Source organism: Actinoplanes sp. L3-i22 (assembly GCF_019704555.1).
In the GTDB taxonomy this organism is placed as follows: domain Bacteria; phylum Actinomycetota; class Actinomycetes; order Mycobacteriales; family Micromonosporaceae; genus Actinoplanes.
Map to the genome: position 1 here is coordinate 2,922,501 of NZ_AP024745.1, position 457,431 is coordinate 3,379,931.

At 71.6% G+C, this 457,431-nt stretch carries 389 protein-coding genes, 2 rRNA genes, 4 pseudogenes and 1 riboswitch (2 of these 396 running past the window's edge); of the genes and pseudogenes, 210 read left to right on the forward strand and 185 right to left on the reverse strand.

The annotated features are described in order from the left end of the window. Positions 1–901 (forward strand): 23S ribosomal RNA (locus L3i22_RS12980); it begins 2,178 nt to the left of the window's first position. A 116-nt stretch (positions 902–1,017) separates the two neighbouring features. Next, positions 1,018–1,134 (forward strand): 5S ribosomal RNA (gene rrf, locus L3i22_RS12985). A gap of 218 nt (positions 1,135–1,352) precedes the next feature. Here rrf and L3i22_RS12990 read toward each other — a convergent pair. The 7 genes from L3i22_RS12990 to L3i22_RS13020 form a co-directional block, all read right to left on the reverse strand. After that, positions 1,353–1,790, reverse strand: coding sequence for a CBS domain-containing protein (locus L3i22_RS12990; RefSeq protein ID WP_221327206.1), 438 nt, complete (start codon positions 1,788–1,790; stop codon positions 1,353–1,355). A 358-nt stretch (positions 1,791–2,148) separates the two neighbouring features. Then, positions 2,149–3,054 carry an STM4011 family radical SAM protein gene (locus tag L3i22_RS12995; RefSeq protein ID WP_221327207.1) on the reverse strand — a complete coding sequence of 302 codons (906 nt, stop codon included), beginning with the start codon at positions 3,052–3,054 and terminating at the stop codon, positions 2,149–2,151. After that, positions 3,051–4,349 (reverse strand): STM4012 family radical SAM protein, encoded by a 1,299-nt coding sequence (locus L3i22_RS13000; protein ID WP_221327208.1) that lies wholly within the window; start codon positions 4,347–4,349, stop codon positions 3,051–3,053. Before L3i22_RS13000 ends, L3i22_RS12995 begins: the two co-directional genes overlap by 4 nt. Then, positions 4,346–5,140: an STM4013/SEN3800 family hydrolase gene (locus L3i22_RS13005; RefSeq protein WP_221327209.1), complete on the reverse strand. Its 795-nt coding sequence runs from the start codon at positions 5,138–5,140 to the stop codon at positions 4,346–4,348. The genes L3i22_RS13000 and L3i22_RS13005 overlap by 4 nt, the downstream gene beginning before the upstream one ends. Position 5,141: 1 nt before the next feature. Next, complete coding sequence (locus L3i22_RS13010; RefSeq protein ID WP_221327210.1) at positions 5,142–6,065, reverse strand: STM4015 family protein; 924 nt, start codon at positions 6,063–6,065, stop codon at positions 5,142–5,144. Beyond that, positions 6,062–6,625, reverse strand: a complete 564-nt coding sequence (locus L3i22_RS13015) for a hypothetical protein (RefSeq protein ID WP_221327211.1) — start codon at positions 6,623–6,625, stop codon at positions 6,062–6,064. Before L3i22_RS13015 ends, L3i22_RS13010 begins: the two co-directional genes overlap by 4 nt. A 47-nt stretch (positions 6,626–6,672) precedes the next feature. Further along, a complete protein-coding gene (locus L3i22_RS13020; protein ID WP_221327212.1) occupies positions 6,673–7,695 on the reverse strand; it encodes a M4 family metallopeptidase in 1,023 nt (340 codons plus the stop codon). A gap of 393 nt (positions 7,696–8,088) precedes the next feature. Here L3i22_RS13020 and L3i22_RS13025 point away from each other — a divergent pair, with 393 nt between their 5' ends. After that, entirely contained in the window at positions 8,089–9,492 is a 1,404-nt protein-coding gene (locus tag L3i22_RS13025; RefSeq protein ID WP_221327213.1) for a hypothetical protein, read from the forward strand. On the opposite strand, the gene L3i22_RS13030 is transcribed toward L3i22_RS13025, so the two are convergent. Further along, the gene (locus tag L3i22_RS13030; protein ID WP_255658185.1) at positions 9,479–10,135 is read right to left on the reverse strand and encodes a uridine kinase; all 657 of its coding nucleotides are present in this window, start codon (positions 10,133–10,135) and stop codon (positions 9,479–9,481) included. The genes L3i22_RS13025 and L3i22_RS13030 overlap by 14 nt on opposite strands. Before the next feature lie 186 nt (positions 10,136–10,321). Further along, entirely contained in the window at positions 10,322–11,242 is a 921-nt protein-coding gene (locus tag L3i22_RS13035; RefSeq protein WP_221327214.1) for a siderophore-interacting protein, read from the reverse strand. 140 nt (positions 11,243–11,382) lie between these two features. Here L3i22_RS13035 and L3i22_RS13040 point away from each other — a divergent pair, with 140 nt between their 5' ends. Further along, complete coding sequence (locus L3i22_RS13040) at positions 11,383–11,838, forward strand: PleD family two-component system response regulator (protein ID WP_221327215.1); 456 nt, start codon at positions 11,383–11,385, stop codon at positions 11,836–11,838. A 4-nt stretch (positions 11,839–11,842) separates the two neighbouring features. Here L3i22_RS13040 and L3i22_RS13045 read toward each other — a convergent pair whose 3' ends face one another. After that, the gene (locus L3i22_RS13045; RefSeq protein WP_221327216.1) at positions 11,843–13,495 is read right to left on the reverse strand and encodes a methyl-accepting chemotaxis protein; all 1,653 of its coding nucleotides are present in this window, start codon (positions 13,493–13,495) and stop codon (positions 11,843–11,845) included. Positions 13,496–13,606: 111 nt separating this feature from the next. Here L3i22_RS13045 and L3i22_RS13050 point away from each other — a divergent pair, with 111 nt between their 5' ends. Next, entirely contained in the window at positions 13,607–15,082 is a 1,476-nt protein-coding gene (locus L3i22_RS13050; protein WP_221327217.1) for a PP2C family protein-serine/threonine phosphatase, read from the forward strand. A 576-nt stretch (positions 15,083–15,658) separates the two neighbouring features. On the opposite strand, the gene L3i22_RS13055 is transcribed toward L3i22_RS13050, so the two are convergent. From L3i22_RS13055 to glnII, 3 genes are all read right to left on the reverse strand, one after another. Then, positions 15,659–16,153 carry an ATP-binding protein gene (locus L3i22_RS13055; RefSeq protein ID WP_255658186.1) on the reverse strand — a complete coding sequence of 165 codons (495 nt, stop codon included), beginning with the start codon at positions 16,151–16,153 and terminating at the stop codon, positions 15,659–15,661. Next, on the reverse strand, positions 16,146–16,475 hold the full coding sequence (locus tag L3i22_RS13060) for an STAS domain-containing protein (RefSeq protein WP_221327218.1): 330 nt from the start codon (positions 16,473–16,475) through the stop codon (positions 16,146–16,148). The genes L3i22_RS13055 and L3i22_RS13060 overlap by 8 nt, the downstream gene beginning before the upstream one ends. Before the next feature lie 165 nt (positions 16,476–16,640). After that, complete coding sequence (gene glnII, locus L3i22_RS13065; protein ID WP_221327219.1) at positions 16,641–17,648, reverse strand: glutamine synthetase; 1,008 nt, start codon at positions 17,646–17,648, stop codon at positions 16,641–16,643. A 261-nt stretch (positions 17,649–17,909) separates the two neighbouring features. Between glnII and L3i22_RS13070 the strand changes: the two genes are divergently transcribed. After that, positions 17,910–18,785 (forward strand): universal stress protein, encoded by an 876-nt coding sequence (locus L3i22_RS13070; RefSeq protein ID WP_221327220.1) that lies wholly within the window; start codon positions 17,910–17,912, stop codon positions 18,783–18,785. Positions 18,786–18,840: 55 nt separating this feature from the next. On the opposite strand, the gene L3i22_RS13075 is transcribed toward L3i22_RS13070, so the two are convergent. The 3 genes from L3i22_RS13075 to rho all read right to left on the reverse strand — a co-directional run bounded on the left by L3i22_RS13075 (position 18,841) and on the right by rho (position 21,810). Beyond that, positions 18,841–19,722: a helix-turn-helix transcriptional regulator gene (locus L3i22_RS13075; RefSeq protein ID WP_221327221.1), complete on the reverse strand. Its 882-nt coding sequence runs from the start codon at positions 19,720–19,722 to the stop codon at positions 18,841–18,843. Between the two features lie 47 nt (positions 19,723–19,769). After that, positions 19,770–20,561 carry an SAM-dependent methyltransferase gene (locus L3i22_RS13080; RefSeq protein ID WP_221327222.1) on the reverse strand — a complete coding sequence of 264 codons (792 nt, stop codon included), beginning with the start codon at positions 20,559–20,561 and terminating at the stop codon, positions 19,770–19,772. 88 nt (positions 20,562–20,649) lie between these two features. Then, positions 20,650–21,810 (reverse strand): transcription termination factor Rho, encoded by a 1,161-nt coding sequence (gene rho, locus L3i22_RS13085; protein ID WP_221327223.1) that lies wholly within the window; start codon positions 21,808–21,810, stop codon positions 20,650–20,652. Between the two features lie 257 nt (positions 21,811–22,067). Here rho and L3i22_RS54320 point away from each other — a divergent pair, with 257 nt between their 5' ends. After that, entirely contained in the window at positions 22,068–22,484 is a 417-nt protein-coding gene (locus L3i22_RS54320; RefSeq protein WP_304523462.1) for a helix-turn-helix domain-containing protein, read from the forward strand. Here the strand turns inward: L3i22_RS54320 and L3i22_RS13095 are convergent. From L3i22_RS13095 to L3i22_RS13105, 3 genes are all read right to left on the reverse strand, one after another. Continuing rightward, on the reverse strand, positions 22,481–24,169 hold the full coding sequence (locus tag L3i22_RS13095; protein WP_221327224.1) for a CocE/NonD family hydrolase: 1,689 nt from the start codon (positions 24,167–24,169) through the stop codon (positions 22,481–22,483). The genes L3i22_RS54320 and L3i22_RS13095 overlap by 4 nt on opposite strands. Positions 24,170–24,235: 66 nt before the next feature. Next, complete coding sequence (locus tag L3i22_RS13100; RefSeq protein ID WP_221327225.1) at positions 24,236–24,997, reverse strand: hypothetical protein; 762 nt, start codon at positions 24,995–24,997, stop codon at positions 24,236–24,238. Between the two features lie 37 nt (positions 24,998–25,034). Continuing rightward, a complete protein-coding gene (locus L3i22_RS13105) occupies positions 25,035–25,898 on the reverse strand; it encodes a L,D-transpeptidase (protein WP_221327226.1) in 864 nt (287 codons plus the stop codon). A 72-nt stretch (positions 25,899–25,970) separates the two neighbouring features. On the opposite strand from L3i22_RS13105, the gene L3i22_RS13110 reads away from it, so the two are divergent. Genes L3i22_RS13110 through L3i22_RS13125 form a run of 4 tightly spaced genes read left to right on the forward strand, consistent with a single transcriptional unit; the run spans position 25,971 to position 29,187 of the window. Beyond that, positions 25,971–26,972 (forward strand): LLM class flavin-dependent oxidoreductase, encoded by a 1,002-nt coding sequence (locus L3i22_RS13110; protein ID WP_221327227.1) that lies wholly within the window; start codon positions 25,971–25,973, stop codon positions 26,970–26,972. Positions 26,973–26,980: 8 nt separating this feature from the next. Then, on the forward strand, positions 26,981–27,703 hold the full coding sequence (locus tag L3i22_RS13115) for a hypothetical protein (protein WP_221327228.1): 723 nt from the start codon (positions 26,981–26,983) through the stop codon (positions 27,701–27,703). Between the two features lie 23 nt (positions 27,704–27,726). Continuing rightward, positions 27,727–28,296, forward strand: a complete 570-nt coding sequence (locus L3i22_RS13120; protein WP_221327229.1) for a hypothetical protein — start codon at positions 27,727–27,729, stop codon at positions 28,294–28,296. 9 nt (positions 28,297–28,305) lie between these two features. Beyond that, positions 28,306–29,187: a helix-turn-helix transcriptional regulator gene (locus L3i22_RS13125; protein WP_221327230.1), complete on the forward strand. Its 882-nt coding sequence runs from the start codon at positions 28,306–28,308 to the stop codon at positions 29,185–29,187. Here L3i22_RS13125 and L3i22_RS13130 read toward each other — a convergent pair. The 3 genes from L3i22_RS13130 to L3i22_RS13140 are packed head-to-tail and all read right to left on the reverse strand — an operon-like array spanning position 29,160 to position 33,172. Continuing rightward, positions 29,160–31,706: an NACHT domain-containing NTPase gene (locus L3i22_RS13130; protein ID WP_221327231.1), complete on the reverse strand. Its 2,547-nt coding sequence runs from the start codon at positions 31,704–31,706 to the stop codon at positions 29,160–29,162. The genes L3i22_RS13125 and L3i22_RS13130 overlap by 28 nt on opposite strands. 9 nt (positions 31,707–31,715) lie before the next feature. Next, the gene (locus L3i22_RS13135; protein WP_221327232.1) at positions 31,716–32,558 is read right to left on the reverse strand and encodes a PfkB family carbohydrate kinase; all 843 of its coding nucleotides are present in this window, start codon (positions 32,556–32,558) and stop codon (positions 31,716–31,718) included. Next, positions 32,555–33,172, reverse strand: a complete 618-nt coding sequence (locus L3i22_RS13140; RefSeq protein ID WP_221327233.1) for a TetR/AcrR family transcriptional regulator — start codon at positions 33,170–33,172, stop codon at positions 32,555–32,557. The genes L3i22_RS13135 and L3i22_RS13140 overlap by 4 nt, the downstream gene beginning before the upstream one ends. A gap of 88 nt (positions 33,173–33,260) precedes the next feature. Here L3i22_RS13140 and L3i22_RS13145 point away from each other — a divergent pair, with 88 nt between their 5' ends. Genes L3i22_RS13145 through L3i22_RS13155 form a run of 3 tightly spaced genes read left to right on the forward strand, consistent with a single transcriptional unit; the run spans position 33,261 to position 36,345 of the window. Continuing rightward, positions 33,261–34,409, forward strand: coding sequence for an acyl-CoA dehydrogenase family protein (locus L3i22_RS13145; RefSeq protein WP_221327234.1), 1,149 nt, complete (start codon positions 33,261–33,263; stop codon positions 34,407–34,409). 17 nt (positions 34,410–34,426) lie between these two features. Continuing rightward, a complete protein-coding gene (gene fabG, locus L3i22_RS13150; RefSeq protein ID WP_221327235.1) occupies positions 34,427–35,176 on the forward strand; it encodes a 3-oxoacyl-ACP reductase FabG in 750 nt (249 codons plus the stop codon). An 11-nt stretch (positions 35,177–35,187) separates the two neighbouring features. Further along, positions 35,188–36,345, forward strand: a complete 1,158-nt coding sequence (locus tag L3i22_RS13155; protein WP_221327236.1) for an acyl-CoA dehydrogenase family protein — start codon at positions 35,188–35,190, stop codon at positions 36,343–36,345. 92 nt (positions 36,346–36,437) lie between these two features. Here the strand turns inward: L3i22_RS13155 and L3i22_RS13160 are convergent, their stop codons facing one another. After that, positions 36,438–37,328 carry a polysaccharide deacetylase family protein gene (locus L3i22_RS13160; RefSeq protein ID WP_221327237.1) on the reverse strand — a complete coding sequence of 297 codons (891 nt, stop codon included), beginning with the start codon at positions 37,326–37,328 and terminating at the stop codon, positions 36,438–36,440. A gap of 119 nt (positions 37,329–37,447) precedes the next feature. On the opposite strand from L3i22_RS13160, the gene L3i22_RS13165 reads away from it, so the two are divergent. The 4 genes and pseudogenes from L3i22_RS13165 to L3i22_RS54600 form a co-directional block, all read left to right on the forward strand. Then, on the forward strand, positions 37,448–38,014 hold the full coding sequence (locus tag L3i22_RS13165; protein WP_221327238.1) for a hypothetical protein: 567 nt from the start codon (positions 37,448–37,450) through the stop codon (positions 38,012–38,014). A gap of 63 nt (positions 38,015–38,077) precedes the next feature. Then, on the forward strand, positions 38,078–39,202 hold the full coding sequence (locus L3i22_RS13170) for an ATP-binding protein (protein ID WP_221327239.1): 1,125 nt from the start codon (positions 38,078–38,080) through the stop codon (positions 39,200–39,202). Between the two features lie 58 nt (positions 39,203–39,260). Continuing rightward, a pseudogene (locus L3i22_RS13175) lies at positions 39,261–40,670 on the forward strand (hypothetical protein); the annotation flags it as partial. An 84-nt stretch (positions 40,671–40,754) separates the two neighbouring features. Further along, positions 40,755–41,150, forward strand: a pseudogene (locus tag L3i22_RS54600) (VWA-like domain-containing protein); the annotation flags it as partial. A gap of 660 nt (positions 41,151–41,810) precedes the next feature. Here L3i22_RS54600 and L3i22_RS13180 read toward each other — a convergent pair. Then, on the reverse strand, positions 41,811–42,728 hold the full coding sequence (locus tag L3i22_RS13180; protein ID WP_221327241.1) for a hypothetical protein: 918 nt from the start codon (positions 42,726–42,728) through the stop codon (positions 41,811–41,813). Between the two features lie 9 nt (positions 42,729–42,737). Beyond that, positions 42,738–43,697: a hypothetical protein gene (locus L3i22_RS13185; protein WP_221327242.1), complete on the reverse strand. Its 960-nt coding sequence runs from the start codon at positions 43,695–43,697 to the stop codon at positions 42,738–42,740. A 195-nt stretch (positions 43,698–43,892) separates the two neighbouring features. Here L3i22_RS13185 and L3i22_RS13190 point away from each other — a divergent pair, with 195 nt between their 5' ends. Next, positions 43,893–47,183: a S8 family serine peptidase gene (locus L3i22_RS13190; RefSeq protein WP_255658188.1), complete on the forward strand. Its 3,291-nt coding sequence runs from the start codon at positions 43,893–43,895 to the stop codon at positions 47,181–47,183. Positions 47,184–47,232: 49 nt separating this feature from the next. Here the strand turns inward: L3i22_RS13190 and L3i22_RS13195 are convergent, their stop codons facing one another. Further along, the gene (locus tag L3i22_RS13195) at positions 47,233–48,597 is read right to left on the reverse strand and encodes an FAD-dependent oxidoreductase (protein WP_221327244.1); all 1,365 of its coding nucleotides are present in this window, start codon (positions 48,595–48,597) and stop codon (positions 47,233–47,235) included. 204 nt (positions 48,598–48,801) lie between these two features. Between L3i22_RS13195 and L3i22_RS13200 the strand changes: the two genes are divergently transcribed. The 6 genes from L3i22_RS13200 (at position 48,802) to yicI (ending at position 58,527) form a co-directional block, all read left to right on the forward strand. Beyond that, positions 48,802–51,699 (forward strand): glycoside hydrolase family 3 protein, encoded by a 2,898-nt coding sequence (locus tag L3i22_RS13200; RefSeq protein WP_221327245.1) that lies wholly within the window; start codon positions 48,802–48,804, stop codon positions 51,697–51,699. A 123-nt stretch (positions 51,700–51,822) separates the two neighbouring features. After that, positions 51,823–52,839 (forward strand): LacI family DNA-binding transcriptional regulator, encoded by a 1,017-nt coding sequence (locus L3i22_RS13205; RefSeq protein WP_221327246.1) that lies wholly within the window; start codon positions 51,823–51,825, stop codon positions 52,837–52,839. A 145-nt stretch (positions 52,840–52,984) separates the two neighbouring features. Then, positions 52,985–54,304 (forward strand): ABC transporter substrate-binding protein, encoded by a 1,320-nt coding sequence (locus L3i22_RS13210; RefSeq protein WP_221327247.1) that lies wholly within the window; start codon positions 52,985–52,987, stop codon positions 54,302–54,304. A 57-nt stretch (positions 54,305–54,361) separates the two neighbouring features. Beyond that, on the forward strand, positions 54,362–55,261 hold the full coding sequence (locus L3i22_RS13215; RefSeq protein ID WP_221327248.1) for a carbohydrate ABC transporter permease: 900 nt from the start codon (positions 54,362–54,364) through the stop codon (positions 55,259–55,261). Between the two features lie 88 nt (positions 55,262–55,349). Next, positions 55,350–56,231, forward strand: a complete 882-nt coding sequence (locus L3i22_RS13220; protein WP_221327249.1) for a carbohydrate ABC transporter permease — start codon at positions 55,350–55,352, stop codon at positions 56,229–56,231. Between the two features lie 46 nt (positions 56,232–56,277). Further along, positions 56,278–58,527, forward strand: coding sequence for an alpha-xylosidase (gene yicI, locus L3i22_RS13225; RefSeq protein ID WP_221327250.1), 2,250 nt, complete (start codon positions 56,278–56,280; stop codon positions 58,525–58,527). Between the two features lie 94 nt (positions 58,528–58,621). On the opposite strand, the gene L3i22_RS13230 is transcribed toward yicI, so the two are convergent. After that, positions 58,622–61,897, reverse strand: a complete 3,276-nt coding sequence (locus tag L3i22_RS13230; protein ID WP_221327251.1) for an NACHT domain-containing NTPase — start codon at positions 61,895–61,897, stop codon at positions 58,622–58,624. 121 nt (positions 61,898–62,018) lie between these two features. Between L3i22_RS13230 and L3i22_RS13235 the strand changes: the two genes are divergently transcribed. After that, on the forward strand, positions 62,019–62,684 hold the full coding sequence (locus tag L3i22_RS13235) for an enoyl-CoA hydratase-related protein (protein WP_221327252.1): 666 nt from the start codon (positions 62,019–62,021) through the stop codon (positions 62,682–62,684). A gap of 127 nt (positions 62,685–62,811) precedes the next feature. Next, a pseudogene (locus tag L3i22_RS54605) lies at positions 62,812–63,441 on the forward strand (hypothetical protein); the annotation flags it as partial. Positions 63,442–64,038: 597 nt separating this feature from the next. Here L3i22_RS54605 and L3i22_RS13245 read toward each other — a convergent pair. Next, the gene (locus tag L3i22_RS13245; RefSeq protein WP_221327254.1) at positions 64,039–65,997 is read right to left on the reverse strand and encodes an RICIN domain-containing protein; all 1,959 of its coding nucleotides are present in this window, start codon (positions 65,995–65,997) and stop codon (positions 64,039–64,041) included. 498 nt (positions 65,998–66,495) lie between these two features. On the opposite strand from L3i22_RS13245, the gene L3i22_RS13250 reads away from it, so the two are divergent. The 5 genes from L3i22_RS13250 (at position 66,496) to L3i22_RS13270 (ending at position 72,855) form a co-directional block, all read left to right on the forward strand. Beyond that, positions 66,496–68,043: a hypothetical protein gene (locus tag L3i22_RS13250; RefSeq protein ID WP_221327255.1), complete on the forward strand. Its 1,548-nt coding sequence runs from the start codon at positions 66,496–66,498 to the stop codon at positions 68,041–68,043. Positions 68,044–68,075: 32 nt separating this feature from the next. Continuing rightward, the gene (locus L3i22_RS13255) at positions 68,076–70,484 is read left to right on the forward strand and encodes a phosphoketolase (RefSeq protein WP_221327256.1); all 2,409 of its coding nucleotides are present in this window, start codon (positions 68,076–68,078) and stop codon (positions 70,482–70,484) included. Between the two features lie 188 nt (positions 70,485–70,672). Next, positions 70,673–71,047 (forward strand): peptidoglycan-binding protein, encoded by a 375-nt coding sequence (locus L3i22_RS13260; RefSeq protein WP_255658189.1) that lies wholly within the window; start codon positions 70,673–70,675, stop codon positions 71,045–71,047. Between the two features lie 186 nt (positions 71,048–71,233). After that, positions 71,234–71,761: an RNA polymerase sigma factor gene (locus tag L3i22_RS13265; RefSeq protein WP_221327258.1), complete on the forward strand. Its 528-nt coding sequence runs from the start codon at positions 71,234–71,236 to the stop codon at positions 71,759–71,761. Beyond that, positions 71,758–72,855: a CU044_5270 family protein gene (locus tag L3i22_RS13270; protein WP_221327259.1), complete on the forward strand. Its 1,098-nt coding sequence runs from the start codon at positions 71,758–71,760 to the stop codon at positions 72,853–72,855. Before L3i22_RS13265 ends, L3i22_RS13270 begins: the two co-directional genes overlap by 4 nt. Before the next feature lie 4 nt (positions 72,856–72,859). Here the strand turns inward: L3i22_RS13270 and L3i22_RS13275 are convergent, their stop codons facing one another. The 6 genes from L3i22_RS13275 to L3i22_RS13300 all read right to left on the reverse strand — a co-directional run bounded on the left by L3i22_RS13275 (position 72,860) and on the right by L3i22_RS13300 (position 78,390). Then, complete coding sequence (locus L3i22_RS13275; RefSeq protein WP_221327260.1) at positions 72,860–73,627, reverse strand: energy-coupling factor ABC transporter ATP-binding protein; 768 nt, start codon at positions 73,625–73,627, stop codon at positions 72,860–72,862. Continuing rightward, positions 73,624–74,376 carry a cobalt ECF transporter T component CbiQ gene (cbiQ, locus tag L3i22_RS13280; RefSeq protein ID WP_221327261.1) on the reverse strand — a complete coding sequence of 251 codons (753 nt, stop codon included), beginning with the start codon at positions 74,374–74,376 and terminating at the stop codon, positions 73,624–73,626. The genes L3i22_RS13275 and cbiQ overlap by 4 nt, the downstream gene beginning before the upstream one ends. A gap of 1 nt (position 74,377) precedes the next feature. Then, on the reverse strand, positions 74,378–74,725 hold the full coding sequence (locus tag L3i22_RS13285) for a PDGLE domain-containing protein (RefSeq protein WP_221327262.1): 348 nt from the start codon (positions 74,723–74,725) through the stop codon (positions 74,378–74,380). Then, positions 74,722–75,426, reverse strand: coding sequence for an energy-coupling factor ABC transporter permease (locus tag L3i22_RS13290; RefSeq protein WP_221327263.1), 705 nt, complete (start codon positions 75,424–75,426; stop codon positions 74,722–74,724). The genes L3i22_RS13285 and L3i22_RS13290 overlap by 4 nt, the downstream gene beginning before the upstream one ends. A gap of 335 nt (positions 75,427–75,761) precedes the next feature. Next, entirely contained in the window at positions 75,762–76,724 is a 963-nt protein-coding gene (locus L3i22_RS13295) for a nitroreductase (RefSeq protein ID WP_221327264.1), read from the reverse strand. Between the two features lie 52 nt (positions 76,725–76,776). Further along, positions 76,777–78,390 (reverse strand): GAF domain-containing sensor histidine kinase, encoded by a 1,614-nt coding sequence (locus tag L3i22_RS13300; protein WP_255658669.1) that lies wholly within the window; start codon positions 78,388–78,390, stop codon positions 76,777–76,779. Between the two features lie 161 nt (positions 78,391–78,551). Here L3i22_RS13300 and L3i22_RS13305 point away from each other — a divergent pair, with 161 nt between their 5' ends. Continuing rightward, positions 78,552–79,187, forward strand: coding sequence for a response regulator transcription factor (locus L3i22_RS13305; protein ID WP_221327266.1), 636 nt, complete (start codon positions 78,552–78,554; stop codon positions 79,185–79,187). Here the strand turns inward: L3i22_RS13305 and L3i22_RS54325 are convergent. After that, complete coding sequence (locus tag L3i22_RS54325; protein WP_221327267.1) at positions 79,162–80,928, reverse strand: hypothetical protein; 1,767 nt, start codon at positions 80,926–80,928, stop codon at positions 79,162–79,164. The genes L3i22_RS13305 and L3i22_RS54325 overlap by 26 nt on opposite strands. Before the next feature lie 34 nt (positions 80,929–80,962). Beyond that, complete coding sequence (locus L3i22_RS13315; protein ID WP_221327268.1) at positions 80,963–82,912, reverse strand: ATP-binding protein; 1,950 nt, start codon at positions 82,910–82,912, stop codon at positions 80,963–80,965. A 128-nt stretch (positions 82,913–83,040) separates the two neighbouring features. On the opposite strand from L3i22_RS13315, the gene L3i22_RS13320 reads away from it, so the two are divergent. Together L3i22_RS13320 and L3i22_RS13325 are read left to right on the forward strand one after the other, a co-directional pair. Next, positions 83,041–83,454 (forward strand): ATP-binding protein, encoded by a 414-nt coding sequence (locus L3i22_RS13320; protein ID WP_221327269.1) that lies wholly within the window; start codon positions 83,041–83,043, stop codon positions 83,452–83,454. Beyond that, positions 83,451–83,747, forward strand: a complete 297-nt coding sequence (locus L3i22_RS13325) for an STAS domain-containing protein (RefSeq protein ID WP_221327270.1) — start codon at positions 83,451–83,453, stop codon at positions 83,745–83,747. The genes L3i22_RS13320 and L3i22_RS13325 overlap by 4 nt, the downstream gene beginning before the upstream one ends. A 53-nt stretch (positions 83,748–83,800) precedes the next feature. Here the strand turns inward: L3i22_RS13325 and L3i22_RS13330 are convergent, their stop codons facing one another. Beyond that, a complete protein-coding gene (locus L3i22_RS13330; RefSeq protein WP_221327271.1) occupies positions 83,801–85,405 on the reverse strand; it encodes a methyl-accepting chemotaxis protein in 1,605 nt (534 codons plus the stop codon). A gap of 4 nt (positions 85,406–85,409) precedes the next feature. After that, positions 85,410–86,600, reverse strand: a complete 1,191-nt coding sequence (locus tag L3i22_RS13335; RefSeq protein ID WP_221327272.1) for an ATP-binding protein — start codon at positions 86,598–86,600, stop codon at positions 85,410–85,412. Between the two features lie 156 nt (positions 86,601–86,756). On the opposite strand from L3i22_RS13335, the gene L3i22_RS13340 reads away from it, so the two are divergent. Further along, complete coding sequence (locus L3i22_RS13340; protein ID WP_221327273.1) at positions 86,757–87,959, forward strand: response regulator; 1,203 nt, start codon at positions 86,757–86,759, stop codon at positions 87,957–87,959. Here L3i22_RS13340 and L3i22_RS13345 read toward each other — a convergent pair. The 7 genes from L3i22_RS13345 to L3i22_RS13375 form a co-directional block, all read right to left on the reverse strand. Then, entirely contained in the window at positions 87,941–88,330 is a 390-nt protein-coding gene (locus L3i22_RS13345; protein WP_221327274.1) for an Hpt domain-containing protein, read from the reverse strand. The genes L3i22_RS13340 and L3i22_RS13345 overlap by 19 nt on opposite strands. Before the next feature lie 91 nt (positions 88,331–88,421). Further along, entirely contained in the window at positions 88,422–89,183 is a 762-nt protein-coding gene (locus L3i22_RS13350) for a hypothetical protein (protein WP_221327275.1), read from the reverse strand. 116 nt (positions 89,184–89,299) lie between these two features. Further along, positions 89,300–90,451, reverse strand: coding sequence for an L-rhamnose isomerase (rhaI, locus tag L3i22_RS13355; RefSeq protein WP_221327276.1), 1,152 nt, complete (start codon positions 90,449–90,451; stop codon positions 89,300–89,302). Continuing rightward, positions 90,448–91,476: an ABC transporter permease gene (locus L3i22_RS13360; protein WP_221327277.1), complete on the reverse strand. Its 1,029-nt coding sequence runs from the start codon at positions 91,474–91,476 to the stop codon at positions 90,448–90,450. Before L3i22_RS13360 ends, rhaI begins: the two co-directional genes overlap by 4 nt. Continuing rightward, on the reverse strand, positions 91,473–92,417 hold the full coding sequence (locus L3i22_RS13365; protein ID WP_255658190.1) for an ABC transporter permease: 945 nt from the start codon (positions 92,415–92,417) through the stop codon (positions 91,473–91,475). The genes L3i22_RS13360 and L3i22_RS13365 overlap by 4 nt, the downstream gene beginning before the upstream one ends. A gap of 29 nt (positions 92,418–92,446) precedes the next feature. Then, positions 92,447–93,949 (reverse strand): sugar ABC transporter ATP-binding protein, encoded by a 1,503-nt coding sequence (locus L3i22_RS13370; protein ID WP_221327278.1) that lies wholly within the window; start codon positions 93,947–93,949, stop codon positions 92,447–92,449. Continuing rightward, positions 93,949–94,980, reverse strand: coding sequence for an autoinducer 2 ABC transporter substrate-binding protein (locus L3i22_RS13375; protein ID WP_221327279.1), 1,032 nt, complete (start codon positions 94,978–94,980; stop codon positions 93,949–93,951). The genes L3i22_RS13370 and L3i22_RS13375 overlap by 1 nt, the downstream gene beginning before the upstream one ends. Positions 94,981–95,492: 512 nt before the next feature. Between L3i22_RS13375 and L3i22_RS13380 the strand changes: the two genes are divergently transcribed. Both L3i22_RS13380 and L3i22_RS13385 read left to right on the forward strand, forming a co-directional pair. After that, the gene (locus L3i22_RS13380; RefSeq protein WP_221327280.1) at positions 95,493–95,912 is read left to right on the forward strand and encodes a phage holin family protein; all 420 of its coding nucleotides are present in this window, start codon (positions 95,493–95,495) and stop codon (positions 95,910–95,912) included. 638 nt (positions 95,913–96,550) lie between these two features. Beyond that, positions 96,551–97,210: a hypothetical protein gene (locus tag L3i22_RS13385; protein WP_221327281.1), complete on the forward strand. Its 660-nt coding sequence runs from the start codon at positions 96,551–96,553 to the stop codon at positions 97,208–97,210. A gap of 13 nt (positions 97,211–97,223) precedes the next feature. Here L3i22_RS13385 and L3i22_RS13390 read toward each other — a convergent pair whose 3' ends face one another. After that, entirely contained in the window at positions 97,224–98,018 is a 795-nt protein-coding gene (locus L3i22_RS13390; RefSeq protein WP_221327282.1) for an inositol monophosphatase family protein, read from the reverse strand. A 148-nt stretch (positions 98,019–98,166) separates the two neighbouring features. On the opposite strand from L3i22_RS13390, the gene L3i22_RS13395 reads away from it, so the two are divergent. Continuing rightward, the gene (locus tag L3i22_RS13395; protein WP_221327283.1) at positions 98,167–99,735 is read left to right on the forward strand and encodes a serine/threonine-protein kinase; all 1,569 of its coding nucleotides are present in this window, start codon (positions 98,167–98,169) and stop codon (positions 99,733–99,735) included. Here the strand turns inward: L3i22_RS13395 and L3i22_RS13400 are convergent, their stop codons facing one another. Beyond that, complete coding sequence (locus L3i22_RS13400; protein ID WP_255658191.1) at positions 99,736–100,302, reverse strand: Uma2 family endonuclease; 567 nt, start codon at positions 100,300–100,302, stop codon at positions 99,736–99,738. A gap of 81 nt (positions 100,303–100,383) precedes the next feature. Then, positions 100,384–101,712, reverse strand: a complete 1,329-nt coding sequence (locus L3i22_RS13405; RefSeq protein ID WP_221327285.1) for an aminotransferase class I/II-fold pyridoxal phosphate-dependent enzyme — start codon at positions 101,710–101,712, stop codon at positions 100,384–100,386. 60 nt (positions 101,713–101,772) lie between these two features. Here L3i22_RS13405 and L3i22_RS13410 point away from each other — a divergent pair, with 60 nt between their 5' ends. From L3i22_RS13410 to L3i22_RS13450, 9 genes are all read left to right on the forward strand, one after another. Then, a complete protein-coding gene (locus L3i22_RS13410) occupies positions 101,773–103,263 on the forward strand; it encodes a CoA-acylating methylmalonate-semialdehyde dehydrogenase (protein WP_221327286.1) in 1,491 nt (496 codons plus the stop codon). Positions 103,264–103,274: 11 nt separating this feature from the next. Then, entirely contained in the window at positions 103,275–104,612 is a 1,338-nt protein-coding gene (locus L3i22_RS13415; RefSeq protein ID WP_221327287.1) for an aspartate aminotransferase family protein, read from the forward strand. Between the two features lie 153 nt (positions 104,613–104,765). Continuing rightward, positions 104,766–106,202, forward strand: coding sequence for an aminobutyraldehyde dehydrogenase (locus L3i22_RS13420; protein ID WP_255658192.1), 1,437 nt, complete (start codon positions 104,766–104,768; stop codon positions 106,200–106,202). Between the two features lie 48 nt (positions 106,203–106,250). Then, a complete protein-coding gene (locus L3i22_RS13425; protein WP_221327289.1) occupies positions 106,251–107,405 on the forward strand; it encodes an ABC transporter ATP-binding protein in 1,155 nt (384 codons plus the stop codon). 41 nt (positions 107,406–107,446) lie between these two features. After that, a complete protein-coding gene (locus L3i22_RS13430) occupies positions 107,447–108,655 on the forward strand; it encodes a spermidine/putrescine ABC transporter substrate-binding protein (protein WP_255658193.1) in 1,209 nt (402 codons plus the stop codon). A gap of 4 nt (positions 108,656–108,659) precedes the next feature. Then, positions 108,660–109,523, forward strand: coding sequence for an ABC transporter permease (locus L3i22_RS13435; RefSeq protein ID WP_221327291.1), 864 nt, complete (start codon positions 108,660–108,662; stop codon positions 109,521–109,523). Beyond that, a complete protein-coding gene (locus L3i22_RS13440) occupies positions 109,520–110,371 on the forward strand; it encodes an ABC transporter permease (protein WP_221327292.1) in 852 nt (283 codons plus the stop codon). Before L3i22_RS13435 ends, L3i22_RS13440 begins: the two co-directional genes overlap by 4 nt. 6 nt (positions 110,372–110,377) lie before the next feature. Beyond that, positions 110,378–111,778 carry an FAD-binding oxidoreductase gene (locus tag L3i22_RS13445; RefSeq protein ID WP_221327293.1) on the forward strand — a complete coding sequence of 467 codons (1,401 nt, stop codon included), beginning with the start codon at positions 110,378–110,380 and terminating at the stop codon, positions 111,776–111,778. 167 nt (positions 111,779–111,945) lie between these two features. After that, positions 111,946–113,328, forward strand: coding sequence for an aspartate aminotransferase family protein (locus tag L3i22_RS13450; protein WP_221327294.1), 1,383 nt, complete (start codon positions 111,946–111,948; stop codon positions 113,326–113,328). Between the two features lie 316 nt (positions 113,329–113,644). On the opposite strand, the gene L3i22_RS13455 is transcribed toward L3i22_RS13450, so the two are convergent. Next, positions 113,645–114,082: a MerR family transcriptional regulator gene (locus L3i22_RS13455; protein ID WP_221327295.1), complete on the reverse strand. Its 438-nt coding sequence runs from the start codon at positions 114,080–114,082 to the stop codon at positions 113,645–113,647. 208 nt (positions 114,083–114,290) lie between these two features. Then, complete coding sequence (locus L3i22_RS13460; protein ID WP_255658194.1) at positions 114,291–115,019, reverse strand: alpha/beta fold hydrolase; 729 nt, start codon at positions 115,017–115,019, stop codon at positions 114,291–114,293. A 186-nt stretch (positions 115,020–115,205) separates the two neighbouring features. Between L3i22_RS13460 and L3i22_RS13465 the strand changes: the two genes are divergently transcribed. Together L3i22_RS13465 and L3i22_RS13470 are read left to right on the forward strand one after the other, a co-directional pair. Beyond that, positions 115,206–115,601 carry a response regulator gene (locus tag L3i22_RS13465; RefSeq protein ID WP_221327296.1) on the forward strand — a complete coding sequence of 132 codons (396 nt, stop codon included), beginning with the start codon at positions 115,206–115,208 and terminating at the stop codon, positions 115,599–115,601. Positions 115,602–115,668: 67 nt separating this feature from the next. Continuing rightward, positions 115,669–117,291, forward strand: coding sequence for a GAF domain-containing sensor histidine kinase (locus L3i22_RS13470; RefSeq protein ID WP_221327297.1), 1,623 nt, complete (start codon positions 115,669–115,671; stop codon positions 117,289–117,291). A gap of 684 nt (positions 117,292–117,975) precedes the next feature. Here the strand turns inward: L3i22_RS13470 and L3i22_RS13475 are convergent. From L3i22_RS13475 to L3i22_RS13500, 6 genes are all read right to left on the reverse strand, one after another. Then, positions 117,976–119,208: an FAD-binding oxidoreductase gene (locus tag L3i22_RS13475; RefSeq protein WP_221327298.1), complete on the reverse strand. Its 1,233-nt coding sequence runs from the start codon at positions 119,206–119,208 to the stop codon at positions 117,976–117,978. A 3-nt stretch (positions 119,209–119,211) separates the two neighbouring features. Beyond that, complete coding sequence (locus L3i22_RS13480) at positions 119,212–119,667, reverse strand: Lrp/AsnC family transcriptional regulator (protein ID WP_304523463.1); 456 nt, start codon at positions 119,665–119,667, stop codon at positions 119,212–119,214. Between the two features lie 33 nt (positions 119,668–119,700). Then, positions 119,701–120,969 (reverse strand): 4-aminobutyrate--2-oxoglutarate transaminase, encoded by a 1,269-nt coding sequence (gene gabT, locus L3i22_RS13485; RefSeq protein WP_221327300.1) that lies wholly within the window; start codon positions 120,967–120,969, stop codon positions 119,701–119,703. 2 nt (positions 120,970–120,971) lie between these two features. Then, the gene (locus L3i22_RS13490; RefSeq protein ID WP_221327301.1) at positions 120,972–122,408 is read right to left on the reverse strand and encodes a gamma-aminobutyraldehyde dehydrogenase; all 1,437 of its coding nucleotides are present in this window, start codon (positions 122,406–122,408) and stop codon (positions 120,972–120,974) included. A 100-nt stretch (positions 122,409–122,508) separates the two neighbouring features. Then, a complete protein-coding gene (locus tag L3i22_RS13495; protein ID WP_255658195.1) occupies positions 122,509–123,270 on the reverse strand; it encodes a PP2C family protein-serine/threonine phosphatase in 762 nt (253 codons plus the stop codon). Positions 123,271–123,316: 46 nt separating this feature from the next. Further along, positions 123,317–125,686 carry a glycoside hydrolase family 3 N-terminal domain-containing protein gene (locus L3i22_RS13500; protein ID WP_370644460.1) on the reverse strand — a complete coding sequence of 790 codons (2,370 nt, stop codon included), beginning with the start codon at positions 125,684–125,686 and terminating at the stop codon, positions 123,317–123,319. Positions 125,687–125,971: 285 nt separating this feature from the next. Between L3i22_RS13500 and L3i22_RS13505 the strand changes: the two genes are divergently transcribed. The 3 genes from L3i22_RS13505 to L3i22_RS13515 all read left to right on the forward strand — a co-directional run bounded on the left by L3i22_RS13505 (position 125,972) and on the right by L3i22_RS13515 (position 129,124). Continuing rightward, positions 125,972–127,300, forward strand: a complete 1,329-nt coding sequence (locus tag L3i22_RS13505; RefSeq protein ID WP_255658197.1) for an extracellular solute-binding protein — start codon at positions 125,972–125,974, stop codon at positions 127,298–127,300. 74 nt (positions 127,301–127,374) lie between these two features. Beyond that, on the forward strand, positions 127,375–128,223 hold the full coding sequence (locus L3i22_RS13510; RefSeq protein ID WP_255658198.1) for a carbohydrate ABC transporter permease: 849 nt from the start codon (positions 127,375–127,377) through the stop codon (positions 128,221–128,223). Between the two features lies 1 nt (position 128,224). Beyond that, entirely contained in the window at positions 128,225–129,124 is a 900-nt protein-coding gene (locus L3i22_RS13515; protein WP_221327303.1) for a carbohydrate ABC transporter permease, read from the forward strand. 410 nt (positions 129,125–129,534) lie between these two features. Here the strand turns inward: L3i22_RS13515 and L3i22_RS13520 are convergent, their stop codons facing one another. Beyond that, positions 129,535–130,572, reverse strand: a complete 1,038-nt coding sequence (locus tag L3i22_RS13520) for a LacI family DNA-binding transcriptional regulator (RefSeq protein ID WP_221327304.1) — start codon at positions 130,570–130,572, stop codon at positions 129,535–129,537. A gap of 803 nt (positions 130,573–131,375) precedes the next feature. Here L3i22_RS13520 and L3i22_RS13525 point away from each other — a divergent pair. Further along, positions 131,376–132,257: an LLM class F420-dependent oxidoreductase gene (locus L3i22_RS13525; protein WP_221327305.1), complete on the forward strand. Its 882-nt coding sequence runs from the start codon at positions 131,376–131,378 to the stop codon at positions 132,255–132,257. Positions 132,258–132,349: 92 nt separating this feature from the next. Here the strand turns inward: L3i22_RS13525 and L3i22_RS13530 are convergent, their stop codons facing one another. Beyond that, complete coding sequence (locus L3i22_RS13530) at positions 132,350–133,684, reverse strand: hypothetical protein (protein ID WP_221327306.1); 1,335 nt, start codon at positions 133,682–133,684, stop codon at positions 132,350–132,352. Between the two features lie 15 nt (positions 133,685–133,699). After that, positions 133,700–134,737: a hypothetical protein gene (locus L3i22_RS13535; RefSeq protein ID WP_221327307.1), complete on the reverse strand. Its 1,038-nt coding sequence runs from the start codon at positions 134,735–134,737 to the stop codon at positions 133,700–133,702. Positions 134,738–134,904: 167 nt separating this feature from the next. Here L3i22_RS13535 and L3i22_RS13540 point away from each other — a divergent pair, with 167 nt between their 5' ends. The 10 genes from L3i22_RS13540 (at position 134,905) to L3i22_RS13585 (ending at position 149,487) form a co-directional block, all read left to right on the forward strand. Further along, a complete protein-coding gene (locus tag L3i22_RS13540) occupies positions 134,905–136,074 on the forward strand; it encodes an ROK family transcriptional regulator (RefSeq protein WP_221327308.1) in 1,170 nt (389 codons plus the stop codon). Further along, positions 136,071–136,877, forward strand: coding sequence for an ABC transporter permease (locus L3i22_RS13545; RefSeq protein WP_221327309.1), 807 nt, complete (start codon positions 136,071–136,073; stop codon positions 136,875–136,877). The genes L3i22_RS13540 and L3i22_RS13545 overlap by 4 nt, the downstream gene beginning before the upstream one ends. Next, positions 136,874–137,635 (forward strand): ABC transporter ATP-binding protein, encoded by a 762-nt coding sequence (locus L3i22_RS13550; RefSeq protein WP_221327310.1) that lies wholly within the window; start codon positions 136,874–136,876, stop codon positions 137,633–137,635. Before L3i22_RS13545 ends, L3i22_RS13550 begins: the two co-directional genes overlap by 4 nt. Continuing rightward, a complete protein-coding gene (locus L3i22_RS13555; RefSeq protein ID WP_221327311.1) occupies positions 137,632–138,588 on the forward strand; it encodes an aliphatic sulfonate ABC transporter substrate-binding protein in 957 nt (318 codons plus the stop codon). Before L3i22_RS13550 ends, L3i22_RS13555 begins: the two co-directional genes overlap by 4 nt. Beyond that, positions 138,585–140,054, forward strand: a complete 1,470-nt coding sequence (locus L3i22_RS13560; protein ID WP_221327312.1) for a sulfatase-like hydrolase/transferase — start codon at positions 138,585–138,587, stop codon at positions 140,052–140,054. Before L3i22_RS13555 ends, L3i22_RS13560 begins: the two co-directional genes overlap by 4 nt. Continuing rightward, on the forward strand, positions 140,051–140,980 hold the full coding sequence (locus tag L3i22_RS13565; protein WP_221327313.1) for a formylglycine-generating enzyme family protein: 930 nt from the start codon (positions 140,051–140,053) through the stop codon (positions 140,978–140,980). Before L3i22_RS13560 ends, L3i22_RS13565 begins: the two co-directional genes overlap by 4 nt. Positions 140,981–141,052: 72 nt before the next feature. Next, a complete protein-coding gene (locus L3i22_RS13570) occupies positions 141,053–144,043 on the forward strand; it encodes an FtsX-like permease family protein (RefSeq protein WP_221327314.1) in 2,991 nt (996 codons plus the stop codon). After that, complete coding sequence (locus L3i22_RS13575; protein WP_221327315.1) at positions 144,031–147,054, forward strand: FtsX-like permease family protein; 3,024 nt, start codon at positions 144,031–144,033, stop codon at positions 147,052–147,054. Before L3i22_RS13570 ends, L3i22_RS13575 begins: the two co-directional genes overlap by 13 nt. 255 nt (positions 147,055–147,309) lie before the next feature. After that, positions 147,310–148,302 carry a P1 family peptidase gene (locus L3i22_RS13580; protein WP_221327316.1) on the forward strand — a complete coding sequence of 331 codons (993 nt, stop codon included), beginning with the start codon at positions 147,310–147,312 and terminating at the stop codon, positions 148,300–148,302. A 165-nt stretch (positions 148,303–148,467) separates the two neighbouring features. Continuing rightward, entirely contained in the window at positions 148,468–149,487 is a 1,020-nt protein-coding gene (locus L3i22_RS13585; RefSeq protein WP_221327317.1) for a TIGR03617 family F420-dependent LLM class oxidoreductase, read from the forward strand. On the opposite strand, the gene L3i22_RS13590 is transcribed toward L3i22_RS13585, so the two are convergent. Then, entirely contained in the window at positions 149,484–149,858 is a 375-nt protein-coding gene (locus L3i22_RS13590) for a DUF427 domain-containing protein (protein WP_221327318.1), read from the reverse strand. The genes L3i22_RS13585 and L3i22_RS13590 overlap by 4 nt on opposite strands. Before the next feature lie 38 nt (positions 149,859–149,896). Between L3i22_RS13590 and L3i22_RS13595 the strand changes: the two genes are divergently transcribed. After that, positions 149,897–150,358, forward strand: coding sequence for an aminoacyl-tRNA deacylase (locus L3i22_RS13595; RefSeq protein ID WP_221327319.1), 462 nt, complete (start codon positions 149,897–149,899; stop codon positions 150,356–150,358). Positions 150,359–150,494: 136 nt separating this feature from the next. Here L3i22_RS13595 and L3i22_RS13600 read toward each other — a convergent pair whose 3' ends face one another. After that, complete coding sequence (locus L3i22_RS13600; RefSeq protein ID WP_221327320.1) at positions 150,495–151,358, reverse strand: SDR family oxidoreductase; 864 nt, start codon at positions 151,356–151,358, stop codon at positions 150,495–150,497. 136 nt (positions 151,359–151,494) lie between these two features. Between L3i22_RS13600 and L3i22_RS13605 the strand changes: the two genes are divergently transcribed. From L3i22_RS13605 to L3i22_RS13620, 4 genes are all read left to right on the forward strand, one after another. After that, complete coding sequence (locus L3i22_RS13605; protein ID WP_221327321.1) at positions 151,495–151,875, forward strand: helix-turn-helix domain-containing protein; 381 nt, start codon at positions 151,495–151,497, stop codon at positions 151,873–151,875. 10 nt (positions 151,876–151,885) lie between these two features. Next, entirely contained in the window at positions 151,886–152,230 is a 345-nt protein-coding gene (locus L3i22_RS13610; RefSeq protein WP_221327322.1) for a UBP-type zinc finger domain-containing protein, read from the forward strand. Between the two features lie 147 nt (positions 152,231–152,377). Next, positions 152,378–153,937, forward strand: a complete 1,560-nt coding sequence (locus L3i22_RS13615; protein ID WP_221327323.1) for a methyl-accepting chemotaxis protein — start codon at positions 152,378–152,380, stop codon at positions 153,935–153,937. Positions 153,938–154,042: 105 nt separating this feature from the next. Then, positions 154,043–155,095: a GGDEF domain-containing protein gene (locus tag L3i22_RS13620; protein WP_221327324.1), complete on the forward strand. Its 1,053-nt coding sequence runs from the start codon at positions 154,043–154,045 to the stop codon at positions 155,093–155,095. A gap of 131 nt (positions 155,096–155,226) precedes the next feature. Here the strand turns inward: L3i22_RS13620 and L3i22_RS13625 are convergent, their stop codons facing one another. From L3i22_RS13625 to L3i22_RS13640, 4 genes are read right to left on the reverse strand one after another with little or no spacing between them, the layout of a single operon-like run. Further along, positions 155,227–156,309, reverse strand: a complete 1,083-nt coding sequence (locus tag L3i22_RS13625; protein WP_221327325.1) for a CaiB/BaiF CoA-transferase family protein — start codon at positions 156,307–156,309, stop codon at positions 155,227–155,229. Continuing rightward, positions 156,306–158,336, reverse strand: coding sequence for a 3-hydroxyacyl-CoA dehydrogenase NAD-binding domain-containing protein (locus L3i22_RS13630; RefSeq protein ID WP_221327326.1), 2,031 nt, complete (start codon positions 158,334–158,336; stop codon positions 156,306–156,308). Before L3i22_RS13630 ends, L3i22_RS13625 begins: the two co-directional genes overlap by 4 nt. After that, a complete protein-coding gene (locus tag L3i22_RS13635) occupies positions 158,333–159,559 on the reverse strand; it encodes an acetyl-CoA C-acetyltransferase (RefSeq protein ID WP_221327327.1) in 1,227 nt (408 codons plus the stop codon). The genes L3i22_RS13630 and L3i22_RS13635 overlap by 4 nt, the downstream gene beginning before the upstream one ends. Beyond that, positions 159,549–160,721: an acyl-CoA dehydrogenase family protein gene (locus L3i22_RS13640; RefSeq protein ID WP_221327328.1), complete on the reverse strand. Its 1,173-nt coding sequence runs from the start codon at positions 160,719–160,721 to the stop codon at positions 159,549–159,551. Before L3i22_RS13640 ends, L3i22_RS13635 begins: the two co-directional genes overlap by 11 nt. A 140-nt stretch (positions 160,722–160,861) precedes the next feature. On the opposite strand from L3i22_RS13640, the gene L3i22_RS13645 reads away from it, so the two are divergent. After that, complete coding sequence (locus L3i22_RS13645; protein ID WP_255658199.1) at positions 160,862–161,509, forward strand: TetR/AcrR family transcriptional regulator; 648 nt, start codon at positions 160,862–160,864, stop codon at positions 161,507–161,509. Between the two features lie 71 nt (positions 161,510–161,580). Here L3i22_RS13645 and L3i22_RS13650 read toward each other — a convergent pair whose 3' ends face one another. The 3 genes from L3i22_RS13650 to L3i22_RS13660 all read right to left on the reverse strand — a co-directional run bounded on the left by L3i22_RS13650 (position 161,581) and on the right by L3i22_RS13660 (position 164,972). Next, complete coding sequence (locus L3i22_RS13650) at positions 161,581–163,161, reverse strand: hypothetical protein (protein ID WP_221327329.1); 1,581 nt, start codon at positions 163,159–163,161, stop codon at positions 161,581–161,583. A 66-nt stretch (positions 163,162–163,227) separates the two neighbouring features. Further along, complete coding sequence (locus L3i22_RS13655) at positions 163,228–163,890, reverse strand: response regulator transcription factor (RefSeq protein ID WP_221327330.1); 663 nt, start codon at positions 163,888–163,890, stop codon at positions 163,228–163,230. After that, complete coding sequence (locus L3i22_RS13660; RefSeq protein ID WP_221327331.1) at positions 163,887–164,972, reverse strand: sensor histidine kinase; 1,086 nt, start codon at positions 164,970–164,972, stop codon at positions 163,887–163,889. The genes L3i22_RS13655 and L3i22_RS13660 overlap by 4 nt, the downstream gene beginning before the upstream one ends. An 89-nt stretch (positions 164,973–165,061) precedes the next feature. Here L3i22_RS13660 and L3i22_RS13665 point away from each other — a divergent pair, with 89 nt between their 5' ends. Further along, positions 165,062–166,957 (forward strand): propionyl-CoA synthetase, encoded by a 1,896-nt coding sequence (locus L3i22_RS13665; protein ID WP_221327332.1) that lies wholly within the window; start codon positions 165,062–165,064, stop codon positions 166,955–166,957. 183 nt (positions 166,958–167,140) lie between these two features. Here L3i22_RS13665 and L3i22_RS13670 read toward each other — a convergent pair whose 3' ends face one another. Continuing rightward, complete coding sequence (locus tag L3i22_RS13670) at positions 167,141–168,922, reverse strand: sulfatase-like hydrolase/transferase (protein WP_255658202.1); 1,782 nt, start codon at positions 168,920–168,922, stop codon at positions 167,141–167,143. 94 nt (positions 168,923–169,016) lie between these two features. Here L3i22_RS13670 and L3i22_RS13675 point away from each other — a divergent pair, with 94 nt between their 5' ends. Genes L3i22_RS13675 through L3i22_RS13710 form a run of 8 tightly spaced genes read left to right on the forward strand, consistent with a single transcriptional unit; the run spans position 169,017 to position 178,321 of the window. Beyond that, positions 169,017–169,973 carry a hypothetical protein gene (locus L3i22_RS13675; protein ID WP_221327333.1) on the forward strand — a complete coding sequence of 319 codons (957 nt, stop codon included), beginning with the start codon at positions 169,017–169,019 and terminating at the stop codon, positions 169,971–169,973. Positions 169,974–170,026: 53 nt separating this feature from the next. After that, entirely contained in the window at positions 170,027–171,652 is a 1,626-nt protein-coding gene (locus L3i22_RS13680) for an ABC transporter substrate-binding protein (protein ID WP_221327334.1), read from the forward strand. After that, positions 171,649–172,548, forward strand: a complete 900-nt coding sequence (locus tag L3i22_RS13685; protein WP_221327335.1) for an ABC transporter permease — start codon at positions 171,649–171,651, stop codon at positions 172,546–172,548. Before L3i22_RS13680 ends, L3i22_RS13685 begins: the two co-directional genes overlap by 4 nt. Before the next feature lie 3 nt (positions 172,549–172,551). Next, positions 172,552–173,406, forward strand: coding sequence for an ABC transporter permease (locus L3i22_RS13690; RefSeq protein ID WP_221327336.1), 855 nt, complete (start codon positions 172,552–172,554; stop codon positions 173,404–173,406). Then, complete coding sequence (gene nikE / locus L3i22_RS13695) at positions 173,403–174,929, forward strand: ABC transporter ATP-binding protein (RefSeq protein WP_221327337.1); 1,527 nt, start codon at positions 173,403–173,405, stop codon at positions 174,927–174,929. The genes L3i22_RS13690 and nikE overlap by 4 nt, the downstream gene beginning before the upstream one ends. Then, entirely contained in the window at positions 174,926–175,924 is a 999-nt protein-coding gene (locus L3i22_RS13700) for an LLM class flavin-dependent oxidoreductase (protein ID WP_221327338.1), read from the forward strand. Before nikE ends, L3i22_RS13700 begins: the two co-directional genes overlap by 4 nt. Then, positions 175,917–177,200, forward strand: coding sequence for an LLM class flavin-dependent oxidoreductase (locus tag L3i22_RS13705; protein ID WP_221327339.1), 1,284 nt, complete (start codon positions 175,917–175,919; stop codon positions 177,198–177,200). Before L3i22_RS13700 ends, L3i22_RS13705 begins: the two co-directional genes overlap by 8 nt. Before the next feature lie 5 nt (positions 177,201–177,205). Continuing rightward, the gene (locus L3i22_RS13710) at positions 177,206–178,321 is read left to right on the forward strand and encodes an LLM class flavin-dependent oxidoreductase (protein WP_221327340.1); all 1,116 of its coding nucleotides are present in this window, start codon (positions 177,206–177,208) and stop codon (positions 178,319–178,321) included. Here the strand turns inward: L3i22_RS13710 and L3i22_RS13715 are convergent. From L3i22_RS13715 to L3i22_RS13730, 4 genes are all read right to left on the reverse strand, one after another. Beyond that, on the reverse strand, positions 178,318–178,584 hold the full coding sequence (locus tag L3i22_RS13715; protein WP_221327341.1) for a hypothetical protein: 267 nt from the start codon (positions 178,582–178,584) through the stop codon (positions 178,318–178,320). The two genes, L3i22_RS13710 and L3i22_RS13715, sit on opposite strands and share 4 nt — an antisense overlap. Positions 178,585–178,778: 194 nt before the next feature. Next, positions 178,779–179,537 carry an ABC transporter ATP-binding protein gene (locus L3i22_RS13720; protein ID WP_221327342.1) on the reverse strand — a complete coding sequence of 253 codons (759 nt, stop codon included), beginning with the start codon at positions 179,535–179,537 and terminating at the stop codon, positions 178,779–178,781. Further along, entirely contained in the window at positions 179,524–180,543 is a 1,020-nt protein-coding gene (locus tag L3i22_RS13725; protein WP_221327343.1) for a glycine betaine ABC transporter substrate-binding protein, read from the reverse strand. The genes L3i22_RS13720 and L3i22_RS13725 overlap by 14 nt, the downstream gene beginning before the upstream one ends. A gap of 12 nt (positions 180,544–180,555) precedes the next feature. Continuing rightward, positions 180,556–181,410: an ABC transporter permease gene (locus L3i22_RS13730; RefSeq protein WP_221327344.1), complete on the reverse strand. Its 855-nt coding sequence runs from the start codon at positions 181,408–181,410 to the stop codon at positions 180,556–180,558. A gap of 155 nt (positions 181,411–181,565) precedes the next feature. On the opposite strand from L3i22_RS13730, the gene L3i22_RS13735 reads away from it, so the two are divergent. The 4 genes from L3i22_RS13735 to L3i22_RS13750 are packed head-to-tail and all read left to right on the forward strand — an operon-like array spanning position 181,566 to position 184,915. Beyond that, positions 181,566–182,480: an amino acid ABC transporter permease gene (locus L3i22_RS13735; protein ID WP_221327345.1), complete on the forward strand. Its 915-nt coding sequence runs from the start codon at positions 181,566–181,568 to the stop codon at positions 182,478–182,480. Continuing rightward, positions 182,477–183,232, forward strand: coding sequence for an amino acid ABC transporter ATP-binding protein (locus L3i22_RS13740; protein WP_221327346.1), 756 nt, complete (start codon positions 182,477–182,479; stop codon positions 183,230–183,232). The genes L3i22_RS13735 and L3i22_RS13740 overlap by 4 nt, the downstream gene beginning before the upstream one ends. Before the next feature lie 16 nt (positions 183,233–183,248). Next, positions 183,249–184,226, forward strand: a complete 978-nt coding sequence (locus L3i22_RS13745) for an ABC transporter substrate-binding protein (protein ID WP_221327347.1) — start codon at positions 183,249–183,251, stop codon at positions 184,224–184,226. Next, positions 184,223–184,915, forward strand: coding sequence for a GNAT family N-acetyltransferase (locus L3i22_RS13750; RefSeq protein WP_221327348.1), 693 nt, complete (start codon positions 184,223–184,225; stop codon positions 184,913–184,915). Before L3i22_RS13745 ends, L3i22_RS13750 begins: the two co-directional genes overlap by 4 nt. A 1-nt stretch (position 184,916) precedes the next feature. Here the strand turns inward: L3i22_RS13750 and L3i22_RS13755 are convergent, their stop codons facing one another. Continuing rightward, positions 184,917–185,798 (reverse strand): tetratricopeptide repeat protein, encoded by an 882-nt coding sequence (locus tag L3i22_RS13755; RefSeq protein ID WP_221327349.1) that lies wholly within the window; start codon positions 185,796–185,798, stop codon positions 184,917–184,919. A 222-nt stretch (positions 185,799–186,020) separates the two neighbouring features. On the opposite strand from L3i22_RS13755, the gene L3i22_RS13760 reads away from it, so the two are divergent. Further along, a complete protein-coding gene (locus L3i22_RS13760; protein ID WP_221327350.1) occupies positions 186,021–186,221 on the forward strand; it encodes a hypothetical protein in 201 nt (66 codons plus the stop codon). Between the two features lie 110 nt (positions 186,222–186,331). On the opposite strand, the gene L3i22_RS13765 is transcribed toward L3i22_RS13760, so the two are convergent. After that, positions 186,332–186,532, reverse strand: coding sequence for a DUF397 domain-containing protein (locus L3i22_RS13765; protein WP_221327351.1), 201 nt, complete (start codon positions 186,530–186,532; stop codon positions 186,332–186,334). Between the two features lie 269 nt (positions 186,533–186,801). Here L3i22_RS13765 and L3i22_RS13770 point away from each other — a divergent pair, with 269 nt between their 5' ends. Further along, the gene (locus L3i22_RS13770) at positions 186,802–187,140 is read left to right on the forward strand and encodes a hypothetical protein (RefSeq protein ID WP_221327352.1); all 339 of its coding nucleotides are present in this window, start codon (positions 186,802–186,804) and stop codon (positions 187,138–187,140) included. On the opposite strand, the gene L3i22_RS13775 is transcribed toward L3i22_RS13770, so the two are convergent. The 3 genes from L3i22_RS13775 to L3i22_RS13785 all read right to left on the reverse strand — a co-directional run bounded on the left by L3i22_RS13775 (position 187,115) and on the right by L3i22_RS13785 (position 189,740). Beyond that, a complete protein-coding gene (locus L3i22_RS13775) occupies positions 187,115–187,429 on the reverse strand; it encodes a hypothetical protein (protein WP_221327353.1) in 315 nt (104 codons plus the stop codon). The two genes, L3i22_RS13770 and L3i22_RS13775, sit on opposite strands and share 26 nt — an antisense overlap. Positions 187,430–187,540: 111 nt before the next feature. Next, positions 187,541–188,446, reverse strand: coding sequence for a helix-turn-helix transcriptional regulator (locus L3i22_RS13780; RefSeq protein WP_221327354.1), 906 nt, complete (start codon positions 188,444–188,446; stop codon positions 187,541–187,543). A 361-nt stretch (positions 188,447–188,807) separates the two neighbouring features. Continuing rightward, positions 188,808–189,740 (reverse strand): LysR family transcriptional regulator, encoded by a 933-nt coding sequence (locus L3i22_RS13785; protein WP_255658204.1) that lies wholly within the window; start codon positions 189,738–189,740, stop codon positions 188,808–188,810. A gap of 78 nt (positions 189,741–189,818) precedes the next feature. Here L3i22_RS13785 and L3i22_RS13790 point away from each other — a divergent pair, with 78 nt between their 5' ends. Further along, positions 189,819–190,778 (forward strand): aldo/keto reductase, encoded by a 960-nt coding sequence (locus L3i22_RS13790; protein WP_255658205.1) that lies wholly within the window; start codon positions 189,819–189,821, stop codon positions 190,776–190,778. A gap of 40 nt (positions 190,779–190,818) precedes the next feature. Here L3i22_RS13790 and L3i22_RS13795 read toward each other — a convergent pair whose 3' ends face one another. The 7 genes from L3i22_RS13795 to L3i22_RS13825 form a co-directional block, all read right to left on the reverse strand. Continuing rightward, positions 190,819–192,129 carry an epoxide hydrolase family protein gene (locus L3i22_RS13795; RefSeq protein WP_221327356.1) on the reverse strand — a complete coding sequence of 437 codons (1,311 nt, stop codon included), beginning with the start codon at positions 192,127–192,129 and terminating at the stop codon, positions 190,819–190,821. An 80-nt stretch (positions 192,130–192,209) separates the two neighbouring features. Beyond that, positions 192,210–192,767 carry a TetR/AcrR family transcriptional regulator gene (locus tag L3i22_RS13800; RefSeq protein WP_221327357.1) on the reverse strand — a complete coding sequence of 186 codons (558 nt, stop codon included), beginning with the start codon at positions 192,765–192,767 and terminating at the stop codon, positions 192,210–192,212. Continuing rightward, the gene (locus L3i22_RS13805; protein ID WP_221327358.1) at positions 192,767–193,630 is read right to left on the reverse strand and encodes an SAM-dependent methyltransferase; all 864 of its coding nucleotides are present in this window, start codon (positions 193,628–193,630) and stop codon (positions 192,767–192,769) included. Before L3i22_RS13805 ends, L3i22_RS13800 begins: the two co-directional genes overlap by 1 nt. 43 nt (positions 193,631–193,673) lie before the next feature. After that, positions 193,674–195,962 carry a bifunctional diguanylate cyclase/phosphodiesterase gene (locus tag L3i22_RS13810; protein WP_221327359.1) on the reverse strand — a complete coding sequence of 763 codons (2,289 nt, stop codon included), beginning with the start codon at positions 195,960–195,962 and terminating at the stop codon, positions 193,674–193,676. Between the two features lie 171 nt (positions 195,963–196,133). Further along, entirely contained in the window at positions 196,134–197,822 is a 1,689-nt protein-coding gene (locus tag L3i22_RS13815) for a glycoside hydrolase family 13 protein (protein ID WP_221327360.1), read from the reverse strand. Between the two features lie 83 nt (positions 197,823–197,905). Further along, on the reverse strand, positions 197,906–199,039 hold the full coding sequence (locus L3i22_RS13820; protein ID WP_221327361.1) for a LacI family DNA-binding transcriptional regulator: 1,134 nt from the start codon (positions 199,037–199,039) through the stop codon (positions 197,906–197,908). Between the two features lie 31 nt (positions 199,040–199,070). Continuing rightward, positions 199,071–201,035 (reverse strand): AAA family ATPase, encoded by a 1,965-nt coding sequence (locus L3i22_RS13825; protein WP_221327362.1) that lies wholly within the window; start codon positions 201,033–201,035, stop codon positions 199,071–199,073. A 143-nt stretch (positions 201,036–201,178) separates the two neighbouring features. Here L3i22_RS13825 and L3i22_RS13830 point away from each other — a divergent pair, with 143 nt between their 5' ends. Next, the gene (locus L3i22_RS13830) at positions 201,179–201,352 is read left to right on the forward strand and encodes a CsbD family protein (RefSeq protein ID WP_221327363.1); all 174 of its coding nucleotides are present in this window, start codon (positions 201,179–201,181) and stop codon (positions 201,350–201,352) included. Positions 201,353–201,400: 48 nt separating this feature from the next. Here L3i22_RS13830 and L3i22_RS13835 read toward each other — a convergent pair whose 3' ends face one another. Further along, entirely contained in the window at positions 201,401–202,615 is a 1,215-nt protein-coding gene (locus L3i22_RS13835) for a sulfite oxidase (RefSeq protein ID WP_221327364.1), read from the reverse strand. 47 nt (positions 202,616–202,662) lie between these two features. Here L3i22_RS13835 and L3i22_RS13840 point away from each other — a divergent pair, with 47 nt between their 5' ends. After that, the gene (locus tag L3i22_RS13840) at positions 202,663–203,799 is read left to right on the forward strand and encodes an LLM class flavin-dependent oxidoreductase (RefSeq protein WP_221327365.1); all 1,137 of its coding nucleotides are present in this window, start codon (positions 202,663–202,665) and stop codon (positions 203,797–203,799) included. Positions 203,800–203,835: 36 nt separating this feature from the next. Here L3i22_RS13840 and L3i22_RS13845 read toward each other — a convergent pair whose 3' ends face one another. Further along, a complete protein-coding gene (locus L3i22_RS13845) occupies positions 203,836–205,872 on the reverse strand; it encodes an MMPL family transporter (RefSeq protein ID WP_221327366.1) in 2,037 nt (678 codons plus the stop codon). Between the two features lie 107 nt (positions 205,873–205,979). Here L3i22_RS13845 and L3i22_RS13850 point away from each other — a divergent pair, with 107 nt between their 5' ends. Together L3i22_RS13850 and L3i22_RS13855 are read left to right on the forward strand one after the other, a co-directional pair. Then, the gene (locus L3i22_RS13850; RefSeq protein ID WP_221327367.1) at positions 205,980–206,444 is read left to right on the forward strand and encodes a MarR family winged helix-turn-helix transcriptional regulator; all 465 of its coding nucleotides are present in this window, start codon (positions 205,980–205,982) and stop codon (positions 206,442–206,444) included. 63 nt (positions 206,445–206,507) lie between these two features. Beyond that, the gene (locus L3i22_RS13855) at positions 206,508–207,362 is read left to right on the forward strand and encodes a tetratricopeptide repeat protein (protein WP_221327368.1); all 855 of its coding nucleotides are present in this window, start codon (positions 206,508–206,510) and stop codon (positions 207,360–207,362) included. Between the two features lie 37 nt (positions 207,363–207,399). On the opposite strand, the gene L3i22_RS13860 is transcribed toward L3i22_RS13855, so the two are convergent. Then, on the reverse strand, positions 207,400–207,810 hold the full coding sequence (locus tag L3i22_RS13860; protein WP_255658206.1) for a MarR family winged helix-turn-helix transcriptional regulator: 411 nt from the start codon (positions 207,808–207,810) through the stop codon (positions 207,400–207,402). Between the two features lie 122 nt (positions 207,811–207,932). Between L3i22_RS13860 and L3i22_RS13865 the strand changes: the two genes are divergently transcribed. After that, positions 207,933–209,708, forward strand: a complete 1,776-nt coding sequence (locus tag L3i22_RS13865) for an ABC transporter ATP-binding protein (RefSeq protein ID WP_221327369.1) — start codon at positions 207,933–207,935, stop codon at positions 209,706–209,708. A gap of 110 nt (positions 209,709–209,818) precedes the next feature. Here L3i22_RS13865 and L3i22_RS13870 read toward each other — a convergent pair whose 3' ends face one another. After that, on the reverse strand, positions 209,819–210,571 hold the full coding sequence (locus L3i22_RS13870) for a class I SAM-dependent methyltransferase (protein WP_221327370.1): 753 nt from the start codon (positions 210,569–210,571) through the stop codon (positions 209,819–209,821). Beyond that, on the reverse strand, positions 210,568–211,677 hold the full coding sequence (locus tag L3i22_RS13875; RefSeq protein ID WP_221327371.1) for a citrate synthase 2: 1,110 nt from the start codon (positions 211,675–211,677) through the stop codon (positions 210,568–210,570). The genes L3i22_RS13870 and L3i22_RS13875 overlap by 4 nt, the downstream gene beginning before the upstream one ends. 67 nt (positions 211,678–211,744) lie before the next feature. Here L3i22_RS13875 and L3i22_RS13880 point away from each other — a divergent pair, with 67 nt between their 5' ends. After that, entirely contained in the window at positions 211,745–213,115 is a 1,371-nt protein-coding gene (locus L3i22_RS13880) for a citrate synthase (RefSeq protein WP_221327372.1), read from the forward strand. Positions 213,116–213,173: 58 nt separating this feature from the next. Here L3i22_RS13880 and L3i22_RS13885 read toward each other — a convergent pair whose 3' ends face one another. The 7 genes from L3i22_RS13885 to L3i22_RS13915 all read right to left on the reverse strand — a co-directional run bounded on the left by L3i22_RS13885 (position 213,174) and on the right by L3i22_RS13915 (position 218,668). Continuing rightward, the gene (locus L3i22_RS13885) at positions 213,174–213,812 is read right to left on the reverse strand and encodes a nitroreductase family protein (RefSeq protein ID WP_221327373.1); all 639 of its coding nucleotides are present in this window, start codon (positions 213,810–213,812) and stop codon (positions 213,174–213,176) included. Between the two features lie 9 nt (positions 213,813–213,821). Next, complete coding sequence (locus tag L3i22_RS13890) at positions 213,822–214,283, reverse strand: hypothetical protein (protein ID WP_221327374.1); 462 nt, start codon at positions 214,281–214,283, stop codon at positions 213,822–213,824. A gap of 247 nt (positions 214,284–214,530) precedes the next feature. Beyond that, entirely contained in the window at positions 214,531–215,370 is an 840-nt protein-coding gene (locus L3i22_RS13895) for an alpha/beta fold hydrolase (RefSeq protein ID WP_221327375.1), read from the reverse strand. After that, positions 215,367–216,233 carry an SDR family oxidoreductase gene (locus L3i22_RS13900; protein WP_221327376.1) on the reverse strand — a complete coding sequence of 289 codons (867 nt, stop codon included), beginning with the start codon at positions 216,231–216,233 and terminating at the stop codon, positions 215,367–215,369. Before L3i22_RS13900 ends, L3i22_RS13895 begins: the two co-directional genes overlap by 4 nt. Beyond that, positions 216,233–217,690 (reverse strand): NAD(P)/FAD-dependent oxidoreductase, encoded by a 1,458-nt coding sequence (locus L3i22_RS13905; protein WP_221327377.1) that lies wholly within the window; start codon positions 217,688–217,690, stop codon positions 216,233–216,235. Before L3i22_RS13905 ends, L3i22_RS13900 begins: the two co-directional genes overlap by 1 nt. Then, positions 217,683–217,988, reverse strand: a complete 306-nt coding sequence (locus L3i22_RS13910) for a DUF4873 domain-containing protein (RefSeq protein ID WP_221327378.1) — start codon at positions 217,986–217,988, stop codon at positions 217,683–217,685. The genes L3i22_RS13905 and L3i22_RS13910 overlap by 8 nt, the downstream gene beginning before the upstream one ends. Next, a complete protein-coding gene (locus L3i22_RS13915) occupies positions 217,985–218,668 on the reverse strand; it encodes a TetR/AcrR family transcriptional regulator (RefSeq protein WP_221327379.1) in 684 nt (227 codons plus the stop codon). Before L3i22_RS13915 ends, L3i22_RS13910 begins: the two co-directional genes overlap by 4 nt. A gap of 68 nt (positions 218,669–218,736) precedes the next feature. Between L3i22_RS13915 and L3i22_RS13920 the strand changes: the two genes are divergently transcribed. Then, positions 218,737–219,630 (forward strand): diiron oxygenase, encoded by an 894-nt coding sequence (locus L3i22_RS13920; RefSeq protein WP_221327380.1) that lies wholly within the window; start codon positions 218,737–218,739, stop codon positions 219,628–219,630. 37 nt (positions 219,631–219,667) lie between these two features. On the opposite strand, the gene L3i22_RS13925 is transcribed toward L3i22_RS13920, so the two are convergent. Next, on the reverse strand, positions 219,668–219,895 hold the full coding sequence (locus L3i22_RS13925; protein ID WP_221327381.1) for a hypothetical protein: 228 nt from the start codon (positions 219,893–219,895) through the stop codon (positions 219,668–219,670). Between the two features lie 542 nt (positions 219,896–220,437). Here L3i22_RS13925 and L3i22_RS13930 point away from each other — a divergent pair. From L3i22_RS13930 to L3i22_RS13960, 7 genes are all read left to right on the forward strand, one after another. Continuing rightward, a complete protein-coding gene (locus tag L3i22_RS13930; RefSeq protein ID WP_221327382.1) occupies positions 220,438–220,653 on the forward strand; it encodes a hypothetical protein in 216 nt (71 codons plus the stop codon). 717 nt (positions 220,654–221,370) lie between these two features. Further along, entirely contained in the window at positions 221,371–222,471 is a 1,101-nt protein-coding gene (locus L3i22_RS13935; protein WP_221327383.1) for a uroporphyrinogen-III synthase, read from the forward strand. Between the two features lie 485 nt (positions 222,472–222,956). After that, positions 222,957–223,655 (forward strand): sirohydrochlorin chelatase, encoded by a 699-nt coding sequence (locus tag L3i22_RS13940; RefSeq protein WP_221327384.1) that lies wholly within the window; start codon positions 222,957–222,959, stop codon positions 223,653–223,655. Between the two features lie 119 nt (positions 223,656–223,774). Then, positions 223,775–226,228 (forward strand): nitrite reductase large subunit NirB, encoded by a 2,454-nt coding sequence (nirB, locus tag L3i22_RS13945; protein WP_221327385.1) that lies wholly within the window; start codon positions 223,775–223,777, stop codon positions 226,226–226,228. Then, positions 226,225–226,536, forward strand: a complete 312-nt coding sequence (locus L3i22_RS13950; protein WP_221327386.1) for a Rieske 2Fe-2S domain-containing protein — start codon at positions 226,225–226,227, stop codon at positions 226,534–226,536. Before nirB ends, L3i22_RS13950 begins: the two co-directional genes overlap by 4 nt. A 2-nt stretch (positions 226,537–226,538) precedes the next feature. Further along, positions 226,539–227,876, forward strand: coding sequence for a NarK/NasA family nitrate transporter (locus L3i22_RS13955; RefSeq protein ID WP_221327387.1), 1,338 nt, complete (start codon positions 226,539–226,541; stop codon positions 227,874–227,876). Positions 227,877–228,144: 268 nt separating this feature from the next. Beyond that, positions 228,145–228,540, forward strand: a complete 396-nt coding sequence (locus L3i22_RS13960) for a hypothetical protein (RefSeq protein WP_221327388.1) — start codon at positions 228,145–228,147, stop codon at positions 228,538–228,540. Between the two features lie 207 nt (positions 228,541–228,747). Here the strand turns inward: L3i22_RS13960 and L3i22_RS13965 are convergent, their stop codons facing one another. Further along, complete coding sequence (locus L3i22_RS13965; protein WP_221327389.1) at positions 228,748–230,535, reverse strand: hypothetical protein; 1,788 nt, start codon at positions 230,533–230,535, stop codon at positions 228,748–228,750. Then, on the reverse strand, positions 230,532–231,287 hold the full coding sequence (locus tag L3i22_RS13970) for an ABC transporter ATP-binding protein (protein WP_221327390.1): 756 nt from the start codon (positions 231,285–231,287) through the stop codon (positions 230,532–230,534). Before L3i22_RS13970 ends, L3i22_RS13965 begins: the two co-directional genes overlap by 4 nt. Positions 231,288–231,343: 56 nt before the next feature. Between L3i22_RS13970 and L3i22_RS13975 the strand changes: the two genes are divergently transcribed. The 5 genes from L3i22_RS13975 to L3i22_RS13995 all read left to right on the forward strand — a co-directional run bounded on the left by L3i22_RS13975 (position 231,344) and on the right by L3i22_RS13995 (position 240,599). Further along, positions 231,344–233,233: a hypothetical protein gene (locus L3i22_RS13975; RefSeq protein ID WP_221327391.1), complete on the forward strand. Its 1,890-nt coding sequence runs from the start codon at positions 231,344–231,346 to the stop codon at positions 233,231–233,233. Positions 233,234–233,474: 241 nt separating this feature from the next. Then, positions 233,475–236,357, forward strand: a complete 2,883-nt coding sequence (locus L3i22_RS13980) for an FtsX-like permease family protein (protein WP_221327392.1) — start codon at positions 233,475–233,477, stop codon at positions 236,355–236,357. After that, complete coding sequence (locus tag L3i22_RS13985; RefSeq protein WP_221327393.1) at positions 236,354–238,993, forward strand: FtsX-like permease family protein; 2,640 nt, start codon at positions 236,354–236,356, stop codon at positions 238,991–238,993. The genes L3i22_RS13980 and L3i22_RS13985 overlap by 4 nt, the downstream gene beginning before the upstream one ends. Further along, entirely contained in the window at positions 238,990–239,925 is a 936-nt protein-coding gene (locus L3i22_RS13990) for an ABC transporter ATP-binding protein (RefSeq protein ID WP_221327394.1), read from the forward strand. The genes L3i22_RS13985 and L3i22_RS13990 overlap by 4 nt, the downstream gene beginning before the upstream one ends. After that, positions 239,922–240,599 (forward strand): ABC transporter ATP-binding protein, encoded by a 678-nt coding sequence (locus L3i22_RS13995; RefSeq protein ID WP_221327395.1) that lies wholly within the window; start codon positions 239,922–239,924, stop codon positions 240,597–240,599. The genes L3i22_RS13990 and L3i22_RS13995 overlap by 4 nt, the downstream gene beginning before the upstream one ends. A gap of 182 nt (positions 240,600–240,781) precedes the next feature. On the opposite strand, the gene L3i22_RS14000 is transcribed toward L3i22_RS13995, so the two are convergent. The 4 genes from L3i22_RS14000 to L3i22_RS14015 form a co-directional block, all read right to left on the reverse strand. Continuing rightward, complete coding sequence (locus L3i22_RS14000; RefSeq protein ID WP_370644461.1) at positions 240,782–241,696, reverse strand: carbohydrate ABC transporter permease; 915 nt, start codon at positions 241,694–241,696, stop codon at positions 240,782–240,784. Further along, positions 241,693–242,640, reverse strand: a complete 948-nt coding sequence (locus tag L3i22_RS14005; protein ID WP_221329953.1) for a carbohydrate ABC transporter permease — start codon at positions 242,638–242,640, stop codon at positions 241,693–241,695. Before L3i22_RS14005 ends, L3i22_RS14000 begins: the two co-directional genes overlap by 4 nt. Before the next feature lie 137 nt (positions 242,641–242,777). Continuing rightward, the gene (locus L3i22_RS14010) at positions 242,778–244,151 is read right to left on the reverse strand and encodes an ABC transporter substrate-binding protein (protein WP_221327397.1); all 1,374 of its coding nucleotides are present in this window, start codon (positions 244,149–244,151) and stop codon (positions 242,778–242,780) included. Between the two features lie 388 nt (positions 244,152–244,539). Further along, entirely contained in the window at positions 244,540–245,904 is a 1,365-nt protein-coding gene (locus L3i22_RS14015; protein WP_221327398.1) for a UDP-glucose/GDP-mannose dehydrogenase family protein, read from the reverse strand. Between the two features lie 355 nt (positions 245,905–246,259). Here L3i22_RS14015 and L3i22_RS14020 point away from each other — a divergent pair, with 355 nt between their 5' ends. The 4 genes from L3i22_RS14020 (at position 246,260) to L3i22_RS14035 (ending at position 254,349) form a co-directional block, all read left to right on the forward strand. After that, positions 246,260–248,917 carry a cellulose binding domain-containing protein gene (locus tag L3i22_RS14020; protein ID WP_221327399.1) on the forward strand — a complete coding sequence of 886 codons (2,658 nt, stop codon included), beginning with the start codon at positions 246,260–246,262 and terminating at the stop codon, positions 248,915–248,917. Positions 248,918–248,947: 30 nt separating this feature from the next. Beyond that, positions 248,948–251,863: a glycoside hydrolase family 48 protein gene (locus L3i22_RS14025; protein ID WP_221327400.1), complete on the forward strand. Its 2,916-nt coding sequence runs from the start codon at positions 248,948–248,950 to the stop codon at positions 251,861–251,863. 4 nt (positions 251,864–251,867) lie between these two features. After that, positions 251,868–252,947 (forward strand): lytic polysaccharide monooxygenase, encoded by a 1,080-nt coding sequence (locus L3i22_RS14030; RefSeq protein WP_221327401.1) that lies wholly within the window; start codon positions 251,868–251,870, stop codon positions 252,945–252,947. Between the two features lie 97 nt (positions 252,948–253,044). After that, positions 253,045–254,349 (forward strand): SGNH/GDSL hydrolase family protein, encoded by a 1,305-nt coding sequence (locus L3i22_RS14035; protein WP_221327402.1) that lies wholly within the window; start codon positions 253,045–253,047, stop codon positions 254,347–254,349. Positions 254,350–254,372: 23 nt separating this feature from the next. On the opposite strand, the gene L3i22_RS14040 is transcribed toward L3i22_RS14035, so the two are convergent. Beyond that, the gene (locus tag L3i22_RS14040) at positions 254,373–254,993 is read right to left on the reverse strand and encodes an L-threonylcarbamoyladenylate synthase (RefSeq protein WP_221327403.1); all 621 of its coding nucleotides are present in this window, start codon (positions 254,991–254,993) and stop codon (positions 254,373–254,375) included. A gap of 172 nt (positions 254,994–255,165) precedes the next feature. Next, positions 255,166–256,311, reverse strand: coding sequence for an NAD(P)-dependent oxidoreductase (locus tag L3i22_RS14045; protein WP_255658211.1), 1,146 nt, complete (start codon positions 256,309–256,311; stop codon positions 255,166–255,168). Between L3i22_RS14045 and L3i22_RS14050 the strand changes: the two genes are divergently transcribed. Beyond that, positions 256,292–257,719 (forward strand): NAD-dependent succinate-semialdehyde dehydrogenase, encoded by a 1,428-nt coding sequence (locus L3i22_RS14050; protein WP_221327405.1) that lies wholly within the window; start codon positions 256,292–256,294, stop codon positions 257,717–257,719. The genes L3i22_RS14045 and L3i22_RS14050 overlap by 20 nt on opposite strands. A 1-nt stretch (position 257,720) precedes the next feature. Here L3i22_RS14050 and L3i22_RS53455 read toward each other — a convergent pair whose 3' ends face one another. Beyond that, on the reverse strand, positions 257,721–257,858 hold the full coding sequence (locus tag L3i22_RS53455) for a hypothetical protein (protein WP_255658212.1): 138 nt from the start codon (positions 257,856–257,858) through the stop codon (positions 257,721–257,723). 53 nt (positions 257,859–257,911) lie between these two features. Continuing rightward, complete coding sequence (locus tag L3i22_RS53460) at positions 257,912–258,157, reverse strand: Uma2 family endonuclease (protein ID WP_255658213.1); 246 nt, start codon at positions 258,155–258,157, stop codon at positions 257,912–257,914. Between the two features lie 124 nt (positions 258,158–258,281). Between L3i22_RS53460 and L3i22_RS14060 the strand changes: the two genes are divergently transcribed. The 4 genes from L3i22_RS14060 (at position 258,282) to L3i22_RS14075 (ending at position 261,938) form a co-directional block, all read left to right on the forward strand. Further along, positions 258,282–258,665 (forward strand): GntR family transcriptional regulator, encoded by a 384-nt coding sequence (locus tag L3i22_RS14060; RefSeq protein WP_221327406.1) that lies wholly within the window; start codon positions 258,282–258,284, stop codon positions 258,663–258,665. Continuing rightward, positions 258,662–259,534: an ABC transporter ATP-binding protein gene (locus L3i22_RS14065; RefSeq protein WP_221327407.1), complete on the forward strand. Its 873-nt coding sequence runs from the start codon at positions 258,662–258,664 to the stop codon at positions 259,532–259,534. The genes L3i22_RS14060 and L3i22_RS14065 overlap by 4 nt, the downstream gene beginning before the upstream one ends. Beyond that, entirely contained in the window at positions 259,531–260,544 is a 1,014-nt protein-coding gene (locus L3i22_RS14070; RefSeq protein WP_221327408.1) for an ABC transporter permease subunit, read from the forward strand. Before L3i22_RS14065 ends, L3i22_RS14070 begins: the two co-directional genes overlap by 4 nt. A gap of 257 nt (positions 260,545–260,801) precedes the next feature. After that, positions 260,802–261,938, forward strand: a complete 1,137-nt coding sequence (locus tag L3i22_RS14075) for a sugar ABC transporter substrate-binding protein (protein WP_221327409.1) — start codon at positions 260,802–260,804, stop codon at positions 261,936–261,938. A gap of 48 nt (positions 261,939–261,986) precedes the next feature. On the opposite strand, the gene L3i22_RS14080 is transcribed toward L3i22_RS14075, so the two are convergent. From L3i22_RS14080 to L3i22_RS14090, 3 genes are read right to left on the reverse strand one after another with little or no spacing between them, the layout of a single operon-like run. After that, entirely contained in the window at positions 261,987–262,994 is a 1,008-nt protein-coding gene (locus tag L3i22_RS14080) for an LLM class flavin-dependent oxidoreductase (protein WP_221327410.1), read from the reverse strand. A gap of 10 nt (positions 262,995–263,004) precedes the next feature. Further along, positions 263,005–263,484: an SsrA-binding protein SmpB gene (smpB, locus tag L3i22_RS14085; protein WP_221327411.1), complete on the reverse strand. Its 480-nt coding sequence runs from the start codon at positions 263,482–263,484 to the stop codon at positions 263,005–263,007. Between the two features lie 9 nt (positions 263,485–263,493). Further along, entirely contained in the window at positions 263,494–263,772 is a 279-nt protein-coding gene (locus tag L3i22_RS14090; protein ID WP_221327412.1) for a hypothetical protein, read from the reverse strand. A 175-nt stretch (positions 263,773–263,947) separates the two neighbouring features. Between L3i22_RS14090 and L3i22_RS14095 the strand changes: the two genes are divergently transcribed. From L3i22_RS14095 to L3i22_RS14110, 4 genes are read left to right on the forward strand one after another with little or no spacing between them, the layout of a single operon-like run. Beyond that, positions 263,948–266,062, forward strand: coding sequence for an MMPL family transporter (locus L3i22_RS14095; protein WP_221327413.1), 2,115 nt, complete (start codon positions 263,948–263,950; stop codon positions 266,060–266,062). A gap of 49 nt (positions 266,063–266,111) precedes the next feature. Next, on the forward strand, positions 266,112–267,110 hold the full coding sequence (locus L3i22_RS14100) for an NAD(P)-dependent alcohol dehydrogenase (protein WP_221327414.1): 999 nt from the start codon (positions 266,112–266,114) through the stop codon (positions 267,108–267,110). Positions 267,111–267,120: 10 nt separating this feature from the next. Further along, positions 267,121–268,170: an amidohydrolase family protein gene (locus tag L3i22_RS14105; RefSeq protein ID WP_221327415.1), complete on the forward strand. Its 1,050-nt coding sequence runs from the start codon at positions 267,121–267,123 to the stop codon at positions 268,168–268,170. Next, positions 268,167–268,943, forward strand: coding sequence for an iron-sulfur cluster assembly protein (locus L3i22_RS14110; protein ID WP_221327416.1), 777 nt, complete (start codon positions 268,167–268,169; stop codon positions 268,941–268,943). Before L3i22_RS14105 ends, L3i22_RS14110 begins: the two co-directional genes overlap by 4 nt. Positions 268,944–269,044: 101 nt before the next feature. On the opposite strand, the gene L3i22_RS14115 is transcribed toward L3i22_RS14110, so the two are convergent. Next, complete coding sequence (locus L3i22_RS14115; RefSeq protein WP_221327417.1) at positions 269,045–269,839, reverse strand: IclR family transcriptional regulator; 795 nt, start codon at positions 269,837–269,839, stop codon at positions 269,045–269,047. Positions 269,840–269,910: 71 nt separating this feature from the next. Between L3i22_RS14115 and L3i22_RS14120 the strand changes: the two genes are divergently transcribed. Further along, complete coding sequence (locus tag L3i22_RS14120) at positions 269,911–270,237, forward strand: putative quinol monooxygenase (RefSeq protein ID WP_221327418.1); 327 nt, start codon at positions 269,911–269,913, stop codon at positions 270,235–270,237. Positions 270,238–270,330: 93 nt separating this feature from the next. On the opposite strand, the gene L3i22_RS14125 is transcribed toward L3i22_RS14120, so the two are convergent. Beyond that, the gene (locus tag L3i22_RS14125; RefSeq protein ID WP_221327419.1) at positions 270,331–271,398 is read right to left on the reverse strand and encodes a cellulose binding domain-containing protein; all 1,068 of its coding nucleotides are present in this window, start codon (positions 271,396–271,398) and stop codon (positions 270,331–270,333) included. A 97-nt stretch (positions 271,399–271,495) separates the two neighbouring features. Here L3i22_RS14125 and L3i22_RS14130 point away from each other — a divergent pair, with 97 nt between their 5' ends. Then, positions 271,496–272,356 carry an NAD(P)-dependent oxidoreductase gene (locus tag L3i22_RS14130; RefSeq protein ID WP_221327420.1) on the forward strand — a complete coding sequence of 287 codons (861 nt, stop codon included), beginning with the start codon at positions 271,496–271,498 and terminating at the stop codon, positions 272,354–272,356. Positions 272,357–272,382: 26 nt separating this feature from the next. Here L3i22_RS14130 and L3i22_RS14135 read toward each other — a convergent pair whose 3' ends face one another. The 3 genes from L3i22_RS14135 to L3i22_RS14145 are packed head-to-tail and all read right to left on the reverse strand — an operon-like array spanning position 272,383 to position 276,400. After that, positions 272,383–273,756: a (Fe-S)-binding protein gene (locus L3i22_RS14135; RefSeq protein WP_221327421.1), complete on the reverse strand. Its 1,374-nt coding sequence runs from the start codon at positions 273,754–273,756 to the stop codon at positions 272,383–272,385. Next, positions 273,756–274,940, reverse strand: a complete 1,185-nt coding sequence (locus L3i22_RS14140) for an FAD-binding oxidoreductase (protein ID WP_221327422.1) — start codon at positions 274,938–274,940, stop codon at positions 273,756–273,758. The genes L3i22_RS14135 and L3i22_RS14140 overlap by 1 nt, the downstream gene beginning before the upstream one ends. Then, entirely contained in the window at positions 274,940–276,400 is a 1,461-nt protein-coding gene (locus L3i22_RS14145; RefSeq protein ID WP_221327423.1) for an FAD-linked oxidase C-terminal domain-containing protein, read from the reverse strand. The genes L3i22_RS14140 and L3i22_RS14145 overlap by 1 nt, the downstream gene beginning before the upstream one ends. A 218-nt stretch (positions 276,401–276,618) precedes the next feature. Between L3i22_RS14145 and L3i22_RS14150 the strand changes: the two genes are divergently transcribed. The 3 genes from L3i22_RS14150 (at position 276,619) to L3i22_RS14160 (ending at position 281,175) form a co-directional block, all read left to right on the forward strand. After that, positions 276,619–277,302: a hypothetical protein gene (locus L3i22_RS14150; protein WP_221327424.1), complete on the forward strand. Its 684-nt coding sequence runs from the start codon at positions 276,619–276,621 to the stop codon at positions 277,300–277,302. 275 nt (positions 277,303–277,577) lie between these two features. Continuing rightward, positions 277,578–280,256 (forward strand): pyruvate, phosphate dikinase, encoded by a 2,679-nt coding sequence (gene ppdK / locus L3i22_RS14155; RefSeq protein ID WP_221327425.1) that lies wholly within the window; start codon positions 277,578–277,580, stop codon positions 280,254–280,256. 511 nt (positions 280,257–280,767) lie between these two features. Continuing rightward, positions 280,768–281,175, forward strand: coding sequence for a VOC family protein (locus tag L3i22_RS14160; protein ID WP_221327426.1), 408 nt, complete (start codon positions 280,768–280,770; stop codon positions 281,173–281,175). A 334-nt stretch (positions 281,176–281,509) separates the two neighbouring features. Here the strand turns inward: L3i22_RS14160 and recQ are convergent, their stop codons facing one another. The 3 genes from recQ to ribA are packed head-to-tail and all read right to left on the reverse strand — an operon-like array spanning position 281,510 to position 286,097. Continuing rightward, the gene (gene recQ, locus L3i22_RS14165) at positions 281,510–283,447 is read right to left on the reverse strand and encodes a DNA helicase RecQ (protein ID WP_221327427.1); all 1,938 of its coding nucleotides are present in this window, start codon (positions 283,445–283,447) and stop codon (positions 281,510–281,512) included. A gap of 52 nt (positions 283,448–283,499) precedes the next feature. After that, positions 283,500–285,413: a SpoIIE family protein phosphatase gene (locus tag L3i22_RS14170; RefSeq protein ID WP_370644464.1), complete on the reverse strand. Its 1,914-nt coding sequence runs from the start codon at positions 285,411–285,413 to the stop codon at positions 283,500–283,502. Positions 285,414–285,455: 42 nt separating this feature from the next. Beyond that, complete coding sequence (gene ribA, locus L3i22_RS14175) at positions 285,456–286,097, reverse strand: GTP cyclohydrolase II (protein WP_221327429.1); 642 nt, start codon at positions 286,095–286,097, stop codon at positions 285,456–285,458. 83 nt (positions 286,098–286,180) lie between these two features. On the opposite strand from ribA, the gene L3i22_RS14180 reads away from it, so the two are divergent. Next, entirely contained in the window at positions 286,181–286,867 is a 687-nt protein-coding gene (locus L3i22_RS14180; RefSeq protein ID WP_221327430.1) for a dihydrofolate reductase family protein, read from the forward strand. A gap of 8 nt (positions 286,868–286,875) precedes the next feature. Here the strand turns inward: L3i22_RS14180 and L3i22_RS14185 are convergent, their stop codons facing one another. The 5 genes from L3i22_RS14185 to L3i22_RS14205 are packed head-to-tail and all read right to left on the reverse strand — an operon-like array spanning position 286,876 to position 291,285. Further along, a complete protein-coding gene (locus L3i22_RS14185; RefSeq protein WP_221327431.1) occupies positions 286,876–287,991 on the reverse strand; it encodes a lysylphosphatidylglycerol synthase transmembrane domain-containing protein in 1,116 nt (371 codons plus the stop codon). A 60-nt stretch (positions 287,992–288,051) separates the two neighbouring features. Beyond that, positions 288,052–288,804 (reverse strand): class I SAM-dependent methyltransferase, encoded by a 753-nt coding sequence (locus L3i22_RS14190; protein WP_221327432.1) that lies wholly within the window; start codon positions 288,802–288,804, stop codon positions 288,052–288,054. After that, a complete protein-coding gene (locus L3i22_RS14195; RefSeq protein ID WP_221327433.1) occupies positions 288,801–289,853 on the reverse strand; it encodes a glycosyltransferase family 4 protein in 1,053 nt (350 codons plus the stop codon). The genes L3i22_RS14190 and L3i22_RS14195 overlap by 4 nt, the downstream gene beginning before the upstream one ends. Then, complete coding sequence (locus L3i22_RS14200; RefSeq protein WP_221327434.1) at positions 289,850–290,251, reverse strand: 6-carboxytetrahydropterin synthase; 402 nt, start codon at positions 290,249–290,251, stop codon at positions 289,850–289,852. Before L3i22_RS14200 ends, L3i22_RS14195 begins: the two co-directional genes overlap by 4 nt. Positions 290,252–290,310: 59 nt before the next feature. After that, entirely contained in the window at positions 290,311–291,285 is a 975-nt protein-coding gene (locus tag L3i22_RS14205) for a zinc-binding alcohol dehydrogenase (protein ID WP_221327435.1), read from the reverse strand. Between the two features lie 83 nt (positions 291,286–291,368). On the opposite strand from L3i22_RS14205, the gene L3i22_RS14210 reads away from it, so the two are divergent. Further along, the gene (locus tag L3i22_RS14210) at positions 291,369–292,142 is read left to right on the forward strand and encodes a CDP-alcohol phosphatidyltransferase family protein (protein WP_221327436.1); all 774 of its coding nucleotides are present in this window, start codon (positions 291,369–291,371) and stop codon (positions 292,140–292,142) included. Between the two features lie 9 nt (positions 292,143–292,151). Here L3i22_RS14210 and L3i22_RS14215 read toward each other — a convergent pair whose 3' ends face one another. Further along, entirely contained in the window at positions 292,152–293,036 is an 885-nt protein-coding gene (locus L3i22_RS14215; protein ID WP_221327437.1) for an ABC transporter substrate-binding protein, read from the reverse strand. A 353-nt stretch (positions 293,037–293,389) separates the two neighbouring features. On the opposite strand from L3i22_RS14215, the gene L3i22_RS14220 reads away from it, so the two are divergent. Continuing rightward, positions 293,390–293,821, forward strand: coding sequence for a hypothetical protein (locus tag L3i22_RS14220; protein ID WP_255658217.1), 432 nt, complete (start codon positions 293,390–293,392; stop codon positions 293,819–293,821). 66 nt (positions 293,822–293,887) lie between these two features. Here the strand turns inward: L3i22_RS14220 and L3i22_RS14225 are convergent, their stop codons facing one another. Next, positions 293,888–294,784: an alpha/beta hydrolase gene (locus tag L3i22_RS14225; protein WP_255658218.1), complete on the reverse strand. Its 897-nt coding sequence runs from the start codon at positions 294,782–294,784 to the stop codon at positions 293,888–293,890. 180 nt (positions 294,785–294,964) lie between these two features. On the opposite strand from L3i22_RS14225, the gene L3i22_RS14230 reads away from it, so the two are divergent. Beyond that, a complete protein-coding gene (locus L3i22_RS14230) occupies positions 294,965–295,297 on the forward strand; it encodes a hypothetical protein (protein ID WP_221327438.1) in 333 nt (110 codons plus the stop codon). 32 nt (positions 295,298–295,329) lie between these two features. Here the strand turns inward: L3i22_RS14230 and L3i22_RS14235 are convergent, their stop codons facing one another. Then, positions 295,330–295,698, reverse strand: coding sequence for a hypothetical protein (locus tag L3i22_RS14235; RefSeq protein WP_221327439.1), 369 nt, complete (start codon positions 295,696–295,698; stop codon positions 295,330–295,332). Between the two features lie 176 nt (positions 295,699–295,874). Between L3i22_RS14235 and L3i22_RS14240 the strand changes: the two genes are divergently transcribed. The 3 genes from L3i22_RS14240 (at position 295,875) to htpG (ending at position 300,032) form a co-directional block, all read left to right on the forward strand. Continuing rightward, a complete protein-coding gene (locus L3i22_RS14240) occupies positions 295,875–296,144 on the forward strand; it encodes a hypothetical protein (RefSeq protein WP_221327440.1) in 270 nt (89 codons plus the stop codon). Positions 296,145–296,251: 107 nt separating this feature from the next. Next, positions 296,252–297,709 carry a nucleobase:cation symporter-2 family protein gene (locus tag L3i22_RS14245; protein WP_221327441.1) on the forward strand — a complete coding sequence of 486 codons (1,458 nt, stop codon included), beginning with the start codon at positions 296,252–296,254 and terminating at the stop codon, positions 297,707–297,709. Between the two features lie 478 nt (positions 297,710–298,187). After that, positions 298,188–300,032 (forward strand): molecular chaperone HtpG, encoded by a 1,845-nt coding sequence (htpG, locus tag L3i22_RS14250; protein WP_221327442.1) that lies wholly within the window; start codon positions 298,188–298,190, stop codon positions 300,030–300,032. Positions 300,033–300,134: 102 nt separating this feature from the next. On the opposite strand, the gene L3i22_RS14255 is transcribed toward htpG, so the two are convergent. From L3i22_RS14255 to L3i22_RS14265, 3 genes are all read right to left on the reverse strand, one after another. Then, positions 300,135–300,686, reverse strand: coding sequence for an SMI1/KNR4 family protein (locus tag L3i22_RS14255; protein ID WP_221327443.1), 552 nt, complete (start codon positions 300,684–300,686; stop codon positions 300,135–300,137). A 31-nt stretch (positions 300,687–300,717) separates the two neighbouring features. Then, positions 300,718–300,966 carry a hypothetical protein gene (locus tag L3i22_RS14260; RefSeq protein WP_221327444.1) on the reverse strand — a complete coding sequence of 83 codons (249 nt, stop codon included), beginning with the start codon at positions 300,964–300,966 and terminating at the stop codon, positions 300,718–300,720. A gap of 139 nt (positions 300,967–301,105) precedes the next feature. Beyond that, positions 301,106–301,264, reverse strand: coding sequence for a hypothetical protein (locus L3i22_RS14265; RefSeq protein WP_221327445.1), 159 nt, complete (start codon positions 301,262–301,264; stop codon positions 301,106–301,108). 124 nt (positions 301,265–301,388) lie between these two features. On the opposite strand from L3i22_RS14265, the gene L3i22_RS14270 reads away from it, so the two are divergent. Both L3i22_RS14270 and L3i22_RS14275 read left to right on the forward strand, forming a co-directional pair. Further along, the gene (locus L3i22_RS14270; RefSeq protein WP_221327446.1) at positions 301,389–302,900 is read left to right on the forward strand and encodes an MFS transporter; all 1,512 of its coding nucleotides are present in this window, start codon (positions 301,389–301,391) and stop codon (positions 302,898–302,900) included. After that, positions 302,897–303,502 carry a TetR family transcriptional regulator gene (locus L3i22_RS14275; RefSeq protein WP_221327447.1) on the forward strand — a complete coding sequence of 202 codons (606 nt, stop codon included), beginning with the start codon at positions 302,897–302,899 and terminating at the stop codon, positions 303,500–303,502. Before L3i22_RS14270 ends, L3i22_RS14275 begins: the two co-directional genes overlap by 4 nt. On the opposite strand, the gene L3i22_RS14280 is transcribed toward L3i22_RS14275, so the two are convergent. Further along, positions 303,488–304,012: a TetR/AcrR family transcriptional regulator gene (locus L3i22_RS14280; RefSeq protein WP_221327448.1), complete on the reverse strand. Its 525-nt coding sequence runs from the start codon at positions 304,010–304,012 to the stop codon at positions 303,488–303,490. The two genes, L3i22_RS14275 and L3i22_RS14280, sit on opposite strands and share 15 nt — an antisense overlap. A gap of 72 nt (positions 304,013–304,084) precedes the next feature. Here L3i22_RS14280 and L3i22_RS14285 point away from each other — a divergent pair, with 72 nt between their 5' ends. Continuing rightward, a complete protein-coding gene (locus tag L3i22_RS14285; protein WP_221327449.1) occupies positions 304,085–304,756 on the forward strand; it encodes an SDR family oxidoreductase in 672 nt (223 codons plus the stop codon). Between the two features lie 164 nt (positions 304,757–304,920). On the opposite strand, the gene L3i22_RS14290 is transcribed toward L3i22_RS14285, so the two are convergent. Beyond that, on the reverse strand, positions 304,921–305,580 hold the full coding sequence (locus L3i22_RS14290; RefSeq protein ID WP_221327450.1) for a GAP family protein: 660 nt from the start codon (positions 305,578–305,580) through the stop codon (positions 304,921–304,923). A 116-nt stretch (positions 305,581–305,696) separates the two neighbouring features. Here L3i22_RS14290 and L3i22_RS14295 point away from each other — a divergent pair, with 116 nt between their 5' ends. After that, on the forward strand, positions 305,697–306,866 hold the full coding sequence (locus tag L3i22_RS14295) for a sensor histidine kinase (RefSeq protein WP_221327451.1): 1,170 nt from the start codon (positions 305,697–305,699) through the stop codon (positions 306,864–306,866). Positions 306,867–307,018: 152 nt separating this feature from the next. Continuing rightward, the gene (locus L3i22_RS14300; protein ID WP_370644539.1) at positions 307,019–307,687 is read left to right on the forward strand and encodes a response regulator; all 669 of its coding nucleotides are present in this window, start codon (positions 307,019–307,021) and stop codon (positions 307,685–307,687) included. Between the two features lie 216 nt (positions 307,688–307,903). Here L3i22_RS14300 and L3i22_RS14305 read toward each other — a convergent pair whose 3' ends face one another. Beyond that, a complete protein-coding gene (locus tag L3i22_RS14305; protein WP_221327453.1) occupies positions 307,904–308,530 on the reverse strand; it encodes an FMN-dependent NADH-azoreductase in 627 nt (208 codons plus the stop codon). Positions 308,531–308,619: 89 nt separating this feature from the next. Here L3i22_RS14305 and L3i22_RS14310 point away from each other — a divergent pair, with 89 nt between their 5' ends. Beyond that, positions 308,620–309,144, forward strand: coding sequence for a MarR family winged helix-turn-helix transcriptional regulator (locus L3i22_RS14310; protein ID WP_221327454.1), 525 nt, complete (start codon positions 308,620–308,622; stop codon positions 309,142–309,144). A 250-nt stretch (positions 309,145–309,394) separates the two neighbouring features. Next, positions 309,395–310,852, forward strand: coding sequence for a GntP family permease (locus L3i22_RS14315; RefSeq protein ID WP_221327455.1), 1,458 nt, complete (start codon positions 309,395–309,397; stop codon positions 310,850–310,852). A 295-nt stretch (positions 310,853–311,147) separates the two neighbouring features. Here L3i22_RS14315 and L3i22_RS14320 read toward each other — a convergent pair whose 3' ends face one another. Genes L3i22_RS14320 through L3i22_RS14330 form a run of 3 tightly spaced genes read right to left on the reverse strand, consistent with a single transcriptional unit; the run spans position 311,148 to position 314,012 of the window. Continuing rightward, positions 311,148–312,758, reverse strand: a complete 1,611-nt coding sequence (locus L3i22_RS14320; RefSeq protein WP_221327456.1) for a phosphatidylserine/phosphatidylglycerophosphate/cardiolipin synthase family protein — start codon at positions 312,756–312,758, stop codon at positions 311,148–311,150. 42 nt (positions 312,759–312,800) lie between these two features. After that, positions 312,801–313,571: an LLM class F420-dependent oxidoreductase gene (locus L3i22_RS14325; RefSeq protein ID WP_221327457.1), complete on the reverse strand. Its 771-nt coding sequence runs from the start codon at positions 313,569–313,571 to the stop codon at positions 312,801–312,803. 9 nt (positions 313,572–313,580) lie between these two features. Continuing rightward, a complete protein-coding gene (locus tag L3i22_RS14330) occupies positions 313,581–314,012 on the reverse strand; it encodes a hypothetical protein (RefSeq protein WP_221329956.1) in 432 nt (143 codons plus the stop codon). Between the two features lie 124 nt (positions 314,013–314,136). Here L3i22_RS14330 and L3i22_RS14335 point away from each other — a divergent pair, with 124 nt between their 5' ends. Continuing rightward, a complete protein-coding gene (locus L3i22_RS14335) occupies positions 314,137–315,891 on the forward strand; it encodes a LamG domain-containing protein (protein ID WP_255658220.1) in 1,755 nt (584 codons plus the stop codon). A 34-nt stretch (positions 315,892–315,925) separates the two neighbouring features. Then, on the forward strand, positions 315,926–316,555 hold the full coding sequence (locus L3i22_RS14340; RefSeq protein WP_221327459.1) for a DUF4241 domain-containing protein: 630 nt from the start codon (positions 315,926–315,928) through the stop codon (positions 316,553–316,555). A gap of 753 nt (positions 316,556–317,308) precedes the next feature. On the opposite strand, the gene L3i22_RS14345 is transcribed toward L3i22_RS14340, so the two are convergent. Then, on the reverse strand, positions 317,309–317,869 hold the full coding sequence (locus L3i22_RS14345) for a TetR/AcrR family transcriptional regulator (protein WP_221327460.1): 561 nt from the start codon (positions 317,867–317,869) through the stop codon (positions 317,309–317,311). Between the two features lie 79 nt (positions 317,870–317,948). Here L3i22_RS14345 and L3i22_RS14350 point away from each other — a divergent pair, with 79 nt between their 5' ends. Continuing rightward, on the forward strand, positions 317,949–319,343 hold the full coding sequence (locus L3i22_RS14350) for an MFS transporter (RefSeq protein WP_221327461.1): 1,395 nt from the start codon (positions 317,949–317,951) through the stop codon (positions 319,341–319,343). Between the two features lie 604 nt (positions 319,344–319,947). Here the strand turns inward: L3i22_RS14350 and folP are convergent. Beyond that, positions 319,948–320,745, reverse strand: coding sequence for a dihydropteroate synthase (gene folP / locus L3i22_RS14355; RefSeq protein ID WP_370644540.1), 798 nt, complete (start codon positions 320,743–320,745; stop codon positions 319,948–319,950). A gap of 107 nt (positions 320,746–320,852) precedes the next feature. Between folP and L3i22_RS14360 the strand changes: the two genes are divergently transcribed. Genes L3i22_RS14360 through L3i22_RS14370 form a run of 3 tightly spaced genes read left to right on the forward strand, consistent with a single transcriptional unit; the run spans position 320,853 to position 323,546 of the window. Then, positions 320,853–321,374: a hypothetical protein gene (locus L3i22_RS14360; RefSeq protein ID WP_221327463.1), complete on the forward strand. Its 522-nt coding sequence runs from the start codon at positions 320,853–320,855 to the stop codon at positions 321,372–321,374. A gap of 12 nt (positions 321,375–321,386) precedes the next feature. After that, positions 321,387–322,970 carry a methyl-accepting chemotaxis protein gene (locus L3i22_RS14365; protein WP_255658221.1) on the forward strand — a complete coding sequence of 528 codons (1,584 nt, stop codon included), beginning with the start codon at positions 321,387–321,389 and terminating at the stop codon, positions 322,968–322,970. Positions 322,971–322,982: 12 nt separating this feature from the next. Beyond that, a complete protein-coding gene (locus L3i22_RS14370; protein ID WP_221327464.1) occupies positions 322,983–323,546 on the forward strand; it encodes a GNAT family N-acetyltransferase in 564 nt (187 codons plus the stop codon). Positions 323,547–323,593: 47 nt separating this feature from the next. Here L3i22_RS14370 and L3i22_RS14375 read toward each other — a convergent pair whose 3' ends face one another. The 4 genes from L3i22_RS14375 to L3i22_RS14395 are packed head-to-tail and all read right to left on the reverse strand — an operon-like array spanning position 323,594 to position 330,673. After that, complete coding sequence (locus tag L3i22_RS14375) at positions 323,594–324,160, reverse strand: TetR/AcrR family transcriptional regulator (protein ID WP_255658222.1); 567 nt, start codon at positions 324,158–324,160, stop codon at positions 323,594–323,596. Positions 324,161–324,170: 10 nt separating this feature from the next. Beyond that, positions 324,171–328,268: an ATP-binding cassette domain-containing protein gene (locus L3i22_RS14385; RefSeq protein ID WP_255658223.1), complete on the reverse strand. Its 4,098-nt coding sequence runs from the start codon at positions 328,266–328,268 to the stop codon at positions 324,171–324,173. After that, the gene (gene cydB, locus L3i22_RS14390) at positions 328,265–329,245 is read right to left on the reverse strand and encodes a cytochrome d ubiquinol oxidase subunit II (RefSeq protein ID WP_221327466.1); all 981 of its coding nucleotides are present in this window, start codon (positions 329,243–329,245) and stop codon (positions 328,265–328,267) included. Before cydB (L3i22_RS14390) ends, L3i22_RS14385 begins: the two co-directional genes overlap by 4 nt. Before the next feature lie 12 nt (positions 329,246–329,257). Then, on the reverse strand, positions 329,258–330,673 hold the full coding sequence (locus L3i22_RS14395; protein WP_221327467.1) for a cytochrome ubiquinol oxidase subunit I: 1,416 nt from the start codon (positions 330,671–330,673) through the stop codon (positions 329,258–329,260). Positions 330,674–330,749: 76 nt separating this feature from the next. Here L3i22_RS14395 and L3i22_RS14400 point away from each other — a divergent pair, with 76 nt between their 5' ends. The 3 genes from L3i22_RS14400 to L3i22_RS14410 all read left to right on the forward strand — a co-directional run bounded on the left by L3i22_RS14400 (position 330,750) and on the right by L3i22_RS14410 (position 333,260). Beyond that, complete coding sequence (locus L3i22_RS14400; protein ID WP_221327468.1) at positions 330,750–331,100, forward strand: BlaI/MecI/CopY family transcriptional regulator; 351 nt, start codon at positions 330,750–330,752, stop codon at positions 331,098–331,100. Next, entirely contained in the window at positions 331,097–332,014 is a 918-nt protein-coding gene (locus L3i22_RS14405; RefSeq protein ID WP_221327469.1) for a M56 family metallopeptidase, read from the forward strand. Before L3i22_RS14400 ends, L3i22_RS14405 begins: the two co-directional genes overlap by 4 nt. 113 nt (positions 332,015–332,127) lie before the next feature. Beyond that, positions 332,128–332,263: riboswitch (cyclic di-AMP (ydaO/yuaA leader) on the forward strand. A 16-nt stretch (positions 332,264–332,279) separates the two neighbouring features. Next, positions 332,280–333,260: a C40 family peptidase gene (locus L3i22_RS14410; protein ID WP_255658224.1), complete on the forward strand. Its 981-nt coding sequence runs from the start codon at positions 332,280–332,282 to the stop codon at positions 333,258–333,260. Between the two features lie 230 nt (positions 333,261–333,490). On the opposite strand, the gene L3i22_RS14415 is transcribed toward L3i22_RS14410, so the two are convergent. After that, positions 333,491–333,952, reverse strand: a complete 462-nt coding sequence (locus L3i22_RS14415; RefSeq protein WP_221327470.1) for a MarR family winged helix-turn-helix transcriptional regulator — start codon at positions 333,950–333,952, stop codon at positions 333,491–333,493. Between the two features lie 53 nt (positions 333,953–334,005). On the opposite strand from L3i22_RS14415, the gene L3i22_RS14420 reads away from it, so the two are divergent. The 4 genes from L3i22_RS14420 (at position 334,006) to L3i22_RS14435 (ending at position 338,442) form a co-directional block, all read left to right on the forward strand. After that, positions 334,006–335,079: an epoxide hydrolase family protein gene (locus tag L3i22_RS14420; RefSeq protein WP_221327471.1), complete on the forward strand. Its 1,074-nt coding sequence runs from the start codon at positions 334,006–334,008 to the stop codon at positions 335,077–335,079. Positions 335,080–335,126: 47 nt separating this feature from the next. Continuing rightward, a complete protein-coding gene (locus L3i22_RS14425) occupies positions 335,127–336,395 on the forward strand; it encodes an AAA family ATPase (protein ID WP_221327472.1) in 1,269 nt (422 codons plus the stop codon). Continuing rightward, positions 336,392–337,408, forward strand: coding sequence for a M48 family metallopeptidase (locus tag L3i22_RS14430; RefSeq protein ID WP_221327473.1), 1,017 nt, complete (start codon positions 336,392–336,394; stop codon positions 337,406–337,408). Before L3i22_RS14425 ends, L3i22_RS14430 begins: the two co-directional genes overlap by 4 nt. Positions 337,409–337,638: 230 nt before the next feature. After that, positions 337,639–338,442 (forward strand): phosphatase PAP2 family protein, encoded by an 804-nt coding sequence (locus L3i22_RS14435; protein WP_221327474.1) that lies wholly within the window; start codon positions 337,639–337,641, stop codon positions 338,440–338,442. A 55-nt stretch (positions 338,443–338,497) separates the two neighbouring features. Here the strand turns inward: L3i22_RS14435 and L3i22_RS14440 are convergent, their stop codons facing one another. Together L3i22_RS14440 and L3i22_RS14445 are read right to left on the reverse strand one after the other, a co-directional pair. Then, positions 338,498–338,968: a DUF4265 domain-containing protein gene (locus L3i22_RS14440; protein ID WP_221327475.1), complete on the reverse strand. Its 471-nt coding sequence runs from the start codon at positions 338,966–338,968 to the stop codon at positions 338,498–338,500. A 210-nt stretch (positions 338,969–339,178) separates the two neighbouring features. Continuing rightward, a complete protein-coding gene (locus L3i22_RS14445) occupies positions 339,179–340,282 on the reverse strand; it encodes an FAD-dependent monooxygenase (RefSeq protein ID WP_221327476.1) in 1,104 nt (367 codons plus the stop codon). A gap of 74 nt (positions 340,283–340,356) precedes the next feature. On the opposite strand from L3i22_RS14445, the gene L3i22_RS14450 reads away from it, so the two are divergent. After that, the gene (locus L3i22_RS14450) at positions 340,357–340,968 is read left to right on the forward strand and encodes a TetR/AcrR family transcriptional regulator (RefSeq protein WP_255658225.1); all 612 of its coding nucleotides are present in this window, start codon (positions 340,357–340,359) and stop codon (positions 340,966–340,968) included. A 375-nt stretch (positions 340,969–341,343) separates the two neighbouring features. On the opposite strand, the gene L3i22_RS14455 is transcribed toward L3i22_RS14450, so the two are convergent. The 4 genes from L3i22_RS14455 to L3i22_RS14470 form a co-directional block, all read right to left on the reverse strand. Continuing rightward, positions 341,344–342,072 (reverse strand): GntR family transcriptional regulator, encoded by a 729-nt coding sequence (locus L3i22_RS14455; RefSeq protein ID WP_221327478.1) that lies wholly within the window; start codon positions 342,070–342,072, stop codon positions 341,344–341,346. Continuing rightward, positions 342,035–343,024 (reverse strand): tryptophan synthase subunit alpha, encoded by a 990-nt coding sequence (gene trpA, locus L3i22_RS14460; protein WP_221327479.1) that lies wholly within the window; start codon positions 343,022–343,024, stop codon positions 342,035–342,037. Before trpA ends, L3i22_RS14455 begins: the two co-directional genes overlap by 38 nt. Next, on the reverse strand, positions 343,021–344,166 hold the full coding sequence (gene trpB, locus L3i22_RS14465; RefSeq protein ID WP_221327480.1) for a tryptophan synthase subunit beta: 1,146 nt from the start codon (positions 344,164–344,166) through the stop codon (positions 343,021–343,023). Before trpB ends, trpA begins: the two co-directional genes overlap by 4 nt. Before the next feature lie 125 nt (positions 344,167–344,291). Then, complete coding sequence (locus L3i22_RS14470; RefSeq protein WP_221329960.1) at positions 344,292–345,464, reverse strand: sigma-E factor regulatory protein RseB domain-containing protein; 1,173 nt, start codon at positions 345,462–345,464, stop codon at positions 344,292–344,294. A gap of 427 nt (positions 345,465–345,891) precedes the next feature. On the opposite strand from L3i22_RS14470, the gene L3i22_RS14475 reads away from it, so the two are divergent. The 14 genes and pseudogenes from L3i22_RS14475 (at position 345,892) to L3i22_RS14540 (ending at position 360,647) form a co-directional block, all read left to right on the forward strand. Then, complete coding sequence (locus tag L3i22_RS14475) at positions 345,892–346,599, forward strand: response regulator transcription factor (protein ID WP_221327481.1); 708 nt, start codon at positions 345,892–345,894, stop codon at positions 346,597–346,599. Between the two features lie 248 nt (positions 346,600–346,847). Beyond that, positions 346,848–348,152, forward strand: a pseudogene (locus L3i22_RS14480) (sensor histidine kinase); the annotation flags it as partial. Positions 348,153–348,784: 632 nt separating this feature from the next. After that, positions 348,785–349,525 carry a YcnI family protein gene (locus tag L3i22_RS14485; RefSeq protein WP_221327482.1) on the forward strand — a complete coding sequence of 247 codons (741 nt, stop codon included), beginning with the start codon at positions 348,785–348,787 and terminating at the stop codon, positions 349,523–349,525. 428 nt (positions 349,526–349,953) lie between these two features. Continuing rightward, a complete protein-coding gene (locus tag L3i22_RS14490; RefSeq protein WP_221327483.1) occupies positions 349,954–350,667 on the forward strand; it encodes a Pr6Pr family membrane protein in 714 nt (237 codons plus the stop codon). Positions 350,668–351,061: 394 nt separating this feature from the next. Beyond that, a complete protein-coding gene (locus L3i22_RS14495) occupies positions 351,062–352,045 on the forward strand; it encodes a heme-binding protein (RefSeq protein WP_221327484.1) in 984 nt (327 codons plus the stop codon). A gap of 29 nt (positions 352,046–352,074) precedes the next feature. Further along, positions 352,075–353,010 (forward strand): ketopantoate reductase family protein, encoded by a 936-nt coding sequence (locus L3i22_RS14500; RefSeq protein WP_221327485.1) that lies wholly within the window; start codon positions 352,075–352,077, stop codon positions 353,008–353,010. Between the two features lie 124 nt (positions 353,011–353,134). Next, a complete protein-coding gene (locus tag L3i22_RS14505; RefSeq protein WP_221327486.1) occupies positions 353,135–354,115 on the forward strand; it encodes a sugar ABC transporter substrate-binding protein in 981 nt (326 codons plus the stop codon). 3 nt (positions 354,116–354,118) lie between these two features. After that, positions 354,119–355,165 carry an ABC transporter permease gene (locus L3i22_RS14510; RefSeq protein WP_221327487.1) on the forward strand — a complete coding sequence of 349 codons (1,047 nt, stop codon included), beginning with the start codon at positions 354,119–354,121 and terminating at the stop codon, positions 355,163–355,165. A gap of 2 nt (positions 355,166–355,167) precedes the next feature. Beyond that, on the forward strand, positions 355,168–355,953 hold the full coding sequence (locus L3i22_RS14515) for an ATP-binding cassette domain-containing protein (protein WP_255658227.1): 786 nt from the start codon (positions 355,168–355,170) through the stop codon (positions 355,951–355,953). Continuing rightward, positions 355,950–357,158, forward strand: a complete 1,209-nt coding sequence (locus tag L3i22_RS14520) for a glycoside hydrolase family 1 protein (protein ID WP_221327488.1) — start codon at positions 355,950–355,952, stop codon at positions 357,156–357,158. Before L3i22_RS14515 ends, L3i22_RS14520 begins: the two co-directional genes overlap by 4 nt. 112 nt (positions 357,159–357,270) lie before the next feature. Continuing rightward, positions 357,271–358,038 carry an SDR family NAD(P)-dependent oxidoreductase gene (locus L3i22_RS14525; protein WP_221327489.1) on the forward strand — a complete coding sequence of 256 codons (768 nt, stop codon included), beginning with the start codon at positions 357,271–357,273 and terminating at the stop codon, positions 358,036–358,038. Further along, positions 358,035–359,366, forward strand: a complete 1,332-nt coding sequence (locus L3i22_RS14530) for an FAD-binding oxidoreductase (RefSeq protein WP_221327490.1) — start codon at positions 358,035–358,037, stop codon at positions 359,364–359,366. Before L3i22_RS14525 ends, L3i22_RS14530 begins: the two co-directional genes overlap by 4 nt. After that, on the forward strand, positions 359,359–359,781 hold the full coding sequence (locus L3i22_RS14535) for a VOC family protein (RefSeq protein ID WP_221327491.1): 423 nt from the start codon (positions 359,359–359,361) through the stop codon (positions 359,779–359,781). Before L3i22_RS14530 ends, L3i22_RS14535 begins: the two co-directional genes overlap by 8 nt. Next, positions 359,778–360,647, forward strand: a complete 870-nt coding sequence (locus L3i22_RS14540) for a flavodoxin family protein (protein WP_221327492.1) — start codon at positions 359,778–359,780, stop codon at positions 360,645–360,647. Before L3i22_RS14535 ends, L3i22_RS14540 begins: the two co-directional genes overlap by 4 nt. On the opposite strand, the gene L3i22_RS14545 is transcribed toward L3i22_RS14540, so the two are convergent. Next, complete coding sequence (locus L3i22_RS14545; RefSeq protein WP_221327493.1) at positions 360,635–360,904, reverse strand: DUF2277 domain-containing protein; 270 nt, start codon at positions 360,902–360,904, stop codon at positions 360,635–360,637. The genes L3i22_RS14540 and L3i22_RS14545 overlap by 13 nt on opposite strands. 86 nt (positions 360,905–360,990) lie before the next feature. Between L3i22_RS14545 and L3i22_RS14550 the strand changes: the two genes are divergently transcribed. Next, positions 360,991–362,466 (forward strand): GGDEF domain-containing protein, encoded by a 1,476-nt coding sequence (locus L3i22_RS14550; protein WP_221327494.1) that lies wholly within the window; start codon positions 360,991–360,993, stop codon positions 362,464–362,466. 796 nt (positions 362,467–363,262) lie between these two features. Beyond that, complete coding sequence (locus tag L3i22_RS14555) at positions 363,263–363,652, forward strand: DUF1992 domain-containing protein (RefSeq protein ID WP_221327495.1); 390 nt, start codon at positions 363,263–363,265, stop codon at positions 363,650–363,652. Positions 363,653–363,765: 113 nt separating this feature from the next. Here the strand turns inward: L3i22_RS14555 and L3i22_RS14560 are convergent, their stop codons facing one another. Both L3i22_RS14560 and L3i22_RS14565 read right to left on the reverse strand, forming a co-directional pair. Beyond that, positions 363,766–365,412, reverse strand: coding sequence for a DUF6114 domain-containing protein (locus tag L3i22_RS14560; RefSeq protein WP_221327496.1), 1,647 nt, complete (start codon positions 365,410–365,412; stop codon positions 363,766–363,768). 109 nt (positions 365,413–365,521) lie between these two features. After that, positions 365,522–366,160 (reverse strand): DUF6230 family protein, encoded by a 639-nt coding sequence (locus L3i22_RS14565; protein WP_221327497.1) that lies wholly within the window; start codon positions 366,158–366,160, stop codon positions 365,522–365,524. A 483-nt stretch (positions 366,161–366,643) separates the two neighbouring features. On the opposite strand from L3i22_RS14565, the gene L3i22_RS14570 reads away from it, so the two are divergent. After that, entirely contained in the window at positions 366,644–368,572 is a 1,929-nt protein-coding gene (locus L3i22_RS14570) for an ATP-binding protein (protein WP_221327498.1), read from the forward strand. Here L3i22_RS14570 and cydC read toward each other — a convergent pair. The 4 genes from cydC to L3i22_RS14590 are packed head-to-tail and all read right to left on the reverse strand — an operon-like array spanning position 368,548 to position 374,201. Then, a complete protein-coding gene (gene cydC, locus L3i22_RS14575; RefSeq protein ID WP_221327499.1) occupies positions 368,548–370,218 on the reverse strand; it encodes a thiol reductant ABC exporter subunit CydC in 1,671 nt (556 codons plus the stop codon). The two genes, L3i22_RS14570 and cydC, sit on opposite strands and share 25 nt — an antisense overlap. After that, the gene (gene cydD, locus L3i22_RS14580; RefSeq protein WP_221327500.1) at positions 370,215–371,813 is read right to left on the reverse strand and encodes a thiol reductant ABC exporter subunit CydD; all 1,599 of its coding nucleotides are present in this window, start codon (positions 371,811–371,813) and stop codon (positions 370,215–370,217) included. Before cydD ends, cydC begins: the two co-directional genes overlap by 4 nt. Next, positions 371,810–372,805, reverse strand: coding sequence for a cytochrome d ubiquinol oxidase subunit II (cydB, locus tag L3i22_RS14585; protein WP_221327501.1), 996 nt, complete (start codon positions 372,803–372,805; stop codon positions 371,810–371,812). The genes cydD and cydB (L3i22_RS14585) overlap by 4 nt, the downstream gene beginning before the upstream one ends. 13 nt (positions 372,806–372,818) lie before the next feature. Beyond that, a complete protein-coding gene (locus tag L3i22_RS14590) occupies positions 372,819–374,201 on the reverse strand; it encodes a cytochrome ubiquinol oxidase subunit I (RefSeq protein ID WP_221327502.1) in 1,383 nt (460 codons plus the stop codon). A 154-nt stretch (positions 374,202–374,355) separates the two neighbouring features. Here L3i22_RS14590 and L3i22_RS14595 point away from each other — a divergent pair, with 154 nt between their 5' ends. The 5 genes from L3i22_RS14595 to L3i22_RS14615 all read left to right on the forward strand — a co-directional run bounded on the left by L3i22_RS14595 (position 374,356) and on the right by L3i22_RS14615 (position 382,364). Further along, positions 374,356–375,138, forward strand: coding sequence for an FAD binding domain-containing protein (locus tag L3i22_RS14595; protein ID WP_221327503.1), 783 nt, complete (start codon positions 374,356–374,358; stop codon positions 375,136–375,138). Further along, entirely contained in the window at positions 375,135–377,681 is a 2,547-nt protein-coding gene (locus tag L3i22_RS14600; protein WP_221327504.1) for a molybdopterin-dependent oxidoreductase, read from the forward strand. Before L3i22_RS14595 ends, L3i22_RS14600 begins: the two co-directional genes overlap by 4 nt. Before the next feature lie 189 nt (positions 377,682–377,870). After that, positions 377,871–379,709: an L-lactate permease gene (locus L3i22_RS14605; RefSeq protein WP_221327505.1), complete on the forward strand. Its 1,839-nt coding sequence runs from the start codon at positions 377,871–377,873 to the stop codon at positions 379,707–379,709. 273 nt (positions 379,710–379,982) lie between these two features. Further along, complete coding sequence (locus L3i22_RS14610) at positions 379,983–381,563, forward strand: amidohydrolase (protein WP_221327506.1); 1,581 nt, start codon at positions 379,983–379,985, stop codon at positions 381,561–381,563. 171 nt (positions 381,564–381,734) lie between these two features. After that, a complete protein-coding gene (locus L3i22_RS14615) occupies positions 381,735–382,364 on the forward strand; it encodes a TetR/AcrR family transcriptional regulator (RefSeq protein ID WP_221327507.1) in 630 nt (209 codons plus the stop codon). Positions 382,365–382,702: 338 nt separating this feature from the next. Here L3i22_RS14615 and L3i22_RS14620 read toward each other — a convergent pair whose 3' ends face one another. After that, a complete protein-coding gene (locus tag L3i22_RS14620; protein ID WP_255658228.1) occupies positions 382,703–383,500 on the reverse strand; it encodes an AraC family transcriptional regulator in 798 nt (265 codons plus the stop codon). 50 nt (positions 383,501–383,550) lie between these two features. On the opposite strand from L3i22_RS14620, the gene L3i22_RS14625 reads away from it, so the two are divergent. Next, complete coding sequence (locus L3i22_RS14625; RefSeq protein ID WP_221327509.1) at positions 383,551–383,964, forward strand: DUF2000 domain-containing protein; 414 nt, start codon at positions 383,551–383,553, stop codon at positions 383,962–383,964. 195 nt (positions 383,965–384,159) lie between these two features. On the opposite strand, the gene L3i22_RS14630 is transcribed toward L3i22_RS14625, so the two are convergent. From L3i22_RS14630 to L3i22_RS14655, 6 genes are all read right to left on the reverse strand, one after another. Continuing rightward, positions 384,160–385,092, reverse strand: coding sequence for an RICIN domain-containing protein (locus L3i22_RS14630; RefSeq protein WP_221327510.1), 933 nt, complete (start codon positions 385,090–385,092; stop codon positions 384,160–384,162). A 379-nt stretch (positions 385,093–385,471) separates the two neighbouring features. Next, complete coding sequence (locus L3i22_RS14635) at positions 385,472–388,039, reverse strand: VIT domain-containing protein (RefSeq protein ID WP_221327511.1); 2,568 nt, start codon at positions 388,037–388,039, stop codon at positions 385,472–385,474. Positions 388,040–388,048: 9 nt separating this feature from the next. Then, positions 388,049–388,771 (reverse strand): MerR family transcriptional regulator, encoded by a 723-nt coding sequence (locus L3i22_RS14640; protein WP_221327512.1) that lies wholly within the window; start codon positions 388,769–388,771, stop codon positions 388,049–388,051. A 189-nt stretch (positions 388,772–388,960) separates the two neighbouring features. Beyond that, a complete protein-coding gene (locus L3i22_RS14645; protein ID WP_255658229.1) occupies positions 388,961–391,003 on the reverse strand; it encodes an immune inhibitor A domain-containing protein in 2,043 nt (680 codons plus the stop codon). A gap of 306 nt (positions 391,004–391,309) precedes the next feature. Next, positions 391,310–392,089 carry an ABC transporter permease gene (locus tag L3i22_RS14650; protein WP_221327514.1) on the reverse strand — a complete coding sequence of 260 codons (780 nt, stop codon included), beginning with the start codon at positions 392,087–392,089 and terminating at the stop codon, positions 391,310–391,312. Next, positions 392,086–392,973, reverse strand: coding sequence for an ABC transporter ATP-binding protein (locus L3i22_RS14655; protein WP_221327515.1), 888 nt, complete (start codon positions 392,971–392,973; stop codon positions 392,086–392,088). The genes L3i22_RS14650 and L3i22_RS14655 overlap by 4 nt, the downstream gene beginning before the upstream one ends. Positions 392,974–393,103: 130 nt before the next feature. On the opposite strand from L3i22_RS14655, the gene L3i22_RS14660 reads away from it, so the two are divergent. Together L3i22_RS14660 and L3i22_RS14665 are read left to right on the forward strand one after the other, a co-directional pair. Beyond that, positions 393,104–394,339 (forward strand): sensor histidine kinase, encoded by a 1,236-nt coding sequence (locus tag L3i22_RS14660; RefSeq protein ID WP_221327516.1) that lies wholly within the window; start codon positions 393,104–393,106, stop codon positions 394,337–394,339. A gap of 91 nt (positions 394,340–394,430) precedes the next feature. Next, positions 394,431–395,105 carry a response regulator transcription factor gene (locus L3i22_RS14665; RefSeq protein WP_255658230.1) on the forward strand — a complete coding sequence of 225 codons (675 nt, stop codon included), beginning with the start codon at positions 394,431–394,433 and terminating at the stop codon, positions 395,103–395,105. Positions 395,106–395,502: 397 nt separating this feature from the next. Here the strand turns inward: L3i22_RS14665 and L3i22_RS14670 are convergent, their stop codons facing one another. Continuing rightward, positions 395,503–395,772, reverse strand: coding sequence for a hypothetical protein (locus L3i22_RS14670; protein WP_221327517.1), 270 nt, complete (start codon positions 395,770–395,772; stop codon positions 395,503–395,505). Positions 395,773–395,951: 179 nt separating this feature from the next. Between L3i22_RS14670 and L3i22_RS14675 the strand changes: the two genes are divergently transcribed. Next, a complete protein-coding gene (locus L3i22_RS14675) occupies positions 395,952–397,595 on the forward strand; it encodes an APC family permease (RefSeq protein ID WP_255658231.1) in 1,644 nt (547 codons plus the stop codon). A gap of 549 nt (positions 397,596–398,144) precedes the next feature. Here L3i22_RS14675 and L3i22_RS14680 read toward each other — a convergent pair. Continuing rightward, positions 398,145–399,353 carry a dipeptidase gene (locus L3i22_RS14680; RefSeq protein WP_221327518.1) on the reverse strand — a complete coding sequence of 403 codons (1,209 nt, stop codon included), beginning with the start codon at positions 399,351–399,353 and terminating at the stop codon, positions 398,145–398,147. A gap of 214 nt (positions 399,354–399,567) precedes the next feature. On the opposite strand from L3i22_RS14680, the gene L3i22_RS14685 reads away from it, so the two are divergent. Beyond that, positions 399,568–400,614, forward strand: a complete 1,047-nt coding sequence (locus L3i22_RS14685) for a glycoside hydrolase family 26 protein (RefSeq protein ID WP_221327519.1) — start codon at positions 399,568–399,570, stop codon at positions 400,612–400,614. Positions 400,615–400,770: 156 nt separating this feature from the next. On the opposite strand, the gene L3i22_RS14690 is transcribed toward L3i22_RS14685, so the two are convergent. Next, on the reverse strand, positions 400,771–401,340 hold the full coding sequence (locus L3i22_RS14690; protein ID WP_221327520.1) for a TetR/AcrR family transcriptional regulator: 570 nt from the start codon (positions 401,338–401,340) through the stop codon (positions 400,771–400,773). 183 nt (positions 401,341–401,523) lie between these two features. Here L3i22_RS14690 and L3i22_RS14695 point away from each other — a divergent pair, with 183 nt between their 5' ends. Then, positions 401,524–402,468: an SDR family NAD(P)-dependent oxidoreductase gene (locus tag L3i22_RS14695; protein ID WP_221327521.1), complete on the forward strand. Its 945-nt coding sequence runs from the start codon at positions 401,524–401,526 to the stop codon at positions 402,466–402,468. A 434-nt stretch (positions 402,469–402,902) separates the two neighbouring features. Here the strand turns inward: L3i22_RS14695 and L3i22_RS14700 are convergent, their stop codons facing one another. The 5 genes from L3i22_RS14700 to L3i22_RS14720 all read right to left on the reverse strand — a co-directional run bounded on the left by L3i22_RS14700 (position 402,903) and on the right by L3i22_RS14720 (position 411,150). After that, entirely contained in the window at positions 402,903–405,794 is a 2,892-nt protein-coding gene (locus tag L3i22_RS14700) for a DUF6493 family protein (protein WP_221327522.1), read from the reverse strand. Further along, the gene (locus L3i22_RS14705) at positions 405,791–407,131 is read right to left on the reverse strand and encodes an SWIM zinc finger family protein (RefSeq protein ID WP_221327523.1); all 1,341 of its coding nucleotides are present in this window, start codon (positions 407,129–407,131) and stop codon (positions 405,791–405,793) included. Before L3i22_RS14705 ends, L3i22_RS14700 begins: the two co-directional genes overlap by 4 nt. A 32-nt stretch (positions 407,132–407,163) precedes the next feature. Then, positions 407,164–408,102 carry a hypothetical protein gene (locus tag L3i22_RS14710; RefSeq protein WP_221327524.1) on the reverse strand — a complete coding sequence of 313 codons (939 nt, stop codon included), beginning with the start codon at positions 408,100–408,102 and terminating at the stop codon, positions 407,164–407,166. Positions 408,103–408,121: 19 nt separating this feature from the next. Further along, complete coding sequence (locus L3i22_RS14715; RefSeq protein ID WP_221327525.1) at positions 408,122–409,105, reverse strand: hypothetical protein; 984 nt, start codon at positions 409,103–409,105, stop codon at positions 408,122–408,124. 68 nt (positions 409,106–409,173) lie between these two features. Next, positions 409,174–411,150, reverse strand: coding sequence for a glycosyltransferase family 39 protein (locus tag L3i22_RS14720; protein WP_221327526.1), 1,977 nt, complete (start codon positions 411,148–411,150; stop codon positions 409,174–409,176). 141 nt (positions 411,151–411,291) lie between these two features. On the opposite strand from L3i22_RS14720, the gene pgi reads away from it, so the two are divergent. From pgi to L3i22_RS14745, 5 genes are all read left to right on the forward strand, one after another. Then, positions 411,292–412,920: a glucose-6-phosphate isomerase gene (gene pgi / locus L3i22_RS14725; protein ID WP_221327527.1), complete on the forward strand. Its 1,629-nt coding sequence runs from the start codon at positions 411,292–411,294 to the stop codon at positions 412,918–412,920. A gap of 62 nt (positions 412,921–412,982) precedes the next feature. Continuing rightward, positions 412,983–414,029: a winged helix DNA-binding domain-containing protein gene (locus L3i22_RS14730; protein ID WP_221329963.1), complete on the forward strand. Its 1,047-nt coding sequence runs from the start codon at positions 412,983–412,985 to the stop codon at positions 414,027–414,029. Between the two features lie 86 nt (positions 414,030–414,115). Next, on the forward strand, positions 414,116–415,438 hold the full coding sequence (locus L3i22_RS14735) for a glycosyl hydrolase family 18 protein (RefSeq protein WP_221327528.1): 1,323 nt from the start codon (positions 414,116–414,118) through the stop codon (positions 415,436–415,438). A gap of 172 nt (positions 415,439–415,610) precedes the next feature. Continuing rightward, positions 415,611–416,609, forward strand: a complete 999-nt coding sequence (locus L3i22_RS14740; RefSeq protein WP_221327529.1) for a hypothetical protein — start codon at positions 415,611–415,613, stop codon at positions 416,607–416,609. A 107-nt stretch (positions 416,610–416,716) separates the two neighbouring features. Beyond that, positions 416,717–417,967: a dienelactone hydrolase family protein gene (locus L3i22_RS14745; protein WP_221327530.1), complete on the forward strand. Its 1,251-nt coding sequence runs from the start codon at positions 416,717–416,719 to the stop codon at positions 417,965–417,967. Positions 417,968–418,426: 459 nt separating this feature from the next. On the opposite strand, the gene L3i22_RS14750 is transcribed toward L3i22_RS14745, so the two are convergent. Beyond that, positions 418,427–418,990 carry a dihydrofolate reductase family protein gene (locus L3i22_RS14750; RefSeq protein ID WP_221327531.1) on the reverse strand — a complete coding sequence of 188 codons (564 nt, stop codon included), beginning with the start codon at positions 418,988–418,990 and terminating at the stop codon, positions 418,427–418,429. Then, complete coding sequence (locus tag L3i22_RS14755) at positions 418,978–420,174, reverse strand: acyltransferase (RefSeq protein WP_221327532.1); 1,197 nt, start codon at positions 420,172–420,174, stop codon at positions 418,978–418,980. Before L3i22_RS14755 ends, L3i22_RS14750 begins: the two co-directional genes overlap by 13 nt. A gap of 266 nt (positions 420,175–420,440) precedes the next feature. Between L3i22_RS14755 and L3i22_RS14760 the strand changes: the two genes are divergently transcribed. Next, positions 420,441–422,591 carry a serine/threonine-protein kinase gene (locus L3i22_RS14760; protein WP_221327533.1) on the forward strand — a complete coding sequence of 717 codons (2,151 nt, stop codon included), beginning with the start codon at positions 420,441–420,443 and terminating at the stop codon, positions 422,589–422,591. 55 nt (positions 422,592–422,646) lie between these two features. Then, positions 422,647–423,120 carry a DUF6529 family protein gene (locus L3i22_RS14765; protein WP_255658233.1) on the forward strand — a complete coding sequence of 158 codons (474 nt, stop codon included), beginning with the start codon at positions 422,647–422,649 and terminating at the stop codon, positions 423,118–423,120. 293 nt (positions 423,121–423,413) lie between these two features. Here L3i22_RS14765 and L3i22_RS14770 read toward each other — a convergent pair whose 3' ends face one another. Continuing rightward, positions 423,414–424,427: a hypothetical protein gene (locus L3i22_RS14770; RefSeq protein ID WP_221327535.1), complete on the reverse strand. Its 1,014-nt coding sequence runs from the start codon at positions 424,425–424,427 to the stop codon at positions 423,414–423,416. A gap of 289 nt (positions 424,428–424,716) precedes the next feature. Here L3i22_RS14770 and L3i22_RS14775 point away from each other — a divergent pair, with 289 nt between their 5' ends. The 4 genes from L3i22_RS14775 (at position 424,717) to L3i22_RS14790 (ending at position 428,180) form a co-directional block, all read left to right on the forward strand. Beyond that, positions 424,717–425,841 carry an LLM class flavin-dependent oxidoreductase gene (locus L3i22_RS14775; protein ID WP_221327536.1) on the forward strand — a complete coding sequence of 375 codons (1,125 nt, stop codon included), beginning with the start codon at positions 424,717–424,719 and terminating at the stop codon, positions 425,839–425,841. Further along, complete coding sequence (locus L3i22_RS14780) at positions 425,838–426,452, forward strand: FMN reductase (protein ID WP_221327537.1); 615 nt, start codon at positions 425,838–425,840, stop codon at positions 426,450–426,452. Before L3i22_RS14775 ends, L3i22_RS14780 begins: the two co-directional genes overlap by 4 nt. 205 nt (positions 426,453–426,657) lie before the next feature. Further along, positions 426,658–427,272 carry a hypothetical protein gene (locus tag L3i22_RS14785; protein ID WP_221327538.1) on the forward strand — a complete coding sequence of 205 codons (615 nt, stop codon included), beginning with the start codon at positions 426,658–426,660 and terminating at the stop codon, positions 427,270–427,272. Positions 427,273–427,550: 278 nt separating this feature from the next. Continuing rightward, on the forward strand, positions 427,551–428,180 hold the full coding sequence (locus L3i22_RS14790; protein WP_221327539.1) for a putative glycolipid-binding domain-containing protein: 630 nt from the start codon (positions 427,551–427,553) through the stop codon (positions 428,178–428,180). Between the two features lie 178 nt (positions 428,181–428,358). Here L3i22_RS14790 and L3i22_RS14795 read toward each other — a convergent pair whose 3' ends face one another. Next, entirely contained in the window at positions 428,359–428,790 is a 432-nt protein-coding gene (locus L3i22_RS14795; RefSeq protein ID WP_221327540.1) for a cupin domain-containing protein, read from the reverse strand. Between the two features lie 53 nt (positions 428,791–428,843). On the opposite strand from L3i22_RS14795, the gene L3i22_RS14800 reads away from it, so the two are divergent. Next, positions 428,844–429,437, forward strand: a complete 594-nt coding sequence (locus L3i22_RS14800; RefSeq protein ID WP_221327541.1) for a TetR/AcrR family transcriptional regulator — start codon at positions 428,844–428,846, stop codon at positions 429,435–429,437. Positions 429,438–429,490: 53 nt separating this feature from the next. Here L3i22_RS14800 and L3i22_RS14805 read toward each other — a convergent pair whose 3' ends face one another. Then, entirely contained in the window at positions 429,491–429,985 is a 495-nt protein-coding gene (locus tag L3i22_RS14805; protein WP_221327542.1) for a TetR/AcrR family transcriptional regulator, read from the reverse strand. A gap of 101 nt (positions 429,986–430,086) precedes the next feature. Next, entirely contained in the window at positions 430,087–430,416 is a 330-nt protein-coding gene (locus L3i22_RS14810) for a multidrug efflux SMR transporter (RefSeq protein WP_221327543.1), read from the reverse strand. A gap of 92 nt (positions 430,417–430,508) precedes the next feature. Here L3i22_RS14810 and L3i22_RS14815 point away from each other — a divergent pair, with 92 nt between their 5' ends. Together L3i22_RS14815 and L3i22_RS14820 are read left to right on the forward strand one after the other, a co-directional pair. Next, complete coding sequence (locus L3i22_RS14815) at positions 430,509–431,603, forward strand: low specificity L-threonine aldolase (RefSeq protein ID WP_221327544.1); 1,095 nt, start codon at positions 430,509–430,511, stop codon at positions 431,601–431,603. Positions 431,604–431,655: 52 nt separating this feature from the next. Continuing rightward, positions 431,656–432,090: an HPF/RaiA family ribosome-associated protein gene (locus L3i22_RS14820; RefSeq protein WP_221327545.1), complete on the forward strand. Its 435-nt coding sequence runs from the start codon at positions 431,656–431,658 to the stop codon at positions 432,088–432,090. A gap of 75 nt (positions 432,091–432,165) precedes the next feature. Here the strand turns inward: L3i22_RS14820 and L3i22_RS14825 are convergent, their stop codons facing one another. Further along, positions 432,166–432,759, reverse strand: a complete 594-nt coding sequence (locus L3i22_RS14825; protein WP_221327546.1) for a GNAT family N-acetyltransferase — start codon at positions 432,757–432,759, stop codon at positions 432,166–432,168. Between the two features lie 10 nt (positions 432,760–432,769). Then, positions 432,770–433,750 carry a LacI family DNA-binding transcriptional regulator gene (locus L3i22_RS14830; protein ID WP_221327547.1) on the reverse strand — a complete coding sequence of 327 codons (981 nt, stop codon included), beginning with the start codon at positions 433,748–433,750 and terminating at the stop codon, positions 432,770–432,772. A gap of 198 nt (positions 433,751–433,948) precedes the next feature. Here L3i22_RS14830 and L3i22_RS14835 point away from each other — a divergent pair, with 198 nt between their 5' ends. After that, positions 433,949–434,506 (forward strand): cysteine hydrolase family protein, encoded by a 558-nt coding sequence (locus L3i22_RS14835; RefSeq protein WP_221327548.1) that lies wholly within the window; start codon positions 433,949–433,951, stop codon positions 434,504–434,506. A gap of 47 nt (positions 434,507–434,553) precedes the next feature. Next, positions 434,554–435,147: a bifunctional 2-polyprenyl-6-hydroxyphenol methylase/3-demethylubiquinol 3-O-methyltransferase UbiG gene (locus tag L3i22_RS14840; RefSeq protein WP_255658235.1), complete on the forward strand. Its 594-nt coding sequence runs from the start codon at positions 434,554–434,556 to the stop codon at positions 435,145–435,147. A gap of 303 nt (positions 435,148–435,450) precedes the next feature. On the opposite strand, the gene L3i22_RS14845 is transcribed toward L3i22_RS14840, so the two are convergent. Further along, positions 435,451–436,248 carry a hypothetical protein gene (locus tag L3i22_RS14845; protein ID WP_221327550.1) on the reverse strand — a complete coding sequence of 266 codons (798 nt, stop codon included), beginning with the start codon at positions 436,246–436,248 and terminating at the stop codon, positions 435,451–435,453. Between the two features lie 713 nt (positions 436,249–436,961). After that, complete coding sequence (locus L3i22_RS14850; RefSeq protein ID WP_221327551.1) at positions 436,962–437,570, reverse strand: SGNH/GDSL hydrolase family protein; 609 nt, start codon at positions 437,568–437,570, stop codon at positions 436,962–436,964. A 214-nt stretch (positions 437,571–437,784) separates the two neighbouring features. Between L3i22_RS14850 and L3i22_RS14855 the strand changes: the two genes are divergently transcribed. The 8 genes from L3i22_RS14855 to L3i22_RS14890 all read left to right on the forward strand — a co-directional run bounded on the left by L3i22_RS14855 (position 437,785) and on the right by L3i22_RS14890 (position 445,395). Then, positions 437,785–439,458 (forward strand): ABC transporter substrate-binding protein, encoded by a 1,674-nt coding sequence (locus L3i22_RS14855; RefSeq protein ID WP_255658236.1) that lies wholly within the window; start codon positions 437,785–437,787, stop codon positions 439,456–439,458. A 6-nt stretch (positions 439,459–439,464) separates the two neighbouring features. Next, positions 439,465–440,454: an ABC transporter permease gene (locus L3i22_RS14860; protein ID WP_221327553.1), complete on the forward strand. Its 990-nt coding sequence runs from the start codon at positions 439,465–439,467 to the stop codon at positions 440,452–440,454. 14 nt (positions 440,455–440,468) lie between these two features. Further along, positions 440,469–441,425, forward strand: coding sequence for an ABC transporter permease (locus L3i22_RS14865; RefSeq protein WP_221327554.1), 957 nt, complete (start codon positions 440,469–440,471; stop codon positions 441,423–441,425). Beyond that, positions 441,422–442,309, forward strand: coding sequence for an ABC transporter ATP-binding protein (locus L3i22_RS14870; RefSeq protein ID WP_221327555.1), 888 nt, complete (start codon positions 441,422–441,424; stop codon positions 442,307–442,309). Before L3i22_RS14865 ends, L3i22_RS14870 begins: the two co-directional genes overlap by 4 nt. Then, positions 442,306–443,112, forward strand: coding sequence for an ABC transporter ATP-binding protein (locus L3i22_RS14875; RefSeq protein ID WP_221327556.1), 807 nt, complete (start codon positions 442,306–442,308; stop codon positions 443,110–443,112). The genes L3i22_RS14870 and L3i22_RS14875 overlap by 4 nt, the downstream gene beginning before the upstream one ends. A gap of 88 nt (positions 443,113–443,200) precedes the next feature. Further along, the gene (locus L3i22_RS14880) at positions 443,201–443,467 is read left to right on the forward strand and encodes a hypothetical protein (protein WP_221327557.1); all 267 of its coding nucleotides are present in this window, start codon (positions 443,201–443,203) and stop codon (positions 443,465–443,467) included. Continuing rightward, entirely contained in the window at positions 443,468–444,727 is a 1,260-nt protein-coding gene (locus L3i22_RS14885; RefSeq protein WP_221327558.1) for an alpha/beta fold hydrolase, read from the forward strand. It begins immediately after the preceding gene. Between the two features lie 44 nt (positions 444,728–444,771). Further along, entirely contained in the window at positions 444,772–445,395 is a 624-nt protein-coding gene (locus L3i22_RS14890) for a sulfotransferase family protein (RefSeq protein WP_221327559.1), read from the forward strand. A gap of 102 nt (positions 445,396–445,497) precedes the next feature. On the opposite strand, the gene L3i22_RS14895 is transcribed toward L3i22_RS14890, so the two are convergent. Both L3i22_RS14895 and L3i22_RS14900 read right to left on the reverse strand, forming a co-directional pair. After that, positions 445,498–446,376 carry an alpha/beta hydrolase gene (locus L3i22_RS14895; RefSeq protein ID WP_255658237.1) on the reverse strand — a complete coding sequence of 293 codons (879 nt, stop codon included), beginning with the start codon at positions 446,374–446,376 and terminating at the stop codon, positions 445,498–445,500. Between the two features lie 98 nt (positions 446,377–446,474). Then, entirely contained in the window at positions 446,475–447,005 is a 531-nt protein-coding gene (locus L3i22_RS14900; RefSeq protein ID WP_221327560.1) for a hypothetical protein, read from the reverse strand. 253 nt (positions 447,006–447,258) lie between these two features. On the opposite strand from L3i22_RS14900, the gene L3i22_RS14905 reads away from it, so the two are divergent. Then, positions 447,259–448,125 (forward strand): xanthine dehydrogenase family protein subunit M, encoded by an 867-nt coding sequence (locus L3i22_RS14905; protein WP_255658239.1) that lies wholly within the window; start codon positions 447,259–447,261, stop codon positions 448,123–448,125. Between the two features lie 39 nt (positions 448,126–448,164). Here L3i22_RS14905 and L3i22_RS14910 read toward each other — a convergent pair whose 3' ends face one another. Both L3i22_RS14910 and L3i22_RS14915 read right to left on the reverse strand, forming a co-directional pair. Further along, positions 448,165–449,391: an ROK family transcriptional regulator gene (locus tag L3i22_RS14910; RefSeq protein ID WP_221327561.1), complete on the reverse strand. Its 1,227-nt coding sequence runs from the start codon at positions 449,389–449,391 to the stop codon at positions 448,165–448,167. After that, positions 449,388–451,616 carry an alpha-galactosidase gene (locus L3i22_RS14915; RefSeq protein WP_221327562.1) on the reverse strand — a complete coding sequence of 743 codons (2,229 nt, stop codon included), beginning with the start codon at positions 451,614–451,616 and terminating at the stop codon, positions 449,388–449,390. The genes L3i22_RS14910 and L3i22_RS14915 overlap by 4 nt, the downstream gene beginning before the upstream one ends. A 95-nt stretch (positions 451,617–451,711) precedes the next feature. Between L3i22_RS14915 and L3i22_RS14920 the strand changes: the two genes are divergently transcribed. From L3i22_RS14920 to L3i22_RS14945, 6 genes are all read left to right on the forward strand, one after another. Next, positions 451,712–454,165: a glycoside hydrolase family 2 protein gene (locus L3i22_RS14920; protein WP_221327563.1), complete on the forward strand. Its 2,454-nt coding sequence runs from the start codon at positions 451,712–451,714 to the stop codon at positions 454,163–454,165. A 5-nt stretch (positions 454,166–454,170) separates the two neighbouring features. Next, positions 454,171–455,004 (forward strand): LacI family DNA-binding transcriptional regulator, encoded by an 834-nt coding sequence (locus L3i22_RS14925; RefSeq protein WP_221327564.1) that lies wholly within the window; start codon positions 454,171–454,173, stop codon positions 455,002–455,004. Positions 455,005–455,215: 211 nt separating this feature from the next. Beyond that, positions 455,216–455,485: a hypothetical protein gene (locus L3i22_RS14930; RefSeq protein ID WP_221327565.1), complete on the forward strand. Its 270-nt coding sequence runs from the start codon at positions 455,216–455,218 to the stop codon at positions 455,483–455,485. Between the two features lie 13 nt (positions 455,486–455,498). Continuing rightward, positions 455,499–456,083, forward strand: coding sequence for a hypothetical protein (locus tag L3i22_RS14935; RefSeq protein WP_221327566.1), 585 nt, complete (start codon positions 455,499–455,501; stop codon positions 456,081–456,083). 202 nt (positions 456,084–456,285) lie between these two features. Continuing rightward, complete coding sequence (locus tag L3i22_RS14940) at positions 456,286–456,633, forward strand: hypothetical protein (protein ID WP_221327567.1); 348 nt, start codon at positions 456,286–456,288, stop codon at positions 456,631–456,633. 323 nt (positions 456,634–456,956) lie between these two features. Beyond that, on the forward strand, positions 456,957–457,431 hold the 5' portion of the coding sequence (locus L3i22_RS14945; RefSeq protein WP_221327568.1) for a histidine phosphatase family protein. It continues 92 nt past the right edge of the window; 475 of the gene's 567 nt are visible here — the first part of the coding sequence; it begins with the start codon at positions 456,957–456,959; its stop codon lies off the right edge, out of view.

The following is a 457,431-nucleotide window of genomic DNA, read 5'->3' on the forward strand; positions in this document are numbered from 1 at the left end:
CACAGGCCCGGCGAAATTGCAGTACGAGTAAAGATGCTCGTTACGCGCGGCAGGACGGAAAGACCCCGGGACCTTTACTATAGCTTGACATTGGTATCTGAATTCGATTGTGTAGGATAGGTGGGAGACTGTGAAGCTCGGACGCCAGTTCGGGTGGAGTCATTGTTGAAATACCACTCTGTTGGGTTTGGGTATCTAACTTGCGGCCCTGATCGGGTCGAGGGACAGTGTCTGGTGGGTAGTTTAACTGGGGCGGTTGCCTCCTAAAGGGTAACGGAGGCGCCCAAAGGTTCCCTCAGCCTGGTTGGCAATCAGGTGTTGAGTGTAAGTGCACAAGGGAGCTTGACTGTGAGACTGACGGGTCGAGCAGGGACGAAAGTCGGGACTAGTGATCCGGCACTTGCGTGTGGAAGCGGTGTCGCTCAACGGATAAAAGGTACCCCGGGGATAACAGGCTGATCTTCCCCAAGAGTCCATATCGACGGGATGGTTTGGCACCTCGATGTCGGCTCGTCGCATCCTGGGGCTGTAGCAGGTCCCAAGGGTTGGGCTGTTCGCCCATTAAAGCGGTACGCGAGCTGGGTTTAGAACGTCGTGAGACAGTTCGGTCCCTATCCGCCGTGCGCGTTGGATACTTGAGAAGGGCTGTCCCTAGTACGAGAGGACCGGGACGGACGAACCTCTGGTGTGCCAGTTGTTCCGCCAGGAGCATGGCTGGTTGGCTACGTTCGGAAGGGATAACCGCTGAAAGCATCTAAGCGGGAAGCCTGCTTCGAGATGAGGTATCCCACCACCTTGAGTGGGTAAGGCTCCCAGCTAGACTACTGGGTTGATAGGCCGGAGATGTAAGCACGGTAACGTGTTGAGTTGACCGGTACTAATAGGCCGAGGGCTTAACCACCCTAAACATTTTACTTGCGTCCACTGTGTGATTCACAGCAAACGAACAACCACCCCAACACCATCAGCGACATGCTGATGTGAGGGTTGCTGGTTTGTTCTACCGCTGACCGTTGTTACGGTGGTCATAGCGGAGGGGAAACGCCCGGTCACATTCCGAACCCGGTAGCTAAGCCCTCCAGCGCCGATGGTACTGCACTCGGGAGGGTGTGGGAGAGTAGGACGCCGCCGGACTTAACTTCAGAAAAGGCCCACCCCATCCGGGGTGGGCCTTTTCTTTTTGCCCGAAAACTCTTTGGCGGCCGAGATCAGCGGCCGAGATCAGCCGCTGAAATCGGCGGCTGAAATCGGCGGCCGAGACCGGCGGCCGAGACCGGCGGCCGAGGTCGGTGGCTGGAATCGGCGGCCGGGGCTTGGTGTCCGGAATTGGCGGCCGGCAACAGCTGGCTTTGTCAGGTGCGTTCGCCGGTGATGTAGTCGGCGAGGGTGCTGCGTTCGGTTTCCAGCTCGTCGATGCGGTTCTTGACCACGTCGCCGATGCTGACGACGCCGGCCAGGTGGCCGTCGACGACGACCGGCACGTGGCGGAAGCGCTGCTCGGTCATCAGCCGTTCCACGTCCTCCAGCTGGGCCTCGGGTGAGACCGTTCGCACCTGGGTGGTCTGGATGGTGCTGACCGGCTCGGCGAGCACGGCCGGACCGCGCTCGGCCAGGGCGCGCACCACGTCCCGCTCGCTGACGATCCCGTCGACCGCGGTGCCGTCGCGGGACACCACCGCGGCGCCGATCCGGTGCCGGGCCAGTTCGCTGATCAGGCCCTCCACCGGCATGTCCGGCGGCACCGTCACCACGTTCTCGCCCTTGACCCGCAGAATGTCACTGATCCGCATCGCCCCTCCTGTAACCGCTCGGCCCCCGTGCTCCCCTCGATCCCTCCCGCCCTACATGCCGAAATTCCACCCCAAAAGTCAAGCCCTTTCGATGTACGCCGAATCAACGCCACCCTTGGGAAACGCCGAACTCGGGTCCGCTGTCCACGATGGTGGTACTCGCCGAGGCTCGGCGGAACGACCGCGCGATGCCACAGCCCGGGAGCGGGCGGTGGTGATGGGTCCGCGCCTCAGCGCAGGCGATGACCTGGGCCGGCCGGTGTGGTGCGGATCCGATTGAGTGCGCTGGTGGTCATCGCTCACCTCTCGGACAGCTTGGCTCGTGGCCCATGCTGGCACCAGCAGTGGTCAGCGGTGACTATCCGGTTGTCTCTGAACCGACATAACCGGCGCGGCTGGATCCGGGCGAAGGGGGCAGGGGCCAGACGGCCGGGATGCGTTCGAGGACGCCGCCGGCGAAGACGTCGTACAGGCCGAGCGGTTTCAGGTGGACGTATCCGATGTGACAGTCACAGATGGCGTTCACGCAGGGGCGCGGGCGCAGCGCGGCCCGCCAGCTCCCGTCGTACAAATTCGCAATTGTCTTTTGAATGAAATGGCAACGGCGGACGGAACCGTCGCCGAGGACCGAGATCGCGGTCTCGCCGGCGTGGCACGGCTGGTCGAGCGAGACGTGCGGGCGGACGCTGTGGCCGAAGAGCGGGTCCAGCTCCGTCCAGCTCGCTTCCTCCTCAGGGGTGTAACGCTTGCCCTCGGCGGCGTTGACCCAGAGGTAGACCTGCTCCGGGAGGGCGGCGCGCAGGGCGTGGGCCTCCGCCAGGTGCTCGGGGAAGCCGACGACGCCGACCGAGAAGCGCACGCCCATCGCCAGCAGCGCGGCGCAGCGGGCCAGGAAGCGCTCCCGGGTGACCTGCCCGGGGTGGTAGGTGGCCCACAGCGCGGCTTTCGCCGGATCGGCCGCGGCCAGCCAGTCGGGGCGGATCGCCAGGTTCGTCTGGATCGCCACCCGGTCGACGTGCGGGAGGTGCGACAGGGTGACCATCGCGTCCCGGTACCAGCTGCGGGTCAGGCCCTCGCCCCACGGGGTGAACAGGACGGACAGGCGCACGTCGGTGGTCTCGGCGGCCCAGCCGGTGAAGCGTTCGAGGGCGGCGCGGTCCTCCCGCAGCAGCGCGGGCGGGTCGTGCCGCTTGGCGAACGGGCAGTACGGACAGTCGTAGTTGCAACTGGCCAGCGGCCCGCGGTAGAGCACGGAAAGGTTCATCGCGGGCGGTATCCGGCCATCGCCGAGCGCACCGGGTCGGAGGTGAACCACGGGCCGATCGCGTCCGAGCGCTCCAGCCCGGCCGGGGTGAGCCGCAGGCCGCCGGGTTCCGCCAGGCCGGCCTCGGTCAACTGCGCGAGCTGCGGGAAGTCGGCCGCCGGATCGGTTCCGAAGCGCTTGCGGTACCCGTACGGATCAATGCCCTCGGTCCGCAGCAGGGACTTGATCAGCCATCGTCGTCGCTGCTCCACCTCGTCCAGGCGGAAACCGACCTCGGCGTACCCGAAATCGGCCGCCGGCCGGGACAGGTAGTCGTCGAGCACCGCGCGGACCTCGCTGATGCCGACCGCGTAGTCGAACGAGTAGTGCAGGTCCCGCGTGTACGACCGGGCGCCGCACCCCAGGCTGATCATGCCGTCGTCCTGACAGGAGTAGTCCGGCCCGTCGTCGGCGGTGACCGCCGGGAGCCGGAACTGGCGCATCGACTCCTGCCGGTAGCCGGCCGCGAGCAGTGTGTCCCGTCCCTGCCGGTAGAGCGCGAGCCGGGACGCGTCCCAGTCGTCGCGACTGGCCGCGCGCCGGCCGAGCCCGGTGAGCGGGCGCACGTAGAGCGGGTAGAGGAAGATCTCCTCGGGCCGCCAGCCGAGCGCCGCGTCCAGACTGAGCTGCCAGGACTCCGGGGTCTGGCCGTCGATGCCGTAGATCAGGTCGAGGTTCAGCACCGGCACCCGGGCGTCCCGGATCGCGCCCAGCGCCCGCTCGACGTCGGCCCGGCGCTGCGGGCGGCCGGCGGCGTGCGCCTCGGCGTCCAGGAAGCTCTGCACGCCGATGCTGACCCGGGTCGCCCCGAACGCGGTCAGCACCTCCAGCCGGTCCGGCGTGGCGGTGGCCGGCGACGTCTCGACGGAGAGCGGGATGCCGGGCATCCGCGCGCCCAGGACGCCGGTGCAGATGTCGAACAGGTCGGCCAGCTCGGTGGCGTCCAGATAGGTGGGGGTGCCGCCGCCGAACGCGGCCCGGACGAAGGCCGCCTCGTCGAGCGCGACCCGCGACGCCTGGACCCGGAGTTGCCGCAGGTACGCGGTGACCTGCTCGGCGGGCGCGTTGGCCCGGGTGAACAGGTTGCAGAAGCCGCAGCGCATCTCGCAGAACGGGATGTGCACGTACAGGAAGAGCGCGTCCGTCGGCTCGTCGCGCCACACGTCGGCGAGCGCCGGGCGCGGGTCGAGCGGACGGTACGACGTCTTGTGCGGATAGGCGTACAGATAGCCCTGGTACGGCGAGTTACTGATCATGACGCGGCCAGGGTGAACTGCGCGAACGGCACCGTCCACACCACCTCGTGACCGAGACGGTGGCCGGTGTGGCCGTCCTCCCCGTAGGCCGTGCCGTGGTCCGAGCACAGGATCGCGAAGACCGGCCGCCCCCGCCCGCTGACCAGGCCGAACAGCCGGGGCATCAGGCCGTCGACGTATTCCAGGGCGGCGGCGTGGCTGGCCCGGTCATCGGTTGCCCGCCCCGCGTAGTGCCGGTTCGGCTGGTGCATCGCGGCCACGTTGAGGAACGTGAACGCCGGCTGCCCGGCCGGGACCGCGGCGAGCGAGCGCTCCAGCTGATCGAGCTGGGCGCCGAGACAGTCCGGCGCGGTCACCCCGAACGACGGCTCCCAGTGCGCCTCGGTGAACAGCCCGGGCAGCACCGCGCCGAGCGCGGTCCGCCGGTTGAAGAAGCCGACACCGCCCAGGCAGAGCGTGTGATAGCCGGCCTCGGCGAGCGCGGTGGGCAGGTCGGGCGCGTCGAAGACCCAGGTGTCCGGGCCGGACGTCGCGCTGCCGGGGAACGCCGCGGCGTAGAGCCGGTCGTGGTCGCCGGGGGAGCCGGGGGTGGGCAGGAAGCCGGCGAAGAACGCGTGGTGCGCGGCGTAGGTGAAGCTGGCCGGCGAGTGCCGCCGTTCCCAGGCGCCACCGGGCAGGACCCGGGCCAGGTGCGGCGTGCGCCCGGCGGCGGCCAGCTCGGCGGCCACGTCGTAGCGCAGCGTGTCGAGGGTGACCAGGAGGATGTCGTGGGTGCCGATCAGTGAGCGCATGTCACTCCGAGACGGCGACGTACCGGTCGTCATCGTCCGCGCCCTGCGGCTCGCTGACGTCGACGGCGGTCTCCGGCAGCGCGGCGACCACGGCGGCCGCGGTCTCCTCCGACATGTAGTGGTGCTTCAGGTTCAGCTCGCGCAGGTGGGTCAGGGGCTGACCGGCCAGCAGCGCGGTCGCGCCCCGGTCGCTGAGCACGCCCATCGACAGGTCGAGCGACTCGAGCCGGGCCACCACCGGCGCCTGGGCGACCGCGGCGGCGAGCTCGTCGGCGATCTCCGCGTTGCGCAGGCCGAGGCGGCGCAGCTGCGGGAAGAGCGTGCCGTCGAGCACCCCGCGCAGGTCGGCGAGCCGGGTGTCGCCGTTGTAGTCGGGGGTGCCGAGCCACAGCTCCAGATCGGTCAGGTTCGGAAACTTCGAGGCGAGCACCGCGGTGCTGAACGCGGCCGGCAGGCCACCGCTCTGCACGACCAGGCGGCGCAGGCTCCCGCTGGCCACCGGGCTGAACCGGAAGTCCTCCCCGCCGCGCACCTGCAGCGTCTCCAGTCGCGGGAACGCGGTGATCAGCGGGCTCACGTCGCCCACCTTCATCCAGGAGACCTCGCACTCGTCGAACGTGATGTCGCCGAGGAACAGCGCGCGCAGCCGGGGCAGGCGGGCGGCCGACTCCTGCAGCTGCTGCAGCGGGGCCGGGGCGAACGCCGCGTAGCCCCACGAGCCGATGACCAGCGCCTCCGCGGTCGCGCCGTGCTCGGCGACGAACGTCTCGAAGACGGCCCGGAAGCCCTCGGAGAGGACCTCCTGATCGTTGACGTCCTCATCCTGGAAATCGACCCGCCAGGCGACCGGGCCGGTGACGCCCTCGGCCGGGAACTGGGTCACCGGTAGGCCGGCGAAGGTCTCGTCGTTGTGGTGAAAGGTCATCGGTGGCTCCTGTCTCCCGCTCGAACCAGCGGCGCGACGGTAGCAGGAGCCGCCGACAGTTTTCGGGCCAGCACCCGGCCGGCGAGCGTCAGCAGCAGGATCGCGGCGACGTCGCGGACCAGGGTGAAGATCACCGCGAACGCCGAGATGCCCGGCATCAGCACCGCCTGCAGCACCAGGTAGGCGGCGACGCTCAGCGCGGCGGCTCCGGCGATCCGGACGAGGCGGGACTGCGGTGACCGGAAGCGATCACCGTGGCCCTGCCACCAGCCCGGCGCCCAGCGGTCGACCAGGACCGCGAACATCAGCGCGGGCAGGGTGACCATCGCGGCCAGCCCGAGCGAGGACAGCAGGTGGGTGCCGCCCAGGATGCCGGCCACCGTGGTGGCCGTGACGAGAGTGATCACGTCGAAACGCCGCAGTCCCCACCGGCCCTGGACGAGCATCCACAGCGCGGCCACCGGCAGCGGCGACAGGAAGAGGAACGCCCCCGCCCAGAAGGCGAGCAGATACGTGACCGCGAACGCGGCGGTCCGGGCGGCGTAGCGGGCGACCGTCATGGCCCGACCATCGGTCCAGGCCCGGGTGAGCTTAGGAGCTCCCGGACCTAGTTGATGCCGACCGCGCGGAAGGCGGCGCGCACGGTCTGCGGGGCATTGCGGCCGATCCGGCCGTCCCGGGCGAGAATCCGGGCCTGTTCGGCACAGAGGTAGGCGCCATCCGTGAATTGCGCCCGCGGCCACAATCCCCGCAAGGCCGCGTAGAAGACCCGGGCGGCCGGGAACGAGCCGAGCTCGATCGCGGTCAGATAGAACGCGCGATTCACGATGCCGCTGTTGACGTGCGGGTCGCCGTTCGGCACGTACTGCGACATGTGCGCGGCCTGCGGATCCTTGCCGAGCACCGGGTTGTCGTAGGCGGTTCCCGGGTGGGCCATCGAGCGGATCGCCTCGCCGTACATCCGCTCCGCCATGAGCTCCTCGCCGATCAGCCAGTTGTGCTCGCCGGCGTCCAGCTTGTGCACGTATTGATCGACGCACGCGCCGAAGATGTCGGAGAACGCCTCGTTCATCGCCCCGGACTGCTCGGTGTAGGCCAGCCCGGCGGTGTATTGCGTGACGCCGTGCGACAGTTCGTGCGCGCAGACGCCGACATCCCGGGTGAAATCCTGGAAGACCTGACCGTCGCCGTTCCCGAAGACCATCCGGGTGCCGTCCCAGAAAGCGTTGCCGTAGCTGTCGCCGAAATTCACGTCGCCGATCAACGTCGATCCGGCATTGTCGATGGAATCGCGGCCCAGCACCTCCCGATAGAAATCCCGGGTGGCACCCAGGGCGTCATGGGCGGCATTCACGTTGACCGCGTTCACCGGTTTGTCGCCCTCGCCGCGGACCGGCCGGACCCCGGTCTCGAACGTGCCCCGATCGTCGAAGATCTGCCGGTCGCCGCGGCCCGGAATCGGCGCGGTCACCGCGACCAGGCTGGTCGCGGCCATGGTGCGGCGCTGCTGCCGGACCGCGGCGGAGGCCACCGCGGTGCGCTGCGCGGCGTCGGCGTCCAGGCCCTGCGCGCGGGCCGCGCGCGCGAGGTGATCGGTGATGTGCGACGGAATGAAGAAACAGATCGGCACGAGCCCCCCTCGGAATCGCCGGCCCTCCGCAGACATTGACACCGGCGGCGACGGGCTGTCTGTCAGTTCTTGAGCAGAGGCCGGCCGGTTCCTGCGGAAAGGCTACGTCCGGTTCTTCCGGGGCGGAATCACACGATCGCGGGCAAAATCACATTCATCATTTCCTACGCTGCGGCCAATAACTGATCGTCGCTCCCGCGGGGACCCTTCCGGGCCTCGCAAGGGCGCCGGGGCGCCCAGAACACGAGACCCTCCAGGGCGACGTCCGAGGGTGGTTGCGGTCAGACCCGCCGTCCAGTTTCCTACATCTCCTATAGGGATGTTGACCTACGTGAGCGGCTGTGGCTAGGCTTCGGATCGACGTTTGTAAACGCCTGTTTACCGGGAGAGACAGTGTCCACGCATCGAGGCCGTTCGGCCGCCGTCATCGTCGCCGGGCTGCTGGCCGGCGCCGCGCTCGGCGGCACCCCCGCGCACGCCGCCACCGGCACGTTCGGGCCGGCCGCGCCGCAGAATCCGTACACCGCGCCGGCCGGCGGCGCCACCACGCACGGCGACAGCGCGTCGGCGAAGACGTTCACCGGGGCCGGATTCGCCGGCAGCGCGGTCACGGTGACCCGCTCGACGCTGCTCGCGGCCTGCCCCACCCTGCTGCACGGGCGGGACGGGGCGCTGCTCGCGCTCTGCACCGAGTACATCGGACAGGCGCCCAGCCTCAAGCTGCTCGACAAGAGCACCGGCGCCGCGGTCGCGTCGCTGTCGATCACGAAGGGGTCGCTGCTCGGCGGGGTCTACGCGTACCTCGACGACCAGGATCGGGTCGTCATCGTCGACGGCGACCGCGACCTGCTGCGGATCGCCCACACGGCGACCACGCTGACCGTCACCGGGCGGACGTCGCTGGCCGCGGCGATCGCCACCGGTGACGCGGTGGTCGGGGTGATCCCGGCCTACGACGGCCGGGTCTGGTTCGTCACCGCGGCCGGCACGGTCGGCGCGGTCACCCCGGCCACCGGGGTGACCGCCACCTACCAGCTGCCGGCCGGGGAGAAGGTCGCGAACAGCGTCTCGACGGTTCCCGGTCGCTTCGCGGTGACCAGCGATCACGCGCTCTACGTCTTCGACACCACCACGGCGGCGCCGACGCTGCGGTGGCGCTACGCCTATGACCGCGGCCCGGCCCGCAAGCCCGGGCAGCTCTCCTGGGGCAGCGGCGCGACCCCGGTCTTCTTCGGCCCGGCCACCGGCTACGAGTACGTCGCGATCACCGACAACGCCGACCCGCACATGAACCTGATCGTCCTGCGCACCGACGGCGCGGGCAGTCCGCTGTGCGTGCAGCCGCTGTTCACCTCGGTCGCCGCGAGTGGCACCGAGAACGCCCCGGTCGCCGGCGGGCGGTCGGTCTTCGTCACCAACACGTACGGCTACGACTATCCGGCCCTGCCCGACGACGCGGGCGAGAGCGTTCCGGCTGACGCCGACTTCGACGGTGGCGTGGCCCGGATCGACGTCGACGCCGCCGGCACCGGCTGCGCGACCACCTGGTCCACCACGACCCGCAGCGCGGCGCTGCCCCGGCTCTCGGTCACCGACGGCAAGCTCTACACGGCGGTCCAGGACGGGCTGCTCAACGGCTTCTACGCGGCCGCGGTCGACGCCGGGACCGGGGTGGTCAGCGACCGGGCGCTGCTCGGCTACGGCCTGGTCAACCCGTTGCAGACCGCGGGCACCGCGATCGACCGCACCTACTACCAGGGCACCGTCACCGGCCTGGAGGTGATCAAGCCCGGCTGAGCACCGGGGCGGCCGGGTCGGTGTTGTCGATCACCCAGGTGGCCCGGCGCCACGGGGCGCAGGCCGCGAAGTAGAGGCGCTGCCCGTCCACGTAGCGGCGCATGCCGGGGTCGGCCGGGTCGGGTGGCGTGCCGTCGCGGGCGGCCATCCGGCGGGCCGTCTCGGTGAACGGCACCTCCAGGAACAGCGAGAAGTCCCAGCTCCCGGCGAGTTCGTCGCGATGCAGGAAGATGCCGTCGACGATCAGGACGGTGCCGGGCGGGGCCGGCCGCGGGTCGGGCTCGAGCCGGGCGTCGGTGGCCAGATCGTGCGCCACCGGCCGGTAGCGGCCGGTCCCGTCCGGGCCGAACGGGTCCAGCACGTCGGCGCGGAACCGGGGGTAGTCGTAGGAGTCCGACCAGAAGCCCTCGGGGGAGTCCCGGCCCCGGCGGTGCCGGAGCGCGCGGACCTGGTGGAAGTCGTCGATCGAGACGCGGACCACGGGGCGGCCCCGATCGCGGAGCGTGGTGGCCAGCTCGTCGGCGAGGGTCGTCTTGCCCGAGCCGTCCGGGCCGTCCACCCCGACCCGGACGAAGCCCCGGCCGTGGTCGGGGATCGCGTCGGCGACCTGGGCAAGGATCCGGGACCGGGCGGGCGAGAGCACCGGGCCAGCATGCCAGCGCCGCGGCCGGGCCGTGGTGCGGGTCCTTTGAAACCGCAACCACCCTCGGACGTCGCCCTGGAGGGTCTCGCGTTCTGGGCGCCCCGCGCCCTTGCGAGGCCCGGAAGGGTCCCCGCGGGAGCGACGATCAGTTATTGGCCGCAGCGTAGGCAATGATGAATTTGATCTTCAGCATTCGGCTTTGCCGAGGCGCCAGTAGCCCATGAAGGCGACCGCGCGCCGGTCCACCCCGCAGGTGCCGACCAGGTGGCGGCGGAGGGTCTTGATGACGGCGGCCTCGCCGGCGAGCCAGGCGTAGAAGCCGTCGGTGGCCTCGGTGCCGTCCGGGACCTCCCAGAGCAGGTCCTCGTCGACGTCGACGTCCTCGAGGTCGGCGGTGGTCACGCCGGCGGCGTCGCCGAGCAGGTGGGCGGCGGCGGCCTGGACGGCCGGGACCAGCTTGACGCCGTGGTCGGCGCCGTCGCGGGGGAGCCAGGTGACGCGGACGCCGGCCGGGGCGTCGAGGAGCAGCTGGTCGCCGCTCTCCGGGACCTCCAGCAGGGCCTCGCCCCGGGTGCCGGCGGGCAGGCGGGACAGGATCGAGGCGATCGCCGGGACGGCGGTCTCGTCGCCGACCAGCAGGACGCGGTTGGTGCCGGGCGCCGGGTGGAAGTCGATGCCGCCGGAGTTACCGGCGAACGCCGCGTTCGGCCCGAGCAGGCAGGCGACCGTGCCGGGGCCGGCGGCGACCGCCCAGCGGGAGGCCGGGCCGGAGACGCCGTGCAGCACCATGTCCACGTCGACCTCGCGGGCCGCCGCGCGGACCTTGCGCACCGTGTACGTCCGGATCGGGTTCTGCCGGTCGGCCGGCAGCGAACGCCACCGGGTATACCAGTCCTCGCCGGTGGGCAGGTCGTCGAGACCCGCGCCGGGCAGCGGCAGGATCAGCTTGATCCGCTGGTCGAAGCCGTTGTCGGCGAACCTGTCCAGATCGTCGCCGGTGAACGTGACGCGCACGAAGCTCGGGCTGAGCCGGACGATCCGGGCCACCTCGACCGGGAAGAACCGGAACGGGACCGCGTCGGTCGACGGAACAACGGTCTGGGTCACGAGCGCCTCCCAGCGGATCGGGTTTAGGTAACCCTAACCTAAGCCGAGGGCTCGTCCGCAACCCGATCGCACCGGAGAGATCCCTGCGGACCGGGTTCGGTCGGACGATCTCACGGGTCCCACCGCAGAAGGAGCCGGAGATGCCTCAGTCCTCGACCACGGCCTTGACGTTCAGCGACGCCGAAGCCGGTCTGACCTGGCCGATGGACGACTGGTCGGCCGCTCTGGAGCCGCCCACGGTGCTGATCGCCGACGACGACGAGAGCATCCGTGACCTGGTCGGGACGAAGTTACGGGCGGCCGGCTACCGGACCCTGATGGCCTCGGACGGGCGGACCGCGATGGCCCTCGCGGTGGGGGAGCGGCCGGCGCTGGTGCTGCTCGACGTGTGCATGCCGGGGTTGGACGGGCTGGGCTTCTGCTACGAATTGCACTCGTCGCCGCAGACCGCCCACATCCCGGTGATCTTCATCAGCGGGCGGGGTGAGCCGGCCGATATGGAGCTGGCGCAGGTGGTCGGGGCCGAGGACTACCTGGTCAAGCCGCTCGACCCGGCCGAGCTGCTGCGCCGGGTGCAGCGGCTGCTCGGCCACTGAAAAGCTAGACACGGAAGCGCGCGACCACGTCCCGCAGTTCGCCCGCGACCCGGGTGAGCTCGGCCATCGACGCGTCCGCCTCGCCGAGCGCGGACGTCGTGGCGTGCGCGGCGCTGGCCACCGCGTTGATGTTGCCGGCGATCGTGGAGCTGCCGTTGGCCGCCTCGCCGATGCTGCGGCTCATCTCGTTGGTGGTGGCGGTCTGCTCCTCCACCGCCGAGGCGATGGTCACCTGGTAGTCGTTGATCTCCGAGATGATCCGGGAGATCTGCTGGATCGCGGTCACCGCGTTCTCGGTGTCGGCCTGGATCGCCTGCACCCGCTGCGAGATGTCCTCGGTGGCCTTCGCGGTCTCCTGCGCCAGGTCCTTGACCTCGGTGGCGACCACCGCGAAGCCCTTGCCGGCCTCACCCGCGCGGGCCGCCTCGATCGTCGCGTTCAGGGCGAGCAGGTTGGTCTGCTCGGCGATCGAGGTGATCGTCTTGACCACGTCGCCGATCTCCGCGGACGACGTGCCGAGCTTGGCCACCGTGTCGTTGGTGGCCTGTGCGACCCCGACCGCGGACGCCGCCACCTGCGCGGCGCTGCTCGCGTTCTCCGAGATCTCCCGGATCGAGGCGCCCATCTCATCGCTGCCCGCCGCCACCGACTGCACGCTGGCGGAGACGTCGCCGGCCGTGCCGGCCACCAGCCCAGCCTGCTCGGCGGCCTCCCGGGCCTCGGCCTCCAGCCGGGTGGTGATCTCGGTCAGCTGCTCGGTGACCGTGCCGAGCGCGCCGGCGTCGTGGGTGAGCTGCCGGACCGTGGTCTGCAGACCCTCCCGGGCCCGGTTCACCGCCTGCGCCATCTGGCCCAGCTCGTCGCGGGAGCGCACCTCGGCGGCGACGGTCAGGTCCCCGTCGGCGACCGCGCGCAGCGCCGACGAGACGGTCGCGAGCTGGCGGCGGATCAGCCGGGCCACGCCGAAGCCGACGAACGCGGCCACCACGAACCCGATCACCAGGCCGGCCAGGGTGATCCAGCGGGACCGCTGGTACGCCCGGTCCCCGGTCGCGGTCATCGTGTCCGCGTCCGACTCCTCGGCCTGCTGCAGCTCGGCCATCGCGGTGTTGATGCCGTTCTCCGCGGTGGTGAACGCGGGCAGGATCTGATCGGCGGCCGGCATCTGGAACCCGGACGGCGGCGCCTTGCCGAAAATGATCACGTCGCGCAGCGCCCGGTACCCGGTCATCGCGGTGGCGAACGAGTCGAGCCGGGTCAGCCGGTCGGTGGCCCCGGAATCGGTGGCGATCGCGCGGTAGGCGGTCACCGAGGTGTCGATCTCCGTGTCGGCGTCCGCCGCGCCCTTCAGCCCGAGCTGGTAGAGCTGGTCGTTCTTCGAGCTCTGGCCGGACGAGACGAGCAGCATGCCGCGGAACATGTTGGTCATGCCCTCACGCATGTTCGCGATCTGCTCCATGCTGTCCACGTGGTGGGTCTTCATCGTGTGCAGGTCGTCGCGCAGCTGAGCCATCCGGCTCAGCGACACCACGGTCACCGCCACCGCGACCAGCGCGACGCAGGCCGCCGTGATCGTGCTCTTGACGAGCAGGCTGCGGTCGCCGAGGACCCGCTCCAGCAGGCCACGCGGCGCCGCGACGATGCTGTCCGGCTGCATCGGTTCCCTCCCTCGTGGCAGGACCCACTCTAGAAGCCGTCTCATGTCTTTTCGCCGGTATTGCCCAAGTCGGTCTGACCGTCGCCGGTCGAACGCCGGTAGGCTGCGAAGATGGCCGACGAGCAGGTGGTCCGGGAACTGCTGGCCGCCGTGCCCGCCGGGTGCACCTGGCTGCTTCCGATCACCGGCGACGACGGCCGGGTGGCGGACTTCCGGGTCGCCGCGACCAGCGATCAGGTGCGGGACATGTACGGCCGCGGCACCCAGCGGGTCGACGCCCGGCTGCGCGAGCTCTATCCGTCCCTCGTGGACGGCCCGCTGTGGCGGCTCTACCTCGAGGTGCTGGCCACCGGCGAGCCGGGCGGCATGGACGAGTTCGACTACGACGGGTCCCGCTTCGAGATCAGCGTGCACCGCGTGCTCGGCGGCCTGCTCATCTGGTGGACCCGGGTCGACGAGCACCGCCGCCGGCTGGAGAGCACCGAACTGCTCGGCAGCCTCGGCTGGGCGGAGTACGAACTGGCCACCGGCCGCTCCGAATGGTCCCCGGGGATGTACCGGATTTTCCGCCGCGAGCCCGCCGACGGCCCGATGTCCCAGGTCGAGCAGGCCGCCGGCATCCTGCCCGAGGACCGCGGGATCGCCGAGACCGCCTGGCAGACACTGGACGTCGGCGCCACCTCCGACGTGACCGTCCGGTTCCGCATCGACGACCGGATCAAGCACCTGCGGATCCTCTCCGACCTGGCCCGGGACGCGACCGGCCGGCCGATGAAGATCTCCGCGGTGGTGCAGGACGTCACCGCCCGGGTCGCCTCCCGCACCGAGATCGAACGGCTCAGCGACCAGGTCCGGGTCGGCGAACTGACCGCGCTCGCCGAGCACCGGCTGGCCCGCCAGTTGCAGCAGATGATCCAGCCGGTGCCGGCCGGCTCGTTCGAGCTGGACGGGCTCGAGGCGATGGTCAGCTACCTGCCGGCGGAGAGCGCGCTGCAGGTCGGCGGCGACTGGTACCACGCGCAGACGCTGCCGGACGGGCAGGTCGCCCTCGCCGTCGGGGACGTCGCCGGGCACGGCCTGGAGGCCGCCAGCGGGATGGCCCACCTGCGGTTCGCGCTGGTCGCCTGGCTGGCCGTCGGCATCCGCGACCCCGGGATGCTGCTGCGGCACCTCAACCAGCTCTGCGCCCAGCTCGGCATCACCGGGACGGCGGTGATCGGCGTCTACGATCCGGGGACCAGGCTGCTGCCCTGGGCCCGCGCCGGGCACATGGCGCCGATGCTGGGCCGCGACGGGCACAGCGTCGACCTCGACCGGCCGCCCGGGCTGCTGCTCGGCGCCGCGGCCGAGGCCGAGTTCCCGGTGGCCAGCGCGCACCTGCGGCCGGGGGATCTGATCCTCTTCTACACCGACGGCCTGATCGAGCGGCGCGGGGACGTGGCGCGGCGGTCCGCCGAGGTGCGGGGGCATCTGAGCACGGTGTCCGCGGCGCCGGGGGCGGACGCGCTGCCGACCATCCATCGGCTGCTGCACGCGCCGAGCCCGGACGACGACACGTGCACGCTCGCCGTCCGAGTCCGAACCTAGGATCACGCTCGCGGTCCGGGTCCGAAACCTAGGATCACGCTCGCGGTCCGGGCTCGAACCTAGGATCAAATTCTTTCTTGCCTCGGCTGCGGCCAATAACTGATCGTCGCTCCCGCGGGGACCCTTCCGGGCCTCGCAAGGGCGCCGGGGCGCCCAGAACGCGAGGCCCTCCAGGGCGATGTCCGTGGGTGGTTGCGGTTTCAAAGGACCCACGCGAGCCGGCCGGTGGTGCCGGCCCGGCCGCGCCTCCCGGCCCGGCTGGCGTTGAGGGCTGTTCGCGCACCGAAAGTGAGCCATGAGCGCCAGCCGAAGCCGGGATCGCGGCTGGGCTCGGGGTCGTGGCGCGGCTCGCGGGGGCGGCTCGCGGGGGCGGCTGGCACGGCGCGGCCGGGGCCGGTGGCGGGCTTGCGCGGCTGGCACGGCGCGGCCGGGGCGGTGGCGGGCTTGCGCGGCGCGGCCGGGGGTGGTGGCGGGCTTGCACGGCGCGGCCGGGGGCGGTGGCGGGCTTGCGGGGTTTCGCGGGCGGGTGGCGCGGAAGGGCCGGGGGCGGCGGCGGGTTTGCGGGGTTTGCGGGGGTCAGGAGAGGTTGAGGCAGATGCGGACGAGGGTGCCGCCGGGGACCGACGACGTGTAGACGGCGTCGCAGATGCGCTCCACGATGGCCAGGCCGCGGCCGCGGATCGCCTCCGCGGAGGGCATCGCGCGACCGAACGGGCGGGGGCCGCCGCCGTCGACGACGTCGCAGACCAGGCGGCCCTCGTCGGCCCAGACCCGGATGTGCCCGCCGCCGCCGGTGTGCTGCAGCGTGTTCGTGGTCAACTCGCTGACCGCGAGCGTGAGCAGGTCGATCCGGGCGTCGGCGAGACCGAGCGCCCGGGCCCGCTCGGTGACGAACGTCCGGACGGTGCGCAGGTCGTCGGGCTCGGTGTAGGACATGCCGTCGGTGCCGGCGGGCTGGGTCCGCGACGTGTCGTCGGTGCCGGCGGGCTGGGTCCGCGACGTGCCGTCGGTAGCGGTGGGTTCGGTGTGCGACGTGTCGTCGGGCTCGGTGCCGGTGGGCCGCTCAGGCATGGCGGCGCTCTTCGGCCGGCGCTTTCAGCAGCGCGTCCAGCCCGGTCAGCTCGAGGACCGCGGCGACCGGGCCGTCGGCGTTGACCACGTAGAGGTGCCCGGCCCGGCCCCGCGCCGCGTGGTGCGCGGTGACCAGGGCGTGCACGCCGGTGGAGTCGAGGAAGCCGACCGCGGCCATGTCGACGAAGACAGCGCCGGCGCGATTCACCGCGTCCAGCAGCGCGGCGGTGAGCCGGTCGCGGACCGTGAGATCGCAGTCACCGGCCAGGAAGACGGTGACACGGCCGGGCTCAGCGGCTGTCCTCGCCTCGAAGCTCGCCATCGACCGTTGTACCTTTCCCTGCCACGGGGAACCCTGCCCGGCCCATCATGACACCCGACGGCGCGAAACGCGCCTACCGGAGTATTCCAGGACCGGAAAGGAACACGCGCGGGCGCCCGGAGGTGCGGCGCCCGCGCGTGTCCGTCGAACGGAGCTGGACGGGGATCAGGCCTGGGCCAGCGCCTCGCAGCAGGTGTCGATCAGCAGGCGGGTGACCACGTACGGGTCCACGTTCGCGTTCGGGCGGCGGTCCTCGATGTAACCCTTGCCGTCCTTCTCGACCTGCCACGGGATGCGCACCGACGCGCCGCGGTCCGACACGCCGTAGCTGTACTCGGTCCACGGGGCGGTCTCGTGCAGGCCGGTCAGGCGCTGGTCGATGCCGGCGCCGTAGCCGTCCACGTGCTCCTGGCGGCGCTTGCCCAGCGACTCCGCGGCGGTGATGATCGCGTCGTAGTTCTCGCGCATCGCCTCGGTGGAGAAGTTGGTGTGCGCGCCGGCGCCGTTCCAGTCGCCCTTGACCGGCTTCGGGTCCAGGGTGGCGGACACGCCGTGGTCCTCGGCGATGCGGTAGAGCAGCCAGCGGGCCACCCACAGCTCGTCGGCCACCTGCGGGGCGCCGACCGGGCCGATCTGGAACTCCCACTGGCCGGGCATGACCTCGGCGTTGATGCCGGACAGGTGCAGGCCGGCGGCCAGGCACGCGTCCATGTGCTCCTCGACGATCTCGCGGCCGAAGACCTCGTCCGCGCCGACGCCGCAGTAGTAACCGCCCTGCGGGGCCGGGTAGCCACCGCCGACCGGGAAGCCGAGCGGGCGGCCGTCCTTGAAGAACGTGTACTCCTGCTCGATGCCGAAGATCGCCTTCTGGTCGGCGTACTTCTCGGCGGACGCGCGGCAGGCGGCGCGGGTGTTGGTCGGGTGCGGGGTGCCGTCGATCAGCTCGACCTCGCACAGGACCAGGATGTTCTTGCCACCACGGATCGGGTCCGGGCAGACGAACACCGGGCGGAGCACACAGTCCGACTTGTCACCGGGCGCCTGGTTGGTGCTGGAACCGTCGAAACCCCAGATCGGCGGCTGCTCGCCGTCGGCCAGGATCTTGGTCTTCGACCGGAGCTTCGCGGTCGGCTGGGTTCCGTCGGTCCACAGGTACTCGGCCTTCACAGCCATTCAAATTCTCCTCAAGCGAAAACGGCGCCGGATGGCATTGCCGGACGACCCTGGCGCGGCGCGAGGAGGCTAACGGCCCAACATCAAATCCATGTTTCCGATCCCGAACAACGGAACGGTGATCCCGGTAACCATGAGTAGTGGCGGAGGTGCTGTCCACATGGAAGCGATTGACACATAATGTGACGGGCCCCACACTCTTGCCCGCGGCGGGTCCAGCAACGACTATCAGGGGTCAGTAGCGCGGGAGGAGGCGGCGCCGTGCAGATCCAGAGGATCGTGGTGGGCTACGACGGCTCGGTGGAGGCGCGTAAGGCGGCTCGCTGGGCCTTCGACGAGGCCGAGCGCACCGGCATGCCGGTGGAGCTGGTCTACGCGTACGAATGGCCCAGCTATGTGCCGGCCGCCGCGATGATGCCCGCCGCGGCCGTCTACCCGGACCTGGACACCGATCTCGCGGTCACCGACATGCTCGGCCGGGCCGTGGACACCGCGATGAGCACCCATCCCGGGGTACGGGTGTGGGCCCGCGTCGAGCACTCCACCGCCGCGGTCGCCCTGATCCAGCGGGCCGCCGACGCCGCCCTGGTGGTGCTCGGCGGACGCCGTCCCAGCGGGGTGCGCGCCTGGCTCGGCACCACCAGCGGCTCGGTGAGCGCGCACGCCCGCTGCCCGGTGGTGGTGGTCCGCGGTGAGCCCCGGGTCACCGACCCGGTGGTGGCCGGGGTGGACGGGCCGGAGGCCGCCGGTACGGTGCTGGGCTTCGCGTTCGAGCAGGCCGCGGTCCGGGGCGTGCCGGTCCGGGCGGTGCACGGCTGGTCGCCGCCGGACGGGCGGGACCTGCTCTGCGAGACGAACCTGCGCGCGGTCGCCGAGGAGCGCGGCCGGCTGGAGGCGATGGTCGGCTGCTGGCGGCGGCGCTTCCCGGGCGTGCCGGTCAGCGCCGAGGTGGTGGTCGGGTCGCCGGGGGAGGTGCTGGCCCAGGCGGCCACCGGCGCTCAACTCGTGGTGGCCGGGGCCCGGTCGCGCCGCGCGCTGCTCGCCGGGCTGCGCCCGTCGGTCGGCCGGCATCTGCTGCACCGGGCGCGCTGCACGGTCGCGCTCGTCACCCGTACCCGGGCAGCAATTCGATTTTGATCTGAACCGGCGCCGGAGCCGGCCTCGAAGGCGGCCGGAGCCGCCGGAGCCGGCCTCAGAGGCGGCCGGCGTCCAGTTCGTCGAGGACGCGTTTCAGGAACTTGGGCGTCTCGGCCGGCGGCTGCGCCTCGATGAACAGCCGCCCGATCGCCGCCGCGTAGTTGTCCACCTCGTCCCGCTTGTCCAGGTAGAGCGCGCTTGTCAGGTGCTCGATGTAGACCACGTCGGGCAGTTCCTCGTGCGGGAAGCGCAGGATGCTGAACGCGCCACCGGCCGCCGCGTGCCCGCCGGAGTCGAACGGCACGATCTGCAGCCGCACGTTCGGCGACTCGCACGTCCCGATCAGCGCGACGATCTGCTCGCGCAGCACCGCCCGCCCGCCGATCGGCCGCCGCAGCGCCGCCTCGTCGAGCACCGCCCAGAGCCGCGGCGCGTCGGCCCGCTGCAGCACCTTCTGCCGTTCCATCCGCAGGTTGGCGCGCCGGTCGATCTGGCCCGCGTCGGCGTTGCCGTGGCCGAGCTTGATCACCGCGCGGGCGTACGCGTCGGTCTGCAGCAGCCCCGGCACGAACTGCACCTCGTACGTCCGGATCAGCTCGGCCGCCTGCTCCAGGTCCAGATAGTTCTGGAACCAGGTGTCCAGCACGTCGCCGTACTGATGCCACCAGCTCGGCGCGTTCGCCTCCCGGGTCAGCGTGAGCATCCGGTCGTGCTCGATCCGGTCCTCGACGCCGTAGAGCTTGAGCAGGTCGACGATGTCGCGTTCCTTGAAGCCGACCCGGCCCAGCTCCATGCGGCTGATCTTGGATTCGGACGCGCGGATGACGTAGCCCGCCTGCTCGCGCGACAACCCCTTGGCCCGGCGCAGCGCGCGCAGATGTGCGCCGACCTGGAGCCGGCGCACGGTCGAGCCGCCTATGTCATGTTCCTCCGCCAAGGAAACCTCCTCAGAGGCAGCCTAGACACTCGACTAAGACAGCGCGATCAGGGCTTGCGACCGACGGCACAGTACTGGCTGATCTCGGGCGTGTCGTCCGATTCCGGGCGCCAGCGGGTCACCGAGACCACGCCCGGCTCGACCAGCTCCAGGCCCTCGAAGAGCGACGCGATCCGCTCCGGGGTGCGCAGGTGGTACTTCGGGTTCGCCGAGATGTTCCAGATCCGGGTGGCCTCGCGGACGTCCGGGTCGGTGTCGCTGCCGTCGTACATCGCGAAGTAGCTGCCGGAGGGGAAGCGGTCCAGCAGCGCGGCGATGATCTCCCGGGCCTCGTCGTCGGACTCCACGTGACCGAGGATGCCCATCAGCATCAGCGCGACCGGCTGGTCGAAGTCGAGCGTCTCGGCGGCCTTGTCCAGGATCGCCCGCGGATCGTGCAGGTCGGCGTCGACATAGGCGGTCTTACCCTCGGCGGTGCTGGTCAGCAGCGCGCGGGCGTGGGCGAGCACGAGCGGGTCGTTGTCGACGTAGACGATCTTCGCGGCCGGGTTGGTGGCCTGCGCGACCTCGTGGGTGTTGTCCGCGGTGGGCAGCCCGGTGCCGATGTCCAGGAACTGGGTCACCTTGGCCTCGCCGGCCAGGAAGCGCACGGCGCGGACCAGGTACTGCCGGGAGAGGCGGGCGTGCGTGGCGAAGTGCGGCAGCGACGCGACGATCTGGTCACCGACGGCGCGGTCGACCTCGAAGTTGTCCTTGCCGCCGAGCAGGTAGTTCCAGATCCGGGCGGTCTGCGGAACGCTGGTGTCGAGCTTGGGGGCGTCGGTGGGGTCCTGAGTCACGCGCGCACGTCCTCGGGGCTGGGCGGACCCGATGTCCTTTGTGGATCCGCAGGCGTTCGGTCGCCGCCAGCATACCCATCCCGGACGGTCACGCCAGCGAGTGCGCCACCCGGCGAAGAAATTCCAGGTTGCTCGTTGTGGCGCGCAGCTGGGCCAGCAGTTGCTGCATGCCCTCGCGCCGATCCTGGCCACCGAGCGCGCGCCGGACCTGACCGACCACGGCCAGCTCGGCCGGCGACAGCAGCAGCTCGTCGTGCCGAGTGCCGGTGCTGGCCAGGTCGATCGCCGGGAAGACCCGGGCCTCGGCCAGCGAACGGTCCAGTTTGACCTCGGCGTTGCCGGTGCTCTTGAACTCCTCGAAGATCACCGTGTCGAGGGCCGAGCCGTTCTCCACCAGGGCGGTCGCGATGATCGTCACCGAGCCGCCGCCCTCCAGGTTGCGGGCCGCGCCGAGCAGCCGCTTCGGCGGTTGCAGGGCACTGCTGTCCAGGCCGCCGGTGAGGGTGCGGCCCCGGCCGGCCGGCGCGATCAGGTTGTAGGCCCGGCCCAGCCGGGTGATCGAGTCGAGCAGGACGATCACGTCCGCCCCCTGCTCGGCGAGGCGTTTGGCCCGCTCGACGGCGAGCTCGGCGACCGCGGTGTGCTCCTGCGGCGGGCGGTCGAAGGTGGCCGCGCAGATCTCCGCCTTGGTGGTGCGCTGCCAGTCGGTGACCTCCTCGGGCCGCTCGTCGACCAGCACCGCCATCAGGTGACAGTCCGGATGGTTGCGGGTGATCGCGTCGGCGACCTGGTGCAGGACGGTCGTCTTGCCGGCCTTCGGCGGGGCGACGATCAGGGCGCGCTGGCCCTTGCCGATCGGCATCATCAGGTCGAGCACGCGGGTGGTGAGCACGTCGCGCCCGGTCTCCAGGCGCAGCCGCTCCTGCGGGTAGAGGGCGGTCATCCGGTAGAACTCCGGCCGGCTGCCGGGCTCGCCGCCGTTGACCGCGGTGACCTGCAGGTGCACCGGCTTGCCGGGGCGGCCGACGCGGGCGAAACCGGTCACCCGGTCGCCGCGGCGCAGGCCCAGTCGCCGGGTGTCGGCGACGGCCACCGGCAGGTCGTCGGGGCCGGGAAGGTAGCCGTCGGCGCGCAGCCAGGCGCGGTCGTCGACGATGTCGAGAAGGGCGTCGACGGCGACGGTCTCCTCGGCTTGCGTGGGCAGCTCACGCTGCGGGTCAGGGCTTTTGCGGGTACGGACATCGGTCATGAAGGTGGCTCCTGGAAGTCGGGCACGGAGCGGCCCGGGAGTGGGTGCCGGGCGGAAAACGGCCCGGGGGGGAGATCCCTGGGCACGAACGGCCCGAAGGAAAGGTGTGATGACGGCGCTGAGAAGCGCGTCGAAAAACTGAGCTGAACCCGGGCGGGGAACCCCACCGGCATCCGAGTTGACCCCACCCTAGCACCGTTCGCGGATTCGGCCCAGTAGGGCAGGATGGGTGTCACAGTTCGCGGGGAGGGGACGCCATGCCACTGTTGCGCCGGGTCATCGGATCGGTGCTGCGCCGGGTGCGCCAGCGCCAGGGCCGCACGCTGAAAGAGGTCGCCACCGAGGCCGGCGTGTCGCTGCCGTACCTGTCGGAGGTGGAGCGCGGCACCAAGGAGGCGTCGTCGGAGATCCTCGCGGCGATCTGCCGGGCGCTCGGGCTGCCGATGACCGACCTGCTCGACCTGGTCCGCCAGGAGCTGATCGTCAGTCAGCCGGTCCGTCCGGCCGGCCGGTTCGAGGTCGCCCAGGCGCACACCCCGGCTTCGCCCCGCGCCCAGGCCCGGCGCGGGCCGACCTGCTCGGTCAGCGGCCGCCGGCCGGCCCGGGTCGCGGCGGGCGGGCGTCCGCGCACCGGCCTGGCCCGGATGTCCGCCAGGCTGTTCGTGACCTGCTAGTCCGGCGGAGTGACCTGGTCCGGCGGAGTGACCTGGTCCGGCGGAGTGACCTGGTCCGGCGGCGGGATCGGGAGGACGAGGCGCGAGGTGGACAGGTCGATCGTCCGGTGTGACGGCCGGGTCCGGGCCGAGGTGGCCGGGTCGTCGCCGGTGCCCAGGTTGCGCTCCCAGTGCGGATGCGAGCCGCCCGCGACGACCAGCCGGATCCGGTGCCCGCGGGCGAACCGGTGGGCGACGCTGTCGAGCTCGATCCGCACCATGTCCCCGGGCGCCGACGGGTCGAGTCGGCGGAACCCGTCGGCGACGTTACGGGAGCGGCCCTCGGCGTCGACGTCCGAGAGCCGGACGAACAGGTCGGCGTACGGGTTGTCGGACCGGTGCCCGAGCTCCGCCACCGGGCTGCCGAGGACCGCCAGCTCCGCGGGCAGCGGCTCGGAGGTGAAGGCGAGCACGTCGGAGCGCGCCGCCAGGGCACTGTCGTCGGTGTAGCCGGCGGTGATGCCCGGGGAGACCTGGGTGACGAACGCTCCGCCGTACGTCGGCGTCGGTTTTTCGGGGTTGTAGCGGAACTCGCCGATCTCGCCCGTCTCGGCCGGGAGCTCGGCCAGCAGCCCGCCGGAGCGCGGGTGGAGGACCCGCTCCACCGTCGCCGGCGGCCAGGCCGGCAGATCGCGCCAGCCCGCGCCCGGACCGCTGACGAACACCCGGACCGGCGCGGTGCGAGCGCCGCCCAGCTTCGCGGCGAACCAGGCGAGCGCGTCGGGAAGCAGGACGCGGGCACCCGCGGCGCCGCCCTCGGCGTGCGTCCACGGGCCGATCGTGAGCCCGGCGCCGCGCTCGGCCAGCCGGGTGTACGCGGCCAGCGTCTGCCGGAGGAAACCGTCCTGCCAGCCGCCCTGCAGCAGCACCGGGATCCGGGTCCGGGCCAGGGCCTCGGTCAGGTCGGCGCGGTGCCACCACGGGTCGGCGGGGTCCCGCCGGCTGATCCACTCGCGGTACCAGGGCGCCTGCCCGTCCATCAGCTCGTCCGCGGCCTCGGTCAGCGGGAGCGCGGACAGGGCCCGCTGGATCTTGCCGCGGGCGGCGAGGACCGAGAACATCCGCGGCACGATCGGCCGCTCCTGCCGGGTCGTCACGAACGACCACTCGAACAGGGTGCTGAGCACGAACGCCCCGCCGGGGTAGGCGAAGCGGCGGAAGTCGTACGGCGCGCACGCGATCACCGCGGTGACCAGCTCGGGCGGCGGATCCATCAGCAGCGCCCACTGGGTGAAGCCGGAGTAGGAGTAGCCGTGGGTGACGAACCGTCCGTCGAACCACGGCTGCCCGCGCAGCCACGCGACGACGTCGGCGGCGTCGTCGACCTCGCGCATGAACGGCTCGTACGTGCCACCCGACCCGAAGGTGCCCCGGCACCGGACCAGCACCACCCGGTAGCCCCGGTTCGCGAACAGGCCGCCGGTCATCGAGGAGCCGAGCACGTTCACCCCGTACGGCGAGCTGACCAGCACCGTTCCCAGTGCCGGGCCGGTCGGCAGCAGCACGTCGGCGAGCAGCTCGACCCCGTCGCGCATCGGGATCCGCACGTCCCGCGCCACGCGGTAGTCGCCGGTCGGCGCCGGCAGCCGGGCGTATCTCGTCCACACCCGGTCGGCGAGCCGCTCCCCGAACGTCCGATCCCGCATACCCCCGATCCTGACGCGCGCGCCCCGGCTACGGAAGGACGCGGGCGCCCCGGCGACGGAAGACCGTCAGCTGTAGCGGGCCCACAGGTCGCGCAGAACCGTCCAGTCGCCGTTGATCGCGGTGCAGTCGGTCTCCAGGCGCAGGTCCGACAAGGCGCCGGCCCGTCCCCAGAAGACCCCGCAGGTCTTGTCGACGACATATTCGAAATAGGTCCCGGCGACACCACTCACCGGCCCGGTCCGCGGCCCGGGCGCCATCGCCCCGGCACTCGTGCGGCTGATCTGCTCGCGGTAGCGCCGGGTGTCGTCGAACGCCTGCTGGGTCCCGAACGTCTCGAAGTAGACGTGCACGTCGCCGGCCTGGCAGGTGACCGCCTCGACGCGGCCGTTGTCCAGCATCGGGCCGCCCGGGTCGCGCGCGGTCAGGCAGGCGCCCAGGTCGGGCAGCCAGGACTCGGCGAGCGTGGCTACCGCCGTACCGGCGAATTTGTCTTTCTGGGGTGGGTCTTCCGGGGTTGATCCCGAGGTGCCCAGCAGGTAACCGCCGACGCCGGTGAGGAGCGGGAGCACGATCGCCGCCCAGAGCAGCCGGCGGGACGGCTTCGGTGGCGCGGGCGCGGCCGCCGGCTCGGGCGGGGGCGTGACCGGGTTCTCCGGCCAGTGGCCGTCGTCGGAATCGGACTGCAGCGAGTCCCACGACGGCAGGCCCGACGTGGACGGCATGCCGGCGACGGTGGGCGCGCTGAAGATCGGCGGGTGACCGGGCGACGTCGGCCCGTTCGCGGACCACTCACCCGGGGGCGGGGGGAGGGCGGGATCAACGCTCACGGCCCGGCAGGCTACCAGCGCCGTGTCACGAAACCGGTCAGGCGAGCACGGTCAATGTCGTACCCGGGGAAATCTCTTTCACCAGCTTCTCCTGGGCGTCCTTCGGCATGCGCAGGCAGCCGTTCGACACGCTGTGACCGAACGCGCTCTCCTTGTACCAGGCGTGGATGCCGGTGTGCGCCAGCTGGAACACCTCGGCCATCTTCTCCGGCTCCTCCGGGACCGAGCCGAGGACCAGCGCGTCCATGTTCAGGTAGATGTCGCCGCGCATCCGGGTGTTGCCCATCACGAACGTCCGCCCGACCGGGGTCGGCGTCGACTTCGACCCGGTCGCCACCGTCCAGCGCTGCTGCTCCTGGCCGTCGCGCAGCCAGATCAGGGTGTGCTCGGACAGGTGCGCGACCAGCTGGTCCCGCAGCGTGTCGGTGGTCCAGCCGCCCGGCGGCACCCAGCCGATCCGCCGGTTCGCCGACGGGGTCAGCACCGCGACCCAGCCGTCCTTCTCCCCGACGATCGGCACGACCGTGCGCAGCCCGCTGATCGACGGCGGCAGGAACGCCCGCGGCTTGCCGCCCGGCGCGTCGTAGAGCGCGACGTTGCGCGCCGGGTGCAGGCCCCGGGTCGGCGCGACCGTGGACGCCTGGTCCGGGTCGGCGGGCAGGCCCTTCGGCCCGGCCGTGTACTTGATCACCGGCAGGTCGGCGGGCGGCTTCGCGGCCGGCGGGGTGGTCGCCGGGAGGCTCGGTGCCGGCGCGGGCGCCGCCGAGACCGACGGGGTCACCCACTGGCCGGCGGTCGCGTCCGCGTCCCGGCTGTGGGCGAGAGCGACCGCGGCGCCGGTGGACAGCACCACCGCGGCGGTCGCGGCAGTCAGATACACGCGCGTGCGGGGGCTGACCATCGGCCCAGACTAACCACCGGCCGGAAAAGATGAAGGATCTTGTAGTTCACATCTCCGCGATAAAGTGCGGGCATGCTGCGCAAGCTCGGGTTTCTCACCATCGGCCTGTTCGACGAGGCGGATCCGCGCCGCGGCCACGAGTCCACGCTCGAGATCATCGAGCTGGGCGAGCGCCTCGGCTTCGACAGCGCCTGGCTGCGCCACCGGCACCTGCAGTTCGGCATCTCCTCGCCGGTCGCCGTGCTCGCCGCCGCGTCCCAGCGCACCAGCCGCATCGAGCTCGGCACCGCGGTCATCCCGCTCGGCTGGGAGAACCCGCTGCGCCTCGCCGAGGACCTGGCCACCGTCGACCTGCTCACCGGCGGCCGGCTCAACCCCGGCCTCAGCGTCGGCCCGCCGATGAACTACGACCGCGTCAAAGACGCGCTTTATCCCGACACCGGCGATGCGGAAGACTTCAGCTACGCCCGGGTCGAGAGATTCCTTGCTTGTGTACGGGGTGAGCCCGTCACCGACTTCGAGGGCACCGTCGGCTTCGAGCAGTTCTCCCCACGGGTCCAGCCGCACGCGCCCGGTCTCGCCGAGCGGCTCTGGTACGGCGGCGGCTCCCTGCGATCCGCCCGGTGGGCCGGCGAGCACGGGATGAACTTCCTGACCAGCAGCGTCGTGAAAGCCGAGGAGTCGGAGGACTTCGCGGAGATCCAGCTGTCCCACATCCGCGCGTTCCGGGCCGCCCACCCGGACGGCGACCGGGCCCGGGTCTCGCAGGGCCTGGTGGTGATCCCGACCGACTCGGCCACGCCGGAGCAGCGGGCGAAGTACGCGGCCTACGCCGAGGCGCGCACCCCGCGGACGGCGACCCCGCAGGGCCCGGCCCGGATGATGTTCGCGCCGGACATCGTCGGCACCTCCGCGGAGATCACCGCCGTCCTCGAGGCCAACCCGGCCTACCGGGAGATCGACGAGGTGGCGTTCGCGCTGCCGTTCACCTTCGAGCACGAGGACTACGTGCAGATCCTCACCGACATGGCCGAGCACCTCGGCCCCGCGCTCGGCTGGAAACCCGCGTCATAATTGGTGCCATGACCACGACGCCCGGGCTGGCCGCCGACCCCGGCGCGTTCCTGGTGTCCTGGGCGGAGGACGAGCTGCGGGCGGCGATCGCGCCCCGGCTCGGCGCGCGGCCGATCGAGATCTTCGCCCAGGGGTCCCGGGTCAACGGCACCCAGCTGGCCCAGGGGAGCGACATCGACCTCGTCCTGATGCTGCACGCGCCGCCCGGCGAGTGGGAGGGGTTCCGCGACGACGTGCTCGCCGCGCTCGGCGAGACCTGGGCCGTGCGGATGGGGCGCCGCTGCCTCAACGTGGACGAGCCGGACTCCCTGTTCGGCGAGATGGTCGACATCCTGGTCGCGACGGAGTTCCACGGCGGCGTCTTCTTCCGGGACTCCTTCGGGCAGCCGATCGTCAACTTCCCCCGACAGCATCGGGTCAACGGGGACGCGAAGGACCTGCGCACCGGCGGGCGGTTCAAAGAGGTCGTGCGGACCGCCAAGCGCCTGCGCAAAGGTGTCGTCGACGTGCCGTCCTACCTGCTCGAATGCCTGCTCTGGAACGTGCCCGACGAGGTGTTCCGGTCGCCGGCGCCGTACCGGGACGCCCTCGGCTGGCTGCGGCGGTGCGACCCCGCGGTGTTCGCCGGGCTGTACTGCCAGAACGGCATCAACCGGATCTTCGGGCCGGGGCCGGATCAGTGGGATCCGATGGGGACTGGAAGAATCATCGACGTCCTCCACTCGATCTAGTCCCGCCGGGCGGTAACCGCAGCATGACCTGGACGGCCGCGCAGACGACGGCGGTGCTCGCGCCGGTCATCGCGATCCTCGGCGCCGCGCTCGTCGCCCTCCTCACCTACGGGCTGAACCGCCGGGTCGCGCGGCGGGAGCGGCGGGCACGGGCCTTCGGGGAGGCGCTCAGCGTGGTGGAGGACTACGCCGAGATGCCGTACCGGATCCGCCGCCGCACCGGCACGATCGAGGGCCGGCACCAGCTCACCGAGGAGGTGAGCCGGATCTACTCGCGGCTCGCCTTCCACCAGGCCCTCCTGGACATCGAGGCGCCGGCGGTGGCGGCGGCCTATCGGTTCCTGGCCAACGAGGCGAAGGCCGAGGTCGGGGAGCAGATGAAGGACGCCTGGCAGCGGCCGGTCCGGACCACGGACGCGGAGATGAACCTGGAACACCACTACGACCGGTCCCGGGTGGACCGGGCCCGCGACCACTGCGTGGCCGTCATGCGCGCGACCCTCGGCCAGGCCATCCTCCCGGCCACCCCGAAACAGCCGAGGCTGACGTCCAGGGTGGACGATGCGGCCGGTCCGGAGGCTACCGCGGGTTAGGCTTCCGGGATGGCGGGCGAGCTGGGGCCGATCAGCGCCGGCCGCAAGCTGCGCTCGATCCTGCGCCAGGCCCGGGAGATCGCCGGCCTGACCCAGGCGGAGGTCGCCGAGCGGATGGAATGGTCGCTGTCCAAGGTCGCGCGGATCGAGAGCGGCGACGTCGGCATCGGCACCGCCGATCTGGTCGGGCTCTGCCGGGTTCTGCACCTGGGCTCGGCGGTCACCGGTGAATTGGTCAGCTATGCCGAGGCGATGCGGGTCAGGGGCTGGTGGCACGAGTTCCGGGCGGATCTGCCGCCCGCCTACCAGCGGCTGATCGGACTCGAGATCGAGGCCGACCGGATCGCCGACTACGCGGCGTTCTTCGTTCCGGGGCTGCTGCAGACCACCGACTACACCGAGGCGCTGATGCGCTCGATCCTGGCGGACCCGCCGGACGACGTGATCCGGACCCGGGTGGCCATGCGCGTGCGTCGCCAGCAGGAGGTTCATGATCAGCCGAACCCGCCGGACATGGTCGTGCTGCTCGACGAATCGGTCCTGTATCGGCGGGTGGGTGATCAGGTGGTGATGGCGGATCAGATCCGGCGGCTCATGGAGGCGGCGCGGCGTCCGCACATCACCATGCGGGTCCTCCCCTTCGAGTGCCCGGGCGCCCAGATGGAGAGCTTCTCGCTGGTCAGTAACCAGACGGCCGGATCCGCTGTGTACAGCGAGGTGAGCTACGGCGACGTGCTCTTCGAGGACGAGCGGCGGATCAGCAGCTTTCAGGAGCGCTTCGAGGCGAGTTGGAAGGTGGCGCTCGACCCGGATCGGACCGGTCAGCTGCTGCGCCGGGTGGCCGACGGCTACGAGCGGGGTGATCAGCCGCGGCCCTGGCTCTGGGACTGATCCGGCAGCAGGTCGCGGATGCTGTTGAGGCCCTCGCTGTCCAGCGTGCCCTGCCAGAGGAGAACCTGCTTGTCCCACCACGCTTCCGGGTCGGCGCCGGGCGGCGCGAACTCGCTGATCTTGGGTTCGCCGCCGGCGACCAGGACGCCCAGGATGATCAGGTTGAGGGTGTAGGTGACGATCGCCGTGATCACGTCCGGCGGGGTGGGCTCGTAGCGCTGATAGCCGCCGAAGGCCCGGGTCCGTGCGGTGCTCAGCAGGGCCCGGATCGCGTCCAGCCCGGCCGCGCGCCGGTCCGGCGGTAGCTGCCCGGCCAGGCCGGTGACGAACTCCGGGATCGGGCGGCGCAGGGACAGCGGCTGGTAGGAGAGCATCGCGCGCAGCAGACTGTCGTCCGGCGGCTCGTGGAACGACGGATCGGCCCGGTGGTCGGCCAGCCGCCGGGCGAACCCGTCGAGCAGGATCAGCGCCCGCTCGGCGATCAGGAACTCGCCGAACGTGGCGTGCAGGAACTCGTACGTCCGCCGGGCATTTTCGGTGTGTTCGTCGACCCGCGCCACGTGCACGAAGAAGAACCCGGCCACGGTCTGGTGGGCGCGGCTCGCGGGGGACTCGAAGTCACGGACGTGCTCGGCGCGGCGGCCGAGGAACACTTCGAGGTCGCGTTCCAGGTCGGCCTCGGCGACGTACTGTCGCTTGCGGTTGAACATCCCGTAGGCCGCGATGCTCAGCCGCCAGCGCTGCTCACCGAGAAGCCGGGGCAGCTGCTCCGGGGCCGGCGGCCGGTCCGGCTTGTCGGCGACCTGCCGGTGGATGAAGTTGTCCAGCAGCATCCGGTAGAGCGTGGCCGGGGAGAGCGTGGCCCCGGCGAGCCGCTCGGCCGACGGGTCGGCGTGGTAGATCGCGAGCAGCGTGAGCAGCAGCGGCTGCCGGGCCACGTCGCCGTGCCGCAGCACCTCGCGGACGGTGAGCTTGCGGAACCCGCCGGTCCGCGCGTTGGCCCGGTTCCACGCGACGACCCACTCGCGGACCTGGTCGTCGGCGAAGTCCTCCAGCTTGAGCACGAGGGAGCCGTCCGGCACCCGGGCCCGGTCGACCGCGACCGTCCGGGAGGTGACCACCACCGCGACCGGACGGCCCAGGGCCAGCTCCTCCTCCTGGAATCGGAGCGCCTCGGTCAGATAACCGGACTGGGTGGTGCCGGTCGCCTGGATCAGCTCGTCCAGCCCGTCCAGGATCACCACCCGGATCAGGTCCGCGCTCTCGTCGGCGACCCGGCCCCACGCCACCGGCTCCTTCAGGACGGTCTGCAGCGCGGTCTCGATCTGGGCGGGCAGCCGGTCGTCGGCGTTGACCCGGCGCAGCTGGACCGGCACGACGGTGTACTTCTCACTCGGCAGCCGGGTCGCCAGGATCTCGGTGAGCAGCGACTTCCCGGCACCCGGATGACCGAGCACGACGAGTGGCCGCCGGGCCGCGTCCGGGTGGGCCAGGTAGGCGGCGAGGAACCGGTCCAGTCCGGCGTTGATCGGCCGGCGGCTCCACCACTCCTCCTGGGACAGCGCGGCGCCCGCCGAGGCGATCGCACTGCGGAACCTCGGGGTGACGAATCCGTCCGCGACGGTCGGGAAGCTCAGCCCGGCCGGCCGGGCCGACGAGCGCAGCAGCGGCTGGTCCAGGACCGCCGCCGCGGCCCGGGCGAGCTTGCCGCGGACGGTGGCGCGGGCCGGCCGCTCCGGGGAGCCGCCGGCGGCCAGCAGGTCGTGCAGCTGGCCCATCGCCTCCGAGGTCCGCTCGAGCACCTCGGCCAGGCGCGCGTTGACCACCCGCAGCTCCGCCCGGGTGGCGGCGTGCTCGCCGAGCGACGCCCACACGAAGAACTCCGGCACGTCGGCGCCGAGCCGCAGGTAGGCATCCCGGTAGCGGGTCCGCCACCGGACCGTGGTCCGGGCGACCAGATCGGCGGAGTCCACGCCGAGCCGGCTCCAGGCCCGCAAGCCCTCGAAGAACGCGACCGCGGAGACGGCCAGCTCGGCGATCCGGGGGGTCAGCCGGGCCGACAGGTTCTCCTCGAAGCCCAGCGCCGGGGACGGCAGCGGAATGTCCACTCCGGCCAGCCGGTCGACCCAGGCGGCCTGCGTCACGATCTCGCCGGGGGCGCTCGCGAGCTGGACCTTCTCCCGGTCGCTGACCTGCAGCGAGTCGTACGCCGGGCCGATCACCTCACGCAACGCGTCGAACAGGCCGGCCAGCGCGATCGTGGTGTGCGCGGCGGTGATCAGGTCGTGCCGGCTCTGGCCGGAGGTGCCGCGCAGCCGCTCCAGTGCCGGCCCGACCAGGTCGCGGAGCAGTCGCCCGGCCTCCTGTTTGGCGTCGATCCAGCCGAGTGCGGGCGGGTAGACGATCGCGCCGAGCAGGAGACCGGCGCCGGCGACCCGGTCCAGCGTGTCGAGGGCGGGTGAGTGGGCGCCGAGCAGCATGAGCGCGCCGTCATAACTGAGCGGTGATGCCTTGGCCACGTTCCGAAACTACGACATCCACGCCCGGGTGCCGAAGGACGTGCAGGAGCGGGTTGCCGGCGCGGCGGCCTCGTCGAGGGCTTCGGCGAACGTGGTGTCGGTCAGGGGCCAGCGGTGGGCGACCGCGACCGTCAGGGCGCCGTGCAGCACGTCGCCCGCGCCGAGCGTGTCGACGACGGTTGCTTGCGGGACCGGCTGGGCGACCAGGTCCGTTCCGGTCCAGCGCAGGATCGGCTCCGGGCCCCGGCTGATCGCGATCCAGCGGACGCCGTGCGCGGCCAGGAACGCCGGCACGTCGGTGACGCCCGGCGGGTGGAAGTCGGCCGAGCAGACGACCACGTCGAGCAGCGGCAACAGGTCCGGGGTGACGGCTTTCCAGCTGCCGGCGTCCAGCAGCGTGGGGATCCCCAGCCGGCGGGCCTCGGTGAGGACCGCGCGGGCCAGCGCCGGGTAGTGGCCGTCCACCTGCACGGCCCGCGCGCCCCGCAGGAAGCCGAGATCCGGAACGGCCGGCGCCCGGGCGGCGCCATTGGTGGAGACGACCGCGCGGTGGCCGGCGCTGACCACGATGCTGGAGACCGGCGGCGCGCCCTCGTCGGTCGCGGCCAGGTCGATCAGGTCGACGCCGCGGGCGGCCAGGTCGGCGCGGATGCCGGCGGCCAGCGGGTGCCGGCCGACCGCGGTCAGCAGGGTCGCCGGCTCGCCGAGGTACGCGGCGGTGACCGCGGCGTTGGTGGCCGGCCCGCCCGCCGCGACGGTCTGGGCGAGCGCGGTCACCTTCTCGTCGGCGGCCGGGTACGCCGTGACCAGCTGGACGATGTCCAGTGTGCACAGACCCGCGAAGACGATCATGCGGCGAGCCGGGCGGCCAGCCCGTCGACGAACGTGACCAGGGCGAACTCGAAGCTGTCCCGGTCCACCTGGTCGGCGTGCTCGCGGAGCCGGTGGGCGTCGCCGAGCGCCGGGTAGCGGTCCAGGTAGACCTGCACGTCGTCGACGAAGCCGCGCGAGAACGAGCCCATCGCCGCGCCGACGACCAGGTATTTCGTCGAGGCGCCGATCATCGTGGCGTCGCGCGGGGACCAGCCGGCCGCGACCAGGCCGCCGTGCACCGCGTCGGCGCGGCGCAGCGAGGCGTCGCGCTGGCCGGGGCCGCGGGCCAGGAACGGGACGATGTTCGGGTGCCCGGCGAGCGCCGCCCGGTACGACCGGGCCCAGCCGAGCAGCCCGGCCCGCCAGCCCTGGGCGAACGCGCCGACCTCCACCTGCTCCATGATCTCGCTGGCCACGTCGTCGAGCAGGTGTTCCTTGGTCGGGTAGTGGAAGTAGAGCGCGGGGGCGCTGACCGACAGCGCGGTCGCGAGTTTCCGCATGCTCAGCCCGTCCAGCCCGTCCCGGTCGATGATCTCCAGCGCGGCGGCCCGGATGCCGGCCTGGCTGAGCAGTGGAGTCGTCGGCCGCGGCATGTGGTCAGCTCCCGAATATTGTGATGGCTAACGCTGTTAAGTTAACATGGCCGGGGAAACCTGACAGCGTTCAATTTAGGAGCCGGCCGTGGACCTCACCCTCTCGGAGGAACAGGAACAGCTGCGTGACCTGGCCCGCGACTGGGTGGAACGCGAGGTCGTGCCGCACGCCACCGAGTGGGACCGCGTCGAGCAGGTCGACACGAAGATCGTCGGGAAACTCGCCGAGCTGGGCTTTCTCGGTCTCGGAATCGCCGAGGAGTTCGGCGGCTCGGGTGGCGACTTCCTGGACTACGCGCTGGTCATGGAGGAGTTGGGCCGCGGGGACACGTCGGTGCGCGGCATCGTCTCGGTCACCCTGGGGCTGGTCGCCAAGACCATCCAGGCGTACGGGACGGCCGAGCAGAAGACCCGATGGCTGCCGCCCCTGTGTGCCGGGGAGACGCTGGGCTGCTTCGCGCTGACCGAGCCGGGCACCGGTTCGGACGCCGGCAACCTCACCACCCGCGCCGAGCGGGACGGGGACGACTGGCTGATCAGCGGGGAGAAGATCTTCATCACGAACGGGACGTGGGCCGGCGTCGCGCTGGTCTTCGCCCGTACCGGAAAGCCTGGTCCTAAAGGTGTTTCCGCTTTTCTCGTGCCCACCGACAGCGCGGGTTTCGCCCGGCGGGAGATCAAGGGCAAGCTCGGTCTGCGCGGCCAGGCGACCGCGGAGCTGACCCTGGACGCGGTCCGGGTGAGTCGGCAAAGCCTGCTCGGCCCCGAGGGCGACGGCTTCAAGATCGCGATGAAGGCGCTGGACAAGGGGCGGATCGCGGTCGCGTCCGGGTGCGTCGGGCTGGCCCGGGCGTGCCTGGAGGCATCGGTGGCCTACGCGGGGGAGCGCACCCAGTTCGCCAAGCCGATCGCGTCCTACCAGCTCGTGCAGGAGATGCTGGCCGAGATGGCGGTCGAGGCCGACGCCGCGCGCCTGCTCGTCTGGCGCGCCGCCGACCTGGTCGACCGCGGGCAGCCGTTCGGCACCGCCGCCTCGATGGCCAAGCTGTTCGCCAGCGAGGCCGCGGTGAAGGCGGCCAACCAGGCGATCCAGGTCTTCGGTGGGTACGGCTACGTCGACGAGTTCCCGGTCGGCAAGTTCATGCGCGACGCCCGCGTCCAGACGCTGTACGAGGGCACCAGCCAGATCCAGAAACTGCTCATCGGCCGTGCGCTGACCGGGATCAGCGCGTTCTGAACAAGGGAGTTCTCTGCATGAGCCGGGTAGCGATCATCACGGGTGCGGCACGTGGCATCGGTGCGGCCACCGCACTCCAGTTCGCGTCCGAGGGCGCGGCCGTCGCCGTGCTCGACCTGAACGAGTCCGACTGCGCCGACGTGGTCGGCCGGATCCAGGCCGCCGGCGGCACCGCCGTCGCGTTCGGCTGCGACGTCGCCGACGAGAGCCAGGTCGACGCCGTGATCGACAAGGTCGCGTCCGAGCTGGGCGGGGTTGACGTGCTGGTCAACAATGCCGGCGTGACCCGGGACAACCTGCTGCACAAGATGCCCGCGTCGGACTGGGACCTGGTCATGAACGTGCACCTGCGCGGCGCGTTCCTGTGCAGCCGGGCGGCCCAGCGGCACATGGTCCCCAAGCGCTCTGGCAAGATCGTCAATACGTCGAGCGTCTCCGCGCTCGGCAACCGGGGCCAGGCCAACTACGCCGCGGCCAAGGCCGGGATCCAGGGCCTGACCCGTACGCTCGCGATGGAGCTCGGCCCGTTCGGGATCAACGTCAATGCGGTCGCGCCCGGGTTCATCGTCACCGAGATGACCGACGCGACGGCTGCTCGGATCGGTGTCTCCGCTGCCGATATGCAGGCCAAGGCAGCCGAGATCACCCCGTTGCGGCGGGTCGGTCACCCCGAGGACATCGCCAAGGTCGTCGCGTTCCTGGCCAGCGACGCCGCCTCCTTCGTCACCGGCCAGACCCTGTACGTCGACGGCGGACGCCGTCTTTAAGAAAGGTCGTCATGCGTCGCACTGTTTTCAATGAGGACCACGAGGCGTTCCGTCAGACGCTGCGAGAGTTCCTCGCCGCCGAGGTCGTGCCGCACTACGACGAGTGGCTGCACGACGGTGAGGTGCCGCGCGACTTCTACAAGAAGCTGGCGGAGCTGGGTCTGTTCGGCATCGAGGTGCCGGAGGAGTTCGGCGGCGCCGGCATCGACTCGTTCAAGTTCGCCGCGATCCAGTACGAGGAGACCACCCGCGCCGGCGTCTCGTTCGGCGGCTCCGGGGTGCACGTCGCGCTCTGCCTGCCGTACCTGCTGAAGCTCGCCACGCAGGAGCAGAAGGAGCGCTGGCTGCCGTCGTTCGTCAGCGGCGACATGATGTTCGCGATCGCGATGACCGAGCCCGGCACCGGCTCCGACCTGGCCGGCATGACCACGAACGCCAAGCTGACCGAGGACGGCAAGCACTACGTCCTGAACGGCGCGAAGACGTTCATCACCGGCGGCGTCCTGGCCGACCGCGTGATCGTCTGCGCGCGCACCTCCCCGGCCAAGCCGGACGACCGGCGCTTCGGCATCTCGCTGCTGGTCGTCGACACCAAGCTGCCCGGCTACTCGGTCGGCCGCAAGCTCGACAAGCTCGGCCTGAAGACCTCCGACACCGCCGAACTGGCCTTCTCCGACGTGCTCGTCCCGGTCGAGGACCTGCTCGGCGAGGAGAACCAGGGCTTCTCGTACCTGGGTCAGAACCTGCCCCAGGAGCGCCTCGGCATCGCCTACGGCGCGTACGCGCAGGCGGCGGCCGCGGTCGAGTTCGCCAAGCGGTACACGCTGGAGCGCAAGGTCTTCGGCCAGTCCGTCGCCTCGTTCCAGAACACCAAGTTCGAGCTGGCCGCCTGCCAGGCCGAGGTGGACGCGGCCCAGGCCGTCGCCGACCGCGCGCTGGAGGCCCTCGACGCCGGCGAGCTGACCGCGGCCGAGGCCGCGTCGGCGAAGCTGTTCTGCACCGAGGTCGCGCACCGGGTGATCGACCGCTGCCTGCAGCTGCACGGCGGCTACGGCTTCATCAACGAGTACCCGATCGCCCGTCTCTACGCGGACAACCGCGTCAACCGCATCTACGGCGGCACGTCGGAGGTCATGAAGATGATCATCGCGAAGGACATGGGTCTCTAGGACCGCGATCATTCCCGCAAGCCGCGGCGGTTGCCGCGGCTTGCGCTTCCTTCAAGAGCATTTGCGGTACGGCCGGAGCCCCCGCCCCGACCTCAGGGGATGTAGTCCTCGAGCAGGGCCGGGGTCAGGTTGGACTTCTGGATGATGGTCAGCACGGCCAGGAAGTCCTCGATGAAGGCCGGCCGGAAGTGCATCAGGATGATGTCCCCGGGCGCCACCCGCTTGTGCCCGTCCTGGAACCGGATCTTGCCCTTGTCGGTGGTCTCCTTCCAGGTGAACGAGGCCTTCATCCCGCAGTCCTTGACGGCCCGCAGCGTGTTGCCGTTGAACGCGCCGAACGGCGGGCGGAACAGCACCGGCCGGCGGCCGTAGAGCTTGCCGAGCTGGTCCGCGGAGCCGCAGATCTGATGCTTCTGCGCCTCGTACGACATGCCCGGCAGGTTCGGGTGGGTCAGCGTGTGCGCCTCGATTACCGCGCCGGTCTGTTGCAGCTCGGTGAAGTAGGCCGGCTTCACCTTGACCGCGTCGACCTCCAGGAACAGCGTGATCGGCACGTTCGCGGCCTGGAACAGCTTCACGGCCAGCGGGTTCTTCTCCCAGCCGTCGTCGATGGTGATGAACGCGATCCGGTCCTTGGTCGGGATCCGCTGGAAGTTCGGGGCCTTCTCACCCGGGGGCAGCTTCACCTTGAACGCGGCCGGGGGCGCCGGGAACTGCGGGACCCGGGCGCGGATGTTCGCCGGCAGGGCGGCCAGCGCGGCCGAGACCGCCTCCGGCGTCTGCGCCCCGTTGACCGGAACCCCGGAGACCGGATTACTGGACGGCGCGGCCTCGGTCGGCCCAGTCGTCACCGATGTCGACTCGGGCGTCACCGAAGCCGGCGCGGACACGAACGCGGGCGGGCTGCTCCCGTCGTTGCACCCTGCGACGATCGCCAGCAGCACGCCCGCGGCTACTACGCGTAACAGTTTGCTTCGTTTCACGCCATTGTCCTCACCGTCGGTAATCCTCAGCCCTTGTGACGCTGGGGACCCGTGGAATGCTGACACGTGCGGTCAACTGTGCTGTTCGTCACGATGCGGCACAGTTCTAGGGTGACCCCATGGCGCTGTTGCACAAGACCGAGATCCGACCGGGCAAGCTCGAGCTGCTGAGCGGCTGGCTGCCCGCGCAGAGTTGGTATTCCGGGCCGTCCGAGCCCGAGGTCAGCCGGGTCGGTGCGGCCCGGTTCGACGATCCGGCCGGCGAGGTCGGCCTGGAGATCATCCTGGTCCGGGTCGGCGACGGGCCGGTGCTGAACGTGCCGCTGACGTACCGGGGCGCGCCGCTCGACGGGGCCGCCGAGTTCCTGGTCGGGACGATGGAGCACGGCGTCCTCGGGCCGCGCTGGGTCTACGACGCGGCCGGCGACCCGATCTTCGCCCAGGTGCTGGCCGACGCGATCCGCAACGGCGAGCGGCAGGCCGTGGAGGAGGTGCACGGCGGCGGCACGGTGTTCGTCCGCGAGCCCGACCTGCAGCTGCGCGGCAGCGGCTCCGGCGCGACCGACGCGAGCGTGGTCGAGCTGTCCCGGACGCCGCAGGCCGTCCCCGCCCCGGGCGAGGCGGTCCTGACCGGTCAGTGGGCCGGTCTCGACGCCCCGATCGTGCTCGCCCGGCTCATCCCCTAGGGCGACGGGTTTTGCGGCCGTGACTACCGTGGGCCCGCGAGGAACCCGGAGGGGGCCCACGGTATGAACCAGCGTTACGCGGACACCATCACGGCACTTGGCACCGCGCTGATCGCGCAGGTCCCGGTTCTCCTCTGGGGACCACCCGGGCAGGGCAAGACCAGCGTGATCGAGTCGCTCGGCGACGACCTCGACTTCCACGTGGAGACGGTGATCGCGTCGCTGCACGAGCCGGCCGACTTCGCCGGGCTGCCGATGCTCGACCCGGTCCGGGGCACCACCCGGATGCTGCCGCCCGGCTGGGCGCGCCGGGTCGTCGAGGTCGGCGAGACCGGCCGGCCGAGCGTGGTCTTCTACGACGAGATCAGCACCACGCCGCCGGCCACCCAGGCCGCGCTGCTCCGGCCGATCCTCACCGGCTGGGTCGGTGACCTGCGGCTGCCGCCGGGCACGTGCAGCGTCGCCGCCGCCAACCCGCCGGAGATCGCCGCCGACGGGTGGGACCTGGCGCCGCCGCTGGCGAACCGGTTCGTCCACCTGGACTGGATCCTGCCGGCCGACGTGGTCCGCGACGGCTTCACCATCGGATGGCCGCGGGTGCCGGTGCCGGCCGTCGCGCCGGACCTGGTCGACCGGGCGACGGTCTCGGCGAAGCTGCTGGTCGGCACGTTCCTGCGGGCCCGGCCGGAGCTGGTGACCCGGATGCCGGCGTCCTCCGAGCAGTCCGGCCGGGCGTTCCCGACCCCGCGTACCTGGGAGATGGGCGCCCGGCTCTACGGCGCCGCGCAGGCCGCCGGGTTCGGCGAGACGGTGATCCTGCTGCTGCTCAACGGCTCGGTCGGCACGGCCGCCGCCGCCGAGTTCCTGGAGTTCGTCCGGCACCTGGATCTGCCCGACCCGGAGACCCTGCTGAAGGACCCGTCCGGGTACGAGGTGCCGATCCGTCGCGCCGACCAGGTCTTCGCCACCGCGGCCGCGGTCTTCACGGCGATGACGAACGACCCGACCCCGGAACGATGGCTGGCCTGCGGCACCATCCTCGCGAAGATCGCCGACGCGGGCATGGCCGACATCGCGGTCCTCTACGCGCGGCGCTGGGCCGACCCGGCGACGCGGCCGCCGGGCACGCTGCCGACCGCTGATCAGTTCCAGTCGTTGCGGCCGATCCTGGCCGAGCTCCATGGATGAGCACAGCCGGGAGGCCGCACTCCGGCTCTCGGCCGGGCGGGTGGTGGCCGCCGGGCGGATGCCGTACCTGAGCACCGCCCTGTTCGCGATGGTCCCGGTGCTGACCCGGGAACTGCCGACGTTCGGGGTGGACGCCCGCTGGCGGATGTACGCGAACCCGGACTTCGTCCTCACCCTCGACCCCGAGGAGGTCGCCGGCGCGTGGCTGCACGAGGCCGGACATCTCCTGCACGGGCACCGCGAGCGCTGGACCGCGCTGGCCGAGCCGCAGCGCCACCACCCGATGTTCAACGCGGCGGCGGACGCGGCGATCAACGAGGAGCTGCGCGACGCGGGCGTGACGTTGCCGGCGGTCCGCGCCTACTACTGGGAGCGGATCCCGCGCGCCCGTCGCGGGATGATCGCCGAGGAGATGTACCGGCTGCTCCGCGACGTGCCGGCCGGCACCCCCGCCGCGGCTGCGCCGGGCGGATCAGAAACGGCCAAGCCGTCGATCACCCTGAGCCCGGACCATCTGCCCGCGGCGGCGACGAAAATTACGGTACGGGGGAGCGGCACCCGATTCGGCCCGCGAACCGTGGTGACCCTCCGCAACGATCGCGGGCACCCGGTGCCGCACACGGTCGCCGCCGTCCGGGTGATCACCGGCCAGCTGCTCACCGCCACGATCGGGCCGGTCCCGCCCGGGCTCTACCGCGTCGAGGTGGACGGGCACCCGGCGGTGCTGCCGATCGGGCTGCCGTTCGCCGAGGTGAGCCCGTCCGCGCTGCCGGCCGGCTACGGCACGCCCCACCCGATGGCGGCGGCCTGCGACGACTTCGACCTCGGGCCGGACAGCACGCTGGTGGTGGCCCGGTTCGACGACGACGGGCTGACCCTGGTCCCGGACGCCGCCGCCGACCCGGCGACGGTCACCACCCGGGTCCTGAACTTCGACCTGCTCGAGTCGTTGCCGGCCGGGGCGTACGCGGTGATCATCGGCACGGAGGGGAGGTCGGCGGTCGCGGTCCTGGTGGTGGACGGCTCCCCGGCGCCGGCCGCGGGTTCTTCCGACTTCGACCCTTGGAGCAGCGGCGCCGCGGCCGGGTCCACGTCGGACAGTCCTGCGCCGGGCTCCTCTGCGCCGGGCTCCTCTGCGTCGGGTGGTTCCGCGTCGGGTGGTTCCGTGCCGCCGGGGGACTGCGGCTCCGGGGCCGGGGGTGAGCGCCGGGACTGGGAGGAGTCCGAGACCGACGGCGGCGAGCCGGACGGCAGCGTCAGCGACGGCCGCGCCGAGATGCTGCGCCACCAGGTCGCCCGGGAGATCCAGGACCGCCAGCGGACCGCCGGGGACGTGCCGGCCGGCCTGCGCCGGTTCGCCGACGAGACGCTGACCAGCAAGGTCGACTGGCGGCGCGAGCTGCGCAGCGTGGTGAGCCGGTCCCGGGCCTCGGTGGCCGGGCTGCGGGACTACACCTACGCCCGGCCGTCCCGCCGCGCCTCGTCGGTCCCCGGGCTGGCGCTGCCGGCGATGCGCGCCCCGCGCCCACCCCGGCTGGACGTCGTGATCGACACGTCCGGCTCGATGTCCGCGGCAATGCTCGGCCAGGTCACCGCCGAACTGCGCGGCATCATCCGGGCCCAGCGCGGCGACACCGTCCGGGTGCTGTGCTGCGACGCCCGCAGCGGCGAGGTGCAGCGGGTCGCCCGGATCGAGGACGTGACGTTCACCGGAGGCGGCGGCACCGACATGCGGACCGGTCTGAACGCGGCGGCGGCGCTGCGCCCACGCGCGGACGTGATCGTGCTGGCCACCGACGGCGACACCCCATGGCCGACCGCGCCACCGGCGGACAACCCGAGGGCCCGCTACGTGGTGGTCCTGGTCGACGGCGACCGCCCCCACGTCCCACCCTGGATGCGCAAGATCATCGCCACTGATGATCTTCGAGCCACCCCCACCACATAACCCACCCAACCCAAGGGGGCGCGCCCAACTGCCATTGTCCCGCAAATCCCCAAGATCATGACAATCCCCTGTGGACAACGGGCCAGTGTGGATAACGCAAATGATCACCAGCAGTCCACCAAAATGGTCACTGGCAGCCCGGTACGCAGGCCTTCGACCGAGGCGCCCGCATCCACCCCACGCGAGCTGGTGGTGAGGGTCGTTTCGGGACGTGGGTGCAGCCGTGGCCGCCAGCCGGGCTGCGTGAGCTGGTGGTGAGGGTCGTTTCGGGACGTGGGTGCAGCCGTGGCCGCCAGCCGGGCTGCGTGAGCTGGTGGTGAGGGTCGTTTCGGGGCGTGCGAACAGCCCCTGGGCGCCGGCCTGACCTTGCGCGCGAGGACGTGGGCCCACGACGTACCTCGCGAATGGCCGCAATCGCCGGCGACCGCAAGCGGCGGCCGGAGCGGTGACCGGCGGCGGGGCTGGCTGGTGGGCGGGGTGAGTGGTGGCGGTAGTGGGCGGCGGCCGGAGCGGTGACCGGCGGCGGGGCTGGCTGGTAAGCGGGGTGAGTGGTGACGGCAGTGGGCGGCGGCCGGAGCGGGGCCGGCGGCGGGGCTGGCTGGTAAGCGGGGTGAGCGGGGTGAGTAGCGACGGGGGTCGACGGGGTGGGCGGTGTAGTGATCAGCTGCTGAGCAGGGCGAGTGTTCGCAGGCCGCTGACCTCCAGGGTGCCGGCTCGGTGCATTGCGAGCGCCTCCTCCGGCGGCAGTTTCGCGGCGGCGCACCAGGGGGCGGCCTCCGCCGGTACGCCGACCCGGCGCCAGGCCAGGGCGGGTGTGCACAGGCGCCAGATCTCGGCGAGCGGGAGCGGCCCGGGTCCGGCGTCGGCGAGCATTCCCTGCCAGCCGTTGATCTCCTCGCGGGTGAGGCAGGCGACCCGGGCGAATTCCGGCAGCGCGACCGAGAGGGGCTTCCCGCGCTCGCTCGGCAGGGCCGCGAGGACTGCCTCGTCGGCGGGCCAGGCGGCCAGGCGGAAGCGGGAGAAGGCGGCGAATACCGGGGCGGGCATGGTGCGCATCGGGTCGAGGAGGTCCACCTCGTCGAGGCCGAGGCCGAAGTCGTCCCGTGCGACCCGGCGTGCCTCGGACGGGAACGGCAGGTCCGGCGGCGCGGACCGGGGGTTGTACGTCAGATGGGCCGCTCGCGCCGGAACGCCCAGGCTCGCCGCCGCCCGGGCGGCCGACGTCCCGTCCCGGAACACGTCCCGCCAGAGGTGCATCATCGTGCAGCCGCGCAGCCGGTGGATGTCCCCCTGGAGCGGCCCCCGGATCCAGCTCTCGATCTCCGCCGGCGGCACGTCCACGTGTTCGACCAGGGTGTCGATGATCCGATCGGACCATTCCGGGGCGAGCTGGGTGAGGATCCGGTCCAGCCGGTCGGGTGTCCAGTGGTCCAGCAGCGGCAGGACCGCCCGGATCAGCCGCGGGTCCCGGTCGATGTAGCGGCCCATGTGCCCGGGCCGCGGCCCGGCCGCCCACCGGCTCTGCCAGTACGGTGCCGCCGAGTCCAGCAGTCCGTCGAGATACTTCTGGATCAGCATGTGCCGTCCTCACCATCGGAGCAGAGCGAGTGCCTTGAGCCCGTCCAGTGTCAGTGTCCCGGACGCGTGCATGGCGACCGCCTCCTCCGGCGGCAGCCGGGCGACCGCGGACCAGCAGGCGAGCTCGGCCGGCAGGCCGGTGTGCCGCCAGACCCGGACCAGGCCGCGCAGCCGCCACGAGGCGGCCAGGCCGGGGCGCCCGGGGCCGGCTTCGGCGAGCACGTCCTGCCACCGGTCGAGTTCGGCGCGGGTGAGGCAGGCGACGCGGGCGAGTTCGGCGAGCGAGACGGTGATCGGCTTGCGGGTGTCGAGCCGGCCGAGCACCTCGTCGACGGTCCAGCCGGCCAGCCGGAGCCGGGACAGCAGGCCGAGCGCCTGGTCGGGTACGTCGTGCCAGGGCCCCAGGTCCGGGTAGTGCCGGGCGAGCCACCGGTCGTGCCCGGCCGGTCGGCGGAACTCCAGCGGGAACGGCAGGTCGGCGGGCAGGCCCGGGGTGATCGCGTAGGTCAGCCGGTCGGCGGGGCGCGGGATCCGGAGCCGGGCGGCCGCCTGCCGGGCCGCGCGGCCGTCCGGGACCACCTCGCGCCAGAGGTGCATCATCGTGCTGCCGTGCAGGCGGTGGATGTTGCCCTGGAACGGCCAGCGCACCCAGTCCTCGATCTCGGCGGCCGGCATGTCGAGGTGTTCGAGCAGTGTGCCGACGACCTTGCGGGCGTGTTCGAGCGGGCCGTACGGGAAGGCGCCGAGTGAGGTGCCGGGCGGGATCAGGAAGGTGTCCAGCCGGTCCGGCTCCCAGTGGTCGAGGAGCAGGGCGATCCGCCGGGTGAGTTCGCCGGTCGGCCGGTGGGCCCCGGTGAGCAGCAGTTCGGTGGTGAGGGCCGGGCCGGGGCGCGCGGTGAACAGGCGCTGCCAGTACGGCGTCGCGATGGTCAGCAGCTCGTCGATGAAGGCCTCGATGGAACCCGCCACACCTCCTATAGTGGCCCGGCCGCGCCAAGAAGGATGACCAGTTCACACGTAATTGCGGCATGATCGCAGTCCACAATGGTCACGGGAAGGTCACGAACCTTATCGACCGTAGTGACTTCCACTGCGATCGATCAGAGACTCCGGGAGAAGCGTCCGGACACCCCTCCGGGCGCCATGCCTCCGGAGGACCCGCACGTGAGACAACCATCCCGCTGGGGCCGACGAACCTTCACCTCCGTCCTGGCGCTCGGCCTCGCGGCCGGCGTGACGACGGTGAGCGGTTCGTTGCCGGCCACGGCCGCCCCGGCGCCGGTCAAACAGGACGGCGCGCCCGCCACCGAGACCGTCGACCCCAAGGACTCGCCGGCGGACACGCTCGGCGCCCACGACGCCGGTCTGCTCGCCGAGGCCCAGGCCGAGCACAAGCCGACGGTCACCCTCATCATCGCGACCGACCAGGGTAAGTCGGCGGACGTCGCGGCCCGGGTGAAGTCGCTCGGCGGTACGGTCGCCCGGAAGTTCGACCAGGTCGGCTACGTGCTCGCCTCGGTCCCCACCGGAAAGGTGATCAGCGCCGCCAAGCTGCCCGGCGTCGCCGCGGTCGACCTCGACGAGACCGTCCAGGTGCCGGAGCCGGATCTGACCGCCGACGCCAAGGCGACCAAGCAGGCGCCCGCCCCGGCCGGGCCGGGCGCGACCACGCCGGCCGACAACCCGTACCTGCCGGTCGGCGAGACCGGCTCGGTGGACTTCAAGAAGAAGCATCCGACGTACGACGGTCGCGGCGTGACCATCGGCGTCATGGACACCGGTGTCGACCTGGCCCACCCGGCGCTGCAGAAGACGACGACCGGCGAGCGCAAGATCGTCGACTGGGTGACCGCGACCGACCCGCTGGTGGAGAACGACGGCACCTGGCGCGCGATGCGCACCCCGGTGGCCGGCCCGACCTTCACCTACGCCGGCGCGACCTGGACCGCCCCGGCCGGCAACTGGCTGATCAACCGGTTCTCCGAGGCGATCACCGCGGCCTCCGAGCCGGCCGGTGACGTGAACCGGGACGGCGACACCACCGACGTGTGGGGCATCCTCTACGACCCGGTCAGCCACGACATCCGGGTCGACGTGAACCAGAACAACGACTTCACCGACGACGCCGTGATGCGGCCGTACAAGGAGAAGTACGACGTCGGCTACTTCGGGACGGACAACCCGGCCACCGCGGTCGCCGAGCGCATGCCGTTCGTCGTCGAGTACCGCGAGGACGTCGACCTGACCCCGGCCGGCCTGCCCGGCCAGGTCGCCGACTTCGTCAACATCGGCATCCCGGAGGGCCTGCACGCCACCCACGTGGCCGGCATCTCGGCCGGTAACGACCTGTTCGGCAACAAGAACTTCGACGGCCAGGCGCCGGGCGCGAAGATCGTCTCCGCGCGGGCCTGCTCGTGGGGCGGCGGCTGCACCGCGGCCGCGCTGACCACCGGCATGGTCGACCTGGTGGTCAACCGGGGCGTCGACGTGGTCAACCTGTCGATCGGCGGCCTGCCCGCGCTGAACGACGGCAGCAGCGCCCAGTCGCAGCTCTACCAGTCCCTGATCACGAAGTACGGCGTCCAGCTGTTCATCTCGGCCGGCAACTCCGGCTCGGGTGTGAACACGATCGGCGACCCGTCCGTGGCCACCGACGCGGTAAGCGTCGCGGCGAGCGTCTCCAAGGAGACCTGGCTGGCCAACTACGGCTCGGTGACCCGCAAGCGCGAGCAGCTGTTCCCGTTCTCGTCGCGCGGCCCGCGTGAGGACGGCGGCTTCAAGCCGAACATCTCCGCCCCGGGCTCGGCCATCTCGGCCACTCCGACCTGGGAGGTGGTGACCGGACTGGACACCGTCGGCTACACCCTGCCGGTCGGCTATGCGATGGAGAACGGCACCTCGATGGCCGCTCCGCAGGCCACCGGTGGCGCCGCGCTGCTGCTCTCGGCCGCCAAGCAGACCAAGCGCACGGTGACCCCGGCGCAGCTGCGGCGGGCGATCTACTCGACCGCGAACCCGATCGCCGGCGAGCAGGTCTACGAGCAGGGCTACGGCAACTTCGACGTGCCGGCCTCGTGGAGCCTGCTGACCCGGATCGCCGAGACGCGCACCTACACCGCGTCCGCGCCGGTCTGCACCCCGCTGGCGCAGTACCTGACCACCCCGGGCGTCGGCACCGGCATCTACAACCGGTGCGCGGCTGCCGAGGGCGGCTTCAAGGCCGGCCAGACCAAGACCGTGAATGTGTCGCTGACCCGGACCAGCGGGCCGAACCGGACCCTGCTGCACACCCTGACGTTCGAGGGGGACCGGGGCGCGTTCTCCGCGGTGCCGCTGGTCGGGCTGCCGCTGAACAAGACCGTCACCGTCCCGGTGCGGGTCAAGGCCGGTCAGGGCGTCTCCAGCGCGCTGCTCAAGGTGGACGACCCGTTCACCCCGGGCATCGACTTCGAGGTGCTGAACACCGTGGTCACCGGGGTCGAGGCGAAGTCGCCCTCGTACGCGAACACGTTCACCGGCGCCGTGGACCGCAACTCCACCACGTCGTTCTTCGTGACCGTGCCGGCCAACGCCACCTCGCTGCAGGTGGACCTGGGCGGGATCGCGGCCGGCTCGCAGACCCGGTGGATCGCGATCAACCCGTACGGTGTGCCGGTCGAGGCGAACTCCAGCCCGTTCTGCTACACCAACTACTCCGACCCGGCGACGTGCAAGCCGGAGGAGCGGTCGTACGACAACCCGCTCCCGGGCGTCTGGGAGCTCGAGGTCGAGTCCCGGCGGACCTCGCCGGTGCTCAGCAACCCGTTCGCGCTGACCGCCAAGGTGCAGGGCGTGACGGTGGAGCCGGCCACGGTGACGCTGCCCAGCGTGCAGGTCGGCCAGGCCACCCCGGCCTCGTGGACGGTCACCAACCGGTTCGGCCCGATCACCCTCACCCCGCAGGGCGGCCCGCTCGGCAGCTCGTTCAGCCAGCGGCCGACCATCGAGCAGGGCGGCGTGCAGGACTACACCGTCGACGTGCCGGCCGGGGCTTCCCGCCTGACCGTGACGATCGGCAACCCGGCCGACCCGGCCGCCGACCTGGACCTGTTCGTCTACGACGCGAACGGCGTCGAGAAGGGCCGGTCCGCGGACGGCGACTCGGAGGAGTCGGTCACGCTCCTCGCGCCGGCCGGTGGGACGTACACGGTCGAGGTCCAGGGCTACTCGGTGCCCGCGGGCACCACCGCCTACGACTACCTGGACGCGTACTACAGCCCGGCGCTGGGCAACCTGGCCGCGCCGACCACCCCGGTCGCGCTGGGGGTCGGGGCGAGCGCCACGATCACCGGCTCGGTCACCGCGGCCGCGGTCCCGCCCGCCGGGCGGCACCTCTCCGGTGAGATCCAGTTCGTGACGGACGAGGGCGCGGTCGTCGGCCGCGGCTCGGTCCAGATCGGGGCCGTCACCGAGTAACAAGCCGGCACCGAGTAACAACGGAAGAGAACCAACCGGGGAGGCTCTCCTAGAGGGCCTCCTCGGCCTTTCTGGCGGCGATCAGAATCGGATCCCAGACCGGAGCGTACGGCGGTGCGTAGCCCAGATCCAACGAGGTCATCTCACTGACGGTCATCCGGTTCCACACCGCGACCGCCACCGCGTCGATCCGTTTGGCCGCCTCGGTCCGCCCGACGATCTGCGCGCCGAGCAGCACCCCGGTCTCCCGCTCGGCGATCATCTTCACCGTCATCGACACCGCGCCGGGGAAGTAGCCGGCCCGGTTCGTGGACTCCACCGTCGCGGTGACGAAGGAGTACCCGGCCTGCTCGGCCTCCCGGGAGCCGAGCCCGGTGCGGGCCACCTCGAGGTCGCAGAGCTTGGTCACCGCGGTGCCGATCACCCCGGGGAACGTGGCGTGGCCGCCGCCGATGTCGATCCCGGCGACCCGGCCCTGCTTGTTGGCGTGCGTGCCGAGCGGCACGTGCACCTGGCGCTTGCTGACCCGGTGGTGCACCTCGGTGCAGTCGCCGGCCGCCCAGACCCCCTCGACCACGCCGTCCGGGCCGATCACCCGTTGCCGCAGGTCGGTGCGGAGTCCGCCGGTCTCGCCGAGCGGCAGGCCGCCGCTCTCGGCGAGCGCGACGTTGGGGCGTACCCCCAAGCCGATGACGACGACGCCGGCCGGAACCGTGCCGCCGTCGGTGACCACCGCCTTGATCTTGCCGTTCGCGGTCTCCAGGCCCTCGACCGTGACGCCGGTGCGCAGGTCGATGCCGAGCTCCCGGATCGACGTGGCGACCAGCGCGCCCATGTCCTCGTCGACGGTCCCCATCGGCTGCGCCGACCGCTCCACCAGGGTCACCCGCAGACCGCGGTTGATCAGGGCCTCGGCCATCTCGACGCCGATGTAGCCGGCGCCGATCACCACCGCGGAGGCCGGCTTCTCGGTGTCCAGCCAGGCGCGCAGCGCGGACCCGTCCTCCAGGGTCTGCACGCCGAAGACGCCCCGCTCCGGAATCCGCGCCCAGGGCGGCCGGACCGGGCTCGCACCGGCCGCGTAGACCAGGTGGTCGAACCCCTCCCGGAGGTCCCGGCCGGCCTCCAGATCACGGACGGTGACGGTGCGCGCGGCGAGATCAATTCCGGTCACCTCGTGCCGGGTGCGCACCTCGATCCCGGCCTTGTGGAACTCCGCGGGGGTGCGGGCGATCAACGCGTCCGGACCGTCCACCACCCCGCCGATCCAGTACGGGATCCCGCACGCCGAGTAGGACACGAAACGTCCCAGCTCGAAGGCCACGATCTCGAGGTCGTCCGGCCCGCGGCGTTTCCGGGCCTGGGACGCAGCCGACATGCCCGCTGCGTCACCGCCGATCACGATCAGTCGCACTCGCCCATTGTGCCCGGTTCCGTGCCCGCGTTTCCGGCGGATTTCCGCAAGGTTATTGCCTCCCGCATCGGCCGGAATCTATGGTGACCGCATTCGTCGAAGCGCTTCGACTCGGTCTCCGTCCGATCAGTCGAAGCGCTTCGACAAGCCTGCGCGACCCAAGCTCACGACGCTGATGAACCCCTGTCACCGAGGGAGATCAACATGCGCACACCCCGCGGCCTGGCCCTGCTGGCCGCCGCCCTGCTCACCATTCCGCTGACGTCCGTCCCGGCGCACGCCGCCGAGTCCTTTCCGTTCCGCGACCCGAGCCTGCCGCTGCAGGCCCGGGTCGACGACCTGGTCGGCCGGCTGACGCTCGCCGAGAAGCTCGCGATGCTGCACCAGTACCAGCCGGCCGTCCCGCGCCTGGGCCTGCACGTCTTCAAGGCCGGCACCGAGGCGCTGCACGGCGTGGCCTGGTCCAACGACTACGACGGCGGTGGCGCCAAGATCGACGCGACCGCGACCGTCTTCCCGCAGGCCGTCGGCCTGGCCAGCACCTGGGACCCGGAGCTGCTGGGCCGGGTCGGCACCGCGGTCGGCGAGGAGGCCCGGGGGCTGCACGCCCAGGACCCGACGGTGTGGGGGCTGAACCTGTGGGCGCCGGTGGTCAACCTGCTGCGCGACCCACGGTGGGGGCGCAACGAGGAGGGCTACTCCGAGGATCCGCTGCTCAGCGGGGCGGTGGCCACGGCGTACGGGAAAGGGCTGGAAGGTCCTGATCTTGATCATTTGCGGACCGCGCCGACCCTGAAGCACTACGCGGCCTACAACAACGAGACCAAACGGGACCAGACCTCGTCGAACGTCCCGCAGCGGGTGCTCAACGAGTACGACCGCAAGCCGTTCGAGATCCCGTTGCGGGCCGACGCGGCGACCGGCGTGATGGCCTCCTACAACCTGATCAACGGGCGGCCGGCGACCGTCGACCCGGACCTCGCCGGACTCGTCCGGAGCTGGAGTGACCAGCGGCTCTTCAACGTCACGGACGCCTGGGCGCCGACCAACCTGACCGGGTCGCAGGCCTATTTCGGGACGCAGGCCGAGGCGGACGCGGCCGTGGTGCGGGCCGGGCTGGACAGCTTCACGGTCAACGACACCAACGGCGAACCGACCACGACCGCCCTGCGACAGGCGCTGGACCAGGGGCTGCTCACCGAGAAGCAGGTGGACACCGCGGTCGGCGACGCGCTGAGCATCCGGTTCCGGCTCGGCGAGTTCGATCCGGACGGCGGCCCGTACGCGAAGATCCCCGCCTCCGTGGTGGACAGCCCGGCCCACCGGCAGCTCGCCCGGGAGGCGGCGGCCGACGCGATGGTGCTGCTCAAGAACCAGTCCGGCGCGCTGCCGCTCCGGGCCGGCGGTTCGGTCGCGGTGGTCGGCCCGCTCGCCGACAACCTTTACACCGATTGGTACGGCGGTCAGTTGCCCTACAAGGTGACCGCGCTGGACGGGATCGCCGCCCGGGGCCCCGCGGTCACCGCCGAGGGCGCCGACCGGATCGCGCTGCAGGACGTCGCCACCGGCCGCTACGTGACCGCCGCCGACCCGCAGGCGGTCGCCGCGACGGCCACCTCCGCGGACAGCGCCGCGCAGTTCGACGCGGTGGACTGGGGCGACGGCGTTTCCACGCTGCGCAACGCGGCCAACGGCAGGTACCTCGGCTACAACTGGGGCCCGTTCGTCACCGTCGAGTCCGCGCCGACCGGCTGGTTCGTCCAGCAGCAGTTCAAGGTGGAGGATCAGGGCGACGGCACGGTCGTGCTGCACTACGCCGGCTACGAGACGCAGGAGTCCTGGTTCGGCACGAACACGTACGTGACCGTGGGCGCCGACGGCAAGCTCGGTCTCGGCTCGTCCACCGCGGCCGGCGCCGCGCGGTTCCGCCGCGAGGTGCTCACCGACGGGGTCGCCGCGGCGGCCGCGGCCGCCAAGGGCAAGCAGACCGCGGTCGTGGTGGTCGGGACGAACCCGTTCGTGGCCGGGCGGGAGGCGCACGACCGGACCGGGCTGAGCCTCGGCGCGCGGCAGGAGGCGCTGATCGAGGCGGTCCGGGCGGCCAACCCGCACACCGTGGTGGTGCTGCAGAGCAGCTATCCGCAGGACATCACGTGGGCGCAGGCGCACGTGCCGGGCATCGTGTGGACCACGCACGCCGGCGCGGAGACCGGGAACGCGCTGGCCGACGTGCTCTTCGGCGACGTCGACCCGGGCGGCAAACTGACCCAGACGTGGCCTCGGTCGGTCGCGGATCTGCCGGCTGACCTGAACCAGTACGACATCATCAAAACCGGACAGACCTATCAGTACGACGTGACGTCGCCGCTCTACCCGTTCGGCCACGGGCTGTCGTACACCTCGTTCAGATACGGAAATGTCCGAATCGACAGGGGTCGCGTCGCGGTGACCGTCACCAACACCGGCAAGCGGGCCGGCAGCCAGGTGGTCCAGCTCTACACCCACCAGCGGACCTCCCGCGACGTGACGGCGGTCAAGCAGCTGCGCGGCTTCCAGAAGATCGCGCTGAAGCCCGGGCAGTCCCGGACGGTCACGTTCGGTCTCACGCCCCGGGACCTCGCGCACTGGGACGTCACCCGGCAGAAGTGGGTGACCGAGACCTCGGTCTACGACGTCCTGCTCGGCTCGTCGTCGGCCGACATCCGGCAGCGGGCGTCACTGTCGGTGCGCGGAGAAACGATTCCGGCGCGTGACCTCTCGGTGGCCACCCGGGCCGAGACGTTCGACGACTACGCCGGCGCGACGCTGCTGGACGAGACGAAAGCGAGCGGCACGGTCGTCTCCGGCGGCTGGGTCGCCTACAAAGACGCTGCTCTGCGGGGTGGCAGGACCTTGACGGTACGGGCGTCCGGCGCCGGAACCGTGCAGGTCCGGCTCGGCTCGCCGACCGGACGGCTGCTCGGCACGGCCACGGTGAGTGACACCGGCTCGGCCTATGCGTACACCACGGTGACCGCGCCGCTGACCGCCGCGACCGGGCGCCAGGACGTCTACCTGGTGCTCGGGAACGGCCTGCGGCTGGCGACGTTCGCCATCCGATGAGACTCGCGGCGGGGGGCACCTGGGAGCGGCCCCCCGCCGCGACCCCGGGCGTGACCAGGCCTGTGATTAGGATCGACGAGGGGAGAGGCCTTGGGCAGAGACCGAGGCACATGGGGAGGCGCAGTGCCGACGATCAACGACGTCGCCCGGGCGGCCGGAGTGTCGCCCAGTACGGTGTCGTACGTGTTGAGCGGCCGGCGCCCGATCTCCGCCGAGACCCGGGCCCGGGTGCAGGCCGCGATCGCCGAGCTGGGCTTCCATCCGCACGCCGGGGCACGGGCCCTGGCCAGCAGCAAGACGAACGTGCTGGCCCTGGTGGCGCCGCTGCGCGTGGACGTGAACGTGCCGGTCATTATGCAGTTCGCGACCGCGGTCGTGACGGCGGCGCGGACGTTCAACCACGACGTGCTGCTGCTGACCAAGGACGAGGGCACCGCCGGGCTGGAACGAGTGGCGCACAGCACCATGGTCGACGCGCTGATCCTGATGGACATCGAGCGGGACGATGTGCGGCTGCCGGCGATCCGTACGCTCAAGCAGCCTTCGGTCTTGATCGGTCTTCCGGCCGACCACGCCGGGATCGCCTGCGTCGACCTGGACTTCGAGGCCGCCGCCGCACTCGCGCTCAAGCACCTGGCGGATCATGGGCACCGGCGGATCGGGCTGGTCGGCCCGTCGCCCGCGGTCTACCGGCGGCAGACGACGTACGCGGACCGGTTCCTGGCGGGTTTCCTGCACGCCTCGACCGACCTGGACCTGCGGACCGTGACCCACCCCTGCGAGCCGGGGGCGGACGGGGCCCGGGCCGCGATGGCCGATCTCGACACCGAACTGCCCGGGCTGACCGCCCTGGTGGTGCACAATGAGGAAGCGTTGCGGCCGCTGCTGGACCTGCTGCACGCCGCGGGCCGGCGCGTCCCGGAAGACGTCTCCGTCGTCGCCGTCTGCCCGCGGGACGTGGCGATCGCGATGCCGGTCAACCTGACGTCGATCGACATCCCGGCGCACGACGTCGGGACGATCGCGGTGGAGACCGCGATGCGGTTGCTGGACAACCGTCCGGTCGACTTCACCCGGCTGTTGGAGCCGAGTCTGGTCGAACGGGCCAGCTGCCGCGAAATCTCGCCGTCACACCGTTGACATCTCCAGCCCGCACTCCTTAGCGTCTGCGGCAAGGCAGTTGTCGAAGCGCTTCGACAAAACGCTTCGATTCGTCGAAGCGCTTCGACGATTTCCCCTTGATGCGATTTCACTCCTGGAACAGTCCCCCTGGGAGGACCCCGAGATGACCCTTTCACGACGTGGCCTGATCACCGGCGCGCTCGGCCTGACCGCCGCGGCCGCCCTCGCCGCCTGCGGCAACGACGACGACTCGTCCTCGACCTCGACCGAGGGCGCCGACGCCAAGACCCTCACCCTCTGGCACTACGAGGGCCCGACCAGCGCGATGGGCATCGCCTGGGCCAAGGCGATCGAGATCTTCAAGACGAAGCACCCGGGCGTCGAGGTGAAGTTCGAGGAGAAGAGCTTCGAACAGATCCAGCAGAACGCCCAGATGATCCTGAACTCGGACAGCGCGCCGGACATCCTCGAGTACAACAAGGGCAACGCGACCGCCGGTCTGCTCTCCAAGCAGGGCCTGCTCACCGACCTGTCGAGCGAGGCGACCAAGCGGGGCTGGGACAAGAAGCTCAGCTCCAGCCTGCAGACCACCGCGAAGTACGACGACGACGGCATCATGGGCAGCGGCAAGTTCTTCGGCGTGCCCAACTACGGCGAATACGTCATGGTTTATTACAACAAGGCGATGTTCGACAAGTACAAGCTCGCCGTGCCGACCACGCTCGACGAGTTCACCGCGGTGATGGACACGTTCGTCCAGAACAAGGTCACCCCGCTGGCCGTCGGCGGCGCCGAGTACCCGGCCCAGCAGATCTTCTACGAGCTGGCGCTCTCCAAGGCCGACCGGGCCTTCGTCGACGACTACCAGCTGTACAAGAACAAGGTCGACTTCAACGGCCCGGTGATCAGCTACGGCTCGACGACGTTCGCCCAGTGGGTGCAGAAGGGCTACATCGCCAAGAACTCGGCCGGCATCAAGGCCGAGGACATGGGCGTCTCCTGGGAGCAGGGCAAGTTCCCGATCCTGATCTCCGGCTCCTGGTGGTACGGCCGGTTCGCCAAGGAGGTCAAGAACTTCGAGTGGGGCACGTTCCTGTTCCCCGGCAACACCCTGCACCCGGGCTCCAGCGGCAACCTCTGGGTGGTCCCGGAGAAGAGCAAGGCCAAGGCGCTGGCGTACGACTTCATCGACATCACCATGTCGGCGGAGGTGCAGAACCTGCTCGGCAACAACGGCGGCGTCCCGGTGGCGGCCGACGCCAGCGCGATCACCGACCCGAAGAACAAGGAACTGATCGAGAACTTCAACAAGCTGGTCTCCGGTGACGGCCTGGCCTTCTACCCGGACTGGCCGGCCCCGGGCTACTACGACGTGATGGTCGCCGCCACGCAGGGCCTGATCAACGGCTCCAAGACGCCGCAGGCCTTCCAGGACGAGATCGCCAAGCCGTACAACGAGAACCTCGCCGACCTGGGTAAGTGATCGTCGTCGCGGGCGGCGGCAGACCCGCCGCCCGCGACGGTGGAAAGGACCGGGCTCATGGCCGGCAGCACCAAGAACCGCGGCTACGCGGTCTATCTCATCCCCGGGCTCGTCGCCTCCACCGCGGTCATCGTCGTCCCGCTGGTGATGACGATCTACATCAGCTTCACCAAGTGGACCGGGATCGGCAGCCCCCGATGGGTCGGCTTCGACAACTACACCCGGCTCTTCCACGACGCCAACTTCTGGGCGTCGTTCGGGCACATCATCCTGCTGATCATCGCGATGGCGGTGGTGCCCACCTTCCTCGGCCTGGTTCTGGCGGCGGTGCTGTTCGACTACGTCGCGAAGAAGTTCGGCGACCGCTGGGCGTCCGTGCTCCGCTCCGGCTACTACCTGCCGCAGGTGCTCCCGGTCGCGGTCACCGGCATCATCTGGGGCTGGATCCTGCACCCCAGCTACGGCGCGCTCAACAAGATCCTGGAGTCGGTCGGGCTCGGCTCGCTGACCCGCAACTGGCTCGGTGACCCGAAGTACGCGCTGTACAGCGTGATGTTCGTGATGATCTGGTTCCAGCTCGGCTACCCGATCGTCATGTTCATGTCCGGCCTGCAGCGGATCGACCCGGAGCTCTACGAGGCGGCCGACCTGGACGGCGCCACCTGGTGGCAGCGGTTCCGGAAGATCACCGTCGCGATGATCCGGCCCGAGCTGTACGTGGTGCTGGTGACCACCACCATCGCGTCGCTCAAGATCTTCGGGCAGATCTTCGTGCTGACCCGCGGCGGCCCGAGCAACGCGACCCTGGTGCCGTCGTACTTCGCCTACAAGAACTACTTCGAGAAGGCCCAGGTCGGGTACGGGTCGGCGATCTCCACGGTGCTCACCGTGCTGATCGTCATCCTCGCGATCGTGTTCCTGCGCCTGCAGAACCGTGCCGAACGGACCTCGTCATGACCGACTGCACCGAACGGCACTTCGCCGCGCCGATGAGCGGCCTCGCAGGTGAGGGCCAGGAGGGCATGACAATGGAGGTACAGCGCCGATGACTCTTACCGAGACACGGGCGCCGGGACGTCGTACCGAAGAAAGGCCTTCGCTCCGCGAACGCCACCCGGTGCGCTTCCTGATCCTGGCCATCCTGCTCGTCCTGCTCCTGCTCGTGGTCGCGCCGCTGCTGGTGGTCGCGGTCAACGCGGTCAAGAGCCCGGCGGAGTACGCCGCGAACGGCCCGCTGTCGCTGCCCCACCACCTGTACTGGCAGGGCATCGTCGACTTCTGGAACCGGGCGAACTTCGGGCTCAAGCTCTGGAACAGCTTCTTCACCAGCATCGTGGTCGCGGTGCTCGGCGTGATCCTGTCGGTGTTCAACGCGTACGCGCTGGGCATCGGGCGGGTCAAGGGCCGGCTCTGGTTCCTGGTCTTCTTCCTGATCGCGAACCTGCTGCCGCAGGAGGTGCTGGTCTACCCGCTGTACTACCTGTCGAAGCAGCTCGGGCTCTACGACAGCCTGTGGTCGATCATCATCATCTTCACCGTCATCCAGAGCGCGTTCGGCACCTACCTGCTGACCTCGGTCTACACCGAGTTCCCCAAGGAGCTGCTGGAGGCCGCGTCGATCGACGGCGCCGGCAAGTGGCTGTCGCTGTGGCGGGTGGTGGTCCCGGTCAGCCGGCCGACCCTCGCCGTGCTGTTCACGTTCTTCTTCATCTGGACGTGGAACGAGTTCTTCCTGCCGCTGATCTTCCTGATCTCCAACGACAACCAGACCGTGCCGGTGGCTCTGGGCGTCCTGCAGGGCGACCGGATGATGGATGCCACGACCACCAGCGCGTCCGCGCTGATCGGCATCATCCCGGCGATGATCTTCTTCCTGATCTTCCAGCGGACCCTCACGCGCGGCATCGCAGCCGGCGCCATCAAGTGATCCCCGCTTTCTCCGGCGGCACCGTTGCTTCAGAAAAAGGACACGCATGAAGTTCACCGACGGCTATTGGCGTAAGCGGGACGGCCTGCACGTCGTGCACCCCGCGCAGTATCAGGACAGCGTGCCCGGGACCGACTCGCTGACCGTCTATGCCGCGACCCGGCGGATCCTCGACCGCGGGGACACCCTGGACTCGCCGCTGGTCACCGTGACGTTGAACGCGCCGGCTCCGGATGTCATCCGGGTGACCATCGAGCACTTCCAGGGTGGGGTGCCGAAAGGGCCGAACTTCTCGCTCGCCTCGGAGCCGTCGGACATCTCGGTGACGCCGACGTCCTTCACCTCCGGGGCGCTCACGGCGCAGGTGCGCAACGGGGACGACTGGGGGCTGGACTTCCTCGCCGACGGTAAGCGGATCACCGGTAGTGGCTGGAAGGGGATGGGCGTCGTCTCCGGGAGTGCCGGAAACTTCGTACACGAGCAGTTGGATCTTGGGGTTGGGGAGGTTGTCTACGGTCTCGGTGAGCGGTTCGGGCCGCTGATCAAGAACGGCCAGAGCATCGACATCTGGAACGAGGACGGCGGCACCAGCTCGGAGCAGTCCTACAAGAACGTGCCGTTCTACTTCACCAGCGCCGGCTACGGCGTGCTCGTGGACAACCCCGGCAAGGTCTCCTTCGAGGTGGCCTCCGAGATGGTCACCCGCACCCAGTTCAGCGTCGCCGGTCAGTCGCTGTCCTACCTGGTCATCCACGGGCCGACGCCGGCCGACGTGATCCGCAAGTACACCGCGCTGACCGGGCGGCCGGCGCTGCCCCCGGCCTGGTCCTTCGGGCTGTGGCTGACCACGTCGTTCACCACCTCCTACGACGAGGAGACGGTCAACAAGTTCGTCGACGGGATGGCCGACCGGGACCTGCCGCTGAGCGTGTTCCACTTCGACACGTTCTGGATGCGCGAGTTCAACTGGTGCGACTTCGAGTGGGACACCCGGATCTTCCCGGACCCGGCCGGCATGCTGAAGCGGCTGGCCGGCAAGGGCCTCAAGGTCTGCCTGTGGATCAACCCGTACATCGCGCAGCGCTCGCCGCTCTTCGCCGAGGGCAACGCGTTGGGGTACCTGGTCAAGACCGTTTCCGGTGACGTCTGGCAGTGGGATCGCTGGCAGGCCGGGATGGCCCTGGTCGACTTCACCAACCCGGACGCGCGCGAGTGGTACGCGTCGAAGCTGCGTGCGCTGGTCGACATGGGGGTGGACGCGTTCAAGTCGGACTTCGGCGAACGGATCCCGGTCGACGGCATCGTCTGGCACGACGGGTCCGACCCGGAGCGGATGCACAACTACTACACGCAGATCTACAACCAGGTCGTGTTCGACGTTCTGAAAGAGGCGCGCGGCGAGGGTGAGGCCGTCCTGTTCGCCCGGTCGGCGACCGTCGGCGGGCAGCAGTTCCCGGTGCACTGGGGCGGCGACAACACCGGCACGTTCGAGTCGATGGCGGAGAGCCTGCGCGGGGGCCTCTCGCTGATGTCGTCCGGGTTCGGGTTCTGGAGCCACGACATCGGCGGCTTCGAGGGGCTGCCCGACCCGGCCGTGTTCAAGCGGTGGGTGGCGTTCGGGCTGCTCTCGTCGCACAGCCGGTTGCACGGGTCGAAGAGCTACCGGGTGCCGTGGAACTTCGACGAGGAGGCGGTGGATGTACTTCGCTCGTTCACGCACCTCAAGTACCGGTTGATGCCGTACCTGTTCGCCGCGGCCCGGGAAGCGCACCTCACCGGTCTGCCGGTGATGCGCCCGATGGTCGTCGCGTTCCCGGGCGATCCGGCGGTGAGCTACCTCGACCGGCAGTACATGCTCGGCGGGGACCTCCTGGTCGCGCCGGTGTTCAGCGCCGGCGGCGAGGTGTCCTACTACGTCCCGGCCGGACGGTGGACGCACTACCTGACCGGCGAGGTCGTCACCGGCCCTGGCTGGGTCACGGAGACCCACGACTTCTTCAGCGCGCCGCTGCTCGTCCGCCCGGGCGCGGCCATCCCGGTCGGCGCCCGCCAGGACCGCCCGGACTACGACTACCGCGACGGCGTCACGCTGCGCCTCTTCGAGCCCGCCGACGGCCGTACCGCGGTGATCGTCCCGGGCCCGTCCGGCGCCGACACGGTCTTCACGGTCCTCCGCGACGGCAACGAGATCCGCATCGGCCGCAGCGGCGAGCCCCTGCCCTGGCGCGTCCAGCTGGGCGCCGAGATCACCGAACTCTCCGCGGACCAGGACAGCTGCTCCCTCACCCTGGGCTAGCAGCTCCCGTCGGCCGGCGGGGCCCACCAAGCCCCGCCGGCCATTCAGCCGGGATCCGCCGCCGGCCATTCAGCCGGGATCCGCCGCCGGCCACTCAGCCGGGATCCGCCACCGGCCACTCCGCCTGGATCCGGCGGAGGTGCGCGACGAGGTCCGGCCTGGCTTTCGCATCCCGGATCAACTCTTCGAGATTGGTTGTCAGGAGCGCCGAGGGAGAAACTCGAACCATGGCACCCATCGTGTACAGCCGGACGAGAGCCTCGGCTCGGGTCAGCGGTTTGACGGTGACAAGGCCGAACACAGCGCTTACAAGCAGGCTGAGCAGCCGCCTGTCGGTGAGGTCGTCCTGTCCCAGAAATGCGAGCGCGCACCGGACAGCGGCGGTGAGCAAGTCTGAGTTCAGTAGCGTCGTGTCGTTCCGGGTGACCATGTCCAGCACGTCGGCCACGGTTTTCGGCGTCATCTTCTGATCAGCGGAGAGCCGATCCAGCAACAGGATGGCAAACGCGTTGCCGTAGGGGCGGAAATCGGACGCGGCGATCTGGGCGCAGCGAAGGTAGGCGTCCCTTGAGGGGCGGATCAGAGCTGCGAGCAGCGAATGTGCGGTCGAGGCGGCGTCGGTGGCGGGATGGTCCCAGGCGATCAGCGTGCCCACACTGGTCGGCAGCCCGGTGAAGAGCGGTTCCAGAGCGTGCATCGCGATGTCGTCGTGATCGCTGCACTGGAAATAGGCCTCCCGCCGGAGCACGGCGTCCCTGGTGTTGGCCGGCCCGGCGCGATACAGACGGCTCGACAGTGACGTCCTGGCGCTCCAGTTCAGATCGATCGGAGGCGTCTCGGCCGGCTCGATCGTGCGACTCAGCAGCACGTCGGGGCTGCCATCGACCCGGATCCGGTCCAGCGCCACCACGTCGATCAGACTCTCCCAACCGTCGACGGAGAGCTGTGACCGCCACAGCAGCGCTTGCCGCCGCCACGCGTCCACCGCCCCGACCGGGCTGTCGAACAGCTCGCTTGCCGAGATCGACTCCGCCGCGACGGTGAGAAGGAGCAGCAGGTTGGCGCTGTAGGTGGCATACCGGGCGGGCTCGCCCTGTATCTGCGGCCGGTACTCGGCGAAGCGTGCCCCCGGCGGCGTGTGATTGACCCGGCGGAACAGACGGACCAGCAGATCCCGCGTCGCGGGGCGGGCGGCCGGCTCCAGCATCTCGGCGAGGAACTCCAGGATCGGGCCGCGCAGGCTCAGCGGCTCGAACGAGAGCAGCGCGCGCAGCAGGTCGTCGTCGACCGCCTCGCCGCCGAACGACATGGTCGACGCCGCCTCGCGCGCCGTCATGTCGCCGAGCACCTGCCGGGTCAGCCGGGCCACCAGGAACTCGCCGAACGTGGCGTGCAGGAACTCGAACGTCTCCAGCCGCGCCTCCTGCTGCGCGGCCTGCGCCCGGTGGATGAAGAAGAACCGGCCGAGGGCGAGCTCGGCGGCTCGCAGCGGCACCCGCAGGCCGCCCCCGGACGGCGCCGGCCGGGCGGTGCCGAACAGGACGCCGAGGTCGGCCTCCAGATCCGCCTCGGTGATCCAGAGCGCGGCCCGGTTGAACATCGCGAACGCGACCACCGAGAGCCGCCGCAACTCCAGCTGGATCGCCTGCTCCAGGTCGGACCCGGGCAGGCCGGGCCGCTGCTTGGTGATCTCCCGGGCGGCGAACCGGCGGAGCAGCCGCTCATACAGCTCGTGGGTGCGCAAGTCGCCGCCGTCGCGCTGCAGCGCGTTCCCGTCCGCGTCGTAGAGCGCGAGCATCAGCAGCAACAATGGCTGCTCGGCGAGGTCGCCGTGGGCGAGCACCGCGTCGGCGCCGAGCGGCTCGAGCCCGCGCGCCGCGAAGTTGGCGGCGTTCGTGGCGTTCCAGATGGCCAGCCACCGGGTCACCCGGCTCTCGTCGAACGGCTCGAGCCGCAGCGCGACGGTCCCCTCCGGGGTGCGGGCCCGGTCGGCGACCGCTGTCCGGCTGGTCACCACGACCGCGACCGGGCGGCCCTGCTCGGCCTCCCGCCGCTGGAAGCGGGCCACCCGCTCCAGATAGTCGGTCTGGCTCACGCCGACCGCCTGGAGCAGCTCGTCGAACCCGTCCAGCAGGATCACCGGCATCGCGTCGCCGGCCGATCGGGCCAGCACCGTCCAGCCGACCTGCTCGCCGGTGGCCTGGCGGACGGCGAGCTCGATCTGGTCCTGCACGTCGTCGGCGGCCGGGACGTCGCGCAGGATGACCCGGATCGGCAGGAAGTCCTCGGCCGGCAGGCGGGCGGCGAACACCCGGGTGAGCACCGACTTGCCGGAACCCGGCTGGCCGAGCACGAGCAGCGGCGCGGTCATCCCCTGCGACGAGGTCAGATGGCCGATCAGGAACTTCTCCAGGTCGTCGCGGACCGGCACGGCGGACCACCAGGACTCCTCGCTCACGCGCGCCGCGGAGGGCACGTCGGCGGTCCGGAACCGGGGCGGCAGGTAGGCCTCGCCCAGCGTCGGCACGCGCAGACCGTCCGGCACGTCGCCGGACTGGACCACGGGCCGCCGCAGCTCGGCCCGGTACGCGGTGGCCAGGCCGGCGCGGCGGTCGTCCGGCAGCTGCCCGGTGGAGATCGCCCGCAACGTCTCCTCGAGGTCGGCGAGCGCGGCCCGGGTGGCCCGGTGCTCCCGTTGGCTCGCCCAGCAGGCGACCTCGGGGAACTCGGCCACGAGCTGCCGGAAGGACTCGTCGTACCGCTCGCACGCCTGCTTCGGGACGGCCGGGATCCCCTCCTCCAGGCGACGGGTCTCCGCCTCGCTGAGCCGGTAGAACGCGATGTGCCCGCGCAGGAAGCCGTGCACGGACTCGCCCAGCCAGCCGTAGTAATCCAGGAGCCGGGCGCGGAAGGTCTCGGGCGCCTCCTGCGGCGCGGGCCGGACCGGCGTGATCCTCAGCAGCTGAGCGGGCAGGGGATGGGAATCGGCGGCCGAGGTCCCGCCGGCCAGCGCGATCTGCTCGTCCCGGTCGGGTGCGGCCTTGCGCAGGTCGGGCGGCAGCACCGCCGCCAGCGCCGTGAAGAACGCGGCCAGCGCGATCACCGCGTGGGCCGCCTCCAGCCGCTCGGTCCGGCTGAACCGGGAGAGGCCGCTGCGCTTCTCGGCGAGACCGCGGACCAGCTCGTGGCTGAGCCGTACGAACTCGCCCTTGGCGTCGAACCACCCGAGCAGCGGGGCCGCGATCGGGGTGCCGGAGGCGGTGCCGGCCAGCATCAGGCCGCCGGTGACCTTCTCCAGCGCGCTGACGACCTTACTGTCCTGACCGCCGAGCAGCCGGACCGCGTCCGCATAACCGAGACCCTCGTTCATGCGGTCCATCATGGCCGGTCCCGGTCCGGCTGTCGGTAACCCCAGCACTACCTTGACCGGTCACGCGGGGGTGAGTGAAGATGTCGAAGTTACCAACGGGTAACTTCGACAGGAGGCCACCATGCCCACTCTTGACCGGCAGGAAGACGTCTTCGTCCTGGATCTCGGGGACACCGAGAACCGGTTCCACCCCGACTGGCTCGACGCCGTCAACGCCGCCCTCGACGAGGTGGAGAAGGCCGACGGGCACAAGGCCCTGGTCACCACGGCCACCGGTAAGTTCTTCTCGAACGGGCTCGACCTCGACTGGCTCGGCGCGAACGGGGACAAGTACCGGGAGTACGCTGCCGCCGTACAAAATCTGCTCGCAAGGTTTTTGGCTCTTCCGGTTCCGACCGTGGCGGCACTTCAGGGGCACACCTTCGCGGCCGGGGCGATGCTCGCGCTCGCGCACGACTTCCGGGTGATGCGGGCGGACCGCGGCTACTGGTGCCTGCCGGAGGTCAACATCGGCATTCCGTTCACGCCCGGCATGTCGGCCCTGATCCAGAGTCGCCTGACGCCGCAGGTCGCGCACGAGGCGATGACAACCGGGCGACGGTACGGCGGGGACGAGGCGCTGGCCGCCCGGATCGTCGACCACGCGGTCGCCGAGGACGCCGTCCGGCCGACCGCCGTCAAGATCGCTTTCACGCTCGCGCCGAACGCGGGGGAGACCCTGGGCACGATCAAGAACCGGATGTACGGCGGCGTGCTGGCGGCCCTGCGGGAGACCGCCGGGGCGTGACAATCGCCACGTCGGGGCGGTGGTCCACGGCGGACCGGCCGGGCCAACGAATCCGCGATCATCTAAGTATTGTGCTTTTCGGCGAGTCGGATGCGGCTCGCTGAAAGACACTTTCGACGGGGGTTCCATGTTCTCCATTCGACCTCGCGACGCCGCGATCGCCGGGCTGTCCGCGCTGGCCGTGGCGTTGCCGGCGGCGGCCGTTCCGGCGTTCGCGGCGCCGCTGCCGCAGTCGGTCACGGCGGCCGCGGCCACCACGCCGGCGACCGATCGGTACCGGGTCCTGGTCCGCCGGCTCGCCGACCTGGACCCGCGGTGGGAGGTGCGGGCCGCGGCGTGGAACGCGCTGCTCAGCGACCTGCCGACCGCGGTCACCGCGTTCCTCAGCACCGGTGGCGGCTATGAGCAGGCCCGGAGCCGGGCGACGGCGGACGCGGCGCGCAACGATCTGGTCATCTCCCGGGCGATCCTCACCTCGACGCCGACCACCTCGCCGATCGTGTACCTGACGGCGAACCGCGCGTCGCACGGCACGCTCGACGAGAAGGACCGGTACGTGCGGACCGGCCTGAAGGAGGCGCAGGCGCTGGACGCCGCGCACTCGCCGATCGAGGCCGCGAAGCAGCAGGCCAAGCTGGATCGGGACTACGTGACCGACCTCGCGGCGCACGCGCCCGGGGCGTGGGTGCGGGCGGCCGCGCAGCGGGCGATCCAGAAGGGCACCGACGCCGACATCGCGGAGTTCTTCAAGTACTCGTGGGCCAGCGCCTCCGACTGCGACCTGCAGTCGTTCCGGATGGACGCGATCGAGCAGGAGCAGCGGTACCGGCACCAGCTGGAGCAGCTGGTCACGCTGGCCCAGCAGGCGCAGGTGGCGTACGAGCAGGCCGCCGACGCGGCCAAGGCGAAGGCCGCCGAGGAGGCCAAGGCGGCCTGGAACACCGCCGCCGACCTGGCCGCCTCGACCCAGGCGACCTGGCAGGCGAACCAGGACCTGGCCACCACCCAGGCGCGGATGTGGGCCGCGGTGCACGACTTCGCCCTGCTGGCCACCACCCAGCAGGACTGGTCGGCGATCGCGAACCAGGCGACCGGCGCGAACACCTCGTGGTCCGACGAGCTGGCGTGGGCCCAGGACCAGGCCCAGCAGTGGACCGCGCTGGCCGAGTCGACCCGGGCGAGCGCCGAGGCGATCCCGGCGGACGGCTCGCCGTCACCGTCGCCGTCGGTGACCCCGAGCGAGATCCCGAGCGAGTCCCCGACCGCGACGCCGTCCGAGTCGCCGGCCGCCTGACACAGAGAATCCCCCGGGCCGAAACGATGGCCCGGGGGATTCTTGCTGTCGCGGTGCGGGTCAGTTCTTCGTGCCGACCCAGCGCTGCTCGAGGTGCGTCGCGCCACCGCACGGCCACTGCAGCAGGTGCGCGCCGTCCTCCTTGGAGCCCGCCCCGATCGCCAGGCACTGCCCGCTGTTGGCGTTGCGGACCTCCAGCAGGCCGGAGCCGGCGTCGATCACGTCCCAGGACTGCTCCAGGTGACTGGCGCCGCCACAGGTCCACTGCAGGGCGTGCGCGCCGTTCTCCTTGGAGCCCGATCCGATCGCCAGGCACAGGTTGGTCCGGTCGTTGCGGATCTCGCTGTACCCGTTGCCGAGCGCGTTGACGTGCCACTCGGCGTCGTTGGAGTCGGAGCAGGCGGTCTGCAGGATGTGCGCGCCGTTGGTCTGGTCGCCACCGTTGCTCAGGCACAGGCCGCTGTTCTTGTTGGCGATCCGCTGACCCGAGGTGCGGGCCTTGACGTTCACCGACTGCTCGGCGTGCCCGGCCGCGCACGGCCACTGGATGGCCTGGTCACCCTTGGTGGTGGAGGCGGAGCCGAAGGCCAGGCACTGACCGCTGTTGACGTTGCGCAGCTGGGTGTACCCGTTGCTGGCCTTGGTCAGCTGCCAGGCCTGCGCCGCGTTGGTCGCGCCGCAGCCCCACTGGACCAGGTCGGCCGCGTTGGACTTCGAGCCGCCGTAGACGGTCAGGCACATCTTGCTGTGGTCGTTGCGGACCTCGTAGCCGGTGCCGCGGGGCTGGATCCGCCAGTCCTGCTCGGGGCCGCCGTTGCAGCTCCACTGGATGACCGCGGCGCCCGCGGTGGTGGAGCCGGCCGAGACCGCCAGGCACTGGCTGTCGTGCTGCATGACCAGCGCGTTCACCGTCGTCACGCCGCGGGCCTTGTCCAGCGCCCGGGCGGTGTCCTGGCCCTTGTTCAGGAAGGTCTGCAGGGCCAGCGCGGTGTTCGTGGTCAGCGCCAGATCGGCGGCGGCGACCAGGTTCGGCTGCTGGCCGTCGACCTTCGCGGCGTCCCGGATCGCGGTGGTCCGGGTGCGGTAGAGAGCCAGCTCGGCGGCCGCGGCGGTGGCCTCGTCGCGGGCGTTGGCCGCGGCGCCGCCGGTGAAGATGAAGTCCTTCAGCGCCTGCTCGACGTCGGCGTCCGGCGCGTTGAGCGCGGCCTGCGAGGCGAGCTGCACCTCGATGCCCTTGGCCTGGGCGTGGATCTGCAGGACGTACTGCCGGTTCGGCGCGGCGATCAGCTCCTCGGTGACCGGGAGGAGCAGCAGCTGCAGCAGGGCCCGCTTGGCCGAGGCCAGCTGCGCGGCGAGCAGCTTGGCGGCCTGCTCGGCGTCGGACTGGGCGACCGCGTCGGCCAGGTCCTGGTCGGCGGCGGTCTTGGCGCCACCGGTGAGGAACGCGGTCCACTCGGTCTGCGTGGAACCCTCGGCGAAGGCCGCCTGCGCCGCGGCCTTCACGTGCGAGCCGTCCGCGGCGCGCTCCCAGACGGCGATGATGAAGTCGCGGTCGCTCTTCTCGATCAGCGCGGTCTCCGACGGGTCGAGCCCGACGATGACGGCGACCGACCGGCGCAGCGCCTTGGCCTGCTCGGCCGCGATCTCGACCCGCGCGTCGTCCTGCGCGGCGGTGAAGATGCCGGTGACGATGAAGTCGTAGGCGGCGGTGGTGTCGGTGGTGTCCCAGGCCCGCAGCGCGGCGCTCTGCACGAAGGTGCCCGGCGCGGCCGCGCGCCACAGCGCGAGCACGAAGTTCTGGTCGTCGAGGACCAGCATGTCGATGTCCGGCAGGATGCCGAGGACGGCGGCCGCCTTGACCTTGTCCTCGGCGGACGCCAGGTTGGTCGGCTCGGCCACCGCCGACGCCGCGGCGGCGGCCGACGTGCCCTCCGCCCACGCCGGCACGCTCAGACCCGCTGACACCACGGTCACCGCGAGACCGGCGGCCAAGACGCCGGCGCTCACCGAACGGCCCACTCCGGCCCATGATCTGACTGACAACACCAGGAAGCTCCCAAAGAAGTCCGCGGCGGATCACGCCACTTCGGGAGCACACCGAACGAGATCAACCTCGCGGCGCCAACCCCCGTAGGCACCATCACGCCGATCGAAGAACCATCGCGACCAATGTAGATCACGGCCGATGTCTTGGTGTGCCCGGTCCGGGCGTTACGCGGCGTTCACTCAAACAGCCCGGTATGGCAGCTCGCTGCCCGGTGCTCTGCTGCCGCCCAGTTTGTCGGTATTTGTAAGCTAGTCTCGAACGCATGTACTATTTGCCGGGTGAAGGCGAAGCGGCGGAGGAAGGCGTTGCGGCCGATCGCTGCGCCGTTCGTCGTCGCCGCGCCTGCGGGCACCCGCATCCGGACGAGACTGCGGCCCAGCACCGGCGAGGCTGCTGTCCTGACACAGGTCGCAACCTTCCTCGGTGGGCTGTACCGGGCTGATCTGGCCGTCCGGGTCCGGCTCGGCAACGTGTCCGGCAAGGACACCCAGCGCACGCGACGCAAGCGGGAGTTGACCGCGGTCACGACCTCCCGGTGGGCCGGCTCGATCACCCGGACCGCCGAAGACCAATACCAACTCGGCATGCGTGTTCTCGCGGCTGACGTGTCGAGCCTGGGTCAGGCCCTGATTACCTTGGACGCGCGGATCGGCGCCCCGGTCGGAGGCCGGGTCGGCCGGACATCCGGCTATGCCAGCCGCAGTGAGCGGGCCGCCAAGCAACAGCGCCGCCAAGCCTTGGCCGCCCGCGCCGCCGCCGCCCGAGACCGGCTGGCCGCCGGTCGTCCGGCGATCGTTGCGGGCGGACGCCGGCTGGCCAAGACCCGCCACCGGCTCGGCAGCGCCGGGCTCACCCAGGCGCAGTGGCGGGCCCGGTGGGACGCGGCCCGCATGTTCCTGACCGCCGACGGCGAGACCGGCGCCCCGCACGGCAACTACACCATCACCGTCACGCCCGGCGGCATCGTGTCAATCGCCCTGCCCGCCCCGCTCACGCATCTGGCGAACGCACCGCGCGGCCGATACCGGCTCACCGAACCGGTCGCGTTCACCCACCGAGCCGGGCAGTGGACCGACCGGGTCACCGCCGACCAATCGGTGCGCTACGACATCCGCTTCGATGCGGTGCGGGGCCGCTGGTACCTGGACGCCTCCTGGACAGCCCCGACCTACACGCCCGGCCTGGACGCACTCGCCGACGGCAGGCTACTGGGCATCGACCTGAACGCCGACCACCTCGCCGCGCACGTCATCGACGCGCACGGCAACCCGGTCGGCACCCCGATCACCATCCCCCTCGACCTGACCGGCCCGGCCTCGCAACGCGACGGACGACTGCGTGCCGCGATCAGCCACGCCCTGCACCTCGCGCACCTCCACGGCTGCCCGGCGATCGCGATCGAGAACCTGGGCTTCGCCGACGCCCGCGCCACCGGCCGGGAGACCCTCGGCCGCGGCTCCCGGGGTAAACGGTTCCGGCGCACCGTCGCCGGGATCCCCACCGCACAGTTCCGCGACCGCCTCGCCGGCATGGCCTCCACCGCAGGGATCGCAGTGATCGCCGTCGACCCGGCATACACCTCTAAATGGGGCGGGCAGCATTGGAAACCCGCCCTCACCAGTAAGACTCCCACCGCGACCCGGCATCATGCCGCGGCGGTGGTGATCGCACGACGCGCCCACGGCTTCACGGCGCGGCGACGGTCAGGTGTCACCCGGACACGACCAGCGGATCGCGCTCGGGAAACTACCGGCCAGGCCGCACCCCGCGCCATGGGCGTGAGGGAACAACAGTTCGGGCTGGTCGAGACGGCACGCACCACACCCGTGGACAAGACGCGCCCGGCCTCGACCAGAGACTCCGGCGTTCCCCGGCCTCGAAGACCGCTCGCGAGGCCCCCGGCCCCCGGTCGGGACCAGCGTATTGACCAACTATGGCCGACACGCCAAGGAACGGTAACGTCCCGCTCGGAAGGGCCGAAGGACCCTGCCCGGCGGGGTCCCGGTGGAGGAACGTGAAGATCGACGAAGCCTTCAGGGAAGGAAAGATCGTGACCGTTGTACTCGACCACGAGGACCTGGTGCGTAGGCTCGCACACCCCGACGACGCCGAGGTCGCGAGCCTCGACGCATGGTGGCGGGCGAACAACTATCTCACCGTCGGCCAGATCTACCTGCAGGCCAACCCGCTGCTGCGCGAGCCGCTGCGGCCCGAGCACATCAAGCCACGGCTGCTCGGCCACTGGGGGACCAGCCCCGGCCTGTCGTTCGTCTACGCGCACGTGTCCCGGCTGATCCGGGCCACCGGCCAGGAGGCGATCTACCTGGCCGGCCCGGGGCACGGCGGCCCGGCCCTGGTCGCCGCCGGCTACCTGGAGGGGACGTACTCGGAGGTCTACCCGAAGGTCGGCCAGGACGAGGAGGGCATGCTCAAGCTGTTCCGGCAGTTCTCCAGCCCGGGCGGCATCCCCAGCCACGTGAGCGTGACCACGCCCGGCTCGATCCACGAGGGCGGCGAGCTCGGCTACGTGCTGGTGCACGCGTTCGGTTCGGTGATGGACAACCCGGACCTGCTGACCATCGCGGTGGTCGGCGACGGCGAGGCGGAGACCGGCCCGCTGGAGGGGTCGTGGAAGGGCGTCTCGTTCATCAACCCGGAGCACGACGGCGCGGTCCTGCCGATCCTGCACCTGAACGGCGCCAAGATCGCCGGCCCGACGGTGCTGGCCCGCAAGGACCCGGCCGAGGTGCGCAAGCTGCTCGAGGGCCACGGCTACGACGTCATCGAGATCGGCGGGGACGACCTGCCCGGCATGCACCACCGGTTCGCCGAGGGCCTGGCCACGGCGTGGGGCCGGATCCGCGCGATCCAGGCGGCGGCGCGCGGTGGGGACTGGGACGGGTCCCGGCCGCACTGGCCACTGATCATCCTCCGTACGCCCAAGGGTTGGACCGGTCCGGAAATTGTCGACGGCATCACCGTCGGTGGCACCTGGCGCGCTCACCAGGTCCCGTTGTCGGGCGTCAAGGACAACCCGGATCACCTGCGGATGCTCGAGGAGTGGATGCGGTCCTACCGGCCGGAGGAGCTGTTCGACGCCACCGGTGCGCCGGCCGGCCCGGTCCGCGCCCTGGCGCCCGACGGTGACCTGCGGATGAGCGCCAGCCCGCACGCCAACGGCGGCCGCCTCACCCGGGATCTGGACCTGCCGGACTTCCGGGACTACGCGGTCGAGGTGAAGGCGCCGGCGTCCGGGCGTGCCGAGTCCACCCGCAAGCTGGGCGAGATGATGCGCGACATCTACACCCGCAACGACGACCGGTTCCGGCTGTTCTGCCCGGACGAGACGAACTCGAACCGGCTCGGCGCGGTCTTCGAGGTCTCCGACCGCGGCTTCATGGAGACGGTCACGCCGGCGGACGTCAAGATCAGTCGCAGCGGCCGGGTGATGGAGGTGCTCTCCGAGCACAACTGCCACGGCTGGCTGGAGGGCTACACGCTCACCGGGCGGCACGGCATGTTCGCCACCTACGAGGCGTTCGCCATGGTCAGCGCGTCGCAGACGATCCAGCACGGCAAGTGGCTGGAGGAGGCCCGGCACCTGGGCTGGCGGGAGAAGGTCCCGAGCCTGAACATCCTGCTCACCTCGACGGCCTGGCGCAACGACCACAACGGGTTCTCGCACCAGGGGCCCGGCCTGATCCAGAACGTGCTGACCCAGCGCGGCGACGTGGCCCGGGTCTACCTGCCGCCGGACGCGAACACGCTGCTCTCGGTCGCCGACCACTGCTTCCGGTCCCGGTCGTACATCAATCTGATCGTCATCGACAAGCAGCCGCAGCTGCAGTTCCTCACCATGGACCAGGCGATCGAGCACTGCGCGCAGGGGGCCGGCGTCTGGGAGTGGGCCGGCACCGACGACGGCACCAGCGACCCGGACATCGTGCTGGCCTGCGCCGGCGACGTGGTCACCATGGAGACGGTGGCCGCCGCGCGGATCCTGATGGAGAAGCTGCCGAAGTTGCGGACCCGGGTCGTCAACGTGGTCGACCTGATGACCCTGCCGCGGCCGAAGGACCACCCGCACGGCATGAGCGAGACGCTGTTCCGCGAGCTGTTCACCGAGCGGGTGGACGTGGTGTTCGCCTTCCACGGCTACCCGGGCGCGATCCACCAGCTGGTGCACGGCCGGCCGGACGCCGACCGGTTCCGGGTCCGCGGCTTCATCGAGGAGGGCACGACCACCACGCCGTTCGACATGACGGTGCGGAACAAGGCCTCGCGATACCACCTGGTGATCGACGCGATCAACAACGCCCGGCGGCTGCCGGCCGGCGCGTCCGAGGTGAAGGCGTGGTGCGAGGCGCAGCTCGAGAAGCACGCGGCCTACGTCGTCGAGCACCTGGAGGACATGCCTGAGGTGCGGGATTGGTCACTCGGGGACTGGGCGCAGAGTTGATCTAGGAGGGTTTGAGCATCTCTCCGCCTAAGAAAGTGTGGGCGGAGAGATACTTCACCCTTTCTTTCGACGCCGGATAACGCGAAGGTGAATGACACACGCCTACTCGACGTTGAGGAAGGGGACCCCGGATGGCCGCTACCCACAGCCCTTGGCCGACGACCCGACAGGGTTCGACAGAACATCCCGTGCCCACGCTGCAATACCTGCTGCGAGCTCACGGCCACACGGTCACGGTGGACGGCGTCTTCGGCGCCCAGACCGGTGACGCGGTACGTGCCTACCAGCACACCCGTGGCCTTCCCGACAACGGCATCGTCTGCGCCGACACCTGGCAGGCATTGATCATGGACGTCGGCCCGGGTGCCTCGGGCAGCGCGGTCCGCGGCGTCCAGGACCGGTTCGGCACCGACCCGGACGGCGTCTTCGGCCCCCGCACCGAGTCGGCGGTCCGCGCCTTCCAGTCGTCGGCGGGCCTGCCCGCGGACGGCGTGGTCGGCCGGCAGACCTGGCAGGCGCTGGTCACCGCGGCCGAGGCGGGGTCGCTGCGCCAGGCCGCCTGACGCGACAATCGAAGGCGCCGGGTCCGCTGTGGACCCGGCGCCTTCGCCTGCGCGAGGTCCGCTGATGCTTGCGGTCACCCCGTTTGCGGTACGACGTAAAACCCGCCCCCGAGATCGTCGGTAATAAATCGGCTCCCCGGCGCACTTCCAGATGACAGGAACGCCCTCACGAAGGACGGCCCATCTGTGGCAGACCCGGAGACCGCGCGGAAGTTCACCGCGCTGTACGCAGAGCACCATCGACGCGTGTACGCCTACGCCGTCGCCCGAGCCGGGCAGCCGCTCGCGGACGAGGTGGTGGCCGAGACCTTCCTGGTCGCCTGGCGCCGCTTCGCGCAGATGCCGGGCGCGGCGGCCCTGCCGTGGCTGCTCGGCGTCGCCCGCAACGTGATCCGCGAGCGCTACCGCGACGAGGAACGGCAGCGCGCGCTCGCCGCCGAGATGCTGGCCTGGGTGGCCGACACCCCCGACGTCGCCGAGGGGGTGGTCGAACGGTCGACGGTGCTGACCGCGCTCGCGACGCTCTCCGAGAACGACCGGGAAGTGCTCACCCTGATCGCCTGGGACGGGCTCTCGCCCCGAGCGGCGGCTCGGGTGGTGAACTGCTCCACCCCGACGTTCCTGGTCCGCCTGCACCGGGCCCGCGGCCGCCTCGAGCAGGCCGTCGCGGAGTCACCCGCCCGCCGTCGCGTCACGAAGGAGCCGAGCCGATGACGAACCGTACCGATCTGATGAAGACGCTCACCGGCGCGCGCCCGGCCCGGCTGGACCCGCCGCGGACGCCGCCGCTGCCGGACCCGCTGCCGTTCGCGGCCGCGCCCCGGGATCATGGCCGCCGCCGCGGATTCGCCGCGCTGATCTCGGCCGGCGCTCTGGTGGCCGCCGCCGCGGTCGCCGTGGTCGTGGTCGACCGGAAGCCGTCCGTCGAGCCGGCCCGTCCGCTGACCGCGTCCCAGCTGCTGCTGACCGCGGCCGAGCGCAGCAGCGCGGAGAAGCCCGTCACCGGTAAGTATCTGGTCGTCCGGATCGAGTACGGGACGGTGATGACCGTCGGCGCCGGCACCTCGACGTTCCAGATGACGGAGAAGGGGGTGGACCAGACCTGGCTGTCCCGCACCCGGAGCGAACCCACCCGGGTGACGTCGCAGAGCCTCGGGATGACGCCGACGACACCGGCCGACGAGGCGGCCTGGCGCGCCGCCGGCTCGCCGAAGAAGGTGCTGCTCGGCAAGCCGCTGCCGGACGGCAGCGTGGCCGAGGGCGAGCCGGTCAGCATCGCCGGGGGCAAGCCGCACACCGGCTCCGCGGGGTATGTGGACGTCTACGCGGTCGGCGGCAAGACCGCTTCCGTGCCGTACCTGGAAGCCCTGCCGACCGAGCCGGAAGCGCTGCGGGCCGCGCTGCTCAAGAACTTCGCCGTCGACGGCCCCGGGGACCTGCCCGACGACCCGGAGCAGTGGCTGCTGGTGGTGGCGTCCGGCCTGATCACCGACATCCCGGTCAGCGGCCCGGTGCGGGCGGCGGCCTTCCGCCTGATCGCGACCCTGCCCGGGGTGCGTTCGCTGGGGGAGGTGGCCGACCGGCACGGCCGCCGGGGCCAGGGATTCGCCTACGCCAGGACGACGAGGTCGGGCGGCGAGATCGAGTACCGCTTCGTGATCGACGAGGCGACCGGGCGGGCACTGGGCCATGAGGCGGTCGTGCTGCAGCCGGGCGGCATCAACGCGCGGCAGGCGCCCGGGAGCCTGCTCGGTTACTCCGTGGTCCTGGACCAGCGGACCACCGACGAGAAGCCACCGTCGAAGTAGCGCCTCAGGCGGTGCGGCGGGAGGCGGCGGCCGCGGCCGGGTCGAAGCCGAAAGGCAGCTCCAGCCGGTGCCCGCGCATCAGCTCGCGGTCGCCGAGCAGGTCCTCCGTCTTCCCGTCCGCGGCGATCCGCCCGTCGTCCAGGATGACCGACCGCGGGCACAGCTCCAGCGCGTACGGCAGGTCGTGCGTCACCATCAGCAGCGTCACCGGCAGCGTCTCGAGGATCTCGGCCAGCTCGCGCCGGCTCGCCGGGTCCAGGTTGGACGACGGCTCGTCGAGGACCAGGATCTCCGGCCGCATCGCCAGCACGGTGGCCACCGCGACCCGGCGGCGCTGCCCGAACGACAGGTGGTGCGGCACGTGGTCGCGGTGCTCGCTCATGCCGACCGCGGCCAGCGCCTCGTCGACCCGGGCGGCCAGCTCGGCGCCGCGCAGGCCCAGGTTGGCCGGCCCGAAGCCGACGTCCTCGGCGACCGTGGGCATGAAGAGCTGGTCGTCCGGGTCCTGGAAGACGATGCCGACCCGGCGGCGGATCTCGGCGATCGCCGGCCGGTCGCCCGGCACGACCGGCAGGCCGGAGACGGTGACCGTGCCACCGCCGCCGTGCAGGATGCCGTTGAGGTGCAGGACCAGGGTGGTCTTGCCGGCGCCGTTCGGGCCGAGCAGGGCCACCCGCTCGCCGGGGGCGAGGGCCAGGTCGACGCCGCGCAGCGCCGCCCGCCCGTCCGGGTAGGCGTAGTGCAGCCCGGTGACCTTGAGCGCTTCGTTCATGCCAGGACCACGATTCCGAGGGTGAGCAGGGGCAGGGCGGCGGCGACCGCCCACTCCCGGGCCGGTGGCCGGCGGGACGCGACGTGCGGCAGCCGGCCGGTGTAGCCGCGGGACACCATCGCGAGGTAGACCCGCTCGCCCCGCTCGTACGACCGCAGGAACAGCGACCCGACGCCCACCGCGAACGCCTTGACCTGCCACAGGAACCGCGGGTCGTAGCCGCGGGACAGCCGCGCGATCCGCATCCGCCGCGCGTCGTCGGCGAGCACGTCGATGTACCGCAGCATGAACGTCGCGATCTGGGTGAAGACCGACGGCACCCGCAGCCGGTCCAGCCCGAGGATCAGGTCCCGCATCGTGGTGGTCGCGGCGAGCAGCAGCGACGCGAGCACGCCGAGCGTCCCCTTGGCGAAGATGTTCCAGGCGCCGTGCAGCCCGTCGACCGACAACGACAGGCCGAGCCAGTCCACCCGCGGCCCGTGCCCGGCGAACGGCAGCACCACCGCGAGCAGCACGAACGGCAGCTCGATGGTGGCCCGCTTGAGCAGCCACACGGCCGGGACGCGCGCGACCACCGAGACAACCGCCAACAACCCGAAATAGCCGGCGAAGGCGTAGAAGCGAGTCGGCGGGGTCAGCACCACCACGATCGTGAACAGCAGCACCGCCACGATCTTCACCTCGGGGGCCAGCCGGTGCACCCGGCCGGCCCGGTCCAGGTAGAGCGGATGGGCGTGCCCCGCCCCCACCTCAGGCGGCCTTCTGCTCGCGCCGGCGGACCAGCCAGAACCCGCCCGCACCGAGCCCGAAAGTGATCAGCACGCCGGCCACCCCGGCCAGGCCGTTCGACAGCGCCGCGTTGTGGATGCCCCGGATGCCGTAGTTGGCGAGCGGGCTGTCCCGCATCTGGTGCCCCTGCTCCCGCTGGGCCATGCAGCTGCCGCCGGTGATCGCCCCGGCCGCGTCGAACGTGCAGCCCTGCCGGGCCGTCGCGTCCAGGCCGTCCGGGCTGCCGGAGGCGAAGTTGCTGACCACGCCGGCCAGCAGCAGCGCCACGAGCAGGCCGCCGGCCAGGAACCATCCGAGTCGCTTGGTCATGCCACGACCTCCGTCGGCGCCGGGGTGACGACCGGCTTGCGGAACTTGCGGAGCGCGTAGACCAGGTCCGGCCGGACCCGGGCCACGGTCGCCACGGTGGTCGCCGCGATCAGGCCCTCGCCGATGCCGATCAGGACGTGGGTGCCGGCCATCGTGCCGGCGATCCAGGGGAGGGACAGGTCGGTGGTGCCGCCCAGCGCGTACTCCAGCACGAAGCCCTGCGAGGCGATCACGACCGAGACGACCGACGCGATGAACGCGGTGGCGCCCAGGCCGCCCGGCGTCTTCGGCAGCAGCCGCAGCAGGCCGGCGACCAGCAGATATCCGGCGGCGGTGCCGAGGATCGCCATGTTGGTGATGTTCAGCCCGATGGCGGTCAGGCCACCGTCGGCGAAGAGCAGGCACTGCACGATCAGCACGGTCGAGACGCACAGCGCGCCGACCCACGGCCCGACCAGGATCACCGCGAGCGTGCCGCCCAGCAGATGCCCGGAGACCCCCGGCAGCACCTGGAAGTTCAACATCTGCACGGCGAAGATGAACGCCGCGACCAGCCCGGCCATCGGCGCCAGCCGATCGTCGAGATCGGCCCGCGCCTTCACCACGCAGACCGCCAGCACGGCCACGGCGAAGACCACGAAGATCGCGGACACCGGGCCGTCGACGATCCCGTTCGCGATGTGCATCGCATGCGCATCCATGGCGCCACCCCCTCGCGGGGCCGGATTCCCCGCGAGCTCAGCCTATAAGGCAGGGGTGGCTGTTGCACATCCTTGGCAACTGGAATGAGGAATGAACGTGATCATCATCAAAGTTCACGATCAAGACCTTTCTTTCCAGGGTCCGCCGTGGTCCAGACCGCCGCTCCCGCCGGGGACCCTTCCGGGCCGAGCAGGGCGCTGGCGCGCCCAGAACGCTCGACCCGCAAGGGCGACGTCCGAGGGCGGTTGCGGTCAGACCAAAAACCGTGAGTCGCGTCGCCGCCCGGGCCACGGCGTAGCTCGCGCAGGCCTTTTCAACCCGAGGGTGGGCGCGGTCAAACCGGCAGATCAAGAACGTCGTCGACCACCCGCCGGGGGGACCGCTGACCGGGGTGACCGAAACCGATCCGCAGGGCGATCTGCGGGAACCCGGTCCGGCTCAGCGAGCGCCGCAACTGGTCACGGGCGGCCGGCACCTCGATCGGCTGGGAGATCATCGAGCTGGCCAGGCCGGCGTCGGTCACGGTCAGCAGCACCCGCTGCAGCGCCTGCCCGGCCTGCACCTGGTCGATCCGCCGGTCGCCGGCCGTGCCGAGGATCCCGACCAGCGGTTCCGGCTCGTAGTCCCGGCCCGGCGGGCGGCGCCGGCCGGTGAACGCCCGCTGCGGGATCAGGTCCTGGTGCTCGCCGACCGGGGCGCCGGCGTAGGCGGGCATCCCGTCCGCCGCGTCCTCGGTGTCCGTCCAGGTCACCAGCTCGGCCTGGTACCGCTCGTCGCGGCGCAGCACCCGGTCGGCGCTGTGCGCGAGCTCCGAGAACCCGGTCAGCGCGGTCATCCCGACCAGCAGGTCCAGCCAGGCGTGCTCGGCGCGGGCCGCCTCGATCAACCGGACCCGGACGTCCGCGGGCACCGGGTCGGGCCAGAACGGCTGCCGGTTGCTGTGCCGGCGGGGGATCGCGGCGTGCAGGTCGGTCTCGCCGTACGTCGGCGGCCTGGTCCTTCCCGGCGTCAGCCGGGCGATGATCTCGGGTTCGGCGGCATCCGGCAGCAGCACCACCTCGGCCGGGGTCCCGGCCCAGGCCAGGGCGATCCGGGCGTTGAAGGTGGCCGCGCCGAGCGCGAGACGCAGCGCCCAGCCACCCCGGTCGGCGACGGTGAGCCGGCGGGCCGGATCGGCCAGCACCTCGATGCCGCCGTCCCGCAGCCGGAAGATCCAGGGCTGGGTGTTGTGCATCGAGGGCGCCTGGATGCCGGCCGCCGCCGCGCGCCGCAGGTCTGACTCGTCGTAGCCGTTCACACCGTCCACGATGCCCCGCGGATCCGGCCGCGGGCAGGGCCGAAAGTCCCGGTCAGGACGTCAACGGGACGCGCCAGACGAGCACGGTGCCGCCTTCTGGGGCCGGCCCGACCTCGAACGCGCCGCCGAGGTCGCCCGCGCGCTCGCCCATGTTGACCACCCCACCGCGGGCCAGCGCCGGGTCGATGCCGATGCCGTCGTCCCGTACCTGCAAATGAAGTTGACCTTCAGCGACCCGGACCGAGACCCGGGCGCTCGTCGCCCGCGCGTGCCGGGCCACGTTGGCCAGCGCCTCCCGGAGCACGGCCATCAGCTCCGGCACGACGTCGTCCGGCACCGCACTGTCCACCGGCCCGGACGTCTCCAGCTCCGGCCGGAAGCCGAGCGCCGCCCCGGCCGCCGCGACCGCCTCCCGCAGCTCGGCGCGCAGCGACGGCCCGACCGGCGCGCGCAGCTCGAAGATCGACCGCCGGATGTCCCGGATCGTCGCGTCCAGGTCGTCGACCGCGTTGTTGATCCGTTTCGCCGACTCCGGCCGCATCCCCGGGCCGACCGCGCCCTGCAGGTGCATGCCGGTCGCGAACAGCCGCTGGATCACCACGTCGTGCAGGTCCCGGGCGATCCGCTCGCGGTCCTCCAGCACCGCGAGCAGCTCGCGCTCCTCCTGCGCGCGGGCCCGTTCCAGGGCCAGCGCGGCCTGCCCGGCGAACGTGGAGAGCAGCACCGCGTCGTCGGCGCCGAGCGCGGCCTGGGCGGGAGACTGGGAGACGATCAGCACGCCCTTCTCCACCCCGGTCAGCGGCGCGGCCAGGGCCGGGCCGGCCGGCACCGGGCCGGGCCACTCGGCGGCGGCCCGCAGGTCGTCGAGCAGCCGGTGCCGCTCGGCGCCGAAGTCCAGCACCACCGGACTGTCCGCCGGCAGGACCTGCCCGGCCAGCCCGGGCTGCTCCGGATCGGCCACCTCGATCCGGTAGCGCGCGTGCTCCGCCTCGAAGAGCAGCACCAGGACCAGCTCGGCGCCGGCCACCTCGCGGGCCCGCCGGGCGATCAGCCGCAGCGCCTCGGTCCGGTGCACGGTGCCGAGCAGCACCCCGGTGATCTCCGCGGCGGCGGCCAGCCAGCGCTCCCGGCGCTGGGCCAGCTCGTACAGCCGGGCGTTGTCGATCGCCACGCCGGCCGCGGCGGCCAGCGCGACCACGATCTCCTCGTCGTCGTCACCGAACTCGGCGGCGCCCTGCTTCTCGGCCAGGTACAGGTTGCCGAAGACGTGGTCGCGGGTCCGGACCGGGACGCCCAGGAAGCTGTGCATCGGCGGGTGGTTCGGCGGGAAGCCGTACGAATGCGGGTGTTTGCGAATGTCCGGCAGTCGCACCGGATGCGGGTCGGTGATCAGCAGGCCGAGCACCCCGCGCCCGTGCGGCAGGTCGCCGATCCGAGCGTGCGCGGCCGGGTCGATCCCGTGCGTGATGAAGTCGGAGAGGCTGGAGTGGTCCGGCCCGAGGACGCCCAGCGCGCCGTACCGCGCGCCGCCCAGGGCGCACGCCGCCTCGACGATCCGCTGCAGGGTGCTGCGCAGGTCCAGGTCGGTGCCGATGCCGACGACCGCGTCCAGCAGGGCGCGCAGGCGCTCCCGGCTGTTCACCACGTCGCCGACCCGGTCGAGCATCTCCTGCAGCAGCTCGTCGAGCCGGACCCGGGAGAGCGGGCTCAGCCCCAGCGACGGCGTTGATCCTTCGGCCACGGCCCGAGGCTATCCGGTCGCAGGGCTGCCTGGCCCGGGACCTATGGCCCTGTGTCACCGGGCCGGGCGGGGGCTAAAAAGGAGACATGATCCGAGTCTTTCTCCTCGACGACCACGAGGTCGTCCGCCGTGGCCTGATCGACCTGCTCCAGGCGGGCGGCGACATCGAGGTGGTCGGCGAGTCCGGCTCCGCGCGCGAGGCGGCGGCCCGCATCCCGGCGCTGCGGCCGGACGTCGCGGTCCTCGACGCCCGGCTCCCCGACGGCAACGGCATCGACGTGTGCCGGGACGTGCGGGCGGTCGACTCGACGATCAAGGGGCTGATCCTGACGTCGTACGAGGACGACGAGGCCCTGTTCGCCGCGATCATGGCCGGCGCCTCGGGCTACGTCCTGAAGCAGATCCGCGGCACCGACCTGGTCGACGCGGTCCGCCGGGTCGCGGGCGGCCAGTCCCTGCTCGACCCGGCGGTCACCCAGCGGGTCCTGGAACGCATCCGCAACGGCGTGGAGCAGCCCCGCGAGCTGGCCGGCCTGACCGACCAGGAGCGCCGCATCCTGGAGTTCGTCGCCGAGGGCCTGACCAACCGCGAGATCGCCGGCAAGATGTTCCTGGCCGAGAAGACGGTCAAGAACTACGTCTCGTCCCTGCTGGCCAAGCTCGGCCTGGAACGCCGTACCCAGGCCGCGGTCCTGGCTACCAAGCTGCTGGGCCACAACTGATCCGCTCGCGGGCGGCGACCGTGGCCGCAAGCATCATCTCGTCCGCCCGCATCTCGGCGTCGGCGTCGCCGATGTTGAAGCCGCCCCGCCGCCGTCGGTCGATGAACTCGTCGAGCAGGCCGAGCACCGGCCGCGCGTGCGCGCCCATCCCGGCGAGAGTCCGCAGCACCTCGGGGCCGTACATGTCGTCGAACAGGTAGGCCGGCAGCACCGCCAACAGCTCGCCGGCCACCTCGGGCCCCTCGACGAGCCAGATCGCCCGGGCCGCGTTCACCTGCGGGAATCCGCTTCCCGCGAACAGGCTGCGCAGCTGCCCGTGCTGCCGGGCGGTCAGCCCGCCGTGCTCCGCGAGCCAGGTCAGCACCTCGGCATCGGCGACGCGGCCGCGGCGGAAGACCTCCGGTCGCGCGGCCAGGTGCTGGTCGGCGAGCGCCCGATCCCGGGTGACCCAGAACCGGGCGAGCGGGTAGTGCTCCAGGTCGGGGACCGCCGCCGCGGCGGCCGGGCCGATCCGGCCGAGCGCGTGCAGCGCCAGGTCCGGGGTGTCGTTCTCGGCGTTCCGGACCCGCGCGGCGAGCTCCGGCACCGCGGCCCCGGCGGCCGGCCCGAAGGCGGCCAGCACCCGCAGTGCCGTCACCGGCTCGGACGAGTTCGGGCGGGTGGCCAGGATCCGCCGCGCGGCGGCCACCGGCAGGGCCGGGTCGGCGCCGGCCCGGGCGAGCGCCCGGAACGCCTGGACCACGCGGGGCTGGCAACCGCCGTCGAGCATCAGCCGGGTCAGGCCCGGCGTCGCCCGGTGATCACCGGCACTGCCCAGCCCGAGGGCGGCCGCCGGGCCGAGCTCCGGATCGTCCAGGAGCGCCGCGAGGTCGTCGGCGGCGATGCGGGACGCGGCGGGCGACGAGGCCAGGGCCCGCACGGCGGCCTCCCGGGCTCCGGTCGGCAGGAGCGCGGCCAGGACCGGCGCCAGCCGGGCGGGTCCGGCCCGCCATCGGCGCATCGCGGCGCGCGCCATCCGGACGCCCTCCAGCTGGACCGTCGTGCTCTCGGCCGGCCCGGCCAGGCGCTGGGCCCAGGCGTAGCAGTCCTCCTCGCGGTCGAGGACGGTCAGCATCCGGGCCCAGCGGGTGCCCGGGGTCGACGGGAGCCAGTGTCCCGGCGCGTCCAGGGTCCCGGCGCTGGCTTCGAGGTCGGCCCGGATCCGGGCGTCCAGGACCGGCCAGGCCGCCGGATCGGCCCGGTCGAACAGCGCGATGTTCGCCAGCAGGCGGACGGCGGGCGTGGGATCCGCACGGAGATGGTCCAGAAGTTCCCGGGGGCCGGGGACCGGATTCCAGGTCAGGGTGGCCGTCAGGGCGATCCGCAGGACCGGGTCGGCCGAGGCGTGCAGCGCGGCCAGCGCCCGTCCCGGTTCGGCGGCGCGTGCCAGCAAAGCGGCAGCGGTCCGGCGGACCGCGGCGTCCGGGTCGGTCAATGCGCGCTCGGCGGCGTCCGCGACTTCCGGCCGGTCGGCGAGGTCGGCGGACAGGTCGCCCAGCAGTTCCAGGACGGTCCGGCGGATCGGGGCGCGGTCGTCGGTGGTGAAGGTGAGCAGGCGGTCGAGTGTCGGCCACCACCCGGCCCGGATCATGTCGAAGACGCGGGAGCGCGCCTCGCCGGGCACGAGGACATCACCCGAGGTGATGCCGGTCGTCAGCCAGGTCCAGTCGGCCGGGGTGGGCGACGGGACGTAGCCGGTCACGAGGTGCGGCGCGGGGCGCCCTTCCGGTAGGTCGTCATGCCTCGATCATGCCACTGGTCAGCGGGAGGCGGACGGTGGCGGTGGTGCCGCCGGTGTCGCCGGCGGTCAGGGTGATGGTGCCGCGGTGGAGTTCGACGATGGCGCGGCTCAGGGCCAGGCCCAGGCCGGCGCCCGGGATGCCGCTGTGCCGGGCGTTGGTGGCGCGGTAGAGGCGGGCGAACAGGCGGTTGCGTTCGCCGTCCGGGATGCCCATGCCGTCGTCGGTGACGGTGAGGACGGCGGCTTCCTCGTCGACCGTGAGGGTGACCATGACCGGGGAGCCGGCCGGGCTGTACTTCACCGCGTTGCCGATCAGGTTCTCGGCGACCTGGCGCAGCCGGACCCGGTCGCCGGAGATCGCCAGGCGCTCGGGCAGATCGAGACGGACCCGCTCGGCCGATTCGCCGGACTCCGCGATCACGGTGCTGACCGCGCGCCGCACCACCGCGGACAGGTCGACGGTCCCGTGGGTCAGGCCGGCGTGCCCGGACTCCAGGGCGGACAGGTCGAGCAGCCGTTCGACCAGGGTCCGCAGCCGGGCGTTGTTCCGCTCGATCACCGCGAGCAGGTCGCGGACCTCGCCGATGGTGGTCTCGTCGCCGGACTCGGCGATCAGGTCGGTGTACGTCGCGATCGACGTCAGCGGGGTGCGCAGCTCGTGCCCGACCAGCGCGATGTACTCGCCGATGCTGGCCGCCAGCTGGTTCGCCAGCTCGTCCGAGCGGCGTCGTTCCAGGTACGCCCCGAGCAGCCCGGCGATCCCGGTGAGCAGCACCGCGAGGGCCGGCTCCGGGTCCTGGCGCTCCGGGGTGAAGAACGTCAGCACGCCGACCACCTGCTCGGCGCTGAGCACCGGCACCGCCCCGGCGGCCCGGTACCCGGTCGAGCGGACCAGCGGCAGCACCGGCGACGACAGCGCCCGGATGTCCGGCACCCAGAGCAGCTCGCCGGTCGACCAGCACCGGCCGGCGAGTCCCTGGCCCTGGTTCAGGCTGGGCGGGAACGGGATGTCCTCGGCGCCCGGCGTGGTGTACGTGACCGCGGGCCGCAGCCGGTCGGTCACCTCGTCGACCAGCCAGAGCCGCAGGTACGGCCAGTCCAGGCAGGTCGACAGGCTGCGCAGCACGGCTTTCCCGGCCTGCTGGACGTCGACCGCGTGGACGAGCGCCTGCAGCACCTCGGCCTTGCACTTCTCGTACTGGATCTGGTGGTGATCGGAGGTCACGTCGTGCACCGCGGCCACCGCGCCGAGCACCGCCCCGGCCGCGTCCCGGACCGGCCGGGCGTTGATCGCGAACCAGCGCAGCCGGTGCTCCCGGTCGCAGGCCCGCAGGTCGGCGTGGTCCACCTGATCGCCGCGCAGGGCCCGGTCCAGCGGCATCTCGTCCGGGGTCAGCTGGGTCCCGTCGGGGTGGCGCAGATGGAAGCGCGCCGGCCAGTCCCGGATCGGCACGGTCGCGCACTCGTCGCCGAAGAAGTCGCGGATCGCGTTGTTCGCGAAGATCAGCCGGCCGTCCCGGTCGCAGGCGACCGCGCCGGTGTCCAGGCTCTGCATCAGCTCGGCCAGGAAGGGGCCCTCGGCCGGCAGGGTGAGGCACTTCCGCAGGGTCTCGGTGAGGTCGCGGACGCTGAACGGCTTCGGGACGACCGCCGCCGCCCCGGCCTCGGCCAGCAGCGTGTCCCCGGGCGGCAGGTAGCCGGTGATCAGCACGACCGGGACGTCCGCGGTGGCCGGCTCGGCGCGCAGTGCCCGGCACATCCGGACGCCGTCCAGGTGCGGCATGTCGACGTCCGCGACGATCAGGTCGAACCGGTCGGCGAGGGCGGCGGCGAGCCCGGCCCGGCCGTCGTCGGCGACCGTCGCCACGTGGCCGAGCCGGCGGACGATCTCGGCGAGTACCGCCTGATGTTCCGGGTTGTCCTCGACGACCAGCACCGCTGCCATGGCCGTACTCTAGAGCGACATAACTCGTAAAATGGCATTAAAAGCGACAATCCAGTCGCTCATGTTTCGCCATTGCCCCGGGGTGGGTACTGCCCGGCCGCATATCGGCGATCTCCCGGGGTTTGTGCATGAGTGTTCTGACTGCCCAACTGGACGTACCACTGCATCACGGCGCGCCCGGTGCGGCCCGGCGCGCGGTGGTCGCCGTGCTGGGCGGCTGGGGCTTCCGCGACCAGGGCTGGCTGGACGCGACCGCCGTGGTGGTCAGTGAGCTGGTCACCAACGCGGTCCGGTACGGCGGCGGCTGCGTCGCCCTGCAGGTCGAGGCGCACGGCGACGAGGTCGTGGTCTCGGTGGCCGACAGCTCCCCGGTGGAACCCCGCCGCCGCGACCCGGACGACGTCGGCGGCCGCGGCATCGCGCTGATCGAGGCGCTCGCCGCGGGCTGGACGGTCCGCAACCACGAGGGCGGCAAGCAGGTCCGGGTCACGTTGCACCCGTGCCCCGGCGTGGGGATGGCGATGTCCGGGGGTGCCGCGTGAGGATCGACCGCTCCGACGAGCCGGGCGTGGTCCGGCTGGCCCTGCACGGCGAGCTCGACCTGGCCACCGCCGACCTGCTCGACCGGGCCGTCACCGCGGTCCTGGCCGAGCCGCCACCGCAGCTGGTCCTGGACCTGGCCGACCTGACGTTCTGCGACTCGGCCGGGCTGGACGCGCTGCTCACCGCCCGGGCCGGCGCGTTCGCGCGGGACGTGCGCCTGCGGGCCGTCGGCGCCCGCGGGATCGTCCACCGCACGATGACCGTGACCGGGCTCCTCGAGCTGCTGAGCTGAGCCCGGCGCCACGGGCGCGGGGCCATGGCCGTACCCAAGCGTGGTTTGGTTTTTCAAATGCGGAAGCGCTGGACCGCGGACCGCATCTGTTCGGCGAGGGTCTCCACGTCCTGGGCGGTCCGGGCGGCCTGGCTCGCCGCGGCCCGGCTGGCCGCCGTGCTGTGCGCGACGCTGGCGATGTTCCCGGCGATGTCGGAGGCGCCGGCCGCGGCCTCGGTCACCCCGCGGTTCATCTCGGCGGTCGTCGCGCTCTGCTCCTCGACCGCCGACGCGATCGTGGTCTGGTAGTCGCTGATCTGCTCGATGATCCGGCTGATCTCGTCGATCGCGGTGACCGCCTGGCCGGTGTCGCTCTGGATCGCGGCGATCTGCTGGGAGATCTGCTCGGTGGCCCGCGCGGTCTCCTGCGCGAGATCCTTGACCTCGCTGGCCACGACCGCGAAGCCCTTGCCGGACTCGCCGGCCCGGGCCGCCTCGATGGTCGCGTTCAGGGCGAGCAGGTTGGTCTGCGCGGCGATCGTGGTGATCATGGCGATCACGTCGCCGATCTGCGCGGACGAGTCGCCGAGCCGGTTGATGGTGGCGCTGGTGGCCCGGGCCGCGGCGACCGCGTCCGTGGCGACCTGGGCGGCGTCCCCGGCGTTCTTGGAGATCTCGCTGATCGCCGAGCCCATCTCCTCGGTGCCGGCGGCGACCACGTGCACGCTGCCGGAGACCCCGGAGGCGCTCTGCGCGGCCAGCCCGGCCTGCTGGTCGGCGTCGGCGACGGCGTCGTCGATCTCGTGGCTGACCCGGCGCATCGTCTCGGACGCCTCCTGCAGCCGGACGCCGCCCTCGGCGATCTCGACGACGGTGCCGCGGATCCCGGTGATCGCCTCGTCGACCGCCCGGCCCATCACCGCGATCTCGTCGCCGCCGCTGGTGTCGGCGCTGACCGTGAGGTCGCCGCCGGCCATCGACTGCAGGGTCCGGATCAGCCGCCCGACCGGCCCGGTCACGCTGCGGGTGACCACGATGGTGAGCAGGATCGCGGCGACCACGGCCAGGCCGAACGCGATGATCAGCCAGTTGCGGGCGGTGGCCGCCTGCTGCTGCGCGGTGCGGCCGGCCTGCTCGGCGCGCGCGGTGACCGAGGCGACCAGCTTGTCGGTGCCCTCGACGATCACGAAGTACAGCTCGTAGCCCGGACCCAGCAGGATCTTGTTGCCGCCCGGGATGTCCTTCTTCGCGTAGGCGGCGGCGATCTGCAGGTCGGCCTCGAAGTACTTGTCCCAGGTGGTCACCAGGGTGCCGAAGAGCGTGCGCTCGTCGGTGGTCATCGACCCGGTGTCGGTCGCCGTCAGCAGCGCGAGCAGCTTCTCCTTGTCGGTGAGGAAGCCGGCCCGGTTGTCGCTCTTCGGGTTGACCGCGGTCACCGGGTCCAGGCGGTAGGTGTCCCAGGCGTACGCGATCTGCCAGCCGGAGATGTCCCCGTCGTAGTACTTCTGCTCGTCCACCTGGTGCAACAGGCGCTGCAGGGACTGCACCTCGGCCGCCGCACTGGACTGCCGGTTCAGCCCGACCACGCCGATCGCCACCGCGACCCCGAGCATGGCGAGCACGACGGCGAACGCCACCGAGAGGCGGCCACCGAGTCGCAGACGCCGCAGTAAAGCCATGGGGTCAGCAGATCACGGTCATCCGCGCGGTGGTGCCCTTTCCGGATCCGTCGGACATAACGGTCAGCTCACCGTCGTGCGCTTTCATGATCCGCTGGGCGATGCTCAGCCCCAGGCCGACGCCGGGCACCGCCTGCTCCCGCGCGAACGCGCCCCGGTAGAACCGCTCGATCACGTGCGGCAGCTCGTCGGCCGGGATGCCGGCGCCGTGGTCGACCACGTCCAGGCCGCCGGGGTCGACCCGGACCCGGACCGCGGATCCGCCCGGGCTGAACAGCACCGCGTTGCGGACCAGGTGCTCGGCGGCCTGGCTGAGCCGGGTGAAGTCGCCCGGCACCGGGAGCGGTCCCTCGCCGCCGGCGATCTCCAGCCGCAGCGACACCTCGCGCTGCACGGCCTGCGCCCGGCACGCGGCCATCGCCGCCTCGGCCACCGACACCAGGTCGGTCTGGGCGCGCAGCAGCGGCAGGGGAGTGCCGGCCGGCCGGGTCCCGGCGAGCAGGTGGTCGACCATCCGGACCAGGCGTTCGCCGTTGCGCTGGATCGGCTCGATCATCTTCCGGTACGGCGTCAGCTCCTCGTTGTCCACCAGCAGCTCCAGGTAGCCCTGGATGGTGGTGACCGGGGTGCGCAGCTCGTGCGACACGGTCGCGACGAAGTCCTCCTCGCGGCTGATCGCCCGGGACAGCTCGTCGCCGACCTCGGCCAGCAGCAGCCGGTTCCGGATCGCCGAGAGGTGCCCGGCGGCCTGCCCGGCCATCGTGTGCAGCAGCTCCATCCGCCGCCCGCCGGTCTCCCGCGGCTGATCGTCGAGCACGCACATGGTCCCGAGCAGGTAGCCGTCCTCGTCGACCAGCGGCACCCCGGCGTAGAACCGGATGTGCGGCGCGCCGACCACGTTCGCCCAGCTCCGGTAGACCGGATGGGTGAGCGCGTCCTGGACGATGAGCGGCACCCGGCGGTCGACGACCACGCCGCAGAACGACGTGTCCAGCGGGCCGCCGTAGGACGGCATGCCGGTGCTGCCGGCGAACCACTGGCGATCGCCGGCGACCAGCGTCACGGTGGACATCGGCGTCTCGAAGACCGAACTGGCGAGGCGGGTCAGCTCGTCCAGGACGACCGGACGGGGCGCGTCGAGCAGGTGGTAGCTCTGTACCGCGGTGAGGCGGGACTCGTCACCGACTGCGCTCATCTGCATCCCTTCTTCCAAGCGGGTGGGCACGTGAGTAGAAGTTCGACCGGCGGGCGGCCGGGATGAGGACTCCCGGCGAGCTAATTACCCAGTTACCGAACGCTCATTGCTGGTTACCCAGAGTCGATATGTGCCGGCACAAGCGAAGGGGGACCCATGCGGACCGAGCTGTACAAGTCGGCCAACGCCGACGACAAGAAGCCTGTCGTGATCGTCGTCGACGACGAGGAGACCGTGCTCGAGACGCTGTCGATCCAGCTCGGCCGGGAGTACCGGGTGCTCACCGCGATCGACGGGGAGAAGGCCCTCCAGTTGCTGGCCGGCGAGGGCACCGCCGCCGCGGTGATCAGCGACATGCGGATGCCCGGGATGAACGGCATCGAGCTGCTGCGCCGGGTCCAGATGGAGTACCCGGACATCACCCGGGTCCTGCACACCGGCTACGGCGACATGGCCACCGCGGTCGCCGCGATCAACTCCGGCGGGGTCTACCGCTACCTGCCCAAACCGGCCGACACCGAGGCGCTGCGCAACGCGATCAAGGACTCGGTGGCCAAGCACGACGAGGCGATGGCCGACCGGGAACTGCTCGACCGCACGCTGCGGACCAGCGTGAAGGCGCTCTTCGGGGTGCTCGAGCTGTCCAACCCGCCGGCCTACCAGCGGGCCGGCCGGATCAGCACGCTGGTCGGCGAGCTCTGCCACGTCCTGCAGCTCGACGGCCTGTGGGAGATCGAGGTCGCCGCGATGGCCTCCCAGCTCGGCGCGGTCACCGTGGCGCCGACCACCTGGCAGAAGCTCGAGCGCGGCATGCCGCTGAGCGCCGACGAGCAGGACACCGTCGACGCCATGCCGCGGATCGCGGTCCGGCTGCTCGGCGACATCCCGATGATGGAGGACGTGCTCGCCATCGTCACCGGCCTGACCGGCCGGCCCGGCCCGGCCGAGGGCCGGTCCGCGCTGGTCGAGGACGCGATCGCGGTGCTGCGCACGGCCAGTGCCTACGAGGCGCTGGAGGGTCGCGGCGTGAACGCGGTCAACGCGATCACCGCGATCGAGGAGCGCGAGGACCACTACCCGCACGTGATCGCGGCGCTGCGCCGGCTCAAGGGCGTGCGCTCGCTCAAGGACACCGTCAAGAGCGTCCGGGTGACCGAGCTCGAGGTCGGGATGCGCCTGATCGAGGACGTGGTCGCGACCAACGGGCTGGTCCTGATCGGCAAGGAGACGGTGATCACCGAGCTGATGCTGGACCGGCTGACCAACTTCGCCCGCGCGGTGGAACTGGTCGAGGAGGTCCTGGCCGCGGTCCCGTACAAGGCCAGCTACAAGCCGACCGCCTACGCCGGGCTCCGCTGAGCGTATTCCTCGGCCACCGCCGCCACCGCCTCCAGCGCCGCCGCGGCCTCGGTCCGGATCTGATCAGCGACATCGGGGATCCGCCCGGCGCGGGCCTCGTCCTCCAGCGTCGCGCACAGGGCCGCGAGCCCGGTCGCGCCGATGTTGGCGGCCGACCCCTTCAGCCCGTGCGCCTGGTCGCGGGCGAGCGCCGGGTCCTTGTCCGGGAAGCCGTCGAGCAGCCGCTCGACGGCTTCCGGCGTCTTCGCCACGAACGACCGCAACAGCCGTCCGACCAGCGCCAACTCGGCCGGCGCCGGATCCGGATCGATGATCGACTCGATCCGCGCCCGGACGCCGGCCAGTCGCTCGTCGTCGTCCACCAGGTCCATGCGACCATCCTGCGCCGGTCGCGCCCGGCACGCTCCGGCTTCCGGCAAGACCCGGACCCGTGCGGCCGGGACCGCGCGGGTGGGCGCGTCGTCAGTCGCCGTACCCGCTGACGACGACCGGGCGGAAGCCCTTGGGCACCAGGTCGTCGAAGACCTGCTGGTACTGCGAGCCGGTCAGGTTGTGGCGGGCCTCCAGCGGCCCGCCGGAGACCTGCTCGAAGACGGCGGCGAACCGGATCTGGCCGCCGGAGGTGTAGCCGCTGAGAATCGTGGGCCGGAAGCCCTGCGGCACGACAGTGTCGAAGAACTGCTGGTACTGGTCGGAGGTCAGGTTGTGGTGAGCCTGGAACGCGGGGCCCTGGCGTTGCTCGAAGACGGCGGCGAAGCGTTCCTGGCCGCCGACCGAGTAGCCGCTGAGGATCGTGGGCCGGAAGCCCTGCGGCACGACGGTGTCGAAGAACTGCTGGTACTGGGCTGAGGTGAGATTGTGCCGGGCCTGGAAGGTGGGCCCCTGGCGCTGTTCGAAGACGGCGGCGAAGCGCTCCTGGCCGCCGGAGGTGTAGCCGCTGACGATGGTGGGCCGGAAGCCCTGTGGCACGACGGTGTCGAAGAACTGCTGGTACTGGGCCGAGGTGAGATTGTGGCGCGCCTGAAACCCTGGGCCCTGGCTTTGCTCGAAGACGGCGGCGAAGCGTTCCTGACCGCCGACCGCGTACCCGCTCAGCACCCGGGGACGCAGGCCGAGCGGCACGACGTCGTCGAAGAACTGCTGGTACTGGCTCGCGGTGAGGTTGTGACGGGCCTGGAACGACGGCCCGCCCTGCTCGACGAAAACAGCTGCGAAGTGTTCCATCGCGGTCCCCCTACCTGAGGTTGCGTGTCCGCGCATCGTCCCGCCGCCCCTCGCACCCGCGATGTCAGGCCGGTGACAGGTCGCGGGAAGTGGGCAATCACCCACCTCGGGTGTTCTCAGGCACCCCATCCGGCCTGGTGGCCGCCGATGCGTTCGGCCGAGACCGTCGACGCGTACCCCGAAGCCTTGAAGGTCTTGACCGGGTCCCTCGGCAGCCCCCGCGCCTCGCGCCGGTCCGCGAGCGCGCCCCGCACATCGGTCTCGAAGGCCGCCGTCAGGATGTCGTTCGCCCCGAGCACGTCCCCGTCCCGCTGCGCCACCGCCAGCGCCGCCTGGTCGATCAGCAGCGCCTTCGCGAGCGCCTGCTCGACGTTGAGGACCGACCGGATCTGCCCGGGGATCTTCTCCTCGATGTTGTGGCACTGGTCGAGCATGAAGTTCACCTTCGACGCCGGCCGGTGCGCGCCGACCGCCACGATCTCCGACATGATCCGGAACAGCTGGAACGGGTCGGCCGCCCCGACGATCAGGTCGTCGTCGGCGTAGAAGCGCGAGTTGAAGTCGAACGCCCCGAGCCGCCCCTGCCGCAGCAGCTGCATCACGATGAACTCGATGTTGGTGCCGGGCGCGTGGTGCCCGGTGTCCAGCACGACCGTGGCCTTCTCGCCCAGCGCCAGGCAGTGCAGCAGCGACGTGCCCCAGTCCGGGATGTCCATGCTGTAGAAGTACGGCTCGAAGAACTTGTACTCGAGCAGGATCCGGTGCCCGTCGCCGAGCCCGTCGTAGACCCGCCGGAGCGACTCGGCGAGCCGGTCCTGCCGCCCGCGCAGCGAGTCCTGTCCGGGATAGTTCAGCCCGTCCGGCAGCCAGATCTTCAGGTCGGTCGAGCCGGTCTCGTGCATGATCTCGATGCAGCGCAGGTGGTGCCGGACCGCCTTGTCCCGGACGGCCGGGTCCGGGTGGCAGAGCGACCCGAGCTTGTAGTCGTCGTCCTGGAACAGGTTCGAGTTGATCGCGCCGAGCCGTACGCCCAGCTTCTCGGCGTGGTCGCGCAGGCCGGACCAGTCGTCGACGACGTCCCACGGGATGTGCAGCGAGATCCGCGGGGCGAGCCCGGTCAGCCGGTGGACCTGCGCGGCGTCGGCGATCTTCTCGTACGGATCGCGCGGCACCCCGGGCTGGGTGAACACCTTGAACCTGGTGCCCGAGTTCCCGTACGCCCAGCTCGGGACCTCGACGGTGAAGTCGTCCAGCCCGTCCAGGTTCATGATGTTCCTCCGTAGCGTCGGTTGGTGAGCCCGTTGAGCAGCGCCGCGAAGATCAGGACCGCGCCCAGTGCGAGCAGTTGGTATTGCGAGCCCTCGTTGCCGACGAAGGCGAGCAGGATGCCGGCGTTGAGCCAGACGATCAGCAAGGTGGCCAGCACGACGCCGGCGACCCGCCCGATGCCGCCGGTGATCGCGACGCCGCCGAGCACCGCGATGGTGATCGCCGGCAACGCCATCCCGTTCCCGGAGACGCCGGCGTCCGGCCGGGCCGACGCGAACTGACCCACCGTGACGACGGCGACAAGACCCGAGATCAAACCCGCGTAGACGTACGCCTTCATCCGGGTGTCCCGCACCGGCAGCCCGGCCCAGCGCCCGGCCACGTCGTTGGTGCCGATCGCGTAGAGCCGCCGCCCGTAGGTCGTGCGGTTCAGCAGCAGCCACACCGCGACCACCGTGGGCAGCAGGAACGTGAAGATCCCGCGCGGCACGTCGGGGACGTACTGCCCGAACAGCGGCAGCTCGACGGACTTGGTGATCGAGTACAGCTCCTGGACCGGCTTGGTGCTGATCGGCGACTGATTGTTGATCACGATGGCGATCGACTTGTACGCGTAGAACGTGGCAAGTGTCGCGATCAGCGCGGGAAACCCGACGTAGGAGACGAGGAACCCGTTCACCGCGCCGAGCAGCGCACCGAACACCGCGGTCAGGATGATCGCCGCCCACAGGGGCCAGCCCCACTCGCCGTACGCGAAGCCGAAGATCATCCCGGCCAGGGACACGATCGCGCCGACGGAGAGATCGATGCCGCCCCGACCGGAAAGGATCACCAGCAACTCGGCCAGCCCGAGCATGGCCAGCGGCACGGCGTTGATCAGCGCCGCCGACATGTAGTCGAAGTCGTAGGAGGCGGTCAGATAACCGCCCGCGTCCTGGATGAAGAACGTGACCACGACGGCGACGATCAGCACCGCGAGCAGCGCGATCCGCTGGGTGAGCAGGATCCGGACCAGCCGGCTCATCGGTTCCTCCTCGCCCGGGCGCGCAGCAGGTCGGCGCCGACCGCCACGATGATGAAGATCCCGACGAACAGGTCGGAGAGCTGCGACCGCCAGCCCAACTGCGTCACGCCGGACGCGACCGACTGCACCAGCAGCGCGCCGAGCAGCGTCCCGAGCACCGAGCCGCGCCCGCCCATGATCGACGTCCCGCCGATCACTACCGCCGCGATCACGGCCAGCTCCTTGCCGGACCCGACCGACTGATCCAGCGTCGAGGTGCCCTGCGCGATCACGAAACAAGAAGCAAGACCGACCAGCAAACCCGTCATTACGTACGCGATGAGCACGCGCCGCTGCACCCGGACGCCCGCCAGCCGGGCCGCCACCGCGTCCCCGCCGATCGCGAAGAAATGCCGCCCGCCCGCCGTGTGCCGCAGGTACCACCAGGCCAGCGCGGTGATCAGCAGCGTGATCAGGAACGCGTGCGGGACGCCGAGCGTGCGCCCGCCCGGCCCGCGCCCGAAGAACGCCAGCGTGCCCGGGATCCCGTTGACCGTCCCGGACCCGAAGATCCGCAGGCCGGCGAACATGAACAGGTTCGCGGTCCCGAACGTGATGATGATGGCGTGCACCCGGCCGTAGGCGATCAGCACCCCGTTGACCAGCCCGAGCAGGCCGCCCACGGCCACCGCCAGCAGCACCGCCACGCCCAGCCCCACCTCCGCGCCGACCAGGGCCTTCGCGGTCAGCACCGAACACACCATGATCGCGCCGCCGACCGACACGTCGATGCCGCCCGTGATGATCACGACGGTCATGCCGACCCCGACCAGCGCGATCGGCGCGGTCGCGACCAGCAGCGGCTGGATCGACCCGGCGGTCAGGAACGCCGGCGTGCCGATCGCGAGCGCCACCCAGAGCACCGCGATCACCCCGACCAGCACCACCTCCTGGCTGGTCACGGGGGAGGGCAGCACCCGGGCCCGGCCGTTCACTCGTCCCCGCCCGCGGCCGCCGCCAGCAGGTCCACCTGACTGGCGTCCGGGCCGAACGACGCGGTCGTCGTCCCGCCCCGGACCACCTGGATCCGGTCCGCGATCCGCAGCGCCTCCGGCAGGTCCGAGGTGACCACCAGCACCGCGGTCCCGCTCTCGGCCAGCTCGGTGATGATCCGGTGGATCTCCTCCTTGGCGCCGACGTCCACGCCCTGGGTCGGCTCGGCCAGGATCAGCACCTCGGGCCGCTCGACCAGCTGCCGGGCGAGCACCACCTTCTGCGCGTTGCCGCCGGACATCGCGCTGATCGGCTGACGCTCACTGGGCGTCTTCACCGACAGCCGCCGGATCAGCTCGGTGGCGACGGTCCGCTCCCGGCCACGGTCCAGGAACACGCCGAACCGGGACAGCAGCCTCAGGTGCGCGGCGGAGATGTTGAACGCGATCGACTGGACCGCGAACATGCCCTCGACCTTGCGGTTCGCCGGGAGCAGCGCGATGCCGAGCCGCTGGGCCTCGCGGGGCGAGCGCGGATCGGCCGCCTTCCCGTGCAGCCGCAGGTCCCCGGTGGTGGCCCGGTCGATGCCGTAGACACAGGCCGCGATCTCCGAGACGCCCGAGCCGACCAGGCCGTAGAGGGCGACGATCTCGCCCTTCCGGACCGCGACGTCGACGTCGTGGAACCGGCCGGCCCGGCCGAGACCGCGGAGCTCCAGGACCGGCGGGCCGTCCGGGACCGTGCGGTGCGGGCGCTCGTCCGAGAGGATGCCGCCGACCATCAGCTCGGCGATCCCGCGCACGGTCAGATCATTGATTCCGTACGTCCCGATGGTCCTTCCGTCCCGCATCACCGTGACCTCGTCGGCGATCCGGAACAGCTCGTCGAGTCGATGCGAGATGTAGATGACCGCGACGCCCTCGGCGGTCAGGCGCCGGACCACGCCGAAGAGCACCTCGATCTCGGCGTCGGTGAGGATCGCCGACGGCTCGTCCAGGATCAGCACCCGGGCCTCGGTGGCCAGCGCCTTGGCGATCGAGACCTGCTGCTGCTCGGCGACCGAGAGCGTGCCGACCGTCGCGGTGGCGTAGCGGGCCGGGAGGCCGAGCCGCTCCAGCAGCTCGACCACCCGCTCGTTCTGCGCCGCCCAGTTGACCCTTTTCAGAAGAGGCTGCCGCAGCTCCCGGCCGAGGAAGATGTTCTCCGCGACCGTGAGCTCGGCGAAGAGCTGCGGCTCCTGGTAGACCGTGGCGATCCCGAGCGCGATCGCGTCCGTGGTGTTCGCGATCCGCACCGGCTCGCCGTCGAACTCGATCGTCCCCGTGTCGGCGGTCTCCGCCCCCGACACGATCTTGATCATCGTCGACTTGCCGGCGCCGTTCTCGCCGACCAGCGCGTGCACCTTCCCACCGCTGATGGTCAGGTCCGCCTGGTGAATCGCGCGCACCGCGCCGAACCGCTTCGCGATCCCGGTCAGCCGGAGCCGGGGGTTCTCGGCCATCAGTAGTTGAACTGGTCGACGTTCTGGTCGGTGATCGCCAGCGCCGGGCCGAGCAGCAGCATCTTGCTCGACGCGTCGTACGCGACGGCCGGCAGCTTGTCGCTGACGTTGTTGCTCGCCTGCAGCGGCTTGCCCTCGGCGATCTGCGCACCGGCCCACGCGGTCAGGTAGCCCAGGTTCTGCACGTCCCAGAGGATCGCGGCGGTCGACGACTTGTCGGTCAGGTACGGCTTCATCGCCTGCGGCGTGCCCAGCCCGACGGTGAAGACCTTGCCGATCTTGCCGGCGTCCTTCACGGCCTGCGCGACACCGGGCGCGGACGAGGTGCACTCGCCGACCAGACCGGTCAGGTCCGGGTGGGCGTTCATCAGGTCGGTCGCCATCTGGGTGGCCTTCGCCTGGTCCTCACCGGCGTAGACGACGTCCACGATGCTGGCGTCCGGGTACTTGGTCTTGGTGTACTCCTGCTGCACCTTGATCCACGAGTTCAGGTTCTCGGCGGTCTGGCCGCAGGAGACGATCGCGTACTTCCCCTTGCCGCCCATCGCCTTGAGCAGCGAGTCGGTCAGCCCCTGGCCGATGCCCTCGGCGGTGGCCTGGTTGACGAAGACCTCGCGGACGCTGTTCGGCGCGTCGGTGTCGGCCGTCGCCACGTGGATCCCGGCGTCCTTGGCCTGCTGCAACAGCGGGGCCATCGAATCCGGATCGTTCGGGGCGACGATCAGCGTGTCGACCTTCTGCTGGATGTAGGACCGGACGATGTCCGCCTGCGCCGCGGCGTCGGCCTGCGTCGGACCCTGGTAGAGCCACTCGACGTTGCCGAGCGCGGCCGCGGCGGCCTTACCGCCCGCGTTCATCGCCTCGAAATAGGGGACACCTTGAAGCTTCGGGACAAAGGCGACTTTGTACGTCTTCGTGCCGCCGCTGCTGGTGCCGCTCGCGGTGTCGTTGTCGTTCTTCTTCGTGCAACCGGAGACCGCCAGGGCGGCGGTGGTGGTGATCGCGATAGCAAGGGCCAGCCGGGAACGCATCTATGCCTCCAGCGACTTGAAACGTTCTATCTAAGGTGTGACCCACGTTACGGTCGCGTTTTCGGACGGTCAATACTCGTGTCTCAACGGTGTCCTTCTTCCTCTGACACGTTTCATCCGCGACCCGACTTTCGCCTCCTTTCCGGCTCCGTCCCGGCCGCTGCCACCCGCCGAACGTGCCGGCGGGCCTCGTCGCTCCGGCTCTCCCGGCCGCCCTTTCGCCGCCGCCGTCCGGCGTCCCTCCGTGCCAGCCGTCGACCCGGCTCTCATCGGCTTGGCCGGCCGCCGGTCCGGGACTGTCCGGTGGGTGGTGGCCTGGGCTCGTTATGTCAACCTGCGGGTGCCGGCGGGATCGGGGTGGGGCGCGGTGGGCTCGGCGAGAACGTTTCGGTGGGCTTGGCGAGAACGAGAGACGGGGCGGCGCGCTGCGGGCAGGGTGGGATTGAGGGTGGTTAGGGAGGGTTGGGACGGGTACGTCAACCCTCGGCAAGTGGTGCAGGACGGAGGGGACGATGGCGCACATCGACGCGCGAAGCGAGCAGGCGTCTACCGCGGAACTGGTCTACCGGCTCAGTGAGCAGGTCACGACGCTGGTGCGGGACGAGCTGACGCTCGCCCGCATGGAGATGATGGAGAAGGGCAGAAAAGCCGGGAAGGGCGCCGGGTTGCTGGGCGCCTCCGGGGTCATGGCGACGTACGGCCTGGGCGCGCTCCTCGTCACCGCCGGCGCCGCGCTGGCGCTGGTCATCCCGGTGTGGGCGGCGGCGCTGACGGTCACGGTGGTGCTCTTCGCCGCCGCCGGGGCCGCCGCGGTGATCGGCAAGAACCAGGTCAAGCAGGCCGTGCCGCCGGCCCCCGAGGAAGCCGTGGCCAGCGGCCGCAAGGACGTGGACACGTTCCTGGCCGCGGCCCGTTCCGGGAGGAACTCGTGAGCGACGAGCCCGATCCCGCGACCGGGGGCAACCCGAGCGGGGACATCCGCACCAACGCGCCGTCGTCCGGACCCAGCGGCTCGGGCGGGGGACCGGCCGGCAAGGGGCCGGGTAGTAATGCGCGGGGCAACACCTCCCCGGGCAGCGGCCGGGGCGCGAAGCCCTCGGCCGGCACTGCCCCGAAGAACTCGTCAGGCCCAGGCGCCGCCCCGACTCCGGGCCCAGGCGCTGCCCCCACCCCGGGCCCAGGCGCCGCCCCAACTCCGGGCCCAGGCGCCGCCCCCACCCCGGGTGCGGGTGCCGCTCCGGCCCCAGGACCAGGCGTCACCCCGATCCCAGGTGCAGTCCCAGGATCGGGCGCCGCCTCGGGTTCGGGCACCACGCCGAAACCCGGGGCCGGTGTACCGAAGCCCGCTCCGCCGAAGGCTGCCGGCTCGGATGCGCAGGCCCCGAAACCCGCCCCGCCGAAACCCGCCGCCGCCAAGCCGGCGCCACCCGCGTCAGCGGCGAAGTCCGGCCCGGCCGGCGCGACAGTGGGCGGCGGCGGTCAGGAGAGAAGCGCGGCTCCCAAACCGGCCCCGCCCAAGCCGGCCGCGACCGGAACAGCCGCGACCGGAACTCCCGTGACCGGAACTCCCGTGACCGGAACTGCCGCGACCGGAACGGCCGCGACCGGGACCGGAACGGCGGTGCCGGTCGCCAGCGCGGGATCGCCAGGAGCCGGGCCGGCCGAGAACGCGTCGGAGCAGGGGACGGGCATTCCAGCGAAGTCGGAGGCGAGCGTATCCATGGCCGTACAGTCGAAGCCTGAAATGTCCGATACGGTGAAGACCGCGCAGGTCAAGGAAGCCGTGACCGACGTCAAGGAAGCGGTCGCGGACAAGGCGGCGGACCTGAAGGACGCGGCCGTGAACAAGGCGGCGGACCTGACGGATGCGGTCACGGACAAAGCGGCGGACCTGAAGGACGCGGCTGCGGGCAAGACCGCGGATGTCAAGGATGCGGCTGCGGACAAAGCGGCGCATGTGAAGGACACGACCGCGCACCTGAAGGGCGCGGCAATCGGCCAGGCCGCGCACCTGAAGGACGTGGCGGGACATTCCGGCCACATCGCCGAGGCCACCGCGCAGACCAGCGCGCGGATGGCCTGCCAGGCGGCCGACGCCGCCGAGCGGGCCACCGCGGTGATCGGCTCGGCGCGGCGGCGGGTCGCGGCGCACCCCAGGGAGTACGCGCTGCTCGGCGCCGCCTTGGCCACGGCCGCCGCCGGATTCGCCCTGATCCGCCGGTCGCGCTGACCGCGTCAGGCCGTCACGACGAGGTCGGGTGCTCGGGACGGGCACCCGACCTGATCAGGTCCAGCAGCGCGGCATGCGTCTCCGCATCCGCCCCCACGAGCAGCCCGGACCCGCTCTCCCACGGCGCCCCGTCCGTCCCCGAAACCACGCACCCGGCCGCCGCGCACACCGCGATCCCCGCCGCGAAGTGCACACTCCCGCGCACATCCCCAAATGTCAGATAGGCCGCCCGCCGCCCGTCCGCAACCCACAGCAGCGCCAGGGTCGTCGACATCACCCGCGGCCGGAACCGATCCCGGAAGCCGGGCGCCGCGATCACCAGCGCCGGCTCCACCGGGAACGGCGGGTCAAGGTTCACGTCGACCAGCCCGGAACCGCCCGACGGCACCAGCGGCGCATCGGTCCCGTCCGCCCGGCGAACCCGTGCGACCTCCCCGTCCGTCCAATATGTCTCCCCGCTGAACGGGTCCGCCGAGGCCGCCACGCGCACCCGTGCCCCGTCACGCAAAGCGACATTCACCGCGACCAGTGGCGTCCGCACGGCGTAGTTGAGCGTCCCGCACAGCGGATCCACCAGCCAGCGGCGCCGCGCCCCGGCCGGCCCGGACGCGCCCTGCTCCTCGCCGGTGACCGCATCGTCCGGGACAGCGGCCCGCAACACGTCACGAATGGCCTGCTCAGCGGCGAGGTCCGCCGCGGTGGCGAAGTCGCCGCCACCCTTGTCCACCCGGTCGAGGGTGTGTCCGTACCGCTCCCGGATGACCTCGGCGGCCGACAGCGCCGCCGCGATCGCGATCTCGTGGTCCATGCGGGGAACGTTACGCAGGGCATGCGAGGATGGTCCGGCGCCGATTCCCCTCCGGCGCAGGACGGCAGGCTCGGACACGATGAACGCCCCGGCGGATCCCCCGGTGGACGATGTTGCGGGCGCCGTCGAAGCGGGTATATCGAGCGACATGCCTGACGCACCCACCCTGCTGGCCGGCCGTTACCGGCTCGGCGACGAGCTCGGCCGCGGCGGGATGGGCCGGGTGTGGCTGGCCGACGACGAGACGCTGGAGCGCGAGGTCGCGGTCAAGCAGATCGATCTGCCGGAGGAGCTGGCCCAGGGCGACGCGGCCGTGCGGCGGTCGATGCGGGAGGCGCGGGCCGCGGCCCGCCTGAGTCACCCCAACGTCGTTCAGGTGTACGACGTCCTCTCGCTCGACGACCACACCTGGATCGTCATGGAGTACGTGCCGTCCCGCTCCCTGCGTCAGGTGATCACCGAGGACGGCCCGCTCGACGCGTACCGGGTGGCCCGGATCGGTCTGGATCTGCTCGCCGCCCTGCAGGCCGCGCACCGCGCCGGCGTCCAGCACCGGGACGTGAAGCCGGCGAACGTGCTGCTCGCCGACGACGGCCGGGTGCTGCTCACCGATTTCGGCATCGCCGCGCTCGACGACGACAGCCTGACCAGCCGGTCGGACGTGCTGGTCGGCTCGCCGCTGTACATGGCGCCGGAGCGGGCCCGGTTCGGCACCAGCGGCCCGGCGGCCGACATGTGGGGGCTGGGCGCGACGCTGTACGCGGCGGTCGAGGGCCATTCGCCGTTCCAGCGGTCGTCGACGATGGCGACGCTGGCCGCGCTCGCCACCGAGGAACCGGATCCGCCGCGGCACGCGGGCGCGCTGACCGCGCTGCTCGACGGCCTGCTCCGCAAGGATCCGGCGGAGCGGATGATCGCCGAGGACGCCGAGCGCCTGCTGCGCGAGGCGGTGGCCACGCTGGAGAACCAGCCGGCGGTGCCGCGGCAGCGAACTCCGGTCGATGATGACATCCGGGCGTCGGCTCCGGTCGTACCCAGGGAAAAACGCCGCAGCCGCAAGCCGATCGCCCTGCTTGCCGCCGGCGTGGTGTTGATCGCCGGGCTGGCGGTCTGGGTGGCCACGCGCTCGTCGTCGAAGCCGACCGCGAGTGCGGACACCGGGACGTCGCAGCCGGCCGCGACCGTGACCACGCCACCCAGCACGGCCCCGACCAGCGCCGCGACCAGTGCGAAGCCCTCGTCGTCGCCGAGCGCGAGCGCCTCGGGCGGCCGGATCGCGCTGCCCGCCGGATTCGTCGACTACAAGGACAAGACCGGGTTCTCGGTGTACGTGCCGACCGGCTGGACGACGTCGAAAGAGGGGACGATCCGCTACTGGCGGGACGGCAAGGGTCACGTCCTGGGCATCGACCAGACCGGCAAGCCCCGATCAAATCCGGTCGCGGATTGGCGGTCGCAGCGCGACACCCGGGTCAAGGGCGGCGACTTCCCGAAGTATCACGAGGTAAAGCTCGCGTCCGTCGACTACTTCGTGAAGGCCGCGGACTGGGAGTTCACCTTCAGCAAGGGCGGCACCCAGCACGTCAACAACCGCGGCGTGGTCACGTCGGACCACCAGGCCTACGGCTTCTGGTTCCAGACCCCGGACGCGGACTGGTCGAAGTACCGCAAAGACACCCTCCAGGTCGTCTTCGACAGCTTCATCCCCAACCCCTGATCAGAAGTCGAGCAGTTCTTCGGTGTCGATCGAGATCGGGAACGGCAGGTCAGAGGTGAGCGTCTCGCCGGTCTTCGCGACGGCATGCTCGACATATGCCTTGCCGTCGAGCCGCAGGAGACGAAGCGTCACCGACTCGTAGTCAGCGAAGTTCGGCTCGACGAGCAGGTACCACGGAATTCCCGCCTCCGCGTAGAACGACCTTTTCTGAAGGCGATCGGTGGCTGCGTTGCTGGGGGAAGTGATCTCACAGACGAGGACCGTATCGGCGGCCTCGCCGGCGACGCCGAGACGAGGCCCTGCGTCCACAACCACATCAGGGATGACGACCCGGCCGGTGATCAGCCGAAGATTGATTGCTTGACGCGCTCGAAGTCCGACAGCGCGAGCGGCAGGATTTAACGCTGACCAGATGTAGCTGGAAAGGTCCTGGTGCGGTCGGTTTGGTGCCGGACTCGCCCAAAGGCTCCCGTCGATCAACTCGATGCGCTGGTGGGTTTCGCCGAGCGCGAAGTAGTCGTCTTCGCTCCAGGGGCCTTCGTGATCGTCGAGTGAGACCTGGCTCATGAGAAGAGTTTCGCACGCGCTCATGGAGAAATTCTCGCACGCCTAGTTGTCGCAGGGCAAGATGTCACCCGTCAGGATGCCTCAGCGGGGGATCGAGGGGGTCTGGGTCCGGGCGGCGCGGGCCAGGTGGGCGGCGACCTCGGCGTGATCCGCCGTGACCAGGCCGACCGTGATCCGCAGGTGCGGCGTGCCCGGGCCGACCGTGAACGCCGTCCCCGCCGCCGCCCCGATCCCCGCGCTGGCCAGGCTCAGCAGCGCGGCCTGCTCGTCGTGCACCGGCAGCCAGATGTTGATCCCCTCACCGTCCGGCAGGTCGACGCCGGCCGACCGCAGCCCGTCGGTGATCAGCCGGCGGCGGCGCGCGTACTCCTCCCGCGCCGCGGCCACCGCGGCCACCGACGGCGGGTCGGTGAGCAGTGAGAACAGCAACCGTTGCAGCAGCCGGCTGGTCCAGCCCTGGCCGAGCAGGCGCCGTTCCAGGACCGGGTCGAGGACGGTGGCCGGCCCGGTCACCGCGGCGAGGCGCAGGTCCGGCCCGTGCGACTTGGAGAAGCTGCGCACGTGGATGGTCTGCCGGGGCAGGTACGCGCCGAGCGAACAGGCCGGCCCGGCCGCGAGGTCGCCGGCGGAGTCGTCCTCCACGACGTACACCTCAGGGAAGTCCTGGAGCACGGCGGCGAGTGCCGCGGCCCGGGTGGGTGACCACGACGCACCTGTCGGGTTGAGCGCGCGCGGCTGGAGGAAGACCACGGTGGGCCGGCGGCGCAGCGCGGCCGCGAGCTGGTCGGGGAGCATGCCCTCGGCGTCGGTCCGGACGCCGACGACCGGCACGCCGAGCGCCTCGAGCAGGTCCAGCAGCGGCGGGAAGCACGGGTTCTCGACCACCGCGAGGTCGCCGAGCCGCAGCAGCGCCGACGCCACCTGGTCGATCGCGTCCATCGCCCCGTCGAAGACGGCCAGCCGCTCGGCGGGGTACGGCCACCGCTCGCGCAGCAGCCCGGCCAGCGAGGGCAGCACCGGCTCGTCCAGGTAGCTGGTCGGCGTGGGGGAGAGGCCGTGCAGCGCGGGGATCGGCGGCAGCAGCAGCGGATCGGGCACCCCGGTCGACAGGTCGAGGCCGAATCCGCTGGTCCGGCGCAGGGCGGCCCGGTAGCGCCCGGGCCCGCCGGCGCCGGGGGTGGCGACGACCGTGCCGCGGCGTCCGTCCGTCCGGATGGTGCCGGCCCGGCGCAGGAGCTGCCACGCTGCGTTGACGGTGCTCGGGGACAGGCGCAGCTCGGCGGCGATCCGGCGGACCGGGGGGAGTTTGGCGCCGCCCTCGATCGCGCCGTCGCCGACCGCCCGGCTGAGCGCCTCGGCCAGCCCGCGGGCGCTGGGATCGCTCATCCGTTCCTGCAGGGCTTCGAACATTTTTGTGACAGTACATTTCAAGCATTGTTCGGTCTAGGGTCGTCACATAATCTCGGCGGTATGACTCACATTGCGCACTGGATCGGCGGCGCGGAGCGGCCCGGCACGTCCGGCCGGTTCGGCCCGGTCTTCAACCCCGCCACCGGCGAGCAGACCGCCGAGGTCGACCTGGCCTCGGCCGCTGAGGTCGCCGAGGCCGTCGCGATCGCCAAGGAGGCCGCCAAGGCCTGGCGCTCGGCGTCGCTGTCGAAGCGTTCCGCCGTGCTCTTCAAGTTCCGCGAGCTGCTGGCCGGGCGCACCGGCGAGCTCGCCGCGATCATCACGGCCGAGCACGGCAAGGTGCTCGCCGACGCCGCCGGTGAGATCGCCCGCGGTCTGGAGAACGTGGAGTTCGCCACCGGCATCCCGCACCTGATGAAGGGCTCGTTCTCCGAGCAGGCCGCCACCGGCGTGGACGTGTATTCGATCCGCCAGCCGCTCGGTGTGGTCGCCGGCATCACCCCGTTCAACTTCCCGGCGATGGTGCCGCTCTGGATGTGCGCCACCGCGATCGCCGCGGGCAACTCGTTCGTGCTCAAGCCGAGTGAGAAGGACCCGTCGGCGTCGCTGTGGCTGGCCCGCCTGTGGGCCGAGGCCGGCCTGCCGGAGGGCGTGTTCTCGGTGGTGAACGGGGACAAGGAGGCGGTCGACGCGCTGCTGACCCACCCGGACATCGCCGCGGTCAGCTTCGTCGGCTCCACCCCGATCGCGAAGTACATCTACGAGACCGGCACCGCGCACGGCAAGCGGGTCCAGGCGCTCGGCGGCGCGAAGAACCACATGATCGTCCTGCCGGACGCCGAGCTGGACGCGGCCGCCGACGCGGCGATCAGCGCCGGGTACGGCGCGGCCGGCGAGCGCTGCATGGCGATCTCGGTGGTGGTGGCCGTCGGTGACATCGCCGACCCGCTGGTCGAGGCGATCGCCGCCCGACTGCCGAAGATCAAGATCGGCGACGGCGCGACCGCCGGCGTCGACATGGGCCCGCTGATCAGCGCCCAGCACCGGGACAAGGTCGCCGGCTACATCGCGGCCGGGGCGTCCGAGGGCGCGACCGTGGTCGCCGACGGCCGCACCTCGGAGAACCTGCCGGACAAGGGCTTCTTCCTGGGCACCACGCTGCTCGACAACGTCACCCCGCAGATGACGGTCTACACCGACGAGATCTTCGGTCCGGTGCTGTCGGTCGTCCGGGTCGCCACCTACGCCGAGGCCGTCCAGCTCGTGAACGACAACGAGTACGGCAACGGCACCGCCATCTTCACCCGGGACGGCGGCGCGGCCCGGCAGTTCCAGTTCGACGTCAACGCCGGCATGGTCGGCGTGAACGTGCCGATCCCGGTCCCGGTCGCCTACTACTCGTTCGGCGGCTGGAAGGCGTCGCTCTTCGGCGACTCGCACATGTACGGGCCGGACGGCATCCAGTTCTTCACCCGCGGCAAGGTCGTCACGTCCCGCTGGCCGGACCCGGGAACCTCGGCGATCGACCTCGGCTTCCCGCAGACCCGATAAGGATTGGCCTCGTGAGCGACGAACAGCAGGTGCGCGCGGACGACCGCGCCCACGTCTTCCACTCCTGGTCCGCCCAGGGCCTGATCAACCCGCTGCCGATCGAGAAGGCGCTGGGCAGCCACTTCTGGGACTACACCGGCAAGAAGTACCTGGACTTCTCGTCCCAGCTGGTGAACATCAACATCGGCCATCAGCACCCGCGCCTGGTCGCGGCGATCCAGGAGCAGGCCGCCAAGCTCTGCACCATCCAGCCGGCCTTCGCCAACGACAAGCGCGGCGAGGCGGCCCGGATGATCGCCGAGGTCGCCCCCGGCCCGCTGAACAAGGTGTTCTTCACCAACGGCGGCGCCGAGGCGAACGAGAACGCGATCCGGATGGCCCGGCTGCACACCGGCCGGCACAAGGTGCTCTCCACCTACCGCAGCTACCACGGCTCGACCGCCACCGCGATCACCGCGACCGGCGACCCGCGCCGCTGGCCGAACGAGCCGACCGCGGTCGGTGTCGTGCACTTCTGGGGTCCCTATCCGTACCGGTCGCCGTTCTACGCGACCTCCGAGGCCGAGGAGTCCGAGCGCGCGCTGCAGCACCTGCGCGACACGATCGTCTTCGAGGGCCCCGGCACGATCGCCGCGGTCCTGATCGAGACCGTGGTCGGGACCAACGGCATCCTGGTCCCGCCGCCCGGCTACCTGGCCGGCGTCCGGGCGCTCTGCGACGAGTTCGGCATCGTGTTCATCGCCGACGAGGTGATGGCCGGCTTCGGCCGCTGCGGCGAGTGGTTCGCGGTCGACAAGTGGGGCGTCACGCCCGACCTGATCACCTTCGCCAAGGGGGTGAACTCGGGTTACCTGCCGCTGGGCGGGGTGGTGATCTCCGACGAGATCGCCGAGACGTTCCGGGAGCGGCCGTTCCCGGGTGGCCTCACCTACTCCGGTCACCCGCTCGCCGCCGCCTCCGCGGTCGCCTCGATGCAGATCTTCAAGGAGGAGGGGATCATCGAGCACGCCCGCATGCTGGGCGACGACGTGATCGGTCCCGGCCTGGCCGCGCTCAAGGCGAAGCACCCCAGCATCGGTGACGTGCGCGGGCTGGGCGTCTTCTGGGCGATCGAGCTGATCCGCGACGACGAGAAGACGCCGCTGGTGCCGTTCAACGCGAGCGGCGCGGCGGCCGGGCCGATGAACGACGTGGCCGCGGCCTGCAAGGAGCGGGGGCTCTGGCCGTTCACCCACTTCAACCGGGTGCACGTGGTCCCGCCCTGCACGACGAGCGTGGAAGACGTCCGGGAGGGTCTCGCGATCCTGGACGACGCGTTGACCGTCGCCGACGGTTTTTATGCCTCCTGACACCGGATTGCGTTGTCTGTAGGCCACTGAATCTTTGGATTCCGTTTCAGGCTTGGAAATTACTTCGGATTCCCTTGTCACACCTGTCTCGGGTGTGACAAGGTTCCCCCACTTCGGGTGAGCACGCCCACACCGACCGGAAGGTTTTCCCCCGTGAGCACCGATTTTCCCGTGCTTCGCAACTTCGTCGACGGGTCCTTCACGGACACCGAGGAGGGCCGGACGTCGCCGGTCGTCGACCCCAGCACCGGGGAGACCTACGCCTACGCGCCGATCTCTTCCGAGCGGGACGTCGCCGCGGCGATCACGGCCGCCGAGGCGGGCTTCGAGGTGTGGGCGGACACCACCCCGGCCGAGCGTCAGCGGGCGCTGCTGCGCATCGCCGACGCGGTCGAGGCGCGGGCCGAGGAGCTGATCGAGGCCGAGTGCCGCAACACCGGCAAGCCGGTCGAGGCGACCCGCGTCGAAGAGATCGGCCCGGTGCTCGACGAGCTGAGGTTCTTCGCCGGGGCGGCCCGGATGCTCGAGGGCAAGGCCGCGGGCGAATACCTGAAGGACCACACCTCTTACGTACGGCGTGAGCCGATCGGCGTGTGCGCCCAGATCACGCCGTGGAACTACCCGCTGGTGATGGCGATCTGGAAGCTCGCCCCGGCGATCGCGGCCGGCAACTCGGTCGTCCTGAAGCCGTCCGACACCACGCCGGTCAGCACGCTGCTGCTCGCCGAGATCGCCGCCGAGTTCCTCCCGGCCGGCGTGCTCAACGTGGTCTGCGGTGACCGGGACACCGGCCGCTCGCTGGTCGTGCACCCCACCCCGCAGCTGGTGTCGATCACCGGCTCGACCCGGGCCGGGATGGAGGTCGCCGCGGCGGCCGCCCCCGATCTGAAGAAGGTGCACCTCGAGCTGGGCGGCAAGGCCCCGGTGGTGGTCTTCGACGACGTCGACATCGCGGCGACGGCCGAGAAGATCGCCGGCGCCGGCTTCTTCAACGCCGGTCAGGACTGCACCGCCGCCACCCGGGTGCTGGTGCACGAGCGGATCGCCGCCGACTTCACCGCCGCCCTGGCCGCCGCGGCCAAGAACCTGCGGGTGGGCGCGCCGTCCGACCCGGAGGCCTACTTCGGGCCGGTCAACAACGTCAACCAGCTCGAGCGGGTGGCCGGCTTCCTGGACCGGGCGCCGGCGCACGCCGAGGTGGTGGCCGGCGGCAACCGGGTCGGTGACCGCGGCTTCTTCTTCGAGCCGACCGTGGTGGCCGGCCTGCGGCAGCGCGACGAGATGATCCAGGACGAGGTCTTCGGCCCGGTCATCACGGTGCAGCCGTTCGCCGACGAGGCCGAGGCGGTCCGCTTCGCCAACGACGTGCGGTACGGCCTGAGCGCCAGCGTCTGGACGCAGAACCACGGCACGGCGATGCGGGTCTCCCGCCGCCTGAACTTCGGCGCGGTCTGGATCAACACGCACCTGCCGTTCGTGTCCGAGATGCCGCACGGCGGCTACGGGCATTCGGGATACGGCAAGGACCTTTCCATGTACGGCTTCGAGGAGTACACCCGGATCAAACACGTGATGAGCTTTCACGGCTGATCCGCTGCCCCACCTGAATTCACCACCCCCGCCACGAGGTGAACACACATGACCACGTCTCCCCCGCATCACGCCGTGACGGCCTCGTCCGTCACCGGTGAGCGGACCGGCCACCCGGCGATCGAATTCGTCGGCGTGCGCAAGGACTATCTGTCGCACGGCGAGTCGGTCCCGGCCGTCAAGAGCCTCGACCTGACGATCGCCCAGGGGGAGTTCTTCTCGCTTCTCGGGCCGTCCGGGTGCGGCAAGACCACCACGATGCGGATGATCGCGGGCTTCGAGGAGCCGACCACCGGCAAGGTGTTCCTGGACGGCAGCGACGTCACCAACGTCACCGCCAACAAGCGCGACGTCAACATGGTGTTCCAGTCGTACGCGCTGTTCCCGCACCTCAACGTGCTGCAGAACGTCTCGTTCGGCCTGGAGCGCAAGAAGGTGTCCAAGGCCGAGATCAAGCGGCGGGTCGGCGAGATCCTCGAGATCGTCTCGCTGACCGGGTACGAGAAGCGCCAGCCCAAGGAGATGTCCGGCGGCCAGCAGCAGCGTGTCGCGCTGGCCCGGGCACTGGTCAACCACCCGCGCGCGCTGCTGCTCGACGAGCCGCTCGGCGCGCTCGACCTGAAGCTGCGCCAGCAGATGCAGATCGAGCTCAAGCGGATCCAGCGCGAGGTCGGCATCACCTTCGTCTACGTCACCCACGACCAGGGTGAGGCGCTGACCATGTCGGACCGGATCGCGGTGATGAACGCCGGCCTGATCGAGCAGCTCGGCACCCCGCGGGAGATCTACGAGAAGCCGGCGACCCGGTTCGTGGCCGGCTTCATCGGCACCTCGAACATCGTCGAGGGCCAGGTCAGCCGGGTGGAGAACGGTCTCGCCGTGCTCGACCTGGGCGAGGGGGAGCGGATCGTGGCGCCGGTGCCGGCCTCGGTCCGGGCCGGGCAGCGCATCGAGGTGTCGGTGCGGCCCGAGAAGATCGACCTGCACCGGACCCCGCCGCAGGCCACCGGCAGTGTGATCGCCGGGACGGTGTCCGAGGTCGTCTACCACGGGACATCGACCAACTACACGGTGGCGACCTCCGCCGGATCAGATTTCGTGGTGTTCGATCAGAATGCGCACGATGCCGAGGACGTCGCCTCGCGCGGCGAGCGCGTCTTCCTCACCTGGGCCCCGCAGCACTCGTACCCGATCGGAGTCTGATGTTCCAGACCAATAACCCGGACCCCGTCCTCCTCCGTGGCATGACCCAGCGGCGGCTCGGCCGCCGGGACGCGATGCGCCTCGGTGGCGTGTCGGCCCTCGGTGCCTTCCTCGCCGCGTGCGGCGTGCAGGGCAAGGGCTCGCCGCAGGCCAGCGTGGCCCCGGACGCGGTGGAGAAGTTCTGGAGCGGCAAGGTCAAGAACGGCAAGGTCGACTTCGCCAACTGGCCGCTCTACATGGACCCGAAGAAGCCCGAGCTCGCGAAGTTCACCGCGAAGACCGGCATCACGGTCAACTACCAGGAGGTCATCCAGGAGATGGGGCCCTGGTTCGCCAAGGTGCAGCCCCAGCTCTCGGCCGGTCAGTCGATCGGCTTCGACCTCATGGTGATCACCAACTCGGTCCAGTTCGGGCAGTTCCGCTCCGGCGGCTTCCTCGCCCCGCTCGACCACTCGAAGCTGACCAACTACGCGGCCAACGCGGCCAAGTCGTACGCAAATGAAGCTTTTGATCCTGGCAATGTCTTCAGTATCCCGTGGGCGTCCGGCATCACCGGTATCGCCTACGACATCAAGAAGACCGGCCGGGAGATCACCTCGCTGGCCGACCTGTGGGACCCGAAGTTCAAGGGCAAGGTCGGCATGTTCTCCGACAGCCAGGAGCTGGCCAACTTCGGCCTGCTCGCGGCGGGCCTCAAGCCGGCCGACTCCGGCGAGGAGGAGTGGAAGAAGGCCGCGGCCAAGCTCAAGGAGCAGAAGGACGCCGGCCTGGTCCGCAACTACTACGACCAGAGCTACGTCGACGCGCTCGGCAAGGGCGAGGTCTGGCTGACCCAGGCCTGGTCCGGGGACATCTTCCAGAAGAACGTCTCCGACGGCACCGACTTCCGGTTCATCATCCCGTCCGAGGGCGGCACGATCTGGACCGACAACATGACGATCCCGATCACCGCGGCGAACCCGGTCGACGCGATCACGCTGATGGACTTCTTCTACGAGGTCGAGACCGCCGCGACCCTGGCCGAGTACATCAACTACGTGTGCCCGGTGCCGGCCGCCCAGGAGCAGATCAAGAAGGACGCCGCGGCCGCCACCGGCGACGACAAGGCGACCCTGACCGACGTGGCGTCGAGCCCGCTGGTGTTCCCGGGCGACGCCGACTACGCGAAGCTGCACTACTACGTGGACTTCAACACCGCGGAGGAGCAGCAGAAATTCCAGAGCATCTTCGAACCGATCACATTGAGCTGAGCCGATGAACCGGGTAAAACGTACACTTGCCCCCTACCTGCTCGTGCTGCCCGGCGGGTTGTGGCTGTTGCTGTTCTTCATCGTGCCGATGGCGGCCATGGTGTCGCTGTCGCTGCAGCAGGGCGATGTCATCAACGGGTACCGGTTCACCGGTCACTGGCAGACCTACGTGGATGCCATCACCGACTACCGGGTCCAGTTGATCCGCTCGCTGGTGTACGGGCTCATCGCGACGATCATCCTCATCGTGATGTCCTTCCCGATGGCTTACTGGATCGCCTTCCACGGCGGCAAGCGGAAGTCGACGTACCTGTTCCTGATCCTCCTGCCGTTCTTCGTGTCGTTCGTGCTGCGGACGATCTCCTGGCGGCAACTGCTCACCGACGACGGGGTGCTGCTGCATCCGCTGAAGGAGGCCGGGCTGCTCTCGCCCGGCTTCCACATCCTCGGCACCCCGTCCGCGGTGATCTTCGGGCTGGTCTACAACTCGCTGCCGTTCATGGTGCTGCCGATCTACGTGGCCCTGGAGCGGATCGACCCGCGGGTGCTCGAGGCGGCCCGGGACCTCTACGCGAAGCCGCCGACCGTGTTCCGCAAGGTGGTCCTCCCGCTGGCGCTGCCCGGTGTCTTCGCCGGCGTGCTGATGACGTTCGTGCCGGCCAGCGCGGACTACGTGAACTCGCAGGTGCTGGGCAGCTCCAGCACCACCATGATCGGCCAGGTGATCCAGGCGCAGTACCTGGCCAACTCCAACTACCCGATGGCCTCGGCCCTGTCGTTCATGCTGATGGCGGTGCTGCTCGTCGGCGTCTTCGCCTACGCCCGGGCGCTCGGCACCGAGGACGTCATGAATGCGGCGGCACGATGACGACCTCGACGCTCACCCCGCCGGCCACGGCGCCCGCCCCGGTCCGCCCGCGCCGCCGGGTCCGGATCACCGGCGCCGGCGTGATGTTCACCTACACCTGGCTGATCATCCTCTGGCTGGTCCTGCCGATCTTCGTGATGATCCTGTTCGGGTTCAACGACCCGAAGGGCCGGTTCAACCAGACCTGGCAGGGCTTCACGTTCAAGTGGTACAAGGACGTCTTCGCGATCCACGAGCTCACCTCGGCGCTCTGGCTCTCGCTGGTCATCGCGGTGGTGAGCTCGCTGATCGCCGGCGCGATCGGCACCGGCATCGGGTACGCCCTGGGCCGCTACCAGTTCCGCGGGTCCGGCGGGCTGAACCTGCTCCTGTTCGCCACGATGGCCTCGCCCGAGCTGGTCATGGGCGCCTCGCTGCTGAGCCTGTTCGTCTCGCTCAACTCCGGTCTGGGCGCGTCCACGATCGTCATCGGCCACGTGCTCTTCTCCATCTCGTTCGTCTCCACCGTGGTCCGGGCCCGGGTGATCACCCTGGACCGGTCGATCGAGGAGGCCGCGGCCGACCTGGGCGCCAACGCGTGGACGACGTTCTGGAAGGTCACCTTCCCGATCATCCTGCCGGCGGTCTTCTCCGGTGTGCTGCTCGCCTTCGCGCTGTCGATCGACGACTTCGTGGTCACCAACTTCATCTCCGGCAACGCGACCACGTTCCCGCTCTACATCTGGGGTGCCACCCGGGTCGGCCTGCCCCCGCAGGTCAACGTGATGGGCACGCTGATCTTCGCGACCGGCGTGCTGATCGCGGTGGTGTCCAACCTGCGTTCCAGGGCCAAATCCAAACAGGACTGATATCTCATGGAAGACCCCTTCCATACCCCCCTCGCCGGCGCGATCGGGGAGCCGTACTGGCTCAACCAGGACGGCGCCCCGGCGCCGGCGGAACCGCTCATGGGCGTCGACACCGCGGACCTCGCGATCATCGGCGCCGGCTACAGCGGGCTGTGGACCGCACTGCTGGCGAAGGAACAGGACCCCGGACGGGACGTGGTGGTGATCGAGGCCGGCACGGCCGGCTGGGCGGCCTCCGGCCGCAACGGCGGCTTCTGCTCGGCCAGCCTCACCCACGGCTTCGACAACGGCCTCAGCCGCTTCCCCGACGAGATGGAGCGGCTCGAACAGATGGGCCTGCGCAACCTCGACGAGATCGAGGAGACGATTCGACGGTACGGCATCGAGTGCGACTTCGAGCGCACCGGCGAGCTCAACGTCGCCACCACCGACTGGCAGTTGCAGGAGCTGACCGAGTACTACGAGGAGGCCTCGGCCCGGGGCCTCAACGTCCAGCTGCTGGACAAGGAGCAGGTCCGCGCGGAGATCAACTCGCCGACGTACCTGGGCGCGGTCTGGGACGTGGACAGCACCGCGCTGGTCGACCCGGCCCGCCTGGTCTGGGGCCTGCGGCGGGCCTGCGCCGGCCTGGGCGTCCGCTTCTACGAGAACAGTCGGGTCGAGAAGATCTCGTCGGGTAGGGGCGGGCTGCGCCTGCACACCTGGCGCGGTCGCCTCGAGGCCAAGCAGGTGGCGCTGGCCACCGGCGCGCACGGGCAGCTGCTCCGCCGGCTGCGCAACTGGGTCGTCCCGGTCTACGACTACGCGCTGATCACCGAGCCGCTCACCGACGCACAGCTGGCCGAGATCGGCTGGCGGCAGCGGATGGGCGTCGGCGACTCGGCGAACCAGTTCCACTACTACCGGCTCACCGCGGACAACCGGATCCTCTGGGGCGGCTACGACGCGGTCTACTACAACGGCGGCCGGCTCGCCCCGGAGCGGGACCTGCGCGAGGAGACGTTCCGGGTCCTGGCGCAGCACTTCTTCGAGACGTTTCCGCAGCTCGCCGACGTGCGCTTCACCCACAAATGGGGCGGCGTGATCGACACCTGCAGCCGGTTCAGCGCATTCTTCGGCACCGCGTTCCGCGGCCGGCTGGCCTATGCCGTCGGCTACACCGGCCTGGGGGTCGGCGCCACGCGCTTCGGTGCGAAGGTGATGCTCGACCTGCTCAGCGGAGAAAAAACCGAATTAACCCAATTGACGATGGTACGGCGTAAGCCCGTCCCGTTCCCGCCCGAGCCGATCCGTTCCTGGGTCATCCAGGTGACACGCCGCTCGATCGCCGAGGCCGACCGCAACGGCGGCCGCCGCAATCTGTGGCTCCGCACGCTCGACCGCTTCGGCCTGGGGTTCGACTCATAGCTTTCCCGCTTTGCCGCACCGGCCGGAAAAGCCCTGGCCGGTGCCCCTTTCGACCTTAGGTATTTCCGTGAAAAGCGCGGAAATAGTTGTCCCAGGACTTGTGCACGACGGATTCCGTCGGCAGGATCAGGGGCAACAACAGGAACTAGTGGCCAGTGGAGACTCCCGTGACCGACCGACAGCCCGACGATGTGGACGCCCTCTCCGCGACCGCCCGTGACCACCTGTGGATGCACTTCACCCGCCTCTCCTCGTACCAGGACGCTCCGGTACCGGTGATCACCCGTGGTGACGGGTGCTACGTGTGGGACTCCACCGGCCGTCGCTACCTGGACGGGCTCTCCGCCCTGTTCGTGGTGCAGACCGGCCACGGCCGGCAGGAGCTCGCCGACGCCGCCGCCAAGCAGGCCGCCGAACTGGCGTACTTCCCGATCTGGTCGTATGGCCACCCGAAGGCGATCGAGCTGGCCGGCCGGCTGGCGCAGATGGCCCCCGGCGACCTGAACCGGGTCTTCTTCACCACCGGCGGCTCCGAGGCCGTCGAGTCCGCGTGGAAGCTGGCCCGGGCCTACTTCAAGCGCGTCGGCAAGCCGATGAAGCACAAGGTCATCTCCCGTGCCGTCGCCTATCACGGCAGCTCGATGGGCGCCCTGTCGATCACCGGGATCCCGCCGTTCAAGCAGGACTTCGAGCCGCTGATCCCGAGCACCATGCGAGTGCCGAACACGAACTACTACCGGCGTGCCGACGAGAGTCAGACGCCGGAGCAGTTCGGTGTCTGGGCCGCCGACCGGATCGCCGAGATGATCGAGTTCGAGGGCCCGGACACGGTCGCCGCGGTCTACCTCGAGCCGGTGCAGAACGCGGGCGGTTGCTTCCCGCCGCCGCCCGGCTACTTCCAGCGGGTCCGCGAGATCTGCGACCGCTACGACGTGCTGCTCGTCTCCGACGAGGTGATCTGCGCGTTCGGCCGGCTCGGCGAGTACTTCGGCGCCGACAAGTACGGTTACCAGCCCGACATCATCACCGTCGCCAAGGGCCTGACCTCCGGTTACGTTCCGCTCGGCGCGATGATCGCCTCCGAGCGCCTGGCCGAGCCGTTCAAGCACGGCTCCGAGATGTTCGCCCACGGCATCACCTACGGCGGCCACCCGGTCGGCGCCGCGGTCGCGCTCGCCAACATCGACATCATGGAGCGGGAGAACCTCAACCAGCACGTCCGGGACAACAGCCCGTTGTTCCGGTCCTACCTGGAGCGGCTCACCGACCTCCCGATCGTCGGCGACGTCCGCGGTGACGGCTACTTCTTCGGCATCGAGATGGTCAAGGACAAGGCCACGAAGGAAACCTTCAACGCCGACGAGTCCGAGCGCCTTCTGCGCGGCTACCTCTCCAGCGCCCTCTTCGAAGCCGGCCTCTACTGCCGCGCCGACGACCGCGGCGACCCGGTCATCCAGCTGGCCCCGCCCCTGACCGCCACGGAAACCCAGTTCGCCGAGATCGAACAGATCCTCCGCTCAGTCCTCACCGAGGCCTGGAACCGCCTCTGACCCACCGCCCGGCCCGCCTTTCCCTCGGGGAGGGCGGGTCGTTCCGCTTGTCGCGGTCGCCTCCATCCCGCGTCCAGCGCAGTTCCTGACTCGCGCGGCCATCCCTGTCTCACCCAAGCCGCCGGCGACTCGGCGCGATGGGCGGTAGCGACTTGGGCTCTGTCTCACGTGCGCGCCCGCGCCTCTGGGGACTCGGCGCGATGGGTGGTGACGACTTGGGCCCTGTCTCACGTGCGCGCCCGCGACTCTGGCGGCTCGGCGCGATGGGTGGTAGCGACTCGAGGTGCGAGGGCGATGCCCGTACCAAAGCGGGTTTTTAATTGGCTTTTGATGGGGTTTTCGAAGTCGACGCGGTGCCGGTCCAGAGGTTGGTGGCGGTGCCTTCGGCGACGTGGGCGCTGTAGACGGCGACCTTGTAGTCGATGACCTCGCGGAATTTCTGCAGGCGGCGGATCTGTTCGTCGACACGTTCGCGGTGGTCGCGCAGCAGGTCCAGGCGGTCGGACTCGTTGCCGGCGCCGGCGCGGACCAGGTCGGCGAAGCGTTTGATCTCGCTCAGCGGCATGCCGGTCGCCCGGAGGTTGGTGCAGATCTCCAGCCAGCCCTCGTCCTCCTCCCGGTAGACGCGCCGGCCCGCGGAATCCCGCTCGACCGGGCGGGTCAGCAGGCCGGCCCGCTCGTAGAAGCGCAGCGTGTCCACGCTCAGCCCGGTTCTGCGGGCGATCTCTCCGATGCTCAGCCCGACGTCGTTCATGCGCCCGAGCCTAGCGCCGCCGCGAGATCTTTTGAGGTTATCCACAGTGGCCGGTTGTCCACAGGGGACCTGCATGATCTTGGCGTTCGGCGGGATAATGGGCGGTGGGCGGTAAGCCCCCGGTTGGGGTGGGGACCGCCCGCGCGCGCCGCCTGCGTGCCAGGCCGATCCGCGGCCTCCCGCCTGCGTGCCGGGCCGATCCGCGGCCTCAGCGCCGATCCAGATGACCACCCACCACCGTCAACTCCGTAGCATCCACCAGCACCGACTCCCCAGCCACCGCCGCCGCATGCACCGCCCGCACCGCGAACGCCACCAACTCCGGCTGCTCCCGCGGAATCGGATGCCCGGAGTGCTCCGCCACGATCAGCGCCGCCCCCGCATCCCGGGCCAGGATCCGCTGGCTGGCCAGCCACAACTCATCCGCCCCGGCGGGCGGAGTCGTCCCGGCCCACCGCCCCGGGCTACGGACCAGCACCAGCGTCGGCACCCCGGGCGGCTCCGCGTAGAGCACCTCCACCTCCCCGTTGACGATGTCGATCGAGGTGGCGTCCCGGTCCCCGTCGGCGCCGTCCTCCGGGCTCTCCACCCCGGGGTAGACGTGGAACTGCGGCATCGCCCCGTCCACGTGCACCACCCCGGCCACCCGATGACCGTGCCGGTGGGCGTAGACCCGGGCGATCAGGCTCCCGATCGAGTGCCCGACGATCACCGCCGGCCCGCCGAGTCCCCGTTCGTCGAGGAGGGTGGCGAGCTCGTCCCCGAAGGCGCTGTACGGCAACGGCGGGTTCGGCGGCGGCCGATGCGGTGCCGTCCCGACCCCGGGCCGGTCGTAGGTGACGGTGGTGAGGCCGGGGAGGAGGTCGACGACGGACTGCCAGTGCCGTCCGGGCTCGCCGAGAGCGGAGATGAACACGATCGGTAGCTGAGGGATCACCTGATCGAGGGTATCGATGGTCGCCGTGCTCCGCCCGGCGAGAAAGCCCTGGAAATGCGGGTTCATATCCACCGCCCGGACGGTGTCTCGTTACAGTGGGGCCGGGCGGCCGTGGCGGCGTACATCGGCGGTGGTAATTGTCGGAAAATCTCCCGGCTCCGCCCGTCGCGAGCGCATGCTTACGGAATGGCCACTTTGCTGATCGCCGAGGACGACGAGGACATCGCCATCGTCCTGGCTCGGGTCTGCAAGCGGGCCGGCCTGGACGTGCTGCGTGCGCCGGACGGGCAGGCCGCGCTCGAGATGATCGTCGAGCGGCATCCGGACGCGCTGCTGACCGATCTCGGCATGCCCCGGATGGACGGCTGGGAGCTGATCCGCAAGGTGCGGGAGCACCCGGAGGTCGGTGACATCCCGGTGGCGATCCTGACCGGGCAGCTCGCGCCGGGGGATCCGCGCGCCGCGGCGGCGGAGGCCTGCGCCGTGCTGCTCAAGCCCTGTCCGAACGATCAGCTGCTGGCCACGATCCAGGAGCTGCTCGAGAACGGGCCGCACGAGCACGGCAAACCCTGCGGAGTTTAAAACGTACATATAGGGTCAGAAACAATGATCCCGCGGCGTGCGGGCGGCTCGAGAAAACGGGCGGAACATGGTCGTGCTGGGGGCTCCGGCCACGCCGGACAGCGATGCCTTCCTCGGCGCCCTGTTGGAGAGCCTCTCGGTCGGGGTGGTCGCCTGCGACGCCGGTGGCCGGGTCGTCTTCGTCAACCGGGCGATGCGCGAGGTCCGCGGCTTTCCCCCGGACGGCCCGGTGCCCGAGGACTACGCCGAGAGCTCCGAGAAGGTGCTGGCCGGGCCGGACCTGCGCCCGATGCCGTGGGGGCAGACTCCGTTGATGCGCGCGCTGCGCGGCGAGCACATCGTCGCCGAGGACGTGCTGATCCGCTGTCCGGGCGAGCCGGTCCGGGTCTTCGCCTGCACGTCCCAGCCGATCTACGACGCCCGCGACCGGGTCCTCGGCGCGGTCTCGATCGCCCACGAGGTGACCGCGCTGCGCCGGGCGGAACGGTTCCGGGCCTGCCATCTCGCCGTCGAGCACGTGCTGAAGCGCGCCACCGCGGTCCGGGCCGCCGCGCCGGACGTGCTCCGCGCGGTCTCGGTCACGCTCGGCTGGCCGTGCGCCGAGCTGTTCCTGATCGACGAGGGGACCGGCCCGGGGCTGCAGTCCGTCGGCCACTGGGATGCCTCCGGCACCGCGGCGGACGGGTTCTTCGGCCACGTCCCGCGCCGCGGCGAGGGCATCACCGGGCGGGTCTGGGAGCACGGCCGGGCCATCTGGGTGCCCGACATCGGGTCCGATCTGACGTTGCGTTCGCCGTACGAGCGGGAGCGGGTCGAGATCTGCATCCGCCGCGGCATCCGGACCGTGCTCGCCGTCCCGGTGCACGACGGCACCACCCTGCTGGGCGTGCTCACCTGCTACGCCGGCGCCCAGGAGCGGCACGAGGACCTGCTCACCGTGCTGATGGACGGAGTCGCTGCGCAGATCGGCGTGTTCGTGGCGCTGCGCCGCGCCGAGGAACTGGCCCGTCAGCTGGCCCGCGCGCAGAGCGACTTCGTCGACCTGGTCGGGCACGAGATGCGTACCCCGCTGACCTCGATCACCGCGAACGCCACCATCCTCGCCGAGGAGGCGGCCGGGATGGACCACGACGGCCGCCAGATGGCCCGGACCATCGCCCGCAACGCCGCCACGCTGCAGCGGATCGCCGACGCGCTGCTCGACCTGGCCGGCCTGGACGGCGGCCACCTCACCCTGGACCGCCGCCGCGTCGACCTGGTCGCCCTGGTCACCGACGCGGTGATGGGCGTCCGGCTGGCCGGCCGCTGCGACTCGATCAGCACCGACCTGCCCGCCGACCTGCACCTGATGGGCGACGCGGACCGCCTCCGCCAGGTGCTCGACGACCTCCTCGCCAACGCGATCAAGTACAGCCCGACCGGCGCCCCGATCCGGATCGCGCTGGCGGCCGACGAGACCAGCGCCGAGCTCTGCATCGCCGACACCGGCATCGGCACCCCGGAAGCCGAACGCGACCGCGTCTTCGACCGCTTCTTCCGCGGCAGCAACGTCCGCCATCAGGGCACTCACGGCAGCGGCCTGGGCCTGAGCCTGGCCCGCGCCATCGTCCACCTGCACGGCGGCACGATCCGTCTGGTCGGCAACGACCCCACCGGCACGATCGTCTGCGTCCGCCTGCCGCTGCTCTAACGCCCCCGGGCAAGATCAAAAGATCAGACCCAAGATCAAAGTCCGATTTGGTACGGTCTGAGCCGCTTGTCGCCGGGCCGCGAACAGAACCCGCCCAACCCCAAGGGGGGCCACCGCCTCTGCCGTAATTGTCGCTCGGATCCTCAAGATCATGCTGGCGGCCTGTGGACAACCGGCCAGTGTGGATAACTCGAACCGAGCCCGTCGGCTTGCCGGGCCGCCGATCGGTCACGTCCGCGGCGTGCCCGCTGTTTGCTTTCTGACCCGCGCCGCTCGCCGGTCGGTCACGCCCGCTGTTTGCTTGCTGACCCGCGCCGGCCGGTCGGTCGCGGTTGCGGCCTGCTTGCTGTTGGCTTGCCAGGCACCGTCCGCTGTTGATCACGGCTGCGGCCGCCGCTGACGGGAGCTGCCGATTGCGGTGGCTTCGGAGGTACGCCGCGGGCCCCCTCCGCCGTCGCCGCAAGCCCTCGGCTGGTCGTCAGGGTTGCTTCAGCCCGGTCGAGTCACCCTCACGACCAGCCGCAACCGACCGGCTGGCACGCAGGGCTGCTCCAGCCCGTTTGAGCAGCCCTGACGACCAGCCGAGACGGACGAGCTGGTAGCCATGGTCGTCGAATGCGCCCAAAGCAGCCCTGACGACCAGCCGAGCTGGTAGCCATGGTCGTCAAGGTGCCCAGAGCTGTCCTACCGGTCGAGCGCGTCCAGCAGCGCCGCCCCCTGCAACCCCCCGTTGATCCCGAGCCACCGAGCCGGCTCCGGCTCCCACCGCCGCGACCGATGCCCCACCCACGGCAGCCGGGTCAACTCGGTCTGCCGCCCGAGGATCAAATCGGCCAGGGTCCGCCCGGCCAGGTTCGTCGCCGCGACCCCGTCGCCCACGTACCCCCCGGCCCACCCCACCCCGTCCCGCAGCCCCACGCCCGGCATCCAGTCCCGCGGGATCCCCAGCGGCCCGCCCCACCGGTACGCCACCGGCACCTCGATGCCGAACAGCTCGCCGAGCGTGTGCCGGAGTTTCCCGAACACGGCCGGCACCCGGTCGAAGTCGGCCCGGACCCGGGACCCGAAGTGGTACGGCGCGCCCCGCCCGCCGAACGCGAGCCGGTCGTCCGCGGTCCGCTGCCCGTAGATGATCATCCGGCGTTCGTCGGTGAACGTCTCCCGGCGCTTGAGGCCGATCCGGTCCCAGACCGAGGCCGGCAGCGGCTCGGTGGCGATCATCAGGGAGTAGACCGGGGCCACCTCGCGGCGGTATCCGGGCAGTTCCGGCGTGTATCCCTCGAGGGCCCGGACGACCGTGTCGGCCCGGACCGTGCCGCGGTCGGTGACCACCTCGCCGGCGGTCAGCGACAGCACGCGGGTGTTCTCGTACACGGCGACGCCGAGCTTCTCCACCTCGGCGGCGAGGCCGCGGACCAGTTTGCCCGGGTGCAGCGCCGCGCAGTTCTCGTCGTAGACGCCGCCGAGCACGCCCTCGGCGTTGCAGATGGCCCGGGCGGCGCCGGCGTCCAGCGCCGTGGCCGGGGCCCGGCGCAACTGCCCGGGGGTACGGATCAGCGAGATGACCCCGCCCTTGGCGTAGTCGCAGTCGATCCCGGTCCGCCCGATCTCGTCGACGGCGCCGGCCAGGGCGGCGTGCATGGCGCGGGCGGGCCCGGCGCCGTACCTCCGAGTCAGTTTCTCCTCGGAGACCGGGAACATGCCGGAGGCCCAGCCACCGTTGCGCCCGGACGCCCCGAAGCCGCAGAACTCCGCCTCGAGCACGACGATCCGCAGGTCGGGCTGGGTCTTGGCGAGGTAGTACGCGGTCCACAGCCCGGTGTAGCCGCCGCCGGCGATGACGACGTCGGCGTCCCGGTCACCGGGCAGGGCGGAGCGTCGCTCGATCGGGCCGAGCGATTCAAGCCAGAAGCTCATGTGTTATCTGGTTCCCCAGGCGTAGGTCTGTTTGGCGAGCTTGAGGTACATGAACGTGTCGACGGCGGCGACGCCCTCGATCGTCCGGACCTTCTCGTTGAGCAGGTCGAGCAGGTGCGCGTCGTCGGTGCAGACCAATTCCACCAGGAGGTCGTAGCGTCCGGCGCAGATCACCACATAGTCGACCTCGGGAATCGCGGCCAGCTGGTCGGCGATCACCCGCAGGTCCCCGTTCACCCGCAGGCCGACCATCGCCTGCCGGGCGAAGCCCAGCGTGAGCGGGTCGGTCACCGCGACGATCTGCATCAGCCCGTTGTCGAGGAGCCGCTGCACGCGCTGGCGCACAGCGGCCTCCGACAGGCCGATCGTCTTGGCGAGCGTGGCGTATGACATTCGCCCGTCCCGCTGCAGGTGATCGATGATCTGCTTGTTGATCTCGTCCAGGCCCGTCTCGCTCACGGCGCGATTCTTCCCTGTGAGCACACTCTTGGGCTAGTTCCGGAGAGCTTCGCGCAGAATGTCCAGCCCGCGGTGGAGATCCTCGTCGGAGATCACCAGCGGGGGCAGGAACCGGAGCACGTTGCCGTAGGTGCCACAGGTCAGCGTGAGCAGCCCGGCCTCGTGGCACGCCTTGGAGACGGCCGCGGTCCGCGCGGCGTCCGGCTCGATCGTGCCCGGCTTGACGAGTTCGATGGCGATCATCGCGCCCCGGCCGCGTACCTCCGCAATGCCATCGTCCGAAATTCCAGACAAAGCCGATTTGAGTACGGACTCGATCCGCTGCGCCGCCGTGGCCAGATCCAGCTCACGCATCGTCTCGATGGCGGCGAGCGCCGCGGCACAGGCCACCGGGTTCCCGCCGTAGGTGCCACCCAGCCCGCCGGCGTGCACCGCGTCCATCAGCTCGGCGCGCCCGACCACCCCGGCGATCGGCAACCCGCCGCCCATCCCCTTGGCCGTGGTGATCAGGTCGGGCTCGAGGCCCTCGTGCTCGGACGCGAACCACTGCCCGGTCCGGCAGAACCCGGTCTGGATCTCGTCCGCGATGAAGACCGCTCCGGCCTCGGCCGCCCAGGCGGCAAGGGCAGGGAGAAAACCCGGCGACGGTACGACGAAGCCACCCTCGCCCTGGATCGGTTCGATCAGCACCGCCGCCACGTTCCCGGCGCCGACCTGCTTCTCGATCACGTCGATCGCCCGGCGGGCCGCCTCGGGACCGTCCAGCCCGCCGTCGCGCAGCGGGTACGACATCGGCGCCCGGTACACCTCCGGCGCGAACGGCCCGAACCGGTGCTTGTACGGCATGTTCTTCGCGGTCAGCGCCATGGTCAGGTTGGTCCGGCCGTGGTACGCGTGGTCGAACACCACGACCGCCTGCCGCCCGGTGGCGTGCCGCGCGATCTTGACGGCGTTCTCCACCGCCTCGGCGCCGGAGTTGAACAGCGCCGCCCGCTTCTCGAAGCTACCCGGCGTGAGGTCGATCAACTGCTCACAGACGGCGACGTACGACTCGTACGGCGCGACCATGAAGCAGGTGTGCGTGAAGCGTTCGACCTGCTGCCGGACCGCCTCGACGACCCGGGGTGACGCGTTGCCGACGTTGGTGACCGCGATGCCGGACGCGAAGTCGATCCACTCCCGCCCGTCGACGTCGGTCAGCGTGCCGCCGCCGGCGCTCTCGATGTACGAGTTGATCGTCGACCCGACGCCGCGCGCGACCGCGGCGACGCGACGTTTGTGCAGGTCAGCAGAGCTGGACACGGTCAGGCCCCCACGTTGTGCATGACGTGCTTGATGCGGGTGTAGTCCTCCAGGCCGTACACCGAAAGGTCCTTGCCGTGCCCGGAGTGCTTGAAGCCGCCGTGCGGCATCTCGGCGACCAGCGGGATGTGGCAGTTCACCCAGACGCAGCCGAAGTCGAGCCGCTGGGTCATCCGCATCGCCCGGCCGTGGTCCTTCGTCCAGACGCTGGAGGCGAGGGCGTAGTCGACGCCGTTCGCCAGGCGCACGGCCTCGTCCTCGTCGGTGAACTGCTGCACGGTGATGACCGGGCCGAACACCTCGTTCTGGATGATCTCGTCGTCCTGGCGCAGGCCGGCCACGACGGTCGGCGACCAGAAGAAGCCGCGGTCGCCGACCCGGGCGCCACCGGCCTCGATCGAGGCGTGGTCCGGCAGCCGGTCGATGAAGCCGGCCACCCGGGCCAGCTGGTTCGCGTTGTTGACCGGGCCGTAGAGCACGTCCTCGTCGTCCGGCTGCCCGGTCTTCGTGCCCTTGGCCTGCTCGGCGAGGGCGGCCACGAAGTCCTGGTAGACCGCCGGCGCGACCAGCACCCGGGTGGCGGCGGTGCAGTCCTGACCGGCGTTGAAGTAACCGCCGACCGCGATGTCCGCGGCGGCCGCGGCGATGTCGGCGTCCTCGAAGACCACGACCGGGGCCTTGCCGCCCAGCTCCAGGTGGGTGCGCTTGAGGTCGGCGGCGGCCGAGCCGGCCACCTCCATGCCGGCCCGGACCGAGCCGGTGATCGACACCATCCGCGGGGTCCGGTGCTCGACCAGGGCGCGGCCGGTGTCCCGGTCGCCGAGGAGCACGTTGAACGCGCCGGCCGGCAGGAACTCGGCGGCGATCTCGGCCAGCAGCACGCTGGTCACCGGCGTGGTGTCGGACGGCTTGAGCACCACGGTGTTGCCCGCGGCGAGCGCCGGCGCGATCTTCCAGACCGCCATCATCAGCGGGTAGTTCCACGGGGTGACCTGGGCGATGACGCCGACCGGCTCGCGCCGTACGTAGCTCTCGAAACCGTTCAGGTACTGCCCGGCGGAGCGGCCCTCGAGCAGGCGCGCGGCGCCGGCGAAGAACCGGATCTGGTCGACCGCGGGCGGCAGCTCCTCGCTGGCGGTCAGGCCGAGCGGCTTGCCGGTGTTCTGCGACTCGGCGGCGACCAGCTCGTCGGCCCGCGCCTCGACCGCGTCGGCGAACTTCAGCAGCGCGCGCTGACGGTCACTGGGGGTGGTGTTGCGCCATTCCTCGAACGCGGCGGCGGCGGCCGTCATCGCGCGGTCCACGTCCTCGGCGCCGGAGACCGGGGCGGACGCGAACACCTCACCGGTGGACGGGTCGACGAGGTCCGAGTACCGGCCGTCGACGGGCGCGACCGCGGCGCCACCGACGAAATTGTGTAGTGACTTCTTGGCGGTCATCCGGCCTCCAGGTTGGGATCAGCGCATGCCGCCCCATCTTTTCCGCTGATTCCGTTGCGAACAAGGGGGCGGAGGCATTTTTCCGTGTTTCCGGTGTGTGTTAGGCAGGTCTGCGCACGGCCAGCACGGCGACGTCGTCACCGGGCTGTTCGGTGTCCCCCGCGGCCATCACGGTGGCGCAGACCCTCTCCGCATTGTCGGCCTTCACGAGGCCGATGAGACGGGCCAATCCGATGTCGATCACCTCGTCGCGGCGCTCGATGAGGCCGTCGGTGTAGCAGAGCAGCACGGCACCGGGTGGGAACGCGACCGTGCCGGTGCGCCGGGGTGGCATCCGGTTGCCGATGCCCAGCGGCGGGTCGACCGGGATGTCGGCGAGTTCGGCGGCGGCGCCCGGGCGGACCAGCACCGGGCGCAGGTGGCCGGCCGAGGAGAGCACGATCCGGTCCCGCCCGGGGCTGATCATCGCGTACAGCGCGGTGGTGAGGCTGCCCGCCTCGAAGTGGTGGACCTTGCGGTTCAGCAGGGTGAGCGCCTCGGCCGGGTCGTCGCAGATCAGCGCGTAGGCGCGCAGGGCGCTGCGGACCCGGCCCATCACGACGGCCGACGCCAGGCCGTGGCCGGAGACGTCGCCGATCACCACGCCCAGCCAGCCGGACGGGAGGGTGAAGACGTCGTACCAGTCGCCACCGATGCCGAACGCGTGCCCGGGGACGTAGCGCGCCGCCAGCTCGACGCCGGGAATGTCCGGCAGCCGGGCCGGCAGCAGACTGCGCTGCAGCGCGAGTGCCGCCGCGTGCTCCGCGTCCAAGCCGCCCACCAGTCGCTGAGGCGACTCATGGGCGGCTGCGGGTCGGGGCACGATGTCAGCCTAGTGTCCGGTCACGGGTGCGGACCGTGACCAACGGTCACGATTGGATCGGCCGTACCGTCACCGGGGTGGTCAGCCGGCGGTCCGCGCCGGCCGGTCGGGCCGGGCCGGTCAACTGGACGGTGGCCTGGCACGGCAGGTCCCCGGCCGACGTGCCGACCAGGATCCGCAGGTCGCCGGGCTCCACCACGCGCCGCAGGTCACGGCCGGTGAACGCGGTCCGGTCGGTGTGCACCGCGAAGGTGACCTCCGCGCCGGCGCCGGCCGCGAGCTCGACCCGCTGGAAACCCGACAGCTGGCGAACCGGACGGGTGACCTGGGCGACCGGGTCGGACAGGTAGAGCTGCACCACCTCGGAGCCGGCCCGCTCGCCGGTGTTGCGCACCCGCACGGTCACCTCGAACTCGCCGTCGACCGGCACGGTGTCCGCGCTGACCCGCAGCTCGTCCACCTCGAACGTGGTGTACGCCCGGCCGTGCCCGAACGGATAGAGCGGTGTCGGGTCCAGGTTGCTGACCCCGCTGTGCGTGGCGCCCAGGATCGGCTGCAGGTAGGTGCCCGGCTGGCCGCCCGGGTGCCGCGGGATCTGCACCGGCAGCTTGCCGCTGGGCTGGATCCGCCCGCTGAGCACGCCGGCGATCGCCGCGCCCCCGGCCTGCCCGGGCATGAACGCCTGGACCAGGCCGGCCACCCGGCCGTCCAGGTCACCCAGCGCGTACGGCCGGCCGGAGACCACCACCACGACCACCGGCGTGCCGGTCGCCAGCAGCTCCTCGATCAGCTCCGCCTGCACGCCGGGCAGCCGCAGGTCCTCGGCGTCGCAGCCCTCGCCCGAGGTGCCCTTGCCGAACAGGCCGGCCAGGTCGCCGACGAACGCGACCGCCAGGTCGGCGCCGCGGGCCGCCTCGACCGCCCCGGCGAAACCGGACCGGTCGGCGCCGTCGACCGCGCAACCTTGGGCGTAGGTGATCTCGTTGGCCGGGAACTCGGCGCGCAGCCCGTCCAGCGCGGTCGGGATGTCCAGGCCGAGACCGAGCTGCGGATAGCGGGGGAGGACATGGTTGGGAAAGGCATAACAGCCGAGGAACGTACGGGCGTCGTCGGCGCACGGGCCGATCGCGGCGATCCGGAACGGCTCGGTGACCGGCAGCGCGCTGCCCGTCTCCAGCAGGATGATCGAGCGTTCCGCCAGGTCGATCGCGATCTGCTGGTTCTCCGGCGCGTTCAGGTCGGTGAGCTCGGCGGCGAGCACCGACTGCTCCGGCGTCCAGCCCGGGTCGAGCAGACCCAGCTCGGCCTTCTGGACGAGCAGGCGGCGGGCGGCCCGGTCGACCAGCTCCTCCGGCACCTCGCCGCGGCGGACCCGCTCGACCAGGCCGGCGCCGTACCCGATGGTGTCCGGCAGCTCGACGTCGATGCCGGCGGCCAGGGCGAGCGCGCCGGCGCCGGCGCTGTCCGCGGCGACCCCGTGCATCAGCGCCAGGAACGGCACGGCCCAATAGTCCGAGACGACCGTGCCGGTGAAGCCCCACTCGTCCCGCAGCACCTCGGTGAGCAGCCACGGGTCCGCGCCGGCCGGCACGCCGTCGACGTCGGAGTAGGAGTTCATCACCGAGCCGGCGCCGCCACCGCCGCGGCCGACGGCCGCGACGGCCGTCTCGAACGGCGGCAGGATCAGATCGATCAGCTCCCGGCGGCCCATCGGCACCGGGCCGTGGTTCCGCGCTCCGCGCGACGCGGAATAGCCCGCGAAATGCTTCAGGGTGGCGATCACACCGGCTTTCTGAAGACCGCGGACGTACGCCGAACCGACCGTCGCGACGAGGTAGGGATCCTCCCCGATGGTCTCCTCGACGCGCCCCCACCGGTAGTCACGCACCACGTCGAGCACCGGGGACAGGCCCTGGTGCACGCCGAGCGCGGCCATGTCCCGCCCGATCGCGGCGGCCATCCGCTCGACCAGCTCCGGGTCGAAGGTGGCGCCCCAGTTGATCGCGGCCGGGTAGACGGTCGCGCCGAGCGCGGTGAAACCGGTCAGGCACTCCTCGTGGACCAGCGCCGGGACGCCGAGCCGGGAGGCCATCACGACCCGCTGCTGACGGATCAGCTCGGCGGCGCCCTCGGCCGGGGTGAGCGGGACGCTCCCGTACACCCGGGTCAGGTGGCCGAGCCCGTGCTGCGCCGCGACCTCCAGCGGGACCGTGCCGCCGGCCGCGAAGACGTCCTGCATCGGGGCGACGTTGTGCTGCTCCTCCGGGTTGTAGCCCTCGTCGTGCGCGTCGCCCATGTCGTTGCCGACCCAGCGGCTGCCCAGCTGCGCGACCTTCTCCTCGAGGGTCATCTCGGCGAGCAGTGCCTCGACGCGGTCGGCGACGGACAGCGCCGGGTCGCGCCATGGCTGGGTCACCTGATCTGTGGTCAACGTTTTCCTCCGGAGGGTTCCCGAAACTTTCGGGTGCCTTGGGTTGCGCGCCGGCGGGCGGAAAAGCCCTGCCGACGCTGCCTACTCTCGCGCTCCGGGCACGGTTACGGCAAGGGTCTTGACACCTGTCACAGCGAAACCCTACGTTAACGAAACCTCGCGTTAATTTGCGGCTGTCACTCGAAAGTTCCGGAACTCGGTGACCGCCGTCGCCATCGCTATATCACCCGCCGCGGCTCGCCGTGGCTTGCTTCGAGTACGGAGAAAAGCGTGAAGCGCAGGAATTTTCTGAGTCTGACCGCGGGTGCTGCCGCGGCCACCGGTCTCGCCGCGTGCGGTAACTCCGGTCCGGCCGGCGACACCAGCAAGGGCGGCTCCGGTGGCGGTGACGCCGCCGGCTACTGGTTCCTCAGCGGCCCGCCCGGAGAGCCGATCCGCCAGGGCGCGGTCGACCGGTTCAACAAGGCGAACCCGGACAACCAGATCAAGGTCACCACGTTCCAGAACGACACGTACAAGGACAAGCTGAAGACCGCCCTCGGCGCGGGCCAGGCCCCCAGCATCATCTGGGGCTGGGGCGGCGGCGGCCTGAAGAGCTACGTCGACGCCGGCCAGGTCGACGACCTGACCGACTGGTTCGCCCAGAACGCGGCGGTCAAGAACAAGCTGTTCCCGGCTTCGTTCGGCCCGGCCACCGTCGACGGCAAGATCTACGCGATGCCGGCCGAGACCGTGCAGCCGATCATCGTGCTGTACAACAAGGACGCCTTCGCGAAGGCCGGCGTGGCGAACCCGCCGCAGACCTGGTCCGAGCTGATGAGCATCCTGCCGAAGTTCAACGACAAGGGCATCGCGCCGTTCTCGCTGGCCGGCCAGTCCCGCTGGACGAACATGATGTGGCTGGAGATGCTCTTCGACCGCATCGGCGGCCCGGAGATCTTCAACAACGCCTACGACGGCCAGAAGGACGCCTGGAGCAACCCGGCGGCGATCGACGCGCTCACCAAGGTCCAGGAGCTCGTCAACGCCAAGGGCTTCGTCAAGGGCTTCTCGTCGGTCACCGCCGACTCGAACGCCGACCAGGCGCTGCTCTACCGGGGCAAGGCCGCCATGGAGCTGCACGGCTCCTGGTCGTACGGCATCATCAAGGCCGACGGCGGCAGCTTCATCAAGGACGGCAAGCTGGGCTACTTCGCCTTCCCGGCGGTCGACGGCGGCAAGGGCGACCCGAGCAACGTCTACGGCAACGCCGGGCAGTTCCTGTCGATCTCCTCCAAGGCCTCCGACAAGCAGAAGGAGACCGCGAAGAAGTTCTTCGCCAGCATGCTCGACGACACCGAGCAGCAGGGCTGGATCGACTCGGGCGGCGTCCCGATCGTCCAGGGCTCGAACGCCAAGCTGGCGTCCTCGCCGGACAAGGACTTCCTCAACTTCATCTACGACGTGTCCAGCAAGGCCAAGAACTTCGGCCAGTCCTGGGACCAGGCGCTGAGCCCGTCCTCGGCCGAGACGCTGCTGCAGAACATCTCGAAGCTGTTCCAGCTGCAGATCACTCCGCAGCAGTTCGCCACCAACATGAATGCGACCATCGGCAAATGACCATTGCACCGCCTGTAGTGCGGTCCGCTCCGCCCGCCGCATCCCGCGGCGGGCGGAGCGCGTCCGTCTCCTGGATGGCGTGGCCGGCTCTGGTCGCGTTCACAGTCTTCGGGCTCGTACCGCTCGTCGGCGTCCTGGTGCTCAGCTTCTCGTCGTGGAGCGGCCTCACCCAGGACGTCCCGTTCAGCGGGCTGGACAGCTGGAAGTCCACGCTGACCGATCCCGGCCTGCCGCACGCGCTCTTGGTCACCTTCCTGATCATGGCGTTGTCCTGGCTGGCGCAGACCCCGCTCTCGATCCTGCTCGGGGTCTTCATCGCGGCGCACTCGCGCTACCGCAGCGTGCTCGCGGTGCTCTTCTTCATCCCGCTGCTGCTCAGCCAGGCGGCCATCGCGATCACCTACAAGATGCTGCTGGACCCGAACTTCGGGCTCGGCGCCAGCCTGGGCTGGGGCTTCCTGCAGCAGGACTGGCTGGGCGAGGGCAACCTGGCCATCGGCGTGGTCATCTTCGTGGTGTCCTGGCAGTGGATCCCGTTCCACTCGCTCATCTACCAGGGCGGCGTCCGGCAGATCCCGGTCGCGATGTACGAGGCGGCCGAGATCGACGGGGCCGGGCGGGTGCGCAAGTTCTTCAGCATCACGCTGCCCCAGCTCAAGTACACGATCATCACATCGTCGACGCTGATGGTGGTCGGTTCGCTGACCTTCTTCGACCTGATCTGGGTGCTCACCGCCGGCGGTCCCGCCGACGCCACCCGGGCGCTCGCGGTCGACATGTACGTCCGCGGCTTCCGGACCGGTCAGATGGGTCCGGCCAGTGCCATCGCGGTGATCCTGGTCCTTCTCGGCCTGGGCCTGGCCCTGCTGCTGCGCCGGCTCGGCGGGCGTGACACGACCGAGAGCCAGCTGGAAGGGATCTGAGATGACGACCACGCTCGACAGCCGCAAACGCGGGCAGGCCGCGCACATCGCGCCGCCCACGCCCCGCCGGCGCTCGAAGCTGGGGCAGTACAACTGGTTCGGTGGTACGGCCGGGTGGCTCTGGCTGGTGATCGTGATGGTCCCGCTGTACTGGATCGTGATCACCAGTTTCAAGCTGCAGGCCGACTACTTCTCCACCAACCCGCTGGTCCCGCCGGCCAAGCCCACGCTGGAGAACTACCGGTTCGTGCTGGAGAACCACTTCGTCCGGTACTTCTTCAACAGTGTGATCGTCACGGTCGGTGCCGTGGGCCCGGCCGTCGTCGTGTCCTTCATGGCGGCGTACGCCGTCGTGCGTGGCAGCGCGGTGAGCCGGTTCCTGCGTACCGTCAATGCGGTTTTCCTGATGGGGTTGGCGATCCCCCTGCAGGCGGTGATCATCCCGGTCTACCTGATGATCATCAAGCTTCAGATGTACGACACCCTCGGCGCCATCATCCTGCCGTCGATCGCGTTCGCGATCCCGCTGTCGGTGCTGGTGCTGTCGAACTTCATCCGGGACATCCCGAAGGAGCTCTTCGAGTCGATGCGGATGGACGGCGCCACCGAGTGGGGCACGCTGTGGCGCCTCGCGCTGCCGCTGACCCGGCCGGCGCTGGTGACCGTCACGATCTACCAGGGCCTGCAGGTGTGGAACGGCTTCCTGCTGCCGCTGATCCTGACCCAGAGCCCGGAACAGCGGGTGCTGCCGCTGGCGTTGTCCGCGTTCCAGGGGCAGTACAACATCAACATCCCGGCGGTGCTGGCGTCGGTCGTGCTGACCACCCTGCCGATCCTGGTGCTGTACGTGGTCGGGCGCCGTCAGCTGCTGAGCGGCCTGACCGCCGGCTTCGGCAAGTGATCTGACGCAATCGTCGTGGCCGGCTCGGCGGGGTGACCCGCCGGGCCGGCTTTCGCGTTTCCCGGGCCGGCTTCCGCGTCCCCAGCCCAGTGGCCCAGCCGCGCCGGCCCCACGGCCACGCCCGGCTCCCGCCCGCTCCACCCGGCCCATGGCCACGTCCGGCCCCACGGGCCGCGCCCGCTCCGCTGGGCCCCACGGGCCGCGCCCGGCGCCCGCCCGCGCCTGGCCCCACGGGCGCGCCCGTTCCGCCCACTTTGCCCGGCCCCGCGGCCACGCCCCGCACGGCTCGGAGGCTCCGAGGCCGCGTTTCTCGGACCAGTTCAGCCCGCAGTCCAACACGGCGGCCGAGCTTGGCCGCCCGGCCCAGCTCCGTGTGGCCGGCGGGCTGTGGCCTGGGGGGATTTTTCGGTCTATGTAGGGGTTTGGGTGGTGGTCTCGGCCAGGGACTTCGTGCTCTCGCGGACGATCAGCTTGGTGACCAGCTCGACCCGGGGGGTCTCGATGGTCTCGCCGCGGGACAGGCGCAGGATCGTGCGGGCGGCGAGCGCGCCCATCTCGGCCAGCGGCTGGCGGATCGTGGTGAGCGGGGGAGAGGACCAGCACGCGTCCGGCAGGTCGTCGAAACCGATCACGCTCAGATCGTCCGGCACGCGCAGGCCGCGGCGGCGGGCCGCCTCGTAGACCCCGAGGGCCATCTGGTCGCTGGACGCGAAGATCGCGGTGGGCCGGTCCGGCTGGTCGAGCAGGCGGCCGCCGGCCAGGAAGCCCGACTCGTTGCGGAAGTCGCCCTGCTCCATCAGGCGCGGGTCGACCGGGACCCCGGCCGCCTCGATCGCCGCGCGGAAACCGTCCAGCCGGGCGCGGCTGCAGAGCAGATCCTTCGGCCCGGCGATGAACCCGATGCGCCGATGACCGAGACCGATCAGGTGATCGGTGGCCGTGCGGCCGCCCGACCAGTTCGTCGCGCCGATCGTCGGCACGTCGGTGGCCGCCCCGCCGGCCGGATCGATGATCACCACCGGGACCCGCAGGCGGTGCAGCTCGCTGTGCACCGGCTCGGCCACGTCGGAGGTCACGAAGACCACGCCGTCGGTGGCGCGGGCGCGCAGATTCTGCAGCCACTGGCGGGTCGCGGTGGTGCGGTGGTGCACCTGGGAGACCACGGTGCCGACCCCGGCGGCGTGGGTCACGTCCTCCACGCCGCGGACCAGCTCCAGCGCCCAGGGGCTGTCCAGATCGTTGAAGACCAGGTCGATCAGCCGGGCTCGCCCGGAATGCCGAGAGTTGCGAGGACGATAATCGTGCTCGCGCAGCAGTCGCTCGATCAGCTCCCGAGTCCCGGGGGAGACGTCGGAGCGCCCGTTGAGCACGCGGGAGACGGTCGGCACGGAGACGCCGGCGGCGTCCGCGATGGCCGCGATGGTGACCCGTTGCTTGCCGGCAACCATGGGGGCGGGCTCCTTACCGCCGGGGCGCAATGTCTGCAACTTCCGGGCCCGGCACCGAAATCATGCCATGGCTACCCGTGAGTTCAATACGCTGGAAACCGACCGTTTTGTGTTAACCGGTTAAGCATTGCCTGCGGTTTTACCGTGGGAGCGCTTCCGGTTCGGCCTCCGAAAGTTACGGAGAGCGCTCCCAAGAATGCGTCAACCCTGCGACGATGCAGGTCAGCGGTCGGTTGGCGGTTGCAGCGCTGCAGGGAACCATGGCAAAAGCGGCCATGGCCGTTCACTGAACCGCAGGTGACGCACCTCATGATCGGTTTCCGGGAATCGCCCCCGCGAGCCGAACTCCACACCACCGTGCACCCGTTCCCACCGCCACCGCCACCGCCACCGCCACCGCCACCGCCGCCGCCGCCGGTCGCGGGACGGCCGGCGCCGGCGCTCTCGGGACGGCAAACCTCCGGACTAGCCTCCTAGGATGCCCAAGGCGATGTGGCGAGGGCGGGCGAGGCGGACCGGTGCCGGGAAGAGCCTGCAGGCGGGAGCGGTGCCGGCGGCGGAGGGGGCGAAGCGCGGAAGCGGCCGGACGCAGACGCAGCGCGTGGAAGCGGCGGGACGCGGGGCGCGAGGTGGCGGGGCGCGAGGTGGTGGGGCCCGGAACAGGACGGGCGCGGACGCGGAGGGAAAGCGCGGAGCGGGAATTGGCGGGGCGGGAAAGTGGCCGGGCGGGGCTGCGGTCGTAGCGGATGGGAGGGTCGGCCGGGGGAGCGGCGGGTGGGTGATCAAGTGGATAGGTTGGTTGCATGAGCATCAAGTTCGGGGTTTTCGTGCCGCAGGGCTGGCGGATGGATCTGGTCGAGATCGACGACCCGGTGGAGCAGTACGAGGCGATGACCGCCGTCGCGAAGCTGGCCGACGCCGGCCCGTGGGATTCCGTCTGGGTGTACGACCACTTCCACACCGTCCCGGAGCCGACGATCAACTCGACGTTCGAGGCGTGGACGGTGAGTTCGACGCTCGCCCGGGACACCAGCCGGGTCAAGATCGGTCAGATGGTGGGCTGCAACGGCTACCGGCAGCCGTCGCTGTTCGCCAAGATCGCGTCGACCGTGGACGTGGCCAGTCACGGGCGGTTGTACGCCGGGCTGGGCGCCGGGTGGTACGAGCACGAGTGGAAGGCCTACGGATACGAGTGGGCCGACGTGCCGGAGCGGATGCGGGCGTTCCGCGAGGCCGTCGAGATCGTGCACCGCATGTGGACCGAGGAGCGCCCGGTCTTCGAGGGCCGGCACTACCGGATCGACGGGCCGATCAACGAGCCGAAGGGCGCCGGCGGCCGCAAGCCCGACCTGTGGCTGGGCGGTGGCGGCGAGAAGGTGACGCTGAAGCTGGTCGCGAAGTACGCGGACGCCTGCAACGTGGGCGGCGGCGACCCCGAGGTGATCCGGCAGAAGCTCGACGTGCTGCGGAAACACTGCGACGAGCAGGGCACCGACTACGACCGGATCACCAAGTCGACGAGCCTCTACCTGGAGCCGGGCGACAGCGTGGCCAAGGTGCGTGAGCAGGTGGAACGGATCGCCGAGGCCGGCGCGGACTACGTGATCACCTACATCCCGCGGGTCGCCTACGACCACGAGCCGCTCCAGGCGATCGCCGAGGAGGTCATCCCGCACTTCGCGTGACGCGCCGGCGGGGAGCCGGTCGCCCGGCTCCCCGAGGAAGATCAAGATCAAATGCTTGCGACGGTACGGCCGTAGCAAGCGTGCGGAACCGGTCACGTGTGGTCGTGGAGCCACCGCCCGATCGCGTCCAGCCGGGTCTTCGGCGCCGGTCGCGCCAGCGTCCGCAGCAACTCCGCGTCGGTGACCGGCCGGGCGGTCCGCACCGAGTCCCGGAGCAGGTCCCGGTCCACCGCCAGGCCACCGGTGAGCAGCACGGTCGACCCGGAGCCGAGGACCGCGTAGCCCTGCTGGTCCGGCGACCGGAAGTAGACCAGCCCGCCGGCCTCGGTCGTGCACCGCGTCTGACCGAAACAGATCTGCTCCCGGCCCCCGTATTGAAAGTGCAGCCGCACCACCGCGTCGGCGGGCCCGGTGATGCCGTCGGCCGGCAGGTACTCGGTGCCGAGGTTGGGGGCGATCCCGGCGCTGCGGTAGCCGGGGGCCACGGCGATGTACGGCGGGTCGGCCGGGTCGGCGTGCAGCCGCGTGCGTTCGGCGGCGGTCGCGGGCCGGGCCGTCCGGATCGCGGTGCGCAGCGCGGCCCGCTCCACCCCGGCCGTGCCGGTCGCGACGAGCAGCACGGCACCCCGGCGCAGCAGGTAGACCTGCTCGTTCCCCCAGGTCGTGTAGTAGAGCAGCCCGCCGGACTCCGCGGCGCAGCTCTGCACGCTGCCGGGGATCAGCCCGGCGGACTCGGCGGAGCCCGTGCTGTCGGCGCAGGTCCGTGGCTGACCGGCGGCCACCTGCTCGGCCCGGACGCGGTAGATCCGCAGGGGCGGCACGGCCGCCGGGTCGGTGGGCGTGAACTCGGCGCCACCGGTCTCCGGCCCGTAGACCCGGTCCCCGGTCGGGGTGTACCCGGCCACCCGGACCGCGTAGAGCGTCTCCCGGTGCAGGCCGGAGGCCGCCAGGCGCTCGGCGAGGTCGTCCGGCGCGGCGCCGCGCAGGCCGATCCCGGCCGCGACGACGGCGGCGAGCAGCACCGCGAGCGCGCCGGCCGGAACCGGCCAGGGCCGCACGAACAGGGCCGCGACCAGCACGAACGCCAGGCCGCCGAAGAGCACGATCCGGCCGCTGCCGTGGCTGACGCCGAGGCCGGCCGCGTCCCCGACCCGCCAGCCCAGCGTCCACAGCATCCCGCCGCCGACCGCGACCAGCAGCGCCCAGAGCAGGTTCGACCGGGGGCGTTTCACCTGCGCGGTGGCGCGGCCGAGCAGGGTCAGGCCGGCCACGATGCCGGCCAGGATCGCCAGCAGGACGAGCAGCACCCCGGTGCCGCCGAGGATCGCGCCGACCAGGAGGCCGAGCAGCGCCGGCGGGAGCAGGGCGCCGAGCAGCCAGACCCCGCCCAACTGCAGGATGATCCGTGAGGCGGGGGAATCGTTCATGACCGATATGGTGACCTACGTGTGCCGGCGCAGCCACGCCCGGGCGGCCTCCACCGGGTTGCGCGGCGAGTAGGCCGGCAGGGTGTCGAGGAGCTCGGTGTCGGTCGCCGGGCGGGCCGACGCGAGGGCCTGGCGCAGCAGCTCCGGGGGCACGTCCGGGTTGCCGGTCAGCTCCAGGACGTGGTGGTTGCGGATGATCGCGGCGCGCGGCGTGTCGCCGGTGAAGACGCTGGCCCGGTTGGTCCCGCCGAGCAGCAGGTAGTTCTGGTCGGTGCAGCGCGGCGGGTGGCAGCCGGTCGAGACGTCGATGGTGAGCAGGGTGATCCGGCCGGCCGCAGCCGGGTCGGTGGGCACGTACTCGTCGCCCTGCTCGGCCAGGCCGAACGTCGACCGGACCGGCCGGAAGCCGGGCACGTCGAGGTGCCAGGCCGCGTCCCGGGTCCAGCCGGCGCGGGCCAGCCGCTGGTCGAGCTCGCTCGGGCCGGTGTCCCGGAACGCGAGGACGCCGGTGGCGGCGAGCACGACCAGGGCCGCGGTGGCCGGGGCCCGCAGCCACCAGCCGCGGGTCAGCGCGGCCGCGACCAGGGCCGCGAGGGCGCCGCCGAGCAGCACCGCGAGCCGTCCGTTGTGCAGCACGTCGAGGCCGTGCGCGGTGGCGACGGTGCGGCCGGTCAGCCAGGCGAGCCCGCCGCCGGCGGCGACCAGGGCGGCCCAGAGCAGCCGCCGGCGCCGGGTGCCGCCGAGCGGGGTGACCAGTGAGGTGGCCCGGACCAGCAGGTACAGCATGGTGATCAGGCCGGCCGCGATCACCACGAGCATGGCGACGGTGGCGGTGGTGAAGGCCGGGCCGCCGAGCTCGAAGCCGTGCGCGACGCCGTCGAGGACGAACGGGGCGCAGCCGCCGAGCAGCCAGACGGTGATGAGCTGCCAGGTGAGCTGGCCGGGGCGGGACTCGGCGGGGTCGGTCCATCGGGGACGGCCCGGTGGCACCGGTTCCGGCTCGGCCGGCCCGGGGTGCTCGCTGATCTCTGCACGGTGACGCGCTGCGGCCATCGGCACAGAGTGGCAAATTGATCACCCAGCGCGCTGCCCCGCTCGGGGTCCGGAATTGGCACAGTCCGCACGCCGCCGGAATCCAGAGGAAGTTTTCCTACTGGTTTTGAAGAGATAATTCTGCCGGATTGTTGACGGAAAAATTGCGGGTTGCCTACGGTGGCCACGTGTCGGCAACAGTAGGCGTCCACGCGCTGGTCAGGCGCGCTCATGAGGAGCGTGTCCTGGCCATCCTGCGCGAGCACGGAACCCTGAGCCGGGCCCAGATCTCGGCCCGCTCGGGCCTGTCCCGCACCACCCTCTCGGAGATCACCGGCGACCTGCTGGGCCGCGGCGCGATCGTCAAGGTGACCACCGACGCGCACCGGCGGGCCGGCAGCGGCCGCCCGGCCGAGCTGCTCGCCCTGGACCCGCGGTCCGGCCAGTTCCTCGGCGTGGACCTGGGACATTCCCGGGTCCGGGCGGTGGTCACCGACGCCGCGCACGAGATCATCGCGAGCGGGGTCACGCCGTACCCGGCCGGCACGTCGCTGCCCGCCCGGATCCGGGCCGGCCTGGCCCTGATCGACCGGCTCGGCCGCGAGCAGGGCATCGGCCTGTCCGCGCTGCAGGGCGTCGGGGTCGGGGTGACCGGGCCCTACCCGGCCGGCACCGCCCGCGCCGACGTCTCCGCCGCCTTCACCGACGCGTTCCGGGCACCGGTGATCGTGGACAACAACACCCGGTTCGCCGCGCTCGCCGAGGCCGGCACCACCGACGCGCGGGACGTGCTCTACATCCGGCTCGCGGCCGGCATCGGCGGCGGCCTGATCGTCGGCGGCCGGCTGATCGAGGGCGCCGGGGGAGCGGCCGGCGAGTTCGGGCACGTGCCCGCCGAGCCGGGCGGCGCGCGCTGCCGGTGCGGCAAGCGCGGCTGCCTGGAGACGGTCGCCGCGATCGGACCGGCCCTGGCCGCGGCCCGGGTGAGCGGCCTGGACGAGCTGGCGGCGCGCCGGGACGAGCCCGCGGTGGCGGCCGCGATGGACCGGATCGGCGACACGGTCGGCCGGGTCCTCGCCGCGGCGGCGCTGCTCCTGGACCCGGAGCTGATCGTGATCGGCGGTGACCTGCCGCGCGCCGTCCCGGCGATCGTGGACCGGGCGGCCGAGGTGGTCGCCGCCGAGCGGGTGCCGCCCGGGCACGACGTGGCCGGCAACGGGAGCCGGGCCGACCGCGGGCCGGTCGTGCGGGCCGCCCGGCTCGGCGACGACGACGGGGCGCGCGGCGCGGTCGCCGCCCTGTACCGGCAGTCGCCGCTGCTGGCCGGCTACTCGAACCTCGACGGGAGCACGGAATGACGCTGGTAGAGGCGGACCCCACGGTGGCCGCTCCGACTCCGGCCCGGGGGCGGCGGCGGATGGCCGTACCCAAATCGGTCTTGAATCTGATCTCGGTCTTGATCGGCATCGGGGTCTGGTGGGGGCTGTCGCTCGCCGGGCTGGACATCCCGGCGCCGCCGGCCGTGCTGGACCGCGCGATCGACCTGATCGGCGACGGCACGCTCGCCGGGGACGCGCTGGCCAGCCTGAAGCGGGTGCTGGCCGGGTTCCTGCTCGGGGTGGTCGCGGCCGTGCCGATCGGGTTCCTGATGGGGTGGTACGCCCCGGTCCGCGCGCTGATCGAGCCGTGGATCCAGTTCTTCCGGACGATCCCGCCGCTGGCGCTGATCCCGCTGGCGATCGTGCTGATGGGGATCGAGGAGACGCCGAAGATCTTCGTGATCTTCCTGGCCTCGTTCCTGTCCTGCGTGATCGCCACCCTGCAGGGCGTGGTCAACGTCGACAAGACGCTGATCAACGCGGCCCGGGTGCTCGGCGCGCGGGACCACACCATCTTCGCCCGGGTGGTGATCCCGGCGTCGTCGCCGTTCATCCTGGTCGGGATGCGGATCGGGCTGGGCTCGTCGTGGGCGACGCTGGTCGCCGCCGAGCTGATCGCCGCGCAGCAGGGCCTCGGCTACCGGATGCAGGCCGCGCAGCTCTACTACGACCTGCCGACCATCTTCGTCGGGCTGATCAGCATCGGCGTGCTCGGCCTGATCATGGACCGGCTCCTGCTGCTCGCCGAGCGGCGGCTCACCTCCTGGCAGGAGACCCGATGATCAACATCGCTGGGGTACGCAAGGTGTTCCCGCTCAAGGGCGAGGAGTTCGTCGCGCTCGGCGGGGTCGACCTGGAGATCCGCGACAACGAGTTCGTCACCGTCGTCGGCCCGTCCGGGTGCGGCAAGACCACGCTGATGAACATCCTGGCCGGATTGGAGACCCCGACCAGTGGCCAGGCCCTGGTCGACGGGAAGCCGGTCACCGGCCCGGGCCCCGATCGTGGCGTGATCTTCCAGCAGTACGCGCTGTTCCCGTGGCTCACCGTCCGCAAGAACGTGGAGTTCGGCCTGCGCGAGAAGGGCGTGCCGCGCGCCGAGCGCCGGCGGATCGCGGACCGGTTCATCGAGTTGGTCGGCCTGGAGCGGTTCGCCGACGCGCTGCCCAAGACGCTGTCCGGCGGCATGAAGCAGCGGGTGGCGATCGCCCGGGCGTACGCCGTGGACCCGTCGATCCTGCTCATGGACGAGCCGTTCGGGGCGGTCGACGCGATGACCCGGGTGCGGCTCCAGGAGCAGCTGCTGCGCACCTGGGAGCAGGAGAGACGCACCGTCCTGTTCATCACGCACGACGTCGACGAGGCGGTCTTCCTGGCCAATCGGGTGGTCGTGATGGCGGCCCGGCCGGGGCGGATCGCCGAGATCGTGGACGTGGAGCTGCCCCATCCCCGTACCGAAGAAATTCGTTTGAGTCCCGAATTCTCCGCTCTGCGCAATCGCGTGTGGAGCGCTGTACATCATCAGGAGTCGTTCACGTGAGACGCCGTGCACTGTTGTCCGCCGCCCTGCTCACCGGCCTCGCCGCCTGCGGCAAGGACCAGGGTGAAAAATCATCAGAAAAAGTGACCTTCGGGTATATCGCGGATTTCAACGGGGCAAGCCTGCTGGCCGTCGCGAACGACCAGAAGCTCTGGGCGAAGTACGGCCTGGAGGTGAGCGCCAAGGTCTTCACCAACGGCCCGCTGCAGATCACCGCGATGCAGGCCGGTGACCTGGACTACGGCTACATCGGTCCGGGCGCGGCCTGGCTGCCGGCGTCCGGCAAGGCCAAGATCATCGCGCTGAACTCGCTGGGGAACGCCGACCGGGTGATCGGGCAGGCCGGGATCACCGACCTGAGCCAGCTCCGGGGCAAGAAGGTCGGCGTCCCGGAGGGCACCTCGGGCGACATGATCCTCACCCTGGCACTGAAGAAGGCCGGGCTGACCAACGCCGACATCAAGCGCACCCCGATGGACGCGGCCACCATCGTCGCCGCGTTCAGCTCCGGCCAGATCGACGCGGCCGGCTTCTGGTACCCGGCGATCGCCACCATCAAGACCAGGAAGCCGGACCTGGTCGAGCTGGCCAAGGACGCCGACTTCGCGGACACCATGGCGTTCCCGACCGCGTTCGTCGGCCGCAACGAGGTCGCCGCGGACAAGACCACCAAGGTGATCCAGGTGCTGCGCGACGCGATGGACTACCGGGCCGCGCACCCGGACGAGACCGTCAAACTGGTCGCGGCCCTGAACAAGCAGAGCGAGGACGCGGTCAAGGCGGACGCGGCGAACAGCCGGATGCTCGACTCGAAGACCCTGGACGGCTACACCGCCGACGGGACGATCACCAAGTGGCTGACCGCGATGGGCGAGTACTTCGTGGGCGCCGGCAAGCTGCCGTCCAACCCGGACCCGGCGACCTACTACTCCGGCGCGGGCTTCACGAAGTGAACTTCCTCTTCCTGATGACCGACCAGCACCGGGTCGACACGCTCGGCGCGTACGGCAATCCGCACGTCAGCACGCCCAACCTGGACCGGCTCGCGGCCACCGGCACCCGGTTCGACCGGTGGTACACCCCGACCGCGATCTGCACGCCGGCCCGGGCCAGCCTGCTCACCGGGCAGGCGCCGTTCCGGCACAAGGTGCTCGCCAATCAGGAGCGCAACGTCGGCTATCAGGAGGACCTGCCGGACGACGCGTTCACCTTCGGGGTGGCGTTGCGGGAGCGGGGCTACCACGTAGGGCTGCTCGGGAAGTGGCACGCGAGCTCGGCCAAGACGCCGGCGGACTACGGCTTCGACGGGCCGCATCTGCCGGGGTGGCACAACCCGGTCGATCATCAGGACTACCTCGACTATCTGAAGGAGCACGACCTTCCGCCGTACGAGATCCACGATCGGATCCGTGGCACGTTGCCGAACGGGGGGCCGGGGAATCTGCTCGCGGCGCGGCTTCGACAGCCGGTGGAAGCCACGTTCGAGCACTACCTGGCGTCGCGCACGATCGACCTCCTGCAGCGATACTCCCGGGAAAATCGGCCTTTTTACCTTGCCACCCACTTTTTCGGGCCGCATCTTCCCTACATCGTTCCGGACGAGTACTTCGACATGATCGACCCGGCCGTCGTGGAGCTGCCGAAGTCGATCGCGGAGACGTTCGAGGGGAAGCCGCCGGTGCAGCGGAACTACAGCGCGCACTGGACGTTCGACTCGATGCCGATCGAGGTGACCCGGAAGTTGATCGCGGTGTACTGGGGTTACGTGTCGATGATCGACTTCGAGATCGGGCGGATCCTCGATGCGGTAGATGATCTTGGAATTTCTGACGCGACCTCGGTCTTCTTCACCTGTGACCACGGCGAGTTCACCGGGTCGCACCGGCTGCACGACAAGGGGCCGGCGATGTATGAGGACATTTACCGCACTCCCGGGATAATCCGGATCCCGGGCGCGCCGCCGCAGGTCCGCGACGAGTTCGTCAGCCTGCTGGACTGCACGGCGACCATCCTGGACCTGGCCGGCGTCGACACCGCCCCGGCCGTCGACTCGCGCAGCCTGGCGCCGCTGGTGCGCGGCGAGCACCCGGACTGGCAGCCGGACATCGTCTGCGAGTTCCACGGGCACCACTTCCCGTACCCGCAGCGGATGCTCCGCGACGACCGCTACAAGCTGGTGGTCAACCCGGAGTCGGTGAACGAGCTCTACGACCTGGAACGTGACCCGGACGAGTTGATCAACATCTACCGCCACCCGGAGATGACGCCGGTCCGCGAGCGGATGCTGCAGCGGCTCTACACCCTGCTGGTCGAGCGGGACGACCGCTTCTACCACTGGATGACGTCGATGTACCCGGTCGGCGCGGTGGACCACGATCCGACGCTGAGCGGCCTGGACGACCTATCGTATCGATCATGAGTTGCTGCACCCCCTCGTCCGATCGCACGTCCACCGAGGACGCGCCGGCGCCCGTTTCCGCCCTCGGTACGCACCAGGTGCCGCAGGTGGAGGTGCCCGGCCAGGAGTTCGCGATGGGCGACGCGCACGACGACGGCCATCCTTCGGATGGCGAGAAACCGGTCCATCCGGTACGGGTGAGCCCCTTCGCCATCGACGCCACGCCGGTGACCGTCGCCGACTTCCGGGCGTTCGCCGAGAGCACCGGATTCCGGACCGACGCCGAGCGGTACGGCTGGTCCGCCGTCTTCCACCTGGCGGTCACCGACCCGGACCGGATCGCCGGGCGGATGGCCGGCACCCCGTGGTGGCTCGGCGTCGAGGGCGCCGACTGGGCGCACCCCGGCGGCCCGTCCTCGGCGGCCGCGGACGATCACCCGGCCGTGCACGTGAGCTGGAACGACGCGCTGGCCTACTGCGCCTGGGCCGGCCGGCGACTGCCCAGCGAGGCGGAGTGGGAATGCGCGTCCCGCGGCGGGCGCGCCGGGCTGCGCTACCCGTGGGGCGACCGGCTGCCCGCGGGGGAGTTCGCCTGCAACATCTGGCAGGGCGACTTCCCGGCGACCAACACCGCCGAGGACGGCTGGGTCACCACCGCGCCGGTACTGGCGTTCCCGCCCAACGACTACGGCGTCCACCAGAGCGTGGGCAACGTCTGGGAGTGGTGCGCGGACTGGTTCTCGCCGCGCTACTACGCCCAGTCGCCGGTGGACGACCCGCGCGGGCCGTCGCTGGGGACGTCCCGGGTGATCCGCGGGGGGTCGTACCTGTGCCACGATTCCTACTGCAATCGGTACCGCAACGCGGCCCGCTCGTCGAACACGCCGGACTCATCGACGGGGAACATGGGTTTCCGTACGGTGGCGCTGTCGGTATCAGAGGGATAACGGTCTGACCTTCGGGGCATGCCTTCGTGGCTCGCGGGCGTGAAGCTGTGTCCCGGGGGGTGAGACGGGGGCATGTTCACGATCCTCTGGGGCGCCGTGCGTTCCCGGGCCGTTCAGGCCTGCACACTGCTCGTCCTCACCGCCTTCCCGGCCGCGGTGGCCGCGGCCGCGCCCTGGTTCGTGCTGACCGAGGCCGCGCGCAGCGCCGCGACCATCGCCGACGCGACCCCGGCCGCCCAGCGCACCGTCGTCGTGCACTGGAACAGCGAGACCGGCGACGACCCGGCCCGGGCGGTCACCGCGTTCGGCGACGCGGTGCGGCGCACGCTGCCGATGCCCGGCGCGGACGGGGTGCTCGGGCTGGCCCGGCCGATGAGCGTCACCGACCGGGGCGGCGTGCCCGACCACATCAACGTCGACTACCGCGACCGGTTCTGCGCGCACGTGTCCTTCTCGGCCGGTGGGTGCCCGGCCACGGCCGGCGACGCGGCGATCACCGCGCCGGTCGCCGAGCGGCTCGGCGTGCACCCCGGCGACCGGCTCGACGTACAGGCCACCACCGCCGCGCCGAAGATCCCGATGCGGGTGACCGGCGTCTACGCGATCACCGACCCGGCCGCCGGGTACTGGGCCGACGAGCTGTTCCGGGTGGGCAGCGGCCTCGATCCGATCTACACGGTCGCCGCGACGTTCACCGGCGCCCCGCTCGGCCAGCCGGTCTTCACCTGGTCGGCCGAGGTTCCCGCGCCGCTGCTGCGCGGCGACGACGGGTACGACCTGGGCGAGGCGATCTCGCGGGCCGGGCCCCTCGGCGAGATCAGCGACCCGACCGGGCCGCTGCGCGCCGACCTGGGCGGCGCCGGCGCGCGGCTGATGCGGGCGGTGCTGCTCGGCGCGGTCCCGGCGCTGCTGCTCGGGTGGTACGCGATCGCCCTGGCCGGCCGTTACACCGCGCGGGACCGGCGCCGCGACGCCGCACTGCTCAAACTGCGCGGCGGCGCCCCGCGACGCCTGCTCACCCTGCTCTCCGGGCAGCACGTGGCGCCGCTGCTGGCCGGCGGGCTGCTCGGGGCCGCCGCCGGGATGATCGCCGGCCGGCTGCTGTCCGGCCCGGGCACCCTGGTTGCGGCGGCCCTCTCGGTCGCGGCGGCGGCGGTGGTGGCGCTCGTCGCGATGGTCACGCTGGTGGCGGGCGATCTGCTGCTGATCCGTACGCCGGTGGTGGTCCTGCAGCGTGAGGTCCCGGCCGGCCGCAGCGGCCGGGCCGCCCTGCTGGCCGACGTCCTGCTCGTCGCGATCGCCGTCGCCGCGGCCTACCAGGCCCGGTCCGGCAGCCCCGACGCCGGGATCGGCGCGCTCGCCGCGATCGCGGTCGCCGTCGCGGTCGCCGTGCTGGTCGCCCGGCTGCTGATCCGCGCCGCCGACCGGGGCGGGTCGGTCGCGCTGCGCACCGGCCACCTGCGACTCGGCCTGACCGCCGCCCGGATGTCCCGGCTGGCCGGCCTGGACCGGGTGTTCGCGCTGCTCGCGATCGCGGTCGCGCTGCTGGTCACGACGTCCGGCGCGACCGCGGCGGACCGGGCGGCGCACACCCAGCGGGCCGAGTCCGAGCTGGGCGCGGCCCGGGTGCTGACGGTGGGCGCGAAGAACTGGACCGTGCTGCAGCACGCGGTCGCGACCGCCGACCCGCAGGGCCGGTACGCGCTGGCCGCCGCCGTCGACCGCCAGGCGAACCCGCCGGTGCTCGCCGTGGACACCGCGCGGCTGGCGGCGGTCGGCTCCTGGCGCCCGGAGTACGGCCCGCGCCCGGCGGCGCCCGCGCCGATCGACCCGGCCCCGCCGGTCACCGGCCGCGAGCTGGTGCTGAAGGTCCGCAACGACCGCGGCGCGCCGGCCACCGTCGACGTGGTCCTGCAGAACGAGAGCACCGGCGACCGGGTCCAGCTCACCTTCGCCCTGCGGCCGACCGGCGAGCAGACGATCACCGAGCCGGTGACCGGCTGCGCCGGCGGCTGCCGCCTGCTGCGCTGGCAGGTCCCCGGCCAGCTCGGGCCGGACGGCAAACCGCTGCCCCAGCCGATCGTGCTGCACTCGCTCGCCCAGCGCGGCCCGGACGCCGAGCTGCTCGGCGCGGACCGGCTGACCGACACGACCCGCTGGCGGACCGTCGCCGGCGCCGGCGGCCTGGAACTGTCCGGCAGCCACGACGGCCTGGCCGTCGGGCCGGCCCGGGGCGGATCCCGGTCGGAGAGCGACCGGCTGTTCGCCGTGGACACCGCGCTCCCGTTGCCGATGCTGCTGGCCGGCCCGGTCCCGGTGCCGTGGCGCTTCGGTGAGCCGGGCATCGCCGTGCCCGGCGCCGGCCAGATCCCGGCCCGGGTGACCGCCACGGTCGCGGTGCTGCCGGTGCTCGGCGCGACCGGACTGCTGACCGACTTCGACGCGCTGCGCCGCAGCGCCGGCGAGGCCGACCCGACCGGCGTCACCCAGGTGTGGCTGACCGCCGACGCGCCCGCCGCGGTCGTCGACCGGCTCGAGGCGGCCGGACTGACCGTGCTCGCCGACGAGAGCGCCACCGGCCGGGCCGCCCGGACCCCGGGCCGGGGCACCGCGCCGGCCGGCCCGTTCACCGTGTTCTGCGCGGTGATCGCCCTGCTCACCGCGGCCGCCGCGGTCGCGGTCGCGGCCTCGGTCGACCGCGAGCCGCAGCGCGCCTCGGCGGCCGCCCTGCGGGTGCAGGGCGTGTCCGCCCGGACCCTCGCCGTGACCCGCTACCTCGGCCCGTTCGCGCTGGCCGGGGCCGCGGTGCTCGGGGGCGTGCTGGCCGCGTCGGTGGCCCGGCGGGTGGCCGGCGAGCCGGACTCGTTCTTCGCCGACGGGTGGCGGCTGCTGCCCCCGCCCGAGGTACTCGGCCGGTGGCCACTGCTCATCTCCGGTCTGGCCGCCATGCTTTGTCTGGCCGCTCTGGCCGCTCTGATCGGGGTGTCCGGCCGATCCGCTCCCTTCGGTGACACCGGTCGAACCCGTCGGCCCGATCGGGCGGGGGACCGATGCTCGCGTTGATCTTCACGATGGTCTGGGCACGACGCGGACCGGCCGTCGTGCTCGCCGTGCTCGCCGCGTTCGCGGTCGCGCCGGCCGTGGCCACGCCCGCCTACCTGCGCGCCACCGACCGGGTGGTGGCCGCCGGGCAGGTCGCCTACGCCGAACGGTCCGAACGGGAGATCAGCCTGCGGGTCACCGATCAGGACAGTCGCGGCCTCAGCGGCGGCGGCAGCTCGACCGGCGGGATCGACCTGGCCACCACCGGCGCCGGGCTCGCCGACCTGCCCGGGTTCCGGACCGCGTACGCCGCCGAGTTCCCGGCCATCGGCCTCGACCCGGACCTGCGGTTCCGCACCCGGCTGGTGCACCGGCAGGACGTCTGCGCGCACCTGGCGATCGTCACCGGGCGGTGCCTGCTCGGCGAGGGCGACCTGGTGCTCGGGGAGCGGACCGCCGCGCGGTTCGGCCTGGCCGTGGGCCGGTCGGTGGACCTGACGTACGCGTACTTCAGCAACGACCCCGAGCAGATGTCGTACGTCGCCGACGGCGAACCCAAACGCTTCTTCCTCGCCGGCATCTACCGGGTCGCCGACCCGGCCGACATGTACTGGGGCGAGCACGGCTACTTCACCTCGGAGGACGTGGGCGGCGAGAGCCGCCCCGGCGAGCCGGCCTTCACCGGGCTGACCACGCTCGACCTGATGGACCGCGGCAAGGCCGACCTCAGCGTCGACGGCTACGCCGGGCCCGGCGCCCTGGACGCCGACCGGCTGCCCGCGCTGCGCCAGGCCGTCGACCGGCTGCAGGGCGGCATCGCCGACGTCAGCACCGGCCTGGACGGCGGCACCGGCGCCGCCGGCCTGCAACTGCAGACCGGGATCCCGCGGCTGATGGCCCGCGTCGACGAGGGGCACGCCACCGCCCGCCGGATCGTGCCGGTGCCCGCGATCGCCCTGGTCATCCTCGCCTGCCTGGCCATCCTGCTGGCCGTCGCGGCCGGCGCCGAGACCCGCCGCCCGGAGACCGCGGTGATCGCCCTGCGCGGCGCCCGCCTGCCGCACCGCTGGTGGCTGGCGACCGGGGAGAGCCTGGTCGCCGTGCTGGCCGGCACGATCGCCGGCGCGCTGGCCGGCCAGCTCCTGGTCGACGCGGTGGTGGCGGTCCGCTGGCCCGGGGTCGGCGCCGACCCGCACCCCGACTCGCTGAAGTACGCGCCGCTGGCCGCCGCCGCCGCGATCCTGGCCGTGGTCCTCGCCCAGGGCGCGCCCATGCTGCGCCCGGTCAGCGAACTGCTGCGCCGCGCCCCGATGCCCGGCCGCTGGGCCGGCCTCACCCTGGACATCCTGGTCGCCGCGCTGGCGGCCGGCGCCGTGGCGCAGCTCGCCGTCGGCGGCGGCGACCTGATCGGCGTCGGCTCGGCGGCCCCCGCCCTGCTGATGCTCGCGCTCGCGCTGCTGGTGGCCCGGGCGCTGCGGCCGCTCGCCGCCCGCTCCGGGCACCGCGCGCTGGACCGCGGCCGGCTCGGGCCCGGGCTGACCTGGCTGCTGCTGTCCCGGCGGGCCGCGACCGGCCGGGTGTTCGCGCTGCTCGTGGCGGCGGTCGCGGTCAGCTCCTACATGATCGTGGCCGGCGACGTGGCGGCGCACGGCCGCCGGGTCGAGGCGGACCTGGGCAACGGCGCCGACCGGGTGCTGACCGTCGGACCGGTCGGCCGGGCGCAGTTGCTCGCCGCCGTGCACCAGGTCGACCCGCACGGGACCTTCGCGATGGCGGCGGTCGAGATCCCGCAACATCCCGGCGAGCGGCCGGTGCTCGCGGTGGACTCCGAACGGTTGCCGGTCGTCGCGAACTGGCCGGGGGGAACGCCGTACCGGAAAGTGGTTGATCTTCTTCGGCCGAAGGCGCCGGAGCCGGTGGTGACCGCGCGGGACAAGACCTTCAGCCTGGACCTGAGCGCGGCGGGCTTCGCGCCGGGCCGGCAGGTCAGCGTGGCCGCGGTGCTGACGCCGGTCGACGGCAGCGGGCCGGACGTGCTGGCGCAGATGGGGGTGCCGCGCCCCGGGCGGCACACCTACACCTACCCGGCGCCGCAGTGCGAGCAGCGGGGCTGCCGGCTGAACGCGCTGCACATCACCGGGGCGAACTCGCTCGGCGTGCAGGGCGTGCTCACCCTGCACGGCCTCGGCGGCACCGACCCGGCCGGATGGCGGGTCAGCCCGGGCGGCAAGCTCGCCGCCGGCGCGGACGGGCTGCGCATCGAGGTGACCGATATGGACAGCGTCCCGGAAGGGGTGCTGGTGCAGCCCGCGGACACCCCGTGGCCGATCCCGGTGGTGGCGACCGGGACGTTCGTGCCGGGGGAGGTGACCGGGCTCGACTTCCGCCCGGCGCGGGTCGACGTGGCCGGGCGGCTGCCGGCCGTCCCACGCCTCGGCGGGCCGGCGGTGCTGATCGACCTGGAGTACGCCGACCGGGTCGCCACCGACGGCGCACCCACCGAGGCCGGGCAGGTCTGGCTGTCCGCGCGTGCCCCCGCCGACGTGGTCGACCGGCTCGGCGCCGCGGGTCTGACCGTCACCGGGGACGGGCGATCGGCGCAGCTCGCCGCGCGGCTCGCGCAGCAAGGGCCGGCTGTGGCGCTCGGCTACGCGGGGCTGGTCGCGATCCTGGTGGCGCTGCTTGCCGCCGGGGTGCTCGTGCTGACCGCGGCGGCCGGGCGGGAACGCCAGGCCGACGATCTTTCCGCGCTGCGTGGGCAGGGGTTGTCCCGGGCGGCGGCTCGGCGGGCGGCGGTCTGGTCGTATCCGGTGCTGGCGATCGGAGCTGTGCCGGTGGGGTTGGTGATCGCGTTTGTGGGGTGGGCGGCGACGGGGTGGGCGTTGCCGTTGGCCGGGCTGGAGCCGCCGCCGCTGCCGTTGCCGTCGTGGCCGGGAGTGATCAGGGTGGGGGTGGGGGTGGTGGGGCTGCTCGGGTTGCTTGGGGGGACGGCGTGGGTGGCTGGGCGGCGGACTCTGCGGAAGGTGTCCTGAGTGGGGTCGAGTGGTCCGTCGTTGAGGTTGGTTGCTGAGGCCCGGCACTGAGGGCTGTCCCTGAGGGCTGTCGCTGAAGCCCGTCGCTGGGGGGCCGTTGCTGGGGGCCGTCACTGGGGCCGGAGCAGGCCCCACCCACCAGGGGGCTGACCGCCCGGCGACCATTGTCCAGGATTTCTGCTGGATCACGTCGGTGGCCTGTGGACAAAGCGCTGCTGTGGACAACGCGGCAGGGTGAGGACCTAGGCTGGCCTGGTGAAACACCCTCAGCCGCAATTGCTCTCCGCCCATGTCGGGAACTGGACCGGTGACGGGACCGGGGTCACCGTGATCCTGCCGCCGCCGGGGACGGTCGGGTCCGGGGAGGTCCGGGGCGGCGCTCCGGCCACCCGGGAGTTCGATCTCCTGCATCCGGTTCGGCTGGTGGATCGGGTCGATGCCGTGGTGCTCTCCGGTGGATCCGCGTTCGGGCTGGCCGCGGGGGACGGGGTGATGCGGCTGCTGCGGGAGCGGGGGCTCGGGTTTCCCACGGCGTTCGGGCCGGTCCCGATCGTCGTCGGGATGTCGATCTTCGACGAGTCGGTGGCGAATTTCCCGTCGGGTGCCGGGGCGCCTTTCCCGCCGGGCGCTGGGGTGCGTGACGGGGATGTACCGGGCGCTGGGGCGGGTGAGGGCGATGCGTCGAGCGCCGGGGTGAGCGACAGTGATGCGCCGGGTTCGGCTGGGCCGCCTACCGCGGAGTCCGGTCGGGAGGCGGCTCTCGCTGCTCTGCGGGGCGACGAGTTCCGGACCGGTTCGGTCGGCGCCGGCACCGGTGCGCGTACCGGGAAGTGGCGCGGCCGGGTCGATCCCGGTGGCCTGGGCCGCGCGGACGGCATCGCCGGCCCGGCGCGGGTGGTCGCGCTGGCCGTGGTCAACGCCTGGGGTGACGTCCTCGGGGCGGAGGGCCGGCCGATCTTCGCCGCCGAGCCGGTCGAGCGTCCGGCCGGTGGGTTCGGCCGGGAGAACACCACGATCGCGGTCGTGCTGACCGATGCGAAGCTCACCAAATCGGACTGCTATCTGCTCGCGCAGAGTGGCCACACCGGCTTTGCCCGGGCGCTGCATCCGGCGCACTCGCGCTATGACGGGGACGCGGTGGTCGCGCTGGCGACCGGGGAGGTGGCCGAGGAGGTTGATCTCGATCTGCTCCGCGCGGTCACCGCCGAGGTCATGGCCGAGGCGATCCGAGCTGCCGTAGCACAGTGAGCGGGCCGTCGGGGGTTATCCACACCAGCGGTCTGTCCACAGGGGGCCGGCGCGATCTTCCGGGATTCCGCGAGACTGGCGGCCGAGTTCAGATCCCGAGCGCGGGCGGGGTGGGGGGCGTACCCCGGAAGGATTTTGGGTTTTTGGAGGTGTTATGACTGAGTGATGCTGGTTGACTTCACCGCGCAGGTCAGTGCGTCCCCCGCCGAGGCGGAGGCGGCCGCTGTCTCGGCCGAGCAGGTCGGTTATGACGGGTTCGGGGCGGCGGAGACCCGGCACGACGTCTTCACCACGCTCGCCCTGGTGGCCCGGGCCACCGAGCGGATCTCGCTGCAGTCCGGGATCGCGGTGGCGTTCGCGCGGAATCCGATGAACGTTGCGGTGCTCGCCAACGATCTGCAGCTGATCTCCGAGGGGCGGTTCCGGCTGGGGCTCGGTTCGCAGGTCAAGCCGCATATCGAGCGGCGGTTCTCGATGCCGTGGAGCCGGCCGGCGGCGCGGATGGAGGAGTTCGTCGCGGCGCTGCGGGCGATCTGGCACGCCTGGGCGACCGGGGAGCGGCTGATGTTCCGCGGTGAGTTCTACAAGCACACGCTGATGACCGAGTTCTTCGACCCGGGGCCGAACCCGCACGGCAATCCGCCGGTGGAGCTGGCCGCGGTCGGCGAGCTGATGACGGCGGTGGCCGGCCGGGTCGCGGACGGGCTGCTGGTGCACCCGCTGACCAGCGTGCCGTACCTGCGGGAGCGGATCCTCCCGGCGCTGCGGGAGGCGCGCGGTGGCTCGCTCGACGGCTTCAACCTGGGGCTGTCCGCCATGGTCGTGCTCGGCACGGACGAGGAGCGGCGGGCGACGGCCGAGGAGGCGGTGCGCCGGCAGATCGCGTTCTACGCGTCGACGCCGTCGTACCGGGCGGTGCTCGACGTGCACGGCTGGGGCGAGCTGGCCGACCGGCTGAACGTGCTGTCCCGGCGGCAGGACTGGGCCGCGATGACCGCCGAGATCACCGACGAGGTGCTCGACGCGTTCGCGGTGGCGGGCGATCCGGTCGCGGTCGCCGAAAAACTCAAGACCCGATTCGGTACGGACATCGACCGCATCTCGTTGTACACGCCGTACGACGCGGACCGCTACCAGCTGGCAGCGGTCCGCAGCGCACTACGCAGTGACCAGCGCACCGACTAGCCGATCGTGATGCTCTCCACCCGGTCCGGGTAGAACGCGACGTGGTCCTTGATCTGGGCGACCGCGTCGTAGGGCGCCGTGTACTCCCAGATCGCGTCGACGACCGTGTCGCCGTCGACGGTGATCGAGTAGTAGCCGGCGTCGCCCTTGTACGGGCAGTAGGTCTGCGTGCCGGTGCGCTCCAGCAGCGTCCGGTCGACGTCGGCGAGCGGCACGTACTGCACCGCCGGGTACGTCGACTCGTGCAGGCTGAGCGCGTTGTTCGTGTCCGCCACCACCTTGCCGGCGACGGTCACCACGACCCGCTCGCCGGTCGGGGTGACGGTGATGGGGTGATCGGGTCCGGGCTGCAATCGGGGCTTCTCGGTCATTGTCCCGCCTCCTGATTTCTACGGACTAGGGTGGCGCCGTGACGAACGCCGCCATCAACGCTGTAGTGCAAGCCGGGATCGGGTACGAGGTATTCCGGCACGGGCCGGTGAACAGCGTCGCCGAGGCCGCCGCCGCGCAGGGCGTCGAGCTGCGGGATCTGGTGAAGACGCTGGTCGTCCGGCGTGGCCCCGACGACTACCTGTTCGTGCTGGTCCCGGGGGACCGGTCGATCTCGTGGCCGAAGTTGCGGGCGCTGCTCGGGGTGAACCGGCTGTCGATGCCGGACGCGTCGGCCGCGAAGGACGCCACCGGGTACGAGCGGGGCACCATCACCCCGTTCGGTTCGGCCACGGCCTGGCCGGTGATCGCCGACGAGACCACGAAGGGCCGCACGATCAGCCTGGGCTCCGGCGAGCGCGGGGTCGGCCTGCGGGTCGGCGCCGACGACGCGGTCACCGCCCTCAACGGCACCTACGCCGACGTCACCGACCTCGCATAAAGCCGGCACCGCGGGAAAAGCGCCCACGCGGAGAGCCGGCCCGCGGAATGCCGGCCCGCGGAATGCCGGCCCGCGGAGAGCCGGCCCGCGGAGAGCCGGCCCGCGGGGAGCCGGCCTGCGGAAAGGCCGGGACCGGTCAGGCTTTGACGGCCTCGGCGACCGCGTCGGACAGCGGCGTGGTCGGGCGGCCGATCAGGTCGCGCAGGTCGGTGCCCGGGTTGTCGAGGGCGCCGTTCTCCCGGATGTGCACGTCGGTGTCGGCGAGGATCGCGGCGAAGCCCTCCGGCACGCCCGCGCCGGACAGGATCTCGACGAGCTTCTCGGCGGGCACGTCGCTGTAGCCGATCGGGGCGCCGATCTGGGTGCCGACCTCGGCGGCCAGCTCGGCCATCGTGAACGGCTGGTCGCCGCCCAGCTCGTAGACCGCCTTCGGCCCCTCCAGGACGAGCACCGCGGCGGCCGCCTCGGCGTAGTCGGCCCGGGTCGCGGCGGCGATCCGTCCCTCGCCCGCGCTGCCCAGGAACGCTCCGGTCGCCCGTACCGTCGGCAGTTGGGCGGTGTAGTTCTCGAAATACCACCCGTTGCGCAGGAACGAGTGGGCCAGCCCGGACGCCGCGAGGATCGCCTCGGTCGCCTTGTGGTCGGCGGCGAGCAGCACCGGCGTGGTGTCGGCGCGCAGGATGCTGGTGTAGGCGACGAAGCCGACCCCGGCCGCCTTGGCCGCCTCGATCGCCGCGGTGTGCTGGTTCAGCCGGTTGCCCGGGTCGCTGGTCGAGATCAGCAGCAGCTTGTCGACGCCGGCGAACGCGCCGGCCAGGGTCTCCGGCCGGTCGAAGTCGGCCTCGCGCACCTGGACGCCGCGGGCCAGCAGGCCGGCCGCCTTCTCCGGGCTGCGCACCGCGGCGACGATCGAACCCGGCTCGACACCGCGGCTGATCAGGGCGTCCACGACGAGACGGCCGAGGTGACCGGTGGCGCCGGTGACTGCGATGGTGGTCATGGCGAACTCCTTGGGACTGAACGACTGGTGATTCGGCAGGTGCTGCATCCGAGAATGCACTAACTTTTAGAAAGTGCCAACCCGTAGTGTGCGCCATCACCAAGGAAAGTGCGGCGGAACTGGGTATTCTCGATGCATGAGTGATCCCGTCGACGACCTGATCCCCAGCGTCTTCGCCCGGGACTGCGCCTCCCGCGGGGTGATGGCGGACGTCACCGGCAAGTGGGGTGGCCTCGCCCTGGCCGCACTGCACGACGGCGCCTTCCGGTTCAACGCCCTGCGCCGCCGGGTCGACGGCGTGAGCGAGAAAATGCTGGCCCAGACCCTGCAGGCGCTCGAGCGCGACGGCCTGGTCCGGCGCGAGGTGCAGGCCACCATCCCGCCGCGGGTCGAATACAGTCTGACCCCGCTCGGCACCCGGGTGGCCGCCAAGCTGAAAGAGCTGATCGAGCTGCTCGAGAGTGAGATCGGTCCGATGCAGGCCGCACAGGAGGTTTACGACCGGGGGATGAGGTAGGTTTTCCGGCGTGAGCGCGTCGATTCAGCCCGATGTCCCGCCGTCCGGCACCGGTTGTGTGGAGTGCCTGGAGTCCGATGGGTGGTGGGTCCACCTGCGTCGTTGTGCGCAGTGCGGGCACATCGGCTGTTGTGACACGTCGCCGTCGCAGCACGCGACCGCGCACTTCCGGGAGACCGGCCACCCGGTGATCCAGTCGTTCGAGCCCGGTGAGGACTGGTTCTGGAACTTCGAGACCGAAGAGGGTTTCGACGGTCCGGAGCTGACCCCGGCCCGCAGCCGCCCCGAGGACCAGCCGACGCCCGGCCCGGCCGGCGCGGTCCCGGACGACTGGCGTTTCAAGATCCACCGGTAGCCCGGTAAGGGAAGCCCGGTTGCGGCGGCTGATAAGGCGGCTGCAACCGGAAGGAAAACTAGTAAAAGGTACGAACCCTCTTCGTCTCCCTCAGGTGATCCGGCACACGGTCGAAAGTGTGTGCAGTCGGACAACCATGGGGGGAAGATGCTCGGCCTCGAGAACATCGGCACAGCCAAACGGCTGGGCATCATCGTCGTCACCGGCGCCATCGCGCTCGGCGGCATGGGCGCGGTCGCGCTGATCGGCCAGGACCGCGTCGCGGATCAGGCGCAGCGGGTCAGCCAGCTGCAGTGCGGCCAGGCCGCCCTCAACCACCTGAACAACCGGCAGAGCGAGCTGAAGGTCGACGCCTTCCGGTCCGCGCTGGGCCAGGACATGACCGGGGACGCCGCCGACGACGTGCAGTCGTCGGTCGACGCCTCCGCGGCGGTCTTCGACTGCGGGCTGTCCACCGCGATCACCGACCAGTTCAAGAGCTACTCCGGCGACTTCGACACGTTCAACTCGTTCATCATCGACTTCGTCGCGGCCGCCACGAAGGACCCCAAGTCGGTGCTGGGCCGGATCGGCGAGATCCCGGAGATGAACAACAAGACCGACGACGAGCTGGACGCGCTCACCGAGATCGTCGAGGGCCAGGTCGCGGCGCAGAGGACCGCGATGGAGAAGACCATCAAGTCGACCCGCTACACCGCGATCGCGGTGGCGCTGGCCGGTCTGGCGCTGCTGATCGGCATGGCGATCCCGATGGTCCGCTCGATCTTAGGTCCGATCCGCCGGATCGGCACGGTGATCGACGCGCTGGACCACGGGGACCTGACCGTGCGCAGCAGCATCATCAGCCGCGACGAGCTGGGCACGATGGCCCAGAGCCTGGACCGGACCCTGGACAAGCTGCGCGAGTCGATGATCATCATCGCCAAGGACTCGGATGCCCTGGCCACCGCGTCCACCGAGCTGGCCGCGGTCTCCGGCGAGATCGCCGCCGCGGTCGACAACACCGACCGGCAGAGCTCCTCGGCGGCGGTCGAGGCCGACGAGATCTCCCGCAACGTGCAGAGCGTCGCGGCCGGCTCCGAGGAGATGGGCCTGTCGATCCGGGAGATCTCCCGCAACGCCGCCGAAGCCGCTCAGGTGGCCTCGATCGCGGTCTCCGAGGCGGCCAGCGCCACCGAGACGATCCGCAAGCTCGGCGAGTCGTCCGCCGAGATCGGCAACGTGATCAAGCTGATCACCAGCATCGCCGAGCAGACCAACCTGCTCGCCCTGAACGCCACCATCGAGGCCGCTCGCGCCGGCGACGCCGGCAAGGGCTTCGCCGTGGTCGCCAGCGAGGTCAAGGACCTGGCCCAGGAGACCGCCCGGGCCACCGAGGACATCGGCGCCCGGGTCACCGCGATCCAGCAGGACACCGGCGGCGCGGTCGACGTCATCAACCGCATCTCCGAGGTCATCGCGCAGATCAACGACTTCCAGACGACGATCGCCTCGGCGGTCGAGGAGCAGACCGCCACGACCGGCGAGATGAGCCGCAGCATCGGTGAGGTGGCGGCCGGCTCGAACCGGATCGCCGCGAACATCAACGACGTCTCGAACGCCAGCGGGGCCACGGTCAGCGGGATCAACCAGACCCGCGAGGCCAGCGAGGAGGTCTCCCGGACCGCCGAGGAGCTGCGGGTCCTGGTCGGCGCGTTCAAGTTCTGAGTCAAGTTCAAGTTCAATTTCTGATCCGTACGTCTCAGCAGGGCCGGTCGCCGAGCGCGACCGGCCCTTCGCTCATGTCCCGGCGCGGACTGCCGATGGAGAGGCATGCACCCGGAGACCGTCCAGCAGGAGGCGGCGGCGCTCGACGACACGCTGCTTTCCCGGCGCCGGGCGGTCGAGACCGCCGCCCTCGTGTCGCGGTCCGTCGGGGTGCTGTGCTGCCTGCTCTACGGCTTCGGCGCGGGCGGGCTCGGCCCGGTCCGGGTGGAACCGGCGCTGGCCGGTGCCTGCTTCGGCGCCGCGGCGCTGATGGCCGTGTCGAACGTGCTGTCGATCATCGGCTTCCGGCGGCCCGGCTCGCGCTGGTACTCCCGGCTCAGCTCGCTCGAGGTGCTGCTGGACACGCTGTCCATCGTGATCTTCGTGTACTTCAGCCAGCAGCACACCGACCAGGTCACCTGGCCGGTGCTGAGCCTGCCGATCGCGATCGCGGCCATCCGGCACCAGCTGCCCGGCGCGCTGGCGGTCTTCGCGATCACCTCGGTGGCCCTGCTCGGTATGCCGCTGCGGGGTGGCGAGGGGATCGGCGCGGTCGGTCTGAACCTGATGATCGCGGTGATCACCGGCGCCCAGTCCAGCGCGTTCCAGCGCCAGCTCAGCACGCTCCAGCAGGTCCGGCGCGAGCTGCAGCACCAGGCGTCGCACGACAACCTCACCGGCCTGCCGAACCGGGCCCAGCTCGCCGAGCGCGCCGAGCGGTGGACCGGTCGCCGGCTCGCCGTGCTGCTGCTCGACCTGAACGGGTTCAAGCAGGTCAACGACACGTACGGGCACGCGGCCGGGGACGAGCTGCTGTACCGGGTGTCGCAGCGGATCAGCGCCACCCTCTGCCCCGGGGAGATCGCCGGGCGGCTCGGCGGCGACGAATTCGTGCTGCTGCTGCCGGACGCCGGCCCGGACGCGGCGGCGCGGACCGGTGAGCGGATCCGCGAGACGATCCGGCAACCGGTCGCGATCGGTGACGGCCGGGAGGTGACCGTCGGGGTCAGCATCGGGGTCGCGGTCCGCCCGGCCGGTGGCCTGGCCGACCTGGACGCGCTGACCGCGGAGGCCGACGCGGCCATGTACCGGGAGAAACACGCCGGGCGGGCGGCATGATGCACCATCTGACGTTCCGGGACCGGGGCGTGCCGTTCTCCCGGCGCGCGCGTTGAGACCCGGTACCCCTTGAGACGCCGCCCAGCCGGGTCGGTCCGGCAAACGGCCCGGCTGGGCGGTCCCAGGAAAATTCAGGACCAGCCGGCGAGAACCTCCGCGACGGTCGCGGCCCGGCTGGGCTCGGGGACGCTTGCCGGCGTACGGCCGAATCGCGGCGCCGGGGCAGGCTGAAGCCGCCCGCCCACCTCGACGAAAGCGGACCGCGCGCGATTGTGCGGGTGGTCCGGCGCCTCGACCGGCGAGAGCACCGGGCTCACGCAGGCGTCCAGCCCGGCGAAGACGTCCGCCCACTCGTCCCGGGTCCGTTCGGCGAACCGCTCGGTGAAGACCCGCCGCAGCTCCGGCCACCCCTCGTGGTCGAACTGGGCCGGCAGCTCCGGGTCGTCGTCCAGCCCGAGCCCCTTGAGCAGCGCCGCGTAGAACTGCGGTTCGAGCGCGCCGACCGCGAGGTAGCCGCCGTCCAGCGCCCGGTACGTGTCGTAGAACGGCGCCCCGCCGTCGAGCAGGTTCTCCCCGCGCCCGCCCGGCCACAGCCCGGACCCGATCATGCCGTGCAGGAACGTGGTGAGCAGCGCGGACCCGTCCACCATCGCCGCGTCGACGACCTGCCCGCGCCCGGACCGGGCCCGTTCCAGCAGCGCGGCGAGCACTCCGACGGCGAGCAGCATGCCGCCCCCGGCGAAGTCGGCGAGCAGGTTGATCGGCGCGTGCGGACGTTCGCCCGGGCGGCCCAGGGGCTCCAGGGCGCCGGCGATCGCCAGGTAGTCGATGTCGTGGCCGGCGGCCGGGGCGAGTGGACCGTCCTGCCCCCAACCGGTCATCCGCCCGTACACCAGGCCGGGGTTGATCTTCTCGCAGGTCTCCGGGCCGAAGCCGAGACGTTCGGCGACGCCCGGGCGGTAGCCCTCGACCAGCACGTCCGCCTTCTCGATCAAGGAGAGCAGACCGGTCAGTCCGTCCGGCGACTTGAGGTCGAGGGTGACCGTGCGGCGGCCGCGCTGCAGCGGACCGGACTGCGGAACGAGCGGTCCGGTCCCGCCCGGGCGCTCGACCAGGACGACGTCGGCGCCCAGGTCGGCGAGGACCATGCAGCCGAACGGGCCGGGGGCGAGCCCGGCCAGCTCGACGACCTTGATGCCGCTGAGCGCGCTCATGCCGGGGCGAACCTCTCGCCGTAGCGTGCCGCGAGCTCGGTCGCGCGGCCCTTGAAGTCGGGGTGCTGCTCGACGTAGCGGATGACGCCGCCGGTCCAGGCCGGGAAGCCGATGCCGAGGATCGAGCCGATGTTGCCGTCCGCGTCGGTGCGCAGCACGCCCTCGGCCCGGCAGCGCAGCGCGTCCAGGGCCTCGCTGAACAGCAGCCGTTCCTGCAGGTCGGCGAAGGGCACCGCGCGACCCTCGTCGGTGGCGAGGTCGGCGAGCGCGGTCCAGAGCCGGCCGCGCCGGCCGTTCTCGTACGCGTAGAAGCCCTTCCCGGACGACCGCCCGGCCCGGTCGTGGTTCTCCAGCATGTCCTGCACCAGCGCGTGCGCCTTGTCGTGCCCGACCGCCACGCCGGCCTTCTGGTACGCGAGATGGATCTTGCGCATCAGCGTCAGCGTCACCTCGTCGGCCAGCGCCAGCGGCCCGGTCGGATAGCCGGCCTGCAGCGCCGCCTGCTCGACCGACGCGGCCGGCACCCCCTCGGCGACCATCCCGATCGCCTCGTTGATGAACTGGCCGATCACCCGGCTGGTGAAGAAGCCGCGCCCGTCGTTGACCACGATCGGCGTCTTGCCGATCCGGCGGCCCAGGTCGAACGCGCGGGCGATGGCGGCGTCACTGGTCCGCTCGCCGACCACGATCTCCAGCAGCGGCATCTTGCCGACCGGGGAGAAGAAGTGCATCCCGATGAAGTCGGCCGGCCGGGACACCCCCTCGGCCAGGCCGGTGATCGGCAGCGTGGACGTGTTCGAGGCGAGCAGCGCGCCCGGCGCGAGCACCGGCTCGACCTCGGCGAACACCTGGTGCTTGAGCTTCGGGTCCTCGAAGACCGCCTCGATCACCACGTCGCAGCCGCGCAGGTCCTCGACGTCCGCGGTCGGCGTGATCCGGGCCAGCACGGCCGGGTCGCCCTCGGCGACCGCCCGGGCCGCGGCCTCGGCCGAGACGTCCTTGACCACGACCTCCAGGCCGGCGCGGGCGCAGGCGTACGCGATCCCGGCGCCCATCATCCCGGCGCCCAGCACCGCGACCTTGGTGGCCGGTGCGACCTCGGCGGCCGGCCGGGCCGCGCCGCCGTTCACCGCGCGCATGTCGAAGAAGAACGCGCCGATCATGTTCTTCGCGATCCGGCCGGTGAGCAGCGTGATCAGCCGCCGGGTCTCGATCGTGAACGCGGTCTCGAGGTCGACCTGCGCGCCCTCGACCGCGGTCGCCAGGATCGCCTCGGGCGCCGGCATCCGGTTGCCCTTGAGCTGCTTGCGCAGCGTGGCCGGGAACGCCGGCAGCTGCACGGCGAGCTTCGGGGTGGCCGGGGTGCCGCCGGGCATCCGGTAGCCGGGCCGGTCCCAGGGCTGGGCCGCGTCCGGGTTCGCCGCGATCCACTCCCGGGCCTTGGTGATCAGCTCCGCCGGCGTCGCGACGACCTCGTCGACCATCCCGGCGTCGCGGGCCGCGGCCGGCTTGAGGCGCTTGCCGGTGAGCAGCCAGACGGTCAGGGCCGGGGCGAGACCCAGCATCCGTACGGTCCGGGTCACGCCCCCGGCGCCGGGCAGCAGACCCAGCGTGACCTCGGGGAAGCCGAGCCGGGTGCCCGGGGCGTCCAGGGCGATCCGGTGGTGGCAGGCGAGCGCGATCTCGAACCCGCCGCCGAGGGCCGCGCCGTTGATCGCGGCGACGACCGGGCGGCCGTACGTCTCCAGCCGGCGCAGGTCCCGCTTGATCGTGCCGAGCAGCTCGAACAGCGCGGGCGCGTCCTCCGGGCGGGCCCGGCTCATCATCGGCAGGTCGCCGCCGGCGAAGAACGTGCTCTTCGCGGAGGCCACGATCACGCCGGTGACCTGGTCCTTCTCCGCCTCCAGACGGTCGAGGGCGGCGGTCATCGCGGCCACGTAGGTGGCATTCATCGTGTTCGCCGATTGGTCCGGGTCGTTCATCGTCAGCGTGACGACGCCGCCGGCGTCCTTCTCATACGTGATCACGCGAAGTCTCCAACCCGCTCGATGACCGTCGCGACGCCCATGCCGCCGCCGATGCACAGGGTGACCACGGCGCGGTGCAGGTCACGGCGTTCCAGTTCGTCGACCACGGTGCCGACCAGCATCGCTCCCGTTGCGCCGAGGGGGTGGCCGAGGGCGATCGCGCCGCCGTTGACGTTCACGTTCTCCGGGTCGAGGCCGAGATCGCGGATGTACTTGAGGACGACTGCGGCGAATGCTTCGTTGATCTCGAAAAGGTCAATGTCCGAAATTTTGAGATTTGCCACCTCAAGTGCTTTTAAAGTCGCCGGCGTGGGACCGGTCAGCATCAGGGTGGGATCCGCGCCGCTGACTGCGGCCCCGACAATTCGGGCGCGCGGCTGGAGCCCCATCTGCTGCCCGATTTGCGAAGAGCCGATCACGACGAGGGCCGCGCCGTCCACGATCCCGGACGAGTTCCCGGCGTGGTGGACGTGGTTGATCTCCTCCAGCCAGTGGTACTTCTGCAGCGCCACCGCGTCGAAGCCGGCCTGCTCGCCGATCGTCGCGAAGGACGCCTTCAGCTTGCCCAGCCCGGCCCGGGTGGTGTCCGGCCGCGGATGCTCGTCCACGGCGAGGACGTCGAGGCCGCTCGGGTCGCGGACCGGCACGATCGACCGCTGGAATGCGCCGCCGGCGATCGCCTTCGCGGCCCGCTCCTGGGACCGGATCGCGTACCCGTCGACGTCGTCGCGGCTGAAGCCCTCGATCGTCGCGATCAGGTCGGCGCTCACCCCCTGCGGCACGAAACTGGTGGCCAGCGCGGTCTCCGGGTCGAGGAACCAGGCCCCGCCGTCCGACCCCATCGGGTTGCGCGACATCGACTCGACCCCGCCGGCCAGGATCAGATGCTCCCAGCCGGACCGGATCCGCGACGCCGCCTGATTGACCGCTTCAAGACCAGAAGCACAAAACCGATTGAGCTGTACGCCGGCGACCGTGTCCGGGAGCCCGGCGGCCAGTGCCGCCGAGCGGGCCAGGTCGCCGCCCTGCTCGCCGATCGGCGTGACGATGCCGAGCACCACGTCCTCGATCTCGGACGCCTTCAGCTGGGGGTTGCGCTGTTGCACAGCGTCGATCAGGCCGGTGACCAGCGTGATCGGCTTCGTGCCGTGCAGGGCGCCGTTGTCCTTGCCGCGCCCGCGCGGGGTGCGTACCGCGTCGTAGATGTAGGCCTCAGAGGGCACGGGCGATCAGCTCCTTCATGATCTCGTTGGTGCCGCCGTAGATCTTCTGCACCCGGGCGTCGGCGTACATCCGGGCGATCGGGTACTCGGTGGTGTAGCCGTACCCGCCGAAGATCTGCAGGCAGCGGTCGACGACCTCGCACTGGCCCTCGGTCAGGTAGAGCTTGGCCATCGCGGCGGCCGCCACGTCCAGTTCACCCCGGTTGTGGCGGTCGATGCAGTCGTCCAGGAAAATCCGCGAGACGCGGGTGCGGGTCGAACAGTCGGCGAGGACCATCCGGGTGTTCTGGTGGCCGATCAACGGCTTTCCGAAAGCCTTGCGTTCCTTCGCGTACGCCGTGGCCAGCTCGACCGCCCGCTGCATCGCGGCCACCGCGCCCACCCCGATCACCAGGCGTTCCTGCGGCAGCTGCCGCATGAGCTGGTAGAAGCCGGTGTTCTCGGCGTCCGGCCCGCCCAGGATGTTCCCGGCCGGCACCCGGAACTCGTCGAAGAACAGCTCCGCGGTGTCGTTCGCGTGCAGCCCGATCTTCTCCAGGTTGCGGCCCCGCCGGAAGCCGGGCGCGTCGTCGTCCAGCTCGCAGACCAGCAGCGAGATGCCGTGCGCCTTGGCGGACTGGTCGGTCTTCACCGCCAGGATCAGCAGGTCCGCCAGGTATCCGTTGGTGATGAACGTCTTCGACCCGCTGACCAGGAAGTCCTCCCCGGTCCGGACCGCCCGGGTGCGGATCGCCTGGACGTCCGACCCGCCGTCCGGCTCGGTCATCGCGATCGCGCCGATCATCTCGCCGCTGCACAGCCGGGGCAGCCAGCGCCGTTTCTGCTCCTCGGTGCCGTACGCGGTCAGGTAGCCGGTCACGATGCCGCTGTGCACGGCCAGGCCCAGGCTGCCCTCGCCGGTCTGCTGCTGCTCGTGCAACAGCACCGCCTCGTGGGTGAAGTCGCCGCCCCCGCCGCCGTACTCCTCCGGCACCGAGAGCCCGAGCAGGCCGAGCTCGCCGGCCATCCGGTAGTGCTCGCGATCGGGATGACCCTGCTGTTCGAGGCGGGCCGCGTGCGGCACCACCTCGTTGCGGAAGAAGGCCCGGGCCATCTCGGCCAGGTCGTCGTGTTCCGGCTTGCGCCACGGCTCGGTGTAGCCGTCCAGTCCAGGCGTCGACATCGATACACCTTCGAGCACTATTGGCGCTGTGTCAACAAGCGCGAGATGAATTGGCGCGATCCATCTGAAAATACGATCGAAACATTGACGAAACGCCTATATCGGTGGCCGATGAATCGACGTGCCGTATGGTCACGACCGTGTCATCAGCAGGAATGTCGCCCTCGCCGGCCGCCGCGGCCGTCCGCCCGCCGGTGATCCGGCGGCGCCGCCTGGAACCGGACGCCCGGCGCGAGCAGATCCTCTCGGTGGCCGTGCGGCTGTTCGGCGAACGGCCCTACTCGGAGGTCTCCACCACCGACGTGGCGCGCGGCGCCGGGGTGGCCCGCGGGCTGGTCAACCACTACTTCGGGACCAAGAAGGAGCTCTACCTCGAGGTCGTCCGGGTGATGCTGACCGTCCCCGAGGTCGCCCTCGCCGGCCTGCCCGACGGCGGCCCGGCCGAACGGGTCGACGCGATCGTCACCTGGTTCCTCGACGTGGTCTCCCGGCACAGCACGTCCTGGCTGGCCGCGATCACCGCCGGCGGGATGGCCGGCGACTCCGACGTCGACCGGGTCATCGCCGAGGCGATCGACGTGGCCGCGGAGAGCATCCTCACCGCCACCGGGCTGGGCGCCGACCCGGGCGAGGCGTTGCGGGGGATGGCGCGGGCGTACGTCGGGATGGCCACGTACACGGCGCGGGAGTGGTTGCAGCGGGGTGCGCTGACCCGGGAGCAGGTGCACGCGCTGCTGACCATCACGTTGCTGGCGATGGTGGAGAAGGTGTTCCCGCAAGCGGGTTGAGTGTGTACATGTTGACGGTCAACGTGCATCAACGTATGCAGTGCACGAATCAACCATCAACATTGATCCAGTCAACGTGTCGCATCAACATGTGCACTCTCGCCCTCGGGCCGCCGTGCCGCTGCGGTCAGGCGGCGTAGCGCGGTCGCGCCCAGCGTGACGGTGAGCAGGATCAGCGCGCCGAGGAACGCGCGGTCCGGCCAGGTCCCGGCGTTGGCGATCAGGCCGAAGACGGCGTGGCCGGCGGTCGCGCCGAGGGCGGCGGCGAACAGGTGGGCCGGGGTCCAGGACGCGGCGGCGGTCCAGCGGCGCAGCAGCAGGCCCGCGACCAGCGTGATCACCGCGGCGGCGGTCATCGGGGCGAACGCCCAGGCGCCGTGGGTGAAGAACGACTGCTCCGCACCGGCGAACGGGAACAGCAGAGCGACGAATGCGAACGCGGCGACAGCGGTCACGACAGCGGTCGCCGCGGGGGAGAGTACCCGGGCCGGGGTGGCCGTTGCGGGCGAGGCCGGCCGGTCCGCGGCGGTCGTCGTGGGGGCGGGCGCGTGGGATGCAGGGGCTGTTGGGTGGGTGGGCGCGTGGGATGCAGGGGCTGTCGGGTGGGCGGGTGCGTGGGGTGCGGTGGCTGCCGGGTGGGCGGGCTTGCGGCGTACGGCGAAAGCGGTGACCGTGACCAGCAGCGTCACCGTGAGGATGGCCGCGGCCGTGAGTGGCGGCATGGTGTAGTTCGGGTCTTCCGAAGGAAGGACCGTGAAATGGACCAGGAGCGCGCCCAGCGTGGCGACGGTCCCGGCGATGATCAGACCGCCCCGGCGGAGGTATGGGCGGTGGCCGTGCCCGGCGAACAGCAGCTCGGTCAGGACGATCGGGATCGTGATGCTGAAGACCGGGTGGTAGATCAGGTTCAGCTCGGTGTAGGCAGTGTTGACGCCGAGCAGCCGGGGTGCCCACTGCGCCGCGTGGTAGATCGTCGGGCTGGTCAGGCTCTGCAGGACCAGGCCCTCCTCGACCAGGCCGTAGGCCAGGCCCAGCAGCAGCATCGTCGGGAGGCCGCGGCCGGTGCGGCGGGTCACCTCGCGGATCAGCAGCGAGCCGGCGCCGTAGATCGGGATGAAGATCGGGAACGCCCAGAGCTGGCCCACCGGGATATTGCCGAGCATCAGCTCGGCGATCACCGGGGCGAGCAGGATCAGCGTCCAGGCGGCCTTGCGGTTGCGCGGGCGGGTGTCGGCCGGGACCGGGGCGTCGAACGCGGACCGGACGGTCCGCAGGTTGACCGTGATCACCAGCGCGGCCAGGAGCAGCAGCTGGACGCCCTCGGCGATCCGGAGCCAGACCGGATATTCCGCGCTGAGCAGGAGCCAGGCGACGCCGAGCAAGCCGGCGGCGGAGACGATCCGGACCCGGCGCAGTGCCCGCGGATCACCGCGGAGGAGCTGGCGGACGAACCGGATGTAGAGGGCGGCGACCAGCAGGATCGGCAGCGGGCGGGTCCAGAGCGTCCGGGACAGCGCGGCGAGGTCCGCGCTCGGGTGGTGTTCGTGCTGGTAGGCGAGGATCGGGCCGTGCAGCAGCAGGGTGGTCAGTGCGACGATCACGCTGACCGCGAGGTTGGTGACGAGCAGGGCGACGACGGTCTTCTTGGTCATGGTTCGACGCTAGGAATCCCGTCGGTCCGGATCCTCCGGCGGGAGACGGGTCTTGGTACTACGACTTCAGGATGAGCGCGGCCGGACCACGCCGAGATCGTAGGCCAGCACCACCGCCTGCACCCGGTCCCGGACGTCGAGTTTCCGCAGGACGGCGGAGACGTGGGTCTTCACGGTCGCCTCGGTGACGGTCAGGTGGGCGGCGATCTCCGCGTTCGACGCGCCGCGGGCCAGCAGCTCCAGCACCTCGCGCTCGCGGCCGGTCAGCCGGTCCAGGCGGGCGTCCGCGCCGGGCGGGGTCATGTCCGCGGCGACGAAGTGGTCCAGCAGCCGGCGGGTCGCGGTCGGCGCGAGCAGGGCCTCGCCGCGGGCGACCACCCGGATCGCTTCCGCCAGGTCGGCCGGGCGGACGTCCTTGAGCAGGAAACCGCTGGCCCCGGCGCGCAGCGCGGCGTAGAGCGACTCGTCCAGGTCGTAGGTGGTCAACATGATCACGCGGGGCGCGTCCGGGGCCGCGGTGAGCTTCGCGGTGGCGGCCAGGCCGTCCATCCCGGGCATCCGGACATCCATCAGTACGACGTCGGGCCGGGTCTGGGCCACGAGACGCAACGCCTGCTCGCCGTCGCCGGCTTCGCCGACCACCGCCAGGTCGTCGCGCGCCTCGATGATCATGCGGAAGCCGACGCGGACCAGCGCCTGGTCGTCGACGATCAATACCCGGATGGTCACTGTCCGGCCTTCCACGGCAGGTGGGCGTGCACGAGGAAACCGCCGCTCGGGCCGGGTTCCGCGGTCAGGGTGCCGCCGAGGAGAGCGGCCCGCTCCCGCATGCCGCGGATCCCGTTGCCGGGCGTGTCCGCAGCCTTGTTCCGGCCGTCGTCCTGCACGGTGACCTCCACCCGCGTCTCGGTGATCCGGACCAGAACGTCCGCCTCTGTCGCGTCGGCGTGCCGGAGCGTGTTGGTCAGCGCCTCCTGCACGATCCGGTAGGCGCACAACTGCACCCCGGCCGGCGGCTCCCCATCGCCCTCCCGGTGCACGGTCACGGTCAGGCCGGCCGCGGTCATCGTGCCGGCGAGCGGCTCGATCGCGGCCAGTCCCGGTTGCGGCGGCGAGTCATGCGGATCGGCCCGGACCGCACGCAGGAAGGTCCGTAATTCGGCCAGGGCCTCGCGTCCGGCCGCCTCGGTCCGCCGGATCGCGGCCCGGGCCTGATCGGGGTGGCGGTCGAACACGTCGTCGGCGGCCGCGGCCTGCACCACCATCACCGACACCGTGTGGGACAGCACGTCGTGCAGCTCCCGGGCGATCCGGCCACGCTCCTCCAGCACCGCCTGCCGCTGCTCCGCCTCCCGGCGCGCCCCGCGGGCCCGGCCGAGCGCGCCCCAGCTCCAGGCCAGCAGCGACGCCGCCAGCCAGCCGCCGGCCAGCCCCCACCGGCCCTGGAGGGCGGCCGGTGCGCAGACCGTGACGACCGTGGCGGCGAGGACCCACAGGCTCTCGCCGGCCGGCCGCGCCCAGGCGTAGGTGCACAGCACCACGAACGCCAGCCCGGCCCCGAGCCCCGGCACCAGCAGCTGCAGGACCGCGCCGGCCACCAGGATCCCGGCGGTGACGGTGCGCGGCGAACGGTCCAGCCGGCTGAGCGCGGCGACCTGCCCGGCGGCCAGCAGGACGGCGGCGGTCCGCGCGAGAACCGGCTGCGGGCCGGCGGTCGCGAGCCACAGCACCGGCGAGACCAGCACCGCGGCGAGCACGAGCAGCGCCCGGCGCCAGCGCGGCGTCAGCGTGGCCTGATAGCCGTCCCCCATGTACCGGAACCCTACTTCCTGACCGTGCCGGAACTACCGGGGAGTGAAGCCGGGTGGACAAAGCGGCCATCCCGGCGCAGCGTCACCTCATGGCTGACTACCGGCAGACCTACCAGCGCAGCATCAGCGATCCCGAGGGGTTCTGGCGGGACGCCGCCGAGGGCATCGACTGGCACGTGCCGCCGACCCGGATCCTGGACGACAGCGAGGCCCCGATCTTCCGCTGGTATCCCGACGCCGAGCTGAACACCTGCCACAACGCGCTCGACCGGCACGTCGGCGAGGGGCACGGGGAGCGGGCGGCGCTGATCCACGACAGCCCGGTCACCGGGGTGACGCGGACGTATTCGTACCGGGAGCTGCGCGACGAGGTCGCCAAGTTCGCCGGGGCCCTGCGCCGGCTCGGGGTCGGGCGCGGGGACCGCGTGGTGATCTACATGGCGATGGTGCCGGAGACGGTGATCGCGATGCTCGCCTGCGCCCGGCTCGGCGCGGTGCACTCGGTGGTCTTCGGCGGCTTCGGGGCCCGCGAGCTGGCTGCCCGGATCGACGACGCGCGTCCGAAAGTGATCGTGGCGACGTCGTGCGGGATCGAGGCCGGGCGGGTGATCCCCTACCAGCCGATGCTGGACGCCGCCCTCGACGCCGCCACCCACGTCCCGGACCGGCGGGTGATCCTGCAGCGCCCCGAGCACCCCGCCGCCCTGCTCCGGGAACGCGACCTGACCTGGGCCGAGGCGATCGCCGACGCGGAGCCCGCCGAATGCGTCCCGGTGCGCGCGACCGATCCGCTGTACATCCTGTACACCTCCGGGACGACCGGGCGACCCAAGGGCGTGGCCCGCGACAACGGCGGCCACGCGGTCGCGTTGCGGTGGTCGATGGAGAACATCTTCGGGGTACGGGCGGGCGAGGTGTTCTGGGCCGCGTCCGACGTCGGGTGGGTCGTCGGCCACTCGTACATCGTCTACGGGCCGCTGCTCGCCGGTGCCACGACCGTGCTCTACGAGGGCAAGCCGGTCGGCACCCCGGACGCCGGCGCCTTCTGGCGGGTCGCCGCGCAACACCGTGTGACCTGCATGTTCACCGCGCCGACCGGGTTACGTGCGATCCGCAAGGAAGATCCTGAGGGCAAACACCGTTCGGCGTACGACCTGAGCGCGCTCCGCCTGCTCTTCCTCGCCGGGGAGCGCCTCGACCCGCAGACCTACCGCTGGGCCGGCGAGCTGCTCGGCGTGCCGGTGATCGACAACTGGTGGCAGACCGAGACCGGCTGGCCGATCGTGGCGAGCCCGCGCGGGATCGAGGCGTTGCCGACGAAGCCGGGATCGCCGTCGGTGCCGATGCCGGGCTATCGGGTACGGGTCGTCGACGAGTCCGGAAATGATCTGCCGCCCGGGGCGGAGGGCGCGATCGTGCTCGGGCTGCCGCTGCCACCCGGGTGCCTGCCGACGCTGTGGCGGGACGACGAGCGGTACGTGCGGTCGTACCTGACGGCGTTCCAGGGCAACTATCTGACCGGGGACGGCGGGCGCTTCGACGAGGACGGCTACCTGTACGTCCTGGGCCGCACCGACGACGTGATCAACGTGGCCGGGCATCGGCTGTCGACGGGCGCGATGGAGGAGGTCCTCGCCGGGCATCCGGCGGTCGCCGAGTGCGCGGTGATCGGCGTGCACGACCCGGTGAAGGGGCAGGCGCCGCGCGCGTTCGTGGTCCTCAAGTCCGGCGCCGGCGGGACCGATCCGGCCGCGGTGGCCACGCTGGCCGCGGACCTGGTCGCCCGGGTCCGCGCGCAGATCGGCCCGGTCGCCGCGCTGCGCCGGGTCGACGTGGTCCCGGCCCTGCCGAAGACCCGCTCCGGCAAGATCCTCCGCGCCACCATGCGCGGCCTCGCCGACGGCGCCGACACCCCGATCCCGTCCACCATCGAGGACCCCGCCGTCCTCGACGCCTTGCGCCCACTCCTGCGCCCGGCCGACTGAGCCTCCCGGACAGGACTCCCAGGGGTTCGGGTTTGGGGTAAACCGTGCCCACCCGCGGACGTCGCCCTGGAGGGCCTCGCGTTCTGGGCGCGCCAGCGCCCTGCGAGGACCGGAAGGGTCCCCGCGGGAGCGGCGGTCTGTACCCCGGCGGACCGGGGCAATGATGAAGTTGATTCTGGTCTTTTAGTGGTTTGTTCCGCCGGGGCCCATCGCGGTGAGGAACTTGTCGCGGAAGGCGTTCATCGGCCAGACCGGCGCGTCGTGGGCCGGCTTGAGGCCGTCGGTCCAGCCCCAGTTGGCGATGCGGTCGAGGACGGCCGGGTCCTTGGCGATGATCGTGATCGGGACGTCGTGGCTGGCGTCGTCGCCGGTGACGACCGGGGACGGCTGGTGGTCGCCCAGGTAGATCATGACCAGGTTGTCGTCGCCGTACTTGGCCACCCAGTCGGTCAGGGTGGTCAGCGTGTACTGGATCGACTTGCCGTACTGCTCACGGACGGTCGACGCGGCGGTCCAGATCTGCGCCTTGGACGGCTGCTTCTTGACGATCGCGTTGTAGACCGAGCCGTCGCCGACCTGGTCCCAGTCGATGAACTGGGGCAGCGGCGTCCACGGGGTGTGGCTGGAGACCAGCGGCATCTCGACGAAGAGCGGCTTGCGGCCGACCTTGCTGTACTCGTTCTCGCCGAACTTCTTCAGCGTGTACTGGTCCGGCATCGGCGCCCAGCTGAAGCGCGGGCCGTTGTAGCCGAGGTTGCGCGAGTCCCAGACCCGGTTGAAGCCGTAGAAGTTGCCCTCCGGCCAGGCCCGGGTGGCGCCCGGCATGACGCTGACCGTGTCCCAGCCGGCCGACCGGAACAGGTTCGGCAGGGTGAGCCGGTTGCTGGCGGTCAGGTTCCGGTACCGGCCCTGGTTGTTGATCCACAGGCCGGACATCGTGGTGGAGTGGGCCAGCCAGCTGCCGCCGCCGAACGTGGGCGAGGTGAGCCAGCCGCTGCGCGAGCTGAAGCCGGCCGCCTTGAGCTTGGCGGTGCCGGCCTCCAGGACCGGGTCGACGCCGGGGGCCAGGTTGGGGGCCTCGACGGCGTTGCGGCCGTAGCTCTCGACGAACGTGAGCATCACGTCCTTGCCGGTCAGGCCGGTGAGCAGTTGGTCGGCGGGGACGTTCTTGTACGCGTCGACCTGCACCTCCCGGTTGAACGCGGCCTCGTTCTGCAGGCCGGTGCGGGCCTGGCCGACCCGGTCCGCGGCGTACGACCAGGTGGTGCGCGCGGCCAGCGGCACGTTCGGGATCCGGCCGGGGATGCCGATCACGAAGGCGAGGCTCCACGCCAGCGCGATGACGCCGGCCGAGTAGGCGGCCCGGCGGCGGTCCTGGCCGAGCAGCCTGGTGATCCGCAGCATGGCCCAGACGGTCACCCCGAGCACGCCCGCGACCAGCAGCGCGATCCCGGCCAGTGACCCGATCAGGCCGGCCGTGCCGTAGGACTCGCGGACGTAGTCGTACGCGTCGTCGAAGAGCACCCAGTCCAGCACCGGGTCGAACGGCCGGGCCAGGAAGTAGAAGAAGCCGATGTCCAGGCACTTCTCGAGGACCAGCCAGCCGAGCACGACGGCGGTCACCGACGCGGCGATCCGCCGGGCCCGCAGCGGCAGCACGATCAGGACGGCGATGATGACCGCGGCCTCGATCGGGATGCGCTCGAAGCTGCCGGGGGTCAGGCGGCGCAGGATGTTCGGGAAGAGCAGCTCGCCGAAGATGATCCCGCCGGCGATGACGGTCAGGCCGTGCCGGATCGCGGGGTGTCGCAGGAAACGCCGGAAACGGCCGGGCCCCTCCGCGGGCTCGGCAGTCGCGGTGACCGGTTCTTCGGTCGCGGTGACCGGTTCGTCCGTTGCGATGGCCGGTTCCTCGTTCACGACGACCGGCTCTTCGTCCGGGTTCTGCTGGTCAGTCGGTTGCACTCCATGGTGAACGCGGATTCTCGGCGGATGGTTCAGTGCCGTGACCAACTCGCGGATCTTCTGGTTGCGTCTACAAAGGACTAGGCTGGTCACCGTGCGTGGCCGCTTGCTTCCTCTGCTGCTCAAGATTCTCGCGCTGTGGTTCGTCGCCACCGTGCTGGCCTGGCCGTTCGCGGTGCTGATGGAGGGCGGCGGTGACCCCGCCGAGGCGAATTGGGGCTATTTCTGGCTGTTGTTCACGCCGGTGGTCGCGGTCGCCATCGCGTGGTGGTACCGGCCGGCCAAGCTCGGCCTGCGCCCGGCGCCGCTGCTCGGCCGGGCCGCCGCGGTGCTGGCGGCGACCGCGCTGACCGTGGTCGCCTGGCACGCGGCCGGCATGCCGTGGTGGAGTCTGCCCGGGCTGGCCGGCGGCAACGTGCTGGTCGCGGTGCTGGCCTGCGTCGGGGCCTGGGCCGCGCTGGACCGGCTGCCCCCGGCGTACCTGGTCGGGCTCGGCGTGGGCACGCTGGCCGGGGCGATCCTGCTCGGTGTCTCGTTCGAGGCCGAGGGGCTGGCCGCGGTGGTCACCGGGTCGACCGTCGGGACCGGGGACGGGCTGCGGATCGGGGTGGCGCTGGCGATCGTCGAGCTGGCCGCGATCGCGGTGCTGCTGGTGGCGGTCTGGCGGCTGATCGACCTGTGGCGGACCGGCACGCTGGGCTTCGCGACCGACCGCAGCCGGGGGCACTGGCCGCCGAAGCCGGGCCAGATCTGGTTCGCCGACGTGCCGTTCGAGGAGTCGGCCGGCGAGTCGAAGGACCGGCCGGTCCTGGTGCTGCGGTCGGCCGGGCGGCAGGCCGAGATCCTGAAGATCACCAGTCAGGACAAGTCCGGCCACCCGGAGTTCTACCTGTTCCTGCCGCACGCCAAGTGGCGCCGGGTGCTGAGCAAGGACAGCTGGCTGGAGCTGCGCCCGCAGAAACTGGACTACCACCGGTTCCGGGACCAGCGGGGCCTGGCCCGGTTCGGCACGCTGCGGATCGTGAGGCGCCGCCGGAGAGCGACGTCATAGCTCCTTGCCATTTTCCTATGTGACCTATAGGAAATAGGGAGAGGAGGTCGTCCATGCGCCACTTTCCCGCCATCGTCGTCACCACCCTGCTGCTGGTCGCCGGCTGTTCCGCCGGCACGTCGGCCAGCAGCGCCGACGCCGGCAAACCGGTCAGCGGCGGCTCGCTGACCTGGGCCGTCGAGACCGAGCCGATCACGTTCAACCCGCACCAGTACGCCCAGGCCAAGGCCCGCCTGCTGGTCTGGAACAGCTTCGAGGCCCTGCTCACCCACGACGACCGGGGCGGTTACCTGCCCTGGCTGGCCAGCGCCTACCAGGTCTCGCCGGACGGGAAGACGTACACCTTCACGCTGCGCACCGGCGTCACCTTCTCGGACGGCACGACGTTCGACGCCGCCGCGGTCAATGCCAACATCGACCAGCTGCTCGTGCCGAACTACGCGCCCGGCGTCGCCGCCGTCCAGCTCAAGAACCTGGACAAGGTCGAGGTCAAGGACGCTTCCACGGTCGTCTTCCGGCTCAAGAAGCCGGACGTGCTGATCCTGGACTTCGTCTCCTCGCCGCAGGGCGCGCAGATCTCGCCGAAGTCGCTGAAGGCGGCGAAGAACCTCAAGGCCGGTGGCCCGGAGCTGGCCGGGACCGGCCCGTTCGTGCTGGACCGGTACACCCCCGGTCAAGAGGTGCACTTCACGAAGAACCCGGCGTACAACTGGGCGCCGGCGAATGCCGGACACAGCGGTCCGGCCTACCTCGACGGGATCACCTACCGGTTCCTCAAGGAGTCGTCGGTCCGGGTCGGCGCGCTGACCTCCGGCCAGGTCCAGATCATCGAGGGCGTCCCGGCCACCGACGAGTCCCTGATCAGCGCGAACCCGGATCTGGCGCTGCGGCGCGGGCTGAACTCCGGGTCGGCGTACTCGTACTACTTCAACACCGCGCACGCGCCGTTCGACGACGTCGAGGTCCGGCAGGCGTTCCGCGCGGCGCTCGACGTGCCCGCGGTGCTCACCGGGGTCTACCGGAACACCGCGACCCGGGCGTGGAGCGTGATCGGACCGACCAGTCCCTTCTACGACAAGTCGCTGGAGAACACCTACGGCGGCGATGCCGCCAAGGCCGGCCGGCTGCTGGACCGGGCGGGCTGGTCGGTCAAGGACGCCGAGGGCTTCCGGACAAAAGACGGAAAACGATTGACGGTACGACTCGTGCAGTCCGCGCCGTTCATCCGGGACCGCCGGGACGTGCTGGCCCAGGCGGTCCAGGCCGCGGTCAAGCAGAGCGCCGGCATCGACCTGCAGATCCAGCTCGTCGACCAGGGCACCGCGACCAAGGCGCTGGCCGACGGGGCGTACGAGCTGTTCGACAACTCGCGGGCCGACACCGATGCCGGCGCCGCGCTGAACCTGCTGCTCTACTCGACCGGCTCGATCAACCGGACCGGGTACCGGAGCCCCGAGCTGGACAAGCTGCTCGACGACGCGGTCGCCACCACCGATCCGGCGAAGCGCACCGAGCTGTATCGGCAGGTGCAGCAGCTGGTGGTCACCGATCAGGCGCTGGTGCAGCCGCTCTACGCGCCGCAGGACCAGATCGCCGCGTCGAAGTCGGTCGGTGGCGTCGGATTCGAGCCGACCGCCGGGGTCCCGGTCGACGCGTACGACCTTTGGCTGAGCAAGTGATCACGGCGATCCTGCGCCGGGTGGGGGCGGGCGTGCTGGTCCTCTGGGCCGCCGCGACCGCCGCCTACCTGGCGCTGCTCGCCGCACCGGGGTCCACTGTCGACGCGATCATCGGCGACGGCGCCGACACCCCGGGGATCCGGGCGCAGATCATCGCCGAGTGGCACCTCGACCGCCCGGCCGTCGTGCGGTACCTGGACTTCCTCTGGCGCGCCGGGCACGGGGACCTGGGCCGGTCCTACCTGCTCCAGCGCCCGGTCGCGGAGGTGATCGGCAGTCAGCTGGCGCCGACCCTGAAGCTGGCCGGCGCCGCGGCGGTGTTCGGCGTCCTGCTCGCCCTGGTCTTCGCGATCGTGGCCCGCCGGCTCACCTCGACGTTCGGGCTGGTGCTGGTCTCCACCCCGCCGTTCCTGATCGGGATCGTGCTGCTCAGCGTCTTCTCGTTCCGGCTCGGCTGGTTCCCGGTCTCCGGCGACCGGAGCTTCGCCGCCCTGGTCCTGCCGGCGATCACGATGGGCCTGCCGATCGCCGGCACCCTCGCGCAGGTGCTGCGCGACGGCCTGGACCGGGCGCTCGACGAACCGTTCGCGGTCACCGCCCGGGCCCGCGGCCTGCGGGAGAGCGCGGTGCTGACCCGGCACGCGCTCAAGCACGCGCTGCTCCCGGCGGTGACCATGCTCGGCTGGTCGTTCGGCGTGCTGATCGGCGGCACGGTGATCATCGAGCAGGTCTTCGGGCGGCCCGGCCTCGGCCAGGTCACCGTGCAGGCGGTCAACTCCAGTGACCTGCCGGTGGTGCTCGCCGTGGTGATCCTCGCGGCCGCCGTCTTCGTCGTGGTCAACACCGTGACCGACCTCGCCTACCTGCTCATCGACCCACGGTTGCGAAGGAGCTGAGCGATGACGATCGCGCTGACCCGCCCCCGGGCCGCCCGCCTCGGCCGGCTGCGCGTGGGCCGGCCGGGAGTGGCCGTGTCCGCGGTGTTCCTGGCCCTCACCCTGCTCGCGGCGGCCTGGCCGGCGCTGCTCGCCGGCGACCCGCTGGCCGCCGATCCGCTGCACGTCCTGGCGGCCCCGTCCGGCGCCCACTGGTTCGGCACCGACCAGCTCGGCCGGGACGTGTTCGCCCGGGTCGTGCACGGCGCCCGGCACTCGCTGTCGATCGGGATCTCCGCCACCCTGATCGCGGTCGGCTCCGGGATCCTGCTCGGGCTGCTCGCCGGGCTCAGCCACAAGATCGCCGACGAGGCGCTCAGCCGGTCCTTCGACGCGCTCTCCGCGTTCCCGCTGGTCCTGCTCGCGCTGCTGTTCATCGCGATCGCCGGGACCGGCACCACCAGCCTGATCGTGGCGATCGGGGTGGCGCTGGTGCCGCACTTCGGGCGGGTGGTGCGGGCGCAGACGTTCGTGGTGCGGCGGGCGGCGTACGTCACGCACGCCGTCGCGTTCGGGACCTCCCGGTCCCGTCTGGTGCTGCGGCACGTGCTGCCCAACGTGCTCGGCCCGATCCCGGTGCTCGCGGTGCTCGGGCTCGGCGAGGCGATCCTGCTCGCGGCCGGCCTGAGCTTCCTCGGGATGGGTCCGCAACCGCCGTCGCCGGAGTGGGGCGCGATGATCTCCGAGGGCCGCGGTTACCTGCATATCGCCTGGTGGGCGTCGGTCCTGCCGGGGGTCGTGGTGACCCTCACGATCATCGCCCTGACCGTCGTCGGCCGCTTCCTGCAGCGCCGCTTCGAGGGACGGGAGCTCCCGTGATCCAGGTCGAGGATCTGCGGGTCACCTTCCACCTGCCCCGGCGCACGGTCGAGGCGGTCCGCGGGGTCAGCTTCCAGATCGAGCCCGGCGAGTGCGTCGCGATCGTCGGCGAGTCCGGCTCCGGCAAGAGCGTCACCGCCCGCAGCCTGGTCGGACTGGCCGGTCCGGGCGCGCGGGTCGACGCGGTCCGGTTGGCCGTGCACGGCCAGGACGCGCGTCGCTTCGCGCCCCGCGACTGGCGCCGGCTGCGCGGCGGCTTCGCCGGGCTGATCCTCCAGGACGCCCTGGTCTCCCTCGACCCGCTGCGCACGGTGGGCGCGGAGATCGCCGAGGTCCTGCGGGTCCATTCCGACAAAAACCGATTCGAGCGTACGAAGGAGGTCCGCCGCCTGCTCGACGAGGTCCACGTCCCGGAGCCGGACCGCCGGGCCCGGCAGTACCCGCACCAGCTGTCGGGCGGACTCCGGCAGCGCGCGCTGATCGCCTCCGCGCTGGCCGGCGGCCCGCGGCTGCTGATCGCCGACGAGCCGACGACCGCGCTGGACGCCACCGTCCAGGCCCAGATCCTGAACCTGCTCGCCGAGCGCCGGGCGGCGGGGGAGACCCTGCTGCTGATCAGCCACGATCTCGCCGTGGTCGCGAAACTCGCCGACCGGGTGCTGGTGATGAAGGACGGCCGGATCGTGGAGTCGGCCGCGACGAAGGTGCTTCTGTCCGGCGCTGATCACTCGTACACCAGGCAGTTGATCGCCGCCGCGAGCGGGAAGCGGCGCGGGACCACCGCCGAGCCCGGCCCGGTCGTCGCCGAGGCGACCGCGCTGCGCAAGGTCTACGGCGACCGGGCGGTGGTCCGCGACGTCGACGTCAGCATCCGGCGCGGCGAGATCGTCGGCCTGGTCGGCGAGTCCGGTTCCGGCAAGACCACCGTCGCGCAGCTGCTGTTCGGCCTCGTCGAGCCGACCTCCGGCCAGGTCAGATTCGAGGGGCAGCGGTTCAGCGGGGTGCCCGAGCGGGCCCGCCGGCCGGTGCGGCGGCGGCTGCAGCTGATCGCGCAGGACCCGCTGTCGGCGTTCGACCCGCGCTGGACCGTGCGGCGGATCGTCGCCGAGGCGCTGCCCCGCGGCGGGTCGGTGGCCCCGATCCTGGACCGGGTCGGGCTCGGCGAGGACGTGCTCGACCGCTATCCCCGGCAGCTCTCCGGCGGGCAGCGGCAGCGCGTCGCGATCGCCCGGGCCATCGCCCCGCGACCGAGTCTGATCATCTGCGACGAGCCGGTCTCCGCGCTCGACGTCTCGGTGCGGGCGCAGGTGCTCGACCTGCTCGCCGAGATCCGGGAGCGGGACGGGACGGCGCTGCTGTTCATCTCGCACGACCTCGGCGTGGTCCGCGATCTCGCCGACCGGGTCCTCGTCATGCGCGACGGGCAGGTCGTCGAGCAGGGCCCGTCGGTGTTCGAACAGCCCCGGCACGAGTACACCCGCCAGCTGCTGGCGGCCGTGCCCACCTTGGAGGTTTTGACGTGACAGTGCAGATTGCGGTCGCCCTCGACGACCGATCGTTCGCGGCGTCGCACTGGGCCGGCGCCGCGCGGCTGGCCGACGAGGCGCGGCTCGACTTCGTGACCTTCGACGACCGGTTCGGGCGGCCGGGTCCGGACGCCGTGCTGGTCGCGTCCTACGTCGCGCCGCTCACCCGGCACATCGGGCTGATCCCGGTCGCCACCACCACCCACACCGAGCCGTTCCACCTGTCCACCGCGCTGGCCACGCTCGACTACGTCAGCCACGGGCGGGCCGGCTGGCAGGTGCGGGTCTCCGCCGACCCGGCCGAGGCGGACCTGCTCGGGCGGCGGGCGCCGCTCGGCTTCGACGAGCTGTTCGCCGAGGCGCGCGACGCGGTCGAGGTGGTGCGCCGGCTCTGGGACAGCTGGGCGGAGGACGCGATCATCAAGGACGTGCCGACCGGCCGGTTCATCGACCGGGACCGGCTGCACTACATCGACTTCGCCGGGGCGTACTTCGCGGTGAAGGGCCCGTCGATCGTGCCGCGGCCGCCGCAGGGGCAGCCGGTGATCGCCGCGCTGACCCACGAGGCGCGGGTCTGGGAGAACCTGGACGCCGACGTGTACTTCGTGACGCCGTCCGACGTGGACAGCGCCGCGAAGATCGTCCGGCAGCTCCCGGCCGGGAAGAAGGTCTTCGCCGACCTCGTCGCGTTCCTCGACCCGGACCAGGAGACCGCGATCCGGCGGCGCGGGTCGGTCACCTCCGACGCGGCCGTCTTCGCCGGCACGCCGGCCCAGCTCGCCGACCTGATCGCCGGCTGGGCACCGGCCGGGATCGCCGGCGTCCGGCTGCGCCCGGGCACCCCCGACGATCTGACCGCCATCACCCGCGACCTCGTCCCGGTGCTCCGCGAGCGGGGCCTGTTCACCCCATCGACCGCCACCACGCTGCGCGAACGCCTCGGCCTGCCGGTGGCGGTCAACCGCTACTCCCCGGAGTCCGCCCATGCCTAAGCAGATCATCCTCGCCGCCCACTTCCCGGGCGTGAACAACACGACCGTCTGGAGCGATCCACGGTCCGGGAGCCAGATCGAGTTCGACTCCTTCGAACACCTCGCGCGGACCGCGGAGCGGGGAAAGTTCGACTTCTTCTTCCTGGCCGAGGGGCTGCGCCTGCGCGAGCAGCGGGGACTCATCCACGACCTGGACGTGGTCGGCCGCCCGGACACGCTGACCGTGCTCACCGCCCTGGCCGCGATCACCACCCACCTGGGACTGGCCGGGACGCTGAACGCCACCTTCCACGAGCCGTACGAGCTGGCCCGCCAGCTGGCGACGCTGGACCACCTCTCCGGCGGGCGGGCCGCGTGGAACGTGGTGACCTCGCACGGCGGGTTCTTCGGCGAGAACTTCCGGCGCGGCGGGTTCCTCGACCACGCCGACCGGTACGTGCGGGCCGGCGAGTTCATCGAGGCCGCCCGCACGCTCTGGGACACCGACGGCGGGGACTTCGCGATCGACAGCTCGCAGTTCGGCATCAAGGGGCGCTTCGGGGTGCCGCGCAGCCCGCAGGGTCACCCGGTGGTGCTGCAGGCCGGCGACTCCGCGGCCGGCCGGGACCTGGCCGCGCGGCACGCCGACGCGATCTTCTCGCGGCACCACAAACTCGAGGACGCTCAGCAGTTCTATCGCGACGTCAAGGGCCGGCTGCCGGCGTACGGCCGCGACGTTGACTCTCTGAAAATCATCCCCGGGGTGTCCTATGTCCTCGGGGACACCGACGCGGACGCGCAGGAGAAGGCGCACTACATCCGGCGGCAGCAGGTCACCCCGCAGACCGCGATCCTGCTGCTGGAACAGTTGTGGAACCAGGACCTGTCGTCCTACGACCCGGAAGGGCCGCTGCCGGCCGCCGACCCGGTGCTCGACGAGGACGACACGATCATCAAGGGGCGGGCCGGGATGTTCCCGGACCGGCTGAAGACCGCGACCGAGTGGCGCGCGCTCGCCGAGGCGAAGAAGCTGTCGATCCGGGACCTGGTCATCGAGGTGACCGGCCGGCAGAACTTCATCGGCACGCCGGCGCGGGTGGCCGCCCTGCTCGACGAGTACGTGCAGACCGACGCCTGCGACGGGTTCATCCTGGTCTCGCACCTGACGCCGGGCGGGCTCGACGACTTCGTCGACCAGGTGGTGCCGCTGCTGCAGGAGCGGGGCGTGTTCCGGACCGAGTACGAGTCGACGACGCTGCGCGGGAACCTGGGACTGCGCCAGCCGGAAGGGCGGTAGAGCCGATGTCCGTACCCCTCTCGATTCTCGACCTGGCCCCGCTGGTCTCCGGCGGCGACGTCGGCGACGCGCTGCGGCGCACCCTCGACCTGGCGCGCAGTGCCGAGCAGTTCGGCTACCACCGCTACTGGGTGGCCGAGCACCACTTCACGCCCGGTGTCGCGTCGGCCCAGCCGGCGCTGCTGCTCGGGCAGATCGCGGCGGTGACCTCGCGGATCCGGCTCGGGTCCGGGGCGGTGCAGACCGGGCACCAGACCGCGCTGTCGATCGTGGAGCAGTTCGGGCTGCTGGACGCGCTGTATCCGGGGCGGTTCGACCTGGGGCTGGGGCGCTCCGGGCAGGCGAAGAAGGAAGCCCTGCGCTTGCAGAGCGAGCCGGTGGTCGCCGAGGAGCGCGTCGTGGACGGGCTGCTCATCCCGAAACCGTTCTCCTGGGCGCCGATCTTCGCGTCCGACCGGACCGCGCTGGCGAGCAGCCTGCTGGCGCAGCCGGGGGCCGAGCCGCTCGGGCTCGACGAGATCCTCGACCAGATCTCCGGTCTGCTCGCCGGGCCCTATGCCGACGGCAAGGGCAATGCGGTCACCGCGGTGCCCGGGGCCGGCGCTGACCTGGAGATCTGGCTGCTCGGCAGCAGCGGCGGGGAGAGCGCCCGGACGGCCGGGGCGCGCGGTCTGCCGTTCGCCGCGAACTACCACGTGGCGCCGGCCAAGGTCCTCGAAGCGGCGGCTGCCTACCAGGAGTCGTTCGTGCCGTCGGCGAACCTGGCGAAGCCGCACCTGATGGTGTCCGCCGACGTGGTGGTCGCCGAGGACGACGCGACCGCCCGGCGGCTGGCCGCGCCCTATGCCCACTGGGTGCGCAGCATCCGGACCGGGCTCGGCGCGGTCCCGTTCCCCAGCGAGGCGGAGGCGGCCGCCGCCGCGTGGACCGACCACGACCGGGCGCTGGTCGCCGACCGGGTGGACACCCAGTTCGTCGGGTCGCCGTCGACGGTGGCGGCCAGGCTGGAGACGTTGCGCCGGGTCACCGGGGCCGACGAGCTGCTGGTCACCACGATCACCCACCGGCACGCGGACCGGGTCCGCTCCTTCGAACTCCTCGCCAAGGAGTGGGCCGGCTAGGGCTTGTCGTCGCGACGGTCGGACGCGGCGCGCATGGCTTCCCGCATGCGCGCGGCGTCCGCCTCGTAGTCGTCGATGTGTTTCTCGGCGCCGGCCGCGATGCCAGAAAGATCATTTTCTCCGGTACGGGCGTAGTGCAGCACCGCCCACACGATCAGGTCGGCGTCCTCCGGGTTCAACGGCAGCCCCCACCGCCGGATGAACGGCGCCATGGCCGCCTTGCCCCGCAGCAACTCATCGATGCTCACCGAAGGCTCAGTCATCCGCCGAGTGTGCCAGAACCTGCGCCGCCGGGTGCCCGTCCCGCCCCACACCCGCGCCCGCACCGTCCCGGCTGGCACTCACGGCTGTTTTTGCTGCTCCGGAGCAGCCGTGAGTGCCAGCCGGGTCCGCGAGCCGCGTGGCCGGCCGAGCCCGGCCGGGATCGCGCGACCCGCGTGCGGGCGGCTGGGTGGGGTCAGACCGTGGCGCGGTCGCGGATCGCGTGGCCGACCTCGGTGCGCAGGGCGGCGAACTCGGGGGAGCCGCGCAGCTCGTCCGCGGCGACGCCGGTGCGGGGCAGCCCGATCGGCAGGTCCAGCGCGATCTGCCCGGGCCGCGGCGTCAGCACCACCACCCGGCTGCCCAGGAACACCGCCTCGTCGACGCTGTGCGTGACGAACACGCAGGTGCGCCCGGAGTCCGCGCTGACCTGCCGCAGGTCGGCCTGCAGCCGCTCCCGGGTCAGCGCGTCCAGCGCCGCGAACGGCTCGTCCAGCAGCAGCAACGGGTTCTCGACGGCGAGGGCGCGGGCGATCGCCACCCGCTGCTGCTGACCGCCGGAGATCTGCCAGGTCCGGCGGGACGCGACGTCGTGCAGGCCGACCCGGGCCAGCAGTTCGTCGACGCGGGACGGCGCCGGGTCCAGGCCGGCGTAGCGCAGGGCGAGCGCGACGTTCCCGCCGACCGTCTTCCACGGGAACAGCCGCGGCTGCTGGAAGACCAGCCCGGCCCCGCGACCGGGCACCGGTGCGGCGCCGGCCGTGCGCACGGTCCCGGCGGTGGGCTGCTCGAACCCGGCGATCAGCCGCAGCAGCGTGCTCTTGCCGCAGCCGGACGCGCCGACCAGGACCAGGAACTCGCCGGCCGGCACGGTCAGGTCGACCGGCCCGACCGCGGTGACGTCCCCGTAGGCGTGCGTCACCGCGTCCAGGACGACGGCGTCAGCCGAGGACACTGGGCAACCCCGTCACGTAGATCGACTTCTTGACGGTGTCCAGGGTCGGCACCGCGTCGATCTTCTGCTGGGACTTGAGGAACTCGGCCGCGCTGACCAGGTTGTCGGCCAGCTTGCCGACGTTGTTCTCGGTGCCCAGCCACTCGGCCGAGGAGAGGTCCGCCGGCTTCAGGAAGACGCCCTGCTTGAGCTGGTTGAGCGCGTCGTCGGCGGAGAGGTTGAGCTCGGCGCCGACCGCCTTGGACGCGGCCGCCGGGTCGTTGGCGATCAGGTCCAGGGCCTGCGCCTCGACCTTGCGCCAGGCGTCGACCGCCTCCGGGTGCGCGCCGGCGAACGCGGTGGAGACCACGCCCAGGTCCAGCGTCGGCTTGCCGGCGGTGGCCAGCTGCTTGCTGCTGATCAGCACCTTGCCGGTCTTCTTCAGCTCGTCGAGCGAGGGCAGCCAGGTGTACGCCGCGTCCAGGTCACCCCGGGTCCACGCGGCCTGGATGTCCTGCGGCTCCAGGTCGACGATGGTCAGGTCGGTCTCCTTGAGGCCGGCCTGGTTCAGCGCGGCGAGCAGGCTGTAGTGCGCGGTCGAGGCGAACGGGGTGCCGACCTTCTTGCCCTTGAGCGAGGCGACGTCGGTGACGCCGCTGCCGTTGCGGGCGACCAGTGCCTCGTTGTCCCCGGCGACATCAAGGACGAAGGCCACCTGGTACGGAATGTTCAGCGGCGCCGAGAGTCCACGCGCGACCGGCGACGACCCGATCGCCGCGATGTCCAGACTTTTCGCGACAAAGGCCGTGTTGATCGACGCGCCGGAGTCGAACTTGGTCCAGGTGATCTGGTAGTCCGGGAGCGCCTTCTCCAGCAGCCCCTGATTCTTGACGATCAGGTCGCCGCTGGGGAACGCCTGGTAGGCGATCCGGATCGACTTCTTGGAAGCGTCGCCGCCCCCGCTGGCGGCACCGTTGCCGCAGGCCGCGAGGAACAGAACCGACAAAAGCGCAACAACCTTTTTCATGGGGAAAAATCCTTAACTAATGCCCCGCCACGGAATCAGCCGTTCCTCGGCGATCCGCAACAGGGCGTCGATGAGCAGGCCGGACAGCCCGATGGCGAAGAGTCCGAGCACGACCACGTCGGTCTGCGAGTAGCGCTGGGCGTCGCGGACCATGCCGCCGATGCCGGGCACGCCGTTGATCGTCTCGGCGGCGACCACCGACGAGTACGCCACGCCGACCGCCAGCCGGATCCCGGTGAAGATCTCCGGCAGCGCGCTGGGCAGCACCACGTCCCGGATCGACTGCCACCGGCTCGCGCCGAGCGCGCGGGCCGCCTCGACCAGCCCGGACGGCGCGTTGTGCACGGCGGCCGCGGTGGCGACCGCGACCGGCGGCAGCGCGGCGATGGAGAGCAGCCACAGCTTCGGGGTCTCGTCGATGCCGAACCAGATGATGAACAGGCTGAAGTACGCCAGCGGGGGCAGCGCCCGGACGAACGTGACCACCGGCTCGGCGACCACGCGCAGCCAGCCGACCGTGCCGAGCAGCACGCCGATCAGCAGGCCGCCGGCCACGCCGATGGCCGAGCCGATCAGGATCCGCCGCAGGCTGACGCCCAGGTGCTCGATGAGCAGGTGGCCGCTGTAGCCGCGGACGCCGTCGTGCACGGTCGAGGTGACGATCAGCTGGTGCCAGACCGCGCCGGGACCCGGGATGAACGTCGGATTGTTCAGGGTCCGGGCGGTGATCTCCCAGAGGACGTAGAGGACCAGTAACGCGAGCAGCCGGAGGGCGACCCGGCGGCGCAGGCCGCCGCCGGGCGCGAGCGCCGCTGCCGTCTTCGCGGCGCGCTCCGGCGCCGGAGCGGGGGCAAGCAAGGTGGTCACAGGAAGCTCCAGGCAGAGGTGCGCGGGAATGCCTGCTATTCCTATCGTACCCATGGGGTTAGAGGCAATACCGCAACACCTCGCAACCTTCTCGTAAAACATATTAGACCGATAGGACTTGTGGGCGATCCGGGAACGTCCCTACCGTGATCGGCGTGAGCGTCCTATCTCCACCACGAGAGGCCGGCCCGGCCACGGCCGGCGACGAGGTCGTGGTCCCCGCCCGTCATCCCTGGCGCTGGGCCGGCACCGCCCTGGTGCTGATCCTGCTCGCCCAATTCGCCCACGGCCTGGCCACCAACCCCGGTTGGGACTGGTCCACCTTCACCGGCTACTTCTTCGAGAAGTCGGTGCTGGGGGCCCTGCTGCTGACCGTCGAGCTGACCCTGGCCGGCGCGGTGCTCGGCTTCCTCGGCGGCATCCCGCTCGCCGCGATGCGGCTCTCCCACAATCCGGTCCTCGCGGCGGTGAGCTGGACCTACATCTGGGTGTTCCGGTCCGTGCCGCTGATCGTGCAGCTGCTGTTCTGGGCCAACCTCGGCTACCTCTACGACAAGCTGCAGATCGGCATCCCGTTCGGGCCCGGCTGGTCGTTCAGCACGGCCGGCCTGGTCAGCTCGTTCGGCGCGGCGCTGCTCGGGCTGGCGCTGCACGAGGCCGCGTTCGCCGGCGAGATCATCCGCTCCGGCCTGCTCAGCGTCGACCAGGGCCAGCACGAGGCGGCGGCCGCGCTGGGCCTGCCCCGGCACCGGCAGTTCGTCCGGATCGTGCTGCCGCAGGCGATGCGGGCGATCCTGCCGAACGCCGCGAACCTGCTGGTCAACCTGCTCAAGAGCACGTCCATCGTGTACGTGCTGGCGATCGGTGAGCTGTTCTACCAGGTCCAGGTGATCTACGGCCGGAACGGGCGGGTGGTGCCGCTGCTGCTGGTCGCCACCGTCTGGTACGTCATCCTCACCGCCCTGCTCAGCGTCCTGCAGTACTACGTGGAGCGCTACTTCGCCCGGGGCGCGCTGCGCACCCTGCCACCGACCCCGTTCCAGCGACTGAGGGCGGCGATCCGCAGATGATCGAGCTGACCGGCGTGCACAAGTCCTTCGGCACCCTCGAAGTGCTGCGCGGCATCGACCTCACCGTGCGGCCGGGCACGGTCACCGTGATCCTCGGCCCGTCCGGCTCCGGCAAGTCCACGCTGCTGCGCAGCATCAACCACCTGGAGAAGGTGGACCGCGGCCGGGTCCGGGTCGACGGCGAGCTGATCGGCTACCGCCAGGCCGGCAACAGGCTGCACGAGCTCAGCGAGCGCCAGATCCTCAAGCAGCGCGCCAGGATCGGCTTCGTCTTCCAGAACTTCAATCTCTTCCCGCACCTCACCGCCCTGGAAAACGTTGCCGAGGCGCCGATCTCCGCCTTGAGGAAAAACAAGCTTGCGACGTACGAACGAGCCCACGCCCTGCTCGACCGGGTCGGGCTCGCGGACAAGGCCGACGTCTACCCGCGCCAGTTGTCCGGCGGCCAGCAGCAGCGGGTCGCGATCGCGCGCGCCCTGGCCCTGGAACCCCGGCTGATCCTGTTCGACGAGCCCACGTCCGCCCTCGACCCGGAACTCGTCGGCGAGGTCCTGGACGTGCTGCGGGACCTGGCCGCGGCCGGCACCACGATGATCGTGGTGACGCACGAGATCGGGTTCGCCCGGGAAGCCGCCGACACGGTGATCTTCATGGACGAGGGCCGGATCGTCGAGCAGGGACCGCCCGGCCAGGTGCTCGACCATCCCCGGCACGGGCGGACCAAGGCTTTCCTCTCCGCAGTTCTCACCTAGAAAACAGGAGTGCTCCGTGCGTACCAAATTGGCATTTGTCCTTGTCGCGGCCGCGGCGCTGAGCCTGACCGCCTGCGCCGCGCCGGAGGAGAAGCCGGCGGCGGCCGCCGCCGGCCCATCGGCCTCGGCCGCCGCGGCGCTGAACCTCGGCCCGGACCAGAACCGGATCGTCCCGGCGACGGACGACGCCCTCGCGGCGCTGGTCCCCGCGGACATCCGGGCCACCGGCAAGCTGACCATCGGGGTCGGCGCGGCCGGCTCCGGCTTCCCGCCGCTCGCGTTCACCGCGACCGACAACACGACGCTGATCGGCAACGAGCCGGACCTCGGGTACGCGGTCGCCGGGCTGCTCGGCCTGGAGCCGGTCGTCGACAACACCTCGTGGGAGAACCTGTTCATCGGCCTGGACAGCGCGAAGTACAACGTCGGCATCTCCAACATCACGGTCACCGAGGAGCGCAAGGAGAAGTACGACTTCGCCACCTACCGCCTCGACAACCTGGCCTTCGTGGCGAAGCAGGGCAGCGGCTGGAAGATCACCGGCCCGGCCGACGTGGCCGGTCGGAAGGTCGCGGTCAGCTCCGGCACCAACCAGGAGAAGATCCTGGTGGAGTGGAGCAAGGAGGCCGAGAAGCAGGGCCTGAAGCCGGTCGACATCAAGTACTACCAGACCAACCAGGCCACCTACCTGGCGCTCGGCTCCGGCCAGATCGACCTCTACCTCGGCCCGAACCCGAGCGTGGCGTACCAGGTCGCGATCGACCCCAAGTTCGAGATCATCGGCACCTACTCGGGCGCCGGCGCCAGCCTGCAAGGCAAGATCGCGCTGACCACCAAGAAGGACGACGGCCTGGTCAAGGCGCTCGGTGGAGCGGTCGACAAGCTGATCGCCACCGGTGACTACCAGAAGATCCTGCAGCGCTGGAACCTGACCAACGAGGCGGTCACCGCCTCCGAGATCAACCCGCCGGGCCTGCCGAAGGAGGCCAAGTGACCACCTCGGTCGCCGCCGATCGGGTGCTGGACAATCCGGCGTGGCTCGCCCTGCACGGCGAGCACGCCAGGTTCGCCCAGGTCAGCGGGCTGGCGGCGCGCTACCACAGCGACGTGGCGCCGTTCCACGCGCTCGGCGACCCGGCGGATCCACGCGCCTGGCGGGACCTGGACGCGTTCGTCCCGCCCGGCGAGCCGGTGCTGCTCGCCGGCCTGGGGGAGCGGCCCGGGCCCGGCTGGGCGGTGGAGCGCAGCATCGCCGGCGTGCAGCTCGTCGACGTGTCGCTGCGCGCCGAGCCGGACCCGTCGCTGGTCGTGCTGACCGCGGCCGACGTCCCGGAGATCCTCGACCTGATCGCGCGCACCCAGCCCGGGCCGTACCTGCGGCGGACCGTCGAGCTCGGCACCTACCTCGGCGTCCGCGAGGACGGGCGGCTGATCGCGATGGCGGGGGAGCGGCTGCGCCCGCCCGGCTGGACCGAGATCAGCGCGGTCTGCACCGACGCGGCGTACCGCGGCCGCGGCCTGGCGACCCGGCTGGTCCGGGCGGTGGCGGCCGGGATCCGGGCGCGGGGCGAGACCCCGTTCCTGCACACCGGCGCGGCCAACACGACCGCGATCCGCCTCTACGAGTCGCTCGGTTTCGCGCTGCGCCGCGCGGTCGACTTCACCGCCTACCGCCGCGCCTGAGTCACAACGTCCTGCGGAGCTCGGCGGCCGTCTCGGGGCCGTCGAGCTTCTCCACCTGGGCCACCAGGTTCGCGGCGGTGGCCCGGTACCGCTCCAGCAGCGCCGGCCGCTCGTCGTCGGTGCCGGCCACCGCCTCCAGGTTCTCCCGCCGGTAGACGAGGCTCTCCTCGAGCAGCTTGCGGGCGGTGTGCCGTTCGCCGACGTTCGCGCGGGCCGCCGCCAGCGCCTCCATCGAGGCCAGCGTGGCCGGGTCGGCCGGGCCGAGCGTGTCCCGCCGGGTCCGGTAGGCGATGTCCAGGACGACGCAGGCGGCGTCCAGGTCGTCGAGCTGTCCCAGGACGGCGCCCAGATTGTGCCGGGCCGTCAGGGTGTCCGGGTGCCGGTCACCGAGCAGGACCCGGCGCATGTCCAGGACACGCTCGTAGATCGCCTGGGCGAACCCGAACGTGCTCTCGTCGTTCATCCGGCCGGCCACCTCGGCCATCGTCTCCAGCGTCGCGAGATGACGGTCGCGGTCGGACTCCACCTCGGCCGGCTGCTCCACCGGTGGGGTCCGGCCGGGCGGCGGCGCGGGGTCGTCACGCGAGATCCGGCTCCAGGCCTCGCCGAGCGCCACGAAGGCCGCCTCGGTGTCGAAGCCGCAGCCGGCGGCCAGCGGTTTCAGCAGCGCGTGCGGGATCGCCCGGCGGCCGGCCAGGAACACGCTGATCGAGCTCCGCGACAGCCCGTTCGCGCCCGCGACCTTGGCGATCGTCCGGACGGCGCGTCCCCGCACCCCGACGTACCACTTCAGCACGGCGGCCAGATCGGCGACCGTCCGCACGGCGCGGAGCTGCCGGAGCAGCTCGGCGTCCCACTCGGCCCAGTCGCGCTGCCCGCTCACGCGCTGTCCCGGACATGTCCCGGACAGCGGTCCGGGACGGCCGGACGACCGGCCCGGGACGTCCACGGACGGCCCCGGGACGTCCGCCGGACAGCGGTCGCCGTCCCTGGACTTGTCCGCTGACCAACCTCTGGAAGGGACGGTCCGGCCTTCCGCAGGCTTCTCGTCATAGCCCCGGTGAACAGGGGAAACGTGGCAGGTTGCGGAGAGGATGGGCCCCCGGTGCTCCAGCTGATCATCTCGTACCTCATGACCTCGGAGCGACTCCCGGAGATCGTGTATCTCCTGGAGGTCGCCACGACGGTCCTCAAGTTCGTGGCCGCCCTGTGCGGCGCCGTGGCGAGGGTCGCGGTTCTCCTGGCGCGGATGCGCCGCCGTCGTATCCGGCGGCGTCGAGCCCAGCGTCCCCCGACCGTCCGCTGAGTCCGTCCACACTGTCGCACCCCGTCGGCCCGTCCCGGGTCGGCGGGGCGCTGTGTTTCACTCACCCGTTGCGGCGAGACTTTCGAACCGTTCGTGGGTATGCGGCCGTACTACGCGCCGAAGGCGCCGGCCCGGACCGCGGAGAGGAAGTGACCCCACTGAACGGCATCGCACTCGACGACACCGCCGGACGGGTCCTTGCTGTCCCGGATCAGCACGGTGTCGCCGGTGACGGCGACCTCGACGCAGTTGCCGTGCCCGCAGCGAGAGCTCTTGCGCCAAACAGGCTGTGCCGGCGGCGTGTCGCTCAACGTGCCTCCCAGGTAGGTCGGCCGGCCGCCGGCGCGTGCGCGCACCGCTCAGCCGTCCGTGCGGTCTCGTGGATCCGTCACCCCGGGTGCGAGATCGTCCCGGTCGGACAGGGATCCGGCAGCCCAGAGTGTAGATTCCTTTCGATGCAAGAGCTAGTCTGGTTTGGACTGCGGAACTGTAAGGAATATGCATCCCTGATCGGATTACCGCGCAGGTTCATGATTCCATTTCCGGCCTGGTGTCTCTTGTAGGATCCAGGCAGCAGACGGTGGGCGGCAAGGGCGGCCCGGGCGTGACGAGGTGGCTGGTGCGAACTGGTTCTTCCGACGGACCTACGTCCGTTCAAGAGCAGCAAGCGCATGAGCAGGATCAACCGCCGACTGATCCCGCATCCACCGTTCGGTTGGTCTTCTACGCCGGTTGTACCGGGGTGGTCGCGATCGTGCTCGGCCGGGGCCTCGGCACCACTCTTTTCCAGACGACAACGGCGAGGGCAATTGCCCTCGCCGTCATTGCGTTATTGGTGAGTGTCATCGGCGGCCTCGCTTGTGAACCCATTCTTTCCCGGTGGGATCAGCGCGTTAATGCCCGTCGCCACCGGATCTGATCCGCCGCTTCCGCCGCACGATCCGCTTGGCCGTGGCCACCAGCAGGGTGAGCAGCGTGGACGCGGCGAAGACCGGCGCCGTCCAGGGCAGCACCGCCAGGAAGCGGGTCAGGGCGATCAGGACGGCGGCGCTCGCGACCAGGAGCACGACGGCGCGCAGGAACATCCGGGCGTCGGTCAGGATCTCCCGGACCAGGCCCCAAAAGCCGACGAAGCCCGCCCGGGGCTTCGTCTCCTCGACCTCCGGCGCTGCGGTCCGGAAGGGCAGATCCCGATCCGTCTCGCTCACGCCGGCTCCTCGGCGGACCGGGCGCCCCAGGCGCCCGGGTCGATCCCCAGGTGGATCATCAGCGCCTCCTCCCCTGTCCGCGCGTGATGTTTCCGCAGGTGCGAAGCCGGGTTACCGGATCGCGTCGATCGCGTGGTCCAGCAGTGCGTCCAGTTCGTCGCCGCGCACCGAGCGGGCCTGGATCGCCTCGAAGTTCGCCGTGAACCGCGTGAGGTGGGCCTCGTCCTGCGTGGTCAGCGACTCGCCGGCGGCGTTCTCCAGATAGAGCTGCGGCAGGTCCTCCGGGTCCTTGAAGCCCAGCATCACGAACGGCCCGGAGAGCGCGACGTGCGCGCCCGCGGCGAACGGCAGCACCCGCAGGTCGACCCGCTCGTGCCGGCTCATCGTCTTCAGGTGCTCCAGCTGACCGCGCATCACCGAGGTGTCGCCGGACTCGGCGCCGACCACCCGGCGGATCACCGCCTCGTCGAGCACGAACGACGCGAGCGTCATGCCGCCCTCCGCGAAGACCTGCTGACGCCATTCCCGCACTTCGATGATGCGCCGCGCCCGATCGGTCCGCGCGGCCTTCTCGTCGCCGGTGGCGGAATCGATTTCCAGGAGCGTGCGCATGACCGCTCCGGCGTATTCGGAGGTCTGCAGGAGACCCGGGACGAAAACGTTCTCGAATTCCCGCTCGGTGTCGGCGGTGATCTCGCTCTCCAGGAACGCCCGGAAGTCCTTCGAATGGATGTCGCTGATCTGCGGGAGGCTCCGGCGGCGGGCCACCTCGGCCATCTTCGCCAATTCCTCGAAGACGTCGCTGTCGGCCAGTCCGTAAAGGCCCATGAGGGCGTTCAGGTCGTTGAAGGAAATGCTGTTCTCGCCGGTCTCGATGCGGTGCACCTTGGACTGCGACCAGTGCATTTCCTTGGCGACGTCGGCCTGGGTGTAGGAAGTCTGCCGCCGAATTTCATTGAGCCGCCGGACCAGGCGCTTGCGCTTCAGTGCCGACTCCCGTCGCTCCCCTGCGCTCATCTCGACATCCCACTACTCTCCGTGACTGGTGGTCGGGTTTCCCTCTCGCGTGTAACCAGACTAACGCCGGGTCAGGCAATCTGCATATCGCAGATCGCATCTCGCAGTACCCCTCTGAGCTGCAGGTTTAACGAGCGGAAAGTTGGGTAAAGGGGGAGACTTTTGCCTGCGTGCGAAGCGGTCCGCATCACGGAGCGTGTTCCCTACCGGACAGTTCGGAGGAGCGGCCCGGTATGCGGATCAGCGCCGTCGCCCGGGTCGCCGGAAACCGGGCAAAGGCGTCAGCTTTTCAGCGAGTTCACAGGTGTCGCGCTTGTGCCGGGGCATCGGGCGGCGTAAAAGAACCGCCGCATTCCCCGATTCATTCCGGCGACGGCAATGCGGCCGCGGGAGTCCGCTCGGGATTCCGCGGGGCGGCCTGCTCGACGAGGACGTGGCGGCAGGCCTGGACCGCCGGAGTCAGCGGGCGGTCGCGATGGTGGATGACGCCGATCGGCGGGTGGGGTGGGGGCGCGTGCAGATTCCGTACCGTAATCGCCGGCCCTTGATCTTTCTCGGCGACCGACCGGGCCAGCAATGCGACGCCGAGGCCCGCGGCGACCAATTCCCGGATGCTCTGCGGGCTGTGCGTCTCGAACTGCACCTTCGCGGTGAAGCCGGCGGTCCGGGCCGCCTGGTCCAGGATCCACCGCAGCCCGCTGCCCGCGCCGAGGCAGACGAACGGCTCGTCGCGCAGCTCGCCGAGGGTGATCCGGCCGGCCCCGCCGAGCGGATGGCCCGGCGGCAGCGCCAGGACCAGCTGCTCGTCGGCGAGCGGGAGGGCCTCGAAACGGGCCGGCAGGTCGGCGTGGACCGGGCCGACGACCAGGTCCACCTCGCCGTTGTCGAGCGCCCCGAGCAGCCCGGTGACCAGGCCGGACCGCAGCCGCAGCGCGATGCCGGGGAACCGGTCGTGGAAGCGGGCCAGCGCGCCGGGCAGGTCGAACGGGCCGAGCACGGTGGTCGCGCCGACCGTCACCCGGCCGGTGACCACCGCGGTGATCTCGCCCATCTCCAGGCGCGCGCCGTCGAGCTCGGCGAGGATCCGGCGGGCCCGCGCCACGAACATCTCGCCGGCCGGGGTCAGCGCCACCCGGCGCGTGGTGCGGGCGAACAGCGCGACGCCGAGCTCCGCCTCCAGCGCCCGGATCTGCGCGGAGACCGCCGACTGGGCGACGTGCAGGCGCTCGGCGGCGCGGGTGAATCCGCCGTAGCGGGCGACCGCCTCCACGTAGCTGAGTTGTCGGAGCTCCACCCGTTCATCGTGCCGCACGATGAATGCCATCGGGAACGTGTCTTGGACATATCAATCCGGCGGGACCAGGCTGGCTCCATGTTCGCCACACAGATGGCCCGGGTCGGGCTCGGCTGCATGGGGTTCTCCCAGGCCTACGGCCCGGCCGACGACGACCGGTCGATCCTCACGATACGGGCGGCGCTGGATCGCGGGGTGACTCTGCTGGACACCGCGATGAGCTACGGCGCCGGCCACAACGAGCAGCTCGTCGGCCGGGCGATCGCGGGCCGGCGGGACGAGGTCGTGCTGGCCACCAAGTTCGGCATCGTCCGCGGGCCGGACGGGACCCGGCTCGACGCGCACCCGGATCGCGTGCGGTCCTACTGCGAGGCGTCCCTGCGCCGGCTCGGCACCGACGTGCTCGACGTCTACTACCTGCACCGGCCCGATCCGGCGGTGCCGATCGCGGACACCGTCGGCGCGATGGTCGAGCTCGTCGCGGACGGCACGGTGCGCCATCTCGGACTGTCCGAGGTGAGCCCGGACGACTTCGCGGCGGCCCGGGCCGTGCACCCGATCGCGGCCGTGCAGACCGAGTGGTCGCTGGCCTGGCGCGAGCCCGAGGACGACATCGTCCCGGCGGCGCGGGCGGGCGGCGCCGGGATCGTCGCCTACAGCCCGCTCGGTCGCGGTCTGCTGACCGGCGCGCTGCCCGCGGGGCCCTTCGGCCCCGGCGACTTCCGCGCCGCGGACCCCCGGTTCGCCGGGGCCGCGCTGGCTGCCAACCTCGCGCTGGTCTCGGCATTGAAGACCAAGGCATTGGCGTACGGCGTCAGCACCGGTCAGCTGGCCCTCGCGTGGCTGCTGGCCCAGGGCGGGGACGTCGTCCCGATCCCGGGCAGCCGGAATCCGGCCCGGGTGCTGGCCAACCTGGCCGCGGCCGACGTGGTGCTGTCCACCGGGGACCTGGCCGAGTTGGACGCGGTCGCCCCGCGCTCGGCGTGGCGGGGCGACCGGCGATCGTTCGCGGCCTACAACACGTCCCGTACCGAATAATCGGTCTTTCAGGTTTTTATCGGTTTTTGTCGTGGCCGGGTCAGCGGACGGCCCGGAACGCCGCGCGCAGCTCGCTGGTGAACAGCTCCGGCTCCTCCCAGGCGGCGAAGTGCCCGCCCTTGGCCGGCTTGTTGTAGTAGCTCAGCGTCGGGTAGTACGCCTCGACCCAGCTGCGCGGCGCCTGGAACAGCTCACCCGGGAACGCGCTGAACCCGACCGGCACGGTGATCGCCGGCGTCGCGCCGCCACCGGTCGCCGGCTGCGCGCTCTCCCAGTAGATCCGGGTCGCCGACACCCCGGTGTTGGTCAGCCAGTAGAGCGAGATGTTGTCCAGCACGTGGTCGCGGGTCAGGTTGCCGGCGGCCGCGCCACCCAGGAACGCCTGGGAGATCTTGGTGTAGCTGTCCGTGTCGTGGTCGAGCATCCACGCCGCGAGGGCGACCGGCGAGTCGGACAGCGCGTACCCGATCGTCTCCGGCCGGGTCGACTGCTCCGAGATGTACGCGCTGCCGGTCGCCTGGAACGCGGTGAGCGCGGCCTTCGCGGCCTGCTCCTCGGCGGTGCCGGTCGGCACCGGGGCGCCGCCGAGCGCCGGGAGCAGCAGGTTCATGTGGATGCCGGCCAGGCCCGCGGGCGCCAGCCGGGCCAGCGTGTCGGTGACCGCCGCGCCGACGTCGCCGCCCTGGGCCACGTACCTGGTGTAGCCGAGACGCTGCATCAGAGTCGCCCAGACCCCGGCGATCTTCGCCGCGCCCCAGCCGGTCTCGGTCGGCTGCTGGGTCAGGCCGTAACCCGGGATCGACGGGATGACCAGGTGGAACGCGTCCTTCGCGGAGCCGCCGAACCGGGTCGGGTCGGTGAGCGGGCCGGCCGCGTCCAGGAACTCCACGATCGAGCCCGGCCAGCCGTGCGTGACCAGCAGCGGCAGCGCGTCCCGGTGCGGCGACCGGACGTGCACGAAGTGGATGTCCAGCCCGTCGATCTCGGTGGTGAACTGCGGCAGCGCGTTCAGCTTCGCCTCGAAACGGCGCCAGTCGTAGCGGGTCGCCCAGTACTTGGCGACCGCCTGGGCGGTGGCCAGCTGCACGCCCTGCGAGCGGTCGGTGACCAGCTCCCGGCTGGGCCAGCGGGTCGAGCCGACCCGGTGGCGCAGCTCGGTGAGCCGGCTGGCCGGGATCGAGAGCCGGAACGGCTTGATCTTGTCGGAGGCGCCGGCGGTGGTGGCGGTGGCGGTGGCCGCGCTCGCCGGGGTGGCGCCCAGCGCGCCGGCGAACGTGGCGGTGGTGGCGACGGCGACGCCGGCCGCGAGGCCGCCCTGCAGAACCGTGCGCCGGGAGGGGGTGATCGTCATGGTGGTTCCCTTCGTGATCCGCTTCTCGGTACGAAGAGTGGCCGACCCGCCCGCCCCGGCGAGCCGGTGAACACCACTGGTCACCCCCGGGCCGGCCCCGGGCCTTCCCCGGCCCGGGCGACCAGGGACTCGACGGCGCGGGCGAACGCCTCGTGGTCGACCGGCTCGTCCCAGGCGGTCTGCAGGACCAGGCCCTGATAGATCGCGATCAGCACGCGGGCCAGCGCGTCGTCGCCGCCCAGCGCTCCGGCGGCGGCCGCGCGGGGGCCGTCCACACCGGCCTTGACCAGGGCGAGGATCTCGGGGGAGCGGAGCGCCTCGGCCCACACCTGGACCCCCAGGCGGGCGTCGTCGCGGGCGGCCGGATCGCCGACCGAGCGGAGCAGGTCCAGATAGGCGGTCGCCGGGTCCGGGGCCAGGCGGGCGGCGCGCTGCTCGTGCCAGTCGGTGACGATCGCCGTGATCATGTCGTCCTTGCCGGTGAAGTACCGGTAGACCAGCCCGGCGCTGATCCCGGACTCGCGGACGATGTCCTGCATGGACGTCCGGTGAAAGCCGTCGCGGGCGAAGCACCGGGCCGCCGCCTCGAGGATCTGCCGGCGGCGCGCGGCCAGGTGCTCGTCGCTGACCTTCGGCATCAGAGGATCTCCGCCTTGGCGATCCGGTAGAACTCGGCCGCCGGCTCGTGCCGGCCCAGCGGCGCCAGGTACTCCCGGGCGGCGTCGCGGGCGGACCGGTCCAGGGCCAGCCGCATGCCGCGGGCGGCGACGTACCCCGGCAGCTCGGCCGGGTCGAACCCGAACGTCCAGGGCTCGCCGCCGGCGCGCACCACCGCGTGCCACTCGGCGACGCCGGGGACGTCACCGGTCAGGGCGGCCCGATCGACGTAGGTGAAGATCAGCTCGCTGCCGCTCGCCGTGCTGTCCGCGACCAGCCGCATCGTCGCGTCGACCGCCGCCGCGGTCAGATAGTTCGTCACGCCCTCCCAGACGACCACGGTCGGCTCCAGCGGCGCGAAGCCGGCCGCCCGCAGCGCCGCCGCGAGATCACCGGTGATCAGATCGACCGGGACGAAGCGCACGTGCTCGCGTCGCGACGGATGCAGCAGCCGCTTCTTGGTGGCCTGGGTGGCCGGGTGATCGACCTCGAAGACCCGGGCCGCGCCGATGCCGGGCAGCCGGTAGGGCCGGCTGTCGAAGCCGGCGCCGAGCAGCACCACCTGCCGGGCGCCGTGGTCCAGCGCGGCCAGCGTCAGGTCGTCGATCAGGCGGGTGCGGGCCACCGCGGACGCGCGCGGCCCGGCCGGCCAGCGCCGGTCCAGGTACCGCTCGATCCGCCGGCCGAGGGCCGGCACCCGGGCCAGACCGGCGGCGAGGCGGTGGGTTCCGGTCAAAAAACTCTTCGCGTACGGGTCGTCGACGACCCGGTCCCGCCGGCGGGCCGTCTCCAGCGCCCGGAAGAGCGCCACGTGTTCCGCCGAGCGGCTCGTCTGGTTCCGCATGCCGCCGATAATAATGAATGAACGTCCACTTTTCTAGCGGCTACTACTGGACGACCTCGACCTCCAGCGCCGCCCGCTCCTCCAGCGCCGCGTCGATCAGGGCCGCCGGGCCCGGCTTGGCGAAGTAGTAGCCCTGCGCGTACCGGTAGCCGAGGGCCTCCAGCCGCACCGCCTGCTCGTAGGTCTCGACGCCCTCGGCCACCGCGCGCAGCCCGAGCGTCGCCGCGATCGTGCTCAGCGAGGTGGCGATCGCCTCCTGCTCGGCGGTGCCGTTCAGCTCGTCGATGAACGACTTGTCGACCTTCAGCGTGGTGACCGGGCAGGTCCGCAGCAGCGTCAGCGACGACTGCCCGGTGCCGAAGTCGTCCAGGGCCACCCCGACGCCGAGGCCGCGCAGCTCGTGGACGGTGCTCAGGGCCGCGCCGCCGCCGAAGACCGCGGTCTCGGTGATCTCCAGCGTGATCTTGTCGGGGTCCAGCCGGTACCGCGCCATGATCGAGGCGACCTGGTCCGGCAGCTCCGGGTCGAGCAGCTGCCGGGCCGACACGTTGATGTTGACCCGGGGCGCGCCGGCGCCGTACCGCGACTGCCACCGCGCCGCGTCGGCGCAGGCCGTCTCGATCACCCAGAGACCCAGGTCGAGGATCATCCCGGTCTGCTCGGCGACCGGGATGAACTCGACCGGGGAGACCGGCGGCCCGTCCGGCGGCGACCATCGGATCAGCGCCTCGACCCCGGTGATCCGGCCGCCGGGCAGCTCCACGATCGGCTGGTAGGCCAGGCGGAACTCGCCCATCTCCAGCCCCCGGCGCAGCGCCGCGGCCAGGTCGGCGTCGTGCTGCGCGGTGTCGTCGAGCTCGGCGGTGTGCTCCTGGAAGTGGTTGGCGCCGGCCCGCTTGGCCGACTTGAGCGCCAGCTCGGCCCGGCGCAGCAGGTCCGGGACCGCCTCGTCGCGCCCGGCCGCCACCCCGACGGTGACCGTGACCAGCAGGTCGTGCCCGTCCACCTGCAGCGGCTGCCGGAACGCGCGGACCAGCCGCTCGCCCAGGTGCCCCGCGTCGCCGGGGACCAGGATGCCGAACTCGTCGCCGAGCAGCCGGGCGACGAACGCGTCCGGGCCGAACGTCTCGGCGATCCGGGCCGCGGCCGCCCGCAGCAGCGCGTCGCCCCGCTCGTCGCCGAGCCGGTCGTTGAGCGTGCCGAAGCCGTCCAGGTCGCCGACCGCGACCGCGCCCGGCTCGGTGCGCTCCTGCAGGGTGGCGGCGAACATCCGCCGGTTCGGGAGACCGGTCAGGTCGTCGTGGTTGGCCCGCTCCTCCAGCTGGTCGAGCAGCACGGTGTTGTCCGACAGGGCGGCGATCTGGCGGATCACCACGAGCGTGATCAGCACGACCGAGCCCCCGGCCAGCCCGGGCGGCAGGTACCCGAGGTGCAGGGTGACGAAGATCAGCATGCCGACGGTGATCGCGACGGCGGCGTACGGCACCACGTTGATCCGGCGCCACCGGCGCAGCCGGCCGGCGTTCCTCGGCCGGGCCGGCCGCCCGACCGAGCGGATCTGCGAGTGCGCGGCCAGCGCGAACATGAGCCCGAGCGGCGCCAGCACGATCGCCGTGACGCTCAGGTGCGGGAAGCCCTGGAACACCGGGTAGAGCAGCCAGGAGATCGGCGGGAGCAGGCCGGCCGGGGCGAGGAACCAGAGCGCCGGGCCGTGCACCGGACCCGCGCCGGTGATGCCGACCCGGATCACCGCCAGGATCGCGGTGACCGCCGTGACCAGCATGATCAGCATCATGCTGACGTGCAGCCCGGGCATCACCGGCCCGGCCCCCGGCGGGACGCCCCCGCCGATCGGGAAACTGCCCACGAAGTGTGTGATGAGCAGCGCCGCGGCCACCCCGACGACCGCGATGTCCAGGCAGGTCGCCAGGTTCGCCCGCCAGGTGCGCCGGGGGCGGGGGAGCCGGGCCATCGCGTACCCGGCGATCGCCACCGACCCCAGGTAGCAGCCGGCGCTGAACATGTTCATCGAGCTCAGGTGCCCGGCGAGCACGGTCTGCGTGGCGTGGCTGACGGTGCCGGCGGTGAGGACGGCGGTCGCGACCGTCAGCCGCCGCCAGAACCGCCGGGCGCTGCCCGGGCTCACCGCGGCGGCGACCCGGGCGGACCACGTCGCGGTGGCGGTCGCCGCGATCGCGGCCGGCCAGAGCAGCCAGGCCGGGGCGTCGCCGAACAGCCCGGCGACGGCCAGGAGCGCGGTGAGCGCGACCCAGACCGCGGCCAGGAGCACGAGACGCGCGGCCACCAGGGCCGGTCCTTCCGTGCGTCGCATGCTCCACCGCCGTTCGCCGTTTGGTTGCAGATCAGGTGACCTGCCAGATCGGCGTATCGAGCGGCAAACTGAGGAAGAAAAAAGTACGGGCGTGACGCGTTCCCCCCGGATCGCGTCACGCCCGTACCCCGCCCACCCGCACCGTCCGAGGGTGGCCGGGTTGATTTCAGCTCAGAGCTGCCACCACACCGTGGTGTCCGGCGGCAGCACGACCTCGTCCGGTCCGGCCTCGACCGGCCCGCTGGCGAGCAGCAGCTCGCCGGGGCGGCCCAGGGTCACCGGCCGGTCGCTCATGTTGACCGTGCAGCGGAACACCGGCGCGCCGGCGACCGCCCGCTCGAAGGCGAGCACCCCGGCCGGCGCGGTCACCCAGCGCAGGTTGTCGATCGGCTGCAGGGCCGGGCTGTCCCGGCGGACGGCGAGCGCCCGGCGGTACAGCTCCAGCGTCGAGTCCGGCACGCCGGCCTGCGCGGCCACGCTCAGCCCGGCCCAGGACGCGGGCTGCGGGAGCCAGCTGCCACCGCCGGCCGGGCCGAAGCCGTACGGCGCCACGTCCCCGCTCCACGGGATCGGCACCCGGCAGCCGTCGCGGTACCCGTCCTGGCCGTCGGCCCGGTGGAACGCCGGGTCCTGACGGGCCTCCGGCGGCAGGTCCAGGACCTCGGGCAGGCCCAGCTCCTCACCCTGGTACAGGTACGCCGAGCCGGGCAGCGCCAGCATCAGCGCGCTGGCCGCCCGGGCCCGCCGCAGCGCGGCCGCGTCGTCGACGGCGAGCGCCTTGCGGCCGGCCACCTCGCCCTCGCCGGTCTGCATCAGCCGGGTGGTGTGCCGGACCACGTCGTGGTTGGAGAGCGTCCAGGTGGTCGGCGCCCCGACCGCGCCCATCGCGGCCAGCGAGTCGTCGATCATCTGGCGCTGCTCGTGCGGGTTCCACGCGGTGCCCAGGTAGCTGAAGTTGAACGCCTGGTGCAGCTCGTCCGGGCGGACGTAGTGCGAGACCCGGGCCAGGTTCGGCGCCCACGCCTCGGCGACCGCGATCCGGTCGCCCGGGTACTCGTCGAGGATCCGCCGCCACGCGCGGTAGATCTCGTGCACGCCGTCCCGGTCGAAGCACGGGCTCTCGCCGACGCCCAGCAGGTGCCATTCGGCGTCCGAACCGACGTCCGGCAGACCGTTCTCCTTGATCAGGCCGTGTGCCACGTCGATCCGGAAGCCGTCGACGCCCAGGTCGAGCCAGAACCGGAGGATGGTCTTGAACTCGTCGCGGACCGCCGGGTGCTCCCAGTTGAAGTCCGGCTGCTCGGCGGCGAACAGGTGCAGGTACCAGTCGCCGGGGGTGCCGTCCGGGTTCGTGGTCCGGGTCCAGGCCGGGCCGCCGAAGATCGACGGCCAGTCGTTCGGCGGCAGCTCGCCGCTCTCGCCCTTGCCGGGGCGGAAGTGGTAGCGCTCGCGGAACAGCGAGCCGGGGCCCTCGGCGAGCGCCTTCTGGAACCACTCGTGCTGGTCGGACGAGTGGTTGGGGACCAGGTCGACGATCACCCGCAGGCCGAGTGCGTGGGCGCCGGTGATCAGCTCGGAGGCGTCGGCGACGGTGCCGAAGATCGGGTCGACGGTCCGGTAGTCCGAGACGTCGTAACCCGCGTCCGCCTGCGGCGACGCGTAGAACGGGGAGAGCCAGACCGCATCAACCCCAAGATCTTTGAGGTACGGCAGTCGGGCCGTGATGCCCGGCAGATCCCCGATGCCGTCGCCGTTCGAGTCGGCGAAGCTGCGCGGGTAGATCTGGTAGATGACCGCATTGCGCCACCAGGAAGCCGGTGGCGCCTCGACGGTGGGCGGTGCGACCAATTGATCAGTCATGGCGTGGAACGCTAGCAGGCAACTAACACGTGTTACATAGCTGGACGGCTGCTTTCTTGCTGCAAGTTCTTGCAGCCGTTCCGCTACGCCGGTTTTGTGGCTGAATCGCGCACAATCAGCGACGTGCCAAGTGTCTGGTGCGGATGCTGGTCCTCACCCCGGATCGCCGAGATGAGGAAGTCCGCGGCGATCCGGCCCTTGGTCACGATCGGCTGCCGGACCGTGGTCAGTCCCGGACGGAACCAGGCCGACTCGGACAGGTCGTCGAAGCCGGTCACCGACACGTCGCCGGGGACGTCGAAGCCGAGCTCGCGCAGCGCGTCGACGGCGCCGTAGGCGAGCACGTCGGAGAGCGCCAGGATCGCCGTCGGGCGCGCCGCCATCAGCCCGGCCGTCGCCCGGTAGCCGTCGCCGCGGGTCGCCGGCACCTCGGCCAGCGTCACGTCGGCCATGGTCATCCCGACGTCGGCGAGCGCGTCCCCGATCCCGGCCAGGCGCCGCCCGAGCGGCCCCTGGTAGCCGCGGGTGGCCACGTCCGGACCCGGGTCGATGGAGAGCACCGCGATCTGCCGGTGCCCGAGTTCCAGCAGGTAGCGGGCCACCTCCCGGGCCCCGCCCCGGTCGTCCACCTCGACGTGCGGGGCGCCCTCGTGCCGGTCCGAGTCGATCAGCACGAACGGGATCCCGCGCCGGTCCAGCTCGGCCACCTCGCCCCGGTCGATCTCCAGCCCGCAGACCACGAAGCCGTCCACCGCGGCGTACGGGATCGCCTTGAGCACCGAGTCCCGCAGCGGCGGGGTCAGCAGCAGGGTGTAGCCCTCCCGGTCGCAGACCTGCCCGGCGCCCATCAGGAATCTCGCGTAGTACGGGTTGTCCAGGATCTGCGCCAGCCGCTGCGGCAGCAGCACCCCGATCGAGTTCGTCGTCCCGGCCTGCAGCATCCGCCCGAGCGTGCTCGGCGTGTACCCGAGCTGCTCGGCGGCGGCCAGGATCCGCTCCCGGGTGGCGGCCGAGATCCGCTGCGGATTGTTGAACGCGAACGACACCGCCGACCGCGACACCCCGGCCGCCGCGGCGACGTCGCTGGAGGTGGTTTTGCCGCTTTTAATGGGATTCTGCGTCGCCGGTTTTGCTTCGCTCTTGAAAATCTTGGCGGTTCTTGCAGGGGCCGTTCTCGGGCGCTTGGAAGGCGTGTTCACGGCCTTCTTCGGCGGCATCGGCACTCCCCGGGTCGGCGCTCACCATAACTCAGGACGCCGGCCGGTCACCGCGTCCCACGTCGCCCAGGAACCGCGTGATCACCTTCCGCAGCTCGGCCGGCGGCTCGGCCAGGCAGCGCGCCAGCTCACCGGCGGCCGACGTCTTGCCGTAGCCCTCCTTGAGGAAACGCAGGAACACCGCCCGCAGAACCTCCTCGCCGGGCGCCAGCAGCCGCCAGTCCGCCTCCCAACGCGCCTCGATGTCGGCCCGGACCCGCTCCCACTCGGCCCGGATCCGGGCCTCGATCTGCTCGCGATCGAGCACGTTCGCCATCACCGCGGTGACCATCTCGTCGACGGAACCGACGTTCCTGGCGAGCCGGCCCCGGGACTGGTTGTCGACCAGCCGCATCACGGGCAGGCACGCGGCCACCGACTTGATGATCACCTTCGGCTTCTGCTCGTCCGCTGCCTCCCGCACGGCGGTCGCGACCTCGGCCGGATCGGCCTCGACGCCCCGGCCCGCGAAGAAGGTCGTCAGCGCGGCCGGGTCGAGCAGGTAGTTCTCGATCTCCCGGCGCTCCAGGACGTGAACGGCCTTCTGGGCCCGCAGCTTTCGCAGCTCTTCGTCGGGGAGCTCATCGTGGTCGCGGAGGTACAGGACAGTCCGGTCGAGGCGGTCCGCCATCCGGATCCACTCGTCCAGCATTCCGGCGAACCGGGCGTTGCTCCCGCCCTGCCCGACGATCACGGCGTTGCGTGGGTCCTCGATCAGCTCGGGCCACCAGGCCGCCAGGACGTCTCGGTCGCTCGGACCCTCGACCAGCAGGATCCGCTCCGCCGACAGCACGTCACTGGTCCGGACGCCGAGCGCGGCCAGCACGTCGGCCAGCCCGGGATCGGCCCGGGTGATCGTGGAGGCGCCGGCTGAACGCCGTACCAAATAGGTCAGATTTTGATCGTTTCCGCTGTCCAGGAAGATCGGCGAGTGCGTGGTCAGGACGAACAGCCGGTCCTGGGACCAGCGGCGGAACATGCCCAGCATGGCTCGCTGCGCGGCCGGGTGCAGGGCCGTCTCCGGTTCCTCGATCGCCACGAAACCGGCCTGCGGCTGGGCCTCGCCGACCAGCGCGGCGAGCAGCACCTGCTCGACGCCGGTGCCCAGGTCCCGCAGGTTGTGCCGGTGCTCGGGGAACTCGGCGTCCTCGAAGGTGACCGCCAGCCCGGTGTCGTCCACCGAGGTACGCAGCGTGCCGACCTCGGGCAGGACCGTTGCGACCAGCGCCTGCAGACGTTCCCAGGCACGCGATCTGTTGGTCTGCAGATCGTGCAGGACGGCCGCCAGGTTCTGTCCCGAGTGCTCCAGATCGTGGGCGAGCTCGAACGGCTGGGACCTCGGGGCGCCACCGCGCGCCGCGGGAAAGTGGAAGTAACTCCTACGCCAGTGCAGGAGAAGCTCGGCAAGCCCGGAGAGTGGCCCTAGGAAAGGTGGCCGCACCAGATATGTGACGTCGCTGCCTGCGGGCGCCTGAGCCAGAATTTCATCCAAGGGCCCCGCTCCCTGGCGGGCGACCCGCAGGAACGCATCCACTTTTCCGGCGCGGTTGAGCTCGATGATCGAGGCCTTGAGCTCACCGTTGTTGGCGGATGAGGCGACCTGAATCGCCCGCACCGGGCCGGCCCGGCCGCTACTGAAAGTCCACTCGACCCAGTCGTCGATGCCCGATGCGATCCTTGCGGCGAGACCGACGGGCGGCGTCTCGCCTCGGGGCGCTATCAGTGCCCGGTCGGCCTCGGTCAGTGCGAAACGAGCGCGGATCCGGAGCTGGCCGCCGGCCATGTGCCGGATGCTGTTCGGGGTTTCGAGGCCGGCGACCACGTCGAGTGCGGAGAGCAGGCTGCTCTTGCCGACACTGTTCGGGCCGGCCAGCATCACCAGGCCGGTCGCCGGGAAGTCGATCGTCGTGTCGCGGAAGGCGCGGAAGTTCTCCACGGTCAGGCGCTGCAGGTGCACCGTCGCATCGGATCACAGTGGAATGCGGGTTCCAAGCGGCCTTTCGGGTGACGGGCCGGTCGGCGTGACGCGGAGGCATGACTTGGCCGGGGGCGGGTATGAGGGGGGTCGAGACGGACTTCAACTCCTCCCGGAGGTGCGCGATGGCTTTTGACGACAAGGTTGACAACAAGGCCGAGGAAGTCGGCGGCAAGGTCAAGGAAGGTGTCGGCAAGGCCACGGACGACGAGCAGCTCGAGGCCGAGGGCAAGGCGGACCAGGCCAGCTCGCACGTCAAGCAGGCCGGCGAGAAGATCAAGGACATCTTCAAGTCCTGACGCACGGGTGCGGGAACGGGCCGGGGCCGCGAGGTCCCGGCCCGTTTGTCAGGCCGCGGTCACCGGCACCCGGACGACCGCGTCGAACAGGTAGCCGAGCGTGTTCAACCGGGCCACCTCCGGCTGGGTGTCGCCGTGCACGTCGGTGGCCCGGGCCAGCAACTCGTAGGCGCCGGCCGCCGGCCGCCAGTCCAGCTCCCAGCGCTGCCACGCGCCGTCGTGCGACGGGCCGTGGAACCGGGCGGGCCGCCAGGTCGCGCCGCCGTCGGTGCTCACCTCGACCTTGCGGATCGGGCCGCCGGCCGACCAGGACCGCCCGGTCAGCCGAACCCGCCGGCCGGCCGTGAACGTCGTCCCCGGGTCCAGCTCGAACGCGCTCTTGATCACCTGCCGGTCGAAGGGCAGGCCGTCGGCCGGGAACTCCGGGCCGAACAGGCGGTAGAACTGGGTGTTCCACGGGGAGAAGAGCGGCTCGGCGGAGACCTCGATCCGGCCCACCCACTTGATCGAGGCGATGCCGATCCAGTGCGGCACGATCACCCGGACCGGGGCGCCGTGGTCGGGCGGCAGCGGCTCGCCGTTCATCTCGTAGGCGAGCAGCACGTCGTCGAGCGCCTTGGCGAGCGGCATCGGGCGGCGCACCGGGCCCAGGTCGACGCCGCCGGTCACGTAGTTCGGGTCGAGGCCGCTGGGCTGCACGTCGACCGCGTCCCGGCGGAGACCCGCCCGGCGCAGGACGGTGGACAGCCGGACCCCGCGCCAGCGGGCGACGCCGACGGCGCCGAGGCCCCACGCCGTACCGGAAACGCTCTGGCCCTGCTGCTTGCTGTAGTAGCCGCGGCCGTTCCCGGCGCATTCGACGGTGACCGCGCGGGTCTCCGCCGGCAGGCGGCGAAGGTCTCGCAGGTCGAAGTGGGCGGCGTCGCCGCGCAGGCCGGAGCCGGAGATCTCCAGATGCCACCCGGCGGCGTCGATGATCGGCGTGCTGGTGTGGTTGCGCACGAAGAAGCGGTCGATCGGCACGTAGTAGCCCTGGTCCTTCAGCGCCGACCAACGGGTTTCCGCGTTCGTGCCGAGGACGGTGAACAGCTCCGGCGGCAGCGGCTTCACGATCGGGCCGGCGGCCTGCGCCGGACTCGGCACGAGGCCGGCCACGCCGGCCGCCGCGGCCAGCGCGAACAGATCGCGGCGGGAGAATCCGCGGGCCCGGCCGGCCGCCCAGTCCCGCAGCCGGGACTCGTCATATCCAGACTCATCGATCATGCCAGGGATCCTATCGAGTCCATGGGAATAATAGGTAGAGTCCGGGCATGGACTTCCACTGGTTTCTTCCCACCAACGGCGACAGCCGGGACATCGTCGGCGGCGGTCACGGCACCCCGGTCGGGTCGGCCGGCGGGGTGCGGCCGCTGACCATCGGCTACCTCGGGCAGATCGCGCGCAGCGCCGAGCAGCTCGGCTTCGTCGGCGCGCTCACCCCGACCGGTGCCTGGTGCGAGGACGCGTGGCTGACCACCGCGATGCTGACCGAGGTCACCGAGCGGCTGAAGTTCCTGGTCGCGTTCCGGCCGGGGCTGATCTCGCCGACCCTGGCCGCGCAGATGTCGTCGACGTTCCAGCGGCTGTCCGGCGGGCGGCTGCTGCTCAACGTGGTGACCGGCGGGGAGTCCAGCGAGCAGCGGCAGTTCGGCGATTTCCTCGACAAGGACTCGCGCTACGCGCGGACCGCCGAATTTCTCACGGTGGTCCGTGGGTTGCTGCGGGGAGAGACGATTTCGTACGACGGGGAGCACGTCCACGTCGAGAACGCTCGCCTGTCACGCGTGCCGGAGATCCAGCCCACCGTGTACTTCGGCGGCTCCTCGAAAGCGGCCGGCCCGGTCGCCGCCGAGCACGCCGACGTCTACCTGACCTGGGGCGAGCCGCCCGCGCAGGTCGCCGAGAAGCTGGCCTGGATCCGGTCGCTGAAGCCGGACATGAGGTTCGGCATCCGCCTGCACGTGATCACCCGGGACACCGCCGACGCGGCCTGGGCGGAGGCGGCCCGCCTGCTGCAGAACGTCTCCGAGAAGGACATCGCCGGCGTCCAGGCCGGGCTGCGGACGAGCGAGTCGGAGGGCCAGCGCCGGATGATCGAGCTGCACGGCGGGAACCGCGACGGCCTGGTCGTGTCGCCGAACCTGTGGGCCGGCGTGGGCCTGGTCCGCGGCGGCGCCGGGACCGCCCTGGTCGGCAGCCACACCGAGGTCGCGGACCGGCTCGAGGAGTACGCGGCGCTCGGCATCTCGGAGTTCATCCTGTCCGGTTATCCGCACCTGGAGGAGGCGTACTGGTTCGGCGAGGGCGTCCTGCCGGAGCTGCGGCGCCGCGGCCGCTGGCAGCACCCGGCCGGCGAGAAGAACACGACACCGGCCGCCATCCCGTTCGCCGGCGTCCCGTCCCGGTGAGGTCGGGGGCGGCGCTGAGCCGCCCCCGACCACCGCTCACTTCTTGTCGGCGTGCTCCGGCAGCTTCGCCCGGTCGACCTCGTCCCAGTCGGCGCGGACCGCCGGCGTCGGGCCGCCGACCTGGTCCGGGGCCTGCGGGCGGCCCGGCCACCAGAAGCGGTCGCCGAGGATCGTGGCCAGGGCCGGGACCAGCACCGTCCGGACGAGCAGCGTGTCCAGCAGGACGCCGATCATCACGATCACGCCGATCTGGGTCAGGGTGATCACCGGCAGGACCCCGAGCACCGCGAACACCGCCGCCAGCAGGATGCCCGCGCTGGTGATCACCGCCCCGGTGACCGCCACCGCGTGGATCATGCCGGCCCGGGTGCCGCGCTTGCCGGCCTCCTCCCGCGCCCGGGTGACCAGGAAGATGTTGTAGTCCACCCCGAGCGCGACCAGGAACAGGAACGAGAAGAGCGGCACCTGGTTGTCCAGCGCATGGCCGAACAGGAACGACCCGGCCCCGAGCGCCGCCCCGTAGCTGATGATCACCGTGACGATCAGCAGCAGCGGCGCGACCAGCGCGCGGAGCAGCAGGATCAGCACGAGCAGCACCACCAGCAGGATCACCGGAGCGATGACGATCAGGTCGTGCCGGGTCGCGTTCCGGGTGTCCAGGCTGGTCGCCACGCTGCCGCCGACGAGCGCCTCGCCGTCGAGCGACGAGCGCAGCGCCCGGATCGCGTCGAACGCCTGCGTGGTGTCCGGCGCCGCGTTCAGGATCACCTGGATGCTGGCCTGGGAGGTGGTCTGCTCGGCGAGCCGGGCCTGCGCCACCCCGGGCGTCGCGGTGATCGTCGCGAGCACCGCCTGGGCCCGGTCCGGGCTGGTCAGCACGACGGTCGGGCTGGCCGCGCCGGCCGGGAAGTACTTCGACAGCGTCTCCAGGCCGGCCACCGACTCGGACTCGACCCGGAACTGCTCGGTCTGCGACAGCCCGAGCCGGGTGCCGAGGCCGCCGGCGGAGAGCACCCCGAGGATGATCACCGAGGCCACGGTCACCACGATCGGCCGGCGGGCGACCCCGTGCGCGACCCGCGCCCACAGTCCCTTCTCCGCCTCGACGCCGCCGGTGCCGACCCGCGGCACGAACGGCCAGAACAGCCCGCGCCCGCAGGCCACCAGCGCGGCCGGGAGCACCAGCAGCGCGAAGAGCGCGGCGACCGCGATGCCGGCCGCGGCCGTGACGCCCAGCGACACGTTGCTCTGCAGGCTGGCCAGCAGCAGCGTGAGCAGGCTCAGGATGACCGTGCCGGCGCTCGCCGCGATGGCCGGCCCGGCCCCGCGCAGTGCCTTGGCCATCGCCTCGAACCGGTTCTCGTGGTGGTGCAGCTCCTCCCGGTAGCGGGAGATCAGCAGCAGCGCGTAGTCGGTGCCCGCGCCGAACACCAGCACGGTCACGATGCCGGTGGTGGAGCCGCTCACCGGCAGGCTGGTGTGCTGGGAGATCAGTGCGATCACCCCGGTGGAGACCCGGTCGGCGAGCCCGACCACGATCAGCGGGACCAGCCAGAGCAGCGGGCTGCGGTAGGTGACCAGCAGCAGCAGCGCGACCACCACCACGGTGACCAGCAGCAGCCGGGTGTTCGCCCCGGTGAAGCTGTCGGCCAGGTCGGCGCTGAACCCGGCCCCGCCGGTGACCTGCGCGGTCACGTCGGCGGGCAGCCCGGCCCGGGCCTTGGCGCGCAGGTCGGCGACCTGCTTGATGGTCTCCTCGGACGAGACGCCGGCCGGCAGCGGCACCGAGATGATCGCGGCCTTCCGGTCCGCGCTGAGGATCGGCAGGCCCAGTGGCGTGACCGTGGCCAGGTCGGCGTCGGTCAGCGCCTGGCCGCCCTTCGCGACCACGATCAGGGCCGCGCTCGTCCGGCCGGAGGGCAGCTCCTTCTGCAGTTGAGCCACCCGGGTGGACTCGGCGGACGACGGCAGCGAGGCGTTCGGGTCGTTGGTGACCTTGGCCGACCCGGAGAGGCCGATCACCAGACCGCCGAGCACCAGGGCCAGGAGCAGTGATGCCCATGCCCGTCTCATGAAGCCTCCAAAACAAAGAATCTCGACAATCGAGATTCTTACCCAACCGGACGGGATCTGCAACACTTACCCTCGTGGAGGAAACGGATGCCCCCGTAGGGGAAACGATGGAACGGCGGCGCCTGCGCTCCCGGCTCGTCGACCTGCTCAACGCGTACGCCAGCGAGGCCAACCACATCGGGCACGCCTTCGCCGGTCGCAACCACCTGCACGGCCCCGACCTGCACGCACTGCTCGCGGTGATGCACGCCGAGCGGGCCGGTGTGCCGCTGACCCCGGGCCGGCTCGGCGAGACGATGGGGCTCTCCTCCGGCGCCACCACCGCGATGATCGACCGGCTCGAACGCGACGGGCACCTGCGCCGGACGCGGGAGAGCACCGATCGGCGGGTCGTGCACCTGCGCTACGGCGAGTCCGGGATGGCGCTGGCGCAGGCCTTCTTCACCCCGCTGGCGCCGCGCACCGACCTGGTGATGGCCGGGTTCGACGTGGCCGAGCTGCAGGTCGTCGAGCGGTTCGTGCAGGGCATGGTCGAGACGCTGCTGAACTACCGCGACGAGCTCCGCGGATAACGCAACTGGGCCGCAACGTGCGGTTCGCCCAGCTCGGCCACCGCGCCGCCGATCTACCAACTCGTGCGAACCGAGCCCCTGCTGTCCCAGGCCGACGACCTCCTCGCCCGTGGTCGTGCGCAGAACGCCGCCAACCTGCTGGCGCCGATCGTCGGGCGCCAGCCCGAGAACGTCGACGCCTGGCACCGGATGGCCCGGGCCCACCTGGCGATGGGCGACCTGGAGGCCGGCCTGCGCGCCGCCCGGGCCGCGTGGCACTTCGACCCGCACGGGCCGGAGACGCTCTTCTGGCTCAGCACCGCGGCGACCGAGCTCGGCCGGCACCGCGAGGCGATCGAGGCCGCGCTGTCCGCCTGCCGCGAGGACCCGGGCAACCCGCGCCTGCACCACCGGCTCGCCGACGCCCAGCTGGCGGCCGGCCGGGTGGGGGACGCCCTGGACGGCCTGAAGATCGCGATCGAGCTGGCCGGCTACGACGCGAACCTGCACGTCACCTACGGCCGGGCGCTGTTCGCGGCGGGTCGCCCGCTGAGCGCCCGCGAGTCGATCGGGCGGGCGCTGGCCCTGGAGCCCGGCCACACCGGCGCGCACCGGACCCTGGCCCTGTTCGAGATCGCGATGGAGTCCGTGGTCGACGCGCCGTCGCTGGCCCAGGCCGCCGACGAGTTCGCCCAGTCGCTGCGGGTCGGTCCCAAGGGTCGCGTCGACGAGCGGGCGATCCTCGCCCGGGACGCCATCGGTTACGCCGCCCGGGTCAGTCTGACCTGGTGCCTGATCGCCCTGCTGGTCCTCGGTGTGCTGAGCGCGACCTCGCTGGTCGCCGTCCCGGCCGGCCTCTACCTGGTGCTGCTCTGCCTCGGCGCCCTCGCCGCCTGCGGCGCGGTGGTCTTCCGGTCCGCTCTCCGCCGCCGGCTTTAGAGCATTCAAGACAATTTGCCGTACGGCGTCAGCCCGGTCACCCAGCCGCGAGCTGCCGCAGGATGCGCCCGAGGGTGGCCCGATCGGTCTCGTCCAGCGCGGCGAACAGCCGCTCGCTGGCGGCGGCCCGGGCCGCCCTGATCTCGCTGCCGGTGGTCCGCCCCTGCTCGGTGAGCGCGACCAGCGTCGCGCGGCGGTCGTCCGGGTCGGGCCGGCGCACGACCAGCCCCCGCTCCTGAAGATCGTCGACCACCTCGGTCGCCGAGCGCGGGGCGATCCGCAGCCGCTCGGCGAGCGCGCTGAGCCGCATCTCGCCGTCGGACATCAGCCGGCTCAGCGCCCGGCCCTGCGACGGCGCGATGCCCCAGGGCTCCATCTCCCGCTTGGCGTGCTCCCGCATCCGCCGGCTGACCGCCCAGAACGCCTCGTGCAACGACTCTTCCTCCACGGGAACAAGCTATCAGGGATTACCGTTGTTCCCTCATGTTGAGGTAACCTCAGCTTGTTCACGACGTACAGAGGAAGGCTTTGCTCTTGGCCGAGAAACCAGGCCGGGGCGCGGGACGCACCGTGACCCCCGCGGAGAAGGCGCAAGCCAAATCCGTCTCACTGCGCCGCATCGGCGCGTTGTTCAACGGTCACCGCAAGCAGCTCACGCTGGTGGTGGCGATCATCGTGGTGGCGTCCGTGCTCGGCATGGCGTCGCCGTTCCTGCTCCGCGAGATCATCGACGTGGCCCTGCCGCAGAGCGACCTGCGCCTGCTGTCCTGGCTGGTGGCCGGCATGATCGTGGTCGCCGCGATCACGTCCGTGCTCGGCGTGCTGCAGACCTGGATCTCGACCACCGTCGGCCAGCGGGTCATGCATCGGCTGCGCGTCGACGTCTTCAGCCACCTGCAGCGGCAGTCGGTCGGCTTCTTCACCCGCACCCGCACCGGCGAGGTGCAGTCCCGGATCACCAACGACATCGGCGGCATGCAGTCCGTGGTCACCTCGACCGCGACCAGCATCGCGGCCAACCTGACCACTGTGGTCGCCACCATCGTCGCGATGGTCGCGCTGACCTGGCAGCTCACCCTGATCTCGCTGCTCGTGCTGCCGCCGGCGATCCTGCTCACCCGCCGCGTCGCCCGGATGCGGCAGAAGATCACCGCCGCCCGCCAGCGCGAGCTGGCCGAGCTCAACGTGATCATCGAGGAGGGCCTGTCGATCAACGGCATCCAGCTCTCCAAGACGATGGGCGCCGGCGACGCGCAGATCACCCGGTTCACCGGCTCGTCCGGCCGGCTGATCGACCTGGAGCTGCGCTCCGAGCTGGCCGGTCGCTGGCGGATGGCCGCCATGAACATCATCTTCGCGGTCATCCCGGCGACCATCTACCTGGCCGCGGGCCTGCCGTTCGCGGCCGGCGCGATGAGCATCGGCACCCTGGTCGCGTTCACCGCGCTGCAGGGGAACCTGTTCCGCCCGCTGATGAGCCTGCTCGACGTGAGCGTGACGATGACCAGCTCGCTGGCGCTGTTCGCGCGGATCTTCGAATACCTGGACCTGCCGGTCGAGATCGCCTCCCCGGCGAACCCGGTGCGCCTTGAAGATGTCCGCGGCCACCTGCGATTCGAGGATGTGACCTTTGCGTACGACGGTCGCTCGCCGGCTGCGCTCTCCGGGGTGACCCTGGACGTTCCCGCCGGCAGTTCGCTCGCCCTGGTGGGGGAGACCGGATCGGGGAAGAGCACGACCGCCGCACTGATCGCGCGCCTGCACGACCCGACCTCGGGCCGGGTCACCATCGACGGCGTCTCGCTCCGCGACCTTGATCTTTCCGATTTGTCGGACATAGTGGGCGTGGTGAGCCAGGAGACCTACCTGCTGCACACCACGATCCGGGAGAACCTGCGCTACGCGAAGCCGTCCGCGACCGACGCGGAGATCGAGGCGGCCTGCCGGGCCGCGCAGATCCACACGCTGGTCAGCGGCCTGCCGGAGGGGTACGACACGATGGTCGGCTCGCGCGGCCACCGGTTCTCCGGCGGCGAGAAGCAGCGCATCGCGATCGCCCGCACGCTGCTGCGGGACCCGCGGATCCTGGTCCTCGACGAGGCGACCAGCGCCCTGGACAACGAGACCGAGCGGGCCGTGCAGCGCGCGTTCGACGAGCTGTCCCGTGGCCGGACCACGGTGACCATCGCGCACCGCCTGTCCACGGTCCGGGACGCCGACCAGATCGTCGTCCTCGACCACGGCCGGATTTTGGAGTCCGGTGACCACGACACGCTGATCGGGGCCGGCGGGCGGTATGCGGTGCTCGCCCGCGCCGGGCAGCCGTCCACCGTTGACGCTTCGTGACCCTTGTCGTGCCTGACCGCTCGCCTGGCCGACGTCACCAGCCGCGCGCTTGGTCGCGTACCAAATCCGGTTTTGCGGTTTTGTTCGGTATGGGCCGCCGATCGGGCTGATCAATTGCGGGCGACGACCGCCCACACGCGATGTGGCACGGCGAGGTCGCCGGGTGGGATCAGCGCGGTCAGCTCGGCCGAGAAGCGCTCGACCGCCGGGGGTGGCAGGCTCGCCGCGACGCCGGCGCTGGCGCGGATCCGGCCCACCCAGGACTCCCGGGTGTACGGCACGTCGACGTCGAACGAGAACGTCTCCACCCCGCTGAAACCGGCCGTGCGCAGGTCGGTGAGCCAGCGCGGGTACAGGCCGGTGCCGCCGGACAGCGCCCAGCCCGGGTTGTGCGCCCGGATCAGCCGCTCGGTGACCTCGACCAGGTTGCCCGGCAGCGGCAGCCAGTCGAAGTGCGCGATCACGATCCGGCCGCCCGGGCGGAGCAGCCGGCGCGCCTCGGCGGCGGCCTCGTCCCCGCGGAACCAGTGCCAGCACTGACCGGCCGTGACCACGTCGAACGAGGCGTCCGGCAGGCCGGTCTCCTCGGCGGCGCCGGTGACGTAGGTGATGCTCAGACCGGCCTCGCGAGTCAACCGGCGGGCCTGCTCCAGGAGTGGCTCGGCCGGATCAAGACCGGTCACGTCGGCGCCGCGGGTCGCGAAGAGGCGGGCCAGGCTGCCGGTTCCGGTGCCGAGGTCCAGCACGCGCTGCCCGGCTTCGCCGATCCGGTACGGGGTCAGCCGCTCCAGCAGCGCCGCCGGGAATCCGGCCCGGTGCCGGGCGTAGTCGGCAGCCGTCCGCCCGAAATCCACCGCGCTCATGCGTTGCGCTCCACCGCGGACGCCCAGCCCGGCAGGTCCGCGGCCTCGCGCGAACCCGGCCCCACATAGTCCGCCGACGGGCGGATGAGCTTGCCGAGGCGCTTCTGCTCCAGGATGTGCGCGCTCCATCCGGCCGTCCGCGCGCACGTGAACAGCGAGCTGAACAGCTCGGCCGGCACGCCCGCGAAGTCCAGCACCACCGCCGCCCAGAACTCGACGTTCGTCTCCAGCACCCGGTCCGGCTTGCGCTCACGCAACTCGGCCAGCGCCGCCAGCTCCAACTCGCGGGCCACCTCGAAGCGCGGCGCGCCCAGCTCGAACGCCGCCTCGCGCAGGATCCGGGCCCGCGGGTCCTCGGCTCGGTAGACGGCGTGACCGAAACCCATCAGCCGGCGGCCGCCGTCCAGGACGCTCCGCACGTAGGCCCGCGCGTCCCCGGACCGCTCCACCGCCTCGATCATGCCGAGCACCCGGGCCGGCGCGCCGCCGTGCAGCGGCCCGGACAGCGCCGCGATCGCCGCCGACACGCAGGCCGGGACGTCCGCACCGGTGCTCGCGACGACCCGGGCGGTGAACGTGGACGCGTTCATGCCGTGCTCGGCGGCACACACCCAGTACCGGTCGAGGGCCGCCACGTGCCGCGGATCCGGCTCGCCCTGCCAGCGGATCATGAACTGCTCGGTGGCGTTGCGTCCCGCGTCGACCAGGCGCTGCGGGACGACGGCGGCCTGCGGTCCGCGGGCGGCTTGCGCCACGAACGAGAGGACCATCACCGACGTACGGGCGAGATCGTCCCGTGCCCGCACGTCGTCGACGTCGATGAGCTGGCGCAGCCCCCAGTGCGGCGCGAGCATCGACACCGCGGCCTGCGCGTCGACCCGGACGTCGCCGGAGCGCACCGGGATCGGGAACGGCTCGGCGGGCGGTAGCGCGCGATGGAAGTCCCCGTCGGCGAGCAGCCCCCACACGTCGCCGAAGGAGACGTGGCCGGCCAGCGAGCGGAGGTCGACCCCGCGGTACCGGAGCGACCCGCCGTCACGGTCGGGTTCAGCGATCTCGGTGTCGAACGCGACGACACCGGCAAGTCCTGGGTTGACAGTCAACATGACCTCACGATTCGTCTTGACGTCTGGCCGGTCAATGTTGATCCGGTCAACATGAGAGGATCCGCACATGCGGCAGTTCCTCACCACCGAGCAGGTCGCGGAGCGGCTCGGCGTCAAACCGGCGACGGTCTACGCGTACGTCAGCCGGGGTCTGCTGCCCAGCCGGCGCAATGCGGCCGGCAAGGCCAGCCTGTTCGCGAAGGCCGACGTCGACGCGCTGATCGCCGGGCGGAAACGGGTCACCCCGAACATTCAGACCGGCATCACGCTGATCCGGGACGGCGGCCTGTTCTACCGCGGCCAGGACGCGACCGCGCTCGCCCGGACGTCGACCTACGAGGCGGTCGCCAACCTGCTCTGGACCGGGGAGCTCGACCACACGCCGTTCCGGGCCGACCCGGAGCTGGTCGCGCTGGCGACATCGGTCGGCGCGCTGCTCCCCGCGTCCGCGCGTCTCACCGACCGGCTGCGGGTCACCGTCGCGGCCGTCGCGGCGGCGGATCCGCTGCGCTTCGACACCGCTCCGGCCGCGGTCCAGGCCACCGGCCGCACCCTGACCGCGACGATGGTCGCCGCCCTCCCACCCCGCGCCCGGCCCGCCGGTTCACCTCGCGACCAGCCGGCCGGGAGCACCGCCGGTTCACCGCATGACCAACCGGCCGCGGCCCCTTCCGGCTTACTTCATGATCAATCTGGCGCACGCCCTCCCGGCGACCAGCCACTGCCGTCGTCGCAGGCACGATCCGATGCCGACGGTGCTGCCGCCGCCACCGGGGACGACCGTCTGTCCGCGGCTGCAGCTGCGGCAAGGGAGTCGGTGGGCGCGCTGTTGTGGCCACGGCTGACCGCACTGCCGATGTCCGAAACCGAGCGGCGGGTCCTGGAGGCCGCGCTGATCCTGCTGGCCGACCACGACATCGCGGCGTCGACGCTGGCCGCGCGGGTCGCCGCCTCGACCCGCGCGCATCCCTACGCGGTGGTCAGCGCGGGCCTCGCCGCCCTGGACGGGCCGTTGCACGGTGCGGCCAGCGAATACGTCCATCCGCTGCTGGTCCGCGCGGTCGCCGGGGAGGACCCGGTGGCGATCGTCTCCGAGCACCTGCGGGTCAGCGGCGGGATCCCCGGGTTCGGACATCCGCTCTACCCGTCCGGGGATCCGCGGGCCACCGCCCTGTTCGCCCTGCTCGGCGACCATCCGGTGGGGGACGCCGCGACCCGGCTGGCGGACGCGGTCCGTACCCGATCGGGGATTCTCCCCAACATCGACCTGGCGCTGGCCGCCCTCGCCCTGCGCTACGACATGCCGCCGGACGCCGGCGAGGCGATCTTCGCCGTCGCCCGCACCGCGGGCTGGCTGGCGCACGCCCTGGAGGAGTACGCGAACCGAGCCGCCCGCTTCCGCCCGACGGGCCAGTACTCCGGCCGCCCACCGGCCTGAACGGCCCTCGACGGAGTCCGGTGGCCGTCTCGCCGGGGACGGCCACCGGTGGGGAACGCTAGGCCTGGTAGCGGTCGTGGAAGACCACCTCGTCCAGCGGCCGCCGCTTCGGCTCGGCCCAGCGGCCCTGGCTCGGGTAGCCGAGCGGGATGATCGCCATGGTCAGGGCGTTCTCCGGGAGGCCGAGCAGCTGCCGCACGTCCTCCTCGTGGCCGATGTGCAGGGTGGTCAGCGTGGACCCGATGCCGTGCGCCCGCGCGGCCAGCATCAGGTGCTGGACCGCGCCGTAGATCGACGACCCGAGGCGCGGGTTGGCGGACTTCGCGGCGCCCAGGATCACCGGGACGATCCAGACCGGGGCCTCCTCGAAGTGGGCGGCCAGGTGGTCGGCGGCGAGGAAGCTGCGCTTGCTCATCGGGCCGTCGCCCGGGGCGTTCAGGATCTCGTCGCGCCGGGAGCCGTAGTGCCGGTGCCAGCCCTCGCGGTACCAGTCGGCGATCTGCTTCTTCGTCTCCGGGTCGCGGACCACGATCCAGACCCACGGCTGGCTGTTGCCGCCGGACGGCCCGCGGATCGCGGCGTCCAGGATCGCGCGGACGATGTCGTCGGCGATCGGCTCGGTGGAGAGGTAACGGCGGGCGGGCGTGGAGTGCAGCGCCTCCAGCAGTCCGAGGTCCTGCGGCGCGGGGTTGGTCATGATCGGAGCCTAAGCGGTTGTCCAGGCCAGGACCGTGCCGGCGGGTGAGGTGACCTGGATCTGGGCGCCGGTGGCCGCCGCCCGGCCGAACGGGATCTGCCAGGTCCGGGTGACCCCCACGTGCAGGGTGAGCCCGACCGGCGGGGTCGAGCGGGCGACGAGCGGGGCGGTGTCCGGGCCGGTGGCGTTGCGGAGGCGGACCTGGGCCGGGCCGAACTCGTACGTCCCGCGCAGCACCCGGACGGTCACCCGGATCGTGGCCGGGTCGCCGTCGGCGAGGTCCACGGTCACCCGGGCGGCCAGCTCCGGCGTGCGGACGTCCTGACCGGAACCGACCGGCTCGGCCGCGCTGACCGGGGCGGAGGCCGCGGCCGGGGTGACCGTTGGGGTGGGCGCCGACGACGGGTCCGGACCGCAGCCGGCCATGGATCCTCCGATCAGCGCGGCGATCATGAATGTCGCTCTGCGCATGTATTCCATCAAACCTTGGCTGCCAGGTTCCGCAACTCCCCGAGAGAGGGACATTCGGGAGGATGACGTCGCTGACCAGGCATTATCGCCCGTCCGATGTCGACATCCCGACTTCCGGAAAATACCGCAGATCCGAAAAATCCGGCAGCGGGCCGATGCCAGCGAACAGACACCGGTGCGGAAGAACAGAACCGCAGATGGGGCGGGGTCCGGATGGCGCCCCCTCGCGCCACCCGGACCCCGGTTCTCAGGCCGCTACCGAGGCGAGCATCGGCCGGACCAGCCCGGCGAACTCGTCCGGGCGTTCGATCTGCGGCATGTGTCCGGTCTCCGGGAACATGTGTGATTTCGCGTGCGGGAACGCCGCCCGGGCCGCGGCGAGGTGGTGACTGGGAAGGATCAGGTCCCGCTCGCCCCAGACGATCATCGTGGGCTTCTCCGTGCCGGCCAGCGCGGCGAGCAGCGCGGACCGCCAGGCCGGCGCCACCCCGCGGAACCCGCCGAGCGCCTGGGCGATCTCCAGGTAGACCGCCGCGAAGTCGGGCTGCCGGGCGATCCGGATCGCCATCTCGACCCGCTCCGGGGTGACCAGCGCGCGGTCCCGGAACAGGGTCCGCTCGACGCGCGGCGCGGTCCGCCGGTCGATCCGGCGGAGCATCTGCCGGCCGAGCCCGGGCACCGACAGCACGCGCAGCGTCCAGGTCACCTCCTTGCCGAACCCGGCACTGTTGACCAGGGTCAGCGTGGTCACCCGGGCCGGGTCGGCGGCGAGCATCGTCATCGACACCGCGCCGCCGAGCGAGTTGCCCATCAGGTGCACCGGGCGGGTCTCGCCGAGCGCGTCGAGGGTCGCCCACACGCCGTCGGCCAGGACCGGCAGGGTGGTCGGCGGCGCGAACCGCTGGGACAGCCCGAAGCCCGGCATGTCGACGCTGATCACCCGGTACGAGTCGTCGAACCGGGCGTGCTGCAGCGCCCAGTCCTCCAGGCTGCGCCCGATCCCGTGCAGCAGCACCACCGGGGGCGCCGCCGGGTCCCCGCTCTCGTGGAAGCGGATGCGCGAACCCCGTACGTCCAAGTAGTTCATCGATCCGCACCCACCCTGGACCGGCCCGCGGCCTTGACCGAGGCGGACGTCAGTCTTCGGATGATGTCGGCGGAGCCGACCGGGAGCAGGCGCTGCAGCAGGTCCGGGCCCTTCGCGTTGGCGGCGATCAGCAGCCGGGCCTTCCGGCGCTCGGTGGCCCGCAGGATCTGCTCGGCGGCCTTGCCGGCCGGGAAGCTGAGCAGCGCGGCGAACAGTTTGCGGGTCGGCGCGACGTCGGACTCCGGCACCCCGGTGCCGATCAGCGCGCTCTCCGCGATCCGGGTGCGGATACCGCCCGGGTGCACGGTGGTGACGCCGACGCCGTTCTCGAACAGCTCGCCGCGCAGCGACTCGCTGAGGCCGCGCAGGGCGAACTTGCTCGCGCAGTACGCGCTCTGGCCGGGCGGCGCGATCAGGCCGAAGAGGCTGGAGACGTTCACCAGGTGGCCGCCGGGCTCGGCGGTCAGGGCGGGCAGCAGCGCGTGGGTCAGCAGCATCGGCGCGCGGAAGTTCACGTTCATCACGTGCTCGAACTGGTCCACGCTGACCTGGTCGAAACGGCCGCCGAGCGCGACCCCGGCGTTGTTGATCAGCAGGCCCAGGGAGGCCGGGACCCGGCTCGCGACCAGGTCGACCGCGGCCCGGTCGGACAGGTCGGCGACGATCGTCTCCACCGACAGCCCCGGATGCGCGCCGCGGATCCGGGCGGCGACCGGCTCCAGCCGGGCCGCGTCGACGTCGACCAGGATCAGGTCGCTGCCGCGCTGCGCCAGGCCGTAGGCGAGCTGTTCACCGATGCCGCTGGCCGCGCCGGTGAGCACCGCGGTGCGGCCGGCGAACCGGTAGGGATCAAGACGGGTCATCAGACCACCTCTGTGTGGGGGACGGGAGCGGTACGCCGGGCGAAGGTCATGTCCCGGGTGACGTCGGCGCGGGGCGTGGTGAGCACGTCCCGCAGGTAGTTCTGCCGGACCAGCCACGGGTCCTTGTCGCCCTGCCGCGGGAACTTGTCGAGGGCGCGCTGCACGTACCCGGACGAGAGGTCGAGCAGCGGCCGGCCGGTGCCGGACGGGCGGGTCGGGGTGGCGACCGCCGCGCCGGTGCGGTCCATGTGGTCGAGCAGTTTGAGCACGTACCGGTGGGCGAGGTCGGCGCGCAGCGTCCAGGACGCGTTGACGTAGCCGATGCAGTACGCGAAGTTCGGCACCCCGGAGAGCATCATGCCGCGATAGGCCGCCTGCTGACCGATCTCGATCGGCGTGCCGTCGAGGCTGACCCGCACCCCGCCGACCGGCAGCAGCGACAGCCCGGTCGCCGAGACCACCACGTCCGCCGGCAGCACCGCGCCGGACCGCAGCCGGATCCCCTCCGGGACGAACGCGTCGATGTGGTCGGTCACCACCGACGCGCGGCCGGACGTGATCGCGCGGAACAGGTCGCCGTCCGGGATCACGCAGAGCCGCTGGTCCCACGGATCGTAGCGGGGCTTGAAGTGCTCCTCGACGTACCCCGGGTTCTTCAGGAACCGGCCGGCGATGCCCTGCAGCACCCGGCGGACCTGCTTCGGGCGCTTCCGTGCGACCTGGTAGAACAGCTGCGTGACCAGGACGTTCTTGGCGCGGGCGACCCGGTTCGCGGCCTTCGGCGGCAGGACCCGGCGGGCCAGGTTCGCGATCGCGTCGCGGTTCGGGAGCGGGATGACGTACGTCGGGGACCGCTGCAGCATCGTGACGTGCCGCGCGTCGGCCGCCATCGCCGGGACGAGGGTGACCGCGGTCGCGCCGCTGCCGATCACGACGACCGATTTGTCCCTATAATCCAGGTCGTCCGGCCAGAATTGCGGATGCACAACCGTGCCACTAAAGCTGGACAAATCCGGAAAATCCGGCTGGTAGCCGGTCGTGTAGTCGTAGTAGCCGGCGCAGGCGTACAGGAACCGGGCGGTGTAGACGTCACCGTTCTCCGCCGTCAGCGTCCAGCGGCTGTCCGTCGACGACCAGTCGGCGCTCACCACCCGGGTGCCAAACCGGATATGTCCGGTAATCCCGGCCTCGGCAGCCGTCTCCTCGATGTACCGCCGGATCTTCTCCCCGCTCGCCAGCGACTCCGGCTCCCGCCACGGCCGGAACGGATACCCCAGCGTGAACATGTCCGAATCGGATCGCACCCCGGGGTACCGGAACAGATCCCACGTCCCGCCGATCGCGTCCCGCGCCTCCAGGATCACGTAGGTGTCCCGCGGCCGCCGTTCCCGCAATCGCCACGCGGCCCCGATCCCGGACATCCCGGCCCCGATGATCACCACGTCGAAGTCATTCATGGGCTGCCACCGGAAACCAGGGCGGCGTTCCGGAACCGCTGATCCGCACGCCGCCCCACGGGTCGGGCTCGCTGAGCTTCACCGGCGTCGCCGGCGCCCCCGGGATCGCGATGACCGCCGCACGCAGCCCGGCGCCGACCAGTTCCCGCAGCTCGTCGACCGGATTCGTGCGCCCGGCCCAGCGGAACCGCCCCTCGATCGGCTCGAAGTGCGCGGACATCCGCACCTCGACCGCCACCGGTGGACCGTCCCCGGGCTGGAGCGTCGCCGGCCCCCGATACTCTTCCTCGTCCGTCACGTGGTCGCCCATCCTTCCTGCTGAGCCGCGAACCCGCCGGGCGTGTCGGCCGCGCGGTTGATCCCCGCGACCCCACCCCAGAGGAATGTCGTCAGGTACTCGCCGAGCGCCTCCCGGCTGATCGGCTGCTGCTGCCGGAGCCACCAGTCGCCGACCGACTGGACGTAGCCGACGACGCCGTACGCCCACGGCAGCGCGGCGCCGGAGTCCAGCCCGCGGGCCCGCAGCCGGTCGCCGAAGATCCGGGCCAGGCCGCTGGCCACGGTGTCCACCACGTCCGCGACCACGTCCCGGTGCCGGGCGATGTCCGGCTGGTGGACGACGAACCGGTACAGGTTCAGATCGCCCTCGATGTGCGCCAGGTAGACGTTGATCGCGGCGGCGATCGCGGCCCGCTCCTCGCGCACCGACGCGACCGCCGGGACCATCGCCTCCAGCACCATCGCGCCGGCCGCCTGCCCGACCGCCAGCCACAGCTCCGACTTGTCGGCGAAGTACCGGTACAGCACCGGCTTGCTGACGCCGGCGTGCGCGGCGATCGCCTCCATGCCGACCTCCGGCCCGTGCTGCCGGATCGCCTCGACCGCCGCGGCGGTGAGTTCGGCGCGGCGCTGCTCGCGATGACCGTCCCATCGACCGCGGCGGCCGTCGGTGTTGACGGGGGGAGTGACCGAGTTCATAGTACTAGAAGTAACTGTTACCGCCGGTAACGTCAATAGTTGGCAACGTCAAGCTTCTTGGAGGGCCGATGTCAGTGACCGATCGGGACCGCACGGCCACCAGGCTGCTGCGATCGTCCGCCGAGCACTCCTACGACCCGTCGATCGAGATCGACTGGGAGGCCCCGTTCGTCGCGGGGAAGTACTTCGTCCCGGTGCACCGCTCCAGCCTCTACGGCACCGCGCTCTGGGACCGGCTGACCGAGGAACAGCGGATCGAGCTCACCAAGCACGAGGTGGCCAGCATCGCCGGTCTCGGCGTCTGGTTCGAGACGATCCTGATGCAACTGCTCATCCGCGGCTACTTCAAGCAGGACCCGACCGCCCCGCACGCGCAGTACGCGCTCACCGAGATCGGCGACGAGTGCCGCCACTCGGTGATGTTCGGCAAGATGATCGCCCGGCTGGACACCCCGGTCTACCGCCCCGAGGGCGTCAACCAGATGCTCGGCAAGTGGATCGCGCACACCGCGACCGGCCCGCGGATGTTCGCCGCGATCCTGATCGCCGAGGAGATCCTGGACACCCTGCAGCGCGAGGCGATGGCCGACGAGACCGTGCAGCCCCTGGTCCGGATGGTCTCCCGGATCCACGTCGTCGAGGAGGCGCGGCACGTCCGCTTTGCCCGCGAGGAGCTCGCCCGCCAGATCCGCTCGGCCGGCAAGTCCCGCCTGGCCTTCGACAAACTCGTCATCGGCCGCGCCGCCTACCTCACCGGCACCCGCCTGATCGACCCGCGCGTCTACCGCGCCGTCGGCATCTCCCCGGAGGAGGGCGTCCGCGCCGCCCGCGCCAATCCCCACCACCAGGAGACGATGCGCTGGGCCGGCGAACGCATCGTCGCCTTCCTCGCCGACCTGGACCTCATCGGCGGCGGCCCCGCCAAGGCCCTCTGGAAAGCCTCCGGCCTCCTACCCCGCTGACCCGCTCACCCCGGCGACTCCTTCACCTTCCGCCCGCTCACCCCGGCGATTTCCTCGCCTTCCGCCCGCTCACCCCGGCGATTTCCTCGCCTTCCGCCCGCTCACCCCCGGCGATTTCCTCGCCTTCCGCCCGCTCACCCCCGGCGATTTCCTCGCCTTCCGCCCGCTCACCCCCGGCGATTTCCTCGCCTTCCGCCCGCTCACCCCCGGCGATTTCCTCGCCCTCCGCCCCGCGCGCACCCGGCGATCCTTCGCCCGCTCGCACCCCGGCGACTCAGCGCGCTCCCGCACCTCTCCGCCCGCCGAGAAGCCCCGAAGCCGGCGCGGCCCGCGTCCTCCGAAGACGCGGGCCGCGCTGCCCCAACTGCCCAAAATCAAAATCAAATTCATCATTGCCACGGCTGCGGCCAATAACTGACCGCCGCTCCCGCGGGGACCCTTCCGGGCCTCGCTGGCCGCTGGCGCGTCCAAAACGCGAGCCCCTCCAGGGCGACGTCCGCGGGTGGTTGCGGTTCGCAAAGACCTGAGACCCGGTGATCACGAGACGGTCCGCGAGTGATCTGTGCGATGACGGCCCGCCTCCCGGGCTGCCGCTACGTTCGGCGCTCATCGGGTGGCTCGGTGTGAACGAGGTGAGGGAGATCCCCGGGTGCGGAACGGTTTCCGAACGGTTGCCGATGGCCGAGTGCCGGGCGGCTGGCCGGGACCGGCTGAGGGGCCGAGGGATCGAGACCTACGGACGGTTCTGCGGCGCGTGCGGGCGTGCCAGATTGGCGCCTGACGAATGCCGGATCGGGAGAGGGATCGATGGACGACGCGCTGGTGGCCTACAACGCCGGACGGGTGGACGGGGCTGCCGGAACCCGCGACCCACAGATCGCCGACGACCCGGAGATCGGCCCGGACTACCGGATCGGCCTGCTCGACGGCCGGATCGCCGCCTTCCACATGCTCAAGGAACTCCGCGACGTCTTCGGCACCACCGACCCCCTCTTCGAACACCCCGACGACCCCCGCCAGTAGTCCCGCGGCCGTTTGCGCCCGTTTCGCCCGCGAGATCAGGTGCCACTGCTGGAGCGCGCCAGTGAGCCCGCTCGCAGTCGTTCGCCGAGGGCGACTCGCCGCCCATGTTGACCCGGCGCCGCCCGGCGACCTGCATGATCTGTCGCGCCGGGCCGTCTGTTGCGCCGGGCCGTCTGTTGCGCCGGGCCGTCTGTTGCGCCGGGCCGTCTGTTGCGCCGGGCCGTCTGTCGCGCCGGGTCGCTTTTTGCGCCGGGCCGCCTGTCACGTCGGCGGCGCGGGCGCCGGGTCCACGCCGCTGATCACGAGGGTGTCGTCCGGGACCCGGGTCGCGGGCGGGTCCGCGTCGTGCCGTGCAGGGTCCGCCTGACGTCGTCGATGTGCTCAGCCATCCGCCGAGTTTCCGGCCCGCCGTCGTTCCGGTGCGGGCGAATCCCGAGAGGCCAGGTCGCCGGCTGGTGGTCGGGGCCGTTTCCGGGTCGCGGAGAGAGCCCTGGACACCAGACGGATAAGTCGGGCGAATCGGTGGCGGGCGGACGGGGGTCCCGGTGTGGGCGGGGGAGGGAGACTGGGGCATGGCCGGGTGGATGGTGGCTGGTCACAAGCGGGTTCGGTGGGGAAGTGAGTCGGCGTTATCACCACGGAAACATTTGCCTACCGTTCCCGAAATCAGGTCTTAGGACTCTTGCAGCGAAGACGGCAGCACGGGATGGGGACTGGATGACCGAGGGCGCACTGAGCGGCTTCACCGTGGCGGTCACCGCGGAGCGACGCCGCAGTGAGATGACCGCGTTGCTGGAGCGGCGCGGGGCGCGGGTGGTCAGCGCACCGGCGATCACCATCGTGCCCCTGATCGACGACGACGCGCTGCGGGCGTCGACCGAGGCGTGCATCGGCCTGGAGCCGCATCTGGTGATCGCGACCACCGGGTTCGGGTTCCGGGGCTGGCTGGAGGCGGCCGAGGGCTGGGGTCTGGGTGACACGCTGCGCGCGTCGCTGAACGGCGCCAAGATCATCGCTCGGGGGCCGAAGCCGTGCGGGGCGATCCGGGCGGCCGGGCTCACCGAGGACTGGGCCGCCAAGACGGAGGGCTCCGAGGAGGTGCTCGAACGGCTGCTGCACGACGGGGTGTCCGGGCAGCGGATCGTGGTGCAGGAGCACGGCGAGCCGCAGGTCGAGTTCGTGAACGCGCTGCGTGCGGCGGGTGCCGCGGTCGTCGAGGTGCCGGTGTACCGGTGGGCGCTGCCGCCCGACGTCGCCCCGGTGCGCCGGCTGACCGAGCAGGTCGCGGCCGGGCAGATCGACGCGGTGACGTTCACCAGCGCGCCGGCGGTGAAGGCGTTCCTGCAGATCGCCGGAGACACGCACGCCGATGTGCTGGCCGCGTTCCGGGCCGGGACACTGGCCGCCTGCGTCGGGCCGGTGACCGCGGCGCCGCTGGTCGAGCGGGACGTCCCGGTGGTGATGCCGGAGCGGTTCCGGCTCGGCGCGCTGATCAAGACGGTCACCGACGAGCTGCCGAAGCGGGCGGTGCGGCTGCGGGTGGCGGGTTCGGTCCTGGAGGTGCGGGGCCATGCCGCGCTGATCGACGGCGTGACCCACACGCTGGCGCCGGCCGCGATGGCGATCCTGGCGTCGCTGGCCCGCCGGCCCGGCGCGGTGGTCTCCAAGGATCAGCTCGCGGCGGCCCTGCCCCGGGGCAACGACGGGCACGCCGTGGACGTGGCGGTGGCCCGGCTGCGGGCCGCGCTCGGCTCCGGCAAACACATCGAGACGGTCATCAAACGCGGCTACCGCCTCCGCCTGGACGAAGCCGCCTGACCGGGCCGCGCCGCGGGACGCCGTCCCGTTGCGGAGCCGCTTGAATGACTGCGCCGCGGGACGCCCTCCCGCACTTCAGCCGCGGTGCCTGATGCCTTTGCCGGGCCCGCCGTCCACCTGGTGAACCCGGCCGCCGCGCCGGGCTCGCCACCAACGGTGCCGCCCGATGTCTTTGCCGGGCCGCCATCCCGCCCGGCAACGGAGCCGGCGAGGTTTCCCGCCGAAAGCTCACCGCCTCGGCTGGTCCTCAGGGTTGTTCCAGGGTGTCTGAAGCAGCCCTGAGGACCAGCCGGGACCGTGACACGCGGCTGGGCCGGGAGCACGGATCGGCTCGCGTGGGTCCTTTGAAACCGCGACCACCCACGGACATCGCCCTGTAGGGCCTCGCGTTCTGGGCGCCCCGCGCCCTGCGAGGCCCGGAAGGGTCCCCGCGGGAGCGGCGATCTGTACCCCGGCGGACATAGGCAATGAATTTCTTGATCTTGATGGTTCTGGAGGGGATCGCCGTGACCACCCTGATTGCTGTTGCTCATGGCACGCGCTCCGCGAACGGGCGGCGCCAGCTGCAGGAACTCGCCGCCGCGGTGGCGCGGAAGCGGCGCGGGCTCGATGTGCGGCTCTGCTACGTGGACGTGCAGGAGCCGAAGGTTTCCGCGATCGTGCCGACCGTGCGGGACGCGGTGGTCGTGCCGCTGCTGCTGTCCTGCGGATATCACGTGCGGGTGGACATCGCGGAGGCCGTCGCGGGCACCGGGATTCCGGTGACCGCGCCGCTCGGGCCGGATCCGGTGCTGCTCGGCAGCATGCTCGGGAACCTGCCGCCGGCGGACGCGATCGTGCTGGCCGCGGCCGGGTCGTCGGATCCGGGCTGGCGCGCCGATGTGGAGGGTGTCGCGACCCGGCTGCCGGGTGGGGCGCGCGTCGGCTACGTCTCCGGGACCGGGCCGCGCGTGCCGGACGTGGTCGCCCAGCTGCGGCGCGAGGGTGCGCGACGGATCGCGATCGCCGCGTATCTGCTGGCCGACGGACTGTTCTACCGGTCGTTGAGCGAGGCCGGCGCGGACTCGGTGACGCCGCCGCTGTGCCGGGACGCGGCCGTGGCGGACCTGGTGCTGAGCCGATTCGACGGCGCCTTTGTTAACGCGGAAGACGGGCGCCTCACAACCGTCGGTAGCCGTTTGTAGTCACATCGGGTGCGGTCCGGTTGTAGGGATTTCCGAACAACAGCGTCACCGCAAGTGGTCTTCCGGGTTAACGCCACGCCGCCAGAGTTCATTGCACACGGCCAGAAGGGACCGACGCAGTGACTCAGAAGCTTGTCGTCATCGGCAACGGCATGGCGGGAGCCCGGACGGTCGAGGAGATCCTCGCCCGGCACGGGGACTTCTCCGTGACGATGTTCGGTGACGAGCCCTACGGCAACTACAACCGGATCATGTTGTCCAACCTGCTCGCCGGGGTGGAGACGGAAGAGGGCATCTTCCTCAACGACCTCGCCTGGTACCGGGACAACGGGATCACGCTGAACGCCGGCGTCAAGATCGAGCGGATCGACGCCGCGGCCAGGATCGTCCACGACAGCAACGGCGGGGCCACCCCCTACGACAAGCTGATCATCGCGACCGGCAGCTACTCGTGGACGCCGCCGATGAAGAACGTGCACAACCCGAAGCGCGGCTACCACCAGGGCGTCTTCGCGTTCCGCACGCTCGACGACACGCGCGGCATGATCCGCTACGCCCGGGACCACGAGCGCGCGGTCGTGATCGGCGGCGGCCTGCTCGGCCTGGAGGCGGCACGCGGACTGCAGAACCACGTCAGCCACGTGACCCTGCTGCACGCCATGGGTCACCTGATGGAACGCCAGCTCGACCCGAAGGCCGGCCAGATGCTGCAGGCCAGCGTCGAGGGCAAGCTCGGGATCAACGTGATCACCAACGCGATGACCAGCGAGATCCTCGGCAAGGACAAGGTCACCGGGGTGAAGCTGGCCGACGGCACGGTCATCGAGTGCGACGTGGTGGTGATCGCCGCCGGGATCCGGCCGAACACCGAGATGGTGGCGAACAGCGGCCTGCCGGTCGAGCGCGGCATCGTGGTCGACGACCAGATGCGCGTCCAGGGCCACGAGGACGTCTACTCGGTCGGCGAGTGCGCGCAGCATCGCGGCAGCCTGTACGGCCTGGTCGCGCCGCTGTGGGACCAGGCGAAGGTGCTGGCCGACCACATCACCGGCACGTCCGGGGTGGCGTACACCGGCTCGAAGCTGCACACCAAGCTCAAGGTCGCCGGCATCGACGTCGCCTCGATGGGGCTGATCGCCCCGGAGCACGACGAGGACGAGGTGATCGTCTACAACGAGCCGAAGAAGGGCGTCTACAAGCAGCTGATCATCCGGAACGACGTGCTGGTCGGCGCGACGCTGGTGGGGGACAACAGCAAGGCCGCGTCGCTGATCCAGCACTTCGACCGGGGCACCGCCCTTCCCGAGGAGCGCTCGTCGCTGATCTTCGACATCGGGGGAGCGGTCGAGGAGTCGCCCGAGGACATGCCCGACGACGCCCAGGTCTGCAACTGCAACGGGGTCAGCAAGGGCGCGATCTGCGGGGTGGTGGCCGGCGGGTGCGGGACGGTCAGCGGGGTGATGGACAAGACCCGCGCCGGTAAGGGCTGCGGTACCTGCAAGCCGCTGGTCCAGCGGATCGTCGAGTGGGCGAACGGCGGTGCGGCCGAAGAGGATCCGGCCGCGTCCTGGTACGTCCCCGGCGTGCCGATGCCGAAGTCGGAACTTATGGCTTCGATTCGGAAATACCGCCTCACCAGTGTCTCCTCGGTCTTTGCGAAGCTCGCGCCGGGCGGGGAGGACGCCAAGAGCAAGATGGGCCTCGCGTCGCTGCTGAAGATGATGTGGGGCGCGGACTACGTCGACGAGCGCGACGCCCGGTTCATCAACGACCGGGTGCACGCCAACATCCAGCGCGACGGCACCTTCTCGGTGGTCCCGCAGATGAAGGGCGGCGTCACCACCCCGGCCCAGCTCCGCAAGATCGCCGAGGTGGCCGAGAAGTACGACGTGCCGATGGTCAAGCTCACCGGCGGCCAGCGGATCGACCTGCTCGGGGTGCCGAAGGAGAAGCTGCCGGCGATGTGGGCGGACCTGGACATGCCGTCCGGGTACGCCTACGCCAAGAGTTTCCGCACCGTGAAGACCTGTGTCGGCTCGGACTTCTGCCGGTTCGGGGTCGGTGACTCGACCGCGCTGGGCATCGCGCTCGAGGAGCGGTACCAGGGCCTCGAGGGGCCCGGGAAGATGAAGCTCGCGGTCAGCGGGTGTCCGCGGAACTGCGCCGAGTCGTACGTCAAGGACCTGGGTGTGGTCGCGATCGACGGCGGCCGGTGGGAGATCTACGTCGGCGGCGCGGCCGGCGCCCACATCCGTAAGGGCGATCTGCTCACCACGGTCGGCTCGGCCGAAGAGGTGATCCGGCTGACCGGGCGCTTCCTGCAGTACTACCGGGAGAACGCGAACTGGCTGGAGCGGACCTACGCGTTCGTGCCGCGGATCGGCGTCGACCGGATCCGGGAGATCGTCGTCGACGACACGGACGGCATCGCCGCCGCCCTGGACGCCGCGGTCGAGGAGGCCGTGCAGTCGTACCAGGATCCCTGGAAGGAGCGGGCCGAGCCGGCCACGCCCGGCCAGTTCCGTACCTCCCTTCCGCTGATCGTCCTTCCTCAGGTTCCGGTGCGCTCATGAAGACCACATCGCTCGTCAATCTCGGACCGGTCACCGACATCCCGTTGGGCGAGGGGCGTACCTACGCCGTCGACGGGGACATGATCGCGATCTTCCGCCTGCGCGACAGCTCCCTGCGCGCGGTCTCGGCGATCTGCCCGCACAAGGGCGGCCCGCTGGCGGACGGGCAGATCGACAACGCGGTCGTCGTTTGCCCCCTGCACCTGTTCGCCTGGGACCTCGCCACCGGGTGTTCCCAGTCAGGCCAGCCCCCGATCAACGTCTACCCGGTACGGGAAGACGACGGTCACATCCTTTTGGGAGACTGATCATGACTGCCATAGCTGTCGAGCGTCCTTCATCCGCCACCCTCAAGGGCCACTGGATCGACGACTGGAACCCCGAGGACCCGGCATTCTGGGCCAACGGCGGGTCCAAGATCGCCAAGCGCAACCTGATCTTCTCGATCTTCTCCGAGCACATCGGCTTCTCGGTGTGGTCGCTCTGGTCGGTGATGGTGCTCTTCCTCGGCCCGCAGTACGGCTTCGACCCGGCCCAGAAGTTCCTGCTCACCGCCGTGCCGACGCTGGTCGGGGCGGGGCTGCGGATCCCGTACACGTTCGCGGTGGCCCGGTTCGGCGGCCGCAACTGGACCATCATCAGCGCGTCCCTGCTGCTCATCCCGTCGGTCCTGGCGGCGTTCCTGATCCAGCCGGGCGTCTCGTTCACCACGCTGGTGCTGCTGGCCGCGACGGCCGGGGTCGGCGGCGGCAACTTCGCCTCCTCGATGGCGAACATCAACGCGTTCTTCCCGAACCGCTACAAGGGCTGGGCGCTCGGCATCAACGCCGGCGGCGGCAACATCGGCGTCGCCGCGGTGCAGCTGGTCGGCCTGTTCACGCTGGCCGTCTTCGGCGCCGGGCACCCGGGGATCGTGGCCGGCATCTACATCCCGCTGATCGTGCTCGCCACGCTCGGCTCGGCGATCTGGATGGACAACCTCAGCCAGGCCCGCAACGAGAAGCGCGGCATGCGGGACGCGGTGCGGGAGGGGCACGCCTGGGTGATGTCGCTGCTCTACATCGGCACGTTCGGCTCGTTCATCGGCTTCGGGTTCGCGTTCGGGCAGGTCCTGCAGGTGCAGTTCGCGACCCAGTTCAACACCCCGATCAAGGCGGCCTACCTGACCTTCCTCGGGCCGCTGCTCGGGTCGCTGATCCGGCCGGTGGGCGGGGCGCTCGCCGACCGGCTGGGCGGGGCGAAGGTCACGTTCGTCAACTTCATCGCGATGGGGCTCGGCGCGAGCGTCGTCCTGATCGCGGCCCAGCAGCGGTCGCTGCCGCTGTACATCGCCGGGTTCATCAGCCTGTTCGTGCTGAGCGGGCTGGGCAACGGCTCGACGTACAAGATGATTCCGGCGATCTTCAAGGCGAAGTACGCCGGCGACGACCACCAGGCGCGGCGGATCTCCGGTGCGGTGATCGGCCTCGCCGGGGCGATCGGCGCGGTCGGCGGGGTGCTCGTCAACCTGGCGTTCCGGCAGTCGTTCCTGGCCTACAAGGACGCGGACGCGGCGTACCTGGGGTTCATCGCGTTCTACGCGCTCTGCGTGATCGTCACCTGGGCGGTCTACCTGCGACCCGGCGCCCGCCAGGCGATCGCGGTCTGAGTCCCGCGTCAGGTGGCCCGGTGCGCTGTCGGCACCGGGCCACCGGCGTCTCCGGTCCCCAAGATTTCGCACTCAGTGTGCGGCGCCCGGTTTGACGTTTGATAGATGCGTAATGAGCTGCGGAAATGCACGATTGATCTAGCTTGATCGAAGATCGAATTGCACAACGGCGTCACCTGATCGTGGACGTGTGTCGCCAACCGGAAAGATCCGCGATCCATATGATCAGTTTGTCCGAAATTGCCTTTATGAACGAAAAGGTGATCCGATGAACAAGCTGATCCGTGGGTTCGCGATGTCCGGCCTGGCCGCCGCCGCGGGCCTGGTCATGACCGCCGGCCCGGCCGCCGCGTCGTCCGCCGCCCACGCCACGCCGGAGGCCAAGCCCAAGGCGCCGGCCGCCGCACAGGCGAAGTCCCGCTCCCGGGTGCTCGGTTTCTACCGCAGCTCCGGGGCGTGTCACCGGGACGGCCAGCGCGGCGAGTTCCGTCGCCAGTGGACCGACCACGACTGCATCCCGGTCCGGGAGGGCTTCCGGCGCGGCTACGCGCTGAAGGTCTACTACGGCTGGGGTGGTCCCGGCTCGCACGACATGCACGATCACGACCACGGCCCGCACGACATGCACGACCACGGCCCGCACGGCCCGTGGAAGAAGAACTGAGCGGATTCGTCGCACGGCCGAGGGCCGCATCCTTTCCGGGGTGCGGCCCTCGGCCATTGCCGTTGCTCGCGGTCAGATCATTTCGCGGTACGGCGTCAGCCGGGCCCCCGCATTCACGCGCGAGGTTTACGCCACACCAATCCGGGAATGTCATATTTTTTCTGGACAATTCTGGCCGAACGGATGATTCGCGAATGGTCCGTTCCGCTATTGCCCGGCGGTGAGTGGGCGCCGCCCCCAGAGAACCAGCCCGGTCAGCAGCATCGCCGCCCCGAGCGCGACCATCCCCAGCGCCACCCCGGTCCGCGCGTCCCCGCCCAGGTGCGACGCCGCGATCCAGCCCCCGTGTGCCCCCAGGACCAGCACCAGCAGCCCCTGCGGCAGCACCGGGATCCACCCGGCCGTGAGCAGGACCAGCGCCCACGCGGTCGACCGGTTCTCCCGGTACCACCCGGGATCCCAGGTCAGCGGAACCGCCGGCGGCGGTGGCGCGCTGCGGTCCCCGGCGGCGGCCAGGATCTCGGTGCCCCGCCGGGCGAGCCGGTCGTCGGCCAGCCAGAGGGCACCCCGCCCGACCGCCACGCCGGTCACCAGGCCGACGATCGGCGCGAGCCAGCGCAGCCCGCCCGGCCCCCAGACGGCCAGGGCGAACGCCGGCGCGGCGGCCAGCAGCGGCCCGGTCATGGCGAGCAGCACGCTGATGATGTCGGTCGGGTTGTCGGCGGCGGTCGGGTGCCGCACGTCGCGGACCGGGCGGACCCGCAGCAGCGCCACCCAGACCGGGGTGGACGCGCCGGCGCCGAGCACCGCGGGCAGCACGGCCAGCGCCGGGAGCGGGTCCACGCCCGGGGCGACCAGGATCCCGGCGACGGTCAGCAGCACGCCGATCGGCAGCGCGAGGAGCAGCCAGGCCAGCGCCCGGCCCCGCGTCTCGGCGCCGGTGCCGCCCGGGGTGAGCAGCGGCATCCACAGCGCGGTGCCGTCCAGGCCGACCAGGCTCGCCGCCATCCCCGCGGCCCACAGCACGGCGAGCGGACCGGCCCAGGGCGCGAGCAGGGTCACGTGGGCGAGCAGGGGCAGCAGGCCGAGCAGGAGCCCGTAGACGACCGCGAACGTCAGGTACTGCAGCCGCAGCGGATGCCGTACCCAGGAGAGCAGTTCCCGGACCGTGACCGCGCGGATCGGACCCGGGGTCGCGCTGAACCGCGCGCGGTTGGTCGCCGGCCGGCGCGGGCTGAACGGCGCACCGGCCGTGATCACCCGGCGGACCAGCAGGGCGTACGCGGCGACGCCGCCCCCGACCAGCAGGGCCAGCCCGAGCAGCAGAGCGGTCGCGACGAGCGGCGTCGCGGTGGCCGCGGCCAGCGGCCAGTCGCTCGGGATCCGCTCCAGCGCGGCGAAGGTGGCCGGCGGCGGCCCGGTGATCAGCAGCAGGCCGATCCAGGGGGCCACCGCCCAGACGGAGCCGGAGACGCCCATCACCGCGCCGGTGAACAGTCCGGTGAGGACGGCGCCGACCGGCCCGGCGGCCCGCCCGACGGCTTCGACGGCGACGGCCGAGCCGGTCAGGCCGAGCAGCCAGAGCAGGACCGCCCCGAGTGCGGCGACCGCGGCCGCGCCGGGGCCGTGCTCGACCGCGGCGTGCACCGGCAGCGCGGCCAGGGCCAGGAGCGAGACGGCCGGGCCGATGCCGAGGGCCGACGCGGCGAGCAGGCCGATCGTCATCGGGGCGGCCGTGATCGGCTCGAGGCGCAGCTGGGCCGGGCGCAGCCGGCCGCGGGTCCCGCCGAGCAGCAGCGGGAGGACGATCCAGCCGAGGACCCAGGCCCCGGTGAGGATGGTGAGGGTGTGCCGGTCGCCGGTCACGGCGTACCGCAGGAGCCAGCCGGCCGCCAGCAGGCCGGCCAGCGCCGCGACCATCGGCGCCGGGTTCTCCCGCAGCGCGCGGCGCAGCATCGTCCACCGCATCCGGGCCAGCGTGGGGACCGCGCTCATCCGGGGATCAGCCAGGTCAGCTCGGCGGTGCCGGGCGCGTCGGCGCCGACGAGCTCGACGAAGCGCTCCTCCAGGCCGGCCGGGCCGGCCACCTCGCGGACCGGGCCGGCCGCGACGACCCGGCCCTGGTGGATCACCGTGACGTCGTCGCACATCTGCTCGACCAGCAGCATCGAGTGGGTGGACAGGACGGTCGTGCCGCCGCCGGCCACGAACCGGCGCAGCACCCGGCGGATCGCCGCGGCCGACACCGGGTCGACCGCCTCGAACGGCTCGTCGAGCACGAGCAGCCGCGGCGCGTGCAGCAGGGCCTGGGCGAGCCCGACCTTCTTGCGGGTGCCGGTGGAGCAGTCCGCGAGCGGCGTGGCGGCGCCCTTGGCCAGGCCGAGCACCTCGATCAACTCGGCGATCCGGTCGGCCGGGGCGGGGACGCCGCGCAGCCCCGCGCAGTAGTGCAGCAGCTCGGCGCCGGTGAGCCGCTCCGGGAAGTCCAGCCCGTCCGGCAGCACCCCGGTCAGCGCCCGGGCCCGCGGCCGGTCGGCGAGCGCGTCGCCGCCGAGCAGCCGGATCGTGCCGGCGTCCGGGCTGATCAGGCCGACCGCCATCCCGATCGTCGTCGACTTGCCGGCGCCGTTCGGCCCGACGATCCCGTGGAACGTTCCCGGTCGCACGGTGAGATCGACGTGATCCACCGCCCGGTACGTCCCGAAGGTCTTGGTCAGACCACGAATTTCCAGTGCGGCGTCATTCACAGGTTTACCCTAGTCAATGGCTTCCCAACGGTGGGGGTCAATGGAAATGTGTCCACATGAGATGGCGAACCCCTTTCCTGGCGACGCTCGTCGTGGCGCTGGTGACGGCGTCGGCGGGACCCGCCGGTGCGGCCGCGGCCTCGCCGCGCCTCGGCTACCTGGACCCCGGCGGCCAGCCCCGCCTGACCGAGAAGGTGCCGGTCAACGTGGTCTTCGTCGGCTACACGCCGAAGCGCTCGGACTTCCTCGCCGGGCTGTCGAAGACCTACGAGCCGGTGGTCCGCTCCCGGCTGGCCTACGGCGTGACCGAGAAGCTCGGCATCACCTACACCTACGACTACAAACTCAAATATACCGACAAGTCCTATCAGGACTCGTTCTTCCGGCAGCTCGGCAAGCTCGCCACCCCGGCCCCGCTGACCGCGTACCAGCAGGCCTACAACGACCAGGCGAAGAACGTCCTGGACATCACGTCCAACAACTACATCGACGCGCCGACCGTCGAGAAGTGGCTGGCCTTCCACCCGCCGGCCGGCGTGGACACCCGGCGCGACACGATCTACTTCATCAACTGGTACGGGCGCTCGGACTTCAAGTTCCACGTCTACACCAAGACCGGTGAGCCGGACCCGGACACCGGCTACGACTTCGGCAAGAACCGGGACAGCCGCAAGCTGATCGCCTGGGGCGGGACGACCGCCGACGACGAGGAGACCGGTCTCGGCGCGACCCGGCGGGTCTGGTTCCACGACCTGTCGGCCGGCCCGGAGTCCTGGACGTCCAACTACGACGTGGACAACGCGGACGTGGACGGCGACGGCGTCCCGGACTACCGGATGCCGCCGATCTGGGAGTACACCGGGAACGGCTTCCGGGACCCGAGCGAGCTTACCGGCGACCTCAGCAAGATCACCCGCTACGTGGCGCTGAACCTGCTGATGACCACGTCCCCGCTCTACCCGGTCGAGCTGCCCGGCGCGACCATGCCGAAGAGCATCAACGTGGACAGCAACACCTACGAGGGCTGGGCCGGGGTCGACGCCTCGAAGCAGTACCTCAAGCCGAAGCTGGTCACCCAGGAGCTGTCCGAGCTGCGCTGGCGCAACCGGCTCAGCGAGGACCAGCAGGATCTGCCGTACACCGCCGAGAACCAGGCCTGCTACCTCGGCGAGCTGGCCGACGAGTCGTGCTACCCGGACTCCGGCTACCCGGCGTTCGCCAACCTCTACCTCTACACCCGCGACCACCTCGCCGGCGTGCTCGACGGCAGGGCCGACTACGAGGTGCCGGTCTTCAACTACGCGGTCGGCGCGGGCATCGGCGTGCCGGCCCTCGGCTACGCCGACGACGACTGGGCGACCGGCGACCAGTCCTACGTCTTCTCGTTCATCTCGCCCGAGGTCGTCGCCAGCGGCTACGGCCTGACCACCACCCAGATCCACGAGGTCGGCCACCACCTGGGCATGTCGCACCCGCACGACGGCTACGACAGCGCCACCGGCGTCGACTACGGCCCGTCCGGCGACTTCCTGTTCGCCAACGCCGGCGACGAGAACAACACGATGATGAGCTACATCGACCTGAACTGGGACTTCAGCCAGTTCGACCGGGACAACAGCGACCGCTTCCTGACCGCCGCCTACTGGGAGGCGGCGAACCGGGTGGCCGCGACCGTGCCGAAGGGCAAGGGCTACACCTCGCTGCGGGTGGCCGACGCGCTGCTCGCCCTCTCCTCGAAGGCGTTCGCGAACCACGACTACCGGGCCGCGTACACCCTCGCCGAGAAGGCCTACTACAGCGTCGCCGCGATCCCGGGCGCCGGCACCGCCAAGGTCCAGGCCCAGCTCACGGCCGAGGCCAGCGCCGCCCGCAAGAACACCGACATCCACGACCCGCACGAGTTCATCGACACCCTCGCCCCGGACAGCCCGAGAAGCCAACCCTGAGCAAAATCCAGAGATTCATTTCCGACGCTGCGGCCAATAACTGATCGTCGCTCCCGCGGGGACCCTTCCGGGCCTCGCAGGGCGCGGGGCGCCCAGAACGCGAGGCCCTACAGGGCGACGTCCGAGGGTGGTTGCGGTCTTTAAAACCCAAAAGCGGAGGAACCGAACGGCTCACGGGTCCGGGCACTCGTGAGCCGTTCCCATCTGGCAAGATCCGCCGCATGCTCGAACCGGGGCGCCGATGGCGCTGATCCTCCGGCGTGCGGCAGCGGCGCGGGGGCTGCTCGCCGCAGCCGCCGCGGTCATGATCGCCGCAGTGCTCCTGCTCACCGGCCTCACCGCCTACGCCGCCGCCTCGGCCGGCGCCGGCGTGCGGGCCGCGGTCGCGATCGCCGATCCGGACGAGCTGTCCGTGCTGGTCCGCGGCGCGCTCGGCGCCGACCCGCAGGCCCGCGACGCGGCGATCCGGAAGGCCTACCCCGGCGCGCGGGTCAGCGCCGCCCAGTACGGCTCCGGCTGGGCCGTCAAGGGCCCCGCCGGAACCGCCGTCCCGGACTCGTCCGGTGTCGTCTACGCCTCGCTGATCCGCCTCGACGACCTGAGCGCCCACGCCGACCTGGTCTCGGGCGCCTGGCCGGCCGGGCCGAAACAGGTCGCGCTCGCCGAGCCGGCCGCCATCGCGCTCGGGCTCACCAGCGGGAAGACGCTGCGGCTGGAGGACCGGCGGACCGGCCGGGTGACCGCCCGCACGGTCAGCGCCGTGTGGCGCCCCAGGGACGCCGCCGACCCGTACTGGCTGCTCACCCCGGACGTCGCCGGCGGTCACCTGCCGCAGACGTCGACCTACGGGCCGATCGTCAGCTCCGAGCCGGGCTTCTTCACCGGCGCGTCCGGCGGCTGGCTGGTCGAACCGGACCTCGCCGCGCCGACGCTGGACTCGGTGCGCCGTACCGCCGCGGCAGTGACCTCGACCCGGGCGAACCTGCCGCAGGTCAGCGGCCTGGGGGCGTCGGCGACGATCAACACCGGCCTGCCCGACCTGGCCGACCGCCTGGACCGCGCCGACCTGGTCCGCCGCTCCACCCTGGTCACGCCGATGCTGCTGGTCGTGGTCCTCGGCGGCTACGCGCTGTCGCTGGTCGCGGTCCTGCTCGCGGAGTCCCGGCGCGGCGAGACCGCGCTGCTGCGGGCCCGCGGCGCGTCCCGCCGTCAGCTGACCGGCCTGGCCGCCGTCGAAGCGCTCGCCCTGGTGCTCCCGGCCGCCGCGATCGGCGCCCCGCTGGCCGTCACCCTGCTGCGCCTGCGCTACCCCGAGGTGCGGCTGGACGCCGGGGTGTGGCTGGTCGGCGCCCTGGTCGCGGTCGGTGGCCTGCTCGCGCTGACCGCGCCGGCGACCCGCCGCGGCGGCACCTACCTCGCCGAGACCTCGAGCCGCCGGCGCCTGCCGATGCTGCGCCGGGCCGGCCTGGACCTGGCCGTGGTCGCGCTGGCCGCGCTCGGCTGGCTGCAGCTGCGGCAGTACTCGGCGCCGGCCGCCGCGGGCGGCCTGGGCATCGACCCGCTGCTCGCCGCGGCCCCCACGCTCGGCGTGCTGACCGGCGCGGTCCTCGCGATCCGCCTGCTCCCGCCGGTCGCCCGGCTCGCCGCGGCCCGCCTGAACCGCGGCCGCGCCCGGGCCTCGCTGCTCGGCACCTGGCAGGCCGGGCGCCGCTCGCAGGCCGGCCCGATGGTGATGCTCGCCCTCGCGGTCGCCGCCGCCACCGTCTCCTGGTGCCTGGCCGCGACCGCCGAGCAGTCCCGGGTCGACCAGGCGGTCCAGGAGACCGGGGCGGACCTGCGCCTGGTCGAGGCCGGCGGCATCGCGCCCGCCGGCCGGGCCGAGGAGCTGGCGAAACTGCCCGGCGTCCGGGCCGTGGTCCCGGCCTGGCGCGACTCGGTGACGCTGACCGCCGGCAAGGACCCGGCCGAGGTGGTCGCCCTGGACGCGGCCGCCGCCGCGTCCACCGGCACCGTCCAGGCCCGCGACGACACCACCGGCGGCCCGGTCGGCGCGCTGATCGCGAAGCTCGCGGCGGCCGGCGGCGCAGGGACCACCCCGACACTGCGGCCCGGCCGGATCGTCAGCGACGGACCGGCCCGCACCACCGCGATCTTCGCCGACGGGCGCCGCGCCGACCTCGGCACCAGCGACCGCGGCACGCCGATCCGGCTCACCACGACCGTCCCCGGCCTGCTCGGCTTCCGGGTCGAGGCGATCGGCGAGAAGACCGTGCACTGGCGGATCAGTGGCCAGGACGGCTACTGGCAGTCGGCCGCGGCGAACCCGTTGATCGGCCCCACCTTCCCGATCGAGGGCAGCGTCTCGCTCGTGCAGAAAGCGGACTGGAAGCCGGTGCCGATCGCGATCACCCCGGCCACCCGGGCCGCGCTCGGCGACTTCAGCCAGCTCCAGGTCGGTGGTGTGTCGGTGCCGGTCACCGTGATCGCCACCGTCGACCAGGTGCCCGGCACGACCGCCGCGGCGGCGATCCTCGCCGACCGGGGCGCGCTGGACGCCCGGCTCTTCCAGGGCTACGGCATCCTGCACGGCACCGGCGAGTGGTGGATCAGCGGGCATCCGGACCCCACCGGGCTGTCCGGCCTGCAGGTCTTCGACCAGCGGGCGCTCGCCGCCGGCGGGGACCCGTTCGGCGACGCGGCCCGGGTCGCGCTGTTCGGTGCCGCGCTCGGCGCGATGCTGCTCGCCGCGGCCGGCATCGCCGCGGACGCCCGGGCCACCGCCCGGCACCGCTCGGTCGAGCTGGCCGTGCTGAACACGCTCGGCGCCGGCCCGCGGCTGCTGGCCCGCTCGATGATCGTCGAGCAGGCGCTGCTGGCCGGGTTGGGCGCGCTCGCCGGCCTCGGCGTCGGCCTGCTGGTCGCGGCCGCGATGGCGCCGCTGCTGGTGCTCACCCCGGCGGCCCGCCGCCCGGTGCCGGACGCGCTCCTGGAAGTCCTCTGGGGCCGGACCGTCGGCAGCGCCGTCCTGCTGGTCGTGATCGCCCTCGGGGTCAGCGCGATCACCGCGGTGTCCGCCACCCGGCGCCTCCCGGCGTCCCGCCTGCGTCTGGGGGAGGACCGATGATCGTCCTGCGCCGTGCCCGCGCCTTTCTCGGGCAGCTGCTGCTGCTCGCGGTGCTCGGCGGGCTGACCGCGTTCCTGGTCTCCGGCCCGGCCCGGCTGGCCAACGGCCGTACCGACGACGGCCTGCGCGGTGACATCCGCAAGCTGGCCGCCGCCAACCGCGACCTCACCTTCTCCGGCGTGCACGCCGGCGGGGAGGTGAGCTCGGCGACCGCGGCCGGCCGGCTCCCGGTGATCCAGGAGGGGCTGCGCGCCCCGCTGCCGAGCCTGATCGACGGCTCCTGGTACATCGCCGAGACCGGGCTGAACCCGATCCTGCCCACCGGCTCCCCGTCCAAGTCCTGCCCGAACGTGGCGGTGCTGCGCTACGAGCCGGCCACCGCCGCGGCGATCCGGATCGTCGGCGGGCGGGCCGCCGCCTCCGGTGAGATCCCCGAGGTGATGGTCGGCGAGGACGCGGCCCAGGCGCTCGGGCTCAAGGTCGGCGACCGGATCACCATGAGCACCCGGTTCGCCGACACCCGGATGCGCGTCTCCGGCGTGTTCGCCCCGGCGAACCCGGCCGACCCGGTCTGGTCCGACCAGCAGCTGGTCAAGGGCGGCTGCCCGAACCCGCTGGACGGCCTCCGGGAGGAGGCGACGCTGCTCACCGACCTGCCCGGCGCCCGGACGGCCGGCGCCGAGCTCGACGACCTCACCGACCGGTGGCGGTACCGGCTGGACGAGAACCGGATCACCGCCGACCAGGTGGACACGCTGACCAAGGCGGTCGCCGAGACCCGGCGCACCCCGCCGGAGAAGACCTCGATCCAGAGCAGCGTGGACAACACGCTCGCCGACTTCGACGGGCAGGTACGGGCGGTGCAGTCGCTGCTCGCGGTGGTGCAGGCCGGCATCCTGGCCACCGCGGCCGGGCTGATCCTGCTGGCCGCGCGGCTGATGACGGACCGCCGGCGGGCCGAGTTCGCCCTGCTCCGGGCCCGTGGCGGCGCGGTCCGCGCGGTGGCCGCCCGGACCCTGCAGGAGGTGCTGGTCGTGGTCCCGGCCGCGATCGCGCTCGGCTGGCTGGGCGGCACGCTCGTGCCCGGCCGGGCCGACGACGTCGAGCCGGTGCTGGTCGGGCTGGTGGCGCTGCTGACGGTGCTGGCCGCGCCGGTCGCCGCGGCCCTGGCCGCCCACCGCCCGTCGTTCTCCGGGCACCGGACCGACGCCGCCACCCGCCCGTCGCCGCGCCGGCTGACCGCCGAGGGTTTCCTCGTGCTGCTCGCGGCCGGCGCCGTCTACCTGGTCCGGCTGCGCGGGTTGAGCTCGGGGGCGGGCGTGGATCCGTACCTGATCGGGGCTCCTGTTCTTCTTGCCCTGGCCGCTTCGGTGGTGGCGCTGCGCGGGGTGCCGGTCCCGCTGCGCTGGGCCGGGCGGATCGCGGCCCGGGCCCGCGGCGCGATCGCCTTCCTCGGGCTCAGCGGCGCCGGGCGCGCGCCGCTGCACTCCGGACCGCTCGCCGTGCTGGTCGTGGCGATCGCGACCGGCCTGTTCACCGGCACCGTGACCAGCACCGTCAGCAGCGCCCGGGACCGTGCCGCGAACCTGGCGGTGCCGGCCGACGCGGTGGTCAGCGGCTTCTACTTCACCCCGGAGACCGCCCAGCGGATCGCCGCGCTGCCGCACGTCAGCCGGGCCACGCCGATGCTGCTCTCGGCCGGCTCCGAGGTGCGCGGCGACGCGAGCGTCAACATCCTGCAGGGCGAGGCGATGGTGGTGGACGCGGCCACCGCCGGGCTGGACCTGCCGGCCGTGCTCACCGGCGCGGTCAAGACCACCGGGCCGGTGCCCGCGGTCCTGTCGCCGCACCTGGCCGCCCAGGTCGGGACCGGCGGCACGGTCGAGGTGCTGGGCCGGGCCTACAAGTTCACCGTCGCCGGGGTCAGCGCCCAGGTGCCCGGCCTGCCCGCCGGGACGCGGGACTTCCTCGTGCTGCCGCAGCAGGCCATGCCGATCCCGGACTACCAGCCGGTCCAGCCGAACCGGATCCTGGTCGACGGCGCCGGGTTCGACCAGGCGCAGCTCCGGGCGACCGCCGACGCCGGCCAGGTCGAGCAGCTCAAACGGGCCACCGGGCGGGTCATCGAGGCCGGTCAGCTGGCCGTGCCGGCGAGCGTGGTCACCTGGCGGTCGTACCGGGCCGGGCTGGACAACCAGGGCGTCGACGGCGCGCTGAGCTTCACCTTCACGGCCGGGATGATCGCGGCGGCGGTGCTGTCGCTGACCGCGGTGGCGCTCGCCGTGCTGACCGGGGCACCGGCCCGGGGCCGGACGCTGTCCCGGCTGCGGACCATGGGCCTGTCCCCGGGGCAGGGCCGGCGCCTGCTGATCTTCGAGCTGGTGCCGCTGATCGCGGTGGCGGTGGTCGCCGGCGGCCTGGCCGGGTTCGCGCTGCCCTCGCTGATCGGGCCGGCGCTGGACCTGGGCGGGTTCACCGCCGGGGTCACCGCCGGGACCAGGCTCGACCCGTGGTTCGCCGGCGGGGTGCTGGCCCTGGCCGTCGTCGCGGTGATCGCCGCGCTCGCCGTGGAGAACGTCGCCAACCGTCGTCTGCGCCTCGGTACGGTGCTGCGGCTCGGAGAGGAGCAGTCGTGACTTCTGATCTTGCTGATCTGGAGAGGCGGGCTGCGGAACGGGCCGTGGCCCGGGCCGGGGGACAGGACCGGCTCAGCGGGCACATCGTCTGCGACGGGCTGGTCCGGATCTTCCGGACCGAGGGCGTCGAGGTGGTCGCGCTGCAGGGCCTGGACCTGGTCGTCGACCGCGGTGAGCTGCTCGCGGTGGTCGGCGCGTCCGGCTCCGGCAAGTCGACGATGCTGAACATCCTGTCCGGGCTGGACGAGCCGACCGCCGGGATCGCCAAGGTGGCCGGCTTCGACCTGCTCGGCATGACCGCGAAGAAGCGTCTCGAGTACCGCCGCCGGATCGTCGGGTTCGTCTGGCAGCAGACCGCGCGGAACCTGCTGCCGTACCTGACCGCTCGGGAGAACGTCGAGCTGCCGATGCGGCTGGCCGGCACCCGGCGCCGGCGGAAGGCGGACGAGCTGCTGGAGATGGTCGGTGTCGCGCATCGCGCGGGGGCCCGGCCGGCCGAGATGTCCGGTGGTGAGCAGCAGCGGGCCGCGGTCGCGGTCGCCCTGGCCAACGACCCCGAGGTGCTCTTCGCCGACGAGCCGACCGGTGAGCTGGACGAGGCCACCGCCGACGAGGTCTTCGGCGCGCTGCGGACGGTCAACGCCGAGCTCGGGGTCACCGTCGTGGTGGTCACCCACGACCGGGCCGTGGCCGACCAGGTCCGCCGCGCGGTCGCGATCCGGGACGGGAAAACCGCTTCGGAGGTACGGCGTTCCGCCCGGCTCGCCGAGGACGGCACCGAGCACCACGTCTCCGAGGAGTACGCGGTGCTGGACCGGGCCGGTCGCCTGCAGCTGCCGGCCGCCTTCGTCGAGGCCCTGGAGCTGCGGGACCGCGTCCGCCTCAACCTCGAGCCCGACCACGTCGAAGTCCGTCCGGGGGAGTCATCATGAGCGTCGTCGAGGTGTCCGGGCTGTCGCGTGCCTACGGGACCGGCGAGCGTGTCGTGCACGCGCTGTCCGAGGTGTCGTTCAGCGCCGCGAAGGGCGAGCTGGTCGCCGTCCGGGGCCGCTCCGGCGCCGGCAAGACCACCCTGCTGAACCTGATCGGCGGCCTGGACCGCCCGTCCACCGGCCGGATCGCGGTCGCCGGGAAGGACGTCACCGGCGCGGCCGAGTCCGACCTGCTGGAGTTGCGCCGGGACACGATCGGCTTCGTGTTCCAGTCGTTCGGCCTGATCCCGATCCTGTCCGCGGCGGAGAACGTCAGCATCCCGATGCGCCTGGCCAGACGGGACCCGCGCGAGCGCGACGAGCGGGTGTCGGTCCTGCTGGAGCTGGTCGGCCTCGGCGGCCAGGCGAACCAGCGCCCCGGCGAGCTCTCCGGCGGCCAGCAGCAGCGCGTCTCGCTGGCCCGGGCGCTGGCCAACGACCCGGACCTGCTGATCGCCGACGAGCCGACCGGTCAGCTCGACTCGGACACCGGCCGCGCGATCATGGACCTGCTCCGCGCGGTGGTCGACGCCCGGGGCATGACCGCCCTGGTCGCCACCCACGACCCCAACCTGATCGACCGCGCCGACCGGGTCCTCAGCCTGCGCGACGGCCGGCTGGTCGACTCCCTCTGACCGCCCCTGGGCGAGCGCAGGGCGCGGGGTGAGTGGGCCGCAGCGTCGCGGCGTGTGGCGACGGGGGTGCGGGGGTGCGGTCGGGGCGCGGCTACGGCCGTACCCAAGAAGGGTTTGCCGGAAAAGCGAACCGGGGCCGCACCCGAAAGGCGCGACCCCGGCCGGGGTGGAACTGCGAGCGCTCAGCCCTTGACGCTGCCCGCGAGCAGGCCGCGGACGAAGTACCGCTGGAGGAGCAGGAACACCGTCACCGGCACGATGATCGAGACGAACGTGCCGGACGACAGCAGGTGCCAGGCCGTGCCGCGGGTACCGGTGAGGTTGGCCAGCTGCAGGGTGATCGGGGCGACCGTGTCGCCGCCGCCGGCGAAGACCAGGGCGACCAGCAGGTCGTTCCAGACCCACAGGAACTGGAAGATGCCGAAGGCCGCCAGGGCCGGGGTGAGCAGCGGCAACATCACCTTGAAGAAGATCGACACGTGGCCCGCGCCGTCCACCCGGGCCGCCTCGATGAGGGTCGCCGGGATCTCCTTGATGAAGTTGTGCAGCAGGTAGATCGCCAGCGGCAGGGCGAACGTGGAGTGCGCCAGCCACAGCGGCCAGAACGTCCCGCTGATGCCGGCCTTCACGAAGAGGGTCAGCAGCGGGATCAGGGTGACCTGCAGCGGGACGATCTGCAGGGCGAAGACCGCGACGAACAGGATGTTCTTGCCGCGGAAGTTGATCCAGGCGAACGCGTACGCCGCCAGCGAGGCCAGCGCGAGCGGGATCAGCACCGAGGGGATGCAGATGATCAGCGAGTTGACGAAGTAGGTGCCCAGGTTGACCCCGGTGTCACTGTCGAAGACCGCGCGGTAGTTGTCCAGCGTCACCTCGGGGTTGGTGAAGAACGTCCACCAGCCCGTCCGCTTGATGGCCAGCTCCGGGCGGAACGACGAGAGCAGCAGACCGAACGTCGGGAGCGTCCACAGGATCGCGATCACGATCGCGGCCAGCGACGCCCACGGCGAGCTGAGCCGCTTCTTGGCCCTCGCGGCGGGGCTTTCGGGAACAGCCTTGAGTTCCGGCGTGGTCGCCAGCGGTGTGGCCGTCATCATGCCTCCTGACGGACTTGGCGGATGTTGTACACGATGATCGGGATGACCAGGATGAACAGCACCACGGCGAGCGCCGCGGCCAGACCCTGGTTGTCGGCCCGGATGAGCTGGCTGTAGAACTCGTTGGCGATGACGCTGGTCTTGAAGTTACCGCCGGTCATCGTGCGGACCACGTCGAACACCTTGAGCGTGCCGATCGCCAGCGTGGTCAGCACCACCACGATGGTGGTCCGGACGCTGGGCAGCGTGATCTTGAAGAACATGCTCCACGGGTTGACGCCGTCGAGGCGGGCGGCCTCGATGATCTCGTCCGGGATCGCCTTGATCGCGGCCGAGAGGATCGTCATCGCGAAGCCGCACTGGATCCAGATGAACACCACGATCAGCAGCAGGGTGTTCAGGTGCCAGACCCCGCCGTCGGTGATCAGCAGGTTGACCGGCTTGCCGCCGAGCCAGACGAAGATCTGGTTGAGCAGCCCGATCTGCTTCACGTTGGGCTGGTCGACGCGGTACTCGTAGACGAACTTCCAGATCACGCCGGCGGCCACCATCGAGATCGCCATCGGCAGGAAGACCAGCGCCTTGGCGAGCGACTCGAACCGGGACTTGTCGACCAGGATCGCGTAGATCAGGCCGATCCCGGTGGCGAACGGCGGGACCAGCAGCACCCAGATGATGGTGTTGCCCAGCACCTGGAGCTGGTCCTTGTCGGTCAGGATCGTCTTGTAGTTGTCGACGCCGATGAACGAGCTGCCCTGCGCGTCGAAGAACGACTCGTAGACGGTCCGCAGGCCGGGGTAGACCAGGCCGACGGCCAGCAGCAGCACGACCGGGAGCAGGTAGAGGTAGCCGACCCAGTTGTCGGCGCGCTTGCCGCGGACCCGGCTGGCAAAGAAGAGGATGACTCCCATGACGGCGGCGAACAGCAGCAGCGCGGCCAGCATCTGGAGAAGTTTTTCAGGGGTGGTGCTCGCAGTGGAAAACACGCGACCCGGACCTCCTTCGTGTTTCCGAGGGGAAAGAGGGCGATGGCCGGCCGGGATGCTGGACGCATCCCGGCCGGCCTCGGAGTACTAACTGCTTACTTCTTGGGCCACGCGGCTTCGATGTTGTTCACCGTGGTCTGCGTGTCCTGACCGGTGATCCAGGCCGTGGCCTGCTTCCAGAACGCGTTCGAGCCGACCGCGGCGGGCATCTGGTCCGAGCCGTCGAACCGGAACTGCGCGTTCGGGTCCTGCAGGATCTTCGCGGAGAGCGCGTCGATCGGGTTGGTCAGGTTCTCGATCTTGAGACCCTTGTTGGCGCTCACCCAGCCGCTCGACGCCTTGGCCTTGAGGTTCGCCCAGGTGTCGGTGGAGAGGAAGTACTGGAACGCCTTGACCTCGGGACGGTCGGCGAAGGCCAGCACGAACTCGCCACCACCCAGAACCGGCTTCGACGAGGCGTCCTTGCCCGGCAGGTAGAAGGCGTAGATGTCGCCGTCTTCCGCGATCTTGGTGCCCTTGGGGAAGTTCGCCGCGTAGAACGAGGCCTGGCGGTGCAGCGAGCAGGTGCCCTCGAGGATCTGCAGGCCGGCGTCCTGGAACGTGGTGGACGCGATGCTCTTGATGTCGCCGAGACCGCCGTTGACGTACTTGTCGTTCTTCAGGTACGAGCCGACCGCGTCCCACGCCGCGATGTCCTCGGGGCTGTTGAACGGGGTCTCGTGCTTGACCCACTTGTCGTACGCGTCCACGCCGTTGAGGCGCAGCATGAAGTCCTCGACCCAGTCGGTGACCGGCCAGCCGGTGGCGTCACCGGAGCCGATGCCCGCACACCACGGCTTGGAGCCGGTTGCGGCGATCTTGTCGCTGAGGGTCTTCAGCTCGTCCAGCGTGGTCGGGACGGTGTAGCCCTTCTCGGTGAACTCCTTGGGGGAGTACCACACGAGGGACTTCACGTTGGCGCCCAGCGGCGCGGCATAGAACTTGCCGTCGACCGTGCCGTACGCCTTCCAGTCCTTGCCGAACCACTTGTCGGTGTTGTCGGCGACCTCCTTGGGGGCCTCGACCGCCTTACCGGTGGCGACCAGCTGCTGCAGCAGACCCGGCTGCGGAACATATGCCAGGTCCGGCGGGTTGCCGGCCTTCGCCCGCACCAGGATCTGGGTCTCGAAGGACTTGTCGCCCTCGTACTTGATCGTGACGCCGGTGCACTTCTCGAAAGGCTCGTACGACTTCTTCTGCGGGGTGTCCTCCGGCGTGACGATGCCGGTGTAGACCGAGACCGTCTTGCCCTTGAGGTCGCCGAACTGGGTGAACTGCGCGCAGTCGATGCCTGACGCCGAAGTATCGGTGGAACCGCTCGTGTCGTCGCTCTTGTCGCCGCCACACGCGGCCAGGCTGAAGATCAGCCCGGCGCTGAGGGCACCGGCGAGCGCGACTCGAGATCGCGAACTCCCACTGTGACCGAACATACCGCTCCCTATGTCTTGACGCGCCTCCGGCGTCTGGCGACGCCGCCGTCCGAAGCGCTTCTTGACCAACAGTCAAGAGGTAACCAGCAAGTTGCGCAATGATTTCCGCGTGATCGAGTCGGTAACGATATAGCTGCGATGGCGGGGCACCTTAACCGGTTAAGAAGATTGACGGAAGAGTCTACTTGCGCTGGGACTCTTTAAACCGATTTATCCGGACTAAGGGATCATGGTACGAGCGGTGAGTCGGTTTTGTTGGGCTTCCTGAGAACCCATCTGATACGCCGTTCGCGGGAACCCACTTCACGCCCCAACTGGAGAAGCCCGGACAAAAGGAAACCGCCGTGGCGAATCGCCACGGCGGTCGGGTGGAACGGGGGAGCGGCGGTCAGCCGGCGACCGCCACGTACTTGAAGCCCAGGCGGCGCATCCGCTCGGCGTCCAGCGCGTGCCGGCCGTCGAGCACCAGCGGGTTGCGCATCAGGCCGACGAACTTGCTCCAGTCCAGCTCCAGGTACTGCGCCCACTCGGTGACCAGCACGACCGCGTCGCAGTCGTCGAAGACGCCGTCCAGGGTCTCGCTCAGGTACGGCGCCAGCTCCGGCTGCTCCCGGCGGAAGCGCTCCCCGGCGACCGGGTCGTGCAGCCGCACCCGGGCGCCCCGGGCCAGCAGCAGGTTCGCGATGTCCAGCGACGGCGAGTCGCGCAGGTCGTCGGTGTTCGGCTTGAAGGCCAGGCCGAGCAGGCCGATCTTGCGGCCCTTGAGGATCCGCAGCTCGTCCTGCAGCCGCTCCACGGCGATCGCGCGCTGGCGCTGGTTGACCTCGCGGGCCGCCTTCACGATCGGCATCTCGAGGTTGTACTCGCTCGCGGTGGCGACCAGCGCCTTGGTGTCCTTGCCGAAGCAGGAGCCGCCCCAGCCGACGCCGGGCTGCAGGAACCGGGAGCCGATCCGCTGGTCCAGGCCCATGCCGCGGGCGACCTCGGTGATGTCGGCGCCGACCTTCGCGGCCAGCTGGCCGATCTCGTTGACGTAACTGATCTTGAGGGCCAGGAACGCGTTGGCCGCGTACTTGATCAGCTCGGCCGAGGCCAGGTCGGTGGAGACCAGCGGGACCGCGGTGGCGTCCTCCGGCCGGGCCAGGAAGGTCGGCGGCGTGAACGTCTGGTTGATGATCGGCCGGTAGAGCCGGTTCAGCACCTCGAGGCTGCGCGGGTTGTCCGAGCCGATCACGATCCGGTCCGGGTACAGCGTGTCCGCGATGGCGTTGCCCTCGCGCAGGAACTCCGGGTTCGAGGCGACCGCGAACTCGACGCCGGCCGGGCGGTCCGCGCGCTGGGCGAACGACTCGCGCAGGATCGCGTCCACCCAGTTGCCGCTGCCGATCGGCACGGTCGACTTGTTCACCACGACGGTGAAGTCGTGGTCCAGCGACTGGGCCACGCTCTCCGCGGCCGAGCGCAGGAAGCGCAGGTCCGGGCTGCCGTCGGCGGCCGACGGGGTCTGCACCGCGACGAAGACCACGTCCGCGCCGGGCACGCCCTCGTCGTAGTCGGTGGTGAAGCTCAGGTTGGGCGCCGCCTCGGCGAGGAGCTCCTCCATCCCGGGCTCGTAGATCGGGCATTTGCCGGCGCGCAGCATGTCGACCTTGTGCTGGTCGAGATCCACGCACGTCACCTCGTGCCCCAGGAAGGCGAGGCTGACGCCGGTGGTCAAACCGACATAGCCGGTACCCACAACGCAAACCTTCATGCAATCTCCTCCACCGCTACGCCGGGCCGTCGTCACGCCGTGTACCGGTCAATTCGCCGCCGATGGCTGCGGGCCCGACCGGTAGGTGCTGGCCCGCGCATTCCGCCGAATGATACACAGCCGCCTCTCCAGCAACTTGTCGCAGCTCACGGCACTCGAATCCGAGGAAACCGCGCTGACCAGGGGTGTTACCCCGGTCGTCGTAGATCGAACCTCGTCGTTCACCCAAATGTTGCTCTCCGTAGTTGAACGGCGACGGGTCACGCATGTTTCAGGTTCTTGACAGGAAGATGACGGGGACGGACGCTTTGGGAGCGCTCCCACCTTCATGTACGTCGATGGAAGGTATCCCCCTATGAGAAGGTCCCCCGGCGGCGCCCTGGTCGCCGCACTGGTGGTCGCCGCCACCGCGGTCGCCGTCGTCACCACCGGGCCGATGTCCGCCACGGCGGCCGGCACCGACCCGTACGCCTGGAAGAACGTCCGGATCGACGGCGGGGGCTTCGTTCCCGGTGTGGTCTTCAACCCGGGCGAGCAGAACCTGATCTACGCGCGCACCGACATCGGCGGCGCGTACCGCTGGACCCAGTCGACCCAGAGCTGGACCCCGTTGCTGGACTGGGTGGGCCAGGACGACTGGGGTCACAACGGCGTGCTGAGCATCGCCCCCGACCCGGTGCAGACCGGCCGGGTCTACGCCGCGGTCGGCATGTACACCAACAGCTGGGACCCGAACAACGGCGCCATCCTCCGGTCCACCGACAAGGGTGCCACCTGGGCGCAGACCAACCTGCCCTTCAAGATCGGCGGCAACATGCCCGGGCGGGGCATGGGCGAGCGGCTCGCGGTCGACCCGGTGAACGACAAGAACGTCTACTTCGCGGCCGAGGGCGGCAACGGCCTCTGGCGCAGCACCGACTACGGCGTCACCTGGGCAAAAGTGGGAAATTTCCCGAATGTCGGAAACTACGTTCAGGATCCCACGGACACCAACAACTACCTGAACCAGAACCAGGGCCTGACCTGGGTCACCTTCGGCGCGGCCGGCCGGATCTTCGTCGGCGTGGCGGACAAGGACAATCCGGTATATACGAGTACGGATAGCGGCGCCACCTGGAGCCGGGTCGCCGGTCAGCCGACCGGCTATCTAGCCCACAAGGGCGTTATTTCCGGAAATTACCTCTTCATCGCGACCAGTGACACCGGCGGCCCCTACGACGGCGGAGCGGGCCAGGTCTATCGCCTGGACCTCACGACCGGCGCCTGGACGGACATTTCGCCCACCCCGGTCGCCGACCGCTACTACGGCTACTCCGGCCTGACCGTGGACAAGCAGCACCCCGGCACGCTCATGGTCGCCACCCAGATCTCCTGGTGGCCGGACGCGATCTTCTTCCGCAGCACCGACTACGGCGCCACCTGGACCCGCGCCTGGGACTGGACCAGCTACCCGAGCCGCTCCAAGCGCTACACCCTGGACATCTCGGCGAACCCGTGGCTGGACTTCAACAGCACCGCGCAGGCGCCCGAGGAGAGCCCGAAGCTCGGCTGGATGAACGAGTCGCTCGCGATCGACCCGTTCGACTCGAACCGGATGCTCTACGGCACCGGCGCCACCCTCTACGGCACCACCGACCTGACCAAGTGGGACTCCGGCGGCACGATCACCATCAAGCCGACCGCCAAGGGCATCGAGGAGACCGCGGTCCTCGACCTGGCCAGCCCGCCCACCGGCGCGCCGCTGGTCAGCGCGCTCGGTGACGTCGGCGGCTTCTACCACGCCGATCTCGACACGGTGCCGGCCAACTTCCACGACACCCCGAGCCTGGGCAGCAACACCAGCCTGGACTTCGCCGAGCTCAGCCCGAGCTTCTTCGTCCGGGTAGGCAACGCCGACGCGGCGCCGCACATCGGCATCTCCAACGACGGCGGCAAGACCTGGTACCAGGGTCAGGAGCCGTCCGGAGTGACCGGCGGCGGCACCGTCGCGGTCGGCGCCGACGCGAACAACGTGGTCTGGTCGCCGGCCGGCACCGGCGTCTACTACTCGACCACCCGGGGCAGCACCTGGACCGCCTCGACCGGGCTCCCGGCCGGCGCGATCGTCGAGAGCGACCGGGTCAACCCCAAGACCTTCTTCGCGTACGCCGCCGGCAAGTTCTACACCAGCACGGACGGCGGCGCCACGTTCACCGCGCAGTCGGTGGCCCTGCCGACGACCGGGCGCCTGCACCTGAAGGCCGTCCCGGGCGTCACCGGCGAGGTCTGGGTGGCCGGCGGCACCGGCCTGCTCCGCTCCACCGACGCGGGCAAGACCTTCACCTCGGTCTCGAACACCGTCACCGAGGGCGTCAACGTCGCGTTCGGCAAGGCCGCGCCGGGCGCCACCCACCCGGCGGTCTTCCTGGTCGGCACGGTGGACGGGGTCGACGGCGTGTTCCGCTCCGACGACACCGGCGCCACCTGGGTCCGGATCAACGACGACAAGCACCAGTACGGCAACGCCGGCGACGCCCTGGCCGGCGACCCGCGCATCTGGGGTCGCGTCTACCTGGGCACGAACGGCCGCGGCATCCTCTACGCCGACCGCACCGGCCCGGTCCCGTCGGCGTCGGCCACCTCCGCCTCGCCGTCGCCCTCGGTGACCCCGTCCGCCTCGGTCTCACCCTCGGCCTCCCCGTCCACGTCCCCCTCCACCGGGGCCGGCTGCACCGCGGTCTACAAGGTGACCGGCTCCTGGACCGGCGGCTTCCAGGGCGAGGTCACGGTCACCAACAACGGGACTTCGGCCACCACCGGCTGGACCGTCAAGTGGACCTGGACGGCCGGCCAGACCGTCACCCAGAGCTGGGGCGGGACCGCCACCCAGTCCGGCACCGCGGTGACCGTCACCAACGCGTCCTACAACGGCGCGCTCGCGTCCGGGGCATCCACCACGTTCGGATTCCTCGGCGGCACCACCGGCACCACCAATCCCGTCCCGTCCCCCGTCTCCTGCTCCCGCGTCCCCTAGGAGGACACCCCCGTGAGACCGTCCTGGTTTTTGAGGAGCCAACGCCTGCGACGCAGGCTGGCCGTCCTCGGCGTCGCCGTCCTGGGCGCCGGCGCGGCCTTCGTCGCCGGCGGGCCACCCGCCTACGCCGCCGCCGGCTGCGCCGTCGTCTACAAGGTGCAGAGTCAGTGGACCGGAGGGTTCACCGGCGACATCGCCATCACCAACTCCGGTGACCCGCTGACGTCCTGGAAGCTCGAGTACGACTTCCCGGACGCCGCCCAGAAGGTCACCCAGGGCTGGAGCGGCGTCTACGCCCAGTCCGGCCAGCACGTCACGATCACCAACGCGTCCTGGAACGGCACGCTCGGCACCGGGGCCTCCACCAGCACCGGTTTCAACGGGACGTTCGGCTCCACCAACCCGGTGCCGACCGCGTTCACGCTGAACGGGGCGCCCTGCAACGGCTCGGCCGCCGCGCCGACCGTGGCGATCAGCAGCCCGGCCGCGAACACCCGCTACACCGCGCCGGCGTCGATCCCGATCGCGGCCACCGCCACCCCGGCGAGCGGGCAGAGCATCGCGAAGGTCGAGTTCTACCACGACGGCCTGCTGCTCGGCACCGACACGGCCGCGCCGTACGCGTACACCTGGACCGGCGTGCCGGCCCAGACCGCGGCCTACCACCTGCAGGCCATCGCGTACGACAGCGCCGGCATCAAGAGCACCACCGCCGACGTGCCGGTCTTCGTGGACGCCTCGACCAGCCCGGCGATCGTCGCCGACGCCACGTCGGCGACCCTCGAGCCCGGGGCGAGCGGGTCGTTCAAGGTCGCGCTGAGCGCGGCGCCGAGCGCGAACGTCACCGTCGCGGTGGCCCGCAGCGCCGGCTCCACCGCGGTCACCGCCACCCCGGCCACGCTCACCTTCACCTCGTCGAACTGGAGCACCGGCCAGGCCGTCACGATCGCGGCGGCCAGTACGGCGACGGTCGGCGACACGGCCACGATCACGGCGACGTCCAGCGGGTACACCGCGGCGAACGTCGCGGTGACGGTGGTCAAGGCCGGCGCGGTCGACGCCCGGTTCACCCAGATGTACAACGACATCAAGAACTCGGCCAACGGGTACTTCAGCCCGGAGGGCGTGCCCTACCACTCGATCGAGACGCTGATCGACGAGGCGCCCGACCAGGGGCACGAGACCACCAGCGAGGCGTTCAGCTACTGGCTGTGGCTGGAGGCCGAGCACGGGCAGAGCACCGGGGACTGGGCGCCGTTCAACAGCGCCTGGTCGACGATGGAGAAGTACATCATCCCGTCGCACGCCGACCAGCCGACCAACGCCAACTACAACGCGGCGAAGCCGGCCACCTACGCGGCCGAGTACCCGCTGCCCTCGCAGTACCCGTCACAGCTGGACACGTCCGTGTCGGTCGGCTCGGACCCGCTGGCCGCGGAGCTGAAGAGCGCCTACGGCACCGACGACATCTACGGCATGCACTGGCTGCTGGACGTGGACAACACGTACGGCTTCGGCCACTGCGGGGACGGGACCAGCCGGGTCACGTACATCAACACGTTCCAGCGTGGCGCCCAGGAGTCGACCTGGGAGACCGTCCCGCAGCCGTCCTGCGACACGTTCAAGTACGGCGGCCCGAACGGCTACCTCGACCTGTTCACCAAGGACACGTCGTACGCCAAGCAGTGGAAGTACACCAACGCCCCGGACGCCGACGCCCGGGCCGTGCAGGCCGCCTACTGGGCGAACACCTGGGCCACCGCCCAGGGCAAGCAGTCGCAGATCTCCACCGCCGTGGCCAACGCCGCGAAGATGGGCGACTACCTGCGCTACTCGTTCTACGACAAGTACTTCAAGCAGCCCGGCTGCACGTCCACGTCGTGCGCGGCGGGCACCGGCAAGAACGCCTCGAACAACCTGATGTCCTGGTACTACGCCTGGGGCGGCGCCACCGACACGTCCGCGGGCTGGGCGTGGCGGATCGGCTCCAGCACCAGCCACTTCGGCTACCAGAACCCGATGGCGGCGTACGTGCTGTCCAACGTCTCGGCGTTCGCGCCGAAGTCACCGACCGCCAAGGCGGACTGGCAGGCCAGCCTGAACCGGCAGCTGGAGTTCTACCAGTGGCTGCAGTCCTCCGAGGGCGCCATCGCCGGTGGCGCGACCAACAGCTGGAACGGCAACTACTCGGCCCCGCCGTCCGGCACCCCGACGTTCTACGGCCTGTCGTACGTCGAGGCCCCGGTCTACGCCGACCCGCCGTCCAACCAGTGGTTCGGCATGCAGACCTGGTCGCTGGAGCGGCTGGCCGAGTACTACTACACGACCGGTGACACCAAGGCCAAGTCGGTGCTGGACAAGTGGGTGCCGTGGGCGCTCGCGAACTCCACGATCAGCGCCACCAGCTTCTCGATCCCGTCCGACATGGCGTGGTCCGGCAAGCCCAACACCTGGAACCCGTCCAGCCCGGCCGCGAACACCGGCCTGCACGTGACGGTCACCAGCAAGGGCCAGGACCTCGGCGTGGCCGGCTCGTTCGCCAAGCTGCTCAGCTACTACGCGGCCAAGTCCGGCGACGCGACGGCGAAGACGGCGGCCAAGAACCTGCTCGACGCGATCTGGACGCACAAGGACGCGAAGGGCGTCTCGGTCACCGAGACGCGGGCCGACTACAACCGGTTCGACGACGTCTACAACGCCAGCACCGGCCAGGGCCTCTACATCCCCCAGGGCTGGACCGGCAAGATGCCCAACGGCGACGTGATCGCCCCGGGCAAGTCGTTCCTCGACATCCGCTCCTTCTACAAGAACGACCCGGACTTCCCCAAGGTCCAGGCGTATCTCAACGGTGGGGCCGCGCCCACCTTCAACTACCACCGGTTCTGGGCCCAGGTCGACGTCGCCACCGGCTACGCCGACTTCGCCCGGCTGTTCCCGAACGGGTGATCGCATGAGAATTGTCCGTATTCTGGCGGCGGTGGCACTGGCCACCGCGGCCGGGATCCTCGCCCTCCCGGCGGCCGCTCAGGCACACGGGGCACTGCAGGTACCGGGCAGCCGGACCTGGCTCTGCTACCAGGACGGCCGCAACCCCACCACCGGCGCGATCGAGCCGAAGAACGCGGCCTGCGCCGCCGCGGTCGCCCAGAGCGGCGTCAACTCCCTCTACAACTGGTTCGCCGTGCTCCGCTCGGACGGCGCCGGCCGGGTCAGCGGTTTCCTCCCGGACGGTCAGCTGTGCAGCGGCGGGACCGGTGGGCCGTACAACTTCACCGGCTTCAACCTGGCCCGCGACGACTGGCCGCAGACCCACCTGACCGCCGGGGCCAGCGTCGAGTTCCGCTACAACGACTGGGCCAAGCACCCCGGCACGTTCTACCTGTACATCACCAAGGACGGCTACGACCCGACCAAGCCGCTCGCCTGGAGCGACCTCGAGCCGACGCCGTTCACCCAGGCGACCGACCCGGCGGTGATCGGCGGGCCGGGCACCGACGACGGCCACTACTACTGGACCGGGAAGCTGCCGTCGAACAAGACCGGCAAGCACCTGATCTACTCGGTCTGGGCCCGCTCGGACAGCCAGGAGACCTTCTACGGCTGCTCGGACGTCGTCTTCGACGGCGGTAACGGCGAGGTCACCGGGGTCGGCACCACGCCGACCTCACCGTCCCCGTCGACGTCGGCCAGCCCGTCCCCGTCGACGTCGACCCCCGGCGGGGGCACCGGCACCGGCTGCACCGCGATGTACAACGTCACGTCGGCCTGGTCCGGCGGGTTCCAGGGTCAGGTCATGGTGCACGCCGGCACCACCGCGGTGAACGGCTGGCGGGTCGACTGGACCTGGCCGGGGACGCAGACCCTGGCCACCATCTGGAGCGCCAAGGCGACCAGCAGCGGCTCACTGGTCACCGCGACCAACGAGACGTGGAACGGCTCGATCGCGGCCGGCAGCTCGACCACGTTCGGGTTCCTCGGTTCCGGGACCGCCCCGGCCACCGTCCAGAATCTGACCTGCTCGACCGGGTGATTCCCACGATCCGGGGGTGTGCGAGTGTCACACCCCCGGATCGGCTTCATCACGGACACTTGACGGTGTTGCGTCCGTTTCCTACGTTGCGGTCATCTTGCGAACAGAACTCTTCCCCGACCTGGGTCGTGCCGCGACGCGGCGTGCCCTGATCCTCGGTGGCGTCGGCGCGGCCACGCTGATCGCCACCCCGGGCAACGCCGAGCCGCAGCGCTCGGTCCGCTCGGAGACGCCGTGGACCGGCACCTGGACCACCGCGCCGACCGCGGCGGCGCCCGGCCTGAGCCCGATCGCGGCGGACACCACCGTGCGCCAGGTGGTGCACCTGAGCCTCGGCGGCGACCAGCCGCGGATCCGGCTGACCAACGAGTACGGCACCGAGGCGGTGCATCTCGGCGAGGTCTGGACCGGGGTGCGGGCCGGCGGCCCGAACAGCAGCGCGATGTGGCCGGCCACGATCCGCCCGGTCACCTTCGGCGGCGCCGCCGAGGTCGTCCTCAAGGGCGGGGAGAGCCGGGTCAGCGACCCGATCCCGAACCTGTCGATCGCGCCCGGCGACGACCTGGTGATCAGCTTCCACCTGCCGGAACGGACCCTGACCGGTACGCTCAGCCCGCGCTCGTTCCAGATCAACCACCTGCTGGCCGGCAACTTCGCGGCCGCCCCGTTCCCGGCCGGCGGCGCCAACCTCACCCGGTACGTGCTGCTCGGCGGGGTCAGCGTGCGGACCGCGGGCCCGAGCTCGGCGGTCGTCGCGTTCGGCGACTCGATCACCTGCGGGACCAAGACCACGGTGAGCGCCAACCAGCGCTGGCCCGACCTGCTGGCCGCCCGGATCCGGGCCGGCGGGCTGCCGCGTGGCGTGCTGAACGCCGGGATCGGCGGCAACCAGCTGCTCACCGGGGCGGAGATCCCGGTGCCCGCGGGCGGCGGCGCCGGCGGGCAGTCGGCGGCCGAGGCGGCGAGTGTCGGCAACGGCCCGGCCGGCCTGCGCCGCTTCGACCACGACGTGCTGGCCCAGCCCGGCGTCGCCTACGTGATCACCCTGATCGGGGTGAACGACATCGGTCACGGCGCCGGCGCGGACGCGCTGATCGCCGGCCACCGGGAGCTGATCGCTCGCGGCCGGGCGGCCGGGCTCCGGGTCTACGGCGGCACCCTGCTGCCGTTCGCCGGCAGCCTCTACGACCGGGGCCACCAGCGCGGCGTGCGGACCACGCTGAACCGGTGGATCCGGGAGGGCGGCGAGTTCGACGCGGTCGTCGACTTCGACGCGGCGGTCCGCGACGGGACGAACCCGGAACGGCTCTGGGCCGGCTTCGACGGCGGCGACCACCTGCACCTCAACGACACCGGGATGCTGGCCCTGGCCTCGGCGGTGCCGCTGGAGCTGCTCAGATAGCGGTTGCTCGTCTCAGGTAGCGGTTACTCGTCGAACCGGGACGGGTCGCCGGCGCCGACCCGCAGGATCTCCGGGACGCCGCCGGACAGGTCGATCACCGTGGTCGGCTCGGTGCCGCACTCGCCCTCGACCACCGCGTCCACCGCGTGGTCCAGGGCCTCCTTGATCTCCCAGGCCTGCGTCATCGGCTCGGCCTCGCCGGGCAGCAGCAACGTGCTGGAGACCAGCGGCTCGCCCAGCTCGGCGAGGATGGCCTGGGCGGTCGTGTGCGCGGTGATGCGTACGCCGACCGTCTTCTTCTTGGGGTGCAGCAGACGCCGCGGCACCTCTTTGGTCGCGGGCAGGATGAACGTGTACGGCCCCGGCGTGCTCGCCTTCACCGCCCGGAACAGCGCGTTGTTGATCTGCACGAACTGCCCTAGCTGGGCGAAGTCGTGGCACATCAGCGTGAAATGGTGCTTGTCGTCCAGATGCCGGATGGTGCGGATCCGGTCGAGCCCGTCCTTGTTGCCCATCCGCGAGCCGAGCGCGAAGCAGGAGTCCGTCGGGTAGGCGATCAGCCCGTCCGCACGGATCAGGTCCACGATCTGGTGAATGGTCCGGGCCTGCGGATTGTCCGGATGCACGTCGAAGTACTTCGCCACTCCGCCCAGCTTAGGCCGTCGCCCGCCGGGCCCGCGTCCAACCTCCCGGGTCTGCCGGGGCCTGCGCCGATCGCTTGCGGTCAAACCACGCTTTGGTACGGGCGGAGCGCGCTTCCCTCCGTACCGAAGCGGGCAGTTGCCTTGAGCGTGAGCGAAAGGCCCGGGGTGACCGTCAGCGGGATTCCAGGGCGCGGATGACGGCCGCCATGTCCTCGGCGGCATGCCCGGCCGACGACGTCTCCGCGTAGAGCTCCAGACACGTGTCCAGCAGCGGCGACGGGATGCCGGCCGTCTCCGCGGCCTCGACGATCAGGTGGTTGTTGTAGAGCACGTCGCGGATCGAGGCCTGCACGCTGAAGTCCCGGTCGAGCAGCTTGCGGCCCTTGATCCGGGAGACCGGGCTGGCCATCGGGCCGGCGTCCAGCGCGGCCAGCAGCGTGCCGCGGTCCAGGTCGTGCCGGCCGGCGAAGTGGAACGCCTCGGCCAGGCCGGTGACCATGCTGATCAGGAACGTGTTCACGGACAGCTTCATCAGCAGGCCGTTCGGGACCGGGCCGCAGCGGACGATCTCCCGGCACATCGGGCGCAGCAGCGGCTCGACCCGGTCCAGATCGGCGGGCTCGCCGGCCGGCATCGCGACCAGCTCACCGTTCTCGGCCGGCACCCGGGAGCCGGAGACCGGCGCCTCGACGTAGTGGCCGCCGGCGTCCCGGACCTGCTCGGCCAGCCCCCGCGACCAGGCCGGCGAGGTCGTCCCCATGTGCACCAGGGTGCGCCCGGCGACCAGCGCCTCGAACCCGGCGCCGTCGCGACCCAGCACCTCGTCGGCGACCCGGTCGTCGGCCAGCATCATCAGCACGACCTCGGCCGCGCCGAACAGCTCGGGGACGTCCGCGGCCACCGCGGCACCGGCGGCCCGCAGCGTCTCGGCGGCGGCGGGGGAGCGGTTCCAGACGATCAGGTCGGTCCCGGCGCGGGCCAGGTTGAGCGCCATCGGCCGGCCCATCACGCCCAGCCCGAGAAATCCCACGGTCACCCAGCTCACGCTAGCCGTCCGGGACCGCCCCGGGAGTAGCCAATCCCGGGGAACCGGCCGTTCAGCCCCCGCCTCGCCCCGCCTCGCGCTGCCTCGCCTCGCCTCGCGCTGCCTCGCCCCGCGCCGCGCCGCGCTGCCTCGCCCGGCCGCGGTCTTCGTCGTCGGGCTGTCCGGTTCTTCGCCGGGGCGCGGGGAATCATGGCGGCGCGGGCGGGTACGGAGAATGCTGGGGGCGTAACCGGACCGTGGTGGAGGAGCTGTAGTGGAGACCGAACTTTTCATCGGCGGCAAGTGGGTGCCCGCGTCCTCGGGGAACCGGTTCGACGTGCTCGACCCGGCGACCGGCGACACGGTCGCGTCGGTGGCGGACGGCGGCGAGGCGGACGCGATCGCCGCCGTGGACGCCGCGGCCGCGGCCGGCCCGGGCTGGGCGGCGACGCCCCCGCGGGCCCGCGGCGAGGCACTGCGCCGGGCGTTCGAGCTGATGACCGAGCGCGCCGACGAGCTGGCGAAGCTGATCAGCCTGGAGAACGGCAAGGCGCTGACCGACGCCAAGGGCGAGGTCACCTACGCCGCCGAGTTCTTCCGCTGGTTCGCCGAGGAGGCGGTGCGGATCGACGGCAACCTCACCTCCGCGCCCGGCGGCGCCAACCGGATCCTGGTCACCCGGCAGCCGGTCGGCGTGTGCGTGCTGGTCACGCCGTGGAACTTCCCGGCCGCGATGGCCACCCGCAAGATCGGCCCGGCGCTCGCCGCCGGCTGCACCGTGATCCTCAAGCCGGCCAGCGACACCCCGCTGACCGCGCTGGCCATGGCCGCGATCCTGGCCGAGGCCGGGGTGCCCGAGGGCGTGGTCAACGTGCTGCCGTCGCGCAGCTCCGGCAAGGTCGTCTCGGCGATGCTGCGCGACGCCCGGGTCCGCAAGCTGTCGTTCACCGGCTCCACCGAGGTCGGCCGGATCCTGCTGGCCCAGGCCGCGGAGAACGTGGTGAACACGTCGATGGAGCTCGGTGGCAACGCCCCGTTCCTGGTCTTCGCGGACGCCGACCTGGACGCCGCGATCGAGGGCGCGATGCTCGCCAAGATGCGCAACGGCGGCGAGGCGTGCACCGCCGCGAACCGGTTCTTCGTCGAGGCCCCGATCGCCGCCGAGTTCGCCCGGCGGCTCGCCCAGCGGATGGCGGCCCTGGTCGTCGGCCCCGGCACGGACGCGAAGACCCAGGTTGGCCCGCTGGTCAACGAGGACACCGTGGCGAAGGTGGACGCCCTGGTCAAGGGGGCCCTGGACGCCGGCGCGTCGGCGGTCACCGGCGGCAGCCGGCCGGCCGGGCCGGGCTTCTACTACCCGCCGACGGTGCTCACCGGGGTCGGCGCGGACGCGGCGATCCTGCGCGAGGAGATCTTCGGCCCGGTCGCGCCGATCGTCACGTTCACCGGCGAGGACGAGGCCGTCCGGCTGGCCAACGACACCGAGTACGGCCTGGTCGCCTACCTCTACACCGGGGACCTGGCGCGCGGCCTGCGGGTCAGCGAGAAGATCGAGGCCGGCATGATCGGCCTGAACCGCGGCCTGGTCAGCGACCCGGCCGCCCCGTTCGGCGGCGTGAAGCAGAGCGGCATCGGCCGCGAGGGCGGTCACGAGGGCCTCCTGGAGTACCTGGAGTCCAAATACATCGCGGTCAACTGGTAGCTCAGCGGCGGCGCAGCAGCGCCTCGGCGTCGATCTCGAAGGGGAACGGCTCGGTCCCGGCCAGCCGTTCCCCGCTCGCATACTCCGTGTATCGATCTCCGGCCAGCCGGAACAGGTGCAGCGTGACGGCATCTCCCACCGGCTCGACCATCAGATACCACGTGATCCGGGCAGCGGCCTAGAGCGCCGCTTTCAGGACCCGGTCCGGCCGGCCCGGAGCCGCACGTTGACCGCCCGGAAGGCGTGGAGCCCGGCAGCTTCCGCGCCCGGGTCCAGCATGGTCACCAGACGGCGCGCGACATGCTGATGGCGCGTGCCCGGGGCCGGGCTCACCAGCAGGCTCCCGTCGAACAGCTCGATGCGGTCGATGGTCTCGCCGAGGGCCAGATAATCCTCCTCGGTCCACGGCCCGACGTGCTCGGTTACGGCGATGCTCATGCCGTTCAGCCTGCCACGTGCGCCGCGCGCCCGGCCAAATCTCTTGTCCGCCTGTGGATAACCCTTTCCACCGTGGACTGTCATCGCTATTGTGCTAGGTAACTAGTGGAATGGTGGTGGTGAGGTGATCGAGTTTCACCTGGACGCGCGGTCCGGGGTGTCGCCGTACATGCAGCTGATCCAGCAGGTGCGCCACGCGCTCCGGCTCGGGCTGCTGACCGAGGGCGACAAACTGCCCACCGTCAAGGAGGTCGTGGCCCGGCTCGCGATCAACCCGAACACGGTGTCCAAGGCCTACCGCGAGTTGGAGTACGCGGGGCTCGTCACGGCCCGCCCCGGCGTCGGCACGTTCGTCACGAAGACGCTCGGCGAGACGAGCACCCACGAGCCGCTGCGCCGGGACCTGGAGCGATGGCTCGCCGGGGCCCGGGAGGCGGGGCTCGACAACGAGAGCATCGAGGCTCTCTTTCTCAATACTTTTCGGAGTTTTTCGGAGGCGCGAGCATGACTAGCGCACTGCACGCCGAGGGGCTGATCAAGCGGTACGGCCGTCGTACCGCCCTGTCCGACTGCACCCTCGACATCCCGGCCGGCCACGTGGTCGGCCTGGTCGGCCCGAACGGCGCCGGCAAGTCCACGCTGCTGCAGCTCGCCTGCGGGCTCCTCGATCCGACCGCGGGGCGGATCGAAGTGCTCGGCGAGCGGCCGGCCAGCGGCTCGCCGCGGGTCGGGTTCGTCGCCCAGGACACGCCGGTCTACGCCGGCCTGACCGTCGCCGAGCACCTGCGGCTCGGCGCCCACCTCAACCCGGCCTGGGACACCGCGATGGCCGAGCGCCGGATCGCCGCGGTCGGCCTGGACCCGGCGCAGAAGGCCGGCAAGCTCTCCGGCGGCCAGCGCGCCCAGCTGGCCCTGACCGTGGCCGCCGCCAAGCGCCCCGAGCTGCTGCTGCTCGACGAGCCGGTGGCCGCGCTCGACCCGCTGGCCCGGCGCACGTTCCTGCAGGGCCTGATGGAGCTGACCGCGGAGAGCGGGCTGAGCGTGATCATGTCCTCGCACCTGGTCGCCGACCTGGAGCGGGTCTGTGACCACATGATCGTGCTGGTCGGCTCCCGGGTCCGGGTGGCCGGCGACGTCGACGAGCTGCTCGCCAGTCACCACCGGCTGGTCGGCCCGCGGCGCTCGGCGGAAGATCTCGGCGGCGGCCGGGACGTGATCGAGGAGAGCCACACCGACGTCCAGTCGACGCTGGTGGTGCGCAGCACCGCGCCGATCGAGGACCCGTCCTGGCAGGTGAACCGGCTGGACCTGGAGGACATCGTGCTGGCCTACATGACCGGGGCGGCCCCGGTCCGGGTGCTGGAGGGGCAGCGATGATCTGGTTGACCTGGCGGCAGTTCCGGATCCAGGCGATCGCCGGCGCGGTCCTGCTCGTCCTGCTCGTCGCCGCCGTGCTGATCTCCTGGCGGGAGGTCGCCGACCTGGCGTCGAGCACCGGTTACACCGGCTGCTCCGGGGCCGCGTGCGTGGAGGCGGCGAAGACCTTCCGGTTCGAGGTCAGCGGGGGCCTGCCCAGCGCGGTCTACAACGCCGCCACCGCGGCGCTGTTCCTGGCGCCCGCGCTGATCGGCGTGTTCTGGGGCGCGCCGACGGTGGCCCGGGAGCTGGAGTCCGGGACGTACCGGATGATCTTCAGTCAATCCGTCGGCCGGGGCCGCTGGCTGCTGGTCAAGCTGGCGTTCGGGGCCTCCGCGGTGGTGCTCGGGGTGGGCCTGCTCAGCCTGCTGCTGACCTGGTGGGCGGGGCGGATCGACGCGGCCGGCGGCGACCGGCTGACGCCGCTGGTCTTCCCCGGCCGGGGTGTCGTGCCGATCGCCTACGCCGCCGCCGGGTTCGTCATCGGGGTGACCCTCGGCCTGGTCCTGCGCCGGACCGTGGTCGCGATGGCGGTGACCCTGCTGGTGGTGATCGGCCTGCAGGTCGCCGCGCCGCTGGTGTTCCGGCCGCTGCTGGCCGGCGTGACCGTCTCGGTGGCCGCCCTCGACCCGACCAAGGACCTGGACGGGATCGGGATGAACCCGGACACCGGGGTGATGCACCTGCAGGCCGATCCGAAGATTCCCGGGGCCTGGATCCTGTCGAGCAGCGTGCTGGGGGCGGACGGCAAGCCGTTCACCGGCCCGGCGGATCTCACCAAGTGTGGTCCCAAGGGCAGTTTCGAGAACTGCACCGACTGGCTGAGGACCCAGAACCTGAGCGTACGGATCAGGTACGTCCCGGCCGGCAAATTCTGGACCGTGCAGTGGCGCGAGTTCGCCCTCCTGGCCGGACTGACGCTCGTCCTTTCGGCCCTGTCGATGTGGTGGATCCGGCGAAAGTTGGTCTGAGACCGGACGTACGGCGGCCCGCGCGAGCGGGCCGTTGTGCGGTCCGGACCGAAGAAACCGCCGGATATGCCGTTTCGGACAAAGGAAGTTATCAATACCCACGGTGATGCCTTGCCCCTCACAGGGGGCGAAGTGAATAATCTTGCACTCAGGCCTACACCCGATGTTGCGGCCGAGGCGCTATGGCCGATACTTGGCGGGCTTCCCGGCACCCCCCACGCAGGTCGGGATCCACCCCTGAGAGGACTCGTACTCCCATGCGCAAGGCACTGATCGGACTGGTCGCTGCCGGCCTGCTGACGTCGGTCACGCTCACGGCGTGTGACAGCGGTTCGGGCGACAGTGACTCCAGCACCAACGGTTCGGGCATCAACTCGACGGCCACCTCCTCCGGTGAGGGCAAGGGCGGCGTCGGGGTGGTCATGCCGGACACCGAGAGCTCCACCCGGTGGAGCAACGACGACCCGAAGTACCTCAAGGCCGCGTTCAAGGCGGCGAACGTGCCGGCCGAGATCCAGAACGCCCAGGGTGACGCCGAGGCGTTCAAGGGCATCGCGAAGGCCATGCTCGACAGCGGCATCAAGGTGCTGATGATCGCGAACCTGGACTCGGACAGCGGCAAGATCGTGATCGACCTGGCCCGGTCCCGCAAGGTCCCGGTGATCGACTACGACCGGCTCACGCTCAACGGTGGCGCCGACTACTACGTCAGCTTCAACAACGAGACGGTCGGCCGGCTCCAGGCCCAGGGCCTGATCAGCTGCCTGAAGCAGAAGGGCGTCAAGAAGCCGGTGATCGCCGAGCTGAACGGCTCGCCCACCGACAACAACGCCACCCTGTTCAAGAACGGCTACGACAGCGTCCTGCAGGCCAAGTTCGACAGCGCCGAGTTCGTGAAGGGCCCGGACCAGTTCGTCCCGAAGTGGGACAACAACGAGGGCAAAGAGATCTTCCTGCAGATGCTCAAGCAGTGGCCGGACATCACGGGTGTGCTGTCCGCCAACGACGGTCTCGGCAACGCCGCGATCGAGGTGCTGAAGAAGTACAAGAAGAACGGCGCCGTCCCGGTCACCGGGCAGGACGCCACCGTGCAGGGTCTGCAGAACATCCTCGCCGGTGACCAGTGCATGACCGTCTTCAAGGACACCAAGAACGAGGCGAACGCCGCCGCCAGCCTGGCGATCGGCCTGGTCCAGGGCAAGAAGCTGCCGGCCAAGGACAAGGTCAAGGACCCGGAGTCGGGCGCCTACATCCCGGCCGTCCTGCTCGACCCGACCCCGGTCACCGCGCAGAACATGATGATCACCGTGGTGAAGGCGGGCGCCGTCACCACCAAGGACATCTGCACCGCGAAGTTCCTGGCGGCCTGCCAGCAGTACGGGCTCGCCCAGTAAGCACACGCACGGAAAAAGGGGGCCGGCATCCGCCGGCCCCCTTTGCCGTCACCGGTCGAGCAGCTCCCGGACCCGCGGGATCACCTGGCTGCCGTACAGCTCGACCGCGGTGAGCAGGTGCTCGTGCGGGAGCGTGCCGTGGGCGTACTTCAGGTCGAAGCGCTGGATGCCCAGCGCCTCGATCGTCGCGGCGATCTTGGTGGCGACCGTCTCCGGCGAGCCGACGTGCCAGGCGCCGCCGTCGACGTCGGCCTCGAACCGGTCCCGGGTGATCGGCGGCCAGCCCCGCTCGCGGCCGATCCGGTCCAGCATCCGCCGCGCGTGCGGCCAGAGCAGGTCGACCGCCTCGTCGTCGGTGGCCGCGACGAACCCGGGGCAGTGCACCGCGATCGGCTGCGGCTCGTTGCCGAACTCCTTGAGCGCGCGGTGGTAGAGGTCGACGTACGGCGCGAACCGGGCCGGCTCGCCCCCGATGATCGCCAGGCAGAGCGGCAGGCCGTACCCCGCGGCGCGGACCACCGACTCCGGGCTGCCCCCGACACCGATCCAGGTCGTGATCCGGCCGGACTCGGTCCGCGGGAACACGCTCTGCTCGGTCAGCGACGGCCGCACGGTGCCGGACCAGGTGACCGGCTGCTCCTTGAGCAGCTCGGTCATCAACTCGGTCTTCTCCTCGAACAGCTGCTCGTAGTCGCCGAGGTCGAAGCCGAACAGCGGGAACGACTCGGTGAACGAGCCACGACCGAGGATGATCTCGGCGCGGCCGTTCGACACCGCGTCGAGGGTGGCGAAGCGTTCGTACACCCGTACCGGATCGTCCGAGCTCAGCACCGTGACGGCGGTGCCCACGGTGATCCGCTCGGTCCGGGCGGCGATCGCCGCCAGCACGATCTCCGGGGACGAGATCGCGAAATCGTCGCGGTGATGCTCGCCGACGCCGAAGGCGTCGACGCCGAGGCGGTCGGCCAGGACGGCCTGTTCGACCACATTGCGGATGACTTGAGCGTACGAGGTGCCGGCGGTGACGTCGCCGAACGTGTCGAGGCCGAACTTCATGATCAAGAGTCTATCGACGGCCCTTGAGTCGCCGGCCCATCTCCCGGGCGATCTCCTTCTTGGCATCCCGGTCGGCCAGCACCTGCCGCTTGTCCCAGGACTTGAGGCCGCGCGCGACCCCCAGCTCGACCTTGACCCAGCCGTCCTTGAAATACAGCGACAGCGGCACCAGGGTCAGCCCGGAACCGTCGTTCAGCGTATTCAGGATCTTGACGATCTCGGCCTTGTGCAGCAGCAGCTTGCGGGTGCGGCGCGGCGCGTGGTTCGTCCAGCTGCCGAAGCCGTACTCGGCGATGTGCAGCCCGTACAGCATCAGCTCGCCCTCGTGCTCCTGGGCGAACGCGTCGACCAGCGACGCGCGGCCCAGGCGCAACGTCTTCACCTCGGTGCCGGCCAGGACCAGGCCCGCCTCGTACGTCCGCAGGATCGCGTAGTCGTGACGTGCCTTCTTGTTCGAGGCGATCAGCTTCGTCCCGGTTTCCTTAACCACCCCCAGAGCCTAGCCAGGACCGTCGGTGGGGATCGGGCGGCGCATGGAATAGGTCACGCTGCTCAGCCGGTGCGGCTCGTCCTTCACGTGGATCACCGCGCGGTCGTAGGCCTGCCAGCCCGCCGCCCCCGCCCGATTCATATGGCGCAAGTCGTCGAAGCGCTCGTCGGTGCCCCAGCGCAGCACCCCACCCGGGTGATGGAAGGTGGCGGTCCAGTCCATGAACCGGTCGGTGCCGAGCGTGCCCGCGGCGCGGTACTCCAACCGCGCATACTCCCAATTGGTCACCCGGATGATTATGCCCCCACCCGGAGTACGTCGCCGTCCGTACTGGACGCCCGGCCCGGTAAGCCGCCGGGCGTACGCCACCCCTGAAGAATCCCTGATCTGGCCCGCGCGGGGTTCATCTCGATCTCTCCACGTGCCTACGCTCCGCCCGTCCACGCGTTTGGGGGGAAAAGCGATGACGACGGGTTCCTTCGCGCGGCTGGTATGCGGCCGCCGTACGAAATGGATCGTGCTGGCACTGTGGATCGTGGTGCTGGTGTTCGCCGGTTCACTCGCCGGCAAGCTCGGCGGGGTCGAGAAGAACGACAACGCCTCCTGGCTGCCCGGCGACGCCGAGGCCACCCAGGTGTCCGAGCTGCAGAAACAGTTCCAGCCGGACGACCTCATCCCGGCCATCCTGGTCTACGAGCGGGCCGGCGGCATCACCCCCGCCGACCAGCAGAAAGCCACCGCCGACGCCCAGGCGATCGCCGCGGTGCCCGGCGTCACCGGCCAGATCATCGGCCCGGTCCCGTCCGCGGACAAGGCCGCGCTGCAGGTCATCGCGCCGATCAAGGTCGACGCCGACGGCTGGGACAAGATCGCCGACGTCGCCGGCCAGATCAAGACCATTTCCGGTACGGGGGAGAACGGCCTCGGCATCTACATGACCGGTCCCGCCGGGGTCGCCGCCGACTCCGCCGGTGCGTTCGAGGGCATCGACGGCACCCTGCTCTACACCACGCTGATCGTGGTGGCGATCATCCTGCTCGTCACGTACCGGAGCCCGGTCCTCTGGCTTCTCCCGATCATCACCGCGGGCGCCGCGCTGATCACCGCCCAGGCCGTGATCTACCTGCTCGCCGCGCACGCCGGCCTGGTGGTGAACGCGCAGAGCGCCGGCATCCTGACCGTCCTGGTCTTCGGCGCCGGCACCGACTACGCGCTGCTGCTCGTCGCGCGCTACCGGGAAGAGCTGCGCCGGCACGCCGACCGGCACGACGCGATGATGTTCGCCCTGCACCGGGCCGGCCCGGCGATCATCGCGAGCGCCGCCACCGTCGCGATCGGCATGTCCTGCCTGATGCTCGCCGAGGTCAACTCCACCAGCGGCCTCGGCCCGGTCGCCGCGCTCGGCGTCGCGGTCGGCCTGCTCGCCATGATGACCCTGCTCCCGGCCCTGCTGGTGATCTTCGGGCGCTGGTTGTTCTGGCCGGTCCGCCCGCGCTACGGCACACCCGAACCGACCGCGACCGGCCTGTGGGCGCGGGTGGGCAGCCGGATCGCCCGCCGCCCGCGGATCGTCTGGGTCAGCACCGCCCTGGTGCTCGGCTCGATGGCGCTCGGCCTGCTCCAGCTCGACGCGAACGGACTGAGCCAGAAGGACTCGTTCACCAGCGAACAGCCGTCGGTCGCCGGCCTCGAGGTCCTCGGCCGGCACTTCCCGGCCGGCCAGGGCGACCCGGTCGTGGTGATCGCCGGCGCCGCCCAGCGGGACACCGTCCGGGCCGCGTTCGCCGCCGTCCCCGGGATCAGCGAGGTCACCGACCCGGTGACGAAGAACGGCCTGGTCCAGTACGAGGGGACGCTGCAGGCCGCACCGGACAGCCAGGCCGCCGAGGACACCGTGATCGCCGTCCGGGACGCGCTGCGCGGCACCGGCGCCAAGGTCGGCGGGACCACCGCGTTGGCCCTGGACATCAACGAGGCCAACAAGCACGACAACCGGCTGATCATCCCGCTCGTGCTGCTCGTCGTGCTGGTCATCCTCGCCGTGCTGCTGCGCTCCCTGATCGCCCCGGTCATCCTGATGGCGACCGTGGTGCTCTCCTTCGCGGCCGCGCTCGGCGTCAGCGCCCTGGTCTTCCGGCACGTCTTCGGCTTCGGCGGCGAGGACACCGCGTTCCCGCTGTTCGTCTTCGTGTTCCTGGTCGCACTCGGCATCGACTACAACATCTTCCTGATGACCCGGGTCCGCGAGGAGGCCCGCGAACACGGCACCCGCCGCGGCGCCCTGATCGGCCTGGCCGCCACCGGCGGCGTGATCACCTCGGCCGGCGTCGTCCTGGCCGGCACGTTCGCGGCGCTCGGCAGCCTGCCACTGGTCGCGTTCGCCGAGATCGGGTTCGCGGTCGCCTTCGGCGTCCTGCTGGACACGCTGGTCGTCCGGTCGGTGCTGGTCACCGCCCTGAACCTGGACATCGGCCGGTGGATGTGGTGGCCCAGCAAACTCACCCACCAGGACCCGGCCGTCGACGCCCCGATCTCACCCGCCCCGTTGTCACAGTCTGAACGCGTGCTTCCACAGTGAGTCATCTCCCGAGCAGAGTCCGGCGGAGGACGACGCGAGGGAGACACTCATGAAGGCAGTCCGGGTGCACGCCTACGGCAAACGGCCCTCGATCGACGAGGTGCCCGAACCCGCGGTGACCGGTCCGTTCGACGTGCTCGTCGAGATCGGCGCCGCGGGGCTGTGCCGTACCGACCTGCACATCGTGGAGGGACAGTGGGCGGACCGGACGGGCGTCTCATTGCCGTACGTCATCGGGCATGAGAATGCGGGCTGGGTCCGCGAGGTAGGCAACGCCGTCACCAATGTCGCCGCAGGCGACGCGGTGATCCTCCACCCCCTCGCCACGTGCGGCCTGTGCCGCGCCTGCCGCGGCGGCGACGACGTGCACTGCGAGAACTCGCGATTCCCCGGCATCGACAGCGACGGCGGCATGGCCGAGCTGCTGCTCACCAACGCCCGCGCGGTCGTCCGCCTCGCGCCGGGCCTCGAACCGAAAGCGGTCGCGGCGCTCGCCGACGCCGGACTGACCGCCTACCACGCCGTCCGCAAAGCCGCCCCGCTGCTGCACCCCGGCACCACCTGCGTCGTCATCGGCGCCGGCGGCCTCGGCCACATCGGCATCCAGTGCCTGCTCGCGATGACCGCCACCCGGGTCGTCGTCGTCGACCCCAGCGCCCGCGCCCGGGAACTCGCCCGCGAACTCGGCGCCCACGAGGTCACCGAGCCCAACGCCGACCTCACCGACACCGCGCACGTGGTGCTCGACTTCGTCGGCGAACAGGGCGCCGAGGCGGCCGGCCTCGCGATGACCCGGCGGGCCGGCAGCTACTTCGTGATCGGCTACGGCGGCTCGGTGAACATCCCGACCATCGACCTGATCGCCACCGAACGCAGCATCATCGGCAACCTGGTCGGCTCCTACCTCGACCTGGACGAGCTGATGACCCTCGCCGCGCAGGGCCGCGTCACGCTGCACACCCGCGAATACCCGCTCGGCGCGGTCAACGAGGCCATCGACGACCTGGAAACCGGCCGGCTCACCGGCCGCGGCATCCTCATCCCCTAAGGGGCCACCCATGTACAGCAAGGACGGGCAGAGCTACTACATCGTCGACGGCCACACGCACTTCTGGGACGGCAGCCCGGCGAACCAGATCAACCGGTACGGCGAAGGCTTCATCAAGTGCTTCTACGACTACCACGCGAACCTGTCGCCCGACGAGTACAAGTGGACCCTCGAGGAGTTCGAGCGCTACCCCGAAGAACGCATGATCCACGACCTGTTCGAGGCCGGGCACGACGACATCGCGATCCTCCAGTCCACCTACCTCACCGACTGGTACGTCAACGGCTTCAACACCACCGAGCAGAACGGCGAGATGGCCGAACGCCACCCCGGCCGGTTCATCGTCAACGGCCGCTTCGACCCGCGCGACGGCGAAGCCGGCCTCGGCGTCCTCGAACGACTCCACGAACGCTGGCAGCTGCGCGGCGTCAAGCTCTACACCGCCGAATGGAAAGGCGACTCCAAAGGCTGGAAGCTCTCCGACCCGTGGGCGTACCGGTACCTGCAGAAGTGCCAGGACCTGGGGATCCGCAACATCCACGTGCACAAGGGCCCGACGGTCTACCCGATGAACCGGGACGCGTTCGACGTGGCCGACGTCGACGACGCGGCCACCGCCTTCCCGGCGCTGAACTTCATCGTCGAACACGTGGGACTGCCGCGCCTCGACGACTTCTGCTGGATCGCCACCCAGGAACCCAATGTGTACGCCGGGCTCGCCGTCGCCATGCCGTTTATCCACAGCCGGCCTAGATACTTCGCCCAGATCATCGGAGAACTGCTGTACTGGCTCGACGAGAACCGGATCGTGTTCGGCAGCGACTACGCGATCTGGCAGCCGAAGTGGCTGATCGAGAAATTCGTGGACTTCCAGATACCGGAGGACATGCAGGGGGAGTACGGGGTACTCACCACCGACATCAAGAAGAAGGTCCTGGGGCTGAACGCGGCGCGGCTCTACGACCTGAAGATTCCGGGCGAGTTCGAGGTCCCGGAAGGACCCGGCGGGTCCGGCCCGGGGATCGGGTCGGGGCCGACGGTGGCGACGGCACCGCGATGACATCACCGGTCATCGCGGGGGCGGCGCATGGCATCACGGCGGCGGAGGCGGGGGCGGGGCCCGACGCTGCGGTAAGTGGGGCGGGGCCCGACAGGGCCACACCTGACCGCGAAACCGCCTGGGCGGCGCTGAGCCGCGTCTTCGACCCGGAACTCGACAAACCCATCACCGAGCTGGGCTTCGTCTCCGACTTGCGGTTCGCCGACGATTATTCGGTACGGGTCGAGCTGCGCCTCCCCACCTACTTCTGCGCCCCGAATTTCGCCTGGCTGATGGTCGCCGACGCCCGTGACGTCCTCGTCGCCCTGCCCGGCGTCGGCCGGGTCGACGTGGTGCTGCTCGACCACTTCGCCGCCGAGGAGATCAATGCCGGGGTGGCCGCCGCAGGCAGTTTCGCGTCCGGCTTCGACACCGACGGCGGCGACCCGGAGCTGGCCGAGCTGCGAGCTACGTTTGAACGGAAGGCGCACGTCGCAACCCAGGAACGTCTTGCCCGGGCCCTCGGCCCGCATCTGCATTCCCGGCTCACGGTCGGCGAGGCGGCCCGGATCGCGCCGGCCGCGACCGCCGCGGTGCTGCGCCGACGGGAGCGTCTCGGCCTGGTCAGCGGCTTTGCGATCTGCGACGACCGGGGCGCGCCGGTGTCCGAGGACCGGCTGCCGGGCTGGTTGCGATTCGCCCGGACGGTCCGGGTCAGCGTCGACGGCAACGCCACGCTCTGCCGCGGTCTGCTGGAGACACGCTACGGCCCGGATACCACGCCCGTCTCATGACCTGAGCGGGCGCTCGAGCTGGCGCGGCGTCTTTGCCGAGACGCCGCGCCACAGTCGTAGCGCCGTGGTCGGATTTCGGTGGCGTGGTGAGCGTTGAGATGTCAGGGCGGGCCCGGGCGGAGGGTGGACTGGAGGGCCACCGCCCGGCTGGCGCGGACGGCGCCCAGGCGGACCACGCGTTCGACGGTCCAGCGGTCGGCCCGCATGCGGGACGTGGGCAGGGAGACCGCGACTGCGCCGATGAACCGCCCGGTGGCGTCGTTGACCGGGGCGGCCAGGCAGCTCAGGTCGGGCTGGAACTCGTTGACCTCGACGGCCAGGCCGGTGCCGCGGACCTGGCGCAGCTGGCGCAACAGGACGGCGCGGTCGGTGACCGTGGCCGGGGTGACCGCCGGGGTGCCGGTCCGGTCGAGGAGTTCGTCGCGGTCGGCCGGGGTCAGGGTCGCGAGCATCAGCTTGCCGAAGGCGGTGGCGTGCGGGGCTTCGTGGAAGCCCACGTCCAGGACGCGGATCCGGGGGTGGACCGGGCACTCGTCGACGTGGGCGACGATCATCTCGGCGTTGCGCAGGGCGGCGTAGTAGGCGGCGGCGTGGGCTTGGCGGTGGACGACCGCGGCGACCCGGCGGACCTCGGGCGGGGCGGCGATCTGCCGGTGCAGGGCGCGGGCCAGGTCGTCGACGCGATGGCCGAGGGCGTACGCCTTCTGGTCGCTCAGATGGACCAGGTAGCCGGCCTGGACCAGGGTCGCGAGCAGGTGGTATGTGGTCGGGAGGGTGAGGCCGAGCGCGACCGCGGCATCCCGGGCCGGGACCGGGCCGCCCGCCGCGGCGACGTGATCGAGGACCCGCATCGCCCGCTCGACGGATTGCAGCAGCCCGGCTCCTTTGCCTCGCATGTCCTCAGCCTGCGTCCGGGGCGATGATGAGGGAACCCGGTCGACCGATGGTGCGAAAGGAAGCCCCAGCGATGATCTTCATTACCGCGAAGTTCCTGATCAAGCCGGAGTACGCCGACGACTGGCCGCGGATCGCCGCGCCGTTCACCGAGGCGACCCGGGCCGAGCCGGGCTGCCTGTGGTTCGCATGGTCCCGCAGCCTCGATGATCCGCACGAGTACGTGCTGGTCGAGGCATTCCGGGACGATGCGGCCGGCGCCGGGCACGTCGGTTCGGCGCACTTCAAGCAGGCCCAGCAGGACCTGCCGCGCCACCTGGCGGCCACCCCGAAGATCGTCAGCCAGTCGGTGGACCAGGAGGACTGGTCCGAACTGGGCGAGATGCGGGTCGACCGCTGATCGGGCGCGGCTCCGCCCGTACCGAAGCATGGTGTTGATCTGTGTAGGTGCGGGGGGAAGGGCGGGCCCGGCGCGGAGGCCGGGCCCGGTCCGTCAGGGGAGGGCGGCGGCCAGGGGCGGGTACCACTTGGCGGCGATCTTGACGTTGCCGGCGTCGTTGGGGTGGACGCCGTCGTAGGTGTCGGTGGCGGTGTCGAAGCCGGTCCACTGGTCGACGACGGTGATCGGCGACGCGGTGGTGGTCAGGCTCGCGGCCCAGGCCGGGATGGCCGCGTTCAGGGCGACGACGCGCTGCGCGCACTCGGTGCAGGTGGACGGGTTCATCGGGATGATCTGCGCGACCAGGATCTTCATCGCCGGGTTGCTGGCGCGCATCTGGCCGACGAGCGTGGTGAAGGCGGCGAGGATCTGGGTGGTGGGCAGGTTGCTCCACACGTCGTTGGTGCCGAAGTGCATCAGGACGACGTCCGGATCGGTGGCGGCGAGCCAGCCGACCAGCAGGTTCTGGGTGGCGACGTTGGTGGCCAGGTAGCCGCCGTGCCCCTCGTTCTCGCCGTCGTAGTCGAAGCCGCAGCCCTGTCCGGGCAGGGTTCCGACGAAGTCGACCTTGTCGGCGGGAAGTTTCTGCCAGAGCAGGGCGCGCCAGCAGCCGGGGGAGCCGGTGATCGAGTCACCCAGCGCCATGATCTTGGTCTTCTGGGTGGCGGGCGGGCTCGACGACGACGCCGACGGCGTGGGTGACGACGGGTTGGTGGTGCTTCCGTTGCAGGTCACGCCGTTCAGGGCGAAGCTCGTGGGCGCCGGGTTGGAGCCGGTCCAGGAGCCGTTGAAGCCGACCGACGCGGTGCCGCCGGTGGCGACGGAACCGTTCCAGGCGGCGTTGCGCACGGTCACCGTGCTGCCGGACTGGGTGACCGAGCCGTTCCAGAGCTGGGTGATGGTCTGCCCGGCCGGGAACGTGAACACCAGCGACCACGACGTGACCGGGTCGCCCAGGTTCGTGACGTCGACCGTGGCGCCGAAGCCGCCCGGCCACTGGCTGGCGACGGTGTACTTCACCGAGCAGCCGGCGGCCGCGTTCGCCCTGGTGGCGATCGCGAGCAGGGAGCCGGCGAGGAGTGCGCAGACACTGGCGAGGACGGCCAGTTGTCGTCGTTGCATGGGGATTTACCTCCTTGGGGACGGAGTGGGAGCGCTCCCATCAACGTACGTCAATGACTCGGCGTTGAGAATCGGCGGGCTGGGTCAGAATCGGGGGATGACGACCGTGGGAATCGTGAGTGCCGGATTCATGGGCGCCGGGCTCGGCCGGGCCCTCCGCGCCGGGGGCGCCCGGGTGGTGACCTCGGTGGCCGGCCGGTCCGGGCGGACCCGGCGGCTCGCCGCCGAGGCCGGCCTCGAGACGCTGCCGAGCCTGGCCGAGGTGGTCGCCGCCGCCGACGTGATCCTCTCGGTCACCCCGCCCGGCCAGGCATCGGCCGCGGCCCGGGCCATCGCCGAGGCCGCCCGGGTCACCGGCGCCGGCCCGATCGTCGCGGACCTCAACGCCGTCTCGCCGGAGACCATGGCCGCGATCGCGACGGCCCTCGACGGCCTCCCCGTCGTGGACGGCTCGATCTCCGGGCCGCCGCCGACCACCGAGCCCGGCGCCCACCTCTACCTGTCCGGACCGCGGGCCGCCGCCGTCGCCGCCCTGCCCTGGGACGATCAGGTCGTGCCGGTCGTGCTCGGCCCGGAGATCGGCACCGCCAGCGCGCTGAAGATGTGCACGGCCAGTGTCTACAAGGGTTTGAACGCCCTGCTCACCCAGGCCCTGCGCACCGCCGGCCGGCACGGTGTGCTGGAGCCGGTGCTGGCCGACCTGGCCCGCACCGGCCTGCCCGGCACGGCCGGCATCGCCCGCTCCGCCACGAAGGCCGCGCGCTACGTCGACGAGATGCGCGAGATCGCCGCCACTCAGGGCGGCGCCGGCCTCACCCCGGCCCTGTTCCAGGCCTTCGCCGAGGTGTACGCCGAGATCGCCACCACCCCGCTCGCCCAGGGCGCCCCGGAATCCACCGCCGACCTGCCGCCTGCCGAGATCATCACTCGACTCACTCCCGTTGATGTCATGGAGTGAGCCTCGACCCTGCCCCAGGGGCAGAGTCAACCCCGGCGATCGGTGAGAACGTCCGCGCCCAGATTCCGGAGGGAGGCGTCCAGCACCTGGGCGGTGTGCGCCAGCGCGATCTCCCCGCCCCGGCGCCGGACCGCCGCCGCGACCTGCATCAGGCAGCCCGGATTCGCCGTGACCAGCAGCGCCGCCCCGGTGTCCAGGACCGCGGCGGCCTTGCGGTCGCCCAGCTCGGCGGCCGGTTCCGGGTTCAGCACGTTCCACACCCCGGCCGAACCGCAGCAGATCTCCGCCTCGGCGATCTCCCGCACCTCCAGGCCCGGGATCCCGCGCAGCAGCGCCCGCGGCTGCGCCCGGACGCCCTGGGCGTGCCCGAGATGACAGGCGTCGTGATAGGCCACCGTGATCGGCAGCGGATGCCGCTCGGCGACCGGGCCGAGCTCGACGAGAAGCTCCGCCAGGTCACGGACCTTCGCCGCGAACGCGGCGGCCCGCGCGGCATACGCCGGATCGTCGGCGAGCAGCTCCCCGTACTCCTTCAGCGAGGACCCGCAGCCGGCCGCGTTGACCACGAACCAGTCCATCCCGGTCCGCTCGAAGGTGTCGATCAGCCGCCGCGCGAAGCCCTCCGCCTCGGCCCGGCGACCGTTGTGCACGCTCAGCGCCCCGCAGCAGCCCTGACCGGACGGGATCAGCACCTCACACCCCTCGGCGGCGAGGATCCGGACCGTCGCGGAGTTGACCTCCGGGAAGAACGCGGACTGCACGCACCCGGTCAGCATCCCGACCACGGCCCGCCGGGCGCCCCGGGCGGCGACCCGCCGCGGCGGCCGGGGCACCCCGCGCAGCCGTGGCGCTAGCGAGTCCAGCGTGGCCAGGGTGGGCGCGAGCCGATCGAGCAGACCGGTGCGCGCGACGAGCCGCTGCAGACCCGATCTCTGGTACGCCCACAACGGCCCCCGCAACAAGCGGAGCCGCCGGGGGTACGGGAACACCGCGAAGATGGCCGCCCGCAACGCCCGGTCCCGGGCCCCGCGCGGATGCCGCCGCTCGACCTGCGCGCGGGTGTCCTCGATCAGCCGGTCGTACCGCACCCCGGACGGGCACGCGGTCACGCACGCCATGCAGCCCAGGCAGTTGTCGAAGTGGCCGACCATCGACTCGCTGAGCGGCTCACCCTCCAGACCCTGGGCGATCAGATGGATCCGGCCGCGCGGCGAGTCCATCTCCTCGCCCCACAGCACGTAGGTCGGGCAGGTGGTCAGGCAGAACCCGCAGTGCACGCAGTCCGACACGAGATCCGCCCGCGGCGGGTGCTGGTCGTCGAACGCGCCGTTCTCCGCGGCCCGCAGCGCGTCCGGGCGCGGGGCCGGCCCGGTGCCCCGGGTGGCGTCGACGTCGGCCATCAGATGCCTCCCACGAAACGGCCCGGAGCGAACCGGCGCTCCGGATCGAACTGCTCCTTGACCCGCCGCATCAGCGCCAGCCCGGGCACCGGCCCCCACATGTCGAGGGTCTCCCGCACCCCGGCCGGCGCGGTCAGCACCACCGCGTGCCCGCCGGCCCGGGTGGCCGCGGCCCGCAGCAGCTCGACCGCGCGCCCGGCCTCGACCGTGCCGTCGGCTGCCGGGGCGCCCGGCGGGGCGGCGGGAAAGCCCGCGTAGAGCACCCCGGACCCGGCCGAGCCCCGCACCGTCGCCCCGGTCCCGACCGCGGTCGCCACCAGCGCCGGGACCTGTGACAACGCGCCGGTCAGCTTGATGCCGACGCCGCCGGTGGGCCAGGGCGGCACGTCCCACCACGGCGGGGCGCCGGACGACACCTCGCCGCCCAGCAGCTCGGCGATCGCGGCGGCCCGCTCGGCGACCCCGGCCGGGGTGCCCTCGAGCAGCACGGCGAGCTCGGGCTCGGCGCCGGGCGCCGCGTTCACCTCGCAGGCGCTGGCCGCGAACCGGCCGGCCAGGACCTTGGCGGCGTGCAGGGGCGGGGCCACCGCACGTACGAAAACGGAAGCGGCCGGCACCGGATGCAACCGGAAGACGCACTCGGTGATCAGCCCGAGGGTGCCGAAGGCGCCGGTGTAGAGCTTGCCCAGGTCGTAGCCGGCGACGTTCTTGACCACCTTGCCGCCGGCCCTGGTGATCGTCGCGTCCGGACGGATCACGGTGATCCCGATCAGCAGGTCGCGGGCCGTGCCGTAGCGCAGCCGCCGCGGACCGGACGCGTTCGCGGCGACCGTGCCGCCGGCCGTCGCCGCGGCCGGCGCGTCCAGCGCGAGCTGCTGCCCGGGCAGGCCGTGCAGCTCGGCCATCGGCGTGCCGGCCCGGACCACGGTGATCAGGTCCCCGGCGGCGTGCTCGACGACCCCGGTCAGCCACCGCGTGTCGATGATCAGATCCAGCTCGCGCGGCGGCGGCCCCCAGTCCAGCTTGGTCCCGCCGCCGCGGATCACGACGGCCAGGCCGCGCGCGGCCCGGATCAGGGCGGCCGCCTCCGCGGTGTCGCGCGGCGCGGCCACCAGCCGGGCCGGCACCCCGCAGACCACGTCCGCCGCCCCGGCCGGCCGGGTCAGCTCGTCGAGCACCCCCATCAGAAGATCTCCGCCACGTCGGTGGCGTGCAACGGATGCGCGCCCCGGTGGCGGCCGGGGCGCTCGCCGCAGAGGCGTGGCGTGGGGAAGACCTTGCCCGGGTTGGCGATCCCGTCCGGGTCGAACGCGCAGCGCACCAGCTGCATCGTGTCCAGGTCGTCGGCGCTGAACATCCGCGGCATGTACTTCGCCTTGTCGATCCCGACGCCGTGCTCCCCGGTGATCGACCCGCCGTGCTCGATGCACAGGTCGAGGATCGCCGCGGACACCGTCTCGGCCCGGGTGGCCTGGCCCGGCACCGCGTCGTCGAAGAGCACCAGCGGATGCAGGTTCCCGTCGCCGGCGTGGAACACGTTCGCCACCCGGACGCCGTGCTCGGCCGCGACCTCGCCGATGCGGCGCAGCACGACCGGCAGCGCGGTCCGCGGGATCACGCCGTCCTGCACGATGTAGTCGGGGCTGATCCGGCCGACCGCGGCGAACGCCGACTTGCGCCCGCGCCAGATCAGCGCCCGCTCCTCGTCGTCGGCGGCGACCCGGGTCTCGAACGCGCCGTGCTCCGCGCAGAGCGCGCTGACCTCGTCGAACTGTGCCGCCACCTCGGCGGCCGGGCCGTCCAGCTCGACGATCAGCACCGCGCCGGCGCCGGCCGGGTACCCGCACTTCACGGCGGCCTCGGCGGCCTCGATGGCCAGCGCGTCCATCATCTCGATCGCGGCCGGCACCACCCCGGCCGCGATGATCGCCGAGGTGGCGGCGCCGGCCTGGTCGGTCGAGGCGAACCCGGCCAGCAGCGTGCGCACGGTCTCGGGCAGCCGGGTCAGCTTGACGGTCACCTCGGTGGCGACCCCGAGCGTGCCCTCCGAGCCGACGAACGCGCCGAGCAGGTCGTAGCCCGGCGCGTCGGGCGCGGCACCGCCCAGCCGGACCCGCTCGCCGTCCGGCGTGACCACCTCGAGGCCGGTCACGTGGTTGGTGGTGAAGCCGTATTTCAGGCAGTGGGCACCGCCCGAGTTCTCCGCGACGTTGCCGCCGATCGAGCAGATCTGCTGGCTGGACGGGTCCGGCGCGTAGTAGTAGCCGTACGGCGTGGCGGCCTTGGTGACCTGCAGGTTGATCACGCCGGGCTGCACCACGGCCCGCTCGTCGTCGGGCCGCACGTCGAGGATCTCGCGCAGCTGTGACGTCACGATCAGCACGCCGTCGGCGTGCGGGAGGGCGCCGCCGGACAGCCCGGTGCCGGAGCCGCGGGCGACGAACGGGGTGCCGGTCTCCGCGCAGGCCCGGACCACCGCGGCGACGTGCGCGGCGGTGGCCGGCAGGGTGACCAGGGCGGGGATGACCTTGTAGTGGGCGAGGCCGTCGCACTCGTAGGTCCGCAGCTGCTGCCGGTCGGTCAGGACCCGATCCGGGCCGAGATCAGCCCGCAGACGAGCCGCCAATGCATCGATGCCGGTCATCACAGGCCTCCTCGCTGACGCCTGCCATCACGCTAGCGGTGATCGTCGCCGAACGCGACGGCCGACCGCGGACCGGTGGACGGCCGGTCCGGTCCGCCGACCGGCCGACCGTCCCCGGAGCCCGGTTTTCCACAGCCCTGGGTGGGCACGGCATCACGCGGAGTCGATGCTGTGGACAACCTTTTCGCGTGGCGGCCGAAGTCTGCCAAGATGGCCCGATGTTCGTGCCCGCCAGACCTCTCCGGGTCGCCGTCGCCGCCGCTTTCGCCCTGCTCGCGGTGGCCGGCTGCACCGACGACAAGCAGGACGCCGGCCGGATCGACGTGACCACCATGCGGGGCGCCTTCCTGCAGGCCGCCGACATCGGCCCGACCTGGACCACGCCCGAGGCCAGTGCCGATCCGCAGCAGATGGTCAGCTTCTGCGGCGGCGCCGCGCCCGCCCCGGCCCTGCCGCCCGGCGCCGACACGGTGTCCTCGTCCTTCGCCGACGAGGGCGAGACCGGCGCCCAGACACTGGAGCAGCTCGCCCTGGTCTATCCGGACGACAAGGCCGCGTCGGCCGGGCAGGCCCTGCTGCGCGCGGTGGCCGACGGCTGTGCCCCGACGGTCAGCGTCCCGGCGACGGTCACCTCGGACAAGTCCGAGCCGGCGTACACCGAGACGGTCGAGGTGCGCGAGCTCAGCGAGGGCGGCTGGACCGGGTTCGTGCTGGTCCGCCACAAGAAGTACGAGGCCACCCACCCGGGCGCCGCGGACACCGCGGTGGCGATCGTGAGTACCCGCAACGTGGTCCTTGTGGACACCTACGCGATCTACCAACTGGACAAGTCGGAGCCCGCCGCGGGCTTCGAGACCGACTGGAAGAAGCTGGTCGGCTCGGTCGTGCAGCGGGTGGGATAGACAGCCGGTCGGGCTTGGTCTAATGTTCGCGGTGCGCCGTTGCGAGTTCTTCCCCCGTGGAATTCGCAGCGGCGTCTTTATTGTGTGCACCCGGTGTCGACGCCCGGTGATGCGCACAGTTGCGCGAAGAGAGCGCGATCTGAACACGCGTGCCCGATCCGGTGTGGAAAAAGCCACCGGACTGTTAACTATTCACCACACCCGTGCTTAGCCTTACGAATCCCGGGGCACTGAACTAGTTCAGCCGCGGATTATTAGGCGGAGGTGGGTGCGGCATGAAGTTCGTCTACGACTTCCACGAAGGCAACAAGGACCTCAAAGACCTGCTGGGTGGCAAGGGCGCCAATCTCGCGGAGATGACGAACCTCGGCCTCCCCGTTCCTCCCGGTTTCACCATCACCACCGAGGCGTGCCAGGAGTTCCTGCGCAACGGCACGCACGTCGACGGGCTGCCCGGCGAGATCGACGCGCATCTCGCCACGCTGGAGCAGGCGATCGGCCGCCGGCTCGGCGACCCGGACGACCCGCTGCTGGTCTCGGTGCGGTCCGGCGCGAAGTTCTCGATGCCGGGGATGATGGAGACCGTTCTCAACGTCGGGCTCAACGACGCGTCGGTGGCCGGGCTGTCCCGGCAGGCCGGCGGCAACGACCGGTTCGCCTGGGACTCGTACCGCCGGCTGATCCAGATGTTCGGCAAGACCGTGTGCGACGTGCCCGGCGCCGAGTTCGAGGACGCGCTGCACGAGGCGAAGACGGTCAAGGGCGTCAAGGACGACGTCCAGCTGGACGCCGACGACCTGCGGGCGCTGGTCGCGGCGTACAAGAAGGTGTTCGTGAAGCACACCGGGCACGACTTCCCGCAGGACCCGCGCGAGCAGCTGGACCTCGCCGTCGAGGCGGTCTTCCGGTCCTGGAACGCGGACCGCGCGGTGCTCTACCGCCGGCAGGAGCGCATCCCGGCCGACCTGGGCACCGCGGTCAACGTGGTCGCGATGGTCTTCGGCAACCTGGGCAACGACTCCGGCACCGGCGTCGCGTTCACCCGCGACCCGGCCAGCGGTGAGCAGGGTATCTACGGCGACTACCTGGCCAACGCGCAGGGCGAGGACGTGGTCGCCGGCATCCGTAACACGCTCGCTCTGGCCGAGCTGGAGAAGCTGGACAAGCGCAGCTACGACGAGCTGCTGCGGATCATGGCGACGCTCGAGGGGCACTACCGCGACCTGTGCGACATCGAGTTCACCATCGAGCGCGGCAAGCTGTGGATGTTGCAGACCCGGGTCGGCAAGCGGACCGCGGCCGCCGCGTTCACGATCGCCGCGCAACTGGTCGACGAGGGCGTGATCGACCTGGACGAGGCGCTGATCCGGGTCACCGGCGCCCAGCTGGGCCAGCTGATGTTCCCGCGCTTCGACCTCGCCGGATCGCCGGAATCGGTCACCCGCGGCATCGGGGCGTCCCCGGGCGCGGCCGCCGGCGAGGTGGTCTTCACCTCCGAGCACGCGGTCGCGGCCGCCGCCGAGGGGAAGTCGGTGATCCTGGTCCGCCGCGAGACCAACCCGGACGACCTGCCCGGCATGATCGCCGCCCAGGGCATCCTGACCAGTCGTGGCGGCAAGACGTCGCACGCCGCCGTGGTGGCCCGCGGGATGGGAAAGACCTGCGTCTGCGGTGCCGACGAGGTGTCGGTGACCGCGTCCGCGTTCACCGTCGGCGGGACGACGGTCAACGAGGGCGACGTCATCTCCATCGACGGCACCACCGGCCGGGTCTACCTGGGCGAGGTGCCGGTCCGGCCCAGCGAGGTGGTGCAGTACTTCGAGGGCGACCTGGATCCGGCACGCGCCAACGATCCGCTGGTCGCGGCGGTGCACCGGATCCTCACGCACGCCGACGGGAAGCGGCGCCTCCGGGTCCGGACCAACGCCGACACCGGCGCCGACGCGGCCCGCGCGCGGCGCTTCGGCGCCCAGGGCATCGGGCTGTGCCGGACCGAGCACATGTTCCTCGGCGACCGCCGTGAGCTGGTCGAACGCCTGATCCTGGCGCGCACCGACACGGACCGCGCCGACGCCCTGGCCGCCCTGCAGCCGCTGCAGCGCGCGGACTTCCTGGACATCCTGCGCGAGATGAACGGGCTGCCGGTCACCATCCGGCTGATCGACCCGCCGCTGCACGAGTTCCTGCCGTCCCTGGAGGAGCTCGCGGTCAAGGTCGCGGTCGCCCACGAGCAGGGCCAGCAGGTCGAGCAGGACGTGAAGATGCTGGCCGCGGTGCGCCGGATGCACGAGCAGAACCCGATGCTCGGCCTGCGCGGGGTCCGTCTCGGCCTGGTCATTCCCGGACTCTTCGCGATGCAGGTGCGGGCCATCGCGGAAGCCGCGGTCGCGCTCGCCGCCGAGGGCGGCAACCCACGGCCGGAGATCATGGTGCCGCTGGTCGGGGCCGTCCAGGAGCTGGAGACGGTCCGCGCCGAGGCCGAGAAGATCATCGCCGAGGTGGCCGGGGACTCCGGCGTCACGGTGGTGATCGGCACCATGATCGAGGTGCCGCGGGCCGCGCTGACCGCCGGCCAGATCGCCGAGGCCGCCGAGTTCTTCTCCTTCGGCACCAACGACCTCACCCAGATGGGCTGGGGTTTCTCCCGCGACGACGTGGAGGGCGCGTTCTTCTGGCGCTACCTCGAACTCGGCATCTTCGGCATCAGCCCGTTCGAGTCGATCGACACCGAGGGCGTCGGCCGGCTCGTCCGGATCGCCGCCGAGGAGGGCCGCGCCGCCCGCCCCGGCCTCAAGCTGGGCGTCTGCGGCGAACACGGCGGCGACCCGGACTCGGTGCACTTCTTCCACGAGGTCGGCCTGGACTACGTGTCCTGCTCGCCGTTCCGGGTCCCGATCGCCCGGCTGGAGGCGGGCCGGGCCGCGGTCGAGTCGGAAGGCTCCGACCACCGCTGACGAGCCGGCGGCGACGCCGACCCGGTGACGCTGTTCCGCAGCCGTCCCGCAGCCGTCGCCGTCGCGGCCCGCCACCACGACGCGGCCCGCCACCACGACGCGGCCCCGCCACCACAACGAGGTGGCGGCGGGTGCCCGCCCGAGGGATCCCGTCCGCATCGACGGCACCCACCGCGCGGACGGGATCCCTCGGCATTTCTCCAGGTCAAACCAAGATCAAATACTCTATTGCCTCGGCTGCGGCCAATAACTGATCGTCGCTCCCGCGGGGACCCCTCCGGGCTTCGCAGGGCGCTGGCGCGCCCAGGACGCGAAACCCTACGGGGCGATGTCCGTGGGTGGTCGCGGTTCAGAAGGACCACGCGAACGGCCTGCCGACTGGCGGCGCTGCGGCGCTCCCGGCCGCCGGTGTCGTTGTCTCGTCCGGGTAAGGGTGCCGGATCGGGTCGAAAATGTCGGAGGGTGGGTTTAGCGTCCGGAGGACAGCGTTTCGATGGCAAGGGAGCCTGCGATGACGTCCCGACTCAATCCGTACCTGACGTTCAACGGCAACGCCCGTGAGGCGATGGAGTTCTACCGGTCGGTCTTCGGCGGTGAGCTCCGGGTCAACACGTTCGGCGAGTTCGGCGCGCCGGACGAGTCGATCAAGGACAAAGTGATGCACGCGATGCTGGAGACCCCGCAGGGTTACACGCTGATGGCGTCGGACACCCCGCCGGGCATGCCGTACACCCCCGGCAACACGAACACGGTGAGCCTCAGCGGCGACGCCGGCGACAACCTCCGCGACTTCTGGGAGAAGCTGGCCGACGGCGGCACCGTCCACGTCCCCTTCGAGAAGCAGATGTGGGGCGACGAGTTCGGCCAGCTCGCCGACAAGTTCGGCGTCCCGTGGATGGTCAACGTGGTCGCCGCCTGACAACCCGCACCGTTGGCGGCAGCGGATCACCTCAGCACGCCGGTCGCTCTCGCCCCGGTCGGGCAGTGAGCGACCGGCCTGCGTTTTGACCCCCGGCCGCCCTGCCGGCTGACCGGCGAGCGGCCGGTGCGCGCCTTCCGAAGCGGCCTCCGGCCTCGGCATCGGCTTGGAGGCCGCTGTCGAGGCCGGGGTCGGGGACCAGGTCGGGATCAGCTCAGAGGTCGGCGTCGGGGATGAGGCCGGGTTCAGCTCAGAGGTCGGGGCCGCGGCCGGCTCAGAGGTCGGCGTCGGGGATGAGGTCGGGTTCAGCTCAGAGGTCGGGGCCGCGGCCGGCTCAGAGGTCGGCGTCGGGGATGAGGTCGGGCTCCGGGTCCGGGCCGAGGTCAGGGTCGGGGAGGGCTGAGGGCGGGGTCTCGCCGCGGACCACGGCGAGCACGTCGGCGCCGAACTTGGTGAGTTTGCTCTGGCCGACGCCGCTCACCGTGCCCAACTGGTCGAGGGACGACGGCTCCAGCGTCGCGATCGCCCGCAACGTCTTGTCGTGGAAGATCACGTAAGGCGGGATGGCCTGCTCCTTGGCGACCGAGGCCCGCCACGCCCGCAGGCTCTCGAAGAGCGGCTCGGCCTCGGCCGGGAAGTCGGCGGGCGCCGCCGCCGGCGTGCGCGACCGCGAGGACGACGACGCCGAGCCGCCGCCGCGGAGCCGCTGGGTCGGGATCTCGCGGCGCATCATCAGGGTCACCTCGCCGCGCAGCACCACACCGCTGGTCTCGGTGAGGACCAGCGTGCTGTATTCCCCCTCGACCGCCAGGTAGCCCCCGGCCAGCAGTTGCCGGACCACCCCGCGCCACTCGGTGTCCCGCAGGTCGGCGCCGATCCCGAAGACGCTCAGCTCGTCGTGCCGGAACTGGGTGACCTTGTCGGTGCGCTTGCCGAGCAGGATGTCGATGGACTGGCCGGCGCCGAACTTCTGGTTGCGCTCCTTCTTCAGCCGGAACACCGTGGAGAGCAGTTTCTGCGCGGGCACCGTGCCGTCCCAGGACTCCGGCGGGGTCAGGCAGGTGTCGCAGTTGCCGCACCGGGTGGCCGGCGCCTCCTGATCGAAGTAGGCCAGCAGCCGGGTGCGCCGGCAGGTGACCGTCTCGCACAGCGCGAGCATCGCGTCCAGGTGCCGGTTGGCGTTGCGGCGGTAGTTGAGGTCCCCGTCCGAGCTGTCGATCATCTTGCGCAGCTGGACCACGTCCTGCAGCCCGTAGGAGAGCCAGGCGGTCGAGGGCAGGCCGTCCCGGCCGGCGCGGCCGGTCTCCTGGTAGTAGCCCTCGACGGACTTCGGCAGGTCCAGATGGGCGACGAAGCGCACGTCGGGTTTGTCGATGCCCATGCCGAAGGCGATGGTGGCGACCATGACCAGGCCGTCCTCCCGGAGGAACCGGGACTGGTTCTCGTACCGGGTCTGGGCGCTGAGGCCGGCGTGGTAGGGCAGCGCGGGGATGCCGTTGGCGGACAGGAACTCGGCGTGTTTCTCCACCGAGGCCCGGGAGAGGCAGTAGACGATGCCGGCGTCCCCGGCGTGCTCGGTGCGGAGCAGCTCGAGCAGCTGCCGTTTCGGCTCGTTCTTGCCGACGATCCGGTACTGGATGTTGGGGCGGTCGAAGCTCGCGGTGAAGTGCCGGGCGTCGTTGAGCCGCAGGCGCTCGGCGATCTCGTCGCGGGTGGCGGTGGTCGCGGTGGCGGTCAGCGCGATCCGCGGCACGTCCGGCCAGCGCTCGTGCAGCATCGACAGGGAGAGATAGTCGGGCCGGAAGTCGTGGCCCCACTGGGCGACGCAGTGCGCCTCGTCGATCGCGAACAGCGAGATGTCGCCGCGGTCGAGCAGCCGCTGCACGCCGGGGGTGCCGAGCCCTTCCGGCGCGACGTAGAGCAGGTCCAGCTCGCCGCCGACGAACTCGGCCTCGACCAGGCGGCGCTCGTCGTAGTCCTGCGTCGAGTTGAGGAAGCCGGCCCGGACGCCGAGCGTGCGCAGCGCGTCGACCTGGTCCTGCATCAGCGCGATCAGCGGCGAGATGACCACGCCGGTGCCGGGCCGGACCAGCGCCGGGATCTGATAGCACAGCGACTTGCCGCCGCCGGTCGGCATCAGCACGAGCGCGTCGCCGCCGCCGATCACGTGCTCGACGATCTCGCGCTGCTGACCACGGAACTCCGGATAGCCGAAGACGCGGTTGAGCGCGTCGACGGCGTCGGACACTGGGATCGGGGGAGCGGAAGTCACCCGCCGATACTAGAGAGCCCGACCGACAGTCTGCCCAGCCCTGTGGACAACCCTAAGGAGTGACCGGCAGCCCGACCAGGTCGAGGATCTGCCGCGCGGGGCTGTCCGGGGACGCGATCAGCGTCAGCGTGGCCTTCTGGTCGTGGTGGTGCTCGGCGATCTGGTAGAGCGCCGACACCCCCGCGCTGGCCAGATGGGTCACCCCGGTCAGGTCGACGGTCATCGGCACGGTCCCGCCCCGGCTGCGGCGCAGCAGCTCCACCTGCATCCGCGGGGCCGAGGTCAGGTCGATCGGCCCGTCGACGCGCACCTGGGCCTCGTTGTCGCCGGGCAGCTCGGCGACCAGCATGTCGGGCACCTCCGTGGATCGCACGGGCGCGTCGTCGAAGCTGGTCAGCAGGCGTGCCGGACGGCTCAGCGGATGCCGGACGGTGGCCACCGTGCCGTGCGCCCCCGGCTCCACGCGCAGGCTCTCCACCAGCTGGGTGGTGAGCGCCAGCCCGCGGCCGCGGATCGGCTGCCGCTCGGGCGTGCGCCATCCGCCGTGGTCGGTGACGGTCGCCTCGACCCGGCCGGTGGGCGTGAGCACCGCCCGTACCTCAATCGGGTGTTGACCTTGAGCGTGCTCGATGGCGTTGGTGGCCAGCTCGCCGAGCGCGTGCTGCAGCACGAAGATGTCCTGTTCGGCGGCGCCGAGCTCGAGCAGCCAGGCCTGCAGGCGGGCGCGGGCGCCGCGGAGCTCGGCCGGATCGGGCGGAAGATCAAGGACCAGCGCCGGTACGGGCTCGATCCGCTGCGCCGCCAGCAGCGTGATGTCGTCGGCGTGCCCACCGGCCCGGACCAGCAGCTCGATCGCCTGCCCGCAGACCCGTTCGACAGCGGCCGTCCCGCTCTCCCGCAGCGCCCGCCCGGCCGCCGCGTCGGCCGCCACCCGGGCCAGCTCGGTGGCCGACTCCGGCCCGGCGAGCGGCCGTTCCAGGATCCCGTCGCTGTAGAGGAGCAGCAGGTCACCCGGCTCCAGCCGGTCCTGCCGGACGGGGAAGCCGCCGCCGGTGCCCAGCGGCCCGCCCCCGGTCACCGGCAGGAACCGGGTCGACCCGTCGGCGCCGACCACCAGCGGCGGCGGATGCCCGGCGGTGCAGTACGTCAACTCCCCGTTCGCCGGGTCCAGCTCGGCCAGGCAGACGGTGGTCGCGTGCGCCGCCCGCATCCGCCCGGCGAACCGGTCCGCGGCGGCCAGCGCCTCGGCCGGCGTGGCCCCGGAGTCGAGGCGTTCCTGCAGCACCGCGCGCAGCTGGCCCATCGCCCCGGACGCGGTGATCCCGTGCCCGACCACGTCGCCGACGACCAGGGCGACCCGTCCGTCGGAGCGGGCCACCGCGTCGAACCAGTCGCCGCCGGCCGCGGTGTCCGCGTCGGCGAGCAGGTAGCTGGCCGCGATCTGCAGACCGGGCAGCACCGGCAGGCCGGGCGGCAGCAGCTCCCGCTGCAGCTCGGTGATCACGTCCCGGCTCCGCTCGTAGCGGCGGCGCAGCTGGGCGGCCTCGGCCTCGGCGGCCTGCCGGACCCGGGCCATCTCGGTCACGTCGAAGGCCGCGCCGATCACGCCGATCAGCGACCCGTCGGCGGCCCGCCACGGCATGATCGTGAACGTCACGAAGATCTCGTGCACCGAGCCGTCCGGCTGGTCCAGGTGCACCCGCCACTGCCGGCCGGCGACCGTCTCACCGGTCCGGTAGACCTCGTGGAACACGTCGAGGAACTGCTGGCCGGCGAGGTCGCCGAGGACCTCCCGGCACGGGCGGCCGATCACCTCCCGGCCGGGCAGCACCGCGCGGGTCGCCGCGTTCGCGCCGACCGTCAGCAGCTCGGGTCCCTCGAAGAGGATGACGATGAACGGCAGCTGGTCGACCGCGGCCACCAACGCCGCGATGTCGCCCGCTTCCGGAATGTGCTCGTCCGTCACGAATGACATCGTGCCGGAAACCACGCCGGGTGAACCCGGGGGTCACTCTGCCAGGGGCAGTTCAATCGTGTGCGAGGTGTGCGACGCCTTGGACCGCAGGTAGCGGACATTTGCCGCGGACAGGTGCACACCGGTCGGGATCCGCTGGGTCACCTCGATGCCCAGCGCATCGAGCTGCACGCATTTGTCCGGGTTGTTGCTGAGCAGCCGGATCCGGTCGGCGCCGACCGCGAGGAGCATCTGCGCGGCGACCGTGTAGTCCCGCTCGTCCTCGCCCCGGCCCAGCGCGACGTTCGCCTCGTACGTGTCCAGGCCGTCGTCCTGCAGCGCGTACGCGTCCAGCTTGGCGTACAGCCCGATGCCCCGCCCCTCCTGGCGCAGGTACAGCAGGAACCCGCCCTGCTCGGTGATCCGCTCGGCGGCCTCGCGCAACTGCGGGCCGCAGTCGCAGCGCTGGCTGCCGAACACGTCGCCGGTCAGGCACTCGCTGTGCGGGCGGACCATCGGCGCCCGCCCACCCGCGGCCGACTTGGTCAGCGCCCGCCGCCAGTCGCCGAGGCCCAGCGCGAGATGCTCACGGCCGTCGGCGAGACCGTCGAAGGTCATCACCTGGGCGGTGGTGGCATATCCGTCGGAAAACCGCAGCGGCACGGTCACCTGCCGTCGGACGGTGGCCTTTAACATCGGTCCTCCCCATTGTGATGCCGGTGGCGAAAGCAGTGCCCGAAGATCGGCCGCCGCACACCGCGGATTATCGTGGACGCACGATGGCTGAGCGTCCGTACACCTTGTTGAGCTGTGGCATGTCGATCGACGGTTATCTCGACGACACCACCGAGGAGCGCCTGCTCCTCTCGAACGACGAGGACTTCGACCGGGTCGACGAGGTGCGCGCGAGCTGCGACGCGATCCTGGTCGGCGCGGCGACGATCCGTCAGGACAATCCCCGCCTGCTGGTGCGCTCGGCGGAGCGCCGGGCGGCCCGGGCCGCGCGTGGCGAGCCGGCCAACCCGGTGAAGGTGACCGTGACCGGCCGCTGCGACCTGGACCCGGCGGCCGCGTTCTTCGCCGCCGGCGAGTCGGCGAAGCTGGTCTACTGCGCCACCCCGACGGTCGCCGAGGCGCGCGAGCGACTCGGCGCGGTGGCCACCGTCGTCGACGGCGGCGACCCGGTCGACGTGGATCTCGTCTCGGCCGACCTGGCCGCGCGCGGCGTGCGGCGGCTGATGGTCGAGGGCGGCGGGACCATGCACACCCAGTTCCTCACCCGCGACCTCGCGGACGAGCTGCAGCTGGTCGTCGCGCCGTTCTTCGTCGGCGACTCGCGGGCGCCGCGGTTCGTGCACGACGGGAACTTCCCGGCCGGCCCGAAGAACCGCGCCACGCTGGCCGAGGTCCGCCAGATCGGCGACGTGGTCCTGCTCCGCTACGCCCTGTCCGAACGCTTTCAGTAACGCGGGGGTCAAACCGGGGCCCCGCTCGCGCTGTAGGCGGGCTGCCGAACGGTGGTGCGCCGGATCGGCATCGGCACCGGGGCCGGCGACGTCACGACCACCGCGGGGGAGACCGGGGCGGTGATCCGCACCCGGAAGTTCGGCTGCGCGGCGACCGGCACGACCACCGCGGCCACCGGCTCCGGGACGGCCCGGCGCATCTTCCGCACGGCGCGGACGGCGACCACGATCGCGCCCGGCGCCGCGGCGACGAAGGCGCAGATCCCGTACGCCACCGCGATCGTCACGCCCTGCTCGGCGCTCAGCCCGGCCGCGCCGAACGCCCAGGCCATCACGCCCTCGCGGGGGCCCCAGCCGCCCACGTTCAGCGGGATGCCCATCGCCAGCAGCGCCAGCAGCAGCATCGGGGCGAGCGCCAGGAACGACACCTCGTTGCCGGCCACCCGGGCCGCGACCAGGAACGTCGCCAGGTGCCCGAACAGCACCATCGCCGACGCGAACAGCACGCCCGGCCAGTTCCGCCGGGACAGCAGCCCGGAGCGGATCTCCGAGGCGCCGGTGCGGGCGAGGCCGGCCAGCTTGGAGCCACCCCGGCGCAGCCGCCGGGCGACGCCGACCGCCAGCAGCGCGGCGATCGCGACCAGCGCGACCGTGGCGGCGACGGTCCGGCCGTGCTCGCCGAGCAGGCTCAGCACCGGCGACGGGACGGTGAAAAGCACCGCGGCGCCGACGACCAGCAGGACGATCTGGCCGGCGGTCCGTTCCAGGACCACCGCCCGGACACCGCGCCCCACGTCGCCCTCCTCACGGCCGTGCGAGACGGCCCGCCCGACGTCGCCGAGCACCCCGCCGGGCAGCGCCGCGTTGAGGAACAGCGCCTGGTAGTAGTCGGCGGTCGCGTCCTTCAGCGACAGTCGCATGCCCAGGCCCCGGGCGACCAGGCACCAGCGCCAGGCGCTCAGCACCGTGGTCACCACGCCGATCCCGAAGGCCAGCGCGAGCGTGCCGCCGTCGAGCACCCGCAGCCCGTCCAGGAACGCGCCGGTGCCCAGCCGCCACAGCACCAGCGCGATGATGGCGGCGCCACCCAGCAGGCGGGCCCAGGCCCAGACCGATCGGCTCACTTGTCTTCGTCCCCTCGTCGATCCCTCAGGGACTAGTACGCCCGACCGCCGGGGCTTGGTTCACTCGAAGATCGCTAAAACATCCTTGTGTCCGACCGCGGCCTCCGGCAGATCCCCGAGCCGGGCCGCGAGATAGTCGTCGAACCCCAGGTCAGGGCGCTCTTCGGTGGCCGCGCCGACCCATCCGCGCAACCATTCGGCGGTCAGGTCGGATCGCTGCGGACCGAGCTGCCACGCACTCTCCCGGACGATGACGCGTGCCCCGGCCTTCTCGAAGGCGCGCGCGGCGTAGTCCGGGGCGTCCGGCCCGAGCTTCGCGTCCCGGCGCTGGTGCGCGTTGAACGCGTCCTCCACCTCGGCGTCCCGCGGATCGGCCGGCGTCATCCGCACCCGCCCGGTCACCGAGAGCGTGAACAGCGCGTTCGTCCGGGCCTGCGCGCAGACCTCGACCAGCCGGTCCACCTCGGGCGCGGTCAGCAGGTCCAGCAGCGCCGAGCAGGTGACCAGATCGGCGCCGGTCAGGTCGTTGCGGGTGAGCGCGGTCACGTCGCGCTCGTCGATCGCCACGTTCACCCCCTCCGGCATCCGGTCGGCGGCGATCTCCAGCAGGTCGTGGTCGCGGTCGGTGAGGATCCAGAACTGCGGGACCGGCAGCCGCGGCGCCAGCCAGCGCCCCAGCGAGCCGGTGCCGCAGCCCAGGTCCCGGATCACCTTCACCGGCGCGGGCAGCAGCCCGACCAGCTCCAGGGAGCGGGCGTCGGCGTCGGCGGGCTCGCGCAGGCCCAGCCAGTCGGCGCTGAATTCTCCGGTCATGCGGTTCCTTCCTCGATGTTCTTCAGGATGGCAGCCAGGCGGTGGGCGGTCTGGTCCCAGCCGGTCAGCGTCTCACGGCGGGCGAGGGCCCGGGCCCGCCAGCGTTCCCGCAGCTCACCATCGGTGAGCCAGCCGCGCAGGGCGGCGGCCAGAGCTTGCGGATCTTCCGGGGGCAAAAGCTTTCCGGGTACGACGTCAACCCCGCCCCCGAGCGCCTCCGGCACGCCCCCGACCTCGGTAGCCACCACCGGGAGCCCATGGGCCAGCGCCTCGGTCACCACCATCCCGTAGGTCTCCGCGCGCGACGGCAGCACGAAAAGATCCGCGTTCGCATAGGCGGCTTCGAGTTCAGCGCCCGCCAACGCTCCCGGGAACGCGACCCGGTGCTCGAGCCCGGCCGGCACCGGCGGGATCGTGCCCGTCCCGGCGAAGGTGCACTCCCACGCCAGGTCGGTCAGCTGGGACAGGGCCGCCAGCAGCAGGTCCTGGCCCTTGCGCGGGGTCAGCGACGCCACGCAGAGCAGCCGGTGCCCGCCGGGGGAGGGGACCGCCGGTGTCGCCCGGTCCACCCCGGGCGCCGCGACGTGCACCTCGGCGAGATCGTGCATCGCGGCCACGTGCGCGGCGGCCTGGGTGCTGGTCGCGATGACGCCGGCGGCCAGGTGCAGGGCCCGGCGCTCCAGCGCGCGCAGCTCCGTCGCCGCCGCCGGGGACAGGCCGGTCTCGTCGCTCAGCGGCAGGTGGACCAGCACGACCAGGCGCAGCCGGCCGGCGTGCGGCGCCAGGACCTCCGGGACGCCGCACGAGACCAGGCCGTCGAGCAGGACGGTCGCGTCGTCGGGGAGCTCCGCGAGGACACGGGACATCCGATCCCTGGCGGCGGCGTCGGGACGGGGCCAGTCGCCGGTGACGGTGATCTCGCGTACCGAAGAGAAATCCGGCGAAGCCGCGAGGTGGTTCAGGACCTGGCGGTCGTAGCGATTGCCGCCGCTGGGTGCTGCCGGGTCGTCGATCCCGGCCGGCAGCACCGCGTGGAGCGGGCGGCTCACTTCAGGGTTCGCTCGTAGCTCGCCCAGGCGATGTGCGACTCGTGCAGCGTGACCTCGACGCCGGTGAGGCCGGCGGCGCCCGGGCCGAGCTCGCCGGCGCCGATCCGGACGGCCAGCCGGTCGGCGATCAGCTTGGCCAGGAACTCGGTGGACGTGTTGACGCCGGAGAACTCCGGGTCCTCGTCCAGGTTGCGGTAGCTGAGGCTGCCGCAGATGGTCTTCAGCTGCTCCGACGCCAGGCCGATGTCGACGACGATGTTGTCCTGGTCCAGCTCCGGGCGGCGGAACGTGGCGTCCACCACGAAGGTGGCGCCGTGCAGCCGCTGCGCGGGTCCGAAGACCTCGCCGGAGAAGCTGTGCGCGATCATGATGTGGTCGCGGACGGTGACGCTGAACAAGAGATCTCTCCTCGGTTCGCGGATCTTCAACTGCACAACGGTTACCCGACCGGGAAAGATCAATTCCCGCCGGGGTAGTCGATCACGTGGCAGAGCGCGGGCAGGCTGCCGTCGGCCAGCCGGGGCATCACCGCGGGCAGCTCGCCGAACCCGGACCGGCCGGTGAGCAGCGCCTCGAACCGGTCGTCGCGGAGCAGCTCCAGGGCCAGGCGCAGGCGCTCGGCGTAGGTCCGGCCGCGCTGCGGGAGGATGCCGCCGACCTGGCTGCTCCGGATCGTCAGGCGCCGGGAGTGGAAGTTCTCGCCCAGGCGCAGCGGGACGTCGCGGTCGCCGTACCAGCTCAGCTCGACCACCGTGCCCTCGGTGCGGAGCAGCTCCAGCGAGCGGGCCAGGCCGGCCGGGTTGGCGCTGGCGTGGATCACCAGGTCCCGGTCGCCGGTCGCCGCCTCGGGCAGCGCGAAGCCCACGCCGAGCGCGTCGGCGACCGCCTTACGGGCCGGGTCGGCGTCGACGAGCTGCACGTCGGCGGCGGGGAAGCCGGCCAGGATCGCGGCGACCGAGGAGCCGACCATGCCGCCGCCGACGACGGTGATCCGGTCGCCCAGCTGCGGGGCGGCGTCCCAGACGGCGTTCACCGCGGTCTCGACGGTGCCGGTGAGGACGGCCCGGTGGGCGGGGACGCCGTCGGGGACCGGTGTGACGCTGCTCTCCGGGAGCACGTAGTGGGTCTGGTGCGGATAGAGGGCGAAAACGGTCCGCCCGGCGAGCTCGGCGGGGCCTTTCTCGACCACGCCGACGTTCAGGTAGCCGTACTTCACCGGCCCCGGGAAATCGCCGTCCTGGAACGGCGCCCGCATCGAACCCCACTGGCTCTCCGGCACCCGCCCCTGGAAGACCAGCGTCTCGGTGCCCCGGCTCACCCCGGTGTGCAGGGTGCGCACCAGCACCTCGCCGGGACCGGGCGCCGGCACCGTTTCGATGCGTAACTCGCCCGATCCGGGGGAAGTGACCCAAAAGGCCCTCGCGTCGACCACGTTGAAACTCCTCTGAACCGAAAGTCCCCGACAAGCGTGTGTGTGGAGGACAGCGCGGTTCAGACCCTAGGCCAGGAGGCATGGTGACCATCACTACCGCCACGACGACCCCGTACCGGGCGCCTTTCGCCGGGTTCGCGGCCCAGCTCGCGCTCATCGCGGTGCTGGCCGGGACGACGGGACTCACGATGGCCGGTGGGATCGCCGGGATCGCGTACGGCGTGGTCCTCTGCGGCCTGCTCGGCGCGGCCCTGGACCGGGCCCAGATGACGTTCCTGGGCTGGGCGAACCTGGTCACGTTCAGCCGGGCCATCCTGACCGGCGGGGTGACCGCGATGGTGACCAGCTCGATCCTCGGTCACGAGATCCCGGTCTGGCTGCTGGTCACGATCGCCTCGGTGGCCCTGGCCCTGGACGGCGTCGACGGGCAGGTGGCCCGCCGCACCGGCACCACCTCGTCGCTCGGCGCGCGCTTCGACATGGAGGTCGACGCGTTCCTGATCCTGGTCCTGAGCATCTACGCGGCCGTCTCCTACGGCTGGTGGGCGCTGGCGATCGGCGCGTTCCGGTACGCGTTCGTCGCCGCCTCCTGGGCGCTGCCCTGGCTGAACGCGGCGCTCCCGCCCCGGTTCGGCCGCAAGGTCGTCGCCGCCCAGCAGGGCGTGCTGCTCGCCCTGGTCGCCTCCGGCCTGCTGCCGGCCTGGGCGTCGATCGGCGTGCTGGCCATCGCGCTCGGCTCGCTGACCTGGTCGTTCGGCCGGGACATCGTCTGGCTGCACAAGGCCTCGCAGGTCCGGGCGGCGGCGCGGACCCGCTGGTCGGCCGGCTCGATGACGTTGGTCGCCAGCCGCTTCTGACCCGCGGAACTACTGCACCCGCCTGATCGTTTCCGGACGCGCTGCCGGAACGACGTCCGGGTGCAGGATCGCCGCGATCGCCTCGACCCCGTCCACCAGCCGCGGCCCCGGGCGCACCACCAGCCCGTCCCCGTCGATCGCCCACACCTGGGCTCCGGGGAAGTGCGACCGCACCGACTCGGCCTGCCGCACCGCGCCGGCCAGGTGATATCCGCACGGCGTGACGAGCACGACGTCGGGCCCGGGCGCGGCGAGCTCGGCCCAGGACACCTGCACCGACCGCTTCCCGGGCCGTGCCGCGACCGGCTCACCCCCGGCCGCGGTGACCAGATCGGGCACCCAGTGCCCACCGGTGAACGGCGGATCCACCCACTCCACGACGGCCACTTTCGGTCGCGGCCGGCCCGCGACCGCCGTCTCGACCCGCCCCAGGCGGGCCTTCAGATCAGCGACCAGGTCAAGGGCCCTGTCCCGGACGCCGGTGGCCGCGCCCACCTCGACGAACGTCCCCAGCACGTCGGCCAGGGTGTGCGGGTCGAGACTGAGCACGTCGGCCCGGCAGCCCAGGTGGGTGAGCGCGTCGTCCACGTGCCCGGACGGCAGCGCGCACACCCGGCACAGGTCCTGGGTGAGGATGAGATCCGGCGCCAGCCCGGCGAGCGCGTCCGCGTGCAGGGTGTAGAGATCGCCACCCACCGCCAGCTGGGTCCGCACGTAGTCGTCGATCTGGCCCGGGGTCATGTCCCGGGTGTCGCGCCCGCCGACCACCACGGTGTTCGCCGAGCGGGCGGCGGCCGGTTCGTCGCACTCGAACGTCACACCGACCAGGTCGTCCCCCAGCCCCAGGGCATAGACGATCTCGGTGGCGGACGGCAGCAGGGAGACCAGACGCATACCCCTGACCATAGGCCGAAAGTCTGATACCGGGACCCGGGAATACCACCGTGGTCCGATGCGGCCGGCGGGCACCGAGGTCGATGCTGAACGTCATCGCAGCTCTCTTGGAAGGGGATCCGGAGATGACGACCGCGCCGCTCACCGGGACGACGACCGCACCACTGCCCGAGCCCGCCCCACCCGTGGATCCGACCGCGCGCCTGTCGGACGGGGACGCGCTCGTGCTGGACTACCTCGCGGCGCTCTGGGCGGCCAGCGAGGACCTGCCCGCCGAGCTGCGCGACGAGTTGATGCGCACGGTCAGCGACTACGTGGCGGCCCGCCGCGCGCCGGGCGCCGACGCCGGCCCGGTGCTCAGCCGGTTAGGGCCGCCGGCGGACCTGGCCGCGGCGACCCGGCGGGGCTACCTCCCGGTGCACCTGCGCCTGCCGGTGCCCGGGCCGGCGCCGGAGCGGCAGCCCCGGGTCACGGTGGTCGGCGGCGCCGAGTCGGCGGCGCTCGCGCTGCTGATCGGCGGGGCGTTCCTGCTGCCGGTGATCAGCCCGGCCGCCGGCATGCTGATCGCCACCGGCTCGGCCCGCTGGACCCCGGCCCAGAAAGCGGCCGGCTGGCTCCTGACCGCGGGCTCGGCGGCCGCCGCGTTCCTGACGGTCCTGGTCCTGGCCAGCTTCTACGTGTCGGCCGGGCCGGTCCTGGTCCTGGGCTACCTGGCCGCGTGCGCCGGCTCGGTGGTGGCCGGCCTGGTCCTGCTGGCCGGCATGCGCCCGCGCCCGGCGTCCTAGCCGGCGCGCACCCGCCGCCGGGCGGCCCGGCGACATCGCGCGGGCCGGCCCGGTCAGGCGGCGGGGTCAGGTGGCGGGGGACAGGGGATCGGCGGGGACGCCCAGGATCTCGGTCAGGACCTGGTTCCAGACGGCCCGCGGCGGCATCTCGTGCCCGACCCCCTCCAGCCAGACCAGCCGTGACCCGGGGATGACCCGCGCCAGCTCCCGCGGATGCTCCGCGGGGAACCGGTGGTCCAGCGTCCCGTGCAGGATCAGCGTCGGCACCTCGATGGTGGCCAGCCGGTCCCGCACCGGTGGCCCGTAGCCCGCCTGCCGATGGTTGAGCCGGGCCGCCCCCAGATTCCCGGACCGGTCGAAGACCCGCTCGGCGAGGCGCCGCAGCTGTGGCTCGTCCGGCGTGAACGGCCCGCCCCGGGCCCGGATCTCGGCGATCAGGCAGCTCACCGCGGCCCGCCGGTTCGACCAGTCGACCTCGTCGGTCGTGGCGCGGACCCGCACCGAGACGCCCGGGGCGCTCCGGACCGCGAGCGCGGTCACCCCGGCGAGCACCGGCGTCGCGTCCGGGCCGAGGCCGGCGCTGGTCGCGATCAGGGTGAGCGAGAGGACCCGGTGTGGGTGCTCGACGGCGATCCGCTGGGCGAGCGCGCCGCCCAGGGACAGCCCGACCAGGTGCGCGGCGGGCACGCCGAGCGCGTCGAGGAGGCCGAGCGCGTCGTTCATCAGGTCCACACCCGAGTACGACGCCCCGGCTGGGAACGCGCTGGATCGGCCGGTGTCCCGATGGTCGTAGCGGATGACGAACCGTCCGCCGGCGGCCAGCCGGCGGCAGAACTCGTCGTCCCACCAGTCCATCGAGCTGGCCTCGCCCGCGAGCAGCAGGAGAGGCGGATCGGTGCGTTCACCGAAGGTTTCCAGGCACACCTGGATGCCGTTGACCGGCATCATCGTCTCGGTCACCACCAGGCCATTGTGGCGGTGCTCACCGACAGTCAGGTTAAAACGGGATCACAACGGATGACGAGATCAATGTGAACAGATCGGGCCCGTTGCCGTCCGATAAGTGATCATGCGACGGAACTGCGGAGTTCACGAGGTCACGCCCGGCTCTGTGGTTGACTCCGACTCGTGAGATTACCCGAAATGTCGGAATTTGAGCCGCACCGGACGGAGCTGGACGCCGCCTTCGAGGGGACCCGGGTCCCCGGGCTCCGGGCCGAGTTCTTCCGCCGTCCCGACGGGGAGCGGATCGCCAGCGTGGGCCGCTACTCGCTCGGCGGCGAGGAGTTGCTGCTCGCCTGGGGGTACGTGGACGAGGAGCACTGCCGGCACAACGCCGTACGCAAGGAATCCGGGGGTTGGTATCCGGCGGAAGCCGGATGTCCGAAGGTGGAGCTGATTAAGGACGGCCAGGCCGTGATCGGCCTGGCCGTGCGCGCGCCCACGGGCGAATGGGTGCGCGCGGTGGGTGGCTGAGGAGCCGCGATCCCGGCGGGACCGCGGCCGGGTCAGTGCGAGGTCTCCGCGGCGGTGACCGTGGCCCGGGACTGGTTGCGGACGATCCGCAGCGAGACGCCGGTCAGCGCGATGGCCACCAGGAAGAGCGTGAGGTGCAGGTACGGGTTCACGATCGGGACGAATCCGATCACCGCGACCGGGATCTGCACCACCGCGATCAGTGCGGCGGTCAGCCAGGTGCGGCGGCCGCTCCAGAGCATCAGGGTCCACACCGGCGCCGACACGACGAGCAGGGTGAGCGCGTCGAGAACGGCATGGAAGTAGACGTTGTGGACATTGTTGTGGGCGAACGCCTGGGCCGGCGCGGCGATCCAGAGACCGGCGACGAGGACGGCGAGAACGACAGCGGCACGACGCATGGGGTTCCTCCAGCGTTATCAGACCGTTGCTCCGAGTAATCACGGTATAAAGCGGCAGGTGTCCCGTAAAGCCTCACGCCGATTCACTCCCTCTATTGGCACGTTCGCTGTCCGTACGAACGATCTTGCCTGAACGGGCCACTGTGACGGTCAGTGATGATCACTAGCCTGCTGACGTGCGGTTGATCGAGATGGCTATGGCGGCAGCGGTGACGGTGAGTATTTCCGGCGTTTCTTACGCTGCGTTGAACCCGGACACCCTCAAGGCTGACACCCAGGTGGTGGCCGACCGGGCGACGTGCCGGACGGTGGAGACGGCGATCGTCGGCTACATCGCCCTGAACGACGCCGATCCGACGTCGATCACGCAGTTGGCGGCGTACGTCGACGGCGACATCTCCGCCTACTCCATCGTCGACGGACGCGCCGCCGGCCCCGGCTGCTGAGTTTCTGGTATACCAGAATTCACGGGCCCGCAACGCGCCGACCCCGGTCGATAACATTCGATCCCGACAATCCGCGAAACGTTTCTTCCACCTGGAAGGGTTTCGCCATGACCACAGAGGTCGGGACCAAGCACCCGGTCGACCAGATGCTGCCGATCGGCCGGCTCGCCGTGCTCGGCCTGCAGCACGTGCTCGTCATGTACGCCGGGTGCGTCGCCGTCCCGCTGATCGTCGGCGGGGCGCTCAAGCTCGACGGCGGCACCATCGCGATCCTGGTCAACGCCGACCTGTTCGTGGCCGGCCTGGTGACCGTGATCCAGAGCCTGGGCATCGCCCGGATCCTCGGCGTGCGCCTCCCGGTCGTCGCCGGCGCCACCTTCACCGCGCTCAACCCGATGATCCTGATCGGCGCGAAGTACGGCATGCCGGCCGTCTACGGCGCGATCCTCGCCTCCGGCGTCTTCGGCCTGCTGATCGCCAAGCCGTTCGCGAAGATCATCCACCTGTTCCCGCCGCTGGTCACCGGCACCGTGATCACGATCATCGGGCTCTCGCTGATCGACGCCGGGGCCGGGCTGATCGCCGGCAACGACGACAGCGCCCCGGGTTACGGGCAGCTCAGCCACCTCGCCCTGGCCGGCGCGATCGTCCTGCTGATCGTCCTGCTCAACCGCTTCACGCGCGGCTTCCTGGCCTCGCTGTCGGTGCTGATCGGCCTGATCTTCGGCCTGATCGTGGCGTCGATCATGGGCCTGTCCGACTTCTCCGGCGTCGGCGGCGCCGGCTGGTTCGGCCTGGCGAAGCCGTTCTACTTCGGCCCGCCCGAGTTCCGGGCCGCCGCGATCGTCTCGATGTGCATCGTCATGCTGGTCATCTACGTCGAGTCGACCGCCGACATGATCGCCGTCGGCGAGGCGGTCGGCAAACGCCCGACCGAGAACGACGTCGCCCGCGGCCTCGCCGCCGACGGCCTCTCCGGCATCCTGGCCGGCGTCTTCAACTCGTTCCTGGACACCGCGTTCGCCCAGAACGTCGGCCTGGTCCAGGTCACCCGGGTCCGCAGCCGCTTCGTGGTCACCGCGGCCGGCGTCATCCTGGTCCTGCTCGGCCTGATCCCCAAGCTCGGCGAGATCATCGCGGCCGTCCCGGGCCCGGTCATCGGCGCCGCCGCCCTGGTCATGTTCGCCACGGTCACCGCGGTCGGCATCCGCAGCCTGCGCCGCGTCGAGTTCGACGGCACCCAGAACCTGCTGATCATCGCGGTCTCGCTGGGCGCCGGCATGATCCCGGTGGTCGCCCCGAACTTCTACGCCAGGATGCCCGACGAGCTCCAGATCATCTTCGGCAGCAGCATCACCACGACGGTCATCATCGTCTTCCTCCTGAACCTCCTGTTCAACGGCGTCGGCCGCCGCTCGCCCGCCACCGACGAGACCGGCGCCGCTCACTCGTCGCCCGCCACCGACGAGACCGGCGTCGCCGAGATCCCCACCGCGATCCCGCCGGCCAAGGACGCCGAAACCCCGCCCGCGAACACCCTCGAAACACCGGCCAAGTCCGTTTGAGATCAGCCCGTGCGGCGCGGTGGGAATCCGATTCCTCCCGCGCCGCCGTTCTCTCCCGGTGATCCCGCCGGAGCAGAACCCCAAGATCAAATTCTTCATTGCCTCGGCTGCGGCCAATAACTGATCGTCGCTCCCGCGGGGACCCTTCCGACCTGAGCAGGGCGCTGGCGCGCCCAGAACGCTCAGGCCGCAAGGGCGACGTCCGAGGGTGGTTGCGGTTTCAAAGGACCCGCGCGACCCCGCTGCCACGCCAGGCCCAGCCGCGGCGGTTGCGGGGGAGTCGGGCGCCTGGCGGGAGGGGCGGGCGCGGGCTGCCGCCGTACCTCCGAATTGGGTTTGATCTTGGGGTTTGTCCGAGGGGGATCACGCTGAGGGCGGTGTCGGAATCGACCCGGAGGCGGTGACTCCCCGTGGTGGTGACCGGCGCGGGACGGCGGCGTCATACGATCGGCGGGACACCGGACAAGGACGGAAACGGGTGACGATGGAGACGTTGGAGTTCCAGGCCGAGGCGCGCCAGCTGTTGCAGCTGATGGTCCACTCGATCTATTCGAACAAGGACATCTTCCTGCGTGAGCTGATCTCGAACGCGTCCGACGCGCTGGACAAGCTCCGCCTGGCCAAGCTGCAGGACGGGCTGGAGGCGGACACGTCCGACCTGCACATCGAGATCGAGGCGGACACCGAGGCGCGGACGCTGATCGTCCGGGACAACGGGATCGGCATGACCCACGACGAGGTCGTGGCGCTGATCGGGACGATCGCCAAGTCGGGCACCGCCGATCTGCTGGCCAAGCTCAAGGAGGCGTCCGAGAAGAAGGGCGACGCCGAGCTGATCGGCCAGTTCGGGGTCGGCTTCTACTCGACGTTCATGGTCGCCGACAAGGTCACGCTGGTGACCCGGAAGGCCGGCACCGAGGGGCACGGCACGCGCTGGGAGTCCGCCGGCGAGGGCACGTACACGATCGACGACGAGCCGGACGCGCCGGTCGGCACGACGGTCACGCTGCAGCTGCGGCCGAAGGACGAGGAGGACCAGCTCTTCGACTACGCCGACGAGTGGCGGATCAAGCAGATCGTCAAGCGGTACTCGGACTTCATCTCGTTCCCGATCCGCCTCGGCGACGAGACGCTGAACTCGCAGAAGGCGCTCTGGGCCCGCCCGCGCAGCGAGGTCACCGACGACGAGTACCACGAGTTCTACAAGCACATCAGCCACGACTGGACCGACCCGCTCGAGATCATCAACATGAAGGCGGAGGGCACCTTCGAGTACGAGGCGCTGCTCTTCATCCCGTCGCGGGCGCCGCACGACCTGTTCCAGCGGGACGCCCGCCGGGGCCTGCAGCTCTACGTCAAGCGCGTCTTCATCATGGACGACAGCAAGGAGCTGATCCCGGACTACCTGCGCTTCGTCAAGGGCGTCGTGGACGCGGCCGACCTGTCGCTGAACATCTCCCGCGAGATCCTGCAGCAGGACCGGCACATCCAGATGATCCGCCGGCGCCTGGTCAAGAAGGTCCTGTCCACCATCAAGGACCTGATGAGCAGCAACCCGGAGAAGTACGCGACGTTCTGGCGCGAGTTCGGCCGGGCGGTCAAGGAAGGCCTGCTCAGCGAGCCGGACAACCACAAGCCGATCCTGGAGATCGCCTCGTTCGGCACCACGCACGGGACCGAGCCGACCACGCTCGCCGCCTACGTGGAGCGGATGAAGGAGGACCAGGACGAGATCTACTACCTGACCGGCGAGAGCCGTTCCCAGGTGGAGAACTCGCCGCACATGGAGGCGTTCGCGGCCCAGGGTTACGAGGTGCTGGTCCTCACCGACCCGGTCGACGAGATCTGGGTCGACGCGGTCCCCGACTTCGACGGGAAGAAGCTGCGCTCGATCGCCCGCGGCTCGGTCGACCTGAAGAAGGACGAGGAGGAGAAGGAGCCCGAGGGTGACTTCGCCCCGCTGCTCGGCTTCCTCAAGGACAAGCTGGACGAGCAGGTCAAGGAGGTGCGCCTGTCGCACCGCCTGACCACGTCGGCGGCGTGCCTGGTCAGCGACCAGGACGACATCACCCCGGCGCTGGAGAAGATGTACCGCGCGATGGGTCAGGAGGGGCCGCGGGTCAAGCGGATCCTCGAGCTGAACCCGAACCACGCGCTGGTCGCGGGCCTGCGCGCGGCCCACGAGCGCGGCGCGGAGGACCCGGCGCTGCCGGAGACCGCGGAGCTCCTCTACGGCACCGCCCTGCTCGCCGAGGGCGGCGACCTGGAGGACCCGGCCCGCTTCGCCAAACTCCTCGCGGACCGCCTGGCCCGCACGGTCTGACCACGGCGGGGGAACACAACCGGAGCGCGGTCCTGCGGGGCCGCGCTCCGCTCTCCGCTCGCGCATCGCTGATCCCTCCCTTCGGGTACGGCCCGGGGCCGGTCACTCCTCGAACCAGCTCTCCCCGGCCGCCCAGTGGCGCACCCAGCCGGCGAACCCGGGCTCGCCCCCGCCCCGCCCGAACTCCGCGCCGAACGGGATCGCGCCCTCCCCGCTGATCATCCAGACCTGGCCGCGGTGCGGGCCGGTGACGACGAGATGCCAGTACAACCCGCAGCCGTCGGTCCCGAGGACGACCGAGCCGTCGTTGAAGGTCTGCTCCAGCCGCTCGTCGTCCGGCTCCTCGTCGTCGCCCTCCCACAGCCACTCCGTGGTCAGCGGGAACGGCCTGGCCAGCACCCGCTCGGAACGGCCCGGGCCCCAGTCGGACGGGAGGTCGGCCAGGGCGACCAGACCGTAGTCGGGCGGCCCGACGTGGGAGCCGTCGGAGACCTCGGCGACGAACGTGCGGTAGGGCTCCGGCAGGGTCACGCCGTGCTCGGACTCGAAGGCGTGGACGGCCGGCCAGCCCAGGGCGGATTTGCCCTGATCATCGGCGCACAGGGCAGCACGCAGCTCGGTGATGACGGCGGGATCGGCGTGCTCGGTGTTCATGCGAAAGAGATACCAGCCGGGTCCGACATTCTCAGTCGCGGGCGACGTGGAGCAGGCGGAAGTCGCGGCGGCGGGTCAGCCGGAGGAGCAGGGCGGCCGGGTTGCCGAAGGCCCGGCGGCCGGCCTCGGCGGGGTAGGGGTCGATGCGGTCGATCCGATGCTCGACGCCGCGGTGCAGGACCGTGCAGCCGCCGGCGGCGTGGGCGTTGCGGAGCCAGGCGACGTCCGGGCCGTAGGTGAGTTCGGCGACGAAGCCGGCATCGACCCGGATCAGGAGCATCGGGGTCTCGTAACGGTTCCCGGTCCGCCGGCCGGTGTGCCGGATCAGTGCGAGCGGGCCCCGGCCGCGGCGGATCGTGGCGATCGCGAGCCGGTTGACCGTGTGCTTGAGCAGCCAGAACCAGGTGCGCTTGATCTGCTCACCCGTGCGCGAGGTTGACGAAGAACGTACCGATGTTGGTGAAGATCGTGGCGACGCCGTCGCCGATGCTGCGCGCCACGTCGGCGGCCGGGCCCGGGTTCGTGCCGATCCAGAAGACCAGCAGGAACAGCAGCACCCAGCCGAGGATCTTCTTCATGGCCTCCCCACCCCCATCCATGATCCTCACACAACCCCGGAGAGCTGTGGGAAAGGCACGCCCAAACCTGAGAGGACTCTGAGGAAACTGGAAGTCTCTAGCTTTTGACAGTTACCTTCATTTCATGGCTACTTCCAAGGCGCGCTGGTTCGCGCTCGCCGCATTGGCGTTCTGCACGCTCGCGGTCGGCCTCGACGGCACGGTGCTCAGCGTCGCGCTGCCCACGCTGGCCCACGACCTCGGCGCGACCACCGGGGATCTCCAGTGGTTCACCAACTCCTATCTGCTGGTCCTGGCGGCGGTGCTGCTGCCGGCCGGCATGCTCGGCGATCGGTACGGCCGCAAGCGGTTCCTGCTCGGCGCCCTGGCGCTGTTCGGCGCCGCGTCCGCCTGGTGCGCCTGGGCGGACAGCACCGGCCAGCTGATCGCGGCCCGGGCCGTCCTCGGCCTCGCCTCCGCGGTGATCATGCCGCTGATCGGCGCGGTCCTCACCGTGGTCTTCGACGAGCGGACCCGGCCGCGCGCGCTGACCATCTGGGTGACCGCGAACGCCCTGGGCATCCCACTCGGCCCGCTGCTGGGCGGCTGGCTGCTCGACCACTTCTGGTGGGGCTCGGTCTTCCTGATCAACCTGCCGATCGTGGCGTTCGGGCTGCTCGCGGTGACCGCCTGGGTGCCGGAGTCGCACGGCGACCGGACGCGGCGGGTCGACCTGCCCGGCGTGATCCTGTCCGCCGCGGGGCTGGTCGCGGTGACCTACGGGATCATCGAAGCCGGCGATCACGGCCTCGACGACCCGGCGTCGCTGCTGACCGTCGCCGGCGGCGTGCTCGCCCTGATCGCCCTGGCGATCTGGCAGCGGCGGGCCAAGGAGCCGCTGATCGACCTCGAGCTGTTCCGCTCCCGGGGCTTCACCGGCGGCGCGGTGCTCGCCACCGTCGCCAGCTTCGGGTTCTTCGGGCTGCTCTTCGCGCTGCCGCAGTTCTTCCAGGCGGTCGGCGGGCAGGACGCGTTCGGCACCGGCCTGCGGCTGCTCCCGGTGATCGGCGGCCTGCTGGTCGGCGCCCGGCTCGCGGACCGGCTGGTCACCCGGATCGGCGCCCGGATCGTGGTCGGCGCCGGGCTGGCGCTGATGGCCGCCGCGCTCTTCGCCGGCGCCCGGACCGGAGTGGACACCGGGTACGGCTACGTCGCCGCCTGGGTGACGGTCGCCGGGCTCGGCCTCGGGTTCACCATCCCGCCGTCGATGAACGCCGCCCTCGCCGCCCTCACCCCGGAGCGCAGCGGCGTCGGCTCCGGCCTGATCCAGGCGATGCGCCAGGTCGGCTCCGCGATCGGGGTCGCCGTGCTGGGCACCGTGCTGAACGCCGGGTACCGGGACGGGATCGACGCCGCCGGACTGCCGGCCGCCGCACGCGACAGCGCCGCGTCCGGGGTCGCGCTCGCCCAGCGGAGCGGGGACCCGGGGATGCTCGACGTGGTCCGGCACGCGTTCACCCACGGGATGGCCGTCGCGCTGGTCACCACCGGGGCGGTCGCGGCGGCCGGGGTGCTGCTCGCGCTGATCCTGCCCCGGCACGTGCGCCGCCCGGCGCCCACTTCCCCGGAGACCGTGCTGGCAGAATCGGGGGTATGACAGCGACCCCGACCAGTCTGCGCGAACGCAAGAAGGCGAAGACCCGGGCCGCCATCCGCGAGCACGCGATGCGGTTGTTCGAGGAGCAGGGGTACGCGTCGACCACCGTGGACCAGATCGCGGAGGCGGCCGAGGTCTCGCCGAGCACGTTCTTCCGGTACTTCCCGGCCAAGGAGGACGTGATCCTGGTCGACGACTACGACCCGATGATGGTCGAGGCGGCCCGCGCGCAGCCTCCCGAGGTGCCGCCGATCGAGGCGATCCGGCGCGCGCTGCGGGAGGTGTTCGACCGGCTCACGCCGGAGGTGTGGGAGAGCGAGCGCCGCCGGCAGCGACTGTTCGCCGAGGTCCCGGAGCTGCGGGCCCGGGCGTTGAACCAGATGGCCGAGGCGCTCGACCTGATCTGCGACGTGCTCGCCGAGCGGACCGGGCTGCCGGCCGACGACATCCGGGTCCGAGCGGCGGGCGGCGCGGTCGCCGGGGTGGTGCTGGCGATCCTGCCGCCCGGGCGGATGACCGGCCAGAGCCCGATCGAGCCGCGCGACTTCGACCGGCTGATCGAGGGGCTCGACCTGCTGCAGAAAGGGTTACCGCTCGGCTAGCGCGGCCCGGGCCGCGGCCAGCAGCCGCTCGGAGATCTCGGTGCCGGCGGTGGCGCGGGACAGGATCAGCGCGCCGACCATCATGCTGACCGCGGCCAGGTCCGGCTCGTCGGCGGTGCCCAGCATCCGGGCGTAGGCGGCGACCCCGTCGGCGTAGGCCTGCCGGGCCTCGTCGCCACCGGCCGCGCGGGCGACGTCACCGGCGAACCCGGCCGTCGGGCAGCCCAGGCCGGGCTGGTCCCGGTGCTCGGCGGAGAGATATTCGTCGAGGAACGCCGGGCTGTTGCCGGCGCGCTCCGACTGCTCCGCGAAGGCGTACGCGATCGCCTCGGTGACCAGGGCTTCCTTCGACTCGAACTGCTTGTAGAAGCCGCCGTGGGTGAGCCCGGCCGCCGCGCTCACGTCCGCGACGCTGACCCCGGCGATGCCCCGCTCCCGGAAGAGCCGGGCTGCCGTCGCGACGATCCGGTCCCGGTTCTCCCTGGCCTGTGCCTGCGATACGCGTCCCATGCGGCCAACTATAGATGGCGTGTGTCATCTATTACCTTGCGAGTTTTAGATGACGCTCGTAATCTAATTCTCATGGAACTCACCAACGCAGTAGCGGTCGTCACCGGCGCCAACCGCGGCCTCGGCCGTCACCTCGCCACTCAGCTGCTCGAACGCGGCGCCAAGGTCTACGCCGCGGCCCGCCGCCCGGAATCGATCGACCTGCCCGGCGCCATCCCGCTGCAGCTCGACGTCACCGACCCGGCCTCCGTCGCCGCGGCCGCCGCCGCCGCCTCGGACGCCACCCTCGTGATCAACAACGCCGGCGCCGCGACCGGCCAGACGCTGCTCGACGGCGACCTGGACCTGATCCGCGCCGAGTTGGAGACCAACTACTTCGGGCCGCTCGCGGTCACCCGGGCGTTCGCCCCGGTGCTCGAGGCCAACGGCGGGGGAGCGGTGCTCAACGTGCTGTCCGTGCTGTCCTGGCTGCACCCGGGCGGGTTCGGCGCCTACTCGGCGACGAAGGCCGCGGCGTGGGCGCTGACCAACGCGACCCGGGAGCAGCTCGCGCCGAAGGGGATCACGGTGACCGCGCTGCACGTCGGGTACATGGACACCGACATGGCCGCGTTCGTCCCGGCCGACCAGAAGGTGGACCCGGCGGTGGTGGCCAAGCTGGCGCTGGACGGGGTGGTGGCGGGGGTGCCCGAGGTTTTGGCGGACGACGTGACCCGGCAGGTCAAGGCCGGCCTGTCCGCCTGAGCCCGGCGCGGCCGAGCCGGGAGCGGGCGCGGCGCGACGGAGGCCGGGAGCGGCGCGGTAGAGACCCCACCCACCGGGGGCTGACCGCCACCGCCCATTGTCCCCGAATCCGCGCAAGATCGGGTCGTGGCCTGTGGACAACCGCCCAGTGTGGATAACTCCCATCAGCCTCCCCAGCGGAGAAGACTGAGGCGACCGGCCGCGTCGTAGGCAAGGAGGAAACCCACGATGCCGACGATCCACGACACCGAGCTGCTCTTCGCCATCCACTCGCTGAACCGGGTCAACAGCCCGCTGACCCGGTCCCCGGCGACCGTCCGCACCACCAGCAGCACCAGGGCCGGCCCGATCATCAGCAGGCAGTAACCGGCCATCACCGGCACGACCCGCACGATCGGCAGCTCCGCGCTGGTGAGCAGCCCGATCGCGGCGAGGTAGGGCAGCATCGTCGACACCTCGGCGGCTGCCGCCACCAGTGCCAGGCCGACGACGTTCCGCTCGCTGACCCGGGGCAGCGGCCGGCGTCTGCCGTCCAGCCGGAAGCTCCAGAAGAACAGCGCGACGCCGAGCACCAGCTGTCCCCAGACCACGGCCGGGGTGTCCAGCACGTGGCCGATCCGGGGCAGGAAGGCGCTCGCGCCCATCGCCATGGCGACGCCCACGACCAGGTAGAAGGCCGCTACCGTCCCGAGAAAGGTGAGTATTCGCCCGACCCGAACCGGCCCGGGGTCGAGCAGCAGCCAGATCGGGATCAGCAGCGTCCCGAAACTGGTCGAGTCGATCAGCGCGAGCACCGCCAGCGAGCCGAGAAGCGCGAGGTCCATGACCGCAGGGTCCGCTGCGGGTCCCGGTCCGCGCGTCGGCTGAAGGATGGCCGGGGCACAAGGTCATACATCCTTCGATGTACGACCGTGGCCCCGTCCCGTGATGGGATGGACCCGTGGGCCTGAGAGCGCGCTGGCGCAGCAGCACCCGGTGGCAGGACATCGGAACCGCCGCGGCCACGTTCGCCGCCGGCCTGGCCTTCAACCTGCTCGGCCTGACCGGCGTCTGGTCGCTGCCGGTGCCGGGCGCCCTGGCCGGCGTCTCCGGGCCCGGGCACACCGTGCTGCTGGCCCTCGGTTGTCTCGCCATGCTCGGCAAACGCCGCCGTCCGGTGCCGGCGCTGGTCGCGGGCGTGCTGGTGACCGCGGCCGACACGGTCCTCGGCGGCAGCGTGGGTCTGGTCGTGGTCCTGTTCGACCTGATCTTCTCGGCCGGGCTGTTCGCGACCGCGCGCGCCCGGACGGCGGTCACCACGGCCGTGTTCGTGGTGATCGGCACGGCGAGCGTGGTCGGCGGGCTCGCCACCGGCGAGTTCCGGATCGCGGTGTTCATCGTCCTGCAGCTGACACCGTTGCTGTTCGTGCCGCTGTGGTGGGCGGCCAACATCCGCCGGCAGCGCGAGCTGGGCCGTCTCGACGCCGAGCGGACGGCCCGGGACGCGGTGCTCGCCGAACGCGCGGCGATGGCCCGCGACCTGCACGACGTCATCGCCGCGCACCTGTCCACCACGGCGATCCACTCGGGCGCGGCGCTGGCCCGGCCGCCGGACACCGCGCGCGATCGGGACACCCTGCGCGCGGTCCGGACCAGCAGCCTCGCGGCTCTCGAGGAGATGCGCTCGATGATCATGTTGTTGCGTGCGGACGACCCCGCGGCGGCGGACCCGACGCTGCCGGGTGGCCTGGACCGCCTGCCCGCGCTGGTCCGGTCGGCCACCGGCCTGCGGATCACGTCGCGCGTCGACGACATCCCGGAGCTGCCGGCGTCGGTGTCGCACACGGTCTACCGGATCGTGCGGGAGGCGCTGACCAACGCGGCCAAGCATGCCCCGGGCGCCGACGTGTCCCTGGAGGTCCGGCAGGCCGGCGACCACGTTGCCGTGTCGGTCACCAACACCCTGACCCGCGGCGGCGCCGCCGACCATGCGGCGCTGAGCGCCGGCACCGGCCTGCTCTCCATCCAGGACCGCGCCGCCCTGCTGGGCGGGATTCTCACGGCCGCCCACGACGAAGACCATTTCCGGGTACGGGCGATGCTGCCCCTGCACCCGGCGGCCGTTCCGTGACCGGCGGCCGTTCCGTGACCGGCGGCCGTTCCGTGACCGGCGGCCGTTCCGTGACCGGCGGCCGTTCCGTGACCGGCGGCCGTTCCGTGACCGGAGGTCGGCCCGTGATCCGGCTCCTGCTGGCCGACGACCACGCCGCGATCCGGGCCGGGATGCGGCTCATGCTGGAGCAGGCGGCCGACATCGTCGTGGTGGGGGAGGCCGCCGACGGAGCGGTCGCGATCCGGCAGGCCGCGGTGCTGCGCCCGGATGTGGTCCTGATGGACATCCGGATGCCCGGGACCGACGGGATCACCGCGACCCGGGCGATCACCGCGGCCGGGGTGTCCGACGTGCTGATTCTGACCACGTTCGACTTCGACGACTATCTGTTCGGGGCGCTGCGGGCGGGCGCGGCCGGGTTCCTCCTCAAATCGGTCGAGCCGCACGCGCTGATCGACGCGGTGCGCCGGGTCGCGGACGGGGACGGCTTCCTGGCGCCGGAGGTGACCCGGCGCCTGCTCGCCGCGTTCGCCGCGACGCCACCCACGCCGCCGGCCCGGCCGGTCGCCGCCGGTCCGGCAAGCCCCGCTGGTCCCGGCCCGGCCGGTCTCGCAGTGTCTGCCGGTCCGGCCACGACCGCCGGCGTTGCCGCGCTCACCGCGCGGGAGCGGGACGTGCTCGCGGCGCTCGGCCGGGGGCTGTCCAACGCGGATCTCGCCGCCGAACTGGCGATCAGCGAGGCGACGGCGAAGACCCACGTGTCCCGGGTGCTGGGCAAACTCGGCTGCACGTCCCGGGTGCAGGCCGCGATCCTGGCCAAGGAGACCGGGCTCGCCTGATGCGGTCAGCGGCTCGGCGCGCCTGTGTGGCCGGCCCGGGCCGAGGGTGTCGGTGCTCCTGGGCGGCCGGGCGCCTGAAGGTGTCGGCGACTCGGTGGTTCCGGCGGTCGGCTGCTCTCCGGAGTTCGGCGGGGAGGGCGGCTTCAGAGGAAGCGCTTGCCCTGCTCGTCGGCCCGGTCGTGGACGAGGGTGCGGGCCACGGCGGCGTCCGCGGCTTCAGAAGAAGAGTTTGCCCTGCTCGTCGGCCTGGTTGTGGGCGAGGGTGCGGGCCGCGGCGGCGTCCGCGGTTGCCAGGTTCGGGCGGAAGTGGATCTCCCGCTGGTCGTGGACGCCGGCCCAGCGCAGCCAGTCGGCGAGATAGGTCGACTGGAAGTCGGTGCCGAAGGCCGCCGGGCGGCCGGGTCCGTAGACCGCGCTGGTGTAGATCACCGCGGCCTTCTTGTCCCGCAGCAAACCGGAATATCCCTGCTCCGGGTCGAAGCCGAAGACCAGGCCGGGCTGGCTGATCACATCGATCAACTGCTTGAGGACGTACGGCACGCCGGCGTTCCACATCGGCACGCTGAACAGATAGTGGTCGGCGTCGTCGAAGCGGCGGAACGTGGCGATCGCCGCGTCCCACGCCTCGGCGGCCGCGCCGGTCGGGGTCTCGCCGGCGAAGACGGCCATCTTGGCGGCGGCGGCGTCCGGGCCGAACGGGGGCAGCGTGCCGTCCCACAGGTTCCACTCGACGATCTGGATGTCGGGATGGGCCAGGTGGGCCGCGGTCAGGAAGGTGTCGGCCAGGGCCAGGGACTCGGACTGTCCGCCGCGCGGCGAGGCGGCGATGTGCAGCAGCTTCACGATTTCTCCTTCGACAAGCGCAGTGCGTGCGCACGCACATTTCTACGCCTGGTGTGTGCGCACGCACAAGAATTCGCTAGGCTGGGGTGATGAGCGACACCGAGACCGCCGCCTGGGCCGCCCTGCTGCGGGTGCACGCCGCCGTCGTGCCGATCCTCGACCGCGCCCTGCAGTCCGCCTGCGGCCTGCCGCTGACCTGGTACGACGTGCTGCTCGAGCTGCGCCACGCGCCGGCCGGGCGGCTGAGCATGGGCGAGCTGGGGGAGCGGGCCGTGGTCAGCCGCACCCGGGTCAGCCGGGTCGTCGATCAGCTCGCCGCCGCCGGGCTCGTCGTCCGGGAGTCGAATCCGGACGACCGCCGCTCGGCGCACGCGGCGATCACCGAGGCCGGGCGGGCCCGGTTGCGCGAGGCGGCGCCGGTCTACCTGGACGGGATCCGGCGGCACTTCACCGGGCTGATGTCGCCCGAGGAGGCGATCGTCGTGGCCGGCGCGCTGGAGAAGGTGCTCCGCGGGCCGGGCCACCCGGCCGCCGCCGGGCCGCTGCGGAAGGCGCTCGACCGGCAGGGCGAGACGGCCGTGATCCTGCCGGGGGCCGAGAAGCCGGCGGGGTGAGACGGCGGTGGTCCTGCCGGGGGCCGAGAAGCCGGCGGGGTGAGACGGCGGTGGTCCTGCCGGGGGCCGAGAAGCCGGCGGGGTGAGACGGCGGTGGTCCTGCCGGGGGCGCGAAATGCGCAGGGCGAGACGGCCGGGAGCCGGGGGCCGGGGGCCGGGGGCCGGGAAACCGGCGGGGTGGGACGGCGGTGATCCGGCCCGGGGCTGAGAAACAGGCGTGAAACATCCGGTGGATGGGTAAGCGCGCGGCATGTCGACCATCACCGATGCCGGCACCACCCAACTCGTCGTTGCCGCGCTGCTCGGCATCGCGGTGGTCGTCGTGCTCATCGCCTGGGCCAAATGGCATCCGTTCCTCGCCCTCATCCTCGGGACCGCGACGCTCGGCCTGGTCGCCGGCGCCGCTCCCGCCAAGATCGTCACCTCGTTCACCACCGGGCTGGGCAGCACGGTCGGCAGCGTCGGCGTGCTGATCGCGCTCGGCTCGATGATCGGCGCGCTGCTCACCCAGTCCGGCGGCGCGGACGGCATCGTGCAGCGGCTGGTCACCGGTGTCTCCGGCTCGGTCCTGCCCTGGGCGATGGCCGGCGTCGCGGCGCTCGTCGGGCTTCCGCTGTTCTTCGAGATCGGCGTGGTCCTGCTGGTGCCGATCGTGCTGCTGGTGGCCCGCCGCACCGACGTGGGGCTGCTGCGGATCGGGATCCCGGCGCTGGCCGGCCTGTCCGTGCTGCACGGGCTGGTGCCGCCGCACCCGGGTCCGCTCGTCGCGATCGACAGCCTGCACGCGGACCTCGGCCTGACCCTGATGTTCGGGCTGATCTGCGCGATCCCGACGGTGATCGTGGCCGGCCCGATCTTCGGCAACTTCATCGCGGCGCGCGTGCCGGTGGCGGTGCCGCGGGCCGCCGTCGCGGTCGGCGCGGGCGGCGTGGGCAGTGTCGGTAGCGCGGACCTCGACGCGGACCGGTCCGCCGGCGGCCCCGGGAACCCGGCTGACCTCGACGCCGACGGCGTGCCGGACCGCGCCGAGGGGCGCCGCCGGAACCCCGGCTTCTGGCCCGCCGTCCTCACCGTGCTGCTGCCGATCGTGCTGATGCTCGCCCGGGCGATCGCCGAGCTGACCCTGGCCGAGGGCAACGATGTCCGGTCGGTCCTCGAAGTTCTCGGCACGCCGGTCGTCGCGCTGCTCTTCGGTGTCCTGCTGGCGATGTGGTCGCTCGGCTACCGGGCCGGCTTCGACCGCCGGGAGACGTCCGCGGTGATCGGCGGCTCGCTGCCGCCGATCGCGGCCATCCTGCTGATCGTCGCCGCGGGTGGCGGGTTCAAGCAGGTCCTGGTCGACACCGGGGTCGGCAACGTGATCGCCGACGCGGCCAAGGACGCCAGCATCAACGCGCTGCTGCTCGGGTTCCTGGTCGCGGTCGGCATCCGGGTCGCGACCGGCTCGGCGACGGTCGCCACGATCACGGCGGCCGGCATCGTCGCGCCGCTGGCCACCACCCTGGACAAGCCGACGGTGTCGCTGCTGGTGCTGGCCATCGGGTCCGGGTCGCTGTTCTTCTCGCACGTGAACGACGCCGGGTTCTGGCTGGTCAAGGAGTACTTCGGGATGACCGTCGGGCAGACCATCAAGACCTGGTCGGTGATGGAGACGATCATCTCGGTCGTCGGCTTCGGCTGCGTGATGCTCCTCAGCCTGATCGTCTGACCCGGCCCACAACACCCTGCCCGGGCCCGCGTTTCGGCCCGGGCTTCGGCCCGGGCCCGCGCCGAAGCCCGGGCCGGGCGGCGCTTGCGGCCTTCGACCGGTACCGCGACGCGCGGCTGGGCGGCGACCCGGCAACCGGCTCGCGTGGGTCCTTTGAAACCGCGACCACCCACGGACATCGCCCTTGCGGGTCTCGTGTTCTGGGCGCCCCGCGCCCTTGCGAGGCCCGGAAGGGTCCCCGCGGGAGCGACGATCAGTTATCGGCCGCAGCCGAGGCAATGAAGAATTTGATCTTTCAAGGGTGTCGCCTTTCGCGGCGCAGCACCGCGGGGGAGTAGCGGGCGGGCGTCAGGGCCCACTCGGCGGGGGCGAAGCCGGCGGGCAGGCCCGGGCGGCGCCAGGTCTCCGGCGGATGGCCGGGTGGCAGCCACTCGCGACGCCAGATGCCCAAAGCGAGGTCCAGATCGGCGAGGGACGGGGCGAGCCCGCTGTCCAGGTCGGTGCGCAGGTGCTCGGCCCACAGCTTGACCCGCAGGTCACGCACGAGATCGCCGGTGGTGACGAACGTCGAGGTGATCTCGCTGTCGGTGCCGACCATCGAGCGGCTGAAGAAGTTCGCCGAGCCGATGCTGGCGAAGACGTCGTCGACCAGCATGAGCTTGGTGTGCACGGTCAGGTTGTCGATCCGGTACATCACCACGTTGCGGCGGTCGGCGGCCGGCAGGCGGTCCAGCACCCGGCGGCGCAGATCGTGGGTGATCACCGGGCGCACGGTGCTGCTGCCGCCGTCGGCCGGATCCTTGCGGCCGGAGCCGATCAGGATGACCTTGACGCCGCGGCGGGCCGCCGCCCGCAGGCCGCCGTACAACTGGAATCGGGGATCGCCGCCGGGAGCCTCGTGGAAGTACTGGTCCTCGAGGTAGATGTACCGCTCGGCGGCGCCGATCGCGGTGGCCATCGCGTGGTAGACCTCCTGGATGCCGGCCCGGACCACGTTGGCCCGCCGCATCCGGTGCCACGCGCGATGGCGGTAGAGACGCCACGGGCGGTAGGAGCGCACCACCTGGACCGCCGTGCCCTCGGCCGGGTGGTCCGGCTGGTCCGGCACCGGCGGCAGGTCGAGCGGCGCGCCCGGCGGGTTGATCTCGACCCGCTCGCCGGTGGACAGGTGGAAGTACTCCGGCGACAGGGCCTTGGCGATGAACCGCGGTGGCAGGGCGGCGGTGTTCCGCCAGCGGAACTGGAACGTCTCCCGGACCCGGACCGCGGCCGGCCCGTGCAGGCGTGCGGCCGCGTCGTGCCAGCCCCAGCGGTGCACCCCGAGCCGGAGCCGGCGGTGCGGCGAGTGATCGAAACGGGTCGGGGAAAGATCGAGACCGCCGACGTACGCGGTGAGCACCCCACCGTGGCTGAACACCACCAGCTTCTGATGGTTGGACCCGAGCAGCGGGCCGGACCAGTCCAGCAGCACCCGGTCGTCCAGGGTTGGCCCGGTGTCCCGGGTCGACGGCTTCCACGCCCGGATCACCCGGGCGGCCAGGGTGTTCGCCAGGAACGGGCCGATCGGCAGCCAGGGGGTGCCGCCGGAGTACTCGGCGGCGCTCAGCACGATCCGCACGTCGACGCCGTCCGCGGCCTTCTCGGCGAGCACGTCGGTGAACGGACGGTAGCCGTTCTCCCCGGCGGCGCGCCCGGTCAGGTCGAGATGCGGGTCGGCCTGGTACCCGGCGATGTAGACGGCATCGCCGGGGCCCAGGGCGTCCATGTGCCCGGCCAGCTCGGTGAAGTAGGTGACCCCGTCGATGATCGGCTCGAAGCGGGAGTTCTCGGTGAAGGTCGGGCACGCCTCGGTGGCCGGTGGCAGGTACCGTCCGATCAGATCGGTCAACGGCGATGCAGGCGACATCCGGTGATTACACCGGAAACCCGCACCGTCCGGTAGCCGCCGTCAGGCGTTGATCTCGTCCCGCCAGGCGATCATGTCGCGCAGCTCACCCAGGTCGGGCTTGGGGCCGCCGGTGCCGACGGTGAACAGGCGGGCGCCCAGTTCGTGCATCCGGGTGCGGGTGGCCTCCTTGCCGCCGACCGAGACCTCGATCTCGGCCGGGTCGCGGCCGACCGCGGCGCAGTGCTCGTGCAGGATGCCGAGCTTGCGTTCGAGGGTCTCCGCGTCGGCGAACGAGTGCCAGATGTCGGCGTGCTTGGCGACCAGGCGCAGCGTCTTCTTCTCGCCGCCACCGCCGATCAGCACCGGGATCTCGCGGGTCGGCGGCGGGTTGAGCTTGCCCCAGCGGGACTCGATCCGGGGCAGTGCCGTGGCCAGGTCGTCGAGGCGTCCGCCGGCGGTGCCGAAGTCGTAGCCGTACTCCGTGTAGTCGCGCTCGAACCAGCCCGAGCCGATGCCGAGGATGAGCCGGCCCTCGCTGATGTGGTCGACCGTGCGGGCCATGTCGGCGAGGAGTTCCGGGTTGCGGTAGCTGTTGCAGGAGACCAGGGCGCCGATCTCGACCCGGGAGGTGGACTCGGCCCAGGCGGCCAGCATCGTCCAGCACTCGAAGTGCAGGCCGTCCGGCTCGCCGTACAGCGGATAGAAGTGGTCCCAGTTGAACAGCACGTCGACGCCGGCCTCCTCGGCCTCGGCGGCGGTGCGCCGGATGGTGGCGTAATCCATGTGCTGTGGCTGCAGCTGCAGCCCGATCCGAACCGGCCTTTCGCTCATGGCCGGAGTTTATTGGCAGGTGCCATCGATTTTCTGCCCGATCGTGCTGAACTCGCCGTTCAGGAACGCCTGCGGGTCCTCGGCCTGGCCGGCCGTGGTCAGCGCGGCGGCCACCTGGTCGACGGCGGTCTTCTGGGCCGGGTCGTCGCTCTTCGCGCCGGCCGCGGTGACCTGGCCGGCCATCTCGGTGAAGGTCTTGCGCAGCCCGTCCTTGGCGGCGGCGTCCGAGCCGGTCGCGTAGGCGGCGGCCTGGACCGCGCCGTCGGTGAGGATCTTGTAGACCGCGGTGCACACGTACATCGGCTGGCCCGCCGAGGCCGACGGGATCGGCGCGACGCTGAACGGCGCGGAAACCGAGCCGGGGTTCACCTTGATCTCGCAGCCCGCGGCCAGGGCGGCGACCGCGAGCAGGGTGACGGTCATGGCGGTGCGGCGGCGCATCGGCACGGCATTCCCCTTTCTCGATTGCAGTACGCGGCAGCATAGTTGGCCCCGCCACCTTTGTGGAGCTGGGAAGTTAGCTACCAACGTGGCTAATCTCCAGAAAAAAGCCCTTATTGCCGGTTTGGCGACTATCCTGGCCGCGGCCGGTGGCACGGCCTATGCCGAGATCGTCTCGCCGAGCCCGGTGACCTCCCCGTCCTTCAACGGCTCGGTCTACGCGGTCGCCTACCGCGGCAGCACCGTCTACGTCGGTGGCAACTTCACCCGGGCGATCGTCGGCGGCCGCACCGTGGAACGTACCCGGCTGGCCGCGTTCGACTCGCGCACCGGCGCGCTGCTCGACTGGAAGCCCGGCGCGGACGCGAACGTGCGGGCGCTGACCGTCGACGGCGACACCGTCTACGCGGCCGGTGACTTCGATCACGTCAATGGCGAGAGCCGGGACGCGATCGCCGGGCTGGGCGCGGCCGACGGCGTGCTCACCCCGCTGCGGCACACCGTCCTCGGGCAGCCGAACGCGCTCACCGCCGGGCACGGCAAGGTCTACCTCGGCGGGCGGATCACCGCGGTGGACGGGACGCCGCGGGCCAACCTGGCCGCGTTCGACACGGCGACCGGGGCGCTCGACCCATGGGCGCCGGTCACCGACGACACCGTGCACGCGCTCGCCGCCGGCCCCGACCGGGTGTACCTCGGCGGCAGCTTCCACCGGACCAACAACGTCCGCTCGTCGCTGCGGCTGACCGCGGTCGACCCGGTCACCGGGGTGCTCGACCCGACGTTCCTGCCGAAGCCGGTGTCCCAGGTGTTCGCGCTGGCCGCGGCCGCGGACGGGGTGTACGCGGCGCTCGGCGGCCAGGGTGGGCGGGCGGTGGCGTACAACCGGGCGGGCGGGACCCGCTGGACCCGGGTGTTCGACGGCGACGCGCAGGCGATCACCGTGCTGGGCGGGACGGTCTACGTCGGCGGGCACTTCGACAAGGCCTGCACCACCACGAACAACGGGGTCAAGGGCAGTTGCACGGACGGCTCGGTGGCGCGCGGCAAGCTGGCCGCCGTCGACCCGCAGGGCAACCTGCTCGACTGGGCGCCGCAGGCGAACGGGGTGGCCGGGACGCGGTCCCTGGCGGCCAGCCCGGAGCTCGGGTCGATCAGCGCGGCCGGGGACTTCACCACGGTCGGCGGGCTGCCGCGCAAACGGTACGCGGAGTTCGGCGCGGTCGCCCCGAAGCCGCTGGAGAGCACCGCGGAGTACGTGGCGGCGTACAACTTCGACACCACGATCGCGGACGGGACGTTCGACGACGGCTCCGGGCACCAGCACCTGTTGCGGACGGTGACGCGCAACGGCGCCACGCCGCGACTGGTCACCCACGGCAACGGACAGGCGCTGCAGTTCCCGGCGAAGTGCACCGGCGCGACCTGCCCGCGACTGGTCCTGCAGGGCGAGTCGACCCCGGACCTCAACCCCGGAACCCAGCCCATTCGGTACGGCGCGGGCGTGCTGCTGTCCCCGGCCGAGACGTCCAGCGGCGAGAACATCCTGCAGAAGGGCTACTCGACCGGGGGTGGCCAGTACAAACTGCAGGTCGACGGTGTCTCCGGCAAGCCCAGTTGCGGCTTCGGCGACGACACCGTCCACCTCGCCCGCAGCCGCGTCTCGGTGGCCGACGGGAACTGGCACAGCCTGGAGTGCCGGCGCACCGGCCCGACCCTGTCGATCCTGGTCGACGACGTGCCGCAGACCAGCGTGCCGGTGCCGGCCACGCTCGCGGTCGACACCACGTCGCCGCTGACCGTCGGCGGCAAGGGCGCCGGCGCGAACAACGACCAGTTCCACGGAACCCTGGACGACGTGTGGGTGCACATCGGGTAGGGGAGATGTCATCCCGGTCCGGTACCTTGCCCGCATGCCTGATCTCGACCGCCTCCTGCAGGCCGGTTCCCGTTACGTCCAGGACGACGTGACCTACATCGTCGAGCCACACCCGCTCGGCGCTCTGAAGCTGCCCACCGGTCAGCTCGCCGCCTTCGACCCCGGGGTCACCGACGAGGAGGACGAGCCGTTCTCGGTCCCGCTGACGCCGGGGGACTACCAGGTCGTCGCGTGGGTCGCGGTGCTGGACAAGGAGGATCGGGAGTGGCAGCGGCGGGTCGCGGCGCTGCAGTTGGTGGTCCGCGACGAGCCGGTCGCGACGTGGGAGCTGGCGCTGGTCGACAGCGACGAGCCGGACCAGCTCGACGACGGCGAGTTCTTCGGGTACGGGGTGGACACCGGCGCCGGCGCGTTCGCCGACCTGAGCGTGTCGCGGATCCTGGCGGACTGGGACGCCGACGACTTCGAGGACGCGTTCGACCCCGACGACTTCCCCGAGGCGCCGGTGCCGGGCCACTTCGACCAGGTCGTCGACGAGGACTCCGGGGCCAACGTGATCATGGTGGAGTCGGGCTGGGGGGACGGTTACTACCCGACCTACGTCGGGCGCACCGAGTCGGGCGAGGTGGCCTGCTTCGTCACGGACTTCCTCGTCGCTCCCTGACCGTTTCCGGTCATGCCGCGCGCCAATCGCTCCATCGGCCCGGCGGACATCGCGACGTCCGCCGGGACCGGCCCGGCACGGTGCGGCGAACCATGCCGGGGTCCGGGTCCGCTGTTCGGCTCACGGTCAGATCGATTTCGACGTACGTCGTGAGCCCCGCTGGGGTGCTTCTCCGCGCGCCCCGGAACATCGAGCACGCGGCCGGTGCCGGGCGAGTGCTGGTCCTCGCTGACCGAGTTCACATTTCGCCGCTGTCCTGATTGCCGGGCCGTGAACTGACCCACGACCGACCACGCGCCGCACGTTTTCCGTCCGTGCGTGCTGGCCGGAAACGCACAGCGTGTGCCGGTCGGAGGTCCGGCACACGCTGTCTTCGCTCCGCCGGGGGCCGACGGGCGGTGCTCTCCGGGCTGTGGCCTGCGCGAAGCTGGGGTTGACCGGCCGGACGTAGCCTGTCGCCGCGCGCTTACCGTGCGTCCCGGAATTGAAGGTCATCGTTGCAGCCATGTTGCGTGAGTGCAACAGTTCCCCCGCGATTGTTTCCGCCCGTCGCATTTCGATCTCCCCGCCTCGCCCGAATCCGGCCGGCGGGTGTCCGGCGTCCGGGAGCGCGGCGCGGGGCGGCCGGGAGCGGGCCGGGAGCGCGGCGCGGGGCGGCCGGGGGCGGGCCGGGAGTTCGCGGGTGGCTCGGGCGGGGCGGGGCTCACGTCGTACCGAAGCAGGGGTGAGAGTGGGCAACGGCGGACCCGGCGGCTAAGCGGGTTTTTCGTCGTGGCCGGGGAAGGTGCTGATCAGGGATGTCATCCAGGGTTGGGTGGGGACCGGGTCGGGGCCGAGGACGCGCATCGCGCCGAGGACCGTGATCAGCATGCCCATCGCGAAGAAGTCGCGGGCCTCCTCCGGGGAGGCGCCGGTCAGGTCGCGGACCGTCTGGTAGAGGTTGCCGTAACAGGCGCGGACGGCGTCGCCGACCACCGGCTCCTCGCTGGCGGCGAAGCCGTGCAGGAGCACGGCCAGGAGCTCCCGCTCGGCGAGCAGCTCCTTGTACGCGTGGCCGAGGCTGTCCAGGGTGGGCTCGCGGTCGGCGGCGGCGCGCCAGACCGCCTCGATGCGCCGGCCGGCGAGGCGGACCGTGGCCAGGAACAACTCCTGCTTCGTGCCGAAGATCCGGATCACGTACGGCTGGGAGACGCCGGACAGCCGGGCCACCTGATCGGTGGTCGTGCCGGCGTAGCCGCCCTGCGCGAAGGCGGTGAGCGCGGCCTGGACGATCTGGTCCTGGCGTTCCGAGGCGGTGAGTCGTGTCCGGGTCACGTTGACAGGTTATCAGTTGATGCTTACGGTCCTTAGTTATCAGCGGATAACAACTTCCGTGATCGCTCAGGGGGACGACGTGACCACTCTCGTATCGGACCGACCCGTCAAACGGCCGGCCCGGCCGATCGCCGCGGTGCTCGCCGCGGTCGGCATCCCGACCTTCATGGTCTCGCTGGACAACCTGGTGGTCAGCACGGCGCTGCCGGTGATCCGCACCGAACTGCACGCCTCGATCACCGACCTGCAGTGGTTCGTCAACGCGTACACGCTGCCGTTCGCGGCGTTCCTGCTCACCGCGGCCGCGCTCGGCGACCGGCTCGGCCGGCGGCGGATGTTCATCGGCGGCATCATCGTCTTCACGCTCGCCTCCGCGGCCGCCGCGCTCTCCACCGAGGCCTGGCAGCTCACCGCGTCCCGCGCGGTCCAGGGCCTGGGCGGCGCGGCGATCACCCCACTGGCGCTGACCCTGCTGGCCCGGGCGGTGCCGGACAACTTCCGCAACGCGGCGGTCGGCATCTGGGGCGGCATCACCGGGCTCGGCGTCGCGGTCGGCCCGGTCGTCGGCGGCGCGGTCGTCAACGGGCTGCACTGGTCCTGGATCTTCTGGCTGAACGTGCCGGTCGGCGTGGTCGCGGTCGTCCTGGCGGCCACGGTCCTCGACGAGAGCCGTGGCGACGGGCGCCGGCTGGACCCGATCGGCCTGGTGCTCTCGGCCGGCGGGATGCTGCTGCTGATCTGGGGCGTCGTCGACGGGCCGGACCACGGCTGGACCTCCGGGCGGGTGCCGGTCATGCTCGGCGTGGCGGCCGTCATGCTCATCGGCTTCGTGGTCTGGCAGGCTCGCAACCGGACCCCGATGCTGCCGCTCCGGCTGTTCCGCGACCGCGGGTTCAGCCTGGTGAACGTGGTGACGCTGACGTTCTCGGCGGGCGCGTTCGGGTCGGTGTTCCTGCTCGCCCAGTTCTTCCAGGTGGTGCAGGGGCTGAGCCCGCTCGAGTCCGGCCTGCGCACCCTGCCGTGGACCGCGGCGCCGATGATCGTCGCGCCGCTGGCCGGTCTCTACGCCAGCCGGATCGGGCAGCGGACGCTGATCGTCGCCGGTCAGGTGTTCCTGGCGGGCGGGCTGCTGTGGATGGCGCTCGGCCTGTCGGTGACCGCTTCCTATACCTCGCTGATCGGGGCGTTCGTGCTCGCCGGGATCGGCATGGGGCTGACCTTCGCACCGGTCAGCACGATGGTCCTGGCCAGCGTCGACGTCGACTCGCAAGGGGTGGCGTCCGGCACCAACAACACGATCCGCGAGTTCGGGGTGGCGGCCGGGGTGGCGGCGCTGTCCTCGATCTTCAGCTCGCTGGGCGGGTTCAGCAGCTTCGACTCGTTCATCGACGGTACGCGGCCGGCGGTGCTGACCGGGGCGGCGGTGATCGCGGTGGGGGCGGTGGTGGCGTTGTGGCTTCCGCGGCGGGCTTGATGGGGGAGCTCGGGGTGGGTCGCGTTTGACTGGGCCGGTGGGGCGTGGGCTGGTGTTTGTGCTGGTCTGCGCTTTGCTGGTTATCCACAGTGTTGGTTTGTCCACAGGGTGGCTGCGTGATCTTGCGGGTTCGGGGGACAATTCTCGGTGTGGAGGTGGCCCCCCTTGGGTTGGGCGGGTTCTGCGCTGAACCCGGTGCCCCTACTCGAGACACCCCCCGGCGCGTGCCACTTCAGCCGCTGTCGGGCTCGTCGGCTCGCTCGGACGGCCCGCGGTGTTGCTCGGCCCCGGCACGCCCCGCCGCGCGGCACTGCCCGCTCCGGCCCGCCGCGCGGCACTGCCCGGCTCGGCTCGGCTTGGCTCGGCTCGGCTCGGCTCGCGGTGTTACTCGGCTCGGGGCGCTGCCCGCCCCGGCGTTGCTCGGCTGGGGCGTTGCTCGGCTCGCGACGGCGCCCGGCTCGTGGCGCTGCTCGACTCGCGGCGCTGGCCGCCCATCCGCGGCGCTGCTGGGCTTGGGGCGCTGCTGGGCTTGGGGCGTTGCTCGGCTCGGGGCGCTGCTGGGCGGGGCGCTGCTCACCCCGTACCGAAGCAATTGTCTTTTGATCTAGATGTTGTGTTTGAGGTAGGCGGGCTCGCGCCACCCCAGCATCGCCTCGGTCATCCGGATGGCGTCGCGAGCTGCGCGGACGTCGTGCACCCGCATGATCCGCGCGCCCCGGAGCAGGCTGAAGACGACCGTGGCCAGGGTGCCGGCGAGGCGTTCGCGCTGGGGGCGGTCGAGCGTCTCGCCGATGAAGTCCTTGTTGCTGAGCGCCGCCAGCATCGGGTAGCCGATCGCCGCGATCTCGTCGAGCCGGCGGGTCAGTTCCAGTGAGTGCAGCGTGTTCTTGTTCAGGTCGTGACCGGGATCGATGATGATCTGATCCGGTCGCACGCCCCGGGAGAGCGCGAGCTCCACCTTCGCCCGGAGGAACGTGGCGACCTCGGCGGTGACGTCCTGGTACGCCGGGCTCGGGTAGAGCGTCCGCGGCGCCGCGAGACTGTGGCAGATGACCAGCTGGGCGTCGGTCCCGGCGACCGCGTCGGCCATCGCCGGATCCCGCAGGCCGGAGGTGTCGTTGACGACGCTGGCCCCGTGCCTGATCACCGCGGCGGCGACCTCCGGGCGGAACGTGTCGACCGAGACGACGGCCAGGTCCCGGGCGGCCTCGACGACCGGGAGCACGCGGTCCAGCTCTTCGGCCGCGGAGACCTCCGGCCCGGGGGCGAACGGGACGCCGCCGATGTCGATCCAGTCGGCGCCCTCGGCGGCGGCGTGCCGGACCGCCTCGGTGGCCTTCTCCAGCGCGAACGTGCTGCCCTTGTCGTGGAACGAGTCGGGTGTCCGGTTCACGATCGCCATCACGACGGCCTGGCGGGAGAAATCGTGGATCCGGCCGCCGATGACCCGGGCGCCGCTGGTGTCGCTCACAATCGGCGACCCTAACAGCGGCTGGTTAGCTTGCCGGTATGCCCATCCCACTCGCGCGGACGACCGCCGAGACCACGCTCTTCCTGGAACTTCACCCGTGCCCGTGCGGTGACGGCAATTTCCCTGGTCAGGGGTTGCCGTGGAGCGCGTCGGTGCTGACCGTCGGGGCTCCCGGCGGGGCGCACACCGTGCGGTACGCCTGGGACTGCCCGGGGTGCGGGCGGCGGCGGGCGTACGACTTCCGTACCCCGGCCGAGCCCGAGCCGTTCCCCCACGCGGGTGAGAATTTCCGCTGGGGTGACGGGGCCCGGCCGTCCGAGCTGCTCGATCCGGGTCAGTGGATGCTGATCGCCGACCGGTTCGCGGCGCGGGACGGGGCCCGGGCCGCGGCCGCCGTCGACGAGGTGCTGCTCTTCGTCACCCGCGGGTCGCTCCTGCGGCGGTGGTCGGTGCCGCGGTCGGCGTTCCGGTCCCGGGCCGGTCGGGCGCGGTATCGGCGGAACCGGGGCGAGTTCTCCCGGGAACGACTGGAGAGTGCCCGGGACCGTTTGCGCTTGTGAGACCGTGGACCGGTGAGGCTGCTGACCGATCGGCGCGTCGGGACGAAGATCATGTTCGCGGTGCTGGTGGTCGCCGCGCTCAGCGTGACCGACGGCCTGTTCGCGATGGGCAGCCTGGGCGCGACCAACGGCATGGTCAAGACCGGCTATCAGCACAGCCTGGAGCTGGAGACGATCGGGAACCTGCGCAGCGCGGTGAACCGCGCCTGGCTGGCGGCCGACGACGACCTGCTCGCGACCGACGACGCCGCCCGGCAGGCCGCGGCGACCGCGCTGGCCACCGCCGAGGATCAGATCGAGCAGTACGCGACCAGGTACCAGGGCTACTCCCCGGACGCGGCCGCCTCGACGGCGCTCGCCGCGTTCCGGAGCGCCTGGTCGCAGTACGTGGACGTGCTGCGGAACACGCTGCTGCCGATGGCCGGCGGGAACCGTCCCCGGATCAACGCGGTGCGGGCGAAGCAGGTCACCCCGCTGATGACCGAGGTCCGGGCGCAGCTCACCAGCCTCTCCGACCTGACCGTGCAGGAGACCGCCGCGCAGGAGACCGTCGCCGAGGACCGCTACCAGTCCACCAAGTGGCGGGTGCTGCTGATGTTGACGCTCAGCGCGCTGCTCGGGGTGGCGCTGGCGGTGGTGGCGAGCCGGATGATCGTGCGGCCGTTGTCCCGGTGCGTGGCCGTGCTGGACCGGATCCGCGACGGTGACCTCACCGCCCGCGCGGACGTCGAGAGCAAGGACGAGGTCGGCCGGATGGCCGAGGCGCTGAACCACACCGCCGAGGCGATGGACACGATGGTGGGGCGGGTGCGGAGCAGCGCCGACGTGCTGGCGTCCGCGTCCGAGGAGCTGTCCACCGTCTCCGGCCAGCTGTCGGTCTCCGCCGAGGAGACGTCGGCGCAGGTCAGCACGGTGTCCGAGTCGGCCGGGCGGGTCAGTGACGGGGTCCAGGCGGTCTCCGCCGGGGCCGACGAGATGGGCGTGTCGATCCGGGAGATCGCGAACAGCGCGAACGAGGCCGCCGGGGTGGCGGCCGAGGCGGCCCGGACCGCGGAGCACACCAACACCAGCGTGACCCGGCTCGGGGCGGCGTCCGCGCAGATCAGCACCGTGGTCGCGCTGATCACCTCGATCGCCGAGCAGACGAACCTGCTGGCGCTCAACGCGACCATCGAGGCGGCCCGGGCGGGGGAGATGGGCAAGGGCTTCGCGGTGGTCGCGGCCGAGGTCAAGGATCTGGCGCAGGAGACCGCCCGGGCCACCCAGGAGATCACCGCGCAGGTGGCCGCGATCCAGGACGAGACGGACGGGGCGGTGCACGCGATCGGGCAGATCGCGGCGGTGATCGCGACGATCAACGAGTATGCGACGACGATCGCGGCGGCGGTCGAGGAGCAGACGGCGACGACCGCGGAGATCGCCCGGAGCGTGGGGCAGGCGGCGGAGGGGTCGACGGCGATCGCGGGGACCATCGCGGGGGTGGCGCAGGCGGCGCAGCAGGTCACCGCCGGGGCGACCGAAACCCAGCACACCGCGGCGGAGCTGGCCCGGACGGCGGCGGAGTTGCAGGCTACCGTTGCGGCGTACCGGACCTGATTGAATCTCGGGGTGGCTCATTCCGAGGTGCGGTTGATCGGTCCGGCCGGCCTGCCCGACGCCGACATTTCCGAAATTTCGTCTTTAGTGGGGTCGTTGGTTGCCGGGGGAGCGGCTCTGGGGTGGGTCACGCCGCCCTCGTCCTCGGAGGTCGCGGCGCTGCTCGGCGACGTGATCGCCGGCATCGCGACGGGCGACGCGGCGCTGGCGGTGGCCTTCGAGCCGGCCGGCCCGGTCGGGTTCGGCTACTGGCAGCGTTACGCACGGCCGACCCATCGCGTGAACGCCGACATCGAAAAAGTCGCGATAAACCCGAAATTCCAGGGCAAAGGCCTCGGCCGTACGATCATGAGCGCGCTGATCGAGGCCGCCGTCACCGCCTCGATCGAAACCCTGACCCTGGACGTCCGCGGCGACAACCTCCGCGCGGCCGCCCTCTACGAGTCCCTGGGCTTCCGCCGCTACGGCACCCTGGACCGTTTCGTCGCCTTCGGCCCGGCCCGCTACGACAAACTGCTCTACGCCCTCGACCTACGCGCCATCACCGTTCCCGATTCATCTCGCTATCGATCATGACGAAGAACTGGAGCATCTGATCCATTCGAGGCCTCCTCGGTGGAGTCTCATTCTCGTTCGCGGGACCCGGGCGTGGTGTGGACCAGTTCGGTCACCCAGGTGACGGCGACCGGGGCCTGCTCCGGCGGGCCGTTGTGCAGGCCGTCCACGATCAGCCAGATGCGGTCCGCGAGCAGGTCGTCGCCGCCGAGTTCGGTCACCAGCCGGTCGATCAGCGTGCGGCTGTCCGTCAGGTAACCGCGCGCGACCTCGGCCGGCTCGTCCGTCGCGCCCGGGAACTCGGTCAGGTAGTTGCGGAACGCGCACCCCCGCCAGCCCGGCCGCCGGGTATTTTCCGCGATCTCGGTGACCAGCGCGATCAGTTGCGTGGCCGGCCCGTGTGCCCAGCGCAGCGCCTCGGCGGTGGCCTGCTCGCGCTCGCGGCGGGACAGTCGCAGGTAGGCCGCGGCCAGCTCGGTCTTGCTCGGGAAGTGCCGGTAGAGCAGGTTCTTCCCGCACCCGGCCACCTCGACGACCTGGGCCATCCCGACCGCGCGGACGCCGTACCGGTAGAACAGTCCGGCGGCCGCGGTCAGGATCGTGTCGCGGGTGCCCGGGACCGGCGTGCGTGCCATGATCCTCAGCCTAGAGGACCGATCGGTCCAATCCGACATTTAGCTTGCCATCGGACAGCTCGTAGATATTCTCCACCAGATCCAGGCCCTCCATTCGGTGCGCGAAGATCAACACGGTCCGCCCGGACGCCGCGTCCAGCAGGTCCGCCATCAACTCGCGCGCGCCGGCCTCGTCGATCCCCTCGGTCGGCTCGTCCAGGATCAGCAGCGCCGGATCGGCGAGCAGCGCCCGCGCGGTCGCGAACCGTCGCCGCTGCCCACCCGACATCGTGCTGCCCCCGGTCCCGAGCCAGGCGTCGAGCCCGTCCGGCAGCCCGGCCAGCCACGACCCGAGACCCACCCTGCGCAAAACCCCCAAAAGCTGCGGATCGGTCGCGGCCGGCGACGCGAGACGAAGATTTTCCCGTACGGACGAAGCGAACACGTGTCCGGTCTCGTCCCCGACGAGCACCACCTTCCCACCGACCCGGACCTCCCCGGCGCGGGCCCCGAGCAGCCCGCCGAGCACCGCCCCGAACGTCGACTTCCCGCAGCCGGACCGCCCGGTGACCGCAACCCGGGCCCCCGGTGCGAGCACCAGATCCACGCCGTCGAGCGCGGGCTCCACGCCCGGATCCCACCCCGCCACAAGTCCGCGAACGATCACCGCCCCGTCGACGTCAACGGGGTCAACTCCGACGAGCCGCCCGCGCTCAAGCCGCCCCACGTCCCCCGTGCCGCCCGTGTTCCCCGTGCCGCCCGTGCCGCCCGTGTTCCCCGTGCCGCCCGTGTTCCCCGTGCCGCCCGTGTTCCCCGTGCCGCCCGTGTTCCCCGTGCCGCCCGTGTTCCCCGTGCCGCCCGTGTTCCCCGTGCCGTTGGCGTTTTCCGTTCTGCCCGAGGCGCCCGCCGCGTCCGCGATCCCCGATTCCTCGAAGATCCCGGCCGCGCCGACCGGAGTTTCCGCGCTAGAAGCGGCGGCGCGGCCCAGAGTTTCCGCGGGAGGAGTGCCGGCACGGCTCGGAGTTTCCGCAGTAGGAACGGCGGCCCGGCCCGGAGTTTCCGCGGTAGGAGCGGCGGCCCGGCCCGGAGTTTCCGCGGTGAGAGCGGCAACGCGACGCTCGGCCCCGGCGGCCTGGCGGCGGGCTGTCGCCGCATCGGGCATGGCGACCAGCGGCTCGCCCAAGGCGATCACCCCGAGCAACACGACCGCACTCCACTCCGCGGAGACTCCCGCGCCGCCCAGGGCAACGGCGGTCCCGGCGGCCGCCACCGCCCATCCAAGATGGGCAACTGCCGCGGCCGATCCCGACATCCGCGCCGCCCGCGCCTCCAGCGCCGCGAGGGTCCGGCTCCTTTCCTGCGGTACGCCGGACCGCCCGGCCCCGGCCCCCAACTCCTCCACACCGTCGACCGTCTCGACCATCGCGTCCCGCAGCGCGGCCCGCGCCACCCCGGTAGCGGCGTCCTGCCGGTCCACCTGCCACCCCGCCACCAGCGGAGCGACCACCCCGGAGATCAGCACACCGAGCGCGATCGCCCCCGCGACACCGGGCACGATCCCGATCGCCGCCGCCCCGCCGATCCCGACCGTGATCATCGCGGTCAACGCCGGCAGCCACCCGCGCAGCAGCCCGTCCACGCGTGCGTCCACATCGTCGACGAGCCGCGTGAGCAGATCCCCGCGCCGATGCAGGTGAGCCCCCGGCACCCGGGGAATGAGCTGCGCATACACGGCCGCCCGCCGACTCCCCAACCGAGCGAACGCCACATCGTGCGCGACGAGCCGCTCCAGATACCGAAGCAGCGGCCGCGCCACCGCACTACCCCGCACCAGCACCACCGCCGCCGAGAGCGTCAGCACCGGCGGCAAGGTGGCCGCCCGCACCAGAAGCCAAGCCGCCGACCCGGTCAGCAGCACCCCGCCGAGGACCGCCCCCACCCCCAGCGCGACCGCCACCCACGGCCGCCGCCACCACACGTCCACCGCGCGAGCTGCAGGCCGTGCCTCCGCCGGCTGGGCTTCGTGCCGCGCGTCCACTGCCCGGGCCGCCGGTCGCGGCTCTGCCGGCTGGGCTTCGCGCTGCGCGTCCACCGTCCGGGCCGCCGGTCGCGGCTCTGCCGGCTGGGCTTCGCGCTGCGCGTCCACTGCCCGGGCATCGGGCTGCGCACTTGTCGGCAGTATGCGCGGGAGCAAGGATTGATCTTGAGCGGCCGCGGACGGGATCTGGCTAGCGGCCAGGGGCGTCTCGGAGGCGTCCTCTGCGCAGGCCGGAAACGGGGCGCGAACGTCGACGACCCGGTCGGCGGCAGCCAGGAGCGCGGGCCGATGCGCCACCACCAGGACAGCACAGTCCCGCCGCGCGAACTCCCGCAACCGAGCGACCACCAGTTGCTCGGAGTCCGGGTCGAGGTGGGCGGTGGGCTCGTCCAGCAGAAGGGTCACCACCGGGAGCGGCCGGCGCTTCGGGCCGGGTTCGTCCCGACGGCTCCGGTCGGCGGCGCGCTGGACGGTGGCGGCGGCGCGGCCGGCCCGGTGCAGGAGCGCCGCCAGGGCCAGGCGCTGGCGCTGGCCGGCGGAGATGCCGTTGCCGTGCTCGCCGAGCGCGGTACCCGCGGTGACCTCGGTGTCCAGCCCGACCATGTGCAGCGCGGCCCGGATCTCCTCGCCGGTCGCATCCGCCGCGAAGGCCTCACCCACGGTCCGGGCGTGCGGCAGCGCGGGCCGCTGTGACAGATGGAAGGCCCGTCCCACCGCCACCGCCCCCGCGTCGGCCGGGTGCAGCCCGGCGAACACCCGCAGCGCGGTGCTCTTCCCGGCCCCGGACGGCCCGCGCAGCGCGACGACCTCCCCGACTCGAACCGCCAGATCGTCCAGCCGCAACGCATCGCCGGCCGCGTCCGGGTAGGACGCCCGCACCCCCGCAGCAAGCACCCCCCACCGATCCGCGACCCGGCCGGCCCGCGCGAGGGCCGCCCATTCGGCGCTCAACTGGAGTGCGTCCGGGGCGGTGTAGGCGGCAAGCGACCCGGTGGTCGCGGGCGCGACGGTCAGGATCTCGTCGACGTCGGCGATCACCGCGGTGGCGTCGGTGGCGGCGTGGTAGCGGGCGGCCATCTCGCGCAACGGCCGGTAGACCTCGGGGGCCAGCAGGATCGCCAGCAGGGCCGGGGCCAGCGGCATCGAGCCCCCGGCGACCCGGATGCCGGCCTGGACCGCGACCAGGCCGACGGAGAGCGTGCCGACCAGGTCGAGGGCGGTGGAGGAGAGGAAGGCGACCCGCAGGACCCGGAGGGTGGCCCGGCGATGGCGGTCGGTGAGGTCGGCGATCACCTCGATCTGGCGTTCGGCGCGACCGTACATCTTGAGCGTGCCCAGCCCGCGGACCACGTCCAGGAAGTGCCCGGCCAGTCGCGCGTCCGCCGCCCAGCGCTGCTCGGCGCGGGCCTGCGTGGCCCAGCCGATCAGCGCGCCGAGCAGCGGGACCAGCGGGAGAGTGAGCAGCGCGATCACCGCGGAGGCCGGGTCGACCAGGAGCATCACGGCGATCACCGCGGGCGGCAGGACCACGCCGAGGACCAGGGACGGGAGATACCCGGAGAACCACGGCCGCAGCGAGTCCAGCCCGGTGCCGAGCACCGTGGTGAGCCGCCCCGCGCCGTAGGAAGCCACCCACGCCGGGCCGCGCCGCACCACGGCCGTGAGCAGCGACTGCCGCAGCTCGTCGGTGACCCGGGCGGCGGTCCGCCGGGCGACCACCTGCTCGGCCCAGGAGAGCAGGCCCCGCACGGCGAAGGCGCCGGCCAGCAGCACGATCGCCGAGGTCCGCGGCCCGTGGAGGAAGAACGAGCCCGGGGCGATGATCCAGGTCAGCGCGACCGCGATGGCCAGGGTCGCGGCGGCCTGTCCGGTTCCGATCAGGGCCAGCAGGGCCACCCCGCCGCGCGAGCTGCGGGCGTGGCGCAGCAGCCGTGGATCGACCGGCCCCTTCGCGACCCGGCGCCGGCCCGGCGGGGCGGGCTCGGCCGGGGGCGGGGCTGACGTCGTACGCCGAAGGGGGTTGAAGTGACCTTGACCCGCCGCGGCCCGGCGGGGAGCGGAATCCTGGACGCGGCCGAAGGAGAGGATCACGACGCGATCCGTTCGCTCGCGATCCGGCGGCGGAAGACCCAGTAGGACCAGGCCTGGTAGGCGAGCACCCCGGGCAGGACGATCACCCCGGCAACGGTGATCAGCTTGAGCGCGGCGGGGCTGGCGGCGGCCTCCGAGCGGGTCAGTGACCAGAGCGGATCGAGGGTGCTGCGCAGCACGACCGACCCGTGTGCGGTGAAGACCGCGACCACCGCGCCGGCCACACCGACCGCGGTCGCGGCGAACGCGCCGCCCTCGCGGCCCTGCCGGGCGAGCATCCCGGCGATGAAGCAGAGCACCGCGGCGGCCAGGGTCAGCCGGGAGCCGGTGGCGATGCCGGCGAGCAGCAGGCCGACCGTGCCGAGGTTGCCGCCGTTGCGGGCCAGCGACACCGCGCGCCGGCGCACCGGGCCGGTGGTCCGCAGGGCCAGGAACGTCGCGCCGAGCAGGACCGTGCCGAGTAAGGCGGCGAGCGCGCCGAGCCCGGCGGCCGGGGTGAACAGAGGGGAGAGGCTGCGGCTGAGACCGTTACCGATCACCGCGCCGTCGGCGTTGAGGGCCAGGCCGTGCATGAAGACGCCGAGCTGGGCGCCCCAGAGCAGCACCACCCCGGTGGACGAGCCGGCGAGGAGCCAGTCACAGCGGCGGCGCCAGGACGGCGAGTCGTGCTTGCCGCGGAACTCGAGGGCGACGCCGCGCACCGCGAGCAGCAGCAGGATGCCGACCATGGGCAGGTAGAGCGCGGAGAGGAGCGCCGCGTACCAGTCCGGGAAGGCGGCGAAGGTGACGCCGATCGCGGCGACCAGCCAGACCTCGTTGCCGTCCCAGAACGGGCCGATCGTACGGATCGCCGCCCCACGCTCGTGCTCGTCGCGCCCGAGGAACGGGGCGAGCACCCCGACGCCGAAGTCGAAGCCCTCGAGGACGAAGTAGAGCACCCAGGCGAGGACGAGGATCGCGAACCAGAAGGTGATCATGAGTCGGGGCTCCTAGTAGGCGGGAACGGGCTCGGCCTCGGGCGCGCTGTCCGAGATCTCCGGGGCCAGGGGCTTCCGGGACAGGTGGACGACGAGCTTGAACCAGGCGATCGCGAGGAATCCGTAGACCAGCGTGAAGCCGGCCAGCGACGTGATGACCTCCGCGCTGGTGAGCCCGGGGGAGATGCCGTCGGACACCTTGGAGATGCCGAACGCGAGCCAGGGTTGCCGGGCGGTCTCGGTGAAGACCCAGCCGAACGTGTTGGCGGCGGCCGGCAGCAGCGGCGAGAGCAGCAGGATCCGCTTGATCCAGCCGGGCACCCCGGCGCCCGGTTGCAGGAACGCGGGGAGCAGCGGGATCCGCCACGTCCGGTTCGACGAGGCCCAGAGGTAGTACGCCGCGAGCGCCATCCCGGCGACGCCGGCGCCGATCATCAGCCGGAACGTCCAGAACGCCACCGGGATCATCGGCACGTAGCTGCCCGGACCGTACTGAGCGGAGTACTGCGCCTGCAGGTCGTCGATCCCCTGCACGGTCCCGCCGAAGGAGCCGGTGCCCAGGAAGGACAGCAGGTGCGGGATCTCCACGGTGAGGAACGGCTTCTCGTGGCCGAGCTTGCCGATCGCGAAGACCGAGAACGGCGCCCCGGTCGTGGTCGCGTAGAGCGCCTCCGCGGCGGCCATCTTCATCGGCTGCACCGCGGTCATCACCTTGCCCAGGTGGTCGCCGGTGATCGCGGTCAGCGCGCCGCCGATCAGCATCAGCCACGCGCCGAGCCGGGCGAGCGTCCGGAAGGCGCCGTCGGCCGCGACCCGCCACACGCCGATCGCGAGCAGCAGACCGCCGCCGGCCATCGCCGCCCCGGCCATCGTGTGCGGGAACGCCGCGAGCACCACCTCGTTGGTGAGCAGCTCCCCGAAGCTGGTCAGATGGGCCCGGCCGGTCGCCGGGTCCAGTGCGTAGGCCACCGGGTTCTGCATGAAGGAATTGGCGGCCAGGATGATGTACGCCGACAGCAGCGTCCCGACCGCGACGACCACGATCGTGGCCGCGTGCACCCTCCGGGGCAGACGTCCCCACCCGAAGTACCACAGCGCGAGGAACGTCGCCTCCAGGAAGAACGCGAGCATCCCCTCGATCGCCAGGGTCGGGCCGAACACGTCGCCGTAGAACTTGGCGAACGCGCTCCAGCCGAGCCCGAACTGGAACTCCTGCACGAGGCCGGTGACCACGCCGACCGCGAACGTGACGATCAGCAGCTTGCCGACGAACTTCGTCAGGTGCAGGAACTTCTCCGAGCCGGTGCGCATCCAGGTCAGGTGCAGGCCGGCCGCGGCCGCCGACAGGCTGATCGACAGCGGCACGAACAGGTAGTGATAGATCGTCACGACCGCGAACTGCAGCCGGGTCAGGTCGAGCACGTCCACCGGGTGTCCCCCTCTACGACTCTTCGTAGTAGATACTACGAGACGTAGTACGACTGGCCCTAGTAGGATGGGTCACATGGCACTTGGCGGTCTCGAACGTGAGGTCATGGACCAGTTGTGGGCTTCGCATGTCCCTTTGACGGTCCGGCAGGTCTATCTCGGCATCCTCGCCGACCGTGATCTGGCATACACCACGGTGATGACCGTGCTCGACCGTCTCGCGAAGAAGAAACTGGTCGTGCGAACCATGGAGGACCGCGCCTATCGGTACGCCCCCGCGCAGTCCCGCGAGGAGATGACCGCCGCCCTGATGTTCGACGCGCTCAACGGCACTCCCGATCAGGACGCCGCGCTGGCATACTTCCTCGGTCAGCTGCCCCCCGGCGCGATCCAAGCCGCCCTGGACTCCCCACCGAAAGAGACGTGACCGCTCTTCTTCTCGGAGCCCTCGGGCTGACCCTTTCGCTGGTCGCCCCGGGCATCCTGGCCGGCGCTCGCTGGGTGGACCGTGCCCCGGTCGCGGCCGTGCTGCTCTGGCAGGCCCTCACCCTCACCGCGGTGCTCTGCGCGCTCGGCGTGGTGCTGGCCGCCCCCGAGGAGCTGACCCGGGCGGCCGGCGCGGATCACCCGTGGGTGGTCGCGTCGCTGGTGTTCTCCCTGGCGGTCGCCGCGACCATCGTGATCCGGCTGCTGATCTCGCTGATCAAGGTGTCGGTGCGGGCCCGGGCCCGGCGCGAGCGGCACCGGATGCTCGCCGACCTGCTCGATCGCGCCGAACGGCATCAGGAGCTGGGCGGGGCCGAGGTCCGGGTGCTGGACGGGACGCTGCCGCTGGCCTACTGCGTGCCCGGCCGGGAGCCGCGCGTCGTGCTCAGTGACGCGGTGCTGCGGATCCTGGACCGGGAGCAGGTGGACGCGGTGCTCGCGCACGAGCAGGCGCACCTGCGGCACCGGCACGAGCTGGTGATGGAGTCGTTCACCGCGTTCTATCAGGCGGTGCCCCGGCCGCTGCGGTCACGGGCGCCGCTCGACGCCGTACATCTGTTGCTGGAGATGGTGTCGGACGACGCCGCGAGGCGCCGGACGGGCCCGGTCCCGCTGCGGGCCGCGCTGGCCCGGCTGGCCGACGCCGTCCCTCTGGCGGAGGAGGCGCCCGCCGACCCGGCGGGTGAATCCCGCCGCCGGCGACTTGATCGGCTCGGCGGGCCGGCGCCCCGTTCGACCGGTTTGTCGGTGGTCGCCGGGGTCGCCGCGATCGGTCTGCTGGTGTTACCCACCGTGATTCTGATCGTGCCGTGGCTAGCTCAAGCCCTGGATGCGTGGCCGTTTCGCTCACTGTGAGTACCGGTGACTGTGCGGGTAGTTTCCTCGCGGACGCAAGCTTCATTTGCCCGCATGATCCGAGTACGGTGGTCCCCGGTTCGACAGCCCCCCATCGTCCAACCGGCCGATCTGCCGAACCACCGCCTAATCGCCGCGAGGCGAGCCGGGGACCCAGGTTCCCCGGGGTGCAGCCACGAGCGATCGTGGCCGGGCGCGCTTCCCGCCCGAACCCGTCAGCTAACCCGGTCGGCGGCCGAGCAGGAAGAAAGGACAACGCACCTACGTGAAACGGATAGGCGCGCGAGGTGTGCTGCGTGGACTGCTCTGCGCCGTCACCGCTGCCGGAATCGTTCTCACCGGACCTGTCGTTGCCTACGCCACGCCTTCGCCGTCCAGCGTCGAAGCCCAGATCGACAAGCAGTGGAACGAGCTCGAGCCCGTCATCGAGGATTACAACGACGTGCACGGGAAGCTGCTCAAGCTGCAGAAGCAGCAGAAGCAGCTGAACACGACGCTCGCCCCGCTGCAGAAACAGGTCGACGCGGCTCTTGGTGAGGTGCGCGGCATGGCCGCGGACGCGTACATGCAGGGTCCGCCGACCGCCATCGGCGCGATCCTGGGCGGCAGCGCGAGCAACCTGACCGAGAAGCTCTCGCTTCTCGAGCAGCTGGCCGCCAACCGCCAGGCATCGATCGGCGACGTCGTCAAGCTCCGCGACAAGTACGCCGCCGACAAGGCGAAGGTCGACGCTCTGGCGACCGAGATCTCCACCCGGGACACCGACCTCAAACAGAAGAAGTCGGCGATCGAGAAGGAGATCACCTCCCTGCAGAAGCTGCGGCTCAAGGCATACGGCGCGGCCGGAGCCAGCGACGGGCCGTACAAGACGGGCCCGTGCCCGGTCGAATACACGAACGACAAGGGTGGCCGTGCCGCTCAGCGTGCGTGTGACCTGGTCGGGAAGCCCTATGTCTTCGGTTCCGAGGGCCCGAACAGTTACGACTGCTCCGGCCTGACGAAAGCGGCGTGGGCGGCTGTCGGAGTGCATCTCGAGCACTACACGAAGGATCAGTGGGCGTCCGGGAAGTCGGTGAGCCGGAGCGAGTTGAGGCCGGGTGACCTGGTCTTCTACTACTCCGACGTGCACCATGTGTCCATCTACATCGGTGGTGGCATGGTGGTGCACGCGCCGCACACGGGCGACTTCGTCCGGATGGCGACGATCGACCGCGGTCCCATCGCCGGCTATCGCCGGCCGGGCTAGACCGCACTCACGGCGAGAGGGCCGCTTCCGGTTCGCCGGGGGCGGCCTTTTTCGACCCCAATTCTTTCGACCCCCTTTCCCGTACGGCGTGGAGCACGCCCGCCGTCTCGCCTCGGCCCGCACCCGCTCGCCGCCGTCGGAGCCTCGGCGCTCCCTGATCGTGTGGTCCGGCGTCCTGCCCATCGGTCGTCCCTCCCCGTCGATCGGACACCCGGGATCCTGCCCGCCGGCTACGACATTTTCGCGGCGGCGTCGGTGCCCGGTGTGGCCGGGCTCACCGTCCGATGGTGATCGAGGAGCCGCCGGAGCAGCGCGACCAGCTGCTCCCGCTCGGCCCGGGACAGCGGCTCCAGCAGCTCCTCCTGCACCTGGGCGGCGCGCACGGTCAGGTCCCACGCGCGGGAGCGGCCGGCGTCGGTGACGGTGATGATGTTGCGCCGCCGGTCGGCCGGGTCGGGGGAGCGGGCCACGAAGCCGCCCGACTCCAACTCGTTGAGCGCGCCGACCAGGTCGCTCAGGTGGATGCCGGTGCGCCGGCCCAGGTCGGCCTGGCTGGCCGGCCCCTCGACGGTCAGTGAGGTCAGCAGCCGGAGGTGATAGCCCCGTGCGTTCACCGCGGCGAACCCGTCGCCGACCAGGCGGTGGGCGTGCGCGGCGGTCTGGGTGAGCAGCCAGCTGGGCAGGTGGTCCATGTGTCGACGATAACATTGGACCAACTAACGTTCGGGCGGCTAACGTTAGCCGCATGAACGAATTCCGGATCAACCTGCCGCAGGCCGACCTCGACGACCTCACCGACCGGCTGGCCCGCACCCGCTGGCCCGACGAGCTGCCCGGCGCCGGCGACGACTACGGCATTCCCCTGGCCCGGGTGCGCGCGCTGGCCGACCGGTGGCAGAAGTTCGACTGGCGTGGGCACGAGGCGGAGCTCAACTCGTACGCTCAGTTCGTCGTGGAGATCTTCGGCGACCGGGTCTACTTCATGCACCTGCGCAACTCCGACCCGGCCGCCCTGCCGCTGATCCTCACGCACGGCTGGCCCGGCTCGACGGTCGAGTTCCTCGACGTCGTCCAGCGGCTCGCGGAGCACTTCCACGTGGTCGTCCCGGCCATCCCGGGGTTCGGGCTCTCCGGGCCCACCACCCGCCGCGGCTGGAGCCAGCAGCGCGTCGCCGAGGCCTGGGCCGAGCTGATGGCCATGCTGGGCTATTCGCGATATGGCGCGCAGGGTGGCGACTGGGGCTCCGGGATCTCCCGGCACCTGGCCGCCGTCGCCCCGGGCAACGTGGTCGGCGTCCACATCAACTACCTGCCCACCGTCGGCCTGCCGGACGGTCTCACGCCGCGGGACCAGGCCCGCCTCGCCCGCACGACGGAGCTGGCGAAGAATCGGCACCCGCATCAGCTGCTGTTCGCCACCGGCCCGCAGACCCCGGCCTACGCGCTCAACGACTCGCCGGCCGGGCTGCTCGCCTTCTGGGCGGACAAGTTCGACCGCTGGTCCGACCCGGCGACCCCGGTGCCGGACGATCGCATCCTGGCCGACGTGGCCCATCACTGGTTCCACCGGACCGCCGGATCCGCCGCCCGACTGGTCCGGGAGAGTGGGGTGAACGTGCCGGTGGGCTGCCCCGCCCCGCTCGGGGTCGCCGTCCTTCCGGGCGACATCACCCAGTCGATCCGGCCGTTCGCCGAGCAGCGCTACGACGTCCGGCACTGGACCGAGTTCCCGCGGGGCGGGCACTTCGCCGCGCTGGAGGTGCCGGACCTGTTCGCCGACGACGTGATCACCTTCTTCCGGACGCTCACCGATGGCTGAAAGGGCGAGCGGCCGGGGCGGGAGTGGCGCGGGCATAATCGCGTTCTATGAGCGACGCCTTGATCGACAGTCTCACCGCGGCGGTGCTGGCCCGCCCCGACGACCTGACGTTGCGGCTGCACCTGGCCGAGCTGCTGGTCGCGGCCGGGCGCGGGGCCGAGGCGATCGAGCACGCCGCCCAGGTGCTGAGCCGGGAGCCGGGCAACGCGGCCGCGCGGGGGCTGATGACGTCCGCACTGGCCCCGCCGTCGGCCGCCACCGCTCCCGAGCCGGTCGCCGAGGGCGCCGAGCCGGGCACGCCGGCTCCGGCGGCTCCGCCGGCGCCGGCCGGTGGCTTCGACTGGTCCGCGATGGAGCAGCAGTTCGGCGACGTCGTTCCGCCGCGCTTCGCCCGCGCCGGCGACGAGCCCGACCCGGTGACCGGTCACGACGACCGGGCCTTCGACGTCGAGCGCTCGACCGTCACCCTCGCCGACGTCGGTGGCATGGCCGAGGTCAAGAAGCGGCTCGAGGTCTCCTTCCTCGGCCCGCTGCGCAACCCGAAGCTGCGCAGCCTGTTCGGCAAGAGCCTGCGCGGCGGCCTGCTGCTCTACGGCCCGCCCGGCTGTGGCAAGACGTTCCTGGCCCGCGCGGTCGCCGGCGAGATGGGCGCCGCGTTCATCTCGCTGTCCATCACCGACGTGCTGCAGATGTGGGTCGGCAGCTCGGAGCGGAACCTGCACGACCTGTTCGAGTCGGCCCGCCGGCACGCGCCGTGCGTGCTGTTCCTCGACGAGATCGACGCGCTCGGCCACAAGCGCAGCCAGCTGCACTCGTCCTCGATGCGGACCGTGGTCAACCAGCTGCTGACCGAGCTCGACGGGGTGCAGGGCGGCAACGAGGGCGTGTTCGTGCTCTCCGCGACGAACGCGCCGTGGGACGTGGACGACGCGCTGCGGCGGCCCGGGCGGCTCGACCGGACCGTCCTGGTGCTGCCTCCGGACGGCCCGGCGCGGGCCGCGATCATCGAGTTCCACCTGCGGGATCGGCCGGTCGCGGGCGTCGACCTGGACGCGGTCGCCGCGGTGACGGAGAACTACTCCGGTGCCGACCTGGCGCACCTCTGCGAGACCGCCGCGGAGTTCGCGATGCGCGACTCGATCGACACCGGCGAGATCCGCATGATCAATCAGGCGGACATGCTGGCCGCGGTCCGTGAGGTGCGGCCGTCCACCGACGCCTGGTTCACCACCGCTCGCAACGTCGCCATGTTCGCCAACCAGAGCGGCGAATACGACGACCTGGCCGCGTACCTCAAGAAGCGCAAGACTCGGTGACGGCGGCGGCGCGCGCGCGACTGCTCGCCGAACTGAGACGTTTCGACCAAGCCGAGGCGGAGCTGCGCCTCGGGCTGCTCACCCGGCCGGGTGATCCGGACCTGCTCGCGCTGCTCGCCGCGGTGCTGCGGCTGAACGGGCGGCCCGCCGACGGCCTGGCCGCCGCGGAGGCCGCGATCGAGGCGGGGCCCGGATCGGCCGGTGCGCACGCGGAGCGTGCGGAGAATCTGATCGCCCTGTCCCGCGGTTCGGAAGCGATCCAGGCCGCGAGTGAGGCCGCCCGCCTGCGCCCCGCCGAGCCCGAGGTGCACCGGGTGCTGGCCCGGGCGCACGCCGCGAGCCGGGATTTCCGGCGGGCCCGCGGCGCGGCCCGGGAGGCCCTGGCGCTCGACGCGCGATCGGTGCCCAGCCTGCTGACCCTGGCCGAGGTGGAGCGCGTCTCCGGCCGCCGCCGGGCCGCCGCGCGGGCCACCCGGGCCGCGCTGGCGGAGGATCCGGAGAACCCCGGCGGCCGCTGGCTGATCGCCCTGCTCAACGCGGAGCGCCTGCACGTCGGCGAGGCCATGCGCGGCCTTCGCGAGCTGGCCGCCGACCATCCGGACCGGCTGCGCGCCGAGGCCCTCGCGTGGCCGATCCTCGGCGTGCTGGCCGGGTTGCAGCGCGGCCTCGCGGTCGGTGTGCCGCTGACCTTCGCGGTGCGCCTGGCGGCCCCCTGGTGGAGTCTCGCGGGCCTGTTCGCGCAGGCGATCGCCCTGGTCGTGGCGGTGGTCATGGTGTCCTTCACCGGCCGGGTGCTGCTGCCGGCCGGGCGCCTGCCCTGGCGGTGCCTGGCCCTGCTGCCGCGCGGCACGGTGATCACCGGGTTGGTTGCGGCGGGCGCCTCGGTCGCGCTGCTCGTCTGGTACGGGGTGAGCACCCGGTTGCCGGCGCTCGTCCTAGCAGCCGTGGCTGTGCTGATCCTGTGCGTTTCCGGAGTATTTCGGGTGCGGGTTACATCACTAAATCCGGGCTAAAACTTGCCCATGTGGCAAGATCGCCGGATGCTGTGCGTCATGGTTCATTCAAGCTCCGCTTGACCGGCCGTCACCCCGCGGACATCGGGTTTCTGTTTCCGCAGGTGAGCGCCGGTGTTGCGACCCGTCACTAGAGTGGCGCCGGTGTCACGTGATGTGGCCATTTTTCGCTTTTTATAGTGCCGGCGAGCTTTCCTCCGCACGCCGTCCGGCTCATCGAGGAGCTTGCCGTGAGCGTCGCCGCCCCAACCGCTTCCACGCGGTCCCGCTGGATCTCCGCACTCCGTGAGCTCGGCCTGGTCGCGGTCATGTTCCTGGTCTACAAGATCGGCCGGGTGGCGGCGACCGGGCACGTCGGCGAGGCGTTCGACAACGCGACCAAGGTGTGGGACCTGGAACGCTGGCTGCATCTGCCGGGCGAGCTGAGCGTCCAGCACCGGCTGATGTCGTGGCACTGGCTGGTCGAGGTGGCGAACAGCTACTACGCGTACGTGCACTTCCCGGCCACCGCGGCCTGCCTGATCTGGCTGTACCTGCACCGGCCCGCGCACTACCGCTGGACCCGCAACGTGCTCGCGCTGCTCACCGGGACCGCGCTGCTGGTGCATTTCGGCTTCCCGCTGGCGCCGCCGCGGATGCTCACCGACACCGGGATGCTCGACCTGGGGCGCCTCTACGGGCCCGCGGTCTACGGAGCGCCGGAGACCGATCAGCTCTCCAACCAGTACGCCGCGATGCCGTCGCTGCACGTCGGGTGGGCCGTGGTGATCGCCGTGGCGCTGATCGCCGCGACGACGTCCCGGTGGCGTGGGCTGTGGCTGCTGCACCCGGTGATCACGCTGCTGGTGGTCGTCGCGACCGGCAACCACTACTGGCTGGACGCGGTCGCGGCGGTGGCGCTGCTCGCCGTCGCCTACGTGCTGATGCGCCCGCAGTACCCGGCCGCGCAGGTTGTGGTGGACGCGCCGGCGATCGAGTCGGTGCCGCTGCCCCGGCCGCGGATTCCGGTCGAGGAACCGGCCCTGCCGCGGTAGGGCCACGGTTCGGGGCATCGCCCGTACCGTAAGCCGGGTTTTCGGGTTTGCCCGATCACCACCAGTTCAGCGGGTTGCCGTCGGTGTCGTAGACGTTGCCGTATTCCCAGTGGTGCCCGCGCGGGCCGGTCCAGTCGTCGATCGCCGCCTCCACCGCGTCGAACCCGGGCGCGGCCGGCACGGTGATCACGATGAAGCGACGGTCGGGGGGCAGCTCGACGATCCCGCCGAGCTCGTCGAAGGCGTCCCGCAGCGGCGCCAGATCATCCGGCGCCGGGGCCTCGTCGGGCACCACGAGCAGGCAGATGTTGCCGCCGCGCCGCACCACCTCGAAGCTGCCGCCCGCGTGCAGCCGGATCTGATCACCGGCGGCGATCCCCTCCACGAACGCGGGCGTTCCGAGAACCATGTGCAGATCCGCCCCGAGAGTCCGGATCAGCACCGTTTCGTAGACAAGCTGGCCACTCGCCCCCAGCCCAGCGACCAGCCGGACCTGCGAGTGCTCCGCCAATTCCTCAACGGTCACGCCGGGCATTCTGGGGCATTTTGGGCATCGGTCGCCCCGCAACGCGCCGAAGTCTCGCATATCGTTGCCATCCTGCGATCTTGGTGCGATGCCCGGCGGCCTGCTCCGGGGACCGCGCCGGCGGCGATGTTCAGTACCTGATTCCGGACCTTGATTCCGGCCGCCACCCGTCTCGCCCATGCGGCATTCCCCGGCTTTATCGCTACTGATTCACCCGCGGCTCATCGCGTGTGCGACGGCGTTGCGGGCGGACAGGCCGAAATGACTGCCGGGGACCAGCAGGCCGGCGACCCGGTGGACGTGACGTTGTTTGGGGCCGGTCAATTTGCGGTGCTCCGACTCGTATCGACGCAGTGCGCCGGACAGGTCGCCCGGCGCCCCGGCGAGTGCTCCGGCCAGGGTGAACGCGCCGGCCATCGCCAACGTCGAGCCGTCGCCGAAAAGGGAGACGCAGGACGCCGCGTCGCCGAGCAGAACGATGCGGCCACGGGACCAGGAATCGACACGTACCCGGCTCACCGCGTCAAAATAAAGATCCTCAAAACCGTTCAAAAACCCAAGAATTTCCGGTACGCGCCAGCCGATCCCCTGATAGGCAGCCGTGATCACCTCTTTCTGCCGAGACGAATCGCCGCGTTCGAGATCGGTGACCGGCGGATGCCGGAAGATGAATGCCGCCCCGGCCTCGCCGCGCCCCGGATGCATGGCCAGCAGCCGGCCGGGAACGTTCAGCAGCACCACCTCGTCCGGCTCCTTCGGTGGCCCGCCGAAGGTCATGGTCGCCACGTAGAGCCCGAGGAATTCGCTGAACTCGTGCTCCGGCCCGAAAGCGATCCGGCGCACCGCGGAGTGCAACCCGTCCGCCCCGACGACCAGATCGAACCGCCGCGGCGCGGCCCGCTCGAAGGTCACGTCCACCCCGGCCGGATCCGGCCGCAGCGCGGTGATCGTGTCGTCGACGATCAGCTCGGTGTCGTCCCGGGTGGCGGACCAGAGCACTCGGGCGAGGTCGCCGCGGAGCACCTCGACCTCACCGTCGCGGGCCGGCATCGGGATGCGGGCGACGGATCGCCCGGCCGCGTCGAGGATGCGGACCGCCCGGGCGTGGGTGGCGACCGCGCGCAGGTCGCCGAGCACGCCCATCCGCTCGGCCACCGGCAGGGCCGGGCCGCGCACGTCGACCGGATTGCCGCTGGATCGCAGGTCGCCGGCCCGCTCGACGATCGTGGTCTGCCAGCCGTCCCGGGCCAGCCAGTAGGCGAGGGTGACGCCGGCGATGCCGGCTCCGGAGATGAGTGCGGTGCGCTGGGTCATGTACCCAGAAAACCGCAGTCAGTGCGGAATTGCAACGAGTGCTGATTTGCAGTTGGTGCGCTAAGGTGCGGAACGTGTCTCTCCGCGACCGCAAGCGCATCCGAACCCGGCAGGCCCTGGTCGCCGCAGCGCTCGAGCTGTTCGAGTCGCGCGGCTACGACGAGACGACCATCGCGGAGGTCGCGGCCGCCGCGGAGATCGGGACCAGGACGTTCTTCAGCTACTTCCCGAGCAAGGAGGACCTGCTCTTCCCGGAGGCCGACGTCCGGGTGCAGGCGGCGATCGACGCCATCGCCGGTCGCGGGCCGGCGGACGGTCCCGCCGAGGTCCTGCTGCGGGCGTTGCGGCAGGTGGGTGCGGAGAGCGACGACCTGTCCGGCCGGATGTCCGCGTTGCGGCTACGCCTGGTCCGGACGGTCCCGGCGGTCCAGGGCCGTGGCCTGCAGCTGCAGATGGACGCCCAGCGTCAGATCGCCCGCCACCTGGCTGAGGCCTTCCCCGACCGGATCGACGAGGTGGGTGCTGGGGCGCTCACCGGCGCTTTCCTGGGCGCTGTGACCGGCGCGCTCCAGGTCCTCCTGGAGAACGCGGACAGGTCGATCGACCCGGCCGCCGTGCAGCAGGCCATGCAGGTAGCCGTGAAAGTCGCCCTGGCCCCCTGGTTCCAACCGCCAACAGCCACCTAGCTCTCCCCTGCCCGCGCCGGTCCTGCCCGCGCCGCGCCGGTCCTGGCCGCGCCCGCCGGTCCTGCCCGCGCCGCGCCGGTCGGGGCGCGCCCGTCCTGGCCGTGCCGGTCCTGGCCGCGCCGCGCCGGCCCGACCCGCGGCAGCCCGACCCGCGGCAGCCCGACCCGCGGCAGCCCCGACCCGTGCCCCTGCCCGCGCCGACCCGGCCCGGCCTGTGAGCCGTGCCCGCGCCGGCCTGGCCCGGCACGGCCCGCCGTCTTGCCCTGCCCGCGCCGCCGGGTGGGCTGCCGCCGGCTTGTGGGCCGGCCCGCGCCGACGCTCGGCCCTGTTCGCATCCGGGCTCGCCGTGCTCGTGCCCGCCGCGTCCGCGCCCGGTCAGGTGGTGGCGCGGCTCCATTGGACGGAGAGGCCGCCGGCCGCCCGCTCGGTCCGGATCTCGATCGCCGAACCGAGCATCGTGGCGCGGTCCGCCACCAGCGCCGACCCGTCCAGCGCGTAGGTCACCCGCTCGGAGAGCAGCACCGGCTCGCCCGGCGGCCGCCGCAGCAAGCCCGCCACCGGCTCCTCGAGCAGGCCCGGCCGGACCACCTCGGAAGCCCGGTGCACCAGATGACCATGGTCGATCAACGCCGCGTACAGCGACGTGTCGCTCAGATCCGCTGACACCAGCCCGGTGCCACGCACCCACGACGTCTGGTGCACGGCCGGCCGGCCGGCGACGAGTCGCAGTCGTTCCAGCCGCAGCGCCTGATCGTCGCCGATCAGCGCGGCCGCCCAGTCCGACGGCGGGCCGACCGCCTGGTCGAGGATCTCCGTGGTGACGGTCTGCCCCTGATCGCGTAGGTCCTCCGCGAACCCGTGCAGCGACGTGAGCTGATACTTCGCGCGCGGGAACACGAACGTTCCCCGGCCGGGCTCCTGTGACAGCAGGCCCTCGTCCTCCAACTGCTTGAGGGCCTGCCGAAGCGTCGCCAGCGTCACCCCGTACCGCGTGCTGAGCTCCTTCTGCGGAGGCAGCGCTGTCCCGGGCGGCAGCTCGCCGTCCTTGATCTTGGTGGTCAGGTCATCAGCGATCACCTGGTACTTCGGCGTGCGCGCGGGCAACGGGCATCTCCTGGTCGACCTGGTCGAGAGCGGCGCGGAAAGCGGCGACCTCGGCTCGCAGGTCATCGGGTGACGCACCGTCCAGAACCCTACGCATCAGAGCGGCGCCGATCACCACCCCGTCCCCGGCCCGGGCGGCCGTCGCGGCCTGCGCGGGAGTGGAGATGCCGAACCCGATCAGCACGGGCAGGCCGGTGACCGCCTTGATCCGGCGAGCGAGCGGCGCCGCGCTCGCGGCCAGGGAATCCCGCTCACCGGTGGTGTCCATGACGCTCACCGCATAAACAAAACCGCGACTGTGGCGCCCGATCTCGGCCAGTCGCTCGGGCGGGGTGACCGGCGCGGCCAGCAGGACCAGCTCGATACCGGCGGCCGCGGCGGCCGCCTCCAGCCGGCCGGCCTCGTCGATCGGCACGTCCGGCACGATCAGCCCGCTGATCCCGGCATCGGCGAGCCGCCGGCAGAACACCTCCGGCCCACCCCCGGCCCCACCCGAAACCGCGCCCGCCGCTGATCGACCACCAAGCGCGCCTCTGGCTGGCTGGCCGCCAACCGTGCCCGCTGCTGGCTGGCCGCTCGGCGCGCCCGCCGCTTGCTGGCCGCTAAGCGCGGCCGGCGCAGGCTGGCCGCCGAACGATTCGTCCCGTGGCGCGGCCGGTGCAGCTGCGGCCGGGGTCGTGTCGCGGAAGACCAGGTTGGCGTAGGTCATCGCGATCAGCGGGATGTGGATGCGATCTCGGGCCGCGGCCAGGTCGGCCAGGATGGACCCGACCGTGACGCCGCGCCGCAGCGCCTGATCGGACGCCTGTTGGATGGTCGCGCCGTCCAGCATCGGATCGGAGAACGGCAGCCCGATCTCCACCGCGTCGGCGCCGGCCTCCTGGAAGGCCAGCAGGTAGTCGATCCAGTCCGGCGTGATGCCGCCGGTCAGATAGGGATTCAGCCGCTTCATCGGGCCACCCCCGCCAGCGTCGCCATGTCCTTGTCACCACGGCCGGAGAGCGTCAGCAGCACGGTCGAGCCGGTCGGCAGGTCGGGCGTGCCGGCCGCGCGGAGGACCCAGGCCACCGCGTGCGCGGACTCCAGCGCACAGATGATCCCCTCGCTGCGGGCCAGCCGGCGCACCGCGGTGAGGACCTCCTCGTCGGTGACCGTGCGATATTCCGCGCGACCGATTGCTCCCAGGTGCGCATGCTCCGGGCCGATGCCGGGATAGTCCAGCCCGGCGGCGATCGACTCGGCCTCCAGCACCTGGCCGTCGGTGTCCTGCAGGACCATCGACCGGTAACCGTGCACCACGCCGGGTGCGCCGTTGGTCATCGCGGCACCGCCGGCCGCCTCGACCCCGATCAGACGGGCCGTCGTGTCGGCGAACCCGGCGAACGTGCCGGCCGCGTTCGACCCGCCGCCCACGCATGCCACTACCACGTCAGGCACGGCCGGGACCTGGGCGCGGGCTTCCTCGCCGATCACCCGCTGCAGCTCCCGGACCAGCCACGGATAGGGGTGTGGCCCGCCGACCGAGCCGAGGCAGAAGTGCGCCTCGTCGACGGCGCCGACCCAGGCGCGCATCGCCTCGTTCGTCGCGTCCTTCAACGTGCGGCTGCCGCTGGTCACCGGGATCACCTCGGCGCCGAGCAGCTCCATCCGGAAGACGTTGAGCTCCTGCCGCGCGATGTCACGCTCGCCCATGTAGACGGTGGCCCGCATGCCGAACAGGGCGGCCGCGGTGGCGGTGGCGACGCCGTGCTGACCGGCGCCGGTCTCGGCGATCAGGCGCGCCTTGCCCATCCGTCGGGCGAGCAGCGCCTGGCCGAGCACATTGTTGATTTTGTGGGACCCGGTGTGCGCCAGATCCTCCCGCTTGAGCAGCAGGGTCACGCCGAGCTGGGCGGAGAGGTTGAGCGCCGGGGTAAGAGCGGTGGGCCGGCCCGCGAACTCGGTGCGGAGCCGGGCGAGCTGCTCGTGGAAGGCCGGGTCTGCCCACGCGTCCCGGAACGCCGCCTCCAGGGCGGCACACGCCGGAACCAGGGACTCGGGCACATAGCGCCCGCCGAACTCGCCGAACCGGCCGGCCGAGGTCGGCGGGCTCATGGCGGATGGTGCTGCTCCGGACTGCGTCGGTGCTGACATCTGCGGCTCCAAAAAGTTATAGAACTCTGCCGACCCATCATGGCATGCTTGGGCGGCAGAGTTCTAGAACTATTTCGGATCGGAGGTCAGGCGACCTTGTACAGAGCCTCCGGAGTCACCAGGCCGGCGAAGACCCGGCCGTCATCGGTGATCAGCACGCTGAAGAGCGATCCGGTCAACAGCCGGCCCTTGCCCCACGACCCACTGACCTCGGGAAGCGCGCCCATCAGTGCCTGGGCGGTCTTCGCCTGGTCGCCGGTGCCCTTGCCCGCGTCGGTCAGCTCGGACAGCGAGCCGGCCGGCACCTTGGCGGAGAGGATCGACGTCCAGCCCTTGCCGATCACCTTCGACTCCGCACCCTTCGACGGCTTCGCCGGAGCGGAGCCCGAGGGGTGCGGGATGACCTTCTTGTCCGAGCCACTCCGCGGCGAGTCGGCGGACGGGGCGCCCGCCTCGTCGATCTTCGCGCCCGGCGGCGGGTTGAACTTGAACTGCTCCGCGTCTGGCACGTCGAAGCTGATCGAGTCGAAGGCCACCCGGACCGCGGGCTTGGCCGCCCCCTTGGCGTACACCTCCACCCGCAGCGGGATGTGGTGCTCGGCGTCGATCGCCAGGCGCACCTGCCCGACCATCGACGCGGTGTCCCGCGGGCTGAGCACCAGCTCGTACGCGTCCCGCCCGGCCACCTTGGCAGCGCCGGTGGTCTGCACCTTGGTGGTCGCGTCGATCGAGGCGAGCGCCGTGTCGGCCGCCTGCTGCGGCGTCGACGGCAGCGCGCCGGGCAGCGAGTGCTCAGGCGCCGAGGCGGCGTCGCCCGACAGCTTCAGGTGCGTGCCCGTGTTCTCCGAGCTGCTCCACTGCCAGACGTCCGACCCGTTGCGGATCACGTCGGTCTCACCCTGCGTCCCCTGCAGGGCGAAACGCACCTTGTCCTGTCCCGCGTACCACACGCGGGCGGTGTTGCTTCCGGAGATCAAACTGGTCAGGCCGTTGCCACCGCCGGCCGAGGCGCCAAGGCTGCTGGCCAGCCCGGCGATTCCCGGCAGGCCGAGATCGGCGCTCTGCACCACGGTGCCGGAGAGCCCGGCGGGGTTGGCGCTCTGCAGATCCACCAGCAACTGGGCCGCGCTGCGGTCCGGCAGCGACGGGTCAGCACTGGCCACGATCGTGCCTGCCGCCGCGCCACCCCCGATGACGACAACCGCGGTGGCCCCCGGTACCAGCCAGCGCAGCGCCGGCCTCGATTTCCACACGGACACGATGTCCACCTCCCGTTGGTATGCAGCAATCGTGCTTCGGCACCGCTGTGACAAGGCTGAGAACGACCCGTAGGGGAAGACCCGCGCGGCCTGCGGGTCGGTGACCAGGCCGGCGGCGCCCCGGGGGCCGGCACGTGCGCGTTGACCAGGGCGGCCACGCCTATCAGGGGCCTGTGACCGGGCTCGGAGGGAGTGGGGAGGGGACAGGAAAGGTGCGGGGGAGTGGGGCAGAACTGGGGCAGAACTGTGGAGGGAGTGCGGCGGAAGTGCGGAGGGAGTGCGGCGGGAGTGAGGCGGGAGTGAGGCGGAAACGCGGGAGGGAGTGGGAGGAGTGGGACGGAAGTGGGGAGCGAGGCAGGGAGGCCCGGGCTGAGAGGTGACTGAGAGTCGGTATCGAGGATCAACGACGGCATGCCAAGGTGTGAAGGTGCGGTTGCTGGTGGTGGAGGACGAGGAACGGTTGGCGGCCGCGCTGCGACGTGGCCTGCAGGCCGAGGGGTTCGCGGTCGACGTGGCCCATGACGGTCAGGACGGTCTGGAGATGGCCCGGCACGGCGGCTATGACGCGATGATTCTCGACGTCATGCTGCCCCGGCTCTCCGGCTATCGCGTGGTGCGGCAGTTGCGTGCGGAGCGGCACTGGCTGCCGGTGCTGATGCTCTCCGCCAAGGATGGGGAGTATGACCAGGCCGATGGCCTGGACTGCGGCGCCGACGACTATTTGACCAAACCATTTTCGTACGTCGTTCTCCTCGCCCGTCTGCGTGCTCTGCTGCGACGTGGCACCCAGGCCCGGCCGGTGGTCCTCGTCTGCGGGGACGTCGAGCTGGATCCGGCGGAGAAGCGCGTGCTGGTGGGCGGCACCGAGGTCACGCTGACCACCCGCGAGTTCGCGCTGCTGGAGTACCTGATCCGCCGGCCCGGTGAGGTCGTCTCCAAGACCGAGCTGCTCGACCACGTGTGGGACGCGGCGCTGGACACCGCGCCGAACGCGGTCGAGGTGTACATCGGCTACCTGCGCCGCAAGATCGGCCGGGAAAGACTGGAGACGGTCCGGGGCGCGGGCTACCGGCTGGTCGCCGTCGCCGTGAATGCGGCCGGAAGAGCGGAACTGCCGGAGCCGACGCAGGCTTGAAGGAGCCGGCTTGGTTTGACGGGCGATGCGGATCTGGCGAGTGGGCGTGTGGCGCGGGTCTGGCGAGTGGCGGGTCTGGCGAGTGGACGTGCGGCGCGGGTCTGGCAAGTGGGCGGGCGACGCGGGTCTGGCGAGTGGGCGTGCGGCGACGGAACGGGGGTTCGGTGATGGGCGTGGTGGGGGAGAAGCTCCGGAAGGGGCGATAGATGCGTAGGCGTCTGCAAGAGCTCAGCCTGCGGGCACGGTTGCTGCTGATCTCGGCGGCGGCCCTGGCGTTCGGGCTGGCGGCGGGTGGCGTGCTGCTGGTCACGGTGCTGACGTTCGCGCAAGGGCGGGCGGTGCACGCCGAGGCGCTGGAGACGGCGCGTGGCGTGGCCCGGCTGGTGGACCAGGGGCAGCTCCCCGACCCGATCCTGGTCACGCCGGGGGTTCAGGTGCAGGTCATCGACGAGCAGAACCGGGTGCGGTCGGTTTCCCGGACCGCCGACCGGCTGGTGCCGATCCTGTACGAGGACGAGCTGCGTGACCTGCCCGACGGCGGCGGGATCGTGATCCCGGGGAAGCGGATCGGGTTCGACGGGGTGGCCCGGGTCGTCAAGGTCACCGCCGGGCCGGCGACCCACCCGCTGCGGATTCTGGTGGCGCGGTCGACCAGTCAGCTGACGCAGAGCGTGCATCTGCTGCGGGTCACCCTGCTGATCGCGTTCCCGCTGCTGGTCGCGCTGCTCGCGGCCGGGCTGTGGCGGGCGCTCGGCGCGGCGTTGCGGCCGGTCGACGCGCTGCGGGCCGGGGCCGAGGAGATCACCGGGGGAACCCGGGCCGGGCGGCTGCCGGTGCCGGACTCGCACGACGAGGTCGGGCGGCTGGCGATCACCCTCAACGACATGTTGCACCGGCTGGACACCGCGCGGGCGCGGCAGCGGGCGTTCGTCGCGGACGCCGCGCACGAGTTGCGGAGCCCGCTCACCAACATGCGTACCGAGCTGGAGGTGGCGCAGCGACTGCCGGACGACACGGACTGGCCGGCGCTCAGCGACGACCTGCTCGCCGACGTGCAGCGACTGTCCCGGCTGGTCGACGACCTGCTGTTGCTCGCCCGGGCGGACGACGGGGGTGGCCGGGCGATCTCGCGCCGGATCGAGGAGGTCGATCTGGGGCAGCTCGTGGGCGAGGTCGCGAGCCGGTACCCGGAGGTCCGGCACGAGGACGCGAGCGGGCCGTTGCCGCTGGTCGCCGATCCGGACGCGCTGGCCCGGGTGGTGGCCAACCTGCTGGACAACGCATGCCGGCACCGGCGGTCGACGGTCACCGTGCGAACCGCGGCGGACGGTCCGGATCTGCTGGTGGAGGTCACCGACGACGGGCCGGGCATCCCGGTGGCGGACCGGGAGCGGGTGTTCGATCGGTTCACCCGGCTCGACGACGGCCGGGCCAGGGATGCCGGTGGGTCGGGGCTGGGGCTGGCCATCGTCCGGGAGTTGGTGCGCAGGCACGGCGGTTCGGTCACGCTCGGCGAGGCGAATCCCGGCTTGCGGGTCGAGGTGCGCCTGCCTCGGCGCAAGGACGCGGCGCAGCGAACGGAAACGGCGCAGCGCGGGGAATCGGTGCAGCGAACCGAAACAACGCGGCGCGGGGAATCGGCGCGGCGCGGGGAGACGACGCAGCACGGCGAAGAGTCGCAGCGCAGGGGAGACCCGCGGAACAAGGAACACGAGCGGTCCGCGCCGGTAGGTCCGAGGGCGGCTCGTCTTCGGGCATCGCACCCCGGTGAGACGGTGCCAATGACCGACGCGGTCGCGGAGGCGCGTCCCGCGGTGGCGGGGCCGGAAGCCGACCGGGAGGCGGGGCTGCGGGCTGAGCGGCCGGGATAGCGGGGTCGGGAGTCGATCGGCCGAGGCAGCGGGGATGGCGGGTCGGCCTGGCAGGGAGGCGCTTGCCGAGTTGGCAGAGCCGGGAGTCAGGGTCGACCATGTCGGGGCGCGGGGCGCGGGGCGCGGGGCGCGGGGCGCGGGGCGCGGGGCGCGGGGCGCGGGGCGCGGGGCGCGGGGCGCGGGGCGCGGGGCGCGCACGAAGGGGTGAGGGGCGGGGAAAGATCGGCGGGTGGCGGGAACTTTTCGCATCATCGGGGCGACCAACCGGGTGTGCCCGGCGACGGGCGACGATACGACGGAAGGTTCTCCCAACAATGTCGCTGCTCAAGCGTTCCGCGGTGGTGGCCGGTGCGGCCGGTCTCCTGATCCTGGCGATCGCCGGCCCGGCGTCCGCGCACGTGACGGTCAATCCGAACACGGCTACCGCGGGCGGCTACGCGAAGGTGTCGTTCCGCGTGCCGAACGAGTCCGACAGCGCGTCCACCACCAAGCTCGAGGTGAACCTTCCCGCCGACCAGCCGATCGCGTCGGTCTCCGTCAAGCCGGTTCCGGGGTGGACCGCGGTCGCTGAGAAGTCCAAGCTGGCTACGCCGATCAAGTCGCACGACACCGAGATCACCGAGGCGGTCCTGAAGATCACCTGGACCGCGGCGAAGGGCTCGGAGATCAAGCCGGGCGAGTTCCAGGAGTTCGACGTGTCGATGGGGGCGCTGCCGGCGTCGGGGCAGATCGTTTTCAAGACGCTGCAGACCTACTCGGACGGGAACGTGGTTCGCTGGATCGACGAGCCGACCACCGACGGTAGCGAGCCGGACAGCCCCGCGCCGGTTCTGAAGATCGTCCCGGCTGCGGACAGCAGCGCCGCCCCGTCGGCCGGGGCCGCGGCTCCGGTGGCCGAGGCCGCCGACGACTCCAGCGGGGGCGGTTCCGGGCTCGGGCTCGCCGGCCTCATCGCGGGGCTGATCGCGCTGGTGCTGGCCGGTCTCGCGTACGCAAAGGCCAGTCGCAAGCCGGAGCAGGCCGCGACCGTGACCGAAAAGACCACCGCGAGCTGAAAAGCCACCGCCCACCGCAACCGGAAAGCCCGCCGCGAGCCGAAATGTGCTGCCATGGGCAGCGGGCATGCGGCGCGGCTGGGGCGTGGGTGGGACGCGGGCGTGCGGCGCGAGCGGACGTGGGCGTGCGGCGTGGGTAAGACGCGGGCGTGCGGCGCGAGCGGACGTGGGTGTGCGGCGTGGGCAAGACGCGGGCGTGCGGCGCGGCTGGGACGTCAGTGGAAAGCGAGCGGACGTGGCACGCGGCGCGGGCGAGACGTGGGTGCGGGACGTAGCCGGGGCGTGGGTGCGGGACGCGGGCGGGGCGCTGGCAAGGGGCGAGGTTAATCGGGAATCTGAAAGTGGGGCCGGTGTTGAGGTCCGGCCCGCACCGCTGTGACCTGCGCTAGGCTGCCGCGATAGATCAACGACGGTCGGCTGGAGAGATCATGAAGTCCCGCGTCTGGCACGGCACGCTCGCATTGATCGTTCTGGCTTCGTTGATCACTCAGATCGTGCTGACCGCTACCGACACCGCGCCGCACGCCGGGCCGCTGGTGGTCGAGACGGTGGTGACCCGGTTCGTCCGGCTGTTCAGTTTCTTCACGATCCAGAGCAATCTGCTGGTGCTGATCGCCACGGTCGGGCTGGCCCGTGATTCGGGGCGGGACGGCCGGGTCTGGCGGGTGATCCGGCTCGACGCGCTGCTCGGCATCGTGATCACCGGGATCGTCTACAGCACGATTCTGGCCGGGCAGGTGGAGTTGCACGGTGCTGCCTACCTCGCTGACCTGGGCTTTCACTACATCGCGCCGTGGGCGGCGCTGCTCGGCTGGCTGCTGTTCGGGCCGCGGCCGCGGATCGACGGGCGGACCCTGGCGTGGGCGGCGGTCTGGCCGACCCTGTGGATCGGGTACACGCTGGCGCACGGTGCGGTCACCGACTGGTATCCGTATCCGTTCACGGATGTCGCTGACCTCGGGTATCCGCGCGTTCTGATCAACATGAGCGCGGTCGTGCTGATCGCGGCGCTGCTGGCGACCGGGTTGCGGCTACTCGACCCGCGGCTGCGGTTCGGTGCGCCGAAGGTGCGGGAGGGTGCGGTTCCGGTCGTGCCCCGGCCGCGTTCCGGTGCTGAGGCTGTCGCCGATTCCGAGGCCTGACACCGGTCTTCGGGTGCCGGGTCGCGCTCGGTCGACGTCGACCCAAAGATGATCTTGCGGTGCGCGGCGGTGCGCGGCGGTGCGCGGCGGTGCGCGGCGGTGCGCGGCGGTGCGCGGCAGGCCGGCGTCTGCGTTGACCGTGGCCGGCCCGGGCTGGAATAAGGGCCGGCGGGGCAAGGTGCGCGGGGCCGGCACGGCAAAGCGTGGGGATGGGTGCGCGGGGCCGGCTTGGGCAAAGCGCGGGATGGATGCGCGGGCCGGCATGGGCAGAGCGCGGCACGGGTGTGCCGGCCGATTTTGATCAGAACCCTGGAACGGAGTGTCTGGACACGCCCTGACCACTGTTCTAGCGTTTCGGATAGTGACTTTCATTAGCCGAGAACGCGAGGACCGCATGGACCGCATTCCGCCTTCCGATGTCCCACCCCGCCCGTCCAGCAACCACGTCCACCCGCGGGATCTGGACCTGACCGAGGCCCGCGAGCTGGTGCAACGCGCCGTCGACAAGGCCGAGCAACTGGGCCTGCGCGGCGGCATCGCGGTCGTCGGCGCGAGCGGCGCCCTGATCACCGCGTCCCGGCTGGACCACGGCGGCCCGGGCGGCATGGCCCGGGCCCGCTCCAAGGCGTGGATCGCCGCCACCCAGCAGATCACCAGCACCGAGCACCTGCACCGGATGACCACCCTGCCGGCGCCGATCTCGGCCGGGTTCGTGCAGGTCAGCCCGGAGGCGATCTTCCCCGGCGCGGGCGGGATGCCGATCCGCGACAAGGACGGCGTGATCGTGGCCGGCCTCGCCGCGTCCGGGGCGACGGTCAGCCCGTTCCTGCCCGAGGGCGTCGCACCGGAGGTGGTCAGCGCGGCCGGTGCGCCGGCCAACCCCGAAGACCTGCTTATCGCGTACGCCTTGGATGTCCCGTATGTCGGTCAGCACGGCGACGACGACGCCCGCTGGCGGCAGCGATTCGGTGACCTGACGGTGTCGCCGGCGGACAGTCTCGGGTTGAAGCCGGCCCCGCCCGCCGCCGCCCAGCGTGAGCTGGCCTGGGCGCGAGCGCTCTGCGACCGGGTGCTGGCCGAGGCGCACCGCCGCGGCCTGCGGGTCAGCGTGGCGGTGGTGGACCAGGGCGGCGACCCGATCCAGCAGGACCGGATGGCCGACGCGGTGACCGGCGGGGTCGAGGTCGCCCTCGGCACGGCAGCGGCGGCCGCCCGGTTCGGCGTCCCCAGCGAGCTGGCCGGTCAGTGGTATCGGGACCCCTTCGGGATCCCCGGCGGGCGCCCACTGGAGGAAGGCGGCCGAGTGGTCGCCGGCCTGGGCGTAGGCGGCATCGACCCGGCGGAGTGCGCCCTCCTGGCCCGCGCGGTGACCGCATGACCGCCGTGTCGGGCCGCGACGCAGAAAGTATGAGCGACGCAAAAAGCATGAACGTCACCCGGATCGCCGTGCTGGGCTGCGGCGCGATCGGCAGCCTCTACGCCGCCCACCTGGCCCGGGTCCCCGGCATAGAGGTCTGGGCGGTCGACCCCTGGCGCGCCCACGTCGAGGCCATCGAGTCCACCGGCCTGACCGTGATCGGCCAGGCCGCCTTCACCGCCCCGGTGCACGCCCGGACCAGCGCCGCCGACCTACCCCCCTGCGACCTGGGCATCGTCGCCACCAAGTCGCTGCACACCCGGGACGCGGTGGCCGCCGCGAAGGACGCGCTGGCCGGCGCCGCCGTGGTCAGCGTCCAGAACGGGATCGGCAACGAGGAGCTGATCGCCGAGTTCCTGCCGCGGGTCATCCGCGGCACCATCGTCACGGCCGGCGCGGTCACCGCGCCCGGAACAGTCCGCTACGACGCCCCGGGCGATTCCTGGTTCGGCCCGTTCGAGCCGAGCCCGGCCCCGGCCGCCGGGATCGCGCTGCTGGCCGGGCTGCTGACCGAGGGTGGCCTGCGGACCCACGCGGTGGCGGACGCTCGCGGCCCGCAGTGGACGAAGGTGGTCTTCAACGCCGCGACCAGCCCGCTGGCCGCGCTGACCGGGCTGACCGTCGGCCAGGTGTGCACCGATCCGGACCTGCTCGCCCAGGTGCGGGTGCTGATCGCCGAGGCGCGGGCGGTCTGCGCGGCGGCCGGCATCGTGCTGACCCGGGATCCGGCCGAGTCGGTCGAGGAGGCGGTCCGCGAGGCCTTCCATCACAAGCCCTCGATGCTCCAGGACGTCCTGGCCCGCCGCCGCACCGAGGTCGACGTCCTGAACGGCGGGATCGCCGCGGAGGGCCGCCGGGTCGGGATCGCGACGCCCGGGCACGACGCGATGGTCGCGCTGGTCCATGGCCTGGAGCGGTCCTGGTAACGGCCCGGAAATGAGTCCGTGCAGCCATGGACATCTTTCCGAGTGTCGTTTACGTTTCTCGCAACAGCGAAAGAAAGTAACTTTCGCTAGGTGAAAGTGCAGGACCACAGCGAGGAGTTCAGCCGTGAGTTCTCGTCCCCCGCGCGTCACACGCGCCATAGTCGCTTCCGGTGCCGCGCTGATGGTGCTGGCCGCTTGCAGTCACGCCTCGGATTCCGCCGGCACGACCGCCGGCGCCTCCGCGGCCCTCCCCAAGACGCTGGTCTTCTCCCCGCTCTCGCTCGCGCCGCCGGCCCTGAAGGGGCTGTCCGAGGGGGTGAAGGGCTACGCGAGCGGCAAGGGCTGGGAGGTCATCGTCCAGGATCCGAACTTCGACCCCAGCAAACAGACCCAGCAGCTCAACGAGGTGCTCAGCTCGGGCCGGGCAGGCGCCGGCTGGATTCTCGCGGTGGCGCCGCCGTCGATGCTGCCGATCATCAAGACGGCCCAGTCCAAAGGCATCCCGCTGCTGGTCAACGGCCGCCCCGACGAGTACGGATTCAGCGGCCCGCAGCCCGGCGTCACGTTCGACTACGTCGACTACGCGGCCGGCGGCAAGGCGCTCGGCGAGCAGCTCGGCGCCTGCGTCAACGCGAAGATGGGCGGCAAGGCCGAGGTCCTCGCCGTGCAGAGCTCCGAGGGCCAGGCCGGCAAGAAGGAGTTCGAGGACGCCGCCGCGGCCGCCCTCAAGGCCACCGCCCCCGGCGCCACCATCGTGCAGTCCGTGATCGCCAAGGACCGGGCGAGCGCCCAGACCGACATCGGCAACGTGCTGCAGGGCAAGCCGACGCTGGGCGCGGTGATGGCGTCCAACGACGAGGGCGCGCTCGGCGCGCTCGGCGCGTTCTCCGCGGCCGGCAAGACGGCGCAGTGCGTGACCGACTTCGGCGGCAACGACGAGGTGCTGAAGAACGTCACCGACGGCAAGATCTTCGCGTCGGTCGCGCTGCAGTTCGACGCGGACATGACGCAGTCGTTCGACACGCTCGTGGCGATGCAGACCGACCCGAAGGCGAACGGTCAGGTCCTGATCGTCCCGCAGAAGGTCATCACGGCGAAGGGCTGAGGGATGACCGTGACCGCCGAGACCGGCAACCAGGTCGCCGCCGCCGGGCCGGAGCACGACCCGGCCGGCGTCCGCTGGCTGATCTTCGCCCGTGACCGGGGCATCTTCGTGCTCTGGGTGCTCCTGCTGATCGCCTTCAGCCTGTGGGCGAGTCCCTACTTCGCCAGCGTGAACAACGCGCTCCTGATCGCGAACGCGGCGGCGCTGACCGCGATCTTCGCGGCCGGCATCGCGGTCGGCATCATCTGCGGGGCGCTCGACCTGTCCATCCCGGGCACCGCCGCGATGGCCGGCTGTGTCTGCGGCTGGCTGATGACGCACGGCGTCCCGGTCGGCGTCGGGATCGTCGCCGGCCTGGCCGTGGGCGTCGTGGTCGGGGTGGTGAACGGGTTGATCGCGTTGCGCGGCTTCAACCCGATCATCGTCACGATCGGGTCGTTGTCGGTGCTGTCCGGGCTGGCCGCCGCGCTGGCCGGGGGGTACACGATCCCGGGGCTGACCGGCCTGATGTTCCTGGGCACGGACCGCTTCGCGGGCGTTCCGGCGCCGGTCTGGGTGGTGGCGGCGCTGTTCCTGGCCGGGACACTGTTCCTGACCCGGACCCGGGACGGCATCCGCCTGATGGCGGTCGGCGGCAACGCCGAGGCGGTGCGGCGCTCCGGCATCAACGCCGACCGGTACAAGGTGCTGGGCTTCGTGGTGAGCGGGTTCTGCGCGGCGCTCGGCGGCCTGGTGACGGCGGCCATGGTGACCGAGGCGAACCCGGCCGCCAACCCCGGCATCATCTTCAACGCGCTCACCGCGGTCGCGCTGGCCGGGGTCGCGCTCAGCGGCGGCCGGGGCTCGCTGCCCCGGGTGCTGGTCGGCGCGCTGATCCTCGGCACCATCGCGAACGGGCTGACCATCAAGGGGATCCAGCCGTACTGGGCCACCGCGGTCACCGGGCTGCTCCTGCTCGGCTCGCTCGGCCTGGAGAAGTGGGTGTCCACCACGGTCTCCCGGCGACTGGTCGCCACCGCCCAGGCGTCGGCCCACACCGGAACGAGGTAACCGTGACCGAGACCGAGACGGCGCCCGCACTGGAGCTGCGCGGCATCGACATGCACTACGGCTACGTCCGCGCCCTGGACAGCATCGACTTCGCGGTGCGGCAGGGCGAGGTGGTCGGGCTGCTCGGCGACAACGGGGCCGGCAAGTCGACACTGCTCAAGGTGATGTCCGGGGCGCACCAGCCGACCGCCGGCACGATTCTGGTGCACGGCGAGCCGGCGGTGTTCCACTCGCCGAGCCAGTCGACCGCCGCCGGCGTACAGATGGTCTATCAGGATCTTGCCCTGGTCGACGCGCAGGACATCGCGACGAACCTGAACCTGGGCCGGGAGATCCTGCGCCGGGGACCGCTCGGCTGGCTCGGGTTCGTCGATCACAAGGCGCAGCGCAAGCGGGCGGCCGCCGAGCTCGACCGGCTGGGCGTGCGGACCGCGGCGGTGACCCGCCCGGTCGAGATGCTCTCCGGCGGTCAGCGGCAGGTGGTCGCGCTGGCCCGGGCCGCGACCCGGATCACCGGGGACCGCAACGGCGTGCTGCTGCTCGACGAGCCGACCGCCGCGCTCGGCTACGAGCAGACCAGGCAGGTGGAGGCGCTGATCCGGCGGATGGCCGAGCAGGGGGTGGCGTGCGTGCTGGTCACCCACAACCTGCCGCTCGCGGCCGAGGTCTGCGACCGGATCGTGGTGCTCAACCGGGGCCGCAAGGTCGCCGACGTGGCAGCCGAGAAGACCGACAACGATCAGTTGGTCGGCTGGATCACCGGAGCGCGGGGGTCGATGTTCGCATGACGTTTCTCTGGGGCGTCGCGACGTCCGGGCACCAGATCGAGGGCGGCAACGACACCAGCGACACCTGGTTCGCCGAGCACGTCTCGCCGACCGTCTTCCGGGAGCCGTCCGGTCCGGCCTGCGAGGGCCTGCGCCGCTGGCGGGAGGACCTGGACCTGGTCGCCGGGATGGGCCTGACCGCGTACCGGTTCTCGGTCGAGTGGTCCCGGGTCGAGCCGGTCGAGGGGGAGTTCTCCGAGGCCGCGCTGGACCACTACGCCGCGATCGTGGACCGCTGCCGGGAGCTGGGCCTGGCGCCGGTGGTGACGTTCAACCACATGACGGCGCCGCACTGGTTCGCGGCCCGCGGCGGCTGGCTCGATCCCGGGTCGGCGGCGGCGTTCGCGCGCTACTGCACGGTGCTGATGGACCGGATCGGCGACGCGATCGCCTACGCGGTGACGCTGAACGAGCCGAACCTGCCGCGCCTGCTCTCCTGGGTGCCGATGCCGGACTTCGTGCGCGATCTGGAGCGCGCCACCCTGGAGGCGGCGGGCCGGGCGGCCGGCGTCGAGCGGTACCGGCTGGCCAACGTCGCGCTGCCGGAGGAGTTCGACGCGCTGGAGACCGGCATGGCCGCCGGGCACCTGGCCGGCAAGGCGGCGATCAAGGCGTGCCGGCCGGATCTCCCGGTCGGGCTGAGCCTCGCGGTCGTCGACGACCAAGCGGTCGGCGACCCCACGATCAGAGATCAAAAGCGAATTGAGGCGTACGGCCGTTGGCTCCGTCTCGTCCGTGACGACGACTTCGTCGGCGTGCAGAACTACGAACGCGCCCGCTACGACGGCAACGGTCTGCTGCCGGAGGAGGGCGGCGGGCTGTTCTCCAGCGTGCACCCGTCGTCGCTGGGCAACGCGGTCCGCTACGTGCACGCCGAGACCGGCGTCCCGGTCTTCGTCACCGAGCACGGCCTGGCGAGTCCCGACGACAGCCGCCGTGCCGCGTTCCTCGAGCCGTCCCTGGCCGGGCTGCGCGCGGCGATCGACGAGGGGGTGCCGGTGCTCGGCTATCTGCACTGGACCCTGCTCGACAACTACGAGTGGATCTTCGGCTACGACGTCCAGCTCGGCCTGGTCGAGGTGGATCGCAAGACGTTCGACCGGACACCGAAGCCGAGCGCCGCCGAGTACGCGCGGCTGGTGCGAGCCTTCCGCCAGTCCTGGTGACGCGCTGATTCTCGTACGACGAAATCGGTTTTTGTCTGTTGAAACCACAGCCCTGTGACGCCGATCGCACCACGGTGACCGGAGTGTGAAATGTGTTTTCAGTGAGTGAGAGTTGAGTCGGCTCGCCGGCCTGGCCGTGCTCGTCACCGGCACCGCCGGGGGCATCGGCCGGGCCACCGCGTTGGTCTGCGCCCGGGAGGGCGCCCACGTGATCGGCGGCGACCTCGACGCGGCCGGAGCGTCCGAAACCGCCGAGTTGATCCGGGCGGCCGGCGGCCGCACCGACACGATCGCCCCGGTCGACCTGGCCACCGAGGACGGCGCGCGGCACTGGGTGGACGCCGCGGCCGAGCTGGCCGGCGGCGTGGACGTGCTGGTCAACAACGCGTCGGCGATCCGGTTCGGCGCGATCGACGAGCTGTCCTACGCCGACTGGTCGTTCACCATCCGGCACGAGCTGGACATCGTCTTCCTGGTCACCCGGGCCGCGTGGCCGCATCTGATCAGGCGTGGCGGCGGCGCGATCGTGAACGTCGGCTCGATCTCCGGCTCGCGTGGCGCGTTCTTCATGCCGCAGAACGCGCACGGCGCGGCCAAGGGTGGGGTGCTCGCGCTGACCTACCAGCTCGCGGTCGAGGGCGGGCCGAAAGGGATCAGGGTCAACGCGGTCAGTCCGGCGATGACCGAGACCCCGCAGACGTTGCCGACCCTGATGGACCCGGACGGCCCGGCCGAGGCGATCCGCAACGCCGTGCCGCTGCGCAAGTGGGGGCAGCCGGCGGACGTCGCGAACGCGATCCTCTTTCTGGCCTCCGCCGACTCCTCGCACGTGACCGGCGCAAACATCCCGGTCGACGGCGGCGCGGCGGCAGTCGGATGAACCTGATCCGCCGCGGCGACGCGGGATACGAGGCGGCCCGGGTCGGCCGGATCTTCAACGACCGGCGGCCGGAGCGCTACCCGGCGGCGATCCTGCTCGCGGCCGACGCCGACCAGGTGGCGGCCGGCGTCCGCCTGGCCCGCACGGAGAACCTGACCGTAAGTGTTCGGTCGGGCGGGCACTCCTGGGCAGCCTGGAGCCTGCGGGACGACGCGCTGCTGATCGATCTCGGCAGCCTGAACCGGCTGGCGTACGACGCTACGACCGGCGTGGTCGTCGCCGGCCCGGCCGCCCGCGGCGGGCTCGACCTGTCCCCGTACCTCGCCGAGCGCGGGCGCGCGTTCCCGGTCGGGCACTGCCCGGAGGTCGGGCTCGGCGGCTACCTGCTGCAGGGCGGGCAGGGCTGGAACGGGCGCCGGATGGGCTGGGCCTGCGAGAGCGTGGTGGCGGTCGACGTGGTCACCGCGGACGGCGAGCTGGTCCGCGCCGACGCCGAGCGGAACAGCGACCTCTACTGGGCGGCCCGCGGCGCCGGCCCCGGCTTCCCCGGCATCGTCACCGCGTTCCACCTGCAGACCTACGAGGCGCCGGCGGTGATGTGGCACGACACCCGGTTGTTCCACCCGGACGACGCCGCCGCCCTGCTCGGCTGGCTGCACGAGCTGCTGCCGAAGCTGGACCGGCGGGTCGAGCCGGTCATCGCGGCCACCCGGCTGCCCGGCGAGCCCACGTTGCTGCTGCACACCACCGTCATGGCCGGCTCCGACGCGGAGGCCGCCGAGCTGCTGCGGGTGTTCGACGGCGGGCCGCTCGCCGGTCGGGAACGGGGCCACGTGACCGGGCCGACCTCGCTCGCCGAGGAGTGCGTGGCGCAGGCGGCGCAGAACCCGGACGGCTACCGGTACGCGGTCGACTGCACCTGGACCGACGCGCCCGCCGACGTCCTCGCGCCGCTGCTCAGCCGGCTCTGGAGCGAGCTGGACACCGAGCACTCGTTCTCCATCTGGTACGGCTGGGCGCCCGACCGGGAACTGCCGGAGATGGCGTTCTCGGTGCAGGGCAACGTCTACATCGCCACGTACGCGATCTACCCCGACGCCGCCGACGACGAGAAGTACCGGAGCTGGGTGCACGAGCGGACCGCCGCCATCGCGCGGCACGGCGCCGGCGTCTACCTCGGCGACACCGACTTCACCCGGCGGCAGGACCGCTTCCTGTCCGATGCCCACTACCGGCGGCTCGAGGAGATCCGCGCCGAGCGGGACCCGGCCGGGCGCTTCGCGTCCTACCTGACCCGCGACCGGGCGGGGCTGAACGTCCATGACTGAGGCCCGCCTGGACCACGCCGGGCTGTCGGTGCGGGACCTGGACGCGGCCGCGCGGTGGTACTGCGCCGCGTTCGGCTACGTCCGCGAGCTCGAGTTGCGGGTCGACGCGCTCGACCTGGACATCGTGATGCTGATCCATCGCGGGCACGGCGACCGGCTGGAACTGCTGCACCGGCCCGGGTCCGAACCGGGGCCGCGCGCCGCGGATCCGGGGGCGGCGGCGCTGTCCGAGGGCTTCGGGCACGTGGCGTTCGACGTGGCGGATCTGGACACGACGTACGCCAAGGTGGTGGGTCTTGGGGCAACAGCGGTGATGACGCCGCGGCCGTCGCCGGAACCGGGGGTCCGGATGGCGTTCGTCGCCGATCCGGAGGGGAATCTGATCGAGATCCTGTCGAGAGGAACGACGTCATGACCATTCTCGGCCTCGGCTGCGGGCAGCCCGGCGGGAGCGCGGAGATCCTGCTGACCGCGGCGCTGCGCGCGGCCGGCGACGCCGAGCTGGTCCGGCTGACCGACCTGACCACCGACGAGCACCTGTGGTGGCTGTGGGAACGGCTGGTCGAGTGCGACGGGCTGATCGTCAGCACGCCGATCATGAGCCGGACCATCGCCGCGCGCCTCAAGACGGTGATCGACTTCCTGCTCGGGCCGAACGCGGACGCCGCGATCATCGAACACCTGGTCGCGGCGCGCCGGGCCGGGGTCGAGCCGGCCGTCCCGTTCCGGGTCGACGAGCGGGTGCTCAAACCCCGGGTGGCCGGCCTGATCGCGGTCGGCGGCTCGCTCACCCCGCAGTGGAAGACGCTCGCGCTGCCGCTGCTGCACACCACGGTGTTCTCGATGCACATGGCGGTGGTCGACCAGGTCGTCCTCGGCGGCGCCGGCACCCCGCGCTCGATCCTGCTCGACGACGCGGCGCTGGAGCGTGCCGGCCGGCTCGGGGCGAACGTGGCGTCGCAGCTCGGCGTGCCGTTCGACGACGTGCGCTACCTCGGCGAACCGGGGCTGTGCCCGATGTGCCACCTCGACGTCGTCGAGCTGACCGGCACCGCGGTCACCTGCGCGACCTGCGGCAGCGCGGGGGAGCTGGCGGACGGCGGGGCGATCCGCTGGACGGACCTGACCACCTCGGTGATCTCGATGGCCGAGAAACGGGCGCACGCCCGGGAGATCCAGGAGACCGCCGCCGCACACGCCGCGGTGCGCTCGGACCTCGACGCGCGGGCGGCGCGGTTCGGCGGCTTCGACCGGGTGTCGCGGCCGCCTCAGGACGCGTAGCGCTTCTCCGCCCGGGCCCGGGCCTTCGCCGCCTCCACCTCGCGGTCCTTCGGCGGCGCGGTCGTCACCAACTCGTCCAGCAGCGCCTGGGTGGCCGCCGCGATCGCCGCCACCGCCTGATCAAAAGCGGCCTGATTCGCCTGCGAGGGGCGGGTCGCCCCGGCTACCTTCCGGACGTACTGCAACGCGGCGGCGTGCACCTCGCCGGGCGTCGCGGGCGGCTCGAAGTTGTGCAGTTGATGAATGTTGCGGCACACGTTCGGCTCCTCGGGAGGGACGGATGGGTGCTACGAATCTATGCGATACTCGGCCGGGCCGTGGCGCCGTAGAACACGGGGTGGGCATGCGACTGCGCACGGCGCTGGCGGCGGGGGTCGGCCTGGCCGCGGCGGTCCAGATCCTGCACCCGATGCTGCCCGGGCCGGCCGGATATGCCCTCTCCGACGCGATCGTCGCCGCCGCCGGCGGCTACGCCGCCTGGCACTATCTCCGCCGGGCACGCCAGGTCCGCGCGGCACACCGGGTCCGCGCCGCTTACGCTTTCGGAGCCTGCGCGTGTACGGCGTGGAGCCTCTCCAACCTCCTGATGCTCGCCGGCGTGCTGGCCTGGCCGGTCCTCAACGCCCCCGGCGCGCTCCTGTCCATGGTCGCCGCCGCCCTGGTCCCGGTCGCCGTGCTGCTCGCCGGCCACCGCCTGCGCGGCGTCGCCCGGGTCCGCCGGATCATCGACGTGGCCGCGGTCTCCGGCGCGGTCTTCGCCCTGGCCTGGGAATTCGTCCTGGCCGGGCTGGCCGGCGGCGCGATCCAGGGCTACGCCGTCACGATCGTCGCGGTGCTCGTGGTCGGCTCGTCGGTGGCGCTGGTGACCCTCTCCGAGTCCGCCCCGAACCGTGGCATGACCGCCCACCAGGTCCTGGCCGTCGCCGCGCTGCTGCAGGCCACCACCGTGCTGATCGCCCTGCGCAACGGGGTCACCGGCGACCCCTGGTACCGGTACGGCGCCGGGGCGGGCTACGTCCTCGGCGCCTGGGCGACCGCGGTCTCCAGCCGGCTGCGGATCTCCCGGCCCGGCGCGGACGTGGTGGAACGCCTGGTGTTCGGGCCGTGGGCGCTGCTGCCGTACCTCCCGGTGGTGAGCGCGGTCGGGGTCGCCGGGTGGCGCGAACTGCGCGACGGCCGGCTCAGCCCGGTCCTGGTCTGGCTGCTGCTGGCCAGCTTCTCGCTGGTCCTGATCCGGCAGTTCCTCACGCTGATCACGGTCGGCCGGCTCGCGGTGGCGCTGGAGGACCAGAAGGCGGCCCTCGCCCACCAGGCGCACCACGACGGACTCACCGGGCTGCCGAACCGGGTCGCCTTCCACAGCCGGGCCACCGAGATCCTGGCCCGGCGGCACACCGACGTCTGCGCGATGATGCTCGACCTGGACGGCTTCAAGCCGGTCAACGACACCCTCGGGCACGCCGCCGGGGACGAGGTGCTGGTGGTGGTCGCCGCGCGCCTCGCGGCCGGGCTGCGGGAGAGCGATCTGCTCAGCCGGTTCGGCGGGGACGAGTTCGCGATCCTGATCGCCGACGTGGGGCGGGAAGATGCGGGGGCCGCGGCGCAACGGCTGCTCGATCGGCTGGCCGAGCCGATGAGCGTGCACGGGGTGCAGGTGACCGTGGGCGGGAGCATCGGGCTGGCGTTTCTGCGGGGTGGGGACGTGGGCGGGATCGGGGGGTTGCTCCGGCGGGCGGATACCGCGATGTATGCGGCGAAGGCTTCGGGGAAGGGTGCGGTTCGCTGGTACGAGCCGGACAGTTGGACGGCTTCCGCATAGCGCTGGGATTCGCGTGGTCGATCCTCGGCACGGCGCGGGTCGTCCACACCGGTCGTGCGTGTGCGCCCCTCGGCATGACCCGCGGACCGACGATCATGGGGACGGCCCGGATCGTCGCTGCCCAGCACCGCAATCGACCTTCGTGGCAATCGTGGGGACCAGCTCGTTCGGCTCGGCTGGTCGTGAGGGCTGTCCGGGGTGTCTGTGGCGGCCGTGGGGACCAGCTCGTCCGGCTTGGCTGGTCGTGAGGGCTGTTCCATCGTGCTGGGACGGCCCTGAGTGCCAGCCGGGGGATTGCGCCGGCGGTGGAGCGGGCCCACGGCGTACCTCCGAAGCCACCGTAAACCGGCAACTCCCGCCAGTGGCGGCCGCAGCCGTGACCGGCAGCGGGCGGTGCGTGGCGAGCAAACCGCGGGCAGGCCGCCACCGTGACCGGCAGCGGGCGGTGGGTCGGCAAACGGGCCGGCCGTAGTCGTGATCAATCGGCGGGCGGCGCCTGGCGAGTCGGCAGTGAGCGGGTTGCGGCCGAGGGCAGTAGCTCTCGGCAAGCCGATCGCGGTCGGCCGCGGGCGTGATCAACGGCGGGCGGCGTCTGGCAAGAAGGGCGTGACCAGGGACGGAGGGCGTCCGGTGAGCCGCCGGGCTCGGCGCGGGTTATCCACACTGGCGGGTTGTCCACAGGCCGTCCGCGTGATCATGGCGCGGGCCGCGACAATGTGCTTGGGCAGGCCCCCGTGGTGGGTGGGGACTATCTGGTGGGGGTGCTCCGGGCCGGGTGGAGTCGTAATCTTGGTCTATGGGAGCGCACTGGTATGAGTCGTCCATCGACCGCCAGCTTCGTGAGGCTGCCGAGCGGGGCGAGTTCGAGAATCTGGCCGGGGCGGGAAAGCCGCTGACCGGGTACGGCGGGGAGTACGAGGACGACTGGTGGGTCAAGGACTGGGTCCGCCGGGAAGGGGCCACCGCGGGGGTGATCCCGCCGACCCTGGCGTTGCGCCGGTCGGCCGAGGATCTGGAGACCGTGGTCGACCGGCTGCCCACCGAGCGGGATGTCCGGGAGCATGTCGCCCAGCTCAACGCCCGCATCGACAAGGCGCGCCGCGGCCACCTGGACGGGCCGCCGGTGATCCTGCCGCCCTTCGACGCGGACGCGGTGGTCACCGCCTGGCAGGAACGCCGGCGCTGACGAGCGATAAAGACGGCGTGGCGGCAGCGATCGCGCTGCGGGCGAGCAACAACTCAGGGGCGATCAAAAACGGCCTGGCGGGTCAACCCGCCAGGCCGTCCGTGGAGCGTGGGTCAGCTCTCGAGGATCTGGATCGGCGACGCGGTCAGCGTGTCGCAGCTGACGTTCGCCAGCTCGATCGTGACGTCCGTGAACCAGAGGATCGGCAGGGTCAGCGGCGGCGGCTGCTCCGGCGTGAAGGTGACCGGGATCAGGCCGAACAGGTTGCCGGTCATCTTCGGGGTGTAGAAGCGGACGTGCCCGGTCGTGGTCAGCTCGGCGCTCTTGATCGTGGTGGTCGCGTCGCCCGGCTCGTCGATGGTCAGGCTGAACGGCTTGTTGACCGCCTTGTCCATGTTGAACTGGAGCGACTTGAGGACCCCGTTCTGGGTGGGTACGTCGGCGACGCCCTCGTAGGTCGAGTTGTACATGGTCAGCGAGTCGACCTTCATGATCCCCGGCTTGATCGAGGACTTGGGGATGCCGCCGTCGGCGACCAGGCCCTCCTGGCGGGCGCCGAGGCACGGGATGACGTCCTCGTCGGCGGCGGCCGCGCTGCTGGTGGTGGTCTTGGTCGGGGTGGCGGTGCCGCTCGCGGTCGGGGTCGCGTCGCCGCCGGCCGGCGCGGTGGTGGTCGTGGTGGCGGTCGGCTCCGCGGTGGGCTCGGTGGTCGCCGACGTCGTCGGCGACGCACTCGGAGTGGCCGACTCGTCGTCGCCGATGCCGAGCAGGTTGCCGACGCCGTCGACCACGTTCTGGAGGCCCTCGAGGATGGGGTTGCCGGCGTCCGCGGTGGCCGAGGCGGTGGGGCTGGCGGAGGCGGTGGCCGCGGCGCCCTTGGTCGCGCCGGCCGCGGCGGTGCCGGTGCGCGTGCCGGTCGGCTTGGCGGTGATCTTCGACTTGGCCGCGACCGAGGAGGTCGCGGCCGGCGACGAGGACGCCGAGCTGCTGATCGAGGGCAGGCCGGCCGGGCAGTCGTCGGCGCTGGCCGGGATGCGGCTGCCGATCAGGACCGTGGTGCCGACGACCGCCGGCACCATGATGATCGCGAGGGCCTTGCGGTTCAGGCCGCGGCGCGGGCCGGGCAGATCGCCACGCGGCTCGTCGGCCGCGGCCGTGGTCTGGCCGGCCGCGCCGAAGCTGCGGATCTCGGTGTGCGCCGCGCCGGAGGCGGGGCCGTCCTCGCGGGCCGGGGCGGCGCCGAAGCCGGGGAGGATGCTCGGGTCGCTGACCGCGGGCGGGGTCTCGTGCGGCCGGTCGTCGTGGCCGGCGACCTCGATCTGCTGGGTGGACTCACCCTCCGGGGCGTACTGCGGCGGGCCGGAGAAGCCGGTCGGGCCGGGGAGCCGGACGTCGGGCCGCGGGGCCTGCGGCGTCCAGGAGAGGCTGAGCGCCCCGCCGACGATGCCGAGGATCATGCCGAGGAACCAGCCGCCGAGGTTCAGCCCGATGAACGAGTAGAGCGCGGCGAGCAGGCCGATGATGCCGTAGAACACCCGCTGCTGCGGGGTGAACCAGACGAGCACGCCGCAGATCAGCATCAGGACCGGCAGCAGGTAGGAGAGGAACCCCTGCGGGCCGATGTGAATCTGGATGTTGGCCATGTCCATGTTCGAGCTCCAGAAGAACTCGACGCCGGACAGCAGGAGGAACAGGCCGCCCCAGAACGGCCGCGCCCGCCGCCACCGGCGGAACTTGCTCCAGAAATCGTCCGTGGCCACTCGTCCTCCAGAAACTGTATTTCACGTACGAAAAGGGGTGTTTCGACAAGCCGACGCGCAAAGGGGTGGGGCTCGCGGAGTGTGCCCCGCGAGCCCCGGAAAAGCTAGATCAGTAGCACTCGTTACCGGAGCCGCGGAGGAGCTTGAGGCTCATGCCGGTCAGCTTGAAGGTCGAAGCCGACGTCGAGTACGCCTTCTGCTTCAGGCTGTGGATGGTGACGTGGTCGGCCTGCTGGCCGAAGCCACCGGTCTCGCCCTTGGCGGAGCCCGCCTTGGTGAGGGAGCCCGCGTCGTTGCCGATCTCGATGTTGGTGAACGTGGCGTCGCCGCCCAGCTCGGACATGCCGATCAGCAGGTTCGAGGCCTGGACCTTCTTGTCCTTGTCCGCGCTGTCCTCGACCCCGGTCGCCGCCGTGATCTGCAGCGTGATCTGGCCCAGCGGGGTGCTCTGCGAGACCGACTGGCAGAGGCTGGTCAGCGTGGCGTCCTGGATGCCGGACATGGCGGCCGGGATGTAGTTCCCGCTGCCGTCCTTCAGGACACCGCTGTACTGGGTGAAGCCATCGCCCTCGAGCGTGGCGGCCGACAGCTTGAACTGGGTGCCGGACACGACAAAGTTCGCGGCCAGTGCGCCCGTCTGGAGCGCGACAACCAGGCCGGCGGCCACGGCGGTGGGCACGCCCACCGCGACGGCGAACCGACGCCAGTTGGTGCGTCCGGCGGCCGGAACGCTCTGCGAATCCTCCACGGATCCTCCTATAAGAGTGATGACGGCCTACCGGCCACACCGTCGATGGCTCGCATCGACGGGCGACACTTTGCCAGCCGTCGACAGCGAGGCGGGTCGATGCCGTCGTCGTAACGTTCGGGAAATGTTGCCGCTCCGGCACGGTGACTACAAGGGCCATGGCTACTAGTCAGTAACCCACATCACTTGATCTTGGTGACTCTGTGTGATGTTGCTGTCTGGGGTGTCCGAAATTCCGGCTATAAACCCGACAATCGGCCCGGGTTCACCGGTGTGGCGGTAACCACAGGTATACGAGACATCGTTGATTACGGATCGGTAACGAAGTCCAGAGATCTCTCAGAAACCGCTTTCACCGGCCCGGAAGCCAGCCGGAGCCGAGATCCGGACGATGGATCTCTCCACCGAATGGGCAGCCGGACTCATGTCCACCCGGGCAGCTGCCGATGTGAGGGACATGATCGCCTTGCGGGAGCGCGGCCGATGAGGCTGCGGCGCCGGCTCAACCTGGGCTTCGCCGCCCTGTTGGTGCTCTTCACGGCGTTCCTCGTGGTGCAGTTCGGGGTCAGCGCGCGGGTGCGCGACGACCACGACGTGCGGGTGGCCCGGATCGGCACGGTCCGGGAGGCGAACCGGCACGCCCTGCAGCGGATGACCGACGCGGAGACCGGGATCCGCGGCTTCCAGCTCACCGGCGAGCGGCTGTTCCTGGAGCCGTACCAGAGCGGGCGGGGCGCCGCCCTGGCCGCGCTGAGCCAGGGCGCCCGGCAGACCAGCGACCCGCAGACCCGGGAGCTGCTCGAGGCCGAGTGGCAGGCCGCGTCCGACTGGCTCGCCCAGTACGCCGAGCAGGTCACCGCCGGCCGCGCGCCGGTCGGGATCGAGGACGAGGCGCTCGGCAAGCAGCTCTTCGACCGGGTCCGGGCGCTCAACGCCGCCACCGACGACGCGATCAACGCCCAGCTGCGCGCCGAGAACACCGCCGACCGCCGGCTCGACCGGCTGATCGGGATCGTCTCCGCCGCGCTGGTGCTGGCCGTGCTCGGCGCCGGGTACCTGCTGGTCCGGATCAGCCGCCGCCAGCTGCTGGTCCCGCTGGCCCGGGTCGGCGACACCATCCGGCTGCTGGCCGGCGGCGATCGGTCGGCGCGGGCCGAGGCGGCGGGGGCGGCGGAACTCCGTACCGTGATCGACGCTTTGAATGATCTTGCCGCGCAGACCGAGGAACACCTCGCCGCGGAGCAGGCCCGGACCGCCCGCGCCGGGTTGTGCCAGGCGGTCCTCGGCGAGCTGCAGAAGGAGGACGCGGACCCGGCGACCATCGGCAACCGGGTGGTCGCCCGGATCGGCGACGCGCTCGGGGCGGTCGCGGTGCACAGCGAGCTGTACGTGCCGGGCACCGGGCAGATCCGGGTGTGCCGGCCGGAGTCCGCGGCGGACCTCGACCCGGCGGTCGCCGCCGAGTTGCGGGCGGGGGAGCCCGGGCAGGCCGTCGCCCGGCCGGACGGTGGGCTGGCGATCGCGCTGGGTGGCGACGCCGAGTACTCCGGCGGCTTCCTGCTGATCTGCCGGGAGTCCGCGCGGGAGTGGAAGGAGACCGAGCGCAAGCTGCTGACCAGCGTGGCCCGGGAGATCGAGCGGGCGCTGCGCCAGCTGGGCGTCCGGGTGCAGCAGGACCTGCTGATCAGCGAGCTGCGGATGCTGGACCAGCGCAAGGACGTCTTCATCCAGACCGTCACGCACGAGCTGCGGACGCCGCTGACCAGCATTCTCGGCTACACCGAGATGCTCACCGACGACGACGCGGAGCTGACGCCGATGCAGCTCCGGTCGCTCACCGCGATCCTGCGCAACGCGCACCGGCTCCAGGACACCATCGGCGACCTGTTGCTGCTGGACCGGCCGGCGACCGCCGCGGACGCGGTCACCGAACCGCTCGATCTGGCCACCGTGGCCACCGTCGTGCACGCCGAGCTGGGCGCGGCGGCCCAGGCCAAGGAGCTGACGGTCAGCTTCGAGGCCGAGGTGGCCTGGGTGCGCGGCGACCGGACCCAGCTGCAGCGGGCGCTGCGCAAGCTGATGGAGAACGCGATCAAGTTCACCCCGGCCGGCGGCAGCGTGACCTGGCGGTGCGGCGGCGACGAGCGGACCGTGACGATCGCGGTCACCGACACCGGGATCGGCATCCCGCCCGAGGACGTGCCCGGCCTGTTCACCCCGTTCCACCGGGCCGGCAACGCGATGGACCAGGCGGTGCAGGGCCCCGGCCTGGGGCTGGCGATCGTCCGGGACATCGTCCGCGACCACGGCGGCGGCATCGCCGTGCAGTCGGTGGTGGGCCGGGGCAGCACGTTCACGGTCACCCTCCCGGCGGTGCCGGCCCCGGCTCAGGTGCCGGTGACCACCGGCTGAGCCGGCATCCGGACCACCCGGAGGCCGTCCAGATCCGCCGTCCGGTGGGTGATCAGCAGGACCGTCCGGTCGCCGGCCGCCACCAGCAGGTCACGGACCAGCGCGCCGGCGGTCGCGTCGTCCAGGTGCTCGCCCGGCTCGTCGAGGATCAGCACCCGGGCGTCGGTGAGCAGCAGCCGGGCCAGCGCGAGCCGCCGCCGCTGCCCGCCGGAGAGCGCCATCCCGTGCTCGCCGACCAGCGTCTCCAGCCCGGCCGGCAGGGTCTCGACCCAGTCCCGCAGGCGCGCCCGCTCCAGCGCGGCGAGCAGTTCGGCATCGGTGCCGCCGGGCCGGGCGATCCGCAGGTTCGCGCCGATCGTGGTGTCGAACAGGTAGGCGTCCTCCGGCAGGTAGCCGACGATCTCCCGGACCCGGTCGGGCGGAATGCTCCGCAGATCGGCGCCGTCGAGGGTGATCCGGCCGGCCACCGGGTCGAGGAAGCGGACCAGCAGCGCGGCGATCGTGCTCTTGCCCGAGCCGCTCGGCCCGGTCAGCGCGACGCGGGCGCCGGGCGGCAGGGTCAGATCGACGCCGGCGACCGCGATCCGATCCGCCGTCCAGGCGGCCGTCACGCTCTCCAGGCGCAGTTCCGGGACCGTACCCGGGATCGGCGGCGCTGAGCCCGCAGCGTCGCTCTCAGCGGCCGTAACCGTCCCGTCCTTTCGCTCGCCGAGCGACCGGATCTCGGCGAGGCGCCGCATCGACTCGCGCGCGGCCGCCCAGCGCTGGGCGGCGGCCGGGAGCGGGCCGGCGATCTCGAAGACCGCCAGCGGCGTGAGCACGACGAGGGCCAGCAGTTCCCCGGGCAGGGTCCCGGCGCGCACCGCGGCGGCGCCGGCGAGCAGTCCGGCCAGCACGCTGACGCCGGTGCCGAGGGCGGTCACCGCGGCGCCCAGCCCCGCGGTCGCCGCGGACCTCTTCGAGGCCGCGGTCAGGCGTCGGTCCAGGAGGGCGATCCGCTCGCGGTTCAGATCGATTGCCCGGTACGCCGTCAGGTCCGCCAGCCCGTGCACCAGATCCACCACGCCGGTGCCGAGCTCGGCCCGCAACGGCGCGAGCCGCCCGTCCGCCCGGCGCGCGGCGGTCCGCTGCAGCAGCGGCACCAGCACCCCGACGACCAGCAGCGCGGCCGCCAGGGTGAGCCCGGCGACCGGCACCAGCGCGCTCAGGACCAGGACCGTCGCGAGCCCGGTCACGGCGGCCACGGCGTACGGCAGGAACACCCGGGTGACCAGGTCGAGGACCGCGTCGACGTCGGCGGCGAGGCGCTGGGCCAGGTCGGCGCGGCGGAAGTCGGCGAGCCCGGCCGGCGCGTGCGCCGCCAGCCGGCGGTACAGCCGGACGCGGACGTCGCCGAGGACCCGGAACGCGGCGTCGTGGCCGAGCAGCCGTTCCAGGTAGCGCAGCACGCCCCGGCCCAGGCCGCAGGCGCGGACCGCGACGATCGCGACCATCAGGTGCAGGATCGGCGGATGCAGCGCGGCCCGGGAGATCAGCCAGGCGGCGACCGCGGCGAGGGTGACCGCGCAGCCCGCGGCGCCGGCCCCGGCGAGCACCGCCAGGGTGAGCCTTCCCCCGGCCGGGCGGATCACGGCCAGGGTCGTCACGACTGCCCCACCGGGACCCGGCCGACCTCGACGACGCGGTCGGCGAGGCTGATCAGTTCCGGACGGTGCGCGGCGATCAGCACGGTCCGGCCGCGGGCCAGCTCACGGATCGAGGTCATCACCCCGGCCGCGGTCGCCGCGTCGAGGTTCGCGGTCGGCTCGTCGAGCAGCACGATCGGCGCGTCCCGCAGGAACGCCCGGGCGAGCGCGACCCGCTGCCGCTGACCGGCGGAGAGCCCGGTTCCGGCGTCGCCCAGGGTGACGTCGGCGAAGCCGGTCGCGCCGGCTCGGCGTACGGCGGAATCGATCCGCTCTGCCGGGAAGTCGGCGCCGAGCGTGATGTTCTCCCGCACGGACGCGGCCAGCAGGTGCGGCCGCTGCGGGACCCAGGCGATCCAGCTCCGCCAGCGGTCCGGGTCCAGCTCGTTCAGGGGGATGCCGCCGACGGTGACCCGGCCGGACTCCGGGGTGACGAAGCCGAGCAGGACCGCGAGCGCGGTGGACTTCCCGCAGCCGGACGGGCCGGTCAGCGCGACCACCTCGCCGGGCGTGATCGTCGCGGACAGGCGCAGGGCCGGTTCGCTCCGGCCGGGGTAGCGGACCTCGACGTCGTCGAAGACGATCGGGCCGGAGACCGGCGCCCGGGTGCCGGCCGGCGGGACCGGCGTCTCCAGGATCGCGAAGACCTCCTCGGCGGCGGCCAGCCCCTCCGCGCTGGCGTGGTAGTTCGCGCCGACCTCGCGCAGCGGCCGGTACGCCTCCGGCGCCAGGATCAGCACCAGCAGCGCGGTGGTCAGGTCCAGGTGCCCGGCGACCAGCCGCAGCCCGATGCCGACCGCGACCAGCGCCACCGACAGCGTGGCCAGCAGCTCCAGGACCAGCGAGGAGAGGAACGCGGTGCGCAGCGTGCGCATCGTCTCGGCGCGCTGCTGGTCGCTGATCCGGCGGATGATCCCGGCCTGCGCCCGGGCCCGCCCGAGCAGCTTCAGCGTGGGCAGCCCGGCGACCACGTCCAGGAAATGGTGCGAGAGCCGGGCCAGGAGCCGGAACTGCCGGCGGTTCTGTGCCTCGGTGTGCATCCCGACCAGGGCCATGAACAGCGGGATCAGCGGCAGGGTGACCGCGATCGTGACGGTCGCGGTCAGGTCGGCGGGCAGCAGCCGGGCCAGCACGATGCCCGGCACGAGCACGGCCAGGACCAGCTGCGGCAGGTACCTGGCGAAGTATCCGTCGAGCGCGTCCAGACCGTGCGTGACCAGGGTCGCGACCTCGCCGGCCGGGCGCTGCCGAGCCGGGCCGAGGGCGGCCAGCTGGGCGACGAGCCGGCCGCGCAGCTCGCTCTTGACCGCGGCCGCCGAGCGGGCCGACGCCAGCTCCTGCAGCCAGGCCACGCCGGCCCGGGCCACGATCACGACGGCCAGGGCGAGCCAGGCCGGGTCGCGGTGCTCGAGGAAGACCGCGGTGATCGCGGTCGCGAGCAGGGTGGCCTGGGCGACGAGCAGGGCGGCGTGGATCGCCCCGAGGCACACCGTGGCGGCCAGATGGGTCCGGGTGCTCCGGCCGTACCGAAGCAATCTTGGGTCTAGGGGTTTCATGCCGGAATGTCGCTGAGCGTGAGGCGCTTGCGGAAGATCCAGTAGGTCCAGCCCTGGTAGCTCAGCACGATCGGGGTGAAGAAGACCGCCACCCAGGTCATCACCTTCAAGGTGTACGGCGTCGACGACGCGTTGTGCACGGTCAGGCTGTACGCCGCGCCGAGCGTGGACGGCATCACGTCCGGGAAGAGCGTCACGAACAGCGCCGCCACCGCCAGCAACAAGGTCGCGCCGGTGGCCGCGAACGCCCAGCCCTCGCGCCGTGCCCGGGTCAGCGGGATCGCCGTGACCAGCGCGATCGCGGCGGCCGCGGAGAGCGCGATGCCCCAGCCGTCGCCGTGCGTGATCCCGGTCCAGACCAGGAAGGCGGCCGCGATCGGCACCGAGACCAGCGCCATCGTCTCGGCGATCTGCCCGGCCTGCTCGCGCATCGGGCCGTCGGTCTTGAGTGCCAGGAAGACCGCGCCGTGCAGCGTGCACAGGGCGAGCGTGGTCAGGCCGCCGAGCAGCGCATACGGGTTGAGCAGGTTGACGAAGCCGCCGACGTACTCGTGGTTCGCGTCGATCGGCACGCCGCGCAGGATGTTGCCGAACGCGACGCCCCACAGGATCGCCGGGAGCAGGCTGCCCACGAAGATCGCGACGTCCCAGCGCTTCTTCCAGGTGGCCCCGGCGCGCTTGCCGCGGTACTCGAAGGCGACGCCGCGCACGATCAGCGACACCAGGATGATCAGCAACGGCAGGAAGAAGCCGCTGAACAGGGTGGCGTACCACTCCGGGAAGGCGGCGAAGGTGGCGCCGCCGGCGACCAGCAGCCACACCTCGTTGCCGTCCCAGACCGGGCCGATCGTGTTGATCGCCAGGCGGCGGGAGCGGTCGTCGCGGCCGACGAACGGGAGCAGGATGCCGACGCCGAAGTCGAAGCCCTCGAGGAGGAAGTAGCCGGCCCAGAGGACGGCGATCAGCAGGAACCAGACGGTGGTGAGATCCATTTCTTCCCTCAGCTCAGTACGCGAAGGCGAGCGGCCGGTCGGCCTCGTCGGTCGGTGCGGGGATCTCGGGCGCGCCGGCGCCGGCGTACTTCAGGAACAGACCGACCTCGATCACCGCGAGAATCCCGTAGAGCACGGTGAGCACGATCAGGCCGGTCGCGGCCTCGCCCGTGGAGACCGAAGGTGATCCGGACCCGGCGGTCTTGAACAGGCCGAACACCGTCCACGGCTGGCGGCCCATCTCGGTGAAGATCCAGCCGAACGAGTTGGCCAGCAGCGGCATCGCGACCGTGGTGACGCCGGCGATCCACAGCCAGCGGCCCTTCGGCCGGCGCTCGCCGCGGTTGGACCAGAGGGTGAGCAGGGCGACCAGCATGGCGAGCCCGCCGAAGCCGATCATCAGGCGGAACGACCAGTAGGTGACCGGGACGATCGGGGTGTAGTCGCCCGGGCCGTACTTCTGCTCGGACTCGGCCTGCAGGTCGTTGATCCCCTCGACGGTGCCGGACGGGCCGCCGGTGGCCATGAACGAGAGCAGGGACGGGATCCGGACGCTCCAGACCTCCTCCTTGCCGTCCAGCGAGCCGATCGTGAAGACCGAGAACGAGGCCGAGCCGGTGGTCTCGTAGAGCGCCTCGGCGGCGGCCATCTTCATCGGCTGCTGCTCGGTCATCACCCGGGCCTGCACGTCCCCGGTGATCAGCACGCCCAGCCCGGCGATCAGCACCACCCAGGCGCCCAGCCGCAGCGAGGGCCGGAAGACCTCCTCCTGGTGGCCCTTGCGCAGGTGCCAGGCGGAGACCGCGAGCAGCAGCGCGCCGGCGGTCAGGAAGCAGGCGGTCAGCGTGTGCGGGACGGTGACCAGCGTGGTCTTCTGGGTCAGCACGGCGCCGATGCTGGTCAGCTCGGCCCGCCCGGCGCCCATCCGCCAGCCGACCGGGTGCTGCATCCAGGAGTTCGCGGCCAGGATGAAGTAGGCGGAGAGCATCGTGCCGATCGACGCGGTCCAGATCGTGGCCAGGTGCACGCGCTTCGGCAGCCGGTCCCAGCCGAAGATCCACAGGCCCAGGAACGTCGACTCCAGGAAGAAGGCCAGCAGGCCCTCCATGGCGAGCGGGGCGCCGAAGACGTCGCCGACGAACCGCGAGTAGTTCGACCAGTTCATCCCGAACTGGAACTCCTGCACGATGCCGGTGACCACGCCGATCGCGAAGTTGATCAGGAACAGCTTGCCCCAGAACTTCGTCGCCCGGAGGTAGTGCTCCTTACCCGTCCGGACCCAGGCGGTCTGCAGGCCCGCCACCAGGGCCGAGAGCCCGATCGTTATCGGAACGAAGATGAAGTGGTACACGGTGGTGATTCCGAATTGCCACCGCGATAGGTCGAGCGCATCCACCGAAGATCCTTTCCGCAACGTCTCCCTGAGCCTTGACCAGCGGAAACCGGTCGATCAGGGCCGAAGGTCCCGAGTGCGGACCGCGGAAGGTCCCGGTTCACGACGGACAGGAAGAACACCAAGAGCGGAAACACACGGCGCGTAGCGTAAAAACGTGGACCTGCACACGGTGACCGACGTGATCAGCGCGCCCGAGCCCGGCATGTGGCGACCCGGGGACGCCTGGCTGGGCGGGGGGACGGCGCTCTTCGGAGAGCCGCGCCCATCGATCTCCCGGCTGCTCGACCTGCCGTCGGCCGGGTGGCCTGCGCTGACCGTGCGTGACGACGGCGTGGAGGTCGCGGCGACCTGCACGGTCGCCGAGCTGTACCGCGGTCTCGGCGAGTACCCGATCGCCGGGCAGTGCTGCCACTCGTTCCTGGCCTCGTTCAAGATCTGGAACGTCGCGACGGTGGGCGGGAACCTGTGCTCGGCGTTGCCGGCCGGGCCGATGATCTCGCTGTGCTCGGCGCTCGGCGGGGTCTGCCTGCTGATCGACGCTTCGGGTGCGGAGCGGTCTGTGCCTGTCGCGGACTTCGTGGTTGACGACGGACGGACCCTGCTCCGGGACGGGGAGCTCCTGCGGTCGATCTTTCTGCCCTGGGCGGCGCTGCGAGGGCGGACCGCCTTCCGGCGCGGATCGCTGCATCGGCACGGGCGATCGGCCGTACTTCTCATCGGGGTTTTGGGTGAGGACGGCGGCCTGGAGCTGACGGTTACCGCGGCCACCCGCCGCCCCTGGGTTTTCCGGTTTTCCGCGGTGCCCTCCGAGCTTTCCACCGCTCTCGCGGCCATCCCGCCGGAGGCCTGGACCGACGACGTGCACGGGCGGCCGGTCTGGCGCGCGCATCTGACCAGGTATTTCGCGGAGCAGATCAGGGTGGAGCTGAGCGCATGAGCGTGGAGATCAACGGAACGGCCCACGAGCGTGCGCCCCGGCCCGGCCAGTGCCTGCGGACCTACCTGCGCGAGGAGGGCTGCTTCGGGGTCAAGAAGGGCTGCGACGCCGGTGACTGCGGGGCGTGCACGGTGCACATCGACGGCGAGCCGGTGCACTCGTGCGTCTACCCGGCGTTCCGCGCGCAGGGCCGCTCGGTGACCACGATCGAGGGTCTGGGCACACCCGAGGACCTGCACCCGGTGCAGGAGGCGTTCCTGTCCGCACAAGGATTTCAATGCGGATTCTGTACGGCGGGTCTGATCATGACGACCGCCGCGCTCACCGAGGAGCAACGCTCCGACCTGCCCCGTTCGCTCAAGGGCAACCTCTGCCGGTGCACGGGTTACCGCGCGGTCGCGGACGCCGTCGCCGGGAAGTGCAACGTGTCCCGATCCGGCCCGGCCGTCGGCTCGGCCCTGGGCGCGCCGGCCGGCCCGCAGGTGGTGACCGGGACCGCGCGGTACACGTTCGACCTCGACGTGCCCGGGGTGCTGCACCTCAAGGTGCTGCGCTCGCCGCACGCCCACGCCCGGATCGTCGCGGTGGACACCGCCGCGGCCATGCTGGTGCCCGGGGTCGAGCTGATCCTGACCCACAAGGACTCGCCGGACCGGCTGTTCTCCACCGCCCAGCACGAGAACGTGGCCGAGGACCCGGCGGACACCCGGGTGCTCGACGAGGTGGTGCGGTTCGCCGGGCAGCGGGTCGCGGCGGTCGTCGCGTCGAGCGAGGCGGCCGCCGAGGAGGCCTGCCGCCGGCTGCGGGTCGAGTACGAGCCGCTGCCGGCCGTGCTGGACCCGGTGTCCGCGCTGGCCGCCGACGCGCCGCTGGTGCACGGGGACAAGCGGGGCCGGAACGTGGTGGGGGAGCTGCACGCGTCGCTCGGCGACATCGAGGCCGGGTTCGCGGCGGCCGACGAGGTGTACGAGGCGACGTTCCGGACCGCGCGGGTGCAGCACGCGGCGCTGGAGACGCACGGGGCGGTGGGGTGGCTGGACGAGGACGGGCGGCTGGTGATCCGGTCCAGCACGCAGACGCCGTTCCTGACCCGGCGGGCGGTGGCGTCGCTCTACGACCTGCCGCTCGATCGGGTGCGGGTGATGGCGGGGCGGGTCGGGGGTGGGTTCGGGGGCAAGCAGGAGATGCTCGTCGAGGACCTGGTGGCGCTGGCCGTGCTGCGGACCGGGCGGCCGGTGAAGTGGGAGTTCACCCGGTCGGAGCAGTTCTACGGGGCGACCACTCGGCATCCGTTCGTGGTGACGGTCAAGGCGGGGGCTCGGCGGGATGGTCTGCTGACCGGGTTGCAGTTGTCCGTGCTGGTGGATACCGGGGCTTACGGGAACCATGGGCCGTCGGTGATGTTCCACGGGTGTCATGAATCGGTCGCAGTGTATAAGTGCGCAAATATGCGGACAGATGCGCATGCGGTGTATACCAACACCGTGCCTGCCGGGGCTTTTCGCGGGTACGGGCTGGGGCAGGTGACGTTCGCGGTTGAGTCCGTATTAGACGAGTTGTCACGACTTATCGGGATTGATCCGGTCAGGTTTCGGGAGTTGAACGTGGTTCGGGCCGGGGATGATCTGGCGGCTCCCGGGGAGCACGTCGAGGATCTCGGGATTGCTTCGTACGGGCTGGATCAGTGCTTGCAGAAAATGCGGACATGTAGCGAAATTGCTGACATAGCGCCTGATGGTTGGCTGGTCGGTGAGGGTATGGCGATCGCGATGATCGCTGCCGGGCCGCCCGGTGGGCACTTTGCCGATGCGACAATTCGGGCATTGGGTGCGGGGCGGTATGAGCTCTCGGTCGGGACCGCGGAATTCGGGAACGGGAGCACGACCGTGCACGCCCAGATCGCCGCCGACGAACTGGGCACCACGCCGGACAAGATCGTGATCCGGCAGTCGGACACCGACGTGGTCCGGCACGACACCGGGGCGTTCGCCTCCACCGGGGTGGTGGTCGCCGGGCAGGCGGTGCTGCGGGCGGCCCGGGCGCTGGTCGCCTCCGGGGGCACGGTCGGGCACGGGCACTTCGACGGGACGCCGCGGTCGGTGGCGTTCAACGCGCAGTGGTTCCGGGTCGCCGTCGACCCGGCGACCGGGGAGCTGCGGATCCTGCGCAGCGTGCACAGCGCGGACGCCGGGACGGTGATGAACCCGCTGCAGTTGCGCGGGCAGATCGAGGGCGGGGTGGCGCAGGCGCTCGGGGCGACCCTCGCCGAGCACGTCGACCTGGACGCGAACGGGCACGTCACCACGACTACGTTCCGGCAGTATCACCTGCCGACGTTCGCGGACACGCCGTACACCGAGGTCCACTTCGCCTCGACCCGGGACGAGATCGGGCCGCTCGGCGCGAAGTCGATGAGCGAGAGTCCGTACAACCCGGTCGCGCCGGCCCTGGCCAACGCCTTGCGGGACGCCATCGGCCTCCGCCTCACCGACATCCCGTTCACCGCCGACCGCATCTGGCAGGCCATCCAGGACAGCCACTGAACCCGCGCCGCCCGGTCCCGGCCGGGTCTCTCCCGCGATAGCCCGCCCCGGCCGCCCGCATTGTGTCTCGGGCGGCGGCCCGCATTGTGTCTCGGGCGGCGGATGCATTGCGTCTCGGTCAGCGGTTTCATTGCGGGGGGTTTGCGATTAGATTGCGGGGAAGGTGATCGACGTTCCTGGATGGCTGCCATGGCGGATCTTGTCCTTGCGGAACAGTTTCAGATCGTGACCGACCCCGTCGCGGACTCCGTGGCGCTCTCGGCGATCTTTGCCGTTCTCTCCCTGCTCACGTTGTTCCTGCTGCTCGGGGTGTTCCGGGCGCGCGCCTGGCTGGCCGGCGTGATCTCCCTGGTGGTGGCGCTGATCGTGGCCGTCACGGTGTACTCGATGCCGGTCGGGCAGGCGCTGCTGTCGGCTTCGGAGGGTGCGGCGTTCGGGTTCTTCCCGATCCTCTGGATCGTGATCAACGCGATCTGGGTCTACAACCTGACCGTCGTGAGTGGGCATTTCGACGTGCTGCGCCGGTCGATGGAACGGGTCAGTCCGGACATGCGGATCCAGGCGATCATCGTGGCGTTCTGTTTCGGGGCGCTGCTGGAGGCGCTGGCCGGATTCGGTACGCCGGTCGCGGTGACCGTGGTGATGCTGATGGCGCTCGGGTTCCCGCCGGTCCGGGCGGCGTGCGTGGCGCTGATCGCGAACACGGCGCCGGTGGCGTTCGGGGCGCTGGCGACGCCGATCACGACGCTGGGGACGGTGGCCGCCGGGGCGGGGAACGACCCGCGGCTGAACGCCGACACGCTCGGGGCGATGGTCGGGCGGCAGACGCCGATCCTGGCCGTGGTCGTGCCGTTGGTACTGGTCGCGGTGGTGGACGGGCGGCGCGGGGTCCGGCAGACCTGGCCGGCGGCGATCGTCGCGGGAGTGGTCTTCGCGGTGGGGCAGTTCGTGGCCTCGAACTACATCTCGGTGCCGTTGACGGACATCATCGCTTCGCTGGCCGCGGCCGCCGCGGTGGTTCTGCTGCTGCGGGTCTGGCAGCCGTCGGAGACCCCGGACCTGGCCCTCGCGGAGGCGCCGGGCGCTGGTCGCACTGCGGAAACTTCGGGTCTGGGTGCGGACGCGGTTGCGGAAACTTCGGCGCGGGATGCTGGTGGCGCTGCGGAAACTTCGGCGCGGGGCGCTGGCGGCGCTGCGGAAAGTTCGGTGCGGGGTGTCGGTGGGGCCGCGGCGACCGGCGACGGGGGTGGGGCTCGGACGGCCGTGCGGCGGGACGCGCCGGCTGAGGTTGTCCGCGCCTACGCGCCGTACCTGATCATTATTGTCATCTTCGCGATCGCGAACCTCGGCCCGATCAAGGACGCCCTGGCCGACGAGCCCTGGACCGTCGTCTTCAAATGGCCCGGCCTGGATATCCTCGGCGCCAACGGCAAGCCGCTGTCGTCGACGAACTTCACCTTCGGCTGGCTGCCGGCTGCCGGCACCCTGATGGTCATCGCGGGCGTGATCACTGCGTTCGTCCTGCGAATCCGCCCGGGTGCGGCGGTGCGCGCCTACGGCCGCACGTATGCGGAACTTCGTCAGCCGATCGTCACCGTGATGGCGGTCCTCGCGCTGGCCTATGTGCTCAACCAGTCCGGCCAGACCAACACCCTCGGCGCGTTCCTGGCCACCGCCGGCAGCGTCTTCGTCTTCCTCTCCTCGATGCTCGGCTGGATCGGCGTCGCCGTGACCGGTTCGGACACCTCGTCGAACGCCCTGTTCGGCGCGCTGCAGGTGCAGACCGCGGCGAAGGCGGGCCTGGACCCGGTGCTGCTCGCCGCCGCGAACTCGTCCGGCGGCGTGCTCGGCAAGATGATCAGCCCGCAGAACCTGGCGATCGCGGCCGGCGCGGTAGGGATGGCCGGCCGCGAGGGTGACATCTTCCGCAAGGTGGTGCTCTGGAGTGTGGTCCTGCTGCTCTTCATGTGCGTGCTGGTGACCCTGCAGGGCACGCCCGTGCTGTCGTGGATGGTCCCCACCGAATAGTTCTCCCCGGTTGTTCCGCGCTCGAAGATCCGCCGCCATGTCTTCACTAACCGAATGACATTCGGTTAATGTGACGCCTCGTGACGAGGGTGGACGGCCGGGCTCAAGGTCGGAGCGCTCGGCGCCGCCGGCATCACCTTCGTGGTGGTGACCGCGGCGCCGAATTGGCGTTTCGTGCCAGGTCGGCACCCGCAGGACTGAACCTGACTGTGCCGGGGGCGGTAGCCATGGGAGAAGTAAGCGTATGACCGCCGTCAGTAAGGGGGGCTCGTCATGACCGCTGCCGACCTGATCCTGATGGCGGACCGGATCCACACCATGGTGCCCGGTCCGCGACCGACCGCACTCGCCGTCGCCGGTGGGCGCATCACCGCGATCGGCGACCGGGCCGACGCCCGGGCGTGGCGCGGACCCGCGACCGAGGTGCTCGACCTGGGCGCGGCCACGGTGACGCCCGGACTCGTGGACGGTCATGCCCACCCCGTGACGGGGATCGGGATGACGCGTGGGGTGGACCTGTCCACCGTCCGTACGCTCAATGACTTGAAGTTGATCTTGAAGGCGGCCCGGGGGACCGGATGGCTCGAAGGGTGGGGGCTCGACCCGAACGCCTTCGCGGGCGCGCCGATCACGTTCGCGCCGCTGGTCGAGGCGGTCGGGCCGGACGTGCCGGTCTTCCTGAGCCTGTTCGACGCGCACTCCGCGCTGGTCAGCCCGCGGGCGCTGGAGTTGGCGGGGATCGCCGGGCCGCGCGAGTTCTGCTCCGGCGCGAGCGTGGTCTGCGACGGCGGCGGGCGGCCGACCGGGCACCTGCTGGAGCTCGAAGCGGTCGAACTGGTGCGGGAGATCCTGCCGGTGGACGCGTTCGCCGAAAGGGTCGCGCGGCTGCGGGACCTGCTGGCGCGGATGGCGGCGACCGGCCTGACCGGCGCGAACGCGATGGACTTCGAGGAGGACTCGCTCGAGTTGTTCCGCGCTCTGGAAGCCGACGGGGAACTGCCGGTGCGGTGGCGGTGTGCGCCGTTCGTGATGCCGGGCGCCTCGCTGCCGCACGTCGTGGAGCAGCAGCGGCTGCGCGGGCGCCGGTGGCGGGTCGAGGGCGCCAAATTCATGATCGACGGGACCGTCGACGGTGGAACGGCCTGGCTGGACGAACCGGACACGCACGGGGAGTCGACCGCCTGCTTCTGGCCGGACCCGGCGGAATATGCCGCGGCGGCCGGTCACCTCGCCGGGCACGGGGTGCCGATCGTGACGCACGCGATCGGGGACGCCGGGATCCGCTACGTGCTGGACACCTTCGAGCGGCTGCCGCGGATGCGGGTCCCGCACCGCATCGAGCACCTGGAGACGATGCCGGGCGACCTGATCGGCCGGTTCGCCGAGCTGAACGTGACCGCGAGCATGCAGCCGACGCACTGCACGCACTACACGCGCGCCGATCACAGCGACAACTGGTCGCGTCGGCTGGGGAAGGTCCGTGCGGACCGGGCCTTTCGGGCCCGTGACCTGCGGGATCGGGGTGCTCGGCTGGCCCTCGGGTCGGACTGGCCGATCGCCCCGTTCGACCCGCGCGGGATCCTGGCCGCCGCCCGGCTGCGGCGCCCGGCCGGATCGCCGGCCACCTCGCCGGTCCTGCCCGAGCAGGCGCTGACCGCGCGGATGGCGCTGGAGGGATACACGACCCAGGCCGCGGCGGCCGCGGGGCTGCCGGACTCGGGGCGGATCGCTCCGGGTTTCCGCGCTGACCTGTCGGTCTTCGGGCTGGATCCGCTGGCGGCGGATCCGGACGAGTTCGCGGAGTCGCCGGTGCCACTGACCGTGGTCGGCGGCACGGTCGCCCATCGTGGGTGACTTGCCGTGGTCGGCGGCCGGGGCTTGGTCGCGGTCGGCGACATTTCTTGCGGCCGGTGCCGGGGCTGGGCCGCGGTCGGTGGCATTTCTTGCGGTTGGTGCTGGCGTTTGGTTGCGGTCGGCGGTATTTCTTGCGGTTGGTGCGGGGTGGCATGCCTTTCGGTACGGTCGGTGACCGTGCCCCGTCCGACCACCCCGCTCCTGTCCCGCGAGCAGATCGCGGGCGCCGCCCTCACGCTGGTCGACGAGGCCGGGACGTTCACGCTGCCCAGCCTCGCCAAGGTGCTTGGCGTCAGCGCGTCGTCGATCTATCACCACTTCCCGGGCGGCCGGGAGGCGATCATCGAGGCGATCCGGGGACTGCTGGCCGGCGAGGTCCTGGTGGTGGACGCGGGCCGCACGGACTGGCGGCAGGCCGCCGCGGATTGGGCCCAGGACTACCGCGCGAGCTTCGCACTGCACCCGAAGGTGGTGCCGCTGCTCACCGCGCAGACGGTGACCGATCCGCGCACCCTGGCCGGCTACGAGGGCCTGGCCCGGGTGTTGCGGGACGCCGGCTTCGGCGCCGAGAACCTGCTGCATGCCGTCACCATCCTGGACTGCTTCATTCTGGGCTCGGCCCTGGACGCGGGGGCGCCGATCGACGTGTGGGCCGCGTCGCCGGATCCGGAGTCGGCACTGGGCGCCGCCATCCGGGTCAGTCGGGCCCGGGCCGGGGATCGGTCCGCCCGGTCCTTCGAGATCGGTCTGCGGATCCTCCTTGCCGGGTTGGCGTCGCTGGTCGAGGGCTCTGCCAAGTAAAGCCTGTTCGGAGGGCCTCTGGGAGTTATCCACACTGGAGGGTTATCCACAGGCTGCCGACATGATCTTGTGGCTTTTCGGAAGAATGGTGAGTGGTCGCTTTCCCCTGGGAGGGTGGGCCCTGTGCGGATGGTTGTGGGTTCCGCGAGGGGCGTGGGGCCTGGGTGGGCGGGGTGCGCCCTCGCCGGCGGCGGGCAGCGGCCTGCGGGCGGCGGCGGGCTCCGGGCAGCAGCCGGCAGGCGGTGGGCTCCGGGTGGCGGGCCCGGGTGGCGGGCGGCTGGCCGGGGTGGTGGGCGGCTGGCACCGGGCTCCGGGCGGCTGGTCCGGGGCTGGCGGCTTTACTCCGTACCGAATCGGGGGTTTTGGAAGGTTTTCGGGGTTGTGCCGAGGATGCGTTTGAAGTGGCGGATCAGGTGGGGCTGGTCGTAGAAGCCGCTCTGGATCGCGGCTGACGGGAGCGGCTGGCCGGAAACGATCAGGCGGCGGGCGAGGTCGACCCGGCGGGAGATGACGTATTGGTGTGGGGTCATCCCGTATTCGCGGCGGAAACTGCGGACCAGGTGCGCCGGGGCGAAGTGCAGCTGATCGGCCGCGGTCCGCAGCGAGATGCCTGGCACGAGATGCGACTCCAACAGGTCACGGAGGCTCCGGGCGGCTCCGGTGTCCGGCGGCGGCGCGGCCTGCGAGGCCAGTCGGGTCCGCAGGCGTTCCAGGGACACCGCGAGCAGATCATCCGCGGCCGGCTCGTCGCCGGGGGAGCGCAACAGCCGGTGCACCGTGGAGATCATCCGGTGAAGTCCGGGATCGATCAGCGCGGGAGCGTCCACCGACGCGCCGATCAAGCGCTCCGGCAACTGCTCCGGGGACAGGTAGATGACCCGTTTGTGGAAGCCGTGGCGATCGGCGGCCGTGCCGTTGTGCGGCACCTTCGGGGGCAGCAGCGTGACCAACTCGCCGAACGCGCCACGCTCGTGACGATCCAGGTCGTAGCGGACCGCACCCGCATCGACCAGCAGCAACGTCCAGGCGTCGTGCGCGTGCATCGGGTAGGCGTGTGACCCGAACCGGGCGTGCAGGACCTCGACGACACCGTCCAGCGGAGGTCGCCACGCGTGGATCGAGGGGCCCGGCGGCACGTCAAAATCGTACAAGACCCGCAGGTCGTGGCCGGTCGACGATGGGTGGCATGACCGGATTCACTACCAAGATCGCCGTCCTGCTCCGTGACGACCTGCTCGTCTGGCAGCGCCTGAACGTCACCGCCTTCCTGGTCTCCGGGCTGGCCTCGGCCGAGCCGGAGTTGCTCGGGGAGAACTACGTCGACGGCGGCGACGTCGAGTACCTGCCGATGTTCCGCCAGCCGGTGCTGGTCTTCGAGGGCGGCAAGGAGCTGCTGACCGGCGCGCACGAGAAGGCGCTGGCCCGCGGCGTGCGGATGTCGATCTTCACGTCGGACCTCTTCGCGACCGGCCACGACGCGGCGAACCGGGCCGCGGTGCGAGCCGTGCCCACCGCCGCGCTGGACCTGGTCGGCCTGGCCGTGCACGGGCCGCGGAACGCCGTCGACAAGATCCTCAAGGGCGCCTCGATGCACCGCTGACGTTCGCGCTCGGCGCGGTTGACGTGCGCGCTTGGCACGGTTGACGTGCGCGCTCGCCGTGCGGAACCGGTAGCTGAACGCCGAGGGCCCCGCAGATGCTCGCGGTGATGCCGGCGTGCGGGCGGCTCGACCCGGGCAGGCATTCCGAGGGACCGGACCAGCGAGCCAAGGCCTCAGCCCGGGGCACCCGGGCGCTTAACGCATCGACCAGCTCTGGTTGGAGCGGCCGGTGCACTTGACGACCACGACCCGGGTGCCGGGCCGGGAGCCGTCGGACGGGTCGGTCAGGCATTGGTTGTTGGCGGCGTTGATCAGCTGACGGTCGCCGGTCGCCCGCCACTGGGCGGTCGTCCGGTGGTCGCAGCCGGTCAGATGAACGGTGTCGTCGCCGACCAGCAACGCGCACTTGCCCATCACCCGCAGCGTGCCGTCGTCGGCGAGGGTCCACACCTGTGCGACGGTCTGGTTGCAGTCGAAGACCTGGATCACGTTGTCGTCGACGGGGATCGCGTTCGCTAGGTCCAGGCACAGGCCGTTGCCGCTGACCAGCGTGCCGGTGCCGAGCTTCGGTGGGGACGGGGCCAGCGCCGGTGCGTTCGGCTGGGCGGACGCGGCACCGCTCGGCGCCGTCGAGCCGGTCGTCGCCTTGGGTGACTTCGACCCGGCGCTGGTCTTCGGTGTGGTGACCGTCGCGCCGCCGTCGTTCTGTCCGGGATCGCCATCGGACTGGGTACCGTCGCCGGTCGTGCCGTCCGCCGCGCCGGCCTCGGCCGAGGGTGACGCGACCGGTGGCCCGGTGACCACCGGGAACGACGGGCCGGGCAGATCCGCGGACAGCGACAGGTCGGAGTCGGGCCGCAGCGCGGTGTAGCCCGCGACGGCCAGCACCGTCACCACGCCCGCGCCGACCCCGGCCACCAGCAGTGTCCGCCGCCTGGGTCGTCGCGTTCTCGGCTTGCTGCTCACGTCGTTGGAGTACACCGGCAGCACCTGTGTCGCCGAGTCCGATGCTGCGCCGGACGGCCAGGTGGCGCCCGATGCCGTGCGCTCCCCGGGCACGTCGTCCTGAACCAGGAACGGACGCACCAGCAACGGGTCCCGGTCGTCGCCGAAATCCTCGTCGTTCACGGACAGAGACACCCCCAGAACAGCGATCGATGGACCAACTTACCGGCAGCCACCGTCCCGCGCGGGGCCCGTTCGGCCGACCCGGCCCCCGTCCGGTCCGCCCATGATCCAGCCTGAGCGGCCGCCCACCCAGCCCGACCAGCCACTACGCACCCGAAACCACGCCCAGCCGCACCCTCAATACCCCTCTCACTTTCTTCCAGCGGTCCCGGGCTGCGAGCCCGCCCGGGCGCCCGGTTGCGCGGGTTGCCGAGCCGCCTGAGTCGCACGGCCGCAGGCGGCCGGGGTTGCTCGGGCGCCCGGATCGCCCTGCTGCGGGCGGCCGGGGTTGCTCGGGTGTCCGGATCGCCCTGCTGCGGGCGGCCGGGCACCCGGCGGGTCAGCGCTTCCAGAAGGGCTTGGTCTCTGCCTTCGGCGATGTCGCCGTGCCGAAGGCGGTCAGGACCTGGAGCGCCGCCGACCACTTCTCGTCGAGCGGCGCGTCGCCCCCGAGCAGGGTGACCAGGCCGTGCAGCGGCTCGACCTCGTCGCCGGTCAGCGGGGTGAGCAGCACGGTGAGCCGGCTCGCCAGATCCTCCAGCAGGTCACGCCGCTCGTAGTCGGGACGCCCGGCGGCCTCCCGCAGCCGCTCGGCCTCGACCGTGGCCAGCGCCCGCACGTCGTCGAGCGAGACCCCGGCCGCATCCTCGAACGTCCGCCGGGACCGCCCGAAGCCGCGCGCCGCGCCGCGGCTGACCGGGCCACGGGTCATCGGGGCACTGGGCGGTGGGCCGCCGGCCACCGGGCTGCTGGGCGGCGGGCTGCCGGCCGGCGCGCCACCGGTAGGTGCGCCGGCGTCCGGCCGGGACCGGTACCGCGTCGTGTCGGACTGGTCGAGTGGATCGTCCTCAAGCCGCCCGGCGGCCTTCCGGAAGATCGGGCCGCTCGAATCCGCGGCGCTGGCCGGGGCGAAACGCGGCGCACTCGGCGCCGGGCCGCCCGGCGCGGGCGGCGTCGGCGGGAAGATCGCCGACCGGGCCGGCATCGCCGCGTCGGGGAACGGCGAGGGCGCCGAGGCCAGCACCATCCCGACGGACATCGGCGGCGCCGGCGGCTCCCAGCCGGACGGCATCTCGACCGGCTGCGTGACCTTCCGGACCTTGCCGCCCTCGTTGACGACCCGCTCGTCGACCGCCACGTAGGCGGTGAACCGGCACAGCACCCCGAACCGCAGCGACGTATCCACGATCTGTCGCTCCAGCGTGCGGTCACCGGCCGCGTAGGCGTCCTCGAGGTCACGCAGACGTGCCCGCGCCCACTGCTTGACGATCGCCGTCTCGGCCTGTTCCCGCACCGCGATCGTGGTGTGGAACTCCTTGTCGTTCCGCGTCCGGCCGGTGACCGTGAGGCTGCCGGTGGCGGTGCCCGTGTATCGCCCGGTGATCACCAGCGGCACCCCCGGGTAGAGCCCCGGCAGCCGGTGCGGGCTGCGCGTCCCGTCCAGCGGCGCGAACCCGTCGCCGGCGATCGACAGGCCGGTGACCAGCGGCGCGCCGATCCGGCGGTGGATGTGCTCCATCGCCTCGTCCAGCCGGTCCTCGCTCTCCACCAGCTCGGCCCGGCCGGCGCCGAGCGCGGCGAGGCGGCCGAGGAAGCCGGCGTTGACCGCCCGGTCGATGCCGATCGTGTGCAGCCGGGTGCCGCCGATCAGCGGGGTGACCTCGTGGACGATCTGGTCCTCGTTGCCCACCTGCCCGTCGGTGACCAGCACCAGCACCCGGTCCCGCCCGGTGCTGTCGGCGAGCAGGCCGAGCCCGGTGGACAGCGGGGAGAGCAGCTCGGTGCCGCCGCGGGCGTCGGCGCGGGCCAGGTGCTCGACGGCCCGGTACCGATTGCGGTCGGTGGCCTCGTTCAGCCCCGCCTCCAGCCCGTCCGGCCGCTCGACCTGATGGTCGAAGGTCAGCACGGCGAACCGGTCGGCCGTGGTCAACGTGTCGATGACCCGGGCCGCGGCCCGCCGGGCGGCGACCATCTTCCAGCCGCCCATGCTGCCGGAACGGTCGAGCAGCAGCACCACGTCCTTGGGGCGGGGCGCCGCGGTCTCGGCCGGCGGGAGCACGACCATCTGATAGGTCCCCTCGCCGCCCTCCCCGTCGGGCACCGCCACGGCGGTCTGGCCGCCGGGCGCATAGGACAGCCGGAGCACGAAGTCCCGGTCGGCGCGCTCGCCCGGGGCGATCTGGAGCTTTCCGTCCTGCTCGGCGACGGTGTGCAGACTGGACCGGACCTCGCCGAGCTCCAGCCCGGCCGGGTCGACGGTCACGCCGATGGACAGCCGCAGCGGGTTCGGGAAGCCGGGCAGCAGGACCGGCGGGGAGATCCGGGACGCGTCCGGCACGGCGTCGGTGTCGGCGGCCTGGCCGTCGCCCGCGGACGGGCCCGCTATCAGGTCGCCGGGGATGTAGCGCGGGGCCACCACCAGCGGGAACCGGAAGGTGGCCGCGCCGTCCTCATAGGGCAGCGGGCCGACCAGCGACAGCCGGACCACGATCCGCTCGCCGGGCAGGATGTTGCCGGCCCGCATGGTGAAGACGTCGGGCCGTTCCTCCTCGGCGATCGACGCGCGCTGACCGGCCGCGATGGCCTGGTCGTACTGCTCCCGCGCGGCCCCGCGCTCCTGCAGCTCGGCGGTGACCGTGCGGTCGTCGGCGGTCATCGTCATGCCGGTGACGGCGGCCCGGTCGGGCAGCGGGAAGACATAGGTCGCCTCGAGCGCGGTGTCGTGTGTGTTGACGAACTCGGCGGTCACCTCGGTGCGGGCGACCAGGCCGTGGATGGCGCCCTGCACGTCCAGCCGCTCCAGCGGCAGATTGCCCGCGCTGGTGCGCATCGTGCCGAACCCGGCCTCCGGTAGATGCGGCAGCCGCTCCAGCTCGCCCGGGCCCATCGGATTGACGTAGATGATCACAGATCTCTCCTATCGGTGGAGCCCACGGGATGCGAGCAGGTCGAGCAGGGGGCGGGCAGCGGCGGCGAGCTCGGCACGGCCGGCGAGGTCGAGGTGCAGGGCGCCGGGCACCAGCAGGATCACGCCGGCGCCGAGCGGAACCCCGGTGAGCAGCGCATCCGTGCCGCCCAGCAGCAGCGCGCCGGGATCGCCCGGGGGCGGGGGCACGTCCGGTGTGGTTGGGGGCGGGGCTGACCTCGTACCCAAATGGGGGGTTGATTGGTCTTTGGGAAGGTCGTGGAGTGGGGGGCCGGCCGGGGCCGGGGTGGGGAAGGCCCAGTCGGTGGTCAGCTCCGGTGGGGAGGCGGGTGCTGCCGGTGCCTTCCAGAACGGCTGGCGTTCCGATGCGGAGGGGGGATCGGCCGGGCCGTCGGTGTTGAGCAACTCGGCCGGCACCCGGGCCAGCTCGGTCAGCTCCTCCGCCGAGGCCCCGGCCAGCTCCGCCTGGATCTCGGCGAGGGTGCGCCCGGCTGCCTGGAGTCGCTTGATCGCGACGATCTGGGTCAGGTGCCGTGGCCCGTAGAGCGCGTTGCGGCCGCGGGTGCCGAGAGGCCGATCGACCAGGCCGATCGTCGAATACCACCGGATCGACCGGGGGTCGGGCAGATCTCGGACCCGGCCGTTGGGCGCGCCGGAGTATTCCGCGGTGAGCGCGGTGCGCACCCGGTCGACCAGCTCCTCCATCGTCCACATGCCCAGGATTCTGACACTGTCATCGTGACAGTGTCAATGTTTCGTGGCAGGATGGCGGCGTGCCCGAACGGCGGCAGGAGGCGATGGTCGATGGCCGGGAAGCGCGGCGATGCCGCACAAACGAATCTGCCCGCCACGCGGGACCCGAGGTCCGGTGGCGGGCAGATCAAAGGGATCAGCCGTGGCGATTCAGGAGTGCGGAGCCGCGCTCGGCGTGGCCGGGACCGGTGTGCCCACGCCCGCGGAGGGCGTCGGCGCCGCGACCGGGACGACGTCGGTCGTGGTCGGGCTGCCGCCCGGTTGCACGACGCCGTCCACGGTCAGGGTGTAAGGCGCGTATTCGGTGACCGTCCCGGTCGGGTCGTCCTGTGCCACGATCGCCACGACCTTGGGGTATCCGCGCAGCAGCGCCGCCTGCTGGACCGGCACCACCGCGGCCCGGCGCCGCCCCAGCCCGACCAGCGACACGTGCCATCCGCGCACGGCCACGGGATACCACTGGGTCGGCGACTTCCATCCGTCCAGCGAGTCGCTCGTGATCTTGTTGGCGCCGATCGACACGTCCCCGAGGTGCCAGCCGCCGAGGTTGACGGCGGCGTCGCTGACGTAGCGGAAACCCAGAAGGACCTTTTTTCCGGCGTACGCCTTGAGGTCGTAACTCTGTTTGACGTCGGCGACCTGACCGGTCAGTCCGGGGCCGAGCGGACCCTTGACGGTGTTGTCGCCCGTCAGCACGTCATAGGTCTTGCCACCGTCGTCGGAGATCGTCACGTAGCCGAAGTCGAAGTCCTTCTCCATGCCGTAGGTGGTGGTGAACCGCAGCACCGGATCGGCCTCCGGCACCTCGACCTGCCGCGCGGCCGTCTCGTCGAGGTCCGAGGCGTTGCCGGAGAAGAGCAGGTCCGAGTCGATCTTCCAGGCCAGCGGGGTGGGCGGCAGCGTGCGCGCGCCCTCGAAGGTCACCGACCGCAGATCGCCGCGCAGCCGGATGAAGTCGGCGCCGTTGGGCGCCGCGCCCGGCTTGTCGTAAGTCGCCGGGTTGTCCAGGTTGACCGTCGAGCGCAGCCCGGCCGAGACGACCCGGTTGCGCGGCACTCCGAAGATCATCCCGCCCGGCTCGCCGACCTCCTTGTCGACCAGGGTCATCAGTTGGTAATCGTGCAGCACGTCGGTGAGTTTCGTGTGGGCCGGCAGCGCCGTCTGCAGCGCGTCGAGCGACTGGTGTGCCTTGTCCCGGTGCAGCTCGGAAATGATCTTCGGCCCGAACCGGTCGCGCAGGTAGATCATCAGTTGATAGGTGATGCCGTAATCGGCCAGCACCTCGTTCGGGTCGCCCTCGTCCCACAGGTTCAGCGAGTTCTGCGGGCCGCCGCACTGGCGTGGGTTCGCGTTCCAGGTCGTCTTGACGTTGCCGAAGCCCTGGTAACAGGCGATGTGGCTGTCGAAGCCGAAGTGGTGCACGCCGATCCGCGCGTCGACGTAACCGACGAGGGTCTGTGCATAGTCGGACATGCCCTCGTTGAGCCAGTCCGCCTCGTTCGGGTCGGTGTAGTACTCGAGCAGGTGCTGCCACTCGTGGGCGAACGTGCCCTCGTACATTCGCGGGCGCCCCGGCCGGCTGGTGCACAGGTCGTCGGTCGGCTCGTTCTTCGGGCTCGCGCCGAGCCGGTGCAGCCAGTCGTAGGCGTCGATGGTCATCACGTTGCGGTCGAACAACTCGTTGAGCTGCGCGGAGAAGAAGCCGGCGATGTAGGTCGGCCGCTCCGGGAAGTGGTAGTAGTTGTCGTCGCGGACGTTGTCGACCAGCGTCACGGTCTTGTCGCCGTCGCCGCTGAAGTCGCCCTCCATCCCCGGATTCGCGCCCGACCGGTCCGGCGGCGTGCTGAAGGCCACCGTCTCCTTGGGATAGATGTTCGTGTCGAACTGGTCGACCAGGTCCGCGACCTGCGCGTCGGTCACCTCGGTGGCGTTCTTGCGGCAGTCGTTCGCCGGAAACGCGACGTCCTTCGCGACCCACACCTCGATGTGCTTGCCGACCGCCCGCAGTGTGTAGTCCTTGCGATACAGGTCGTTGTCGGTGTCGTCCAGCCCGACCCAGCTCCGCACGGTGCCGACCGGCGGCGTCGCCGCCGGCGCGCGGCGGGCGGTGGGTTGCGGCCGATAACGCGCCGCCGGCAACGCTTTCCCATCAAGATCGAGGTGGGTACGGGTGAGCTCCCGCGTGTCGTCCACCGGCAGAACCCCGGCGTGGCCGTCCACGGCGCGCGCGGGCGACCCCTGCTGCCGCGCGTGGGCTGGGCTGGTGACGAACGGGATCATTACCACGAGTGCCGCAAAGCTGGCAAGACCGGTGCGATTCACGAAGCGGACGTTACCTGCCTAAAGGTGCGAATGGCCTCAACACGCGCAGTCGATCATGAGTCATCCATTCGGCCTGGCCGGGCCGTCATTCAGGATGACATCCCGGCCGCGACGACGACCCGGAAACGGCGCGAAGGGCCGCCGCCGAGGACGGCGACGGCCCTGGCCGGGCACGGATCAGGACACCTCGCGGCGCAGCACCCGCACCACCCCGACGGCCAGCGGCAGCAGCACCCAGACCGCGACCGAGACGCCCAGCCGGGCGTACTCGCCGGAGGTCATGTCCGCCTCGGACAGTGGGGTCGTGGTGACATTGATGTCCAGCCATCCGGCGGTGGACTGCAGCCCCTTGATCACGCTGCCGAGCACCGACCAGACCATCGGCAGCGCGAAGTAGAGGACGATCGCCAGCGGGGTGCTGAGCAGCAGCGCACCGAACGCGATGCCCATCAGCACGAAGATTACCTGGAGCAGCAGTCCCTGCCAGAGCAGCGACCCGTCCACGCGCCACGCGCCGTCGCCGCCGATCGCCGCGCCGATCAGGTTCGCGACGGCGCTGATCAGGGCGGTCGCCGCGGTGGCCGCGACCGCGATCAGCACCCCCGCGGCGATCTTCGCGATCATCACCCGGCCCCGCGCCGGGACCAGCGTGAACGTGGAGAGCGCGGTGCGCTGCGACCACTCGCTGGTCACCGACAGCACGCCGAGCACCGGCAGCAGGACCGCGGACGGCAGCAGTCCGAACGCGTAGAAGCCGCCGAACGTCATCTCCTCGTCCGAGGACCAGCCCAGGATGATCGCCGAGGTGCCGGCCGTGGCCAGCCCGATGATCAGCAGCAGCCAGAGGCCGGCCCGGGTGTCGGCGAGCTTCCGCAGTTCCACCCAGGTCAGCCGCGGGAGCGGAAGTGACGTGGGCAGGGCAGTGGCCGTGGGCGTTGATTCGGTCCTGGTGGTCATCGGTTCACCCCAGTGCTGGTCAGACGCAGGAACATCTCCTCCAGGCCGCCGGCGCCGGCCGGCCGCACCTCCAGCAGCACGACGCCGGCCGCGGCGGCGGCCCGGGCGATCGCCTCCGGCTCGGAGGGCACCAGGATCGTGCCGTCCGAGGACCGGGTGCCGGTCAGGTCGAGGCGCTTCAGCACGGCGTCGAACTCGGCCGGATCGGCCGGCCGCACCACCGTGCCGGCCGCGCCGAGCAGCTCGTTCTTGTCGCCCTGGGTGAGGATCCGGCCGCCACCGATCACCACGAGACGGTCGGCGACCGCCTCCACCTCGCGCAGCAGGTGCGACGAGAGCAGCACGGTGCCGCCCCGGTCGGCGAACTCGCGCAGCAGGCCACGCATCCAGAAGATGCCCTCCGGGTCGAGGCCGTTGGCCGGCTCGTCCAGGATCAGCACGCCCGGGTCGCCGAGCATCGCGTAGGCGAGGCCGAGCCGCTGCCGCATGCCCAGCGAGTAGGCCCGCAGGCGGCGGCGCGCGGCGGTGGCGTCCAGGCCGACCCTCGCCAGCCGGTCCGGCACCCGGGCGGTGTCCAGGCCCATCGTCAGGGCGGCCAGGGCCAGCGTCTCCCGGCCGGTCCGGCCGGCGTGCTGGGCGGACGCGTCGAGCAGCACGCCGACCCGCCGCCCCGGGTTGCCGAGCCGGTGATAGGGGACGCCGCACACGGTGGCGGCGCCGGCCGTGGGTGGGGTGAGGCCGCAGATCATCCGCAGCGTGGTGGACTTGCCGGCCCCGTTCGGACCGAGGAAGCCGGTGACGGTGCCGGGCTCGCACGTGAACGACACGTCATCGACGGCACGCTGGTCGCCGTACCGCTTGGTGAGGTTCTCGACCGCAATCATGTCCTCAGCCTGTGGTCCGGAGCGGGTCCGTCGCTTCGGCCATCGGTCGATGTCCACGAACCTTGGTATAGGTTCCGATACCGACTTTGGTCGGTATCGGGGGTGGTCGGCGCGCTCGTAGAGTCGGTGCGTGGGTCACGTCGAATTCAGCTGGCTGTTGCCGGCCGCGCTGTCCGCCGAGCCGGATGCACCGGCCCGGCGGTCGACCCGCGACTGGGTGGTCGACGTCCTGTGCTTCGTGGTGGGGTTCGGGTTCACCGTGTGGGCCACCTGCGACCTTCTCAGCCCGCATCCGACTCTGGTCCAGGAGTGGGATCCGACGCCGGAGTGGGTGGTTCTGACCGACGGTGTGCTCAGCGGCATCGCCGGGATCGGGTTGTGGTGGCGGCGCCGCTTCCTGCTCCCGCTCGCGATCTTCTGCCTGGTGATGTCGGCGTTCAGCGTGGCCGGCGCGTTCACGATGTTGATCATGCTGCTCACGGTCGCCGTGCACCGTCGCTTCGCGGTGCTCGCCGGCTATGCCGGCCTCGCGGTTCTGACCAACCTGATCTTCGCCACAGCCCGGCCGGAGAACAACGCCAACTTCTGGTCCACGTTCCTCTGGGGCGTGGTGATCGTGGTGATCATCGGGCTGTGGGGCATGGTCATCCGGGCCCGCCGGGAGCTGGTCGTCTCCTGGAAGGATCGGGCCGCCCGGGCCGAGTCCGAGCAGCAGCTGCGCGTCGATCAGGCTCGCGTGCTGGAACGCACCCGGATCGCCCGGGAGATGCACGACGTTCTCGCGCACCGGATCTCCCTGCTCAGCCTGCACGCCGGGGCGCTGGAGTTCCGGCCCGACGCTCCTCCGGCGGAGATCGCCGGCGCGGCGTCGGTGGTCCGGTCGACCGCGCACCAGGCGCTGCAGGACCTGCGTGCCGTGATCGGGGTGCTGCGCGCCGGCCAGCCCGGGGCCGAGCCGAGCCCGGAGCGGCCACAACCGACGTTGAGCGGGCTGCCGGCGCTGGTCGAGGAGGCGCGGGCGGCCGGCGACAAGGTGACCCTCGACGTCACCGTCGATCTCGGGGAGGTGCCGGCCGGGGTCGGGCGCACGGCGTACCGGATCGTGCAGGAGGGGCTGACCAACGCCCGCAAGCATGCGCCGGGCGCGATCGTCCGGGTCCGCCTCGGCGGCGCCTCCGGCGCCGGCCTCACCATCGAGGTGGTCAATCCGCTGCCGGTCGCGGTTCCGGCAAGACCCATTCCCGGTACGGGGGTGGGCCTGGTCGGCCTCACCGAACGCGCCTCGCTGGCCGGCGGTCACCTCACCCACGGTTCGTGCGCCGGCGACTTTCAGCTGGTCGCCTGGCTTCCGTGGGAGGCACCATGATCGCGGCGGTGCGGCGGCGGTGCGGCGGCGGTGCGGCGGCGGTGCGGCGTGAGTAGACGGGGATCGGTGAGCATGCGGGGGAGGAACGAGCGTGGGGGAGCGGGGTGACGGTGGGGATCCGGTTCGGGTGCTGATCGTGGATGACGACGCGCTCGTGCGGGCCGGGCTGTCGATGATCCTCAACGGGGCGGCCGATGTTCGGGTGGTCGGGGAGGCGAACGACGGCAGTGAGGTTCCGGTCGCTGTTGCGGAGCATCGGCCCGACGTCGTGCTGATGGACATCCGGATGCCCGGGGTGGACGGGCTGACCGCGACCGAGACGTTGCGGAAGCAGCCGGACGCGCCCGAGGTGCTGGTGCTGACCACGTTCGACGCGGACGAGTTCGTGTTGCGGGCATTGCGGGCCGGAGCCGCCGGGTTCCTGCTCAAGGACACGCCGCCGGCGCAGATCCGGGATGCGGTGCTGCGGGTCGCGGCCGGCGAGGCCACCCTGTCCCCGAGCGTGACGCGGCAGCTCATCGCGCATGTCACCACCGCCCCGCCGCCGGACCGCGGGCACGCCTCGCGGCGGCTGGATCAGCTCAGTACGCGTGAGCTCGACGTGGCGCTGGCGGTGGCGCAAGGCAAGTCGAACGCCGAGATCTCCGGGGACCTGTTCATGTCGGTCGCCACGGTGAAGGCGCACGTCTCGCGGCTGCTGGTCAAGCTGGGCCTGAACAACCGTGTGCAGATCGCGTTGCTGGTCCACGACGCGGGCCTGGCGTAGACGCGCTTCCGGGCGGGCGGCGAGGCCGGATCGGTTTGTCGGTGGCGGCGCGCGTGGCGAGGCACGGTTGCGGGCGAGATGCGGGCGGGCGCGCGGTGAGCGGCGTGCTGTGGGCTGCGGCGTGGTGGAGGCGGCGGTGTGGCGGAGGCGGCGGTGTGTCGTGGGCGTGGCACGGGTCGCGGCGTGGCGAGGGCGTGCCGCGGATTGCGGCGTGCGAGGGGCGCTGCGCGGCGGGAGCTGCTGGCTGGCCGTGGCGCGGACCGGACCGCGGATAGAGGGCGCGGTCTGTGGGGGCCGCCGGCCTTGGTGAGCAGCCGGGTGCTGGGGCCGGGTGAGCGGCCGGGACTGGGCTGGGTGCTGGGCTGGGTGAGCGGCCGGGCGCGGGGCTGGGCGGGCCTTACTCGAAGAGGCTGTGGTCCCTGCGGCCGCCGTCGGCGCGGGTGCGGGCCCGGCGGCGGATCTGGATCACCACGATGTCGATGAGGGCGACCGCGGCCCAGGCGACCAGGAGCCAGCCCGGGACGGTCCAGCCGGCGCGGAACAGGAAGATCGACAGGACGGTGCAGATCACCAGGCCGAAGGCGGCGAGGACCAGCCGGAGATTGAGCGGACTGTACGGCTCCTCGACGGTGCCGCGGCGGCCGTGTGGCTGGGGGCCGATGGGCATAGGTGCGAATCTACCCGTCTCGGACAGCCGGCGACGACCCGCCCGGTCCCTCCCGCCGGCGAGTTATCCGGCGAGTTATCCGGCGAGTTATCCACAGCCCGTCGAACAACTCGCCCCAAGATCAGTTAACTTCGATATCTTCGGCGTCTGGTACTGATCCGCTGTGGAGAGGAGGCGCCGTGTCGCAGACGGGGCTCACCGGGCACAACGCCCACAAACTCGGCACCTGGTCGGTGTTCGTGATCGCGGTTTCCGCGATGACGCCGCTCACCGTGGTGGCCGGGGCGCTTCCTCTCGGCTACGGGGAGGTGAAAGAGAAGGGCATCCCGGTCGCGTATGTGTTGGTCGCCATCGTGCTGGCGATCTTCACGGTGGGTCTCACCGCGATGGCCCGGCACGTCCCGAACAGCGGCGCCTTCTATGCGTACGCGGCGAAGGGCCTGTCCAGACCCGCCGGCGTCGGCACCGCCTTCATCGCCCTGCTCGCCTACAACGCGATGCAGATCGGCCTCTACGGCGCGTTCGGCGTGGCCGCGCACAACGCCGCGGCGATCTTCGGGCTGAAGATGTCGTGGATCGTCTGGGCGTTGTTCGGCTGGGCCCTGATCAGCTTCCTCGGGCTGCGGCAGATCGATTTCAACGCCCGCATCCTGACCGTCCTGGTCTGCGCTGAAGTGCTGATTGTGCTGATTTTCGACGCGGTCATGCTGGGTCACCCGGCCGGGGGAGGGGCGGTCACCTTCGACACGCTGAATCCGGGGCTGATCGCCAGCGCCGGTGGGGTGTCACTGCTGGTCGGCGCGGTCGCCGGCATGGTCGGTTTCGAGGCGCCGCTGGTCTACGCGGCCGAGGCGCGCGACCCGCGCCGCACGGTGGCCCGGGCGATCTTCATGACGCTGGGCGTCGCCGCGATCGTCTACGGCGGGTCCGCCTGGGCGATGTCCGTCGTCGCCGGGCCGGAGCGGATCATCGACGTCGCCGCGCGGTACCTGAACGACCTGTTCTTCGTCCTCCCCGATCCGTACCTGCCGACCGCGCTGATCGACCTCGCCCGGATCTTCTTCGCGACCAGCCTGTTCGCCGCGATGCTCGCCTTCCACCACACGGTCGCGCGCTATGCGCTGACCGTGGCGCGCGAGGGCGTGCTGCCGCCGGCGCTGGCCCGCACCCGCGACGACGTGCCGTTCGCCGCCTCGATCAGCCAGTCCGCGCTGGCGTTCCTGTCCCTGGTGATCTTCGCGGTGCTGGTGCTGAACCCGACGACCGACCTGTTCTTCTTCGGCACGGTCTCCGGTGGCCTCGGGGTCCTGGCGCTGATGACGATCGCGTCGTTCGCCGTGCTCCGGTTCTTCCGGCGGGACGCGCACGGCGAGACGAGGTGGCGCCGGTCGGTCGCGCCCTGGATCGCCGCGGTCTTCCTGGTGCTGATGCTGCTGCTGTCGGTGGCGTTCTTCGGCGACCTGCTCGACTCCCACAATCCGGTCAAGGTGTGGCTGCCGCCGATCGCGTTCCTCGGGGTCTACCTGCTGGGCGTCTGGTGGGGCCGCCGCCTGCGCCGCGACCGGCCGGCGGTCTACGCGGCGATCGGCACCGGCCTCCCGCCGGAAGATCCGATCAAAACCGCTCCTTCGGTACGGGCGGAGCCCCGCCCGTCCCCGGAAACGCCACTCGGACCTCCGGCGGAGCCCGAGATCCCGGCGCAGCCCGGCCCACCCCGGGTGAACGGCGCCTCCCTCGGACCCCCGTCATCCGCCTCCCAGGGGCCCGCTCCCCAGCCGCGGGAAGCCGAGACCGGAGAGTCGGAGAAGCCGCCGGCAGGTTAACGCAGAGTGACTTTCTGTGTGGCCTGGGTGGGGTGACGCACCCGCGATCACCTCACCGTCACCGCGCGGTTAAAGTCTGCACGGAGAGCGGCGCAAGCCCGGGCGATCTGGATCACCCACCCGCTGCGTTATCCGGAAAGAAGCCGTACGATCTCCATGTTCCCGCAGTACAGAGCGCGGAACATTCGGCAGTCGTCGTGAAGCCCAAGAAGTTTTACGGCGACCAGCCGCCCGATCCGTCGGCACCCCGGCATCCGAACCCCGCTGCCGGGTTCCGGCGGATCCGCGCCGCCCGGCCCCGGTATCCGGGCCGGCGCCCTGGTCGGCGGCGAACGCACGTCGCCCAGACCAGTCACCAAAAGTAACCAGGCGCACCCCGTGAACGCGGTAACAAGCGCAGCGTCAACAAAGCGCCCGCAGAGCAAACAAGCAGCGCTATGCCAGCGGCACCAAATCAGGCAACGCCGTGCCGACAGAGCGGGCAGCGCCGAGCAGGCCCGCGCGAAGCAAGCGCCGCGAACCGAACGATCGCGGCGCGGCCCGCCGCATCTAGCCCGCGGATTCCTCGTCGCGCGAGCCGTCGCCCGCCGCTGCCGGGGCCGCTGACGGCCAGAGCGGCGCGGTCGCGTGCTGCTCGGTCTCCCGCATCACCCGCAGCACGTTCCGATGCGCCAGTTTCCGCAGGTCCCCGTCCGACCACCCGCGCGCCTGCAACTCCGCGAACAGGTTCGGATACCCGGCCACGTCCGCCAGCCCGACCGGCAGATCGGGCGTCCCGTCGAAGTCCGCCCCGATCCCCACGTGGTCCACCCCGGCCACCGCCCGGGCATGCTCGACGTGGTCCGCGACCTCGGAGACGGTCGCCTCGGGCCGCGGGTTCGCCGCCAGCCAGGGCCGGAACGCCGGCTCGGCCGCCTGGTCGACGACCTGCGACAGCGGCGGCGCGGACTCCCCGGCCCGCGGCCCGCGCGGCCAGTCGTGCTCGATCGGCGCCAGCCCGAGCCGCTCCCACTCGGTCTCGGCCGCCTTGAACCAGTCCAGCGCGGCGGACGAGACGAAGTAGGCGACGAACGGGATCTGCACCACCCCACCGTTGGCGGGGAGGCGTTCCAGCACGTCGTCGGGCACGTTCCGGGCATGATCCGTGATCGCCCGGGCACCCGAGTGGCTGAAGATCACCGGGGCGGCGACGTCGTCGAGTGCCGCGTGCATGGTTTCGGTGGCGACGTGGGACAGGTCCACCAGAACGCCGATGCGCTGCATCTCCCGTACCATCGCAAGCCCTTCGGCCGTCAGGCCGCCCACCACCGGCGGCGCCGCGGCCGAATCGGCCCACGCCGTGTGATGGTTGTGGGTGAGCGTCACGTAGCGGACGCCGAGCCGCGCGAAGGACCGCAACACGCCGGGTGATCGCGCCAGGCTGTGCCCGCCCTCGATGCCGATCAGCGAGGCGATCCGCCCGTCGGCGACGATCCGTTCCACGTCGTCCGCGGTGTACGCCGCCTCGAACGCGTCCGGGTACTCGGCGATCATCCGGTGGACGACGTCGATCTGCTCCAGCGTGTGCGTGACCGCCTCCGGTTCCGGGAGCGCGGACGGCACGTAGACGGACCAGAACTGGGCGCCCAGCCCGCCGGCGCGCAGCCGTGGCAGGTCGGTGTGCAGGCCCGGCAGTCCCTGGTCGAGGCCGGTGACGCTCGACCCGTGCACCTCGCGCAGCTGCATGGGGAGGTCATTGTGCCCGTCGAAGATCCACATCTGTTCTGGCTACCCCGCGCGAACCCCGGAAGCAAGCCAGACACCCGCTCGAACCCCGGAAGCCTGCCGGACACCCGTTCGCGCCCCGGAAGCATGCCGGACACCCGCAACTCGCCCGCACCTTGCCGGGCACTTGTCGCGCACCCGTCGCCCTGGAATCTCTTTCACATGCCCGGCGGGCAACACCGCTGGACAGACCGGGGGGTATTTGATTTTGAAGTCGACGCTGCGCAAGACCGTACTGACGCTGACCGCCCTCGCCGCCGGTTTCACCGGTGCCGTGACGGCCACGCCGGCACAGGCCGCTACGCAGGCAGCCGACGCGGGATGTGTGACCGGCGCCAAGCTGGTCCCGACCTGTGGTGTTCTCTGGGGCGGTGCGGCCGGTGGGTTCACCAGCGCGCCCCGCGACCAGGCGCTCAAGACGTGGGAGCAGGCGAGCGGCCGCACCGCGAGCATCTTCCACCAGTACCACAAGGGCAACGAGCGGTTCCCGACCAAGGCCGAGATCGCGATGACCCAGGACGCCGCTCACCCGCGGGTGCTGCTGGAGAACTGGAAGATCGCGTACGGCACCACCTGGGCGGCCGTCGCCAAGGGCCAGCAGGACAAGCGGATCGATGCGTTCGCGGCGCGGGCCAAGGCGTACGGCAAGAAGTTCTTCCTGGTTCTGAACCACGAGCCGGAGAACGATGTCGTGGCGCACGCCGGCTCGGGCATGGAGGCCAAGGACTTCGCGGCCATGTACCGGCACACCATCCTGCGCCTGCGTGCGCAGGGCGTCGGCAACGTGATCAACGTGGTCGCCTACATGGGCAACGAGAAGTGGATGGCGCAGTCCTGGTGGAAGGACCTCTACCCGGGTGACGACGTCGTCGACTGGGTCGGCCTGGACTCCTACGTCTCGGTCGAGAAGGGCTACTACCACTACGGAAACTTCGCCTCGCTGCTGGACCGCAAGGCCAAGGGCGGCGCGCAGGGCTGGTACGACTGGGCGACCACCCGGCACGCCGGCAAGCCGATCATGGTCGCCGAGTGGGGCGCGTACCACCGCGTCGGCCGCACCACCGACAAGTCGGCCGTCTACAACAGCGTCCTCAACGAGCTGAAGAAGCGCCCGGCGATCAAGGCGATCGTGCACTTCGACACCAAGCACGACGACGAGGGCGACCGCGACATCAGCATCAACAGCTCCGCGGCCTCGCTCAGCGCGTTCCGCAAGCTGGCCGCCAACCCGATCTTCAACGTGAAGCTCGGCTGATCTTCACTCCCCCCTGAGAGCGCCGTCCGGGTCCCCCACCCGGGCGGCGCTTTCGCTTTCCCCCCAAAAAATCAAGATCCAAAAGCCGATTTGGTACGGACGGAGCACCGTCCCGCGGCCTCGAACAGTCGCTGATGGCGCACCCGGACGCCATGATCAACCGGCAACTCGGGGGCGCAGCCCGTCCATGAGCAGGTCGAGCAGTCGCAGCGCCTGCTCGCGGTGGGCCGGGTCGCCGATCGTCAGGGTGATCCCGCTCAACCCGACGAGCACGTCCTCGGCCGGCACGTCGTCCCGGATCGTCGTCGCCGCCGCCCCGGCCGCGATCAGCCGGGTGACCGAGTCGAGCAGCATGTCCCGGCTGTGCGCGAACGGGTTCCCGCCGGACGCGATCACCACCCGCAGCGCGTCGGACATGCCGCGTTTGGTCACCATGTAGTCGACGAACAGGTCCATCCAGCGGCGCAACGCCCGGTCCGGCGGCAACTCGGCCAGCAGCTCGGGCACGGCCGCGCAGAGCCGGTCCAGCTCGCTGCGGTAGGCCGCCTCGACCAGCGCCTCCCGCGTGGGAAAGTGCCGGTAGAGCGTGCCGATCCCGACACCGGCCGTCTTCGCGATCGACTCCAGCGGCGCGTCCGGCCCGTCCTCGGAGAACGCCCGGACCGCCACTTCCAGCAGCCGCTCCCGATTCCGGCGCGCGTCCGCCCGCAGCACCCGTTCCGCCATCCGGGCCCCCTTCTCCGATCGCGCCCATCCTCGCAGCCGGGTCCGCCGACCGGTTTCTTCCCACATCCCGCTGTGGGGTGGAAGACACGTGCGGCGGTGGCAAGCGGAGGTTCCTCCGGTTAGTGTCGCCAGTAGCGGAGGTTCCTCCGCTTAGCGTACTTCGGATCGGTGAGGGACACGATCATGACGAACACCGCACGTATCAGCACCCCGTTCGGGGCGGACTCGACCGCGGCCGAGGTCGTCGCCGGCATCGACCTGGCCGGGAAGCGCGTCATCGTCACCGGCGGCGCCTCCGGCATCGGCGTGGAGACCGCCCGCGCGCTGGCCGGCGCCGGCGCCGAGGTCACCCTGGCCGTCCGCGACACCGAGGCCGGCGACCGCACCGCCGCCGACCTCACCGCCACCACCGGCAACAAGCAGATCCTCGTCGCGCGGCTCGACCTGGCCGACCTCGCCTCGGTCCGCGCGTTCACCGCCGGATGGGACGGCCCGCTGCACGTCCTGGTCAACAACGCCGGGGTGATGGCCTCCCCGCTGATGCGCACCGGCCCGGGCTGGGAACTCCAGTTCGCGACCAACCACCTCGGGCACTTCACCCTGGCCACCGGCCTGCTCGGCGCGCTGCGGTCGGCCGGCGGCGCCCGGATCGTCTCGGTCAGCTCCAGCGCCCACCTGCGGTCCCCGGTGGTCTTCGACGACCTGATGTTCGACAACCGGGAGTACGACCCGTGGGTCGCCTACGGCCAGGCGAAGACCGCGAACGTCCTGTTCGCCGTCGAGGCCACCCGCCGCTGGGCCGCCGACGGCATCGTCACGAACGCCCTGATGCCCGGCGGCATCCGCACCAACCTGCAGCGCTACATCTCCGACGAGGAACTGGACCGCATCCGCAAGGCCGCGGGCGGCGGCGGCCCGAAGTGGAAGACCCCGGAACAGGGCGCCGCCACCTCGGTCCTGGTCGCCACGTCCCCGCTGCTGGCGGGCATCGGCGGTCGCTACTTCGAGGACTGCAACGAGGCCGCCCCCAACGAGCCCGGCACCCGCACCGGCGTGGCCCCGTACGCCCTCGACCCGGAGTCCGCCGCCCGCCTCTGGACCGTCTCCGAGTCCTTGACCGCCTCCTGACCGCAGGGGCCAGGACCGCAGGGGCCAGGACCGCAGGGGCCAGGACCGTTTGACCACAGAGTCCCGCCCTCCCAGGGGGCCACCTCCACGCCGACAATCATGGCGCGGCGGCCCAAGATCATGCGGACCCCCTGTGGATAACCCGCCAGTGTGGATAACTCCAAAGGATCATCCGAACGCGCCAAGATAGAGGTGCAACGCCACCCCATCGGCAGCCGCCCGCTCCGCCTGAGCCCGCCAGGGCGGGTGCGGGCAGCCGGGCGGATGCGGACGCCCGGGCGGGTGCGGGCAGCCGGGCGGATGCGGACGCCCGGGCGGGTGCGGGCGGAGTGGGCGGTGCGGGCGGCCGAGCGGTGCGGACAGCCGAGCGGTGCGGGCGACCGAGCGGTGCGGACGGCCGAGCGGTGCGGACAGCCGAGCGGGACCGCGCCGGGTCAGGAGTTCAAGACGGTCTGCAGGCGTTTGGCCTCCTTGATCAGACGAGTCGAGCCGGGCCGGGACGCGACCTCGGCCAGGCCCGGGATCTCCGTGCGGGCCCGGACCGCGCCGGCCACCTGCGTCGCCAGCTCGAGCAGGTCGGGCAGGCCACGCAGGACGGTCGCCGCCCCGCCCGCCGAAGCCGGCTTGACGGCCGTGGTGGAAGCCGGCTTGCCGGCCGCGGTGCTCGATGACCCGGTGGCGGGGCCCGGCGCGGTCGCGGGCGCGGACAGGAGGGTGGGCAGGAACGCGGTCAACGTCTCCCAGACCGCGACCGAAGCACCCGCCCGGTGCGCCTCGGCCAGCCCCGGAAGGACGCGACTGAGTTTGATCGTGCCATCAACACACAGATCAGCCAGCGCCGCGCCCACCGCCGGCGCGAACGACGCCGAGCGCGTGGCCGGGGCTACGTCGACCGCCGGGATGAGTGGTGCTGGGCGTGTTGCCGGGCCTACGCCGACTGCCGGGGTGAGTGGCGCCGGGGTGAGTGGCGCCGGTGGGGTGGCCAGGATGACGAAGGCGTCGACGGCGGCGACCCGGTCCTCCTGGTGGCGGGCGCCCAGCACGTAGGCCAGGCCATACGCCAGGGACGGCCCGACCGGCCCGGAGCACTCGGCGAGCAGCGGCAGCACCTCCGAGCCGCCGCGCTGGTCCTGGTCGGCCAGCGAGGCCAGGCGGGGGAGCGCCCAGGCCGCGGACGCCTCGCGGTGGTGCGGCAGGACCATGGCGAGCACGTCACCGTTGGTGGCGAACTCGTCCGGCCAGCCGTCCGGCTCCGGGCCCGGGGTGGTGGTGAGCAGCTGGCGTTCCAGCCGCAGACCGCCGTCGCGGGCCGGCTTCAGGATCGTCACCGTCCGGCGGAGGACGTCCGACTGCCACTGGCGTTTGCCGGAGATCGGGGCCTGCGGGAACGGCCGGCTGATCGGGTCGGGCAGGCCACCGGCGGTGAGCCAGGCCGCGAACTGCCGCCCGGCCGGCGAGGTCAGCTCCGTGGCCCGCGCGACGACGGCCGGGTCGTTCTCCCGGGGGAGGCGCAGCAGCGCCTGCTCGAGGTCGACCGGCCACGGCTGCCAGCCTTCCGCCTCGGCCCGGCGCAGCCGCTCCAGGAGCACCGCCGTGTCGATGCTGCCGGTCACGTGTGTCGGGGTGGCCATCAGCTCCGGGATCATCGTGCTGGTCAGCTGCAGCCCGGCCTCGGCGACCCGCAGCGCCAGCACCCCGTCCGGGGTTGCGGCCAGCATCGAGCCCTCGCCGCCGCGGCGGCCGTTCTGCCAGGCGGTGCGGACCGCGTCGACCATCCACTGCCGCAGGGTGCGCGCGGCCGGGTCGATCGCCGAGCGGATCGCGGTGCCCAGGTGCATCAGCGGGGAGCTGCGGTTCCAGGTGTTCTCGGTGAAGTCGCCCGGGTAGCGGTCGAGCACCGGCTGGAGCGCGGTGCCCAGCGCCGCCGGCCCCTCGGTGGTGAACAGCGTGACCAGCCCGGCCAGCACCCGCTCGAAGCCGACCGCGGTCTGGTCGTGGCGGAGCACGGTCAGCTCCTCGGCCAGCTCGGCCGCGCTCGTGATCGGCGGGGGCATCGCGGCGGGTGGGGCGGCCGGCGGCAGCTCGGGCAGCTCGGCCGGCTCGGTGGCGGCGGTGGTGCCGAACAGCTCGGCGGCCCGGGCCGGCAGGTCACCGGCGAGGACCACGGCCGCGTCGCCGAGGCGGGCCACGGTCGCCGCGTCGAGGCGGCCGATCTGCTTGCCGATCAGGGTCAGCGCCCGTTCCTGGACGTCCAGCCCGGGGTGGCCGAAGGCGGCGGCGACCGTCTCCAGCACCTCGCCGGCCCGGTCCGGGTCCCGGCGGGCGACCTTCTCCAGCCAGGTCAGCTGTGCTTTGACCAGGGTCTTCTCCTTGCGGACCAGGGTCGGGCCGCTGGTGTCGAGCAGGGTTTCCAGCTCCAGGCGGCCGGCGTCGTCGACCGTGCGGAGCGCCTTCTGCGCGAGGCCGGCGACGGTGCCGGGGGCTTCCGGCAGCAGGCGCGCGTAGTCCAGCGCGTGGCCGGCCAGCTCGTCCAGGGTCGGCTCCAGCAGGTCGTGCATCAGCGTGAACGCGCGCAGGTCGTGCGGCTTGCCGCCGCGCAGCAGCCGGTCGACGGTCAGATCCAGGACGGTCTTGCGTTCCAGCGTGCCCTCGGCGACCAGGGCCGCGACGACGCCGGAGATGGGCGGGGTGTTGTCCCACTCGTTGGTCGTCGCGTTCCACTGGCCGCCGGCCAGGTCGGCGCCGATGCCGTCGATCTCGAACACGCCGGGCAGCAGCAGGTGCAGGAACGGGTGGTCGCGGAGCCGGATGACCAGCGGTGGCAGCCGGCCGTCGCGGCGGGGCTGCAGCAGCTCGCGGACCCAGGCCCGGACCACGGCCTCGGTCACCGGCGGCTCGGCGCCGGCGGCCCGGAGCAGCGCGGTGATCATCTCCCATTCGCCGTTCCAGGCGTCGCGGATCGGGAGCCGCTGGGCCAGTCGCTGACCGAGCTCGCCCAGCCACGGCACCTCACGGAGGCGGGCGACCTGCAGGAACCGTTGCGGCCCGACCCGGCCCCAGAACCGCATGTTGCCGCGCAGCAGCAGGGTGGCGGCCCGCGCGGCGGTCGGCATGGTGCCGATCACCGCCAGCGCCAGCCCCTGGGTCGGATTGCTGTCACCGCGCCACCAGGTGTCCCGGTCCAGCTTCTTGATGCCGGCCTCGACCTCCTTGGCCAGCGCGAGACGCTCCTCCTCGGTCGCGGCGGCCAGCAGCATGATGATGCCGGCCAGGTCGTCGCGGTTGGCGCGGCGCTCCAGGCCGATCCAGGTGAGTGGGGTGGTCATGCCGTGGCCTCGGCCTTCGCGATCGTCTCGGCGGTCTCGCCGGCCCGGGCCATCCGGACCGCGAGGACGTGCTTGCAGGGGCCGCGCCCGCCGCGGTGTTTCGCCCACCACGGGCAGGTGCAGGACTGCGACTCGTGGCGGACGTGGTACGTCTCGTCGCCGCTCGCCACCACCGACACGTCCTCGCCGACGGTCACGCCACCGGCCGTGATCAGCGCGCGGGCACCGGCCAGGCGGGGGTTCATCTTCTCGACGGCGTCCGCCGTGTACGGCAACGTCCGGTGGAAATACCCCGCCTCGGCCACGTCGTAGCCCACCCGGCCGGCCGTGCCGAGCTGGGTCAGCGCGTCGCGGACCCGGGCGGAGTCCAGCCCGGAGGCGGTGGCCAGCGAGTCCACGTCGATCGTCGGGTCCCACGAGAGCAGGGCGCTGACCAGGTCGGCGTCGTCGGCCACCTCGTCGGTGGCGAGCGACTCGAGGACCGCGCCCTCGCCGGAGAACCCCCGGTACGGCTCCGGGGACAGCGTCAGCGACAGCCGCAGGGTGGGCATGTTCAGCTCCCACGTGCTGGCCACCGGCTGGCTGCCCGCGGCGACGGCGGGGCCGTAGACGCGCAGGCCCGTCGCGTACCGAAGGAAGGGTTTCAAAGCGGCCAGGCGGCCGGCGCCCGGCAGGCAGACCGCGCCCGGCGCGGGCCGGGAGGTGAAGCGCAGCGAACGACCGGCCGGAATCGCCCACAGGACCGACTTGTCGGTGGCCGGCAGCCGGTTGAACAGCGCGCGGGCGTCGGCGACCCCGATCTCGGCGCGCGGGTCGAAGCGCGCGGTCAGCACCTGGGCCTCGGCGAAGCCGCGCAGCCAGCGCGACGGCAGCGGCACCTTCCGCTCGACCAGCGGGCCGTCGAACGTGGTCACCGTCAGGTCGTCGGGGCCGACCGCGACGTGCATCGGATCGGACCGGCCGACCCGGGTCAGCGCCCGCTGCAACGGCAGGTTGACGTCCACGTTCGTGGTGCCGTGGGCGACGATCTCGCCGTCCAGCCCGCCGGGGAGCACGTCGAGCCGGGCGTAGACGCCGCAGCAGCCGGAGAACGACTCGAAGCGCAGCCGGTCCGAGCCGGCGGTGACCACCGGGTCGAGGCTGGCCGGGGGAAGCGGGCGGAAATATCGCGTCCGGGCGACCTCGGCCACGGCCAGCAGGCCGGTCGCCGCGGCGCCGGGCGAGGTCAGGAAGCCGGTGAAGAAGCGGGGATGGGCGGTGGGGCCGCCAGAGGTCTGCAAGGTCAGCCCGTCGTCCAGAGTCGACGAACCGAGGTACGAGTAAGCCGCGGTAACCATGCGCGAAAACCTAGAAGAGGGGTACGACAATTTCACGCCCGCCGCCGCAACAGCAGCATCGAGCCGCGCACGAACCGCAGCGCGAGCAGCACGAACGCCACCGTCACGACGTGCGCGACGATCCCGGCGACCGAGGCGTTGCCGTAGGCGGCGCCCACCCGGAGGTCTCCGGCGACCGCGCCGGCCCCGATCAGCACGGCCAGCACGAGCACCGTCACGATCGCTCCCCGCGGCGAGGTGGCCGTGGGCGCCGGGCCGACCTTCGAGCTCGGGTGCAGCTGCCCGGCCGGCGTGCCGATCAGCTCCCGCTGGTCCGATTCGGCGGCGTAGTGCCGGAGCGTCGCGGCGGCGAACTCGGGCACCACCCCGTCCACCCGCAGCTTGCCCGGGTTGACCACCCAACCGCTGGTTCTGATCAGCTCCGGCGCGCGGTAGCGCAGGTGCACCTCGAACGGCCCGCTCCAGATCTGACCGGGATCGATCGCCGCCCACGGCACCGTGACCGTGCCGGCGAACTTGTCCGCCCGCAGCCCCTCCGAGCTGATCGTGAGACCGATTCCGGTCAGCGTCGCGCGGGCACAGAGCCCGAGGAACACGACGATGAACGCGCCGAGCGACCACGTCATCGGGAGGATGTCGGTCTCGGTGTCCGGGACGATCAACACGAACCCGAGAATGCCCAGCATGGCGATGTTGAGCAGCGGCAACGTGCCGGCCCGCGGGGTCCGCAGCGTCCGGCTCGGCTCGTCGGTGACGAACGCCGGGCGGGCCTGCCCCGGCCGCAGCACGGAAACCGCGACGAGAAGACCCAAGATCAACGACAAAATACTGAGGGCGATCAGTACGACGGCGGCGGGCTCCGGTGGCACGCCGAGCGCGACCGCGATCACGATCAGCGCCACCACCACCGCCGCGATGAGCAGGAGCGGCATGCACCGTCGATGGGCCGCCGCCGACAACCTCGAGATCATCGGCGGATGATAGGGGAGATCAGCGCTTCCGATCCCGGCGGTACTCCTTGATCACCCGGAGGCCGTGACCGACGATCGTGGCCGCGACGGCGCCCCCGACGATGCGGAAGGCGAAGTTGGACGCCGACTCGTCCCCGGCGGCGTTCTCGACCCAGGCGCCGGCCGCGCAGAAGGCGACGAGCGCGAGCGCCACGACGGTCAGCCGCTTCGCGAGCCGGGCCCGGGTCCAGGGCTTGACCTCCTCGTCGTCGTCCTCGTCGTCGTCACCCGGCGGCGGCAGCGGGGGCTCGTCGGCGATCGCCCGGAACAGCCGCTCGTGTCCGGCCGTGGTGCCGATGCCGGCCCGGTCCTCGGGATGGGCCAGGTAGTGCCGCAGGGCGGCGGCGATCGTCGGCAACGGGACGCTGCCGATCGTCAGCCACTCGCGAAAGACCAGCAGGCCGGTCGCTTTGACCAGTTCGGGCCGGCGGTACGCGATCTCCAGTTCGTTGCTCTCGACCACGGGTGGCTTCGCCTGGTCGAGCGCTTCCCAGGGAAAGGTCACCGTGCCGCGGGCCTTGTCGGCGTGCACGCCGGCCGGGGTGAGGGTGATGCCGTCCCCGGACCAGAGCGTCCGCCAGTAGAGGAGGAAGCCGGCGGCGACCGTCGGGAGCAGGAACCGGTCCTGGAAGCTGCCGTGCGCGAAGTCCGGCGGGTAGAGCAGGAGCAGCCCGAGCGTGGCGAGGTGGCCCACGCCGACGACCGCGAGCGTGCCGCTCGGCCGGGTCCGGAACGCGTGATCGGCCTCGATCACCAGGAACGACGGCTCGCGGCGCCGGTCGCCGAAGATGATGACCAGCCAGAGCACGATTGCCAGGCCGACCGGCACGGCCAGCACGACGGCGAGGTGGTCCGGGTCGAAGCCGCGCAGCCGGGCGACGTCGGCCGTCGCGGCCACCAGGGCCATCGTGATCAGAAGCAGCCGGCGGTTCCGGTCCAGCGCGGCATTGAGGTTCATGATCACCGGGAAAGTGTAAAAGCGGGCCCCGCGACCGGGGGAGTCGCGGGGCCCGCTGTGCGAGGAGGAACGTCCTACTTGGTGGCGGTCAGGTCGTAGATCGTGGACCCGCCGACCGTGGTGGCCGTGTAGTTCGCGGCGACCCAGGTGGCGATCTGCGCGGAGTCCGAGGTGCCGCCGCCCTGGCCACCGCCGCCCATCCCGCCGCCGGAGATGAAGTAGTGGATCTGCCCGGACGCCACGTAGGCCTGGAACTGCGCCAGCGTGGGGGAGGGGTCGCTGCCGTTCCAGCCGCCCAGGGCGATCACCGAGGTGCCGGAGGCGAGCTCCAGGTCGGCGGCCGAGGTGGCGCCGCTGACCGCCGCGGACCACTTGTTCGTGCTGGCCTTGAGCAGGGCGGTCAGCTCGCTGTTGCTGCTGCTGCCACCCCCGCGGCCGCCGCCCATCCCGCCGCCGGTCGGCGCGCCACCGGCGGACGAGCCGGTGGTGGACGAGTCACTGGTGGACGAATCGCCGGAGGCCGAGGTGGAGGGCTGCGTCGAGGTCGAGGACGAGGACGATGACGAGGACGGCGGGGCGCCGGCTCCGCCCGTACGGGAAAATCCGCCGCCGCCTGGACCACCGCCCATGCCGGACGTTCCGGACGGCCCGGAGGTGGGAATGGAGCCCGTATGGGCGACCCCGACCGTGGCGGTCGCGTAAGCCGCGCTGCCCAGCCCGGCCGACAGCACGCCGGCGACGATGCCGATCACCGCGAGTCGTCGCAGCTGCGCCGCGGGGGCGATCAACGCGATCGAGGCGATGATCCCGGCGGCGAGCGCGGCCCACCGGATCGCCGGCATCCATTCGGTACGGCCCAGGAGGACCCAACCCCACCCCGCGGTCGCGAGGATCATCGCGGCGAGCACGATCCGGGCCCACATCTGCGCGCGGTAGAGCCAGAGCACGCGGGCCCCGATCCCGACCAGCGCCGCGATCGACGGAGCCAGGGCGATCGTGTAGTACGGATGGATCGTGCCGCTCATGTACGAGAACGTCACCCCGGTGACCAGCAGCCACCCGCCCCAGAGCAGCATCCCGGCGCGTGCCCGGTCGGTCCGCGGCGCTGTCCAGGTCACCGCGAGCACCGCGACTAGGGCGATCAGCGCGGCCGGCAGCAGCCAGGAGATCTCCGTGCCCATCGACGTGCCGAAGAGCCGCCCGATGCCGGTGGCTCCGCCGAAGCCGACGTTACCCCCGCCTCCGCCGCCCCCGCCACCGTTGCCGGAGCCGCCGAGGATCCGGCCGAGGCCGTTGTAGCCGAGCGCGAGTTCCCACAGCGTGTTGTTGGTCGACCCGGCGATGTAGGGCCGGGACGACGCCGGCCAGAGCGACACCAGCGCGATGAACCAGCCGGCCGAGACGACCAGGGCCAGCCCGGCCAGCAGCAGGTGCCTGATCCGCCTGCCGATCGTGGTCGGCGCGGCGACCAGGTAGACCAGCGCCATCGCCGGCAGCACCAGGAACGCCTGCATCATCTTGGTCAGGAAGCCGAACCCGAGCAGCACCCCGGTCAGGGCCAGCCACTTCGCGCTGGCCTGCTCGGTGGCCCGGACCGTGGTGTACGCCGCCGCCGTCATCAGCAGCACGAGCAGCGCGTCCGGGTTGTCGTAGCGGAACATCAGCACCGCGACCGGGGTGAGGGCCAGCGCCGCCCCGGCGAGCAGCCCGGCGGCCGGCCCGAACCAGCGCTTGACCGCCAGGTAGAGCAGCCACACGCTGGCCACGCCCATCAGCGCCTGCGGCGCCAGGATCGACCAGCTGTTCACTCCGAAGATGCGCGCGGACAGGCCCATCACCCACATCGCGGCGGGCGGTTTGTCCACGGTGATCGCGTTCCCGGCGTCCAGCGAGCCGAACAGCCAGGCCTTCCAGCTCTGCGCGCCGGCCTGCGCGGCGGCGGCGTAGAAGCTGTTGCCCCAGCCGGACTCGCTGAGGTTCCAAAGGTACAGAACCGCCGTTGCCAGCAGGAGCATGACCAAGGGGACACGCTGGCGGATGGTCGTCGTCATGGGACTAACCTCGTGGGCGGTGCTACGGCGGCCCTGTGATCAATCTGTGGGCCGCCTATGAGACCTAGATCGCCCGCGTGCGGCAGCGGTACGTGCCACGATGGGCGAAGTGTGCGAGTCCCAGGTCCGGGAGTGGGAGAGATGAGCGAACACGTTTCCGACAGCGCCGAATGGCAGGCGCTCCAGGGTCACGCGGAGAAGTTCTCGGCGGTCCACCTGCGCGACCTGTTCGACAGCGAGCCGCAGCGTGGCGAGCGCTACGCCGCCGAGGTCGCCGACCTGTACATCGACTACAGCAAGAACCTGGTCACCGACGAGGTCCTGACCGCGCTGTTCGCGCTGGCCGGGCGGGCGAAGCTGAGCGAGCGGATCACCGCGATGTTCGCCGGCGAGCACATCAACGTCACCGAGGACCGGGCCGTCCTGCACACCGCGCTGCGGCTGCCGCGCGACGCGTCCCTGGTCGTGGACGGGCAGGACGTGGTCGCCGACGTGCACGGGGTCCTCGACCGGATGGGCGCGTTCGCCGACAAGGTGCGCTCGGGCGAGTGGGTCGGGCACACCGGGCAGCGGATCACGACGATCGTGAACATCGGCATCGGCGGTTCCGACCTCGGTCCGGTGATGGCCTACGAGGCGCTGAAGGACTACTCGCAGCGGGACATCGAGGCGCGGTTCGTCTCCAACATCGACCCGACCGATCTGTACGAGAAGACGCGCGACCTGGACCCGGCGACGACGCTGTTCATCATCGTGTCGAAGACGTTCACCACCCAGGAGACGCTCACCAACGCGCGCGAGGCTCGTGAATGGCTTCTGCGCGGTTTGTCCGATCAGGAAGCCGTCGCGAAGCACTTCGTCGCGGTGAGCACCAATGCCGAAAAAGTTGCTGATTTCGGCATTAACACGGACAACATGTTCGGCTTCTGGGACTGGGTCGGCGGCCGCTACTCGCTCCCGTCCGCGGTCGGCCTCTCCGTGCTGATCGCGATCGGCAAGGAGCAGTTCGCCGACATGCTCGCCGGCTACCACAAGCTCGACGAGCACTTCCGGAACACCCCGGTCGAGCGGAACGTCCCGGCGCTGCTCGGCCTGATCAACGTCTGGTACGACACGTTCCTCGGCGCCCAGTCGCACGCGGTCCTGCCGTACGCGCAGTACCTGCACCGTTTCGCCGCCTACCTCCAGCAGCTGACCATGGAGAGCAACGGCAAGTCGGTCCGGCTGTCCGGCGAGCGGGCCACCTTCCAGACCGGCGAGGTCTTCTGGGGCGAGCCCGGCACCAACGGCCAGCACGCCTTCTACCAGCTGATCCACCAGGGCACCAAGCTGATCCCGGCCGACTTCATCGGCTTCAGCAAGCCCAACCACGACATCGGCGAGATGCACGACCTGCTGATGTCGAACTTCCTGGCCCAGACCGGCGCGCTCGCCTTCGGCAAGACGCTGGAGCAGGTCCAGGCCGAGGGCACCCGGCCCGAGGTCGCGCCGCACCGGGTCATGCAGGGCAACCACCCGACCACGACGATCCTCGCGGACGGGCTGACGCCGAACACGTTCGGCCAGTTGGTGGCGCTCTACGAGCACATCACGTTCACCCAGGGCGTGATCTGGGAGATCAACTCGTTCGACCAGTGGGGCGTGGAGCTCGGCAAGGCGATGGCCAACCAGGTCGCGCCGAAGCTGACCTCGGCCGAGGCGCCGGCCGACGACGCCGACTCGTCGACGAACACGCTGATCAAGAGGTACCGGGCCGCCCGCGGTCGCTGATTTTGTCGTAGGGGTTCTCTAGGCTCAGCGCTGTGGACGTGGACACGGCGCTGAGCCTTCGCATGACGAGCCTGCTGCTCGGCGACATCTCGGAAAAATCCGTTATAGGGGTCACCACCTGGTTCGGCGCGATGCAGGCGCAGGACCTGAACAGCGTGCTGTGGTCGCTCGGCACCCGGTTGCCCGGCCGCACGTTGCCGGAGATCGTCGCCGCCACCGAGGAGCGCGACGTCGTCCGCACCTGGCCGATGCGCGGCACGGTCCACCTGATCCCGTCCGCCGACGCGCACTGGATGCTCGACCTGACCGGCGTCCGCGCGCTGGCCGGCGCGGAGAAGCGCCGCGCGATGCTCGGCCTCTCCGGGGCGGATGCGGACAAGGCCGCCGAGATCCTCGGCGCCGCCCTGGCGGGCGGCGGCCGGAAGACGCGATCTGACTGCGTGGCCACTCTCAACGAGGGCGGCGTCCAGGTGAGCGGCCAGTTGGGCTACCACCTGCTTTGGTACGCGAGTCAGCGCGGCGTCACGGCGATCGCCCCGAACGAGGGCTCCGAGCAGACGTTCGTGCTGCTCGACGAGTGGGCGTCGGAGCGGAACACGCCGTCCCGCGAGGAGGCGCTGGGCATCCTGGCGCACCGCTATTTCCGCAGTCACGGCCCCACCACGGCCAAGGACTTCGCCGGCTGGACGATGCTCACGATGAAGGACGCCAAGGCCGGGATCGCCGCCGCCGGCCTGACCGCGGTCGACGTCGACGGCACCGGGATGTGGGCCGACCCGGCCGTCCTGGCGGCCGGCCCGGTCCGTGGCTGGCATGCGCTGCCCGGCTTCGACGAGTACATGCTGGGCTACAAGGACCGCTCGATGATGGCCACCCCGGCGCAGCTGAAAAGCATCATCCCCGGTGGGAACGGGGTCTTCCAGTCGACGCTGGTGCAGGACGGCAGGGTCCGTGCGGTCTGGAAACGCACGCTGGGCAGGAAGGCGGTGTCGATCGCGGTGTCCCCGCAGACCGACTTCACCGCCAGGGACTGGTCGGCCGCCGAGGAGGCGCTGCAGCCGTTCGGGGCATTTGTCGGCCTCCCGGTGACTGTTAAGAAACTTGAATAAATGACTGTTAAGAACCCTTGATATTTGTGAACGTGAAAGCCACGATGTGGTGGCACAGGTCACGTTCGATGTTCGAGGGAGTCGCCATGGGAGTTCGACGCCAGTTGCTGGCGCTGGTCGCCGGGGTGGGGGTGGCGCTCGGCTCGATCGTCGCGTTCTCCGCGACCGGTGAGGCCGCCGTCGCCTGCTCGTCCGTGACCTGGACCGAGGGTCCGACATACACCGTCGGCCAGCAGGTGACCTACCAGTCCAAGCTGTACCAGGCGCTGGTCACCCACACGGCGTACGTCGGCACCGGCTGGAACCCGGCCGCGACCCCGACCCTGTGGAAGGACCTCGGCGCCTGCACCGGCGGCGGCACCCCGACCCCGTCGGTCACCACCAGCAAGACGCCCACGCCCTCGCCGACGGTGTCCACCCCGACGCCGACCCCGACCACCAGCACCCCGCCGCCCACCGGCTGTGCCACCCGGGGCCGCCCGGCCGGCAAGGTCCTGCAGGGCTACTGGGAGAACTGGGACGGCGCGTCCAACGGCGTGCACCCCGGCCTCGGCTGGATCCCGATCAACGACTCCCGGATCACCCAGCACGGCTACAACGTGCTGATGGCCGCGTTCCCGGTGATCCGCTCGGACGGCACGGTGCTGTGGGAGAACGGCATGGACGCCGGCGTCAAGGTGCCCACCGCCGCCGAGATCTGCGCGGCCAAGGCGCAGGGCGCGACGATCCTGATGTCGATCGGCGGCGCGGCGGCCGGCATCGACCTGAGCTCCAGCACGGTCGCCGACCGGTTCGTGTCGACCATCGTGCCGATCCTCAAGGCGAACAACTTCGACGGCATCGACATCGACATCGAGACCGGCCTCTCCGGCAGCGGCAGCATCAACACGCTCTCCGCGTCGCAGTCGAACCTGATCCGGATCATCGACGGGGTGCTCGCGGCGATGCCGTCGAACTTCGGGCTGACCATGGCGCCGGAGACGGCGTACGTGACCGGTGGCAGCGTGACCTACGGCTCGATCTGGGGCTCGTACCTGCCGATCATCAAGAAGTACCTGGACAACGGCCGGCTGTGGTGGCTGAACATGCAGTACTACAACGGCTCGATGTACGGGTGCTCGGGTGACTCGTACTCGGCCGGCACCGTCCAGGGCTTCACTGTGCAGACCCAGTGCCTCAACAACGGGCTGACGATCCAGGGCACAACCATCAGGATTCCGTACGACAAGCAGGTCCCCGGCCTGCCCGCCCAGTCCGGTGCCGGTGGCGGTTACATGGCCCCGTCGCTGGTCAGCCAGGCGTACAACTCGGTCCCGTCGATCAAGGGCCTGATGACCTGGTCGATCAACTGGGACGGCTCGAAGAGCTGGACCTTCGGCGACAACGTGAAGGCCCTCCAGGGCCGTTAACCAACCGTTCACCTCCCGAAGTCTTGATCTTGTCCGCCCAGGATCAAGGATGTACAGGCGCGGCGCCCCTCGGGGTGCCGCGCCTTTCCTTGTTCCGTCGTCTTTCCTTGTTCTGTCATTTCCCTGTTTCGTCGTTTTCCCTGTTTCGTCGTGGAGTGGACCAGAAGTGAAGATGTCTGCCCTGGACCGGGCCGTCGCCCGGGTCGCCGGCGACGGCGCCCGCGCCCTCGCCAACCGTTTCCTGAGCGTCTCCACCGACCCGTGCCAGGGTGACCCGGGAGCGCTCACGCTGCGCGAGGCCGCCGGTCGTGGCGACTGGCCGGCGGTGCGGGCGTTCCTGGCCGGCGTCACCGATCCCGGCGCCCGTTCCTTCTACCTGAGTCGCGTCGCCGAGGTGAAGGGCGCCCAGATCTGGCTCGAGCGCGCGGTCCAGGAGAACTCCGCGGACAACCTGGCCATGCTGACCTACGGCCTCCGGCTGATCGTCTGGGCCTGGGAGGCCCGGGGCAGCGGCGCGGCGGTCTTCGTCTCCGCAGGACATGCGCGCCAGTTCGGCGAGCGGCTGGCCCGGGCCGAGGCCGTGCTCGGCGAGGTGGCCGCCCGGAATCCGGGCGACCCGGACGCCTGGGCCGGGCTGCTCACCTGCAACCGGGGCCTGCAGCGCGGTCTCGACGAGGCCTGGCGCCGGTTCGACCGGTCCCGCGCGGCCGATCCCTACCACTGGCGCGCGCACGCGAGCATGCTGCAGCAACTCTGTGGCAAGTGGGGCGGCGACGACCAGACGGCGCACCGGTTCGCGGTCGAGGCGGCGTTCACCGCCCCCGAGGGCAGCGCGATCACCTGCCTGGTCCCGGAGGTGCACATCGAGATCTGGGTGGGCGGCGCCGGGCAGAAGCACATCCGTCGCCCGGACGTGATCGAGGAGATCCGCAAGGCCGCGGCCTGGGGGCCGGGCAGCCCGGCCTACCGTCCGTTCCCCGGCGACGCGGCGGTGCACAACCTGTTCGCCCGTGCCTTCATGAACGCGAAGGTGCCGGCCGAGGCGGCGCCGCACTTCGCCGCGGCCGGCACTCGGGTCGTCGGCCAGGTCTGGGCTGATGCCGCCTACTTCTGGCCGGAATCCCTGATTCACCTCTCCTACCTGAGCGAGCGGGCCAGGGCCTCTCGCTGACCGGCCGGTCCTTCTCGTCGATGGTTTTCCCGGCCTGCCCCTATCGCGTCGTTGACATGCGGGAAAGGGCTTTCTAGGGTCGGGAGTCAATCGATGAGGAGGAATCTATGAAGCGGCGCTCCCTGATCTCGATTCCCGCGGCGACCCTGGCCACCGGCCTGACCGACCCGTCCGTTGCGGCGGCGGCCGGGTTCCCCGTTACCGGGTCCGAGGCCGCCGGGTTCTCCGTCGCCGGGTCCGAGGCCGCCGGGTTCTCCCTTGCAGGGTCCGAGGCGGGCGAGTTTGAAAGTCCGGCCGTGATCGATGGCAACCTGCCGGTCTTCCACGACCGTCTAAGGGATGAGCTCGACTTCCCGCTCGCCTGGCCGAAAAGCCGCGAGCGGGACTTCCGCACCTGGAAGCGCCGGGCCCGCGCCAAGGTCGAGGAGCTGCTCTGGCAGCCCGAGGACCGCACTCCCTTCAACGTGGAGGTCATCGATGAGCAGCCAGGGAACGGATTTCGCCGGCGGCAGCTGGTCTTCGACGTCACGCGGCACAGCCGGGTCCGGGCGACCATGCTCGTCCCGGAGGGCGCCGGGCCGTTCCCCGCCGCGTTGCTGCTGCACGACCACGGGGCGAAGTTCGACATCGGCAAGGAGAAGATGATCGAGCCGTGGTTCGACGACACCCGTCTCGCCTCCGCGCGGGCGTGGGCCGACAGGTACTTCAGCGGCCGTTTCGTCGGTGACCAGCTGGCCGCCCGGGGCTACGCGGTGCTCGCCGTCGACGCGCTCGGCTGGGGTGACCGGGGTGGCCTCGCCTACGACGGTCAACAGGCTCTCGCGTCCAACCTATACAACCTCGGCTCCTCGCCGGCCGGGCTGATGGCCCGGGAGGACGTGCGCGCCGCGGCGATGCTGGCCGGCCTGCCCGAGGTGGACGAGCACCGGATCGCGGCGGTCGGCTTCTCGATGGGTGGTTACCGGGCGTGGCAGGTCGCCGCGCTCTCCGACCACATCGCGGCGACCGTCTCGGCCTGCTGGATGACCGGGATGAAGGAGATGATGGTTCCGGGGAACAACACGCTGCGCGGCCAGTCCGCGTTCTACATGCTGCATCCGGGCCTGTCCCGGTTCCTCGACATCCCGGACGTGGCCACGATCGCCGCGCCGCGCCCGATGTTCGTGCTGGACGGGGAGCTGGATCCGCTGTTCAGTGCGGCGGGGCGCGAGGTGGCGTACCGGAAGATGGGTCTGGTCTGGAACGCGCAGCACGCGCGGGACCGTCTGCTGACCCAGGTCTGGCCCGGTCTCGGCCATGTCTTCGTCGAGGAGATGCAGAACGAGGCCTTCGACTGGCTGGACAGCTTCCTGCGCTGACCCGAGCCGAGGCGGCCCAGCAGCCCGACGGCCCGGCAGCCCGACGGCCCGGCAGCCCGACGGCCCGGCAGCCCGACGGCCCGGCAGCCCGACGGCCCGGCGGCCCGACGGCCCGGCGGCCCGACGGCCCGGCGGCCCGACGGCCCGGCGGCCCGGCAGCCCGGCGGCCCGGCAGCCCGGCGGCCCGGCAGCCCGGCGGCCCGGCAGCCCGGCGGCGCGGGCGGGTCACGCCGTCTGGCCTCGGGCTCGGGTGGTCCTGGCGACGCGGACGGGTGATGCCGCCGGGCTTTGGCGGGCAGCGCGGGTGGCTTGGCGGCGCGGGCGGTTCGGCGGCGCGGGCGGTTCGGCGGCGTGGGCGGCGCGGGCGGTTTGGCGGCGTGGGCGGCGCGGGCGGTTCGGTGGCGTGGGCGGCGCGAGCGGTTCGGCGGCGTGGGCGGCTCGCGCTTTCCGGCCTCGGGCTCAGACGGTCTGATAGCGCAGGTAGATCACGCCGTTCGCGAAGCGCTGCTGTTCGGCGAGCTTGAGGTCGAGGTGTACGCCCGCCGGCAGGAACCTGGTCCCGCCGCCCACGGCGACCGGGGAGATGAACAGCTGCACCTCGTCGACCAGGCCGGCGCGGAACGCGTGCGCCGCCAGATGCGGGCCGCCGACGCTCAGGTCGCGGTCGGCGGTGTCCTTCATGGCCTGCACGATCTTCGGGTCGAAGGCGCGCTCGATCCTGGTCCGCGCGGTCGTCGCGGCGTCCGGCTCGAGCGAGGTGGAGTAGACGATCTTCTCGGCCGCCTGCCACACCCGGGCGTAGTCGAGCACGGCGGGCGTGGCGTCCGGCCGGTCGTGCGCGTCCTCCCAGAAGCGCATCACCTCGTAGAGACGCCGGCCGTAAAGATAGGTGCCGATCGGCCGTTCCAGGTCGTTGACGAACGAGTGCACCTCCTCGTCCGGCGCGCTCCAGTCGAAATTGCCCTGCTCGTCGTTGATGTAGCCGTCCAGGGACGTGATCCCGGTACAGATCAGCCGTGCCACAACGCCTCCTTCGGTCGCGCGGACTCCTCGACCCCATCCTGTCCCGGCCGAGGCCGTCCGGCACGGAACCGGCGGCCGAGTCGTTGTGTCGGCACCTCGACGTACCGGTGAGTGAGCCACGAGATGCCGAGCACCGCGGCCAGATACCCCGCCGCGACCAGCGGATCGGGCAGCCCCGACTCCAGGAACTGATGACCGATCTGGATCAGCACGTAGTGCACCAGATAGATCGAATAACTCCACACCCCGATCAAGGACAACCACCCTGGGGTACGACGTTCACGGCTGAGCCGTCCGATCGCGAACGCCCCGCCGAACGTCAGCAGGGTGATCACCGACCGGGCCACGTACGTCGGGGTCACCGCGCCCAGCGAATGCAACTCGGCGACCCAGTTCACCAGCAGTGCCGTGCCGACCAGCACGATCGCGAGAATCGCCGGCCACCAGCCGGTCTGCCCCCGATCGGCGCGGTAGATCGCGGTCCCGGTGAACATCACCGCCACGACCAGCAGCCCGTCCCACCCGTGCGCCGGATCCTGACCGATCGCGAGCAGCGTCACCACCAGCCCGCCGAGAAGCACCCCACCCGCGACGACCGCGACCCGCCGGCGAGAGACGACAAGGCCGAGACCGATGACGATCACGGCGGTGACCGGCCAGACCAGCCCGGGGACCGGCCCGGCGAGCGGGGCGGTCGCCACCCCGAGTACGGCGAGCAGCACCGCGATCGGCCCGCTCGCCCGGTGCAGCCGCACCGTGAACAGCGACGTGACCAGCAGATAGAACGCCATCTCGTAGGAGAGCGTCCAGAGCACCGCGGTGACCAGCGGTACATCCAGCAGGAACGGCAGCATGGTCATGTGCCCGACCGCCGCGGTCACCGGCTGTGACGACGAGTAGCCGCCCAGGGCGACCACCGCGGCGATCGCGACCAGGTACATCGGGTAGAGCCGCAACGCCCGGCTGATCCAGAACGCCCGCAGATCGCCGTGCCGTTCCAGCGACGCGGGGATGATGTAGCCGCTGACCAGGAAGAACAGCATCACCCCGGCCGGTCCGGCGTGCAGCCACTCGCCGGTGACCGCGCGCAGATCGGTGAAGACGTACCGGGTCAGGTGGGCGTAGAGGACGAGCAGCACCGCGACGGCCCGCAGTCCGTCGAGCCAACCCCACCGCCCGGACATCGGGCCACCATAGTGACCCGCGGCCCGCCGATCAACATCGCGTCGATCGATCGACGTGGCCGCCGGCCCCGGCCCGGACCGCCTCGGAATCCGTCAACACATTGAAGATCGACATCTTCTGGAATCGGCCACAACTGTTTGCCGCGATGTCCGTCCCGCGAGGAGAATGCTGATTCTCGGGTGAACTGAGCCGCGCGACCGGGGGTATCCAGGGAATAGGATCGGTCTTCCGGCCCGGAGGATCGAGGCGAGAAAGGGTTACGGGGATGGCCGGTCAGGAAGCGCTCGGCCGTGAATACCTGCTGCACGAGGAGATCGGCCGCGGGGCGATCGCGGTCGTCCGGCGGGCCAGCCGGCGTTCCGGTGGCCCTCCGCTCGCGGCCAAGGTGATGCGGCCCGAGCTGGCCGGTGACCGGCGGGTGCGGGCACTGTTCCTGCGGGAGGAAGCCGCGCTCCGGGCCGTCGACCATCCCGGCGTCGTGCGTTTCCTCGATCTCGTCGTCGAGGGCGGCACCCTGGCCCTGCTGATGGAGTTCGTGGACGGTCCGGATCTGCGCCGCCACCTCGCCGACCGCGGCGGCCGGCTGAGCCCGGCCGAGACCGCGGCGATCGCGGCCCAGGTGGCGGACGCGCTGGCGGCCGCGCACGCGCGCGGCGTCGTCCATCTGGACCTCAAACCCGAAAACCTTCTTGTCGTACGGGGTACCGACCCGCCCGAGGTCCGGGTGACCGACTTCGGGGTCGCGGCCCTGCTGATGGACGCCGACCGTGGCGCCGCCGGGGGCACGCCCGGCTACACCGCCCCGGAGATCTGGCACGGCACCCCGCCCACCCCGGCCGCGGACGTGTACTCCCTCGGCGTCCTGCTCGTCGAGCTGGTCACCGGCGACCTCCAGGGCGACCCGGAGGCCCTCCCGCCAGAGTTGTCCGGCCCGGCCCTGTCCTGCCTGACCCCGGACGCCAGCCGCCGCCCGACGGCCCAGCGACTCGCCACCTACCTGCAAAGCCTGGTCGCCTCCGAAATCCTCACCCCCACTCACCCCTCACCCTCCCAGTCGTCGTCCGCCCCGCCTCCGCCCACAGCCCCGGCCGGCTTCCCGCCGGCCCGATCCGACCTCGCCGGCGCGGCGAGCGGGGGAGCGGACCGGGATCCTCAGATCACCCGGCAGACCACCGTGCGCGGCGCGGACGCCGGCAGCGGCCCCTGGGCCGGCGCATTCGCTGGCGCGCAGCCACCGTTCGCTGGTGCGCAGCAACCGTTCGCGGGCGCGCAGCAACCGTTCGCGGGCGCGCAGCAACCGGCAGCCACCCCGGACGCACCCGACCACCTGGGCCTCTGGGCCGGCCAGCTCGCCGGTGCACCGTCCACCATCGCCCGCCCGCCCGGAGCACCGAGCCTCGGCCAGCCGAACGTTGGCCAGCCAGGCGTTGGTCAGCCGGGCCTTGGTCAGCCGGGCCCTGGTCAGCCGGGTTCCGGACAGCATGGCCTCGGGCAGTCGATCGTGTTGCCGGGCCCCGGGCAATCGGCCGCGTCGCCGGGTCTCGGGCAGGCGACCGCCAGGTCTGGCTACGGCGCCACGTCTGGCTACGGCGCCGCGGCCGGCCACGGCTGGAGCTCGTCGCCGGCCGGGGCGCGGGAGACGCCGCTGCGCCCTGGGGCGACACCTCCGGCCGTACCGTCGAATTTGTCTAAACCCGGCGGCGGAAAGCGGCGCTGGCACCGGGGGCCGCTGGTGACCCTCGGCGTGGTCGTCGCGGTCGCCGCCGCGCTGATCGGGGTCAACATCGCCACCGCAGCCGATCGGCGCGCCGACCAGAAGAGCGCCGCGGCGGTCGGGGTGACCAGCGCGCCACCCTCGCCCGGGGAAGCCGGCCAGGTCGCGACCCTGCCACCCACCGAGCCGGTCCGGACCGGCGCGAACACCACCGCGCCCGCCCCCGTGCGGATCACCCTGGCCGGGCACGTCGCGGACGACGCCGGCACGCTGGCGATCTCGATCCGCGATCAGCAGGCGATCGCATACATCTGTGACGGCAACAAGGTCGAGGCCTGGCTGAAGGGCACCGCCAAGAACGGTGACCTGAGCCTGTCCGGCAAGGACGGATCCCGGATCGTCGGCACGTTCGACACGGACAGCGCCCGCGGCAAGGTCACCGTCATCGGCAAGACCCACGACTTCACGGTGCGAACGGTGACGAAGCCGTCCGGTCTGTACCGGACCTCCGCCAAGGTCCGCAACGCGCAGATCAAGGGCTCCTGGATCGTCCTCCCGGACGGTCGCCAGGTCGGCGTCCTCCTCCAGGGCGCGAAGGCCGGCCCCGCCCCGGAACTGGACGTCGCCAACCGGACCACCACCATCGACGGCACCTCGGTCGCCGTGACCGCCGTCGACGCCGACACCGGCACCGGCTTTTGACGTGGCCCCGTCCGGCACGGCCTCGCCGGCCCGGCTGCTCTGGCTCCCTCCGTTCGTGGGCGTCGGTGTCGCGGTCGGCCTCGGCGTCTACGGGCGCCTCCATCACCCGTCGAACGTCTCCCTGTTCGGCTCGCTCGGCCAGCCCGTCGTCATCAAGGTGACCCTGACCAGCGCCGTCCTGGTCCTCGCCGTTGTCCAGCTGGTCTCGGCGTTCGCCCTCTACGGCCGCCTGCCGTCGCGCTCCTGGACGCCCGCCCTGCACCGCTGGAGCGGTCGGTTCGCCGTCCTCCTCTCCCTGCCCGTCGCGGTCCACTGCCTCTATGCGTTCGGATTCGGTTTCGACAGCCCCCGGGTCCTGGCGCATTCCGTGCTCGGTTGCCTGTTCTACGGTGCCTTCGCGGCGAAGATGCTGATCCTCGGTGCGCCCGGCGCCGGTCGTGTGTGGGTCCTGCCGCTGGCCGGCGGCCTGGTCTTCACCGCGCTGGCCGGCCTGTGGCTCACCGCCGTCCTCTGGTTCTTCCTGACCTGACCGGCCTTGCCCAGCGGCCCAGGACTCCGCAGGCCGGGCCCGGCCGGTTGAGGTCAGCGGGCCGGGCGGCCGATCGGGCTGGGCCGGTCGGGCTCAGCGGGCCGTGCCGTGCCGCGCCGTGCCGTGCCGTGCCGGGCCGTGCCGTGCCGTGCCGTGCCGCGCCGCGCCGCGCCGCGCCGCGCCGCGCCGGGTCGGGTCGGACCGTGCCGTGCCGCGCCGTGGCGGACCCGGCTGGGCCGGGCTGGGACGTTCGTGCTGGGTAGGCAAGGCTCGGTGGGCCGGGCAGGTCGGGCTCAGCAGGTCGGGTAGGACGAGACCGGCCACGCGACCGACTGCGGCTGCCGATACTGCTTGTCGAGGTCGATGTGATCGCCCATCAGATGGTTCCGGCGCTGGAGCTCGGCCCAGAACACCGGGTCGAGATAGATCGCCGGATTCCACACGGACTGCGTCTGCTCACCGATCGGCCCCAGGTAGAGCAGAGCGTCGGCGAGCGCCCCGAACGGCACCCCGCACTCGCCGGGCAGATAGCCGAACTCCCCGGAGTCGGCGGTCGCCAGCCAGGTCCCGGCCGCCGGGATGACGGCCCGCCGCGCTGCCGACGCCAGCCGTGGATGCCCGCCGGCGAGGATCACGTAGGCCCTCTCCCCGGTCTGCTGCTCGATCTGGGCGATCCCGCCGCCACCGATCGCTCCCGGCGGCGCGTGCTTCACGTGGTTGCTGCCGTAGAAGATCAGCGCCCGCCGGCCCTTCGCGAGCACCTCCCGCTTGATCACCGACGCCATGTGCCCGTCCCGGTCGAGCTCCTCGACCTCCTTCCGGCTCCGGACCCGGGACCAGTCGACCGGCGGGTCGCCCAGGAGCACCCGGATCCGCCGGCTCGCCGGGAGCGGCCAGTTGACCGCCCGCACCGTCCGGTAGAACTGCTCGTAGCAGGGCGCGTCCAGACTCACCGCCGGTGACTGCGTGGTGTTGCGCCAGACCAGGCGCAGCTTGTCGTTCTCCACCGCCGGGCCGGCCACGAACCGGTCGATGGTCGGCTGGTAGAGCGCGTTGCCGAACTCGACCACGATGTCGTCGACGACCTCGGGCAGGCGCGGATCGGTGAGCAGGACCTGCATGGCGTCGTGGTGCTCCTGCTGGCCGTGCACCTCGCCGACCGCGACGAGGCGGTGCCGGCCGAAGGCGGCCACCACCGCGTCGGCGAACGGGCCGGTCCGGCCGCCCGCGTCGGCGGATGGTGCCCCGGAGAGTGCGGCGGCGGCGCCGCCCACCCCGACCGCGGTCATCAGGCTTCGTCGGCTCATCGGGTGCTCCAGCATGGTGTGTCCCCTCCCGGTCGCATCGGACAGGTCTGGTCTACGCCTCGGCGGGTGACAACCCGGTGTCAGTCGCTGTCACCTGGTTGTCACCTGAGGTCCGGCAGAATTCCGGGCATGCGAGAGCCCGAGCGCGACCTGAGCGAAACCCGGTACCGGTCCTGTGACCCGCGCCGCAGCCGAAGTTGTTTGAATCTGAAATAGTTTCCCCGTCAACAACGTTGTGCGAGGCAGTCCGGGACGTCAGAACCCCGGCCGAGGGTTTCAGGAGCGGGTCATGCAGTTCGGCATCTTCAGCGTCAGCGACATCACCACCGACCCCACCACCGGGAAGACTCCGACCGAGGCCGAGCGCATCAAGGACATCGTCACCATCGCGAAGCACGCGGAGGAGGTGGGTCTGGACGTCTTCGCGCTCGGTGAGCACCACAACGAGCCGTTCTTCTCGTCCTCGCCGACCGCCACGCTGGCCTACATCGCCGCGCAGACCACGACGCTGCAGCTCAGCACCGCGACCACGCTGATCACCACGAACGACCCGGTGAAGATCGCCGAGGACTTCGCGATGCTCCAGCACCTCGCGGACGGCCGCGTCGACCTGACCCTCGGCCGTGGCAACACCGGCCCGGTCTACCCCTGGTTCGGCAAGGACATCCGGGCCGGCATCCCGCTGGCCATCGAGAACTACGCGCTGCTGCACAAGCTGTGGCGCGAGCACACCATCGACTGGGAGGGCAAGTTCCGCACCCCGCTCCAGTCGTTCACCTCGACGCCGCGCCCGCTCGACGACGTCCCGCCGTTCGTCTGGCACGGCTCGATCCGCTCGCCGCAGATCGCCGAGCAGGCCGCCTTCTACGGTGACGGCTTCTTCGCGAACCACATCTTCTGGCCGGCGTCGCACACCGAGCGGATGGTGAAGCTCTACCGCGAGCGGTTCGCGCACTACGGCCACGGCTCCGCCGACCAGGCCTACGTCGGTCTCGGCGGCCAGGTGTTCATGCGTAAGAACAGCCAGGACGCGATCAAGGACTTCCGGCCGTACTTCAACAACGCCCCGGTCTACGGTCACGGGCCGTCCCTCGAGGACTTCACCCGGGAGACGCCGCTGACCGTCGGCAGCCCGCAGCAGGTCATCGACCGCACCCTGGGCTTCCGGGAGTACGTCGGCGACTACCAGCGCCAGCTGTTCCTGATGGACCACGCCGGCCTGCCGCTGAAGACCGTGCTGGAGCAGCTCGACCTGCTCGGCTCCGAGGTCGTCCCGGTGCTCCGCAAGGAGTTCGCCGCCCTCAAGCCGGCCCACGTGCCGGACGCGCCGACCCACGCGTCCCTGCTCGCCGCCAAGAAGAACGCCGAGACCCAGGTCGCGACCGAGCTCATCGAAGAGAGTGTTCAGGCATGAAGCAGCGCAACCTCGTCGTGATCAGCGCCGGCCTGAGCCAGCCGTCGTCCACCCGCCTGCTCGCGGACCAGCTGTCCGCGGCGGCGGGGCGGGCCGCCGCCCAGCTCGGCGTCACCGTCGAGGTCCAGGTCATCGAGCTCCGCGACCTAGCCCACGAGATCACCGACCACATGCTGACCGGCTTCCCGCAGTCCGCGCTGAAGCAGGCGCAGGACTCGGTCGCCGCGGCCGACGGGCTGATCGTGGTGACCCCGGTCTTCAGCGCCAGTTACAGCGGTCTGTTCAAGTCGTTCTTCGACGTCCTGGAGAAGGACGCGCTGGTCGACAAGCCGGTCCTGCTGGCGGCGACGGCCGGGACGGCCCGTCACTCACTGGTGCTGGAGCACGCGCTGCGGCCGCTGTTCGCCTACCTGCGCGCGACTCCGGTCCCGACCGCGGTCTTCGCGGCCAGCGACGACTGGGGCGCCAACTCGGTCGAGGGCCCACTGCGCGGCCGCGTCGAGCGCGCCGCCGCGGAACTGGCCCGCGAGATGGAGCGCCGCGAGCCGGCGACGGTCACCGACCCGTTCGCCCTCACCGAATCCTTCGCGGACATGCTCAAGTCTCTCTGACCCGCCCCCTCACCCCGCGACGCAGAAATCCCGCTCCACGCCGGCGGCCTGGCCTCACAGCCAGGCCGCCGCTCTGCGCTGGGCTTCAGGCCGCCGCGCCTGTCACGGTTTGCTGGCTTTTCCTTGGGTACGGCCATTGCCCCGCCCACGGGTTGGCACACGCACCGCATCGACGATCGCACGTTGCGTTGCTAATGGTGGATCCGTGGGCATCTCCACCTCGGACCCGCCCGTGGTTCGGCGCCACCTCATCGCCGTCCCGCGTGGTCGCCCCGCGCCGGCCGTGGTCCGGCATCACCTGATCGCGATACCCCGGGGTCGGCCCGTGCCCGCTGCGGACGTTCGCCCGACCGTGCCCATCCCGGTCGGCGACCGCCCGCAGCCGGCGGTGGCGCCGTTGAGCCCGGTCGGGGATCGGTCAGGGCCAGCGGCGGCGGCGCCGGGTGCGGCCGGGGGTCGGCTGGCGGCGCCGGGTGCGGCCGGGGGTCGGCTGGCGGCGCCGGGTGCGGCCGGGGATCGGCTGGCGGCGTCGGGTGCGGCCGGGGATCGGCTGGCGGCGTCGGGTGCGGCCGGGGATCGGCTGGCGGCGTCGGGTGCGGCCGGGGATCGGCCGGCGGCGTCAGGTTCCGGTGGCGAGCAGGTGGGGCCTGCGGTGACGTTGGCGGCCCTGGAAGAGGGCTCCCCGCCGGGGGTGGAGGTGGCGTCGCGGGCGTCGCGTTCGGTGATTGCGGTGGTGGCGTCGCTGGCGGCGCTCACGCTGCTCTGCTGTGGTGCGGCAGTTGCCGTCCTCAATCTCTTCGCGGCCCGTGGTCAGCACTGACCGGTGACCGGAGCCAGCTCATGATCTTGGAGGTACCCCTGCTCGCGGGCGGTTTGCCGGGCGGTCGTATGGTGTGCGACACACCGACGGTGGGCAGGACTTCTACCCGATCCGGGCCGTCGGTTCCGCTTGCGTGGGCGGGTCTCGGGGGTCGACCCTGATGGAGGCCGTCCGTTAACCGAAGGTTGTACCGGGACCACCCCGGAGGGGTGGATTCGCGGACGCGAGCGTTTGCACAATGCAAATATAAAGAACCGGATAGCGGCAAAGGAGGCGCTATGACCACGACCGGCGCACGGGGATCAGCCCTGGCGGAACGGCCTCGCGCCGATCTGCCCGTCGTTCCGCTCGCCTGGCAGCGGACCGACAAGGTCGGTACCGAGCTCGTGTTCCCGCAGGGCCCGCGGCCCAGCGGATCGGTGATCGTCGCCGGCGCGACGGCGTATTCGCTGAGCTGGAACGCCGAGCTGACGCCCGCCTCCGAGGTGAAGTCGCTGCACGTCACGTGCCAGGGCGACGGCTGGCGGCGGGAGCTGCGGCTGGAGCGCGCCGAGTCCGGCTGGACCTGCCGCGCGGAGCACGCCGGCGACGCGGGTGACCTGCCGTTCGCGGGCACCGAGCAGCTCGACACGTTCGACCCGGCAGCGACCCTGCGCCTGGCCGACTCCCCGATCTTCGTCTCCTGGGCGATCCGCCACCTCGGCCTGACCGTGAAGGGCGGCCCGGTCACCGTGCCGGTCGTCCGGGTGCAGGTGCCGTCCCTGGCGGTGGTCGCCGGGACCGTGACGTATCACCTGGTCAGCCCGCAGCGGCTGCGGATCACCGGCGACTGGCCGGCGGCCACGTTCGAACTGGACGACGCGGGCACGGTCGTCTACCAGGCCGGCCGCCTGCGCCTGGCGCGCTGACCCACCCACCGGACCGCGACCGGCGGCGACCCGGACCGCGGCCGCCGGTGATCCGGCCACCGGCTCGGAGCGCGGCCGCCGGTGATCCGGCCGCCGGTGATCCGGCCATCAGCCCGGATCACCGATCGACGCGGGCCGCCGGTTTCCGTTCGGAGTGCTCTGGCCCGGTCATGCCGGGTCAGAGCAGGCGCCAGTCCTCGTACTCGAAGCCCGGCGCGACCACGCAACTGACCACGACCGGCTGGTCGCCGGCCGGGGCGGCGGCCTGCCAGCAGCCGGCCGGCACCAGCAGTTGCGGCTGCTGGCCGGCGGTGAGATCGGGACCGAGCAGCAGCGGCTGCTCGGCGCCCGGCCGCTCACCGGTGCCGCCGAGGGTGAGCGTCAACGGGCCGCCGGAGTGCCAGAACCACAGCTCGTCCGACCGCACCACGTGCCACGCCGATTCCTCGCCCGGGTGGAGCAGGAAGTAGATCGCTGTGGCTGTGGCGCGCTCACCCGCGTACCCCTCAGGTTTGAAAGCAATCGGAGACCGCCAGGTCTCCCGGAACCAGCCGCCTTCCGGGTGTGGCTGCATGTCGAACTGCTCGGCCAGCGGCGGTCGGTCGCTCATGGTCGCAGTCTACGGTCGGAATGACCGTTCGTTTTGCGCGGTAGGCTGGCCCGGTGCCGCGCGTCTCGGAAGCCCACCTCGCCGCCCGCCGCCAGCAGATCGTCGACGCGGCGGTGCGCTGTTTCGTGCGCAACGGCTTCCACCAGACGTCGATGCAGGACGTGATCAAGGAGGCCGATCTCTCGGTCGGGGCGTTCTACCGCTACTTCAAGAGCAAGAACGAGCTGATCATGGCGATCACCAACGCCAAGATCGGCGAGGTCACCGGCATTCTCGACAATCTGCTCGCGCTCGACCCGATGCCGCCGCTCCCGGTGTTCCTCGACGAGGTGATCGGGCAGGTCGAGACGACGCTGACCGCGGGCCAGACGGTGGTGATCGCGGTCCAGGTCTGGGGTGAGGCCACCTTCGACGACGAGATCGCCGCGGTGGTGCGCGACGTCTACTCCCGGATCCGCGAGCGGATGGTCCGCGCCGCCGAGCGGGCCAAGGCCGCCGGCCAGCTCCCGCCCGAGGCGGATGCCTTCGGTGTGGGCGCGGCCATCTTCGGGCTGGTCCAGGGCTACATCCTGCAGCGGATCCTGATCGGCGAGATCGACCGTCAGACGTATGTCGACGGCGTCCACGCCCTGATCAGCCGGCCCTGACCGCCGGGCCAGGCGCCTCGGCCGCCTGGCTCAGGCGGCCTCAACCGCCGGGCTCAGGGAGCCTCGGCCGGGATCAGGCGGCGGATCGCGCGGGTCAGGCCGGGGGCGTCCAGGTCGGACTCCATCACCAGGGCGCGCAGGATGATGCCGTCGAGCAGGGCGCAGATGTCCCGGGCCGCGTCCGAGCCGACCGCGGGGGCGAGGATCTCCGGCAGGCCGTCCATCCAGGTCTCCGCGATCGGGCGTAGCGCGGCGTCCCGGGCCGCGGTGACGCACAGCTCGTACTCGATCCGCACCTGCTGGCGGTCGGCCAGGTACTCCCTGGTCAGGTCGGTCAGCTCGGCCGGCATGTCGGGGGCCGCGGCCAGCCGCTGCGCCCACTCGTCCAGGTCGGTGCGGAGCTGGTCGGTGGCGTGGCGCAGGCCGGCCGCGATCAGGTCGTCGAGCGTGGGGAAGTAGTACGTGGTGGCGCCGAGCGGAAGCCCGGCGCGGGCCGCGACCGCCCGGTGGGTGGTCCGCCCGACGCCGTTCTCCGCGATGACCTCCATGGTCGCCACCGCGAGCGCGGCCCGCCGTGCCTCGGGATCCCGGGCACGCTGGGGCCGGCGCTCCGGAGCCTCCGCGGAGGGCGCGCCGGGGGAGGGCTTGGTCAATGTGCTTCCGAGCCGGTCAGGTTCAGCATCACGACTCCCGCAATGATGAGGACGATTCCGCCCACCTTAGCGAGGGTCACCGGCTCGTCGAGGAAGAGCGCGCCGATCACGATGATCGCCGCGGTGCCGACCGCGGACCAGATCGCGTAGGCGATGCCGACCTGGATGCCGCCCTTGATGGCCTGGGACAGGGCGATGAACGAGATGACGTAACCGGCGAGGACAGCCACGGTGGGCCAGAGCCGGCTGAAGCCGTCGGTGGCTTTCATCAGGCTGGTGGCGAGGAGCTCACACGCGATGGCGAGAGCGAGAAGGACGTACGGCACTGCGACACCTCATCTTGTACGAACGTACAAGTACGATCGTACAAGATAGTGCCCGGGATTCGCGAACCGGAAAAGTCTGGGACCATCCATCGGTGGCTGACGATTGGGCGCGGCGGATCGCCGCGATGCGCGGAAGTGACCGGGTGCTCTCCGGGGTGCGGCCGATGTCCGTACGGGAAAAGCTGGCCGAGTTCGGCGAGGCCGCCGCCCCCGAGCTGATGCCGGACTTCTACGGCGACGGGCCGATCCGGGACCTCGAGGAGCGGGTGGCGGGCCTGCTCGGCGCCGACGACGCGGTGTTCTTCCCGACCGGGACGATGGCTCAGCAGGTCGCGCTCCGCTACGGCGCCGAGGTGACCGGGCGTCCCGTGGTGGCGCTGCACCCGCTCGGGCATCAGGAGGTGCACGAGCGCCGCGCCTACGCCGACCTGACCGGGCTGCGCTCGGTCCACCCGACCGCCGCGCCGCGGAACCCGACCGCGACCGAGATCATGGCACTGGCCGAGCCGGTCGGGACGGTGGTCTTCGAGCTGCCGATGCGCGACGCCGGATTCGTGCTGCCGACCTGGCCGGAGCTCGGGGACGCCTGCCTGGCGGCGCGCGAGATCGGGGCCCGGGTGCACTTCGACGGGGCGCGGATCTGGGAGTCGACGCCGTACCTCAACCGGGGTCTGCCGGAGATCAGCGGCCTGGCCGACACGACGTACGTCTCGTTCTACAAGACCCTGGGCGGCCTCAGCGGCGCGGCGCTGACCGGAAGCACCGCCTTCGTCGCGTATGCCCGGAGCTGGCGGCACCGCTACGGCGGCCTGCTGTTCCAGCAGTGGCCGGCGGCGCTGGCCGCGATCAGCGGCCTGGAGCGCGAGCTGCCGCGTGTCCCGGACTACGTGCGGCATGCCCGGACGGTGGCCGGCGCGCTCGCCGAACTGCCCGGCGCGCTGGTGTTTCCGCAGCCGCCGCACACCAACCAGTTCCGCGTCTGGCTGCCGTTCCCGGCCGCCCGGCTCAACGACGCCGTGCTCGCGATGGCCGCCGAGGAGAAGGTGTGGTTCGCCGGCGGCTGGCGGGACACCGAGGTCCCGGGGCGGGCGATGACCGAGTTCTCGGTGCTCGCGCCGGCGCTCGAATGGACCGCGCGAGATGTGATCGAAACCGGACTTAGGCTCCTGGACCGGGTTCAAGGTTGATCGGCTGGGTAGTGGAGGGGCGTCCCATTTTCACCGGATGCAGGAGGTTCCGATGAGCGCAGTCGCCAACCCGGCCACCGTCGACGAATGTCTGCGGGTGGGCGCCGGATTCTCCCAGGGCGACCTCAACTGGATCGCCGAGCAGTTCACCCCGCTCGACGCCCGGCTCGCCGCGTTTGACGCCGACAGCACCGCGCTTTACATCTCGGTGAAGGACCGGGAGTCGCCCGGTCAGAAGGTGACCATGGAAGCCACCATCGGTGGCCGGGAAAAACTGGTCGTCACGTCGTCCGAGGACGACCTGCACGCGGCGATCATGGACGTGCGCGACGACCTGAAGCGCCGCCTCAACGACGCCAAGACCAAGCACGAGCCGCGCCACAACCGGCACCTGCGCGACGTCCCGCACCCGCTGGACGAGCCGCTCCCGGCCGACGGCGCCCACCTGTCCGACGACTCGCAGCCGTCCAGCGGCTCGCTGCTCTAGCCCGGTCGGCGGCTGCTCTAACCCGGTTCGCGGCTGCCGGGCGGCTCGCGCTGTAGGCCGGACGGCTCGCAGCCGTCAGGCGGCTCGCCGCCCCAGATAGGTGATCGGCCCCGGGTCGGGGACCGGCAGCTCGGTGAAGCCGACGCGGTCGTAGAACGCGCGCGCCCGCACATTCGTGGTGACCATGCCGAGATGCACCCCGACCTGGGCCTTCCGCACGAAGGCATCGATCAACTGCCGACCAAAACCCCTTCTTTGGTACGGCGGCAGCAGGTCGATGTGCAGATGCGCCGGGTGATCCGCCAGCTCGGCGACGATCATCCGCTCCGGGTGGAAGTGCAGCGCGACCATGTCCTGCTCGGGGGTGCGCGGCGGGGGTGGGGGCACCGGATACTTCTCGCCGATCAGCGGGATCCACTCGTCGCGGTAGCGCTTCACGAACGTGGCCGTGTCCGCGGTGCCGACCACATACCCCACCGCGGCGCCGCCGTCGTCCACGACGAAGGCCATGTCCGGTTCGAGGTGCACATACGGCCCGGCGAACAGGTCGCCCATCAGCTCGTCGGTGGAATACCTCCCCCGGGCGTCCCCGCCGAGGTCGGCGGTGCGGACACAGATGTCGTAGACGGCGGCCAGATCGGCCGGCCGGTAGGGACGAATCTCAGGCACGCCCCGCAGGCTAGGGCGTGGAAGCGCTTCCACCGCAAGTCCTCCGGAACCTCGGTTTACTCGGGAACAGCGTGACCGGCGGGGACCCGCCCAGCGCGGCCCGCGCGGCGGCGGCCGCGATCTCCTCGACCGGATGGGTGGCCGTGGACAGCGCCGGATGCGCCGCGGCGGCCGGCGGGGCATCGTCAAAACCGGTCACCGCGACGTCGTCCGGCACACGAATCCCGGCCGCCGCGAGCGCCTGCATGACGCCGAGCGCGGTGGCGTCGCTGACCGCCGCGATCGCGTCCGTGTCCGGCCAGCGCCGCATGATCGACCGGGCTGCGGCGCGCCCCCGGGCGCTGGTGAAGTCGCCGCGGACGAGCCGGACCGGCTGCCCGGCCGCGCGGGCCAGCTCCCGGTAGGCGGCCACCGGCGGGGCGGACGCGGCGAGCCATGACGGGCCCGCGACCAGGGCGATGCGGCGACGGCCGTGCGCCTGGAGATGGGCGAGCAGCGCGCCGACGCCCGCCGCGCTGTCGACGTCGGCGCCGCCGGTGCCGATCGTGGCCGTGCGCCCGCGCAGCCGGGACGGCAGGTGGGCGAGCAGCTCACGGTCGTGCCCGGCGAGGACCATCGCGGCCAGGCCGCGATCCGAGGCGAGCTCGGCCAGCTCGGCCGCGCAGTCCAGGCCGACTCGGCGCAGGGAGACCCCGATCTGGTACGGATCGAGGGCCGCGGCCATGGCGGCCGTGGCCCGGGTGACGAACGGATCGCGCAGGATGTCCGGGCGGGCGTCCCGCACCGCGAAGACGACCCGGGTCCCGCTCCGGCGGGCCAGCTGGCGGGCGACCGGATGTGGCTGGTAGCCCAGCTCGGCCGCGGCGTCGAGCACCGCCGCTCGGCTGGTGGCCGAGGCCGGGCCGGACCCGGAGAGCACCCGCGAGGCGGTGGCGGGGGAGACGCCGGCCCGGCGTGCCACGTCGGCCAGCCCAACTCGTACGTCAAGCATGGTTTTGATCCTCCTTTCCTTGGTCTTGGCTCCTCGTGCTCGGCGATTGTTGCCGGAAATCTCAAGATCGTGCTGACCGCCTGTGGATAACTTTTCTGGTCCGGCGGTTGTCCACAGGCTCGGCTTCCCGGCCGGAAAATGTCGGTGGGCCGATTTAGGGTTGGTCCGACTTCGCCGCTGCTCGTCCCGGAGGTTCTCGTGACTACTCTGTCCGGCCGGCCCGCGACCGCGCTGCTGGTCATCGACGTGCAGAACGGTGTGCTCGCCGGCGCCCACCAGCGTGACGCCGTGGTTGCCAACATCGCCACCCTGGTCGGCAAGGCGCGCGCCGAGGGCGTGCCGGTGATCTGGGTGCAGCACTCGTCCGACGAGCTGCCGATCGACAGCCCGCAGTGGGAGTTCGTGGATGATCTTCCCCGCGGCGCGGGTGAGCCGGTCGTGCACAAGACGTATGGGGACTCTTTCGAGGCCACCGACCTGGAGGAGCGTCTCGCCGAGCGCGGCGTCGGGCGGCTGGTGGTCGCGGGCGCGCAGTCGGACGCGTGCATCCGCTCGACCATCCACGGCGGGTTCACCCGGGGCTATGACGTGACGCTGGTCAGCGACGCGCACACCACCGAGGACCTGACCGAGTGGGGCGCGCCCCCGCCGGACCAGGTGATCTCCCACCTCAACCTCTACTGGGGCTGGCAGGACGGGCCGGGCCGGGTCGCCGGGACGGCCGGGACCGCGGAGGTGAGCTTCGTGGCGGCCTGATGCGGGATGATCATCTTTTGGGGACGCGCACCGGACAGAGGAATCACGTGACGGTACAGAACGGGTGGCTGCGCAAGCTCGCCGAGGACCCGGGGCATTCGCAGTGGTACATCAAGCGGTTCCGGGACCTGGCCGCCTCCGGGGCGGACCTGGTGGGGGAGGCGCGGCTGGTGGACACGCTGGTCCCGCGCGGGGCGCGGATCCTGGACGCGGGGTGCGGTCCGGGGCGGGTCGGGGGCCATCTGGCCACCCTCGGGCACGACGTGACCGGGGTCGATCTCGATCCGGAGCTGATCGCCGCCGCGGTGGTGGATCATCCCGGGCCGGAGTGGCTGGTCGGTGATCTGGCGGAGCTGTCGCTGCCCGGGCCGCCGTTCGACGCGATCGTCTGCGCGGGGAACGTGATGACCTTCGCGGCGCCGGGCAGCCGGGTGGACATTCTTCGCGGGTTCGCGGCTCACCTGGCGCCGGGCGGCCGGGTGGCGGTGGGGTTCGGCGCGGGCCGGGGCTATCCGTTCGACGAGTTCCTGGCCGATGTGACGACGGCCGGGCTGATGCCGGACCTGTTGTTGAGCACTTGGGACGTGCGGCCCTTCACACCGGAGGCGGACTTCTTGGTGGCACTCCTGCGCCACCCCTGATCCACGCTGGTCAAGGAGGGCCGGGAGGGTTCGCGCCGGCTTGCGGCTCACCGGCGGCGAGTGGCGGCGCTGTCAGTGGCGGCGTGGCAGCGCGGTGCGAGGCTGCGCGACGATGCGAGGCTGCGCGCTGCTGGGTGTGGTGGGGCGAGGCGTGCGGGGCCGGGTGCGGAGCGGGCGGTGGCGGCTGAGGTTTGGCCCGGCGGGCGCACCACGCCGGTGGTCGCGTTGGGTTGCGGCGGCCGGCGTGGGTGGGCCGTGGGTTGGTGTGGGCCGTGGATTGGGCTGGTCAGTGGGTGGGGGTGGTCAGTGGAGGTGCCAGGCTCGCTGGCGGGTTCGGTCGACGGCGATGTGGTAGGAGAGTTCGAAGCGGTGGGACGGGTTGGCGTGGTACCAGCGCATCGCCTGCAGGATCAGGGCCGGGTCGGTGGCCAGCCACGGGACCTGGATCGTCATCTGCTCCGGGGCTCGGAACAGTGAGCGCCGGGTCCGGGTCTCCGGGGAGGGGACGGCGGGCACGGCGATGATCGGGATGTGGGCGTGTTCGCCGGCCACGATGTCGGCGACGGCTTCCCACGGGATGAACTGCTGGGCCCAGACGCCGTGGTGGTAGACACCGTCCGGGGTGATGGCCAGCCGGCCCGGGGCGTGGCGGAGCACGACGAGCAGGGCTCCGCCGGTGAGTACGGCGCCCGCCGCGAGCACCGGGGTGTCGAGGGCCAGGGCGATCTGGGCGAGGGTGAGCAGGGTGAGGAATCCGGCGTACCAGTAGTAGAGCCGCCCGGAGTAGGCGAACGTGAGGCCGGGGCTGCCGTCGTCGATCCCGGCGATGCGCATCCGGTCGCCGGTGTTCTGCGGGTGGACCCACAGGTTCAGCAGCAGGCCGAACAGGTGGCCGAGGACCAGCACGGCTACGCCGCAGGCCAGTGCGGCGGCCGGGTCGCGGAGGATCAGCGACCAGATGCCGGCGGCCAGGACCAGGACGGCCAGCAGGCCGCTGCCGACGGCCGCGTGGACCAGGCGCGGTGACGGTTCGTAGTTCCGCCACGGTGACGGGTCGGCGGGGAGCGCGGTGGTGCGCGGCAGGTCGAAGTAGAGAGTCATCGCGTCTTCCGGGGGTGGGCGGAGCTGAGCTGGTTGCGAAGTTGGTTGCGCGCCGACCGGCGGAGGCCGGTGACACCGTGCCGCCGCCTGCCCGCCGACCGGCGTAGCCGGGCGAGAGCGAGCGGACTGTCCGAACGGCTCACCGAGCACTCCAGAAACGAGCATCCGAGCCGAGCGCCGAGAATCGAGCGCCCGAGCCGGGAGCGCAGAAACGAGCATCCGAGCCGAGCGTCGAGAATCGAGCGCCCGAACCGGGAGCGCGGAAACGAGCATCCGGGCCGGGAGCGCAGAAACGAGCATCCGAGCCGAGCGCCGGGAATCGAGCGCCCGGGCCGGGAGCGCGGGAACACTTCATTGGGCCCGCCGAATGCGGCGAGCCAGGGGCGCGGCCGACTCCGCAGCATTCATCGGCGGCAGAACCCGCTCCGGCCCGGCAATTCTCCGAGCCGCCTCATTAGCGCGGCGTAGTCGGTCGGTGATGCTGCGCAGGATGTCCAGGTCGATACGTGGACGATCGCTCATCAGGTCTTCCTCTTCCCGTCCCCCGGGTTTGGTGCCCTGAGATACGAGTATCGACCACGATGAGTTCAAACGGAGAGTAGTCGGCCGTGCAGCCACCGCTACTCCACGCAAATCGCCCCAAAAGCATCGCCCATGGAAGCGCTCCCGGCGACCGAGCGGCGGCAGGGCGGCGACCGAGCGCCGGCCAACCGCTAGCCGAGCCACTCCCGAGGAACCGCCTCCAACCACGCCCCAGCCAGCACCTCATGCCCCCGAGCAGTCGGATGCACCCCATCCGCGGCCAGCCGCTCCGCCCCTTCACCCCGCGCCACCGCCCCCAAAATCTCCTGAGCCGGCACGAACACCGCCCCCAGTGAAGCGGCCAGCCCCCGGACAACCCCCCGCTTGGCCCCGAGATCCTCTTCTTCCCACCGCTCCTGCTCCACCGTCACCGGCAGCACGAACGGCTCGATCAGCACCAGCCGAGCCGAGAGCGGCTCCAACATCCCCCGAAGATTCCGCTCGAACGACGCGGCCCCGGTCACCACCCCACCCCCGTCGTACCGCCGCCAGACGTCATTGATCCCGATCAACACGGAAACGACGTCCGGCGAGTGCGCCACCACGTCCTCCGCCCACCGAAGCGCCAGGTCGGACGAGAGATCCCCACCCACCCCGGTATTGATCACCCGGGCCCCGACGGCCGCCGCCACCAGCCGCACATACCCGTCCCCGAGCCCTTCCGGATCCTCCCGCCGCCCACAGTCGGTAACGCTGTCCCCGGTGCACACCACCGTGATCCCCGTCGATGAACTGCCCATCCGGACCCTCCCCGTTTCCACGTGTGTCGGGAAATGACGCACCGAGCGACGACCCGACATCCACTCTTGACATTGCAAACTTAAGCCACTTAATAATGGCCCCGGCAGTGGTGGACCCTCGCGGTGGGCTGGGCATGCGCGGGTGTCGCCGGACCGGTAGCGACGATCGAGGTATCCCCATATGTTGACCATGACGAGAGCGACGACGCGAGCGATGACGAGGGCCGCGGTGGCCGCGACCGCCGCGCTGACCCTGGCCGTCGCCGGCTGTTCCAGCGGCGGCGGTGGCACCGACGCCCCGAAGAACGCGGCGAACAGCTCGATCACCATCTTCAACGGCTCGACCGGCACGATCGTGGAGAACTGGAACCCCTTCACCCCGACGTTCCTGCAGCCCACCAACGGCCTCATCTACGAGCCGCTGTACTGGTACAACTTCGCCGCCGAGGCGAAGCCGACCCCGATGCTGGCCACCGGCTACGCCTGGGACACGGCCGGCAAGGTCCTCACCATCAACGTCCGCGAGGGCGTCACGTGGTCGGACGGCCAGCCGTTCTCGGCCAAGGACGTGGCCTACACGTTCGACCTGATCAGCAAGAACAAGGCGCTCAACTCGACCGGCGTCAGCCTGGCCTCCTCGGTGGCCAAGGACGACAAGACCGCGGTGCTGACCTTCACCAAGCCGTCGTTCACCGACGAGGCCGCGGTCATCGCGAACACGCCGATCATCGCCGAGCACGTCTGGAGCAAGATCTCCGACCCGGCGAAGACGATCAACCCGAACCCGGTCGGCACCGGCCCGTACAAGTTGAAGACGTTCTCCGCGCAGAGCTACGTGATGGAGAAGAACGCGAGCTACTGGCAGCCCGGCAAGCCGCAGATCCAGAACGTCCGCTACATCGCGCTGGCCACCGCCGACGCCGCGAGCGCCGCGCTGACCGCCGGCCAGGTCGACTGGATGAGCGCGTTCCTGCCGGGTCTGGATCAACTTCTCAAGAATCAAAAGAATTTGACGTACGTCAACACCCCCGCGATGACCACGTCGATCTTCGCGTGCTCCGGCGCCGACCTGGGCTGCAAGGGCCCGCAGACCGACCTGGCCGTCCGGCAGGCGATCTACTGGGCGCTGAACCGGGACCAGCTGAACAAGCTGGCCGGTGGCGGTTTCGCCGAGACCGCCTCACCGACCATGCTGCCGCCGAAGCGGGACAAGGCCTGGATCGCCAACCCGAACGACCTGAACACCCCGGCCGGCCCGGACGTGGCGAAGGCGAACCAACTGCTGGACGCGGCCGGCTGGGTCAAGGGCTCCGACGGCATCCGCGTCAAGGGCGGCGCGAAGCTGTCGCTGACCATCCAGACGGTGACCGGCTGGAGCGACTACATCTCGCTGAACGACGCGATGACCCAGGAGCTCAAGGAGATCGGCATCGAGCTGAAGCCGACCCAGTTGTCCTGGAACGAGTGGAACAACAACCAGGTGCAGGGCAAGTACCAGCTGTCGCTGGACTCGATCGGCCTGGGCGCGTCGCCGAACCCGTACGCCACCTACCTGAAGTACTCCAGCAAGACCACCGAGAAGGTCGGCGAGGCGGCCCCGCCGAGCGGCAACTACGCGCGGTACAAGAACGCCAAGGTGGACGCGGCGGTCGACGCGGCGGCGGCCACGAACGACGAGGCCATCCAGAAGACGCAGTACGGGATCATCCAGACCGAGATCGTGCGGGACATGCCGTACATCCCGATCTACGTCAACTCGATGCTCACCGAGTTCAACACCAGCCACGCCACCGGCTGGCCGACCAACGAGAACAAGTACGCCCTGCCCGCCTCGTGGAAGCAGTGGGACAACGGCATCGTGCTGACCAACCTGCAGCCGGCGAAGTAACCCACCATGCGCTACCTGCTTCGCAAGTCGGGGTTCTACCTGGTCGCCCTCTGGGCGGCGCTGACGGTGAACTTCTTCGTCCCGCGCCTGATGCCCGGCGACCCGGTCGAGATCCTGATCTCGAGGCTGGGTCAGCGCGGGCCGGTCACCCCCGAGATGCGGGCCTCGGTCGAGGCCATGCTGGGTACCGACAGCGGCGAGTCGCTGTGGAATCAGTACCTGGACTATCTCGGGAACCTGGCACACGGGGATCTCGGCACCTCGGTGACGTTCTTCCCCGCGGGGGTCTCCTCGATCATCGAGCAGACCCTGCCCTGGACGATCGGCCTCATCGGTCTCGCCACGATCATCTCGTTTCTGGCCGGCGTCGGTCTCGGCACCGTCGCCGGCTGGAAGCGGGGCTCCTGGCTGGACAATCTCATCCCGGTCACCACGATGTTCCAGTCCGTCCCGTACTTCTGGCTGGCCCTGATCCTGCTCTTCGCGTTCGGCAGCATCTGGCCGGTCTTCCCGCTGAACGGCGGTTACGACGTCTACAACGTCACGCCCGGCTGGAACGGGCCGTTCATCGGCTCGGTGCTCTACTACGGCGCGCTGCCGGCGATCACCATCGTGCTGTCCAGCGTCGGCGGCTGGATGCTCGGCATGCGCAACATGATGGTCTCCACGCTGAGCGACGACTACATGCTCACCGCCGAGGCGAAGGGCCTGCGCCCGGGCCGGATCATGCGGCGGTACGCCGCGCGCAACGCGATCCTGCCGTCGGTCTCCGGCTTCGCCATCTCGCTCGGCTTCGTGGTGGCCGGCTCGATCGTCACCGAGGCGGTCTTCTCCTACCCGGGCATCGGCTCCGCGCTGCTGCAGGCGGTCGGCAGCAACGACTACGCCCTCATGCAGGGCATCTTCCTGGTCATCACGCTGTCCGTGCTCGGCGCGAACCTGCTGGTCGACCTCCTGTACTCGGTCATCGACCCGCGCACCCGCGCCCGCGCCTGAGGGGAGCCGCGATCATGACCATGACCACGGAACTGTCCGGGACAGCCATCGAAGAAAATGCCAAAAACACGATTAAGGTACGGACGTTAGCCCGCAACAAGAAGTTGATCGCCGGCCTGATCATCGCCGGCGCGATAGTCCTCTTCGGGCTGCTCGGCCCCCTGCTGACCCAGGATCCGCGCCTGGTCAACGACATCGGCCTGACCCCGCCCAGCGCCGATCACTGGCTCGGCACCACGCAGACCGGCCAGGACGTGCTGGCCCAGCTCGCGCACGGCACCCGCGGCTCGCTGACCGTCGGCGCGGTCGTCGGCCTGCTCACCCTCGTCCTGTCGGCGTTCTTCGGCGTCGTCGGCGCCTACGCCGGTGGCTGGCTCGACGAGGGCTTCTCCCTGTTCACCAACGTCATGCTGGTGATCCCGGGCCTGCCGCTGGTGATCGTGATCTCCAGTTACGTCCCGGACAAGAGCATCTGGCTGGTCTCGCTGGTGCTGGCGATCACCGGCTGGGCCGGCTCGGCGCGGGTGCTCCGCGGCTACACGCTGAGCCTGCGCAGCCGGGACTACGTGCTGGCGGCCCGGGTGGCCGGCGAGAAACGCTGGCGGATCCTGACCGTGGAGATCCTGCCGAACCTGATCCCGCTGCTCGCCTCGCAGGTGGTGCTCGCGGTCATCTTCGCCATCCTCGGCGAGGCCGGCCTCTCCTACCTGGGCCTGGGCGCCAGCGGCTCGCTGACCTGGGGGACCATGCTCTACTACGCGCAGAACGGGCTGGCCCTGCGGCTCGGCGCGTGGTGGTGGTTCGTCCCGCCGGGCCTGCTGCTGGCGCTGTTCGGCGCCGCCCTCTCCCTGATCAACTTCTCGATCGACGAGGTGATCAACCCGAAGCTGCGCAACCAGACCCGGGCGGTCCGCAAGGGCTGGCGGATGTCGCGCGAGCAGCTCTCCAAGGCGAAGGAGGCCACGCTGTGACCTCGTCGAGCACACCGGTCCTGACCATCGAGGACTTCAGCGTCGACTACCTGGTGAACCCGGTCGTGCACGCGGTCCGGAACGTCTCGCTCCAGCTCAAGCGCGGCGAGGTGCTGGGCTTGGCGGGCGAGAGCGGCTGCGGCAAGAGCACCCTGGCGTACGGAATAATTCGTCTTCTGAAACCCCCGGCGATGATCACTTCCGGACGGGCGGTCTTCCACTCCCGTGAGGGTTTTGACATCGACTGGAACGAGCTGGGCGCCGAGGACCTGCGGGCGAACCGGTGGGAGAAGATCTCGATGGTCTTCCAGGGTGCGATGAACTCCCTCAACCCGGTCATCTCGATCCGCGACCAGTTCGAGGACGTTTTCACCACCCACCGGCCGGAGATGGGCCGCAAGGAGCGCCGCGCGCGCTGCGCCGAGCTGCTGGAACGCGTCGGCGTGGACCCGAAGCGGCTCGCCTCCTACCCGCACGAGCTCTCCGGCGGCATGCGGCAGCGGGTGATCATCGCGATGGCGATGGCCCTGGAACCGCAGGTCATGATCATGGACGAGCCGACCACCGCGCTCGACGTGGTGGTCCAGCGGGAGATCCTGCGGGAGATCACCCGGCTGCGCGACGAGCTGGGCTTCGCGGTCATCTTCATCACCCACGACCTGCCGCTGCTGCTGGAGATCAGCGACCGGATCGCGGTGATGCGCGGCGGCGAGATCGTCGAGCTGGGCGACGCCGTCGAGCTCTACACCAGCCCGCGGCACGACTACACCAAGCAGCTGCTGGCGTCGTTCCCGAGCCTGACCGGCGACCGCGGCTCGTTCGTCCGCGGGGCCATGGACGACCGGCTGCTGGCCCTGGACGCGGTGGAGGTGGAGCCGTCATGACCACGCTCGAGGTGCGCGGACTGGGCAAGGACTACCGGCTGCGGGACGGCTGGCGGGGCGGCACGCTGCGCGCCGTCGACGACGTCAGCTTCACCGTCGACCACGGGAAGACGATCGCGCTGGTCGGGCAGAGCGGTAGCGGCAAGTCCACGGTGGCGAAGCTGCTGCTGCAACTGGAACGGCCGACCCGCGGTGGGATCCTGCTGGACGGCGAACCCGTGGCGCGGCGCGGGGCCGGGCTGGCGGCCTATCGCCGTACCGTCCAAATGGTTTTTCAGGATCCTTTCGCGTCCCTGAATCCCTATCACACGATCGGTCATCATCTGGCCCGGCCGATCCGGCTGCACCATCCGGAGATGCGCGACGCGGATGTCCGGAAAAGGGTTCTCGAACTGCTCGAACGGGTCCGGCTGACCCCGGCGGAGAACGTCGCGCGGCGCCGCCCGCACGAGCTCTCCGGCGGCCAGCGGCAGCGGGTCGCCATCGCCCGCGCGCTGGCCCCCGAGCCGGGCGTGCTGATCGCCGACGAGCCGGTGTCGATGCTGGACGTGTCGATCCGGCTGGGCGTGCTCAACCTGCTCGCCACCCTGCAGCGCGAGGAGGATCTCGGCGTCCTCTACATCACCCACGACCTGGCCACCGCGCGCCATTTCTCCGACGAGATCCTGGTGATGTACAAAGGCGCGATCGTCGAACGCGGGCCGGCCGACGACGTCATTCTGAATCCGCAACACGAATACACCAAGACATTGGCCGAAGCCGCTCCCAATCCCGAACGCCGTCTCGGCGAACTCCGCCGCTGACCCGCCGGGCCGGTCCTTCGCACGAGGGAGCGCTGGACCGGCCCGGCTACCGTTGACTGCAACGTTTCGCCAGGTAGGGAGAGTTGCGGTGGGCTTCATCAAACGCACGGTGCTGTCGATGGTCGCGTCGAAACTGGAGCGCCGGGCACACCACAGCCGGAACCCGCTCGTGCACCACATGCTGCGCGAGGTGAACCGCAAGCTGGCCCGGCAGGGCGGATACCCGCGCGGCGCCTACGGCCACGGCGGCCACCCCGGTTACCACCCCGGCCCGGCCTATCACGCCGGTCCGGCCCACCACGGGCACTATCGGCACCACGGGCATTACCGGCACCACGGTCATTACCGTTACTGAATGATCGCGACGCCGGGGATCCGATTCATCGACCACACCGTGACCGTGCCGCTGGACCATCGGCGGCCGGACGGGGCGACCATCGAGGTGTTCGCGCGGGAGGTGGTCGCCGATGACCGAACCGGGGACGACCTGCCCTGGCTGCTGTTCCTGCAGGGCGGCCCGGGCGGCAAGAGCCCCCGGCCGCTGACCGGGGACGGGTGGCTCGGGCACGCCTTGCGGACCCACCGGGTGCTGCTGCTGGACCAGCGGGGAACCGGGCGCAGCACCCCGCTGACCGGCCGATCCGTCGCCGGTATGCCGGACGCCGCGCTGGCCGCCTACCTCCGGCTGTTCCGGGCCGACAGCATCGTCGCGGACGCGGAGATCCTGCGGGCCCGGATCGCGGGCGGCGCCCGCTGGGACACCCTGGGCCAGAGCTACGGCGGGTTCATCACGCTCACCTACCTGTCGGTGGCGCCGGAGGCCCTGCGGACCTGCTACATCACCGGCGGGCTGCCGGGGCTGAACATCGTCGCGGACGACCTCTACGCGCTGACCTATCCGCTGGTGGCCGCCCGCAACGCGGACTTCTACCGGGCGTTCCCGGCGGACGCCGGGCTGGTCCGCCGGATCGCCACCCATCTCGACGCGGCGGACGTGCGCCTGCCGGACGGGGACCGGCTGACCACGCGCCGGCTGCGCCTGCTCGGGAACCTGTTCGGCGGCAGCACCGGGCTCGCCCAGCTGCACTGGATCCTGGACGAGGCGTGGCACGGGCCGGAGTTGTCCGCGACGTTCCGGCACGAGGTGCTGCGGCTGACCGCGTTCACCGACGTGCCGCTGTTCGCGCTGCAGGAATGCACGTTCGGCGAGGGCGGCCGGGCGTCGGCGTGGGCCGCGGAACGGGCCCTGCGCGACCGCCCGGAGTTCGCCGCCGACGCCGATCCGCTGCTGTTCACCGGCGAGATGATGTACCCCTGGATGTTCCGGGAGATCGCCGCGCTGCGCCCGTTCGCCGGCGCCGCCGACCTGCTCGCCGCGGCGGACGACTGGCCGCCGCTCTACGACCGGGATCGGCTGGCGGCCAACGAGGTGCCGGTGGCCGCCCTGGTCTACGCCGACGACATGTACGTGCCGGCCGAGCTGTCCCTGCGGACCGCCGCCGCGGTCGGCAACCTGCGCACCTGGGTGACCGGCGAGCTGCAGCACGACGGGCTGCGGGCGGACGGCGGCCGGGTGCTCGGGCGGCTGATGGAGATGGCCGCCGAGCCGCGCTGAAACTTCACTTTTTTGACCCGGAAGGTGCGGGTATGAAAGGGGGTATGAACGTCATCGGAGCAGGATTCGGGCGGACCGGCACACTCAGTCTCAAGGCTGCCCTGGATCAACTCGGTGAGGGCCCCTGCGCGCACATGCTGCCGCTGATGGGCGACGACGAGCGCTGCCGGCTGTTCACCCGGGCCGCCGGCGGCGACCTGAGCTGCCTGGACGCGGCGCTCGACGGGTACCGGTCGACGGTCGACTGGCCGGGCGTCTTCTTCTGGCAGCACCTGGTCGCGCGGTACCCGGACGCCAAGGTGATCCTGACCGTGCGCGACCCGGCCGAGTGGTACGCGAGCGCCGAGCGCACCATCTGGGCCGCCGCGCAGGCGCCGACGCCGCCGGGGCTCGGCGCGTTCCGGGAGATGGCCGACGCGACGAACTGGGCCGGCACGTTCGGCGGCCGGTTCGGGGAGCGGGCGTACGCGATCGGTGTCTTCGACCGGCACAACGCGGCCGTCCGCGAGACGGTGCCCGCCGACCGCCTGCTGGAGTACCGGGTCGGCGACGGCTGGAAGCCGCTCTGCGACTTCCTCGGCCACCCGGTCCCGGACGAGCCGTTCCCGCGCCTCAACGACTCCGCCGCGTTCCAGGAACGACTCCGCGGCCTGGCCGCCCGGCACTGACCGGTCAGCGCGGCGGCCGCTCCGGGCCGCTCCCGGCCGCCGGGTCCGCTTCTCCCCGGCAAAAGGCTTGCGGCGTACGGCCGAGCAGCGCGGCGGTCCTGCCTAGCTCAGCAGCGCGGCCGCGTCGGCGAGGAAGCGGGACTCGGCCGCCGCGCAGGCCGGGGAGACGTCCCGCAGGGTGGGGAAGTTGTGGATCAGGCCGGGCTCGCAGCGGTGGATCACCGGGACCCCGGCGTCCCGGAGCCGGGCGGCGTAGGCGTCCCCCTCGTCGCGCAGCGGGTCGTGCTCCGCGGTGACGATCAGCGCCGGCGGGAGTCCACGCAGGTCGGCGACGAGCGCGTTGGTCGCCGGAAGGGCCCGGGTGGCCGGGTCCGGCAGCCACATCGCGATCCACTCGCGCAGGGTGTCCGCGTCCAGGAGCCAGCCCTGACCCTTTCCGGTCACGCTCGGGGAGCGCAGCGTCGGGTCGGTGTTCGGGCAGATCAGCAGTTGGGCGAGCAGCGGGACGGTGCCGCGCAGCCGCAGCGCGGCCAGGATCGCGAGCAGGCCGCCCGCGGAGTCGCCGGCCACCGCGATCGGGGCGCCGGTCCCGGCCAGTCCGGTGAGGACGGCGACCGCGTCGTCGACCGCGGCGGGCCACGGGTCCTCCGGGGCCCGGCGGTAGTCGACCGCGACCACGGTGCCGTCGGTGGCCGCGGCGAAGCGCCGGACCAGGGCGTCGTGGGTCTCCAGGTCGCCGAGGACGAAGCCGCCGCCATGGAGGTAGACGACGGTGACCCGGGCGCCCGGCCGGTACACCCGGACCGGCACGCCGCCGATCGTGGTGTCGGTGGCGGGCATGGCCGGGCCCGGGGCACGGGTCGCGGCGCGGGCTCGCCCGGCCCGGCGCATCGTCGCCACGTCCGTCGGGCCGGCGGGCTGGGCGGCGGCGTCCCGGAGCAGCGCGGCCAACTGCTCGTCGGCGATCACGGGATCGGGCATCGATCCATGGTAGAGGCCGGCCACGGGACGGATGCTCACGCCGTACCGCCGAAAGCAGTGACGGTGAGTGAAGCGGACCCGGCGGCCCGCGGCGCGGCTCAGCGACAGACGACCCGGGGGTTCTCGGTGGCGAGCTCGCCGGCCGGGTTGTGCTCGTAGAGCCAGACGTGCAGGTCGTAGTGGACCGGCATGGCCGGGGCGCCGACCGGGACCGGGTGGCCGAGCATCGGGCCGTTGAACGGGTGGCCGAGCAGATCCGGGCGGTCGCCGTCGGTCCGCAGGTCACCGTCCGTGTCGACGCGGTAGTACTCCAGCCCGGCGAGGCGGACCGTGCCGTGCGGACCGGCCAGGTAGAGCAGGATCTCCGGGCGCAGCGGGTCGATCCGCGGGTCGGCGGAGCGGGTCGGGTTCGCGTAGTGCAGGCCCATGCCGGGCACGCAGTCCCGGGTCGGCAGGTAGCCGGCCCGGACCGCCTCCCGGACGTCCCGGAAGCGGCGGGTCGCGTCCAGCAGCATCGCGCGCTCGGCCGGGGCCAGGCGCGGCGCGGGCGGTGGCGGCGCGGCCTGAGCCGGAGCCGCGGTGCAGGTCAGCACGGTGGCCACCGCCATGAGCGCGCGCAGAACCGTCATTTTTCGTGCCTCCAGGAGAGCCGCCGTCCGATCCACCCCAGCTTCGGGCCGGGACGGCCCCGGTGTCCCGGTTTTGCCGGTACCCGCGCGGCGGAGCCCGGCGGTGTGGCAGCGTCCCGGCGCTCACCCGTTGGGGTGGTCACCTGGCTAATCACCGATCGGTGCCGGACAATATGACCCGCCTGCCGGTTCGGTCGCGTAGCCGTCGGGATTCCGGTCGGATCAGGGGCGGATCAGGTGGAGGCTGCGCGTCGTGCCCGGGACCTTCGAATTCATCGCCACCAGCAGCGTCGACTACATCGCCGCGGGCACCGTCGACGACGTGCTGGCGGCGCTGGCGGACGGCGAGACCTCGGTGCTCGCCGGGGGACAGAGCCTGCTCGTCGAGGCGACCGGGGCCAGGCCGCGCCCGCCGCGCCGGGTGGTGGACATCAACCCGGTGGCCGGGCTGGGCCTGCTCAGCGAGTCCGGCGGCGTCCTGCGGGTGGGCCCGCTGGTCCGGCACAGCGCGTTCGAGGCGGCGACGGTCGGCGGCGCGCTGGGCGAGCTGACCCGGCTGGTGGTGTGCCACATCGGACATCCGCCGATCCGGGCCCGGGGGACGATGCTCGGCAGCCTCGCCTACGCGAACCCGGCCGCGGAGTGGCCGGCGCTGGCCGTGATGCTCGGCGCGCACCTCGTGCTGACCGGGCCCGGCGGGCGCCGGACGGTGCCGGCCGAGGAGTTCTTCACCGGGCCGTTCAGCACCGTGCGGCGGCGCGAGGAGCTGCTCATCGAGGCGCGGCTGCCGGTGCTGCCGGCCGGGACCGGCGTCGGGTACGCCGAGGAGCGGCGCACCTCGAACTATCCGGGGGCGGCGGCGATGGCCGCGGTGACGGTCACCGGCGGCGTGGTCGGTGCGGCGGCGATCGGGCTGGTGAACGCCGGGCCGTGCCCGGTGCGCGCCCGGGCCGCGGAGAACGTGCTGGTCGGCGGCCCGCTCTCGGACGCCGCGATCACCGCCGCGGCGGAGGCGGCCGAGGTCGACGCGCGGCGGGCGCCCGGCTTCCGGACCCTGACCCGCCGGGTGCTGACCCAGGCCCGCGACCGGCTGCGCGCCGGCGCCCAGGACCGGCCCTAGCCAGCGCCCGCTCCGGGAGCCGGTCGGGGGCGAGGTCGGTCAGTCGCGCAGGTGGGACTGGAGGACCAGGGCGGCCGCGCCGGTCGCCGAGGCGGTGGCGGCGGCCAGCGAGACCGTCACCGTGACGTCGCGGTGCCAGGTGCGGGAGTCGGCCGGGGCCAGGCGCCGCATGATCGCCGGGCCGTAGATGGCCGAGGCCGCCGCGAACCCCGGCCCGGTGAGCACGACCAGGTCGATGTCGAGCAGGTTCACCACCGACTCGGCGGCCGCCGCCACGTAGCGCGCCGAGGACTCCAGCAGGGCCCGGCAGTGCGGGGCGCCGGCCCGGGCCGCCCGGGCCACCGCGCCGAAGTCGGCGGTGACGCTGCGCGACGGCTGGGTCAGGTCCAGGCCGGCCTCGCTGGCGGCGACCCGGTCGTCGCGGGCGGCGGTGACCACGGTGCGCGGGCCGGCCAGCACCTCCAGGCAGCCGCGGCTGCCGCACCAGCACTCCGGGCCGAAGACCTCCAGGCAGAGGTGCCCGAACTCGCCGGCGCTGCCGTGACTGCCGCGCATCGCGCGGCCCTCGACCACGATCCCGGCGCCCAGGCCGCCACCCATGTAGAGCGCGGCGAACGCCTGGTCCGGGCCGACCCGGGCGACCCAGTACTCACCGACCGCGGCGGCGGTCGCGTCGTTCTCCACCAGCACCGGCCAGCCGGTCGCCGCGGAGAGCCGGGCGCCCAGCTCGTCGCCGCGCAGTCCGCGCAGGTGCGGGAGGGTGTCCTCGGCCGGGCCGCCGCTGTGCGGGCCGGGCCGGACGATGCCGACGCCGAGGCAGCGGGCCGGGTCGACGCCGGAGCCGGCGAGCAGCGTGTCGATGTCGGCGGCCAGCGCCCGCAGCACCGCGTCCTGGTCGTCGCCGAGCGGGGCCGGCCGGGCCAGCCGGGAGATGACGCCGCCGGTCTGGCCGGTCAGCACGTATGTGGTGGCGTCCTCGTCGAGGTGCACGCCGACCGAGAGCCGCGCGGTCGGGTCGAGTTGCAGCAGCGTGCGGGGCTTGCCGCCGGTCGGGGTGCGGCCGGTCTCGACGACCAGGCCCTCCTCCAGCAGGCGGCGGACCGTCATCGACACGGCGGCCTCGGTCAACCCGGTGATCTTGGCGAGCTCGACCCGGCTGAGCGGCTCGGAGGCGCGGATGGCGTCGAGGATGCTCTCCCGCGCGCCGGGACGACGGCCCCGCCCGGGACGGCCTGCCGGCGCGGGCACGCCGACCGCTTCTCTCACGCTTCCCCCACCGCCGCTGTGCCGGGCCCGAACTCGTTCGCCGCCGGCGTGCTGCCCTCCGGCAGGAGGCCCGCCGGCGTGCTGCCCTCCGGCGGGAGGCCCGCCGCCGTGACGCGCACGAGGAGGACGCGATCCGGATAGAGCACCGGGAGCCGGAGTCCGACGGTGCCGAGTGTGCGGCCGGTCAGGCGTACCCCCGTGGGCGTGCACCAGGGTAACGCAGCACCCCACGCCGCGGCGTTACCGTCAGCAACGTCACCCGGAGGCTGCGGCCGTACGTGATATGTCCGATTCTCCGCCAGGCCGGGCAGGCCGGCGGTGCCCGGCGGGTAGGCGGCACTGGTCCCGGTCGCGATGATCGCGAACAGCGCGTCCGTTTTGTCCGCCGAGACCACCCCGGTCACCGAGTAGGCAGGATCGGTCACGTCGGCGTGGACCAGCTCCCCGGTGTGCAGCAGCGGCCGCAGCGACTTGTAGAGGCGCACCCAATCCGACATCTCCGAAATTTCCTCGGCCGAGGCCCGCGTCAGGTCCCACTCGATCCCCAGGTGCCCGAAGATCGCCGCCCCGGCCCGCATCGACAGCGGCAACGTCCGGTGGGTCGTGTGCGACGCCGGCGCCCCGACGTGCGACCCGATCAGCTCCAGCGGGATCAGCAGGCTGGTCCACCGCTGGATGGACACCCGCTCGTGCGCGTCGATGCAGTCCGACGCCCAGACCCGGTCGGTGCGCTCCAGGATCTCCAGGTCGACCCGCCCGCCCCCGGACGAGCACGACTCGATCTCCACCCCCGGGTGCCGCGCCCGCAGCTCGTCGAGCAGCCGGTAGACCGCGAGCGTCTGGTCGTGCACGCCGGCCCGCCCGCTCCCGGGATGCCCGGCCTCGACCAGGTCCCGGTTGTGGTCCCACTTCAGGTAGGCGATGTCGTAGGCGGTCAGCAGCGCGTCCAGGCGACCGAGCACGCAGTCGAACGCGGCCGGGTTGGCCAGGTCCAGGACCTGCTGGTGGCGCGCCTCCCGGGGGAGCCGCGCGCCGGTCGACATGATCCAGTCCGGGTGGGCGCGGGCCAGCTCGGAGTCCGGGTTGATCATCTCGGGCTCGACCCAGAGGCCGAACTCCAGGCCCAGTCCGCGCACCTCGGTGACGAGCGGGCCGAGCCCGTCCGGCCAGACCGCCGGCGAGACGAACCAGTCGCCGAGCCCGGAGGTGTCGTCGCGCCGGGAGCCGAACCAGCCGTCGTCGAGCACGAAACGTTCCGCGCCGATCGCGGCGGCGGCGCGCGCCAGCTCGCTCAACCGGGCAAGATCGTGATCGAAGTAGACGGCCTCCCAGGTGTTGACCACGACCGGGCGTGGGGTCGCCGGGTGGTGCGGGCGGCTCCGGAGGTAGCGGTGGAAGCGGGACGAGACGCCGTCCAGCCCGGTCGCGCTGTACCCGGCGTACACCCAGGGGGTCTGATAGGTCTCGCCCTCGGCGAGGCCGATCTCGCCGGGCAGCAGCAATTCCCCGCCGCCGAGCGCGGACCAGCCGTGATAGGTGCGCTCGGCGATCGAGCGGGCGCCGCCGGAGAACGCGGTGTGCAGCGCCCAGACCTCGCCGGTGCGGTTGTCGAAACCGGTCGTGCCGGCGCAGAGCAGGTAGGCCGAGTCGTAGCCGGTGCGGCCGGTGCGGTTCTCCCGGACCCGCAGGCCCTGGGTGAACGCGGTCCGCTGCGGCTGACGTTCGCGCAGGTGGTGGCCGGTGAAGTCGAGCAGCTCGGTGGCGTGCTCGGGCACCGGCAGGAACAGCGTGAGATGCTCCAGCCAGAAGGTGCCGGGGGCGGTTCCGGTCACCGCGGCACGGCCGCGAAGCACCCCGGCGGGCTGCAGCTCCAGGTCGATGCGGACCTTCAGGCCCGCGGTGGCATCAACTGCTTCGAGGTGTACGGCGTCATCAGCGCTCTCCACGGTGGTGACCTCGAACGCGGTCGCCCAGCCCCGGCCGTCCCGATGGCCGGCCAGGCCCGGGCTCCCGAGCCAGCCCGAGGACTGCTCGGGCAGCAGCGACGGCCGGACCGTGCCGTCCACCGAGAACCCGATCGGCTGCGGCGCGACGGCCACCAGCAGCTCGGCGGAGACGTCGTCGAGCGCCGCGCCCCAGTGCGCCACCGACGGCAGGCCCGGGCCCCGGCAGTCCAGCACCAGGCTCACCCCGGCGGCGCTCAGGTGCAGCAGATCCGGCCCCATCGACGACTCCCCACCAGCGTTGACGGACTTCGTTCAGTTGCTTAAGAATGCTAGCTGCCCCGCTTGCGGCGGCGATACGACAGGAGCCATCTTCAATGATCAGAACCGAGCTGCACACCGGCTGGACCGTGCGCGCCGCCGGTGGCCCGGTGCCCGCGGAGATCGCCGCCGAGACGGTGCCGGCGACCGTGCCCGGGACGGTGCACACCGACCTGCTCGACGCCGAGCTGATCCCGGACCCGTACCTCGGCGAGAACGAGGCGGCCCTGGTCTGGTTCCACCGGGCGGCCTGGCGCTACGCGACCACGCTCGACGCGTCGCCGGCGGCCGAGGGGGAGCGGGTCGACCTGGTCTTCGACGGGCTGGACACGGTGGCGACGGTGACGCTGGGCGGCGTCGAGCTGGGCCGGACCGCGAACATGCACCGGAGCTACCGGTTCGACGTGCGGGAGCGGCTGCGGGGCGGGGCGGTTCCGCTGGAGGTGCGGTTCGATCCGGCCCTGGAGTACGCGGAGGAGGTGCAGAAGGTGATCGGGGAGCGGCCCCGGCCCTATCCGCACCCGTTCAACGCCGTACGCAAAATGGCTTGTTCTTTTGGTTGGGATTGGGGTCCTGACCTGCAGACCGCGGGCATCTGGAAGCCGGTGCGGCTGGAGCGCTGGCGGGTGGCGCGGCTGGCGTCGGTGCGGCCGCTGGCCACGCTGGATCCGGATGGGACGGGTCGGCTCGTCGTGCACGTCGACGTGGAGCGGGCCGCGGATGCCGAGCTCATCGCCGAGGTACGACTCGATGATCACGTCTCGCAGATCGTGCTGCGGCCGGGGGAAATTTCGGGCATGACCGAAATTTCGGTTCCGGATGCTCCGGTGTGGTGGCCGATCGGTTATGGCGACCAGCCGCTGGCTGAGGTCAGCGTGATCTTGCGGGACAACTCCGACACGCTCGATTCGTTCGCGGCCCGCGTCGGCTTCCGGACGATCACCGTGGACGAGACGCCCGACGAGATCGGCAGCGCCTTCACCTTCCTGGTCAACGGGCAGCCGATCTTCATCCGCGGCCTCAACTGGATCCCCGAGGACCACCTGCTCACCCGGCTCGACCGGGGCCGCTACCAGGCCGCGATCGAGCGCGCGATCGACGCCAACACCAACCTGCTCCGGGTCTGGGGCGGCGGCATCTACGAGAGCGACGACTTCTACGACGTCTGCGACGAGCGCGGCATCCTGGTCTGGCAGGACTTCCCGCTCGCGTGCGCGGCCTACGCCGAGGAGGAGCCGATCCGCTCGGAGATCCTCGCCGAGGCCCGGGAGAACGTCGGCCGGCTCGCCCCGCACGCGTCGCTCGCGCTGTGGAACGGCGGCAACGAGAACATCTGGGGCCACGAGGACTGGGACTGGAAGCCCGCGCTGCACGACCTGACCTGGGGCGCCGGCTACTACTACGAGCTGTTCCCGGCGCTGCTCGCGGAGCTCGACCCGACCCGCGCCTACCACCCCGGCAGCCCGTCCAGCCCCGGCCACGACCCGTCCGACGTGCATCCCAACGACGATCGGCACGGCACCCGGCACGAGTGGGAGGCGTGGAACCGGGAGGACTACACGTACCACGCGAACTTCCTGCCCCGGTTCTGCTCCGAGTTCGGCTGGCAGGCGCCGGCCACCTGGTCGACGCTGCGGGAGTCGCTCGCGCCGGAGGACTTCGACCAGGAGTCGCCGGCCTTCCTGCTGCACCAGAAGGCGGCCGGCGGCAACGACAAGCTGAACGCCGGGATGGCCCGCCACCTGCGGGTGCCCGAGGATTTCGAGGACTGGCACTGGGCCGCTCAGCTCAACCAGGCGCGGGCCACGGCGTACGCGATCGCGCACCTGCGCGGCCACGCGCCGCGGACCATGGGCAGCATCCTCTGGCAGCTCAACGACTGCTGGCCGGTCACCTCGTGGGCGGTCGTCGACGGCGCCGGGCGGCGCAAACCGGCCTGGTACGCGCTGCGGCGGGCCTACGCGCCGCGCCTGCTGACCCTGCGGTTCGATCGCGAGGCGGGCAGCCTGGTCGCGGTCAACGACGCGCCTTCCGCATGGCGCGGCACGGCCCGGCTCCGCCGGATCGATTTCGACGGTACGGAGGTGGCCGGCGCCGAGATCACCGTGGACGTCCCGCCGCGATCGACCGGCGTGATCGCCCTCGGCGCGGACCTGTGCACCGCCGGCGACGTGACCCGGGAGGTGCTGGTCGCCGACCTCGACGGGCTGCGCGCCACGCGTCTGTTCGCCGAGGACTTCGATCTCGCGTACGACCCGGGGGCGCTCAGCGCGGACATCAGCCCCGTCGAGGGCGGATACTCCATCACCGTGACCGCCACCTCGTTCGCGCGCGACGTCGCCCTGCTGCCCGACAAGATCGATCCCTCGGCGGTCGTCGACGACGCGCTCGTCGACCTGCTTCCGGGTGAGAGCCACACCTTCCGGGTGACCACGAACTGGGCGGATGGCCCGGCGTTCGCGCTGCCCGCGGTGCTGCGCTCGGCGAACACGCTCGCGGCCGAGGGCTGACCCCGGTGGCCGGCGGGCTGATCGGGCTGGTGCTGACCGGCAGCGCCGCCCGGCTCGGGGTGGAGCCGTTCTTCATGGAGCTGATCGCCGGCATGGAGGAGGCGCTCGCCCCGGCCGGGTCGACGGTGCTGCTGCTGGTGGTGCCGGACCTGGCGGCCGAGCTGGCCACCTACCGCCGCTGGGCGGACGACCGGACGGTGGCCGCGGTGGTGGTGGTCAACCTGGTCCACGACGACGTGCGGCCGGCGCACGTGGCCGGGCTCGGCCTGCCCGCGGTCCTGGCCGGCCGGCACCCGGGGCCGTTCGCCAGGGTGGTGACCGACGACGCCGGGGCGATGACCACCGCGATCGAGACGCTCAGCGCGCTCGGGCACCGGGTGGTCGGGCGGGTCAGCGGCCCGGCCGACCTGCTGCACACCGCCGAGCGGACCAGCGCGATCCGGGCGGCGGCCGGTCGGCGCGGGGTGGCCGTCACGATCGTCGAGGGGGACTACAGCGCGGAGGGCGGCGTCCGCGGCCTGCGGGAGCTGCTGGCGTCGTCCCCGGCGCCGACCGCGATCGTCTTCGACAACGACGTGATGGCGGTCGCCGCCGAGCAGGAGCTGATCCGCTCCGGCGTGCCCGTCCCGGCCCGGGTCAGCCTGCTGGCCTGCGACGACTCGCCGCTGTGCGAGCTGGCCGTGCCGCCGCTGTCGGCACTCAGCACCGACGTCCACGAGCACGGGCTGACGCTGGGCCGGGCGGTCCTCGGGGTGCTCCGCGGCGAGCCGGGCCGTGAGCATCCGGGCCCGCTGATCAGCATCCGCCGCCGGGAGAGCACCGGCCCGGCCCCGGCCTGACCCCGGCCTGACTCCGGCCTGACTCTGGCCTGACCCCGCCGCCGGGGAGCGCCGGCCTGACCCCGCCGTTTTCATCATCTGCGGGTACGGGCATCGTCGCTCTGAGGCGTATGCCCAGCTCAGCGCGAGGGTGTCAAGTTTTGGTCGAGCGTTGCTCAACTTCTTCAGTGAAGATGGCCAATACGTTGTCGTGGGTACGGGGGTGCCGCACATGATCGTTGTTGTCGCTCTGACCGGCCTGGCGGCCGCGCTCGTCCTGCTCTGCTGGCCGTGGCCCGAGCGGGTGGCCCGGCAGGCCGCCGCGGCCCGGCCCGCGCCGCGCGGGCCGGAGCGGGCGCCGGACAGCCTGGAGGGCGTGCTCGCCACGCAACTGCTGTCCGGGGAGATCTCCGGCCCGCAGTACGTGCGCGCCCTGGAACGCATCGCTGCCCGGGATGAGCGACGTCACCCGTTGTCGGTCCCCCGGGATTGCCGACCGTGAGTAATCTGCGGCCGTGAGTACTGACAACGACCCGGCCCCGCCGTCACCGGACTGGGAGCTCGCCGGCCGGCGGGTGATCCGGTTCGCGGTGGCCTACGCCGTCGCGGCCGCGGCCGTGGTGCCGCTGTTCAACTGGGCCACCGCGCGGCCGTACGAGGGGATCGCGATCCCCGCGCTGCTGATCCTGGGGAACATCGTGACCCTGGCGCTGACCCTCGGCTCGCTGCTGGGGCTGCTGGTCTGCGTCGTGGTGTGGCTGGTGCAGACCTCGCGGCTGGAGTTCGGGGCGCCGGCCGGTGGGCACCTCGGATACTGGGGGATCGTCGGGTTCGGCCTGCTTCTGGTCGTCTCCTATCTGCAGCCGCCGGCTCTCGACCTGAACACCCGGCTGCTGATGGGCGCCGGGGAGCGGGTGCTCGGGGTGACCTTGCTGATCATCGGGGTGGCGCACACCCGGCGGTGGATCGGGCGGCGGGCCGGGGACTGGGCGCCGGACGATGCCGAGGTGCACCTGTCGAGCCGGCCCACCGCGGACGACTGGAAGACCGACTGGGACCCGGATGTGGCGCGGGACATCGAGCGGCGCCGGTCCCGCTGACCTCTCCCGCCGGTGCGCCGGCCGTGGGGGGGTGCCGCCCGTGGGAGTGCCGGCCGTGGGGCGTCGGCTGCCGCCGTACGTCGGCAATGGCGGCCTTGAGTGGTGGCGGCCCGGCGGTGGTCAGGCGTCCGGGGGACAAGAATTCTCGGTTTGCATGGTTGAGGTATAGACACAGTGCCTTCGTGGGTATCGGAGGCGCACCATGAGTGCCGAGGATGTGATCGCGATGCTTCTGTCCGTGCTGATCGCAGGAGTGATCGCCGCCTTGGCGCTCACGTTCTGGCCGCCGCGCCGGGGCGGTCCGTCGAGTGGTCCGTCGACCGGGCCCGGGCCGGTGTCGGCGGTGCTGCTGCCGATGTCGATCGTCGACGTGCTCGCCGAGTCGTCGGTGTCCCGCGCGGACAGCACCGAGGGGCTGCTGATCGTGCGGCTGCTCCGGGGCGAGCTGACCAGCGAGCAGTACCACGAGGCGATGGCGGCGGTGGCGGCCCGCGAGGAGACCCGCAACCCGATGCGCCTCCCCGGCGAGATCGGCCCCGCCACCGACTGACCCCGCCACCGGACCGACCCCGTCACCGACCGACCCCGTCACCGACCGATCCCGGCGCCGGCTGACGGCAGTCGGGAACCGCGCCGGAGCCGCGCGGTCCGCGGGCCTGGACGGCGGGACAGGCGCATCGTGCCCGCCGGGTTGGTGCGGCCGAGTGCTTCGGGCCGGGCGAGTGGATTGCGCGCCGGTCGGGCCGGGCGATCGTGCATGTGGGGTGGTGCGGAGGGGCACATCGCCGGGGTGCGGTAGTGCGGTCGCGCACATCGCCTGTGGTGGCCGGAGCCGGGGTGCGAGGGTGAGGGCCGGCGACGAGAGGGCGTGGGATGACGGAGATCGTGCTGATCCGGCACGGACAGACGGAGTGGAGCGCCAACGGGCGGCACACGTCTTTCACGGATCTTGAGCTGACCGCGGAGGGTGAGGCGCAGGCGCGCCGCGCCGGGGAGCGGCTCGGCGGCCGGAAGTTCGCGGCGGTGCTCGCCAGCCCGCGGAAGCGCGCGCTGCGGACGGCGGAGCTGGCCGGGTTGACCGTCACCGAGGTGACCGAGGACCTGGCCGAGTGGAACTACGGGGAGTACGAGGGGATCACCACCAAGCAGATCCGCGTCGACCGGCCGGACTGGTCGCTCTGGGCGGACGGCTGCCCGGGCGGCGAGTCGCCCGAGCAGATCGGGGCCCGGCTGGACCGGGTGCTGGACCGGGCGCGGGCGGTGGGTGGTGACGTCGCGCTGGTCGGGCACGGGCACAGCCTGCGGGTGACCGGGGCGCGCTGGATCGGCCTGCCGCCGAGCGCGGGCG

What these genes read in the sequence shown, in the direction of transcription:
- L3i22_RS12990 (WP_221327206.1), bottom strand. Translation starts at nt 1,790, where the DNA reads ATGCGGATCAGTGACATTCTGCGGGTCAAGGGCGAGAACGTGGTGACG.
- L3i22_RS12995 (WP_221327207.1), bottom strand. Translation starts at nt 3,054, where the DNA reads ATGAACCTTTCCGTGCTCTACCGCGGGCCGCTGGCCAGTTGCAACTAC.
- L3i22_RS13000 (WP_221327208.1), bottom strand. Translation starts at nt 4,349, where the DNA reads ATGATCAGTAACTCGCCGTACCAGGGCTATCTGTACGCCTATCCGCAC.
- L3i22_RS13005 (WP_221327209.1), bottom strand. Translation starts at nt 5,140, where the DNA reads ATGCGCTCACTGATCGGCACCCACGACATCCTCCTGGTCACCCTCGAC.
- L3i22_RS13010 (WP_221327210.1), bottom strand. Translation starts at nt 6,065, where the DNA reads ATGACCTTTCACCACAACGACGAGACCTTCGCCGGCCTACCGGTGACC.
- L3i22_RS13015 (WP_221327211.1), bottom strand. Translation starts at nt 6,625, where the DNA reads ATGACGGTCGCCCGCTACGCCGCCCGGACCGCCGCGTTCGCGGTCACG.
- L3i22_RS13040 (WP_221327215.1), top strand. Translation starts at nt 11,383, where the DNA reads ATGCCTCAGTCCTCGACCACGGCCTTGACGTTCAGCGACGCCGAAGCC.
- L3i22_RS13045 (WP_221327216.1), bottom strand. Translation starts at nt 13,495, where the DNA reads ATGCAGCCGGACAGCATCGTCGCGGCGCCGCGTGGCCTGCTGGAGCGG.
- L3i22_RS13050 (WP_221327217.1), top strand. Translation starts at nt 13,607, where the DNA reads ATGGCCGACGAGCAGGTGGTCCGGGAACTGCTGGCCGCCGTGCCCGCC.
- L3i22_RS13055 (WP_255658186.1), bottom strand. Translation starts at nt 16,153, where the DNA reads ATGCCTGAGCGGCCCACCGGCACCGAGCCCGACGACACGTCGCACACC.
- L3i22_RS13060 (WP_221327218.1), bottom strand. Translation starts at nt 16,475, where the DNA reads ATGGCGAGCTTCGAGGCGAGGACAGCCGCTGAGCCCGGCCGTGTCACC.
- glnII (WP_221327219.1), bottom strand. Translation starts at nt 17,648, where the DNA reads ATGGCTGTGAAGGCCGAGTACCTGTGGACCGACGGAACCCAGCCGACC.
- rho (WP_221327223.1), bottom strand. Translation starts at nt 21,810, where the DNA reads ATGACCGATGTCCGTACCCGCAAAAGCCCTGACCCGCAGCGTGAGCTG.
- L3i22_RS54320 (WP_304523462.1), top strand. Translation starts at nt 22,068, where the DNA reads ATGCCACTGTTGCGCCGGGTCATCGGATCGGTGCTGCGCCGGGTGCGC.
- L3i22_RS13095 (WP_221327224.1), bottom strand. Translation starts at nt 24,169, where the DNA reads ATGCGGGATCGGACGTTCGGGGAGCGGCTCGCCGACCGGGTGTGGACG.
- L3i22_RS13105 (WP_221327226.1), bottom strand. Translation starts at nt 25,898, where the DNA reads ATGGTCAGCCCCCGCACGCGCGTGTATCTGACTGCCGCGACCGCCGCG.
- L3i22_RS13110 (WP_221327227.1), top strand. Translation starts at nt 25,971, where the DNA reads ATGCTGCGCAAGCTCGGGTTTCTCACCATCGGCCTGTTCGACGAGGCG.
- L3i22_RS13115 (WP_221327228.1), top strand. Translation starts at nt 26,981, where the DNA reads ATGACCACGACGCCCGGGCTGGCCGCCGACCCCGGCGCGTTCCTGGTG.
- L3i22_RS13120 (WP_221327229.1), top strand. Translation starts at nt 27,727, where the DNA reads ATGACCTGGACGGCCGCGCAGACGACGGCGGTGCTCGCGCCGGTCATC.
- L3i22_RS13125 (WP_221327230.1), top strand. Translation starts at nt 28,306, where the DNA reads ATGGCGGGCGAGCTGGGGCCGATCAGCGCCGGCCGCAAGCTGCGCTCG.
- L3i22_RS13135 (WP_221327232.1), bottom strand. Translation starts at nt 32,558, where the DNA reads ATGATCGTCTTCGCGGGTCTGTGCACACTGGACATCGTCCAGCTGGTC.
- L3i22_RS13140 (WP_221327233.1), bottom strand. Translation starts at nt 33,172, where the DNA reads ATGCCGCGGCCGACGACTCCACTGCTCAGCCAGGCCGGCATCCGGGCC.
- fabG (WP_221327235.1), top strand. Translation starts at nt 34,427, where the DNA reads ATGAGCCGGGTAGCGATCATCACGGGTGCGGCACGTGGCATCGGTGCG.
- L3i22_RS13155 (WP_221327236.1), top strand. Translation starts at nt 35,188, where the DNA reads ATGCGTCGCACTGTTTTCAATGAGGACCACGAGGCGTTCCGTCAGACG.
- L3i22_RS13165 (WP_221327238.1), top strand. Translation starts at nt 37,448, where the DNA reads ATGGCGCTGTTGCACAAGACCGAGATCCGACCGGGCAAGCTCGAGCTG.
- L3i22_RS13170 (WP_221327239.1), top strand. Translation starts at nt 38,078, where the DNA reads ATGAACCAGCGTTACGCGGACACCATCACGGCACTTGGCACCGCGCTG.
- L3i22_RS13180 (WP_221327241.1), bottom strand. Translation starts at nt 42,728, where the DNA reads ATGCTGATCCAGAAGTATCTCGACGGACTGCTGGACTCGGCGGCACCG.
- L3i22_RS13200 (WP_221327245.1), top strand. Translation starts at nt 48,802, where the DNA reads ATGCGCACACCCCGCGGCCTGGCCCTGCTGGCCGCCGCCCTGCTCACC.
- L3i22_RS13210 (WP_221327247.1), top strand. Translation starts at nt 52,985, where the DNA reads ATGACCCTTTCACGACGTGGCCTGATCACCGGCGCGCTCGGCCTGACC.
- L3i22_RS13215 (WP_221327248.1), top strand. Translation starts at nt 54,362, where the DNA reads ATGGCCGGCAGCACCAAGAACCGCGGCTACGCGGTCTATCTCATCCCC.
- L3i22_RS13220 (WP_221327249.1), top strand. Translation starts at nt 55,350, where the DNA reads ATGACTCTTACCGAGACACGGGCGCCGGGACGTCGTACCGAAGAAAGG.
- yicI (WP_221327250.1), top strand. Translation starts at nt 56,278, where the DNA reads ATGAAGTTCACCGACGGCTATTGGCGTAAGCGGGACGGCCTGCACGTC.
- L3i22_RS13230 (WP_221327251.1), bottom strand. Translation starts at nt 61,897, where the DNA reads ATGAACGAGGGTCTCGGTTATGCGGACGCGGTCCGGCTGCTCGGCGGT.
- L3i22_RS13235 (WP_221327252.1), top strand. Translation starts at nt 62,019, where the DNA reads ATGCCCACTCTTGACCGGCAGGAAGACGTCTTCGTCCTGGATCTCGGG.
- L3i22_RS13270 (WP_221327259.1), top strand. Translation starts at nt 71,758, where the DNA reads ATGACGAACCGTACCGATCTGATGAAGACGCTCACCGGCGCGCGCCCG.
- L3i22_RS13275 (WP_221327260.1), bottom strand. Translation starts at nt 73,627, where the DNA reads ATGAACGAAGCGCTCAAGGTCACCGGGCTGCACTACGCCTACCCGGAC.
- L3i22_RS13285 (WP_221327262.1), bottom strand. Translation starts at nt 74,725, where the DNA reads ATGACCAAGCGACTCGGATGGTTCCTGGCCGGCGGCCTGCTCGTGGCG.
- L3i22_RS13290 (WP_221327263.1), bottom strand. Translation starts at nt 75,426, where the DNA reads ATGGATGCGCATGCGATGCACATCGCGAACGGGATCGTCGACGGCCCG.
- L3i22_RS13300 (WP_255658669.1), bottom strand. Translation starts at nt 78,390, where the DNA reads ATGCTCGACCGGGTCGGCGACGTGGTGAACAGCCGGGAGCGCCTGCGC.
- L3i22_RS13305 (WP_221327266.1), top strand. Translation starts at nt 78,552, where the DNA reads ATGATCCGAGTCTTTCTCCTCGACGACCACGAGGTCGTCCGCCGTGGC.
- L3i22_RS13315 (WP_221327268.1), bottom strand. Translation starts at nt 82,912, where the DNA reads ATGGCAGCGGTGCTGGTCGTCGAGGACAACCCGGAACATCAGGCGGTA.
- L3i22_RS13320 (WP_221327269.1), top strand. Translation starts at nt 83,041, where the DNA reads ATGAGTGTTCTGACTGCCCAACTGGACGTACCACTGCATCACGGCGCG.
- L3i22_RS13330 (WP_221327271.1), bottom strand. Translation starts at nt 85,405, where the DNA reads ATGGCTTTACTGCGGCGTCTGCGACTCGGTGGCCGCCTCTCGGTGGCG.
- L3i22_RS13335 (WP_221327272.1), bottom strand. Translation starts at nt 86,600, where the DNA reads ATGAGCGCAGTCGGTGACGAGTCCCGCCTCACCGCGGTACAGAGCTAC.
- L3i22_RS13340 (WP_221327273.1), top strand. Translation starts at nt 86,757, where the DNA reads ATGCGGACCGAGCTGTACAAGTCGGCCAACGCCGACGACAAGAAGCCT.
- L3i22_RS13345 (WP_221327274.1), bottom strand. Translation starts at nt 88,330, where the DNA reads ATGGACCTGGTGGACGACGACGAGCGACTGGCCGGCGTCCGGGCGCGG.
- L3i22_RS13350 (WP_221327275.1), bottom strand. Translation starts at nt 89,183, where the DNA reads ATGGAACACTTCGCAGCTGTTTTCGTCGAGCAGGGCGGGCCGTCGTTC.
- rhaI (WP_221327276.1), bottom strand. Translation starts at nt 90,451, where the DNA reads ATGAACCTGGACGGGCTGGACGACTTCACCGTCGAGGTCCCGAGCTGG.
- L3i22_RS13360 (WP_221327277.1), bottom strand. Translation starts at nt 91,476, where the DNA reads ATGAGCCGGCTGGTCCGGATCCTGCTCACCCAGCGGATCGCGCTGCTC.
- L3i22_RS13370 (WP_221327278.1), bottom strand. Translation starts at nt 93,949, where the DNA reads ATGGCCGAGAACCCCCGGCTCCGGCTGACCGGGATCGCGAAGCGGTTC.
- L3i22_RS13375 (WP_221327279.1), bottom strand. Translation starts at nt 94,980, where the DNA reads ATGCGTTCCCGGCTGGCCCTTGCTATCGCGATCACCACCACCGCCGCC.
- L3i22_RS13380 (WP_221327280.1), top strand. Translation starts at nt 95,493, where the DNA reads ATGGCGCACATCGACGCGCGAAGCGAGCAGGCGTCTACCGCGGAACTG.
- L3i22_RS13390 (WP_221327282.1), bottom strand. Translation starts at nt 98,018, where the DNA reads ATGGACCACGAGATCGCGATCGCGGCGGCGCTGTCGGCCGCCGAGGTC.
- L3i22_RS13395 (WP_221327283.1), top strand. Translation starts at nt 98,167, where the DNA reads ATGCCTGACGCACCCACCCTGCTGGCCGGCCGTTACCGGCTCGGCGAC.
- L3i22_RS13400 (WP_255658191.1), bottom strand. Translation starts at nt 100,302, where the DNA reads ATGAGCCAGGTCTCACTCGACGATCACGAAGGCCCCTGGAGCGAAGAC.
- L3i22_RS13405 (WP_221327285.1), bottom strand. Translation starts at nt 101,712, where the DNA reads ATGTTCGAAGCCCTGCAGGAACGGATGAGCGATCCCAGCGCCCGCGGG.
- L3i22_RS13410 (WP_221327286.1), top strand. Translation starts at nt 101,773, where the DNA reads ATGACTCACATTGCGCACTGGATCGGCGGCGCGGAGCGGCCCGGCACG.
- L3i22_RS13425 (WP_221327289.1), top strand. Translation starts at nt 106,251, where the DNA reads ATGACCACGTCTCCCCCGCATCACGCCGTGACGGCCTCGTCCGTCACC.
- L3i22_RS13430 (WP_255658193.1), top strand. Translation starts at nt 107,447, where the DNA reads ATGACCCAGCGGCGGCTCGGCCGCCGGGACGCGATGCGCCTCGGTGGC.
- L3i22_RS13435 (WP_221327291.1), top strand. Translation starts at nt 108,660, where the DNA reads ATGAACCGGGTAAAACGTACACTTGCCCCCTACCTGCTCGTGCTGCCC.
- L3i22_RS13440 (WP_221327292.1), top strand. Translation starts at nt 109,520, where the DNA reads ATGACGACCTCGACGCTCACCCCGCCGGCCACGGCGCCCGCCCCGGTC.
- L3i22_RS13445 (WP_221327293.1), top strand. Translation starts at nt 110,378, where the DNA reads ATGGAAGACCCCTTCCATACCCCCCTCGCCGGCGCGATCGGGGAGCCG.
- L3i22_RS13455 (WP_221327295.1), bottom strand. Translation starts at nt 114,082, where the DNA reads ATGAACGACGTCGGGCTGAGCATCGGAGAGATCGCCCGCAGAACCGGG.
- L3i22_RS13465 (WP_221327296.1), top strand. Translation starts at nt 115,206, where the DNA reads ATGGCCACTTTGCTGATCGCCGAGGACGACGAGGACATCGCCATCGTC.
- L3i22_RS13470 (WP_221327297.1), top strand. Translation starts at nt 115,669, where the DNA reads ATGGTCGTGCTGGGGGCTCCGGCCACGCCGGACAGCGATGCCTTCCTC.
- L3i22_RS13475 (WP_221327298.1), bottom strand. Translation starts at nt 119,208, where the DNA reads ATGAGCTTCTGGCTTGAATCGCTCGGCCCGATCGAGCGACGCTCCGCC.
- L3i22_RS13490 (WP_221327301.1), bottom strand. Translation starts at nt 122,408, where the DNA reads ATGACCGCCAAGAAGTCACTACACAATTTCGTCGGTGGCGCCGCGGTC.
- L3i22_RS13510 (WP_255658198.1), top strand. Translation starts at nt 127,375, where the DNA reads ATGGCGTGGCCGGCTCTGGTCGCGTTCACAGTCTTCGGGCTCGTACCG.
- L3i22_RS13515 (WP_221327303.1), top strand. Translation starts at nt 128,225, where the DNA reads ATGACGACCACGCTCGACAGCCGCAAACGCGGGCAGGCCGCGCACATC.
- L3i22_RS13520 (WP_221327304.1), bottom strand. Translation starts at nt 130,572, where the DNA reads ATGGTTGCCGGCAAGCAACGGGTCACCATCGCGGCCATCGCGGACGCC.
- L3i22_RS13525 (WP_221327305.1), top strand. Translation starts at nt 131,376, where the DNA reads ATGAGCATCAAGTTCGGGGTTTTCGTGCCGCAGGGCTGGCGGATGGAT.
- L3i22_RS13530 (WP_221327306.1), bottom strand. Translation starts at nt 133,684, where the DNA reads ATGAACGATTCCCCCGCCTCACGGATCATCCTGCAGTTGGGCGGGGTC.
- L3i22_RS13535 (WP_221327307.1), bottom strand. Translation starts at nt 134,737, where the DNA reads ATGGCCGCAGCGCGTCACCGTGCAGAGATCAGCGAGCACCCCGGGCCG.
- L3i22_RS13545 (WP_221327309.1), top strand. Translation starts at nt 136,071, where the DNA reads ATGACGCTGGTAGAGGCGGACCCCACGGTGGCCGCTCCGACTCCGGCC.
- L3i22_RS13550 (WP_221327310.1), top strand. Translation starts at nt 136,874, where the DNA reads ATGATCAACATCGCTGGGGTACGCAAGGTGTTCCCGCTCAAGGGCGAG.
- L3i22_RS13565 (WP_221327313.1), top strand. Translation starts at nt 140,051, where the DNA reads ATGAGTTGCTGCACCCCCTCGTCCGATCGCACGTCCACCGAGGACGCG.
- L3i22_RS13570 (WP_221327314.1), top strand. Translation starts at nt 141,053, where the DNA reads ATGTTCACGATCCTCTGGGGCGCCGTGCGTTCCCGGGCCGTTCAGGCC.
- L3i22_RS13575 (WP_221327315.1), top strand. Translation starts at nt 144,031, where the DNA reads ATGCTCGCGTTGATCTTCACGATGGTCTGGGCACGACGCGGACCGGCC.
- L3i22_RS13585 (WP_221327317.1), top strand. Translation starts at nt 148,468, where the DNA reads ATGCTGGTTGACTTCACCGCGCAGGTCAGTGCGTCCCCCGCCGAGGCG.
- L3i22_RS13590 (WP_221327318.1), bottom strand. Translation starts at nt 149,858, where the DNA reads ATGACCGAGAAGCCCCGATTGCAGCCCGGACCCGATCACCCCATCACC.
- L3i22_RS13600 (WP_221327320.1), bottom strand. Translation starts at nt 151,358, where the DNA reads ATGACCACCATCGCAGTCACCGGCGCCACCGGTCACCTCGGCCGTCTC.
- L3i22_RS13605 (WP_221327321.1), top strand. Translation starts at nt 151,495, where the DNA reads ATGAGTGATCCCGTCGACGACCTGATCCCCAGCGTCTTCGCCCGGGAC.
- L3i22_RS13615 (WP_221327323.1), top strand. Translation starts at nt 152,378, where the DNA reads ATGCTCGGCCTCGAGAACATCGGCACAGCCAAACGGCTGGGCATCATC.
- L3i22_RS13620 (WP_221327324.1), top strand. Translation starts at nt 154,043, where the DNA reads ATGCACCCGGAGACCGTCCAGCAGGAGGCGGCGGCGCTCGACGACACG.
- L3i22_RS13625 (WP_221327325.1), bottom strand. Translation starts at nt 156,309, where the DNA reads ATGAGCGCGCTCAGCGGCATCAAGGTCGTCGAGCTGGCCGGGCTCGCC.
- L3i22_RS13640 (WP_221327328.1), bottom strand. Translation starts at nt 160,721, where the DNA reads ATGTCGACGCCTGGACTGGACGGCTACACCGAGCCGTGGCGCAAGCCG.
- L3i22_RS13650 (WP_221327329.1), bottom strand. Translation starts at nt 163,161, where the DNA reads ATGACCAAGAAGACCGTCGTCGCCCTGCTCGTCACCAACCTCGCGGTC.
- L3i22_RS13660 (WP_221327331.1), bottom strand. Translation starts at nt 164,972, where the DNA reads ATGGGGGACGGCTATCAGGCCACGCTGACGCCGCGCTGGCGCCGGGCG.
- L3i22_RS13665 (WP_221327332.1), top strand. Translation starts at nt 165,062, where the DNA reads ATGGCTGACTACCGGCAGACCTACCAGCGCAGCATCAGCGATCCCGAG.
- L3i22_RS13680 (WP_221327334.1), top strand. Translation starts at nt 170,027, where the DNA reads ATGCGCCACTTTCCCGCCATCGTCGTCACCACCCTGCTGCTGGTCGCC.
- L3i22_RS13690 (WP_221327336.1), top strand. Translation starts at nt 172,552, where the DNA reads ATGACGATCGCGCTGACCCGCCCCCGGGCCGCCCGCCTCGGCCGGCTG.
- L3i22_RS13705 (WP_221327339.1), top strand. Translation starts at nt 175,917, where the DNA reads ATGCCTAAGCAGATCATCCTCGCCGCCCACTTCCCGGGCGTGAACAAC.
- L3i22_RS13710 (WP_221327340.1), top strand. Translation starts at nt 177,206, where the DNA reads ATGTCCGTACCCCTCTCGATTCTCGACCTGGCCCCGCTGGTCTCCGGC.
- L3i22_RS13715 (WP_221327341.1), bottom strand. Translation starts at nt 178,584, where the DNA reads ATGACTGAGCCTTCGGTGAGCATCGATGAGTTGCTGCGGGGCAAGGCG.
- L3i22_RS13725 (WP_221327343.1), bottom strand. Translation starts at nt 180,543, where the DNA reads ATGAAAAAGGTTGTTGCGCTTTTGTCGGTTCTGTTCCTCGCGGCCTGC.
- L3i22_RS13740 (WP_221327346.1), top strand. Translation starts at nt 182,477, where the DNA reads ATGATCGAGCTGACCGGCGTGCACAAGTCCTTCGGCACCCTCGAAGTG.
- L3i22_RS13780 (WP_221327354.1), bottom strand. Translation starts at nt 188,446, where the DNA reads ATGAGCGCAGGGGAGCGACGGGAGTCGGCACTGAAGCGCAAGCGCCTG.
- L3i22_RS13790 (WP_255658205.1), top strand. Translation starts at nt 189,819, where the DNA reads ATGTTCGCCACACAGATGGCCCGGGTCGGGCTCGGCTGCATGGGGTTC.
- L3i22_RS13795 (WP_221327356.1), bottom strand. Translation starts at nt 192,129, where the DNA reads ATGACGATCACCCCCTCCCGGCGCACGGTTCTGCAGGGCGGCCTCGCG.
- L3i22_RS13800 (WP_221327357.1), bottom strand. Translation starts at nt 192,767, where the DNA reads ATGCCGAAGGTCAGCGACGAGCACCTGGCCGCGCGCCGCCGGCAGATC.
- L3i22_RS13805 (WP_221327358.1), bottom strand. Translation starts at nt 193,630, where the DNA reads ATGCGGAACCAGACGAGCCGCTCGGCGGAACACGTGGCGCTCTTCCGG.
- L3i22_RS13810 (WP_221327359.1), bottom strand. Translation starts at nt 195,962, where the DNA reads ATGCGACGCACGGAAGGACCGGCCCTGGTGGCCGCGCGTCTCGTGCTC.
- L3i22_RS13815 (WP_221327360.1), bottom strand. Translation starts at nt 197,822, where the DNA reads ATGACTGATCAATTGGTCGCACCGCCCACCGTCGAGGCGCCACCGGCT.
- L3i22_RS13820 (WP_221327361.1), bottom strand. Translation starts at nt 199,039, where the DNA reads ATGCCGCCGAAGAAGGCCGTGAACACGCCTTCCAAGCGCCCGAGAACG.
- L3i22_RS13830 (WP_221327363.1), top strand. Translation starts at nt 201,179, where the DNA reads ATGGCTTTTGACGACAAGGTTGACAACAAGGCCGAGGAAGTCGGCGGC.
- L3i22_RS13835 (WP_221327364.1), bottom strand. Translation starts at nt 202,615, where the DNA reads ATGATCGATGAGTCTGGATATGACGAGTCCCGGCTGCGGGACTGGGCG.
- L3i22_RS13840 (WP_221327365.1), top strand. Translation starts at nt 202,663, where the DNA reads ATGGACTTCCACTGGTTTCTTCCCACCAACGGCGACAGCCGGGACATC.
- L3i22_RS13845 (WP_221327366.1), bottom strand. Translation starts at nt 205,872, where the DNA reads ATGAGACGGGCATGGGCATCACTGCTCCTGGCCCTGGTGCTCGGCGGT.
- L3i22_RS13850 (WP_221327367.1), top strand. Translation starts at nt 205,980, where the DNA reads ATGGAACGGCGGCGCCTGCGCTCCCGGCTCGTCGACCTGCTCAACGCG.
- L3i22_RS13870 (WP_221327370.1), bottom strand. Translation starts at nt 210,571, where the DNA reads ATGAGCGCGGTGGATTTCGGGCGGACGGCTGCCGACTACGCCCGGCAC.
- L3i22_RS13875 (WP_221327371.1), bottom strand. Translation starts at nt 211,677, where the DNA reads ATGTTGACTGTCAACCCAGGACTTGCCGGTGTCGTCGCGTTCGACACC.
- L3i22_RS13880 (WP_221327372.1), top strand. Translation starts at nt 211,745, where the DNA reads ATGCGGCAGTTCCTCACCACCGAGCAGGTCGCGGAGCGGCTCGGCGTC.
- L3i22_RS13885 (WP_221327373.1), bottom strand. Translation starts at nt 213,812, where the DNA reads ATGACCAACCCCGCGCCGCAGGACCTCGGACTGCTGGAGGCGCTGCAC.
- L3i22_RS13890 (WP_221327374.1), bottom strand. Translation starts at nt 214,283, where the DNA reads ATGCGCAGAGCGACATTCATGATCGCCGCGCTGATCGGAGGATCCATG.
- L3i22_RS13895 (WP_221327375.1), bottom strand. Translation starts at nt 215,370, where the DNA reads ATGAACTACTTGGACGTACGGGGTTCGCGCATCCGCTTCCACGAGAGC.
- L3i22_RS13900 (WP_221327376.1), bottom strand. Translation starts at nt 216,233, where the DNA reads ATGACCCGTCTTGATCCCTACCGGTTCGCCGGCCGCACCGCGGTGCTC.
- L3i22_RS13905 (WP_221327377.1), bottom strand. Translation starts at nt 217,690, where the DNA reads ATGAATGACTTCGACGTGGTGATCATCGGGGCCGGGATGTCCGGGATC.
- L3i22_RS13915 (WP_221327379.1), bottom strand. Translation starts at nt 218,668, where the DNA reads ATGAACTCGGTCACTCCCCCCGTCAACACCGACGGCCGCCGCGGTCGA.
- L3i22_RS13920 (WP_221327380.1), top strand. Translation starts at nt 218,737, where the DNA reads ATGTCAGTGACCGATCGGGACCGCACGGCCACCAGGCTGCTGCGATCG.
- L3i22_RS13930 (WP_221327382.1), top strand. Translation starts at nt 220,438, where the DNA reads ATGGACGACGCGCTGGTGGCCTACAACGCCGGACGGGTGGACGGGGCT.
- L3i22_RS13935 (WP_221327383.1), top strand. Translation starts at nt 221,371, where the DNA reads ATGACCGAGGGCGCACTGAGCGGCTTCACCGTGGCGGTCACCGCGGAG.
- L3i22_RS13940 (WP_221327384.1), top strand. Translation starts at nt 222,957, where the DNA reads ATGGTTCTGGAGGGGATCGCCGTGACCACCCTGATTGCTGTTGCTCAT.
- L3i22_RS13950 (WP_221327386.1), top strand. Translation starts at nt 226,225, where the DNA reads ATGAAGACCACATCGCTCGTCAATCTCGGACCGGTCACCGACATCCCG.
- L3i22_RS13955 (WP_221327387.1), top strand. Translation starts at nt 226,539, where the DNA reads ATGACTGCCATAGCTGTCGAGCGTCCTTCATCCGCCACCCTCAAGGGC.
- L3i22_RS13960 (WP_221327388.1), top strand. Translation starts at nt 228,145, where the DNA reads ATGAACAAGCTGATCCGTGGGTTCGCGATGTCCGGCCTGGCCGCCGCC.
- L3i22_RS13965 (WP_221327389.1), bottom strand. Translation starts at nt 230,535, where the DNA reads ATGAGCGCGGTCCCCACGCTGGCCCGGATGCGGTGGACGATGCTGCGC.
- L3i22_RS13975 (WP_221327391.1), top strand. Translation starts at nt 231,344, where the DNA reads ATGAGATGGCGAACCCCTTTCCTGGCGACGCTCGTCGTGGCGCTGGTG.
- L3i22_RS13980 (WP_221327392.1), top strand. Translation starts at nt 233,475, where the DNA reads ATGGCGCTGATCCTCCGGCGTGCGGCAGCGGCGCGGGGGCTGCTCGCC.
- L3i22_RS13985 (WP_221327393.1), top strand. Translation starts at nt 236,354, where the DNA reads ATGATCGTCCTGCGCCGTGCCCGCGCCTTTCTCGGGCAGCTGCTGCTG.
- L3i22_RS13995 (WP_221327395.1), top strand. Translation starts at nt 239,922, where the DNA reads ATGAGCGTCGTCGAGGTGTCCGGGCTGTCGCGTGCCTACGGGACCGGC.
- L3i22_RS14000 (WP_370644461.1), bottom strand. Translation starts at nt 241,696, where the DNA reads ATGATGACGGCCACACCGCTGGCGACCACGCCGGAACTCAAGGCTGTT.
- L3i22_RS14005 (WP_221329953.1), bottom strand. Translation starts at nt 242,640, where the DNA reads ATGCTGGCCGCGCTGCTGCTGTTCGCCGCCGTCATGGGAGTCATCCTC.
- L3i22_RS14010 (WP_221327397.1), bottom strand. Translation starts at nt 244,151, where the DNA reads ATGTTCGGTCACAGTGGGAGTTCGCGATCTCGAGTCGCGCTCGCCGGT.
- L3i22_RS14015 (WP_221327398.1), bottom strand. Translation starts at nt 245,904, where the DNA reads ATGAAGGTTTGCGTTGTGGGTACCGGCTATGTCGGTTTGACCACCGGC.
- L3i22_RS14020 (WP_221327399.1), top strand. Translation starts at nt 246,260, where the DNA reads ATGAGAAGGTCCCCCGGCGGCGCCCTGGTCGCCGCACTGGTGGTCGCC.
- L3i22_RS14030 (WP_221327401.1), top strand. Translation starts at nt 251,868, where the DNA reads ATGAGAATTGTCCGTATTCTGGCGGCGGTGGCACTGGCCACCGCGGCC.
- L3i22_RS14045 (WP_255658211.1), bottom strand. Translation starts at nt 256,311, where the DNA reads ATGAAAAGTTCGGTCTCCACTACAGCTCCTCCACCACGGTCCGGTTAC.
- L3i22_RS53460 (WP_255658213.1), bottom strand. Translation starts at nt 258,157, where the DNA reads ATGAGCATCGCCGTAACCGAGCACGTCGGGCCGTGGACCGAGGAGGAT.
- L3i22_RS14065 (WP_221327407.1), top strand. Translation starts at nt 258,662, where the DNA reads ATGACTAGCGCACTGCACGCCGAGGGGCTGATCAAGCGGTACGGCCGT.
- L3i22_RS14070 (WP_221327408.1), top strand. Translation starts at nt 259,531, where the DNA reads ATGATCTGGTTGACCTGGCGGCAGTTCCGGATCCAGGCGATCGCCGGC.
- L3i22_RS14075 (WP_221327409.1), top strand. Translation starts at nt 260,802, where the DNA reads ATGCGCAAGGCACTGATCGGACTGGTCGCTGCCGGCCTGCTGACGTCG.
- L3i22_RS14080 (WP_221327410.1), bottom strand. Translation starts at nt 262,994, where the DNA reads ATGAAGTTCGGCCTCGACACGTTCGGCGACGTCACCGCCGGCACCTCG.
- L3i22_RS14095 (WP_221327413.1), top strand. Translation starts at nt 263,948, where the DNA reads ATGACGACGGGTTCCTTCGCGCGGCTGGTATGCGGCCGCCGTACGAAA.
- L3i22_RS14100 (WP_221327414.1), top strand. Translation starts at nt 266,112, where the DNA reads ATGAAGGCAGTCCGGGTGCACGCCTACGGCAAACGGCCCTCGATCGAC.
- L3i22_RS14105 (WP_221327415.1), top strand. Translation starts at nt 267,121, where the DNA reads ATGTACAGCAAGGACGGGCAGAGCTACTACATCGTCGACGGCCACACG.
- L3i22_RS14110 (WP_221327416.1), top strand. Translation starts at nt 268,167, where the DNA reads ATGACATCACCGGTCATCGCGGGGGCGGCGCATGGCATCACGGCGGCG.
- L3i22_RS14115 (WP_221327417.1), bottom strand. Translation starts at nt 269,839, where the DNA reads ATGCGAGGCAAAGGAGCCGGGCTGCTGCAATCCGTCGAGCGGGCGATG.
- L3i22_RS14120 (WP_221327418.1), top strand. Translation starts at nt 269,911, where the DNA reads ATGATCTTCATTACCGCGAAGTTCCTGATCAAGCCGGAGTACGCCGAC.
- L3i22_RS14125 (WP_221327419.1), bottom strand. Translation starts at nt 271,398, where the DNA reads ATGCAACGACGACAACTGGCCGTCCTCGCCAGTGTCTGCGCACTCCTC.
- L3i22_RS14130 (WP_221327420.1), top strand. Translation starts at nt 271,496, where the DNA reads ATGACGACCGTGGGAATCGTGAGTGCCGGATTCATGGGCGCCGGGCTC.
- L3i22_RS14135 (WP_221327421.1), bottom strand. Translation starts at nt 273,756, where the DNA reads ATGGCCGACGTCGACGCCACCCGGGGCACCGGGCCGGCCCCGCGCCCG.
- L3i22_RS14140 (WP_221327422.1), bottom strand. Translation starts at nt 274,940, where the DNA reads ATGGGGGTGCTCGACGAGCTGACCCGGCCGGCCGGGGCGGCGGACGTG.
- L3i22_RS14145 (WP_221327423.1), bottom strand. Translation starts at nt 276,400, where the DNA reads ATGACCGGCATCGATGCATTGGCGGCTCGTCTGCGGGCTGATCTCGGC.
- L3i22_RS14150 (WP_221327424.1), top strand. Translation starts at nt 276,619, where the DNA reads ATGTTCGTGCCCGCCAGACCTCTCCGGGTCGCCGTCGCCGCCGCTTTC.
- ppdK (WP_221327425.1), top strand. Translation starts at nt 277,578, where the DNA reads ATGAAGTTCGTCTACGACTTCCACGAAGGCAACAAGGACCTCAAAGAC.
- L3i22_RS14160 (WP_221327426.1), top strand. Translation starts at nt 280,768, where the DNA reads ATGACGTCCCGACTCAATCCGTACCTGACGTTCAACGGCAACGCCCGT.
- ribA (WP_221327429.1), bottom strand. Translation starts at nt 286,097, where the DNA reads ATGTTAAAGGCCACCGTCCGACGGCAGGTGACCGTGCCGCTGCGGTTT.
- L3i22_RS14180 (WP_221327430.1), top strand. Translation starts at nt 286,181, where the DNA reads ATGGCTGAGCGTCCGTACACCTTGTTGAGCTGTGGCATGTCGATCGAC.
- L3i22_RS14190 (WP_221327432.1), bottom strand. Translation starts at nt 288,804, where the DNA reads ATGACCGGAGAATTCAGCGCCGACTGGCTGGGCCTGCGCGAGCCCGCC.
- L3i22_RS14215 (WP_221327437.1), bottom strand. Translation starts at nt 293,036, where the DNA reads ATGCGTCTGGTCTCCCTGCTGCCGTCCGCCACCGAGATCGTCTATGCC.
- L3i22_RS14230 (WP_221327438.1), top strand. Translation starts at nt 294,965, where the DNA reads ATGTCGGAATTTGAGCCGCACCGGACGGAGCTGGACGCCGCCTTCGAG.
- L3i22_RS14235 (WP_221327439.1), bottom strand. Translation starts at nt 295,698, where the DNA reads ATGCGTCGTGCCGCTGTCGTTCTCGCCGTCCTCGTCGCCGGTCTCTGG.
- L3i22_RS14245 (WP_221327441.1), top strand. Translation starts at nt 296,252, where the DNA reads ATGACCACAGAGGTCGGGACCAAGCACCCGGTCGACCAGATGCTGCCG.
- L3i22_RS14255 (WP_221327443.1), bottom strand. Translation starts at nt 300,686, where the DNA reads ATGAACACCGAGCACGCCGATCCCGCCGTCATCACCGAGCTGCGTGCT.
- L3i22_RS14260 (WP_221327444.1), bottom strand. Translation starts at nt 300,966, where the DNA reads ATGCTCCTGATCCGGGTCGATGCCGGCTTCGTCGCCGAACTCACCTAC.
- L3i22_RS14265 (WP_221327445.1), bottom strand. Translation starts at nt 301,264, where the DNA reads ATGAAGAAGATCCTCGGCTGGGTGCTGCTGTTCCTGCTGGTCTTCTGG.
- L3i22_RS14270 (WP_221327446.1), top strand. Translation starts at nt 301,389, where the DNA reads ATGGCTACTTCCAAGGCGCGCTGGTTCGCGCTCGCCGCATTGGCGTTC.
- L3i22_RS14275 (WP_221327447.1), top strand. Translation starts at nt 302,897, where the DNA reads ATGACAGCGACCCCGACCAGTCTGCGCGAACGCAAGAAGGCGAAGACC.
- L3i22_RS14280 (WP_221327448.1), bottom strand. Translation starts at nt 304,012, where the DNA reads ATGGGACGCGTATCGCAGGCACAGGCCAGGGAGAACCGGGACCGGATC.
- L3i22_RS14285 (WP_221327449.1), top strand. Translation starts at nt 304,085, where the DNA reads ATGGAACTCACCAACGCAGTAGCGGTCGTCACCGGCGCCAACCGCGGC.
- L3i22_RS14290 (WP_221327450.1), bottom strand. Translation starts at nt 305,580, where the DNA reads ATGGACCTCGCGCTTCTCGGCTCGCTGGCGGTGCTCGCGCTGATCGAC.
- L3i22_RS14300 (WP_370644539.1), top strand. Translation starts at nt 307,019, where the DNA reads ATGCGGCTCATGCTGGAGCAGGCGGCCGACATCGTCGTGGTGGGGGAG.
- L3i22_RS14310 (WP_221327454.1), top strand. Translation starts at nt 308,620, where the DNA reads ATGAGCGACACCGAGACCGCCGCCTGGGCCGCCCTGCTGCGGGTGCAC.
- L3i22_RS14315 (WP_221327455.1), top strand. Translation starts at nt 309,395, where the DNA reads ATGTCGACCATCACCGATGCCGGCACCACCCAACTCGTCGTTGCCGCG.
- L3i22_RS14320 (WP_221327456.1), bottom strand. Translation starts at nt 312,758, where the DNA reads ATGTCGCCTGCATCGCCGTTGACCGATCTGATCGGACGGTACCTGCCA.
- L3i22_RS14325 (WP_221327457.1), bottom strand. Translation starts at nt 313,571, where the DNA reads ATGAGCGAAAGGCCGGTTCGGATCGGGCTGCAGCTGCAGCCACAGCAC.
- L3i22_RS14330 (WP_221329956.1), bottom strand. Translation starts at nt 314,012, where the DNA reads ATGCGCCGCCGCACCGCCATGACCGTCACCCTGCTCGCGGTCGCCGCC.
- L3i22_RS14340 (WP_221327459.1), top strand. Translation starts at nt 315,926, where the DNA reads ATGCCTGATCTCGACCGCCTCCTGCAGGCCGGTTCCCGTTACGTCCAG.
- folP (WP_370644540.1), bottom strand. Translation starts at nt 320,745, where the DNA reads ATGGCGATCGTGAACCGGACACCCGACTCGTTCCACGACAAGGGCAGC.
- L3i22_RS14360 (WP_221327463.1), top strand. Translation starts at nt 320,853, where the DNA reads ATGCCCATCCCACTCGCGCGGACGACCGCCGAGACCACGCTCTTCCTG.
- L3i22_RS14375 (WP_255658222.1), bottom strand. Translation starts at nt 324,160, where the DNA reads ATGGCACGCACGCCGGTCCCGGGCACCCGCGACACGATCCTGACCGCG.
- cydB (WP_221327466.1), bottom strand. Translation starts at nt 329,245, where the DNA reads ATGATCACCTTCTGGTTCGCGATCCTCGTCCTCGCCTGGGTGCTCTAC.
- L3i22_RS14400 (WP_221327468.1), top strand. Translation starts at nt 330,750, where the DNA reads ATGGCACTTGGCGGTCTCGAACGTGAGGTCATGGACCAGTTGTGGGCT.
- L3i22_RS14415 (WP_221327470.1), bottom strand. Translation starts at nt 333,952, where the DNA reads ATGGACCACCTGCCCAGCTGGCTGCTCACCCAGACCGCCGCGCACGCC.
- L3i22_RS14420 (WP_221327471.1), top strand. Translation starts at nt 334,006, where the DNA reads ATGAACGAATTCCGGATCAACCTGCCGCAGGCCGACCTCGACGACCTC.
- L3i22_RS14425 (WP_221327472.1), top strand. Translation starts at nt 335,127, where the DNA reads ATGAGCGACGCCTTGATCGACAGTCTCACCGCGGCGGTGCTGGCCCGC.
- L3i22_RS14445 (WP_221327476.1), bottom strand. Translation starts at nt 340,282, where the DNA reads ATGACCCAGCGCACCGCACTCATCTCCGGAGCCGGCATCGCCGGCGTC.
- trpA (WP_221327479.1), bottom strand. Translation starts at nt 343,024, where the DNA reads ATGAAGCGGCTGAATCCCTATCTGACCGGCGGCATCACGCCGGACTGG.
- trpB (WP_221327480.1), bottom strand. Translation starts at nt 344,166, where the DNA reads ATGAGCCCGCCGACCTCGGCCGGCCGGTTCGGCGAGTTCGGCGGGCGC.
- L3i22_RS14485 (WP_221327482.1), top strand. Translation starts at nt 348,785, where the DNA reads ATGTCGCTGCTCAAGCGTTCCGCGGTGGTGGCCGGTGCGGCCGGTCTC.
- L3i22_RS14490 (WP_221327483.1), top strand. Translation starts at nt 349,954, where the DNA reads ATGAAGTCCCGCGTCTGGCACGGCACGCTCGCATTGATCGTTCTGGCT.
- L3i22_RS14495 (WP_221327484.1), top strand. Translation starts at nt 351,062, where the DNA reads ATGGACCGCATTCCGCCTTCCGATGTCCCACCCCGCCCGTCCAGCAAC.
- L3i22_RS14500 (WP_221327485.1), top strand. Translation starts at nt 352,075, where the DNA reads ATGAGCGACGCAAAAAGCATGAACGTCACCCGGATCGCCGTGCTGGGC.
- L3i22_RS14510 (WP_221327487.1), top strand. Translation starts at nt 354,119, where the DNA reads ATGACCGTGACCGCCGAGACCGGCAACCAGGTCGCCGCCGCCGGGCCG.
- L3i22_RS14520 (WP_221327488.1), top strand. Translation starts at nt 355,950, where the DNA reads ATGACGTTTCTCTGGGGCGTCGCGACGTCCGGGCACCAGATCGAGGGC.
- L3i22_RS14530 (WP_221327490.1), top strand. Translation starts at nt 358,035, where the DNA reads ATGAACCTGATCCGCCGCGGCGACGCGGGATACGAGGCGGCCCGGGTC.
- L3i22_RS14535 (WP_221327491.1), top strand. Translation starts at nt 359,359, where the DNA reads ATGACTGAGGCCCGCCTGGACCACGCCGGGCTGTCGGTGCGGGACCTG.
- L3i22_RS14540 (WP_221327492.1), top strand. Translation starts at nt 359,778, where the DNA reads ATGACCATTCTCGGCCTCGGCTGCGGGCAGCCCGGCGGGAGCGCGGAG.
- L3i22_RS14550 (WP_221327494.1), top strand. Translation starts at nt 360,991, where the DNA reads ATGCGACTGCGCACGGCGCTGGCGGCGGGGGTCGGCCTGGCCGCGGCG.
- L3i22_RS14555 (WP_221327495.1), top strand. Translation starts at nt 363,263, where the DNA reads ATGGGAGCGCACTGGTATGAGTCGTCCATCGACCGCCAGCTTCGTGAG.
- L3i22_RS14570 (WP_221327498.1), top strand. Translation starts at nt 366,644, where the DNA reads ATGAGGCTGCGGCGCCGGCTCAACCTGGGCTTCGCCGCCCTGTTGGTG.
- cydD (WP_221327500.1), bottom strand. Translation starts at nt 371,813, where the DNA reads ATGAAACCCCTAGACCCAAGATTGCTTCGGTACGGCCGGAGCACCCGG.
- cydB (WP_221327501.1), bottom strand. Translation starts at nt 372,805, where the DNA reads ATGGATCTCACCACCGTCTGGTTCCTGCTGATCGCCGTCCTCTGGGCC.
- L3i22_RS14600 (WP_221327504.1), top strand. Translation starts at nt 375,135, where the DNA reads ATGAGCGTGGAGATCAACGGAACGGCCCACGAGCGTGCGCCCCGGCCC.
- L3i22_RS14605 (WP_221327505.1), top strand. Translation starts at nt 377,871, where the DNA reads ATGGCGGATCTTGTCCTTGCGGAACAGTTTCAGATCGTGACCGACCCC.
- L3i22_RS14610 (WP_221327506.1), top strand. Translation starts at nt 379,983, where the DNA reads ATGACCGCTGCCGACCTGATCCTGATGGCGGACCGGATCCACACCATG.
- L3i22_RS14625 (WP_221327509.1), top strand. Translation starts at nt 383,551, where the DNA reads ATGACCGGATTCACTACCAAGATCGCCGTCCTGCTCCGTGACGACCTG.
- L3i22_RS14640 (WP_221327512.1), bottom strand. Translation starts at nt 388,771, where the DNA reads ATGTGGACGATGGAGGAGCTGGTCGACCGGGTGCGCACCGCGCTCACC.
- L3i22_RS14650 (WP_221327514.1), bottom strand. Translation starts at nt 392,089, where the DNA reads ATGACCACCAGGACCGAATCAACGCCCACGGCCACTGCCCTGCCCACG.
- L3i22_RS14655 (WP_221327515.1), bottom strand. Translation starts at nt 392,973, where the DNA reads ATGATTGCGGTCGAGAACCTCACCAAGCGGTACGGCGACCAGCGTGCC.
- L3i22_RS14670 (WP_221327517.1), bottom strand. Translation starts at nt 395,772, where the DNA reads ATGCCCATCGGCCCCCAGCCACACGGCCGCCGCGGCACCGTCGAGGAG.
- L3i22_RS14680 (WP_221327518.1), bottom strand. Translation starts at nt 399,353, where the DNA reads ATGTGGATCTTCGACGGGCACAATGACCTCCCCATGCAGCTGCGCGAG.
- L3i22_RS14690 (WP_221327520.1), bottom strand. Translation starts at nt 401,340, where the DNA reads ATGGCGGAACGGGTGCTGCGGGCGGACGCGCGCCGGAATCGGGAGCGG.
- L3i22_RS14695 (WP_221327521.1), top strand. Translation starts at nt 401,524, where the DNA reads ATGACGAACACCGCACGTATCAGCACCCCGTTCGGGGCGGACTCGACC.
- L3i22_RS14700 (WP_221327522.1), bottom strand. Translation starts at nt 405,794, where the DNA reads ATGACCACCCCACTCACCTGGATCGGCCTGGAGCGCCGCGCCAACCGC.
- L3i22_RS14705 (WP_221327523.1), bottom strand. Translation starts at nt 407,131, where the DNA reads ATGGTTACCGCGGCTTACTCGTACCTCGGTTCGTCGACTCTGGACGAC.
- L3i22_RS14710 (WP_221327524.1), bottom strand. Translation starts at nt 408,102, where the DNA reads ATGATCTCGAGGTTGTCGGCGGCGGCCCATCGACGGTGCATGCCGCTC.
- L3i22_RS14720 (WP_221327526.1), bottom strand. Translation starts at nt 411,150, where the DNA reads ATGACGACGACCATCCGCCAGCGTGTCCCCTTGGTCATGCTCCTGCTG.
- pgi (WP_221327527.1), top strand. Translation starts at nt 411,292, where the DNA reads ATGAGCGAACACGTTTCCGACAGCGCCGAATGGCAGGCGCTCCAGGGT.
- L3i22_RS14730 (WP_221329963.1), top strand. Translation starts at nt 412,983, where the DNA reads ATGACGAGCCTGCTGCTCGGCGACATCTCGGAAAAATCCGTTATAGGG.
- L3i22_RS14735 (WP_221327528.1), top strand. Translation starts at nt 414,116, where the DNA reads ATGGGAGTTCGACGCCAGTTGCTGGCGCTGGTCGCCGGGGTGGGGGTG.
- L3i22_RS14740 (WP_221327529.1), top strand. Translation starts at nt 415,611, where the DNA reads ATGTCTGCCCTGGACCGGGCCGTCGCCCGGGTCGCCGGCGACGGCGCC.
- L3i22_RS14745 (WP_221327530.1), top strand. Translation starts at nt 416,717, where the DNA reads ATGAAGCGGCGCTCCCTGATCTCGATTCCCGCGGCGACCCTGGCCACC.
- L3i22_RS14755 (WP_221327532.1), bottom strand. Translation starts at nt 420,174, where the DNA reads ATGTCCGGGCGGTGGGGTTGGCTCGACGGACTGCGGGCCGTCGCGGTG.
- L3i22_RS14760 (WP_221327533.1), top strand. Translation starts at nt 420,441, where the DNA reads ATGGCCGGTCAGGAAGCGCTCGGCCGTGAATACCTGCTGCACGAGGAG.
- L3i22_RS14770 (WP_221327535.1), bottom strand. Translation starts at nt 424,427, where the DNA reads ATGAGCCGACGAAGCCTGATGACCGCGGTCGGGGTGGGCGGCGCCGCC.
- L3i22_RS14775 (WP_221327536.1), top strand. Translation starts at nt 424,717, where the DNA reads ATGCAGTTCGGCATCTTCAGCGTCAGCGACATCACCACCGACCCCACC.
- L3i22_RS14780 (WP_221327537.1), top strand. Translation starts at nt 425,838, where the DNA reads ATGAAGCAGCGCAACCTCGTCGTGATCAGCGCCGGCCTGAGCCAGCCG.
- L3i22_RS14790 (WP_221327539.1), top strand. Translation starts at nt 427,551, where the DNA reads ATGACCACGACCGGCGCACGGGGATCAGCCCTGGCGGAACGGCCTCGC.
- L3i22_RS14795 (WP_221327540.1), bottom strand. Translation starts at nt 428,790, where the DNA reads ATGAGCGACCGACCGCCGCTGGCCGAGCAGTTCGACATGCAGCCACAC.
- L3i22_RS14805 (WP_221327542.1), bottom strand. Translation starts at nt 429,985, where the DNA reads ATGGAGGTCATCGCGGAGAACGGCGTCGGGCGGACCACCCACCGGGCG.
- L3i22_RS14820 (WP_221327545.1), top strand. Translation starts at nt 431,656, where the DNA reads ATGAGCGCAGTCGCCAACCCGGCCACCGTCGACGAATGTCTGCGGGTG.
- L3i22_RS14830 (WP_221327547.1), bottom strand. Translation starts at nt 433,750, where the DNA reads ATGCTTGACGTACGAGTTGGGCTGGCCGACGTGGCACGCCGGGCCGGC.
- L3i22_RS14845 (WP_221327550.1), bottom strand. Translation starts at nt 436,248, where the DNA reads ATGACTCTCTACTTCGACCTGCCGCGCACCACCGCGCTCCCCGCCGAC.
- L3i22_RS14850 (WP_221327551.1), bottom strand. Translation starts at nt 437,570, where the DNA reads ATGGGCAGTTCATCGACGGGGATCACGGTGGTGTGCACCGGGGACAGC.
- L3i22_RS14855 (WP_255658236.1), top strand. Translation starts at nt 437,785, where the DNA reads ATGACGAGGGCCGCGGTGGCCGCGACCGCCGCGCTGACCCTGGCCGTC.
- L3i22_RS14860 (WP_221327553.1), top strand. Translation starts at nt 439,465, where the DNA reads ATGCGCTACCTGCTTCGCAAGTCGGGGTTCTACCTGGTCGCCCTCTGG.
- L3i22_RS14865 (WP_221327554.1), top strand. Translation starts at nt 440,469, where the DNA reads ATGACCATGACCACGGAACTGTCCGGGACAGCCATCGAAGAAAATGCC.
- L3i22_RS14875 (WP_221327556.1), top strand. Translation starts at nt 442,306, where the DNA reads ATGACCACGCTCGAGGTGCGCGGACTGGGCAAGGACTACCGGCTGCGG.
- L3i22_RS14885 (WP_221327558.1), top strand. Translation starts at nt 443,468, where the DNA reads ATGATCGCGACGCCGGGGATCCGATTCATCGACCACACCGTGACCGTG.
- L3i22_RS14890 (WP_221327559.1), top strand. Translation starts at nt 444,772, where the DNA reads ATGAACGTCATCGGAGCAGGATTCGGGCGGACCGGCACACTCAGTCTC.
- L3i22_RS14895 (WP_255658237.1), bottom strand. Translation starts at nt 446,376, where the DNA reads ATGCCCGATCCCGTGATCGCCGACGAGCAGTTGGCCGCGCTGCTCCGG.
- L3i22_RS14900 (WP_221327560.1), bottom strand. Translation starts at nt 447,005, where the DNA reads ATGACGGTTCTGCGCGCGCTCATGGCGGTGGCCACCGTGCTGACCTGC.
- L3i22_RS14915 (WP_221327562.1), bottom strand. Translation starts at nt 451,616, where the DNA reads ATGGGGCCGGATCTGCTGCACCTGAGCGCCGCCGGGGTGAGCCTGGTG.
- L3i22_RS14920 (WP_221327563.1), top strand. Translation starts at nt 451,712, where the DNA reads ATGATCAGAACCGAGCTGCACACCGGCTGGACCGTGCGCGCCGCCGGT.
- L3i22_RS14930 (WP_221327565.1), top strand. Translation starts at nt 455,216, where the DNA reads ATGATCGTTGTTGTCGCTCTGACCGGCCTGGCGGCCGCGCTCGTCCTG.
- L3i22_RS14940 (WP_221327567.1), top strand. Translation starts at nt 456,286, where the DNA reads ATGAGTGCCGAGGATGTGATCGCGATGCTTCTGTCCGTGCTGATCGCA.